Annotated in this window: 404 protein-coding genes, 16 tRNA genes, 6 rRNA genes, 8 pseudogenes and 2 riboswitches (2 of these 436 only partly in view); of the genes and pseudogenes, 165 read left to right on the forward strand and 269 right to left on the reverse strand. The window is 40.0% G+C overall.

What is annotated here, in order from left to right; genetic code table 11:
• Both lpxL and AC2117_RS16580 read left to right on the forward strand, forming a co-directional pair.
• Positions 1 to 360 carry the end of an LpxL/LpxP family Kdo(2)-lipid IV(A) lauroyl/palmitoleoyl acyltransferase gene (gene lpxL, locus AC2117_RS16575; RefSeq protein WP_133975530.1) on the forward strand. The gene continues 576 nt to the left of window position 1, outside the view, so 360 of the gene's 936 nt are visible here — the last part of the coding sequence; its start codon lies beyond the left edge, outside the window; the stop codon is at positions 358 to 360.
• A 232-nt stretch (positions 361 to 592) separates the two neighbouring features.
• Positions 593 to 1,693 carry a glycosyltransferase family 4 protein gene (locus AC2117_RS16580; protein ID WP_133975532.1) on the forward strand — a complete coding sequence of 367 codons (1,101 nt, stop codon included), beginning with the start codon at positions 593 to 595 and terminating at the stop codon, positions 1,691 to 1,693.
• 58 nt (positions 1,694 to 1,751) lie between these two features.
• On the opposite strand, the gene gltP is transcribed toward AC2117_RS16580, so the two are convergent.
• The 3 genes from gltP to AC2117_RS16595 form a co-directional block, all read right to left on the reverse strand.
• Positions 1,752 to 3,038, reverse strand: a complete 1,287-nt coding sequence (gene gltP / locus AC2117_RS16585; RefSeq protein WP_133975534.1) for a glutamate/aspartate:proton symporter GltP — start codon at positions 3,036 to 3,038, stop codon at positions 1,752 to 1,754.
• A 538-nt stretch (positions 3,039 to 3,576) separates the two neighbouring features.
• Complete coding sequence (locus tag AC2117_RS16590) at positions 3,577 to 3,894, reverse strand: hypothetical protein (protein ID WP_133975535.1); 318 nt, start codon at positions 3,892 to 3,894, stop codon at positions 3,577 to 3,579.
• 279 nt (positions 3,895 to 4,173) lie between these two features.
• Positions 4,174 to 5,295 carry an endonuclease/exonuclease/phosphatase family protein gene (locus AC2117_RS16595; RefSeq protein WP_133975537.1) on the reverse strand — a complete coding sequence of 374 codons (1,122 nt, stop codon included), beginning with the start codon at positions 5,293 to 5,295 and terminating at the stop codon, positions 4,174 to 4,176.
• A gap of 187 nt (positions 5,296 to 5,482) precedes the next feature.
• Between AC2117_RS16595 and asd the strand changes: the two genes are divergently transcribed.
• The 5 genes from asd to truA all read left to right on the forward strand — a co-directional run bounded on the left by asd (position 5,483) and on the right by truA (position 11,248).
• Complete coding sequence (gene asd / locus AC2117_RS16600; protein ID WP_042894691.1) at positions 5,483 to 6,601, forward strand: aspartate-semialdehyde dehydrogenase; 1,119 nt, start codon at positions 5,483 to 5,485, stop codon at positions 6,599 to 6,601.
• Between the two features lie 148 nt (positions 6,602 to 6,749).
• The gene (locus AC2117_RS16605; RefSeq protein ID WP_133975539.1) at positions 6,750 to 8,096 is read left to right on the forward strand and encodes a FimV family protein; all 1,347 of its coding nucleotides are present in this window, start codon (positions 6,750 to 6,752) and stop codon (positions 8,094 to 8,096) included.
• A 59-nt stretch (positions 8,097 to 8,155) separates the two neighbouring features.
• Positions 8,156 to 9,409, forward strand: coding sequence for a hypothetical protein (locus AC2117_RS16610; protein ID WP_133975541.1), 1,254 nt, complete (start codon positions 8,156 to 8,158; stop codon positions 9,407 to 9,409).
• A 55-nt stretch (positions 9,410 to 9,464) separates the two neighbouring features.
• Positions 9,465 to 10,436 carry an asparaginase gene (locus tag AC2117_RS16615; RefSeq protein ID WP_133975544.1) on the forward strand — a complete coding sequence of 324 codons (972 nt, stop codon included), beginning with the start codon at positions 9,465 to 9,467 and terminating at the stop codon, positions 10,434 to 10,436.
• Between the two features lie 14 nt (positions 10,437 to 10,450).
• Positions 10,451 to 11,248 (forward strand): tRNA pseudouridine(38-40) synthase TruA, encoded by a 798-nt coding sequence (gene truA / locus AC2117_RS16620; RefSeq protein ID WP_133975546.1) that lies wholly within the window; start codon positions 10,451 to 10,453, stop codon positions 11,246 to 11,248.
• 26 nt (positions 11,249 to 11,274) lie between these two features.
• On the opposite strand, the gene AC2117_RS16625 is transcribed toward truA, so the two are convergent.
• Positions 11,275 to 12,285: an AraC family transcriptional regulator gene (locus tag AC2117_RS16625; protein ID WP_133976418.1), complete on the reverse strand. Its 1,011-nt coding sequence runs from the start codon at positions 12,283 to 12,285 to the stop codon at positions 11,275 to 11,277.
• Between the two features lie 263 nt (positions 12,286 to 12,548).
• On the opposite strand from AC2117_RS16625, the gene infA reads away from it, so the two are divergent.
• Positions 12,549 to 12,770 carry a translation initiation factor IF-1 gene (gene infA / locus AC2117_RS16630; RefSeq protein WP_001284370.1) on the forward strand — a complete coding sequence of 74 codons (222 nt, stop codon included), beginning with the start codon at positions 12,549 to 12,551 and terminating at the stop codon, positions 12,768 to 12,770.
• Between the two features lie 51 nt (positions 12,771 to 12,821).
• Here infA and AC2117_RS16635 read toward each other — a convergent pair whose 3' ends face one another.
• Positions 12,822 to 13,193, reverse strand: a complete 372-nt coding sequence (locus tag AC2117_RS16635; protein WP_004640989.1) for a lysozyme inhibitor LprI family protein — start codon at positions 13,191 to 13,193, stop codon at positions 12,822 to 12,824.
• 175 nt (positions 13,194 to 13,368) lie between these two features.
• Here AC2117_RS16635 and AC2117_RS16640 point away from each other — a divergent pair, with 175 nt between their 5' ends.
• Complete coding sequence (locus tag AC2117_RS16640; protein ID WP_133975548.1) at positions 13,369 to 13,776, forward strand: hypothetical protein; 408 nt, start codon at positions 13,369 to 13,371, stop codon at positions 13,774 to 13,776.
• 52 nt (positions 13,777 to 13,828) lie between these two features.
• Here the strand turns inward: AC2117_RS16640 and leuB are convergent, their stop codons facing one another.
• The 4 genes from leuB to leuC all read right to left on the reverse strand — a co-directional run bounded on the left by leuB (position 13,829) and on the right by leuC (position 17,729).
• Positions 13,829 to 14,908, reverse strand: coding sequence for a 3-isopropylmalate dehydrogenase (gene leuB / locus AC2117_RS16645; RefSeq protein WP_004640985.1), 1,080 nt, complete (start codon positions 14,906 to 14,908; stop codon positions 13,829 to 13,831).
• A gap of 39 nt (positions 14,909 to 14,947) precedes the next feature.
• Entirely contained in the window at positions 14,948 to 15,532 is a 585-nt protein-coding gene (locus AC2117_RS16650) for a hypothetical protein (RefSeq protein WP_133975550.1), read from the reverse strand.
• Between the two features lie 112 nt (positions 15,533 to 15,644).
• Positions 15,645 to 16,292 carry a 3-isopropylmalate dehydratase small subunit gene (gene leuD / locus AC2117_RS16655; protein WP_133975552.1) on the reverse strand — a complete coding sequence of 216 codons (648 nt, stop codon included), beginning with the start codon at positions 16,290 to 16,292 and terminating at the stop codon, positions 15,645 to 15,647.
• Positions 16,293 to 16,310: 18 nt separating this feature from the next.
• Positions 16,311 to 17,729: a 3-isopropylmalate dehydratase large subunit gene (leuC, locus tag AC2117_RS16660; RefSeq protein WP_227549211.1), complete on the reverse strand. Its 1,419-nt coding sequence runs from the start codon at positions 17,727 to 17,729 to the stop codon at positions 16,311 to 16,313.
• A 237-nt stretch (positions 17,730 to 17,966) separates the two neighbouring features.
• On the opposite strand from leuC, the gene AC2117_RS16665 reads away from it, so the two are divergent.
• Entirely contained in the window at positions 17,967 to 18,221 is a 255-nt protein-coding gene (locus AC2117_RS16665) for a DUF2061 domain-containing protein (protein ID WP_171459075.1), read from the forward strand.
• A 115-nt stretch (positions 18,222 to 18,336) separates the two neighbouring features.
• Positions 18,337 to 19,200 (forward strand): LysR family transcriptional regulator, encoded by an 864-nt coding sequence (locus tag AC2117_RS16670; RefSeq protein WP_133975557.1) that lies wholly within the window; start codon positions 18,337 to 18,339, stop codon positions 19,198 to 19,200.
• A 30-nt stretch (positions 19,201 to 19,230) separates the two neighbouring features.
• Here the strand turns inward: AC2117_RS16670 and AC2117_RS16675 are convergent, their stop codons facing one another.
• From AC2117_RS16675 to AC2117_RS16685, 3 genes are all read right to left on the reverse strand, one after another.
• On the reverse strand, positions 19,231 to 19,977 hold the full coding sequence (locus AC2117_RS16675) for a sporulation protein (RefSeq protein ID WP_133975559.1): 747 nt from the start codon (positions 19,975 to 19,977) through the stop codon (positions 19,231 to 19,233).
• A 54-nt stretch (positions 19,978 to 20,031) separates the two neighbouring features.
• The gene (locus AC2117_RS16680; protein WP_133975561.1) at positions 20,032 to 21,471 is read right to left on the reverse strand and encodes a DUF2252 domain-containing protein; all 1,440 of its coding nucleotides are present in this window, start codon (positions 21,469 to 21,471) and stop codon (positions 20,032 to 20,034) included.
• A 198-nt stretch (positions 21,472 to 21,669) separates the two neighbouring features.
• Positions 21,670 to 22,320, reverse strand: coding sequence for an HAD family hydrolase (locus AC2117_RS16685; RefSeq protein ID WP_133975563.1), 651 nt, complete (start codon positions 22,318 to 22,320; stop codon positions 21,670 to 21,672).
• A gap of 182 nt (positions 22,321 to 22,502) precedes the next feature.
• Between AC2117_RS16685 and AC2117_RS16690 the strand changes: the two genes are divergently transcribed.
• The 3 genes from AC2117_RS16690 (at position 22,503) to katG (ending at position 28,053) form a co-directional block, all read left to right on the forward strand.
• Entirely contained in the window at positions 22,503 to 22,988 is a 486-nt protein-coding gene (locus AC2117_RS16690; protein WP_133975565.1) for an RNA pyrophosphohydrolase, read from the forward strand.
• Between the two features lie 85 nt (positions 22,989 to 23,073).
• Entirely contained in the window at positions 23,074 to 25,368 is a 2,295-nt protein-coding gene (gene ptsP, locus AC2117_RS16695; protein ID WP_042894667.1) for a phosphoenolpyruvate--protein phosphotransferase, read from the forward strand.
• Positions 25,369 to 25,896: 528 nt separating this feature from the next.
• Entirely contained in the window at positions 25,897 to 28,053 is a 2,157-nt protein-coding gene (katG, locus tag AC2117_RS16700; protein ID WP_133975567.1) for a catalase/peroxidase HPI, read from the forward strand.
• Positions 28,054 to 28,124: 71 nt separating this feature from the next.
• On the opposite strand, the gene AC2117_RS16705 is transcribed toward katG, so the two are convergent.
• Positions 28,125 to 29,177 (reverse strand): MBL fold metallo-hydrolase, encoded by a 1,053-nt coding sequence (locus tag AC2117_RS16705; RefSeq protein ID WP_133975569.1) that lies wholly within the window; start codon positions 29,175 to 29,177, stop codon positions 28,125 to 28,127.
• Between the two features lie 657 nt (positions 29,178 to 29,834).
• Here AC2117_RS16705 and hcaR point away from each other — a divergent pair.
• Both hcaR and AC2117_RS16715 read left to right on the forward strand, forming a co-directional pair.
• Positions 29,835 to 30,740, forward strand: a complete 906-nt coding sequence (hcaR, locus tag AC2117_RS16710) for a DNA-binding transcriptional regulator HcaR (protein WP_042894661.1) — start codon at positions 29,835 to 29,837, stop codon at positions 30,738 to 30,740.
• A 255-nt stretch (positions 30,741 to 30,995) separates the two neighbouring features.
• Positions 30,996 to 31,673, forward strand: coding sequence for a DUF1345 domain-containing protein (locus tag AC2117_RS16715; RefSeq protein ID WP_133975571.1), 678 nt, complete (start codon positions 30,996 to 30,998; stop codon positions 31,671 to 31,673).
• 56 nt (positions 31,674 to 31,729) lie between these two features.
• On the opposite strand, the gene AC2117_RS16720 is transcribed toward AC2117_RS16715, so the two are convergent.
• The 4 genes from AC2117_RS16720 to AC2117_RS16735 all read right to left on the reverse strand — a co-directional run bounded on the left by AC2117_RS16720 (position 31,730) and on the right by AC2117_RS16735 (position 34,747).
• Positions 31,730 to 32,335, reverse strand: a complete 606-nt coding sequence (locus tag AC2117_RS16720; RefSeq protein ID WP_133975573.1) for a glutathione S-transferase family protein — start codon at positions 32,333 to 32,335, stop codon at positions 31,730 to 31,732.
• A 49-nt stretch (positions 32,336 to 32,384) separates the two neighbouring features.
• A complete protein-coding gene (locus AC2117_RS16725; protein WP_133975575.1) occupies positions 32,385 to 33,077 on the reverse strand; it encodes a helix-turn-helix transcriptional regulator in 693 nt (230 codons plus the stop codon).
• A gap of 66 nt (positions 33,078 to 33,143) precedes the next feature.
• Entirely contained in the window at positions 33,144 to 33,818 is a 675-nt protein-coding gene (locus AC2117_RS16730; protein WP_133975577.1) for an HAD-IA family hydrolase, read from the reverse strand.
• Complete coding sequence (locus AC2117_RS16735) at positions 33,815 to 34,747, reverse strand: RluA family pseudouridine synthase (RefSeq protein ID WP_075431255.1); 933 nt, start codon at positions 34,745 to 34,747, stop codon at positions 33,815 to 33,817. Before AC2117_RS16735 ends, AC2117_RS16730 begins: the two co-directional genes overlap by 4 nt.
• A gap of 721 nt (positions 34,748 to 35,468) precedes the next feature.
• On the opposite strand from AC2117_RS16735, the gene AC2117_RS16745 reads away from it, so the two are divergent.
• The 4 genes from AC2117_RS16745 to AC2117_RS16760 all read left to right on the forward strand — a co-directional run bounded on the left by AC2117_RS16745 (position 35,469) and on the right by AC2117_RS16760 (position 41,207).
• The gene (locus tag AC2117_RS16745; protein WP_133975579.1) at positions 35,469 to 38,816 is read left to right on the forward strand and encodes an Rne/Rng family ribonuclease; all 3,348 of its coding nucleotides are present in this window, start codon (positions 35,469 to 35,471) and stop codon (positions 38,814 to 38,816) included.
• A gap of 191 nt (positions 38,817 to 39,007) precedes the next feature.
• Entirely contained in the window at positions 39,008 to 40,849 is a 1,842-nt protein-coding gene (locus AC2117_RS16750; RefSeq protein ID WP_133975581.1) for a long-chain-acyl-CoA synthetase, read from the forward strand.
• 184 nt (positions 40,850 to 41,033) lie between these two features.
• Positions 41,034 to 41,109, forward strand: a tRNA-Lys gene (locus tag AC2117_RS16755).
• Between the two features lie 22 nt (positions 41,110 to 41,131).
• A tRNA-Lys gene (locus AC2117_RS16760) sits at positions 41,132 to 41,207 on the forward strand.
• A gap of 63 nt (positions 41,208 to 41,270) precedes the next feature.
• Here AC2117_RS16760 and AC2117_RS16765 read toward each other — a convergent pair.
• Positions 41,271 to 42,167, reverse strand: a complete 897-nt coding sequence (locus AC2117_RS16765; protein WP_042894645.1) for a LysR family transcriptional regulator — start codon at positions 42,165 to 42,167, stop codon at positions 41,271 to 41,273.
• Between the two features lie 112 nt (positions 42,168 to 42,279).
• Between AC2117_RS16765 and AC2117_RS16770 the strand changes: the two genes are divergently transcribed.
• Complete coding sequence (locus AC2117_RS16770; protein WP_133975583.1) at positions 42,280 to 43,035, forward strand: SDR family oxidoreductase; 756 nt, start codon at positions 42,280 to 42,282, stop codon at positions 43,033 to 43,035.
• 44 nt (positions 43,036 to 43,079) lie between these two features.
• Here AC2117_RS16770 and hemW read toward each other — a convergent pair whose 3' ends face one another.
• Positions 43,080 to 44,234, reverse strand: coding sequence for a radical SAM family heme chaperone HemW (hemW, locus tag AC2117_RS16775; protein ID WP_133975585.1), 1,155 nt, complete (start codon positions 44,232 to 44,234; stop codon positions 43,080 to 43,082).
• Between the two features lie 116 nt (positions 44,235 to 44,350).
• On the opposite strand from hemW, the gene AC2117_RS16780 reads away from it, so the two are divergent.
• On the forward strand, positions 44,351 to 44,812 hold the full coding sequence (locus AC2117_RS16780; RefSeq protein ID WP_042894640.1) for a DMT family transporter: 462 nt from the start codon (positions 44,351 to 44,353) through the stop codon (positions 44,810 to 44,812).
• A 32-nt stretch (positions 44,813 to 44,844) separates the two neighbouring features.
• Entirely contained in the window at positions 44,845 to 46,191 is a 1,347-nt protein-coding gene (gene abeM, locus AC2117_RS16785) for a multidrug efflux MATE transporter AbeM (protein ID WP_197730944.1), read from the forward strand.
• Between the two features lie 34 nt (positions 46,192 to 46,225).
• Here abeM and AC2117_RS16790 read toward each other — a convergent pair whose 3' ends face one another.
• Together AC2117_RS16790 and AC2117_RS16795 are read right to left on the reverse strand one after the other, a co-directional pair.
• Entirely contained in the window at positions 46,226 to 47,476 is a 1,251-nt protein-coding gene (locus AC2117_RS16790) for a monooxygenase (RefSeq protein ID WP_133975587.1), read from the reverse strand.
• 30 nt (positions 47,477 to 47,506) lie between these two features.
• On the reverse strand, positions 47,507 to 48,754 hold the full coding sequence (locus AC2117_RS16795) for an SfnB family sulfur acquisition oxidoreductase (protein WP_133975588.1): 1,248 nt from the start codon (positions 48,752 to 48,754) through the stop codon (positions 47,507 to 47,509).
• Between the two features lie 256 nt (positions 48,755 to 49,010).
• On the opposite strand from AC2117_RS16795, the gene AC2117_RS16800 reads away from it, so the two are divergent.
• The 3 genes from AC2117_RS16800 to AC2117_RS16810 all read left to right on the forward strand — a co-directional run bounded on the left by AC2117_RS16800 (position 49,011) and on the right by AC2117_RS16810 (position 51,242).
• Complete coding sequence (locus AC2117_RS16800; RefSeq protein WP_133975591.1) at positions 49,011 to 50,309, forward strand: ABC1 kinase family protein; 1,299 nt, start codon at positions 49,011 to 49,013, stop codon at positions 50,307 to 50,309.
• Between the two features lie 92 nt (positions 50,310 to 50,401).
• A complete protein-coding gene (locus AC2117_RS16805) occupies positions 50,402 to 50,656 on the forward strand; it encodes a type B 50S ribosomal protein L31 (RefSeq protein ID WP_042894627.1) in 255 nt (84 codons plus the stop codon).
• Positions 50,657 to 50,909: 253 nt separating this feature from the next.
• Positions 50,910 to 51,242 carry a HopJ type III effector protein gene (locus tag AC2117_RS16810; RefSeq protein ID WP_016144213.1) on the forward strand — a complete coding sequence of 111 codons (333 nt, stop codon included), beginning with the start codon at positions 50,910 to 50,912 and terminating at the stop codon, positions 51,240 to 51,242.
• A gap of 158 nt (positions 51,243 to 51,400) precedes the next feature.
• Here AC2117_RS16810 and AC2117_RS19245 read toward each other — a convergent pair.
• From AC2117_RS19245 to AC2117_RS16835, 5 genes and pseudogenes are all read right to left on the reverse strand, one after another.
• A pseudogene (locus tag AC2117_RS19245) lies at positions 51,401 to 51,496 on the reverse strand (hypothetical protein); the annotation flags it as partial.
• A 213-nt stretch (positions 51,497 to 51,709) separates the two neighbouring features.
• On the reverse strand, positions 51,710 to 52,090 hold the full coding sequence (crcB, locus tag AC2117_RS16820; protein WP_133975593.1) for a fluoride efflux transporter CrcB: 381 nt from the start codon (positions 52,088 to 52,090) through the stop codon (positions 51,710 to 51,712).
• Between the two features lie 123 nt (positions 52,091 to 52,213).
• Positions 52,214 to 52,280: riboswitch (Fluoride riboswitch) on the reverse strand.
• 44 nt (positions 52,281 to 52,324) lie between these two features.
• A complete protein-coding gene (locus AC2117_RS16825; RefSeq protein WP_133975595.1) occupies positions 52,325 to 52,735 on the reverse strand; it encodes a GFA family protein in 411 nt (136 codons plus the stop codon).
• A 78-nt stretch (positions 52,736 to 52,813) separates the two neighbouring features.
• Positions 52,814 to 54,019: a TIGR03862 family flavoprotein gene (locus AC2117_RS16830; protein ID WP_133975597.1), complete on the reverse strand. Its 1,206-nt coding sequence runs from the start codon at positions 54,017 to 54,019 to the stop codon at positions 52,814 to 52,816.
• Complete coding sequence (locus tag AC2117_RS16835; protein ID WP_133975599.1) at positions 54,009 to 54,647, reverse strand: SAM-dependent methyltransferase; 639 nt, start codon at positions 54,645 to 54,647, stop codon at positions 54,009 to 54,011. The genes AC2117_RS16830 and AC2117_RS16835 overlap by 11 nt, the downstream gene beginning before the upstream one ends.
• 88 nt (positions 54,648 to 54,735) lie before the next feature.
• On the opposite strand from AC2117_RS16835, the gene AC2117_RS16840 reads away from it, so the two are divergent.
• Positions 54,736 to 54,930, forward strand: a complete 195-nt coding sequence (locus AC2117_RS16840) for a DNA gyrase inhibitor YacG (RefSeq protein WP_042894610.1) — start codon at positions 54,736 to 54,738, stop codon at positions 54,928 to 54,930.
• Here AC2117_RS16840 and AC2117_RS16845 read toward each other — a convergent pair.
• From AC2117_RS16845 to AC2117_RS16865, 5 genes are all read right to left on the reverse strand, one after another.
• Entirely contained in the window at positions 54,927 to 55,571 is a 645-nt protein-coding gene (locus tag AC2117_RS16845; RefSeq protein ID WP_133975600.1) for an MBL fold metallo-hydrolase, read from the reverse strand. The genes AC2117_RS16840 and AC2117_RS16845 overlap by 4 nt on opposite strands.
• Positions 55,572 to 55,594: 23 nt before the next feature.
• The gene (gene hemH / locus AC2117_RS16850; RefSeq protein ID WP_133975602.1) at positions 55,595 to 56,611 is read right to left on the reverse strand and encodes a ferrochelatase; all 1,017 of its coding nucleotides are present in this window, start codon (positions 56,609 to 56,611) and stop codon (positions 55,595 to 55,597) included.
• A 73-nt stretch (positions 56,612 to 56,684) separates the two neighbouring features.
• Complete coding sequence (locus AC2117_RS16855) at positions 56,685 to 57,689, reverse strand: DUF4062 domain-containing protein (RefSeq protein WP_133975604.1); 1,005 nt, start codon at positions 57,687 to 57,689, stop codon at positions 56,685 to 56,687.
• Between the two features lie 118 nt (positions 57,690 to 57,807).
• The gene (gene murI, locus AC2117_RS16860) at positions 57,808 to 58,674 is read right to left on the reverse strand and encodes a glutamate racemase (RefSeq protein ID WP_133975606.1); all 867 of its coding nucleotides are present in this window, start codon (positions 58,672 to 58,674) and stop codon (positions 57,808 to 57,810) included.
• Positions 58,675 to 58,720: 46 nt separating this feature from the next.
• Complete coding sequence (locus AC2117_RS16865; RefSeq protein WP_133975608.1) at positions 58,721 to 59,332, reverse strand: DUF1285 domain-containing protein; 612 nt, start codon at positions 59,330 to 59,332, stop codon at positions 58,721 to 58,723.
• A 186-nt stretch (positions 59,333 to 59,518) separates the two neighbouring features.
• Here AC2117_RS16865 and AC2117_RS16870 point away from each other — a divergent pair, with 186 nt between their 5' ends.
• Positions 59,519 to 61,231, forward strand: coding sequence for an electron transfer flavoprotein-ubiquinone oxidoreductase (locus AC2117_RS16870; protein WP_133975610.1), 1,713 nt, complete (start codon positions 59,519 to 59,521; stop codon positions 61,229 to 61,231).
• A gap of 166 nt (positions 61,232 to 61,397) precedes the next feature.
• Here AC2117_RS16870 and tusA read toward each other — a convergent pair whose 3' ends face one another.
• Positions 61,398 to 61,655, reverse strand: a complete 258-nt coding sequence (gene tusA, locus AC2117_RS16875; protein WP_133975612.1) for a sulfurtransferase TusA — start codon at positions 61,653 to 61,655, stop codon at positions 61,398 to 61,400.
• 185 nt (positions 61,656 to 61,840) lie between these two features.
• On the opposite strand from tusA, the gene AC2117_RS16880 reads away from it, so the two are divergent.
• On the forward strand, positions 61,841 to 62,680 hold the full coding sequence (locus tag AC2117_RS16880) for an HlyC/CorC family transporter (RefSeq protein ID WP_133975614.1): 840 nt from the start codon (positions 61,841 to 61,843) through the stop codon (positions 62,678 to 62,680).
• Positions 62,677 to 64,236, forward strand: a complete 1,560-nt coding sequence (gene lnt / locus AC2117_RS16885) for an apolipoprotein N-acyltransferase (RefSeq protein WP_133975616.1) — start codon at positions 62,677 to 62,679, stop codon at positions 64,234 to 64,236. The genes AC2117_RS16880 and lnt overlap by 4 nt, the downstream gene beginning before the upstream one ends.
• 1 nt (position 64,237) lies before the next feature.
• Here the strand turns inward: lnt and AC2117_RS16890 are convergent, their stop codons facing one another.
• The 4 genes from AC2117_RS16890 to gspF all read right to left on the reverse strand — a co-directional run bounded on the left by AC2117_RS16890 (position 64,238) and on the right by gspF (position 67,161).
• A complete protein-coding gene (locus tag AC2117_RS16890) occupies positions 64,238 to 64,576 on the reverse strand; it encodes a tRNA-binding protein (RefSeq protein WP_133975618.1) in 339 nt (112 codons plus the stop codon).
• Between the two features lie 145 nt (positions 64,577 to 64,721).
• Positions 64,722 to 65,066: a hypothetical protein gene (locus AC2117_RS16895; protein WP_133975620.1), complete on the reverse strand. Its 345-nt coding sequence runs from the start codon at positions 65,064 to 65,066 to the stop codon at positions 64,722 to 64,724.
• A 269-nt stretch (positions 65,067 to 65,335) separates the two neighbouring features.
• Positions 65,336 to 65,932, reverse strand: coding sequence for a type II secretion system major pseudopilin GspG (gene gspG, locus AC2117_RS16900; RefSeq protein ID WP_171459100.1), 597 nt, complete (start codon positions 65,930 to 65,932; stop codon positions 65,336 to 65,338).
• A gap of 23 nt (positions 65,933 to 65,955) precedes the next feature.
• Positions 65,956 to 67,161: a type II secretion system inner membrane protein GspF gene (gspF, locus tag AC2117_RS16905; RefSeq protein WP_133975624.1), complete on the reverse strand. Its 1,206-nt coding sequence runs from the start codon at positions 67,159 to 67,161 to the stop codon at positions 65,956 to 65,958.
• 148 nt (positions 67,162 to 67,309) lie between these two features.
• Here gspF and AC2117_RS16910 point away from each other — a divergent pair, with 148 nt between their 5' ends.
• From AC2117_RS16910 to AC2117_RS16935, 6 genes are all read left to right on the forward strand, one after another.
• Positions 67,310 to 69,538 (forward strand): primosomal protein N', encoded by a 2,229-nt coding sequence (locus tag AC2117_RS16910; RefSeq protein ID WP_133975626.1) that lies wholly within the window; start codon positions 67,310 to 67,312, stop codon positions 69,536 to 69,538.
• 76 nt (positions 69,539 to 69,614) lie between these two features.
• Positions 69,615 to 71,459: a monovalent cation:proton antiporter-2 (CPA2) family protein gene (locus AC2117_RS16915; protein WP_133975628.1), complete on the forward strand. Its 1,845-nt coding sequence runs from the start codon at positions 69,615 to 69,617 to the stop codon at positions 71,457 to 71,459.
• 166 nt (positions 71,460 to 71,625) lie between these two features.
• A complete protein-coding gene (locus tag AC2117_RS16920; RefSeq protein WP_042894567.1) occupies positions 71,626 to 72,501 on the forward strand; it encodes an Hsp33 family molecular chaperone HslO in 876 nt (291 codons plus the stop codon).
• Between the two features lie 137 nt (positions 72,502 to 72,638).
• Positions 72,639 to 73,250, forward strand: coding sequence for a LysE family translocator (locus AC2117_RS16925; RefSeq protein WP_133975630.1), 612 nt, complete (start codon positions 72,639 to 72,641; stop codon positions 73,248 to 73,250).
• A 169-nt stretch (positions 73,251 to 73,419) separates the two neighbouring features.
• The gene (locus AC2117_RS16930) at positions 73,420 to 74,376 is read left to right on the forward strand and encodes a DnaJ C-terminal domain-containing protein (RefSeq protein WP_133976420.1); all 957 of its coding nucleotides are present in this window, start codon (positions 73,420 to 73,422) and stop codon (positions 74,374 to 74,376) included.
• An 11-nt stretch (positions 74,377 to 74,387) separates the two neighbouring features.
• A complete protein-coding gene (locus AC2117_RS16935) occupies positions 74,388 to 74,717 on the forward strand; it encodes a chaperone modulator CbpM (RefSeq protein WP_133975632.1) in 330 nt (109 codons plus the stop codon).
• Between the two features lie 273 nt (positions 74,718 to 74,990).
• On the opposite strand, the gene AC2117_RS16940 is transcribed toward AC2117_RS16935, so the two are convergent.
• From AC2117_RS16940 to rpsO, 3 genes are all read right to left on the reverse strand, one after another.
• Positions 74,991 to 76,202 carry a magnesium transporter CorA family protein gene (locus AC2117_RS16940; protein ID WP_133975634.1) on the reverse strand — a complete coding sequence of 404 codons (1,212 nt, stop codon included), beginning with the start codon at positions 76,200 to 76,202 and terminating at the stop codon, positions 74,991 to 74,993.
• An 84-nt stretch (positions 76,203 to 76,286) separates the two neighbouring features.
• The gene (gene pnp, locus AC2117_RS16945) at positions 76,287 to 78,374 is read right to left on the reverse strand and encodes a polyribonucleotide nucleotidyltransferase (protein ID WP_171253655.1); all 2,088 of its coding nucleotides are present in this window, start codon (positions 78,372 to 78,374) and stop codon (positions 76,287 to 76,289) included.
• Positions 78,375 to 78,634: 260 nt separating this feature from the next.
• The gene (rpsO, locus tag AC2117_RS16950; protein ID WP_042894554.1) at positions 78,635 to 78,904 is read right to left on the reverse strand and encodes a 30S ribosomal protein S15; all 270 of its coding nucleotides are present in this window, start codon (positions 78,902 to 78,904) and stop codon (positions 78,635 to 78,637) included.
• 210 nt (positions 78,905 to 79,114) lie between these two features.
• Between rpsO and AC2117_RS16955 the strand changes: the two genes are divergently transcribed.
• The gene (locus tag AC2117_RS16955; protein WP_133975636.1) at positions 79,115 to 80,413 is read left to right on the forward strand and encodes a serine hydrolase domain-containing protein; all 1,299 of its coding nucleotides are present in this window, start codon (positions 79,115 to 79,117) and stop codon (positions 80,411 to 80,413) included.
• 693 nt (positions 80,414 to 81,106) lie between these two features.
• On the opposite strand, the gene recD is transcribed toward AC2117_RS16955, so the two are convergent.
• From recD to AC2117_RS16970, 3 genes are all read right to left on the reverse strand, one after another.
• Positions 81,107 to 82,858, reverse strand: coding sequence for an exodeoxyribonuclease V subunit alpha (gene recD, locus AC2117_RS16960; protein ID WP_133975638.1), 1,752 nt, complete (start codon positions 82,856 to 82,858; stop codon positions 81,107 to 81,109).
• Positions 82,859 to 82,966: 108 nt separating this feature from the next.
• Positions 82,967 to 86,665: a UvrD-helicase domain-containing protein gene (locus tag AC2117_RS16965; RefSeq protein WP_197730945.1), complete on the reverse strand. Its 3,699-nt coding sequence runs from the start codon at positions 86,663 to 86,665 to the stop codon at positions 82,967 to 82,969.
• Positions 86,666 to 86,668: 3 nt separating this feature from the next.
• On the reverse strand, positions 86,669 to 90,304 hold the full coding sequence (locus AC2117_RS16970; protein WP_133975640.1) for an exodeoxyribonuclease V subunit gamma: 3,636 nt from the start codon (positions 90,302 to 90,304) through the stop codon (positions 86,669 to 86,671).
• A gap of 169 nt (positions 90,305 to 90,473) precedes the next feature.
• On the opposite strand from AC2117_RS16970, the gene AC2117_RS16975 reads away from it, so the two are divergent.
• A complete protein-coding gene (locus AC2117_RS16975) occupies positions 90,474 to 90,980 on the forward strand; it encodes a hypothetical protein (protein ID WP_133975642.1) in 507 nt (168 codons plus the stop codon).
• Between the two features lie 22 nt (positions 90,981 to 91,002).
• Here the strand turns inward: AC2117_RS16975 and AC2117_RS16980 are convergent, their stop codons facing one another.
• On the reverse strand, positions 91,003 to 92,421 hold the full coding sequence (locus AC2117_RS16980; protein WP_133975644.1) for a phosphate--AMP phosphotransferase: 1,419 nt from the start codon (positions 92,419 to 92,421) through the stop codon (positions 91,003 to 91,005).
• 209 nt (positions 92,422 to 92,630) lie between these two features.
• Here AC2117_RS16980 and AC2117_RS16985 point away from each other — a divergent pair, with 209 nt between their 5' ends.
• The 13 genes from AC2117_RS16985 (at position 92,631) to AC2117_RS17045 (ending at position 107,291) form a co-directional block, all read left to right on the forward strand.
• A complete protein-coding gene (locus AC2117_RS16985) occupies positions 92,631 to 93,338 on the forward strand; it encodes an FFLEELY motif protein (RefSeq protein WP_042894541.1) in 708 nt (235 codons plus the stop codon).
• A 147-nt stretch (positions 93,339 to 93,485) separates the two neighbouring features.
• Positions 93,486 to 94,433, forward strand: a complete 948-nt coding sequence (gene ubiE, locus AC2117_RS16990; protein ID WP_133975646.1) for a bifunctional demethylmenaquinone methyltransferase/2-methoxy-6-polyprenyl-1,4-benzoquinol methylase UbiE — start codon at positions 93,486 to 93,488, stop codon at positions 94,431 to 94,433.
• Between the two features lie 11 nt (positions 94,434 to 94,444).
• Positions 94,445 to 95,113: an SCP2 domain-containing protein gene (locus AC2117_RS16995; protein ID WP_133975648.1), complete on the forward strand. Its 669-nt coding sequence runs from the start codon at positions 94,445 to 94,447 to the stop codon at positions 95,111 to 95,113.
• A 12-nt stretch (positions 95,114 to 95,125) separates the two neighbouring features.
• Positions 95,126 to 96,745: an ABC1 kinase family protein gene (locus tag AC2117_RS17000; RefSeq protein ID WP_133975650.1), complete on the forward strand. Its 1,620-nt coding sequence runs from the start codon at positions 95,126 to 95,128 to the stop codon at positions 96,743 to 96,745.
• A 283-nt stretch (positions 96,746 to 97,028) separates the two neighbouring features.
• Positions 97,029 to 97,802, forward strand: coding sequence for a bifunctional phosphoribosyl-AMP cyclohydrolase/phosphoribosyl-ATP diphosphatase HisIE (hisIE, locus tag AC2117_RS17005; protein WP_133975652.1), 774 nt, complete (start codon positions 97,029 to 97,031; stop codon positions 97,800 to 97,802).
• 9 nt (positions 97,803 to 97,811) lie between these two features.
• Positions 97,812 to 99,314 carry a UvrD-helicase domain-containing protein gene (locus tag AC2117_RS17010; protein WP_133975654.1) on the forward strand — a complete coding sequence of 501 codons (1,503 nt, stop codon included), beginning with the start codon at positions 97,812 to 97,814 and terminating at the stop codon, positions 99,312 to 99,314.
• 23 nt (positions 99,315 to 99,337) lie between these two features.
• Positions 99,338 to 100,729: an AAA family ATPase gene (locus AC2117_RS17015; protein ID WP_133975656.1), complete on the forward strand. Its 1,392-nt coding sequence runs from the start codon at positions 99,338 to 99,340 to the stop codon at positions 100,727 to 100,729.
• 314 nt (positions 100,730 to 101,043) lie between these two features.
• Positions 101,044 to 103,896: a monovalent cation/H+ antiporter subunit A gene (locus AC2117_RS17020; protein WP_133975658.1), complete on the forward strand. Its 2,853-nt coding sequence runs from the start codon at positions 101,044 to 101,046 to the stop codon at positions 103,894 to 103,896.
• Entirely contained in the window at positions 103,893 to 104,261 is a 369-nt protein-coding gene (locus AC2117_RS17025; protein ID WP_003654595.1) for a Na+/H+ antiporter subunit C, read from the forward strand. The genes AC2117_RS17020 and AC2117_RS17025 overlap by 4 nt, the downstream gene beginning before the upstream one ends.
• Positions 104,261 to 106,072: a monovalent cation/H+ antiporter subunit D gene (locus tag AC2117_RS17030; protein ID WP_133975660.1), complete on the forward strand. Its 1,812-nt coding sequence runs from the start codon at positions 104,261 to 104,263 to the stop codon at positions 106,070 to 106,072. Before AC2117_RS17025 ends, AC2117_RS17030 begins: the two co-directional genes overlap by 1 nt.
• A gap of 2 nt (positions 106,073 to 106,074) precedes the next feature.
• Positions 106,075 to 106,602 (forward strand): Na+/H+ antiporter subunit E, encoded by a 528-nt coding sequence (locus AC2117_RS17035; protein WP_042894523.1) that lies wholly within the window; start codon positions 106,075 to 106,077, stop codon positions 106,600 to 106,602.
• Positions 106,599 to 106,874, forward strand: coding sequence for a monovalent cation/H+ antiporter subunit F (locus tag AC2117_RS17040; protein ID WP_133975662.1), 276 nt, complete (start codon positions 106,599 to 106,601; stop codon positions 106,872 to 106,874). The genes AC2117_RS17035 and AC2117_RS17040 overlap by 4 nt, the downstream gene beginning before the upstream one ends.
• A gap of 12 nt (positions 106,875 to 106,886) precedes the next feature.
• Positions 106,887 to 107,291 carry a Na+/H+ antiporter subunit G gene (locus AC2117_RS17045; RefSeq protein WP_133975664.1) on the forward strand — a complete coding sequence of 135 codons (405 nt, stop codon included), beginning with the start codon at positions 106,887 to 106,889 and terminating at the stop codon, positions 107,289 to 107,291.
• A 61-nt stretch (positions 107,292 to 107,352) separates the two neighbouring features.
• On the opposite strand, the gene AC2117_RS17050 is transcribed toward AC2117_RS17045, so the two are convergent.
• From AC2117_RS17050 to tpiA, 9 genes are all read right to left on the reverse strand, one after another.
• Positions 107,353 to 107,754, reverse strand: a complete 402-nt coding sequence (locus AC2117_RS17050) for a ribosome-binding factor A (protein ID WP_009393224.1) — start codon at positions 107,752 to 107,754, stop codon at positions 107,353 to 107,355.
• Complete coding sequence (infB, locus tag AC2117_RS17055; RefSeq protein ID WP_042894510.1) at positions 107,754 to 110,453, reverse strand: translation initiation factor IF-2; 2,700 nt, start codon at positions 110,451 to 110,453, stop codon at positions 107,754 to 107,756. Before infB ends, AC2117_RS17050 begins: the two co-directional genes overlap by 1 nt.
• A 10-nt stretch (positions 110,454 to 110,463) precedes the next feature.
• Positions 110,464 to 111,948: a transcription termination factor NusA gene (gene nusA, locus AC2117_RS17060; RefSeq protein WP_003654584.1), complete on the reverse strand. Its 1,485-nt coding sequence runs from the start codon at positions 111,946 to 111,948 to the stop codon at positions 110,464 to 110,466.
• A gap of 37 nt (positions 111,949 to 111,985) precedes the next feature.
• Positions 111,986 to 112,510 carry a ribosome maturation factor RimP gene (gene rimP, locus AC2117_RS17065; RefSeq protein WP_092710299.1) on the reverse strand — a complete coding sequence of 175 codons (525 nt, stop codon included), beginning with the start codon at positions 112,508 to 112,510 and terminating at the stop codon, positions 111,986 to 111,988.
• A 215-nt stretch (positions 112,511 to 112,725) separates the two neighbouring features.
• Positions 112,726 to 112,802, reverse strand: a tRNA-Met gene (locus tag AC2117_RS17070).
• An 89-nt stretch (positions 112,803 to 112,891) separates the two neighbouring features.
• Positions 112,892 to 112,968 (reverse strand) — tRNA-Met (locus AC2117_RS17075).
• A gap of 40 nt (positions 112,969 to 113,008) precedes the next feature.
• Positions 113,009 to 113,093: transfer RNA gene (locus AC2117_RS17080), tRNA-Leu, on the reverse strand.
• A gap of 56 nt (positions 113,094 to 113,149) precedes the next feature.
• Positions 113,150 to 113,479, reverse strand: coding sequence for a preprotein translocase subunit SecG (secG, locus tag AC2117_RS17085; RefSeq protein WP_092710024.1), 330 nt, complete (start codon positions 113,477 to 113,479; stop codon positions 113,150 to 113,152).
• A gap of 12 nt (positions 113,480 to 113,491) precedes the next feature.
• The gene (tpiA, locus tag AC2117_RS17090) at positions 113,492 to 114,286 is read right to left on the reverse strand and encodes a triose-phosphate isomerase (RefSeq protein WP_133975666.1); all 795 of its coding nucleotides are present in this window, start codon (positions 114,284 to 114,286) and stop codon (positions 113,492 to 113,494) included.
• Positions 114,287 to 114,577: 291 nt separating this feature from the next.
• On the opposite strand from tpiA, the gene pilB reads away from it, so the two are divergent.
• From pilB to coaE, 4 genes are read left to right on the forward strand one after another with little or no spacing between them, the layout of a single operon-like run.
• Positions 114,578 to 116,290: a type IV-A pilus assembly ATPase PilB gene (gene pilB / locus AC2117_RS17095; protein ID WP_133975668.1), complete on the forward strand. Its 1,713-nt coding sequence runs from the start codon at positions 114,578 to 114,580 to the stop codon at positions 116,288 to 116,290.
• A gap of 27 nt (positions 116,291 to 116,317) precedes the next feature.
• On the forward strand, positions 116,318 to 117,544 hold the full coding sequence (locus AC2117_RS17100; protein WP_133975670.1) for a type II secretion system F family protein: 1,227 nt from the start codon (positions 116,318 to 116,320) through the stop codon (positions 117,542 to 117,544).
• Entirely contained in the window at positions 117,544 to 118,404 is an 861-nt protein-coding gene (locus AC2117_RS19165) for a prepilin peptidase (protein ID WP_133975672.1), read from the forward strand. Before AC2117_RS17100 ends, AC2117_RS19165 begins: the two co-directional genes overlap by 1 nt.
• Before the next feature lies 1 nt (position 118,405).
• Complete coding sequence (gene coaE / locus AC2117_RS17110; RefSeq protein ID WP_133975674.1) at positions 118,406 to 119,002, forward strand: dephospho-CoA kinase; 597 nt, start codon at positions 118,406 to 118,408, stop codon at positions 119,000 to 119,002.
• Here the strand turns inward: coaE and AC2117_RS17115 are convergent.
• The 4 genes from AC2117_RS17115 to AC2117_RS17130 all read right to left on the reverse strand — a co-directional run bounded on the left by AC2117_RS17115 (position 118,999) and on the right by AC2117_RS17130 (position 122,514).
• Positions 118,999 to 119,913: a DMT family transporter gene (locus tag AC2117_RS17115; RefSeq protein WP_133975676.1), complete on the reverse strand. Its 915-nt coding sequence runs from the start codon at positions 119,911 to 119,913 to the stop codon at positions 118,999 to 119,001. The two genes, coaE and AC2117_RS17115, sit on opposite strands and share 4 nt — an antisense overlap.
• A 35-nt stretch (positions 119,914 to 119,948) precedes the next feature.
• A complete protein-coding gene (rlmB, locus tag AC2117_RS17120) occupies positions 119,949 to 120,698 on the reverse strand; it encodes a 23S rRNA (guanosine(2251)-2'-O)-methyltransferase RlmB (protein ID WP_133975678.1) in 750 nt (249 codons plus the stop codon).
• Positions 120,699 to 120,800: 102 nt separating this feature from the next.
• Positions 120,801 to 121,127 (reverse strand): pyrimidine/purine nucleoside phosphorylase, encoded by a 327-nt coding sequence (locus tag AC2117_RS17125; protein ID WP_003654567.1) that lies wholly within the window; start codon positions 121,125 to 121,127, stop codon positions 120,801 to 120,803.
• 76 nt (positions 121,128 to 121,203) lie between these two features.
• Positions 121,204 to 122,514 (reverse strand): tetratricopeptide repeat protein, encoded by a 1,311-nt coding sequence (locus AC2117_RS17130; RefSeq protein WP_133975680.1) that lies wholly within the window; start codon positions 122,512 to 122,514, stop codon positions 121,204 to 121,206.
• 114 nt (positions 122,515 to 122,628) lie between these two features.
• Between AC2117_RS17130 and recN the strand changes: the two genes are divergently transcribed.
• From recN to ruvX, 3 genes are all read left to right on the forward strand, one after another.
• On the forward strand, positions 122,629 to 124,296 hold the full coding sequence (gene recN, locus AC2117_RS17135; RefSeq protein WP_004640835.1) for a DNA repair protein RecN: 1,668 nt from the start codon (positions 122,629 to 122,631) through the stop codon (positions 124,294 to 124,296).
• A gap of 125 nt (positions 124,297 to 124,421) precedes the next feature.
• On the forward strand, positions 124,422 to 124,976 hold the full coding sequence (locus AC2117_RS17140) for a YqgE/AlgH family protein (protein WP_003654562.1): 555 nt from the start codon (positions 124,422 to 124,424) through the stop codon (positions 124,974 to 124,976).
• On the forward strand, positions 124,976 to 125,416 hold the full coding sequence (gene ruvX / locus AC2117_RS17145) for a Holliday junction resolvase RuvX (protein WP_042894482.1): 441 nt from the start codon (positions 124,976 to 124,978) through the stop codon (positions 125,414 to 125,416). The genes AC2117_RS17140 and ruvX overlap by 1 nt, the downstream gene beginning before the upstream one ends.
• A 40-nt stretch (positions 125,417 to 125,456) precedes the next feature.
• Here the strand turns inward: ruvX and AC2117_RS17150 are convergent, their stop codons facing one another.
• The 4 genes and pseudogenes from AC2117_RS17150 to AC2117_RS17165 all read right to left on the reverse strand — a co-directional run bounded on the left by AC2117_RS17150 (position 125,457) and on the right by AC2117_RS17165 (position 128,918).
• Positions 125,457 to 126,458 carry an HlyD family secretion protein gene (locus tag AC2117_RS17150; RefSeq protein WP_133975682.1) on the reverse strand — a complete coding sequence of 334 codons (1,002 nt, stop codon included), beginning with the start codon at positions 126,456 to 126,458 and terminating at the stop codon, positions 125,457 to 125,459.
• Positions 126,459 to 126,497: 39 nt separating this feature from the next.
• Positions 126,498 to 126,704 (reverse strand): DUF1656 domain-containing protein, encoded by a 207-nt coding sequence (locus tag AC2117_RS17155; protein ID WP_042894478.1) that lies wholly within the window; start codon positions 126,702 to 126,704, stop codon positions 126,498 to 126,500.
• Complete coding sequence (locus AC2117_RS17160; protein ID WP_133975685.1) at positions 126,697 to 128,796, reverse strand: FUSC family protein; 2,100 nt, start codon at positions 128,794 to 128,796, stop codon at positions 126,697 to 126,699. The genes AC2117_RS17155 and AC2117_RS17160 overlap by 8 nt, the downstream gene beginning before the upstream one ends.
• Positions 128,787 to 128,918, reverse strand: a pseudogene (locus tag AC2117_RS17165) (hypothetical protein). The gene AC2117_RS17160 and the pseudogene AC2117_RS17165 overlap by 10 nt, the downstream one beginning before the upstream one ends.
• A gap of 367 nt (positions 128,919 to 129,285) precedes the next feature.
• Between AC2117_RS17165 and AC2117_RS17170 the strand changes: the two are divergent.
• Positions 129,286 to 130,059: an IclR family transcriptional regulator gene (locus tag AC2117_RS17170; protein ID WP_042894472.1), complete on the forward strand. Its 774-nt coding sequence runs from the start codon at positions 129,286 to 129,288 to the stop codon at positions 130,057 to 130,059.
• 193 nt (positions 130,060 to 130,252) lie between these two features.
• Here the strand turns inward: AC2117_RS17170 and AC2117_RS17175 are convergent, their stop codons facing one another.
• From AC2117_RS17175 to AC2117_RS17205, 7 genes are all read right to left on the reverse strand, one after another.
• Positions 130,253 to 130,864 carry an alpha-ketoglutarate-dependent dioxygenase AlkB family protein gene (locus tag AC2117_RS17175; RefSeq protein WP_133975686.1) on the reverse strand — a complete coding sequence of 204 codons (612 nt, stop codon included), beginning with the start codon at positions 130,862 to 130,864 and terminating at the stop codon, positions 130,253 to 130,255.
• Positions 130,861 to 131,715: a methylated-DNA--[protein]-cysteine S-methyltransferase gene (locus AC2117_RS17180; protein WP_133975688.1), complete on the reverse strand. Its 855-nt coding sequence runs from the start codon at positions 131,713 to 131,715 to the stop codon at positions 130,861 to 130,863. The genes AC2117_RS17175 and AC2117_RS17180 overlap by 4 nt, the downstream gene beginning before the upstream one ends.
• A 125-nt stretch (positions 131,716 to 131,840) precedes the next feature.
• A complete protein-coding gene (pgsA, locus tag AC2117_RS17185) occupies positions 131,841 to 132,428 on the reverse strand; it encodes a CDP-diacylglycerol--glycerol-3-phosphate 3-phosphatidyltransferase (RefSeq protein WP_042894465.1) in 588 nt (195 codons plus the stop codon).
• Between the two features lie 118 nt (positions 132,429 to 132,546).
• On the reverse strand, positions 132,547 to 133,341 hold the full coding sequence (locus tag AC2117_RS17190; protein ID WP_133975690.1) for a thioesterase family protein: 795 nt from the start codon (positions 133,339 to 133,341) through the stop codon (positions 132,547 to 132,549).
• A gap of 121 nt (positions 133,342 to 133,462) precedes the next feature.
• Positions 133,463 to 135,262, reverse strand: coding sequence for an excinuclease ABC subunit UvrC (uvrC, locus tag AC2117_RS17195; RefSeq protein ID WP_133976422.1), 1,800 nt, complete (start codon positions 135,260 to 135,262; stop codon positions 133,463 to 133,465).
• Positions 135,263 to 135,395: 133 nt separating this feature from the next.
• Positions 135,396 to 135,926 carry a CHAP domain-containing protein gene (locus tag AC2117_RS17200; protein ID WP_133976423.1) on the reverse strand — a complete coding sequence of 177 codons (531 nt, stop codon included), beginning with the start codon at positions 135,924 to 135,926 and terminating at the stop codon, positions 135,396 to 135,398.
• A gap of 187 nt (positions 135,927 to 136,113) precedes the next feature.
• Complete coding sequence (locus tag AC2117_RS17205) at positions 136,114 to 136,950, reverse strand: hypothetical protein (protein ID WP_133975692.1); 837 nt, start codon at positions 136,948 to 136,950, stop codon at positions 136,114 to 136,116.
• A gap of 355 nt (positions 136,951 to 137,305) precedes the next feature.
• Here AC2117_RS17205 and AC2117_RS17210 point away from each other — a divergent pair, with 355 nt between their 5' ends.
• Positions 137,306 to 137,566, forward strand: a complete 261-nt coding sequence (locus AC2117_RS17210) for a hypothetical protein (RefSeq protein WP_133975693.1) — start codon at positions 137,306 to 137,308, stop codon at positions 137,564 to 137,566.
• A 185-nt stretch (positions 137,567 to 137,751) separates the two neighbouring features.
• Here AC2117_RS17210 and lpxO read toward each other — a convergent pair whose 3' ends face one another.
• Together lpxO and AC2117_RS17220 are read right to left on the reverse strand one after the other, a co-directional pair.
• Positions 137,752 to 138,666, reverse strand: a complete 915-nt coding sequence (lpxO, locus tag AC2117_RS17215) for a lipid A hydroxylase LpxO (protein ID WP_133975695.1) — start codon at positions 138,664 to 138,666, stop codon at positions 137,752 to 137,754.
• Between the two features lie 172 nt (positions 138,667 to 138,838).
• The gene (locus tag AC2117_RS17220; protein ID WP_171459077.1) at positions 138,839 to 139,864 is read right to left on the reverse strand and encodes a hypothetical protein; all 1,026 of its coding nucleotides are present in this window, start codon (positions 139,862 to 139,864) and stop codon (positions 138,839 to 138,841) included.
• Between the two features lie 391 nt (positions 139,865 to 140,255).
• Between AC2117_RS17220 and fadB the strand changes: the two genes are divergently transcribed.
• Together fadB and fadA are read left to right on the forward strand one after the other, a co-directional pair.
• Positions 140,256 to 142,409, forward strand: coding sequence for a fatty acid oxidation complex subunit alpha FadB (gene fadB / locus AC2117_RS17225; protein ID WP_133975699.1), 2,154 nt, complete (start codon positions 140,256 to 140,258; stop codon positions 142,407 to 142,409).
• 12 nt (positions 142,410 to 142,421) lie between these two features.
• Entirely contained in the window at positions 142,422 to 143,594 is a 1,173-nt protein-coding gene (gene fadA, locus AC2117_RS17230) for an acetyl-CoA C-acyltransferase FadA (protein ID WP_004640802.1), read from the forward strand.
• A 44-nt stretch (positions 143,595 to 143,638) separates the two neighbouring features.
• On the opposite strand, the gene AC2117_RS17235 is transcribed toward fadA, so the two are convergent.
• Together AC2117_RS17235 and AC2117_RS17240 are read right to left on the reverse strand one after the other, a co-directional pair.
• The gene (locus tag AC2117_RS17235; protein WP_197730946.1) at positions 143,639 to 144,130 is read right to left on the reverse strand and encodes a hypothetical protein; all 492 of its coding nucleotides are present in this window, start codon (positions 144,128 to 144,130) and stop codon (positions 143,639 to 143,641) included.
• A gap of 245 nt (positions 144,131 to 144,375) precedes the next feature.
• Positions 144,376 to 145,023: an RBBP9/YdeN family alpha/beta hydrolase gene (locus AC2117_RS17240; protein ID WP_133975703.1), complete on the reverse strand. Its 648-nt coding sequence runs from the start codon at positions 145,021 to 145,023 to the stop codon at positions 144,376 to 144,378.
• Positions 145,024 to 145,094: 71 nt separating this feature from the next.
• Here AC2117_RS17240 and AC2117_RS17245 point away from each other — a divergent pair, with 71 nt between their 5' ends.
• The gene (locus AC2117_RS17245) at positions 145,095 to 145,460 is read left to right on the forward strand and encodes a MerR family transcriptional regulator (protein WP_133975705.1); all 366 of its coding nucleotides are present in this window, start codon (positions 145,095 to 145,097) and stop codon (positions 145,458 to 145,460) included.
• Positions 145,461 to 145,481: 21 nt separating this feature from the next.
• Here AC2117_RS17245 and AC2117_RS17250 read toward each other — a convergent pair whose 3' ends face one another.
• A complete protein-coding gene (locus tag AC2117_RS17250; RefSeq protein ID WP_045436774.1) occupies positions 145,482 to 146,240 on the reverse strand; it encodes a hypothetical protein in 759 nt (252 codons plus the stop codon).
• Between the two features lie 178 nt (positions 146,241 to 146,418).
• On the opposite strand from AC2117_RS17250, the gene AC2117_RS17255 reads away from it, so the two are divergent.
• From AC2117_RS17255 to AC2117_RS17265, 3 genes are all read left to right on the forward strand, one after another.
• Entirely contained in the window at positions 146,419 to 147,120 is a 702-nt protein-coding gene (locus AC2117_RS17255) for a DsbA family oxidoreductase (protein WP_133975707.1), read from the forward strand.
• 360 nt (positions 147,121 to 147,480) lie between these two features.
• A complete protein-coding gene (locus AC2117_RS17260) occupies positions 147,481 to 148,623 on the forward strand; it encodes a hypothetical protein (protein WP_133975709.1) in 1,143 nt (380 codons plus the stop codon).
• Positions 148,624 to 148,746: 123 nt separating this feature from the next.
• Positions 148,747 to 149,646 (forward strand): selenocysteine synthase, encoded by a 900-nt coding sequence (locus tag AC2117_RS17265; protein WP_133975711.1) that lies wholly within the window; start codon positions 148,747 to 148,749, stop codon positions 149,644 to 149,646.
• An 83-nt stretch (positions 149,647 to 149,729) separates the two neighbouring features.
• Here the strand turns inward: AC2117_RS17265 and htpG are convergent, their stop codons facing one another.
• The 5 genes from htpG to AC2117_RS17290 form a co-directional block, all read right to left on the reverse strand.
• Positions 149,730 to 151,649: a molecular chaperone HtpG gene (gene htpG / locus AC2117_RS17270; RefSeq protein WP_133975713.1), complete on the reverse strand. Its 1,920-nt coding sequence runs from the start codon at positions 151,647 to 151,649 to the stop codon at positions 149,730 to 149,732.
• 100 nt (positions 151,650 to 151,749) lie between these two features.
• The gene (locus tag AC2117_RS17275; RefSeq protein WP_042894431.1) at positions 151,750 to 152,103 is read right to left on the reverse strand and encodes a lysozyme inhibitor LprI family protein; all 354 of its coding nucleotides are present in this window, start codon (positions 152,101 to 152,103) and stop codon (positions 151,750 to 151,752) included.
• A gap of 187 nt (positions 152,104 to 152,290) precedes the next feature.
• Entirely contained in the window at positions 152,291 to 152,875 is a 585-nt protein-coding gene (locus AC2117_RS17280) for an OmpW/AlkL family protein (RefSeq protein WP_133975715.1), read from the reverse strand.
• 328 nt (positions 152,876 to 153,203) lie between these two features.
• The gene (locus AC2117_RS17285; RefSeq protein ID WP_133975717.1) at positions 153,204 to 154,628 is read right to left on the reverse strand and encodes a Na+/H+ antiporter family protein; all 1,425 of its coding nucleotides are present in this window, start codon (positions 154,626 to 154,628) and stop codon (positions 153,204 to 153,206) included.
• Positions 154,629 to 154,729: 101 nt separating this feature from the next.
• Positions 154,730 to 155,608, reverse strand: a complete 879-nt coding sequence (locus AC2117_RS17290) for an alpha/beta fold hydrolase (protein WP_133975719.1) — start codon at positions 155,606 to 155,608, stop codon at positions 154,730 to 154,732.
• 117 nt (positions 155,609 to 155,725) lie between these two features.
• On the opposite strand from AC2117_RS17290, the gene AC2117_RS17295 reads away from it, so the two are divergent.
• Complete coding sequence (locus tag AC2117_RS17295; protein ID WP_133975721.1) at positions 155,726 to 156,211, forward strand: DUF4442 domain-containing protein; 486 nt, start codon at positions 155,726 to 155,728, stop codon at positions 156,209 to 156,211.
• A 45-nt stretch (positions 156,212 to 156,256) separates the two neighbouring features.
• Here the strand turns inward: AC2117_RS17295 and AC2117_RS17300 are convergent, their stop codons facing one another.
• From AC2117_RS17300 to AC2117_RS17445, 30 genes are all read right to left on the reverse strand, one after another.
• Positions 156,257 to 156,613: a hypothetical protein gene (locus AC2117_RS17300; protein ID WP_016139475.1), complete on the reverse strand. Its 357-nt coding sequence runs from the start codon at positions 156,611 to 156,613 to the stop codon at positions 156,257 to 156,259.
• 214 nt (positions 156,614 to 156,827) lie between these two features.
• Positions 156,828 to 157,193, reverse strand: coding sequence for a hypothetical protein (locus AC2117_RS17305; protein ID WP_042894427.1), 366 nt, complete (start codon positions 157,191 to 157,193; stop codon positions 156,828 to 156,830).
• 170 nt (positions 157,194 to 157,363) lie between these two features.
• Complete coding sequence (gene rpoC / locus AC2117_RS17310; RefSeq protein WP_042894425.1) at positions 157,364 to 161,557, reverse strand: DNA-directed RNA polymerase subunit beta'; 4,194 nt, start codon at positions 161,555 to 161,557, stop codon at positions 157,364 to 157,366.
• An 86-nt stretch (positions 161,558 to 161,643) separates the two neighbouring features.
• The gene (rpoB, locus tag AC2117_RS17315; RefSeq protein WP_133975723.1) at positions 161,644 to 165,732 is read right to left on the reverse strand and encodes a DNA-directed RNA polymerase subunit beta; all 4,089 of its coding nucleotides are present in this window, start codon (positions 165,730 to 165,732) and stop codon (positions 161,644 to 161,646) included.
• Between the two features lie 305 nt (positions 165,733 to 166,037).
• Entirely contained in the window at positions 166,038 to 166,403 is a 366-nt protein-coding gene (gene rplL, locus AC2117_RS17320) for a 50S ribosomal protein L7/L12 (protein ID WP_003654503.1), read from the reverse strand.
• A 48-nt stretch (positions 166,404 to 166,451) separates the two neighbouring features.
• A complete protein-coding gene (gene rplJ / locus AC2117_RS17325) occupies positions 166,452 to 166,958 on the reverse strand; it encodes a 50S ribosomal protein L10 (protein WP_005037259.1) in 507 nt (168 codons plus the stop codon).
• Positions 166,959 to 167,273: 315 nt separating this feature from the next.
• A complete protein-coding gene (gene rplA, locus AC2117_RS17330) occupies positions 167,274 to 167,969 on the reverse strand; it encodes a 50S ribosomal protein L1 (RefSeq protein ID WP_042894413.1) in 696 nt (231 codons plus the stop codon).
• A 3-nt stretch (positions 167,970 to 167,972) separates the two neighbouring features.
• Positions 167,973 to 168,401 (reverse strand): 50S ribosomal protein L11, encoded by a 429-nt coding sequence (gene rplK / locus AC2117_RS17335; RefSeq protein WP_016139481.1) that lies wholly within the window; start codon positions 168,399 to 168,401, stop codon positions 167,973 to 167,975.
• A gap of 109 nt (positions 168,402 to 168,510) precedes the next feature.
• Positions 168,511 to 169,044 (reverse strand): transcription termination/antitermination protein NusG, encoded by a 534-nt coding sequence (gene nusG, locus AC2117_RS17340; RefSeq protein WP_003654499.1) that lies wholly within the window; start codon positions 169,042 to 169,044, stop codon positions 168,511 to 168,513.
• A 7-nt stretch (positions 169,045 to 169,051) separates the two neighbouring features.
• Complete coding sequence (gene secE, locus AC2117_RS17345) at positions 169,052 to 169,492, reverse strand: preprotein translocase subunit SecE (protein WP_133975725.1); 441 nt, start codon at positions 169,490 to 169,492, stop codon at positions 169,052 to 169,054.
• A gap of 75 nt (positions 169,493 to 169,567) precedes the next feature.
• A tRNA-Trp gene (locus AC2117_RS17350) sits at positions 169,568 to 169,643 on the reverse strand.
• A 60-nt stretch (positions 169,644 to 169,703) separates the two neighbouring features.
• Positions 169,704 to 170,894, reverse strand: a complete 1,191-nt coding sequence (tuf, locus tag AC2117_RS17355; protein ID WP_042894405.1) for an elongation factor Tu — start codon at positions 170,892 to 170,894, stop codon at positions 169,704 to 169,706.
• 146 nt (positions 170,895 to 171,040) lie between these two features.
• Positions 171,041 to 171,115 (reverse strand) — tRNA-Thr (locus tag AC2117_RS17360).
• A gap of 13 nt (positions 171,116 to 171,128) precedes the next feature.
• Positions 171,129 to 171,204: transfer RNA gene (locus tag AC2117_RS17365), tRNA-Gly, on the reverse strand.
• A gap of 37 nt (positions 171,205 to 171,241) precedes the next feature.
• Positions 171,242 to 171,325: transfer RNA gene (locus AC2117_RS17370), tRNA-Tyr, on the reverse strand.
• A 54-nt stretch (positions 171,326 to 171,379) separates the two neighbouring features.
• A tRNA-Thr gene (locus AC2117_RS17375) sits at positions 171,380 to 171,455 on the reverse strand.
• 98 nt (positions 171,456 to 171,553) lie between these two features.
• Positions 171,554 to 173,047, reverse strand: coding sequence for an anthranilate synthase component I (gene trpE, locus AC2117_RS17380; protein WP_133975727.1), 1,494 nt, complete (start codon positions 173,045 to 173,047; stop codon positions 171,554 to 171,556).
• A 109-nt stretch (positions 173,048 to 173,156) separates the two neighbouring features.
• Positions 173,157 to 173,825: a phosphoglycolate phosphatase gene (locus AC2117_RS17385; RefSeq protein ID WP_133975729.1), complete on the reverse strand. Its 669-nt coding sequence runs from the start codon at positions 173,823 to 173,825 to the stop codon at positions 173,157 to 173,159.
• Between the two features lie 65 nt (positions 173,826 to 173,890).
• Entirely contained in the window at positions 173,891 to 174,520 is a 630-nt protein-coding gene (locus AC2117_RS17390) for an FHA domain-containing protein (RefSeq protein ID WP_133975731.1), read from the reverse strand.
• Positions 174,521 to 174,564: 44 nt separating this feature from the next.
• Entirely contained in the window at positions 174,565 to 176,832 is a 2,268-nt protein-coding gene (gene gspD, locus AC2117_RS17395; RefSeq protein WP_133975733.1) for a type II secretion system secretin GspD, read from the reverse strand.
• Between the two features lie 41 nt (positions 176,833 to 176,873).
• On the reverse strand, positions 176,874 to 177,713 hold the full coding sequence (locus tag AC2117_RS17400; RefSeq protein ID WP_133975735.1) for a type II secretion system protein N: 840 nt from the start codon (positions 177,711 to 177,713) through the stop codon (positions 176,874 to 176,876).
• A complete protein-coding gene (gene gspN / locus AC2117_RS17405) occupies positions 177,713 to 178,456 on the reverse strand; it encodes a type II secretion system protein N (RefSeq protein ID WP_133975737.1) in 744 nt (247 codons plus the stop codon). The genes AC2117_RS17400 and gspN overlap by 1 nt, the downstream gene beginning before the upstream one ends.
• Positions 178,457 to 178,791: 335 nt before the next feature.
• Positions 178,792 to 179,118, reverse strand: a complete 327-nt coding sequence (locus AC2117_RS17410) for an H-NS family nucleoid-associated regulatory protein (RefSeq protein WP_075431230.1) — start codon at positions 179,116 to 179,118, stop codon at positions 178,792 to 178,794.
• A gap of 194 nt (positions 179,119 to 179,312) precedes the next feature.
• Entirely contained in the window at positions 179,313 to 179,753 is a 441-nt protein-coding gene (locus tag AC2117_RS17415; RefSeq protein WP_003654484.1) for an acyl-CoA thioesterase, read from the reverse strand.
• Positions 179,754 to 179,760: 7 nt separating this feature from the next.
• On the reverse strand, positions 179,761 to 180,954 hold the full coding sequence (locus AC2117_RS17420; protein WP_197730947.1) for a heme biosynthesis protein HemY: 1,194 nt from the start codon (positions 180,952 to 180,954) through the stop codon (positions 179,761 to 179,763).
• 9 nt (positions 180,955 to 180,963) lie between these two features.
• Positions 180,964 to 181,806 (reverse strand): hypothetical protein, encoded by an 843-nt coding sequence (locus AC2117_RS17425; protein WP_133975739.1) that lies wholly within the window; start codon positions 181,804 to 181,806, stop codon positions 180,964 to 180,966.
• 8 nt (positions 181,807 to 181,814) lie between these two features.
• Positions 181,815 to 182,582, reverse strand: a complete 768-nt coding sequence (locus AC2117_RS17430; protein ID WP_133975741.1) for a uroporphyrinogen-III synthase — start codon at positions 182,580 to 182,582, stop codon at positions 181,815 to 181,817.
• 3 nt (positions 182,583 to 182,585) lie between these two features.
• Complete coding sequence (gene hemC, locus AC2117_RS17435; protein ID WP_042895062.1) at positions 182,586 to 183,503, reverse strand: hydroxymethylbilane synthase; 918 nt, start codon at positions 183,501 to 183,503, stop codon at positions 182,586 to 182,588.
• 101 nt (positions 183,504 to 183,604) lie between these two features.
• Positions 183,605 to 184,345: a LytR/AlgR family response regulator transcription factor gene (locus AC2117_RS17440; protein WP_133975743.1), complete on the reverse strand. Its 741-nt coding sequence runs from the start codon at positions 184,343 to 184,345 to the stop codon at positions 183,605 to 183,607.
• Positions 184,346 to 184,405: 60 nt separating this feature from the next.
• The gene (locus tag AC2117_RS17445; protein WP_133975745.1) at positions 184,406 to 185,545 is read right to left on the reverse strand and encodes a sensor histidine kinase; all 1,140 of its coding nucleotides are present in this window, start codon (positions 185,543 to 185,545) and stop codon (positions 184,406 to 184,408) included.
• On the opposite strand from AC2117_RS17445, the gene argH reads away from it, so the two are divergent.
• Positions 185,536 to 186,969, forward strand: a complete 1,434-nt coding sequence (gene argH / locus AC2117_RS17450) for an argininosuccinate lyase (protein ID WP_133975747.1) — start codon at positions 185,536 to 185,538, stop codon at positions 186,967 to 186,969. The two genes, AC2117_RS17445 and argH, sit on opposite strands and share 10 nt — an antisense overlap.
• Before the next feature lie 9 nt (positions 186,970 to 186,978).
• On the forward strand, positions 186,979 to 187,248 hold the full coding sequence (locus AC2117_RS17455) for an oxidative damage protection protein (protein ID WP_004699209.1): 270 nt from the start codon (positions 186,979 to 186,981) through the stop codon (positions 187,246 to 187,248).
• 317 nt (positions 187,249 to 187,565) lie between these two features.
• On the opposite strand, the gene phoU is transcribed toward AC2117_RS17455, so the two are convergent.
• The 4 genes from phoU to AC2117_RS17475 form a co-directional block, all read right to left on the reverse strand.
• The gene (gene phoU, locus AC2117_RS17460; RefSeq protein WP_003654470.1) at positions 187,566 to 188,288 is read right to left on the reverse strand and encodes a phosphate signaling complex protein PhoU; all 723 of its coding nucleotides are present in this window, start codon (positions 188,286 to 188,288) and stop codon (positions 187,566 to 187,568) included.
• A 105-nt stretch (positions 188,289 to 188,393) separates the two neighbouring features.
• Complete coding sequence (locus AC2117_RS17465) at positions 188,394 to 189,725, reverse strand: TolC family outer membrane protein (RefSeq protein WP_133976425.1); 1,332 nt, start codon at positions 189,723 to 189,725, stop codon at positions 188,394 to 188,396.
• A gap of 95 nt (positions 189,726 to 189,820) precedes the next feature.
• Positions 189,821 to 190,726, reverse strand: coding sequence for a DMT family transporter (locus AC2117_RS17470; protein WP_133975749.1), 906 nt, complete (start codon positions 190,724 to 190,726; stop codon positions 189,821 to 189,823).
• A complete protein-coding gene (locus AC2117_RS17475) occupies positions 190,719 to 191,300 on the reverse strand; it encodes a TetR/AcrR family transcriptional regulator (protein ID WP_133975751.1) in 582 nt (193 codons plus the stop codon). The genes AC2117_RS17470 and AC2117_RS17475 overlap by 8 nt, the downstream gene beginning before the upstream one ends.
• 109 nt (positions 191,301 to 191,409) lie before the next feature.
• Between AC2117_RS17475 and AC2117_RS17480 the strand changes: the two genes are divergently transcribed.
• The 6 genes from AC2117_RS17480 to gluQRS all read left to right on the forward strand — a co-directional run bounded on the left by AC2117_RS17480 (position 191,410) and on the right by gluQRS (position 197,835).
• On the forward strand, positions 191,410 to 192,495 hold the full coding sequence (locus AC2117_RS17480) for a hypothetical protein (RefSeq protein WP_227549212.1): 1,086 nt from the start codon (positions 191,410 to 191,412) through the stop codon (positions 192,493 to 192,495).
• A 34-nt stretch (positions 192,496 to 192,529) separates the two neighbouring features.
• A riboswitch (TPP riboswitch) is annotated at positions 192,530 to 192,664 on the forward strand.
• Between the two features lie 88 nt (positions 192,665 to 192,752).
• Positions 192,753 to 194,630, forward strand: a complete 1,878-nt coding sequence (thiC, locus tag AC2117_RS17485; RefSeq protein ID WP_133975753.1) for a phosphomethylpyrimidine synthase ThiC — start codon at positions 192,753 to 192,755, stop codon at positions 194,628 to 194,630.
• A gap of 75 nt (positions 194,631 to 194,705) precedes the next feature.
• A complete protein-coding gene (locus AC2117_RS17490) occupies positions 194,706 to 195,341 on the forward strand; it encodes an NUDIX domain-containing protein (protein ID WP_133975755.1) in 636 nt (211 codons plus the stop codon).
• Positions 195,338 to 196,150: a 3',5'-cyclic-AMP phosphodiesterase gene (cpdA, locus tag AC2117_RS17495; protein ID WP_042894358.1), complete on the forward strand. Its 813-nt coding sequence runs from the start codon at positions 195,338 to 195,340 to the stop codon at positions 196,148 to 196,150. The genes AC2117_RS17490 and cpdA overlap by 4 nt, the downstream gene beginning before the upstream one ends.
• A gap of 210 nt (positions 196,151 to 196,360) precedes the next feature.
• Positions 196,361 to 196,900, forward strand: coding sequence for an RNA polymerase-binding protein DksA (gene dksA / locus AC2117_RS17500; protein WP_042894354.1), 540 nt, complete (start codon positions 196,361 to 196,363; stop codon positions 196,898 to 196,900).
• A gap of 2 nt (positions 196,901 to 196,902) precedes the next feature.
• Positions 196,903 to 197,835 carry a tRNA glutamyl-Q(34) synthetase GluQRS gene (gene gluQRS, locus AC2117_RS17505; protein ID WP_133975757.1) on the forward strand — a complete coding sequence of 311 codons (933 nt, stop codon included), beginning with the start codon at positions 196,903 to 196,905 and terminating at the stop codon, positions 197,833 to 197,835.
• A 51-nt stretch (positions 197,836 to 197,886) separates the two neighbouring features.
• Here gluQRS and ftsW read toward each other — a convergent pair whose 3' ends face one another.
• From ftsW to AC2117_RS17530, 5 genes are all read right to left on the reverse strand, one after another.
• Positions 197,887 to 199,083 carry a putative lipid II flippase FtsW gene (ftsW, locus tag AC2117_RS17510; protein ID WP_133975759.1) on the reverse strand — a complete coding sequence of 399 codons (1,197 nt, stop codon included), beginning with the start codon at positions 199,081 to 199,083 and terminating at the stop codon, positions 197,887 to 197,889.
• A 24-nt stretch (positions 199,084 to 199,107) separates the two neighbouring features.
• Positions 199,108 to 200,454: a UDP-N-acetylmuramoyl-L-alanine--D-glutamate ligase gene (gene murD, locus AC2117_RS17515; RefSeq protein ID WP_133975761.1), complete on the reverse strand. Its 1,347-nt coding sequence runs from the start codon at positions 200,452 to 200,454 to the stop codon at positions 199,108 to 199,110.
• Between the two features lie 160 nt (positions 200,455 to 200,614).
• A complete protein-coding gene (locus AC2117_RS17520) occupies positions 200,615 to 200,866 on the reverse strand; it encodes a DUF6587 family protein (RefSeq protein ID WP_133975763.1) in 252 nt (83 codons plus the stop codon).
• 20 nt (positions 200,867 to 200,886) lie between these two features.
• On the reverse strand, positions 200,887 to 202,740 hold the full coding sequence (gene feoB / locus AC2117_RS17525) for a ferrous iron transporter B (RefSeq protein WP_133975765.1): 1,854 nt from the start codon (positions 202,738 to 202,740) through the stop codon (positions 200,887 to 200,889).
• Positions 202,737 to 203,000, reverse strand: coding sequence for a FeoA family protein (locus tag AC2117_RS17530; RefSeq protein ID WP_016801736.1), 264 nt, complete (start codon positions 202,998 to 203,000; stop codon positions 202,737 to 202,739). The genes feoB and AC2117_RS17530 overlap by 4 nt, the downstream gene beginning before the upstream one ends.
• 143 nt (positions 203,001 to 203,143) lie before the next feature.
• Here AC2117_RS17530 and xerD point away from each other — a divergent pair, with 143 nt between their 5' ends.
• The 4 genes from xerD to thrC all read left to right on the forward strand — a co-directional run bounded on the left by xerD (position 203,144) and on the right by thrC (position 207,763).
• Complete coding sequence (xerD, locus tag AC2117_RS17535) at positions 203,144 to 204,064, forward strand: site-specific tyrosine recombinase XerD (RefSeq protein WP_133975767.1); 921 nt, start codon at positions 203,144 to 203,146, stop codon at positions 204,062 to 204,064.
• Positions 204,065 to 204,210: 146 nt separating this feature from the next.
• Positions 204,211 to 205,023, forward strand: coding sequence for a DsbC family protein (locus AC2117_RS17540; protein ID WP_133975769.1), 813 nt, complete (start codon positions 204,211 to 204,213; stop codon positions 205,021 to 205,023).
• A gap of 244 nt (positions 205,024 to 205,267) precedes the next feature.
• Entirely contained in the window at positions 205,268 to 206,569 is a 1,302-nt protein-coding gene (locus AC2117_RS17545; RefSeq protein WP_133975770.1) for a homoserine dehydrogenase, read from the forward strand.
• 54 nt (positions 206,570 to 206,623) lie between these two features.
• Positions 206,624 to 207,763 (forward strand): threonine synthase, encoded by a 1,140-nt coding sequence (gene thrC, locus AC2117_RS17550; RefSeq protein WP_133975772.1) that lies wholly within the window; start codon positions 206,624 to 206,626, stop codon positions 207,761 to 207,763.
• Between the two features lie 108 nt (positions 207,764 to 207,871).
• Here the strand turns inward: thrC and pbpG are convergent, their stop codons facing one another.
• Positions 207,872 to 208,918, reverse strand: a complete 1,047-nt coding sequence (gene pbpG / locus AC2117_RS17555) for a D-alanyl-D-alanine endopeptidase PBP7/8 (RefSeq protein ID WP_133975774.1) — start codon at positions 208,916 to 208,918, stop codon at positions 207,872 to 207,874.
• Positions 208,919 to 209,130: 212 nt separating this feature from the next.
• Here pbpG and AC2117_RS17560 point away from each other — a divergent pair, with 212 nt between their 5' ends.
• From AC2117_RS17560 to AC2117_RS17570, 3 genes are read left to right on the forward strand one after another with little or no spacing between them, the layout of a single operon-like run.
• A complete protein-coding gene (locus AC2117_RS17560; RefSeq protein ID WP_042894320.1) occupies positions 209,131 to 209,766 on the forward strand; it encodes a response regulator in 636 nt (211 codons plus the stop codon).
• Between the two features lie 10 nt (positions 209,767 to 209,776).
• Positions 209,777 to 211,345: a sensor histidine kinase gene (locus AC2117_RS17565; RefSeq protein ID WP_227549213.1), complete on the forward strand. Its 1,569-nt coding sequence runs from the start codon at positions 209,777 to 209,779 to the stop codon at positions 211,343 to 211,345.
• 24 nt (positions 211,346 to 211,369) lie between these two features.
• Positions 211,370 to 212,791: a sigma-54-dependent transcriptional regulator gene (locus AC2117_RS17570; protein ID WP_133975776.1), complete on the forward strand. Its 1,422-nt coding sequence runs from the start codon at positions 211,370 to 211,372 to the stop codon at positions 212,789 to 212,791.
• A gap of 4 nt (positions 212,792 to 212,795) precedes the next feature.
• Here the strand turns inward: AC2117_RS17570 and AC2117_RS17575 are convergent, their stop codons facing one another.
• From AC2117_RS17575 to lptF, 4 genes are all read right to left on the reverse strand, one after another.
• Positions 212,796 to 213,980, reverse strand: coding sequence for a S41 family peptidase (locus tag AC2117_RS17575; protein WP_133975778.1), 1,185 nt, complete (start codon positions 213,978 to 213,980; stop codon positions 212,796 to 212,798).
• A gap of 15 nt (positions 213,981 to 213,995) precedes the next feature.
• Positions 213,996 to 215,543: a 2,3-bisphosphoglycerate-independent phosphoglycerate mutase gene (gpmI, locus tag AC2117_RS17580; RefSeq protein ID WP_133975779.1), complete on the reverse strand. Its 1,548-nt coding sequence runs from the start codon at positions 215,541 to 215,543 to the stop codon at positions 213,996 to 213,998.
• Between the two features lie 126 nt (positions 215,544 to 215,669).
• Complete coding sequence (gene lptG, locus AC2117_RS17585; protein WP_133975781.1) at positions 215,670 to 216,740, reverse strand: LPS export ABC transporter permease LptG; 1,071 nt, start codon at positions 216,738 to 216,740, stop codon at positions 215,670 to 215,672.
• Positions 216,740 to 217,840: an LPS export ABC transporter permease LptF gene (lptF, locus tag AC2117_RS17590; protein WP_042894309.1), complete on the reverse strand. Its 1,101-nt coding sequence runs from the start codon at positions 217,838 to 217,840 to the stop codon at positions 216,740 to 216,742. The genes lptG and lptF overlap by 1 nt, the downstream gene beginning before the upstream one ends.
• A gap of 143 nt (positions 217,841 to 217,983) precedes the next feature.
• Here lptF and AC2117_RS17595 point away from each other — a divergent pair, with 143 nt between their 5' ends.
• The 4 genes from AC2117_RS17595 to AC2117_RS17610 all read left to right on the forward strand — a co-directional run bounded on the left by AC2117_RS17595 (position 217,984) and on the right by AC2117_RS17610 (position 220,859).
• Positions 217,984 to 219,432, forward strand: a complete 1,449-nt coding sequence (locus AC2117_RS17595; protein ID WP_133975783.1) for a leucyl aminopeptidase — start codon at positions 217,984 to 217,986, stop codon at positions 219,430 to 219,432.
• Entirely contained in the window at positions 219,425 to 219,832 is a 408-nt protein-coding gene (locus AC2117_RS17600) for a DNA polymerase III subunit chi (protein ID WP_042894304.1), read from the forward strand. Before AC2117_RS17595 ends, AC2117_RS17600 begins: the two co-directional genes overlap by 8 nt.
• A gap of 38 nt (positions 219,833 to 219,870) precedes the next feature.
• The gene (locus AC2117_RS17605) at positions 219,871 to 220,509 is read left to right on the forward strand and encodes a hypothetical protein (protein WP_133975784.1); all 639 of its coding nucleotides are present in this window, start codon (positions 219,871 to 219,873) and stop codon (positions 220,507 to 220,509) included.
• Positions 220,510 to 220,640: 131 nt separating this feature from the next.
• The gene (locus AC2117_RS17610; protein ID WP_133975786.1) at positions 220,641 to 220,859 is read left to right on the forward strand and encodes a hypothetical protein; all 219 of its coding nucleotides are present in this window, start codon (positions 220,641 to 220,643) and stop codon (positions 220,857 to 220,859) included.
• 60 nt (positions 220,860 to 220,919) lie between these two features.
• On the opposite strand, the gene AC2117_RS17615 is transcribed toward AC2117_RS17610, so the two are convergent.
• The 6 genes from AC2117_RS17615 to glnK form a co-directional block, all read right to left on the reverse strand.
• Positions 220,920 to 221,579, reverse strand: a complete 660-nt coding sequence (locus tag AC2117_RS17615; RefSeq protein WP_042894301.1) for a riboflavin synthase — start codon at positions 221,577 to 221,579, stop codon at positions 220,920 to 220,922.
• A 43-nt stretch (positions 221,580 to 221,622) separates the two neighbouring features.
• A complete protein-coding gene (locus AC2117_RS17620; RefSeq protein ID WP_075431217.1) occupies positions 221,623 to 222,915 on the reverse strand; it encodes a DNA adenine methylase in 1,293 nt (430 codons plus the stop codon).
• On the reverse strand, positions 222,912 to 223,997 hold the full coding sequence (gene ribD, locus AC2117_RS17625) for a bifunctional diaminohydroxyphosphoribosylaminopyrimidine deaminase/5-amino-6-(5-phosphoribosylamino)uracil reductase RibD (RefSeq protein ID WP_133975788.1): 1,086 nt from the start codon (positions 223,995 to 223,997) through the stop codon (positions 222,912 to 222,914). The genes AC2117_RS17620 and ribD overlap by 4 nt, the downstream gene beginning before the upstream one ends.
• 15 nt (positions 223,998 to 224,012) lie before the next feature.
• Positions 224,013 to 224,471, reverse strand: coding sequence for a transcriptional regulator NrdR (gene nrdR / locus AC2117_RS17630; protein WP_003654416.1), 459 nt, complete (start codon positions 224,469 to 224,471; stop codon positions 224,013 to 224,015).
• 124 nt (positions 224,472 to 224,595) lie between these two features.
• Positions 224,596 to 225,990 (reverse strand): ammonium transporter, encoded by a 1,395-nt coding sequence (locus AC2117_RS17635; protein WP_133975790.1) that lies wholly within the window; start codon positions 225,988 to 225,990, stop codon positions 224,596 to 224,598.
• A 56-nt stretch (positions 225,991 to 226,046) separates the two neighbouring features.
• Positions 226,047 to 226,385 (reverse strand): P-II family nitrogen regulator, encoded by a 339-nt coding sequence (glnK, locus tag AC2117_RS17640; RefSeq protein WP_000780326.1) that lies wholly within the window; start codon positions 226,383 to 226,385, stop codon positions 226,047 to 226,049.
• Between the two features lie 278 nt (positions 226,386 to 226,663).
• Here glnK and AC2117_RS17645 point away from each other — a divergent pair, with 278 nt between their 5' ends.
• The 4 genes and pseudogenes from AC2117_RS17645 to AC2117_RS17660 form a co-directional block, all read left to right on the forward strand.
• Positions 226,664 to 226,891, forward strand: coding sequence for an accessory factor UbiK family protein (locus AC2117_RS17645; protein ID WP_133975792.1), 228 nt, complete (start codon positions 226,664 to 226,666; stop codon positions 226,889 to 226,891).
• A gap of 65 nt (positions 226,892 to 226,956) precedes the next feature.
• Entirely contained in the window at positions 226,957 to 228,441 is a 1,485-nt protein-coding gene (locus AC2117_RS17650) for a YifB family Mg chelatase-like AAA ATPase (RefSeq protein WP_133975794.1), read from the forward strand.
• A gap of 104 nt (positions 228,442 to 228,545) precedes the next feature.
• Positions 228,546 to 229,091, forward strand: a complete 546-nt coding sequence (locus AC2117_RS17655) for an NADPH-dependent FMN reductase (RefSeq protein ID WP_133975796.1) — start codon at positions 228,546 to 228,548, stop codon at positions 229,089 to 229,091.
• 14 nt (positions 229,092 to 229,105) lie between these two features.
• Positions 229,106 to 229,195 (forward strand): annotated as a pseudogene (locus AC2117_RS17660) (ATP-binding protein); the annotation flags it as partial.
• A gap of 25 nt (positions 229,196 to 229,220) precedes the next feature.
• Here the strand turns inward: AC2117_RS17660 and AC2117_RS17665 are convergent.
• Positions 229,221 to 230,682: pseudogene (locus tag AC2117_RS17665) on the reverse strand (PLP-dependent aminotransferase family protein).
• Between the two features lie 111 nt (positions 230,683 to 230,793).
• Here AC2117_RS17665 and AC2117_RS17670 point away from each other — a divergent pair.
• A complete protein-coding gene (locus AC2117_RS17670; RefSeq protein ID WP_133975798.1) occupies positions 230,794 to 231,570 on the forward strand; it encodes an aldolase in 777 nt (258 codons plus the stop codon).
• A gap of 15 nt (positions 231,571 to 231,585) precedes the next feature.
• The gene (locus tag AC2117_RS17675) at positions 231,586 to 232,464 is read left to right on the forward strand and encodes a dihydrodipicolinate synthase family protein (RefSeq protein ID WP_133975800.1); all 879 of its coding nucleotides are present in this window, start codon (positions 231,586 to 231,588) and stop codon (positions 232,462 to 232,464) included.
• 42 nt (positions 232,465 to 232,506) lie between these two features.
• On the opposite strand, the gene AC2117_RS17680 is transcribed toward AC2117_RS17675, so the two are convergent.
• A complete protein-coding gene (locus AC2117_RS17680; protein WP_197730948.1) occupies positions 232,507 to 233,319 on the reverse strand; it encodes a TorF family putative porin in 813 nt (270 codons plus the stop codon).
• 959 nt (positions 233,320 to 234,278) lie between these two features.
• Here AC2117_RS17680 and AC2117_RS17690 point away from each other — a divergent pair.
• Positions 234,279 to 235,568 carry an OprD family outer membrane porin gene (locus AC2117_RS17690; RefSeq protein ID WP_133975804.1) on the forward strand — a complete coding sequence of 430 codons (1,290 nt, stop codon included), beginning with the start codon at positions 234,279 to 234,281 and terminating at the stop codon, positions 235,566 to 235,568.
• Positions 235,569 to 235,675: 107 nt separating this feature from the next.
• Here AC2117_RS17690 and ppa read toward each other — a convergent pair whose 3' ends face one another.
• Positions 235,676 to 236,200, reverse strand: coding sequence for an inorganic diphosphatase (gene ppa, locus AC2117_RS17695; RefSeq protein WP_003654399.1), 525 nt, complete (start codon positions 236,198 to 236,200; stop codon positions 235,676 to 235,678).
• Between the two features lie 127 nt (positions 236,201 to 236,327).
• Positions 236,328 to 236,726, reverse strand: coding sequence for an MAPEG family protein (locus AC2117_RS17700; protein ID WP_003654397.1), 399 nt, complete (start codon positions 236,724 to 236,726; stop codon positions 236,328 to 236,330).
• A gap of 106 nt (positions 236,727 to 236,832) precedes the next feature.
• On the opposite strand from AC2117_RS17700, the gene AC2117_RS17705 reads away from it, so the two are divergent.
• Positions 236,833 to 237,222 carry a hypothetical protein gene (locus AC2117_RS17705; RefSeq protein WP_133975806.1) on the forward strand — a complete coding sequence of 130 codons (390 nt, stop codon included), beginning with the start codon at positions 236,833 to 236,835 and terminating at the stop codon, positions 237,220 to 237,222.
• A gap of 40 nt (positions 237,223 to 237,262) precedes the next feature.
• Here the strand turns inward: AC2117_RS17705 and AC2117_RS17710 are convergent, their stop codons facing one another.
• The 6 genes from AC2117_RS17710 to AC2117_RS17735 form a co-directional block, all read right to left on the reverse strand.
• Positions 237,263 to 238,942, reverse strand: coding sequence for a long-chain-fatty-acid--CoA ligase (locus AC2117_RS17710; protein ID WP_133975808.1), 1,680 nt, complete (start codon positions 238,940 to 238,942; stop codon positions 237,263 to 237,265).
• Between the two features lie 295 nt (positions 238,943 to 239,237).
• Complete coding sequence (gene parC / locus AC2117_RS17715) at positions 239,238 to 241,457, reverse strand: DNA topoisomerase IV subunit A (RefSeq protein ID WP_133975809.1); 2,220 nt, start codon at positions 241,455 to 241,457, stop codon at positions 239,238 to 239,240.
• A 152-nt stretch (positions 241,458 to 241,609) separates the two neighbouring features.
• Positions 241,610 to 242,929, reverse strand: coding sequence for an MFS transporter (locus AC2117_RS17720; RefSeq protein ID WP_133975811.1), 1,320 nt, complete (start codon positions 242,927 to 242,929; stop codon positions 241,610 to 241,612).
• An 81-nt stretch (positions 242,930 to 243,010) separates the two neighbouring features.
• Complete coding sequence (locus tag AC2117_RS17725) at positions 243,011 to 243,655, reverse strand: trimeric intracellular cation channel family protein (RefSeq protein ID WP_042894279.1); 645 nt, start codon at positions 243,653 to 243,655, stop codon at positions 243,011 to 243,013.
• 45 nt (positions 243,656 to 243,700) lie between these two features.
• Positions 243,701 to 244,168, reverse strand: coding sequence for a YchJ family protein (locus tag AC2117_RS17730; RefSeq protein WP_133975813.1), 468 nt, complete (start codon positions 244,166 to 244,168; stop codon positions 243,701 to 243,703).
• Between the two features lie 72 nt (positions 244,169 to 244,240).
• Positions 244,241 to 245,833: a TerC family protein gene (locus AC2117_RS17735; protein ID WP_133975815.1), complete on the reverse strand. Its 1,593-nt coding sequence runs from the start codon at positions 245,831 to 245,833 to the stop codon at positions 244,241 to 244,243.
• Between the two features lie 326 nt (positions 245,834 to 246,159).
• Here AC2117_RS17735 and AC2117_RS17740 point away from each other — a divergent pair, with 326 nt between their 5' ends.
• From AC2117_RS17740 to AC2117_RS17760, 5 genes are all read left to right on the forward strand, one after another.
• A complete protein-coding gene (locus tag AC2117_RS17740) occupies positions 246,160 to 246,783 on the forward strand; it encodes a TIGR00730 family Rossman fold protein (RefSeq protein WP_042894269.1) in 624 nt (207 codons plus the stop codon).
• A 201-nt stretch (positions 246,784 to 246,984) separates the two neighbouring features.
• The gene (gene mdtD / locus AC2117_RS17745; RefSeq protein ID WP_133975817.1) at positions 246,985 to 248,376 is read left to right on the forward strand and encodes a multidrug transporter subunit MdtD; all 1,392 of its coding nucleotides are present in this window, start codon (positions 246,985 to 246,987) and stop codon (positions 248,374 to 248,376) included.
• 77 nt (positions 248,377 to 248,453) lie between these two features.
• On the forward strand, positions 248,454 to 249,212 hold the full coding sequence (locus AC2117_RS17750) for a GH25 family lysozyme (RefSeq protein ID WP_133975819.1): 759 nt from the start codon (positions 248,454 to 248,456) through the stop codon (positions 249,210 to 249,212).
• A 1-nt stretch (position 249,213) separates the two neighbouring features.
• Complete coding sequence (gene dinB, locus AC2117_RS17755; protein WP_133975821.1) at positions 249,214 to 250,269, forward strand: DNA polymerase IV; 1,056 nt, start codon at positions 249,214 to 249,216, stop codon at positions 250,267 to 250,269.
• Positions 250,270 to 250,585: 316 nt separating this feature from the next.
• Positions 250,586 to 250,939, forward strand: a complete 354-nt coding sequence (locus AC2117_RS17760; RefSeq protein ID WP_133975823.1) for a RidA family protein — start codon at positions 250,586 to 250,588, stop codon at positions 250,937 to 250,939.
• 147 nt (positions 250,940 to 251,086) lie between these two features.
• On the opposite strand, the gene AC2117_RS17765 is transcribed toward AC2117_RS17760, so the two are convergent.
• The 4 genes from AC2117_RS17765 to AC2117_RS17780 all read right to left on the reverse strand — a co-directional run bounded on the left by AC2117_RS17765 (position 251,087) and on the right by AC2117_RS17780 (position 256,304).
• Positions 251,087 to 251,587 (reverse strand): DUF2726 domain-containing protein, encoded by a 501-nt coding sequence (locus AC2117_RS17765; RefSeq protein WP_133975825.1) that lies wholly within the window; start codon positions 251,585 to 251,587, stop codon positions 251,087 to 251,089.
• 314 nt (positions 251,588 to 251,901) lie between these two features.
• A complete protein-coding gene (locus tag AC2117_RS17770; RefSeq protein WP_133975827.1) occupies positions 251,902 to 254,283 on the reverse strand; it encodes a YgiQ family radical SAM protein in 2,382 nt (793 codons plus the stop codon).
• 214 nt (positions 254,284 to 254,497) lie between these two features.
• Entirely contained in the window at positions 254,498 to 255,757 is a 1,260-nt protein-coding gene (locus tag AC2117_RS17775) for an esterase-like activity of phytase family protein (RefSeq protein ID WP_133975829.1), read from the reverse strand.
• 142 nt (positions 255,758 to 255,899) lie between these two features.
• Positions 255,900 to 256,304 carry a helix-turn-helix domain-containing protein gene (locus tag AC2117_RS17780; RefSeq protein WP_133975831.1) on the reverse strand — a complete coding sequence of 135 codons (405 nt, stop codon included), beginning with the start codon at positions 256,302 to 256,304 and terminating at the stop codon, positions 255,900 to 255,902.
• An 81-nt stretch (positions 256,305 to 256,385) separates the two neighbouring features.
• Here AC2117_RS17780 and AC2117_RS17785 point away from each other — a divergent pair, with 81 nt between their 5' ends.
• From AC2117_RS17785 to AC2117_RS17800, 4 genes are all read left to right on the forward strand, one after another.
• Entirely contained in the window at positions 256,386 to 256,871 is a 486-nt protein-coding gene (locus AC2117_RS17785; protein WP_133975833.1) for a DUF2938 domain-containing protein, read from the forward strand.
• 16 nt (positions 256,872 to 256,887) lie between these two features.
• On the forward strand, positions 256,888 to 257,454 hold the full coding sequence (locus AC2117_RS17790) for a flavodoxin family protein (RefSeq protein WP_133975835.1): 567 nt from the start codon (positions 256,888 to 256,890) through the stop codon (positions 257,452 to 257,454).
• Positions 257,455 to 257,458: 4 nt separating this feature from the next.
• The gene (locus AC2117_RS17795) at positions 257,459 to 257,677 is read left to right on the forward strand and encodes a DUF2798 domain-containing protein (RefSeq protein ID WP_133975837.1); all 219 of its coding nucleotides are present in this window, start codon (positions 257,459 to 257,461) and stop codon (positions 257,675 to 257,677) included.
• 304 nt (positions 257,678 to 257,981) lie between these two features.
• On the forward strand, positions 257,982 to 258,590 hold the full coding sequence (locus tag AC2117_RS17800) for a lytic transglycosylase domain-containing protein (protein ID WP_133975839.1): 609 nt from the start codon (positions 257,982 to 257,984) through the stop codon (positions 258,588 to 258,590).
• 53 nt (positions 258,591 to 258,643) lie between these two features.
• Here the strand turns inward: AC2117_RS17800 and cysK are convergent, their stop codons facing one another.
• The 8 genes and pseudogenes from cysK to AC2117_RS17840 all read right to left on the reverse strand — a co-directional run bounded on the left by cysK (position 258,644) and on the right by AC2117_RS17840 (position 267,074).
• Positions 258,644 to 259,642 carry a cysteine synthase A gene (cysK, locus tag AC2117_RS17805; protein WP_133975841.1) on the reverse strand — a complete coding sequence of 333 codons (999 nt, stop codon included), beginning with the start codon at positions 259,640 to 259,642 and terminating at the stop codon, positions 258,644 to 258,646.
• Positions 259,643 to 259,930: 288 nt separating this feature from the next.
• Complete coding sequence (locus AC2117_RS17810) at positions 259,931 to 260,473, reverse strand: GNAT family N-acetyltransferase (protein ID WP_133975843.1); 543 nt, start codon at positions 260,471 to 260,473, stop codon at positions 259,931 to 259,933.
• A 142-nt stretch (positions 260,474 to 260,615) separates the two neighbouring features.
• Positions 260,616 to 260,730, reverse strand: a 5S ribosomal RNA gene (rrf, locus tag AC2117_RS17815).
• A 183-nt stretch (positions 260,731 to 260,913) separates the two neighbouring features.
• A 23S ribosomal RNA gene (locus tag AC2117_RS17820) occupies positions 260,914 to 263,807 on the reverse strand.
• Between the two features lie 370 nt (positions 263,808 to 264,177).
• Positions 264,178 to 264,253, reverse strand: a tRNA-Ala gene (locus AC2117_RS17825).
• Positions 264,254 to 264,309: 56 nt separating this feature from the next.
• A tRNA-Ile gene (locus AC2117_RS17830) sits at positions 264,310 to 264,386 on the reverse strand.
• Positions 264,387 to 264,445: 59 nt separating this feature from the next.
• Positions 264,446 to 265,983 (reverse strand): 16S ribosomal RNA (locus tag AC2117_RS17835).
• The 16S, 23S and 5S rRNA genes sit together here with 2 tRNA genes alongside, the layout of an rRNA operon.
• 520 nt (positions 265,984 to 266,503) lie before the next feature.
• Positions 266,504 to 267,074 (reverse strand): annotated as a pseudogene (locus AC2117_RS17840) (TetR/AcrR family transcriptional regulator).
• Positions 267,075 to 267,162: 88 nt separating this feature from the next.
• Here AC2117_RS17840 and AC2117_RS17845 point away from each other — a divergent pair.
• A pseudogene (locus tag AC2117_RS17845) lies at positions 267,163 to 268,377 on the forward strand (oxygenase MpaB family protein).
• A gap of 67 nt (positions 268,378 to 268,444) precedes the next feature.
• Here the strand turns inward: AC2117_RS17845 and AC2117_RS17850 are convergent.
• The 4 genes from AC2117_RS17850 to def form a co-directional block, all read right to left on the reverse strand.
• Entirely contained in the window at positions 268,445 to 268,651 is a 207-nt protein-coding gene (locus AC2117_RS17850; RefSeq protein ID WP_003655499.1) for a hypothetical protein, read from the reverse strand.
• A gap of 55 nt (positions 268,652 to 268,706) precedes the next feature.
• Entirely contained in the window at positions 268,707 to 270,821 is a 2,115-nt protein-coding gene (locus AC2117_RS17855; RefSeq protein ID WP_133975845.1) for a TonB-dependent copper receptor, read from the reverse strand.
• A gap of 73 nt (positions 270,822 to 270,894) precedes the next feature.
• A complete protein-coding gene (locus AC2117_RS17860) occupies positions 270,895 to 271,320 on the reverse strand; it encodes a DUF2946 family protein (protein ID WP_133975847.1) in 426 nt (141 codons plus the stop codon).
• A gap of 43 nt (positions 271,321 to 271,363) precedes the next feature.
• On the reverse strand, positions 271,364 to 271,894 hold the full coding sequence (def, locus tag AC2117_RS17865; protein WP_004795267.1) for a peptide deformylase: 531 nt from the start codon (positions 271,892 to 271,894) through the stop codon (positions 271,364 to 271,366).
• Between the two features lie 122 nt (positions 271,895 to 272,016).
• On the opposite strand from def, the gene AC2117_RS17870 reads away from it, so the two are divergent.
• The 3 genes from AC2117_RS17870 to AC2117_RS17880 are packed head-to-tail and all read left to right on the forward strand — an operon-like array spanning position 272,017 to position 274,943.
• Positions 272,017 to 273,171, forward strand: a complete 1,155-nt coding sequence (locus AC2117_RS17870; RefSeq protein ID WP_133975849.1) for a LysM peptidoglycan-binding domain-containing protein — start codon at positions 272,017 to 272,019, stop codon at positions 273,169 to 273,171.
• 20 nt (positions 273,172 to 273,191) lie between these two features.
• Positions 273,192 to 274,322, forward strand: a complete 1,131-nt coding sequence (gene dprA, locus AC2117_RS17875) for a DNA-processing protein DprA (protein ID WP_133975851.1) — start codon at positions 273,192 to 273,194, stop codon at positions 274,320 to 274,322.
• A gap of 51 nt (positions 274,323 to 274,373) precedes the next feature.
• A complete protein-coding gene (locus AC2117_RS17880; RefSeq protein WP_133975853.1) occupies positions 274,374 to 274,943 on the forward strand; it encodes an L-threonylcarbamoyladenylate synthase in 570 nt (189 codons plus the stop codon).
• 391 nt (positions 274,944 to 275,334) lie between these two features.
• On the opposite strand, the gene AC2117_RS17885 is transcribed toward AC2117_RS17880, so the two are convergent.
• The gene (locus AC2117_RS17885; RefSeq protein WP_133975855.1) at positions 275,335 to 276,255 is read right to left on the reverse strand and encodes a DMT family transporter; all 921 of its coding nucleotides are present in this window, start codon (positions 276,253 to 276,255) and stop codon (positions 275,335 to 275,337) included.
• A gap of 111 nt (positions 276,256 to 276,366) precedes the next feature.
• Positions 276,367 to 277,020, reverse strand: a complete 654-nt coding sequence (locus tag AC2117_RS17890; RefSeq protein ID WP_133975858.1) for a TetR/AcrR family transcriptional regulator — start codon at positions 277,018 to 277,020, stop codon at positions 276,367 to 276,369.
• A 135-nt stretch (positions 277,021 to 277,155) separates the two neighbouring features.
• Here AC2117_RS17890 and AC2117_RS17895 point away from each other — a divergent pair, with 135 nt between their 5' ends.
• From AC2117_RS17895 to AC2117_RS17910, 4 genes are all read left to right on the forward strand, one after another.
• On the forward strand, positions 277,156 to 278,367 hold the full coding sequence (locus tag AC2117_RS17895; protein WP_133975861.1) for an MFS transporter: 1,212 nt from the start codon (positions 277,156 to 277,158) through the stop codon (positions 278,365 to 278,367).
• Between the two features lie 21 nt (positions 278,368 to 278,388).
• Positions 278,389 to 279,153, forward strand: a complete 765-nt coding sequence (locus AC2117_RS17900) for an AraC family transcriptional regulator (protein WP_133975863.1) — start codon at positions 278,389 to 278,391, stop codon at positions 279,151 to 279,153.
• Between the two features lie 120 nt (positions 279,154 to 279,273).
• Entirely contained in the window at positions 279,274 to 279,819 is a 546-nt protein-coding gene (locus tag AC2117_RS17905; RefSeq protein WP_042898442.1) for a glutathione peroxidase, read from the forward strand.
• 144 nt (positions 279,820 to 279,963) lie between these two features.
• Positions 279,964 to 280,560: a hypothetical protein gene (locus tag AC2117_RS17910; protein ID WP_133975865.1), complete on the forward strand. Its 597-nt coding sequence runs from the start codon at positions 279,964 to 279,966 to the stop codon at positions 280,558 to 280,560.
• 49 nt (positions 280,561 to 280,609) lie between these two features.
• Here the strand turns inward: AC2117_RS17910 and AC2117_RS17915 are convergent, their stop codons facing one another.
• The 11 genes from AC2117_RS17915 to AC2117_RS17965 all read right to left on the reverse strand — a co-directional run bounded on the left by AC2117_RS17915 (position 280,610) and on the right by AC2117_RS17965 (position 289,424).
• Positions 280,610 to 281,092 (reverse strand): DUF2846 domain-containing protein, encoded by a 483-nt coding sequence (locus AC2117_RS17915; protein ID WP_017391518.1) that lies wholly within the window; start codon positions 281,090 to 281,092, stop codon positions 280,610 to 280,612.
• 155 nt (positions 281,093 to 281,247) lie between these two features.
• Positions 281,248 to 281,667: a F0F1 ATP synthase subunit epsilon gene (locus AC2117_RS17920; RefSeq protein WP_002114076.1), complete on the reverse strand. Its 420-nt coding sequence runs from the start codon at positions 281,665 to 281,667 to the stop codon at positions 281,248 to 281,250.
• A gap of 17 nt (positions 281,668 to 281,684) precedes the next feature.
• On the reverse strand, positions 281,685 to 283,079 hold the full coding sequence (gene atpD / locus AC2117_RS17925) for a F0F1 ATP synthase subunit beta (RefSeq protein WP_003655528.1): 1,395 nt from the start codon (positions 283,077 to 283,079) through the stop codon (positions 281,685 to 281,687).
• Between the two features lie 30 nt (positions 283,080 to 283,109).
• Positions 283,110 to 283,979, reverse strand: coding sequence for a F0F1 ATP synthase subunit gamma (atpG, locus tag AC2117_RS17930; RefSeq protein ID WP_133975867.1), 870 nt, complete (start codon positions 283,977 to 283,979; stop codon positions 283,110 to 283,112).
• A 77-nt stretch (positions 283,980 to 284,056) separates the two neighbouring features.
• Positions 284,057 to 285,601, reverse strand: a complete 1,545-nt coding sequence (gene atpA / locus AC2117_RS17935) for a F0F1 ATP synthase subunit alpha (RefSeq protein WP_004640548.1) — start codon at positions 285,599 to 285,601, stop codon at positions 284,057 to 284,059.
• A 46-nt stretch (positions 285,602 to 285,647) separates the two neighbouring features.
• Complete coding sequence (locus tag AC2117_RS17940; RefSeq protein WP_042898440.1) at positions 285,648 to 286,184, reverse strand: F0F1 ATP synthase subunit delta; 537 nt, start codon at positions 286,182 to 286,184, stop codon at positions 285,648 to 285,650.
• A 12-nt stretch (positions 286,185 to 286,196) separates the two neighbouring features.
• On the reverse strand, positions 286,197 to 286,667 hold the full coding sequence (locus tag AC2117_RS17945; RefSeq protein ID WP_133975869.1) for a F0F1 ATP synthase subunit B: 471 nt from the start codon (positions 286,665 to 286,667) through the stop codon (positions 286,197 to 286,199).
• A 38-nt stretch (positions 286,668 to 286,705) separates the two neighbouring features.
• Entirely contained in the window at positions 286,706 to 286,951 is a 246-nt protein-coding gene (atpE, locus tag AC2117_RS17950; protein WP_000424060.1) for a F0F1 ATP synthase subunit C, read from the reverse strand.
• Between the two features lie 84 nt (positions 286,952 to 287,035).
• Positions 287,036 to 287,911 (reverse strand): F0F1 ATP synthase subunit A, encoded by an 876-nt coding sequence (gene atpB, locus AC2117_RS17955; protein WP_133975871.1) that lies wholly within the window; start codon positions 287,909 to 287,911, stop codon positions 287,036 to 287,038.
• Between the two features lie 104 nt (positions 287,912 to 288,015).
• Complete coding sequence (locus AC2117_RS17960) at positions 288,016 to 288,414, reverse strand: ATP synthase subunit I (protein ID WP_133975873.1); 399 nt, start codon at positions 288,412 to 288,414, stop codon at positions 288,016 to 288,018.
• A gap of 170 nt (positions 288,415 to 288,584) precedes the next feature.
• Complete coding sequence (locus tag AC2117_RS17965) at positions 288,585 to 289,424, reverse strand: metal ABC transporter solute-binding protein, Zn/Mn family (RefSeq protein ID WP_197730949.1); 840 nt, start codon at positions 289,422 to 289,424, stop codon at positions 288,585 to 288,587.
• Positions 289,425 to 289,551: 127 nt separating this feature from the next.
• Here AC2117_RS17965 and AC2117_RS17970 point away from each other — a divergent pair, with 127 nt between their 5' ends.
• The 3 genes from AC2117_RS17970 to znuB are packed head-to-tail and all read left to right on the forward strand — an operon-like array spanning position 289,552 to position 291,623.
• Positions 289,552 to 290,049, forward strand: coding sequence for a transcriptional repressor (locus AC2117_RS17970; RefSeq protein WP_003655556.1), 498 nt, complete (start codon positions 289,552 to 289,554; stop codon positions 290,047 to 290,049).
• On the forward strand, positions 290,022 to 290,810 hold the full coding sequence (gene znuC, locus AC2117_RS17975; protein ID WP_042898437.1) for a zinc ABC transporter ATP-binding protein ZnuC: 789 nt from the start codon (positions 290,022 to 290,024) through the stop codon (positions 290,808 to 290,810). The genes AC2117_RS17970 and znuC overlap by 28 nt, the downstream gene beginning before the upstream one ends.
• A 3-nt stretch (positions 290,811 to 290,813) precedes the next feature.
• Entirely contained in the window at positions 290,814 to 291,623 is an 810-nt protein-coding gene (znuB, locus tag AC2117_RS17980; protein ID WP_133975875.1) for a zinc ABC transporter permease subunit ZnuB, read from the forward strand.
• Between the two features lies 1 nt (position 291,624).
• Here znuB and AC2117_RS17985 read toward each other — a convergent pair whose 3' ends face one another.
• Positions 291,625 to 292,251, reverse strand: a complete 627-nt coding sequence (locus AC2117_RS17985; RefSeq protein ID WP_133975877.1) for a LysE family transporter — start codon at positions 292,249 to 292,251, stop codon at positions 291,625 to 291,627.
• 159 nt (positions 292,252 to 292,410) lie between these two features.
• Between AC2117_RS17985 and AC2117_RS17990 the strand changes: the two genes are divergently transcribed.
• Complete coding sequence (locus AC2117_RS17990; protein ID WP_133975879.1) at positions 292,411 to 293,331, forward strand: Dyp-type peroxidase; 921 nt, start codon at positions 292,411 to 292,413, stop codon at positions 293,329 to 293,331.
• A gap of 48 nt (positions 293,332 to 293,379) precedes the next feature.
• On the opposite strand, the gene AC2117_RS17995 is transcribed toward AC2117_RS17990, so the two are convergent.
• Positions 293,380 to 295,077 carry an NAD-dependent malic enzyme gene (locus AC2117_RS17995; protein WP_133975881.1) on the reverse strand — a complete coding sequence of 566 codons (1,698 nt, stop codon included), beginning with the start codon at positions 295,075 to 295,077 and terminating at the stop codon, positions 293,380 to 293,382.
• A gap of 495 nt (positions 295,078 to 295,572) precedes the next feature.
• Between AC2117_RS17995 and argS the strand changes: the two genes are divergently transcribed.
• Complete coding sequence (gene argS, locus AC2117_RS18000; RefSeq protein ID WP_133975883.1) at positions 295,573 to 297,363, forward strand: arginine--tRNA ligase; 1,791 nt, start codon at positions 295,573 to 295,575, stop codon at positions 297,361 to 297,363.
• Between the two features lie 156 nt (positions 297,364 to 297,519).
• Entirely contained in the window at positions 297,520 to 298,134 is a 615-nt protein-coding gene (locus tag AC2117_RS18005) for an SPOR domain-containing protein (RefSeq protein ID WP_133975884.1), read from the forward strand.
• Between the two features lie 39 nt (positions 298,135 to 298,173).
• On the opposite strand, the gene AC2117_RS18010 is transcribed toward AC2117_RS18005, so the two are convergent.
• The 7 genes from AC2117_RS18010 to guaA form a co-directional block, all read right to left on the reverse strand.
• The gene (locus AC2117_RS18010) at positions 298,174 to 298,842 is read right to left on the reverse strand and encodes a glutathione S-transferase (protein ID WP_133975886.1); all 669 of its coding nucleotides are present in this window, start codon (positions 298,840 to 298,842) and stop codon (positions 298,174 to 298,176) included.
• A 112-nt stretch (positions 298,843 to 298,954) separates the two neighbouring features.
• A complete protein-coding gene (locus AC2117_RS18015; RefSeq protein ID WP_133975888.1) occupies positions 298,955 to 299,362 on the reverse strand; it encodes an OsmC family protein in 408 nt (135 codons plus the stop codon).
• Entirely contained in the window at positions 299,359 to 300,306 is a 948-nt protein-coding gene (locus AC2117_RS18020) for a pirin family protein (protein ID WP_133975890.1), read from the reverse strand. Before AC2117_RS18020 ends, AC2117_RS18015 begins: the two co-directional genes overlap by 4 nt.
• 158 nt (positions 300,307 to 300,464) lie before the next feature.
• Positions 300,465 to 300,770 carry a DUF3861 domain-containing protein gene (locus tag AC2117_RS18025; RefSeq protein ID WP_133975892.1) on the reverse strand — a complete coding sequence of 102 codons (306 nt, stop codon included), beginning with the start codon at positions 300,768 to 300,770 and terminating at the stop codon, positions 300,465 to 300,467.
• A gap of 22 nt (positions 300,771 to 300,792) precedes the next feature.
• On the reverse strand, positions 300,793 to 301,182 hold the full coding sequence (locus AC2117_RS18030; protein WP_133975894.1) for a Fur family transcriptional regulator: 390 nt from the start codon (positions 301,180 to 301,182) through the stop codon (positions 300,793 to 300,795).
• A 13-nt stretch (positions 301,183 to 301,195) separates the two neighbouring features.
• Positions 301,196 to 301,723, reverse strand: coding sequence for a PadR family transcriptional regulator (locus AC2117_RS18035; RefSeq protein ID WP_133975896.1), 528 nt, complete (start codon positions 301,721 to 301,723; stop codon positions 301,196 to 301,198).
• A 187-nt stretch (positions 301,724 to 301,910) separates the two neighbouring features.
• Positions 301,911 to 303,479 (reverse strand): glutamine-hydrolyzing GMP synthase, encoded by a 1,569-nt coding sequence (gene guaA / locus AC2117_RS18040; protein ID WP_133975898.1) that lies wholly within the window; start codon positions 303,477 to 303,479, stop codon positions 301,911 to 301,913.
• Positions 303,480 to 303,864: 385 nt separating this feature from the next.
• Here guaA and AC2117_RS18045 point away from each other — a divergent pair, with 385 nt between their 5' ends.
• Positions 303,865 to 305,082 carry a DUF445 domain-containing protein gene (locus AC2117_RS18045; protein ID WP_171459103.1) on the forward strand — a complete coding sequence of 406 codons (1,218 nt, stop codon included), beginning with the start codon at positions 303,865 to 303,867 and terminating at the stop codon, positions 305,080 to 305,082.
• Between the two features lie 67 nt (positions 305,083 to 305,149).
• Here AC2117_RS18045 and AC2117_RS18050 read toward each other — a convergent pair whose 3' ends face one another.
• Entirely contained in the window at positions 305,150 to 305,587 is a 438-nt protein-coding gene (locus tag AC2117_RS18050; protein ID WP_004795325.1) for a DoxX family protein, read from the reverse strand.
• 194 nt (positions 305,588 to 305,781) lie between these two features.
• Between AC2117_RS18050 and AC2117_RS18055 the strand changes: the two genes are divergently transcribed.
• Positions 305,782 to 306,423, forward strand: a complete 642-nt coding sequence (locus tag AC2117_RS18055) for a DedA family protein (protein ID WP_133975903.1) — start codon at positions 305,782 to 305,784, stop codon at positions 306,421 to 306,423.
• A 7-nt stretch (positions 306,424 to 306,430) separates the two neighbouring features.
• Here the strand turns inward: AC2117_RS18055 and AC2117_RS18060 are convergent, their stop codons facing one another.
• From AC2117_RS18060 to AC2117_RS18080, 5 genes are all read right to left on the reverse strand, one after another.
• Positions 306,431 to 307,021 (reverse strand): LysE family translocator, encoded by a 591-nt coding sequence (locus AC2117_RS18060; RefSeq protein ID WP_004640507.1) that lies wholly within the window; start codon positions 307,019 to 307,021, stop codon positions 306,431 to 306,433.
• Between the two features lie 214 nt (positions 307,022 to 307,235).
• The gene (locus AC2117_RS18065) at positions 307,236 to 307,622 is read right to left on the reverse strand and encodes a hypothetical protein (RefSeq protein ID WP_133976430.1); all 387 of its coding nucleotides are present in this window, start codon (positions 307,620 to 307,622) and stop codon (positions 307,236 to 307,238) included.
• A gap of 10 nt (positions 307,623 to 307,632) precedes the next feature.
• A complete protein-coding gene (locus tag AC2117_RS18070) occupies positions 307,633 to 308,475 on the reverse strand; it encodes a ParA family protein (protein ID WP_042898423.1) in 843 nt (280 codons plus the stop codon).
• 77 nt (positions 308,476 to 308,552) lie between these two features.
• Positions 308,553 to 308,945, reverse strand: coding sequence for a SirB2 family protein (locus AC2117_RS18075; protein WP_133975905.1), 393 nt, complete (start codon positions 308,943 to 308,945; stop codon positions 308,553 to 308,555).
• Between the two features lie 11 nt (positions 308,946 to 308,956).
• Positions 308,957 to 309,265, reverse strand: a complete 309-nt coding sequence (locus AC2117_RS18080; protein WP_133975907.1) for a BolA family protein — start codon at positions 309,263 to 309,265, stop codon at positions 308,957 to 308,959.
• A gap of 230 nt (positions 309,266 to 309,495) precedes the next feature.
• Between AC2117_RS18080 and AC2117_RS18085 the strand changes: the two genes are divergently transcribed.
• Together AC2117_RS18085 and AC2117_RS18090 are read left to right on the forward strand one after the other, a co-directional pair.
• A tRNA-Gly gene (locus tag AC2117_RS18085) sits at positions 309,496 to 309,571 on the forward strand.
• A 45-nt stretch (positions 309,572 to 309,616) separates the two neighbouring features.
• A tRNA-Gly gene (locus tag AC2117_RS18090) sits at positions 309,617 to 309,692 on the forward strand.
• A gap of 152 nt (positions 309,693 to 309,844) precedes the next feature.
• On the opposite strand, the gene AC2117_RS18095 is transcribed toward AC2117_RS18090, so the two are convergent.
• The 9 genes from AC2117_RS18095 to abaR form a co-directional block, all read right to left on the reverse strand.
• Positions 309,845 to 310,621: a 4'-phosphopantetheinyl transferase family protein gene (locus tag AC2117_RS18095; protein ID WP_197730950.1), complete on the reverse strand. Its 777-nt coding sequence runs from the start codon at positions 310,619 to 310,621 to the stop codon at positions 309,845 to 309,847.
• A complete protein-coding gene (locus tag AC2117_RS18100; RefSeq protein ID WP_133975909.1) occupies positions 310,621 to 312,474 on the reverse strand; it encodes an alpha/beta fold hydrolase in 1,854 nt (617 codons plus the stop codon). The genes AC2117_RS18095 and AC2117_RS18100 overlap by 1 nt, the downstream gene beginning before the upstream one ends.
• A 53-nt stretch (positions 312,475 to 312,527) precedes the next feature.
• On the reverse strand, positions 312,528 to 313,802 hold the full coding sequence (locus tag AC2117_RS18105; RefSeq protein ID WP_133975911.1) for a porin: 1,275 nt from the start codon (positions 313,800 to 313,802) through the stop codon (positions 312,528 to 312,530).
• Complete coding sequence (locus tag AC2117_RS18110) at positions 313,799 to 317,440, reverse strand: outer membrane lipoprotein-sorting protein (RefSeq protein WP_133975913.1); 3,642 nt, start codon at positions 317,438 to 317,440, stop codon at positions 313,799 to 313,801. The genes AC2117_RS18105 and AC2117_RS18110 overlap by 4 nt, the downstream gene beginning before the upstream one ends.
• Positions 317,441 to 317,464: 24 nt before the next feature.
• Positions 317,465 to 321,424, reverse strand: coding sequence for a non-ribosomal peptide synthetase (locus AC2117_RS18115; RefSeq protein WP_133975915.1), 3,960 nt, complete (start codon positions 321,422 to 321,424; stop codon positions 317,465 to 317,467).
• Complete coding sequence (locus AC2117_RS18120) at positions 321,421 to 321,681, reverse strand: acyl carrier protein (protein ID WP_003655615.1); 261 nt, start codon at positions 321,679 to 321,681, stop codon at positions 321,421 to 321,423. The genes AC2117_RS18115 and AC2117_RS18120 overlap by 4 nt, the downstream gene beginning before the upstream one ends.
• Complete coding sequence (locus AC2117_RS18125) at positions 321,678 to 323,453, reverse strand: acyl-CoA dehydrogenase (RefSeq protein WP_133976432.1); 1,776 nt, start codon at positions 323,451 to 323,453, stop codon at positions 321,678 to 321,680. Before AC2117_RS18125 ends, AC2117_RS18120 begins: the two co-directional genes overlap by 4 nt.
• 50 nt (positions 323,454 to 323,503) lie before the next feature.
• Complete coding sequence (locus AC2117_RS18130; protein WP_133975917.1) at positions 323,504 to 325,393, reverse strand: fatty acyl-AMP ligase; 1,890 nt, start codon at positions 325,391 to 325,393, stop codon at positions 323,504 to 323,506.
• A gap of 842 nt (positions 325,394 to 326,235) precedes the next feature.
• Positions 326,236 to 326,952, reverse strand: a complete 717-nt coding sequence (gene abaR, locus AC2117_RS18135; RefSeq protein WP_133975919.1) for a LuxR family transcriptional regulator AbaR — start codon at positions 326,950 to 326,952, stop codon at positions 326,236 to 326,238.
• A 633-nt stretch (positions 326,953 to 327,585) separates the two neighbouring features.
• On the opposite strand from abaR, the gene AC2117_RS18140 reads away from it, so the two are divergent.
• A complete protein-coding gene (locus AC2117_RS18140) occupies positions 327,586 to 328,002 on the forward strand; it encodes a DUF4902 domain-containing protein (RefSeq protein ID WP_133975921.1) in 417 nt (138 codons plus the stop codon).
• 63 nt (positions 328,003 to 328,065) lie between these two features.
• On the forward strand, positions 328,066 to 328,632 hold the full coding sequence (abaI, locus tag AC2117_RS18145) for an acyl-homoserine-lactone synthase AbaI (protein ID WP_133975923.1): 567 nt from the start codon (positions 328,066 to 328,068) through the stop codon (positions 328,630 to 328,632).
• Between the two features lie 149 nt (positions 328,633 to 328,781).
• On the opposite strand, the gene AC2117_RS18150 is transcribed toward abaI, so the two are convergent.
• The 7 genes from AC2117_RS18150 to AC2117_RS18180 all read right to left on the reverse strand — a co-directional run bounded on the left by AC2117_RS18150 (position 328,782) and on the right by AC2117_RS18180 (position 337,382).
• Positions 328,782 to 330,143, reverse strand: coding sequence for an MFS transporter (locus AC2117_RS18150; RefSeq protein WP_133975925.1), 1,362 nt, complete (start codon positions 330,141 to 330,143; stop codon positions 328,782 to 328,784).
• 121 nt (positions 330,144 to 330,264) lie between these two features.
• The gene (locus AC2117_RS18155; RefSeq protein ID WP_133975927.1) at positions 330,265 to 331,290 is read right to left on the reverse strand and encodes an enoyl-CoA hydratase/isomerase family protein; all 1,026 of its coding nucleotides are present in this window, start codon (positions 331,288 to 331,290) and stop codon (positions 330,265 to 330,267) included.
• A 12-nt stretch (positions 331,291 to 331,302) separates the two neighbouring features.
• Positions 331,303 to 332,076, reverse strand: a complete 774-nt coding sequence (locus AC2117_RS18160) for an enoyl-CoA hydratase (protein WP_133976433.1) — start codon at positions 332,074 to 332,076, stop codon at positions 331,303 to 331,305.
• A 21-nt stretch (positions 332,077 to 332,097) separates the two neighbouring features.
• Positions 332,098 to 333,225: an acyl-CoA dehydrogenase family protein gene (locus tag AC2117_RS18165; RefSeq protein WP_133975929.1), complete on the reverse strand. Its 1,128-nt coding sequence runs from the start codon at positions 333,223 to 333,225 to the stop codon at positions 332,098 to 332,100.
• An 11-nt stretch (positions 333,226 to 333,236) separates the two neighbouring features.
• Entirely contained in the window at positions 333,237 to 334,883 is a 1,647-nt protein-coding gene (locus AC2117_RS18170; protein ID WP_413773095.1) for an AMP-binding protein, read from the reverse strand.
• 79 nt (positions 334,884 to 334,962) lie between these two features.
• Positions 334,963 to 335,853, reverse strand: coding sequence for a 3-hydroxyisobutyrate dehydrogenase (mmsB, locus tag AC2117_RS18175; protein ID WP_133975933.1), 891 nt, complete (start codon positions 335,851 to 335,853; stop codon positions 334,963 to 334,965).
• Positions 335,854 to 335,864: 11 nt separating this feature from the next.
• Positions 335,865 to 337,382 carry a CoA-acylating methylmalonate-semialdehyde dehydrogenase gene (locus AC2117_RS18180; RefSeq protein ID WP_133975935.1) on the reverse strand — a complete coding sequence of 506 codons (1,518 nt, stop codon included), beginning with the start codon at positions 337,380 to 337,382 and terminating at the stop codon, positions 335,865 to 335,867.
• Between the two features lie 166 nt (positions 337,383 to 337,548).
• Here AC2117_RS18180 and AC2117_RS18185 point away from each other — a divergent pair, with 166 nt between their 5' ends.
• The gene (locus AC2117_RS18185) at positions 337,549 to 338,430 is read left to right on the forward strand and encodes a LysR family transcriptional regulator (protein ID WP_133975937.1); all 882 of its coding nucleotides are present in this window, start codon (positions 337,549 to 337,551) and stop codon (positions 338,428 to 338,430) included.
• A 56-nt stretch (positions 338,431 to 338,486) separates the two neighbouring features.
• On the opposite strand, the gene AC2117_RS18190 is transcribed toward AC2117_RS18185, so the two are convergent.
• From AC2117_RS18190 to AC2117_RS18210, 5 genes are all read right to left on the reverse strand, one after another.
• Positions 338,487 to 339,920, reverse strand: a complete 1,434-nt coding sequence (locus AC2117_RS18190) for an amino acid permease (RefSeq protein ID WP_171459078.1) — start codon at positions 339,918 to 339,920, stop codon at positions 338,487 to 338,489.
• 371 nt (positions 339,921 to 340,291) lie between these two features.
• Entirely contained in the window at positions 340,292 to 341,731 is a 1,440-nt protein-coding gene (locus AC2117_RS18195; RefSeq protein ID WP_133975939.1) for an amino acid permease, read from the reverse strand.
• A 162-nt stretch (positions 341,732 to 341,893) separates the two neighbouring features.
• Positions 341,894 to 342,253, reverse strand: a complete 360-nt coding sequence (locus tag AC2117_RS18200; protein ID WP_005037543.1) for a RidA family protein — start codon at positions 342,251 to 342,253, stop codon at positions 341,894 to 341,896.
• A gap of 10 nt (positions 342,254 to 342,263) precedes the next feature.
• Entirely contained in the window at positions 342,264 to 343,367 is a 1,104-nt protein-coding gene (gene alr / locus AC2117_RS18205; protein WP_133975941.1) for an alanine racemase, read from the reverse strand.
• A 20-nt stretch (positions 343,368 to 343,387) separates the two neighbouring features.
• A complete protein-coding gene (locus AC2117_RS18210; protein WP_133975943.1) occupies positions 343,388 to 344,653 on the reverse strand; it encodes a D-amino acid dehydrogenase in 1,266 nt (421 codons plus the stop codon).
• 136 nt (positions 344,654 to 344,789) lie between these two features.
• On the opposite strand from AC2117_RS18210, the gene AC2117_RS18215 reads away from it, so the two are divergent.
• Positions 344,790 to 345,257, forward strand: coding sequence for an Lrp/AsnC ligand binding domain-containing protein (locus tag AC2117_RS18215; RefSeq protein WP_003655656.1), 468 nt, complete (start codon positions 344,790 to 344,792; stop codon positions 345,255 to 345,257).
• Between the two features lie 42 nt (positions 345,258 to 345,299).
• Here AC2117_RS18215 and AC2117_RS18220 read toward each other — a convergent pair whose 3' ends face one another.
• Complete coding sequence (locus AC2117_RS18220; RefSeq protein ID WP_133975945.1) at positions 345,300 to 346,445, reverse strand: DUF1624 domain-containing protein; 1,146 nt, start codon at positions 346,443 to 346,445, stop codon at positions 345,300 to 345,302.
• 74 nt (positions 346,446 to 346,519) lie between these two features.
• Here AC2117_RS18220 and AC2117_RS18225 point away from each other — a divergent pair, with 74 nt between their 5' ends.
• Positions 346,520 to 348,610 (forward strand): TonB-dependent siderophore receptor, encoded by a 2,091-nt coding sequence (locus AC2117_RS18225; RefSeq protein ID WP_133975947.1) that lies wholly within the window; start codon positions 346,520 to 346,522, stop codon positions 348,608 to 348,610.
• A 45-nt stretch (positions 348,611 to 348,655) separates the two neighbouring features.
• On the opposite strand, the gene AC2117_RS18230 is transcribed toward AC2117_RS18225, so the two are convergent.
• From AC2117_RS18230 to AC2117_RS18260, 7 genes and pseudogenes are all read right to left on the reverse strand, one after another.
• Complete coding sequence (locus tag AC2117_RS18230; RefSeq protein WP_133975949.1) at positions 348,656 to 349,033, reverse strand: nuclear transport factor 2 family protein; 378 nt, start codon at positions 349,031 to 349,033, stop codon at positions 348,656 to 348,658.
• Positions 349,034 to 349,061: 28 nt separating this feature from the next.
• Entirely contained in the window at positions 349,062 to 349,445 is a 384-nt protein-coding gene (locus tag AC2117_RS18235; protein ID WP_003655664.1) for a ribonuclease E inhibitor RraB, read from the reverse strand.
• 127 nt (positions 349,446 to 349,572) lie between these two features.
• Positions 349,573 to 350,238, reverse strand: coding sequence for an RluA family pseudouridine synthase (locus AC2117_RS18240; RefSeq protein ID WP_133975951.1), 666 nt, complete (start codon positions 350,236 to 350,238; stop codon positions 349,573 to 349,575).
• Positions 350,239 to 350,344: 106 nt separating this feature from the next.
• Positions 350,345 to 350,671, reverse strand: a pseudogene (locus AC2117_RS18245) (DUF1003 domain-containing protein); the annotation flags it as partial.
• A 1-nt stretch (position 350,672) separates the two neighbouring features.
• Positions 350,673 to 351,176 carry a DUF2867 domain-containing protein gene (locus AC2117_RS18250; protein ID WP_133975953.1) on the reverse strand — a complete coding sequence of 168 codons (504 nt, stop codon included), beginning with the start codon at positions 351,174 to 351,176 and terminating at the stop codon, positions 350,673 to 350,675.
• Between the two features lie 487 nt (positions 351,177 to 351,663).
• The gene (locus AC2117_RS18255) at positions 351,664 to 352,863 is read right to left on the reverse strand and encodes an MFS transporter (RefSeq protein ID WP_133975955.1); all 1,200 of its coding nucleotides are present in this window, start codon (positions 352,861 to 352,863) and stop codon (positions 351,664 to 351,666) included.
• A 197-nt stretch (positions 352,864 to 353,060) separates the two neighbouring features.
• Positions 353,061 to 353,645: a TetR/AcrR family transcriptional regulator gene (locus AC2117_RS18260; RefSeq protein ID WP_133975958.1), complete on the reverse strand. Its 585-nt coding sequence runs from the start codon at positions 353,643 to 353,645 to the stop codon at positions 353,061 to 353,063.
• A gap of 251 nt (positions 353,646 to 353,896) precedes the next feature.
• On the opposite strand from AC2117_RS18260, the gene AC2117_RS18265 reads away from it, so the two are divergent.
• Positions 353,897 to 354,598 (forward strand): SDR family NAD(P)-dependent oxidoreductase, encoded by a 702-nt coding sequence (locus tag AC2117_RS18265; RefSeq protein WP_133975960.1) that lies wholly within the window; start codon positions 353,897 to 353,899, stop codon positions 354,596 to 354,598.
• Positions 354,599 to 354,683: 85 nt separating this feature from the next.
• On the opposite strand, the gene AC2117_RS18270 is transcribed toward AC2117_RS18265, so the two are convergent.
• The 3 genes from AC2117_RS18270 to AC2117_RS18280 are packed head-to-tail and all read right to left on the reverse strand — an operon-like array spanning position 354,684 to position 358,662.
• Positions 354,684 to 355,142 (reverse strand): hypothetical protein, encoded by a 459-nt coding sequence (locus AC2117_RS18270; RefSeq protein ID WP_026070301.1) that lies wholly within the window; start codon positions 355,140 to 355,142, stop codon positions 354,684 to 354,686.
• A 6-nt stretch (positions 355,143 to 355,148) separates the two neighbouring features.
• Positions 355,149 to 355,886 carry a hypothetical protein gene (locus tag AC2117_RS18275; RefSeq protein ID WP_005049156.1) on the reverse strand — a complete coding sequence of 246 codons (738 nt, stop codon included), beginning with the start codon at positions 355,884 to 355,886 and terminating at the stop codon, positions 355,149 to 355,151.
• Positions 355,876 to 358,662 carry a type VI secretion system Vgr family protein gene (locus tag AC2117_RS18280; RefSeq protein WP_133975962.1) on the reverse strand — a complete coding sequence of 929 codons (2,787 nt, stop codon included), beginning with the start codon at positions 358,660 to 358,662 and terminating at the stop codon, positions 355,876 to 355,878. The genes AC2117_RS18275 and AC2117_RS18280 overlap by 11 nt, the downstream gene beginning before the upstream one ends.
• 262 nt (positions 358,663 to 358,924) lie before the next feature.
• Here AC2117_RS18280 and AC2117_RS18285 point away from each other — a divergent pair, with 262 nt between their 5' ends.
• Positions 358,925 to 359,617: a tetratricopeptide repeat protein gene (locus AC2117_RS18285; protein ID WP_133975964.1), complete on the forward strand. Its 693-nt coding sequence runs from the start codon at positions 358,925 to 358,927 to the stop codon at positions 359,615 to 359,617.
• A 355-nt stretch (positions 359,618 to 359,972) separates the two neighbouring features.
• Here AC2117_RS18285 and AC2117_RS18290 read toward each other — a convergent pair whose 3' ends face one another.
• Entirely contained in the window at positions 359,973 to 360,842 is an 870-nt protein-coding gene (locus AC2117_RS18290; protein WP_227549250.1) for an IS3 family transposase, read from the reverse strand.
• A 5-nt stretch (positions 360,843 to 360,847) separates the two neighbouring features.
• Positions 360,848 to 361,357 (reverse strand): helix-turn-helix domain-containing protein, encoded by a 510-nt coding sequence (locus AC2117_RS18295; RefSeq protein WP_133972402.1) that lies wholly within the window; start codon positions 361,355 to 361,357, stop codon positions 360,848 to 360,850.
• Between the two features lie 409 nt (positions 361,358 to 361,766).
• Between AC2117_RS18295 and AC2117_RS18300 the strand changes: the two genes are divergently transcribed.
• Both AC2117_RS18300 and AC2117_RS18305 read left to right on the forward strand, forming a co-directional pair.
• Complete coding sequence (locus AC2117_RS18300; RefSeq protein WP_133975966.1) at positions 361,767 to 362,051, forward strand: hypothetical protein; 285 nt, start codon at positions 361,767 to 361,769, stop codon at positions 362,049 to 362,051.
• A gap of 221 nt (positions 362,052 to 362,272) precedes the next feature.
• On the forward strand, positions 362,273 to 362,614 hold the full coding sequence (locus AC2117_RS18305) for a hypothetical protein (RefSeq protein ID WP_133975968.1): 342 nt from the start codon (positions 362,273 to 362,275) through the stop codon (positions 362,612 to 362,614).
• 250 nt (positions 362,615 to 362,864) lie between these two features.
• Here AC2117_RS18305 and AC2117_RS18310 read toward each other — a convergent pair.
• From AC2117_RS18310 to AC2117_RS18345, 8 genes and pseudogenes are all read right to left on the reverse strand, one after another.
• Positions 362,865 to 363,366 (reverse strand): annotated as a pseudogene (locus AC2117_RS18310) (NUDIX hydrolase).
• Positions 363,367 to 363,632: 266 nt separating this feature from the next.
• Entirely contained in the window at positions 363,633 to 364,208 is a 576-nt protein-coding gene (locus tag AC2117_RS18315; protein WP_133975971.1) for a DUF4126 domain-containing protein, read from the reverse strand.
• 120 nt (positions 364,209 to 364,328) lie between these two features.
• A complete protein-coding gene (locus AC2117_RS18960) occupies positions 364,329 to 364,463 on the reverse strand; it encodes a zinc ribbon-containing protein (RefSeq protein WP_004640417.1) in 135 nt (44 codons plus the stop codon).
• Positions 364,464 to 364,785: 322 nt separating this feature from the next.
• A complete protein-coding gene (locus AC2117_RS18325; RefSeq protein ID WP_133975973.1) occupies positions 364,786 to 365,301 on the reverse strand; it encodes a hypothetical protein in 516 nt (171 codons plus the stop codon).
• Positions 365,302 to 365,518: 217 nt separating this feature from the next.
• A complete protein-coding gene (gene acnD, locus AC2117_RS18330) occupies positions 365,519 to 368,125 on the reverse strand; it encodes a Fe/S-dependent 2-methylisocitrate dehydratase AcnD (protein ID WP_133975974.1) in 2,607 nt (868 codons plus the stop codon).
• Complete coding sequence (gene prpC, locus AC2117_RS18335; RefSeq protein WP_133975976.1) at positions 368,125 to 369,282, reverse strand: 2-methylcitrate synthase; 1,158 nt, start codon at positions 369,280 to 369,282, stop codon at positions 368,125 to 368,127. The genes acnD and prpC overlap by 1 nt, the downstream gene beginning before the upstream one ends.
• Positions 369,283 to 369,350: 68 nt before the next feature.
• Complete coding sequence (gene prpB, locus AC2117_RS18340; RefSeq protein WP_042898382.1) at positions 369,351 to 370,235, reverse strand: methylisocitrate lyase; 885 nt, start codon at positions 370,233 to 370,235, stop codon at positions 369,351 to 369,353.
• Positions 370,228 to 370,938: a GntR family transcriptional regulator gene (locus tag AC2117_RS18345; RefSeq protein WP_003655709.1), complete on the reverse strand. Its 711-nt coding sequence runs from the start codon at positions 370,936 to 370,938 to the stop codon at positions 370,228 to 370,230. Before AC2117_RS18345 ends, prpB begins: the two co-directional genes overlap by 8 nt.
• Positions 370,939 to 371,453: 515 nt before the next feature.
• Between AC2117_RS18345 and AC2117_RS18350 the strand changes: the two genes are divergently transcribed.
• Positions 371,454 to 372,668 (forward strand): aromatic amino acid transaminase, encoded by a 1,215-nt coding sequence (locus AC2117_RS18350; protein WP_133975978.1) that lies wholly within the window; start codon positions 371,454 to 371,456, stop codon positions 372,666 to 372,668.
• A gap of 50 nt (positions 372,669 to 372,718) precedes the next feature.
• On the opposite strand, the gene dld is transcribed toward AC2117_RS18350, so the two are convergent.
• From dld to lldP, 4 genes are all read right to left on the reverse strand, one after another.
• Positions 372,719 to 374,425, reverse strand: a complete 1,707-nt coding sequence (gene dld, locus AC2117_RS18355) for a D-lactate dehydrogenase (RefSeq protein ID WP_197730951.1) — start codon at positions 374,423 to 374,425, stop codon at positions 372,719 to 372,721.
• A 297-nt stretch (positions 374,426 to 374,722) separates the two neighbouring features.
• Entirely contained in the window at positions 374,723 to 375,874 is a 1,152-nt protein-coding gene (gene lldD, locus AC2117_RS18360) for an FMN-dependent L-lactate dehydrogenase LldD (RefSeq protein ID WP_133975983.1), read from the reverse strand.
• Positions 375,871 to 376,605, reverse strand: coding sequence for a transcriptional regulator LldR (gene lldR / locus AC2117_RS18365; RefSeq protein WP_264757597.1), 735 nt, complete (start codon positions 376,603 to 376,605; stop codon positions 375,871 to 375,873). The genes lldD and lldR overlap by 4 nt, the downstream gene beginning before the upstream one ends.
• Before the next feature lie 37 nt (positions 376,606 to 376,642).
• The gene (lldP, locus tag AC2117_RS18370) at positions 376,643 to 378,310 is read right to left on the reverse strand and encodes an L-lactate permease (RefSeq protein ID WP_171459080.1); all 1,668 of its coding nucleotides are present in this window, start codon (positions 378,308 to 378,310) and stop codon (positions 376,643 to 376,645) included.
• Positions 378,311 to 378,684: 374 nt separating this feature from the next.
• On the opposite strand from lldP, the gene AC2117_RS18375 reads away from it, so the two are divergent.
• Positions 378,685 to 380,055 carry a phosphomannomutase CpsG gene (locus tag AC2117_RS18375; protein ID WP_133975989.1) on the forward strand — a complete coding sequence of 457 codons (1,371 nt, stop codon included), beginning with the start codon at positions 378,685 to 378,687 and terminating at the stop codon, positions 380,053 to 380,055.
• Positions 380,056 to 380,097: 42 nt separating this feature from the next.
• Here the strand turns inward: AC2117_RS18375 and galE are convergent, their stop codons facing one another.
• The 18 genes from galE to tviB all read right to left on the reverse strand — a co-directional run bounded on the left by galE (position 380,098) and on the right by tviB (position 402,423).
• Complete coding sequence (galE, locus tag AC2117_RS18380; RefSeq protein ID WP_133975991.1) at positions 380,098 to 381,114, reverse strand: UDP-glucose 4-epimerase GalE; 1,017 nt, start codon at positions 381,112 to 381,114, stop codon at positions 380,098 to 380,100.
• Positions 381,107 to 382,777: a glucose-6-phosphate isomerase gene (pgi, locus tag AC2117_RS18385; RefSeq protein ID WP_133975993.1), complete on the reverse strand. Its 1,671-nt coding sequence runs from the start codon at positions 382,775 to 382,777 to the stop codon at positions 381,107 to 381,109. Before pgi ends, galE begins: the two co-directional genes overlap by 8 nt.
• Entirely contained in the window at positions 382,774 to 384,036 is a 1,263-nt protein-coding gene (locus AC2117_RS18390) for a nucleotide sugar dehydrogenase (protein ID WP_133975995.1), read from the reverse strand. The genes pgi and AC2117_RS18390 overlap by 4 nt, the downstream gene beginning before the upstream one ends.
• A gap of 117 nt (positions 384,037 to 384,153) precedes the next feature.
• The gene (galU, locus tag AC2117_RS18395) at positions 384,154 to 385,029 is read right to left on the reverse strand and encodes a UTP--glucose-1-phosphate uridylyltransferase GalU (RefSeq protein WP_080026084.1); all 876 of its coding nucleotides are present in this window, start codon (positions 385,027 to 385,029) and stop codon (positions 384,154 to 384,156) included.
• A gap of 11 nt (positions 385,030 to 385,040) precedes the next feature.
• Positions 385,041 to 386,915 carry a polysaccharide biosynthesis protein gene (locus AC2117_RS18400; protein ID WP_080026083.1) on the reverse strand — a complete coding sequence of 625 codons (1,875 nt, stop codon included), beginning with the start codon at positions 386,913 to 386,915 and terminating at the stop codon, positions 385,041 to 385,043.
• A gap of 141 nt (positions 386,916 to 387,056) precedes the next feature.
• Positions 387,057 to 388,232 (reverse strand): DegT/DnrJ/EryC1/StrS family aminotransferase, encoded by a 1,176-nt coding sequence (locus AC2117_RS18405; RefSeq protein WP_080026082.1) that lies wholly within the window; start codon positions 388,230 to 388,232, stop codon positions 387,057 to 387,059.
• A gap of 26 nt (positions 388,233 to 388,258) precedes the next feature.
• Complete coding sequence (locus tag AC2117_RS18410) at positions 388,259 to 388,918, reverse strand: NeuD/PglB/VioB family sugar acetyltransferase (protein WP_080026081.1); 660 nt, start codon at positions 388,916 to 388,918, stop codon at positions 388,259 to 388,261.
• Positions 388,915 to 389,523, reverse strand: coding sequence for a sugar transferase (locus AC2117_RS18415; RefSeq protein ID WP_068612746.1), 609 nt, complete (start codon positions 389,521 to 389,523; stop codon positions 388,915 to 388,917). Before AC2117_RS18415 ends, AC2117_RS18410 begins: the two co-directional genes overlap by 4 nt.
• A 1-nt stretch (position 389,524) precedes the next feature.
• Positions 389,525 to 390,736, reverse strand: a complete 1,212-nt coding sequence (locus tag AC2117_RS18420; RefSeq protein WP_080026080.1) for a glycosyltransferase family 4 protein — start codon at positions 390,734 to 390,736, stop codon at positions 389,525 to 389,527.
• Positions 390,733 to 392,547 (reverse strand): heparinase II/III family protein, encoded by a 1,815-nt coding sequence (locus AC2117_RS18425; RefSeq protein ID WP_133975997.1) that lies wholly within the window; start codon positions 392,545 to 392,547, stop codon positions 390,733 to 390,735. The genes AC2117_RS18420 and AC2117_RS18425 overlap by 4 nt, the downstream gene beginning before the upstream one ends.
• Positions 392,544 to 394,682, reverse strand: coding sequence for a bi-domain-containing oxidoreductase (locus tag AC2117_RS18430; protein WP_133975999.1), 2,139 nt, complete (start codon positions 394,680 to 394,682; stop codon positions 392,544 to 392,546). Before AC2117_RS18430 ends, AC2117_RS18425 begins: the two co-directional genes overlap by 4 nt.
• On the reverse strand, positions 394,682 to 395,650 hold the full coding sequence (locus AC2117_RS18435; protein ID WP_133976001.1) for a glycosyltransferase: 969 nt from the start codon (positions 395,648 to 395,650) through the stop codon (positions 394,682 to 394,684). The genes AC2117_RS18430 and AC2117_RS18435 overlap by 1 nt, the downstream gene beginning before the upstream one ends.
• Positions 395,651 to 396,961 (reverse strand): O-antigen polymerase, encoded by a 1,311-nt coding sequence (locus AC2117_RS18440; protein WP_133976003.1) that lies wholly within the window; start codon positions 396,959 to 396,961, stop codon positions 395,651 to 395,653.
• The gene (locus AC2117_RS18445) at positions 396,958 to 398,163 is read right to left on the reverse strand and encodes a hypothetical protein (RefSeq protein WP_133976005.1); all 1,206 of its coding nucleotides are present in this window, start codon (positions 398,161 to 398,163) and stop codon (positions 396,958 to 396,960) included. Before AC2117_RS18445 ends, AC2117_RS18440 begins: the two co-directional genes overlap by 4 nt.
• Positions 398,164 to 398,168: 5 nt before the next feature.
• Positions 398,169 to 398,723 carry an acyltransferase gene (locus AC2117_RS18450; RefSeq protein ID WP_133976007.1) on the reverse strand — a complete coding sequence of 185 codons (555 nt, stop codon included), beginning with the start codon at positions 398,721 to 398,723 and terminating at the stop codon, positions 398,169 to 398,171.
• A complete protein-coding gene (wecC, locus tag AC2117_RS18455; RefSeq protein ID WP_133976009.1) occupies positions 398,724 to 399,977 on the reverse strand; it encodes a UDP-N-acetyl-D-mannosamine dehydrogenase in 1,254 nt (417 codons plus the stop codon).
• 33 nt (positions 399,978 to 400,010) lie between these two features.
• A complete protein-coding gene (wecB, locus tag AC2117_RS18460) occupies positions 400,011 to 401,135 on the reverse strand; it encodes a non-hydrolyzing UDP-N-acetylglucosamine 2-epimerase (RefSeq protein WP_045437383.1) in 1,125 nt (374 codons plus the stop codon).
• A 13-nt stretch (positions 401,136 to 401,148) separates the two neighbouring features.
• A complete protein-coding gene (tviB, locus tag AC2117_RS18465; protein WP_133976011.1) occupies positions 401,149 to 402,423 on the reverse strand; it encodes a Vi polysaccharide biosynthesis UDP-N-acetylglucosamine C-6 dehydrogenase TviB in 1,275 nt (424 codons plus the stop codon).
• 355 nt (positions 402,424 to 402,778) lie between these two features.
• Here tviB and AC2117_RS18470 point away from each other — a divergent pair, with 355 nt between their 5' ends.
• The 5 genes from AC2117_RS18470 to AC2117_RS18490 all read left to right on the forward strand — a co-directional run bounded on the left by AC2117_RS18470 (position 402,779) and on the right by AC2117_RS18490 (position 408,176).
• A complete protein-coding gene (locus AC2117_RS18470) occupies positions 402,779 to 403,879 on the forward strand; it encodes a polysaccharide biosynthesis/export family protein (protein WP_133976013.1) in 1,101 nt (366 codons plus the stop codon).
• Positions 403,880 to 403,883: 4 nt separating this feature from the next.
• Entirely contained in the window at positions 403,884 to 404,312 is a 429-nt protein-coding gene (locus AC2117_RS18475; protein WP_133976014.1) for a low molecular weight protein-tyrosine-phosphatase, read from the forward strand.
• An 18-nt stretch (positions 404,313 to 404,330) separates the two neighbouring features.
• On the forward strand, positions 404,331 to 406,514 hold the full coding sequence (locus AC2117_RS18480) for a polysaccharide biosynthesis tyrosine autokinase (RefSeq protein ID WP_133976016.1): 2,184 nt from the start codon (positions 404,331 to 404,333) through the stop codon (positions 406,512 to 406,514).
• A 191-nt stretch (positions 406,515 to 406,705) separates the two neighbouring features.
• Positions 406,706 to 407,431 carry an FKBP-type peptidyl-prolyl cis-trans isomerase gene (locus AC2117_RS18485; protein WP_133976018.1) on the forward strand — a complete coding sequence of 242 codons (726 nt, stop codon included), beginning with the start codon at positions 406,706 to 406,708 and terminating at the stop codon, positions 407,429 to 407,431.
• 49 nt (positions 407,432 to 407,480) lie between these two features.
• Positions 407,481 to 408,176 (forward strand): FKBP-type peptidyl-prolyl cis-trans isomerase, encoded by a 696-nt coding sequence (locus AC2117_RS18490; RefSeq protein ID WP_197730952.1) that lies wholly within the window; start codon positions 407,481 to 407,483, stop codon positions 408,174 to 408,176.
• Positions 408,177 to 408,224: 48 nt separating this feature from the next.
• Here AC2117_RS18490 and murJ read toward each other — a convergent pair whose 3' ends face one another.
• Positions 408,225 to 409,775 (reverse strand): murein biosynthesis integral membrane protein MurJ, encoded by a 1,551-nt coding sequence (murJ, locus tag AC2117_RS18495; RefSeq protein WP_171459081.1) that lies wholly within the window; start codon positions 409,773 to 409,775, stop codon positions 408,225 to 408,227.
• 72 nt (positions 409,776 to 409,847) lie between these two features.
• Complete coding sequence (ampD, locus tag AC2117_RS18500; RefSeq protein WP_133976024.1) at positions 409,848 to 410,417, reverse strand: 1,6-anhydro-N-acetylmuramyl-L-alanine amidase AmpD; 570 nt, start codon at positions 410,415 to 410,417, stop codon at positions 409,848 to 409,850.
• A gap of 171 nt (positions 410,418 to 410,588) precedes the next feature.
• On the opposite strand from ampD, the gene nadC reads away from it, so the two are divergent.
• A complete protein-coding gene (gene nadC / locus AC2117_RS18505) occupies positions 410,589 to 411,434 on the forward strand; it encodes a carboxylating nicotinate-nucleotide diphosphorylase (protein WP_005049254.1) in 846 nt (281 codons plus the stop codon).
• Here nadC and AC2117_RS18510 read toward each other — a convergent pair.
• The 5 genes from AC2117_RS18510 to AC2117_RS18530 form a co-directional block, all read right to left on the reverse strand.
• Complete coding sequence (locus AC2117_RS18510) at positions 411,431 to 411,598, reverse strand: hypothetical protein (RefSeq protein WP_005049256.1); 168 nt, start codon at positions 411,596 to 411,598, stop codon at positions 411,431 to 411,433. The two genes, nadC and AC2117_RS18510, sit on opposite strands and share 4 nt — an antisense overlap.
• Positions 411,599 to 411,995: 397 nt before the next feature.
• Positions 411,996 to 414,161 (reverse strand): phosphocholine-specific phospholipase C, encoded by a 2,166-nt coding sequence (locus AC2117_RS18515; RefSeq protein ID WP_133976025.1) that lies wholly within the window; start codon positions 414,159 to 414,161, stop codon positions 411,996 to 411,998.
• Between the two features lie 289 nt (positions 414,162 to 414,450).
• Positions 414,451 to 415,167 carry a ribonuclease PH gene (rph, locus tag AC2117_RS18520; protein ID WP_133976027.1) on the reverse strand — a complete coding sequence of 239 codons (717 nt, stop codon included), beginning with the start codon at positions 415,165 to 415,167 and terminating at the stop codon, positions 414,451 to 414,453.
• 174 nt (positions 415,168 to 415,341) lie between these two features.
• Positions 415,342 to 416,505 (reverse strand): fatty acid desaturase family protein, encoded by a 1,164-nt coding sequence (locus tag AC2117_RS18525; RefSeq protein ID WP_133976029.1) that lies wholly within the window; start codon positions 416,503 to 416,505, stop codon positions 415,342 to 415,344.
• A 33-nt stretch (positions 416,506 to 416,538) separates the two neighbouring features.
• The gene (locus AC2117_RS18530) at positions 416,539 to 417,564 is read right to left on the reverse strand and encodes a ferredoxin reductase (protein ID WP_133976031.1); all 1,026 of its coding nucleotides are present in this window, start codon (positions 417,562 to 417,564) and stop codon (positions 416,539 to 416,541) included.
• Between the two features lie 173 nt (positions 417,565 to 417,737).
• On the opposite strand from AC2117_RS18530, the gene AC2117_RS18535 reads away from it, so the two are divergent.
• Complete coding sequence (locus AC2117_RS18535; protein ID WP_133976033.1) at positions 417,738 to 418,376, forward strand: TetR family transcriptional regulator; 639 nt, start codon at positions 417,738 to 417,740, stop codon at positions 418,374 to 418,376.
• A 138-nt stretch (positions 418,377 to 418,514) separates the two neighbouring features.
• The gene (locus AC2117_RS18540; protein ID WP_133976036.1) at positions 418,515 to 419,156 is read left to right on the forward strand and encodes a TetR/AcrR family transcriptional regulator; all 642 of its coding nucleotides are present in this window, start codon (positions 418,515 to 418,517) and stop codon (positions 419,154 to 419,156) included.
• 93 nt (positions 419,157 to 419,249) lie between these two features.
• Here AC2117_RS18540 and AC2117_RS18545 read toward each other — a convergent pair whose 3' ends face one another.
• Positions 419,250 to 419,867, reverse strand: a complete 618-nt coding sequence (locus tag AC2117_RS18545; protein WP_133976038.1) for a thiol:disulfide interchange protein DsbA/DsbL — start codon at positions 419,865 to 419,867, stop codon at positions 419,250 to 419,252.
• 180 nt (positions 419,868 to 420,047) lie between these two features.
• Between AC2117_RS18545 and ubiG the strand changes: the two genes are divergently transcribed.
• From ubiG to AC2117_RS18605, 12 genes are all read left to right on the forward strand, one after another.
• Positions 420,048 to 420,761: a bifunctional 2-polyprenyl-6-hydroxyphenol methylase/3-demethylubiquinol 3-O-methyltransferase UbiG gene (gene ubiG / locus AC2117_RS18550; protein WP_133976040.1), complete on the forward strand. Its 714-nt coding sequence runs from the start codon at positions 420,048 to 420,050 to the stop codon at positions 420,759 to 420,761.
• Positions 420,758 to 421,459 carry an HAD family hydrolase gene (locus tag AC2117_RS18555; RefSeq protein ID WP_133976042.1) on the forward strand — a complete coding sequence of 234 codons (702 nt, stop codon included), beginning with the start codon at positions 420,758 to 420,760 and terminating at the stop codon, positions 421,457 to 421,459. The genes ubiG and AC2117_RS18555 overlap by 4 nt, the downstream gene beginning before the upstream one ends.
• Before the next feature lie 66 nt (positions 421,460 to 421,525).
• Positions 421,526 to 422,272, forward strand: coding sequence for a YciK family oxidoreductase (locus tag AC2117_RS18560; protein ID WP_042898346.1), 747 nt, complete (start codon positions 421,526 to 421,528; stop codon positions 422,270 to 422,272).
• Between the two features lie 218 nt (positions 422,273 to 422,490).
• Positions 422,491 to 422,904, forward strand: a complete 414-nt coding sequence (locus tag AC2117_RS18565; RefSeq protein ID WP_197730953.1) for an RcnB family protein — start codon at positions 422,491 to 422,493, stop codon at positions 422,902 to 422,904.
• Positions 422,905 to 423,119: 215 nt separating this feature from the next.
• On the forward strand, positions 423,120 to 423,449 hold the full coding sequence (locus AC2117_RS18570) for an RcnB family protein (RefSeq protein ID WP_133976044.1): 330 nt from the start codon (positions 423,120 to 423,122) through the stop codon (positions 423,447 to 423,449).
• 120 nt (positions 423,450 to 423,569) lie between these two features.
• Positions 423,570 to 424,925 (forward strand): amino-acid N-acetyltransferase, encoded by a 1,356-nt coding sequence (argA, locus tag AC2117_RS18575; RefSeq protein WP_133976046.1) that lies wholly within the window; start codon positions 423,570 to 423,572, stop codon positions 424,923 to 424,925.
• A gap of 332 nt (positions 424,926 to 425,257) precedes the next feature.
• A complete protein-coding gene (locus AC2117_RS18580) occupies positions 425,258 to 426,226 on the forward strand; it encodes a sulfonate ABC transporter substrate-binding protein (RefSeq protein WP_133976048.1) in 969 nt (322 codons plus the stop codon).
• A gap of 72 nt (positions 426,227 to 426,298) precedes the next feature.
• A complete protein-coding gene (locus AC2117_RS18585; RefSeq protein WP_133976050.1) occupies positions 426,299 to 427,282 on the forward strand; it encodes a sulfonate ABC transporter substrate-binding protein in 984 nt (327 codons plus the stop codon).
• 26 nt (positions 427,283 to 427,308) lie between these two features.
• Entirely contained in the window at positions 427,309 to 428,484 is a 1,176-nt protein-coding gene (ssuD, locus tag AC2117_RS18590; protein ID WP_133976051.1) for an FMNH2-dependent alkanesulfonate monooxygenase, read from the forward strand.
• Positions 428,481 to 429,278, forward strand: coding sequence for an aliphatic sulfonate ABC transporter permease SsuC (ssuC, locus tag AC2117_RS18595; RefSeq protein WP_133976053.1), 798 nt, complete (start codon positions 428,481 to 428,483; stop codon positions 429,276 to 429,278). Before ssuD ends, ssuC begins: the two co-directional genes overlap by 4 nt.
• Before the next feature lie 12 nt (positions 429,279 to 429,290).
• Complete coding sequence (locus AC2117_RS18600) at positions 429,291 to 430,091, forward strand: ABC transporter ATP-binding protein (protein ID WP_133976055.1); 801 nt, start codon at positions 429,291 to 429,293, stop codon at positions 430,089 to 430,091.
• 258 nt (positions 430,092 to 430,349) lie between these two features.
• Positions 430,350 to 430,970, forward strand: coding sequence for a TetR family transcriptional regulator C-terminal domain-containing protein (locus AC2117_RS18605; RefSeq protein ID WP_128814554.1), 621 nt, complete (start codon positions 430,350 to 430,352; stop codon positions 430,968 to 430,970).
• A gap of 35 nt (positions 430,971 to 431,005) precedes the next feature.
• On the opposite strand, the gene AC2117_RS18610 is transcribed toward AC2117_RS18605, so the two are convergent.
• Together AC2117_RS18610 and AC2117_RS18615 are read right to left on the reverse strand one after the other, a co-directional pair.
• Positions 431,006 to 431,572 (reverse strand): 5'-nucleosidase, encoded by a 567-nt coding sequence (locus tag AC2117_RS18610; protein ID WP_042898338.1) that lies wholly within the window; start codon positions 431,570 to 431,572, stop codon positions 431,006 to 431,008.
• Positions 431,573 to 431,654: 82 nt separating this feature from the next.
• On the reverse strand, positions 431,655 to 432,788 hold the full coding sequence (locus AC2117_RS18615) for a TDT family transporter (RefSeq protein WP_133976057.1): 1,134 nt from the start codon (positions 432,786 to 432,788) through the stop codon (positions 431,655 to 431,657).
• Between the two features lie 208 nt (positions 432,789 to 432,996).
• Here AC2117_RS18615 and ribF point away from each other — a divergent pair, with 208 nt between their 5' ends.
• The 5 genes from ribF to AC2117_RS18640 all read left to right on the forward strand — a co-directional run bounded on the left by ribF (position 432,997) and on the right by AC2117_RS18640 (position 438,571).
• Positions 432,997 to 433,998, forward strand: a complete 1,002-nt coding sequence (ribF, locus tag AC2117_RS18620; RefSeq protein WP_003655815.1) for a bifunctional riboflavin kinase/FAD synthetase — start codon at positions 432,997 to 432,999, stop codon at positions 433,996 to 433,998.
• A 61-nt stretch (positions 433,999 to 434,059) separates the two neighbouring features.
• On the forward strand, positions 434,060 to 436,897 hold the full coding sequence (gene ileS / locus AC2117_RS18625) for an isoleucine--tRNA ligase (RefSeq protein WP_133976059.1): 2,838 nt from the start codon (positions 434,060 to 434,062) through the stop codon (positions 436,895 to 436,897).
• Positions 436,890 to 437,420, forward strand: coding sequence for a signal peptidase II (gene lspA, locus AC2117_RS18630; RefSeq protein ID WP_005037701.1), 531 nt, complete (start codon positions 436,890 to 436,892; stop codon positions 437,418 to 437,420). Before ileS ends, lspA begins: the two co-directional genes overlap by 8 nt.
• Before the next feature lies 1 nt (position 437,421).
• A complete protein-coding gene (locus AC2117_RS18635) occupies positions 437,422 to 437,904 on the forward strand; it encodes an FKBP-type peptidyl-prolyl cis-trans isomerase (RefSeq protein ID WP_133976061.1) in 483 nt (160 codons plus the stop codon).
• Between the two features lie 124 nt (positions 437,905 to 438,028).
• Positions 438,029 to 438,571 (forward strand): NADPH-dependent FMN reductase, encoded by a 543-nt coding sequence (locus tag AC2117_RS18640; protein WP_133976063.1) that lies wholly within the window; start codon positions 438,029 to 438,031, stop codon positions 438,569 to 438,571.
• A gap of 39 nt (positions 438,572 to 438,610) precedes the next feature.
• On the opposite strand, the gene AC2117_RS18645 is transcribed toward AC2117_RS18640, so the two are convergent.
• From AC2117_RS18645 to AC2117_RS18680, 8 genes are all read right to left on the reverse strand, one after another.
• Positions 438,611 to 438,922 (reverse strand): ankyrin repeat domain-containing protein, encoded by a 312-nt coding sequence (locus AC2117_RS18645; protein WP_133976065.1) that lies wholly within the window; start codon positions 438,920 to 438,922, stop codon positions 438,611 to 438,613.
• A 177-nt stretch (positions 438,923 to 439,099) separates the two neighbouring features.
• Positions 439,100 to 439,214 (reverse strand): 5S ribosomal RNA (rrf, locus tag AC2117_RS18650).
• A gap of 183 nt (positions 439,215 to 439,397) precedes the next feature.
• Positions 439,398 to 442,291: ribosomal RNA gene (locus tag AC2117_RS18655) — 23S ribosomal RNA — on the reverse strand.
• A 370-nt stretch (positions 442,292 to 442,661) separates the two neighbouring features.
• Positions 442,662 to 442,737: transfer RNA gene (locus AC2117_RS18660), tRNA-Ala, on the reverse strand.
• A gap of 56 nt (positions 442,738 to 442,793) precedes the next feature.
• Positions 442,794 to 442,870 (reverse strand) — tRNA-Ile (locus tag AC2117_RS18665).
• A gap of 59 nt (positions 442,871 to 442,929) precedes the next feature.
• Positions 442,930 to 444,467, reverse strand: a 16S ribosomal RNA gene (locus AC2117_RS18670).
• Positions 444,468 to 444,889: 422 nt separating this feature from the next.
• Positions 444,890 to 445,441: a peptidylprolyl isomerase gene (locus AC2117_RS18675; RefSeq protein WP_197730954.1), complete on the reverse strand. Its 552-nt coding sequence runs from the start codon at positions 445,439 to 445,441 to the stop codon at positions 444,890 to 444,892.
• Between the two features lie 157 nt (positions 445,442 to 445,598).
• On the reverse strand, positions 445,599 to 446,669 hold the full coding sequence (locus AC2117_RS18680) for an alpha/beta hydrolase (RefSeq protein ID WP_197730955.1): 1,071 nt from the start codon (positions 446,667 to 446,669) through the stop codon (positions 445,599 to 445,601).
• Between the two features lie 211 nt (positions 446,670 to 446,880).
• Here AC2117_RS18680 and AC2117_RS18685 point away from each other — a divergent pair, with 211 nt between their 5' ends.
• A complete protein-coding gene (locus tag AC2117_RS18685; RefSeq protein WP_133976069.1) occupies positions 446,881 to 447,234 on the forward strand; it encodes a hypothetical protein in 354 nt (117 codons plus the stop codon).
• Between the two features lie 167 nt (positions 447,235 to 447,401).
• On the opposite strand, the gene AC2117_RS18690 is transcribed toward AC2117_RS18685, so the two are convergent.
• On the reverse strand, positions 447,402 to 447,632 hold the full coding sequence (locus tag AC2117_RS18690; protein ID WP_004640301.1) for a hypothetical protein: 231 nt from the start codon (positions 447,630 to 447,632) through the stop codon (positions 447,402 to 447,404).
• Between the two features lie 394 nt (positions 447,633 to 448,026).
• Positions 448,027 to 448,893, reverse strand: a complete 867-nt coding sequence (locus AC2117_RS18695; RefSeq protein WP_133976070.1) for an MBL fold metallo-hydrolase — start codon at positions 448,891 to 448,893, stop codon at positions 448,027 to 448,029.
• 107 nt (positions 448,894 to 449,000) lie between these two features.
• Here AC2117_RS18695 and AC2117_RS18700 point away from each other — a divergent pair, with 107 nt between their 5' ends.
• The 6 genes from AC2117_RS18700 to AC2117_RS18725 all read left to right on the forward strand — a co-directional run bounded on the left by AC2117_RS18700 (position 449,001) and on the right by AC2117_RS18725 (position 455,488).
• The gene (locus tag AC2117_RS18700) at positions 449,001 to 449,894 is read left to right on the forward strand and encodes a LysR family transcriptional regulator (RefSeq protein ID WP_227549214.1); all 894 of its coding nucleotides are present in this window, start codon (positions 449,001 to 449,003) and stop codon (positions 449,892 to 449,894) included.
• A gap of 162 nt (positions 449,895 to 450,056) precedes the next feature.
• Positions 450,057 to 450,611 carry a nucleotide exchange factor GrpE gene (gene grpE, locus AC2117_RS18705; protein ID WP_133976072.1) on the forward strand — a complete coding sequence of 185 codons (555 nt, stop codon included), beginning with the start codon at positions 450,057 to 450,059 and terminating at the stop codon, positions 450,609 to 450,611.
• 118 nt (positions 450,612 to 450,729) lie between these two features.
• Positions 450,730 to 452,670: a molecular chaperone DnaK gene (gene dnaK / locus AC2117_RS18710; protein ID WP_003656004.1), complete on the forward strand. Its 1,941-nt coding sequence runs from the start codon at positions 450,730 to 450,732 to the stop codon at positions 452,668 to 452,670.
• A gap of 332 nt (positions 452,671 to 453,002) precedes the next feature.
• Entirely contained in the window at positions 453,003 to 453,920 is a 918-nt protein-coding gene (locus AC2117_RS18715; protein WP_133976074.1) for a matrixin family metalloprotease, read from the forward strand.
• A gap of 78 nt (positions 453,921 to 453,998) precedes the next feature.
• Positions 453,999 to 455,012, forward strand: a complete 1,014-nt coding sequence (locus AC2117_RS18720) for a M57 family metalloprotease (RefSeq protein WP_319923182.1) — start codon at positions 453,999 to 454,001, stop codon at positions 455,010 to 455,012.
• A gap of 101 nt (positions 455,013 to 455,113) precedes the next feature.
• A complete protein-coding gene (locus AC2117_RS18725; RefSeq protein ID WP_080645631.1) occupies positions 455,114 to 455,488 on the forward strand; it encodes a hypothetical protein in 375 nt (124 codons plus the stop codon).
• Between the two features lie 62 nt (positions 455,489 to 455,550).
• Here AC2117_RS18725 and AC2117_RS18730 read toward each other — a convergent pair whose 3' ends face one another.
• From AC2117_RS18730 to AC2117_RS18745, 4 genes are all read right to left on the reverse strand, one after another.
• Complete coding sequence (locus AC2117_RS18730) at positions 455,551 to 456,843, reverse strand: lytic murein transglycosylase (RefSeq protein ID WP_197730956.1); 1,293 nt, start codon at positions 456,841 to 456,843, stop codon at positions 455,551 to 455,553.
• Positions 456,844 to 457,552: 709 nt separating this feature from the next.
• Entirely contained in the window at positions 457,553 to 458,674 is a 1,122-nt protein-coding gene (locus AC2117_RS18735; RefSeq protein WP_133976077.1) for a 5-(carboxyamino)imidazole ribonucleotide synthase, read from the reverse strand.
• 9 nt (positions 458,675 to 458,683) lie between these two features.
• Positions 458,684 to 459,199: a 5-(carboxyamino)imidazole ribonucleotide mutase gene (gene purE / locus AC2117_RS18740; protein ID WP_002115451.1), complete on the reverse strand. Its 516-nt coding sequence runs from the start codon at positions 459,197 to 459,199 to the stop codon at positions 458,684 to 458,686.
• Positions 459,200 to 459,479: 280 nt separating this feature from the next.
• Complete coding sequence (locus AC2117_RS18745) at positions 459,480 to 459,842, reverse strand: DMT family protein (RefSeq protein ID WP_133976438.1); 363 nt, start codon at positions 459,840 to 459,842, stop codon at positions 459,480 to 459,482.
• Positions 459,843 to 460,080: 238 nt separating this feature from the next.
• Between AC2117_RS18745 and mpl the strand changes: the two genes are divergently transcribed.
• A protein-coding gene (gene mpl / locus AC2117_RS18750; protein ID WP_133976079.1) for a UDP-N-acetylmuramate:L-alanyl-gamma-D-glutamyl-meso-diaminopimelate ligase crosses the window boundary here: on the forward strand, positions 460,081 to 461,373 show its 5' portion. 81 nt of this gene lie beyond the right edge of the window; only the first 1,293 of its 1,374 coding nucleotides appear in the window; its start codon is at positions 460,081 to 460,083; its stop codon lies beyond the right edge, outside the window.

Raw genomic sequence — 461,373 nt, forward strand, 5'->3', positions numbered from 1 at the left:
CTTAAAGATGGCGATGCAATTTGGTATAGCCCAGATCAAGACTTTGGGCTCAAACAAGGCGTGATGGCACCTTTCTTTGGTGTACCAGCAGCCACAGTCACTGCACACCGCCGCTTATTGAAAATCTCAAAAGCAGTTGCTGTACCTTTATATTTCTACCGCCATGGAGACCTTAAGAACCCGAAATATCATGTTCTGATTGAACCTGCGGTCGACAATATGCCAAGTGAAGATGAAGTTGATGATGCAACACGCGTCAATAAAATTATTGAAAATCAACTTAGAATCGCACCAACTCAATATATGTGGTTCCACCGTCGCTTTAAAACACGTCCTGAAGGATATGAAGAAATCTATTAATAATCCTCAGTAACGGCCGCACGGTAGTAATAAACATCTAAATAATATCCAGTATGTACTATCGTGCGAAGGCGACAAGGATGTCGCCCGTTGGACTACGACATCACGGATGTGTCGTTAGTCCAACAAATGGTTTTGTTACTTTTGCCAAAACAAAAGTAAGGAGTAAACTCCAAATATTGAATGAATAAACTGCAAGACTCCGCTTTGCTACAACCTAAAGGCAAAAATAATGAAAGTGATGCAACTTCTCCCAGAACTCAACAGCGGTGGCGTAGAACGCGGCACACTTGAAATCGCACGTGCGCTTGTTGCACAAGGCCATCAGTCTATTGTTGTGTCCAATGGCGGGCGCTTAGTTTCACAGCTCGAAGCTGAAGGTTCTACTCACCTAACACTACCGATTCATAAAAAGTCACTTTCAAGCCTGTGGCAGATCCGGCCTTTACGCCAGCTTATTGAACAGCATCAGCCCAACATTGTTCATGTCCGTTCTCGTGTACCTGCATGGTTAACTTATTTTGCTTTAAGAAAAATACCTAAAAATAAACGCCCTCATCTCATTAGCACGGTGCATGGCTTCTACTCAGTCAATCGTTATAGCGCAATTATGACTCAAGCCGAGAAAGTCATTGCTGTTTCTGACAGCGTGGTTAAATACATCACTGACCATTATAAAAACTGCCCTCCCCAAGATATTGTTCGCATTTATCGAGGGATTGACCCAGCTGCTTTTCCGCATAACTATCACCCTCCAGCACAATGGTTTAATCAAGTTTTTAATGACTTTCCTGAACTCGAAAATAAATTTTTACTTTGCTTACCTGGCCGTATTACACGTTTAAAAGGCCATGAAAGCTTAATTGAACTTATGCAAAAACTAGGTGAACAATATCCTCAACTACATGCGGTTGTGGTCGGCGGTGCTGATACAAAAAAACAGGCCTATTTAAATGAGCTGCAAAGCACCATTCAAAGTAAAGGACTTGCAGATAAAATTACCTTCGTAGGACATCGCTCAGATATACGTGAATGGCTCGCTTTTAGCGATATTGTCTTATCACTATCTAATCAAGCTGAAACATTTGGTAGAACAGCCTTAGAAGCGCTCTCAGTAGGTACACCAGTCATTGGCTGGAACCGTGGAGGTGTTGCCGAGATTTTATCTAATGTCTATCCACAAGGTCTTGTTGAAGTAGAAAATGAAACGGCTTTACTGGAAACAGTGAAAAAACATATTGAGCAGCCTCAAGCCGTTGACCCCGTTACTATGTTTAGCTTGAAAGACATGTGTGATCAGACACTAGCTCTATATGAGTCAGTACTAAAATGACTCCATAAAAAAACCCGCGATCAACGCGGGTTTTTATTACAACTAGAAAAAGTCTGGTTTATTTAAACGATGCTTCATAAGCTGCTGCTTTTTCAGAGTCGTATTGTTTTTCCCATTTACTAATTACAAGTACTGCAAGTGCATTACCTACAACGTTCAACGCTGTACGTGCCATATCCATGATACGGTCAACACCTGCAATAAATGCCAAGCCTTCTACAGGAATACCAACACTACCTAATGTGGCAAGTAACACAACAAATGATACGCCAGGAACACCCGCAATACCTTTAGAAGTAATCATTAAAGTTACAACTAAAATGACTTGTTGGCTAATTGACATTTCGATACCGTAAAGCTGTGCAATAAAGATTGCTGCGATACTTTGGTAAAGCGTAGAACCATCAAGGTTAAATGAATAACCTGTTGGAATAACAAAACTAGAAATTGCTTTAGGCGCGCCATAAGCTTCCATCTTTTGCATAATACGCGGTAAAACTGTTTCTGAACTTGCAGTTGAAAATGCCAAAATCAATTCATCTTTTAAAATCTTAAGTAAGATAAAGATATTAATTCCGAACATTTTTGCAGTTAAACCAAGTACCACTAAAGCAAAGAACAAAATCGCACTATATACCAATACGACTAACTTGCCCAAAGGAATAAGTGAAGCGAAACCAAAGTTTGCAACGGTTACTGCTATCAGGCCGAATACACCCACAGGCGCATACTTCATGATGATATGCGTTACGCGGAACATTGTTTCTGAAACTGCATGAAACACATTCAACAATGGGTCTTTAGTGGTTGCTGGTAATGAAGATAACCCCACACCAAATAACACAGCAAAGAAAATCACAGGTAACATTTCGCCATGCGCCATTGAACTAATAATGTTCGTTGGGATAAGCGATAATATTGTTTGAATAAGACCATGTGACTGAGACTGAACTTCTTCAGTTGTATGCTTGTATTGAGAAATATCTGACTGCACCAACTGAGACATATCAATGCCTGAGCCTGGGTGGAAAATATTTGCTGCAACCAAGCCAACCAAAATAGCAATAGTCGTAATAATTTCAAAATAGAGAATGGTTTTAAAACCAAGTCGTCCTAAACTTTTCGTACTGCCAACACCGGCAATACCTAAAATTAAGGTTGAGAAAACGATTGGAATAACAATCATTTTAATCAAGCTAATAAAAATCTTACCCAATGGAGCAAGAAAATTATTCACAATACTATCTTTGATTTCAGGCTGGTTATGTAAAACAGCCCCGACAACTATCCCTAGGATTAAAGCAATTAAAATTTGCCAAGCAAGGCTAAATTTAAAATTCTTCATAAGACAATCCTTATGCACCGCAAAGTATCAAATATGAGAGGGAGAAGACCACTAGCTAAGAGTGAAACCTCAATATGTACAGTAATTTCCAAACAGAAACTTAAATGCACAAACAAATCACAGCTCGCCGCTCCGGCGAGATAAACAACAATGCCTGTTGACGATCCAACATGTCAACGATCGGCACATTCTATTGAGATTTGCCAATTAAACAACCCCAATTTATATCTAAATAAAACAAATACCATGCTGATAGATAAAAAAACTAAAAAAACAATTACTTAAACAGAATAAAAATTGTATCTCTTCCTAAAAAAACAGCCAAAGTATTAGAAAAACTTACTATTGATATGCGTAGTTAAAAAGTTTTAAAAATTAAATATTTCTTAAAAAGAACAAAAATTACAATAACTTGTGACTATCTATTCAATAAACAATGTCTAGAATTCACTTTATGAAAGGCTCAGGTAAATGCAGTTAACTTATGCCGAAAAATATAGAATGAATCTCTTTCCGTCTCAGCTATAAAAGCTACAACCTACCCTTTAAATATTTTAAATCTAACCATAAGCCAAATTATGAAGGGCCAAAAAACCGTATTGATAATATCGTGTACACTTGCGCCAACTCGCCAATAACCGTAATTTATCAGATCATCACGGGCATCAAACAACTCTGCACCAATAGCAATAATAATAGTTGCCCATATTGCCCAAGACGATTTCAATTGACGATGATGAAAAAAGGCAACTATAAAAAATACAGCTAAGCCGGCATAGATATGTAAGGCATCACGCGCTAAATCAGTTAAATTAACAATATAAATTTTGAACTCTTGAAAGTTTGATAAATACATAGCTGTTTATTTTCTTGATATTTAAAAAAGCATAACCCGAGTTCTGCGTCCTGCAAAACTCGGGTAAATGAGGTTGTGCTTTCAGGTTAATCGTTATTTTTATCGTTTCCGTTCCAACATCTGATCCGTGATGCTATTCCATATCAGCTTAATGTATCCTTACGTGGGATCGTCCATTCCCGTTTCCGTGTGCCGATGAATGTAGAATACGTTTTTTATAACCATCTGCCTATTCGCCCTAGACTCAAATCTTTGTACGATATTGCTTACATTTCATTTTCATATACTTTTCTCTTTATAAGGCTGTGCGATTTCATCAGTCACTATTTTCTCTTCTTTTTCAGCCTTTGCAATTCCTTCTTGTATAGCGGTTTGAGCCTCTTCTTCATCGGTTTGAGTTTGTTCCAATTCTTCTTGAACTTGTTCAAATATCCGACCGGTCTGCAAAACGACATACACAGGAAAATGATCAGATCCAATATGTGGCAAACGTTGCATTTTAACTAAACCAAAGTCTGTACTATGAAAAATATGGTCTAAAGACCAACGCAGTAATGGATAATCTGCATGAAAAGTATTAATGAAATGTCGGCCAACCCGTGGGTCAAGTAATCCGCTAATCCGCTGAAATAAACGTGTAGTACGTGACCACGCTACATCATTTAAATCCCCCATCACAATACAGCTTTCATCTAAGTCTTTAATCTGATCCCCAACAATTAAAAGTTCGGCATCTCGTAAAGTCGAATCTTTCGCTTCAGTTGGGCTCGGTGGCTTTGGGTGCAAACAATAGAGTTGAACTGACATTCCTGAACGCAGCGTTACAGTGGTGTGAATCGAAGGAATTTCATCACTTAAAATAAATTTAACTTCAGTATTAGATAAAGGTAAACGGCTATATAAATGCATTCCATATAAATTATCTAAAGGCACAGGAACACGATACGGGTAGTTTTGTTCAATTCCGTTTAAAGCATTTTCCCATATCTTGTCACTTTCTAAGGTAAGCAGTAAATCAGGCTGTAATGTCTGAACCTGTTCAAGAAGTAAATGATATTTATCATTAGGGGTTAGAACGTTAGATACAATCAATGAGATCTGCTTTTGAGGATCTAATTGAGACCGTCTCACCTGTTTAACCTGTTTTTTCCAGAGCAAGGTATAAGGCAAAACCATTTTAAGCTGATAGGCGATGGCAGCGATGAGCACAGCAAGCAATATTTCACGCCATAGATTCCATTCGGTAGGCCAAAACAGCATGCCCACAAAGGCTAATAGTCCAACAAATAAAATCTGCAAACGGGGGAAATCGGCGCCTCGAAACCACCACTCATCACGAGGAATAAGTGACCAGAAACTTAACCAAATCACCAGACCAGCTAAAACTTCGATATAAATCATTGAATTTTCTCTTTTAAGATGATTTGATTTTTAAATTTTTTGTCATCTTTATCAATTTTGTATGTAACATAAACAAGATATTCTACTCAATAAACATGGTGTTTTCTTTCTGTAACGCTTGCAGTTGTGGACACTTTTGATACACTCAACTCCCCCTAACAATTTTAACGCACCGAGGCAAAATGACATGAAAGTAGGTCTGGTCGGTTGGCGCGGGATGGTCGGTTCCGTCCTTATGCAACGTATGGTTGAAGAGAATGATTTTGCTCATATTGAGCCATTTTATTTCTCTACCAGTAATGCAGGTGGTGAAGCTCCTTCATTTGGTGGTAAGACTGCCCCAGCACTTATGGAAGCTACAGACATTAATAGTCTGAAGCAAATGGATGTCATTATTACCTGTCAAGGTGGTGACTATACGTCTGAAGTTTTCCCACAGTTAAAAGCAACTGGTTGGAATGGCTACTGGATTGATGCAGCCTCTACTTTACGTATGTCAGATGATGCAATCATCGTTCTTGACCCAGTAAACCTTAACGTTATCAAAGACGGCTTGGTTAACGGCACCAAAACTTTCGTTGGCGGTAACTGTACAGTATCGCTTATGTTGATGGGTGTAGGTTCACTTTTCCAAAATAATTTGGTTGAGTGGATGACTGCTATGACTTATCAAGCAGCATCAGGCGCTGGCGCACAAAACATGCGTGAGCTTATTACTGGTATGGGCTACTTATATAACAATACCAAAACATTGTTAGATGATCCTAAATCTGCAATTTTGGATATTGATCGTCAAGTTGCTGAGTTACAACGTGGTGAAGGTTTCCCATCTGCTAACTTTGGTGTGCCATTAGCTGGATCGTTGATTCCTTACATTGATAAGCAACTTGAAAGCGGTCAGTCAAAAGAAGAGTGGAAAGGTCAGGTTGAAACCAACAAGATCTTGGGTAATTCACAAATTGTTCCAATTGATGGTCACTGTGTCCGTATTGGCGCGATGCGTTGTCACTCTCAAGCATTGACGATCAAGTTGAAAAAAGATGTCCCACTTGATGAAATCGAAGATATGATTCGTACTTCAAACCAATGGGCGAAAGTTGTACCAAACACTCGTGAAGCGTCTATGACTGACCTTACACCTGTTGCTGTAACTGGTACTTTAACTGTACCTGTTGGCCGTTTGCGTAAACTTAATATGGGTAAAGAATATTTAGGCGCATTCACAGTAGGTGACCAATTACTTTGGGGCGCTGCTGAACCTTTACGTCGCATGTTACGTATCTTAGTAGAATATAAGAACTCATAATTTGGTCTGAATTATTCAGTCAAAACAAAAAGCCGATCACATTAGATCGGCTTTTTCGTAACTGGTTTGTGAAAAAATTACAATTTATTTACATTTCATTATTGTATAATTTTGAACGACTTTACGACTTATTAGGTCATGGATTGAGATGACTGTTTATAACAAATTAAAAATTGCCATTTTCACCATTATGTCTTCGCCTTCTATTTATGCGATTACATTAGACCCTATACAAATTCAGTCCGCACCCGGCGATTTGTTATATGCAGAAATGAACTTCCAGCAAGCTGATCCCAATTCCACTTTGCAAGTCAGTTTAGCAACCCCCGAAGATTTAAGTGCTTTGGGCGTAACTCATCAGCCGCCGGGAAATCTTAATTTTTATACACGCCAAAATGGACAAGGTTCTGGGGTTATTGTTATTACCTCATCCCGCCCTGTTATTGATCCTGAACTCAATATTGTTGTAAAAATCAGTGAAGGCTCTGCAACTCGTTTGCAGCATATCAAAACTGTAATTAAGCCCTCTTCTATAAAAAAGACCGAAAATAACGAAAGTACTTTATCACCTCAGCTTGTCCTGAATGAAAAGGATATTGCTTTAAATCTGCCAGAAAGTACCCAATATGCTTCATCAACTTCGCCCCCAACTACAATAAACTCAAATAGTGAACAAAGTCTTAATATCAACGCTGGGACTGCCCCCGCGATAAATACGAATTCAACTCCCTCACTTAGCGAAAAATCTTCGGCTCAGGCAGCTCAACAAATTGCAATAAGTCCTACTCCTGATCAGGCGAAAACAAAAGCTCTCACTAAGTCAGATGCAAATAATTCACCAAAACCGTCGGTTAAAAATTTAGCAGTACAAAAGAAGTCTGTTCCATCCAAAAAGCTCAGTCAAAATTCTGCAAAGAAACAAACCCTAAGTCCGTCTAGAGGACCAATAACTTCAAGTAAATATGTAGTACAACACAATGAGTCTTTATGGAGCATTGCTAATCGTATTGCAGCGAAAACCAAACAGCCAGTTGCAAAAGTCATGCATGATATTCAAAAACAAAATCAGCATGCTTTTATTCAAGGCGATGTAAACCGTTTACGTCAGGGAATCGCTCTAAAACTCGCCCATACTCCTGCCACTCAAAATCAGCAAAATAAATCAAAAACAGAAATAACGCGTACTAAAAAATCACCTTCTGGCCAAGCTAAATACCGTTTGCAACAAGCAGAAATGAGTATCGTGGCTGAAAACAGCCAAAATTCTACCCATGGAAGTGCTAAAAAGAGCACACAACAAAGTCAAAACAATACTGAGTTAGCAGTAAAAGTTATGACAAAAAGAGAAAAAAACGTTACATTACAAAGGAATGTAACCAAACTGAATCAAACTTTACGTTTAAAAGACCAGCGTATTCAACTTTTGAATGCACGTTTGGCAGAGTTACAACAGCAGTTACAAGCACAGCAGCAAACTCATAAGCAAAAACATTAAGTTAAAACCAGAGTTAGCTCGCTTTATATTGCAAATATTTATTTTTTAAGGGGAAAGTAATGCTATATGTGATTCCGTTCATCATATTACTCGTGGTCGCTGTTATTTTAAAAAAACGCGAGAATAGCCAGAAACAAGAGGCCACCTCCCCTAAAATGCTAAATAAAAAAACCAATAAAAAAGCAAACTCTAAATCGAGTAAAAACTCCCGTGAAAAAAGTAAAGCACATGAGGTAGAAGAAACACTTCTATCTATTCCACAGAGCAGTCCTGTTCCAGAAGCTGTACGTCAAAAAATCCAACAGCTCATTCAAGAAAAGCAATATTCAGCCGCTGAAGCTCAAGTGAATCAGGCGTTAAAAAAAGATAATACTCAACATGAGCTTTATTTATTATTGCTTGAAGTTCATATTGCACAGAAAGATGAATTTGCCATAACGCAATTGATTAGTCATATTCGTAGCTTGACATTAAATAAAATAGTGGCTCAAGCAGAAACTAGACAAAAAGAATATGAGTCTTCAAGACAATCTGATGCCATCGATTTCCCTCAAGCTCAAACATATAAAGAACCAAAAAATACACCTGACACAACAGCTCAGTTTGACCAATTAACAACAAGTTCTTCTGAAGCTTCTTTCGATGACTTGCAGAAAGACTATGCACCTGTAAAGCAAGAACCTGTTGTTGAAGTTGAACCTCTAGAATTTAATTTCTCATTTGAGCAAAAAACAACAGAAGTCGATTCTGCTAAACCTGAAGATAAAATTAGCACTGAAACAGACAGTGAAACAAATGACTTAAATACTTTAGAGTTTTCATTTGATTTAGAGTCTATCCCAAATAAAGCAGAAAAGTCTTTTGAGACTACCTCTGAATTGTCTGTTGAAACAATCAAAATTGATACAACCGCTACGCCAGACATTGATCTTGATTTTAGTGATTTTTCAATAGATAAAGACACTGCTTCACAAAGCAATATCTCTCAAGAAACCGTCTTAGAAGAAAATATTCAAACTCAGCCGTTATCAATTGAAACCCTTGAGTTTTCGTTAAACCCTATAGAGTCTGAAGATAACCAACCGAATTTAAATGAATCAGAACTTAGTCTTGAAAACAACGACCCACTTGTCCAAGCTTTTCCAGAATTAAAACAGTTAGATGAAAATGAACTCGACTTACAACTTGCAGAGCAGTACATCAAGTTAGGTGCTTACCCAGCCGCTCATGCTTTGTTGGCAAGTAATGAGCAAAAATTCAACACAGAGCAACAACAACGTGCGAAAAATCTACTAAATCGCATAGCTTCTTAAAGCTGATCGTTTTACCATAAGCAGTCAAAGATGACTGCTTTTATGCCTGAAAAAGATGAAAAAAATAGCCTTATTTTATATGGGTGGTACTTTTGGTTGTGTAGGTGAACCTTTAGCGCCTATGCCTTATGACCAGTTTTTGCCTCAACTTGAGAAAGTTATACCGCCTCACTTAACGGTTGACTGTTTTGCTGCACCCAATATTGTAGATAGCAGCGCTTGTACAGCGCCTGATTGGCTACGTCTTATTCAACGTATACAACAGCTCCAACTCGAAGGCTATCAGCACTTCGTCGTTATTCATGGTACAGATACACTCAGTTATGCTTCTGCGACTCTAGCTCGTTTTTTAGGACAGAGTTGTCATGTGGTTATTACTGGCAGTCAATATCCTCTTCTTAACATTCAAGGAGATAATACCCGTGAGTTTACTGATGCAATTGATAATTTATATCTTGCATTAGAGCAGGCGATTAGCTTACCAGTGGGTACTTACCTTGCTTTTCATCATCAAGTATTTCATGCACAAACTGTGTTAAAGACACATACGACTGAACTTGACGCTTTTTCCGGCCTTAAAGCTGAGTCTGAATTTACACCTCAGCAAAATAGGCTGATTGTGCAAGATACGCAAATCGAGCGTGCAGCATCTTTTCAAATTTTGAATTGGATGATGCAACCTATCGCGACTACTCAACTTGTTCAGCAATTACGAAACTTACTGCCAGCCCCACCTCAATTTTTAGTATTACAGGGTTTTGGTACTGGAAACATAGCCGTTAATCAAGAGTTACTAGCAACATTAGATGAGCTCTATACACATGGCTGCGTTCCAGTTCTTACCACTCAGGTTACCTTTGGTGGTATTGATCAACGCTATGCGATTAGTGAGTGGACCAAAACTGCAAAAATTGTCATTAGTGATGCACATAGTCATGCAGATCTCTATGCAAAAGCACTTCAAATCTATTTAAAATACTCAACCCCAGAACAGTGGCTCAGCCATTGGAACGAAAATTTGCATTAAATAGAGGTAAAGCTATGCAACGTTATGCAGTCGGTATTGAATTTAGCGGAGTTCAATATCGAGGTTGGCAAACACAACAGCCAGGCGTTGCCAGCGTACAAGAAACTATTGAACGTGTGCTTAGCAAAGTCGCAAATGAACCTATAGCACTTCATGGTGCTGGTCGTACCGATGCAGGAGTACATGCGACAAATATGGTGGCACACTTCGATACGCATGCCATTCGTCCAGAAACGGGATGGTTAAGAGGAGCAAACAGCCAGCTACCTAAAGATATCTCCATTCAGTGGATTAAACTGATGGATGAAAGTTTTCATGCCCGCTTTAAAGCGACTGCTCGACGTTACCGCTATATTATATATAACACGTCTCATCGGCCTGCACTATTACATAAACAGGTTACTCACATTTATCAACAGTTAGATGTGAAAAAGATGATTGAAGCAGCTAGCAAATTTGAAGGGACTCATAACTTTGAAAGCTTCCGCGCAGCAGCCTGCCAGTCAAATCAGCCTGTTCGACATGTAAAACATTGCCGTTTATTTGAACATGGGCGCTATTTGGTTCTAGATATTCAAGCAGATGGCTTTTTACACCATATGGTTCGCAATATTGTTGGATGTTTACTCGAAATTGGTCAAGGCATGTATGAAGTTGACCATATCGATGCAATGTTTGCTGCACAAGATCGTAAGGCGGCAGGAGTCACTGCGCCACCAGATGGTCTTTATTTTATTCAGTGTAACTATCCTGAGCAATTTGATTTGCCACAGCCACCACTTGGCCCACATTGGCTAAACTTACCTGAGTAAGCTTAGCCTGCTCGACTTATACTTATCTAGCGATGCTGTTTACGTTTCCGGTATTCAACTGGTGTCTCATTTGTCCAGCGTTTGAATGCCCGATAGAACGTACTTGGTTCAGAGAAGCCTGTTAAATATACAATACGTTCAACACTCTCACTGGTATTGGCCAAAAGCTTTTTAGCCAAACGGCAACGATAGTCAGAAAGTATTTGCTGAAAACTGGTATTGGCTTCGCTTAGCTGAGTACGTAAGCGGCGCGGTGTAATATTTAACTGAGCTGCAACTGTCTCTAAAGTTGTTTCTCCGCTTTCCAGCGTTGAACCAATTGCTCTACGAACTTCACCCACCAAATCATAACGCGCTAATTCTTGTAGTTTTTCAATCGCAAGCTGCTCATGCAATTGCAATAACTCAGGCTCTGCTTGCCAAAGCTGAAAATCTAGAATAGCTGGATCAAAATATAAACGCGTTTCTTTTTGACCTAAACTGACCGGACAACCATATACGCGGAAATACTCATCCTCGGCTGCGCCTTCGTTGAAGTTAAAATCGATAAAAATCGGGTGAAATTGACCTTCGGTAATAAACTTAAAAAATCTAAGGATGCCCGAAATTGCACATTCAGAGAAATGTCGATTAACAAGATTATCAGCACCGGTCTGTTCGCCATTGGTTAAATAACAGCGCCCTTCTTCAATCACCAGTTTCGCATCGAATGCATCACTAATGAGGCGCTGATAAGCCAAAGCCCGCTTTAGGCCTTCACCAAAGGTATCACTACTAATAAATAGATGTTCAATGACCTGACCACGATACAAAGGCAAATGCTCGCCTAAATGCAGACCGATATCTGGATCTTTACTGACTTCCTGAGCAGCAGTCCAAAAGGCGTACTGTGCACTTAACGGTGTACGTGCATTTGTATCAACCTGATTTAAAGCAACTCCCGCTTTGGTTAATATTTCTTCTGTTGGCAATCCCGCACGACGAATCGCTTGATAGCCAAAGCGTAATACAACTGATGCATCTGTTAGCTGACCCACGCAGTGCCCTTCCATGTAGATACTTCATTGATATTTAGGGCCGTTGACTTTTACGCAATTAACAGTCCCTAATAACTATGATTTTAGATTAGCGTTGATTGACCGAACTGACAACAGAATTACACTTCTTTTGTGAAAAAAATTACATCTTTTTTTATTAGTCATACTTTAACCAGATGCTTGAGTAGAAGTATGTCTATCTTGTTTTTTTTAAATAAATTGACTATAATTTGCGCCTTCCCAATTTGATCATCAGGTAGGCTATGGCCAATAAAGAGGAACTCATTGAGTTCGAAGGCGTTGTCACCGAAACGCTTCCTAATACGATGTTCCGTGTACGTCTTGAAAACGGTCACGAAGTTATTGCACACATTTCTGGTAAAATGCGTAAACACTATATTCGTATTCTTACTGGCGACAGTGTAAAAGTCGAAATGACACCATATGACTTGACTAAAGGTCGTATTACGTACCGTGCTCGCTAATTAGTGAATGCAAAAAAGCCACTTCATAATGTGGCTTTTTTATTGCGTCATTTATTCACTTAAGCGACTGGTTTTACATCCTACCGTTTGGCATTCACGCAACCTTTCTTGCAGCCAATGGTTTCTTTCCTGCGTTGTCTGTAAACGACATTGCACGTCTACGCTATTCCTATTTGAATCTGTACACTCAGCATCACGTTGACGTATCCATGCGAGCTGAGATTTCTTAAGAATATTTTTTTGCGCGGTATTTAACTTTACTCGCAATGCTTGATAATTCTTATTCAGGTCTGCATCTGCACTCGCATAAATTTTATTTGTACAATAAATATCATCATAAGTATTACGGGCACTATCACAGTTATCAGCGTAGACGACAGTCATTCCTAAACTGCATAAAAATGCAAAAGCAATTTTTCTCATACTTTTCTTCCTTAAGTTTTCTATGAAATTATTATTAGAACGGTTTGAATGTAAGGATAAGTCTAAAGATAAGTACACCTTTCATTTATCATAATCTTCCTTTTTTACTTTACAAGCATTCAAATCCAACCTATTGTTCTTTAATAACAAATATAATTTTTTTATTGAGATAAAAATGAATATAGATACCCGATATCAAATTGGCCTACTTTGTTTAATCATGATGAATGTGAACGGTTGCACTAGCCATCCACACCAATCTGTAAATTTACAAGAATATTTAAAAGGGTTTCTCGGCAAACCTGCCGCAACCATTCAACAAGATCTAAATCTAAGAAGTCTTGGTTTTCAGGTATTAAAAACACCGCAAAAAACGCAAGATCAGCTGATTTATACCATTCTACGGCCGATAAATATCCCAATTCCTATGGTGAGTAATGTCGATATGAGAGGTAATTCGGTCGCTATACAGTCAGGTAATCTTGGTGGTAATTCTTACGATGTGAATTTCAACTGCAAAGTTATTTTTCAGCTTAAGAATAATATTGCACAGTCTATTCAATATGAAGGTAAAGCTTGCTAAAACATAGGCATAAAAAACGCAGCGTTGAGCTGCGTTTTTTTATAAGAAACTTTTAAGCAAGAGCAGCGACAACTGCCTCACCCATCTCGGCTGTACCCACTTTTGTCATACCTTCAGACATAATATCTGCTGTACGCAAGCCTTGATCAAGTACTTGACCTACCGCATCTTCAATTGCTTTTGCGGCAGCTTCTTCACGGAATGTATAGCGAAGCATCATTGCAACCGAAAGAATAGTTGCTAATGGATTCGCCACATTTTGACCTGCAATGTCAGGTGCAGAACCATGACAAGGTTCATACATGCCTTTGCCATTTTCATCTAAAGAAGCTGATGGCAACATGCCGATTGAGCCTGTAAGCATTGCCGCTTCATCAGATAAGATATCGCCAAACAAGTTACCTGTTACGATCACGTCAAACTGTTTTGGTGCACGTACAAGCTGCATTGCAGCATTATCCACATACATATGAGAAAGCTGAATGTTTGAATAACTCGCTTGCTGCAAATCAGTAACTGTTTGCTTCCAAAGTTCTGTTACTTCTAAAACGTTCGCTTTATCGACTGAACAGACTTTACCACCACGTAATCCTGCAAGTTCAAAAGCAACTTTTGCAATGCGCTTAATTTCACTTTCAGAATAAACGTCAGTGTTATAGCCTTGTTTTTCACCGTTTTCGAGTTCACGGATACCACGTGGCTGGCCAAAATAGATACCGCCAGTAAGCTCACGAACAATCAGAATATCTAAACCAGCAACAATTTCAGGTTTTAAGCTAGAAGCATCTGCCAATTGCGGATATAAAATCGCTGGGCGTAAGTTAGCAAACAAGTTGAGTTCACTACGAATTTTTAAAAGACCACGTTCAGGACGAATAGAACGCTCAATTGCATCCCATTTTGGTCCGCCTACTGCACCCAGTAAAATTGCATCAGCTTTTTTTGCCTGTTCACTCGTTACAGCGGGATATGGTTCGCCATGTGCATCAATTGCAGCGCCGCCCAATAGGCCATGTTCCCAAGTCAACGATAAATTAAATTTTTCATTTACTGTATTTAATACTTTTTCTGCTGCCCCAACAATTTCAGGACCAATACCATCACCAGCTAAAATTAAAATCTGTTTAGACATGAACTTTTTCCATTTTCCAAAAAACAAGCAGTGTTATGACTACCGCGGTGTTAGTTTTTTCTGTTCAAGGAACTCGCCTAGCCCTGTTGTTACATCAAATGGTCGACAAAAACGGCGAATCACACGCTCATCTTGCTCTAAGTCGACACATAATGGATCTGGCACAGAAACATTCAGCAAACTACCCGAACGGTTAGTTTTGTCTCGGTACATTTTAAATGTATAGCGATGGTTGGCATTAAACTGGTGAATAACATGGATTGTTTCGGCCCGATCTGGAGAAATCGGATAGAAACGGATCACCACTTCATATTGTTTAGCAGGCACAGATAAATATAAACTGTTGGTTTGGCTAAGCACTGAACCGTGCAACCGTACAATTCCTTGATGAATTGCCTGATTACTAATTCGTCGTGTTTGTGCATCCACTACAGTAATATCATTGAGTCGTTCAAATTCACAACTCTTCGCGCCCGAACAATATATTGCTGCATTCTGCCCCAAATTTTCTTGTTCAGCCTGCTTAATACGGACAGTATCCACTACATTGTATGTGCTCTGACAAGCACTGAGTGTTATTGCGCACAGGCTCAACAAAAAGCTATGAGTAACGTTCCTCTTCATTGTTCAAGCCCAATCCTCATCTAGTGCATAATTTTAAGGTGTTTTTATGCTTTAGCATGTTAGCAAGAGTTTGAACGCTACGCCATGGCTATGTTTAAAATGTACCAAAAGGTTAATTTAACTCTTGGAATACCCAAGGACGAACCTGTTTAGTTTTTTCTTCATAAGCGCGAATTGCATCCGCATTTTGAAGCGTTAAACCAATATCATCCAAGCCATTTAACAAGCAATGCTTGCGAAATGGGTCAACTTCGAATTTAAAAGCTTCACCTGTTGGAGTACGTACTTCCTGAGCTGCTAAATCAATTGTTAATTGATAGCCTTCATTGGCAGCACATTCTTTAAATAACTGATCAACAATTTCTTCTGACAAAATGACAGGTAACATGCCATTTTTGAAACAGTTATTAAAGAAAATATCAGCAAAGCTTGGCGCAATAACAGTACGAAATCCGTACTCATTTAATGCCCAAGGCGCATGCTCACGACTTGAACCACAACCGAAGTTAGTACGAGCAATTAAAACATTTGCTCCTTGATAACGTGGCTGGTTCAAAATGAAATCCAGATTTTTTGGACGAACTGAATTATCTTGTCCCGGATAACCTTCATCTAAATAACGAAGCTCATCAAATAAGTTATCGCCAAAACCAGTACGTTTGATTGATTTCAAAAACTGTTTTGGAATGATTAAATCTGTATCAACATTGGCACGATCTAATGGTGCAACGATACCTTGTTCAACTGTATAAGCTTTCATGGTTTGCTCCAGACCGAATTAAAATGAACGAACATCAACAAAGTGACCTGCGATTGCAGCCGCTGCCGCCATTGCTGGGCTCACCAAGTGAGTGCGACCACCATTGCCTTGACGGCCTTCAAAGTTACGGTTAGACGTCGATGCACAGTGTTCACCTGGTTGTAATTTATCTGCATTCATTGCTAAACACATTGAACAACCTGGTTCACGCCATTCAAAACCAGCTTCCAAGAAGATTTTATCTAAGCCTTCTTTCTCTGCCTGTTGTTTAACTAAACCTGACCCTGGAACAATCATAGCTTGCTTAATGCTAGACGCCACTTTACGGCCTTTAACTACCTCGGCCGCAGCACGGATATCTTCAATACGAGAATTAGTGCAAGAACCAATAAAGACACGGTCAAGTTGAATATCAGCTAATGCTTGACCTGCATTTAAGCCCATATATTGATAAGCACGCGTCCAGTCATTGCGTTGAACATCATCTTTTGCTTGTTCTAAGGTTGGTACAGCTTCAGTGACCGGAATAACCATCTCAGGTGAAGTTCCCCAAGACACTTGTGGTTCGATCTCTGCACCATTTAATTCAACGACTACATCAAAAACCGCATCTTCATCTGAATGCAAAGTGTCCCAGTAAGCAACTGCTTGTTCCCATTGCTCGCCTTTTGGTGCATAGCTACGGCCTTTCACGTATTCAACGGTTTTGTCATCAACAGCAACCATGCCTACACGAGCACCCGCTTCAATCGCCATGTTACATACCGTCATACGCCCTTCAATCGACATATCACGGAACACTTGACCACCAAATTCAATCGCGTAACCCGTACCACCTGCGGTACCAATTTTAGCAATAATTGCCAACACCACATCTTTTGGTGTTACGCCTTTGCCTAACACGCCATCTACACGGATTAACATATTTTTAGATTTTTTCTGAATCAAACATTGTGTGGCTAAAACATGTTCAACTTCAGATGTTCCAATACCATGTGCCAAGCAACCAAAAGCCCCATGTGTTGCTGTATGCGAATCCCCACACACCACAGTCATGCCGGGTAAAGTTAAGCCCTGTTCAGGTCCAACGACATGCACAATCCCCTGACGGATATCGTTAATATTAAATTCAACAATATTAAAGGTTTTACAATTATCATCTAAAGTTTGAACCTGAATACGAGACGTCTCATCTTCAATACCCGCGATGCCTTGCTCACGTTCCTTTTTAGATGTTGGAACGTTATGGTCTGGTGTAGCAACGTTTGCACTTAAACGCCATGGTTGACGACCCGCAAGTTGCAAACCTTCAAATGCTTGTGGACTAGTCACTTCATGCAATAAATGACGGTCAATATAAAGTAAACATGAGCCATCATCACGCTGTGAAACAACGTGGTCATCCCACAATTTGTCATATAAAGTTTTGCCTGCCATGTCGTCTTGCTCCATTGGACTGGGTAATTCTAATCTTTCTTCGATTATAGCCAGAGTTTTACATAAATCTAATTTATCATTTTTATAAATTAGAAAACTTTTTAGAATGAATCATAATCCCTTCCATACACATCAAATTTAATAAATCGTTTTTGTTAATGATTATCATTTGCATAATCAATTTTTAATCTTATACTCTAAACTCTATACTAAAAATATCAAAAGTGGCTAAAGAGAATGATCATGGCTAAAATCCAAAAATTTGTTATCAATAATCAACGTACTTTAAAGAAAACATTCAGCTATTACATTATGCATATTAGTGTAGCAATGCTAGTTGCTTATCTAGTCACAGGTAACCTATGGATGGCTTTAACATTAAGTATGCTCGAACCAACCGTACAAGCATTTGCGTTTTTCTTTCATGAAAAAGTATGGGCTGCTAAAGATCGTCGCATTTCAGCTTTAGCAAAGGAAGAAACAACAGCTTAGGCTAAGATTAGTGCGGTAATTCACAACTTTCTAACTCGTTTCGCTGCAAGCATGATACGATTTTGGCTTGGCAACTTTAGCCCCTCGATTTTTCTATTCCAAGTTGAGTTGTATTATGAATCTTGCAGCCTTTGAAGCTTTTGTAAAAGTTATGGAAACAGGGTCTATCTCTGTGGCAGCAGATCAACTATTCATTACTCAACCGGCTGTAACCAAACGGATTCACAGTTTAGAAGAATATTTTGGTGTAAAACTATTTGAGTCGGCAGGCCGTGGGGTTCAAGCAACTCATGCTGCTCATTCACTATTACCCAAAGTTAAAAACTGGCTAAATGAGCTTGGCGATATCCATCACACTCTCAGCCATGAACAAACTCAGATACAAGGTCGTTTAAAAATTGGAACGAGTCATCACATTGGCTTGCATCATTTACCCGCGCCCCTTAAACACTTTGTTCAACAATTTCCGCAAGTGACTTTAGATGTGCATTTTGTTGACTCAGAGCAAGCGCACGAAAAAGTACTCGCTGGTGATTTAGAATTAGCATTTTTAACACTTCCCCCTTCAGGTGATGATCGCCTTAACTACATTACCATCTGGAATGACCCTTTAGTTTTTGTTGCTGCCCCTTTTCATCCACTGGCACAAAAAACGAATCTGACCTTACAAGACCTCATTGAATACCCAAGCTTGTTACCCGCCGCACAAACTTACACTGCTCAAATCACTTTAGCCGAGTTTGAAAAACAAGGGCTTAAACCTAAAATCACCATGAGCAATAACCCGCTTGAGTCTATTCGTATGCTGGTGTCTATTGGTTTAGGTTGGTCAGTTTTGCCAAAAACTTTACTGAATCAAGATATGCAGCAGCTTGATTTAGATGTAGAAATGAATCGTCAGTTAGGCATGGTATGGCATCCTGCACGTACTCAATCTAGAGCTATGCAAGAACTGATTAAAATGATGCAGGATGCATAAAAAACTCTCATTTGATGCACCTAATTTATTTTATCCAAGCTGCAATAGGCTTCGAATTTGTTGCACCATTTGGTTTTCATCAAGCATATGATGTGAAATGGTCATCGTTAATAGTTGATCTGATCGAAAATGGCGGTCAACTTCAAGCATAACGTGAGTTTGATTAGGTTCAGCAACGAAAGAGACCTCAACCTCATTAAACCCACTAAACATATGTGAAGAGACAAATTCAAGCTCTTGGTAGCAACCAATTGTTGACCTGAAATTTCGCGCAGTAAGTTGACCTTTTTCTACATCAACTGTTGATAAAATAAAGCCACATCGCTGCATAGCCTGTAAAAACATTTGCATAGCGGGGGTTGGCAGCACTTTTAGATAATCACGATCAGTTGCATCTAATCCCCAATCAACATCCATATGGGTTTGAATCCAAACACGTGTACCATTTCGTCGACAGGCAACTTCTGTAATAGGTGTCTCAAATGGTAATTGAATACTGAAAGGAAAAGAATGTGCCTGATGGGCCGGCAATAAAAATCGAGAATTCACTAACCACTCTTGTAAGACCAAAGGTTGATTAAACTCATGGTCATCAGATTCAACTTCTGCCATCGTCATCAACTTCAAATAAAGACCATTAATCTCTTTATCAGTTGATCCTCCTTTGAAGCTAATTTCCCCATGCAGTATCTCGCCTGCTTGCAAGTTTGGATTCTCTAAAACAGTTTCTACCGTTACACCTTGAAGACCCAAACCAGACATAATTTTATTAAACATTTTTTCTCTAACCTTTCGAATTATTTGATGTCATCTGTAGCAGCATACTTATTCTTAAAGCGCATCATCTCCAGCGAGCGGAATCTTACCATCTGTAACTTCATTCATAAATTGCTGATAATCGTTTAAATTGCGCTCTGCATACTCCTCTGCATACGTTTGTAATACTTCTACAATTGTACTGCCCTCTCCTAGATATCCCATAAGTACATCAGCATTTCCAGACTTAGCATGGGCATGAGCTAAAGCCAAACCACAACTTTCGGCATACTCATAGAAATACTCATCATCCATATCACTAAGATCAACCGAGATTTTCATATCACGTAACTGACGTACATGAAAATGTTGATTCGATGTTGAAGAAAATCCAAGAAAGATGTCACTAGCAGCTTGCATGAGTTGCTGACCATGTACCACGCGCTCACCTTCATGTTTTACTTTTTCTACAAATAATGGACTTAAAATCGATGGATTCGCTTCTTTCATTTGTAAAATTAACGGTTCCCGATCTGCGTCTTGAAACAATGCAATCGCGGATCTTGTACCAACACTACCGACACCAACCACTTTCAAAGCCACATCTGTCCGTTGATAACGATCAAAAAGTACTTGGCGATCATATTTCAAAGAATCACGATATTGCTGAAAGAATGCATCAACATCTTTACTGAAAGGTTCATCTGTATTTGGATGCCATAATAACGGCACATCATCCACAAAATAGCGAAATCCTGTATCTTGATCTTGCTGAGTGAGCTTCGGTAAAACAGAATATGCATTTCTCTTCTGCGCTGAATCAAGATGCTTCTCGCGTTTCTTTCTCAGTTTTCGGCATTCAGTATTTTCTAATAAGGTACTGGCATCAACTTTTTCATACCAAACTTGTAGAGGCGAAAGTTCCGTATTTTCTAATAAGTGCTGACGATAACTATTTAACATCGTTTTAATTGCTTTTAAACCAACCTTATCTGCAAGATCAATATCATGAGCCGCAATCACAAAACTGGTAGCTAAACGCTTTAAATCCCATTCAAATGGGGCCACCAACGTCTCATCAAAATCATTGATTCCAAACAACAGATTACGCTCTGGGCTAGCAAACCCACCAAAATTACTTAAATGGCAATCTCCACAAATCTGTTGAAATAAGCCTGAGCTCACCTGTTCCCAAGCCTGATCAAAAAGCATTAAAGAAGGCATACCACGATAAAATGTAAAGGGTGAAATACTCATTCGTTTTGCACGAATTGGTTTGAGCTGCTCTAAACGTCGTTGGTTACTCCAATCATAGATTGTTAAAGCAGTTATACCTTTTGGTCGCTCAGAAAGCTCTGACAGTTGTTCTCGCGGAACTTTTTTACGTTGAGCCTTACCTAATTTGAAGCCTTCACTTTTATTAAGTAATTTCCCTTGATAGCTATGACGTGTTAAATCAATACTTTCATCATTCCAAAGTTGTTTTGGTAATTTAATTTGTGCTTTTTTTGGCATTATTCCCTCATATTTAAATTAAAAATTTTTATATTATTAAACCTTTGCCAAGGCAAAATTTATTTTTTATTAGACATACTTATATCTACTTTTGGAACAAGATTTATAAAAAAATATTCAAAAAATGATTTTAAATATAATTAATTAAGAGTTGGAAGATCTCAAAGCTTTGCAAGCTACTCTTCCAACTCCACAATCTTAAATCGACCAGTCCTGAATTTCCCAATTATTTTCTTGAGCCAGCTTTTCAAGGCGATCATCAGGATTCACTGCAATCGCGTGAGTTGCATATTCAAGTAAAAAACGATCATTAATTGAATCTGAATAAGCCCAAGACTCAGACACGCTACGACCTTCCAACCACCCATCTAGACGTGCAAGCTTGCCCTTTTGATAACACGCTAAACCAGCAACTTTACCTGTATATTTCCCCTCAGCAACTTCAGCATTGGTTGCCAAAATTTCTGTAATACCAAATTCGCGAAAAATCGGCGCAGTAATAAAATCACTTGTTGCAGTAATTCCAACAATCGTATGTCCTAAGTCCTGATGTTTTTTGATGGCATCAAAACCTTTTGGACGCATTTGTGGGCGAATCACTTTTTGCATGAACAACTGGTGAAGTTCAATTAAGTAATTATTGTCGTGCTTTGTTAAAAATCCAAAGACAAATTCATTATAAGCATAGGGGTCAAGTTGCCCTGCTTTGTAATCTTCATAAAATTTATCATTCATCTGACGATGATGAACCGGATCAACCAAACCTTCATTGACTAAAAATTCACCCCAAGAATGGTCTGAATCGGTATTTAACAAGGTGTGGTCTAAATCAAACAACGCCAGTTTCATGAAAATTCTCGTTTAAACTGAAATTTAAGAAAAAAAATGTAAATCTATCTCCGCTAGTCGATAGAAATTCGTTAAGATCGTAGCAATTTAAACATTTTACTTTGATCTTTTCGAGCTGGACATAAAAAAGTGTTTGTCCCCGCGATTAAAGTCAACGATATAGACAATATTTAGGTAGCCAAATGATCGATTCAGAAGGTTTCCGACCGAACGTCGGGATCATTTTGGCAAACGATGATGGACAGGTTTTATGGGCAAAGCGCATTGGTCACAATGCTTGGCAATTTCCACAAGGAGGCATTCAGTTTGGAGAAACCCCTGAACAGGCACTTTTTCGAGAACTGAGAGAAGAAATCGGCTTATTGCCCGAACATGTCCAGATTATTGCGCAAACCAAAGGTTGGTTGCGTTATCGTTTGCCACATCGTTACATTCGGTCAGACTCTGACCCCGTATGTATCGGACAGAAACAAAAATGGTTTTTACTGAAATTAAATGCGTCTGCAAAAAATATTCAGTTAAACCTCTCCGACCCGCCCGAATTCGATGAATGGCAGTGGGTCAGCTATTGGTATCCTCTTGGACAAGTGGTGAACTTCAAGCGTGACGTTTATCGTAAAGCCATGGTGGAGTTGTGTACACAGTTGCCGGTGCAACAATTACCCTAAAAATCATTTATCTAGCAAATGATTTTTATTAAAAGTGCTGTTATAAATACATTCATAGTCTAAAAAAATACTGGAGTATACATCCATGTCAAACATGCAACTCGACACTCTACGGCGCATTGTCCAAGAAGTAAATGCGTCCGTCAGTTTGCATGAATCATTAGACATTATGGTCAATCAGGTTGCTGAGGCCATGAAAGTGGATGTTTGTTCTATTTATTTACTCGATGAACGAAATCAGCGCTATGTATTAATGGCCTCAAAAGGCTTGAATCCAGAGTCAGTAGGCCATGTTTCCCTACAACTAGGTGAAGGCTTGGTCGGTCTGGTAGGGCAACGCGAAGAAATTGTTAACCTTGACAATGCACCAAAACATGAGCGTTTCTTGTATTTACCAGAAACTGGTGAAGAAATTTACAACTCATTCCTTGGCGTACCTGTCATGTATCGCCGTAAGGTTATGGGCGTTTTAGTTGTACAAAACAAACTTCCTCAAGATTTTAGCGAAGCCGCCGAGTCATTTTTAGTCACGCTGTGTGCACAACTTTCAGGTGTTATTGCGCATGCCCATGCGGTTGGCAATATTGATGTTTTTCGCAAGCCAAGCAATGGCCCAGCCTATAAAACCTTTCAGGGTGTTTCAGGTGCAGGTGGCGTCGCTTTAGGTCGAGCTATTATTTTATATCCTCCTGCCGACTTAGGTTCAGTACCTGACCGTGAAGCTGAAGATATTAGTGATGAGCTTCGAATTTTAGATCAAGCCATTTCATCAGTTCGCTTAGAGATTCGTTCTTTAGATGAAAAAATGCATGATTCATTAATGGCAGAAGAACGCGCCCTATTCAGCGTTTTCTTAAGAATGCTTGATGAAAATGCATTACCCGCCGAAATCAAAGAACTTATTCGCGATGGACATTGGGCCCAAGGGGCTGTTCGCCGTGTGATTGAAAAGCACACTGCTTTATTTTCACAAATGGAAGATGACTACTTACGTGAGCGAGTTTCTGATCTTAAAGATTTAGGTCGCCGTATTTTAGCGTCTTTGCAGAAAGAAGATTCTAGCCACCGCGAGCTTAGCCCAGACAGTATTTTAATTGGTGAAGAAATCAGTACGGCTGCGTTAGTTGAACTACCAGTTGATAATATTGCTGCCATTGTTACATCCGAAGGCGCAGCCAATTCACATATGGTGATTGTGGCTCGGGCACTAGGAATTCCAACTGTGGTTGGCGTAACTGAACTGCCAGTTAACACGCTTGATGATGCAGAAATGATTGTGGATGCCTATCAAGGCCGTATTTTTGTCAATCCTCCACGCCGTTTACGCCAACGCTATAAAGAAATTCAAAAAGAAGATGAGCAGATCGCAAAAGATCTCAAACAATACGAGACAAGAGAAGCGATTACTCCAGATGGTGTATCTGTTCCACTTTATGTAAACACAGGCCTTATGATTGATGTGGTTCGCGGTGTACAACGCGGAGCTCAAGGCGTTGGTCTATATCGAAGTGAAATTCCATTTATGCTACGGGAACGTTTCCCGGGTGAAGAAGAACAACGCGCAATCTATCGTCAACAATTGAGTCATTTTGCCAATAAACCTGTGGTGATGCGAACTCTGGATATTGGTGCCGATAAAGATCTTCCTTATTTTAGTATTGAAGAAGAAAATTCGGCACTAGGATGGCGTGGTATTCGTTTCACACTCGATCATCCCGAGATTTTTTCGTCACAAATTCGCGCAATGCTCAAAGCAAGTATTGGTTTAAATAATTTGCATATTTTATTGCCAATGGTCACTACAGTAAGTGAAGTCGAAGAAGTACTTTATTTACTTGAGCGTGACTGGATTGCAGTGCAAGAAGAAGAACAAGTTAAAATTAATAAGCCAAAAATCGGAATTATGGTTGAGGTGCCAAGCGTACTTCTACAAATTGATGAGTTTGCTGAACTCGTCGATTTCTTTTCGGTTGGTTCAAACGATTTAACACAATACTTACTTGCAGTTGACCGCAATAATCCACATGTAGCAAACGTTTATTCACACTTTCATCCGTCAATACTTCGTGCATTAAGCCGTCTGGTTAAAGAATGCCATGAATACAAAAAACCGGTCAGTATTTGCGGTGAAATGGCAGGTGATCCATTATCTGCCATTTTGCTCATGGCGATGGGTTTCAACACTCTTTCAATGAGTTCGAGTAACATTTTGCGAGTACGAAAAGCAATTTGTCATGTGCCAATGACAGATGCACAAAAATTACTTGAGGATGTAATGAAAATGAATAATCCTCTCATTGTAAAAAGCTGGCTTGAGTACTATTTTAAAACTCACGGTTTAGCAGATATGGTCAAATCAAATCGAATCGTAAATGTTTAATATATAAACAATAAAGGAGAGCAACGCTCTCCTTTATTGTTTATATAGTTTCTAGAATTACAACCAAATATATAAAATTTCTTTTCACTAATTACTTGCACTCTACTTTTTCAAACAAAACTTCAATCGGTTTTTTAAATCAATATTTGCATTTTAATCCATTTGAAAAATAAGTCTTCTACTTTTACTATGTTTAAAGAGCGTTATTAAAAGATCTTACGTTGTTCCAGCAATTGAAGAGGTAATTCTATGCATCATTATTTACAACCTTCAGCTTATTTTTCCTTTTGTTTTTTAACCTTCATCCAGTAAATTGGAGGAATAACAATTAAAGGAATCTGATGCATTATTGAATAAAAATGATGGGCCAACATCTTAGTGAAAAGAATTTTTTAAACGGTTTCTCTCACCATTTGTTTACTCATTTCTTTATTTGATAAACATGAGTTTTTAACCCAGAAGTCCAGGAAAATGAGCCCTACTACTTTATCAAGAGCTCAATAATTATTACCCAGAGAGAATATAACCATGTCAGACGAATCAAAATGTCCTTTTTCAGGTCATACCTCAAAACCACAAGTAACAGTCGGTGGTGGAACGCCTAGTTTACATTGGTGGCCAAAACAATTACGCGTTGACTTACTCAATCAGCATTCAGAACGTTCTAATCCACTCGGTAAAGATTTTGATTACCGTAAAGAATTTAACAAACTCGACTACTATGCCCTCAAAGCGGATATCAAAAATGTATTAACCGATTCTCAAGATTGGTGGCCAGCCGATTGGGGAAATTATACAGGCTTATTTATTCGTTTAGCATGGCATGCTGCCGGCACATATCGTATGGGTGATGGCCGTGGTGGTGCTGGTCGCGGTCAGCAACGTTTTGCACCATTAAATAGTTGGCCTGACAATGCCAGCTTAGATAAAGCACGCCGTTTGCTATGGCCAGTTAAACAAAAATACGGTCAAAAAATATCGTGGGCAGATTTATTTATTCTTGCTGGTAACATTGCACTTGAGTCTTCTGGCTTCCGCACCTTTGGTTTTGGTGCAGGTCGTGAAGATGTTTGGGAACCAGACAACGACGTAAACTGGGGCGATGAAAAAGAATGGTTAGCTCATCGAAACTCTGAAGCATTGGCAGGCAGCAATTTAGCTGCAACCGAAATGGGACTAATTTATGTGAACCCTGAAGGCCCACAAGCCAGTGGTGATCCAAAATCAGCTGCACCGTTTATTCGTGCGACTTTCGGCAACATGGCAATGGATGACGAAGAAATTGTTGCATTGATTGCAGGCGGTCATACTTTAGGTAAAACCCACGGTGCTGGCTCTGCGGACCATGTGCAGGCTGATCCGGAAGGCGCGCCAATTGAACAAATGGGCTTTGGCTGGTCAAATAGCTTTGGTACAGGTGTTGGTAAAGACGCCATCACTTCAGGTTTAGAAGTCATTTGGTCTCAGACTCCAACACAATGGAGCAATTACTTCTTTGAAAACCTATTCAAATACGAGTGGGTACAAGAACGTTCACCTGCTGGTGCAATTCAATGGGTAGCAGCAGATGCTGAAGCGATCATCCCCGATCCTTTTGACCCATCAATTAAACGTAAGCCAACGATGCTCACTACAGATTTGACCTTACGTTTTGATCCTGAGTTTGAAAAGATCTCTCGTCGCTTCCATAACGACCCACAAGCTTTCGCCAATGCTTTTGCCCGTGCATGGTTTAAATTAACTCACCGTGATATGGGGCCAAAAGCACGTTATTTAGGTCCAGAAGTTCCTGCTGAAGATTTAATTTGGCAAGATCCATTACCTGCTGCTAGCACTACCCCATCTTCTGCCAGCATTGCTGATGCAAAAGCAAAAATTGTTGCATTGGGACTATCTGCTGGCGAGTTGGTTTCTCTGGGTTGGGCTTCAGCGTCAACTTTCCGTGGTGGGGACAAGCGTGGTGGTGCAAACGGCGCCCGTATTGCTTTATCACCGCAACGTGATTGGGAAGTGAACCAAAAAGCGGTTGAGACTTTAACTAAAATTGAAGAGATCAAAGCATCAACTCAACTGTCATTGGCTGATTTAATTGTGCTAGCAGGTAACCTTGGTGTAGAGCAAGCTGCTCAGGCGGCAGGTTTCAACATTAGCATTCCATTTGCCTCTGGTCGTGTTGATGCGTTACAAAGTCAAACTGATGTCGAATCTTTCCAATTACTCCTCGGCCTTGCCGATGGTTTTAGAAATTGGAAAAAAGAAGGAATCAATGCAGCAACTGAAGCATTGTTAATTGATAAAGCACAACAACTGACTTTAACTGCACCAGAGTTAACTGCATTGATTGGTGGTTTACGTGTGCTAGGTACCAACTGGGATGGTTCGCAACACGGCGTATTCACTCATCAGGTCGGTGTACTCAGCACAGACTTCTTTACGAACTTACTCGACATGTCTACTGTATGGGCACCTGTTGATTCATCAGGTGAAGTATTTGAAGGCAAAGACCGTAAAACAGGCACAGTAAAATTTACTGCAACACGTAATGATTTAGTCTTCGGTTCAAACTCAATCTTGCGTGCACTGATAGAAGTTTATGCTCAGGCAGATGGTAAAGAAAAATTTGTTCAAGACTTCGTAGCGGCATGGACCAAAGTCATGAATCTTGATCGTTTTGACTTAGCATAATTTAAGCCAAAATAATAAAAGCCAGTTCAAATTGAACTGGCTTTTTTACTTAAATATAAAATGATGTACTTTTACACGGTCAATTTATGCCCTTCGCGAATGCAATAAAAAGGACTCGCAAGTTTCGATGACGCTTTAATTGCTTGCATTAAAGCATGTTCAGGATCTTCTCTGTCTTCGTCGGTCAACTGGAAAGTTCGATAATGAATTGCAACAGAACGATGAGCTTGCAAATCTAAATGTGCATGCACAGCATCTTGAGGGTTCATATGAACATAACTCATTAACTTGCGAGGTTCATAAGCGCCGATTGGAAGTAAAGCAACACGTGGCGCGCCATAACGTGCATGGATTTGTTTAAAATGCCCTGCATAACCGGTATCCCCTGCAAAGAAACAATGACCAGTTTTAGCCACAACAGAAAAGCCTCCCCACAGTGCTTTATTCTGGTCGCGTAGACCACGCCCGGAGCCATGCTGGGCAGGTGTATAGATTATTCTTAATTCGTGATAAGGAATTTCTTGCCACCAATCCATCTCAATTACATGAAACTCTTTGGGTAAATAAAAGCCATTCCCGAGTCCCGTGTAAATGGGCATTGCGAATTTTTTATGTAACCACTCAAGCGTAGCCAAATCCATATGATCATAGTGATTATGGCTGAGTAGAACACCATGAATAACCGGTAATTGTTCTAACGCAAAACCTGCAGGACACACACGACGAGGTCCACGCCCCTGTGAAGGGCTTGCATAATCACACCATACCGGATCGGTAATAAAGTTATAAGGTCCGATCTGAATCAATACTGTTGCATGCCCAACAAACCAAACTTGCCAATCATCTAAATCTGCCTGAGGTCGATTTTGAGGTAATGCCACAGCAGTGTTTACACGCGTATCATATTCATTTTGAATATCGACTTTCCATGTAAAAGACTCACGAGTGGCTAACCAACGCAATAACTCTTTTGAGCCACGAGCTGGCAATTTAGGTTGTTGGTTATAAAAACGTGTATCAGATTCATGCCCTGACTCGGGATGATAAAAAGGAGGTTTTATCCATGTATGCGTCCAACAGGACTGAGTCGGCAATTGATATGTTAATGTCGGCTTGTCTTTCATGGGCTTTTCTATGTTTTAGCATCTGCAGAATGGATGTGTTCAGGTTTCTATCTTAACAATTAAAACAAATTAAGCTATGGCACTTGCACTTATTTATCATATAAATATCCCTTTTATTGTGGTCACAGCCAACATAAGTTGAATTAGATTGCCATAAAAAATACATGGATGTGTTGGGTTTATGCGTCGATAATTACCATTCTTAATAAGAGCACTTGTATAACATAACAATAATTAGTCACATGAAATTATCAGAGATTTAGTCGTTTTTGCCTTGATAGGCCTTACTTTCCCCCCTTCACATGCTTTGACAGACTATAAAACAAAATATTTAGTAACATTTAAAGTTAATTCATTCTGACAGAATTTATATTTTATAATCTTAATTTACTCTTCTTTATTTTTGCATAATATGAGAATCACCCATATTAATATTTAAAACATTTAAATATTTCTTTGATTAATTAAAAATAATGTACTTAACCTCTCATAATTAATATATTTTATGAATTACTAGAACTTATATTTATATATTAAATATTTAATGAAAATTAAAATTCCATTTATTTTATAAATACCTAAAGCACCTTCACGCTATATCCTTTTATGCTTTATACTTCACACAAATCATAGTAAGACATTTTTTGGATTAGTCTTATGGAACTACGCCACCTCCGATATTTCATTACCGTTGCTGAAGAATTAAATTTTAGTAAAGCTGCTCTGAAACTTTTTACCGCACAGCCCTCCCTTAGCCAACAAATTAAAGATTTAGAAGAAGACGTAGGTGTACGACTTTTAAACCGTACAAAACGTAAAGTTGAATTAACCGAAGAAGGCGTAGTGTTTTTAGAACATGCCCGCTTAACACTTATTCAAGCTGAAAAAGCAGTTGCTCTAGCACGACAGGTTTCTAAGGCTAAACAGCAACTATTACGTATCGGTTTTGTCCCCATTGCAGAAATGAAAATTTTCCCTTACGTTCTTCCTAATTTGCGATTACAACACCCCGACCTCATCATTGAATTATCTAACCTAAACAATACAGAACAACTTAAAGCCTTAAAAAAAGGTGAGTTGGACATTACCTTTACCCGAGAAAATATACTTAGTGATGACATCCAAAGCCAATTTGTTTTGACTGAACCCTTAATTTTTTTACTTCCTAAAAATCACCCACTTACTCAATATGACCGAATTCCTGTCCATGCCTTACAAGGCGTTGACTTTATTATTCCTGCTGCCGAGCAGTCACAAACATTACATAACACTATTTTAGACTTTGCTAAAACACACAATATTGACCTTAATATTGTTCAAAAAGCGGACAGTATGTTGTTTAATATTAACTCTCTGGGATCAGGGTTAGGTTGTACGATTTTACCAGCCTACGTTGCACCTTTAGGGATTAAAAATACGGTGGTTCGTCCACTGGATGTTGAATTACCGACTCTCGATTTATTTGTAAATTACCGCAAAAATTCACAGTCTTTAGGCGTTCAAAAGTTTATTGACCAGCTCACTAAAGTATTCCATCTGGATAAAAACTTAACCCACACCTAATCAAGAAAGCTATATTTTATTTTTAAGCCCATGATTAATAACAACACCTTTATAAAAGGTATAAGTAAATAATCTTTTTATTTATTTTATACTTTTTATAAACAGTTTAGCCCGCGCTTTTGTTCTATTTTACCTAATCGGTAAAAGTAAATATAATTGAAAATCTTGGAATAAAATCTATATAAAACTGGATATTATTTTCACCATTTAATAAAAAATAATATATTTATTATCTAGTAAAAGGAGATTAGGAAAATGGTTGCATTATTTCAACATTTTGGACGTAGTGTACGAAACCGCCCTCATTTCTTTATTGCTTTATTTGTAGGATTTATCACAGCAGCTATTTTGACTTGGCTAACCTCATGGAAATGGTCAACCATTTTATTAGTAAGTTGGAATACTTCCGTGAGCATATATTTACTTCATGTTTGGCAGCTCATGAAAAGTGCCGATCACTCACAAATGCAACAACAAGCAAAAAAGCAAGATGAAAGTAAATGGGTCATCATGCTGATTGTGTTACTGGCCTTAACCATGTGTATGGTTGCTATTCTAATTCAACTATCACAACTTCCTTCCGATAGTTCTGCAAAACTAGGACATGTTGCCTTAGCATTATTAACAATTGTTTCGGCATGGCTATTTATGCATACCGTTTTTGCTCTGCATTATGCTCATGATTTTTATATGGCTTTATCTAGAAATGAAAAAAATGGTGGTTTAGATTTTCCCGGAACAGAACATCCGATCTATCCGGACTTTTTATATTTTAGTTATATTATTGGAACTTCGGCCCAAACTGCTGACGTTTCAATTACCAATAAGCATATGCGGCTTTTAAACTTATTTCACGCCGTGTTGTCATTTGGTTTTAATACTACAATTTTAGCGATTTGCATTAACGTTGCTGCAGGCTTTCTGACCAACTAACTTCTTACTTATAAAAACAAAAAGTCATCCAAATAGATGACTTTTTACTTAAAAGCTTAGCTGGAGAACACCGCCCCTAACGCTTGCAAATTTTCGCGTTGCTTAATGGTTTCAACATAACGCGTAATGGCAGGATGTGATTCAATCGCCCCCATTTTCAACTGCCATAATAGCATTGCTCCAACACTGACATCGGCAGCCGTAAACTGTTCACCACATACATATGGGTTAGCTTCACTAAGCCCCTGCACTAAAGCTTGGTAAGCATCGTTATAGTCACCATAACCCACAAATATTTTTTGCTCAGGAGATACCTCTATTCCGAGGGCTTTATCAACACCCGCAGCTTCCCATGGACCCGCCATCACAAATAACCAGCGATAATACAAACCACGTTTAGGGTCATCTAATGCAGGAGCTAAACCTTTTTCGAAAAATTTATCGGCTAAATACGCACAGATTGCACCTAACTCGTAAACAACAACATCGCCATCTACCAATACGGGTACTTTTCCAAAAGGATTAATTTTTAGATATTCTGATGATTTCATTTCGGTCTTATATGCGACTTCAATACGTTCACATTCAACACCTAATTCGACTAAAAGCCAGTCGACCACAACACCACGTGACTCTTTGTTAGTATAAAGTTTAAGGCTCATTTTTATGGCTCCTTGTTTATCGTGGGTCCTAGTCTACAAAACCTCTTTGTCAGTTTTTGTCAGTAGTCTGCGATTCTTGCGCCCACCACTGCTGAAATAGTTGTTGCTTAAATGATGGGTATAATTCTTGGCTTAAACTCAGCTGTTGAATGCGATCTATTCTAAAATGTCGAAAATCCTGCCTGAGTTCACACCACGCAGCCAACACAATTTTGTCATTAAAATATCCCAATGCAAAAGGCCACAAGGTTCGAACACTACTTCGTTGCTGTTCATCATGATAATGCATCGAAATTTTGACTTGCTGCCGAATGGCTAAACGTACTTGTTCGACTCGATTTTCATCTACTGGTAGCCATGTATTAAACGCTCTTAAGGTCGTTTGCTGTAATAAATATTGGCGATGTTCGGGTAAAACAGAATTCAATTTAGCTAATACTGATGTAGATGCCGATTGTAACGATTGATCTGGCACACTCTTCAACCAATACAGCGCCAAAAAAATAGCTTCGACTTCATTTTCATTGAGCGACATTGGTGGCAATACAATATCTTCTTTAAGCTGAAAACCTATACCTGCCGATGCCTCAATTTCTACACCCTGCTCACGTAAACTATCAATGTCCCGATAGATACTTCGCACACTAATTCCCATACGCTCAGCAAGAACTTGTGCAGTGATTGGATAACGCGCTTCACGAAGTTGTTGTAAAAGATTTAATAGACGAATAGAACGACTCATTTTTCTCTTCTTATTGTTTTTTAAATTCAAATAAGGGGGAATTATCCCCCTTCGTACCGCTTTAAATTACACTAAATCTATAGCAGGTAACTGAGCATAACCGTTTAGGAAGCGATGAAGCTCTTTAACATCTTTGGCAATTGTTAAAGGCTTGAATTGTTGTAGCACTTCAACCGAATGAACGCCATAACCGACACCAATTCGTGGCATGTTTAAACGCTGGGCCATCTCAAGGTCATAGCTACTATCACCAATCATTACAGCACGCTCAACACTCACTCCAGTGACTGTTAAGATTTCTTGCAACATGAGTGGATCGGGTTTCGATCGAGTTTCATTGGCTGCTCGAGTCACATCAAAAAGATGAGTACTCTGTGTTTTTGCGATTACGCGATCTAACCCACGACGGTTTTTACCCGTTGCAACTGCAAGTTTTAAACCTTGAGCCTTTAAATCATGTAATAGCTCAGCAACACCATCGAACCATGCGTCATTTGTAGAATTGGCAATATAATGATCGCCATATGCTTTTAAAATTGAATCATGTAACTCAGGTGCTTCTGGGAATAAGGTTTGCATAACTTCGGGCAAGCCTAAACCAATAATGCTTTTTGCTGCTTCATTGGTTAAAGGCAATTCATGTTGTTCTGCAGCATGTTGTAAGCTCGCAACAATCTGTCCAACAGAGTTATATAAAGTCCCATCCCAGTCAAAAATAACTAATTCGGTTTTTAGACTCATTTTGCCACTCTCAAAGCCTTTAATAACTGGGTCATATCTTCTGGTAACGGCGCTTCAATTGATGGATAACCCGGAATATCTAAACGCATCGCATGTAAGCATAGACGGCGGGCTTCAGGGCCAGTGTACACAGTAGTGTGTCCATATTTATCATCACCAATCAACGGGTGCCCAATGCTTAAACCATGCACACGGATCTGATGAGTACGACCTGACAAAGGTGACGCATGGATTAATGTTGCATTTTTAAAGCGCTCTGCTACAACCCATTCAGTTTTACTTGGTTTACCATCTTTAGTCACACGTACACGACGCTCGCCATTTGCCAATTCATACCGCAATAAAGGCGCATCAATCAGTTGTTTATCTAGGCTCACCTGCCCCTTAACAATCGCAGCATAGGTTTTACGAATTTTGTGCTCACGCAACATATCTTGTAGTTGTTTTAATGTGCTTCGTTTTTTACTAATCATGACCAGACCTGAAGTATCACGGTCAATACGATGAATAAGTTCTAAATATTTTTTGCCAGTCGCTGCGCGGAGTGCCTCAATCAAACCATATGCCATACCACTACCACCATGGACAGCAATACCTGAAGGTTTGTTAACAACTAATAGCCCTTCGTCTTCATAGACAATACGGCTTAATAAGCTTTGTGCTACATTGTCACTGACGGGAGCGGCTGTTTCATCTTTTTGTTCATAACGAATTGGAGCAACACGAATCTGATCGCCAATCTCAAGTTTAGTCTCTGCTTTAACACGTTTTTTATTGACTCGAACCTGACTTTCACGAATCAAACGATAAATACGACTTTTAGGTACACCTTTTAAACGCGAGAACAGGAAATTATCAATTCTTTGTCCTGCTTGATGTTCATCCACCTCAAACCAAGTGACACTTTGCCATTGCTGTGTAGAATTCATACTAATATTTAAACCTGAAATTTTGCTAAATTTGATTAATAAATGACCGTTTAGCTTAGTTTTTTCACAAGAAATCTAAGCTTAGCCCATAGGCAGATGCTGCAAGGTTTGATATAGTCAGCGCACGGATACCGCCGTAAGTGAACATCTAATAGGGAATTTCCCTGATTGAAACCTCAATCAAAATGATGCTTTCACCATCAGCTCGGATAGGTCCTAAAGAATTATGCCGACGCCGAAGGCTTATTATATCGGCAAAATGACAAACTGTTGCGTTTAATTCAGTTTGTTCAAAAAAATATGTTACCAACTCTAGTTGGTTATGGAACGTAAACTGATACACATCAGACAAATCGCTCCTTAATGTTGCCTTCAGGCTAAAGCGTTGATGCATTGGAACTGCCGAAAGCACCGATACGATGAACATTCCGTATCAAACTTCTAAAAAGAAGTCACTTCGCGCACAATGACAGTGAAAGTCATTAACCAATGTACCGCTCACCCGCCAGTGAAGCACTAAGGAAGTCCGATTTAAAGGTTGAAGCAGTATTGCCTACATCACAGACGAGAATCGAAGTTCAGGCTAAATGTAGCCGGTAACAGATGACTCAGACCACAAATATTTTGAGATCTGGGAAATGATCCGTCATGTTCGATGTTCGTTCAGAACCTTTAAGTTTGTGCGATATGTTTGTGTGGGTCACTATTAGGTGTCACACCCATGAAACGTATGTTGATTAATGCAACTCACGCAGAAGAAGTCCGCGTTGCACTTATCACTGGTAATCGTCTTTACGATTTTGATTTAGAAAATCGTACCCGAGAACAGAAAAAATCCAATATCTATAAAGGCCATGTAACCCGCGTAGAACCTTCTTTAGAAGCTGTGTTTGTCGAATATGGCGCAGGCCGTCAAGGCTTTTTGTCTATGCGTGAAATTGCGAACAGCTATTTCCAGGCAGACCCGCGACAAACTTCAAACATTCGTGAACTCATCACTGAAGGTACTGAATTACTAGTTCAGGTTGAAAAAGAAGAACGTGGTAACAAAGGCGCTGCCCTTTCTACATTCATTTCACTTGCAGGACGTTATTTGGTTCTTATGCCAAACAACCCGAAAGGCGGTGGTATTAGCCGTCAAATTTCAGGTTCTGTACGTGAAGAATTAAAAGAAATTTTAGCTTCTTTAAATTTACCTCGTGGCATGAGCGTTATTGTGCGTACCGCAGGTATTGGCCGTACTCAAGAAGAGTTACAGTTAGATTTACAGCACTTGCTTGACCTTTGGACACAAATCCAAGGCACAGCAAGTTCTGGCCCGTCTCCAATGCTTGTTCACCAAGAAGCTGGTGTAGTCACTCGTGCTATTCGCGATTACTTACGTGATGACGTTGCAGAAATTTTAATTGATAGTGAACAGGCCTATAACGAAGCTTATAACTTTGTTAAAGCAGTAATGCCTCGTCAATTAGACAAGCTTAAAACTTATACTTTAAATGAGCCATTGTTTGCACATTTTGGTATTGAAAGCCAGATTCAAACTGCTTACGAGCGTGAAGTAAAACTTCCTTCTGGTGGTTCAATCGTAATTGATCAGACTGAAGCTTTAGTTTCAATCGATATTAACTCTGCGAAATCGACTCGTGGACATGACGTTGAAGAAACTGCACTAAATACAAACCTAGAAGCAGCAGAAGAAATTGCTCGCCAACTTCGTCTTCGTGACATTGGCGGTTTAGTTGTGATCGACTTTATTGACATGACTAAAGAACGCAACCAACGCATGGTTGAAGCAAAACTTCGTGAAGCAACACAAAGCGACCGTGCGCGCATCCAGTTTGGCCAACTCTCTCGTTTTGGCTTAATGGAAATGAGCCGTCAACGCTTACGTCCATCACTTGAAGAAGCAACTGGATATGTTTGCCCACGCTGTCATGGCACAGGTATGGTCCGTGACTTACGTTCACTTTCGCTTTCAATTATGCGTAAAGTCGAAGAAATTGCACTTCGTGAACGTCATGGTGAAGTACAAGTAGAAGTTCCTGTTGAAATTGCAGCGTTCTTACTCAATGAAAAACGACATAGCCTTGTTTATTTAGAGCAAACCTCTAGTGTTCGTGTGACTATTTTACCTCACCCACACTTAGAAACACCTCACTATGAAATTCAGTACAATCCAGATGGCTTTGCACCATCTAGCTATGAGCGTACTGAAGCAACTCGTTCAAGCGAGAAAGAGTTAGGTTATGAATCTTCTGAATGGCATTTAGAAGAAGCAGATCATGGCCATGCTCATGCAGCTCCTGCTGCAAACAATGCCACTGCTCAAAAGAAAGTAAATCAATCAGCTCAACCTTCTGCTGCTCAACCAAGCACTCAAAAAGCAGCAAGCCCTTGTGCATGGTTAGAGAATCTTTTTGTTCAAAAACAAGCTAAAACTGTTGACCAATCTCGCTCGGCTCAAAATGCTGCTGCGACAATTGAACAAATGGTGAATACTGGCGCTGTAAGCCGTGGCCAGTTTGGACAAGTTGTAGTACCAGCAGTTGCTGAAGTTGTTTCGGCGCCATCTAACAATGCTTATATTTCGCAATCTCCTGCTAAACAGGAAGTTCGTGAGAATGTTGAAAAAGACGAGAAAGTACAACAACGTCCAAACAACAAAAAACGTAAGCACAAAGAGCAACGTGAACAACATCACCATACTCAAGAGCCACAACAGCAGCAGCAACCACAACAGGTTCATGAAGAAGTTGTACAGTTATCACGTCAAGAACAACGTGAGTTAAAACGTCAACAAAAACGTCCGCACACTGATCAGCCACATCCACAACAACAAAATGATGGACAACAAACTGAAAATGTCGTGCCGCGTCGTGACCGTAATAATCAACAACGTCCGAATCGTCCAAATCGCCACCGCGATCCAAGCGTATTGAATGAAAATCAAAATGCGCCGGCGGCACCAGTAATTGTTGATGAGAAACAAGTTAAGGTTAATCTGATTGATGCTCCAAAGCATGAAGTCATGAATACAGCCTTAGTGATTAATGTTGATCAGGCACAAAGCGAAATTATCGCTTTAACTCCTGAGCAGCCTGTTAAAAAACGTACTGAAACAGCACCTGTTGTTGAAGTCGTTCAAGAGTCGGCTCCAGCACCTGTTGCTGTTGTAGAAGAGGTAGTAACTGCTGAAGCAAAAGAAACTACTCCTCCTTCGGCAGACAACAAAAATCAACCGCAAATTCAACGTGCGAGTAATGACCCTCGCATGCGTCGCCGTGAACAACGCAACGCAAAACGTGCTAAAGCTGCGGTACCGTCTATTGCCCCATCGCAAATTCCAACTTTGGCGCAATACACAATTGGTAGCTTGATTCGTCATGTTTATGGTGAAGACTGCACAGTATTGATTGAACAGTTTGGTTTAGTCCCAACGTTTAATCGTGCATTGCTGAAATTTGCCGAACAGTACGCAAGCACTCTAGTAACAGAAGTCGCGTCTGATGCTGAAGACAAGAAGCCTGTTACTCGTGATGCAGAGCTTCCAAGCAACAAACCATCACAAGAAGCAGAGCCTGCGCCTGTACTTGCATTGACGCCACAAAAAGAGTCGACACCACGTGTTGCTAATGATCCACGTGAGCGCCGTCGTTTAGCAAAACTTGCTGCTGAACAAGCTTTTGAGCAAGTTAAACAACAACACTCTGCACCAGAAGAAGCCGCTCCTGTAGCTCCGGTTGTTGAAGAAACTGTTGTTGCTCCTGTTGCTGAAACGCAAGCACCTGTTGAGTCAAAACAACAACCGCTTGAGCTTGATCAGGTAACTGAAGTAGCGCAAAGTGAAACAAGCGTAGAAGAAACACCAGCGACAACTGTGGTTGAAGCTCCGGCTGTGAAACAACCGAGAGCAAAAGCCAAAGCAGCCACTGAACAAGCTGTAGCACCAGTAGAAGCTAATGCAGAGGTTGAATCAGAAGATTCTAAGGCTGATCTGGACAAACCAAATCGTCCTCCTCGTCGTCCTCGTGGTCGTCCACCAAAGAAAGCAAATCCTGTAGCTGAGTAAATCATTTGCTCAATTGCAGCTAATTTAAACAAACCTAGTCATTTCGATGACTAGGTTTTTTTTGTTATTTTTAACCAATTAGGTTGATTGCACTAGAAGAAAAGTTTTAAAAGCATGGTGAACCATGAAAAATACTGTACTTTTGCCAACGCAACCTTTTTTGGATTGATCGAAAAATAAATAGGATTGATATGAGCCAGACAACACAGACCGATATCATTACGCTTGGTGATGTTGCAACAAGACTTCCTAGCTTCATCCCCAAGGTACCCCATATCCTGAATGGTCTTAAACAGGCTTACTTAAGAACAGCAAATACCCCAACGGGATTGGGTGTAGCTTTTGAAAAAGCTGTTAAGCGAAATCCGCAAGGTATTGCATTATTATTTGAAGATCAAAGTTACTCATATGAAGCTTTAAACGAATGGGCTAACCAGATTTCTCATTACTATCTCTCTCTTGGCGCACGTAAAGGTGACGTGATTGCCGTAATGGTTGAGAACCGTTCTGAACTTATTGCTACTATTGTAGGCTTAGCTAAAATTGGGGTAACTATTGCGCTTGTTAATACCTCTCAAGTAGGTAAGGTTCTCGCTCATAGTATCAATCTGGTCAAACCAATTGCCGTCATTGCAGGTGAAGAAGTTCGGGCGGTAATTGATGAAATTCGTCAGGACCTCAATGTTCCTAAAGACCGTTTCCATTGGTTTGCAGATCAGGCTACCCGTCAAGATGCGGGAATAGCGCCTCAAGGTTATGCCAATCTTGCAATAGAAATTGATCAATTTCCAAAATTTAACCCATCGACTACCCAGTCTGTTCATGGGAGCGATGGCCTGTTTTATATTTATACCTCAGGCACTACTGGCTTACCAAAGGCTGTTATTTTCAAACACAGTCGCTGGACGCTCGCATATGGCACCTATGGCCACATTTTAAATCTTGGCCCAGATGATGTGATGTATGTAACTTTACCGCTGTATCATGCAACGGGTGTCGTCGTTTGCTGGTGTGGAGTGATTGCAGGAAGTTCTACCCTTGCAATTCGACGTAAATATTCAACCAGTGCTTTCTGGAAAGATGTTCAGAAATTTAATGCCTCTGCAATTGGATATGTAGGAGAGCTTTGTCGCTACTTAATGGACGCTCCTACTACAGAAATTGACCGTGCTCACCGTGTAACCAAAATGATCGGCAATGGCATGCGTCCAAACATCTGGGATAAGTTCAAACAACGTTTTGGTGTTCAAGAAGTTCTTGAGCTTTATGCATCAAGTGAAGGCAATGTCGGATTTAGTAATATTTTCAATTTCAATAACACCGTAGGCTTCTCTCCTATGCCCTACGCGGTCATTCAGTTTGATAAAGAAAAGAATGAGCCTGTACGCGATAAAAATGGCTGGTGTAAAAAAGTTAAAGCAGGTGAAATCGGTTTGCTAGTTGGTAAAATTACCAGTCGTTCGCCTTTTGACGGCTATACAGACCCAGAAAAGAATAAATCTGTGATTATGAAAGATATCTTTAAAAAAGGTGACTCATATTTCAACACAGGTGATCTTGTTCGTAATATTGGTTTCCGTCATGCCCAGTTTGTTGACCGCTTAGGAGATACTTTCCGTTGGAAAGGCGAAAATGTATCTACGACTGAAGTTGAGAACATGGTTTGTGAATATGACAAGATCGCTGAAGCGGTGGTCTATGGTGTAGAAATTCCAAATACCAATGGTCGTGCTGGTATGGCAGCAATCACACTTGCTGATGGTGCCGAATTAAATGAGTCTGATTTAACAGAAATGGTCACTATATTTAAAAAATGCCTACCGGCTTACGCAGTACCCGTGTTTTTACGTGTGCAAGCTAAAGTTGAAACAACAGGTACTTTTAAATATCAAAAGAATAAATTGAAGGAAGATTCGTTTAATCCAGGCAAAACTTCTGAACGTTTACTCGCTTTATTACCTGGTGCGAACAGCTATTGTGATGTCACAACTGAGATTTTTGACAACATTCAGGCATATAAATATCGTTTTTAGTTCATTTTTTAGCTAAACAAGAGAAAATCGTGCTTTTTATAGGCAATCATGCAAATGTTTTTGATTTACCTCTTGTGTTAGTTGAATAACTTGCTAAAATACGCGACATCAAAACAAAGGTGGTGTTAGAAAACTTTTAGTTATCTTGCACTTCACATTCAAACATTGTTTGAATGTTTGTTCAGGGTCGTTAGCTCAGCTGGTAGAGCAGCGGACTTTTAATCCGTTGGTCCCGCGTTCGAATCGCGGACGACCCACCACTTATCTGTTTTGAACCTATTTGGGTCGTTAGCTCAGCTGGTAGAGCAGCGGACTTTTAATCCGTTGGTCCCGCGTTCGAATCGCGGACGACCCACCAAATTCTAAAAAGCCTCTCACTGCGAGAGGCTTTTTTTATTGTTATCTTATTTTAATTTCATGACTAAAAGATGACGATGCATTTCTTATATAAAATGTCTTTAACCCAGTTCATAAAGATTTCTAAACGTTTAGGAATATAACTTCGGTTCGGATATAAAATATTGAGTGGCAAAGATTGAGGCGTATGTGCGCTTAGTACTTCAACCAAAGTTCCTTGTTCAATTTTCTCCTGAACATCATAGTATGGAAGTTGAATAATCCCCAAGCCAGCATAGGCCGCTGCAACATACGCTTCTGTATTATTCACACTCAACGCACTGTCCATCATCACTGTTCCATCTTGATATAAAAATACGCCTTGTTTTTCCCCTACGGCTCCTGCGTAATTAACGAGTTTGTGCTGAGAGAGATCTTCTAATTGCTCAGGCATACCGTACTGTTCCAAATAATTGGGACTTGCACAGTTCACCATAATCAAGTTGCCAACGAACTTCGCAATCAAACTACTATTATCTAACTGCCCCACCCGAACAACGCAGTCAATCCCTTTCTCGATCAAGTCAGTGATGTCATCAGAGCTATTCAGTTGTAAATGAATATCTGGATAGCGGCTATAAAAATCGGGAAGTTCAGGAATAATGACTTGATGCACAATTCGGCTAGGCATAGAGACTTTTAGCGTGCCACGGTAATGCTGCTTTTGTGTCTGTATGAGTTGTTCGAGCTGTTCATAGTCAAATAATAGATTTTGACATTCAGGTAGTATTCTTTGTCCATCTTGAGTGAGACTTACTTTGCGTGTGGTCCGATGAAATAGCCGAACACCATAGTGCGTTTCAAGTTGCTGAATTGCACTCGTCACTGTCGAACGAGGTAAATCAAGCTGATTTGCCACTTCACTAAAACTTTGTCGTTTAGCGACTTCTGTAAAAATAAAAAATTGCTGCAACCGATCCATTTAATTGTTCGTGTTTTCTGAATAGTTAAACCAAACTAGCATAATTGATCAAAAATTACCGCCAATCTAGACTAAAAACACATTAGAACAAGTCATCATAGGAACAATCATCATGACAACTCATACTCTCAAAGATAAAGTTGTATTGATTACAGGCGGTGCAAAAAACTTAGGTGGACTCATTAGCCGTAAATTTGCAGAGCAAGGTGCAAAAATCGCAATTCACTACAATAGTTCGGAAACTCAGGCCGATGCAGAACAAACCTTAGCAGATGTAAAAGCATTAGGTGCAGATGCCGTTTTAATTCAGGCAGACTTAACCCATATTGATAATATAGAAAAACTCTTTATAGACACCAAACAGCATTTTGGTGGAATTGATATTGCCATTAATACGGTTGGAAAGGTTTTGAAAAAATCCTTCTTGGAAACCACCGAACAAGAGTTTGATAGCATGAGTGATATCAACTCAAAAATTGCCTATTTCTTTATTCAGTCGGCTGGTCGTCATTTAAATGATGGCGGAAAAATCTGTTCAATCGTTACTTCTCTTCTTGCAGCTTACACTGGGCTGTATTCAACCTATGAAGGTTTAAAAGCGCCTGTTGAGCATTACACTCGCGCTGCATCAAAAGAATTTGGAGACCGTCAGATTTCTGTGACTGCTGTTGCACCGGGTCCTATGGATACACCTTTCTTTTATGGACAGGAATCTGCCGAGGCGGTGGCTTACCATAAATCAGCTTCAGCTTTAGGTGGGCTCACCAAAATTGAAGATATTGAGCCTTTAATCCGTTTCTTGGTCACAGATGGTTGGTGGATTACCGGCCAAACAATTTTTGCAAACGGCGGTTATACGACTCGCTAAAATAAAAAAGCCGCATCTTATGATGCGGCTTTTGCTTTGCTTCATTATAAAAATTCTTCAAGCACTGAGTTTAAGAAAATATGCCCCTGCTCTGTACAGGCTAAACGAGAAATATCATCTACCAATAGTTTTCTAGCTCGCAGCGATGTTAGTACGTCATTTATGCTATCTAAGCTTAAGCCTGTACGCTGTTCATATAACTCAGCTTTTACCCCATCATTTAAACGCAAAGCATTCATCATAAATTCAAAAGGTAACTCTGTTGCCTCAATCTTTTTCATTTGCAAATGTTCAGCTGGAACCTTGGCTAAATAGTCTTTCGGCAAACGAGTTTTTTGGAAACGGTACACTCCATCTGGTCGTGTAACTTTGCCATGTGCACCTGCACCAATCGCAAGATAATCGCCAAATTCCCAATAATTTAAGTTGTGTGTTGAAGGCAGCTCTTTACGCCATGCCGAAACTTCATAGTTTATAAAACCATTTGCCTTAAGATATGCCTCGCCCTGCTCTTGAATGTCTTCTAGCATTTCATCTTGCGGCAAAACGGGCTGGGTACGAAAGAAAACCGTATTAGGCTCAATAGTAAGTTGATACCAACTAATATGAGTTGCCCCATTCTCTACAGCAACTTTTAAATCATAAAGTGCCTGCTCTAGCGTTTGCTCAGGCAAACCATGCATTAAATCGACGTTCACCCGCTTAAAGCCAGCTTGCTTTGCCTGTTGAATCGCATCGATAGCATTATTTGCTGAATGAATACGACCAAGCTTTTGCAAATGATCGGTATTAAAACTCTGTACGCCAATAGACAAGCGGTTAATATCAGCTTCTAAATATCCTGCAAATGGGTCATGCTCTACTGTTCCTGGGTTGGCTTCTAAGGTAATTTCACAGCCATCTTCAAATTTGAGCAGCGACTTAAGCTGTTCAAACAGCCAGACGTAACCCTGTGCCGAAATGAGTGAAGGGGTACCACCACCAATAAATACACTGTGAATTAAACGCCCCTGTGCCATTTCTAGTTGAGTTTCAAAATCGGCGACCAACGCTTTTAAATAGGTTTGCTCGAGTTCTGACGAAAGTGCTCCATCTGGTACGGCATGCGAGTTAAAGTCACAATATGGACATTTACGCACGCACCAAGGCATGTGGATATATAAAGATAAAGGAATAGAAGCAGGATTTAATACAGCCAAGGAGCAAGCCCAATTTACACAATATTTCTATTTTAACATGACTGCATCAATGGGCTTATGAAAACATACCTTAATTGCTTTAGACTAATTTTAAACATACTTAAATACTGATAAAAATGATGAAATTCTCTAGTCAACTCTTCCTGTTTTTACCCCTAGCTATGGGAATTGGTGTTGCCATGGCTTTTCAAACTGCTATTAATGCACAGCTCAGAGAACAATTACACTCGCCATTACAAGCAGCGCTCTTATCATTTTTTGTGGGAACTATTGTTTTGGCTATTATGGTTTTCTTTCAAAGCGCCGAGAAACCCACTTTAAGTGAAATATCCAATATTCCTTGGCTTCTTTGGACTGGAGGATTTCTTGGGGTTTATGCAATTAGCATGAGCATTTATACTGCACCTAAACTTGGTTTTTTAACCTTTACAGGGCTAGTCGTTTTTGGGCAAATCGTTATTTCAATGTTGCTTGACCACTTTGGCTGGTTAGGTACAGAAAAGACACCTGTTACATGGCAACGGTTTCTTGGTGGGATCATCATTTTTGTCGGTGTTTTACTCACTTTGCAACGGTAGCTTCATTTGTATATTGATAAAGAGTACCTTTTGTGTCGAATGTCACGTCTTTTCGGTCTGAATTAAAACAACTCTTCCACTTAATGCTACCGATTTTAATTACCCAGTTTGCTCAAGCAGGCTTTGGGTTAATTGATACCATTATGGCAGGCCATTTATCCGCAACCGACTTAGCAGCAATTGCTGTAGGGGTCGGTTTATGGGTTCCAATCATGCTCCTGTTCAGCGGCATTATGATTGCAACTACACCCTTGGTAGCCGAAGCAAAAGGCGCAAGAAATACAGAGCAGATTCCTGTCGTTGTTCGTCAGTCATTGTGGGTTGCTGTCATTTTAGGTGTACTGGCAATGCTCATTTTGCAGCTTATGCCTTTTTTCTTACACGTGTTCGGTGTACCAGAGAGCTTACGACCTAAAGCAAGCCTATTCTTGCATGCAATTGGCTTAGGTATGCCAGCTGTGACCATGTACGCAGCGCTACGTGGCTATTCAGAGGCTTTAGGCCATCCACGCCCTGTCACAGCTATTAGCATGTTAGCTTTAGTTGTGTTGATTCCGCTTAACATGATTTTTATGCATGGATTAGGACCAATACCTGCATTAGGTAGCGCGGGCTGTGGTTTTGCAACATCCATTTTACAGTGGCTCATGCTGATTACTTTAGCTGGCTATATTTATAAAGCCTCAGCTTATCGAAACACGTCTATTTTTGGCCGATTTGATAAAATTAATATGACTTGGGTTAAAAGAATTTTACAGCTTGGTCTACCAATCGGTTTAGCTGTGTTCTTTGAGATTAGTATTTTTAGTACAGGTGCATTGGTCCTTAGCCCACTTGGTGAAGTGTTTATTGCTGCACACCAAGTCGCAATTTCCGTTACCTCTGTGCTGTTTATGATTCCGCTTTCGCTAGCCATTGCCTTAACCATCCGTGTCGGTACTTATTATGGTGAAAAGAACTGGGCTGCAATGTATCAGGTACAAAAGATTGGTCTCAGCACAGCAATATTTTTTGCCATATTAACCATGACTTTTATTGCTCTATGCCGTGAACAAATTATCTCGATTTATACTCAAGACTTAACCGTAGCTCCTGTTGCGATGTATTTACTCTGGTTTGCAATGGCATATCAGTTGATGGATGCATTGCAAGTGAGTGCCGCAGGTTGTTTAAGAGGTATGCAAGATACTCAAGCACCGATGTGGATTACACTCATGGCATATTGGGTGATTGCTTTCCCTATTGGACTTTATTTAGCGCGTTATACTCATTGGGGCGTAGCTGGTGTATGGCTAGGCTTGATTATTGGTTTAAGCATTGCCTGTGTGTTATTACTTTCAAGGCTCTATTTAAACACCAAACGTTTAAGCCAAACCTAATAAAAAAGCCGATGAAATATCGGCTTTTTTTTTACTATGCAGATTTGGCTCTTGGGCTTGCTCCAATTTGCCAGACAAACGGTAAATCTGTACGGTTCACCTCCCAATCTCCAATTACTTTTTCTTTATAGATGAGTGGATTGTGTGAAGATACTGTTCGTGCATTACGCCAGAAGCGATCTAGCTGTTTAACCTGACTGCTTGCCGATGCGCCTAAAGCATTAAATAATTGGCTGGTTAAATCCAGTACCAAGTTAGAAATCACCACCTGCCCTTGCGCGGACTCAAGCTCAGCATCTACATTAAACTGATGCTCTTTCACTTCTAACTCACTAAAGTGACTTTCATAAGCCTTTTGTAGTGCTTCTGCTGTTTTTACGGTAATTGCTTGGCTCGCATAAGCTTGAGCAGAGGCTTTACCCACCACCTGTAAAACTTGCGGGTCGTGGCGAACTAAGTCTCCATTACCATGGCTAAAAATACGTTTCCGTTCACGAATTTCCTGACTAAACGTCTCCACGGCTGCCTGCGCAATTCCTGTTAAAGTTGCAAGGTGCACGACCTGATAAAAAGCGGTCTGATATTTAAAACGTTGATCAAATGGAATGAGGTGCGAAGCTGGTAAATGAACTTGATGTACTTTTAAGGTGCCGCTACCCGTGGTTTTTTGCCCAAAACCATCCCAATCATCAATAACACTCACACCCGTTTCGTGGCGGTAAATAGCGGCAATCACATGACGATCATTCACTTCATCATAAGCAAATAAGTCGATCCAGTCCGCAAAAATACTTCCAGTTGAATAATACTTTTCGCCGTTCACCACCAAGTTACCCGAAGCATCTTTAGTGACTCGTGTAACCACATCACCAATTTGTACATTACCAACTTCTGTCCATGCATTTCCGACTAAATCACCTTGTACAAAACGCTGAAACCAAACATCTTGCGAATGTTCTTTATGGGCAACTAAGCGGTCTTCAACAAAAGCGAAGTGTCCACGCAAAGCTTGCACAATATTCGAGTCTGCTTGCGCAAGCTCAGCTAGAAGCTGGAAAAGCTGTGGCAATGACACCCCATCTCCACCATATTTAACCGGTACTCGTACAGCACCCAATTTCGCCTCTTTTAACCACTGAATGGGTTCAAAAGGTAAGATTCGTTCTTTTTCACGTTGAATTGCACCTTGGGCAATCTTTTCAAAAATCGGCCGAAATCTGCTTGCCACTTTCTCATAGTCGGCCCCTAGAGATAGTTCTTCTACTTCAATTTGTATTATTGTCATCGTTATTCTCCTAATCCTATTTTCTTCAATTTAGCTCCAAGCATGACGGGGTGGATAAATACCATTGAGATAGTAGTTCCCTACAAGGTGATATTTCCAACGTACCGGATCATGCAAAGTATGAGTACGAGCATTACGCCAATGGCGATCCAGATTCAGTTCAGACAAAGTGGAACGTGTCCCTGACAACTCAAAAAGCTTATTGGCAGCTAAAATGGCAACTTCTGTGGTTAATACTTTTGCTTCGGCAACCAAAAGCGTGGCCTGATTTACAAGCTCTTCTGTCGTGTCGGCAATCGCTTGGTCAATCGCATCTCCTGCCAAATCTAATACCGCTTCTGCTGCACGTAGTTTTATTTTTAAATCACCAATATTTGCAATCGTGTAAGGGTCATCACTCGCTTTTTCCAAACCTGAGTCGACCCATGGGCGGCTATGATTTTTGACATAGTGAATTGTTTCTTCAATTGCACCACGCGCAATACCCGCATCTACTGCGGCTTGAATAAACTGAGAAACTGCACCTGCTGGTGTTGGTCGTTCAAACGCTTTATAAATCGGAACTAAATATTCTTCACGTACCGGCACTTGGTTTAACTCAACTGTGCCACTCGCGGTGGTACGTTGCCCAAAACCAGACCAATCATTAATAATATTAACTCCCGATGTTTCACGTGGCACTAAAGCAGCATAAGGTTGCCCTTCTTCATTCACAGCCACAATTGGAATCCAATGTGCAAGTAATGCTCCCGTTGCAAAGAATTTCTTGCCATTAATTTCATAGCCGTGCTCGGTCTTTCGTAATGTTGTAGTGAGATCTGCAACCGTTTTGCTATTTTTTTCAGAAAAAGCATTGCCAAAGCGAATGCCTTTTAACACTAAATTAAAGAAGAATTGTTGTTGTTCTGGAGCTGCATCAAGTCGTAAATGTTCAATAAAAGCCAAGTGATTTTGTGGAAGCTGGGCCAGAGATGGGTCAACACTCGCAATTGTTTTAATCACCTCAGCCAAGGTCCGATATTTAACTTGCGCGCCCCCAAACTGCTTAGGAACCGTAATCGCCCACAAGCCACTTTGTGAGAATTGTTGAATTTCATTTAAGGGTAAACGGCGCTCTTTATCCCGAGCAGATGCCTCTTGAGCAAACTCTTGGGCAAGTTGTCTGGCAAGCTCAATGGCTTCTTCATCAGAACGAATAATATGTGCATCTTTCGATTGCTCAAACACAGACAGTGGAACCGCTTGAGAACGCCCATGGGCCGAATTTAAACTTGTCATAACTTTTGTTATCTCTATTCTTATCTAACATGACATTCACCTTAGCATCAAAAAAACACACCTCTTATAGTTATTAAAGCTTTGTTTATGAAATGAATATTCAAAAGCTTTTCATATTTTTTACTATAAAAATAACATTTTGTTTTTCGAAAATTTTCTTACATGAGATAAACAATTTCGTATAGGCTTTTTAAGCTTTGTCACCTATGATCAAAACTACGCAGTATTATGCTGTAGTTAACGAGGTATCGAAGATATGGCAAAGAATGCAAGTTCACCTGGCAAACGTTTTATGAAACTTGCAGGGATGACCGCGAGCATTGCAACAAAAACCGTTTCTAATTCGATCCGAAACTTTAATGCAGACGAAGATCAGAAACTGGCTGCAAAAAGCAAACTATTTCAAGATATTGGTTTGCAAATTGCCGACACCTTAGGTGAAATGAAAGGCGCGGTCATGAAAGTTGGGCAAATTGCCTCACAATATAAAGACATTTTCCCGCCCGAAGTAGCCAAAGCAATTTCAAAACTACAACGCCAAGCCCCAGCAGTTCCTTTTGCCGCTATTCAACAACAAGTCGAAAAAGAACTTGGAAAGCCACTTAATGTTGCGTTTAAATCTTTTGATAGTGAACCTTTTGCCGCAGCTTCTATTGGGCAGGTTCATAAAGCAGTTCTTCTTAGTGGGGAACAAGTCGTAGTTAAAGTCCAATATCCTGGCGTTGATGAAGCCTGTGAAAGCGATTTAAAACAAGTACGTCTAGCACTGCGTTTAATGGGCGTACTTAAAATTGATAAAAAATTGCAAGATCAGCTTTTTGCAGAAATTCAAGACAGCCTTTCAGCAGAACTCAACTATGAAATTGAAGCTCAGAACCTTGAAGTTTTTAAAATATTCCATAGCCAACTAGACGACAAAATTATTATTCCAACGGTCTATAAAGATTATTCTTCAAGACGTATTTTGACACTCAGCCTCGAACAAGGTGAAAGTATTGAAACTGCGAGCTCTTGGCCTATCGAAACTCGAAATGCCATTGGACGTCGTCTCATTCGTGCTTTAGGTCAGGAAATGTTCTTTTTAAAACGTTTTCACTGTGACCCTCACCCTGGTAATTTCGCTTTCCGCCAAGATGGTAGTGTCATTATTTATGACTATGGCAGTGTTAAAACACTTTCAAATGAAATTGTGCAAAACTTTAAACATCTGGTAAATGCAGCGCGTCATGAAAATATTGAGTTGCTTGAAACAGAACTTGTAGCCTTACATTCCATTGTTGAAAAAGATAAATTCCCGAGTGATTTATATAAGCTCTGGATTGAAATTTTATTACGTCCTTTAACCACAACCTATGATTTTGCTGAAAACTCATCACATCATGATGGCATGTTACTCGTGAAAAAATCATTAAAATATTGGGATGTCTTTAAACCATCTCCAGATACGCTCATGGTAAATCGTACAATTTCGGGTCACTACTGGAATTTGATTCACTTAAAAGTACACGACAATCTAAAAGATCTGTTCGAAGAACTCGTTCCACCTACACCATAACTTTTCCCAATGCACTCCTCACTAGATGCATTGACTTTACCTAATGTTATGTTATAACATTTCTGTATTCAAAAATAATTAGGAGATCTCTCATGCGTAAAGATATTCATCCTGCTTATCAACAAGTGTTATTTCATGATACTAATGCAGATGCGTATTTCGTAATTGGTAGTACGATTCAGACGAAGCAAACTAAAGAATATCAAGGACAAGTCTATCCTTATGTCACCCTTGATATTTCAAGTGCATCACACCCTTTCTACACAGGTGAAGTACGCCAAGCCAGCAATGAAGGTCGTGTTGCAACCTTTAATAAACGCTTCGCTCGCTTTAATCGTAAGAGTTAATCTTACGTTAAGATTTGACCAATACACTTAAATCATTGGAAGCCTAAGACTATCTCCTCCACTTAGGCTTCTTTTTTTTATGTCCGTTTTTTCGTCCTTTTTATATTGTGTATAAAAGAGAACTTATCCACAACTTGTATAAAAACTCTTCTTATTTTTCTCACAACTTATCAATTTTTTGTATTCGGCAAGCTTCCAAAGCTTTTATTCGATGCTATGCTTAAACCCTCATTTGATAGGAAGTTTTAAGATAATGGCACAAGAATTACTTGCCCAATTACAAGCAGGCACAGCAAAATTTTCAGACGTTTTAGCTCATATTGAAGCCCGCTACCAACATACTCCAACAGCTTTTCAAAATGGCGCACAGCATAACGCTGCTACTGAAAATCAAGGCAGTGCAAAAGTTTTCTCTTTTGCCAAGTTACAAGGTTTAGACCAAGCACAAACTTTGAGTTTATTTGCAGAACACTATGCATCTGTATTGGCTACACCAGAGGGGACTGATCATCAAAATATTCGCCAGTTTATGCAAAATGGTTGGGATGGTGTGAAGTTTGAAGGTCAGGCTTTAGCTGAAAAGTAATAAGCTTTAGTAGCTAATGCCTCAAATCATAGGATTGTCACAACAGAGTTTTTTCAGTTAGATTTTATACCTAGATTAGCCTTCGGCTCGACCTACTTTTCTTTTGGGAAAAGTAGGCAAAACCATTTTCATTAACAGAACCTATTATCTGTTTGCACTTATCCAATATTTTGCAAAAACAATATATCTCTGATTTCAGTCAGGCTGTTGATGACTTTAACGCGTATCAAATCAAAGAATAAATCAGATAATTTTCTTTTTAAAATTTAAATAATAATTAGTTATTTACTATCGTGACAAGCGGCAAGGATGCCACTGTTTCGCTGTGCTATAAGGATGTAGCATCAGCGAAACAAAAGATTTTTGCTTACTTTTGATCTTTCAAAAGTAAGGTATGCCTATACAAATGGTGTTGGAGAATATTATAAAACAGAGGCTGTATATTCTGTCCTAAAACATTCAAATACTCAGTTGCCTGCTACCCAATAATAAGTCGCCAACCCCAAACACGTAAAAATTAACGATCCAATCAAATGAATGGAAATTCCCAGCATTGCCATGCCCAACTTACCACTTTGCAATAAAGTCACAATCTCAATTGAGAATGTAGAAAAAGTGGTTAAAGCACCACAAAAACCAGTAATCACAAAAAGTTTATAATTTGGACTTAAATCACTGTGAGCAAAATAGGCAATCGCAAAACCAATAATAAAACCACCGACTAAATTAACAGTGACGGTGCCAAGTGGAATTTGCGGATAAATCGAGTTGAGCTTTAAGCCCAAAAACCAACGCAGCCATGCCCCTAGAACAGAACCTAAAGCAATTGAAAGTAGAGAATAATACATAGGACTACCCCTTTAGATAGGCGCTAAAAGAGCAAAAAAGCATGAAGGATAAACTGACATCGCGTACTCCCAAAATGGCCGAGTACGCAATAACCTACGCACCTAACAATATAAATATATGAGGATCACGTAGGCATCATTAGCCAATACGGCGGTTTTTCTAGGGAGGAATGCCATCTCCCCTTGATCAGTATCTTAAAACAACTAAAAGTTGATTGAAATACTCTTTTCAACTCATGGGCGTTCAGCGTATTGAAGTAAATCGTCCTGAATACATTCCCACTCTGCTTTTGAAGCAGCAAAAATATGCATTGTCGGTTTTTGGTCTAATAGTGTATCAAGAGTACCAATTCTTAAACGATAAAGTTCAGGCTGTCCATCACGAGAGCTAATCAAAGGTGAACCACATTCACTACAGAACCAACGATACACACCTTCCACAGCAAATTTTTTGACTAAGTCTTCACCTTGAGTGATTTTAAAGTCTTCACTTTTGACAGGAGCATTGGTCGCAAAGGCAGTGCCATTTGCTTTACGACAGCGTTGGCAGTGACATTGAATAATATCTCCGATATCGCCTTTAATTTCATAGCGAATACCTTGGCATAAACAACTTCCTTGATAGACTGGTGATACTTGAGACATGTTCTCATCGTTCCTATTATTATTGATTGTTCAAAACTAACACTTTTCACATATCAAACAAAGCGCAAAATGAAGCGCTTATCGCTCCAAGAATGAATGCACACCCTCTCCCGCGGCTCGCCCTGTGGCAAAGCATGCCGTAAGCAAATAACCGCCAGTAGGCGCATCCCAATCCAGCATTTCACCGCAGCAAAATACACCTGATATTTGTTTGAGATTTAAACTTTCGGACAGTGCCTCTTGTTTAATACCCCCAGCACAGCTAATCGCTTCTTCAATAGGTCTAAAACCATCTAAGGCTATTTTTAATGACTTGATCTGCTCAGCCATTATTTCCGGTTGATTCCATAAAGCTTTATCAACTATTTCACGAATGAGGTTAATTTTAGCTGTATCTAATCCTGCCTTTCGCCAGATATTCGTCAAAGATTGCTTTTTTCCAGCCTGTAATTTTTTTATAAGCTGGCTTAATTCAACATCGGGTAATAAGTCTAAAAATAGATTTAAACTTTGTTCTTGTTTTTGTTGTTCTCGTAAGGCTCGGCCCAGTTTATAGATCACACCACTTTCAAAACCATAGTGGGTAATTACAATATCACCTTGCACAATTTGACTTGGATCAACCCATGCATGTACACGCTTTAACGGCTCACCAAAACAATCGCTCATAAAAGACGACCATGCATGTAAAACACCTGCATTACTCGGTTGGAAAGGCTCAATATTAGATGGATCAATCCATTGTAGCCAAGCTCCGTCGCTGCCCAATTGAGACCACGACACAGCACCACAAGCCAACACGACCGCATCATATTGCTGGGTAAAAGTTTCAGTGTTTTGATTATTCTGATTTTCCAAAGTCACTGCTGTACCTTGTAAATCAATACAACGATGACGATAAAAAAATTTAACTTGCTGCTCTGCCAAGCGTTTTAGCCAAGCACGCAGTAAAGGCGCTGCTTTCATTTCGACAGGAAAAATACGACCCGAGCTGCCAACGTAAGATTCAATTCCAAGACTTTTCATCCAGTCTTGAATCCAGACTGCACCCCACTTTTCAACCCACGGTCTCAACCATTCAACATGGTCATAACGCTCAATAAACTGTGCTAAAGGTTCAGCATGCGATATGTTTAAACCTGTTTTACCAGCCATGAGAAACTTACGTGCAGCTGAGGGTTTTTGCTCATACACATCAATTTCATAAGCATATTGGCTTAACACTTCAGCAGCCATAAGACCTGCTGGGCCTGCCCCGATAATGGCAACCCGCTTATTCGCCATGCACTTGCCCTTGCAATGGTGCAAACTCATCAAAACGTGTGCTGTAGCCTTCAGGCTTGGTCATAATGAGTTGCTGACAAAGCTCGCCACGTTCTAAATATTTAATTTCAAAATGAGTACGTGCAGACGTTTGAGCAATTTTTTCTTTTTGATAAGGCAGTTTCCACACATTTAATAACTGATGTTCTGCTTCTTCAATATATTCAGGAATATTACTTGCCAATGTAATGGTTCCACCTGTTTGCAGGCGTGAGATTAAGAATTCAAAAAATGGCATATTCAACCAGCGCTGTGCCGGATTATGTGGTTCTGGATTTGGGTAGAGAATAAAAAAATGTTCAACTTGAACAGGGTGTAAAGCGTGTACAACCCAAGGTAAAGCATCTGCATGTACAGGCACCAAATTATCTCTTGGTTCCAAACTATGCTGCTTTTGCATTGCCAAGAATTTTTCTCGGGTTCGTTCAATTGCATATAACGTATACTGTGGGTGTTGCCCGCTAAAGAGCAAAGCATGTTTACCCTTACCTGCACCAATTTCTACACAAATTGGAGTATTTTCAATTGGGGTAAAATCGCGAGGCGCTTGCATACGTTGTGCTTGAAATTGACGAATCGGCATAATCACATCAAACTAAATAAAAATCGGCACAAGTCTACCAAGACACCTGACTTTTGCCTAATCTATTTCTTTTCACAATGAAGGACATTGCCCTATGCCACGTACATTCCCCTGCCCACGTTGTGGTGGACCAAGTGTTTGGGAAGGTAATGAGTTTCGTCCGTTTTGCTCAGAACGCTGTAAATTAATTGATTTAGGAGCTTGGGCAAACGATGAATATAAATTGCCTACCCAAGATGCTCCTCAGCAAGACAAGGGTAGTCAAAATGAAGATGATTATGAGGATTAACCTGCTTTACCCGCGACAAACGGGTTAAATTGTTTTTCATAGCCAATGGTACTCATCGGACCATGTCCAGAAATAAACTGAGTATCATCTGGCAAACTAAAACATTCACGTTTAATCGATTCAATCAACTGATCATGGTTTCCACGCGGGAAGTCTGTTCGTCCAATCGAACCTTTAAACAGAACATCACCCGTCCAAAGTAAGCCATGGTTTTTATTATAGAAAACAATATGTCCTGGCGTATGCCCCGGTGCAAAGCGCACCTCAAACTCATCTTCACCAAGTTTTAGCACTTCGCCACCTTCAAGCCATTGATCGACTTTGACAGGTTGCGGAATTGGGAAGCCGTAACGTGCTGATACTTCTTGAATCATATCTAGCCAGAACTGATCTTCTTTATGTGGACCAATAACTGGAACGCTCCATTCTTTGGCAAGCTCACCTACCGCTCCAGCATGGTCTAAATGTCCATGAGTCAGCCAAAGTGCTTTTACTTTTAAGCCTAAATTTTCAACTTCTTTTTTCAAAATAGCAGCATCACCACCAGCATCAATCAAAACTGCTTCTTTCGTTTCACTGTCCCAAACGAGGGAACAATTTTGAGCAAATGCAGTAACGGGAACAATTTTGACTTGCAGCATAAAAACCTCTGGCTAAAACACAATTAACGGTGGGCTAAGGTATGGGTAAGGGCATCAAGATTAGCCTGAACTAATCCTGCAAGCAAATCAATATGAGCCTGATCGCTATTTAAGGCAGGAATATAAGCGTAACTCCCACCACCTGCTTGTTGAAATAGCTCTGCATTTTGAATCGCTAATTCTTCAAGCGTTTCTAGACAATCGGCAGAAAAAGCTGGACTTAACACCTGAACAGACTTAACACCTTGCTGCGCCCAATCTTGTAAAAGCTGATCGGTATAAGGTTTCACCCATTCTTGTTTTCCAAAACGGGACTGGAAGCTAATTGCCCATTCATCATCTTTTAAATGTAAGGCTTCGGCCACCAGCTTTGCTGTGATGCGACAACGGTCTGCATAAGGATCACCTTTGTCTGCATATGGCTGTGGAATCCCATGAAAAGACATCAATAGTTTTTCAGGCTTACCATGCTGCTCTTGGTAGACTAAAACACTTTCGGCTAATGCCTGAATAAACATGGGATGCTGATAATAGTCTTTAATAATTGTCAGCCCCGGCAAATTCCGCTGTTTAGGAATCCATTTGGCAAACGCATCGTATAACGGCGCTGTAGATGTTGCAGAATATTGAGGAAACAAAGGTAATAAAATGACATGTTCTTGTGGATTGTCCGCTAACTTTTCCAGAACCTTATCAATGCCAGGATTCCCATAAGTCATTGCGGGTAAAACAGTTAAATCAAACTGTTTATTTTCACGTTCTAAATAAGCTTGCACACGTTTAGTTTGCTCAAACACAATTTCACGCATTGGCGAATCTGTTGACCATACTGAAGCATAGGCATGCGCTACTCTTTTCGGGCGAAAAGGTAAAACAAACAGATTTAAAATAATCCACCAGATCAGTTTCGGTATTTCAATCACACGTGAATCAGATAAAAACTGTTTTAAAAAACGGCGCACCGCAGGCACAGTCGCCTCATCTGGTGTGCCTAAATTCGCTAAAATGACAGTAACTTTCGGTTTTTGTTCAAACGACATGTGTAAATGCCTTTCAGTTCATCTTATGACACTAATGTAACAGTTTTCAGTGTCATATATAAATTGAATCGCTCTAAGCTTTTAATCGAATGCCCCGATGATTCCATTTATAGCTCAGCAATATCTTTTGAGCTTTAGTGGTTAATTTCCATAGCCCATATGATTGTTCAGTTTGAGTTGGGACAATCCAGCCTTGTGATTGCATTTGATTTTTAATTCGGAACAGTGCCTTATGATTAATCTGCGCACAGGCAACCGCATGCGCACGAGGTAATTCCTGACGAGCATCTTCTAAGCCAGCCTGATTTAAATATTCATTCAGACAAGCTGCAAAATTCTCTTCTGGCATCGCTGTTTCAAAGCGCTTTGCCAGCACGCTTAACAACTGAGACCACGTCATTTGCCGTTGTCGTTTAAGCTCTTTAAAGTTGCCATCCTGAAATGCTTGAATCTGATATTCAAATGCAAAAATATCTTGCGGTGCAACTTCATTTAACTGTGTTAATGGCTCGCTTAATCGCTGTTCTAACTGCAAAATTTTACTTTTTAATAATTTAATCTCATCTTCTAACTGATGGGCTTGATGTGTAGGAACCCAGCCTTGTCCCCCATATTGTTCAATCATTAAAGGGATATTTAAACGAATGACCAACTCAAGTTCACGTGGCGTTTTAAAGTAAAAAATATGCTCTGCTTCATGTAATAATTTTTTTCTAAATGCGAGAAATTTATCTTTAAGTTGTGGATGTGTTTCTTGTAAATCTATTTCACGATTTTCTGGCTGTTCATGCATGAACACAATAATCAGTTTCGCCTGACTTAACGCATATTCATATTCTAAAGACAAATAACTCACACCAGAAATCGATTGTTCTCCATACTGACTGCCTAAAAGTAGGATTACATAATCACATTCATCAATCTGTCGACGTGCAAGTGTAGTGGTTAAAGGTGTTCGATGTTCTAATCCCCAGGCAAAGAAACCCATCCCTACCAAGGTTTGAGACAAAACCATGCGCTCTGGCTGCATATCGCGGCCAGACGTTGAAATAAAAATCTGATAGCGTGTATCGAGCATAACAATACCCTTTCGCCCCATGATCTGTTCGTGACTTAATATCAGCCAAGATCATGAACCGCCCCAAATAAAATAATAAATCTAAAAAAACACTATTTTCTAAATGATACTCAAAAGATCAATTCAGATTATGAAGTGTCCAAGTTAACTCTTGTGGAATCATATTTTGTAAAACAGGTTGCAATGCCTCGGCATTATTGCCGCTGACATAACATTCAATACGTGCAACATTCTGACCTATTTGGTCACATAATAACGCATTTTTTATTAAAATACGGGCTGTTTGTCGGGCTACTGCCAACCCAGAGTCAACCAGTGTGAATTGGTTATCAAAAAGATGATGAATTGCTTCATTTAAGAAAGGATAATGAGTACAACCGAGCACTAAATAGTCTGCTCCTTGCTCTGCGGCAGGCTGTAAAACCTCTTTTAATGCGTTTAAACATGCCTCTCCCATTTGCTGCCCTGCTTCCACACAAGGAACAAGTTCGAGGTTGGTTAAAGTCATCACTTTAACACCTGCTGGAATAGCAAACTTTTCAACAACATCTTTAATGAGTTGTCCACGAAAAGTAGCAGGTGTCGCCAACACGGCAACCACTTTAGAACGGGTTTGTAAGACTGCTGGTTTTAATGCTGGAACTAACCCAACAATTGGGAAGTGTTCGCCATAATGCTCACGTAAATGGTCAAGACTAAATGCTGAAGCAGTGTTACAGGCAACCACCGCAATTTTGCAACCCTGACGGTATAACCAGTCAACAGCACGAGCAGTAAGTTCTCTAATTTCGTCATCGGAACGTGGGCCATAAGGAACATAAGCTGTATCGGCATAATACACAATGCGTTCGTTTGGCAAATATCTGGCAATTTCTGCTGCAACCGACATTCCGCCAATTCCCGAGTCAAAAATACCAATTGGAGCATCAGCAGATGCGTTAGGCATAGGTTCTAGATCGGTAAATAGGGGTTGTATGGCTGTCATGGCTGTACTGAAGTGTCAGAAAATTTCACTTCCTAAAGCTTAAACCTCAAGTGCCTAATTGCAAGAGCAAATTACCACTTTTTAACTCTAAAACGGTTTCACCTTTATCATTTTCAATCAGTGTTCCATAGTTCACTAAGTGATAAAAAGACTGGCGTTGAATAAGGGCATTAATTCCAAAACGCACATGCACATAAGGACGCAATTCCCCATCATATTCACGCATAAAAATTGGATGTTCAGCATCGACCAAAATCACATCTTGATTCGTCGTGGTCAGTTGTAAAAACTGCTCACCTGAAATTTCAACTTGATCTACCTGATTGACTAATAAAGGTTCATCTTCGACCTCAATTTCAATTTGTTCTACGGGGGTTTTCAGGTAGAATTTACCCTCTTCTTTCCATAGGACTTTGGTAAATAGATCTAATAGGGCTTGGCGCTTAATTAATTGACCTTCGTGCCACCATTCTCCATTGGCTTTAACCGTCAAATCCATTTTGCCGCAATGCTTTGGATGCCACTGCTCTAAAGGTGGAATTGACCTTTTGTGACTTTGCTGTACACCTTTTAAGTATTGTGCAATGTTCATTAAGTTTTTATCATCAGATAACGGTATTTTTCCCATATCCGATGGGGAATTATTTTGATTTACCATAGTTTATGCCTTGCTGACGAAAAAATATGACGACTCAGCCAATTGGCTAGATCATGGTTTAAAACTATACTAGCCAAAACGATAAAAGGCACAATAGCATATTTGCGCCTATGGATTAAAACACTCACGGCAGCACCGAATTTCTGAATATGACGGTTGCCACCTTTAAGTATTGAGGAGTCCTACATGGAACACATCGAACGTGAATCGATGGAGTTTGACGTTGTCATCGTAGGTGCAGGACCTGCAGGTCTGTCTGCTGCGATTAAGATCCGTCAATTAGCGATTGAAAAAAACTTACCCGATCTTTCTGTTTGTGTAGTTGAAAAAGGCTCTGAAGTAGGTGCGCATATCTTGTCTGGTGCTGTGCTTGAGCCACGTGCCATCAACGAACTTTTCCCGAACTGGAAAGAAGAAGGTGCGCCTCTTAACGTACCTGTAACTGAAGACAAAACTTTCTTCTTGTTATCAGACACCACATCTAAAGAAGTGCCTCACTGGATGGTTCCTAAAACCATGCATAACGATGGCAACTATGTTATCTCTTTAGGTAACGTGGTTCGCTGGTTAGGCCAAAAAGCTGAAGAATTAGAAGTATCTATCTTCCCAGGGTTTGCTGCATCTGAAGTGCTTTACCATGAAGATGGTACTGTAAAAGGTATTCAAACTGGTGACATGGGTATTGGTAAAGATGGCGAGCCAACGCATAACTTTACACCAGGCTATGAACTTCACGCTAAATACACCCTCTTTGCTGAAGGTTGCCGTGGTCACTTAGGTAAAAGCCTGATTGCTAAATACAACCTCGATAAAAATGTTGATCCTCAGCACTACGGTATCGGGATTAAAGAGCTTTGGGAAATCGACCCTGCGAAACATAAACCGGGCTTAGTTATGCACGGTGCAGGCTGGCCATTGGCTGAAACTGCTTCTTCTGGTGGCTGGTGGTTATACCACGCTGAAAACAACCAAGTAACTTTGGGTATGATCGTGGACTTGTCATATGAAAATCCACACATGTATCCATTTATGGAAATGCAGCGCTGGAAAACTCATCCACTGATTAAACAGTTTTTAGAAGGCGGTAAACGTATTTCTTACGGCGCTCGTGCTGTAGTGAAAGGTGGTTTCAACTCATTACCTAAATTGACTTTCCCAGGCGGTTGCTTGATTGGTGATGATGCAGGTTTCTTAAACTTTGCAAAAATCAAAGGCTCTCACACTGCCATGAAATCAGGCATGTTATGTGGTGAAGCTGTTTTTGAAGCCATTGCTGCCGGTGTAGAAAAAGGCGGTGACCTTGCCATTGCACGTGTTACCGAAGGTGAAGATTTATTCACTAAAGAATTGACTTCATACACTGACAAATTCAACAACAGCTGGTTAAAAGAAGAGCTTTATAACTCTCGTAACTTTGGTCCAGCAATGCACAAGTTTGGTCAGTGGATTGGTGGTGCATTTAACTTTATCGACCAGAATGTCTTTAAAGTTCCATTTACTTTGCATGACTTGAAGCAAGACTTCGCTGTATTGAAAACTGTTGATGCGACCAGCTTCAAACCAAACTATCCAAAACCAGATGGCAAGTTAACTTTTGACCGCCTATCTTCTGTGTTTATTTCAAACACTGTTCATGAAGAAAACCAGCCAGCTCACTTGAAGCTGACTGATCCTTCAATTCCAGTGAATGTAAACTTACCGAAATGGGATGAGCCTGCACAACGCTACTGCCCAGCTGGTGTTTACGAAATTATGGAAGATAATGATGGTTCTAAACGCTTCCAGATTAACGCAGCGAACTGTGTTCACTGTAAGACCTGTGACATTAAAGACCCATCTCAAAACATCACATGGGTAACGCCTGAAGGTGGTGGTGGTCCAAACTATCCAAACATGTAATAGAACAGCCACCTTCTCTGCAAAAGCATAGCTTTTGCACTTGCGGCAGGACAAAGCGCTGCTTTGTTCTTCCTGCCTCAGGTGGTGGTGGTCCAAACTATCCAAACATGCAATATAAAAAGCCCCGATTATTCGGGGCTTTTATTCATTTAAAGCTAGAACAACCTTATCCTTTCTGTACCAGATAACGGTATTCTTTATGGTTCTGTTCATCCAGAACTTCTTCTTTGAGCAATAATTCATGCCCTAAATGCATACAAAACTTTGGGATATCCCACGAAGTCGAAGGATCAGTTGCTAACACTTCAACAACATCTCCTGATTTTGCTTTACGAATCGCCTGATGCAACATCATGACAGGTTCAGGACAACGTAAACCACGTGTATTAATTTGGACAGTAGGTGAAATGGATTGTTCCGACATAACAAACTCGAACAAATAGAATTTTCACATTTTAGCATAAACAAATTACTGACCTATTAACTGTAACTAGCATTTACATAACAATATGCGTTTTGTCTTTTAGCTTGTTTTATAGATGCATAAGCATCCTTTCTTCGGTATGATTCAAAGTATTCATTTGATAGATTGAGTCTTTAGGAAAGATCATGCAAGAGGAACCAAGTCCGTCGTGGGGAATGCGCGGCTTACGAAAATGGTTAGGCACAGCACCAGAAACCCGTGATGAATTATTAAAATTAGTCCAAAATTCACGCCGCTTTTTAGAACCAGATACTGTTGCCATGCTTGAAGGTGTTCTTGACCTTCCTGCTACAAAAATTCGTGAAGTCATGACACCACGAACAGCAATGATCAGTTTGCAAGAAGATGATCAGTTACTTGATATTCTTGATGTACTGGTCGAGTCTGCTCACTCACGCTTTCCAGTCTTCTCTTCTGATCAGCCTGATAATGTTGTCGGAATTTTGCTCGCAAAAGATTTATTACCGTTTCTAACTGAACCGAATACCAAAGTTGATATTCGAATTCTTATGCGTCAGCCCTTATTTGTCCCTGAAAGTGCCCGTTCCGATCAGGTACTACGCATGTTAAAACATACTCAAACTCACATTGCTATTGTGATTGATGAATATGGTTCAACAGCAGGTCTTGTTACGCTTGAAGATATTCTTGAAGAGATCGTTGGCGAAATCGAAGATGAACATGACACGGCTGATGAAGATGCTCAGTACATTGTTCCTGACAATGACCATACGGTAGCAAATGCATGGATGGTTCAAGCACTTACACCAATCGAACATTTCAATACTGTTTTAGATGCTGATTTTTCTGACGATGAAGTAGAAACTGTCGGCGGTTTATTGCTTCAAGAAATTGGATTGGTCAGTGATTTACAAGGTCAAACGGTTGAACTTGGGAATTGGTTATTTACAATTGTTGAAGCAGATGCCCGCACTATTCATCTGATTCGAGCTGTACGTCAATGAGAGCATACTTTGAAAAGCTGTTAGATTCTTCGCAACAACCAAAACAGCTTCCTTTTATTTTTCCTTTGCTCATTGCTTTATTTTCAGGTGCCGTGTTCAGTTTTGCGCTGGCACCTTATTATTGGTGGTGGTTGGCAATTTTGTCACCAGCCCTACTCTATGCAACCTTATATAAGCGCTCTGCCAGACAAGCCTTTGCTATTGGTTGGAGTTATGGATTTGGTTTATGGTTTGTGGGGGCTTTCTGGCTCTACACTTCAATCCATGTTTATGGTGATACCAACGCTTTTTTAAGTGTGGGGATGATTGTTATTATGGCCCTTGTGATGGGCTTATTTACCGCATTCCAAACTTGGGTTTACCGACGTTTTTTCCCAGAAACACCACTGACTTTCGCACCACTCTGGATTGTTTTTGAATGGGCTAAAACTTGGGTATTTACAGGTTTTCCATGGCTATTTGTGGGTTACGCTTTTACTGAGCGTTTACTTGATGGCTATGCACCTTTATTCGGTATCTATGCAATTTCCTTTGTAGTGATTATCTTAGCCTGTGCTTTAGTTGAGGTTCTACGTAAACGTCTTTTCTGGATCATCCCTTCTGCCCTGTTAGTTTTGGGTGCATGGGGAGCTTCATATATACAGTTTGTACAACCTAAAGCTGCTAAACCGCTTAGTGTTTCACTCATTCAAGGTAACATTCCACAAGATTTAAAATGGCTAACTGAATATCAAATCAGAACATTAGAAATTTATGCTGGATTGAGTCAATCTGAATGGGGCCGCGACTTAATTGTATGGCCTGAATCTTCAATTCCACTCTTCCAAACTGACATTGAACCGTTTTTAGATGCAATGGATGCACAAGCTAAAAAGAACCACACTGCATGGGTAACTGGAATTCCTTACTGGGATGTGACCAAATCACATGAAGTCGGTACTCCACTGTATTACAACAGTATTATGGCTTCTGGCAGCGATGCAAGTGGTCTATATAAAAAGCAGCGTCTTGTGCCTTTTGGTGAATATATTCCACTCTCAGGCTTACTCTCTTGGGTGCTACCAGCCATGCAAAATGATATTAGCATGAGTGGTTTTTCACGCGGCGAGATTAATCAGAAACCGCTCATGATTAAAGGGCATGCACTTGCTGCTGCGATTTGTTATGAAGTGGCTTATCCAAACCTGACTCGACGTAATGCAGAAAACAGCGACTTTTTAGTGACTGTATCTAATGACGCTTGGTTTACGGGTACTGCTGGGCCGTGGCAACACTTACAAATGGTGCAGATGCGCGCTAAAGAAAATGGCCGCTGGTTTATTCGCGCAACTAACACAGGTATAACAGCGTTTATTGATCAAAATGGTCATATCACTGAACAAGCACCGCTTGATAAAGAGTTTGTATTGAGAGGTGATTTACCTGCTATGCAAGGTCAAACCCTTTATAACCGTTTAGGTGATTATCCAGTTCTAGGATTTGCAGTATTACTGCTGGTTTTAGGTTGGGTCTACCGCCCGCGTAAAGTTGACGTTTCATTTAAGTCACGTCGCTAAACTACAATAACTTTGTACCCAGAGGCACGTCGAACTCTGGGATACAAAGGGCTACATCACCATCTGCATTATGAAACCCTGTCACTAAGCATTCTGACTGAATAGGTCCAATTTGTTTTTTAGGGAAATTCACCACAGCAACGACTAACTTACCAATCAAATCTTGTGGCTGATAAAGCTTAGTAATCTGTGCACTCGATTTACGTATCCCTAACTCTTCACCAAAATCGACATGCAAAATATAGGCAGGTTTACGTGCCTTTTCAAAAACTTCAGCTTCAATAATTTTACCCACTCGAAGCTCTACCTTTGTAAAATCACTCCACTCAATTTGTTCCATTTACTTTTTCTCGTATCCTTAAATATTTGATTTTAAGCATAAAATATGTACAAATAATACTCGTACAACAGTCTGCTTAAATTAAAATAATAAAACGTAGATGTTTAGTCTACGATTTATCTAAAAATTTGGTTTTAAAATATCATTAAAAAGCGATCGATAATTGCAAAGATAAATAGGCGACCAAACTTGATAAAAAGACCATCGGTACATAGCGATAGACTTTAAAAAGCAATTGCTCATATTTAGAAGATATTTGTTTAGCTTGCCAGACGCTCGCTTTTAGAGCAGTAAAAAAACTGACCATCAACCATGCACTCACAATACTGAGGGCGAAGAAACCAATCATGATTTGACTACTCCCTTCTGTATTGAGCCATAAATTTAATGAGACATGCGCAATTGGTAGTAAGCTCAGGATCAACAGGACAGATTTAAGCATTGCCCAATGAAACTGAGTCAGTTCATCTACTATGAGAAATGCTTTCATTTAATCTCTCCATTTTAATGTAATAAAGTACTTTTTATTTATTATGCAAATCTTTTATTTAAATATATAGCTTATTTTTCTCTACATTTTAACTTTCTTGTAACTATTAAATATGGGAATAATTCTTATTATAAGTCTCAAATATAATTATTAACTTTATTTTATATTTTTCATAAACTTACTATATTTTTTGTGATTAAGAAAGATTATCAATTCGTATTTATCGGTTTATATTTTTAAACGAATTGATAATCTCCATTACATTTTAATTAAGGTTGGTAATAAATATCTGCATCATTACCTTCGCCGCCCTCTTTGCCATCTGCACCAAACGAGTACAAATCAAAAGCTCGGCCATCTGCACCTGGAATGACATATTGAACATCATTTTTCCAACTATCTTTAGGGTAGCCACCTTTCACGTATCCACCCGGCATCCAGTTTTTTGCTGTAGCAGGCTGATTAACCAAAGCGTCTAACCCGCCTTCTTGCATAGATGGGAAATGACCGTTATCGAGCTTGTACTGATCTAAAGCACCAGCTACACCTTTTAATGTAATTTGGGTGGTATCAATTTTTGCTTTTTCACTACGACCCATGACGTTTGGTACGATTAGCGCTGCTAAAACACCTAAAATCACAATCACAACCATCACTTCAATGAGGGTAAAGCCTGAGTGAGGATTAGCAAAGCGAAGCTTTGTCCGAACGCAAGATGGAGAGCTATGCTCGGAATGGCACGATTGTGCAATTTGTAAAGCTACGCTTGAGGTATGTTTATCAGAACACGGCTCAAACTGGTTTGAAACCGCAGATTGGCTAAGTTGTTCCATCGCTGTTTCGCTTTGAATATTTTTTACTTTCATCATTATCTCTAATATCAAAGTTATTAAATCATATTGTTCATATTTACGATTGGCAGCATAACCGCGATTACAATAACCAGTACAATGCTTGCCATTAAAACCAGCATAAGCGGTTCAAGTAATGCCAATAAGGTTGAAATAAAGGTCGTAACCTCACGATCTTGCATGGTCGATGCTCGTTCCAACATGCGGTCAAGCTCACCTGATGCCTCACCACTTCGAATCATTTGTACCATCATCGGTGGGAAATAACCACTGCGCTCCAGCTGCGTACCCAAGTTACCACCTTCTGTAACACGCTCGGCAGCTTGGGCAATTGAATCGCGTATGACCCAATTATTGGTGACAGCTGCGCCAATTTTTAAGGCATCGACCAGCGGCACACCTGAACGAGTCAAAATAGACAGGGTACTGGCAAAACGTGCAGAATTAATACCACGTGACAGTTTACCGAATAATGGCAATTTGAGTGTTAATCGATCAAAAGCATAATGCCCAGCTGTTGTTTTTAGAAACCGTACAAATGCGACAATTCCCACAACTGCAAAAATGATAATAAACACCCATGCATGGCGAATAAAATCGCTGGCTTTCATTAAAGCGACCGTAATCCACGGTAGTGCATCTTTATTTTGATCAAAAGTTTTGACAATTTCTGGCACAACAAAAGTCATTAAGCCCATCACAATAGCAAATGACATCAGCATTAAAATGATCGGGTAAATCATAGCTCCCTGAACTTTCTTCTGCATAGCAAAACGGTTTTCGGTGTAGTCCGAAAGCTGATCTAAAATCAGATCTAAATGCCCCGAACGCTCACCTGCAGCAACTGTTGCAATATAGAGGTCCGGAAAACGTCCAGATTGCTGCATACCTTGAGCTAATGAGTGTCCTTCCATGACTCTTGAACGAACAGATGATAAGAGATTTTGCACATGCGCTTTTTCACTTTGTCGGCTCACCGCACGCAGAGCCTCTTCTAGAGGAATTCCGGCTGCAACCAAAACAGAAAGTTGTCTGGTCATGAGTGCCAAGTCATAGGCACTAAACTTTTTTTGAAATAATCCCTGACTCTGATGTTTATCTTTTTGTTCAACAGGGTCAACGCTAATTGGGGTCCATGCTTTATCGCGTAATTGTTGGCGAATCTGGCGTGCTGAGTCTCCCTCAAGCACTCCTTTTTGCTGCTTCCCTGAAGCATCAATGGCAGTAAATTGATATGCAGGCATGGTAATGTTCTAATTTTCCAAAAATAATAGTCGCTGCTGTTGCATCTATGCTACGCAATCATTCATATTCGTTCTATAGCCTGTGTAGAATACCCAAGTCCTCTTCACGACGCTATGCCGTTTTTTAAAATTGACGAAATGAGCCTCTATGACCATAACGCCAAAGCCTAATTCAGTTGTTTATCGTGTGCGTGTTGCCGTACCTGTGCATCTGTACGACACTTTTGACTATACACTCACCGAAGCACAATATGAACGGGCTCAAGTAGGCTCACGCGTCGCTATTTCATTTGGGCGACAGAACCTGATTGGTATCATCACTGAAAAAGTGAATCCACATGAGCCATTTACAGGCAAATTTCAGCTTAAAGCCATTTCTGAACTTTTAGATGAACAACCTATTTTAGATGAACAAGTTTTAAGTTTATTGACATGGTCCGCACAATATTACCAATTTCCAGTTGGCGAGGTCATGCAAACCGCCCTTCCGGCTATACTGCGTCAGGGCAAACCGATGGACGTTTTGTTCCATCTCTGGAAAATTACTCCATGCGACAATGTTGAGGCACTGCTTAAACGTTCAGTAAAGCAACAAGATGCTTATCAGATTTTAAAGTTACATCCTGCTGGAACAACAGAGAATATTTTGAATTTAAGTGGTGTAGAAACTGCAACACTTAAAGCGCTAGAAAAGAAAGGGTTGGTTGAGTGTACGCTTGAACCTCATGATTTTAGTCCAACACCCGTGCAATTGGCACAAATGCCGCTCACGCTAAATGAAGACCAAAAGCAAGCAACCCAACAGGTTATTAAAGCACAGCACCAATACCAAGCATTTTTGCTAGATGGTTTAACGGGTAGTGGTAAAACAGAAGTTTATTTGCACATCATGCACGAGGTGCTAAAGCAAGGTAAACAAGTACTGGTGTTAGTTCCAGAAATTGGTTTAACCCCCCAAACCATTTCCCGTTTTAAGTCTCGTTTTAATTGTGATATTGCACTGTTACATTCAGGCTTAAACGACTCTAAACGCTTGCAAGCATGGCAACAGGCACAGACTGGCAAAGCATCTATTATTTTAGGGACACGCTCTGCCATCTATACACCGCTGCCACGTTTGGGCTTAATCATTTTAGATGAAGAGCATGACCTGTCTTATAAGCAGCAAGAAGGCTTCCGTTACCATGCGCGTGATGTCGCGCTTTATCGCGGTCACCTACAAAGCTGTCCTGTTATTTTAGGTTCAGCAACACCGAGTATTGATAGTTATTATTTAGTCGAAACTGGCAAATTAACTTCACTGCAACTTAACAAGCGTGCAGGCCATGCACTTTTGCCTAAAATGCATTTAATTGACCTTAAAATTGTAAAAAAACAGCATGGTATAAGTCAGCCGTTAATTGAACAAATTAAAAATACATTAGCTAAAAAAGAACAGGTTTTAATCTTTTTAAACCGTCGTGGCTATGCACCTGTGCTGGTCTGCGAAAGCTGTGGATGGCAAGCAAATTGTCCACATTGTGATGCACATTTTACTCTGCACACCCAACCTTATTCTTATTTACATTGTCATCACTGCGGAACCATTCATCGTTTACCAGATCATTGCCCTGAATGTCAGCATAAGAGTTTAAAAACTTTAGGTGCAGGAACAGCCAAGGTCGAAGAACACTTACAAGAATTATTTCCAGAGCATGACGTGATTCGGGTTGACCGCGACAGTACCAGCCGAGTCGGGAGCTGGCAAAAAATCTATGATCGTATTCATCAAAACAAACCAACAATTTTGCTCGGCACGCAAATGTTGGCAAAAGGACATCATTTTCCCCACGTGACCTTGGTTGCCATTTTAGATATTGATGCGGGTTTACTCAGTGTCGATATACGTGCCCCAGAACGTACTGCACAATTGATTGTTCAAGTAGCAGGCCGTGCTGGTCGTGGTGAGCATAAAGGTCATGTTTATTTGCAAACACTAAGACCAGATCATCCATTACTTACTACACTCATCGAAAAAGATTATCGCGCGGTTGCCAAACAGACTCTTGCGGAACGTAAAATTGCTTTACTGCCACCTTATCGCTATGCCGTACTGATACGTGCGGAGTCCAAAGATCGGGACTATACCTTGCATTTTTTAAATGAAGCTGCCGAGCAACTTCGCCAAGTCGCTGGTGAGATTATTGATATTTGGGGACCTATTCCAGCACCAATGGAACGTAAAGCGGGACGCTATCGTGCACATATGGTGATTTTATCTGCTGACCGTGCTCGTCTACATTTTTACTTAAGACAGTGGTGGGCACAATTGGTTCATGCGCCAAGACAACATCAACTCAGACTATCAATTGATGTCGATCCGCAAGAATTTAATTAGATGATTTGAATATCATGGTGTGAAGAAGCCTTTTTGGCTTTACACTTAAAAGAGACTAATACATTCGAGGCAATGGATGTCATTCCTACTGCAAGCAACTATCTTTCTTGGAGCTTCTCTGATTTTAGTCCCTCTTGGCAAACGCCTAGGGATTGCAACAGTTTTAGGTTATTTATTTACAGGAATACTGCTGGGCCCTAGTGTTTTAAATATTGCCCATGACCCTGAAGCAATTATGGAACTTGCCGAATTCGGTGTCATTTTATTGATGTTCCTGATTGGCTTAGAATTAAGACCACAGCGTTTGTGGGAAATGCGTGACTCTATTTTTGTAACGGGAAGTCTGCAAGTTCTTATTAGCGGTGGCGTTCTTATGCTGATCGTACTATTACTATTTCAACAGCAACTTGCTGTCAGTTTTGTGATTGGTTTTGCCCTTGCTCTTTCTTCTACGGCCTTTGTATTACAGCTTCTGACTGAGAAGCAGCAACTCAACACGACCTATGGTCAGCAATCTTTTTCAATTTTGCTATTTCAAGATATAGCTGCGATCCCGTTACTTGCAATTATTCCATTACTCGCAGGAACAGAATCAACCCATCACGGCGTCGCTTATTTTGCGGCTATTATCGCAACATTCACTGGCCTATTTCTGTTTAGTCGTTATGTGATGCGTCCGTTTTTTCGTTTTGTTGCCAAAAGTGGAGCAACTGAACTCATTACAGCAGTAGGATTATTTATTATTCTTGCTGTTGTCTTGCTGATGGATACGTTAGGAATTAGCACCACATTAGGTGCTTTCCTCACAGGCGTATTATTAGCAGATTCCGAATTTCGTCACGAAGTTGAAGCCAGTATTGCACCGTTTAAAGGTTTACTACTTGGCTTATTCTTTATGACTGTGGGCATGACCACTCAACTGTCTTTACTTATTGAAATGCCTTTGCTTATTATTGGTGGAGCAGTCGGCTTATTGCTCATCAAAACGCTTATATTGACCGCCATTGCACGCTATAAAAAGTATAGTTGGAATAACAGCCTACTATTGGGAACTTGTTTAGCTCAAGGCGGTGAGTTTGCTTTCGTCATTTTAAGCTTAGCTAAAAGTGAAAAGATTTTAACTCAAGCTTTATTAGAACCTGTGACGCTTATTGTTACTTTGTCGATGGTACTCACACCAGTGATTTACTGGCTTATGGCGACTAAGGTCATTCCACTTTTTAATAAAGAACGTCCACCTGAGTACGATGAAATTCCTCAGCAAGAAAACCCGATTATCATTGCCGGTTTTGGCCGATTTGGACAAATTATTGCGCGTATTGCCCGTCTACAACATCTTGGGTTTACGGCAATTGACAATAATCTGCATCAGGTCGACTTTGTGCGACGTTACGGCGGATCACTCTATTATGGTGACGTGACTCAACCGGAATTACTTCGCTCTGCTGGTATTGAAAAAGCCAAAGTATTTATTTTAGCGATTGATGATGTTGAAGATTCAATGAATGTCGCTCGCCATCTTAGATTAAATTATCCAAACTTAAGGATATTGGCTCGTGCTCGTGATCGCCATCATGTACATCTTTTAAGAGATTTAGGTGTTGAATATATTTGGCGTGAAACATATTTATCGTCATTAGGAATGGCTTATCGGGCCTTGCGCGAACTCGGGATTTCTGATGAACAAGCCTATAATAATATCGAAATCTTTCGTGACTATGATGAGAAATTGCTCATACAACAGCAAAGTATTTATACTGATGAACAAAAGATATTTGAGACGCATCGTAACGCTTTAGCCGAACTTGAACACTTGTTTGAAAGTGATGCTCAACAACAGGCCACGTCAAAACACGATGTGAATTTAAAGCGTCATTTACAGCCAAATCGTATTGATATTACAAGAGATCATCTAGAATAACTTGAGATTTCAAAAAATGACTATATTAAGGACTTATTCACATTGCCTAAATAATTGGACAATGGGCATCAATAAGCTGCCCCTGTTCGGCTTGCGGCTTCGCTGCATTCCCTAAGCTTGATTAAAAAGAAATTGTTATAATCTGCTTAGGGCCCTGGAGAATATTATGTCTGATTTACGCCAACGCTTTTATATTGAGAACTTTCCAGTTCGTGGGGAAGTAGTTCATCTAGAAGAGGCACTACAAACTATCTTAGCTCAACGTGACTATATGCCTGCGGTTAAAATTCTGCTAGGTGAAATGTTGAGTGCGACTGCATTACTTGCAAGTACACTAAAAATCAAAGGTCGTATCAGCTTGCAAATCCAGGCTAGCGGTACCTTTAAGTGGGCAATGGCTGAATGTAACCATTTAGGAGAAGTTCGTGCTCTTGCTGATTACGAAACAGATCCACGCTTCATTGAAGCAACAGACAGCAGCACAGTTCTCGGCGCTTTAGTTAATCCTCTTTTATTTATTAATATCGAACCGGAATTTGGCGAGCGTTATCAAGGGATCGTGCCACTTGATCAAGTAACCTTAGCAGGTTGCCTCATGCAGTATTACGATTTGTCTGCACAAATTCCAACTCGCATTGTGTTAGCGAGTACGACAAAACGCTCTGGTGGTTTACTGATTCAGCTTTTACCACGTCATAATGAAGAAGAGCAAAACTTGGTCGATGAAGATTTATGGCCACGCTTGACCATGTTAACTGAAACATTAAAAGCTGAAGAGCTCACCAATTTAGATGCAAACGAAATCTTGTATCGTTTATATAACGAAGAAGAAGTTCGTTTACCAGAAATTGAAGCACTCAAATTTGGTTGTACATGTTCAAAAGAACGCTGTGCAAATGCGCTGATTCAAATTGGTGTAGACGCTGTTCATGAAACATTAGAAGATCAGAACCCTATTCGTATGGATTGCCAGTTCTGTAATACTCAATACACCTTTACCGCTGAAGAAGCTTTAGCGCTATTCGGTGAACACTTGAGTTAATCTTTAAGCTTTATAAAAAGGCGGATATACCGCCTTTTTATTTGTCTGTACTTTTGATGATAATTTTCAATATCTTATTTTAAATAAGATAATATAAAGCTACTTTATAGCCTAATAAATAAGATGCTTAAAACGCCATGAATTATTTTGATTATTTTCTCTTTATTTTTAGTGTAGTTATTATGATTGCCACCCCTGGCCCTGTGATGATTTTAGTTGCAAGTGCTGGACTTAAAGGGGGTTATAAAAAAGCACTTGAAACCATTTTTGGTACAAATTTAGCTTCCCTTATTTTAATTTTTATTTCGGTACTTGTTTTAAAAGGAGTACTGAGTGTTAACGATAGTTATCTCAATATTATTCGTATTTTAGGTTGCCTCTATATTGGATATTTAGGTTTCACTATTCTTAAAGAAGTCATTCAGGCACCTCATCCCGAAGCCATACAAACAGTTTCGGCACAAAATGGTGGCTTCAAAAAGGGATTTTTAGTCGGAATCTCCAATCCTAAAGATATTATTTTTTTCTCGGCTTTCTTTCCGCAGTTTGTTTCTATTACGCCACAGCTAGATTTCAGCTTAACGATACTCACGCTGACATGGATCGTTTTAGACTTCTTAACTTTATCTTTGGTTTATGTATTTTTCCGCAGACTTTCTAATAGCCATTTATATCCAAAAATATTAGGACTTTGTGGTCTATTACTTTTATTAATTGCGATTTATGGCTTGTACCAAACTTTTAGTTAGACCGCATAGAACTATTCAATGAAATGTAGAAATATTGATTTGATATTCTTTTCAATTTTAATATTTTTGTTCATTTAAAACCGAACAAGTCTTATACAATCTAGGTCATTGAATTCTTTTTGAATCATTTCATAATGAAAGAAACATCATTGTGATCGTCACCAATATCATGACTAAAAATTACTATGAAGAATTAGGTGTTACACGAGACGCCTCTGCTGATGAAATTAAAAAAGCCTATCGAAAGTTGGCTCGTAAGTATCACCCTGACGTTAGCAAAGAAAAAGATGCTGAAGAAAAAATGCAGGCGCTTAATGTCGCCTACGACACGCTCAGTCATGCTGAAAAAAAAGCTGAATATGACCAGATGCTTGACTACCCACAAGGTTTCAATCACTTTGGTCAAGGTGCTGCTCAAGGTGGCTTTGATGGAGCACAGTTTTATCGTCAAGGATTTACAGGTGGTGAGCAAGCAGACTTTAGCGGTTTTGAGGACTTATTTGGTCGTTTTGGTGCAGGATTTGGTGGTGGACAACAGCAATACCAAAGACAACAGCGTAGTTATCGCGGTGAAGACCAGCATGCGAGCATAGAAGTTGATCTAGATATTGCCTATCAGGGAACAACCCAGCAAATTACATTACAAATTCCGACCATTAATGCTTATGGTGAACCTGAAGTCCAACGTAAAACCCTTCAAGTCAAAATTCCAAAAGGCATGAAAGAAGGTCAGCAAATACGCTTAAGTGGACAAGGGCAAAGTGGTATCAATGGCGGTGCTAATGGCGATCTCTATATTGAGATTCAATATAAGGATACAGACCGTGTACATGTTGAAGGAAGTGATGTATACCTAACTATAGATGTAGCGCCATGGGAAGCAGCCTTAGGTCAAGGTGTGGAACTAAAAACCCCTGCTGGTCCACTCCATGTAAATTTACCTAAAAATGCAAAACAAGGACAACAGCTACGTTTAAAAGACAAAGGAATACCCAATAAAACACCTGGCCATTTATACTTAATTTTAAATATTGTATTTCCACCTGCGCATTCTGAAAAAGAAAAACAAGCCTATCAGCAACTGGCAGAAGCCTTTGCTTCATTTGAACCTCGTTCAACTCATTAGGGAGCAAGATTATGACAACCATTCATTATCGAGAAATTGTATATGACGGCCATACCTTTAATGCTGAGGTCGTTGACGAACAATCTACGTTTGATCTACAACAATTTGCTCAAGCTTGCGGTCAAAGCCCTGACTGGATCATTCAGCTAATTGAATATGACATTTTATCGGTCAATAACACACCTGAAAAACACCAGTTTATGGGCGAAGATGTCGCTCGTGCACGTAAAGCTTATCGGCTACAACGTGACTTCGACGCGAGTTTGGCAGCAGTTGCCGTGATGCTAGATTTGATTGATGAAGTACAGCAATTAAGAAAACAATTAAGGCATTTTCATTAAGACTAGATAGTCACGACGGAGTCCTATCGGTATTCAATATCTATTCCGTCAGCTAATTATGTTACTTTTGTTTTGGCATGAGTAGCGAAGCTAAGCAAGGCCAAAACCAGTGATATTGAAGTGCGTACTAAGGTCAAAGTTATATTTGAACGTAAGCTACGCACTTCGTTTGTCTTGCACTCGAAGCAAACGATGTTTGCTTTTTCTCGCTCAGGTTGTGGATGATCCTTAGCTCAAGCAAATTCGAAACAAATTTGAATAAAAATTGTAGAACTATTTCAACCGAGTAATCTTCTCCAACTCCTTAACAGTCTGCTTAATCGGCTCATATTCTAAAAACCAGAATAGATTCATACGATCTTGGCGATGTTGTTGCGCCAATAAATCAATAACACTTTTTTCGCCTCGCCCAACCAAATGCTGTCGATAAAAATAGTACAACAACAAAATAGTGCTAATCAGCATAACCCCTAACATAATCCAGAAACCGATTGGTGATTTAAGCCCGGGAATAAACTCAAAATTCATTCCATAAATACCGGTTAATAGGGTGAGAGGTGCGAAAACAGCAGTAATAATTGCAAGAATTCGCATGTTTTCATTGGTTTGATTCGCAATAGCAGAAAAATGTAAATCAATTGCGGACTGAATTGCGCTACGTAACCGCAACGTATGTTTCTGAATCCGTTCAACATGGCTCATTAAATCATTTAAACGAACCAGTAAAATATCTTGAGAGTTACGGATGTGACCACCAACAACATGATGGTAATTTTCTACAATTTCATCCCGAAATTCTTGCAGGGTTTCGATTTGTTCTTCGCATAAATTTTCGACCTGTTGAAAGGCCATATTTTCATGGAATAGCTGGTGCCACTGTTTAAAACGGCGATTACCCTGTAACAATTGTTGTTGCCAATGCTCGACTCTTCTCGTCAATGGCGAGCGGATATCGAGATAGCCATCGACCATACTATTTAAAAGACGTAACGATAAATCGACGGGTGAATTCGGTAATTTACGGGTTTTATTCTGTTCTTCTAAAGTTCTACATAAAATATTTTCTAGACGTTGAATATAGTTTTCAATCGACTTATTCCCCTGCTCGCGCACACTAATCAGTACATCAGGTGTCAAAATAAAACTAATAGGTGTCGTCGCTAAACCAAAAACACTATCTTGTGATTCTGCTTGTTTAATTTCATCGTCAGGTGTGACCAGTTTCTTAAAAATTAATAGGTCATATTCTTCAAGCGTGTCAAATGCACAGGGATGTTCAATATTGGCAATATCCCGCATATGGAACTCATTGATAACCACACCTGAAAGATTTTGAATCTCTTGTTGCCATTCTTCGTTATGGTTAACCACATCCGTTCTGACACTATCAATCCAGAAAAACTCCAGAACATGTTCACTATGCTGTTCACGGCTTAAAAAGACATAGCCGTCGCTTTGATGGCGATAAAAGTAATAAACCTGCATACCACAACGATCTGTTTTGTATTACTTGCATCATGCCATAAAAAAAGTCCGCATCAAGCGGACTTTTTCATGTCACTAGAACAATTATGCTTGTTCAATATCTTTCATAGTCAATTTAATACGACCACGATTATCAACATCAGCAACTTGTACTTTCACTTCCTGACCTTCTGTAAGAACATCAGTTACATTCGCAATACGTTCATTTGAAATTTGTGAAATGTGAAGAAGACCATCAGTACCCGGCATGATATTTACAAACGCACCGAATTCTACAATACGGATTACTTTACCATCATAGATTTTGCCTGGTTCAACTTCAGCAGTAAGTGCTTGAATTTTTGCAATCGCAGCACGAGCAGCAGCTTTAGTTTCACCAAATACACGAACTGTACCATTGTCTTCGATATCAATCGCAGCCTTGGTCTCTTCTGTAATGGCACGAATCGTTGCTCCACCTTTACCAATAACATCACGGATCTTGTCTGGATTGATGTTAATGACTTCAAATGTCGGTGCATGAGCACTGATTTCAGGACGAGCACGTGAAATGACTTTATTCATTTCATTAAGGATGTGCATACGACCAGCAAATGCTTGGTTTAATGCAGCTTCCATAATTTCTTCAGTAATACCTTCAATCTTGATGTCCATTTGAAGTGCAGTAATACCGTTTGCAGAACCTGCTACTTTAAAGTCCATATCACCTAAGTGATCTTCATCACCTAAGATGTCAGAAAGTACTGCAAAACGCTCACCTTCTTTCACTAAGCCCATTGCGATACCAGCAACTGGTGCTTTAAGTGGAACACCTGCATCCATAAGTGATAATGACGCACCACATACAGAAGCCATTGAAGATGAACCGTTAGATTCAGTAATGTCAGATACAATACGAATAACATACGGGAAGCGGTCAGCAGCAGGAAGAACTGCTTGAACACCACGACGTGCTAAACGACCATGACCGATTTCACGACGCTTAGGACCAGATTCACGACCTGTTTCACCTACAGAATATGCAGGGAAGTTGTAGTGCAACATGAAGTTGTCAGTTTTCGTACCTGACAATGTATCAACCATCAATGCATCACGAGTATTACCCAAAGTCGTTGTTACTAATGCCTGAGTTTCACCACGTGTAAATAATGCAGAACCGTGAGCACGGTCTAATACACCAACTTGAACGTCGATACCACGAACAGTTTTAGTATCACGACCATCAATACGTGGTTTACCTGACAAGATGTTGTCACGTACTGTACGGTATTTAAGGTCTTCAAATAATTCGTTTACTTCGTCAGCAATACCAGTTTCGTCATTTTCAGGAACGAACTGAGCTACAGCTTCTGCATAAAGTGCATCAAGTGCTGCATAACGATCTTGTTTAACCGCAATCGTATATGCTTCAGAAATTTTAGCTTCGAAAGCTGCTTTTAATTGCTCAAGAAGAGCTTCGTTTTTGCTTGGAGCAACCCAAGTTGATTCAACTGCACCAGCAGCAGCAGCAAATTCTTTAATTGCTTGAACAGCAATTTGCATTTCGTCATGACCGAAAAGTACAGCACCTAACATTTGGTCTTCTGAAAGTTCTTTCGCTTCAGATTCAACCATTAGTACCGCAGATTCAGTACCCGCAACAACAAGGTCAAGGTCACTTTCTTTCAATTGTTCGTGGGTTGGGTTAAGAATATATTCGCCGTTGATTAAACCAACACGTGCGCCTGCAATTGGACCACGGAATGGAACACTTGCAATTGACATTGCAGCTGAAGCACCGATCATTGCAGCAATGTCAGCATCCATAGTTTTGTCAGAGGAAACAACAGTTGCTGTTACTTGGATTTCGTTATAGAAACCTTCTGGGAACAATGGACGAATTGGACGGTCAATAAGACGTGAAATTAAAGTTTCAGCTTCAGACTGACGACCTTCACGTTTACCATAACCACCTGGGATACGACCCGCAGCATATTGTTTTTCTTGATAGTTAACTGTTAAGGGGAAGAAGTCCTGACCCGCTTTTGCTTTAGGTTGAGCAACAACTGCAACTAAAACAGTTACGCCACCCATTGTAACTAAAACTGTATTTGCTTGACGTGCAACACGACCTGTTTCTAAAACAACAGTGTGTTGACCATATTGGAATTCTTTACGAACGATATTAAACATTGACATGTATTGTATTTTCCTAATTTTATTCTAGTGAGACCCCTAAGGTTTGGCATTCAGACTACAACTATTGGTAGATAAATGACAAAGCTTAGAAGCCATCACACTAGGGCAAAAATTTTAAATAATATTAAACGCAAAGAAGGAGCGCACAAGCGCCCCTTCTCTAAACATCACTTAACCTAAAATTAAGTGAAACTCTCTTTTCAGCGATAAAGCATTGCGACATGCGAAATAGCGAAAACAAAGTAAAAATCGAATTAACGACGTAAACCTAAAGCACCGATCAATGCAACGTAACGACCGTGGTCTTTACCATTTAAATAGTCAAGCAATTTACGACGTTGGTTAACCATACGAATCAAACCACGACGGCTATGATGGTCGTGTTTGTGAGCTTTAAAGTGGCCTTGTAAATCATTGATTTGAGCACTTAATAAAGCTACTTGTACTTCTGGTGAACCAGTGTCGTTTTCAGCGCGAGCAAATTTAGCAATGATCTCTGCGCGGTCTGCATTAGTTAAAGCCATTCGATTTCTCCGAGATGCTTAAAAAAGTAAACGATATGAATCAGTTGAGGCAACTGACTGCCGTGCATCACTACAGCAAGTTGTCTATTTTAAGGTATCTATAGGTGGATTGCAAAATAGTTTTCAGTAACTTGTCATTTTAGACACTGACATGGGCATATTAACCCTGCACACTAGCTTTGAATAAAAAGAAAGAAGCGCGAGGGACGTGTGAAAATTTTTTCAACCAACACTTGTCCAGTTCCGGACAATATTGAGCAAGTTATTCGTCGTCAAGATGAAGTTGCTGCTGAACAAGGTGGAATGACTGAACGCCAGATTCAAAAAATCTGGAACAGTGTAGAAGCACTATATAAAACTGGAAATTATCCACTCATTACCTTCTGCCTACGCAGACAAGGTAAAATTTTGCTAAACAGAAGCATTGGATATGCCCAAGGGAACTCTCCAGCAGGACTACAAGAGAATGCCTTGATTGCAACTCCAGATACGCCCGTTTGCCTGTTTTCAGCATCAAAAATGATCACCGCCATGCTAATTCATCTATTAGATGAAAAAGGCGAAATCAATTTGCTTGATCCTGTGAGCTACTATATTCCTGAATATGGTGTTAACGGTAAGCGCCGTGCAACCATCTTTCATTTATTAGCACACCGTGGCGGCATTCCCTATATTGATGGCGATGTCACGCCCGAACTATTATTTGATAAAGATGAAATTTTAAAACGTTTATATGCAGCCAAACCAGTGTCTCCTGCTGGTAATCATCTTGCCTATCATGCTGTTACGGCAGGTTATATTTTAGGAGAAGTGATTGAACGGGTAACTGGGCAAGATTTACGTGAATTTGTGCATCAAACTATCGAAAAACCGATGGGAATGCCTTATTTCAATTATGGTTTAAAACCAGAATACCGCTCAGAGGTTGCTTTAAACTGTGCAACGGGTCTACACCCTCGCCTTGGTACCGATCACTACCTGAACCATGTATTAGGTGGGGGGTTGCAACTTGCAGTTGATGTCACTAACGACAACCGTTTCATGGACACAATTTGCCCTGCCGGAAATATCTATACCAGCGCAGAACAAGCTGGACGCTTCTTTGAAATGCTTTTAAGTGGAGGAAGCTATGGCGGTCAGCAAATTTTCAGTGAGAAAACGATTTTCAGGGCAACACTGCCGACCACAGGCGTTAACATTGATCGTACTTTATTAATTCCAATGCGCTATGCCTTAGGACCAATGTTAGGTAGTAACCCTGTAGGTCTTTTTGGTCCAATGACGGGACAAGCTTTTGGACATTTAGGGTTTTCCAATATTTTATGTTGGGCCGACCCTGAAAGAGATATTAGTGTGTCTTTGTTAACAACGGGCAAATCTGTAGTGGGAACACATCTCCCTGCTTTAGCCAACGTGCTTTATCAGATTTCAACGCAATGTCCCCGCATCCCTAGAGATCAACGCCGATCTTTGTTTGGTAGTGACTCTCATGAAACTAACTTAGTGTAAAAGCAAATAAAAAACCCAAGCATTTCTGCTTGGGTTTTTTGCGCTGTAGTTTTTGTTTATCGTGTTATTTCTGTTTTTATTATCGTTGGTGAGATGCTAGTCACATCCTTCTTGTTGTTTTAACTCACTTCCGTTGTTTTTGTTTCTATTTCCTTATGTGATGTATTGTGACACATCCAATTATGAAGAAAAGTAGTATTTTTCTTATCATCATGTAAGCGAAAACGTACAGGTCTGTCTAATATTTGGCAAATAACCATTTTTAACCTTTAACGTACAGTTCTGTATAACATATAACTTAACAATTCACAGGAAAAATGGCTGTTTAAAAATCATATTATAGATAAATATATTGATATAAATTTTATAAAGAAATCACACTAAATAGGCGCTTGAACCCGAATTTTTCCGATAGGTTTTTAGAAGTAAATAAAATCGAGAATATAAAAAAGCCCTGTAGTCTCTCCCAAAACTACAAGGCTTAGCGGCTGTAAGTTTCCTCTTTATACACCTACTTCATTGTAAGTTCGCAGTCTCTCGACTTAAGTTATTATTATTGTGCGATTTTGCCCGACATTCCTTGCCAAGCTCGTTGTGCGTTTATAATCTCAAAAACGTGGGGTGTACTCTAGCAGCAAATATCTCGAATCTATGTAAGCTTTTTCTTACAAGGGTAAAAATATTAAGTTTGACTTAACGAACTAACCGATTAACTTTCTGAACTAAACCACTTTTTCGTGTAGTACGCACTGTAAATGCCTGAACTAAAGCTTCTGGATGAACTAAAAGACTGACTACTTTTTTAGCGCGTGTAATCGCAGTGTAAATAAGCTCTTGGCTTAATAAATTCTTTGCAGCCTGATCCAGAACGACAGCAGTATGTGTAAATTCAGACCCTTGCGACTTATGAATCGTTAAAGCGAATGCACTTTGGATACTTTTAGGTAGTCGGTTTGCCGCTACCCATTTATTTAAACTTGGAAAATATACTTCAAATTGCTGTGGCTGGGTTCTATGCTCAAAACACAGACCAATATCTCCATTTGAAATACCAAGCTGATAGTCGTTATAAGTTATCATCACCGGACGACCCACATACCACCCTCCCACAGTCACTATTGAAAGTTGCTGCTGCAACCAGCGCTGCGCATATTGGTTTAACTGCTGTAATCCAAATGGACCATGACGGACCGCGGTTAAAATGCGGTAGTCATCAAATGCTTTTACTACGTTTTGAACCTGTTCAATCGAGCGTTCTTCTTTTAAATAATTTTTTAGGCTCTTTACATATCCTTGGAAACCTAGCATGAGCTTCTGATAATAAATTTCGACTTCTGCATGATTCCCTTCAGGTAAATACTCAAGCTGAACCACATCTGGCATTTCATTTTGTAAAACAATAGGCTTTAACTCAGAAACCTGAACAATATCAATTTCAAACTGCTGCAAAACCACTTCATGATTTTGTTGATAGGTTTGTGCCTGAATAAATTTAGCAACTTGCCCAATCAACGCCCCTTCAGCAAAACGGCGACTGGTTTGTAATTGTACTCTGTTGTCGGTTAGTGCCTGTATTTGTTGCAAATCAGCCAGTACAGCACCTACATCGACGGAAGCAAGCTGATTTGCATCGCCTAATAAAATAATTCGACAAGACTCTGGCACAGCCTCAAATAGAAGTGTTGCCAGATTTAAATCCAGCATGGAAGCTTCATCCACCACAATCACATCGTAAGGAAGCGGTTGCTTTTGATGAAAGCGAGGAATCTGCCCATGCCCCATTCCCAATAAACGATGAATCGTTTGCGTTCCCTGATTTCTGAGCTCTTCACTCATTAATCCGGACTCAAGCAATTTAGGGTCGTTAAATGAGTTTTGTAGCGCTTCTTGCATGCGCTGTGCCGCTTTACCTGTTGGAGCAGCCATCGCAACACGTATATGTGGGATCGCCTGCCCAAGCACAGCAATAATACGTGCCAGTGTATAAGTCTTACCTGTACCTGGCCCACCCGTAATAATACACAGGCTCTGCCGGGCAACCATTTGTAAAGCTGCCTGCTGATGCGGGTCTGTAAGTAGGCTTATATAGTCTTCGCAAGATACTGGTTGAATTAATTGTTGCTTTAATCGACAAATTTGTTCTGCAAGGCGTTGCTCTAAGTGCCAATATCGGTATAATGCCAACCCCTGCTCATCGTAGACGCATGGTGCAACTTTTGAAGTCGCTTGATCGGCTGATATAGCAAGTTGACCAAGTGCTGCAATTTGCTCTGGGCTGACATCGATACAGCTATCGCCTTGTAAGCTCGCTTCAATAAGCTGCTGCAAATAAGAAGTGGCTTCTGGCACTTGTGATTGCTCAGTAAATGGAGCCTGATTTAAGAAGTTACTCCACGTTGTTAACCAGCTTAAATCGGCTTGTTCAGGGCTATTTAAATTGTCCACACACTTATCCACCTAGTTTTCCACACGCTTGTCCACATGGTTGTAGACAGGTTTATCCACATGCCAAATATTTGTTAATATTAAAATTACATACTTTATCAGCATTTTTCATGCAATTTTATCCTCAGCAAAATACCCTAAAATCGCATCAAGACGCAGAATAAACTCAATGCTAGGTTGCCAGTAATAATACCCCTGCTCCGCTTCACCATTCATGCCGCGTAAATAAAGATAAGTTGCCCCACCTAAATGCTGCTCAATTTGGTAATTCTGCATTTTGACTTGCAAATAGCGATGTAATGCAACGAGATATAAACCTGCCTGTAGCCAGTAACTTGCCAAAGACATACTTTGAGCAATGCTATCGCTACGATAATCTGCAAGATCATCACCTAAATAATTACTTTTATAATCGGCAATGTGGTAACGCTGCCCATCAAAATAAACCAAATCGATAGAACCATTGAGGTAACGCGCTGAGCGAGCTTCAAGTAATTCAGGCATATTCAAACCATACTCAGCAAAGAGCTGTTGAACACGAGTCATGGCTAAAACCCGATCTGACAATGCCAAATAGAAAGGAAACTCTGACAAATGCTGTTCTGGTTGAAGCTGGTTCAATTTGAAGCTCTGATAGAGTGGCGTTCGTAAAACATCTTGCAACCACTGTGCAACTGACTGATAAAGCAGATTCTCGGTGTCTTCTTCCTCTGGGAAGCTCTCTTTATATTTACTGAGTAAATCTAGCCAGAGACTACTATAGTCATTTTTAAAACGACGACGTATTTCTATGACCCAGTCATCTGAACATTGAAAATCGATATGCTCAAAAATTTCATGTAGGAAATTACCAGCAAGCGTTCCTCGCGGAAAATTATTCTTGATCCAGTCAATCGGCTGAGCACTTATTGTTTCAACAGTGTTGACCAAGTCCAGCTCATCTTCTGCTAATACAGCATCATTGCTCTGACTCGCTAATAAATCTGTGCCAGTCTTATGTTTTAAATGCTGTGCCAAGTAGCTGAAACTGGTTTTACCGCGTGAATAAAAACGTTGCTCAGGAAAACGTTGTGCTTGTAGTTCAATAATAGTGGTTTGCTTAGCTAAATGAATTGCCTGCGGAATCTGTTCCAAAACCATTTCATCTGTACAGCAATGGTGCTGAAAAGGCTCAGTTCTATTTTTCCAGAAAGCTAAGCCTGAAACCGATTTACCATCGACGTCTTGTAGAAGTGCATAGACACGGTGGCTTGCTCGCGTTAAAGCGACATACCAAAGACGATTCTGTTCAGCGAGTGCCCGCTCTTCGTGTTGCTTAAGTTCAATTTCATTCAAATATGTCTTGTCAGCAATCGCCACAACACGTTGAGTCAATGTTTGAGTTGAATCTGGCTGAGTTATATCTTGGGTCGAAAAATTCAGTGTTTTATTATTTTCTCGAAATGGCTTGTCTGCACCCAACAAAAAAACGATTTTAAATTCCAGCCCTTTTGACTGGTGAATTGTCATGAGCTGAACGCCAGCTTCACTCGACAATTTACGTTCTAGCTCCCAGTCACGGTCAAGAGGAGAACGCAACTGTTTGAGATACCAATGATAGAGGTTTTGTGCCCCTGAGTATTTCTCACTGTGTTGACTCAAAATTTCAGTTAAATGACGCAAGTTCACCACAACCCGTTCATTATCTTTACTTTGAGCAGCCACCAAATTTTGCCAGATATCAAACTGGATGAGGCATTGTTGCCATGCCACTAAAAAACCCTGAGCGGACCACAACTCTCTAATGCCATCAAAACCAGTCATGAACTGGCTTAAACCTTCTGCTGTCTGCTCAAGTTGCAACAGCAGTTTTAAATCCATGGCAAACAGGCGGCTAATTAAAGCTCGCTTCACTTTTGCCTCATCGTAAGGATGAAGTATGGCTGTCAACAAAGCACCGACGTCTTGGGCAATTGTGCAATCAAAAACACTTCTTTTCGATGGTCGGTTAACCCGAATTCCTAAACGCTCTAGCTCAAATTGAACTTTATCCAGCCCATCATGATTACGAGACAATACCGCAATATCATCTTCGTTTAAGGCTTGAGTCTGAGCATCTTTTTGAAAATATAAATGACCCTCATGAGAACGGTTGAGTAAATCCCGAATCTTCCACGCAACTTGCTGAGCCTCTGTTTCTTTATCTTTGAGCATCAACCAGCGTAAAGGATGCTGATTATGATTGTTGTGTTCAATCAGCGCAGGATGAGGCCGCGTTCCTGCTCGAATTGAGTCATATTGAACTTCTTCGCCAAAGTCAATTTGTCGTTGAAATAAGGCATCGACCACTTCAACCAAATCTGCAACAGAACGATGGTTATGAATCAATTTATATTCTCGACCATGTTTGGCTTGAATATCTTTATAGGCATTTAAGAAAGTGAGCATATCCCCACCGCGGAAACCGTAAATCGCTTGCTTACGGTCACCCACCATAATCATGCAGCCTTTTTTGTAGCGCTCTGGATGGCGCCAAATGCTGGCCAGCATGTCGTCTTGATCTTGGTTAGTGTCCTGAAATTCATCGACCAAAATCAAGGGATAACGCGCCTGAACAAATACAGCAAAACGCTGCCCCTGCTCGCCCTTTAAAGCGTCAGACAGTGTTCGAATTTGCTGAGAAAAAGTAGTTTCACCTTTATTTTGCAAAACCTGTGGTAAACGTTTCTTCACCTCAACACACAAATAGGCTTTTAAATAAATATGAAGCTGGTCGAACTGCTCGGCATAGTTTTTCAGGGTACCAAACAGCTGCTGGATCTGCTGAATACAGGGATGCTGATAGAATTCATCTGAAATTTCGGCCGGACATTTTTTAAAAACTTTTTGGTCGGCAATTTGGCCTAAAAACTTAAAAATAAGCTCACGCTGTGCTGATAGCGACCCATCAAAAACTAAAATACTATCGCTTTGCATTAAAACTTGTAGTAGCTGCGGTAAACATTCACTAAATAGTTTATTAAAAGCGCCGTTTCGAAATACTGTACCGCTCACATGTTTATAGTGTTCACCATCGAGCTGGTAATAGTGCTCTAAAAGGCTTAAGTCAATTTCTGTGGCTAACTGTTTGAGCTGAGCAAGTTTTTCAAATTGAATTGTCGGTTTTTCGGGAAGTTTAAAATGAGCCGAACTAAAATTAAGCGAGTCTTCGACTAGTTTGACAAAACTATCAACACTCTTGAGTTCACCTGCCAGATACAACGCATCAATCACGGTTTGAGGCTGAGACTGTATCCATTCACGCAGTACATCATGAATCAATTGTCGACTATAGGTTTTGGCATCATCGGTAATTTGAGCACGTTCAATTTTGCCACTTTCAAAAGCAAACTCACGTAATAGTTTTTGGCTAAAGCTATCGAGTGTTCCAACAAATAGCTCGTCTAACTGATCTATAACCAGTTTTAAACGTTCACATGCATAAGCAATACGCGTCGCAAAGCTTTTTAAAATGTGTTGCAGTAACAAATCAGGCTCTTGCTCAGCCTGCGTAATTAATTCGTGTTCTGTAAAACTGCGCTTTGTCTCTAAATAACGATACGTTTCGACCAAACGGGCGCGAATACGACTTTTTAACTCGGCAGCGGCAGCACGGGTAAACGTGGTCGCAATAACTTGTCGAGGCAAATACTTTTCAAGAAAAATACGAACCATGAGGCTCGATAAAGTATAAGTTTTCCCCGTACCCGCCGAAGCTTCAATTAAGTGCAATCCACTAAAATCAATATCAATAATAGGTTGATAAGACACCTGTACTCTTGAGTTCATGTCTTACTCCGAATGTTGAAATTGAAAAACTGGATGATACAGATCATATGCAAACTCATCACAAGCATGTTGAAGCAAAGCTTGTGCATCTTGTTCTTGTAAAATAAAGCTCCAGTCTTGATGCAACTTGCAAGCTTCATTTTGAGTCATATCCATGGTGGTAAATGACCCTGTTTCATTCCAGTATTTTAACAGCTCAGCATAACTCTTCTCATCCAGTTTTGTTTTTTCTGCCGGATTTGCTGTTTCCCACTGATATGCTTTGGCTTTTTCTAGTGGTTTTAATAATAAGGCTGCTGGTAAGACTAATGGCTGTTGTTGAGCATAACGCCAGATTTTAAACCATGGTTGTAAATATTGCCGAGCTTGCTCAGAGCTTACGCCACTACAAATAACGGTTTGATCGCTAAAAACTACAATACGGCGTTTTTCAGCGCCAGCACTTCCCTCATTAAGATAGGCCAACCAAAGTAGATGTTCCAACCAGACTTTCGCACGTCTTTTTGCCCGAGCACTCGACGGCTCCATACTGACCCAATCCTGAGTTTCAGACTTTGGAACAGTAATATTCATATGAAGCTGTTTGGCAATGCGCCAAACTCGCTGGGTTGTTTCACTTACCGCTGGTGCATAATGATGAAGGCGTTCAAGTAAACATTCTTGTTCAAAAACACCTTGCTGCCATGCGCTGTATTTAACTTTGCTTACTGGCAATTGATCAAGCAAAGCTTCAGGTTGTGCTTGTTGATCTGATTGCTGTAAAAAATGTCGAATCGCATAACGTCCTAAACCATCTAACAATAAAGGTTCATTTTGGTCGAGCAGTCCGACACTTCCTAAGTTTTCTACCCCTAAAGTTTTCAAATATAACCGTGCGGGGAACGTCACGTCCTGTATCCATTGCTGGCTCTCTAAAACCAACATGTCAGGCGCTTGCAGCGGATAAGTCGTATTCGCCCAAGGTTGACGATTTCCTGAGACTTGCTGAATTTGTGAAGCCACCTTAAACCAGTGATCTTGGTAACGAACAACACTTTTTTCTACAGTAAAACCTTTCGGATCGAAGGGTTGTAAATGATGGAGGTGATACAGTTGTTGTAACTGGGATGGAATTTCAATCCCTTCAACGACTACATTTTCAGGTAGCTCACCTTCAGCTTTCACAATTAATGCAAGGTGTTCACGGAACTCCTGAAGAATACTGGAAGGTTCTCGGACCTCACCGTCATTCACATCAAATCCGTTATAAAACAGCCATAAATTGTCCTGGGCTAATAACAACGCATCTAAAAAAGCACCCTGATCATCTTCAAGACGAGAGCGGTCGCCTAACTGTTGGCGTAATGCATCCATTAAATCAAATGGAACGTGTGTATCACGGTTTGGGAATTGCCCTGCATCAAGATTTAACATCACCATTAAGCGATAGGGTAATGGCCGAATATGTCCAATTTGGGCAAAGGTAATCTGCCCAGTCGGTTCAGCTTGTGCACTTTGGCTTTCTAAGGTCCGTTGAATTTCTTCAATAATATAAGGCAGTGGCAAAGTGATTTTGCGTAGAGTTCCTGTTTCTGTCTCGGCGTAATAACTTGCGAGCGTCAACATTCGTTCTTGTTTTTTGACAACTTCCCGAACAGCTTTTAAAGCAGCAATACCCACCTGCTCAAATTCAACAATATCTTTACCCAGCACTTGAAGCCAATATTCAACTGTATAGACTTGCCCCTGTTCATGCAGGGTTAACCAATCACGGCGCTCATTCAAATCTTGATAAATCTGAATGAGTGTACCAATCAGCTCAAAATCACCCGGTTGAACTTTGGCATAACTCAATACCTGATTAAATGTGGCATGTACTGGCACAGCAATACCAAGTGCCAATCGCTCTAAAGCAAATTTAAAGCTATATCGATAATCGTCATCACCTTCACACAAACTGCGCTTGAGATGCTCGGCATCAAGTCCTCTTTTAAAGCCTGCATCGGCAAGTAAATTTAAAATTCGCTCAACCTGAACATATTCAAGTTCGTAACGTTGTTGGGTCGCATGCAAACTTAACCAGTCAGCAAAATCATCAAAGCTAAAACGCCCCTGCATCAGTTGAATACGCCCAATCACGGCACGCCAAGCATTAAGTGCATCGAGTGATGCAACACCTGCGATTTTCACGGGCAAATGCACACCCTGCTCAGTGGCAGTAGCGGGAAATACACTTCGAATTAAAGGTTCTATGTCAACCAAATTAGGAACCAAAACCAAAATATCATTTGGACGACGCGGCTGCTCATGTGCTTTGGCTAGCCAACAGATTAATTGCTCTTTTAATACTTCAAGCTGACGTAAAGTCGAATGACAAACATGGATCTGAATAGAGTCATCGTCTGTAGCAAGCTCATATTGCTTAGCTTGAGGTTCTACTAAATACAAAATATCTGACTGAACTTTACCGAGTAAACTTTCAGGAAAATCATCCACAAAAGCATCAATCCACTTACCCTCTTCACCCGTAGATAAATTTGATAATAGCGAGAAGTGGTCACGGGCTTGCTTACCCAATCTTGTTAAAAGCGGATGTCTAGACTCACGTGCTTCAGCATTAAAGTTGAGTGTAAATTTATTAAAGAAATCGCTAATTTCAGCATCAGTTGCCTTTGGATTTTTTGCAATAAACCGCTCTTTCACCCCTAAGTCATAGCGCTGTTTCCACAGTGGGTCGACGCTATCAGCCCAATATTCTTGTGAAGGGTTATAGTGCAAAATCAGCACATCAATATATTGACCTAAACGGCGCAAGAACTGTAACTGGCTTGGTGGTAAATCCAATAAGGTAAAGATCACCACTTGAGTAGGTAAGCTTGAAATAGCGCGCTTATCGCGGTCCGGATGCTCTAACTCTTGCCAAAATAACTCATCAATTTGCTGCATCTGCAAAAAGTCATCATGAAAATGCTGCTGCCACAACCAACGCTGCCAACGTTCTAACTCTTGAGTTTGATGCAATGCAAAAGCAGTAACCTCTTCATCTTTTTGCACAATATATTTTTCAATATCGAGTGTTCGCCCCTGCCCCCAAGCAGACAACCAGTTTTCCGGACACGTACAACTATTCTCGCAACCACGCTGACACTGTCCACGATAAATCATATAGTTGCTAAATAAATCGGCAACCTGCTCAGCGACCCAATACAGCATTTTCTGTTTTTTTAGTTGTTTATCTATGCCTTGCTCTAGCCGGTCTGCGCTGTCATAAATGCGCTGAACAATAGAATGGAGAGGATGTGAAGTATCTATGCCAATTGTGTCAGGCTGTATAAATTCATACAAAGCCTGATGAACCCGCCATTTAAAAATTAAACGTGGGATGTTCGCTTTACGAACCTGCTCTTTATGCGCAGTTAAGACTTGCTGATAGGCATACCACTGGAAGCCGCGTACCCGTTGGTGAAACTGGTAATTGGCACTCATGCCCTGCTGTTCTGCAAGTTTTTGTATCAGCCACTGCTCGACCGCAGGACTTGGAACAATAAAATGCTGGGTTTTCAAAACCTGTAATGGATGCGTTGAAGCTTGGGAGGTAGACGCTAATACCCCTTGCAACAACACATCAATACGTTGACTTTGAATAACATGAATCCCCATTTATTTCATATCCTGCTTGCATAATTTATGCACAAAATCATAAACATTCATTACTATACAACTGAATCTGACTATGTCACGTTGGTTTAAACACAGCATAATTTAACTTTAAGTGTCACTTACACTTGGTTTGAATAACGCCATCAAGAAACTCATACAGGTAAACATTATGAAAATTGATAACATTCCTGACTATATTGATCCTAGCCTAAATCTGGAACAAATTCGCGATGAGTGTCATGACCTCATCAAAAAAAGAGCTTACGTCTCAGCAGGAGCGGCAATTGTACCGATTCCTTTTTTAGACGTGGTGATAGATTTGGGAATTTTGTCGCACCTGATTCCAGATATCAATTCCCGTTTTGGCTTAGCACCTGAGCACGTTAGTGTTTACGACCCAAAAACTAAAACAATTCATTGGGATGAATTACGTAAACGCGGTTTTGAATTTTCAGGCTTTGTAGTGGCGCGCACGACTGTTAAAAAAACATTTAATGGCTTTTTGGGCAAAATCGTAACGAAACAGGTCACTAAATTTATACCGCTAGGCGGACAAATTGTAGCAGCAAGTTTAGGCTATTTCATGATGAAAAAAATAGCAGAAACTCATCTGAATGACAGTTACAATCTTGCAAAACGTATTCAGCAAAAAAGCCGCGCCACTATTGTAAATTAGTAAATACCTTATAGCTGAGAGCTTAATCTGCTCTCAGCTGTTTTAAAACCGCCTTCAATACTTCTAGACGTGCAGTATATTTATCATCAGTTGCCACAACATACCAAGGTGCGTAGTCAGTACTGGTCCGTTCAAACATATCGGCAGCCGCTTTTAAATAATCATCCCATTTATCACGATTACGCCAATCCTCTGCGGTAATTTTAAAACGTTTATGCGGTGTCTCTTCTCTGGCCTTAAAACGCTGCTCTTGTTCATCTTTGCTAATTGCCAGCCAAATTTTTACCACAAGCGTTTGACTATCAAATAAATCTTTTTCAAAACGATTAATTTCGTCATAGGCACGCTGCCACTCTAAAGGCGAAGCAAAACTTTCAACACGTTCAACGAGTACGCGCCCATACCATGTCCGATCAAAGATCGTGATTTTTTCGGCCTCATTAATGCGATTCCAAAAGCGCCATAAATAAGGATGTCGGGCTTCAAAACGTTCAGGTGCACCGATACAATGAATATCATATTCACGCGGGTCTAGGTTTTTAACAATTCGTTTAATTGCACCACCTTTACCTGCAGCATCCATGCCTTCAAAAGCAATCACGACATTTCGTTTATCAAAACGCATGGCATCAGCAATTTTTTTACTTAGTTTATTGAGCTCTTTTTTATATTCAGCTTTGTCATACTGCTCCTGAGAAGGCTTTAATAAACTCTCTGGAATTTGGGCTTGTTGCCATTTTCCTTTAACTTCAGTTTCATGGTCAGGAAGTTGACGCATGTGTTGCAAAAGGTACTGAGCAAAAAACTGGTCGCGTTGTGTTTCATCTTCGCCATCAATAATGTACCAATCGTCGGTAAAACGGCGGCGTAACTTTTGCAACGTGTCATATTGTTTTTTATTACGCCAGTCTAGGCCGTGGAGCTTATGCCAGTGCTGCTCTGATGGATCGATCTTGTCCAAACGTTTTTGCAGTGATTTCCATGAAAGATCAAACCAGACTTTAACCACATCGACATAGTTGTTTTTCAAATCCTGCTCAAATGCCCGCATACTTTCAACGTAAGCATCAAAGCGTGCCTCATCTAAAGGTTCAGACACATGCGTTGCTGTAACGAGCAAATCACTATACCAATTGCCAAACATCACCACAATTTGGCCTTCGGTAGGAATAAACTCTGAATAAGATTGCCAAAATGCTTCCGTATCTGTCAGCACACGTGGCGTATCTGCTTTTACTCTTAAATATCTTGGATCTAGCCACTCGCGAAGCTGCTTAACCGCTTCCCCTTTCCCTGCTAGCTCAATACCACTCATTAAAATAAGCGTGCTTTTAGCATTGGGCTTTCCCCGACTTTCTTTTAAAGCATATTGTGCTTCAATCAAATCGACTGAAAGCTGTTCTTCATCTCGAATTTCAAATTTTGGTTGTTGTTCACTCATGGTCCACGGCTCTAATCATTTATTGTTTAATTTCGATATCATTTAACCTATGCGCTTAAATGATGAATTGCTATACAAATTATGTCATTGCGACCAAATTCCATCTAAAAATTGACGCATGAATCATTTTTTTTACATCTTCTCGCCATAGTACAAGGTTACAATGCCTCTTATGATTTTTTGTAAATAGCCCAATATTAGAGTCTTACATGTCTAAACTCGCTGCTTTTGATGAACTTTTACAACAATATAAAACATTTAATTATCACGATAATCCAGTGCTTGCCCAACGTTTGCAAGATGTACAAACATGGCTAAAAGAACGGATGAAAGATACGCATCATGAATTTTTTAACTTGCCTGAACATAAACTCATGGCACAGTATTTTTTAAATCGTTTATATGGTGGTCCAGAGTTTGATGCCCTTGCAGCACAAATTGAACGCCTATTGAAATATGCACATAAAGCCGAAAAAGTATTGCCTGAGAATGCGATTAAAACTGGAACTAAATCGGTAAGTTTGGCTGTGCTTGCCACTCAGCTTGATGAACAAGTAGCGATACAGCTTCTTGAGGACTATCCGGCAGATACGGTATTAACCGATGAAATTATGCGCTTAACACTGACCAAACTTGATCAGGCCGAAGCTCGTTATCAACAACTTGCTCTTCTTGATGATTTAGGTGCAGCACTCGATAAATACATGCGCTCGTTTATGATGTTTACGGCTTTTAAAATGTGTAAAGGGATTGCCCAAAAATATCACTTTGAATTGATGTATGATTTTATTCAAGATGGTTTTAGCGCAATGAAACCGTTAAAATCAGCCGAGACCTTTATTAAGACTTTTACTGAAAAAGAACGTCAGATTATTGAAAATGTACATTCAGGGCATCCGAATCCGTTTAGAGTGTGATAAGGTCGGCACAGAGAAAAAATCAACCTTACGAAGTTGAGATTTTATTCATTATATTTGCATGATGACGCCTGTAAAAATAGATAAAATCTGTCATTATGCAGAACTTATTCCGTTTCACTTGAGTTTGAGTCTAGGAGAGACAATATGTCTAACGAAAACCAAAAGCCAACATCTCCAACTGAGCAGGCACAAAGTTCAGACAAAGTTAGCCCATTCCTAAGCTCACCATTACCGCAAGGTACCCCTCAAGGGCAACAACAAACTTTACAGCAATCCTTAACAGATACACCTGTTAATGGGTCTGTGCCGAAATATAATTTACCGCGTGGTGCTAGCAATACTGGCAACGTAGGTGACACTACACATTTTGGTTTTTCGACAGTTAAAACTGAAGATAAAGCTCAAAAAGTTGCAGAAGTATTCCACTCTGTTGCAAGCAAATATGACTTGATGAATGACTTGATGTCATTTGGTATTCACCGCCTCTGGAAACGCTTTGCAATTAATATGTCGGGTGTACGCCGTGGCCAACATGTATTAGACATTGCTGGTGGTACAGGCGATTTGGCGAAAGTATTCAGCCGCGAAGTTGGTCCTCAAGGCCATGTCGTTCTTTCAGATATCAATGAGTCAATGCTCAATGTAGGCCGTGACCGTTTGATTGATGCAGGCTGTACCAATGTCGACTTCGTACTTGCCAATGCAGAAACTTTAGAACCTTTTGCAGATAACAGCTTTGATCTACTCACCATTAGTTTTGGCTTACGTAACGTGACTGATAAAGATGCAGCACTTGCTTCTATGTTCCGTGTGTTAAAGCCAGGTGGTCGTTTACTTATTCTTGAATTTTCTAAGCCTGTATTTGAGCCATTCTCAAAACTTTATGACCTCTATTCATTCACTGCGTTACCAATTATGGGTAAATTAGTTGCTAATGATTCAGAAAGTTATAAGTATTTGGCTGAATCAATTCGTATGCATCCAGACCAACGCACCTTAAAAGGTATGATGGAAAATGCTGGCTTCCAGAACTGTGACTATCACAACCTTACTGCGGGTATCGTTGCTGTTCACCGTGGCTTCAAACTGTAAGGGTTAACGATATGTGGTCGATTCTGGCACTCGGTGCAGTCGAACGTATCGTTCATCATCTGATCGATCTGGATGCGGTTACTCGCATTCAGCTTAATCAGTTACAGGGCAAAATGTTGCGTGTCGTAATCGACAGTCCGCAACTTTCTGTCGATGTATTCTTTGATCAAGAAAAAGTACGTCTTGAAACTACCGCAACAGGGCACAGTGAAAAACCTTCTATTTTTGAACAACGCCCTTTTGATGAGCAATTCAAAACTTCTGAAGCTACAGCAACTTTGCATGTTAAAGATGTCATTGAGCTGATCAAACTATTGGTCAGCGATCCAGATCAGATTGGCAATATCCCATTGCAAGGTGATTATCACCTGTTACAGGATATTCAAAAAATCATGCAACAAGCTGAACCAGATTTAGCTGCTCACTTATCAAGATGGGTTGGGCCTCAACTCGCCCACGAAATTGGCAAGATTCAACTTGCACCCAAACATTTAAAACGCTCTCTTCAAAGTCATCTATTTTTTGCAGAAGACGCATTAAAAGAAGATAGCGGTCTATTTGCCCCTCGTTGGGAAATGGACGATTTAAGCCAAGCCACTCGTAAGCTTAATCAAGACATTGACCGTCTAGAAGCAAGATTGCAGCAACACAACGCACAACTACAACCCTCTCAAGACTAGGTAAGACTTTATATGATTCCGCACGTTTCGCGTTTACTCGAACTTTGGCGTATTGCAGCGCACTATAGACTCGATACGTTGTTCCCTGCGGATGAATTACCAGTTAAAGCTCAACATGCATTAAGTATTATTAAAATGCATCCGGCTGCCTGGTCTAGTCGTGAACGGAAAAACCCTTTAAAGCTAAAAGAAGCTTTGGAAGATATGGGACCGCTTGCAATTAAGCTTGGACAATTGCTTTCAACTCGACGTGATTTAATTCCACCCGAAGTACTCTCGCAATTGGTCTTACTGCAAGATCAGGTAAAGCCTTTCGATGTAGAGGTTGCCAAACAACGTATTCAAGAATCGTTAAAAGCTGACGTAAATACCTTGTTTGCGCGCTTTGATGACCAGCCACTAGCTGCTGCGTCAATTGCACAAGTTCATACTGCTGCTTTACATGATGGTCGTGAAGTCGTTATTAAAGTGACTCGTCCAGACATTCGCAATCAAATTTTGCAAGATTTTGAAATTTTGGCATGGTTAGGCAATACGTTAGAAAGTCGTCTTGAGGCGGCTCGTGCCTTACATCTCACTGAAATTATTCAAGACTACCGCCAGATTATTTTAAATGAGCTGGACTTGAGTATTGAAGCAGACAATACCCGTCGTATGCGCCACTATTTTACTGGCTCAACCATGATGTATGTGCCTGAAGTCTACATGGACACCAAAGATGTCATGGTGGCAGAGCGTATTACAGGTGTTCCTATTTCAGATACGGCGACCTTTGACCGTCTAGGCATGGACCGCGCGCAACTTGCAGAAAAAGGATTAACCATTTTCTTCACGCAAGTATTTCGCGATAACTTTTTCCATGCCGACATGCACCCCGGTAATGTCTTTGTAGAAACAATTAACCCAAGCAATCCACGCTTTATTGCACTGGACTGTGCGATTATGGGTGAGTTGTCTAAGCATGACCAGATGACGATTGCCCGCATGTTGCTTGCTGTAATGAACAGCAACTTTATGCAGCTCATTCAAATTGTGCACCAAGCTGGCTGGATTCCACCGGGCACAGACCAAGATGCACTCTCACGTGAAATGCGTCGCACCGTTGGACCAATGGTATCCAAACCAATGGACCAACTTGATTTTGCTGGCATCTTGATTCAAGTGATGGATATTGCCCGTCGCTTCCATTTAGAGATTCCACCGCAACTCATGCTGTTGCTAAAAACTTTAGTGCATGTCGAAGGGCTTGGAACAGACCTATACCCTCAACTCGATATCTGGAAATTGGCAAAACCAATTTTGACTGAATGGGTCAAGGCCAACATGAACCCAGTCAAAAATATAAAAGAGTTAGGACAGCAACTACCTGACCTACTTTTAGGTGCTCAAGATTTCCCAAGCTTAATTATTGATAGTTTAAATGGTTTAAAAAATCAATCTGCTTGGCAAGACCGTCAGTTACGCGAAATTCAGCAACTTCGTTTGCAAATGGAACATCAACAACGCCGCAGTTGGATGTTCGGAAGCATTATCGTAATTTTATTAACTATCGCGATTATTAGTCCGTGGTTTGTTTCGATTATTATTATTGTGCTGAGTAGTTTATTGGCACTTTGGCGGGTCATGAAATAAGTTAACTTTAGCAAGGGTTATTCTTAGATTTAGCATATAAATGTTTTAAAATAAAAGAATAACCTTTGGACATTAGCCATCTTAATCCTCTGGTTTTAAGCATCACGAAATATTTAAATAACGTACTGACAAGTAATAAAGATAAGCTGCTCATTAAGCTGACAAAGACAAAAAGCGCAAAGAATTTCTCGGCAAAGCGACGCTGATGCCGTACACTATACAAGCTATTTTTTAGCATCTGACTTAAATCAATTTATAGTTCATATTTCTTTGGTGATTCCTCATGAATAACACGCAATGGCTCGATGAAGTAAAATTTAACGAACAAGGTCTTATCCCTGCCATTGCTCAACATCATCAAACTGGACGTGTTTTGATGGTGGCGTGGATGAACCGTGAAGCACTCGCGTTAACAGCAGAAAAAAATCAGGCCGTTTATTTCTCTCGCTCTCGCCAAAAACTCTGGCACAAGGGTGAAGAATCAGGCCATTTCCAAACAGTTTATGAAATTCGTCTGGACTGCGACGGCGACGTGATTGTGCTACAAATTGAACAACACGGTGGTATTGCATGCCATACGGGTCGTGAGTCTTGTTTCTACCGTAAACTCACCCCACAAGGTTGGGAAATTGTCGATGCACAGTTAAAAGACCCTACTGCAATTTACGGTGAAAAAGCTAAAGCCGAAGCACACGATCATGCACAAACTACCGAGCAAGTTGACGTACTTGCTCACTTAGGGCAATTGATGCAAGAGCGTAAGCAAGCTGAAGCAGATACCTCTTATGTTGCCAGCCTCTATAAAAAAGGCATCAATAAAATTTTAGAAAAAGTGGGCGAAGAAAGCGTAGAAGCTATTATTGCCGCTAAAGATTTTGCAGTACAGGACTCAGAAGCCAACTTAAACGATCTCGTTTATGAAACAGCCGATTTGTGGTTCCATACTATTGTCATGTTGGGTTATTTCGATATTAACCCACAACTTATTATTGATGAATTAGCTCGTCGTCAGGGCTTATCTGGTTTAGTTGAAAAAGCTAACCGCAACAAGGTATAAAATCACTCAGTGTCGAATATTGAAAAACCTAAAGCTACCTATGAGCAAGCGATTGCCATAGACAACGCACGTCTTGGGCAATCATTTAAAGTGATTGCCTATGCTGGCACAGGTAAAACCACCACTTTGCAAATGATTAGTGATGCCATGCCTGAGCGGCGCGGTATGTATTTGGCATTTAACAAGGCGATTGCTGGTGAAGCACAAAACAAATTTCATCGCAATGTGGACTGCCGTACTTTTCACTCACTTGCCTTTCGTAGTGTCCCTCGCGGCGTAACTGATAAATTACGTCTGCCACGCTTAAGCCCAAGCTTTATTGCTAAAGAGTATCGACTAGAGCCGATTACTTTACGGCGGATGATGGGTGGGCGTTACGAGAAATATGTCTTAATGCCAAGCCGCTTAGCAAGTCTTGTGGCCAATGCTGTCAGCTACTTCTGTTCAACGAGCTCTCAATATCCTGCACCACGCCATATTCAAGCACCCAACTGGCTACATGCAGACGATATTACTGAATTACAAAAGCACCTATACCCTGCTGTTGAACGACGTTGGTTAGAGTCGATTGACCCGAACCATCAAGCTGGAATTGGGCACGATATTTATCTTAAACTTTGGGCATTATCTGAACCGAATATTCCAACTGACTACGTATTATTTGATGAAGCCCAAGATGCTGATCCTTTAATGCTAGGTATTTTGCTTCGTCAAAAAAATACGCAGGTGATTTACGTCGGTGATGCTCATCAGCAGATTTATGCATGGCGTGGCGCAATTAATGCCATGCAGCAATTACCATTACCTGAATCTCGCCTAACCACTTCTTTTCGTTTTGGTGAGTCGATTGCCGATATTGCCAATTCACTACTGGGCGGCTTAAACGAGACTGTTCCCCTACTTGGCAATCCGAACCAGAAATCAAGTGTAGTCAATAAACCTCACACCAAGATGCGTGACGCAATTTTATGCCGCACCAATGCTCGCGCAATGGAACTTTTACTGGCAGGTTTAGTTCACGGTGATAAAGTGAGTTTACAAGCGGATCATCAAAAGCTAAACCGTTTTGTAGATGCTGCAAGCCTCTTGAAACAAGGAAAACGGGTTACTGATGTTCCTGAATTAGCGTGGTTCAATTCATGGCATGATGTCCATGAATATTGTGAGACCAATGAAGGTAGTGACATTAAACCTTTAGTTAAATTGGTTGATGATCACGGGACGGACCCATTAAAAAAAGCACTTGCAAAGATTACTCCAATTGAGCAAGCTGATTATGTCATTTCTACCGCGCATAAAGCTAAAGGGCTGGAATGGAACCGCGTTCATATTGAAGATGACTATCAATTTAAAATTAATGGCTTAGAACACAAGATTACCGATGAAGAATTAAGATTACTTTACGTTGCCTGTACTCGTGCTAAAGTAAGTCTAAATATCCATCATCTTTATGATCTGATACAACAATTAAAACTAAGGGCGCCTTTAAGTCTTCGTCAATCGGTTGGTTGAAGCGCTCATACTTAGGTGAGCCTATGAAACTTGAATCTATCCAATTTAAACATATTGCTCTATTTCATGATCTTAAAATACAGTTTCAATATGAAAAACAGCCTATTACCTTAATTTTAGGTGAGCAGGCAACTGGGAAAAGTATGTTACTTAAACATACTTACCATGCTTTAACTTGGCTCCCTGCACGTCTTAAAGATTTACGTAGCCCTGGCATAGTCATGTCTGATCAAGATATTACTCAATCACGCCTACAAGCAAAAATCGAAATTACGCTTCAAATTCCACCAGAAATTGGCCATTTGCCAGAAGCCACCTCTGCTCAGCAGACCGATTCCTCTTTGTGTAGCTGGAAACTATTTAAAACCTTAAATGCAAGTGGCCTAGGCATTAGTCAAGTCGAAACTCAACAACTTGATCAGGCTATGGCTCTGTATCAACAGATAACAAAGAAAGATCCATTACAAGGTCTGCCTTTAGTCGCTTACTACCCAGCCGAGCGATTTGTAAATGATATTAACTTGCTCAATAAAAATTTACCGGGCATTACCCAAGCTATTTCAGCCTATGACATTAGTCCGCTTCCATTTACAACCTTTACTCGCTTTTTTGAATGGCTACGTGAAATTAGCGATATCGAAAATGCCCAAGCTGCATATGTGGTACAACGGATTAGGTCTGAGCAATCAGATCCACAAGATCAGACAGAACTCTTAAACCAACTTCAAAAAGAGTTATCTGGGCAACCTGCACAGCTTCAATCACCTAATCTCTACGCACTCAAAAATGCATTAAAATTTGTTTTGCCAGAGCTCAAAGATTTATATTTACAATATCAACCCCGACTTCAACTCATGGTTGACTACGATGGTCAGACCTTACCGTTTCATCAGCTTTCGAGCACCATAAAAACATGGATCGCCTTGGTAGGTGATGTCGCTCGCAGACTCTGTATACTCAATCCATTAAGTTTAAATCCTTGCCTCGAAGGTGAAGGAATCTTGTTAATTGATCAAATTGATGCACAGCTTGACTCTACTCATTGTTCAGAAATCTTGAATCGGCTCCATCAGGCATTTCCACGCTTACAAATTATTGCAACTGGAAGTCGTGAAGAGTTACTCGAACATGCCTCAGCCTATCAATGTTTAAAATTAGAAAATGGTAAAGTTACCCACCTTGACCTAAATACCACTCAGCAACAGCTTGAAGACATATATACCTTGCTGCAAAGAAGTGAAACTTTGGTCTCTCATACAGAAACGCAAGCACTCAGCTTGATTGACCCAACGCCATCTCCAGCACAAATTGATATTTTATTTCAGCAAATTCAGAGTTTAAATGAACAACAAAAAAATGAGTTATTACGCATGATTCATGCTGGAGACATGCCTGAAGAAACACCTTCAGCTTAAATTTTACGACCTATTTATTCTATTTTTAGAGTGAATTTCGGTCTCGTAAAAGATATAGTTTAAGCAGGATTTTTAGGCTCTAAAATCACTAGATGTTGTTACTACATGTAATAACATCAGATTTTTACTGCTTTTTTAGTGTACAATAAATTTCATTTTGCGTTTTTTATTCTTCAAGTTGCGCAATACAACTTGTTTCTCGCTTTATTTTTTAATTTGGTTGGGCTTTCAGAATACAAGCCTTGGAAATCTCTTTGAATTCCTATCTATTCTGAAATTAAAATTTCACTTTTAGGTCTCGGCCTAAATCACATATGGATACGAGTGTGCTACCGATAATTATCTTATTACCGTTAATATTAGGCACCACCCTTGTTTCATTGCTTCAACGGTTCTCGCGTGGAGTAACGGCTTTAGGGGCAATCGGAGTCAGTTTAACCAGTTTCGGTTTATTACTGACTCAAGCAAAAACTGTGCTTGGTGGTGCAAGCATTCAACAAAGCTGGGATTGGTTACCTCAATTAGGAATTAATCTAAGCTTCAGGCTCGATGCGCTTGGCTTATTATTTTCTTTGCTTATTACCGGTATCGGTACACTCATTTATATATACGCCTATTATTACCTCGGTCCTAAAAATTCTTTAAGCAAACTATATGCTTTACTCATGCTGTTTATGGCAGCAATGCTGGGTATTTCTCTATCCAATAATTTAATTATTTTATTAGTATTTTGGGAACTCACCAGTATTTCATCTTTCTTATTAGTGGGCTACTGGAGTCATTATGAAGCTGCTCAGCGCGGCTCTCGAATGGCGCTCACCATTACAGGGATGGGCGGTTTGGCGTTATTGGGGGGATTTGTTCTATTAGGACAAATCACGGGGACCTATGAAATTAATGACATCATGGGAATGAAAGATGCCATTCAGGCTCATACTCTTTTCACTCCAATGTTACTGCTGATTTTACTTGGCGCTTTCACTAAAAGTGCTCAGTTCCCATTTCATTTCTGGTTACCAAATGCAATGGCTGCGCCAACCCCTGTTTCAGCCTATCTACACTCTGCAACCATGGTAAAAGCAGGAATTTTCCTGCTAGCCCGCTTACTACCAATTTTTGTAGGTGCTGCGCTCTATCATAATATTGTGACGTTTGTCGGCTTATTCACTCTCTGTATGGCCGCCTGTTTTGCTATTTTCAAAGAAGATTTAAAAGGCTTACTGGCTTATTCAACAATTAGTCATTTAGGTCTGATTGTTTGCTTACTTGGGATAGGATCACCTTTAGCAGTTGCTGCTGCTATTTTTCATATTATTAACCATGCAACATTTAAAGCAGCGCTCTTTATGCTTGCAGGGATTATTGATCATGAAACGGGTACACGTGATCTTCGAAAACTCAGTGGTATTTGGCAGCTACTTCCTTTTACTGCCACTTTAACCATGATCACTGCTGCATCAATGGCAGGTGTACCACTCACCAATGGCTTTATTTCTAAAGAAATGTTCTTTACCGAGCTATTGGCAAACCTTTCAGGTTCAGCAGTTATTTTTGCCAGTATTATTGCAACTCTGGCTGGTATTTTTGCAGTGAGCTATTCAATCCGCTTAGTGCACGGCGTGTTTTTTGATGGTCCAATTGGTAAACACGTTCCAAATAAAAATGCACATGAACCCCCAATCGGCATGCGTGCGCCAGCCATTCTTCTTGCTGTGCTATGTATCTTGGTCGGTGTTTTACCTTCTTTATTGGTAGAGCCGCTGGTAAATAGCGTAACGAGAGCAAGCTTAATGCAACCAGAATTTGCTGGAACTCATCTTGCAATCTGGCATGGATTTAATGCTCCTCTTGTGATGAGTATTATTGCTTTAGTGGGCGGCACACTCTTCTATTTTGCTTTAGCAAAAGATGGCACAATTCGTAAAATTGACCTTGACCCACGTTTAGGCAGATTACAAGGCCGTATTTTATTTGACCTATTTTTAAAACATCTGTTGCTCACAAGCCGAAAAATCAAACAAAAAACTGAAAATGGCTCATTGCAAAGTTACTTATTTTTGATCATTGCTTTTAGCATCATCATGGTAACTATGCCGCTACTCAATCAAGGGCTCACCACAGGCACACGTGAACTCACTCATGCCCCATGGATTGCCATAGTTCTCTGGCTAACTTTATTCTCAGGTTGCTGGATGATGCTGTGGTTCCACCATGAACGTATTAAAGCAGTCCTTATTAGTGGTGCAATTGGTCTGGTTGTAACGATGGTATTTGTCACCATGTCAGCTCCAGATTTGGCATTGACTCAAATTACCGTGGATGTTGTAACCACTGTTCTTTTATTAATGAGTTTATCTTTACTTCCACAGCTAACGCCGTATGAATCTCTTCGTTCCAGACGTTTAAGAGATGCCGCTTTAGCTATTGTTGGAGGTTTAGGAATAGGCTGGATCACGTGGCTGATTTTAACCCGTGATCATAATTCGATTTCATGGTTCTTTGCCCAACAGTCATTACCACTTGGTGGCGGCTCCAATATTGTAAATGTCATTTTAGTTGACTTCCGTGGTTTCGATACGTTTGGTGAAATTACGGTGCTAGGTATTGCTGCTATTGGTTCACTTTGTCTCATGGATGGCATGCGTGTACATGGTACTACCACGACTCAAGGCCTCACCTACCGTTTTAATCCATCTCCGCTCATGTTCCGTATTACAGCCTCTTGGGTATTGCCATTAGCACTTGTCGTGAGTGTTTATATCTTTATGCGAGGACATAACTATCCCGGCGGTGGCTTCATTGCAGGTCTAATCACCTCAATGGCGTTAATCATCCAATATATTGCGCTAGGTCAAGACCAAACTGAACAATTACTCAAAGCAAAATCAGGCCGTCTTTACGAAGTCTGGATTGGTTCAGGTTTAACAATTGCCGGGCTTACTGGTGTAGCTGCATGGTTCTGGTTACGCCCATTCCTCACCAGCGCTCACGTATATGTTGAATTACCAATTCTAGGAAAATTACATTTGGCTTCGGCTGCAAGTTTTGACTTAGGCGTTTATATCACCGTGGTTGGTGCAACGATGTTGCTCATCTCGGTATTAGGAGACTCTCGCCATTCAAGCATGGCTGGTCCTGTAGTACCCCATCGGGAGGAATCATCATGATCAGTTTAGAATTCTTATTGGCTTCTGCTATTGGTTTACTTGTTGCCACAGGTATTTATCTGATTTTACGTGCTCGTACTTTCCCTGTTGTGCTTGGATTAGCTGTAATTGGCTATGCTGTAAACCTATTTTTATTTGCTATGGGCCGATTACAAATCAGCTCACCCGCAATTTTAACCGAAACAACAAAAATAACCGATCCACTTCCTCAAGCGCTAGTGTTAACAGCCATTGTGATCGGTTTTGCAACCACCGCCTTTATTGTACAACTGGCGTTGCGTAGCCGTTATGAATCAGGTAGTGATCATGTTGATGCTAAAGAAGACATCTCTCCAACATACGACCCACGCGAGGATGAGCCGTAATGTTTGATTTTTTATCTTTCTGGCAAGAACATGCGCCTATTTTTAGCATTCTCATCCCAGCATTTACTGCTTTTATATTATTACTGCTAGGCAACCCAGGAGCAGGTGCGTTAAAAGATGACTGGCGACAACCATGGCGTCGTGGCATTAGTCTTGTTTCCGCAATTGCTGGATTAATTACCTCAATTGTATATTTGAGCTTTGCAAGCACGGGCCAAATTACCATTTACCAACTGAGTGAATGGTCAGCACCGTTTGGTATTGTGCTCGTATTAGATCGTCTTTCTGCTTTTATGTTGGTACTGACCTATGCGTTAGTCGTCCCAGTTTTATGGTATGCAAGCGACAATTGGGATACCCGTGGACGCTATTTTCATGCCATGGTGCATTTCTTGTTAATGGGTATCTGCGGAGCATTTTTAACAGGCGATTTATTTAACCTTTTCGTCTTTTTTGAAATCTTATTAATGGCTTCGTATGTTTTGCTTTTACATGGGCAAGGCAAACCACGTTTTCAACTTGGCGTTCACTATGTCATTATCAATCTTCTAGCCTCTGCCCTATTCTTAATCGGCCTTGGTATGATTTATGGCAGTGTGGGTAGCCTCAATATGGCAGATGTTTCACGCCTTATTCCGACACTCGAAGCAGATCAACACAAATTAGCTGTAGCCGGTGCCTTACTTTTATTTGTCGTGTTTGGCATTAAAGCAGCTATGCTTCCTGTAGGTTTTTGGCTACCAAAAACTTATGCGGTTGCTAGTACGCCAGTAGCTGCAATTTTCACTATTATGACCAAGGTCGGTATATATTCGATTTTGCGTGTGAATGGAACCGTATTTGACGATGCACTTAGTCAAGAAATCTTAAAAAGCTGGTTACTTCCTATAGGTTTGATTACTTCACTGTATGGTGTGATTGCTGCCATTGGAGCAGATCGTTTACGACGCTTTGTCGGTTTTATGGTACTTTCTTCAATTGGTACCTTGCTCATAGCAATTGCTATGTCGAATACACAGGCATGGTCTGGTGCTTTATATTATTTAGTGCACAGTACACTGATTGGAGCAGCTTTTTATCTATTTTGTGGATGGATAACTTCACAGCGTGGAGATTTTAAAGATCATTTAAAAGTTGCACCAAGAATCAAACAAGAAAAAGCTGCTGCATTTACTTATTTCACCATTGCGATGATGATGGCTGGCTTACCACCTTTTAGTGGTTTTCTCGGAAAAGTATTCATTTTACAAGCGACAGTTGAAACCAGTTACCAAGCATGGATTATTGGAGTAGTGCTTGTTGTAAGCCTATTAAGTATTATTGCTCTAACACGTGTTGGTTTTATCTTGTTCTGGCGAGCAACGCCTCCAGAGGAAGATCCAATCCATCCAGCGTATATACTTTATCGAGCCTTACCAGAGCGAGCACCACTACGTAATGATCAAGTGATTTATGTGTTACTTGCTGGCTTAATGGCTTATGTCATATTTGCTGCACCTATTCAGAATTACACACTAAGTACAGCCCAGCAAATTCAAGACCATGCACTTTACCAACGCACGATCCTTAAAGTAGATAAAAATGGTGAAGTTATCAGCGTGCAACCATTTGATCCGGGTTACCTACCAGAAACTAAATATGGGGGCGAAGTTGAAGATCATAATGCTTACCTCGTTCCAGATATTATTTCGAAAGATACCTTCAACGGTGAACATATTTCTGAATATAAACATCGGCAAATTCAACAACAGGACAAACTACAAACGCCTACCATTGTTGATGAAAGTCAATTGAAACCTATGGAGCCATAACAATGCAGTTATCTCATTTGCTTGAACGCTGGTTTCCACATCCATTTGTTTCAATTCTTATCATCTTATTTTGGCTGATGCTGTCACATAGTCTGGATGCTAGTGATCTTTTGACGGCGGTGCTGTTGGGTTTAATTATTCCTCGTTTAGTCAAACCGTTTATTACCCGAACGCCGCATATTCACTGGAAACCAACTGTTAAATTATGCTTTGTAGTTCTTTGGGATATTGTCATTTCCAACTTTAAAGTCGCAAAGCTCGTTTTAGGACCTACCAAAAATTTACACCCTAAATGGTATCGTGTGCCGCTAGAAACGGAACACGAACAGGTCAATACGTTACTGGCAATGATCATTACGACAACGCCTGGTACAGTTTCTGCGGGTATTGATCAAGAACGTGGAGATATTCTGGTTCACGCCTTGAGTACGGATGATACCGAATCTGACATTCAAGACATCAAACAACGTTATGAAATTCCACTCATGGAAATTTTTGATGTAAAAAGAGAAACGGAGGCAAGTGTATGACCATCCTACCCTATGCTCTAGGTATTAGCTCGATTGCCATTACAATCTCTATGCTACTTTGCCTTTTCAGATTGGTCATAGGACCATCAATTGTAGACCGACTTTTAGCACTCGACACTCTCTTCTTAAATGCAATTTGCCTCATTGTTGTTTTAGGCATTTATTGGATGACGACCTCTTTATTTGAAGGAGCCCTACTGGTTGCTATGCTAGGTTTCGTATCTACAGCAGCCTTAGCACGTTACTTCACAACTGGTCATGTTATCGATTAAGGAGAGATCAAAATGCAGTTCGTAATGGAAATTATGGTTTCGGTCTTTCTGGTCTTTGGCACTTTCTTTATGTTAGTCGGCTCAATTGGTATGGTCCGCTTACCTGACTTATTCATGCGCTTACATGCCCCGACAAAATCGAGTACGTTAGGATTAGGCAGTTTCTTGATTGCTTCCATGATCTTTTTCGCTTTTCAAGGCCGCTTTGGTTTTGCCGAGTTACTGATCACACTTTTAGCTTTTATTACTGCACCGGTTTCAGCAAATTTAATTGCTCAAGCCGCGCTACATTTACGCTTGCGCTCACTGAGTGGGGAAGTTCCTGAAGCAATTGAACGCCCTTTGCCTTGGGATCGTTATAAAATAGGACAGCGTTTCTCGCAAAACAAACCTCCTATGGACCCTCCTAAAGAATAAAGGAAAAAAGCCAACCAATAAAAAAGCCACCCGAAGGTGGCTTTTTTATTTTTAATTTATATTACTGTTCGTCATCTGATTCGCGTTTCGGTAAATCATTTACCGCTTTCTCGATCAGACCAAACATATAGTTACCATAGGCATTCGTTTTGTCATAATGGAAACGCAATCTTGGCGTAATACGTGTCTTGATACGACGACTCAATTCATGACGCAAGAAACCAGAAGCTTTATTTAATACCTCTAAAGTTTCTTTATTTGCTGCTTCACTTTGCTCATCACCAAGCTCACGTCCCATTACAGTGACATAAACTTCAGCATAACCCATGTCTGCACTGACTTTCACCGCAGAGATGGTCACTAGACCACCTAAGCGAGGATCTTTAAGCTCTTGACGGATCAGCTCAGACAACTCGCGTTGCACTGAATCCGCCATGCGCTTTAAGCGTTGGCTACCCGCCATTAAAGACTCCGTTTAATCAATTGAACATCATAGACTTCAATTTTATCTTTCACTTTGATGTCTTTATAACCTTTCACCGCAAGACCACATTCCATACCGGCACGAACTTCTTCAACCACTTCTTTATAGCGACGAAGAGATTCAAGCTCACCTTGGAACACAACCACGTCATCACGTAATACGCGAATCGGTTTATTACGATGCAATACACCTTCAAGTACCATACAGCCTGCTGCTGCACCAAACTTACTTGAGTGGAATACTTCACGTACTTCAGCAACACCCAAGATAGTTTCACGATGCTCAGGAGCAAGTTTACCACTCATGGCATCTTTCACATCATCAATCAATTCATAGATGATGCTGTAGTAACGAATATCGATACCGTCTTGATCACTTCTCTGACGAGCAGTCGTATCAGCACGAACGTTAAAGCCTAACAATACAGCTTCTGAAGATTCAGCAAGAATCACATCAGACTCAGTAATCGCGCCAACACCCGAACTAATTACACGAACTTTTACTTCATCAGTAGATAATTCATGTAAAGCTGCATTCAATGCTTCTAAAGTACCACGTACGTCAGTTCTTAAAACAACGTTCACTGTAGGAACATCTTTTTTACCCATTGACGACATGATATTTTCAAGACGCATTGCACTTTGACGATCAATACGTTTTTGACGTTCACGGTCAGCACGAGCATCAGCAACTTCACGTGCTTTCTTCTCGTCATTTACAACAAGAACTTCATCACCTGCCATCGGAGCATCTGGAAGACCCAGAATTTCTACCGGAATAGATGGTCCTGCTGATTTAATAGGCTTACCATTTTCATCAGACATTGCACGGACACGACCATATGATGAACCTGCAAGAACAAGGTCACCAATGTTTAATGTACCGTTTTGAACAAGAATAGAAGTTACTGCACCACGGCCTTTATCAACACGCGCTTCAATAACAACACCTTGTGCAGCACCTTCAGCAGATGCTTTTAATTCCATCAATTCTGATTGAATAAGAATTAAATCAAGGAGTTCATCAATACCTTGTCCACTGTGCGCAGAAACCTTAGCAATCGGAACATCACCACCCCATTCTTCTGGAACGATTTGTTTCGTTGTTAATTCGTTTAACACACGGTCTACATCAGCAGACTCTTTATCCATTTTGTTGATTGCAACAATAATTGGAGTACCTGCTGCACGCGCATGGTCAATTGCTTCTGCAGTTTGTGGCATTACACCGTCATCTGCCGCAACAACCAATACAACGATATCCGTTGCTTTAGCACCACGTGCACGCATTGAAGTAAACGCAGCGTGTCCCGGTGTATCAAGGAATGTAATGATTCCTTTGTCTGTTTCAACGTGATATGCACCAATATGCTGGGTAATACCACCTGCTTCACCTGCCGCCACTTTCGAACGACGGATACGGTCAAGCAATGATGTTTTACCATGGTCAACGTGACCCATAATAGTAACAACTGGCGGACGAGTTGTTTGCTCACCACGTGCTTCTTCAGCCGCTTCAAGCAAATTATCTTCCGCTTGTGTATCAGAAACTAAAACAGGGTTATGGCCCATTTCTTCAACAACAAGTGCTGCTATATCTTGATCAATAGCTTGTTCTTGATTAACCAACTCACCCATTTTCATAAGTGATTTGATAACTTCACGTACTTTAATCGCCATTTTTTGAGCAAGATCGGCAACAACAATGCTTGAACCGATTTCTACATCATAAACTTGCTTTTTAACTGGCTTTTCAAATCCATGCTTATTTGCCTGACTTGATTTTAAACCACGTTTGTTATGGTTAACAAAGCTTTGCTCTTCTTGACCACGACGGCCACCTTTTTTACCCGAACGAGGGTTAGTGGTTGCGCCACCGCGTTTAATTTCACGGTCTTCTTGCTTAAATGAATCTTCATAAGCTTGGCCAACTAGACCTGAAGCAAGTGGAGAATCATCAATCACACGAATTGTCGTAGCAGCTTCGTCATTTGAATACTTAGACGCCATTTTGCGCATTTGTTCAAGTGTACGTTGCTGAGCTTCTTCAGCCGCTTTACGACGCGCAGCTTCTTCAGTTGCTTTTAACTGAGCTGTTTGTGCTTCACGCGCTTTCTTTTGCTCTAATGTTTCTGCTGGTTTTGGTGCAGGTTTTACTGTACCACCACCACGTCTTTTCACGACTACAGCAGCTTTAGGAGCTGTTTGCGCAGCGCTATCTTGTTTATGAGCAGCACGCATAGCATCTAAAGTTGCTTTTGCTTTTTGCTCTGTTTGAAGACGCGCGTTTTGCTGTGCAGTGTCACGCGTTTGCTGTTCTACACGTGTTTTAGCTTCAGCTTCTGCACGTGCTTTAGCTTCAGCTGCAATTTGTTCAGGGTTTGGTTTAGCAAAAACCTGTTTTTTACGTACTTCTACGTTAATTGTTTTTGCTTTACCTGAAGTACTTGCAACTTTAGCGGTACTGGTTGTTTTACGTTTCAACGCAATTTTTCCTGTGTTACCACTTTCCTGACCATGCACTTTTTTCAAATGATTGACTAAAGTATCCTGTTGTTCAGTGGTAATAATATCGTCTGCTGTACGTTGAGGCAAACCTGCTTCACGAGCCTGTTCTAGGAGCTTCTCAACAGGACGTTCTACACTGAGAGCTAACTCTTTAATCGACTTGTCCGTCATATTTCATCTCCTAGTTAAACCATGATTCGCGAGCTTTCATGATCAATTGACCTGCTTTTTCATGATCAAGACCTTCAATATCAGAGATATCATCAGTAGCCTGATCTGCCAAATCGTCGACAGTAATAATACCGCGCGCGGCAAGCGAGTAAGCGATCTCAGAAGTCATGCCTTCCATAGTTAGAAGGTCTGCGCTCGGTTCTTGAATATTTTCTTGCTGTTTCAAAGCATCAGTAAGTGCTGCTTCTTTTGCACGACTTTGCAATAACTCAACCAATTCAGCATCAAGCTCAATTTCGTCAAAAGTTTCAGCTGGAACATAAGCAATCTCTTCTAAAGAGGTAAAGCCCATTTCCACCAATGCCATTGCTAAATCTTCTTCAATATCGAGACGTGATACAAACATGTCAAGATATTGCTGAGCTTCATTTTGCTGACGAGCACGATACTCTTCTTCAAGCATCATGTCGAGTTTGTAGCCAGTTAAATCAGAAGCCAAGCGAACGTTCTGGCCTTGTGAGCCAATCGCACGAGCCAATTGATCGCTGGTTGCAAAAATAATATCGGCACTTCTTGCATCTTCATCAAGCACGATGCCTGAAACATCAGCTGGTTCTAATGCACTTGCAATGTACTGAGCTGGATCATCAGACCAGACCACTACATCAATACGTTCACCGTTTAACTCTTGTTGTACTGCTTGAATACGCGTACCACGCATACCAATACATGCACCGACAGGGTCAATACGATGGTCATTTGTTTTCACTGCAATTTTAGCACGAACGCCCGGTTGACGTGCCGCTGCTTTAATTTCAATAATTTCTTCAGAAATCTCAGGAATTTCTTTTTTCATTAAAGCAATTAACATTTCAGGCTTAGCGCGTGATAACAACAACTGAGCGCCACGACCTTCACGGTTCACATTGTATAAAATAGCGTTCATACGTTGTTTAGGGCGAAGAATTTCTTTAGGAATCATTTCTTCGCGCGCAAGATAAGCTTCTGCGTTGTCGCCTAAATCGATAATAAAGCCATCTTTGGTTTGTTTTTTCACTTCACCGTAAATCAACTCACCAACTTTAGACTCATATGCATCAGCAACTAAAGCACGCTCAGCTTCACGAATTTTTTGTACAATAACTTGTTTTGCAATTTGTGCAGCGATACGACCAAACTCAATAGATTCTACTTCGAGTTCACGTACATCACCAATTGACCATTTAGATGGGTCAAGGTCAGAAATCGCATCTTGGCAAGCTGGCATTTCATGATCTTCATCTGCCACAACAGTCCATTGACGGAACGTACTGTAATCACCAGTTTTACGATCAATTTCTACACGAAGCTGAGCTTCTTCAGCATGCGTACCTTCGTAAAATCTTTTCTTCGTTGCAGCAACTAGAGCTTGTTCTAAAGCCTCGAAGATCGCTTCCCGACTAACACCTTTTTCATTACTAACCGTTTCAACAACGGTAAGAATTTCGCGGCCCATAAGTCACCTACCGATTTCTTATAAAATTTAAATAAATTTAATCTTGATAGATCAAGTTTGCCTTATCGATATTGTTGCTGTCGATCTCAAGCACGTGCTGCCCATCAACTTCAACCTGAATTTCTTCATTTTCAAGGTCTACTGAGATAAGTTTTGCTTGAAATTTACGACGGTTTTCTACTGCGGCAATCAAACGCAAAGCAATTTGTTGTCCAATGTAGCCTTGTAACTGTTCTAGTTGAAAAAATGGACGATCCCAACCCGGTGAAGAAACTTCTAATGAATACTCACCTGAAATTGGATCATGAACATCCAGCATTGCGCCAACTTGTTGTGTTACACGCACACAATCTTGTACACCAATACCACGGCCTTGTTCTACTTCGCCATCTTCATCAAGTACAGGCTCAGCATCTTCACTTACCGCTTTGTCGATATAAATACGCAATAATGAACGTTTGCCTTGTGGGAGAAACTCGATTCCCCAAAGGTCGACACCACATGCTTGTACTGCAGGAACAATTAAGTCATGCAATGCTTGGGATTTATTTGATAATTTCATTTACTCTCGTCATTCTCGTGCGATTCAATCGGTTGTTTTAACCGACACAGACCTACTATAGTGAAGCATGACTATTTGACCAATTGATGTCGAAACTACACGATAGCGATACGATAACCAATAAAAAAGGGCGTTAATCGCCCCTGTCTTGCACAGAAAACAATAGTCCACTGTGCAAAAAGGCCCACTTGTTTGTGAGCCTCTTTTAAGAAACTTGGTAGCGGGAGCTGGATTTGAACCAACGACCTTCGGGTTATGAGCCCGACGAGCTACCAGACTGCTCCATCCCGCATCAACGTGCAAAAATTATATACAAATATCAAATAAAGTCAATGTAAACTTACTAGATATTTGTCTGATTAAGTTGCACCTTAATCAAATTGGTAGCGGGAGCTGGATTTGAACCAACGACCTTCGGGTTATGAGCCCGACGAGCTACCAGACTGCTCCATCCCGCAACAAAAACAAACCACACGCATCAACTTTCTGGTTAAAAGCTGGTGCGGAAGGGGGGACTTGAACCCCCACGCCCGAAGGCACTACCACCTCAAGGTAGCGTGTCTACCAATTCCACCACCACCGCAGCTTGTGGGACGCATTCTAGTGCTTCCCACCACAAAAGGAAAGCCTTATTTCGAATTATTGACTCGTTTTTGGTGCAGTTGGCGAAGTTTCAGGCAATGTGCTTGGTGTTGGTGCAGTAGTTTGTACGGTTTTTAGACTATAAGCCTCTGTAGTTTGCTTTTTCGCAAAAACAGCTAGGGTTAAACTAGTCACAAAAAACAAGGCCGTTAAGACAGCAGTAAGGCGAGTAAGGAAGTTAGCTGAACCCGATGCGCCAAATACAGTGGCTGCTCCGCCGCCGCCAAAAGAGGCACCCGCATCCGCACCTTTACCGTGTTGCACTAGAATCAAGCCAATCATCAGTACCGCTAAAATAATATGTACGATCAGTACAAAAGAGTGCATACCCTATCCTCGTTATTTACATTGTGCAAAGGCTTGTACGATTTGGTAAAAAGATGCTGCATTTAACGATGCACCTCCAACCAAAGCGCCATTAATATCTGGACATGCTGCCAACTCGACTGCATTTTCAGCTTTTACACTACCGCCATATAAAATAGCAATGTCTGGACCCGCAGAGGTAATCTGACTTAAACCTTCACGGATTTTAGCATGCATAGCCTGCGCATCTTGTGGTGAAGCAGTTTTACCTGTACCAATTGCCCAGATTGGCTCATAAGCAATTACAATTTGCTTTTGCCATTGCTCTGCGGTCACTATAGGAGCTATATCACAGATTTGTTGCAATACAACCTGCTCTGCCAAATCTTGTTCACGCTGTTCGAGACTTTCCCCCACACAATAAATGACAGTTAAGCCTGCATTTAAAGAGTTTTGGAGTTTTGCCTTCAAAATTTCAACGTTATCACCTAATAAATCACGGCGTTCAGAGTGACCCACCAATACAAAATTAATTTCGCTATCTTTTAATAATTCTGCACTGACTTCACCCGTATAGGCGCCTGTACCTGCTACACGCGATACATCTTGTGCAACTGTATATACTGTTCTTGCAGCATCTTGCAATTGTGTTTGTACCATTGCAAGTGCAATAGAAACTGGAGCAACCCCGACATGGCAGCTTTCATCTGCAATTTGGTTTTGTTGCAATAGTTGTTTAAATTCTTCTATAAGTTGTTTGGCATTGGCACGCATTGGGTTCATTTTCCAGTTGCCAACTACCCAAGGCGTAATCGTCGAACCCGACATACGGCTCACCTTTCATCAAAAATGCAGCACATTCTACACGCATTTCCACAAATTTCAGATACTTTTCTTTAACAGGATTGCTCATATCTTTTCTACTATTTGAAAACAGTAATAAAAGTTTATTGAGCCTAAAGCCTTAGCTTTTAAAAATTAATGAATAAAAACTACGACTGGTTCAAGTTTTAACAATCGGATCAAGACGAGAGCATCATTTTCTCAGGTAGTAATTTTAGATAACAAAAGTATAATTTTTTATATACCAATTATAAACATATGAGCACAGGTAGGCAGATGTCAGTCATACATACATCTCCAAAATTTTCGGGGTTTTTTCGACGATTAGTCGAAGAAAAACATGTGTCGGCAGCGACCATGCAAACAGCATTAGATGCAGCAAAAAGAGCTAAACGGGATGCGGTTGCGTACCTGATTGAAGAGGTTCATCTCTCCCCTTCTTTATTAGCTGAAACAATTTCTATTGAATTTGCTGAACCATATTTTGATCTGGATGTTTACGATACCAGCCAGATTCCTAAAGATTTGGTCGACCAGAAACTGATTTTAAAACATCGGGTCTTGCCTCTCGTACAAAGAGGACAGATTTTATATGTTGCAACCAGTAACCCAAGCAATATTGAAGCGATTGATGCTATCCGCTTCAACAGCAAGCTTATGGTTGAAGCGGTTATTGTTGAACACCATAAACTTGAGAAAATTCTGGCACAGCAATTTACGGAAGAAAGCAGTTTCGAGTTTAATGATGAAGAGTTCGATCTTGATGTAGATCTTGATACTTCAACCACCCCTGAAGAAGATGATGACACTCCTCAGGGCGATGAAGCACCTATTGTTAAATATGTTAACAAGTTATTAATAGATGCGATTCGTATGGGGGCTTCAGACTTGCATTTCGAACCGTATGAGAAATCGTATCGCGTCCGTTATCGGGTCGATGGAGTCTTACGCCAGATTGCAAATCCACCTTTGCAACTCGCCACTCGGTTGGCTTCACGTTTAAAAGTTATGTCTCAAATGGACATTTCCGAAAAGCGTGTTCCTCAAGATGGTCGTATCAAGCTCAAGCTATCGAAAACTAAAGCAATTGATTTTCGTGTGAACTCTCTTCCGACCTTATTTGGTGAAAAGCTAGTTCTACGTATTCTTGATCCATCGAGTGCCATGCTGGGAATTGATGCTCTAGGATATGAAGAAGAGCAAAAAGCGCTCTTTATGGAAGCATTAGATAAACCACAAGGTATGCTCTTAATTACTGGTCCTACAGGTTCTGGTAAAACAGTATCTTTATATACGGGCCTCAACATTTTAAATACTGAAAGTTCTAATATTTCTACTGCTGAAGATCCAGTGGAAATTAACCTTGAAGGGATTAATCAGGTTAACGTGAATCCTAAGGTAGGTCTTACTTTTTCGGCTGCGCTTAAATCATTTTTACGTCAGGACCCTGACATTATTATGGTCGGTGAGATTCGTGATTTAGAAACAGCTGAAATCGCGATTAAGGCTGCTCAGACAGGTCACATGGTGATGTCCACACTACATACCAACAGTGCCCCTGAAACACTTACTCGTCTACGCAATATGGGAGTTCCATCTTTCAATATTGCGACATCGGTCAATTTGGTTATTGCTCAACGTTTGGCACGTCGATTATGCCCTCAATGTAAGGTACCTACTGACATTCCCAACCAAAGCCTATTAGAAATGGGTTTTACCGAACAAGATCTAACACATCCCGATTTTCAAGTTTTTCAACCGGTCGGTTGTCCTGAGTGTCGTGAGGGCTACAAAGGTCGAGTAGGTATTTATGAAGTAATGAAAGTCACACCTGAGATTTCCAAGATTATTATGGAAGATGGCAATGCTTTAGAAATCGCTGCTGCTTCTGAAAAATTGGGGTTTAGTAATCTACGTTGCTCAGGTTTAAAGAAAGTCATGCAAGGTGTTACTTCGTTACAAGAAGTCAACCGCGTGACCAGTGAATAAAAGACAATTTAAAATAAGGATAATGTCATGACTGTCAAAAAGGCACAATTGATGCCGACTTTTGCTTATGAAGGGGTTGACCGTAAGGGCGTAAAAATTAAGGGAGAACTTCCGGCTAAAAATATGGCTTTAGCCAAAGTCACCCTACGCAAACAAGGGGTAACTGTCCGTAATATTCGGGAAAAGCGTAAAAATATTCTTGAGGGTCTATTCAAGAAAAAAGTATCAACGCTTGATATCACTATTTTTACCCGACAACTTGCAACTATGATGAAAGCTGGTGTGCCACTGGTACAAGGCTTTGAAATTGTAGCGGAAGGTTTAGAAAACCCGGCGATGCGCGAGGTGGTACTTGGTATTAAAGGCGAAGTTGAAGGAGGTAGTACTTTTGCCTCAGCTTTAAGAAAGTATCCCCAGCACTTCGACAAATTGTTTTGCTCTCTTGTAGAGTCCGGCGAACAGTCTGGTGCGCTTGAAACCATGCTGGACCGTGTGGCAATTTACAAAGAAAAAAGTGAATTGCTTAAGCAGAAAATCAAAAAAGCCATGAAATACCCTGCAACGGTTGTTGTGGTAGCAGTGATCGTTACTATTATTTTGATGGTTAAAGTTGTTCCCGTCTTTCAAGACCTGTTTTCTTCCTTTGGCGCAGATTTGCCTGCTTTTACACAAATGGTTGTCAATATGTCGAAATGGATGCAGGAATACTGGTTCATTATGATTATTGTGATTGGTGCAATTATTGCTGCTTTTATGGAAGCTAAAAAGCGCAGTAAAAAATTCCGTAATGGTTTAGACAAACTCACGCTTAAGTTGCCTATCTTTGGTGATCTTGTTTACAAGGCGATTATTGCCCGCTACAGCCGTACTTTAGCCACCACTTTTGCAGCAGGTGTTCCGCTCATTGATGCACTTGAATCAACAGCAGGTGCAACCAATAATGTTATTTATGAACAAGCTGTAATGAAAATTCGTGAAGATGTTGCAACAGGTCAACAACTCCAATTTGCGATGCGCGTTTCAAATCGTTTTCCATCTATGGCTATACAAATGGTCGCAATTGGTGAAGAATCTGGTGCACTAGACAGCATGCTCGATAAAGTGGCTACCTACTATGAAAATGAAGTTGATAATGCCGTTGATGGCTTAACTTCAATGATGGAACCTTTAATTATGGCAATTTTAGGGGTACTGGTAGGCGGTCTGGTTATTGCTATGTATCTTCCAATTTTCCAAATGGGCTCAGTTGTATAATGCAAGAAATGATTGCTTATTTTATTCAAAACTTAACTGCACTTTATATTGCAGTTGCACTATTGAGCCTGTGTATTGGTAGCTTTTTGAATGTGGTGATTTATCGCACTCCAAAAATGATGGAACAAGATTGGCAGCAAGAATGTCAAATGTTACTCGATCCTGAACAGCCCATTATTGACCATGAAAAACTGACATTAAGTAAGCCTGCTTCCTCATGCCCAGAGTGTCATCAAACCATCCGTTGGTATCAAAATATTCCTGTCATAAGTTGGTTGGTTTTAAAAGGTAAATGTGGGCATTGTGAGCATGCAATTAGCATGCGCTACCCAGCCATCGAACTATTAACAATGGCATGTTCACTGGTTGTGGTCATGGTGTTTGGCCCAACCATACAAATGCTTTTTGGACTAGTACTGACTTGGGTCCTGATTGCTCTAACATTTATTGATTTTGATACTCAGCTGCTACCCGACCGTTTTACCCTGCCTTTAGCAGCACTTGGTTTAGGCATTAATACCTTTAGCATTTACACCACACCCACTTTAGCCATTTGGGGTTACTTAATTGGTTTTTTATGCCTATGGATTGTGTATTACCTATTTAAAGTAATCACAGGTAAAGAAGGCATGGGCTACGGCGACTTTAAGTTGCTTGCGGCATTAGGTGCATGGATGGGGCCATTGATGCTGCCATTAATTGTGCTATTGTCATCTTTATTGGGTGCAATTATTGGCATCATTTTACTAAAATTACGCAATGACAATCAGCCCTTTGCCTTTGGGCCGTATATTGCCATTGCAGGCTGGGTTGCCTTTTTATGGGGTGACCAGATTATGAAAATCTATTTGGGAGGTTAAGATGGCTTTTATTCTGGGAGTCACGGGTGGAATTGGTAGCGGAAAATCTGCTGCAACACAATGGTTTGAATCCCAAGGAATACAAGTTGTCGATGCCGACATTGTTGCTCGCGAAGTGGTTGAAAAAGGCCAACCTGCCCTCCAAAAAATTCAACAAACTTTTGGAGACTGGGTACTTCAACCAGACGGGAGTTTAGACCGCCGCGCCCTACGCGAGTATATTTTTCAAAATCCGCAAGCGCGCCACACACTTGAGCAAATTACTCATCCTGCAATCCGCCAATCTATTATTCAACAATTACAAAATCCGCGTAGCGCTTATGTGATTTTAGTTTCACCTTTGCTTTTTGAAACCAACCAGCATGAACTGGTTAATCACACGTTATTAGTTGATGCGAGTGAAAAAACTCAAATTCAGCGTGCAAGCCAACGCGATGGACAAAACCAAGAACAAATCCAGAAAATTATTGCGGCGCAAATGCCACGTGAGCGAAAACGCGAACTTGCCAATGACATTGTGTTTAATGACGGATTACTCGAACATTTACATCAACAATTAGAGCCTTTACATCAAAGTTATTTGAAACGTACAGACTAATCTGGCTCATTTTGCTGTTTAATTTTTTGTGCCAAGCTATCTGGTCGAAACCATCGCCAAGGTTGTAAGGCACCCACTCCCATTCCAACCAAACCTACAACAATCGATGAACTCAGTGTCTCACCCAACAATGGCACAGCCAATATTGCTGCAATAAAAGGTGCCAAAGTGACGATACTTCCTGTTTTAAAAGCACCTAAACGCTGAATTGCAGCTACATAAGTCAAAGTTGCAATAATAACGACAAACACACCATGGAAAATGCCTTGTATAGCTAAATGAACAGGACTGACTTCCATAAAATGCTTAGGCAAAAATAAAACATAGATGGGCAAATAAATAATTGCAGACCAAATCGCAACACTTGCCATTGAGTGCCATGCGGAAAGTTTCCACTGTTTAAGTAACACAGTGAAAATACCCCACCAAATCGCACTAATAAAAAGGAGTAAATCACCTATTCCAAAAGCAGAAGCATTACCTTGCAGCATTAAAGTGCTCATAAGGGCCAAAGCAGCGATCATGATTGCCAGACTAGCCCATGTATGCTTATCAAATGGCTGCCTAAATAAAATATATGCTGCGAACGCAGTACAAATTGGGATACAGCCATTTAGGAAAATTGCAGCGTGCGCAGCGGGAGCATAGAGAAAAGCGGTATAGACGGTCAGACAATAAATGACCCCACCAATCAAGGCCAAAATAACCGCATGCTTACTCCATAAAAAAGCGAGATCTTTTTTATAGATCAAAATAGGCATTAAAATTAAGAAGGCTATAGCGAAGCGCAGTGCGGCAATATCCCAAGCACTGATGTGCCACTGTGCATTTAAACGGGCAAAAAGCGTAAACCCGCCCCAAATGCACATGGTCACCAATACAAAGAAATAACCTTGCTTACGGGGAGACATATCAAGATGACTTAAAAACTAGAAAGGCAGCTAAATTATACCTCAGAACGCTGACGACAAGCCTCATAAAGTGCCATACCCGTCGCCACACTCACATTTAAACTCTGTAAGTTTCCAGCCATAGGAATATAAACTTTATGATCACACTGTGCCTGTGTAATAGGGCGCAGACCAGTATCTTCGGCTCCCATTACAATCACAATAGCACCAGAAAAATCGCATTTTTGAATTGGTAATGCGCTTTCATCAAGCATAGTGCCAATCACACGTACATGCGTTGTTTCTTTAAGATGAGCCAATGTACGAGCTAAATTTGTGACTTGAATAAATTTAACTTTCTCGGCTCCACCCGCTGCAACTTTACGAGCAGTTGGCGTTAAACCCGCCGCACGATCACGAGGCACAATAACTGCTTGCACGCCCATCGCAGCAGCGGTGCGGATACAAGCCCCTAAGTTATGGGGGTCTGTCACCTGATCCAATGCTAACAACAATGCATCTGGAGTTTCACTTAAGATTTGATCAAGGTCTTGCTCATTTAAGACAGGATGCGGACGCACTGCTGCAACCACGCCTTGATGAAATGGTAGACCAGCAAGTTTTTCAAGACTATCGCGGCTTGCTTTTTGTACACTGATTCCAAAAGGCTCTGCCAATTGCAAAATCTTTTGCAAACGCTGATCATCCCGTCCTTTTAACGTAAACAGGGTTAGCACACGCTCCGGCTCAAGTTCTAGCAATGACTCCACTGAATGAACGCCATAATAATATTCCTGTTTTGCCATGCATGACCTCTAACAACGTTTGAGCAAAAAAATAAAAATCCTGCAAAGCCAACTTCACAGGATTTCTTTGGGCATAGTGTACCCGATTTGAACAGGAATTTCTTAGCCTTCTAAATGGCACACATAATCGAGAACTTCGTCAGTTTCGATTTTAAAAACGCTATTGCCAGGCACGTAAAATGATTGGCCTGCACGGAACAATTCACTTTCATTACTGTCCGCAATTGTTACGCGACATTCACCTGAAATAATTTCCATACGCTCAGGGACATGCGTCTCAAAAGTTAAGGCTTGCTCAGTCGGCAAAATAACACCTAGTGTTTTTTTCGTTCCATCTTCAAATTGCACGGTATGGCTGATACATGCTCCACCAAAATAAACGTTTGATTTTTTGATGACCGTTACATGATCAAATTGGTTTGTACTCATGTACATTCTCCAGATAATGCCATATTTATATAAATTATGATGAATGTAGTTTAATTGTGCCTAATTAACTAATCAATCAGTTTTCATACGGATAGACTTGTAATTTCCACTGCTCGGCCTGAATTTTTTTGGCAAAAGCATGAGGTAAGTTAATCTCAAAATTTCGACTACTCGACACAATTGCATCGTATCTGCAAACTTCAACCTGATTTTCATCGAGGAGTACCCAACACACTCTTTGTGCTGTTGGATGGGCAACTGCTGTAGCAACCACCGGTGAACCGTCATTCATTCCTACATGAAAATTTTCGCTATCGTTTTGCATTAACGCCAGATCGTATGTTGGAAAATCGATAGCATCTGAATCGAATTGCTGGCTATCGTGTATCAGCACACTCTGTTTTAAAGTCGGCCAAATACAATAGCGCAAATAATGCTGATCCATCACCCGATTATCCAGATAACGTCCTGTGGCAACATAATCTCTGATATGTGCTTCAATATTATGAAAAATACCTGTACAGCCGCCCCACATCCCCGCCAGAATTAGCTCAGTATGAGAGTAATTATCTCGCATTAAATGAAACCATTTATCACTCTTAAGCCACGCATCTACAGCTGCCTTTTCACGATGCGACACAATCGAGTCGGCATCACGTATAAGAAAACGTTTAATTGTTGGATCATCCATCACCAAAAAACGCCAGAACAGCCCTGATAGTTGTTTTTGAGCATCCGTTACTTGTATCACTTGTGCACCCTTCTCTTTTAAACGCTGTTGCACAAGTACTGGCACCGTATCATCTATATAGAACCGACAAGTCCATTCTGGATATATTTCTTTGGCTAACTGGGTATTTAAAATAGAAGTTTCACAATAACGAGGGTTTGCACCAAACAATGAAAAGGAAATAATATTTTCTTGAGGGTTTGAACTAAACTCAGGCGGCGCATGATCTGGAATAGGTGAAACAGGCTCATTCTGAGTGAGTTCTTTTTTGGTTGAAATTGCCAAATGACCAAATTTGATTGTTTCTTCTTTTTTATTTAAATGATGACAAACCTCTGTTAATCCATCATATAAATTTGTATTTACAGCAGAACCACTTGCCTGAATCGCTTGCAAATAGTGTTGATAAGCATCGTTATAACGGCGTAAGCGTAGCTCAGTATATGCCAAATCGGATAATGCTCCCGGATGCTTGGGAACTAAATTAACAGCTTGTTTAACATGTTGATAAGCTTTGGCATAATCTCCTTGTGCGGCAGCTTGTTTGAATGCATTAAAATGTTGATTTAAAATTTTATTCATTTCTGCAGGATTGCTTTTTTTATGACGGTTGATCATCCCTATGGGCGGTTTCGGTAAGCTTAATGTTTTTTTCATTGTAAATATCCGCAATCTTGCTGTTCTATAATTTCAGTTAGAATAATAGATCACTTGTAGCAAATTCAAAACTTCTCTATCTTTAACCCATAATTTGGCGCGTTGGATGCGTTTATGCTCACACATTTAACTTTAATTAATTTTGCATTAGCTGATCATTTGGCTATTGATATAGAACAAGGATTTAATGTTCTAACAGGCGAAACAGGTGCCGGAAAATCATTATTACTGGATGCACTCTCTGCCTGCCTAGGGGAACGTACCGATACGAATTATGTCCGCTATGGTTCGGACAAAGCGGACATCACCGCAGTTTTTACCTATAAAAATCATAGTCCTGAAGCTAAATGGCTGCAAGAACATGAGCTAGATGATGATTCTGGGGAAATTCATTTACGCCGTGTTATTTTTGCAACTGGCCGTAGTAAAGCATGGGTCAATGGCCGCCCAAGCAGTTTATCTGAACTTAAAGAATTAGGCCGTTTGCTTGTTCAACTCTATAGCCAACACAGCCAGCAACAGCTTCTTGAGCCGCCTTATCCAAAGCATTGGCTAGACCGTTATAACAATTTTTATGTTGAAGCGAATGATGTACGCGAAGCCTATAGTATGTGGCAACGCACGATTCGTTTGCATCAAGCAGCCTTAGATGCGCAAGCAACACGTTTGCAACGTATTGGTACTTTAGAGCATCAAATTGAAGAACTTGAAGAAGTTGTCCAAACCGATTACAAAGAAATTGAGCAAGAATTTGATCGCCTTAGTCATCATGAACATATCATGCAAGACTGTAGCTACAGCTTAAATGTTTTAGATGAAGCTGAGCAAAATATTACTCAAGAAATGTCTTCGATTATTCGCCGTTTAGAATCTCATGCCGGGCGTAGTGATCAACTTTCTGAAATTTATAACTCTTTGCTCAATGCTCAAAGTGAAATAGATGATGCAACGGCAAATTTGCGTCAATTTATTGATCGTCAGAGCTTTGACCCTGAGCGGATGGAAGAACTCAACTCTAAACTTGAGGTTTTTCATCGTCTGGGACGCAAATACCGGACTCAACCGGAAACACTTAAAGAAGAATATGAAGCTTGGCAACGTGAGCTTGAGCAATTGCATCAACTTGAAGACCCCGAAACACTGGCAGAGCAAGTTGAAAAATCACATGAGGAGTTTTTAGAAAAAGCTCAGCATCTAGACAATATTCGTCGTGAAGCTGCCGCTCCGCTTGCTAAACAATTAACTGAACAAGTGAAACCTTTAGCTCTACCAGAGGCACACTTCGAGTTTAAGTTCGAACCATTAGAGCAACCAGGTGCAGAGGGTTTAAGCTTTATTCAACTTTTATTTACGGCCAACAAAGGCATTCCTCCACAACCCTTGGCACGAGTGGCCTCAGGTGGTGAGCTTTCTCGTATTGCACTCGTGATGCAAGTCATGAATGCTGAAAAAACCGAATCCGAAGTGTTGGTGTTTGATGAAATTGATGTCGGGATTAGTGGAGGAACCGCAGAAGTTGTAGGACGTTTACTTGCCGACTTGGCGCAACATGTCCAGCTCTTATGTATTACTCACCAAGCACAAGTTGCTGCACAATCTGATCAGCATTTATTAGTAAAAAAACAACAAACTGACCCAGCCAGCAGTACAATTGTAGAACTTGATGAAAATCAAATCATCTTTGAGTTAGCTCGCATGTCAGGTGGTGTTGAAATTAATGAAACAACCTTGCAGCACGCAAAACAATTACGTCAACTTAAATTTCAGGCTTCTTCAAATTAATAAAGAAAATGAGAGAAAAAGATTGGCGAAAACCGATTAACTCTTGTATGTTGATAAAAAGAACCTATATAGATAAAAGGGTCGAGAGGCCCTCTAGTAATATTTTTTGAGGGAGAACCGCTTAGGTGACCAAACAATATCTGACTCACCGTTGTCTGATTGCCCCGCCAGAAATGGCAGATGACTTTTTCGCAAACACTGTAATTTATCTTGCCCGTCATGATGAAGAAGGTGCTCAAGGCATTATTATTAATCGTCCTTCCGGTATTCAAATTAAAGAATTACTCAACGATCTCGACATCGAAGCAGACAATGTAAATCCACATGCGGTTTTACAAGGTGGCCCTTTGCGTCCTGAAGCTGGATTTGTTCTTCATACTGGACAACCCACATGGCATTCATCTATTGCTGTAGGCGAAAATGTTTGTATTACCACCAGTAAAGATATTCTCGATGCGATTGCCCATAATGAAGGTGTAGGCCGATACCAGATTGCATTAGGCTATGCGAGCTGGAGTAAAAATCAGTTAGAAGATGAAATTACGCGTGGTGACTGGCTCATTTGTGACGCAGATATGGATCTGATTTTTAATCTGCCTTATGACGATCGTTGGGATGCAGCTTATAAAAAAATTGGTGTAGATCGTGCGTGGCTAGCATCTGAAATCGGACATGCTTAATGACCGAAACACAATCAAAATCGATTATGGCTTTTGACTTTGGTACTCAAAAAATGGGAATGGCAATTGGCCAATCTTCAATTGAAAGTGCCAACCCTCTCCCTCTATTTATCATGAAAGATGGTATTCCAAACTGGGATCAGCTCTTAAAAATTGTGAAAGAATGGCAACCCGATTTATTTTTGGTTGGTCTGCCATTAAATATGGATGATAGCGAGTCAGAGCTCTCTACACGTGCTCGCAAATTTGCGAGACGCTTACGTCATCAAACCAACATAGAAACCTTGATGGTAGATGAGCGTTTAACGACACGTGAAGCAAGAGAAGAACTTGGGTTTTATCAAGAACAAGGTCGAGCAAAAAAGCTATCTGCAGATAGCTTCGCAGCTGCACTACTCATTCAGAGTTGGTATCGAAATCCAGTCGGTTTAACACCCTAAGATTTTAAAAAAGAAGGAAGGCTAAAGCCTTCCTTCTTTTTTACTTCTCAACAATATGTACGGTAGCAGTTCGTCCAGAGACAAAAGCAAGCTGATTCTTCGGTGTTTCATCTAACACAATCTTCACGGGTACACGCTGTGCTAAACGAACCCAGCTAAAAGTTGGATTTACATTAGCAAGAAGCTTAGAGCTGCTTGAACGCTCGCGATCTTCAATTCCCGATGCAATACCTTGTACATGGCCTTTAATTTTTTGGTTATCACCCATTAACTGCACGCTAGCTTGGTCACCAATATGAATACGATTTAATTTGGTCTCTTCAAAGTATCCCACAACATACAGCTGTTTACGGTCAAGTAATGCAGCAACCGCTTGGCCTACTTGAACATAGTTTCCTGGGCTCATATCAAAGTTAGATAAAGTACCATCAGCTGGGGCAACTACCGCAGCACGATGCATATTAAGCTCGGCCAAATGTAAATTGCTTGTTGCAACCTCAATGAGAGCCTGTTGTTGCTTAACAGTTGCTTCGGCCTGCTCAATAGCAGCTTGTAGTTGCTCATGCTCTGCATGGGATTGATCACGTGTCGCAAACACTTGGTCTTGTTCTTGTTTAGAGATTGCGCCATCCATTAAGTTCGAATAGCGGCTCGCATTTTTCTCGGCCAATTTGATATTGCTGTCCGATTTAATCAGATTCGCCTTGGCTTGTGCCAAACCAGCTTGCGCTTGAGCAAAGGCTGCATTTGCTTTTGCTAAATCAGATTTTGCCTGCTCTACATCTAAAGCTCGGCGAGAAACGTCAATTTTAAAGAGCACCTGACCTTTTTTCACAGTCTGGTTATCTTGAACCAACACTTCTGTGACAAGGCCCGATACATCCGAAGATACTTGAATGACATCACCACGAACTCGACCATCACGTGTCCACGGCGCCGCATTATAGTAGTTCCACAAATGCACAATGGTATAGACCGCAACCATTAATGCGACAATCAAAATTACTGGACGGATGACTTTTTTCAAATCCACCTGATTCATTTTATTCACCTAACTCAAACTTTAATTTCGCAATCATCTCTATGCACCCACCCCAACAAAAATTTGATGTATCACCAGCAGTAGTAAAAGGTAAAAACACAAATTAAAAATACTAGGTAATGCAATCCAGCCTTGTGCAATCCACTTGTTGGTCAACCGACTTAACCCACGAAAACAGATATATGCCAAGAGGGCCTGAACAAGCAAAGAAGGCACATAAATGCCATAAACATTAAACTCACCCATTTGCTGTGGCTCCTCTCAGGGTGCTGTTTTCATTCATTTGGTTTGATGAAACATGACACATGCTATAAGCAATATTGTTAAGTGAAATAAGTAATCTTTGTCGCATCGTCATATCTTCAATATTTGAAGCAAGCTGTTTTAATTCAAATAAAGCACGGTGGATTGGTTCTACCAAAGCCGAGGTATTGTCTACATCACTTTCTTTAGCTCTAAACAGCTCATCCAGATTTTGTTGCAAAACGCCAATATGCTGAGTGAGTTCAGATGTCTGAGGAAGCTGATTCGCCAACTCTTGTAATCGACTTAAATCGACAATACTGCTCGACTCAATTAATGCCTGATGAATTGAAGTTTTAATCTCGCCAGATTGCACCATTTTGCTGTTTAGAATCCCAATTCGATCCAACATGCTGCGTAGGTGCACTTTAAAATCTAGGCCGTAAGGCAAATAAATCGCCTGTCTCATTGCACGATAATGCAAGGCCAAAATACGGCTGGCACTCGTGTCTGGAGACATGGCACGAACGACGTCAATGACAACTAAAGACACCAAAACACCCAAGATCATGGCAAAAGACCCATCAAGATAAGACACTGCATCCATGCTATAAGCATTATGTAGATTTAGGCCCATCATGGTATTAATACCCAAAACCATACCCACTGGCATAAGCATCTGGTTAGCCATCATAGAAACTGCAAACAGGAACATAGGTAATAAAACCAGTCCAAGTTCCCAAAATGTGGTGACATGAGGGAAAATACCAAATGCATAAACGAAGACTAAAACTGCTGAAGCGATACTGCCCCAGATAAAAATACGTAAGACTGGAACTGGGTTATCTAAGGCCGTTAAAATACAAGCCGTTACTGCGCCCATTTGCGCCATCATAAATCCAGCTTTCCACCCCGAGACAATCCAGACTCCAGTCACAATAAATGTAATAAGGACTGCACTAATACCACCTCGTATCGCCACACCATGGTCACGGTGTAAACTTGGATATTTGGTGGTCATTGGCGTAATGTTGTCAGGGATTTCTTTATTTCCTTGCTGAATTCGCTGCCACAAGACTTTAACCGCTAAAACATTGCTAATGAAATGGCGCACATCCATTTTCATGGCTGCGACCAAAACTTGCTGATGTGCGGAAGCCGATTCCATCAAACTCAAGAAATCACTTTCAAACTCGTCTGGTAACTGCAAAATATTTTCATCAATAATTAGATCTTTTTGCTCCAGAAACTGTACAACATGCGCTGAGAGCTGTTGCAGTTTTTCTGAATGAGTTTCGATGAATCGGAGTTCTTGAAGTTGCCTAATACGCTCAGACAAAGCCACCAGATTAGCAACTACCATTGAGATTTGATGAAGCATTTCCTGCAAGGGTTTGGTCATGCCATGCAACTCACCCTTTTCATAACTCAAATGTACTGCCAAAGCATGAATATCTGTGGTGTCACGAGTAATAGCGGCTAAAAGCTGAGTATTGTTCTGCTGCGAATCTGTATTTAATAAATTAGCAAACAGGTTTTCTGTATCTTTAAGCGTTTTGATAACACGTTGCTTAATTGCCGAGCCAATGTGCATCGGAAGAATGGTTGCAGAAACCACAGCGCTTGAAATCACCCCAATCGAAATCTCGATGACCCGAGCTAAAGCAATATCAAAAATATTGTATTGATCAATATAGGTAATCGCATTGAAGACAATCATGGCTGTCGAGTAGCCCGCCAGCATAAAAGCATAACTGCGTGCAGTCCGGTCAAGTAAAGACACATAAAGCGCAAAACCCACCCACAACGACAACACCACGGTAAATAGCCAAGGTGTATTAATTAGATGTGGTGTTAGCATTAAGGCAATCACAGCCCCACCAATCGTCCCTACCACGCGGTAGACACACTTAGATGACACCATTCCTGAATAAGGATTGGCAATAATCAGGACTGTACCAATCGACCACATCGGGTTAATCAGATCTAATTCAAATGAAACAAATAACGCCAGCATTCCAGCAATAAATGTCTTTGTTGCAAAGATCAGATCAAGCCTACTCGGGCGAAATGCCAGTATTTGCTTTAATAACATGAACTCATCTCAAATACAGATTTGAACTGATGAGCATGCCCTTCAATGTTAAATTGCCTTTCTAGAGACAACAAAACTTTGTCATTTGCCTAAAAGCAAATGAGATGAGGAGCATCCTTCAATACAATGATTTTTCCACATCCTGCCTGATTGGCCCAGATGATTTAAATTTGAGCGTTATTTAAACGGCCAAACTTTGGAAAGAAGAGGCATCAAGAAATTCGCCTAGAATCGACCAATTTCTCGATTAGATATTTTGTTTGGCAATTTTTTCAAAATAAAGTGATTTAGTCAACTAAAATATCTCTATTTGATAATTTGATATATTTTTTGATAATCGTATATGATGTATAAGCCAAGAGAAGTTTTCTCTTTGTCAGAGTAAAATACTCAAATCAGGCATTTATTTTAGAATTGAGACAAATTTTCTTTTTTTCTGTTATAAGAATTCAAATATGACTCGTTGTTAAAGGATACGAACAAGACGCTATGGCAATTTCAAGTTTTGGCAAAATTTTAACCGTACTGGACCTATTTTCAGTTTCGCGTCCAATCATTAATGTCGATATTATTTGCGAAGAACTTGGCTTGTCTAAACCAACCAGTTACCGTTACCTGAAAGAACTGGTGTCTACTGATCTATTAAAACGCATTAATGGAACCTCTGGCGATTATACCTTAGGCTCAAAAATTGCAGTTCTTGACTATGTATCAAGAACAACAGACCCTCTGGTTCAAATCAGCACACCATTTATGCGAAATATTGTAGAGCGTACCGAACTGTGCTGCTTGCTCACCTACTTAAATGATGACTATTGCATCGATATTCATCATGAAATATTCAAAGACACCGAACTACTCTCGTATGGTCGAGGCTGCCCAAGACCTATTTACGTTGGGTCATCTCCAAAAACGATGGTTTCGCATTTAAGTAAACAACGGATGCAAGACTACTATCATCGTTACCAGCAAGAATTAAAACAATCAGGTTTTGCTGAAGATGAAGCAAGCTTTATTCAGCGTATGCGTAAAATTAAAAAACAAGGATTTTATTTCTCACAAGGTGAGATTGATCCGAATGTTTCAGGTCTTGCCGTTCCAGTTCGTTTTTCGAACAAAGAAGTACCTTTGGCTTTAACTTTAGTTGCTTCTAAAAATCGTTTTGATTTTTTAAATGTTGAAAAGCTCACCGAAATTTTGCAAGAAAATGCAGCACTTATTGAACAACGCTTTATGGAGTTATCTGAAAAAGGTGAAATTTAAAACCTGACTTTATGATAATTTAACCTTTTCTTACATTTTAATGCATTGAATAGATCACAATATTCTCATATTATGATTTTAGCTCCTATTGGTGATTCTTTTCATCAGCAGCTCATCAATAGAAGCATCCCCCTCAGAGGAATAAGCTCATGTTGCCATCATGGGCTTTTTTCTTGCCCAATTTTAATGAAAGTTATGAAAACTGAAACTGCCTGAAAGTCAGATTAATACGCGGCTGTAAAATCTTTGTTGAGCGATTTAAACGATGTTGCCAATATTGTTGCGTCTCGCCACGCATCACGATGAGTTGGCCGGGTTGTAACCATAATTCAACTTTCTCTTTAGTTTGAATATGCCTAAAAGAAAATTTACGAGTAGCTCCAAAACTTAAAGATGCAATCGTTGTGGTTTTTGCTAAAGAAACATCCGAATCACTATGCCAAGCCATTCCTTGAGTCCCATCTTCATAAAGATTTGCCAAACATGAGTTAAATCTTTCTGCAAGCCGCTGTTCTACTAATTTTTTTAGTTTGGCAAGCGATCTATCCCAAGGCAAAGAATCACGAATGACACCCGAATATTTATATTGATAATAATTATCTCCATACCATGCCACTTTTCGGGGAGTGATAAAGTGCTTGCCATACAACTTAGCCTCGTCATGTTTCCACGCGAGATGTTGGTAAAGATAGTGAAAATATTGTTCAGCCTCTTCTGGGCTTAAAATACAACCATAGTCCTGAACTTCACCATCGTAGGGCAATAAATTTTCACAAGGCTCTGGAGCAAATAAATCCAAGGTCATGCGGTCTCTCCATGTTGCTTTGACATCTCCCAAGCTAACAATGCCAATTTACGCCCTTTTTGCCAATGATATTCTCCGACCATGCCCGTTGCACGAATCACTCGGTGGCAAGGAATCAAATACGCAATCGGGTTTTGTCCAATTGCTGTAGCGACGGCTCGAACTGCTTTAGGCTTGCCAATTTGCTCTGCAATATCTTGATAGGTCCGCAATTGACCTTCTGGAATGGTCAGTAACGCTTCCCAGACTTGTAGCTGAAATGGGGTTCCAGCCAAATTAAGCGGAAGTTTCTGCTGTAAGTGCTCTGAAAAATCTTGTTCGAACCACTGTGCAATTTGTTGATGCCAAATCGGCGCCTGATTTTTTAATTGAGCTTTAGGGAACTGCTGTTTAATTATTTCTTCAATATTCTCACTCGACTCTATAAAACGAATCGAACATATTCCCTTATCGCTGCTTATAACCAACAACTCACCAAATGGGCTTGTCTCAACCGAATAATTAAGTGTGACCCCTTCGCCTTGCTGTTTATATTCACCAGGCGTCATACCTTCAAGCTGAATAAACAAATCATGTAAACGGCCAGTACCAGATAACCCCGTATTTAAAGCAGTATCTAATAAGCTTCGCTTTTGCAACAGATAGTATTTCGCCTGTTGCAAACTCATATATTGGACAAATTTTTTCGGGCTAATACCCACCCATTCCTGAAACTGGCGTTGAATATAACCTGAACTTAAATTCATATGGCTCGCAACATCGTCCAGACTGGGTTGCTGGTCCAGATGTTCATATAAATATTCAATTACAGTGGCAATTACAGCAAATTGCCGAGAAGAAAGCATTTGCATGTGTCACCTCCTTAGCACTCATATCTTACATTAAAGTAGCTAAAGCCCCATGACGACCCGATTCTTGCACTTTCGAAAATAAAAAAGCCTTTCATTATAGAAAGGCTTAATCATTCAATCTGAGCTTAAGGTTGCTTTAAATAAGGCCAAGCTGCTTTTAAGTAAATAAACATTGACCATAAAGTCAGAATGACAGCGGTATATAACAACGCGTAAGCCAACATTTCTAAAGGCTGCCAATTGAGTAAAAACACACTGATGGCAATCATCTGAAAAGCTGTTTTATATTTGCCTACTGTCGATACAGCTACACTCGTTCTTGCGCCAAGTTCTGCCATCCACTCACGTAAAGCAGAAACTGTAATTTCCCGTGAAATAATGACAATTGCTGCAAAAGCCATTGATATGGTTGGATTCCACTGCACTAAAACAATCAGTGCTGTCGCCACCATAAGCTTATCTGCAACTGGATCTAAAAAACGGCCAAATGCTGAAGTCTGGTTTAAAGTTCGTGCCAAATAGCCATCAAACCAATCGGTAATAGCAGCAAACACAAAAATAGCAGTCAAGATAATATGACGACTCATACTTCCTTCTTGCTCACCAATACCCATTGCAGGCGGCCAATACACAATCACCAAAAATACTGGAATAAGCGCTATACGCGCCAACGTTAGGATATTTGGGATATTCAGGATTCGCCCTGTGGTCATAAACACCGCCAATTTAGTCTTCATGCATCTTGTAGCAGACAAAAATACATTCTTCAATATTGTATCTATCTGTAACAGCCACTTTATACGAAATATATGAATCGAGGAAGTAGACTGCTTAGATAAATACCGTAACAGTTTGCCGTAAAATTGCAATTAAATGATCATTTTGATCCCAAATATGGGCATATTCTGTGGAATAACCTTCACCGGCATGTTCAGTCACCACTTTATATTTAAACCAGTCACACAATTGATGTTGAAACGGGTGGACATAGGTAATGTGCCAAGTTAAAGAACTTGCAGGAGCAACTTGTTTAAACATCGGCAATACACCAGGTGGCCAAATATCCATCAAAACAATTAAATCTGGCAAAGTCATTTGACGATTTTCATGCTTCTCTGGAGAGAATCTTGACCATCCTCCAAAATCAGGATACTGACTTCCTGTAACAGGATAATGACCTTCTGCCCAGCATACATCAAAATGTTGATAGCATTCTGGCATTTGTCTAGCAAAAGGAAGAGGTTTTAACTCTTCTGGTGGTGCATAAACTGGATCCATAGGTTCTTGGCGTACTTCAATATTCGAAGTACGAGGCACACCAAAACTTGCAACCAAAATAGTTTGTACCGCGCCATCTTGCCATAAACGGGTTTCAAGCGTAGTGACCGACTTTCCTTCCCTTAAAATTTCAATAGTCAATTGAGCGGGTCCCTGCTGTACAGGCCCCACAAAAGTAATACTACAACTTAATAATCTTTTATTGGGATCTTGAATATTGCAGCATGCTTTTTGCATCAGTAAACCCGCAACAAGACCACCAAATACTGTCCGCCCTTGTAACCATCCGGCAGGTATTTCAATCCATTCGTTTTCTTTTATTTCTTCAAATAATTGCAGCAATGACATTCCTTTCCCTAAAAACGAAAGTATTATTAGGAAATATCTTTCATCATTTTGATTGCCATGTGAATGGTCAATTACCTAGTAATTGGCGAGTTATTTTGTCACTCGAACCTTAAGCTGATGTTTATTCATGCAGAATTTTATAAATCGTTCTAGCCATCATCTCACCAAAACCAGGCACAAGTGTGAGCTCTTTTTCAGAGGCTTTCAAAACACCTTGGATCCCACCAAAATGAGTCAATAAATCTCGACGGCGTTTCGGTCCCAACCCCGGAATTGCTTCTAAAACCGATGTACTACGGCGTTTATCACGTTTAGCTCGGTGTTTAGTAATAGCGAAGCGATGGGCTTCATCTCGCACCTGTTGAATCAAGTGCAATGCTTTATGATCTTCTGGTAATTGGATTTTTGTGCCATCAGTAAAATGTAGGGTTTCAAGGCCTGGTTTACGCCCTTCACCTTTAGATACACCCACCATAAAAGCGTCAAGCCCAAGTTCTTGCATGACGTCCATCGCCATGTGAAGTTGGCCTTTACCGCCATCAATCAATAACAGATCAGGCAATATGGCTTTTTTATAACGTCGTGTTAAGGCTTGGCGCATGGCAGCGTAATCATCGCCACCGGTAATATCTTGAATGGCAAATTGGCGGTAATCACGCTTACGAGCACCACCTTGGTCAAACACCACACATGAAGCAATTGGAGCCTCACCCATGGTATGACTAATATCAAAACACTCGATACGATCGACTGGTCTTCCAATCACTTGTTCTAACTGATGAAAACGTTCATTGAGTTCTAAATGATTACTCAGCTGCCCCTTAATGGCATGTTGAACGTTCATTTCCGCTAGCTCTAGCCACTCCGCACGAGTTTCTCGCACACTACTCTTAATTTGGACCTTCTTACCAAACTGCTGTGCCAATGCTTCTTCTAATTCTTTATGATCAGGCAATGCAATATTTACAATGAGTTCATTTGGAACTTCATCTGCAACCTGAAAGTAAAAGTTTGCCATAAAGTCACTGAGCATTTGCCCCAGATCATCGCCAAGCATGTCTGGGAAATAACTTTTACCTCCCAACATTCGCCCATTACGTACATACATAATCTGCACGCATGTCACGCCAGCCTGATAAGCAATTGCCAGAATATCTGCTTCACCTTTAACCTTAAAAACAGCCTGTTGTGCTTGTACTTCGCGAAGCAAAGACAATCGGTCGCGGTAAAAAACAGCTTTTTCAAATTCGAGCTCAGCCGCGGCTTGCTCCATTTTAGCAATGAGCTCTTGATTTAACTCTTTGGTGTCACCTTGCAAAAAGCGAATACTGTTATTAACGTCTTCTTTATAATCTTCGGGTGAAATCAGACCTACACAAGGTGCAGAGCAACGCTTGATCTGATATTGCAAACATGGGCGTTTGCGTTGTGAGAAGTAGCTATTTTCACACTGACGAACATTAAAAAGCTTTTGTAAAACCAGTAAAGTATCGCGAGCGCTATAGGCGCTTGGATAAGGTCCAAAGAATTTACCAATTTGATGCTTCCCTTTGCCACGACCGCTCGCAAGTCGAGGATAGGGCTTATCTGACGAAACAAAAATATAGACATATGACTTATCGTCCCGCAGCATGATGTTATAAGGCGGACGATGTTGTTTAATTAGATTTTGTTCTAAAAGTAATGCTTCGGTTTCTGAACGAGTCACCAAAGTTTCAATATTATAAATTCGTGCAACTAAAGCCTGAGTTTTAGGGTGCTCAATCGTTTTAACAAAATAACTCGATACCCGATTTTTTAGATTTTTTGCTTTGCCGACATATAACAATTCGCCCTCTTTCCCTAGCATTTTATAAACGCCTGGAAGTTGGGTCATGTTGGCTAAAATTTTTTCAATGTGGGGACGAGCGTTTTGATTCACTATTGGCATACATGGCTTAATACTGAATACCTAATGTGATGTTTTCACCCCTAGTTTTCAAGTGCTTTACTGTGCCAGAACTCAAATTTGAAAAGAGATTTTGATTAGCTCCGACAGACTATGTCGTACTCGCTTAAGAATCGAGACGATAGTAGCTATATTTTACGTCTTTTTCTTTATAGACCGCATAGGTTTTTTGACGAAAATCAGAGAACCAACCATTACCTGTATATCCCGCAATATGGCCATATGTGTGGCCACTGGTCCGCTCAATAATATAAATATCGCCTTCTTGAGGACGGTTAAAAGCGGGTTTAATTTTCTTATAACCATTTTGTTCAAGCGTATGCCCCCAATCAGAGGCAGCCACAGGATGCTTTGACACATCTGCTCCCGCTGCTTGTAAAGCAATACGGATGTTTTTGGCACATTTTTCTTTGCTATGATTGGCAGATATACTTTCAAGCTTACTTGAGAACTTGTGCAAATTAATATTTTGATCTTCAGATTGATGACTTTTCGCATCAGATTTTTTATGTTTTTCAGTCGTCGACGCTGCTTTACGCAATATCACTTTCGTTTTTAAATCACTTTGAAAACTGTCTTCTTTTCTCACTTTGATATGGTGAACATGTGCATGAGCTGCGTGATGAGCATGAGCCATTTTAAAACCTACTTCCGCTAACCAGTCTTCGAAAAAACCGCGCCATTGTAGAATCAAAATTGCTCATTGGTTTTTAATAGTTGTAACAAATTGCCAGCACTGTGAAGTGAGTCACAAAATCCATCAAGTACTGTACAGCATAAAAAACGCCCCTTCGGGCGTAATAAAACTATTTATTTATCTATAATTACTGGGTTAAAGATTCACCTTTCCAAGTCTTAATCATAGCATCCGCAGCATTTTCAGTGACAAAGTCACAATATTTACCGGCATAAGGTGGAACATATTCGTCCACACCAGATTGATGATGATATTGCCCAGAATATTCGGTATCGTTTATTGTAAATTTCATTGCTAATAATAACTCATCGCGCGACCAACTAATGCCTTGCCATGTTCCCATTGCAGGTGCAGTACGATTTGAATCTACATACAAAGGCGCAGTACCGTCACTAGAGAACCCAATATAATCTTTATTGCTGTAGGTTTTATTAATCATCCAACAAGTTGAACCCTTAGGAAAATTAGCTACATTTTGCTGTAATAATGCATTGTAATAATCTTCAAAAAAGCCTTGCTGACTAAGTGGCAATGATTCATAAATCCACTGGCCTAAATATTTAGTCACTGGTTGACCTGAAATATCAATTTTAACTAAATCTTGATTTAAAAATAAATTATCACCTTTCACTAAGTTGGCTGGCTGATAGTTTAAAGCTGTATCAGAAAACTGGACTTGAGAACCTAACAAATACCATGTGCCATCAGTTGTTTTAATCGGATCTAAGGTCACTCCCTGATCAGTGAAATAATGCTGACTAAGTTCATAACCTAATGGATGATTATCAGGATAACTTATATAAATCTTATTATCCTGAATCTTATAATTTTTCTTCTCAATCATTGGATTTCCAGCGATCTGACTCGCAGAAAAACCAACAAGTCTCTCACCTTGTTCCTCTGTCTCATCATTACATGCCGAAAGGCTTAATATACATAAACATGAAAGTATTAACTTTTTCATTATGTTCCTAAATTATTAATATAATGTAATCTTTATTATCAATAATTTGCTCTTTTTGGCAATGTAAAAATTAAATAATTCAGATGAGAGGTACTATAGTTTTATTAAGAATTATTCTATAAAACTTAATATCAGACTAACTAAAAATCATCTAGTTGGATAAGATGACTCACTATTATCATCTTTTCCCCTAAATTATTTCATAGTCATTTTTCTTTTAGAAAAGAGAACTAAAATTTTCATGCTAAATTAATCTAAAAACCTTCAATATTAAAACTTAATCATTAACATCACGAACCTTTATAAAAGTTTTGTGGTAATTAGACTAGCAGGTTAAATTCCATTGAAATATCCCATGTCCTTACAAGAAATGATATCAAATATTGAACATATTTCTGATGAGCACACCATCTATGCTGAACAACCTTGGGATATTACATCCAAAGCAATTGCTCTATCAGACGATGAAAAGATGGAGGTTATTATCAAGGATAAGTGCTACAGCTATTTTCTTGAAGTATTTATTATCAAAGAGTTAATAGAAGACTTAGATGACTCTTTAAATAATCAAAACCTTGTATTTAAGATCATTCAATACGCAATAAATGATGCATGATGAATATCATTGTTAAAAACAAACTAATCCTGCAATAAATGATTTTTTATAGTTTTTTTTAGAAGCTAGATTAATCCTCATAGAGTTAGCTTTAAAAACCCAAATAAAAGCAGTTTTCTAGTAAGATATAACGTGAACTAGAAATTATTATTTAAAAACAAAAAACGCCCTTTCGGGCGCTTTAATTAAAATACATATGGTCGAACAAAAATTAGGAAGAAAATCCCAAGCATCAGGAACCATTTTAAAAAGTAATATAACTTACGATTTTTGGCTTTTAATGCTTTGGCTTTAATACGAATTTGGTAGACATAACCAAACGCTTTATTTAAACCACCTGTTTGATCACCTGTTTCATTCGGTGAACTTGCCGCGGTCATCACACTACGACCAAACCAATGGTTGAAACGTTCCATCCACTTCACTTTCATTGGCCGCTCAACATCGGCAAAGAAAATGATACGGTTTTGGTCAGTCTTATTTTCAGCATAATGAATATACGTTTCATCAAACACTACACTTTGACCATCACGCCAAGAGTATCTTTCGCCATCGACGTCAATAAAACAACGGTCATCATTTGGCGTAATTAAACCCAAGTGATAACGCAATGAACCAGCATATGGGTCACGGTGTCTTACCAAACGGCTATCGGGTGCAAGCTCAGTAAACATTGCTGCTTTAATTGTCGGCAATGTTTTAAGAAGAGCCGTAGTTTTCGGACAAAGCTCGGCAGCAGATGGATGACTTGATTCGTACCATTTTAAATAAAAACGCTTCCAACCTGTTTTAAAGAACGAGTTAAAACCTAAGTCGTTATAAGTACTCGATGCTTTAATCCCACCTTGATCATATAAAGCTTTTGCTTCATCACGAATCATTTCCCAATTTTCGTCCAACACTTTTAAATCTTTAAAATGCTGAGTGTCGATATAAGGCTGATTCGGCACCTTTGAAAAGATGTACATTAAAAAGTTAATCGGTGCGAGCAGGGTTGAATGGTCAAAAAATTGACGATAAAACGAGTGACGCACTCTGCCGCGATGTTGGATATACAATGCTGATATCACAAAAATCGCTAATATGATCCACTTAATCATATAGTTACTCGCCTTTAAGCATCTTTAAAGATACTTCGAAGAAATTTGAAATTGGCGAGAATAATAACAAACTCTCAAAGAAAATTCAGACCTAGAACCGCAAATATTATTTTTAATAAATAGAAATCTCAAAAATATTCATTCTTGAGATTTCCTAAACTTAGCTTTTAAATTAGTTTTGATATGCTTGCCAATTTAATGCAGTCAGAGAATCAAGTGCTTTTGCAGCGGTTTCATTATAGACATAACAACCAGATTTCAATTGTGCAAGTTTTAATTGAGCAAGACGAATGTTTTTAGGATCATCGGTATTTTTTAAGAATATTTCCCAATGCTTAATCTCTTGATCAGCGGTCCAACCAATGTTACTCATGTAATCTGCTGCATATGTCTTACCTTGATATTGCACCGCAACACCAGCACCCACAGCAAAACCTAAACTAGTATCATAAATCGTTGTCCATGGAACATTTTGCCATGTCCCCTTAACTGCCTTATAAGTAAAACCAAATGGAGTCGTTTGATTCAAATAATTCAGATACTGAGCGTTTTCAGCATCAAAATCCTCAAAACTTTGATTAATTTCGTAATTTTGATCAACATTAAAAGCAAATGTCTCTAGATTAGATTTTTTTGAAACTAAACGATAACAACTACTTCCTTCAGGAAATTTACTCTGCCCATAAGTATTAAGAAATAAACGTCCCTTAGCTGTACTTTTATCGATAACTGGAAAACCTACTGCTCGATACCCTGGTAAAACAGTATCAAACATATTCTTATTAGAAAGGTCAACTCGTTGAAATTTCCAATCTTCTTTAACATCTCCAATGATGTCTAATCTCCAATCTGTCATTGAATTAAAATTCATGACATTGATTGCTTTATCAATAGGGAAATAGAGTTTTTTCTCTGTTAGCAGATAATCACCTAAAGCTTGATTAGAGGATCCATCCGTTGATTTTTTATTAAATATTTCAAAATAAGCATTATTTAGCTCATCTGTTTGTTCATTTAGATTATCTATTTGATCAGGGTTGTAATCCATAAAATAATAACGGGTACCATTCGCAATAGAATCTTGTGAATTACCACTTTGATTGTTATTCGCTGAATTATTATCACTAGAACCACCACCTCCACATGCACTCAACATAAAAGGAAGGATGGCGAAAATCATAAATTTATTTTTTAACATAATACATACTTTATTGAACATTTTTATAACACAAAGTTTATCCAAAGATAAAAAAATAGACAATACTTTCTGTCTAATAATTCTCAAATACTCTTAATTTTTTATTACCAGTTCAAAATTAAAATAATTAACTATCTGCTAGATTTTCTCTGTTCATATTGAACTCCTGCCAGTAAGCAGTCTTTTAAATAAAAATGTATTTTTCATATATATAGTTTAAGAAAGTTGTTAAAAAAAATTTGATGACCCTTGCGTCACGGCTTGATACAACTTGTCAGGTTTTTTTTAGATATAGTTATCGTAAGATTAGCGAAGCATAAATGTGTACCGAAGCTGTACACACGCTTCATAACATCAACTTAGAAGTCCTCCAAAACCAAGGAGATCAGGCATGATCCACGCTGGCAATGCCATTACCGTCCAAATGCTTTCGGACGGAATTGCAGAATTCCGCTTTGACTTACAAGGTGAGTCGGTCAATAAATTTAACCGTGCAACAATTGAAGATTTCCAAGCTGCTATTGCTGCGGTAAAAGCAAATAATGATATTAAAGGCTTAGTTGTTACCTCTGGCAAATCAACATTTATTGTTGGGGCAGACATTACCGAGTTTGGTGAAAATTTCGCTCAAGGTGAAAAAGCGATTGTTGACTGGCTTATGCCTGTTCACGAAATCTTCAATAGCTTTGAAGATTTAGACATTCCAAAAGTTGTTGCTATTAACGGTATGGCGTTAGGTGGCGGTTTTGAAATGTGTTTAGTGTGTGACTATCGTGTGATGTCAGAAGCTGCACAGGTTGGCTTACCAGAAATTAAACTTGGTATTTACCCAGGTTTTGGCGGTAGCGTACGTTTAAGCCGTGTTATCGGTATTGACAACGCTGTTGAATGGATGGCAATGGCTGCTCCGAAAAAACCGGCTGCTGCATTAAAAGACGGTGCTGTAGATGCGGTTGTAGCTCCTGATAAATTACTTGAAGCTGCAACTGATTTAGTTAAACAGGCGATTTCTGGTCGTTTGAACTGGAAAGCAAAACGTCAAGAAAAACTTGATGCTGTAAAATTGAACCCGCTTGAACAAATGATGGCGTTCAACACAGCAAAAGGTGCTGTACTTGCTAAAGCAAATCCTGCTCAATACCCTGCTCCAAAATTATTACTTGATTCATTACAAGCGGGTGCAAGCCTTGCGCGTGACGAAGCATTAAAAGCTGAAGCTGAAGGTTTTGCTAAAGCAGCAATTACTCCACAAGCTGGTGCATTGATTGGTTTATTCCTCAATGACCAAGTTGTTAAGAAAACTGCTAAGAAACATGAAAAAGGTGCTCATCCTGTAAACCAAGCAGCTGTACTTGGCGCTGGTATCATGGGTGGTGGTATTGCTTACCAAGCGGCAAGCAAAGGCACTCCAATTATCATGAAAGATATTGGTAACCCACAACTTGCACTAGGTATGTCAGAAGCGAACAGCTTGTTAACTAAACAAGTTGAACGTAAGAAAATGAAACCTGCGCAAATGGGTGAAACACTTGCACGTATTCGTCCTACTTTAAGCTACGATGAGTTTAAAGAAGTCGACATCGTGATCGAAGCGGTTACAGAAAATCCAAAAGTTAAAGAAATCGTTCTTGCAGACACTGAAAAGCATGTTCGTGAAAATACGATTATTGCGTCTAACACGTCTACAATTTCAATTACGCGTTTAGCGAAAGCTTTACAACGTCCTGAAAACTTTGTAGGTATGCACTTCTTCAACCCAGTTCACATGATGCCGCTTGTAGAAGTAATTCGTGGTGAAAAGACTTCTGAAGAAGCTATTGCAACAACTGTTGTTCTCGCTCAAAAAATGGGTAAAACACCAATCGTTGTAAACGACTGCCCAGGGTTCTTGGTTAACCGTGTATTGTTCCCTTACTTTGGTGCGTTTGACCTTCTTGTAAAAGACAGCGCAGACTTCCAGCAAGTTGACAATGTGATGTCTAAGTTTGGTTGGCCAATGGGTCCTGCTTACCTCATCGACGTTGTAGGTATTGACACAGGTGTACATGGTGCAGAAGTGATGGCTGAAGGTTTCCCAGACCGTATGAAGCCAGACTACAAAGGTTCAATCCAAGCAATGTACGAAGCTAAACGTCTTGGTCAAAAGAATGACGTTGGTTTCTACAAATACGAACTCGACAAGAAAGGCAAGAAAGCAAAAACTGTTGATCCAACAGCGTATGAAATCATTGCTCCTTTCGTCACTGGTGAAAAACGCGAGTTTGATAACCAAGAAATCATTGACCGCATGATGCTTGCTTTCTGTAACGAAACAGTTCGTTGCTTAGAAGACAACATCGTTGCAACTGCAGCTGAAGCTGATATGGCAATGATTATGGGTGTAGGTTTCCCTCCATTCCGTGGTGGTCCATGTCGTTATATCGACCAAACAGGTGTTGCTGAATACGTTGCACTTTGCGACAAATATGCACACTTAGGTAAGGCTTATGAAGCGCCACAAATGTTGCGTGACATGGCTGCTAACAACAAAAAATTCTACGGTTAAGGAGCAACGTGAATGGCTACTTTAAATCCACGTGACGTTGTCATCGTTGATGGCGTACGTTCTGCAATGGGTAAAACCAAAAACGGTATGTTCCGCAATGTACGTGCTGACAGCTTATCTGCTGAATTAGTTCGTGCACTCGTTGCTCGTAACCAGTTTGATACCAATGAAGTTGAAGATCTGATCTGGGGCTGTGTAAACCAGACTCTAGAGCAAGGTATGAACATTGGACGTAACATCGGCTTATTGGCTGACCTACCAAAAACTGTGGCAGGTCAAACTGTTAACCGTCTTTGTGGTTCTTCTATGCAAGCACTTCATACGGCTGCTGCACAGATCGCAACAAACCAAGGTGATATCTTCATTATTGGTGGTGTAGAGCACATGGGTCACGTAGGTATGATGCATGGCATTGACCTTAACCCAGAAGCATCTAAACACTACGCTAAAGCATCTAACATGATGGGCTTAACTGCTGAAATGTTAGGTCGTATGAATGGCATTAGCCGTGAAGAGCAAGATGCGTTTGGTGTGGAATCTCACCGCCGTGCTTGGGCTGCAACACAAGAAGGTCGTTTCAAAAACGAAATCGTTGGTGTTGAAGGCCACGATGCAAATGGTTTTAAAATCCTTTGTGACATCGATGAAGTGATTCGTCCAGATGCAAACCTTGAATCGTTCAAAGCATTACGTCCTGTATTCGATCCAAAAGGCGGTACTGTAACTGCGGCTACATCTTCAGCTTTATCTGATGGTGCTTCTGCAATGTTGCTTATGTCTGCTGAGCGCGCACAAGCGTTAGGTTTAAAACCACGCGCTGTGATTCGCTCTATGGCAGTTGCAGGTTGCGACGCTGCAATTATGGGTTACGGTCCAGTTCCTGCAACTCAAAAAGCGCTTAAACGTGCTGGTTTAACGATGGCTGATATTCAAACTATCGAATTAAACGAAGCATTTGCTGCTCAAGGCTTATCAGTAATGAAAGGCTTAGGCGTTTATGACAAGCAAGACATCATTAACTTAAATGGTGGTGCGATTGCTTTGGGTCACCCACTAGGCTGTTCTGGTGCGCGTATCACCACTACGTTGTTAAACGTAATGGAACAACAAGATACTCAAATCGGTCTTGCAACGATGTGTATCGGCCTTGGTCAAGGTATTGCAACCATTATCGAACGTGTTTAATTAACACCAAGATAAGAAAATCCCCGCTCAATGCGGGGATTTTTTTAATGGCCTTGAAGACCATCTTTAATTTTCTGCTGTAAATCTATAATGTCATTAATATTCACTTTCATCGTCCCATCACGAAAAGCATCGACATTACTTCGGTTAATTTTCAGAGGCTCTAACATTTTAAAAATACCGTTGGTTGGGTCAGAGGATTGTATTCCTCCTGCTACCGCTAAAATATATTCTTGCAAAAACGGAGAAAGTTGAGACAAATCTGGCTGGGCCATGACTGGCTGATAATCTACCGTAGCCATGCCTTCAGGGACTAAAGCATTCTGTATATCATAATGAGTTTTATACTCATGATGTTGCAGAGCCTGACGCACTTTTTTATCTTCTTGGAAGGGTACAAATCCCACCTCTTCACGTAGCTCAGACTCAGCCATAACGCGAATTGTTGGTAAAGTAGCAACTTCTTCAGCTTGAACAGTCGGCAACCCCATAAAAGCAAATGCAGCGATCAAAGCTGATTGTTTTAGAAAGTTCATAACTTGCTCCAAAAATCAGTCACCCTATTCAAATTAAAAGATGATGATTAAATTAAAAGTATCTATAAATAGGCTACAACAAAGTCGAATTCGATTCAGTAAGGCTCAGATAAACGGTAAATATAATTAAAATTTTTAATGTAATAGTAAGGTTCTTTTATTTATTAAAAACTGCGACCTATAAAAGCACTCTATAACTTAGACAAAAGTGTCCAGATTATAGAGTGCGATCTATCTTATAAAGTTTATCGACTCTCCAACATCTCTTTTAAAGAACTCACTACTTGCGGAAATGTCGTATAACCTTCCCGTCCTAAAAAATGCCCGCCATTAGGCACTGTAATGTACGGCGCATCAATTTCTTTAGCGAATTGAATCGTAAGTTTTGGTGGAACCAAATCATCATTATCAGATAAATACACCAGCTTTTTCTTTATGTCATGAAAGTAACTCGTGTCGACTTTGCTTTTTGTTATATAAGCATCGAGTGGGGAAAAATCTGAAATTGGACCAGAAAATCCGGATACTAAAATCATTCCTCCAATGTTTTGATAATCATGTCTTTGTAAAAAGTGCAGTAACGTAATTACCCCTAAACTGTGTGCAACAAAATAGGTATTTTCATCCACACTAGGGATATGTTGGTCTAAAACCTTCTGCCACGCATCTACATCTGGATGTTCAGAATCTGGAAATGGAATTAAAGTAACGGTTGTATGATCATCTTCTATTTGATGTTTTAGGTCTAAAAACCAGTGATCATCTATAGAGGCTGAATAACCATGAAGCACAAATATTTGACGCATGTTGTTCTCCCGAAGTTCAATTATTTTGGCATTTGCAACAAATGACATGAAGCCGAATAACACCAATAAAATGAGTTTTCTGATCATGGAACAAGTACCATTTTGAAAGATATAAACATGCTAAACTATGACACCACTGTTAAGGTCAACCCTATTTTATGAACCTTGCCAAAGTTGCCGAACTCACAAAAGTAAGCCCTCGCATGCTGCGTTATTATGAGAGTTTAGGGCTTATACAGCCTCATCGGGCGAGTAATAACTATCGAAGTTATACGCAAAAAGATATTGAAAATATTAAGAAAATTAAAATATTAAATGATGCAGGAATGAATCTAAAAGACATTCAGGCTTTGTTACCTTGTTTTGATTTAGATGAACGCGTATTTACGCTATGTTCAGTAGTTCAAGAAAAGCTGCAAACTGAGCTCATGCACGTGTCCCAGCAGTTAATCAAACTACAAACTTCTCAAAGTTTATTACAATCTTTTTTAAGTAAAGGGAAAGCTGAGAGCACCAATCCATAAATTTTGATGCTCACGTTCAATTTATTCTTTTAAATCTCCCTCTAATGCAGCTACGTTCCTTTTCTTAATTTTTTCAACTTTTGCATTCAGCTTTAAAACATCTTGGTAAAGCTGGTTAAATTTTTTGACCTGAGCATTTTCATGAAAAAGAATCATCTGGTCTTTCTTTTGCCATGGATAGTTTTTTAGAAGTTTAAACATTTCTTCTGCTTTATCTAAAATTTGCAGTTCAATCATAAAAATTGCGTGATCTTGATCAGCCTTTTGTTGAGACCCCAATTTCATTTCCAGCAGTTGTCTCATCTCTGCATCCACAGATAATTCCTGAACTTTTGCTAAGAAAGTTTTATGAATTTTTTCATATTGAGTTTGATATTTATCTGAAGCCGTACGAACATCGGCTAACATTTTTTCTGTTTCCACATACTTCTGTTTTTTATCAATATCTAAACGATCAACATTTAAAAAAGTATCCCATTTGGCTGCTTTTAATTCTCTTAAATATTCATTACGTGCATTTATATTTTGAATCCAATAACTTAAGAGAAATTCTGAAATTTGCTTATAGTGACCTGCTAAACGTTTATCGTGAATATCGAGTTGGATGGGTTTAGACCAGTCTTGTGCTTGGTCATAAAGCTGGTTCATTTTTTCAGTCATGACCACATCAAACATTTGGCTACTGTCTTTGGCCTGTTGCTGTTTGATATGTTGATAGGTGAAAAAAATAATACTCGTGATAACAACCAGACTTGCAATTGCAATCAAAACTCGGCGCATATACACCTCCTATTTCCCTTCTTATAGTTTTGCTCTTTATAGTTATAAAATAGAGCTTATATCTTCTTTATATGCCATTTATTTCACAATACGCAACACTCTATTCGCTATTCAAAGCTTTAAATCCTTGAACATCATCCCTATTATGATGGGTAATTAAAATTTAAGAGATTCTCCCATGCGTGTTGATGTTTGGTCTGATGTAGTTTGTCCTTTCTGTTATATCGGCAAAAAACGCCTTGAACATGTAGCTGCTGAAGCAGGTATTGAGCTTGAAATTCACTGGCATAGTTTTGAATTAGATCCTGATGCGCCAGCAAAACATGACACTTCAAATACAGAACGTTTGGCTAAAAAATATGGCCGTACCTATGAAGAGATGGAAGAAATGGAGCGCAATATTGCGGCTATGGCTGCCTCTGAAGGTATTGATTTCCAATGGCAAAAGGCTAACTCTGGCAATAGTTTCAATGCACACCGCATTATTCACCTTGCGCAAAGCAAAGGCCTAGGCAACCAAGCAAAAGAAGCTTTTTTCCATGCTTATATGACCGAAGGTTTAGCGATTGGCGAACGTGAAGTTGTTGAAGAAATCGCTTCTCGTATTGGCCTTGATAATGCCGAAGTTGAGTTTGTATTAGATACAAATGAACTATCTGACTTTGTTCGTCATGACGAAAAAATTGCGAAAGAGCAGTTAAATGTTACTGGCGTGCCATTTTTTGTATTTGATCAAAGAATTGCACTTGCAGGTGCTCAACCACGTGAAGTCTTTTTAAAAGTCTTAGAGCAAGCACAGCTCAAAGCAAATGCTGAAGAAGTTGAGCAGGATGATGCGGCTGTTTGTAATGATGAATCATGTGATATTCCACAGAAATAAGTCAGCACAATTGAAAGTGTGATTAAATCGTATGTTTTATCACCATTTTAGCAATAGAGCGTTCTAAAAAAAGAACTATCCAATTGTTTAAAATCAGTTTATCATTACGGCTTAGAATATTCGCGCTGTAATGTTCTGTTTTTTATGTGTTTAATGATCGGAATTTGAAGTTTCCTTGATCTATCATCCCCCTTAATTGGGGGATTTTTTTTGGTTAGAAATAATCGCCACTAGCTTAAACTCTTTAAATTATTTCAAATATGTAAAAAAAGTTAAATTTACTTAACTTTTGTGTCGTCCTCTTGATTTTATTAGAAAAATCAACAAAATTGAAAACAACAACAAAACATAAAGATAGATATGAAAACATTTCACGTAATACCTTATCGGCAGCTTTTTGCACTTATAACTATTGGATTCGGTTCAGTGTGCATCACTCATGCAGAAACCACCTCTTCCTCTCAAAAACAGCAAGCAGAAGGTTTGTCATCTGGAGTTCAAACCGAAGTTACAACAGATGAAAATCTGTTAGACCAGATCCCACGTTGGGTAGATGCGACCCCAACCATTTTTCCAGAGCAGTCTAATCAACCGATTGTTCCACCTACCGAACAAACAGAAGATCAAACATGGGTTGACCGTAAACAAAAGAACATTCGTCATTGGGCCGATCGTACCTCTGAAAAAATTGATAACTGGTTTGGTGAAGTCGACCCACAGAAACCTGCTACAGCAACCATCCGTGTAATGGTCGATAACTATTGGAATGAATACGACAATTTTGAAATTAAGCCCAGAATTCGAGGTAGGATTAAGCTACCTACTCTAGAAAAACGTCTAAGCGTGGTCTTTGGTGATGACTCTTTAGATAACGAATTTGATAATAGCCCAGCCAATATTAACCAGAACCCGAATCAAGATTCAAATAAGAAGTTAGATGGTAAGCAAACTCGAGATGACAACAGTTCCATTGCTTTACGCTGGTCGAATTTTTCTAAAAGACTCCCTTTTGAAACAGATGCTGACTTAGGTATTCGCTCTGGAGACGATATTTACGTTCGTTTAAAAGCATCAAGAGATTGGCAATTACGTAATGATTTTAAATTCTATGCAGAGCAAATCTATCGTTACGGCATAGACAGCGAAAACTACTTACGTACTAATCTTGAGCTTACACATGCCAGACCAAACCAACCGTTTTTATCGAATCAGTTCAGCTTAACCTATGCCGATGACCAAGACGATGATCTAGCTTGGGAAAACCGGACTTTCCGCGAGCATAGTTTCTTTGCAAACAACCGTTTTAACTATGGTATTTATACAAGTGGTTATTACAACGACAGTGACTTACGTTTAAACAGTTGGGGGCCGTTTGTTTCATGGCGCCAGCCCGTTTTACGTGAATGGTTCTTTGTCCAAGGAGATGTAAATTACTTTAATGACCAACGCGAAGATCGCAACCATTTTGTCAGCACATTCTTGCGCTTAGAGGCTCTTTTTTAAGCTGCCAAACATCACCTTGGAACCTTCATCCAAGGTGATGAATAATAAAATACTTTTAAATAAAAATTTAAGCTTAGTCTCTTAAAATTTTATTCTAATTTTTGATTCTTTATTTTTTGAACGATGAATCAATTCTCTCCTTTTTCATTTCAATACAGATCGGCTGCGTTAGTTTGTATTTATAGTTTGGGCGTATTGGCTTTACTTCCACATACTCAATTTTTTTATACTTCTTTAAAGCACCAACGTTCAAGACGACATTCCTACTCGTCCAACCAACTCAACAAAGCAAACAGACAATCTCTGCCATTTGCACTCTCTCCTTGTGAAATAGAGACAAATAATGCTTTACCCGATGTAGCTTTAATTCAAGAGCTTATGGTGGTATTTGGAAATGATACGTTATGGAAGCGTGCGCAGTCTGAACATCCTTATAAAGCCTTAGGCAAAAAAAAGAAGAAGGCTTCGTCAAATCAAGCTACTTTAACAAATCCACTCAGTGCAAGCTGGGCCACCATTTCAACCTGGATGCCTTTTGAAAATAATCTTGATTTAGGTTCAAACTCAGAAAGTGATGTCTATGTACAATTTTTGGCAAAGAAAAAATGGAATTTAAGACATAACATTAGCATAGATACTGAACAGGTATTTCGTTACGGTTCGACCAGCCGACACTACACTGAAACCACTCTCAACCTAACGCAGAAAATGCAAGATAACACATTATTTTCTAATAAATTTAATGTAAACAAGAGCGAAAATGAAGATTACAACTGGGGAAATTGGACTTTTCAACAATTTGAGTTTGTAAAAGATAATAGTCTGACTTACGGTGTTTATAGTGGTGGCGTATATACCAAAAATGACATGCGACTAAATAGCTGGGGACCTTATATTTCGTGGCGCCAGCCTTTGTGGCGAAATTGGCTTTTTATGCAAAATGATCTTAATTTTTTTAACCATATTGATGATGATCCTAAACATCAACTCAGCGTTCAAATGAATCTAGAAGCTAATTTTTAGTCAAAAATTACCAAATTGTGGATAACTCTTTCTTTATCCACAAAAAAGCCCCTGAAGGTTCAGAGGCTTTTTTTTATACTGAATTATTTCAGCAACAAGCTATTAATACGTTTTACATAAGCTGCCGGATCTTCTGGCAAACCACCTTCAGCAATAACAGCCTGATCGAAAATCACATTTGCCAAGTCATCAAAATGTTCTGAACCTTCAAGTTTTTTCACTAATGGATGTTCAGGGTTAATTTCTAAAATTGGCTTAATTTCAGGAACTTCTTGCCCCGCTTGTTTTAACATACGGATGAGTTGAGGTGATAACTCACCTTCACTTGTTACTAAACACGCAGGAGAGTCGACCAGACGCGTAGTTACGCGTACTTCTTTGGTTTTCGCTTTCAATGAATCACTTAACTTATCAACTACAGGTTTGAATTGTTCAGCTGCTTGCTCAAGTGCTTTTTTCTCTTCAGCATCTTGCAAGTCACCTAAATCAACCGCACCTTTAGAAACATTCTTTAATGGCGTACCTTCAAACTCTTGAACAAAGTTCATTGCCCATTCGTCAACACGCTCTGCCATTAACAGTACTTCAATGCCTTTTTTCTTGAACAACTCAAGCTGTGGCGAGTTTTTCGCTGCTGCTAAACTATCAGCAGTTACATAATAGATGGCTTTTTGGCCCTCTTTCATACGTGCCTTATAGTCAGCGAAAGAGGTCGTCACTTCATCATTTGTTGAAGTCGCATAACGCAATAATTTTAAAATACGTTCACGGTTACCAAAGTCTTCGCCCAAGCCTTCTTTAATGACTGAGCCAAACTCACTGTAGAATGTCTTAAATTTTTCTTGGTCTTGTTCATCTTCCGATTTAGCCAAACCATCAAGCACAGTTAATACACGGCGTGCATTACCTTCACGAATCGTTTTCACATCACGGCTTTCTTGCAGCAACTCACGGCTTACATTGAGTGGTAAGTCTGCACTATCCACCACACCTTGAACAAAACGTAGATAATTTGGAATTAAATTATCTGCATCGTCCATAATGAACACACGTTTTACATAAAGCTTAATACCCGCTTTTGCTTCACGAGTAAAAATGTCATGTGGTGCTTTACTTGGAATATAAAGTAATTGTGTATATTCGGTGCTACCTTCAACACGGTTATGGGCCCAAGCCAGTGGCGCTTCAAAGTCATGCGTTAAGTTTTTATAGAACTCAACGTACTGCTCTTCAGTCACTTCGCTCTTGTTACGTGTCCATAAAGCACTGGCTGAGTTAATCGCTTCCCACTCGCCAGTCTTGACCATTTGACCGCCTTTAGACTCTTCGCCTTCAGCCGCCTCTTCCTCTTGCCAAACTTCTTTTTGCATTTCAATTGGCAAACTAATGTGGTCAGAGTATTTATTAATAATCTGCTTAACTTTATAAGATTCTAAATAATCAAGCGCATCATCACGCAAGTGAAGAATGATATCGGTACCACGGGAAGCTTTATCAATTTGCTGAACTTCAAACTCACCCGTACCACCGCTAATCCAACGCACCCCTTCAGATGCATCTAGACCTGCACGGCGTGATTCCACTGTAATTTTATCGGCAACAATAAAACCTGAGTAAAAACCAACACCAAATTGACCAATCAACTGAGCATCTGCTTTTTGATCACCAGTCAATTTTGACATGAAATCTTTAGTACCCGATTTTGCAATCGTACCTAAGTTATCAATCGCTTCCTGCTGGTTTAGGCCAATCCCGTTATCAGAAATTGTTAAAGTTTTATCTTCTTTATTTAAAATGACACGTACATGTAAATCTGGATCATTTTCATAATATTCAGGATGATTAATTCCTTCAAAGCGCAACTTATCACATGCATCTGATGCATTAGAGATAAGCTCGCGTAAGAAAATCTCAGGGTTAGAATAGAGAGAATGCGTCACTAAATGTAAAAGCTGTGCAACTTCCGCTTGGAAACTATAATTTTGTGATGCTTGTTCACTCATAAATCACTCCTTAAATTTTGAAGTCTGTTTGTTCTCGAATGCTTTATGAATGGAGTACTTCTAGAATTTTTCAATCCTGAATATTAAAAATTTTTTCTAATTAGAACGGCCCATGACTTAATACTCTATCTTGCAATATCGTATCTAACTGTTTTTGGCGTTGCTGATAAGCTTTGCTAATACAACTTACACCAGCAGCACAAGCATTTCTTTTTTTCAGCCATTGCTGCTGAGCATCTTTTTGACTATCGCGCCCACCCATCGGCAATGCATGCAGAACAATTTGGTAGGTTGTTGCCATTTTGACATCTGCATCATTTAAGGAACGATTTTTACAAATACTCTTTTCCGTTTTCGTTTTTGCGGCATCACACGAGAAACTTGCAGCTTGTAAATTTTGTGTGAACGCTATACCACTAAAAAGTGCTAAACAAAGCGCTAATTTGTTATTCATGATTTTATTCCCCTGTTTGTAATGAATAAAAATTAGTTTAGAAAAAAATATGCATAAGATGTGTAGAAAACTGTCTGTTTTATGCTTTTTTTAGTGCAAATAAACTCATAAAAAAACCTCACATAAAAATATATGTGAGGTGCCTGAGTCTAGGTTTATTATTATATTGTTCTATTTATTATTATGCTTAAAATTTATAGCTATAACCTAAAGTGTAAACAAACGGATTAATATCTAAATCAAACTTAGTCCCGTCATTTAAAGTAACTTCTGGACTTAAATCAGCATAACGAACATCGACAAACACGCCCCAATTTTTAGCATCAGCAGGTTGGAAATTAAAACCAACTTGTCCTGCAACACCAAAATCTTCTTTCACATCTTTTACAATGCCATCTTCATCCCAAGCAATAAATGCTGTAGCGCCAACACCAATATATGGCGTAAAACGAGTCGAATTTTTAAAATTATATTTAGCAGTAATCGTTGGTGGTAACTGTTTAAGACTCGCTACTTTATTTCCATTTAACAACACATCATGGTTAATTGGTGCGGCTAATAATAACTCTGCCGAAAATGGAGATTGACCAAAAAAGTATTCTACTGATGGCGTAAATGCATATTCATGGTCTGCTTTAACTACAGTGTTTTCAGCAAGTGTCGTATCTTCTGATGGCGCGATAACACTACCACCAAATTTTACTTGCCAGTTACCAGCAAATGTAAAAGAAGACATCCCCATTAACGCAACAACCAAAACTTTTTTGAACACTTTAATATCTCCAACCTTATTTATATTTATAATAAACATGTATTTTAATATCATACAATACTCATTATAAAAATATTTTATATTTTATTTTTAAATAACTGTTTTAAATAAAATTATATATTAACCAACCATTTTAATTGGTTTTTATTCCAACCTTATTAATCAAGATTATTTTATATTACCAACCGTTTTAATATACTTTTAATTCTGAGTGTTTTAATATAATTTATTTAAAATACATCTTTAATTTAGTCAATAAAAAACCTTCTTAATTTAAATCTAAAGATCATTATTAAGAAGGTTAATCATTCAATATTTTATAAGAAATTTATAAAACCATTGCAGCAATCCAGCCAAAAATTAATAGCGGAATATTAAAATGAATAAATGTAGGTACAACCGTATCCCAAATATGATCATGTTGCCCATCTACACCTAAACCAGCTGTTGGCCCTAAGGTTGAATCAGAGGCTGGTGAACCAGCATCGCCTAATGCTGCTGCTGTCCCAATAAGAGCAATAGTCGCTAATGGTGAAAATCCAAACTGTACGCATAAAGGTACATAAATAACGGCTAATACAGGAACACTAGAGAAGGATGAACCAATACCAATCGTGACAAATAAACCAATACAAAGCATTAAGAAAGCTGCGAGTGCACGGTTATCTCCAATAATATCGACTACACCGTTCACTAGCTGATTAATATCTCCTGTATGAGTCATCACTGATGCGAAGCCCGCAGCAGAAATCATGATAAAACCCACCAAGGCCATCATCCGCATACCTTGCACGAAGACATCATCGGCATCTTGCCACTTAAAAATTCCAGCAGTAGATAGAACAGCAAAACCGACTAAACCGCCCAAAATCATTGAACCGGAATAGAGCTGTGCAGCGAGTGTCAGACCGATTGCAAGCAATGCCATAAAGATCGTTTTCTTTGCAATAACCGGTGCTTGTTCTGCTTCATGTTTTAGCTCTTCAGCATCAGCTTTTAAGTCAGCTGTTTCAACTTGAGTAGTTGCACGAAGAGGTTTATCTAAATCAATTGTTGTAGTTGGCGTAATAGCAAGATCGGCATAAATTCTTGGCTTACGGTAGCTAATAAATACAGCAACCAAAGTACCTAAAACCATCCCCAAAACTGGAATAGCCATGCCAATTGACATCATCCCCCGCTCTACATGCAAGCCGTACACAGCACCAACCTTATTGATATTCCCCATCAAAATTTGTTCAAGGAAAATTGCACCAAAACCAACCGGAAGAAAAATATAAGTTCCGACTAAACCTAGCGTAAGTACACAGGCTGCTGCACGACGGTCTAACTTTAAATGGTTCATTACGCGTAATAATGGCGGAACGAGTACAGGAATAAAGGCAATATGAACCGGAATAAGGTTCTGAGAGAAAATAGCTGAAATAAGTAAAATACCTAATAGTAAATATTTCACTTTAGTTTGACGGCTTTTCCCCGCTTCCATTCCCAATAAACCAATAAGTTTATGGGCAAGTAAATCAGGTAAACCGGATTTTGAAAGTGCTAGAGCGAATGCCCCAAGCACTGCATAGGCAAGTGCGACTTCAGCACCATCTCCAAGACCAGCGTTAAAGGCATCAACGGTTTGAGAAAGGCTTAAACCTGCTACGAGGCCGCCTACCATGGCAGAAACCACTAAAGTCAGTACGACAGAAACGCGTGCCAGTGATAATAGGAACATCACTGCAATCGCAATAACGACAGCATTCATGAATAAATTCAGAGCAAAACAAAAGGCGATATTCTATCAGATTCAGATCTATGAAGCCGAAAATATCGCCGAATTAACTGTTTTATGCAGTCACTCAATCATTAAGCTTGAGCCTTAATAAACTGACGAATATGATCTGCAATTTTCGCAGGCTCACTCAGAATTGCCCAGTGATTTGCTTCAAGCTCTACATATTCAAATTTTTCTACCCACTTTGGCATAGCCTCAGTGATATATTCAGGGCTCACAAAAGTATCATATTTTAAAATAACCGCTTTAACTGGACACTGCGCATAACGTTGACGTGGGCCAGTTAAACGAGGAATAAAATTGGCACGATATAAATTAATGCCATATTTACCATCTGCATTAATATTATTATTTAAAGGTAAATTACTTTTTCTCTCCAGCTTAGTCAGAACTTTCCCCCATTTTTCAGGACTAAAAAGAGACCACACTGTTGGTGCTAGTAATGGAAGATGGAATGCACCGATATACCAAGATTTGGTTAATATTTTTAAGATTTGACCTGGTGAAGATTTAAATTTATCACGCAAGAACAAGGCTGCATGATCAAGACATGGTCCAGAAATTGTTGTATATGACAATAAACGCCCTTTAAATTTAGGCTCTGTTGCCGACTCCCAAGACTGGATAGAACCCCAATCGTGCGCAGCCATATGAAATTGACGATTTGGCAATAACTCATCAACGATTTCTTGTAAATCTAAAGATAAGCGCTCTAAACGGTAATCACGTATACGTTTTGGTATAGATGACAAGCCCGCCCCACGTACATCATAGGTGACAAGGTAAAAGTCATTGATTAAATGCTCAATGATTGATTCCCATACTTCTTGATTGTCAGGATAACCATGTACTAAAACCAACGGTGTATTTTTTTCGTCGCCCCATGTTTTGGCACAAAGCGTTTGTTGGTCACTTGTTGTTACTGTATGAACTTTTGGCTGCATAATCATTTCCTATCTTGTTTTTCAATCGATCATGTCGTTAGTCGGATAGAGCATTGCCATCAATATAAAAAAGATGATACTTATCTAGTATGAATACTGTTTCAATAAAAAAAATTGACTATTATGGCTATTTTAAGAAGACTTCAGAACAATCCTACGATTTCAAAATTTCTATTTAATCACTACCCTCCTTATCGAGGAGCAGGGATTTATATTGAAATCATGAATTTAGAACTTTGTCATGTACGAGTAAAAATGCCTCTGACTTGGAAAAACCAAAATTTGGTTGGAACGCATTTCGGGGGCAGTATTTATTCAATGGTTGATCCATTTTATATGATGATTCTGCTGCATCATCTCGGATCAAAATATATTGTTTGGGATAAAGCTGCTGAAATTAATTTTCTTTCCCCTGGTCGAAGCACTGTGCATGCAGATATTCGAGTCGACTTGGCTGAAATTGAGCAAATTCGTGAACTTGCCGACAACTACGAACCTGTTTTAAGAACTTATCATTTAAACATTTTTGATGAATCTGGGGTAAGAATTGCTGAAGTTAAAAAAACGCTTTATATCAGACGTAAAAAAGCAAAACCTTTCCCCCAATAAAAATAAGCGCTAAAAAGCGCTTATTTTTATTCAATCGATACGGTGTTATCTTTTTTCTTCAATTGCTGCACCAGCACCACCGCCAATCGCACCGCCAATTGCAGCACCAGAGTCACCACCCAATATTGCTTTACCTACCACAGAGCCGATCCCAGCTCCAATCGCGCTCTTAGTCGTGGTTTGCTTACTACCGCCTTGGGTATTTGAACCAACACCAGCACCTACTGCTGCACCTAAGCCTGCTCCAACACCACCACCTACATGGTTACCCAAGCCGCCACCTAATGCCCCACCCGCTGCTGCTGCACCAATACGCTGGTCAGATGGACTCATATTTTGACAACCCGTAAACATAAGTGTAGACAACATTAAAGCAGAAACTAATCCAATTGTTTTTTTCATGACCATACTCACTATTATCTGTTCTAATAAAAAGAATAATCCTCTTTTATGAGGAATTTGGTCAGATTGTGTTATTCATCTGTCCTAATCGATTGATATTTTGTAAAGCTCTTCTATTTATGATGATCAAGAAAATTTTTAATTATAAAAAATAAAAAAAGAAGCCTCTAATAAGATAAAGACTTCTAAGTTTTAAACATTATTAAGGGTACTTTTAGTACTTCCCTTTCTTCTCTTCATAAGCTGCGCCTGCACTACCACCAAGTGCTCCACCTGTAGCAGCACCAGTGTCGCCACCAATGATTGCTCCACCTAATACCGCACCGACACCAGCGCCAATTGCACTATTACGGACGGTTTTACTACTAGATCCTTTTGCATTAGCCGCAACACCTGCACCAAGTGCCGCTCCTAAACCTGCACCAATATTACCGCCTACATGTTTCCCTACTGCACCACCTGCACCGCCACCGATCGCAGCTGAACCAATACGTTTACTTTCTGGGCTTGCATTCTGGCAACCAACAAACAAAGTTGTTGACATGAGGCCAACACTAACAATCATCATCATTTTTTTCATTAGATTTACTCCAGTCTTCATAAACATGTAGCCTAATATGTTTTTGTGAAGGGTTTATCCCGCTTAAGTAATGAAATAATGGCTCTTTAATATATTTATGTAATTACCACTTTTAATTGTTATAAATAAAAAAGGCACCCTGAGGTGCCTTTTTTAGTGCCAATCTAAACTTAGAACTGTTCTGAGTTTAATGCTTGGCTGAATGCTTGGTCTACTTCGCTGAAGTCATTGTGAAGCTCATGTTCAGCAGCTTCTGCTTCTTGACGACGACGTTCTAGGTGGTATGCAAGACCAGTACCAGCTGGAATCAAGCGACCCACTACAACGTTTTCTTTCAAGCCACGTAAATCATCTTCTTTACCTGTTACAGCCGCTTCAGTTAACACACGAGTTGTTTCCTGGAACGATGCAGCAGAGATGAACGAGTCAGTAGAAAGCGATGCTTTAGTAATACCCATCAATAGACGTTCGAACTTCGCAGGGAACTTGTTCTGAGCCAAGACAGCTTGGTTCTCTTGAACAACACGGATGTAATCCACTTGCTCACCTTTGATGAAGCTAGTATCGCCGCCATCAGTGATATCAACTTTACGCAACATTTGACGTACGATAACTTCAATATGTTTGTCGTTGATTTTTACACCTTGGAGACGGTATACGTCTTGAACTTCGTTCACGATGTAGTTCGTTAATGCAACTTCACCTTTCAAACGTAAGATGTCATGCGGGTTTTGTGGACCATCAGAAACAGTTTCACCACGGTTCACATGCTCGCCTTCGAACACGTTGATTTGACGCCATTTTGGAATCAATTCTTCGTAGATCTCAGAACCATCATCAGGGCTAATTACCAGACGGTTTTTACCCTTAGTCTCTTTACCGAAGCTTACAACACCTGAAACTTCAGCAAGAATTGCATGTTCTTTCGGTTTACGTGCTTCGAATAAGTCAGCTACACGCGGAAGACCACCGGTAATATCACGAGTACGTGATGTTTCTTGTGGTACACGACCAATAACGTCACCCACACCAATCGTTTCGCCATCGCGAACAGTTACGATTGTGTTTTGTGGCAAGAAGTAGAACTGTTCGCCGCCATCTGTTGTATCCAACACGATTGCAGGACGTAAATCTTTACCAGAAGCAGGACGAGCCGTTACAGGTAAGATTTCAACGGTAGTCATACCAGTTGCATCATCAGTTTTTGATGTTGCAGTTACACCATCAGCGATTTGACTGAAACGTGCTTTACCAGCAACTTCTGTAACGAGTGGATGTGTATGCGGATCCCAAGTCGCCACAATACCGCCAGCTTCTACAGATTCACCATCTTTCAACAAGATGCTTGCACCGTAAGGAAGTTTATAGCGTTCGCGTTCACGACCTAAATCATCGGCAATACCAATTTCACCTGAACGAGAAACTGAAACCAAGTGACCTTTTGCATGTTGTACAGTTTTCACGTTATGGAAACGTACAGTACCTTTGTTACGTACTTGAACACTGTTTGCAGCAGAAGTTCGGCTCGCAGCACCACCAACGTGGAACGTACGCATCGTTAACTGTGTACCTGGTTCACCAATAGACTGTGCTGCCATTACACCTACTGATTCACCTGGGTTAACCAAGTGACCACGTGCAAGGTCACGGCCATAACATCTAGCACATACACCAAAGGCAGATTCACAAGCAATTACTGAACGTACTTTGACTTCATCCACACCAGCTTCTTCAAGATGAGCTGCGATTTTTTCGTCAATTAAAGTACCACGAGGTAATACAACTTCATCATCAGACGCACGACGAACATCTTCAGCCGTTACACGACCTAATACACGGTCACGTAATGGTTCGATTACATCGCCACCTTGAATGAATGGAGTCATTACCAAACCACCCGCTGTACCACAGTCAGGTTCGGTAATTACCAAATCTTGCGCTACGTCTACAAGACGACGTGTCAAGTAACCAGAGTTCGCAGTTTTTAATGCTGTATCGGCCAAACCTTTACGCGCACCGTGTGTTGAAATGAAGTACTGAAGTACTGTCAAACCTTCACGGAAGTTCGCTTTAATTGGCGTTTCGATAATCGAACCGTCTGGTTTTGCCATCAAGCCACGCATACCAGCAAGCTGACGAATCTGTGCCGCACTACCACGGGCACCAGAGTCAGACATCATATAGATGCTGTTGAATGATTTTTGCTTCTCGTCTTCACCTTGTTTGTTTTTCACAACGGTATAAGACAAGTTATCCATCATTGCTTTAGCAACTTGGTCGTTTGTACGCGCCCAGATATCGACAACTTTATTATAACGCTCACCAGCAGTTACGAAACCTTGTTCGAACTGTTGTTCGATTTCACGAACTTCTGTTTCTGCTTTGTCAATAATTGAGTATTTAGTAGGTGGAATTAACATATCTTCCATACCTACAGATACACCTGAGCGAGTCGCTTGACGGAAGCCCAAGTACATTAACTGGTCAGCAAAGATAACTGTATCTTTCAAACCAAGTTTACGGTAGCAAGAGTTGATTAACTTCGAGATATTCTTTTTAGTCATCTCAAGGTTGATCATGTCAAAGCTTAAGCCTTGTGGAACAACTTCCCAAAGCAGACAGCGACCTGGTGTTGTTTCAACAATAATAGTTCCGTGTTCACGTTCACCATCTTCATTGATAACAGTTTGATGTACACGTACTTTAACACGAGCATGAATCGCAACTTGACCAGTTGCAAGTGCACGGTTTACTTCGTGAGTATCAGCAAACACCATGCCTTCGCCTTTAGCATTTACTGCATCACGTGTGATGTAGTAAAGACCCAAGACAACGTCCTGAGAAGGAACGATAATCGGCTCACCATTTGCAGGTGACAAGATGTTGTTTGTTGACATCATCAATGCACGAGCTTCTAACTGTGCTTCAAGTGTCAATGGAACGTGTACCGCCATTTGGTCACCGTCGAAGTCGGCGTTAAACGCAGCACAAACGAGTGGGTGAAGACGGATTGCCTTACCTTCAATAAGAATAGGTTCAAATGCTTGAAGACCTAAACGGTGAAGTGTTGGCGCACGGTTCAACATTACTGGATGTTGACGAATTACAGAAGCAAGAACGTCCCAAACCTCTGGAGTCTCACGCTCAACCATTTTCTTCGCAGCTTTAATGGTTGTTGCCTGACCTGAAGCTTGTAGTTTAGCGAAAATGAATGGCTTGAATAATTCAAGTGCCATTTTCTTCGGAAGACCACATTGGTGAAGGCGTAAAGTAGGACCTACAGTAATTACCGAACGACCAGAATAGTCAACACGCTTACCAAGTAAGTTCTGACGGAAACGACCTTGTTTACCTTTGATCATATCTGCCAAAGATTTTAATGGGCGTTTGTTAGAACCAGTAATTGCACGACCACGACGACCGTTATCAAGCAATGCATCTACAGACTCTTGTAACATACGTTTTTCGTTACGTACGATGATGTCTGGTGCAGCAAGATCAAGAAGACGCTTCAAACGGTTGTTACGGTTAATGACACGACGATATAAATCGTTCAAGTCAGAAGTCGCGAAACGACCACCTTCCAGTGGAACTAATGGACGTAAATCTGGTGGAAGTACAGGAAGTACATTCATCACCATCCATTCTGGCTTGTTGTTTGAATCGTTGAATGCTTCCATCAATTTCAAGCGTTTAGACGCTTTTTTCAACTTCGTTTCAGAAGTTGTTTGAGGAATTTCTTCACGTAAACGTGCGATTTCAGCTTCAAGATCGATATCTTTTAATAAATCCTGAATCGCTTCTGCACCCATTTTCGCAGTGAATTCATCACCGTGCTCTTCAAGTGCATTAAAGTATTCTTCGTCTGTTAAAAGTTGATACTTTTCAAACGGAGTCATACCTGGGTCAGTTACAACGTATGATTCGAAATACAATACACGTTCGATATCACGAAGCGTCATATCAAGTAATAAACCGATACGAGATGGTAACGATTTTAAGAACCAGATATGTGCAACTGGAGAAGCGAGTTCAATGTGACCCATACGTTCACGACGAACTTTCGCTGTAGTTACTTCAACGCCACATTTTTCACAAATGACGCCTTTATATTTCATACGCTTGTATTTACCACACAAGCATTCGTAATCTTTTACTGGACCAAAAATTTTGGCACAGAACAAACCGTCACGTTCTGGTTTAAAAGTACGGTAGTTAATTGTCTCAGGTTTTTTAACTTCACCATGAGACCATGACTTAATCATTTCTGGTGACGCAAGACCAATACGGATACGGTCAAACTCAATTGGTGCATGACCATCTGAGTCCGTTTTCTTACGCATGATATCGAGCAAGTCTTTCAATTTTTTTCTCCGTGTGTCGGGAAGCAACGCTTACCCGACTGGGTCACAAATATTGTTTTTTCCTAAAAAATCGTGAGTCTTACGACTTAGTCACCATTTTTCAGTTCAATGTTGATACCTAAAGAACGGATCTCTTTGGTCAATACGTTGAACGATTCAGGCATACCCGGATCCATATAATGGTTACCATCTACAATATTCTTATAGATGCGTGTACGACCTTCAACGTCATCCGACTTAACAGTTAACATCTCTTGAAGTGTATATGCTGCGCCGTAAGCTTCGAGTGCCCAGACCTCCATCTCACCGAAACGCTGACCACCGAACTGTGCTTTACCACCGAGCGGTTGCTGTGTAACAAGTGAGTAAGAACCAGTTGAACGCGCATGCATTTTGTCATCAACCAAGTGGTTTAATTTGAGCATGTACATGTAACCTACAGTTACAGGACGATCAAACTGTTCACCCGTACGACCATCAAACAATACTGTTTGACCAGTACGTGAAATGTCAGCTAATTCAAGTAAGTCTTTAATTTGGCTTTCTTCAGCACCATCAAATACAGGAGTAGCTAAAGGCACACCAGCACGTAAGTTGCCAGAAAGAGCTAAGACTTCAGCATCAGTTAAGCTGTCAAGATCTTCTTGCTCGCCGCCGACTTTGTTATAAATCTTGTCTAAGAATTCGCGAAGTTCTAAAACTGTGCGCTGTTCTTTCAACATTTTTTCGATTTTATCACCAAGCCCTTTAGCCGCCATACCCAAGTGAGTCTCAAGAATCTGACCCACGTTCATACGAGATGGTACACCCAATGGGTTCAATACGATATCTACCGGTACACCGTTAGCATCGTGTGGCATGTCTTCAACAGGTAAAATGTTAGATACAACACCTTTGTTACCGTGACGACCAGCCATTTTATCACCAGGCTGAATGCGACGTTTAACTGCTAGGTAAACTTTAACAACTTTTAGAACACCTGTTGTTAACTCATCACCAGTCGAAAGCTTACGTTTCTTCTCTGCAAACTTCTCATCAATTTCTGTGCTCTTCTCTTTCAAGAACACTTGAATTTGAGATAAACGTTCAGCAATTGCTTCGTCTGTAGGTTGAATTTCAAGTAAGTCAACAAGCTCTAAACCAGATAGCATACTTTCAACGAGCTTATCGCCACGTTTAGTCGAACCACCGCCGTTAGACTCTTGGCCATTAAGCAAACGAATTACACGCTCACGAGCTGCTTCTTCAAAGATCTTGTATTCTTCTTTCAAGTCTTTACGGTAAGCATCAAGCTGTGCTTTTTCAATTGCCATCGCACGGTCATCTTTCTCTAAGCCATCACGAGTGAAGACTTGAACATCGATAACTGTACCTTTAGTACCAGATGGAACACGTAAAGATGAGTCTTTAACGTCAGCTGCTTTCTCACCAAAGATTGCACGAAGCAATTTTTCTTCTGGGGTTAACTGAGTTTCACCTTTAGGCGTTACTTTACCAACAAGGATGTCACCAGCAGTAACTTCCGCACCGATATAAACGATACCCGATTCATCAAGTTTAGAAAGTGCAGCTTCACCTACGTTAGGAATATCGGCAGTAATTTCTTCCGCACCTAACTTAGTATCACGCGCTACACATGATAATTCTTGAATATGAATAGAAGTTAAACGGTCTTCTTGAAGTACGCGCTCAGATAACAAGATCGAGTCTTCATAGTTGTAACCATTCCACGTCATGAACGCTACACGCATGTTTTGACCAAGCGCAAGCTCACCCATATCCGTTGACGGACCATCTGCCAAAATGTCACCGCGAGCAACTTTGTCGCCCAGATTCACGATAATATTTTGGTTGATACAAGTGTTTTGGTTAGAACGTGTATATTTAATGAGGTTGTAAATATCTACACCAGCCTCACCTGCAATCATTTCATCTTCGTTTACACGAATAACGATACGAGAAGCATCTACATATTCAATTGCACCACCACGGTTAGCGATCACACATACACCCGAGTCACGTGCAACGTTCGCTTCCATACCTGTACCTACAAGCGGTTTATCCGCACGTAGAGTAGGAACCGCCTGACGTTGCATGTTTGAACCCATCAATGCACGGTTCGCATCATCGTGTTCAAGGAATGGAATAAGCGATGCAGCTACAGATACAACCTGCTGTGCAGATACATCCATATGCGTCACTTTTTCAGGTGGCATACGTACAAAGTCACCTTGGTGACGAACAGAAACAAAATCTTCTGTTAAGTTACCATCTTTATCTATCGCAGAATCGGCCTGTGCAATAACAGTACCTACTTCTTCAATAGCAGAAAGGTATTCAACAGCATCAGTTACTCGGCCATCTACCACTTTACGGTAAGGTGTTTCCAAGAAGCCAAAGTCATTTGCTTTTGCATATACAGAAAGCGAGTTGATCAAACCAATGTTTGGACCTTCCGGCGTTTCAATTGGACATACACGACCATAGTGAGTTTGATGTACGTCACGTACTTCAAAGCCCGCACGTTCACGCGTTAAACCACCAGGCCCAAGCGCTGAAACACGACGTTTATGTGTAATCTCAGATAATGGGTTGTTTTGATCCATAAACTGAGACAATTGGCTTGAACCAAAGAATTCTTTGATTGCAGCTGCAACTGGTTTTGCGTTAATGAGATCTTGCGGAGATAAATTATCTGTTTCTGCTTGGCTTAAACGTTCTTTAACAGCACGTTCAACACGAACTAAACCAACACGGAATTGGTTTTCAGTCATTTCACCAACAGAACGTACACGACGGTTACCCAAGTGATCGATATCATCGACTTCACCTTTACCGTTACGGATTTCAACTAATGTACGTAATACATCGATGATATCTTCGTGCGATAAAATACCTTCTACTTCACGTGACTTCTGGTCAGTACCAACTTCGTATGGGCGACCCAAACGACGGTTAAACTTCATACGACCTACTGGAGATAAGTCATAACGTTCAGAAGAGAAGAATAAGTTATTAAATAAGTTTTCAGCAGCTTCTTTTGTTGGTGGCTCGCCTGGACGCATTACTTTATAGATTTCAACTAATGCTTCTTCACGACCAGATGTTGTGTCAGCACGTAATGAGTCAGCAACGAATGAACCACGGTCAATATCGTTCGTAAACAAGATATTGAACTGTTTAACACCGCCTTCTGCAAGTTTCACCATAACTTCATGGCTTAACAATGTATTTGCAGCAATCACATCACCATTACGTAAAGTAATATCTTCGGCAGTGATACGCTCATACAGGTACTCATCAGGAACTGATAGCTTAGCTAAACCAGAAGCTTCCATTTGACGTACGTGACGCGCATTAATACGTTTACCTTGTTCAACAATGATTTTGCCGTCATTGTCTGCAATATCAAATTGTGCCATTTCGCCACGCAGACGATCTGGAACGAGGTCAATTTGATAACTACCCATATCAAGATATACAGGTACTTTTTCATAGAACAAATTCAAGATTTGTTCATTGTTATAACCCAATGCACGCAACACAACAGTTGCTAATAATTTACGACGACGGTCAATACGTACATAAACTAAATCTTTTGCATCAAATTCGAAATCTAACCATGAACCACGGTAAGGAATAATACGTGCAGAATAAAGTACTTTACCACTTGAATGTGTTTTGCCTTTATCGTGATCAAAGAACACACCAGGTGAACGGTGTAATTGAGATACGATTACACGCTCAGTACCATTGATCACAAAGGTACCATTGTCTGTCATGAGTGGCATTTCACCCATGTAGACTTCTTGTTCACGTACGTCTTTAATAGATTTAGTTTCGCGATCTTTAATGATCAAACGAATTTTTACGCGCATTGGTGCCGCATAAGTCGAACCACGTAAAATACATTCACGCACATCAAACTCAGGCTTACCAAGGCTATACTCAACAAATTCTAAAGCAGCATTGCCAGAATAACTTTCTATAGGGAAAACTGAACGAAATGCGGCTTGGAGACCGATATCTTCGCGGTTTTTTGGAGTTTTGCCACCTTGCAAGAACGTTCTATACGAATCGACCTGGATCGAAAGTAAGTACGGTGCTTCCATTACTTGGGGCAATTTACCAAAATTCTTACGGATCCGTTTCTTTTCGGTATATGAGTATGCCATCTGGAGTCCTCGGAAAGTAAACCAAGCCCGCCTGCAGAACGGGCTCAGAAGGAATTACACAGGCCGATATGGCCACCACTGTTTACAAATGCTGCAATTTTTAGTGGTATTAAAACGCTTAACAATATTTTTTAAAAAGAAAAATATTGGTAAACATTTGAAATTACTCTAATTATTCCAAAAAACGACAATTATTGTACAGAACAAACAAAAATCGAGCCGATTATTGTAACGCAAAAAGGCTGATGACCCAAGAGCCATCAGCCATTTTATGGAGCCGATTTAAAAACCGACTCCTTTTACAATTACTTAAGTGTAACTGTAGCACCAGCTTCTTCAAGTTTCTTCTTAAGTTCTTCGCCTTCTTCTTTAGAAATGCCTTCTTTAAGAACTTGTGGAGCACCTTCAACTAGGTCTTTAGCTTCTTTAAGACCAAGGCCTGTTGCTTCACGAACTGCTTTAATTACCGCTACTTTGTTAGCACCAAAAGAAGTCAACTCAACGTTGAATTCAGTTTGCTCTTCAGCAGCAGCAGCAGCAGGAGCAGCAGCTACAGCTACAGCAGCAGCAGATACGTTGAATTTTTCTTCAAAAGCAGAAATAAGTTCAACAAGTTCAAGAACAGTTTTTTCAGCAACTGCGTTTAGGATTTCTTCGTTTGTTAAAGCCATGAGATTAACTCCAAATGGGTATTGAATGGTGTGGAAGTAGATTTAAGCTTAAGCAGCTTCTGACTCGTTTTTCTCTTGAAGCGCTGTAAGTAAGCGGCCCAATTTCGAAATAGGAGCTTGAAGAACAGATGCGAGCATAGTAAGCGCTTTTTCTTGATTTGGAAGGTTTGCGATAACGCTAACTTCAGCACCTTGATAAAGTTTGCCGTCAAATGCAGCAGCTTTTAATTCAAATGCTTTGTTAGTTTTAGCAAATTCTTCAAACAAGCGTGCAGCTGCACCCATATCGTCTTCAGAAGTTGAGAATGCTAAGATTGTTGGGCCAACAAGGTTGTCATTCAAGATTGCAAATTGCGTATCTTGAAGAGCACGTTTAGCCAAAGTGTTACGCACAACGCGTGTAGCAACACCTAGTTTACGAGCTTCAACACGAAGAGCAGTTAATTGCTCAACAGTTAAACCTTGATAGTCAGCAACAACGGCAGCGAACGCTGTAGAAGCAGTTTGAGCCACTTCAGCAACGATCTGTTTTTTGCTTTCAATAAGAAGAGCCATTGTAAAACCTCCTAACGGTGATTTATGTACTCAAAAAAGTACACTCCCAATTCGCAAGTCAACAAGGATTTGACTTACACGCGGAGGAGGAATAAATCACACCACCGCGTCTACGCAGGCTGGGTTATTAAGAAGATATTCAAAAGAAGTCTCTTCGCCTGTGGTCTTTGACGCTGATAAATTTACATTTATCAATTCAAAGTCCGCCTGATGAGTGAGGAAACAAAGCATTACTTTGAATGGGTGTAAAAAATCTATGATTCTTCACACCCTGCCCTCAATCAGGACTTTAAAATTCTTGACCAAGTTTTAAACTTAGTTAGAAACGTTGCTTACATCAACAGTAAGACCAGGACCCATAGTTGAGCTCAAAGTGATCTTTTTGATGTATACACCTTTAGAAGTTGCAGGTTTTAACTTTTTCAAGTCAGCAACTAAGGTTTCAACGTTTTGACGGATAGCAGCAGCTTCAAAGCCTAATTGACCGATCGCAGCATGGATAATACCTGCTTTGTCTACACGGTAACGAGCCTGACCAGATTTAGCGTTTTTAACAGCATTCGCTACATCAGGAGTTACAGTACCAACTTTAGGGTTTGGCATTAAACCACGTGGACCAAGAATTGTACCGAGCTTACCAACAACACGCATAGCGTCAGGAGCAGCGATTACAACATCAAAGTTAAGGTTTCCACCTTGGATGCTTTCAGCAAGGTCTTCAAAACCTACGATGTCTGCACCAGCTTCTTTAGCAGCTTCTGCTTGCGCACCTTGAGCAAATACCGCTACACGTACAGTTTTACCAGTACCAGCAGGTAATGTAGTCGCACCACGAACAACCTGATCAGATTTACGCGGGTCTACACCAAGATTTACAGCTACATCTAAAGATTCTTTGAACTTCGCAGCAGGTAGGCTGTTAAGAACTTGCACCGCTTCTTCCAAAGTGTAAACTTTGTTTGCTTCAACAGCAGCAGCAATGGCTTTTTGACGTTTAGTTAACTTTGCCATGTCTTATAGCTCCACTTCCAAGCCCATAGAACGTGCAGAACCAGCGATGGTACGTACACGTGCGTCTAAATCAGCACCAGTTAAATCTGGTTCTTTAGTAGTCGCAATTTCTTCTAACTGAGCACGAGTCAACTTACCAACTTTAGTTTTGTTTGGTACAGCTGAACCTTTTTGAATACCAGCAGCTTTCTTAAGAAGAATAGAAGCTGGAGGAGTTTTCATGATGAATGTGAACGACTTGTCGTTGTACACAGTAATCACTACAGGAATTGGAAGACCTTGTTCAACTTTTTGTGTAGCAGCATTGAATTCTTTACAGAATGCCATGATGTTTACACCACGTTGACCTAATGCAGGACCAATTGGTGGAGATGGATTTGCTTTACCAGCTGGAACTTGCAGCTTGATATAGCCGTCAATCTTCTTAGCCATTTTAAAATACCTCTGGGTACAAACGCCGCTAGGCTCCCCAATGTTTACGCTACACTTTTATTACAACAACAATGCCCGATAAAATCGGGCGTTTTTCAACCAATTAAGATTAAATCGTTTTTTCGACTTGGCGAAATTCGAGTTCAACCTGAGTTGGTCGATTAAATACGTTAATCGTCAACGTTAAACGTGACTTCTCGTATTGAACTTCTTCCACAACACCTTTAAAGTCTGTGAATGGACCGTCAATAACAAGTAATTCTTCGCCTGGCTCAAACATCGTCTTAGGACGTGGTGCTTCACCTGTATTACGTACACGCGCAAGAATCGCATCTGCTTCACGCTGAGTGATTGGTGCTGGCTTTTCAGGTGTACCACCGATAAAACCTAGAACCTTTGGACATTCTTTAACGATATGCCAAGTATCATCATTCATTTCCATTTCGACTAACACATAGCCTGGAAAGAATTTGCGCTCAGATTTACGTTTCTTACCATCCTTCATTTCTACCACTTCTTCGGTAGGAACAAGGACATCACCAAAGCTATCAGCAACAGCGCTACGCTGGATTCGTTCTGTAAGTGAACGTAACACTTGTTTTTCATAGCCAGAGTAGGCATGAATAATGTACCAACGTTTCATAGCTCTTTTACCCGATAATCAACTTAATTAACCAACCCAAACCATAGTCAAAACACCATAAAACCAATGATGCAACAACTACAACCAATAGAACCTGCCACGATGTAGTGACTGTTTCTTGTTTTGTTGGCCAAGTTACTCGACGCAATTCGACTCGCGCATCTTTTAGCAAACGAACGAAGCCTTTACCTTGATGGGTGGCGTATAATAAACCCAAAGCCACAACGATACAAGCAAAAATTGCCCCAACACGCACCCAAATATTGTTTGCAGGTGCCCAATGCGCTGGTAAATACTGATTCGCCATAATAGCTAAAACCAATAATGCAATCGCAACCACCCATAGAACAATATCTAGAGGCGAACCAGAACGAACAACTTCAGCAGAATTATTTCTTTGAGGAATTGGCGCGTCGCTCAATGCGTCACGCGATTTATCATTCGACATTTTTGTACTCGTCGTAGAACTCGCGACTTATTATATGAACAACTAAGCCAGCATCAAGCTTTTTATTTCAAAATATGGCAGGTCAGGAGGGACTCGAACCCCCAACATTCGGTTTTGGAGACCGACGCTCTACCAATTGAACTACTGACCTATAATGCAGATTGAGAGCCAAAGCCCTCAATCTGAGACGTAATCCGTCACTATACTATGCTTATGCAGTTACTTTCGCAACAACACCAGCACCTACAGTACGACCACCTTCACGGATCGCAAAACGTAGACCTGGGTCCATTGCGATCGGGTGGATTAATTCTACTGACATTTCAACGTTGTCACCTGGCATAACCATTTCAACGCCGTCTTGTAATTGGATTGCGCCAGTTACGTCAGTTGTACGGAAGTAGAACTGTGGACGGTAGCCATTAAGGAATGGAGTATGACGACCACCTTCTTCTTTAGAAAGTACGTATACTTCTGCATCGAATTTAGTGTGTGGCTTGATTGTACCTGGTTTAGCAAGTACTTGACCACGTTGTACGTCTTCACGCTTAGTACCACGTAGAAGAACACCACAGTTCTCGCCTGCACGACCTTCGTCAAGCAATTTACGGAACATTTCTACGCCAGTTACAGTCGTTACTACTGTGTCACGAATACCAACGATTTCAACTGATTCGCCAACTTTAACGATACCAGATTCAACACGGCCTGTTACTACAGTACCACGACCAGAAATAGAGAATACGTCTTCGATTGGCATCAAGAATGCTTTGTCGATAGCACGTTCTGGTTCTGGAATGTAAGAGTCAAGCGCTTCAACAAGAGCAAGAACTGAAGGCTCGCCATATTGACCAGCATCGCCCTCCAACGCTTTAAGCGCAGAACCACGGATAACTGGAGTGTCATCACCTGGGAAGTCATAAGTAGAAAGAAGTTCACGAACTTCCATTTCCACTAATTCAAGTAATTCTTCATCATCAACAAGGTCACACTTGTTCAAGAATACGATGATGTAAGGTACACCAACCTGACGAGAAAGAAGGATGTGTTCACGAGTTTGTGGCATTGGGCCATCAGTCGCAGCACATACAAGGATCGCGCCGTCCATCTGAGCAGCACCAGTAATCATGTTTTTAACATAATCGGCGTGGCCTGGGCAGTCTACATGAGCGTAGTGACGGATTGGAGAATCGTATTCTACGTGTGAAGTATTAATTGTAATACCACGTGCTTTTTCTTCAGGTGCTGAGTCGATTTGTGAGTAATCTTTCGCTTCACCGCCGTAAGTTTTTGCACAAATAGTTGCAATCGCAGCAGTTAAAGTTGTTTTACCATGGTCAACGTGACCGATTGTGCCCACGTTTACGTGTGGCTTATTACGTTCAAACTTAGCCTTAGCCATGTTTATATTCCTCGTTTACGTCGAACACCACTCTGAGCCGAACTCAGCATCGACATATCGCCTAAAAAATCAAACACCCAATACTTGAAAAGCAGACTAATAAGCCTGCTTTTTAAATCTTTGTAGAAAATCTACTAAACTGTATCTGGAGCTCTTATCGAGATTTGAACTCGAGACCTCTCCCTTACCAAGGGAGTGCTCTACCACTGAGCTATAAGAGCGATTATCCTTCGATGGAGCGGGAGACGAGGGTCGAACTCGCGACATGCAGCTTGGAAGGCTGCCGCTCTACCAACTGAGCTACTCCCGCACGATGCTGGTATACTTAGCACTTCAATCGAAGTTAATGGTGGTGAGAGAAGGATTCGAACCTTCGAAACTTTCGTAGCGGAGTTACAGTCCGCCCCCTTTGACCGCTCGGGAATCTCACCACTTCACACTTATTTCAGTGTTATTCTCCACTCAACAACTTTACACTTTTAAGATGGTGCCGGCACACGGATTCGAACTGTGGACCTACTGATTACAAGTCAGTTGCTCTACCAACTGAGCTATGCCGGCGTTTCTTAGTGTTTCGTACGTTTCGTATCGGAACGGTGTGCAGTTTAGCAAAACTTCCAAACGATGCAAGCAGTTTTTTTAAAAAAACTGCTAAAAACTCATAAAATCAATCCGTTTGACGATAATTCAACCGCTTTGATCACTGCGCGAGCTTTTATTTGTGTTTCATTCCATTCTGATTCAGGGTTTGAATCGGCAACCAAGCCTGCTCCAGCCTGCACATATACCTTCTTATCACGGATAACACACGTACGGATTGCAATCGACATATCCATTTCCCCATGCCAACCTAGATACCCCACCGCCCCACCAAAAACGCCTCGCTTAACAGGCTCAACTTCATCAATAATTTCCATTGCACGAATTTTCGGTGCGCCAGATAAAGTACCTGCCGGGAAAGTTGCTTTAAACACGTCTAGTGCATCAATATCATCACGCACCTCACCTTGTACATTTGACACAATGTGCATGACATGCGAATAGCGCTCGATGACCATTTGATCAGTCACTTTAACCTTACCAATTTTAGAAACTCGACCGACATCATTTCGACCAAGGTCAATTAACATTAAATGCTCTGCTATTTCTTTTTCATCAGAAAGTAAGTCTTTTTCTAAAGCGATATCTTCTTCTTTAGTTTTTCCACGTGGTCTGGTACCAGCAAGCGGGCGAACTGTCGCAATTCCATTTTCCAGACGAGAAAGAATTTCAGGCGATGATCCTACAATATGGAATGGTTTGTTATCTGTAATAGTTTGACCCTGTACCAAAAACAAATATGGTGAAGGGTTTAAATGACGTAAAGCACGGTAAACTTGCAAAGCCTCACCATCAAAGTCCGAAACCATACGCTGGCCCGGAACAACCTGCATCACATCACCTGCACGGATATATTCTTTAACCTTTTCTATGGTCTCAAGGAATTTCGCTTTACCCGTAATCGATTCAAAATGAGGCGGTGTATGCGGCTTAGCTTGCAAACTCACTGGTGTAGCCAATAACTGTTCCAGTTGATCTAATTTTTGCTGTGCATCTTCATAAGCATGTGCGTGCGTTGTATCCGCATGCACAATTAAAAATAATGTATCTTTCAGGTTGTCAAAGACAATAACTGTCTTTGAAAGCATCAACCACAAGTCTGGTAAAGCAATTGGATCAGCCGCAGGTACATTCTTTAAGCGTGGCTCAATATAACGAACTGCATCATAGCCCAAATAACCCACTAGCCCGCCAGTAAAACTTGGTAATGCTGGCAAAAGCTCGGCTGGTGGCACTGTAAATTGCTTCTGAAATTCACGAATATATTGAAATGGATCTAGACAATCTTCTTGTGTAATTGAGCCATCAGCATGCTGTACAGACAAGACCCCTGCATTACATGAAAAAACTGTCGATTCGCCTAAACCGATCATAGAGTAGCGCGCCCAGTTTTCACCACCTTCAACCGACTCAAATAAATAAGCTTGTTTTTGCTCCTTAAAACGAGCAAAAACAGATAAAGGTGTTTCCGTATCTGCCAAACGCTGGCGATAAACTGGAATAGTGTTGTAACCCGATGCCTTAAGTTGTTCAAATTGCGCTAATGTGGTCATGAATTTTTCTCTAATATGGTTTCGATTTAAAACGGTGTTTTTCTAGTTTCGATTTAGACACGCCATCGAAAAACCATACGCTTATTCATGCTGATCTCCATTTCACTCATTAGATAATTAACTCAGCCAAACTATCAACCACTTGCTGAGGTTGGCAATCATAGATATTTTCTCCATGATTATAGCCATAGCTAACCACAATACAATCAATTCCCGCACGGCGCGCCGCCTCAATATCATTACTTGAATCACCAATCATGAGCGCGTGCGAAGCAGATACCTTTAAACTTTGCATACAATGCAACAAAGGCAAGGGATGTGGTTTTCTCTCTGGCAAACTATCTCCCCCAAGTACAACTTGAAAATAAGAAGAAAGTTCTAATGCATTAATTAACCCTTGAGCAAGTTGCACAGGTTTATTGGTAACACATGCCATATGTATATTCAAAGCTTTACAGTGCTTTAAAAACTCAGTTACTCCAGGATAAATTTGAGTATTCACACAAAGCTCTACACCGTATACATCCACAAATTTCTGTAAGAGGACTTTATGCTGTTCAGCGTCTAATTTTCCAAAAATATGCAGCAGAACACTTTCACAGAGTTTAGACACTCCTTTACCGACCCATGCTCGTATCTGGGCTTCTGTTATTAAAGGCCATTCTAATTCTTGCAAGCTTAGGTTCATTGATCTATATAAATCAGCAGCAGAATCAACCAGTGTTCCATCTAGATCAAATAAAATTAAATCGCGCTTACTTAGTTGTGCAACAGACATCTTCTTCTTCTCAAAATTAAAAAGGCATGCGTTTAGCATGCCTTGATTGTAAAAGCACCAACAGATTATTTAAAGAATAACCATGCTAATAAAGCTAAAATTACTAAAATAATAATAGTGATTAAACCAACTGAGGCATTCTTCTGTTGCTCTTTTTCTTCAGCAACACGAGAAATAGGCTCATCAAAGCTAACAGGCGCTTGTGGCTGCTGTGCTTTAACATCTATACCTTCGGGAATAGGTGCAGGTTTCGGTATAGAAATATTTTGCGGCATACCATCGCGGCTCACTTCTATTTCCGCAGCACGCTCTGTAAGGCTTGGCATCCCTTGATCGCTTAAATCTTGAGATGGTGCCGCATTTACAGGTTCTGCTTCAATTTCGGGTAAATCAGCAACTTCTTGTGCAGGTGCAAACACAGAGAATTTAAAGCTAGCGAATTGAACAATATCGCCCTCATGCAATTGCTTCTCTTGCTCAATACGAATGTCATTTACAAATGTACCATTCGAAGAGTTTAAGTCTTGAACCCAAAGTAATTGGTCTTTTAAAAGCAGAGCTGCATGGCGACGTGAAATCTCAGCTGCTTGTAATAATAAATCGGCATCTTGATGGCGCCCCACCAACATATCGCGATCAATGTTAATTTCTTGTCCAGTAAACTCACCAGTAATTGCTTGTAATTTCCAAGTCATGCCTATGTGTCCTAATCCATCATTTTCTCAATAATAACACGCTACTATGGTGCTGTGCTTGGACGCAATGTCGTTGTTGTTACCGTATTTTTAGTACGGTTCACCTCAGGGTCAGGTAACTGTAAAGTTTGCTTTTGCACTGCTGGCTCTACAGTAACTGGTGTAATGACTGTTGTACTTTTGCCACCAGAAGGAACCTGTTGATAATTTTTTGGCTGAGAGGCAATACTTGGCGGCGTCATTTTTTGATTGTAGACGTCATCAACCTGTTCAGGCAGTTTGGCAAAATTGCCATTTTTATCCATCGCCAATTGCAAGCTGTAAAGTTGGCTATAGCGCTGCTGAGACAAACGGCGTACATCATTTGCATCACCCACAATTGTTGGATGAATAAAGACAAGTAGATTACGCTTGATATTACTTCGAGTATCCGATCGGAACAATCTACCTACGTATGGAATACTGCTTAATCCCGGTATTCCTTGGCGATTAAATTCAACATCATCAGATACTAAACCACCCAAAACCACCGTCTGTCCATGTTCAGCCAATACAGCCGTTTTAATAGCACGTTTATTGGTAATCAAATCGGCAGCCTGACCTTTACTCGCCTGAACATTTGAAACTTCTTGTTCAATTTCAAGTCGAACTGTGCCATTTTCACCTATGTGAGGTATAACTTTTAATGTCACCCCCACATCTTTACGTTCAACAGTTGTATATGGGTTGATACCGGTACTATTCGTAGTAACTGACCCCGTTACAAATGGAACGTTCTGACCTACAACAATATAAGCTTCTTCATTATCCATTGTCACAATAGATGGTGTAGACAATAAATTAGAAGCTGTATTTTCTTTTAATGCTTGAATTAGAGCGCCATAAAGTTGACGAGAACCATCTGCACCCTCTTTATATTTACCTAGTGCTATTGAACTACCCGCACCAATTGCACTTCCTAGACCAGAGGCACCGCCAGTTAGGTAACCTGCCGCAAGCGATGCCAAACTAGAACCTGCATTGGTAAAGTTAATTAAACCTATACCACTATTAATATCACCAAGTGCCCACTGCACCCCCAATTGATCGGCATCTTTCCCAGAAACTTCAATAATCGCTGCTTCAATGAGTACCTGCTGACGGCGGATATCAAGCTGCTGGATAGCAGACTCAATTTCACGCATTAACTGTGGATCAGCCTTAACAACTAATGAGTTTTGGGCATTATCCGCAATAATGCTTACACCATTTTGGTTAAAGCTACTGATATTATTCTGATTATTACTATTTGAATTACCATTCAAATTTATTGAAGGCGTAGAAATTGAAGTACCACTTGAACCTGAGCTTGTTGAACCTGAATTTTGGTTATTACCCATTAAATTATTGATCGGATTCGACGAGTTAGAAGAATTATTACTATTTGACGAAGAAACTGCTTGTCCTGTTACAAGGCCTTGTAAAATTTCTGATAAATTTTTTGCACTTGCATATTTTAATCGAAAAACTTTTAGGCCCCCTAAACGGTCTGCCGAAGGCACATCTAGCATTTCAATCATGTGGCGAATGCGCTTACGTGTTTCAGGATCACCTTTAACCATAATACGATTCGTTCGATTGTCTGCAATAATACGGATACGTGCGCCACTAAAATCTTTCGAAGCTCCTGTTGCACTCATTGCTTCAAGTTGAGTAATGATTTCCTCTGCCTGACTCGATTGCAAATTAATAGCTTCAATATCATTTTGCCCCGTACCGTCGAGGTTACGAATGATATTCTCAAGTTGATATATATTCGCAGCTCGGTCTGAAACAATCAGCGCATTCGTGCCTGCTATTGCAGCCATATGCGCAAATTGAGGCATTAAAGGGCGAAGTGCGGGAATTAAGTCATTTGGATTGGTATTTTCAAGCCAAATCACTCGAGTGACGATTTGATCACCCCGCAGTCTATTTCTAGAATCGTAAGGAATTCCTGAATTTTTAACATTGCTATCCGGCACCAGTTTAATGGTGTTCCCAGAGGGAATTGCCACTACCCCATTTACATTTAAGACCCCAAGAAATAGATCATAAACTTCATCTTTATTGAGGGGTTTATTGGATATTACGGTGACATTGCCACGCACTCGCGGATCTACTGCAAAGTTTTTCCCAGTAATGTCTGCAACTTCATTAATAAATGCAGTTAAGTCAGCATCACGTAAATTGATCTTCCATGTCTGGGCATAGGCACTGCTGCTCACTGTCGCAATCAATGGGGCTGCTGCAAGTAATGCCCAAAGTGGACGTTGATGATTCAAAAAAGCCATAACTTGCGATATTTCCTAACTCTTATGGTGACGTGTTATCACTAAAAATTTTGTTGTATGGTCATCACTTGATCACCACGTTTTATTTCTAATTTCACTTGCCCAGCTCGACGAGCCTGTTCAAGTAACTGCACATCCGTTTGTCCCTGCCCAACCGTTTGACCATTTAAAGAAACAATACGGTCACCCGGCCTTAAACCTAACTTATTTCGAAGCGCAATGGGTGTACGTTCTGTAACTTCAAAACCTTCGCTTGAGTTCCCGCTTACGCCCATATCACGTAGATATTGTTCACGGTTACCTTGCATTTGCTGAATAGCCTGTCCAAGCGCTTCTTGAGTACTATTAGCCGAAGGTGCCTGTTGAGTAGCGGTCGGCGGATTTGCTGGGGATACCTCTGGATTAGGTGGTTGATATAACCCATTTGGCAAACCTTTAAATTGAAGCTCACGCGTACTTCCATTACCTTGACGCAATATCACGTGATCCCAATAAACTTCTGCTAGCTGGTAGGAGGTAGAGGCTATTGTTTCACCCACCCGATACCGGTCAGCAGTATTATCAAGCTTAATAACAGCCGAAGAAAAACGGTTCGGATAACCCACTATCACACCTTGCAATTCTAGGTTGACATTTTCCTGAGCTGCATTGGCTGAAGGTTCATTAAAAAGCGAAAAAGTACTAATGTTAGGAATTTGTGGCTGCTGTGATCCTAACTCTACCCGATCGAACTGCATCATTTGAGGAGGTGCAATAACCCACCAAAATAATGAAGCCAATTTCCAGCATAGCCATAAAATTAAAAAGGCGAATACAATAACGCTTAGCCGATCTAATTTTTGCCATTGTAGTTGCTGTAATTTTTCAATCCATACTTTCATTAGTTACCCCCTTGCATCAAAGGTTGGCGAGAACTAATGACAAATGTATCTAAACCAGCTTTCCCATCATAAGATGGAATATTCAGTAATAATCTTTGTGTAAGCTGCACATCAAGCATCATATTGGCATCTAATAAAAGGTTTGCCATTTTTTGACTGCGTTGATCACGTATATCTATCTGTAATTGACCATTTTGATCCGTTAATTGCCCATTTAAAGAAGGCATATTCATTCGGTCTTGACGGTCACCAATATTATAAATTAAAGCACCACCACCCCAATGCAATTGGCCATCAACTGCGGCGAAACCTTGCTCTTTTTTATAATTAAAATCAATATCTTTTAACTGGATACTGTTCACAGGCCATTGCCAGTTCACAACTTGTTTTAATGTTTCAGGCGCGATTTGACCATTCATTGTCCTTACAAGTACTTTTTTACCCATACCATAAGCCATTACCCCAGATAATTGGGTATTTCCACTATGGATATCTACATCAGCCGCGAACCTTAATAAAAACATGTCAAGAGGTCTAGTTTTCCAATGAATCGAGCCTCTCAAAGTACCGCGCCGCCAATCTGCTTGGCCTTGCCAGATATTTCCACTTACATTGTGTAGAGTTTGATTATTCTTTGAAAATTTAGAAATAAGCCACGTCGCGGGGATCTGTAAAATAATAAAAATTAAAAATGCAATGAGGGCAAATAACCACCACTTCCATTGCTTAGACTTTTTCTTCATTCAGCCTTACCAACATGCAAATTATCGTCCTTATTTTGAGAGTAGCTCCCTAGTCTGACATTATGCATACTTTTTCAACATCGCCAATTCACTTCATATAAAAAAACCAAGCAATCAGGCTTGGCTTCTGTATTAAGACTATAAGTTGAACGTATGACAAAATCATGAAAACTGGCTAATCAACTTACTAAGTGTACATTTGATCTCAACAATCTATTTAAAAATGAATTTAAGCACTCAATTTTTTAAATAATATTTACTACAAAATTTTAGATATTTTCACGCATAAAAAAAGCCAAGCAGATTTGCTTGGCTTTTTATTATGAGCAATACAATTAGATTAAGAAATCTTCAAGTTTTGCGCCTTTTTCAATTTCAGCAACTAACCAGCGTGGTTGTTTACCACGACCAGTCCAAGTCTCTTCAGAATTGTTTTTGTTACGGTAACGAGGTTCTACAGATTTACGTGTAGTTTTCTTACGTTTTTGAGCACCAAATTCAAGAAGCTGTTCAACAGTAAAGCCAACTTTTTCAGCAATCTCGATAATTTGATTATAAGCATCTTCGATTGCTTGATCTTTTTTACTCACAATTAAAGCTTCCGCTTCTTCTTGTAAACGTTTTAACTCTTCAACAGATAATTCACTGATATCCGGTTTCATTAATAAATACTCCAGTCTTACAGACAATTCAAAATAATACAGACAAAATTTAAAAACATAAAATCAAGACCAATATTATTTATAATCTATTCAATAAGCAATAGTTTGAAAGCCGTGTTCATCAGAATAACCAAAAAAATTACCTTTTAATTACATTATTAATTATAAATGAAATATATTTAATTAATATTTATTTAAGATAAATGTATTAAGTCATGTCCAACAGTTTTTTCTAGCTCTATAATTTTTTGTTTTATTTCCTGAGGTATTTCACATTTCCGTTCTGTTAATTTATCTACGCATACCATAACAGCTTCACCAGTAGCCACAATTTGTTGTTGTGTTTCACTCCATAATATATAAGCCATACGGAACGCACTATTACGGAGCTCTTCCACGCGAACACCGACTTTCAACACATCAGGATAAAAAACTGGCTTTAAGTATTTACACTGACTTGAGGCTACAACGGTATATAATTGTGGCGTTAATATATTTATCGCTTCCATATATAAAATACGTGAGCTTTCAATATATCGATAATATTGTACATTATTGACATGACCAAAAGCGTCCATATCTCCCCACGCTACTTTCTGTTCATATATTATCGGGTAGACAGACAGTTCTTTCATTTTTGCCTCATATTTTAAATTTTAAAAAATTCGCATCATTTTCAAAGATTAGGTTTAACTGATTGATTAACGCTTCATCTTCTTTAAGGGTAGACTTAATACGCAAATAGCTCATTAAAATATTATCTGGATATAATGTTAATAATGTTTCAGCCTCTGCTTGACGTCCGGTTGCCATATAGACATGCCATTTTGCAAAAGTTAAAACTGGCAAATTCATATATTGATTTTCAAATTCGATAATTTTTTCTTCGACATCAGCATAGTCTGGAACCTGTTTAAGCAACTGTTGCTGAAACCACAGGTAAAATACTTCTGGATCGAACTGCTCTTTTAATAGGTGTAGTGTTAAGGCGGCATGCTGCATGCTCATATCAGGCATACGCGCTAATAGTTTGAGCCATAACAACTTACTACTATAAGGTCGAGTTTGAATCTCAGACTCTAAATCTAGATAACGTTGTTGCAAGGCATGCAAGTCGTCAATTGAAGCTTGATCAAACTGCTGAAGAAGTTGCTGCAACCATAAATCACGGTGCTCAGCATCTAATAATCCATACTTCATTGACCGTAAATATACCCATGGATGTTGCAGCGCTAATTGCCCCCATAACGCAGTTAATCTTTGCTGGTAGGCAGTTTCTATTTCCTCAAGCCAAGGTGATAACTGATGCTGGTATAAAAATTCGAGATGAGTTAATGCACGGTCAGCTTCGTTTTGGGCTAAAAAGATTTCGATTCGCTCTAACTCTGCCAATTCAAATGCCATGGGCGGTGATTGATCTAAAGCAGTTAATGCTTTTGGATAATCTCCACTTAAAACCAGAAATCTGGCATCAATAATATTTTTTAAAAGTCCTGATTGAGTAAAAACACGTTCAATAAATACACGTTGGTCTTCGGCGGCTTCTAATAACCAAACAATACCTAATTGCTCATAGGGATGAAGGTTTTTAAACTGGAAAATGTTTTCATTTTTTCTTTGCTCACGAGAGGAATATCGTTTAACCCAAAGCCATATGAGTTGAGCAATAAAACTCATCACCACAAAAGCAAGGGTTAATCCCCAGACATTTGTTTGCAACTGCAATTGTCGCCAGTAGATATAGACATACCCTATTCCATAGCCATAACTAAATAAAGCTAAAGCTGCAAAGAGTATTAAGCTAATTACGAAATAAACCGACAGGAGGTGTTTCATATCTCCTCCTTATGAGCCAATTAGACCAAGTGTAGATAATTTAGGAACAGGCACTACCGATAAATGTGCCACTTTAGCAATACGTTTTTTTAACTGCTGACTGGTTGCATCAGGCATTTCATCTAACTTTTGCATCACAGATTGCAACTCATTTTGAAACTCTGTCATTTTCCCTTGATTGAGTGCCTGTTCAGCAATTAATAATCTTAGTTGAACTTCTTTGAGCACTACACTTCGATTCATTAAATTAATAGATGGGTTTTCTACTTTTTCTATACGGAACCATTTTTTCCACCAAGATACAGCCTCTGATTGATCCATCTCAAGTTTAGGCTGAGCTAAAGCTTGCTGAATATTTTTATCAATCGTCTGTAATAAATCGTCAATCAATTGATGGCGTTGATTTTGAGCCAATGTAAATTGTTGAACTGCCTGCTTATCCTGCTCAAGCGATTGATTTAAGCTTTGTTGCAATGCAGGAGCAATTTCATAATGCACAACGGATTGCTGCAATTGGTTTAATTGATCAACTGCATAAATCAATTGTTGCTGATCAATTGCAAATTGAATTAAATCCAATTTTTGTTTTATTAAAACTGTAGGAGCAATCCCCATCGGTGGAGCTTCTAAATTGCTGGCTGGACTCAGTTTATTGCCTATATTTACGGGCTGATTCTGTAATTGTCGCTGCAAAGCAACCAATTGATCATTTAGATTGGCATAGTGCTGTTCTGATTGAAGCAGACTTTGCTTAAGCTCAGGAACAGTACGAGAAATTTGCCACATATCGTAACTGAGCTTAGCCAACCAAGCCACGCCCAGTAAAATAATGATAGAAACAAGTTTTCTCATACGAATCCTTATAATGCCTGAATGTGATGAATCATCCCCGAAGGCGATAAATTTTCAAGTTGAATAATGTGAAAATGAGCCTGTTGCTGATCGCGATATTCTTTAACAATTTGAAAAAGACGTGGTCCTAAAACCAAATATACACAATCAGGTTTTATATTATTTTTTGAACAAAGCTCTAACCAATACTTCCAGCTCGCCTCACTCGTAATTAAGACCAGCCATTTATTTAAATTATAATTTGAATTCTGTGTTAGATGTTTGAATGTGGAATATGAAGTTTCTGGGCACTGCCGATGATATAAAACGAAATTTAAAATCTGAATTCCTTGCTGCTGCAAAGTCTCCATCATAAATTGACGTCCACCTTCTCCCCGCCAAAAAGCGATGCTACCGGCCTGCTTCATATGATGCAGAATAGGTAGATTTAACATCCCCTCAGAAGTTTCAACATCTGGAATATGCGCTTCTATTCCATACTCATTTAGACAATTGGCCGTTGACTGCCCAACGGCAATCCACTGAATATGTTTTAAATCACTGAGCTTTAAACCACTTTGCAGTAAATACTTCATCCCCACATCAACAGCGGTTGGGCTCACTACAACGATAGCTTGTGCCTTAACTAATTGTCGATAAAGCTGAAGTAAATGTTCGGAAAAGGGTTTAGCAACGAGTTCTAAAAGAGGTAAAGACTCAACCTGATAACCTTCATTTTGCAAAACTTCAGTTAATTCTGCAGCCCGAGAATCAGGTCGAGTATTAATAAACAACATAGCTTAGTAGAGAGCCTTTAATAGCTCGCCAGCACCTTGATCAAGTAAGTTTCGAGCAAGGTTTTCACCTAATTGATGAGCATTGCTGGCTTCATCTGTCAGTTCAGCACGTAATAATGTTTGACCATCAGGACTTCCGACACGCCCTTCAATATGGATTTTTCCATTTTGTAGTGTGGCATAACCTGCAATGGGTACCTGACAACCACCTTCAAGATAAGCATTAAAAGCACGCTCAGCACGCACACAAACATCTGTTTCTTGGTGTAATAATGGTTGAATTAAAGCTAATACATCTTGGTCAGCCGCACGGCATTCCAAGCCCAATGCACCTTGTCCCACCGCAGGCAAACTAATATCTGGTGTTAAACAATGACGAATACGTTCTGACAGCCCTAACCGCTTCAAACCAGCACTGGCCAAAATAATCGCGTCATACTGACCGTCATCTAGCTTTGCTAAACGTGTTCCAACATTTCCACGCAAGTCAATAATTTGCAAATCAGGGCGTTGTTTTAAAATCTGAGATTTACGACGTAAACTTGATGTACCAACTTTTGCACCTTGAGGTAGATCAGCAAATTTTTCAAATTGATTTGAAACGAAAGCATCTAATGGATCTTCACGTTCACAAATGACCGCCAAGGTTAAACCTTCTGGCAAAGCCATCGGAACATCTTTCATTGAATGTACAGCTAAATCTGCACGCCCATCTAAAAGTGCTGCTTCTAACTCTTTAACAAACAGCCCTTTCCCACCAATTTTTGCTAAAGGCGTATCTAAAATTTTGTCGCCCTGCGTGACAAACTTAACCAACTCCACCGTTAAATCGGGGTGAAGCTCCTGTAATCGGGCACGAATATATTCTGCCTGCCAAAGAGCAAGTGGGCTTTGTCGTGTAGCAATTTTCAAGGTTTTCATAAATTCAAGCATGGGCTGGTCAAACAATACACCCTAAACTTAACTTGATCCCTTAAAAATGCAAGTAAAATCTCGCACGTCCAAGATAACTCTTTTTAAGTTTAGAGCTGATGAATCCGGTCTCTAAGCATAGATAAATGTCGACGGCTCACCGAAAGTCGTTCATCTAAACCACGTAATCGAACCTGATATTGTCCCGAACTGACCAACTCCAATCCATCTAAATAGGCAACCGCAACTAATGCATTGCGATGAATACGAATAAATTGATCTGCAAATTCGGTTTCAAGCTCTTTTAATGTTTCATCAATTAATACACTGCCATTTTGATGACGCACCGTGACATATTTCTGATCTGCTAAAAAATAATAAATATTTTCAACAGGAATCAGCTCAACTCCACGATAGGTTTTTGCGGCAATTTGATGCCGTTGTGTTTTTAGATCATGTAAAAAATCATGTTGTGGCAAAGCATTGAGCTGTGCTTGAGTCAGTTGAGTCAGTTGACTAAAAACTTGTTCAAGTTCTTGAGGATCAATGGGTTTAAGAAGATAAGCTTGAGCCTGAGATTTAAATGCTTCCAATGCATGTTGATCATAGGCAGTACAAAATACGATAGCAGGTCGTGGATTGAATTGACTTAACTGTTCTGCGCAGACAAGACCATTCATACCTGGCATTTGAATATCAAGTAAGATTACATCCGGTTGATGAAGCCGCGCCTGTTCCAAGGCCTCTTGTCCATGATGAGCTGTTGATACAACTTCATGTCCCATCTTTGAAACTAAACGTGATAATCGCTCCACTGCAAATGGTTCGTCATCACAAATCAGCACCTTCATTCATCCTCCTTGTCACCGTTAACTTGATCCATTTTTTTATGGTTAACTCTGACTAACTTATTATTTTGTTTGATATTGATAGCTCATAATGGTGGTATATAAGGCTTTACCTTTATAAACCTGAAATCTTACGGAATTCCCATAATATGCTTTCAGGCGTTGTTTTACATTTTCAAGCGCGATTCCATGCCCTTTCCGTGAATTTATTGTATCGTCTGTATATGGGTTGGTAATGACTATACTGACCTGATTTTGCAATATTTCAACCAATACCCCTATGGTTGCTTTGCCCAACATTGGTTCTACCCCATGAAAAATACTATTCTCTAACAAGGGTTGTAATGTCAATAAAGGAATAGTGATCTGTTTCAGTTGCACAGGTGAAAGCTCAATTTTCCACTCTACTTTTAAACGTTCTCCCAAACGCACCTGCTCAATCATTAAATATTGTTTACTCAGCTCAATTTCTTCATGCAGACTCACCAATTTCAATTCTTGGAAGCTTGCGCGAAATAAACGTGACAGGCTAATCAACATACCTTCTGCTTTGTCTGGGTCTATCGCAATTAAACTCACCACATTATTTAAACTATTAAATAGAAAATGAGGATGAATTCGTGCTTGCATGGCCTGAATACGGGCATTTAATTCTGCATATCGTTGATGCAACCACTGTTCTCTGACATATAGATAACGTAAGCAGAAAGCCCCCAGCAATATTCCATAACTTAGATATAAAGGCACATTGGTAAAATAAATGCTCCAGTTCTGTGTTAAAGAAGCATGCTTATTTAAAAGACCAAACTGAAAAAAATTACTCATTAAGGTCGTCAAAACAACAATGCCTTGCAGCATCACAAAACCGATAGCCAAGGCAAATTCTTGACGCAAACTGCTAAAAAAACCTTGAAAGCGTTCAACTAAGGCAAAAAACGACAATATTATCCAGTTAATAAAAACGATGTATTGTAAAAGACGTCCACCGCTTAATGCTTGCCATGACTGGGCTTCAGCCAGTGCCAAAACCAGTGCCAAAATGTTACTTGCGATAATTAATTCGAATAAGTGTTGCCAACGCCCGTTTTTCGTAAAAAAATAGGAGGAATTTTGATTTCGGTATGCTGTAGGAAACAACTTTGTTTGTTGAGCTTCGGCAAGTGATATACTCTTTTTTATTTTACTGAGCCACCATGACCACATCTTCAAATCCCCCTAATTCAGTAACCCCAGACCAAACCTCAGGTATGTGGGGTGGTCGTTTTTCTGAAGCGACGGATGCTTTTGTAGCCGAATTTACCGCCTCTGTTCAGTTTGACCAGCGTTTTTATAAACAAGACATCGCGGGTTCTATTGCGCATGCTACCATGCTTGCGAAAGTTGGCGTACTCACAGAAGCAGAACGCGATGACATTATTGAAGGTTTAAGCACCATTCGCTCAGAAATTGAGGCTGGAACCTTTGAATGGCGCATCGATCTTGAAGATGTTCACATGAACATTGAATCACGTTTGACTCAACGTATTGGTATTACAGGTAAAAAATTACACACTGGTCGTAGCCGTAACGATCAGGTTGCAACCGATATTCGTCTTTATCTACGTGATGAAATTGATGACATTTTAAAATTATTAAAGCGCCTACAAAAAGGCTTGTTAGGCTTGGCTGCCAAAAATGTAAATACAATTATGCCGGGCTTCACACATTTACAAACTGCTCAGCCCGTGACTTTTGGTCACCACTTGCTGGCTTGGTTTGAAATGTTAGTGCGTGACTCTGAGCGTCTTCAAGATTGCCGTAAACGTGTCAACCGTCTGCCACTTGGTTCTGCCGCTCTTGCCGGCACAACATATCCGATTGACCGCGCTTACACAGCAGAATTATTAGGCTTTGAAGCTGTATGTGAAAACTCACTCGATGCTGTATCTGACCGTGATTTTGCCATCGAATTTAATGCAGCTGCATCTTTAATTATGATGCACTTATCACGTATGTCAGAAGAACTGATTCTTTGGACTTCTGCACAGTTCAAATTTGTAAATATTCCTGACCGCTTCTGTACTGGTTCTTCAATCATGCCACAGAAAAAAAACCCAGATGTTCCTGAACTAATCCGTGGTAAATCAGGCCGTGTATTTGGTGACTTAATTAGCTTACTTACGCTCATGAAAGGTCAACCGTTGGCTTACAACAAAGACAACCAAGAAGATAAAGAACCTTTATTTGATGCGATCGATACGGTTCGTGGTTCACTCATGGCTTTCGCAGACATGATTCCTGCATTGGTTCCAAATATTGAAATCATGCGTGAAGCTGCACTTCGTGGTTTTTCAACTGCAACCGATCTAGCTGACTATTTAGTGAAAAAAGGCGTTGCTTTCCGTGATGCGCATGAAATTGTAGGTAAAGCAGTTGCATTAGGCGTAGCTGAAGAAAAAGATTTATCTGAATTAACGCTTGAGCAATTACAACAATTCTCAGACTTAATTACAGCAGATGTATTTGATAAAGCTCTAACACTAGAAGCTTCTGTAAATGCACGTGATCATATTGGCGGAACTTCACCAAAACAGGTTGAAGCTGCGATTGCTCGTGCCCATACACGTTTAGAACAGTTATACGCTTAAGGATAAAACATGAGCCGACAAGTATTTTGCCGCAAATATCAAAAGGAAATGGAAGGTCTAGACTTCGCTCCTTTTCCTGGTGCTAAAGGCCAAGATTTTTTTGAAAATGTTTCTAAACAAGCATGGCAAGAATGGTTACAACACCAAACTACGCTGATTAATGAAAAGCGCTTAAATGTGTTTGAACCAGATGCGAAGAAATTTCTTGAAGAACAACGTGAAAAATTCTTCAACAATGATGAGAGCGTAGAAAAAGCTGAAGGCTGGAAACCAGAATAATCGGTTTGTTTTAGCTTACTCATCATTAAAAAGGCAGGGCTATATACATAGACCTGCCTTTTTTTACGTGAAACTTACACAAGCATAAAAAGCCTTACATAGAGCGAACAGGACTCTACATGACATAAAAAAGCGAAGAACTTAATATCAATTTATAGCAAGAAGGCCACGATCCCTGTCGTGTTTTCTCTTAATGTACTTGATTTTCTGTCCTGAACTTCCCCCCAAAGTTCGGGACATTTTTTTATCTATTATTTTTAAACAAATAAAAAAAAGGCCTTGTTTCAAACAAGGCCTTTAAATATTTCAGCTCAAAATTACTTTTCGTGGACTTTAGCTTCAATTTCTTCAATTTTAGTATGGCGAGCATCAAAGCCTTTTGCCATATAAATGACTTGCTCAGCAATGTTACGGGCATGGTCACCAATACGCTCTAAAGAACGTAAAACCCACATCACATTAATTACACGAGCAATATGACGCGGGTCTTCAATCATATACGTCATTAATGTACGCGTTGCTGATTGATACTCGCGGTCAATGTCCGCGTCGGCTAAAAGCACACGTAAAGCCTGATCTGCATCTAAACGCGCAAAAGCATCAAGCGCGTCATGAATCATGACACGAACTTGGTTACCAATATGACGGGTTTCCATATAGCCACGTGGGGAGCCGCCCTCTTCACAGAGGTTTTGTGCAATACGTGCAATTTTTGCAGCTTCATCACCAATACGTTCGAGGTCTGTATTAGCTTTGCTCATTGCAATAACCATACGTAGGTCAATCGCTGCAGGATGACGACGTGCCAAAATTAACGTAAGGCCTTCATCAATATCACGTTCATATTGATTAACTGCGTTATCTTTAAACTGAACGTCAATTGCTAAATTTGCATCTGTATCAAGCAAAGCATGAATTGCATTTGCGACCTGTTGTTCGACCAAGCCACCCATGGTCATAAACTTTGTGTTTACATCTTGCAAATCTTCATTAAATTGAGAAGAAATATGATGGCTTAACACCGGATTACTTGGACTCAAGGGAAGCCTCCAACATGATGGCGCAGGAATAAAATGATTGAGCATTAGAACACAGCAATCATTAAGTTTTTATGACAAAATTAAAATTCAGATAAAAGCATTTTATTACTGATAGGTTAACCAGTTATTTAGCTCGACTAGATCTTTTTCACCTAACTGACCTACTGCAGCTTTTAAACGAAGTACATTCAATAAATAATCATATTGAGCATTAAGATAATCCTGTTTTGCCGAAAAAGCATTACGCTGTGCTAATAAAACATCAACCATACTTTTCAAGCCTTCGTTATAACTCGCTTTTGAAGCTTGGGAAACTAAAGAAGACGAATCCATGGCAGCTTTTCTTGCTTCGAGTTTTGCTTGATCGGTATCGACCTGCATAAAGGCACTTTTCACATCGACATTGGCACGGCGAATGGCCGCATCAAGTTGAGCCTGAGCTTTACTGGCTTCTACGGTCGCTTTTTTAATTGATGTTCTGGTGCGCCCACCATTAAATAAATTCCAGTTCATTTCCACACCCACCTGATCAAATTTTCCATCAGTCGAAATGAGTGTCTCTGGGGTCTGTTTGGTATATCCGTAGCTTGCAACAGCATCAATTTGAGGATAAAGCGCGGCCTTTTCTACACGGCGCTGATCTTCACTATATTTTTGCTGTAATCGGGCTTGCTGGATCTTTAAGTTTTTTTGCTGCGCCAAAGAAAGCCAATCATTAATCTGGGCTGGATAAGGTTTTTGAAAAGTGAAATCACTTCGCAGTACAGCAAGTTTATCTTGATAAGAACCAATATATTCAGAAAGCTGTTCTTGGGCTAAAAGTAATTGAACATTGGTTGAAATACGGTTGGCTCTGGCATTTTGATATTGAGCATTTGCTTCACTCACATCACTACGTGCCACTAAACCCTCTTTGAGTTTGGCATTCATCATATTGAGCTGTTCAAGCAAAGCTTTTTCTTCTTGTATGTATGCAACCCCCAATGCCTGCTGACGCAGCACATTAAAATAGGCTTCTGCTACATTTAACACATGATCTTGTTTTTGCAGTCTTAAAGTGATTTCACTTAAAGCAACCGAAGTTTTAACCTGCTTATAACCTTCCCAAGCATCCATTCGAAATAGTGGCTGGCGTGCTGTTAAAGTCGCTTGACGAGTCGTTGAAGTATTACTCACCAAAGCATCTGAAAGCCCTTCTTGGTCAACGCCCGGAAAGTTTGAACGTTTTACAGTTTGTCGATTACGGGTAATGTTTCCAGACAATGTGACCGTTGGTAATAAAGCTCCTGTTGCCAAGCCTAAATTAAGTTGATCTGCTTCAAATTGTTGTTGATTGGCTTGCCATGTCGGATCATTTTGTTTTGCGCGCTCATAAGCTTCAACCAAATCTAGAGCAAAACCTGAAGATGCAAAACTCCAAAGGCCCATAGCGACCATTAATTTTATTTTCATTGTTCAAATCAACGATAAAACTTGCCCTTAAGACTAAGAAAAATTCGAATCAAACTCAAGCCATTAAAAGTTTTAGTTTTTTAAGCGTTCTCGGTTTTTGACAATATTAAAATACAAGTAAAAATCAAAAACATGCCTATCCAACCCACCCATGAAATATGCTCACCCACCAACACAATGGCAAAAATCGCAGCGACTAAAGGTTCAAATAAAGTTAAGGTCGTCGCTTTGCTAGCATTTACTGTTTTTAGACCAAAACCGAAAAGTAAATAACCCAAAAACATAGGAATCAGCATCATATAACCAGCAACAAGTAAGTTTGTTGAACTTTGCAACAACCCTCCACCTGTAACCAATAAAGTTGGAAGCAAAATCACTGCGCCACCACCCATAATCATGCCCATTGCAGCTTTAGCCGCGACACCTCGGTCTATTAATCTTTTCGCAGCCCATGAATAAAGTGAATAAGTTGTAGCCGCGACAAGCCCAAGAAAAATACCAAAAATTTTATTCCATTCATTTGTACCCTCTTGGACCGCATGACTTTCCCCCATCGACAACATTGTTACGCCAAGCACACCGCAAATGAAGCTTAAAAACCAAATTTTCGATAAAGATTTACGATCAAAGTAACGTTCTAAAATGGCTGCGATCAGTGGCGCTGAACCAATAGAAACCACAGTGCCGATCGTAATCCCTGCATAATGCATTGAAGAATAAAAAGCTAAGGGATAAATACCAACGGCCACAATACCTAAAAGCAGTATTGAAAGATTTTCTCTTATAAATTTTCGGTTTTCCCGTATCGCCTGTGAAGCAACCAAGGCTTGTAAAAGCCCACCGCCACCCATAGCCACAGCACCAATAGCGAGTGGACCAAGTGTTGGTGCAAATGCGGCAGCAGTACCTGTTGTTCCCCATAAAACAGAGGCAACTAAAATCGCAATTGTGCCGCCATAACTACTATTTTTAATAAGGCTAATCATGTGGGCATTCTCTCTTTAGAAAATCGTCCGCCATTTGCTTTGCTAATAGGAGTTGACGACTATTGCCTTCCAACCCAGCTCTTGCCATAGAGCCTTCTAAAAGAAAGGAAAGCTGCGTAGCGACATAGCTAACACGCTGCAAGTCTGGTATTAATTTTTTTAAATGCTCGGCAACAATGGCCTCGACTTCTTCTTTATGCTGCCTTACCGCATTTCGACCTACACTGTTCGCTGGAAACTCTGCCGCAGCATTTAATAATCCACACCCTCTGAAGCCCTTTTCATAGGCAAACTCTGCATGGTCTTGATAGGCATCAAACACGGCTAGAATAGCTTCTTTAGATGATTTTGTTTTTTCTAAACGGTTTTGATAGAGATCAAGCCATTCTTGATGCCGCGTAGCAATATAGGCATCGACAAGCTCGCTTTTTGAAGAAAAATTATTATAAAGCGACATTTTAGCGACATCTGCTTTAGCCGTAACCGAATTAATTCCTGTTGCAGTAATACCATCGTTATAAAACAAAGTTGCAGCAGCATCGAGAATCTTCTGTCTTGCAGATTTATCATTCATAGCTTTATTTTTTAAGTAGACCGATCTACCTAATAATAAAGATTTCTAACAATGATGCAATCTTTTTCCGAGTTATAATTTGATCAATGTTCACTTCGATAAAAATACAATGATGAAAAAAGTTCTAATGATGAGTATGTGCAGTGCACTACTTTTAGTTGGCTGCAATAAGACATCGCAACAAGATCAAGCTGTCGCAAAAGAGCAGAAATCAGCTGAACAAAAGCCTGTAAACAAACCAGATAACAGCTGCATACAGATCAATGCCGCAATGCAGAAAATCAATCAAACCAGCAAAATAGAAGACTTAAATCAAATTAACGAGAAGCTGAAAACGTGTGTTCCATCTTTGAAGAATGATGAACAGCTTAAGCTGATGGATGCATCAACTACCATGTATCAACGTTTTCTTAAGCAAGACTACACTGACAAAACAGCCAGAGCGTTTGAAGCTTTTGGCTATGCTGTTTTAGAACAAAAACAACGAGACCCTAAAAAAGTCATCCAAAGCCAGAAAAAATTATTCGACCAACTTAGTCCACGTGACCAATACTTACTTCAACATAATGGTGAAGCCTATATTGACCTCCTTTATCAAGGCGAAGGTATGTTTACCTATCGACGTCAGCCCAACTATCTGGTTGATGTTTTTTCTAAAGCCTTACCAGTTGACCAAAAAGAGTTTTTAACTCGCATGGCGAAAGACAATCAGGATATTTTCTATAACGATGGTGCTTTGGCTGTTTCATGGAAAGAGCTCACTGAACGAGCACTTTTTTGGGAAAAATTTATTCAAAAATATCCCAAGAGCCACTTTATTAATGATGCCAAATTACTCTTTAACGAATATCGCTATTTTATTTTCTTTGGCTTAGACAATACGCCCGTGTCAGATGAATATGCGCCGAACACATGGTTTGATAAAGATGCGCTTCAGCAAATCCGTTTTCTATCTACACAAAACCAGTCGAGTTTAGCGAAACCTGCCCAGCAATTTCTTAAATTTATTGCCACGCCTGTAGAGGAACGCAAAGCACAATTTAAAATAGATTCAACTGACAAGAATGGCGATAAAAAATCAAATTATCAGATTACACATGAACAACTTGAGCAGTTATTAAAATTAGACTCCCCATGGAACACGGAAGTCTATCGCGACTGCCATATAGATGCCGTTTGTATAGATACAAATTGACAATGCCAGCCAACCTAAATCATGTTAGTCTGTAATTCGCTTGACGGAGCGCGAGTAATAGCTCGCTGAGATTGTGTAAATTCTGTGTCATCGCAACACAAGTTTGATCACAAGTACCGTTGAACCTGATCAGGTTAAGACCTGCGTAGGAATCAAGCCATCTAAAAACTAAAGCCTCAAATTTATCTAGTAAAGATAAATCCGCCATCGTTTTTGGTCGTGCTTGATTCGTTGATGTTATTCATAAGGATCATGTAATGAACCAGTTAACGAATCTCTCTTCTGTTGAAATTTCAGCGCAACATGAACAAGATGCAAAAGATTTAACTCGCATCTTACCCGCTTCAAAAAAAGTTTATATTGAAGGCTCTCGCCCTGACATTCAGGTTCCAATGCGGGAAATTTCTCTCACCGATACCCCTACTGGTCTTGGTGGCGAACATAATCCCCCTATTATGGTCTATGACACTTCAGGTGTTTATACCGACCCAAATGTTCAAATTGATTTAGACAAAGGTTTACCTTCAATTCGCCAAAACTGGATTGAAGAACGTAACGATACTGACGTACTTTCTGGTTTAACTTCAACGTTTGGTCAAGAACGTTTAAAAGATATCCGTACCGCAGACATTCGATTTGCCCACATTCAAAACCCGCGCCGTGCCAAAGCTGGCAAAAATGTCTCTCAAATGCACTATGCCAAGCAAGGTATTATCACACCTGAAATGGAATATATTGCAATTCGTGAAAATCAGCGCCAGCGTGAAGGTGTGGATACGCGCCAGCATCCTGGACAAAATTTCGGTGCAAAAAACTTAAAAGAAATCACACCTGAATTCGTTCGCCAAGAGGTTGCTGAAGGTCGCGCCATTATTCCTGCGAATATTAACCATCCAGAACTTGAACCAATGATTATTGGTCGTAACTTCTTGGTTAAAATTAATGCCAACATTGGTAACTCAGCGCTTGGTTCTTCAATTGACGAAGAAGTTGCGAAAATGACATGGGCAACCCGTTGGGGCGCTGACACTATTATGGATTTGTCGACGGGTAAAAATATTCATGAAACACGTGAATGGATTATTCGTAACTCACCTGTTCCAATCGGTACCGTACCAATTTATCAAGCACTTGAAAAAGTTGATGGCGTTGCAGAAGACCTGACTTGGGAAATCTTTAAAGACACGCTCATCGAACAAGCTGAACAAGGCGTTGACTACTTCACGATTCACGCAGGTGTATTGCTTCGCTATGTGCCACTCACCGCAAACCGTTTGACCGGTATTGTGTCTCGTGGTGGTTCAATCATGGCGCAGTGGTGTTTAGCACATCATGAAGAAAACTTCCTATACACTCATTTCGATGAAATCTGTGAAATCATGAAAGCCTACGATGTTTCGTTTAGCTTAGGCGATGGCTTACGTCCGGGTTGTATTCAAGATGCGAATGACGAAGCACAGTTCAGTGAACTTAAAACACTCGGTGAACTCACTCATCGTGCATGGGAACATGATGTTCAAGTCATGATTGAAGGCCCTGGTCACGTGCCAATGCACATGATTAAAGAAAACATGGACTTGCAGCTAGAAGTTTGTAAAGAGGCCCCATTCTATACACTTGGGCCTTTAACAACGGATATCGCTCCGGGTTACGACCACATTACCTCTGCAATTGGCGCTGCCATGATTGGTTGGTACGGCACAGCAATGCTTTGTTATGTCACACCGAAAGAGCATCTTGGCCTACCAAACAAAAAAGATGTTAAAGACGGGATTATTACCTACAAGCTTGCAGCCCATGCTGCTGATCTTGCTAAAGGACATCCAGGTGCGCAAGTTCGCGATAATGCCTTGTCAAAAGCACGTTTTGAATTCCGTTGGGACGATCAGTTCAACTTAAGTCTAGATCCTGACACGGCTCGTAGCATGCATGATGAAACCTTACCGAAAGAGGCTCACAAATCTGCACACTTTTGCTCAATGTGCGGACCAAAGTTCTGCTCGATGAAAATCACCCAGAATGTTCGTGACTATGCCAACAACCTCACTAATAGTAATTCAGAGGTTGAAGAAGGCCTCAAAGCCATGAAAGAGGTTTATCAAGAACAAGGTCAAAAACTGTATCATAAAGTGTAAATATTCAAAAAAAACACTTGCCTAGCCATGATTCTCGGTTAGGATGAAATAAATAGATTTCGTCCTGATCGAATCATGAGTATTGTTGAACGTCCAAGTTATACATCTAAAGATGTCGAAGTAACATCGCGCGAATCTCTATTCCGTGGTTTTATTCAAGTTGAAAAAGTCAGCCTTCGACATCGTCTATTTAATCAGCCTGAATATACTCATGTATTGCAGCGTGAACTTATTCATCGCCCTGAAGCAGCTGGCGTTCTACTCTACAACGATCAAAGACAACAATTTGCACTGATTGAACAATTTCGGGTTGGCGCAATTAATGACGCCTATTCACCATGGCAATTGGAAATCATTGCAGGTGTATTAGATGGAAATGAGACTCCTGAAAGCTGTATTCGCCGTGAAACGCTTGAAGAGTCTGGATGTACCATTAATCATGTACAACATCTATTCAGCTTTTATCCGTCTGCAGGGGCATGCTCAGAAATATTTCATTTATATGTTGCCGAAACAGACTTACCATCAGAAGGCGGAGTTTTTGGCATGTCTGATGAAGGTGAAAATATTCTTTTACACCTGTTTGACTACAGCGAAATATCAACATTATTAAGTCAAGGACGTTTGAGAAATGCCCCTGTCATTATGGCGTTACAATGGCTATCTCAACACATCACAACGATAATAAAATCCGACGAGGTAGGACGGTGACTTTTCAAGTCTCAACACTTTCACAAAAAGACCATGTCATTATACAAATTACCGATACCCACTTATTGGAGTATCCACATTTAGAATTTGTGGGGATGAATCCTGAAGAAAGTTTTCATGCCATTATTCAACAGATCCTGAAAAAACATCCTGAAACTGATGCCATTATCCATACTGGAGATCTGGCTCAAGCACCAACGCCTATTACATACAAACGTTATATTCAATATATGCAAACGTTAGGGCTGCCATTTTTTCAGACACTGGGTAATCATGATAATGTTGACCATTTTCCATTGCATAAAGAAAACCATCAGGAACCTGTGGTCATTTGCTTAGGAAACTGGCGTGTTATTTTATTAAATAGTGCGGTAAAAGGTCAGATTGATGGACACCTGTCGCCAGAACAACTACAAAATTTAGCGACATTACTCGAAGAATTTTCGGATAACCCTATTTTGCTGGCTTGTCATCATCATCCTTTCGCAATGAAATCTAAATGGATTGATCATCACAAGTTACAAAATTCTAATGCGTTGCTTACAACATTAGCTCCATTTAAAAATGTAAAAGCTTTAGTCTGCGGGCATGTTCACCAAGACTCCCTAAACACTTGGCAAGGGATCGAATTTTTCTCGACCCCCTCAACAAGCGTTCAGTTCAAACCGTTTAGTAATGAGTTTGCCCTAGACCAAAATGCTCCCGGCTACCGTTACATTCGTCTAAAAAACGATGGTAGTTTTGAAACAGAAGTCTTCCGTCTTGAAAATTTTCAGGGCCTTATAAATACTGATATTTCAGGCTATTAGCTCTATTTTTTATATGCTTATATGCAATTATGACTAGGCTAAACATGTTTTGAAAATATTTACGGGTCGGAATGACTATCATCTTGCAGGAAAAATCTATATGATGACGACCCGATGGTAAAATCCATCGATGGTTTTCTATAAAAACACTTGCATATCACCATATTTTTTGCGTATAGATAATACGTGTATGATGAGGAATGCCCTATTATGGCGAATGACAACCACAACCAAGTTTTGGATGAACATACAGAAGTTGTAGTAGAAGGTGAAAAAGCTTCTGCTGTGAAACGTGCACGTAAAGTGAAACCTAAAACTTCTGACATAGGCACAACTGCAAGTTTATTTGGTATTGCACCTTATCAACCTAAGAAAAATGAAGAGTACATGTCTGAAGGACAGCTCGAGCATTTCCGACAAATTCTGCAAGCATGGAAAGCTGAATTGATGTCTGAAGTTGATCGTACGTTGAATACGATGCAAGACGAATCGACTGCATTGCCCGATGTGAATGACCGTGCCACCCAAGAAGAAGAGTTTGCAATTGAATTGCGTACACGTGACCGTGAACGTAAGTTAATTCGTAAAATCGAACAATCTATGGAAGCAATTAAAAATGAAGACTATGGTTTCTGTGAAACGTGTGGTATCGAAATCGGCTTACGTCGTTTAGAAGCACGTCCAACGGCAACTTTATGTATTGATTGTAAAACTTTGGCAGAAATCAAAGAGAAGCAAAATAACGGTTAATTGTGACTGTTGAGAATCCTCCAGTCGAGCACAGCTCGACTCTTGCGCAACAGCGAAACGATGTTTCGCTGATTCGCTACTCAGGCCGGTTTGCGCCATCGCCAACCGGCCCTTTGCATTTTGGATCACTCATTACTGCCGTTGCCAGTTATTGTGATGCAAAGGCCCATCATGGCACATGGCTCGTTCGTGTCGAAGACACAGATATCCCTCGTATTTATCCGGGCAGTGAAGATCATATTCTCACATCACTAGAAGCCTTCCAGTTTGAACCCGATGCAGAAATCATCTTTCAAAAAAACCGTTTAGACATTTATGAAAGTGTATTAGACCAACTTAAAAAAGAGGGTCTTATCTATGCTTGTCAATGTACGCGCAAAATGCTGGGCTCAAATGCAATCTATGCAGGGACTTGTCGCAATCTAAATCTTGATTTCCAAGACCAAGCCATTCGGGTAAAAGTTCAAGATCAACAAATCTGTTTTAATGACCGACTACAAGGACTTCATTGTTCTAATCTGCAACATGACCTTGGAGACTTTGTTCTTAAACGCCGTGACGGGATTATTAACTATCAACTTGCCGTAGTCGTTGATGATTATTTGCAAGGCATCACCCATGTCGTTCGAGGCGCAGACCTATTAGATAACACTGAACGTCAGATCTGGCTTGGTGAGCTCTTAGGTTACCCTAAACTGAGCTATATGCACCTTCCCCTCGCCATGAATGATCAAGGACAAAAGCTTTCTAAGCAAAACCTTGCTCAAGCACTCGATTTGTCAAAAGCTCCTCAATTGCTGCAACAAGCAATACAAGCACTAGGTCAACCTAACGTTGATTTAGACCAGCCTAAAGTTATGCTCAAACAGGCAGTAACGCAGTGGAATGTAGATTTAATTCCACATGTAGAGCAGCTGAACGGAACCTATCTATAAAAATAAAAAAACCCGATATCAAATCGGGTTTTCTAATGCCAAAATACTCAACTAGAAGTTTGATTCTTCCCTTTCAGGGTTTACTTCTTGTGTTGAAGCATCAATCTTTAAGATCAAGCTAATCATCGCAGCACACATCATTAAAGATGTACCACCATAACTAATAAATGGCAGAGTCAAGCCTTTAGTCGGCATCAAACCCATATTCATGCCCGCATTTACTAAAATCTGGAGCAAGAAAATAATACTAATGCCGTAAGCCAAATAACCTGCGCGAAGGTAATGATGTTTCAATGCACGATGACCAATTTTGATACAACATGCTAGCATCGAGAAAGATAATATAATGACAATAGAAATACCTACAAAACCAAACTCTTCACCTAAAACAGCCAACATAAAGTCAGTATGTGCTTCTGGCAAATAAGAAAGTTTTTGTACGCTGTGCCCTAAACCTGTACCAAACCATTCACCACGACCAAAGGCCATTAAAGCATTTGATAACTGGTAACCTACACCTAATGGATCTGCCCATGGGTCAGTAAACGAAATCAAACGTTGGAAACGGTAGGGTTCAAACAAAATCAAAAACACAATACCGGTTACAATCGCGCCAAGCATGATTAAGAACTGTGTTGGCGGCGCACCAGCTAAAAAGAATACTCCGACCATCATCAATACAATTACGATCGTAGCACCCAAGTCAGGCTCAGCAATAATTAAACCAACCGTAATTGCCATGACCCCACTTAAACGTAATAAGCCTTTCCAGTGGGTACGAACCTCTTTGGCACGGCGAACAACGTAGTCTGCGGTAAAGATCGCCATCATGACTTTGGCAACCTCTGTTGGCTGTAAAGTAAAACCACCAATCTTAATCCAGCGTGTAGAACCGTTGACTTCTGAACCCACCACCAAAGCAGCAAGCAACAGAACCATGGTCAACAACCACAACGGGAAAGTATTTTTAAACCACGTATTGAGTGATATCCGATAGGTCAAATAAGCCACCACAGCCGCAGCGACAATCGAAATACCATGACGAATCACATAGTGAAACGGGTTTTCATGCATATATTCAGCATAGGGCATCGAAGCGGATGCGACCATCACTGAACCGATACACAACAATGCAACGACACAGAAAATCAGGACATTACGTGGCGTCACTTCCGCTGGCCATTTAGGCAATATCCGTTCATACCAATGATTGATTTTCTGGATTGTGGTCTGAGCTAAGCCTGCCATACAACATTCCTAATCATATTTTCTTTAAACCAACGAATTGACACAGGCAACAAACTGCTGACCACGGTCGTTATAACTTTTAAACATATCAAAACTTGCACAGGCTGGTGATAACAACACCACATCTTCAGCTTGTGTTTCACGTTGACACAGCTCTACAGCTTCTTTGAGCGTTGCTGCATGCAAAATTTTGGTTGCACCCTGAATTGCTTGTTCAATAACTGAAGCATCCTCACCAATCAATACCACAACTTTGGCATATTTTTCGATAGAAGAACGTAATGGAGCAAAATCTTGACCTTTGCCCTGCCCACCTAAAATCAAGGCAACCTTACCCTTTTTAACCTCAATCGCAGCGCCTAAACCATCAATTGCTGCAAGTGTAGCGCCAACGTTAGTTCCTTTAGAGTCATTGTAATAACGTACATCATCTACGGTTTTGACAAACTCGCAGCGGTGCTCTAATCCTTTAAACAATTTTAACGTTTCAAGCATAGATTCCATCGGTAAGCCAATTGCTTCACCTAATGCCAAACAAGCTAAAGCATTGGCTACGTTGTGCATGCCTTGAATATATAAATCCGAGCTTTTAATTAAACGCTGTAGGCCTCGCGCAAGCCAAAGCGTACCATCGCCATCTCTTAAAACGCCATATTGATTTAAGTCCGGAGCATTTAGACCAAAGCTTTGCATTGGTGTTGTATCTGGAACAAGAGGACGACTTAAAGCATCATCACGGTTAAATACAACTTTTTTAACGCCTTGGAAAATACGGTGTTTTGCTTGGTGATAACCCCACATATCGCCGTGACGATCTAAATGGTCTTCACTCATGTTAAGAACCACAGCAACCTCAGCATTTAAATGAGACGTGGTTTCTAATTGAAAACTTGATAACTCAAGTACAAGCAACTCTGGTTGGTCTTTTAGTAAGTCTAGAGCTGGACGTCCAAGGTTTCCACCAACGGCAACTTTCTTACCTGCATCTTTAGCCATTAAGCCAATTAAAGTCGTTACTGTACTTTTCGCATTAGAACCCGTAATCGCTACAATAGGTACTTCGGTAGCGCGGCGTAATAATTGAATGTCGCCTACGACTGAAATCCCTTGAGCAATAGCTGCCTGAATTTCTGGTAATTGCGGTGCAAGGCCTGGGCTTAAAATAATTTCTTCTGCTTGTAATAATAATTCTTGGTCAAGTTGACCGAAACTGGTTTTAACGCCAGCTGGAATCTGGTCATAGCCTGGGGGTGTGGGACGAGAATCCGTTACTGCAACTTGGTAGCCTTGTTCATGCAGGAAATTAACAGCAGAAACGCCTGATATTCCCAAGCCTGCGACAACTTTTAATCCACCACGTTGTATTAACATTTTTGCCCCACAATTTATCAATCGACAGAATGGCAAAAATGTTAGCACTTTGCTGTTTTGAATGCTTTTTCAGTTTGAACTTTATTCATCTTTTTTTGTGTCAGTGCGTAAAAAAGCCATCAATATGATGGCTTTTTAGACGAAACAAGAAATACTAAATTTACTGCCATTTAATCGGCTTAATTTCTTGAACTGTATTCGTAGGTTTATCTTCACTTGAACAACCACAACCACCAGCACAACCAAAGGTCATTTTTGGCTTAAGCCATTTTGCTAAGGTTGTCCAACCCTGCTTTTCACAAAATGCAGATAGTGTAGAAAAGACTGAATTTGCTGTTTTTGGAAATACTTTCTTAAAAACAACAACAGCACTCCAACTCACTAAAACCGCAATAATCAGATATTGAATCATGTACAACCTCCTTTCTTGCCTTAACCCCAATAGTGGGAAGCAATTTGATAGGTAACAAACGATGCCAAATAAGCCAAGCCGAACAGATATGCAGTCATGACAGCAACATGTTTCCATGAACCTGTTTCACGTCGTACCGTTGCCAATGTGGCCAAACAATGTGGTGCATAAATGAACCACACTAAAAGCGACAATCCTGTTGCCAAGGACCAACCCGAGCCATCTGCACTAATCAGATGTGACAAACCTTGAGCTACAGCATCGTCACTCGTTGCAGACAAGGCATAAACCGTACCTAATGCTGCGACTACAACTTCACGCGCTGCCATTGCTGGAATTAAAGCGATACAGATTTGCCAGTTAAAACCGATTGGAGCAAATACAGGTTGAATAAGATGCCCGAGCATACCGGCAAAACTATAATCTATCGCAGGTAATGTCGCCCCTTCAGGTGGCTGCGGAAAAGTACACAAAAACCAGAGCAGGATAGAAAGCGCAAAAATGATTCCACCAACACGTTTCAAGAAGATCTTTGCGCGATCTAGCAAACCGATTCCCACACTTTTTAAATCGGGGAAACGATAACTCGGTAGCTCTAGCAGTAAAGCATGCTGTGACTTATCTTTTTGCAAAAACTTCATTAAAAATGAAACGCAAAGAGCACTCACAATACCCGCCATATATAGACCGAATAGCACTAAACCTTGTAAGTTGAAAATACCCCAGATCATTTTCTCTGGAATAAATGCTGCAATAAGCAAAGCATATACGGGCAAACGTGCCGAACAGGTCATTAAAGGGGCAACCATAATGGTCGTAAAACGATCACGAGGGTCACTAATACTACGCGTTGCCATAATTCCCGGTACTGCACAGGCAAAGCTTGAAAGTAAAGGAATAAAAGCTCGCCCACTTAAGCCAGCTTGAAACATTAATTTATCAAGCAAGAATGCTGCACGCGGTAAATAACCTGATTCTTCTAATACTAAAATGAAGAAGAACAAGATTAAAATTTGTGGCAAGAACACAACTACGCCACCTGCCCCCGCGATAATTCCGTCAACAACCAAACTATGCAGTAGTGGCTGTGTAATCACAGTTCCTACTACTTCACCCAACCAGCCGAAGAAGCCTTCAATGCCATCCATGAACGGAGCTGCCCAAGCAAAAACTGCTTGGAACACAATAAACATCATGAGAGCAAGGCTAAGTAGGCCTAAAACTGGATGTAAGAAAATTCGATCTAGAAAATCAGTACGCTTATCTCCCTGATCGACATATTGAACAACATCTTTAAAAATCATATCGATTTTTTGATGATGCGTCCCAGTCAAACCACTCAGTTCTGTTTGTGGCACACTGTATTTTTCTTGATCAAGGGCATGTAATAAATTTTCAATACCCGCATTACGAACAGCAACTGTTTCAACGACTGCTACGCCCAAACGTTGAGATAACTTTTGAGTATTAATTTGGATGCCACGACGACGCGCTTCATCCATCATATTCAGTACGAGTAAAATCGGACGACCAAGCTCGATCATTTCAAGCACTAGTCCTAAATGCAATTTTAAGTTAGTCGCATCGACCACACATAAAAAAGCATCTTGCTGACCTTCTTCGGCAATCCTACCCAAGCAAACATCACGGGTAATGACTTCATCAGGACTAGTTGCATTTAGACTATATGTACCCGGTAAATCGAGTACACGCACTGCACGCCCTGAAGGTAACTGAAAATGGCCTACTTTACGCTCGACCGTTACACCCGCATAGTTTGCGACTTTTTGTCGAGTTCCAGTTAAATGGTTAAAAAGAGAGGTTTTACCACAGTTCGGATTTCCCACAAGGGCAATACGTAACGCATCACTCATGCGGGTACTCCTTCTTCTACTTGAATTTCGATTTTGTCCGCTTCTGCTTTACGCAAAGCGAAACGAGTAAAGCCAATTTGGATCAAGATCGGATCACCACCAAAAATACCCTTGGTAATCACTTCCACTCGTGTGCCTGGCACAAAGCCCAGACTTTCCAAACGAATTGCGACCAAATCCTGCTGCTCGGACTCTACTGATATCCGATTCACTTTGCTGATGGTCGCCGCTTGCTTCACTTTTAAAGCTGATAAACGCACCGCATCCGATCCTAAACCTTTTTTAATAGTATACATATAAATGAGAATAATTACCAAATAAGGTTAAATTTCACTTCCTATTTAGTTTAATCGACAAACCTTAAAGTTTCTTTTACAGTACAGAGGTTTAGAGGATGTAGTGTATGTTAAATAAAAAACCGCGTATTCCAAGCCCAGTTCAAATTCCAGAACATTTAAGCTTTTTACAAGGTTTTCGCGACTATCTCGTTGCCCAGACAGTGAGTCCACATACACGTAATGCTTATTTATCTGACCTCATTCAATGCAGTGAACTCCATAAAAAAAATGCGCTTCCACAATGGTCAAGTGATGATATTGCCGATGTTCTTATTGAACTGACCAAAGCAGGAAAAAGTCCCCGCTCGATTGCACGGTGTTTATCTGCCCTACGTCAGTTTTACAAATTTTTACGTGAACAGAAGTTACGGAGTGACAATCCGGTTGCGACCCACCACTCTCCTAAAATCGGTCGGGCATTACCCAAAGATCTATCTGAAGAAGATGTCGAATCACTAATTCAAGCACCAGATATCAATACTGCACTTGGCTTACGTGATCGAGCAATGTTTGAAGTACTTTATGCATGTGGCTTACGTGTTTCAGAACTACTTAACTTGCGTATGGAACTCATTAATTTAAAACAAGGCTATTTAAGGGTTACAGGTAAAGGCAATAAAGAACGCTTGGTCCCGCTAGGACAATTCGCCTGTGAGTGGGTAGAACGTTATTTAAATATTGCACGGCCTCAACTCTATAAAAGCTCGACTGACTATCTCTTTTTAACCCAACATGGCGGGATCATGAGTCGACAAAACTTTTGGTATGCCATTAAACGCTATGCGCTTCAAGCCAATATTCAAGCTGAACTCTCACCTCATACCTTACGTCATGCTTTTGCAACACATTTGCTCAATCATGGTGCTGACTTACGCGTCGTGCAAATGTTACTGGGTCATAGCGATTTATCTACAACACAAATCTATACGCATGTTGCACAAGTCAGAATGCAACAATTACATGAAAAACATCACCCTAGAGGATGATAAAGCTTTCAGGCCCCACTCAAGTATTTCATATCAATCGCTTGATTTCGTTCACAAAGGTTAAGAAATTTTTAACAATACACGTTAGATTTTTTGGTATGCTTAGCAGCTTCTGACTATAAATACTGATGAAATAAGGGTTATCTATGTCTTTTACCCGTTCTCAAATTTTTCTTGCCTGTACTTTGGCATCTAGCCTTTTGTTCAGTGCTTGTTCTAAAGAAAACAAACCACAAAAAGAAGATGCGCTCACAGCGACTGCACCTGCTACAGGGGAAGCTTCAACCATTATCGAGCGTAATGCCAAGCAGCGTTTGATCGAAACTTTGCAAAAACAATTTAAGAATGCAAATATCAACGCCAAAATTTTAGATATCAAACCAACTGAAGTGCCTAATTTATATTGGGTAAATCTCGAAGGGATGACATCGGTTTATACGACCAGTGATGGAAAATACTTAATTCAAGGTGATGTAATCCGATTAGGAGGCAAAGAGCTTCATAATATTGGTGACTCACTTCAAGCATCAGAAAATAAAAAGCATCTTGCTGCTTTAAAAAATGAAGATCTTATTGTCTACCCTGCAAAAGGTAAGGCTAAGCACGTGATCTATGTGTTTACCGATGCAAGTTGTCCTTATTGCCATAAGCTACATGAGCACATACCCGAAATTAATGAAAAGGGTATTGAGGTACGTTATATTGCTTGGCCACGCGGTGAACAATTTATGCCGACCATGGAAGCTGTATGGTGTAGCGCAGATCGTAAAGCTGCATTTAATCAAGCAGTACAGGGCATTAACATCCCTCCTGCTCAATGTAAGAACCCTGTTCGAGAGCAATATCAACTTGGCTTAAACATGGGTGTAAATGGTACACCTGCTATTTACAATGCTGATGGCGAGTACTTGGGTGGATACCTAACACCAGATGAATTAATTAAACGTCTGGATAAATAATCTACTTAAAGTTGATGAATGATTAATCATCATTCTCTTACAAAAAGCGCTGCTCTCATTGCAGCGCTTTGTTTTTTCAATAAATAATGCTTTACCTATCGGTGTTTAAAGACTGATCTACTCTTCTTTTCCAAACATCGCACTCTAATTCATTGAACAGGCACTAAAAGCGCTAGAGTCTGGCGTTTTTTTTAGCTATGATCTAGCTTCAACTAAATGATTAAATGATGATATGGAGTGTGACGTGAAACCAGTTCGCCTGGCAATACTCGGTCTAGGAACCGTAGGTGGAGGAGCCCTTAAACTACTACAAGAAAATGCCGCTGAAATTAAACGTCGCACCGGTCGAGAAATTCAAATTACCCACGTTGGAACACGTCGCCCTCGTCCAGATCTTGAACTGGAAGGGATTAAACAAAGCGCAGATTTACTTGATATCGTTCGTCAACCAGATGTTGATATGGTTGTTGAAGTGATGGGCGGGATACACCCTGCTTACGAAGTTATCATGGAAGCGATCAAACACGGCAAACAAGTCGTGACCGCAAACAAAGCTTTACTTGCTGAACATGGCAATGAATTATTTAAAGCAGCTGAAGATAATGCTGTACAAATTGCCTATGAAGCAGCAGTTGCTGGCGGTATTCCAATTATTAAAGTCATCCGCGAAGGCCTTGCTGCAAACCATATTCAATGGTTGGCAGGCATCATTAATGGTACAGGCAACTTTATTCTGACCGAAATGCGTGAGAAAGGCCGTGCATTTGATGATGTATTAAAAGAAGCTCAAGAACTTGGTTATGCAGAAGCAGATCCAACTTTTGATGTTGAAGGTATTGATGCTGCGCACAAGCTTACAATTTTAGCGTCTTGTGCTTTTGGTATTCCTCTTCAGTTCGATAAAGTCTATACCGAAGGTATTAGCAAAATTACCGCACAAGATGTGAAATATGCCGAAGATCTCGGTTTCCGCATTAAACACCTAGGAATTGCACGTCGTGCTGAAAAGGGTATTGAACTACGCGTTCACCCAACACTCATTCCAGATGAGCAGCTTATTGCGAATGTAAATGGCGTTAAAAATGCTGTTTTAGTTCAAGCGCATGCTGTAGGTCCTACACTCTATTACGGCGCTGGTGCTGGTGCTGGTCCAACTGCTTCTGCTGTTGTTGCCGATGTAATTGATATTGTCCGTGACATCTCTTATACCGAAGATGGTGCAGGGACGATTCCTCAACTTGCTTTTGAAGCATTAACAAATGTGCCAATTTTAAGCCGTGAAGAAATGACCACAGGTTATTACATCCGCATAAATGCAGAAGATCAAACTGGTGTACTTGCAGATGTCACGACCATCTTAAGCCGTGCTGGAATTAGTATTGATGCCATTATGCAACAATCTCGTTTAAAAGACCTCATTCCAATCGTGATTCTGACCGATCCAATCGTTGAATCTAAGATGGATGAGGCACTTGCACAAATTCAAGCCTTACCCGCAATTCGTGGCGAAATCGTAAGAATTCGTTTAGAATCGCTCGATAGTTAATCAGGTTGAGGGAAAGACTCCCTCTCCCGCTTCATCTTTAATTGGAACACCATCATGTCTAATGCCAATCGTTATACTGGTCTTGTAGATCGTTATCATGACCGTTTGCCAGTTTCGGCAACTACTCGTGCTATCTCTTTGGGTGAAGGCAACACCCCACTCATTAAACTAGAGAATATTCCACGTATTATTGGCAAAGATGTTGAAATTTATGTGAAATATGAGGGTTTAAACCCAACTGGTTCATTTAAAGACCGTGGTATGACCATGGCTGTAACCAAAGCGGTTGAAGAAGGCTCTAAAGCGATTATCTGTGCATCTACTGGTAACACTTCTGCTGCTGCTGCTGCTTATGCTGCACGTGCAGGTATCAAAGCATTTGTTTTGATTCCAGAAGGCAAAATTGCAATGGGTAAAATGGCTCAAGCGATGATGTATGGTGCGATCACTATGCAAATCCGTGGGAACTTCGATGATGGTATGCGTCTTGTAAAAGAAGTCGCTGATCAAGCGCCTGTAACGATTGTAAACTCAATCAACCCTTACCGTTTGCAAGGTCAAAAGACTATTGCTTACGAGATTGTTGAAGCTTTAGGTCGTGCACCTGATTATCACTGCTTACCTGTAGGTAACGCGGGTAACATCACAGCTCACTGGATGGGCTATACTGAAGCAGTAGCGAATCAACCTGCTGATCAGTTTGAACAAGTTATTTATGACGCAGCAACAGATCAGTTTACTGGTCCAAAACCTGAAGGTTTACCAACAATGGTAGGTTATCAGGCTTCTGGCGCAGCTCCATTCTTACGTGGTGCTCCAGTTGAAAACCCAGAAACAGTTGCAACTGCAATCCGTATTGGTAATCCACAAAGCTGGAACCATGCAAAAGCGGTAGTACGCGACTCAAAAGGCTGGTTTGATGAACTTCAAGACAGCGAAATTTTAGAAGCTCAGCGTTTACTTTCTATGTATGAAGGTGTGTTTGTTGAGCCTGCATCTGCTGCCTCTATTGGTGGTGCAATCCGTGATATTAAAGCGGGTAAAATTGCTGAAGGTTCTGTGATTGTTTGTACCGTAACAGGTAATGGCTTGAAAGATCCAGACACAGCAATCAAGCAATGTGCCGATGCAGTCATGTTGTCAATTGATGCCACAATGAGCCAAGTCAAAGATTCGATTTTATCTAATATGTAAATTCTAAGTTTTAATAAAAAACGGCTGTTCAACACAGCCGTTTTTTATGTCTTTTTTAATAGCTATAAAAAAACGCTTCTTGATCGAAGCGTTTTTAAAATATTTAAATTAAATATGTTTTGGTAAATTACTCAACCAACTCAATAGGTTAGTTGCATCATTATTACGTGCTTGCGAACTTGGCTCACCAAGCAATACAATCACAGCTGGACGTGAGTTTACAGTCGTATGCATGACAACACAGCGACCTGCTTCATTGATATAACCTGTTTTAGACAAGTTAATATTCCAACCACCATTACGCACTAATGCATTGGTATTGTTAGATTTCAACACACGATAACCCAAGTTAAAATCATAAGTTGGTGTTGTTGAAAATTGACGAATTAAGCCATATTGAGATGCTGTACTCGCCAAAATTCCTAAGTCACGCGCAGAAGATACATTTTGTGGATGTAAGCCCGTAGATTCAACATAATGGGTAGCTGTCATACCCAAAGCACGTGCTTTAGAATTCATTGCAGCTACAAATGCAGGACGACCACCCGGATAAGTACGCGCTAAAGCCGCTGCTGCCGGATTTTCAGATTTCATTAAAGCAAACAGCAACACTTCTGCGCGGTTCATTTTGTCGCCAACACGCAGTGTTGAGCTGGAATTTTTCCCGCCAGCCCCCGCAAAATCAATTTGCTCAAGCATAATTTCTTCTGACATGTTTAAACGAGCATCTGCTGTTACCACTGCTGTCATAAGTTTAGTAATAGATGCAATTGGAACAGAAGCATTCGTATTTTTACTATAAAGAACCTCACCAGTTTGCGCATCCATCACCAATGCGGCACGAGCACTTACACTCGGCTGGGCATTGTAACCAGAGGTATCGCGGATTTGAGCAAATTTTGGTGCAGATGCCACAACCTTAGGTGCATTACCACCACGTAAAGTTGTAGTTACAGATGTTGACCCTTGTATAGTTGGCTCATCATCTTCATCATTCAAAAGTTGACTAGCGTCAGCTGAAGACCAATTTAAACTTGCACTCCCACCACTCCCTGAGGACGGGTTATTGACGAGTTCTGCAAAGCTTGTTGAACTCAAACTAAGCAAAATAGACATGCTTAGCACATGCATTAAAGACTTTTTAGAATTTTTCACGGCACAATACTCGACTCAGGGTGATACACATTTGCGCTAACTATAATTATGCCTTACATTTGAGGTATAAGGTATAACGCTTTTACCGACACAATTGTGCACAACTATTCGCTCACTATATAAGAATAGGATTGCTAATTTTGTCATCCCATTGCAAGCTAATTTTGCTTTATGTAACAAAAAACTTGTTTTTTGAAAGAAAGGAGGTCTTCTTGATTACAGTTTTAGTTGTCGATGACCATGAACTGGTACGTACAGGCATTTGCCGTATGTTAGAAGATCATGCCGATGTTGAAGTAATTGGACAGGCCGAGTCTGGTGAGGAAGCTATTGCTATAGTTCGTCAGAAACATCCTCAAGTTGTGCTACTTGATGTCAATATGCCAGGCATCGGCGGTGTAGAGACAACACGTCGTTTATTACAAAGTGCACCAGATACAAAAGTTATTGCTGTAAGTGGTTTATCAGAAGAACCATACCCTTCTCTTTTGCTTAAAGCAGGAGCTAAAGGCTACATCACTAAAGGTGCTCCAATTACAGAAATGGTTCGGGCAATCAATAAAGTCATGCAAGGTGGCAAATACTTCAGTGCCGATATTGCTGAGCAGTTGGCGAGTTCCTATCTATCGGATACACAACAATCACCTTTTGACGCTCTATCCGAACGAGAAATGCAAGTTGCAATGATGGTTGTAAATTGTATTAGCGCTCAAGAAATTGCGGACAAACTTTTTGTAAGTGTTAAAACGGTGAATACTTATCGCTACCGTATTTTTGAAAAACTCTCCATTGATAGTGACGTTAAACTGACTCATCTTGCGATCCGTTATGGTCTGATCAAACCCTAATCAGACTTATATGCAATTTCCCTTAAACTCATCGTTGTCCCATACGATTTTTCGTTTGGGCACGTGGTATGGTTTATATCGTCTTATTATTGCGGTTAGCCTCAATATTATTTTGGTTTTAACCGATGCTCAAATCGACAATAGTCTACAGCAACCCGCTTTATATTCTTACACACTGCTTGGCTATTCCATATTAAGCCTTCTTCAGCTTTTGTGTTTTAAGTTTGTTGCAACTCAGGCAACAAAGCAGCTTATTTTATTTTTTGTAGTTGATGTTATCTGCCTAAGTTTACTTACATTTTCTGTAGGTGAGCCAAATCTACAACTCAGCTTGCTGTATGTTATTGCTATATTCACCTCGGCAATTTTACTCAGCGCAAGAATGTCTTTACTCATTACATTACTTGCGGTCATTGCCGTTATTTACCAACGTTTTGTCGGTAGTTTATTTGACTACAATAATCTAAATACGATTGGTAATAGTGCTTTATTAGCCTTCTTATTTTTTGTGGTGCATGGCATCGGACAAATTGCAGTTCAGCGCTTTAAATTACTTGAGGCGCTAACTTTCCACCAATCCATCGAACTATATCAACTACAAAATATTAACCGCTATATTTTGGAACAAATTGAAGAAGGTTATCTGGTTCTAGATGAAAACTATGACATTGTTCTAAGTAATCCGGCTGCCTGCTCTCTGTTAGGCATTCCGCCACAATTTGCCAGTGAAAAATATCCTTTAGCTAAATGGCACCCCGATTTATTTGAAATTCTTAAGTTTGGTAACTTACAAGAAGGTGACCGATTTATTTTTGAATCAAAGCTTTCTGCCTACTCTATTAATATTAAAGTGCAGCATCTTGTGGTGCCACAACAGGCATTGACGCTACTCATTTTACAAGATGCACAACACATTAATCAGCAAGCTCAACAACTCAAACTTGCCGCTTTAGGACAACTTTCAGCCAGTATTGCACATGAAATCCGCAACCCTCTGGCAGCAATTGTTCAGGCAAATGAATTACTTAAAGATAGTGATTTTGAGCAGCAAAATACTTTACGCCGTATGATTGGTAAGCAAACAAAACGTATTGATAGTATTGTTCAAGACACATTAGGACTTGCCAGTAGCGAAAGAACTCACCCAATCCAGATTGAATTAAACGACTTCATAAAGACATTATTAGACGAAGATCTATCGGATGTTAAACATTCTATACAGCTTAAAATCTCTGATTCATCCTTAAAATTATTATTTGACGAGAAACAACTAAGACAAGTGCTGATTAACCTTGTCAGAAATGCTTTACGACATAATGCACCTGATTCACCCCATGTTTTGATCAACATTCATTCACAAACAAATAAAATCTATATTGATGTGATCGATTACGGTGAAGGTGTTTCAAAACGTGATATATCTCAATTATTTAAACCATTTTTTAGTACCGAAATTAATGGAACTGGTTTAGGATTATATTTGTCTCATAGTTTTTGTGAGGCAAACCATGCAAAGCTCACGTATGTAGAGCAAAAACAAGGGGCATGCTTCCGAATGGCATGCCCAATAATATATTGATTTTTTTATTAGGTTTTTGGGGAAATGGCAGAACAGCAACCACTAGTTTTGCTTGTAGACGATGAAGAAGATTTGTGCCTTTTAATGCAAATGACTCTTGCGCGAATGGGGATTAAAACACATCTTGCTTATCGGGTTGAACAGGCCAAACAACTCTTTACTCAGTTTCATTACGATGCATGCTTAACCGATTTAAACCTACCCGACGGTAGCGGTTTAGAATTAGTTAAACATGTTTCTCAAACTTATTCTCACACACCAATTGCAGTTTTAACTGCATACGGCAATATGGATATTGCAATTGCAGCGTTAAAGGCGGGAGCTTTTGACTTTGTAAGTAAACCTATTAACCAAATTCATTTAGATCAGTTATTAAAAAAAGCGCTAAATCAGCCAAAACCAGAGCATGAGTTCGGTGAAACAACGTTGGAAAATGACCTATTAATCGGACGTTCTCCACCGATACAAAACTTGCGTATTGCTATAAAAAAAATAGCTCGTTCCCAAGCTCCTGTGTTTGTTACAGGGGAATCCGGTACAGGTAAAGAAGTTGTTGCTAATCTTATTCACCGTTTGAGTAACCGCAGCGAAGGTCCATTTATTGCGATTAACTGTGGAGCAATTCCAGCTGAGCTCATGGAAAGTGAACTTTTTGGGCATAAAAAAGGTAGTTTTACTGGAGCGACCCAAGACAAACAAGGCCTTATTTTATCCGCTCATGGCGGCAGTTTATTTTTAGATGAAATTGCCGAATTGCCTTTAAATATGCAGGTTAAATTACTTCGCGCAGTACAAGAGAAAAAAATTCGCCCTGTAGGTTCAGATCAGGAAATCGATGTTGATTTTCGGGTGATCAGCGCCAGCCACCAAGATTTAGAGTTATTAGTCCGACAAGGCAAATTCCGTCAGGACTTATTTTTCCGTATCCATGTTATGGATATCATGTTGCCACCACTGCGTGAGCGCGGTGGCGATATTTTGTTATTAGCCCATCACTTTATTCAAAAGGTTTGTCTGGAATGGGAAGTTCCAAGTAAACAATTAACCACGACTGCTGAAACTTATCTATTGCAGCAAGATTTTCCGGGTAATGTCCGTGAATTAAGAAATATGATCGAACGCGCTATTACCTTAAGTGATGATGAATGTATTGATTTATCACACTTGAATACGACTCTTCTCAGAAGCAGTAGCGTTAACTCGCAAATCACCACTAAACCAGTGAATGACACATCAACTGCGATTGCTCAGGCTCGACCAAAATTACCAATGGAAGGCTTAGAACGCTACTTAGAAAATATTGAAAAAGATATTCTGCTAAATGCATTGGACATGACACATTGGAACCGGACCTTAGCAGCTAAAAAGCTAGGAATGACCTTTCGCTCTTTACGCTATCGACTGAAAAAGTTTGGCTTAGATACTGAATTAGGAGAGGAAGTATAAAAAACTACTTTTTCTTTAGAAATAAGTCTGCAACGCGGTCTAAATATACGTCTTCTTTCATTTCTGGGGGCAAAGGATAGCTCTGGTTAGGCTGAATACCTTGCCCTTCAATCATATTGCCATTTGGCGTGTAGTAATGTGAGACTGTCATTTGTAGTGCCGCGCCACTTGGCAAAGGAAACAGTTTCTGCACGACTCCTTTTCCATAACTTTTCTCGCCCATGACCCATGCACGCTGGTGCTCTTTCATGGCCGCAGTAAAAACTTCAGCTGCCGATGCAGAACGATGATTAATTAATATACCTAACTTTATATTCTGAAATTCGTTGCCGGGCAGAGCCTGAAATTGCTGATTACCTTCTGAACGGCTTTTAGTTGAAACGATAATCCCACTATTTAGAAATAAATCTGCCGACTCGACTGCTGCCGATAACAATCCACCCGGATTGTTTCGTAGATCGATTAAAACGGCTTTTAAACGTGGTGAACTATTTTCTTCAATTAATCGTTTAATTTCATTTGCCGTGTCTTGCTGGAATACTCTAATTTTTAGCACTAAAACCTGATTATGTAGCATTACAGGTTCGATATCGGTTTCTATTTTTTTATTACGGACTAAGTTAATATTTCCATTTAACTCTTCTGCTTGCACTTGAAGCGTACTTCCGATAGAACCATAAAGCAGTCCGAACACCTGATCTTGGTTTAAATTTTTTAAGTCTTGATTATCAATCTTGAGAATCGCTTGACCATTTCTCAAACCTAATTTGTATGAGTCTGAACCTGTTTTAAGATCACGAATCATCCATTTATGGACATGCAATTCAGGGCTTAAAGCAAAATCAACAGAGGCGAGGTCACCTTCAGTATATTGAATCAATTGACGATATTCTTCTGCCGACAAATAGCGTGAGTAACGATCAAGCCCACTTACCAGCCCTTTAATGGCTTGCTGAAACAAGGCATCGTCAGACTTCACGTCAACGTAATTATCTCGAACGATTCCATAGATTTGAACAAACTGCTGAATCGACTCAATCGGTACCTCTGCATAACTATGTTCCGGTTCTTCCGCATCGGAATGCAAAGGTAACAATTTCTCTTTTACAACTGGCGCTGCAAAAGCAAATTGGCTGCAACACAGCAACATACTTACAATAAGTTTTTTATATTTAATGTGTTGCAGCATCCAATCACCTTTGGTTTATGCAGATAATGTAATCAGGTTACGTCCTTGCATTTCAGCAGGAACAGGAATCTGCATTAAATTGAGAATCGTCGGTGCTACATCGGCAAGCACGCCACCTTCTGCAATTGTTGCTTGTGTTGGGCCAACATAAATAAACGGTACAAGTTCCGTTGTATGTTGCGTGTGAACTTGACCACTTTCGTAGTCTTGCATTTGTTCAACGTTACCATGGTCAGCAGTAATCAACATATGGCCTTTCTTTGCCATTACTGCTTCATAGACACGCCCTAAACAAAGATCGACTGCTTCAACTGCTTTAACTGCAGCATCAAAAATACCTGTATGACCTACCATATCACCATTGGCATAGTTCACAACCAATAAATCATATTCACCAGAATTAATGGCTTTAACCAATTCATCAGTGACTTCATAAGCACTCATTTCAGGCTTAAGGTCATACGTTGCAACGTTTGGAGATGGAATCAAAATACGCTTCTCGCCCGGATATTCATCTTCACGTCCACCACTAAAGAAGAATGTTACATGAGCATATTTTTCAGTTTCGGCAATACGTAACTGAGTCTTCCCTAAAGAAGATAAATATTCACCTAATGAATTTTTCAATGCTTCTGGCATATATGCAACTGGCGCATCAATGCTAGCCTGATAACGGGTTAGCATGACAAATTTAGAAAGGTTCGGTACAACTTTACGCTCAAAACCAGCAAAGTCTTTTTCTACAAATGCACGAGTAATTTCACGAGCTCGGTCAGCACGGAAATTCATAAATACAACGCTATCGCCGTCCTGTACTTTAGCAACATCACCAATACGAGTCGCTTTTACAAACTCATCGTTTTCATTGGCTGCATAAGCTAACTCTAAGCCTTCCACTGCTGTTTGCGCAGTACGAAGTGCCTCGCCTTCGGTCAACAAACGATAAGCTTGCTCAACACGATCCCAACGGTTGTCACGGTCCATTGCAAAGTAGCGGCCAATCATGGTCGCTATACGGCCTTGCCCTTGGTATTGAGCAAATAATGCATCTAATTTTTCTAAAGACGACTGAGCGCTACGTGGAGGCGTATCACGACCATCAAGGAAAGCATGTAAATAAACTTTTGCACCACGTTTTAATGCAAGCTCACACATCGCCACAATATGGTCTTCATGTGAATGGACGCCACCATCTGAGAGCAGTCCCATAATATGAACAGCACCACCAACGGCTTTGGCTTTTTCAACAGCGTCAATTAGCACTTCATGTTTAAAAAAGTCGCCAGTACGAATATCTTTAGTAATACGGGTAAAGTCTTGATACAACACACGACCAGCACCAAGGTTCATATGGCCAACTTCAGAGTTACCCATTTGTCCATCAGGCAAACCAACATCTTCACCAGAACCAGAAATTAGACTATTTGGGTGCTTTGCTGTCATTGCTGCCAAATTCGGTGTTTTTGCTGCAAGAAAGGCATTATCTTCAGTCGCTTCACGGTGTCCGACACCATCCATAATGACCAGAACGTGAGGGATCTTGCCAGCAGTTGCATCCGTCATAATCTATTTCTCTTTTGTCTACAATTTCGTCACAATATCTTACCGAATTTTCGGTCAAGACTCTATTTTTTCCTATGGCTTTCACCAATATCTACGATTGATGAAAGCCATAAATATCAATAATTACTAGCGAGCGCGGTAAAGCAAATAACTTCCGGCACCAAACATTAACAAGATAGGTACGAGTACAAACCATGCTGGAGATGGGGAATAAACCAAGCTGGCATAGCCCAAGAAATCCTGCAAATAATAGAAACTCAAACCAATAAACAATGCGATCACCAAACGGAAACCCATCGATTGCTGGCGTAATGGCCCAAAAATAAATGAACACGCCACGAGAACCAGAGCAATCAATGAAAATGGTGAAGCAACCTTTTGCCAGAAAGCCAATTGATAAGTCTTTGGAACCTGACTATATTCATCCATATAGCGCATAAAACTAATCAACTGGCTTGGTGATAAATCTTCAGGATCTAAAGTCACCATGTGCACATATTTCGGCTGTAATGCTAAAGAAAGCGATTGTTCGTCATGGTCATTTTTGATGGCATTTCCTGCCGCCAGAATATCCATTTGTTCTGCTTTCTTCAAAGCCCATTGACCATCTTTTACGAACTGTCCTTGCTGAGCATTAATTAATGATTGCAAGTAATAGTTCTGGTCAAAATCGACCACTTGAATATCTTTTAAATTGCCTTGAGAGTTCGCATAGTCGATATAGATAAATCGCTGCCCCTCACGTGACCAATAACCTTTCACTTCGCCTAAAGCAGCGATAGAGCGGTGACTTTTAACACTTTCTGCTTTTTCATTGGTATATGGAATAACCCATTCACTTAAAGCAAAAGACAAAATAATAAGCAGTAAAGCTGAGCGCATCACCCAACCGACAATACGCCATAAGCTAATACCGGCAGAGCGCATAACAATAAGTTCACTGCTTGTCGCGAGTGATCCTAAACCAATTACAGCACCAATCAAGGCAGAAATAGGCAAAATTTCATATAGATAACGAGGCGCCCCCCACAACACATAGATGAGAGCTTGCCATGCGTTATAGTCTGGTTTGAGCTCACCCAACTCGCCAAGGTATGTAAATAAGATCTGTAAAATCGACAAAACAACTGTGGTGCCAAACATTGCAAGCGCAGTGGTTTTCGTCACATATTTGGCGACTATTCGACGTGCTAACATTATAATTTCACTCGCTTGATCTGTTTCTTGATTTTTGGTGCCAACTTCTGTTTACGTGAAAATAAGGCAGCTGCAACGCCATAAACAACCAACACGGCAGGATAAGCCCAAATATCGAGTTCTTCTTTACTAATACGAGTCTTGATTGCAATCATTAATACGATCAGACTGGAAAAAATAAAAACCGCCGGAATAAGACGATAATAACGACCTTGTCTTGGGCTCACCTCAGACAATGCCACAGAAAGCATTAAAGCAATAAGAATGGTGAATGGTCCAAACAAACGCCATCCCAACTCACTTCTTATCACTGGATCATTCGTTTTTGAAAAAAGTTTAGTCGTTGATAATGCTTCTACGTCTCCACTTTCAAACTTAACATCTTTGTCATTTTCTAAACGTAGACGATAAGACTGAAACTCTGCTTGTGTATATTTTGGTTGTCCCGGAAATATTTCATAACGGCGGCCTTGCACCAGATCAACCACATTGGCTGTATCATTTGCGACTTCTACACGAGTCGCTTCTTTTGCCAAAATCATGACATCTGGCTTATCTTCTTTGGTAGCGCGTTGATAAAAGAAAATGTCTTTTAGATTTTTTCGATCTTCAGATAGCGAACCTGCATAAATCGTATAGGGTCCAGAAGAAATAAATTCTCTTGGGCGAACCAAATCAAAACCTGTCCGAACCGCTTGAGTGGTGGTTAATTTTTCAAACTCACGTAATCCCCACGGCGTCATCCAGAGCATAAGCACAGACTGACAAACCATATAAACAAGTGTCATTGGAATAAGTAGTCGCGCCAATTGATGACGACTCACACCACTACCATTCAGGACTGCCATTTCATGGTCAACATATAAGCGACCAAACACCAACATTAAACCAATAAAAAAACCCAGTGGTAAAATGAGTGTTAGAAATTCAGGTAAACGATACCCAATGATGCTAAACAAGATACTGGCATCTAAACGCCCCTGCGCCGCCACACCAAAGTATTTGATCAGACGACCACCCATCATGATTAAGGTCAATAAGGAAATGACCACTAATGAGGTAGAGACAACTTGCTTGACGAGATAACGCCGAATAATCAAAGTAATACTTCCAAAAGGCTAATCGGGACGACTGCTAGTTTACCCGAATGTTAAAAATATAAAACCGCACATTGCAACGCTATGCTTGAAAGTGTTTCAATGTTTTAATTCATCATAACTTTCTATAGGCAATCACGGCAGCCATGAAATTTACAACTTATACAACTTTTCCCGAACAGACATCTAATGAATCTTTGTGGATTTTAGTTGATTCAGAACAGCTACAAAGCAACATCAACACATATCAAATCAATAACCTAGAAAGCGTTCTTACTGCTACCCAATTTAAAGGCAACCTTAATGAAACTCTGCCACTATTTGGTCAGATTTCAAATCAGCCTCACAGCCAATTACTTGGCTTAGGAAAAACAGCCGAACTTCAGGCAGTTAAGCTCGCTAAACTTGCTCAAACTATTATCAAATCGACACAAAATAAATTTAAGCATATCGCAATTGATATTGCTGCTTTACCTGTCGAGCACCATTATTTATTTGCTTTAAGCTTAACTCAAGCAGCTTATGGTTATGATGAGTTTAAATCGAAAAAAAATGAATTTGTGTTACAACAGGTTGATTTAATTAGTTCAACGACTAGCCTAGATAAACAACAACTGGCGTTAGTACATGCGGTACAGTCTGGTCAGTCTTACGCGCGTGACCTTGGTAATCGTCCGGGTAATATTTGTTTCCCTGAATATTTGGCAGAACAGGCTCTAGCTTTAGCGGCAGAATTCCCTGACTTACTTAAAGTCACTGTTTTAAATGAGCAGCAAATGGCTGATTTAGGCATGTATGCTTTTCTTGCAGTGAGTAAAGGATCTGAACGTCCGGGTCGCATTGTAACTCTCGAATATCAAGCACAGATTGATCAAGCTCCAGTTGTTCTAGTCGGTAAAGGCGTAACTTTTGATACAGGTGGTATTTCTTTAAAACCAGGCCTTGGCATGGATGAAATGAAATTCGATATGTGCGGTGCAGCCTCTGTACTGGGTACCATTCGTGCACTATGCGAAGCAAAACTTCCTATTCATGTGGTAGGCGCAATTGCAGCAGCAGAAAATATGCCTTCTGGCAAAGCAACCCGTCCAGGCGATATTGTAACCACCATGAGCGGACAAACTGTTGAAATTTTAAATACAGATGCTGAAGGACGTTTGGTCCTGTGTGACACATTGACCTATATCAAACGCTTCAATCCAGCAGTAGTGGTGGATATTGCGACGTTAACAGGTGCGTGTGTAGTTGCTTTGGGCAAAGTACTCAGTGGTTTGTTCTCACCAGATGATGCCTTGGCAGCTGAACTTCAACAAGCGGGTGAGCAGTCTTTTGACCGTGTATGGCGTATGCCAGTGATTGATGATTATCAAGAGTTGCTTGATTCACCATTTGCAGATATTGCGAACATCGGCGGTCCATACGGCGGTGCGATTACGGCTGCATGTTTCCTTGAGCGCTTTACACGTGAGTATCGTTGGGCTCACTTAGATGTAGCAGGAACAGCATGGCTTTCTGGTCCAGCTAAAGGCGCAACTGGTCGTCCAGTACCACTCCTCATGCAATTTTTAGCAAATCGTGTAAATACGAATGGCTAAAGTTAGTTTTTATCTGTTTGAAACCAGTGAAGAACGGCAAGTCGATAGTGCTTGCCGTTTATGCCGAAAAATTTTACAAAAGCATCCTAAAATCTGGTGGTATTGCCCAGATGTGCAGCTACAACAAACTCTTGATGAAAGATTATGGGATTTCGACCCTGTTAGTTTCATTGCGCATGGGGTTGATCAAGCTGATGCTGCTGTATGTATTTCGGCTAAACAACCACTTGAACAAGGCTTGTTAGTATTTAATTTTAACAATCATGCACTTGAACAAGTTGATCATTTTAGCCACATTATAGAAATTGTTGAAAATAATGAAACAGCCAAGCAAATTGGTCGAGAAAAATTTAAAATGTATCGCCGTTTGGGTATAGAACCGCGGACCTTTAAATTATAACGCGCTAAAATGTAAATACTGTTGAACAAAGGAGAAGCATGGTGGCATTAAATGTCGGGCAAGATTTTAAAAAAAGATGGTTAAATGCGCCTGAAGCTGTCCGTCATGCCTATCAACAGGATCTGGCACGTATTTGCGACTTACTAGAACCTCAAACACCTATTCAGCTTTGGGTTTTAAATGACGAAAAAGCGCAGTTAGAATCACAGCAAAAAATTGAACAAGCCTACGCTGACCTCAAAGCAGAGCTCATTGAGCAAGCACGTATTCGTCGTCAGCTTGCTTTAGAAAAAGCACTTGCTGACAAACGTGCATCAGAAGCAGCCTATGCTGCAGAGTTGCAAGCAGATGAAATTCGTAAGTTTAATGAACAAACTGAAACATTACACATATTACGTAGTCATTTAGAGCAAGAAGTTGCGGAGCAAACCGCACGTTATCAAAAGAACCCTGAAACACCAGCAATTAATTATTCATCTGGCGTAAAACTTAGTATTACCGATGATCAAATCTTATCTGAGCTTGAAAGTTTACGTATTCGTTTAGAACTTGAAGCTGAAAGCTTAATTGAACAGTCTGTAACGGCTTTCCGAGCTAAACTACATTCGGCAGCTCAAGAAGAAATTGAATACATTTTGAAAAATTCTAAGTTTTCTGATGAAAAAATAGAAAAGTAAACCTCTAAATCTTGTTCTTGTCATAAAAATGACACGTATATGTCACAGAATAGACATATAGATTATTCTTATAGATCAATTAATTATAAGAATGAAAAGTAGTTATTCAAGATAATTAATGAGGATAAGAGATGGACATTCTGCATCAGATTTCAAAGCAAGTTGAACAGCTAAATCAGGGTGAGCAATGGACGTTTTCAGCACAAGAATTTTATATGAGTCATAACGACTTTAACTCTTTATCTATCTTACTTACACGTGAGTCTAAAACCCGTGATTTTACAATTACTCGCACTCAGCATAACAAGCCATGGGTCGGTACACATTCGGTTACTCTAACCAAGCATTAAATTTTCAAAATAAAAAAACCGGAACATGTGTCCGGTTTTTTTATTTTAACGATCTAGCTTTTATTTTAAAAAGCCATTCTCAGCTAAAAAAGACATACTAATATTTGACTCTGTTTTTTGTTCAGCAGCCTTGTCACCTAGTAATAAACGCTCGATATAACGCGCTAAAACATCGACTTCAAGGTTTACCTTGCTGCCGACTTGCCAAGTTCCAATATTAGTACGCTCTGCTGTATGCGGAATTAAGTTCAAGCTTAAAATATTTCCACGTAAGTGGTTAATCGTTAAACTAATACCATCTACGGTCACAGAACCTTTTTCCGCTAAATATTTAGCAAGTTCTGCGGGTGCCGTAACTTCATAATAGATTGAACGAGCGTCTTCCCGTACTACGGTAATTTCACCCACGCCATCAACGTGACCACTTACAATATGTCCACCAAAGCGTGTTGTCGGTAACATTGCCTTTTCAACATTGACACGTTGCCCAACTTTCCAGTGACCCAAAGTCGTTCGGTTCAAGCTTTCACGAGAAACATCGGCAGCATACCAATTATCACCCCATTCAATCACGGTGAGGCAAATACCATTGGTTGCAATCGAGTCACCCAAATGTACATCTGACATATCCAGATCAGTCTGAATACGTAAACGCACATCTCCACCTACACTTTGCAGGCTTTCAACTTTTCCTAAACTTTCAATAATGCCTGTAAACATGGCTCAATCTCCAAATCTTTTTACACTGCTTAAATTGCAGTGCTTACCAAAGTGCGAGCTGTGTACTATTACCTGAAGTATCTACACCACCTAGCTCGGCGAAGTGGTAAAGCTGGCCTAATAACTGACGTAATGGTGGTCCTGACTTGGCATGAGTATCTGTAATCACAATAAACTCAAGCACGCGTGCACGTTCAGACTGTCGTTGTTTACTCACTCGATAGCGCGGAACATCTTGTGTTAACAAGGTCACTTTGCCGCGCTCCAGATTGGCCATAAGCAAATCTTTCGGCTCGATATTACCATCAGTTGAATAACTGGTCAGAATATAGCGGGCATTGATGGTTGAAAGTAATTTTTCATACGCATCTTTCGCATATTTAGAAGAGTTATATGGGCTTGGACGCTCTTTACGCCAAGCTCTGTCAATTCCACTCTTATAACCTTTAGTATCTGGTGAAGGTAAATCGGCCTGATCCCATAAAGTTAATGCATTCAAAACATGGTAATTACTACTATATGCATGTTGGTTATATGGTGGATCAAGATAAGCAACATCTACTTCAAAACCACTCATTTGATTTGCTAGATGCTGTGAATCTACACACCACATTTCAGCAGCAGGACGTTTACGATCACCAATCTCGCAAAAACGACTCGGTGTTAACCAAAGTAATGACTCAATTCGCTCTAATGCAGTTTGAGTACGCCCGCCCCACCCTTGATGGAAGCTTTTAAATACACCACTGGTGTTACTGACAAAACTGGCTGAATAGAGCAAAGGCGCGAGCAATGCACTCATCTCTACATCATTAATTGCGCCTTGAGATTGCCATGTTGCAATCTGCTGGCGAATCGCATCAATACGCATACCATTACGGCGTTTAAAGAACAAACGGTCACGAGCTGGATCATAAATATCATCATTACGTGGGCAAAGGTTATGTGTTACCCAACCTTTAACTTCAGGTAAGCGATTTAAATAATCGATTGCCTTTTGATACCCGCCTAGCTCTTTAAAAGCAGGTGCATCAATACAAGCTAAAATCGCATGATTTAACGCATGGCTATAAGGTTCCCAGTCATTCGCAATCACACGGTAACCATTTTGACGTGCCAAACGAGACACGACACCACTGCCGGCAAAGAAATCGGCAAAAATCGGAGGATTCTTTTTCTTGCTATTCAGTGTCCCTGTAATTTCAAGGGCTTCTAAAATTAGATGGAGCAATCGGCGCTTGTTACCCAAGTACGGTACAAGCTGATGGAAAAGATATTCGTCTGTCGTACGGGCTGCATGACGACGTTTGTGATAAACCGAAGGCTCTGGATTCATACTTTCTCTTGCGTAGGGATTAACCTTAAGCGTATATCTTGATCAAGTTGTGTCACATCAAGAAGTGTAAAACGGAGTTGCTGTGCCATATATTCAAATTCTGCATTGAACATGGCTCTTGCACTTTTCCCCAATAATGTCGGGGCAATATAACTGATCAACTCATCTACCAAACCTTCTTGTAAAAAGGCAGTAGATAAGGTTGCACCGGCTTCTACCAATACATCATAAATTTGATATTGCTTAGATAGGGTCTGTAACAGCACTTTTAAAGGCTGAATTTCTAATTGTATCACGCCTAAATCGGCAAGTTCTTGACGATATGGCCCCATCACCATCACAGTTTCAGGGTTTTCTAAAATTTTAGCAGCGAACGGCAAACGACCTTGGCGGTCTAAAATAATCCGTTTTGGCTGTGCAATTGTCTCAATATCAACACTGTCCAGAGTTCGTACATTAAGCTGACAATCATCTGCAATCACAGTTTCAATCCCTGTAATCACTGCTCCTGAAATGGCACGCCAATGCTGTACATCTTGACGCGCAACTACACCAGTAATCCATTTCGATTCACCAGATGCCATTGCCGTACGCCCATCTAGACTTGAAGCTACTTTTAAGCGTACATAAGGCATGCCCGTAGACATCGCCTTTAAAAAACCTTGGTTTAATTTTTCTGCCAAATCTTCACAAATGCCAACTTCTACTTCAATTCCGGCATTTTTCAGAATTTGAACACCCTTACCCGCAACCAGTGGGTTTGGATCTGGGCAAGCAACAACTACTTTTTTAACTTGAGCTTTAACCAGTGCTTCAGCACAAGGAGGAGTTCGCCCATAATGTGCACATGGCTCAAGCGTCACATACGCTGTTGCACCTTGAGCCTGTTCAGCGGCCTGACGCAAGGCAAAAACTTCGGCGTGTGGTTGACCTGCTTTAGGATGAAAGCCCTCGCCTATTAACTGATTATCTTTGACAATAACACAACCCACATTTGGATTAGGCTTAGTCGAATATAGACCTCGTTTGGCAAGTTCAATAGCTTGCTGCATCCAATAGTGATCTTTTTTCAACTCAGACATAAAAATCTCAAATAGTTATTGTTCACGTTGCTGCATTTGCTCAATTTGACGGCGAAAAGCTTCAACATCCTGAAAATCTTGATAAACAGAAGCAAATCGGACGTAAGCGACATGGTCGAGTGCAAATAGAGATTGCATGACGACTTCACCAATTGTTCTAGACTTCACGTCACGCTCGCCTAAACGGCGAATCTGCAATTGAATATCACTTAAAACAGTTTCTATCTGTTCTTGGGTGACCGGACGTTTTTGCAAAGCATGCATTAACGAACGGCGTAGCTTGGCCTCATCGAAAGGTTCATTTTTTCCATTCGATTTGATCACACGGGGCATCACCACTTCATAGCTTTCAAAAGTGGTAAAACGTTCACCGCAACTTACACACTCACGACGTCGACGAATCTGACAGCCTTCGGCGGCTAAACGTGAATCAATGACTTTACTATCTGCGGCGTTGCAAAATGGACAATGCATAGCGGACTTATAGGGTCGATTACTTTGACCTAGTGTAGCAAAATTTCTACACTTACAGAACCAGCATTCTATAGGGCAAAAAAAACAGTCCGAAGACTGTTTTTAACATGAATGATATTAAGGATTATTCAATACGTTCGCCATGTTGGCTTAAATCCAGACCCATGCGTTCATCATCAGCGTTAACACGGATACCAATCACAAGATCAATCACTTTAAGAATTACAAAAGTCGCTACACCACTGTAAATCATGGTTGCCAATACGCCTTCAACTTGTACCCATAATTGTTTAGTGAATGTTGCTGCTAAGGGAACGTTCGCTGCTTTGATAATTTCATCACTGTAAAATACGCCAGTTAAAATCGCACCGACAATACCGCCTACAGCATGTAAACCAAACGCATCCAAAGCATCATCGGCTTTAAGTAAGCGTTTAAGTGCGGTAATACCCCAGAAGCACACGACACCACCGATAAGGCCCATGACTAAAGCACCGCCTACACCGACGAAACCTGCTGCTGGCGTAATCACAACCAAACCAGCGACAGCACCAGAAGCACCACCTAATACAGATGCTTTACCACGAATCATACGTTCAACAACTAACCATGATAATGCAGCAGCAGCGGCAGCAACTTGAGTCACTAAAATTGCCATACTTGCACGAGCACCAGCACCTAAAGCACTACCACCGTTAAAGCCAAACCAACCTACCCAAAGTAAGCTTGCACCGACAACGGTTAGAGTCAAATTATGCGGAGCCATAGATTCACGGCCAAGGCCAATACGCTTTCCAAGCATGTAAGCAGCAACTAAACCAGCTACACCTGAGTTGATATGTACAACTGTACCGCCAGCAAAATCTAAGGCGCCTGCTTTAAATAACCAGCCATCTGCCGCCCAAACCCAGTGAGTAATTGGTGCATAAACAACGAGTACCCAAACTGCAATGAAGATCATGAAAGCTGAGTACTTCATGCGGTCTGCAATAGAACCACTTAGAATTGCAACTGTAATAATGGCAAAGGTCATTTGGAAAATAACAAAAAGACTTTCAGGAATTGTGCCACTCAATGCATCAAACGCGACTCCGTTTAGCATTGCTTTAGACAAATCACCAAAAAATGCACCTGTGCCAGAGAACGCGATTGAATACCCAGCAATGACCCACAGCAAACTTACTAAAATCGCAGCGGAAAGGCTGAACATCATAGTACTTAATACATTTTTTTTACGTACCATACCGCCGTAGAATAGTGCCAACCCAGGAATGGTCATTAATAGAACCAATGCGGTTGAAACTAAAATCCAAGAGGTATCACCCGTATCAAGAGTAGGTGTCGGTGCTGGAGCTGCTGGAGTTTCAGCAACTGGTGCTTCTGCAGTAGTTGCAGTAGCTTGAGATGTTGATGTAGCCGCAACTTCCGATGTAGGCGTTGTTACAGCATCTTCTGCCCAAACGGCAGTACCACCCAAAAGAGCGCCTGATAGACTTAGCGCCATAAGCATTTTTTTCATTCGTGTCCCCCAACCTCATTTGCGAGTTATTTTCTACTCAGCAAGCTTTGTGCCAATTAGACAGCATCTGGTCCAGTTTCACCCGTACGGATACGGATTACTTGTTCCAAGTTAGTCACAAAAATCTTACCATCGCCGATTTTTCCAGTGCTTGCCACACGTGTAATTGATTCAATCACCGCATCGACCATTTCATCACTAATCGCAATTTCGATTTTTACTTTAGGTAAGAAATCAACCACGTACTCCGCACCACGGTAGAGTTCTGTATGTCCTTTTTGACGACCAAAACCTTTAACTTCAGTTACGGTAATCCCTTGTACACCAATGTCAGAGAGTGCTTCACGCACATCATCTAATTTAAACGGTTTTACAATTGCAGTTACAAGCTTCATGTTTGTTTCCTTCGGCTTCTTTTCACCAGTAAGGTTTTATGTTCAATTTTCATGCCAATATTTCAAAGGTTGAGGGAAATGAACCTATTGCATGAACTTTCTTTATAACCTATTTAGTGATCAAGATGTAGATGAGCTATTAAAAATAAAATGAATTTTCAGTATAGTTATATGCTGATTTAATGTTCTATTTGTACTAAAAGAATTGAAACCTATATCCCACGTTCAAGCAGTGGTAAACTGTAAACCATAAGGTAATACAACACTTTGGATATTTTATGCTAGAAACTTTATTACAGGCCATTCTGGAAAAAATTGATGAGCCTAAAAAAGATTTGGAAAAAAATTTACGTGCATTATTAAATGAAGCAGTCGAGAAGTTAGACCTTGTTTCCAGACAAGAGATTGACCGTCAAAAGACCGCACTTCACTCAGCTAACCAACGTTTAGCAGAGCTACAAAAACAAGTGGAACTATTAGAAGAAACTTTAAAGAACAAAAAATAAGCACCAATGTAGCGCACTTATACTTTACAACGATTAAAAATGAAGCACCATAATGGAACAACAAGATGTCTTTTTCTAAAATTTATACACGGGGACTTTTGGGTTTACATGCACCTCTCATTGAAGTAGAGGTACATGTGAGTCAAGGCTTACCTTCTCTTACCATTGTAGGCCTAGCCGAAGCGGCAGTAAGAGAAAGTAAAGATCGAGTTCGCTCAGCAATTATTAACAGTGGATTTCAATTTCCGACTAAACGACTGACCATTAATCTTGCACCAGCAGATTTGCCCAAAGATGGTTCACGTCTAGATTTACCAATTGCTTTAGGTATTTTAATTGCCTCTGGTCAGCTCCCAGAAAACTGTGCCGAAGATTTTGAATTTATTGGAGAGTTAGCACTTGATGGTCATGTAAGGCCAGTGTCAGGTACTTTAACTTTGGCAATGGCGTGTCAACAAGCCAAGCATAAAATGCTTTTTCCGTTTGATAATAGTCAGGATATTAGTCATTTACCTGACTTTAAATGTTATCCAGTGAGCCATTTAAAAGAAGTCTGTGAACATTTTCTGGGCACAAAATCTCTATCTTCGATTGAACCTTCAACTACATCAAATCAAATGCCTTATAAATTTGACCTTGCAGATGTAAAAGGTCAGCTACGCCCACGCCGCGCACTCGAAATTGCTGCTGCTGGGGGGCACTCCTTACTTTTTAAAGGACCACCCGGCACCGGTAAAACTTTACTCGCCTCAAGGCTCCCTTCAATTTTGCCGCCTCTTTCTAATCAAGAAACACTTGAAGTTGCAAGCATTTACTCTATTTCAAATACATCTCATACGTTTGGTCAACGGCCATTTCGAGCGCCCCATCATACAGCATCCGCTATTGCACTCGTTGGGGGCGGTTCTCATCCTAAACCGGGTGAAATTACATTATCGCATTTAGGCGTGCTCTTTTTAGATGAACTTCCTGAGTTTGATAGAAAAGTACTAGAAGTTTTACGTCAGCCGCTTGAGTCCAAAGAAATCATTATTTCACGAGCAGCTCGGCAAATTACTTACCCAGCTAACTTCCAACTGATTGCAGCGATGAACCCCTGCCCATGTGGTTATGCATTTAACCAAGATAGTCGTTGTCAGTGTTCACCTGAGAGTATTAAGCGCTATCAAAACCGTATATCGGGACCTTTACTTGACCGTATCGATTTACATATTGATGTGCCACCATTAAAGGCCCAAGAGCTACAAGATCCAACGCCTGTTGAAAATTCGAGCAGTGTTCGACAACGTGTGATTTATGCCTATGAACAACAGATTCAAAGACAAAATTGTTTAAATCAAGCGCTTTCGCCGAAACAGCTAGAACAACATGCTGTACTTGATAGTACTTCTCAACGAATGATTGAAATGGCTCAGCAACGTTTAAATTTATCGGCTCGTGCTTATCATCGTGTTTTACGCGTTGCTCGTACCATTGCCGATTTAGCTCAAAGTGAAGTGATTCAAAGTTCTCACCTTACAGAAGCATTATCCTATCGAGGAAATAGTTAACAAATGAAAAAACAGCGGATCGTGAGTCCGCTGTTTTTAATATTTATATGAGTTGTTAATTAAAGAATTTATTACTGCCTATATAAGAAGGCAAAGAGGACGCTATGAAAATTTTGGCTATCTCCGGCAGTGCAAGAGAGGCATCTACAAATACAGCGCTATTACGAGCAATGAAAGATATAGCACCGTCCAGTATTGAATTTTCAGTTTTCGATCAAATTAATACTTTGCCTATCTTTTCTCCGGATGATGAGGGAGAAAAAACGCCTGCTGTAGTAGAAGAATTTATCAAATCTGTTTCTGCCTCAGATGGCATTATCATCTCAAGTCCTGAATATATCCGTTGTATTCCAGGCGGTCTTAAAAATGCAATTGACTGGATGGTTTCCCGCACCGAAATCATAGACAAGCCTATCGTTCTAGTTCATGCATCTAGCCGCGGTGACGATATGCTGGTTTCTTTAAGAAGAGTACTATCGACCGTTAGCAGCAATTTTTTTGAAGATTTATTTTTACGGATCTCTGTTCTTAGCAAATCTCCTGAACAAATTATTGAGATGCTGCAAACTGACCAATATAAATCACAAATTACACCTTTTCTGCTTAGCTTTGTCTCAGAGATTCAGAAGTATCAAGATCAATTAGAGTAAGCTGATCACCGTGTTTACGAGTAGCACGGACCATTGTCGATTTGGCTCAAAGTGATGTAATTCAAAGCTCTCATCTTACAACAGCGCTATCTTATCAGAGATAATCAGCCCTAAGATTAGAACAAAGGATTATGAGTCCGCTGTTCTTTTATTAAGAATCTCACTTAACTTCTTGATTAGATAAGTGATTTCTTGCTCGGACAAAGCTGCAAAGCCAAAGCGAATACAACGATTAGAAGAATCATCCTGTCTAAACTTATACTCTGTATCCATGTTGAGCTTTTCTAATTTTAAGGCTTGCTCTTTAGTAAAAGATTTCTGGAATTTCACCCATAAAGCCATTCCACCTGCTGGAGGTTGAATCTGGATATCACCTGAAAAAACTCTGCTAAATTCAGTTAAAGCATGGTCACGGCGTAACTGATATATTTTTTTCATTTTACGAATATGTCGTTTGATTTCACCGCGCTGCATTAAATCTGCTAAAGCAAGTTCTGTAATGTTATTACCTTGTCGATCAATCAATAAAATATCTTCGGTAATGGATTGAATGACTGATGCAGATGCCACGATGTATCCCAAGCGAATACCGGGTGCAAAGACCTTAGATAATGAGCCAACATGAATGACTAGCTCAGAATGAGGCAACATGAATGACTAGCTCAGAATGAGGCAAACTCGCTAAGGGTGGCATAGGCCGACTGTCATAGTGGAATTCGTGGTCATAGTCGTCTTCAATAACATAAAAACCCCATTTTTTTGAAAGTTCTAAGAGCTGAAGACGGCGACTCATTGGCATCGTGACTGTTGTGGGATATTGATGATGTGGGGTTGTATAAATCGCAGCAACTGAGTGTTCTTGTAAAATCCTTTCAAGATCTTCAATGACAATACCTTGTTCATCTAATTTGACAGAAACGACCTGCAACCCATTTGACTGAAACGCTTTAAAAGCAGAGGGATAATACAGCTCTTCAACTATAATCACTCCCTGTCGATTGGGTAATGCACGAGAAGCAAGAAAAATTCCCATCTGGCTGCCGCGTACAATACAAATTTCATTTTCGGCAACACTCATAAAACGTTCCATCGACAACATTTTTTGCAAGGCTTGTCTTAACTCAATCATACCTTGGGGGTTTCCATAACCCATGTACTGGTTTTGGGTAATTTTAATCAACGCATGCCGATAGGCTCTTGAAAATAACTCATACGGAATAAGCCTTGGGTCAGGTACACCATCGTTGTGTGGATATAAAGTAGCTTCTTGAATAGTTGGCTTATCATCAACTTTTCGCTCATTTACGGGCTCTATTTTGAGCTGCTTTTCTGGCAAAATATCTGCCACAAATGTGCCTTTTCGAGGACGAGTCACAAGCCAGCCTTGCGCCTCTAATTCTTCATAGACTGCTTGTACTGTTTTTCTATTAATTCCCAATTCTTTTGACAAGCTACGAGACCCGGGCAACATAGTCCCTTGCACCAAGCGACCACTTAAAATCTCCTGACTAATCAAGTTGGTCAGTTTTAAAAAAACTGTTTTTTCTTCTCTTTCATCGATACGGAAATGTATTTGCCAAGGTCTTAGCATATTCGCCCCATCTGGACCATATAATTTGTAAAAACTGGATGTATTGATTCACCCAGTTGTTTTCTATTCTGCCTTCACCTACTTAATTTGGTCAACTGGACTGGAGAAGAGATGAAGACTGCTTCTGTAAACAAACAAGATCTGATGCAACATGCACAGCAAGACATGCAAAAGTGGATTAGCAATTCAGATTTAACTGATCGCCAAAAGCTTGCACTCACTTGTCGTATTTTATTTGATCATGGCCATGATGTTGGTTTAGCGGGCCAAATTACATGTCGTGGTGAAAACGAAGATTCCTTTATTACTCAACGTTTTGGTTTAGGCTTTGATGAAATTACTGCCTCAAACTTGCTTGAGGTTAATCAAGATTTAGAACCAATCAATCAAGGAGGAATGGCAAACCCAGCCAACCGTTTTCATACGTGGATTTATAAAGAACACCCAGAAGTGAACTGCATTATCCACACGCATCCTACCCATGTAGCAGCACTCTCCATGCTACAGATTCCACTCATGATTTCCCAAATGGATGTTTGCGCACTCTACGAAGACTGCTCGTTTGTAGGTCATTGGCCAGGTGTTCCTATAGGTAACGAAGAAGGCATTTTGATTTCTTCTGCTCTGGGTAAAAACCGTGCTGTTTTATTGTCTCACCATGGCCAATTGGTCACAGGTAAAACCATCGAAGAAGCATGCAACTTGGCTCTTTTAATTGAGCGTGCAGCTCAACTGCAACTGCTAGCGATGTCTGCCGGACAAATTCAGCCTATCCCTCACGATTTGGCCACAGAAGCTCATGACTGGGTATCTACCGACAAACGTAACAAAGTGAACTTTGCTTATTACGCACGTAAAGCTTTGAAAAAACATTCCGACTGCATTTAAAAAGAGACTTCTACCATGAAACTAAACGGTATTATTGGCTACCCTGTCACCCCATTTTCTAATGACAACACCATTAACATTGCAGTTTTAAAGCAGATGCTCGATTTACTTATCGAAAATGGCTGTGATGCCATCGCACCTTTAGGCAGTACTGGTGAAAGCGCTTATCTTGAATGGAATGAATGGTGCTTAGTGGCTAAAACTTCAATTGAAAGCATCAATAAACGTTTGCCTGTCATTATTGGGATTTCTGAACTCACAACAGATCAAGCAATCAAAAAGGCCCAAATCGCGCAAAGCTATGGTGCAGATGCACTGATGATCATTCCTGTATCGTACTGGAAACTAACAGATCAAGAGATTTTTGAGTATTACCAAGCGATTGCTAAAGCGACGACTCTACCAATTATGGTGTATAACAACCCTGCAACCAGTGGTGTTGATATGTTCCCAGAGTTAATCGTGCGTATGTTTAATCAGATTCCAAACATTACGATGGTGAAAGAAAGTAGCGGTGATATTCAGCGTATGCATAAAATTTATGAGCTTTCAAAAGGTGAACTACCGTTTTATAACGGTTGTAATCCTCTAGCTTTAGAAGCTTTATGTGCAGGAGCAAGCGGTTGGTGTACGGCAGCACCGAACCTGTTAGGTCAACGACCTCAACAGCTCATTGAATATATAAAAAATGGTGAATTGGAACAGGCCCAAAAGTTATTTTATCAGCAACTTCCTCTACTACGCTTTATTGTAAATGGTGGTTTACCTAAAATGATTAAAACTGGTTTAGAACTAAAAGGTGTCTCTGCGGGCTTACCACGCAAGCCACTGTCTAAAGCTGCGGATATTGAGCTTACCCAGTTAAAACAGCTACTTTCTGAAATAGAAAACTAATAAAAAAGCGGGTTTACTCACCCGCTTTTTTTACAACAAAACTTAGAATGTTTTAGTTAAACTAAACACTAAGCCTGTGTCATAAGGTTTTTTACCAGCATCGGACATACCAGAAGTGCTAATGTCTGTACCCACAACATCTAGTTCAGCAACAATACCCAAGATATTATAGTTTACGCCAACTTTATAATCGATATAGCTATCGTCTTCACCTGGTCCACCCGCAACTACAAGTAAAGAGTCTTTATTTTTTAGTTTGTTATAGCCAACTGAAGCAAGTCCTGTGAAGCCTGTATCTGCAATTGGTGCTGAATAACCTACGTTAAAATACCAGAACTCATCAGAGTGACCCCAATAATCATCTGAGTAGCTTACGCCCACACTAAGTGCATCACCTTTAAATAAAGAATCAGCAAAAGTTAATTTTCCATAAAACTCGGTAAAGTCAAAACCAGTATCCCCATTATATGGGTTAGTAAATTTTGAGTCAGAACCAATATAGCCGTAATGAATTACACCTACATCATAAGTTGGTGCAAGCGTATCAGACAGTTTTAATGTATTGGTATAACCTAAAGAGATATCGGTTTCAGTTGAAACACCTGGTGTATTAAAGTCAACGCTTGAACCCCATAGCGCGACATAGGCACCTGACTTATGAGAAAAAGTAAAACCACCTTGAATAGCTGGGTTATTTGATGATTGTGTAACACCGCGGAAGCGGTAGTCTGTAGTTGCCGCTACACTACCTGTTGCTGTGATACCATAAAAAGATGGTGCTTCTTCAGCCATAGCCATGGTTGAACCAGCTGCGAAAATACCAAGACCTAAGGTCTTAAGTGCAAATTTCATCATTTTGATCTCCCCCATAATGAATGCACGATTTATGTATATAAAACACATTGTGTTACTTTAGCTTTAGCAATTGCTGTGCCAAGTTCATATTTCCGCTCTCTAAACATCATCAATATTGAAATCAAAATATCTCTACAATAAAATTTCCATTTAGTTTTTATAAAAATATATTTATAAAAAACAATATTATAAAACAATACTTCTATCCAGTTAAAAAAGAGCAATATAAGAAAACACCTTGTCGGAAATAAATTAGCGACATCAGCAGTATCTATTTACTCAATGTAAAATTTCTATTTAAACTTAAATAAGAGATATAAAAATTACGTAAATTTCTTAAAGCTGGCTTTTAATGATCTGTGAATGGGCATTTCTTTTAATTAAATTTCTTTATTTTTTCTGTTTTAAAAATTATGAACTATTTTGGGTCTTTTTTAAGCAACAATATGAGCAAAAAGAGTAATGCACAAAATTTATGCAAAATATCGCACTAATTTTGATCAACCCAATTAAATTCCATGGGCTTATTATAGTGATCTATTTTTGTACATCAGACTTTAAAATAATGTTATATAGTAACACTTTAGAAAGTATTCAAAATAAATCGTCGAAAAAAGCAACTTAAAATGAGATTAAAAAGTAAACATATCCACCAAAAAAGATCAAAAAATGAACACAAGAATCAACTATTTTTTGAGCTTTGAATATAAAATAAATGGTAAAAATCCACTAAAAAATAAATTACTTTTTTTATTTTAAACAATACATTAAGTATAAAATGTTAATAGTAAATTTAGCAAACAATCAGTAACACATTAATCAATTTCTGCATAGCATATATAAAATAAAATCAACAAAAATATATCTTTTTTATAGATTACTTATACAATTGATGGAAATCCTAGGCCCTGAACAATAACAAGGCACAGGATTTATCGTTTTTATGAGGTTCTTTAAATATGCTAAAAGCACAAAAACTTACATTAGCAGTTCTCATTTCTGCGGCAATAATTTCCTCAGCTCAGGCAAGCGAGCAAAGTGAGGCAAAAGGATTTGTTGAAGATGCGAACGGTTCTATTCTCTTCCGTACAGGTTATATCAGTCGTGACAAAAAACAGGGCGCGAAAGATACTAGCTCATTTGCTCAGTCAGCAATTGTAAGTATCGATTCCGGTTTTACCCCTGGTATTGTTGGCTTCGGTGTTGGCGTTGTTGGTGATGGTTCATTTAAAATCGGTGAAAATAAAAATGCCGGAAACCAAATGATTCCATTATATAACGATGGCTCAGCTTATGATCACTGGGCTCGTGGTGGTGGTAGCGTTAAAGCACGTTTCTCGAATACAACAGTACGTTATGGTACTCAAGTACTCGATTTGCCTGTTCTTGCAAGTAATACTGGACGTATGGTTCCTGAATATTTTACAGGTACTTTATTAACCAGCCATGAAATCAAGAACCTTGAATTGGTTGCTGGTAAATTTACTAAAGACCAAATGTCTGATCAAATCAATACCGATGCGGATGTAAATGGTAATGGGCTTGATCGCGCCATTGTTTGGGGTGCTAAATATAAATTCGATGACAATTTAAATGCATCTTACTACGGTTTAGACAGCAAAAATGCTCTTGAACGTCATTATGTGAATGTGAACTTTAAACAGCCTCTGGCTAATGACAGTTCATTAACTTATGATTTCAGTGGTTATCATACTAAGTTTGATGAAAATGCTATCACATATTCAGAAACTACTGATGACAAGTCTAACCGTAAAAACAATATTTGGGCAATTTCTACAGCGTACAACACTGGCCCACATAATGTAATGGTTGCCTATCAACAGAACAGTGGTAACGTAGGTTATGATTACGGCCAAAATGCTGATGGTTTCCAAAGTATTTATTTACCAAACTCTTATATGTCTGACTTCATCGGCAACGATGAAAAATCTGCACAAATCCAATACAGTCTTGATTTTGGTAAGTTAGGCGTATTACCTGGTCTAAACTGGACAACTGCATTTGTATACGGTTGGGACATCAAAGTTAAAGGTTTAACTGATGATGCTGAAGAACACGAATTCTTTAATCAAGTGAAATATACAGTTCAAAGCGGTTTTGCTAAAGATGCAAGCCTTCGTATTCGTAACTCATACTACCGCGCAAGCGATGCTTACCAAACGAATGCATACATTGGTGATACCAATGAATGGCGTTTATTCCTTGATATTCCTGTGAAATTATTCTAATTCATAGATCTATCAAGCATAAAAAAACCTACGTCTGGCAACAGATGTAGGTTTTTTATTAAGCTCAGAATATCAATTAAGAAATTCTGAGCCTTATCAATTAAAGCTTATTTAGCAGCTTCAATTGCTTTTAATACTTCTGCTTTAGCAACATCAGCACCTTCCCAACCACTGATTTTTACCCACTTACCTGGCTCTAAATCTTTATAGTGACTGAAGAAATGCTCAACTTGGCTAATCAATAGCGGAGGAAGATCTGTATATTCCTTCACATCTTTATAAAGTGGAGACAATTTTTCGTGTGGAACAGCGATTAATTTCGCATCGATACCACCATCATCTTCCATTTTTAATTTGCCCACTGGACGGCAACGAATTACAGAGCCAGCAGCAACAGGATGTGGAGTTACAACAAGTACGTCTAACGGGTCGCCATCTTCAGACAAAGTATTTGGAACATAGCCATAGTTTGCTGGATAGAACATTGCTGTGCCCATGAAACGGTCTACAAACAATGCATCAGAATCTTTGTCGATTTCATATTTAATTGGTGCTGCATTTGCAGGAATTTCAATGATGACATAGATGTCATTTGGGGCATCTTTACCTGCAGGGATATCGCTGTAACTCATATCAATACTCTTTCGTTATGAAGTCAGATGTAAAATCCACTCGATTATAACGTGGATATCATCAAAATGATGCCGATTATACAATGCGCACACGCGAAAGTTGATATGAATGATGACAGAATGACACTCAAGTCAGTTTAATCGTGACCACAAGTAAGAAGATTGGACACAATATAGATAAGAACCAGACAATCGAGCGTAAAGTTGCCCAGTTACTTAAATAGCAGATCCCATAAATGACTCTTAAAATAATATATGCCCAACCTAATCTCAGAATAAAATATTCCGGAACGACCATATATTCAGCCATTAAAATAGCCGTTAAGAATAAAGGTAGGCTTTCAAAACTATTTTGTTGTACGGCATTAGCGCGAGCAGCCAAACCAGTTGTTTTGGCAAAAAAAGCTCTCGGGTTTTGATTATCGGCAGGCTGAAAACCACCTGTAATTTTTGCAATTGCGGTAAATGCATATGGCAGTAAACATGCCACTAAAATAATATAGATAATGCCGCTGATGCCCTGCATAGTGCCATCCATCACTGAAAATACTGTTGATCATGCTATCATAACATTGCGTTTTTACCTGAAATTTTATGCAATCACTTGTCATCACTGATTAATAGGGCCATGTATGCAACAACCTGATCAAAAAGAATTGTTTGAAGTCTTGGATAAGCAAAAACAGAATCAACTTCAGATAGATCGCATATTAAAGATCGTACTCCCTATTGTCGCTTTTTTACTGAGTGTGATTTGTGCAAATTTGAATTGGCAATCTACACTTGGCACCTTTGTTATTTTAACAATTACCTTTATTGCTGTCGGTATTAAACGACTTCCTTTATGGCACTGGCTCATTGTGATTACGATATATTGCTTAGCAGATAATTATTTAAGTTATGGTCAGCTTGATTTAACTCACCTACGCCTGCAACTGGGCACAATGCTGGTTTTTGTTGGGATGGTCGGAATTGGACGCCCTTATATAGACCGCTGGTTTATGAAAAGTCAAAAAATATAAAATAAAAAAAGCGCCCTAAGGCGCTTTTTTTATTAACTGATTAAGCTGGTTTACGTAAGTCTTTACGTAAAATTTTGCCTACATTCGATTTTGGTAATTCATCCATAAACTCAACGTAACGAGGACGTTTATAGCCTGTTAAGTTCTCTTTAGCGAAGCTCAAAACTTCTTCAGTCGTTAAGCTTTGATCTTTTTTCACAATAAAGAGTTTTGGCACTTCACCTGATTTTTCATCTGGAACACCAATTGCTGCCACTTCCAATACTTTTGGATGTTTAGCAATAACTTCTTCGATTTCACTTGGGTAAACGTTAAAGCCTGAAACCAAAATCATATCTTTTTTACGATCTACAATTTTTGTATATCCACGGCTATCCATAACGCCGATATCACCCGTACGGAAGAAACCATCTGCTGTCATGACTTTAGCTGTCTCATCAGGACGGTTCCAGTAGCCTTTCATCACTTGAGGTCCACGAATCGAGATTTCGCCTTGCTCACCTAAAGCAACTTCTTTACCGTCATCATCTAAAATAGTTACTTCTGTTAAAGGTAACGGAATACCAATGGTGCCACTAAACTCAGTAGAAGCAGGTGGGTTGGCGGTTGCTACTGGTGAAGTTTCAGACAAACCATAGCCTTCAATAATGGTTGTGCCAGTAATTTTCTTCCAAGCTTCTGCTGTAGAAGGTAAAACTGCCATACCACCGCCCATCGCCATTTTTAAATTGCTATGGTCCAGTTGCTTAAACTCTTCATTATTTACCAATGCATTAAATAATGTATTTACAGCCGGGAAGAAAGATGGCTGATATTTACGTAACTCATTAATCACTGCTGGTAAATCACGAGGGTTCGGAATCAAGATATTTGCCTGACCTTTATACATACCGTACATCGCACAAACCATGAATGCAAAAATATGATAAAGCGGCAATGCACAAACAATACGGTCGCCTTTAGCGCCATCGTTTGCTCCAAATTTACTTTGGAAAATACCATCACACTGTAAAAGGTTTGCTACAAGATTACGATGAGTAAGCTCTGCACCTTTTGAAACACCCGTTGTACCACCAGTATATTGAAGTACAGCAGTATCACTTAAAGTTAAAGTCGGACGCTTATAATTACTCGAGTTTTCTTTATTTAATGCTGAATTAAATTTAACGTGTCCCGGAATATTCCAAGCTGGAATTTGTTTACGTACTTTACGTAATACAAAGTTCACCAAAGTACCTTTGAGTGTACCGAGCATATCTCCTACTGATGCAACTACAACATGCTTCACTGGAGTTTTACCTAAAATGCTTTGGTAAACACTGGCAAAGTTTTCGATAATCACGAGTACTTCCGCGCCTGAGTCATTTAACTGATGCTCAAGCTCACGTGCCGTATAAAGTGGATTGACGTTCACTAAAACCAAGCCCGCACGTAGAACTGCCAATGCCACCACAGGATACTGCAATACATTTGGCATCATTACTGCAACACGAGTGCCTTTTGCTAACCCCAAATTTTGCAAATAGGTCGCGAACTTACGGCTTGCAAGTTCTAACTCGTTAAATGACATCGCTTTATCCATGAAGATAAAGGCATCACGAGAACCAAATTTTTGGAAATTACTCTCAAAAATATCAACAAGTGAGGTATTTTCCGCAGGCAATGCTACTGTTTCTGGAATCCCTGTTTTTTGGTATTCTGCAAACCAAATTTTTTCCATAATGCCATTATCTCCGATTCGTAATCCTTAGTAATAACTGTTATTCAATGCCCCAGCTATTCTTTAGCTTCTTGGTGCCAGAACATATTTAAAACTTATTGGCACATTCATGACACTTTCGAACACGATTATGAGACAGAAATTTTGACAATTTCACCCTGTCAATTTTTGTATGGAGTACAAAATACGTACTCCAAATTGCTGCCCTTTTAATCATTATTCAATACCAACAAGTTCAGTTCATTGCTTGAACATGTTGCCATATATAGCGTATTTATGTTGCCCGACGCTAGCTTTATCTCTGAATCAACAGTTTATTTGCTTTTTGATATCCACGTGGTAAGAGCTGACCTTTTGATGCACGTTTACCCATGTATTTTTGTAGATCATCACCTTTTAATTTTAAATGTTGTTGACCTGCAACCACCTGAATTATTTCATCTAAGTTCAGGGTTGTCATGGATAAAATTTGCTCTTTCGCTTCAAGTTGTATCAACTTATTACCTTTACCCTTATTTAAGTTCGGCAGTTCTGCTAAATCAATAATTAACAGGCGTCCTGCTGAGCTGAGCACGGCTAAATGTGACATGTTTTGGGTAGGAATTAATGGTAAAGCTTTTGATTTCTCAGGTACTGATAAAAAGGTTTTACCCGCTTTGGCATTAGTATCTAATTGTTTGGTTTGAGTTTTAAAACCATAACCTGATGAACTGGCCGCAATAAGTTCAGCTTCTTCATCTTCTAGATAAACCTGAATAAATGACACACCACTTGCAGGTGCCAATTTTGAGCTTAATGGCTCGCCCAAGCCTCTTGCTGATGGCAAGCTACTTATTGGTAAGGCATAACTACGTCCAGTTTCATCAAGGAAATAAATCCGTTGGTTAGTCTTACCCACGACATGACTTAAATATTGATCTCCAGCACGGTAGTTTAATTTTTCTGCATCGACATCCGCACCTTTCGCGGCACGAATCCAACCTGCTTCAGATAAAACGACTGTGACTGTTTCTGCCGGTACTAAGTCTTGTTCTTTAATCTGCACAGCTTCAGATCGCGCTACAATTGGAGAACGACGTTCATCACCAAACTTTTTAGCGTCTTCTTTTAATTCACCGATAATCAGGTTTTTTAAAGATTCAGGATTTTCCAATTGCTCACGAATAATCGCTGCTTTTGCTGCAAGTTCATCCTGCTCTTGACGGATTTCCATCTCTTCAAGTTTTGCTAAATGACGTAACTTCAGTTCTAAAATTGCTTCTGCCTGCACTTCATCAATCTTGAAGTGCTCCATCAACACAGGTTTGGGCTGATCTTCTTCACGAATAATGCGAATAACTGTATCTATATCAAGATAAGCAATTAAAAGACCTTCCAAAATATGGAGGCGTTTTTCAATTCGGTTTAAATGATATTCTAAACGGCGAGTCACCGTTTTTTTACGGATTTCAATCCATTCGAGCAAAATACGGCGAATTGATTTAACCTGAGGGCGACCATCTTCCCCAATCATGTTTAAATTAACACGATAGCTTGATTCTAAATCTGTGGTCGCAAATAAGTGACTCATCACCGCTTCAGCATCAATACGATTAGAACGGAGTACAATCACTAACCGCGTTGGGTTCTCATGATCTGACTCATCACGTATATCCACCACCAATGGTAGCTTCTTGGCCTGCATTTGATCGGCAATTTGAGTAATGACCTTAGAGCCGGATACTTGATAAGGCAATTCAGTAATTACGATTTCATTTTTTTCAACGGCATATACCGCTCGCATGCGGTAACTACCACGACCAGTAGTCTGAATCTTGAGTAACTCTTCAGGCGGAGTAATAATTTCAGCTTTTGTTGGCAAATCTGGCGCTGGAATATATTCGGCCAATTTTTCATCTGAAGTTTGTGGGTTACGAATTAAGGCAATTGTTCCCTTAATCACCTCACGTAAGTTATGCGGCGGAATATCGGTTGCCATCCCGACAGCAATACCTGTTGTGCCGTTGAGTAGAATATTAGGCACACGTGCTGGCAATGTAATAGGTTCTTTTAATGAACCATCAAAGTTATCTTGCCATTCACTTGTACCTTGGCCTAATTCACCAAGCAATAACTCACTATAAGCCGAAAGTTTGGCTTCGGTATAACGCATTGCAGCAAAGGATTTAGGGTCATCAGGTGAACCCCAGTTACCTTGTCCTTCAATTAAAGGATAACGATAACTAAACGGCTGAGCCATTAATACCATCGCCTCATAACATGCCGAGTCGCCATGAGGATGGTATTTACCGAGTACATCACCTACTGTACGAGCTGATTTTTTAGGCTTACCACTATTTTTCAGTCCTAATTCGCTCATGGCAAAGACAATACGGCGCTGTACAGGCTTTAAACCATCACTGATATGCGGCAATGCACGGTCCATGATGACGTACATGGCATAATTCAGGTAAGCCTGTTCAGTAAATTCGGCTACAGAGCGGTTTTCTGTCGCTTGATGCGCAAGGCTGGTCATAGTCAGCTTATCTTCCAAATCAGTCGTTATTTTAAATGAGTCTTATGCTAAGTGGGCTATGTTACAGACACAAGAGGGAGTCTGTCACCTGAGCGTCAAATTATGTCTCATCTCTCTATATTTTTAGTTATTTGCTATAAAGTTAGGCAAAACTAGAGGCCTATCGACTCTAGTCTTTTCCCTTGAGTTTCTTCACCCAATATTAAAATTACAGCTGCGACCAAAAGTAAAACAACAGTAAACATCATAAAGACATGGCTAAATCCATTCTTAGCCACCATCATATGTGTAACGACGATCGGCGCCAGAATCCCGCCTAAACGCCCCATTGCCGATGCCCAGCCCGAACCGAAAGCCCGAATATTGGCTGGATATTGTTCTGGCGTATAGGTATATAAAACTCCCCATGCCCCTAAATTAAAGAATGACATGAGGCAGCCCCAAAACATAATGCTGTTTACGCTGTCGGCTTGTCCAAAGAAATATGCAGACAATGCACAAAAACCAATAAAAGAAGCCAGTGTAATTTTTCTACCCAATCGTTCAACAAACCATGCCGCTGCCAAGTACCCTGGTAGCTGTGCCAAAATCATTAAAAGTACATATTCAAAAGATTTAACAATGTCATAGCCCTGTTTCACCAATAAACTTGGTAACCAAGTGAAAATGCCGTAGTAGGAATACACAATTCCAAACCAGATGAGCCACAGCATTAAACTACGACGGGCAAAAGGACCACTCCAAAGTTGTTTAAAAGAGACCTTTTGTTGTATGGCTACAGGCACAACTTCAATATGATGAACAATTTGAACACCTGCCTGAGCTTCTAATTTTTGAACTAATGCATGCGCTTCTTCAATACGAACATGATTGATCAGGTACGGTATAGATTCAGGGAGTTTTTTCCAAATCACTAAAATATAAATCAATGGAAGGCCACCCATAAGAAATGCAATATGCCAGCCAAATTTAGGAATAATGAAATAAGAAACTAGGGCTGCAACTAACCAGCCTAACCCCCAAAAGCTTTCAAGGAGTACAATAAAACGACCGCGTACATGTGAAGGTATATATTCACTAACCAGTGTTACCGCAACAGGTAACTGTCCGCCAAGTCCAATGCCAACAATAAAACGAAAAATTAATAACCATTTTAAATCTGGAGCAAAAGCACATAAAGCAGTCGCGATGCTATAAATTGCCATGGTAGAGGCAAATATTGTCTTTCGACCAAAACGGTCTGCTAAAGCGCCCGAGCAAACGGCTCCAATAGCCATTCCTACAAAGCCAATGCTCACAATCCAACCACTTTCAGCTGGAGTTAATGCCCAGTCCTTGACTAAAGTTGTCATGATAAAAGCAATTATGCCAGTGTCCATCGCATCAAACATCCAACCTAAACCCACTACCCATAAAAGCGTGTAGTGAAATTTGCCAATTGGAAGATTTTGTATACGTGAAACCAGATCCATAAGAAAACTCTACTGGAAAAAATAAGTGAGCAAGACAATATAGTTAATTGTTATAGCATGCTCACATAGCATTCTGCATAATTAATGTTCATCGGTTGAAGAAGCCGATTCTGCATCATCATCTTTATAAATAAACTTAGGCATTTCTAAGCCGAAATAGATCGCAAGCAAACGCAGGGTAAAACCGAAAATTAAGGTTGAAATAACAGTTAACTCTAAACTGAATCCTAAATCTTGACATACCCAGTAACAGATGACTGCCACAAAAGAAATACTCGCATAAAGTTCGCGACGGAAAACGAATGGAACATCGTTACATAAAATGTCACGTAAAATACCGCCAGAAACTCCAGTTAACACCCCTGCGACTGCCGATACGACAAAACCATGTCCCATTTGTAAGGCAATCTGACAACCAATAATGGTAAATCCAATTAGGCCTAAGGCATCGAGTACCAAAAAGATGTTATGTAAATGACGCATCCATTTGGCAATAATGATTGTGACAAATGCAGCACAACAAGTCAGGACCAAATATTCAGGATGTTTTACCCAAGTTAAAGGATAGTGTCCGAGTAGTACATCACGTACAGAACCACCTCCTAAAGCAGTCACACAGGCAATCAGTACGACACCGAACCAGTCCATACTCCGTCGCCCCGCAGACAATGCACCTGTCATGGCTTCGGCAGTAATCGCAATAATATAAATAACGGTGAGTAACATTGCCCTTTCCCTCAGGCCAAACAGTGGGCGTATTTTAAGGTAAAGTTATATGAATTGTGCACAGCATTGCTTAAATTTTTTTCCAGAGCCACATATACAAGCTTGTTTCATCGTGACATGCATATCTACTGTGGGATCAAGAAAAAACCATTGTTGTTGGTGAAATACAAAATGTGAAATTTCATGGTGAACCTGAGCTTTTTGTCCATCATGATAATGTGCCTTGAATTCAACCTGTGCATGGGTTTTATCTAGCTTTTCTTTGGCGTTTACGACCTCTAAACCCAACCATTGATTTTGTTTACTCCAGTCTGCAATGGCATCTTTATCAAGCGCAGTTTGCTGACCTAAAGCGGTCGTTTTAACAATATAATCAATTTGCTGTAATGTAAAAGCACTATAACGCGAACGCATAAGCTGCTCTGCTGTTAGGGCCTTTGCTGTGCCTAAATGTAAAGGCTCACAACATTCTGTATAGCTGCCTTTTCCACATGGACAAGTGTGTTGAGTCATTCTGTGTTTCTCAAATAAAAAAATAGCTCAAAGTTGAGCTATTTTATGATGTTTCTAGACTTAAAATGTTATTTAATCTTTTGATTCATCTTGTTCGGTAGAAACAATATGAACTTTTTCGATTTTATGACCTTCCATCGTCACCACTTCAAAGCGATAACCATCGGCTTCAACAGTTTCACCATTTTCAGGCAAGCGACCTAAATGGAATAACAAATAGCCCGATAAAGTAGAATACTGTTCACTTTCATCAACTAAATCACGGCCTAATAACAAAGATACATGGCGGATGTCGGTTGAACCTTCAAGTATTAATGAACCATCTTCCAAGCTCTCAGCGGCTGCATCTAGCTCATCTTCATCAGGGAATTCACCCGCAATTGCTTCTAAGATATCGATTGGCGTTGCAATACCTTCAATTGAACCGTATTCATTTAATACGATTGCCATTTGTAAAGGCGCTTGACGTAATTGCTCCATCACCATAAGTACTTGAGCATTTTCATGCACAATGACAGGTTCACGTAAATGCTTTTGAAAATCGACCACACCTGTTTCAATAAAGCCATTTAGAACTTTATGAGTGAGTGCAATGCCCTCAATATTATCAAGTTCACCACGTGCAACAATCAAACGAGAGTGTGTCATTGACATTAAACGTTCTTTTAAAACTTCTGGCTCGTCGTCTAAATCAATCCATTCAAGTTCAGGTCGTGGAGTCATAACAGACTTTACAGGACGTTCTGATAAACTAAGAACACCTTGCACAAGCACACTGTGATAAGCGCCATTGTCTTCATCAAACACTTCATCTGCAAAAGCTTGTGTAGCTAATACATCTTCTTTATCAGAAGATTGTGTATCTGAGCTAGAACCACTGCTTTTACTTCCTAGCATACGTAAAACCGCAGAGGCAGTGCGATAACGCAAGTCTGTGGTTGTCACCAGCTTTTCCTGATTGCGGCGCATGCTCTGATTGATTATTTCTACCAAAATCGAGAAACCAATTGCAGCATATAAGTAGCCCTTCGGAATATGGAAACCAAAACCTTCCACGACCAAAGAGAAACCAATCATCATTAAAAAGCCAAGGCAGAGAATAACCACGGTTGGATGCTTATTGACAAAGTCCATAAGTGGTCTTGATGCCCACAACATGATTCCGACAGCAACAATCATTGCCAGCATCATGACACTCTTGTCTTTGACCATCCCCACTGCGGTAATCACACTGTCTAATGAAAACACAGCATCAAGCACGACAATCTGGACAATGACCATCCAGAATGCTGCATGCACTGGATTGTCTTCTTTTTGCAGTTGTTTGCCTTCCATGCGCTCATGTAATTCCATGGTGCCTTTAAAGAGCAAGAACACACCACCGAACAACAAGATCAAATCACGACCAGAAAATGGATGATCAAAAATATGGAAGAGTGGTTGGGTAAGTGTCACAACCCAAGCAATAGCGGCTAAAAGTACTAAACGCATTCCCAAAGCGAGTACCAAACCAATTACTCGCGCTTTAGCTCGCTGTTCTGGCGGCAACTTTTCGGCCAAAATAGCAATGAAAACGAGGTTATCGATGCCCAATACAATTTCAAGAACGATTAAGGTAGCTAAACCCACCCAAGCAGAGGGATCAGACATCCATTCAAAGATCATCGATCCTGCTCCTGTGCTGACTGGATTTTATCTTTATTTGGCAACACAGCAGGCATACCCATACAAAGGAGGGAAAATGTTTTTTTAGGACAAAAAATTAAAACGGAGCGACTACAACCACTACCCATATTTGTTCATATGTTGTTAAACGAATTTTTAGTATAGGCAAGATTTAATAGAAATTCATCATTTTTATTTGTTCATGACAGGCATTCACCAAACCCATACAAAACATGAATCTTTCTTATAAATCTGCTTATAAAGTTGTCATATCTTTGGCTTAGTGTAGACAAGAAATATGAACGTGATAAGGTGAAAATAAAGCAATGAATAGCGTATTAACAATGTCAGTAAATGATTCACCAATAACAGCTGTAAAAACAAAACAACCTCTTATTGCATTATATTGTGGTTCACGTGCAGGAAATAATCCAATCTACCGAGAAAAAGCAATTGAACTTGCTCATGGAATTGCGGATCAAGGTTTTGGTTTAGTCTACGGCGGTGCAAGCATTGGCTTAATGGGACAAGTAGCCGACAGCGTACTCGAAAATGGCGGTGAAGCTGTGGGAGTGATTCCTGACTTTATGCTTAACTATGAAGAAGCACACTCAAGATTAACCGAATTACATGTGGTAGAAACCATGCACGAACGCAAAGCCATGATGGCCGAGCGAGCAAGTGCATTTATTGCATTACCTGGCGGTTTGGGTACATTCGAAGAAATATTGGAAATAGCCACTTGGGGTCAACTCAACCAACACCAAAAACCCATGATTTTATATAACGTCAATGGCTTTTATAATGCATTAATTGCTCAGTTAGATCATGCCGTTCAAGAGGGCTTTCTCCCGCTTCAACACCGCGCTAAATTGATTATCTGCGAAGACGTTGATCAAATTTATAACGTGATTAAAAACTTAAAAATGCCAAAAAGATTTGTTGTCTAGTTTCCCCCTTCTCTCCTTTAAAAAAGCGGTTCTGCCGCTTTTTTTGTTTAACTATTTTCACCGCCATCTTCAGAAGAATTTAGCTTGGTAACTTTGATAAATAAAAGAACTTAGATTTAGTAAAGAGGTATTCAACATTGACTTACTTTTTTTACTTTCAATTTGTTTTACACTAGACCAAAACGTTAACTTTCAAATGTTATGAATGCCACGCCGACTCACCAAGCCTTGCAACCTGAATACCGCCTACTCGTTCTTTTGGTTTCCATTGGCTTTTTTATGCAGGCTTTGGATACAACAATTGTAAATACCGCTATTCCTGCAATGGCTCATCATCTAAATGAAGATCCTTTACGCATGCACAGTGTAGTGGTGGCCTATGTCTTATCAGTAGCTGCCTGCATTCCTTTAAGTGGCTGGTTAGCAGACCGCTTTGGTGTTAGAAATATTTTCTTATCGGCAATTGTTATTTTTACTCTGGCTTCTTTAGGATGTGGTCTTTCTCAAAGTCTCAATGAGCTGTTATTTTTCCGGGTCATCCAAGGTGTGGGTGGAGCATTATTACTCCCTGTTGGTCGACTATCACTTCTAAAAATCATTCCTCGAACTCAGTTCTTAGCTGCAATGAGCTTAATGAGTCTTGCAGGTTTACTCGGACCTTTGGCTGGTCCAACTTTAGGCGGCTGGTTAGTTGAAGTTGCAACTTGGCACTGGATTTTTCTCATTAATATTCCTATGGGTATCTTAGGCATATTAATGACATTAAAAGTCATGCCAAATGTGAAAGAGCCTATGGTCAAAACATTTGATTTGGTCGGTTTCATATTGTTAGTTGTAGCAATGATTGGATGGTCTTTGGGCATAGAACATCTTGCTTCACCAGAATATTCAAAATGGTTCAGCATCTCTCTATTAGTCGTTGGAATAATCGCAACACTTTGGTATGCCTATCACTCTCATACACATCAAAACGCATTATTCCGCAGTCGGCTCTTTAGAAACAAAATTTATGCGATTGGTATTTTAGGTAATTTCTTTGCCCGCTTTGGTGGTAATGCCTTACCTTTTGTTTTACCACTCATGCTACAGGTCGCTTTTGGTTTTGAACCCTTTATTGCGGGTTTAATGATGATTCCTCTGGTCTTGGGTTCATTATTTTCAAAGCCAATCGTTAGACCTATTATTCAGAAAATTGGCTATCGACGTTTTTTACTCATCAATACAACGCTGGTCGGGCTATGTATTGCCTCTTTTGCCATCATGACAGTCGACACCCCAACTTGGTTTAGAGCCTTACACTTTTTCTTATTTGGCACATTAAATTCATTACAATTTGTTGGAATGAATACTTTGACCTTAAAAGATTTGCCTCAACAAGATGCGAGTAGCGGCAATAGTTTTTTATCGATGATCATGATGCTATCAATGAGTATTGGCGTGGCGCTGGCAGGTACGCTCATTAATATATTTACCAGTTATTATGGTGCCGATCACGTGACAACAGCATTTCATCTCACTTTAATTTGCCTCGGTTGCATCAATGTAATTGCTGCACTTATCTTCTGGCAAATTCCAAAAAATACTCCCGTATAAGCCGTTGCATTTTTAGCGTGGTTTCTCTCTCTTGAATCACGCTATGATATCGGCTTCACATCTTTAATGAGTTTTGCATGACCAAACTGGCTAAAACCTTTTTCACAGCACAGCACAATACCTTAATCGGAATTGGCTTGGCATGTGTTATGGGAGTATTGGCTTATTTTGGTCTGTTCTATCAGCAAAAAGCGGTTGCACAAGATTATCCAGTTCAAGGATTCGATGTTTCTCACCATCAAGGTAATATTGACTGGAAAAAAATATCACCCGAAAAATTCCAATTCGTTTATTTAAAATCGACTGAAGGCGGTGATTACAAAGATTCAAAATTTCAAGAAAACTGGCTCAAAGCGCGTGAACATGGCTTTCATGTAGGGGCTTATCACTTTTACCGCCTCTGTCGTGATGGTAAAACGCAAGCAGATAACTTTATTGCGACAGTGCCTAAAAAATCAGATGCGCTTCCACCAGTTATTGATCTGGAATACGACAGTAACTGTATTAATTCATACACCAAAGAACAATTAATTAAAGAAATTGGCATCATGCATGACCGCTTAAAACAGCATTATGGCAAACAGCCCATCTTTTATATTTCTAAGACTTTTTATCACATTGTGTTAATGGGTAATTTCCCAAATACACCCCTTTGGGTAAGAGATTACGAGGGAAAACCTGAACTTAAAGACAAAAGAAAGTGGCTCTTTTGGCAGCATAGTAATCAAGGTAAAATTGAAGGGGTGATAAAGCCTGTAGACTTAAATGTCTATGAGGGTTCAGTCAAAGAATGGCACCAATTTTTACAGCAGCAAGGCATCGTGAAAGCACAATAATATGCGCAAAATCATTCATATCGATATGGATGCTTTTTATGCATCAGTCGAGTTACGGGAACACCCTGAATTAAGGCATTTGCCCGTTGTCATTTCATCTCATCATCCGCGAGCTGTAATTGCTGCTGCATCTTATCCTGCCCGCGAATTTGGTTTACGTTCAGCCATGTCGATGAGTCAGGCAAGAAAACTATGCCCTCAAGTCGTTATTATTGAGCCAAATTTTGAAAAATATCGTACAGTTTCAGCTCAAATTCATTCTATCTTTCAGCAATATACACTTCTTATAGAACCATTATCTTTAGATGAAGCCTATTTAGATGTCACTGAAAACTTAAAACAAATTGCAAGTGCAACCGAAGTCGCCATGCATATTCGGGAAGATATTTTTCGGTTAACGGGGCTTACTGCGTCGGCAGGTGTGGCCCCTAATAAATTTTTGGCAAAAATTGCTTCGGACTGGAACAAACCGAATGGTTTATGTGTAATAAAACCCTCACAGGTCGCCAATTTCATTCAGGACCTTCCACTTAAAAAAATTCCTGGAGTCGGCAAAGTCACTCAGGAAAAATTACAACAGCTTCAATTACATACGCTGGGTGACTTACAGAAAATTGAAGAATCTATTCTAGTTCACCATTTCGGTAAATATGGTCAACAGCTCTACCTCTATGCACAAGGAATTGACCATCGACCTGTTCAAGCTGAAAGAGCACGCCAACAAATTTCGAAAGAGACAACTTTCGATAGTGATTTTACTTTGGTTCAATGTCAGCCCTATTGGCAGGGATTAGCAGAAAAAGTCTGGCAAAGCCTCGAGAAAAAACAGCTCAAGGCGCGTGGTGTGAATATCAAGCTTAAACTCAAAAATTTTCAAACATTACAACATAGTAAAAGCTTTAAAAGACCTATTCAGTCGTTGCAAGACTTAATCCAAGTTTTATTTTTATTATTAAATGAAATGCAGATTCCTGAACATTTTCAGTTTCGCTTAATTGGTATAGGGGTTTATCAATTACAAACACAAGCAGATGACTTTCAACTTAACCTTTGGTGATTGGCTAATTTTCACTCAACAAGAGTGGATTTTGAACAAAAACTATTCCCTTTTGTTCCAAGTTTAGAGTAACCTAATCAGCGCATATTCATTACCCATGTATTTGCAACATGCCAAAAGCAACCTTTACTTTCGGCATATCGTCCTGTGATTGGCGTGACGACCAAATCCGAATATTACAGGGCCCTTCCGATACATGGCTTAGATATCCCTTCATCACAATAATCTACTGAAATTCCTTTCTTCTTGCTTGCACCGACCCAGCAACTCTTCATAAAATCAAAACTATTAAATAAAGCCACTCTAGAGCATTTTTATGACGGTAAAGCGTTTACACGTTACTTCACGCTACTGCGAAGTTGCAATTTCAGGTAATTTGGTACACTTAGCTGGACAACTCGCAGATGATACAAGCGTAGATGTTACAGGACAAACTCAACAAACTTTAGATAATATTGACCGTCTATTGGCAGAGGCTGGAACCGATAAGACCCATATTCTTTCTGTCATGATTTTTCTAAAAGATATCGAAAAAGACTATGCAGCAATGAATGCCGTTTGGGATACATGGATTAGCGAAGGACATCCACCAGCACGGACGTGTGTAGAGTCCAAACTTTATGCACCGGATGTACTTGTAGAAATGACAGTGGTGGCTGTACTTCCATAATTTTTATAAATATAAATCGACGTTAAATTGAGCAATATCTCTAGTTATATTGCTCAATTTTTTAGTTTTTTTAAAATTTTTAATGTCCGCGTGTTATTGAGATCTGCTTTAATGAGTTCTCCTAACAATTGTTATAGTCTCTAATTTTTAAGACTTCACAAAAACATTTGACATTCGTTCTAGCTGAGGCGTTGCATGTAAAGTTGCCATCTCTGCTTCTGGAGTCAATAAATCTCTTCTCAGATCATCATAATCAGGCACCTCACTGTAATGCAGCACGCGATAACCAGCCAATTGTAATAGACGACGTTCATATTGTTGATGTGCTCGGCGCAAACCACTTTCTCCAAGAACAACAACTACAACAACCTGATAATTTTGATCAAGTACAACAAAATCAGCCGCCATATTTTGATATTTTCGACGCGTGTGCGCATATTTTGTGGTTAATAGCGCATCAAAGGATACATGTGCCAGCACGGTAAATTTAGGCAAAACTGTTTGTAGTCTGTTTAATGTCATTTGCTCATGACTGGTTAATACTGCACGGCGCTTCAAGGCACTATCATGTTGATGCCTTCGCGAAAGACTTTTCACTGCCATCACAACAGCTAAAAATAATAATAAAATCGTAATTAGATAATACATGGGCCTAATCCTTTAAGTTTTTTATAATGATTTTGCTAGATCACACTTTGTTTTAATTGATAACGACACAGCCGTTTTTTAAAAGCTTCACTTAGTAATTTCACTTGTAGTTATCAAGCTTGGCTTAAATTTAGCCACCCTCACATTATTTATAATCATAGAGTCAACAACAATCAAGTGCAGCTCGTCAGATTTGTGGAAATTATCATTTTTCGTTACTCTTTTTGTACTTTAAAACCTCAAAAATCTCACTATACGATTTAAATATATACTCTGAAAACAAAACAGGCTCCGTTTAAGAGCCTGTTTTATCATTAACCGCGTGCTTTAGTTCTTGGTTTACTTTTCCCACCAAACGGTCTTTTCTCGCCTGTTTCACGAGGAGGCAAACCCGTATGCTGGGTTAGAACCTGTCCTTTTTGTGGACGTTTTTGCCCTGCTGCCGAGTGAGATTGCCCCTGACCACGTTTTGCTGAATCTCCCGCTACAGACGAGTTCTTCTTACGCGCAGACTTATATTCACCTTCGGCAGTCCCTTGTGGCTGATAAGTCGGAATCAAATGCTGCTTTGAATTACCAATCAAATCTACACGGCCCATTTCTTTTAAGGCTTCACGAAGTAATGGCCAGTTGTTTGGATCATGATAGCGTAAGAATGCTTTGTGCAAACGACGACGCTTCTCACCTTTTACAATATCAACCTTTTCAGTATAGCGAGCTACTTTAGCAAGTGGGTTTTTACCCGAATAGTACATGGTCGTTGCGGTTGCCATCGGTGATGGATAGAACGTCTGTACCTGATCGGCACGGAAACCATTCTTCTTAAGCCAGATTGCAAGATGCATCATGTCATAGTCTGAAGTGCCTGGATGTGCGGCAATAAAGTAAGGAATTAAGTATTGCTCTTTTCCTGCTTCTTTACTAAAGCGATCAAACATTTGCTTGAAGCGATCATATGTTCCAATACCTGGCTTCATCATCTTAGACAACGGGCCATTTTCGGTATGCTCTGGTGCAATTTTTAAATAACCACCAACATGATGTTGTACCAGTTCTTTCACATATTCAGGGTTCAATACCGCAAGGTCATAACGTAAACCTGAACCAATCAGAATCTTCTTCACACCTTTAATTGCACGAGCTTTACGATAAAGCTGTACTAAAGGCGCATGATCGGTATGCAAGTTTTGACAAACACCCGGATATACACACGAAGGTTTACGACAGTTTTTCTCAATTTCAGGATCTTTACAGTGCAAACGGTACATATTTGCCGTTGGACCACCCAAGTCTGAAATAATGCCTGTAAAGTTTGGTGCTGTGTCACGGATTTTCTCAATTTCACGTAAAATCGAGTCTTCCGAACGGTTTTGAATAATACGGCCTTCATGTTCCGTAATCGAACAGAAAGTACAACCACCAAAACAGCCACGCATAATATTGACCGAGAATTTGATCATATCAAACGCAGGGAAACGTGCATTGCCATATGTCGGGTGAGGCAAACGTGCATAAGGTAAATCAAACACATAATCCATTTCCTCAGTGGTTAGAGGAATTGGAGGTGGATTAATCCATACATCACGCTCACCATGGCGTTGAACCAATGCACGAGCATTACCCGGATTGGTTTCAAGATGCAAAATACGGTTTGCATGTGCATAAAGCACGTGATCATTTGACACTTCTTCAAAAGAAGGTAAACGAATGACCGCCAACTCGCGTGGAGGCAATTTATGTTTAATAGCTTTTGACGGTGCGGGCTTTAATTGAACGATTTGAGTATCGTCGTCTAGTTTGTCGCCTTCACGAATAATCGGATTTGCAACGATTTCTTTTTGGAAGTCTTGATATTGAGCTAAAGAGTTGCCTTTTTCTTTTTCAACCTCACAGCCATCAATATCTTCTGTCATAACATAAGGGTTAATAATTGGATCAACACGTCCAATCGTATCTACATCATTACTTGCAACTTCAACAAACTTTGCTTTTGATGCTTTGTTATGTTTATTAATAATAAAAGCTGTACCACGAACATCAGTAATTTCGTGGATTTTTTCACCTTTAGCCAAACGGTGCATAACATCAATAATGGCACGTTCACCATTACCATACATAAGCAAATCGGCTTTAGAATCCATCAAAATTGAACGACGAACTTTATCTGACCAATAATCGTAGTGCGCAATACGACGTAAACTGCCTTCAATCCCACCTAATAACACAGGTACATCTGGGAATGCTTCACGACAACGTTGGCAATATACCGTTGCTGCACGGTCAGGGCGTTTGTTCGGCTCATTATTAGGAGAATAAGCATCATCCGAACGGATTTTACGATCTGCCGTATAACGGTTGATCATCGAATCCATATTACCTGCTGTCACACCCCAAGCAATGGTTGGCTTACCTAAAACTCGGAAGCTTTCAGCATTGGTCCAGTCTGGCTGTGCAATAATTCCGACACGGAAACCTTGAGCTTCAAGAACACGACCAATAACGCCTGACACAAACGAAGGATGGTCAATATAAGCATCGCCACATACTAAAATAAAGTCACATGCATCCCAGCCGAGTTGGTCCATTTCTTCTCGTGACATCGGCAAAAATGGTGCTGGTTCAAAACACGACGCCCAATATTTGTCGTAATCAAACAGCGCTTTTGGCGCAGTTTGCATAGTATAAGCGGTAGACATGGCTTGCGAATCTCGGCTAGCAAATGGAGGAGAGGCATCTAAAGATGAAAGCCGATCATTTTAACATGAATTTCATTCATTTTCCCTGTTTATAAAACATGCGAAAACAACCATATAGAAATTAATTTGATTAAAGTTTATTCAATATTTTATTCTTATAATAAATGCGGCGGAATAAAATCCACCGCAGTTTTAACCCATTTATTTATATAACTTAGAATAAAGCTTTTGGTAAGCGGATTTGAATAATTTCGTTATCGTCGGCCAGCTTAGCATTACGCCCAGTAGATCCAGGGAAGTTATTATCATTTAGAACCGTCAGCGTTGTACCATTTTCAATAATGACATCTTCAATGGTTTCAAATGGGAAGGCGAAAACTTGTTGTGTGCCAATATCCCCTGCTCTTGCTGTGCCATAAAGTAAATTTGGATTGGCAATTTTAATTAAATCAACTAAATCTTCACGACTGACGGGTTGACCTGTCTCATTCAGTTTAATACGGATTAATTTTTTATATCCGCCTAAATTATTCTGAGTTGCATCACGCTCAATAATGATGCCTTCATTATTATTAAAGAGTTGGAAGTCACCAATATTGGTTGCCTTACTGTCCAATTGGAACCAATAATATTTTCCGGTATAAGCTTTTTTCTTCACATCAAATTGAGAAATCAGCAATTGTCGTTCCGTTTCTTGAATTGATTTAAGCGGTTTCTCTACAAGAGGATAGAGATACTGGCCATCTGGAGAAATTGCCATGCCTTCAAAACCGCCACTTTGCTGAACTAAAGGTTCTACAAAATTAATTTGCGCTTTATTAAACTGATTTTGAGGAGAGCGAAGTTCTTGATCCGGATTTAATGGATTTGGCAGAGCAATCGGAGCATCTAGCAACACACCATCTGCTGAAAAATGAAGTAAATAAGGGCCAAACTCATCCCCAATCCAATAAGTTCCATCATTAGTACGTTGCATTGACTCTGGGTCAAAATCAGCGCCCGTTAATAAACGCTCAGCTGTATGACCATTAACAATATTAAATGGAATTAACTTGTTTGGATCACGCAGTTGGATAAAGCTTTGCACAGTCACTTGACCCGTGCCTTTAGCTTTAGTTTTGAAATCAGGCTTTAATTTATAGATACGAAGTAAAAAGTCTGATGAATTATCTTGAGTCCCAAACCCGTTATCAGCCATTGCCATATAACTGCCATCTTCATTTTTTAATGCCGCAGAAAAACCCTGCACAGGTTGGCCTTTAAATGGAGGATAAATTCCATTTGCACCTTTCACATATGCTCCAGAATCTGGTCCAACAGCATAGGTTTCTACAGGTAACTTGGCAAAAGAAATTAAGGTCGGTTCGGTAACGTTTTCAATGGGTGAGGTTTGTTCTTGATCGTTATCATCGTTACATGCCGTCAATCCTAAACTGGCACAGCATAATAATGCGACTAAAGTTTTTTTGCTCATGGTTTTATACAGTCGGTAAAAAATTAAGCAAATTTAATCAAGCTTACATGAAGTTTTGGTTTCAAAAAGATGAAACCTTTATGGCGAAAATATGACAAGCCTAGCTGTTCAATACAAAATTAAACTTCTTATTAAAAACTAGTTAAAGTTTGGTTGGCGGATATTCTCCAGCAATTGCTGCTTTCAAAAAGTTCTGAAAAGTAGGACATTCCATATGATTTTCAGCAGGACACACAGCAGCATGTTGTAATCCCTGACTAATAAAATGTAATCGCTTTGCCATTTGCTCTAATTGTTCAGCTTTATCTTTTAATTTTTGCCGATCAAGATCTGGTTTACCATCTTGTCCAAACATTGTGGCGATTTCATTTAAGGAAAAACCCGCAGCACGACCTAAAGAAATTAATGCAAGTTGATCAAGCACTTGTTTACCATATTGTCGACGCAAACCTTGCCGCCCTATCGACTTAATTAATCCCTTCTCTTCATAAAAACGTAGCGTTGCAGTTGTAACTTTTGCCTTCTTAGCAACTTCACCAATATCCATAATACCCTCTTGACTTCAAGTTGACTTGAACTTGCACAATAAATTTATCACGTTTTATACGTATAAAAGCAAGGTGCAAAAATGAATACTCTTACTTTACTTTTTCAAACTTTATGCCTTGGTATTGGCGCAACAATAGTTATGGATATCTGGCTGTTAATACTAAAGATATTTAAGGTTCCCACCTTAAACTTTGCCTTTCTCGGACGCTGGGTTGGTTGGATATTTCAAGGAAAACTAGTCCATCAATCTATTGCCCAAAGCCCTCAAATTAAGGGGGAATATTTATTAGGCTGGATTACTCACTATAGTATCGGGCTGATCTTTGCATTCAGCTTTCTTTTCATTGTAGGCTCCGATTGGCTCATTCACCCTCAGTTTTACTCAGCGCTACTATTTGGTGTAGTCACAGTTCTCATTCCCTTTTTTATTATGCAACCTGCGATGGGTAGTGGGATTGCTTCTTCAAAAACCCCTCATCCATTTTTGAATTGTCTAAAAAGTTTGCTTAACCATAGTGTTTTTGGCTGTGGTTTGTATCTCACTGCAAAAATTTTTCAAATTTAAGATAAAGGAAAATCTCATGAAAACCATTGCTATTATTTACCATAGCCGCCAAGGTCATACACAATTTATTGCCCAGCAGATTCAAACGGGCGTATTAAGCCAAAAAAATATTAAAGCCGATCTACTGAGTGCTGGACATCTCATTGAAAACCCTGAAATACTTATCCACTATGATGGCTTAATTTGGGGATCTCCTACTTACTTAGGCGGAGTGTCCTCAAAACTAAAACAACTCATGGATGCAACAGGTCCATTGTGGAAAAAACAGAGCTTTAAAGGAAAACTAGCTGCTGGGTTTACCGTCTCCTCTCTCCCCGCAGGCGATAAGCAATCGACCTTAATTTCACTTTTTACCTTTTGTATGCAACACGGCATGTTATGGGTCGGTAATCCAATTCTGCCCGAGCAACATCAAGGTGTACCTTATGCTCAAGCAGCTAACCGACTCGGTTCATGGTCAGGCTTAATGGCTCAGGCTGAACATTCAAGTAATGCCGATGGATTTGATGAAGGTGACATCAAAACTGCTCGATTATTTGGAAGTAATTTTGCAATGACCTTGAATGCCTATCTGGGAGTTTAAAACTATGACAGCACAAAGGTTTTTATTTCCGCTCATTTTATCTGCAATGATATCATTTATAATTTCAGGAATTACGACTTTCAAAGCACTAGGTCTAGTTCAAAATTTCTTTTCATTATGGATATCTGCTTGGGGTATTGCGTGGATATTTGCTTTCCCAAGCGTATTAATTTGTGCCCCCTTAGCCCAAAAATTGGTGAATCTTGTTCTTCCCAAAAACTAAAGAATTTATAAAATATATGTAGGCTAAAACGTACATAATTTGTGGTCATTAGCGAATATACGACTTTAAAATTTTCTCATAACATATGAATCATAGAGAGACAGGAAGTCTCATTAAAGAAGAATAAGAACGCAGGAAGCGGTAGTTGACAGGAGTTAGCTATATAAGCTGAATACGAAGGAGCCTCGACAGGAAGTCGGGGCTTTTTCATTTTGTTGGCTATACAAAATTCTTACTGTCCAATTGGGCTTAGCAACAGAAATTATATTGATCCATGAGTGACTGCTGACTACCATCATCTCATTTGAAACTTGATTATTGGTTTTATATTTTGTTTACCTCATCTTTAGCTCACAACTGTTATAAGCCAACACAACTACGTTTTTTAAGCCTTAAATTTCTTGTAATTGCTTTAACCGCAATCATGACAGGATGTACAAGTTTAGGCCCTAATAGTGGTTCATTTTCATGGCGTTCTAATAAGCTCTCAACAGGACTACAAAAAGCTTATTCTGTTCCACAAAGCACAGCGAATCGGTTATCTCCAATTATTATTCAAAGTGCTGATCAATATAATGTACCCCCTCTTTTACTTGCCGCGGTTATAAGACAAGAGTCTAGTTACAATACTAACGCCCTCTCACCTACGGGTGCAGTAGGTTTAACTCAAATTATTCCAAGCTATTGGCAACGAACGTGTGCGGGTAATTTGTATGATGAATCTATAAATATTCAATGTGGTGCATATATTTTAAATCATTACTATCAGACAGCCGATAGCTGGTTTAAAGCCACTGCTTATTATAATGTGGGCCCAACTGGATATGAGCGGAGCTTCTGGACACGGCACAAAGCTAAGAAATATGCTCGGTCTGTAAAACGTCATCAAAAAGCTTTAAAAAACGCTCTATAAATAAGATCAAATAAAAAAGCCCAACTGCTGATGGGCTTTCTATAGAAGTAATTTTATTGTTCAAATAAACCTTCAAATAGAACAGAAGATAAATAACGCTCTCCACTGTCTGGAAGAATAACAACAATAGTTTTTCCAGCATTCTCAGGACGTTCTGCAATTTTAGCCGCTGCCGCTAATGCAGCTCCACTCGATATTCCTACTAAAATACCTTCTTGAATTGCACAATTTCTGGCCCATTGAATTGCTTCTTCACTAGTTATAGGTAAGACTTCATCAACAAGATCTAAATCAAGATTTTTTGGAATAAAGTTCGCACCAATTCCCTGAATTTTATGCGGTGCAGGTGTAATATTCTCACCATTTCTTGTTTGAGTAATAATTGGTGACTCGGCAGGTTCCACTGCTACAGAGTACAAAGGTTTATTTTGGACTTGTTCGAAATAACGAGAAATACCTGTAATCGTACCGCCAGTCCCTACACCAGCAACCAAAATATCAACTTGCCCACCTGTTGCTTGCCAAATTTCAGGACCAGTTGTATCTACATGAATTTGTGGATTTGCTGGATTTTCAAATTGTTGAGGTAAGAAATAAAGACCTGGCTGTTCTGTCGCTAATTTCACAGCTTCATCAACTGCCCCTTTCATTCCCTTCGCCGGTTCAGTTAAAACCAAATTGGCACCGAGCGCTTTTAATACTTTTCTACGCTCAATACTCATACTTGCTGGCATAGTTAAAGTAATTGGGTAGCCTTTGGCCGCTGCAACAAAAGCCAGTGCAATTCCTGTATTACCACTAGTTGGTTCAACAATATGCATGCCTTCTTTTAACACGCCACGCTTTTCTGCATCTGCAATAAGTGCCGCTCCAATACGACATTTCACAGAAAATGCAGGATTACGGCTTTCTACCTTTGCTAATACGGTTGCATCAGTTTTAATGAGGCGATTAATACGTACTAATGGTGTATTCCCAATCGCTTCTGCATTATTAGAATAAACTGCGATCCCTAAATTATTGGGTGTTGGAAATTGCTGGTCGGTAGACATGTTATATCCTTATTAGATTTGGAATGATTCTGAATCATTATATGCTTCTATAATAAACAGGAAAGTAGAAAAGCCAAGTAATGCCTAACTTCTCAAATTAACAGCTTGTCTTGTCAAAAATTTATTTAAAAAAAATCAAATTATTAGATTAGATGAATTTATTTACCTATCTAGCTACTACATTAGAAATAATAGGAACTCTGGCTAATATTTCACCTTATTAAGACTAGGCGAATCTTCTGATCAGACATGAAACCTAGTGTTTTTCAAGATTTTATGTAATTAAAACTACCAAAGTTCACCTTCTCTCCAATCGGCACAAATAGTATTTTCTTCTGAATGTTGTGATAGTCTCTCTTTCAGATTAGCACTCAACGGAAATAGCATGATTTGATTGTCATCTGTTAGATAAGTAGAAGCACCTTGTTTGATGTATAAATTCCCCCGCCACGGAATCCAATCTAATTTTTTATAGAATGCCCCATCTTCGGGTTGTAATGCCGCGAGTTCATAATCTAAAGTAGTTAAAATATCGGTTAAATATCTTAATAATTGTGAGGCAAGCCCTTTACCCTGCGTATGGTAATCAGTAGTCACATACTCTACATAAGCAGTTTTTACAATGAAGTTACCATTTATAGTGAAAACTCTATCTGCCCATAAAGCATGTGACACAATATTATCATCTAATATGCCTACAATATGAACAGCAGTTTGCATGAAGGTATATTGACTCCAAGGATCTTCATCAAAAGCTGTAAAACATAGCTCAGCAATCTGTTGTCGCTGTTGAGTATTTAGGTCTTGCACCGCGATAATTTTGAACTGCATAGGTAGAAGCTCAATTTTAATTGCTCATATCATAAGCAAAGATCGAAATAATATGCAGTATTTTTAATGAAAACCACTCTAATGGTTATTTCCAAGCATAAAAAAACACCCCCAACATCAGTTGAGGGTGTTTAGAATAATGAGCTGGCGATGACTTACTCTCACATGGGAAACCCCACACTACCATCAGCGCTAAGAGGTTTCACTTCTGAGTTCGGGAAGGGATCAGGTGGTTCACTCTTGCTATGGTCGCCAGCACAACTGGTATGGATACTTGCATTGGTCTTATTGGTTGCCGATGCGTTTTCCAAATCTTTACAGATGGGCTGATTGAGTCTTACTTTAATTTTGTTCATTTTAGCTAAACATATAACTAAATCAAGTTGCTTTGCATATTAATGAATCGATTGATGCCATATATACAACTGCTTGGGTGTTGTATAGTCAAGCCTCACGAGCAATTAGTATTGGTCAGCTTCACATATCACTATGCTTCCACATCCAACCTATCAACGTCCTAGTCTCGAACGGCTCTTTAGAGGACATAAAGTCCTAGGGAAATCTTATCTTGAGGTAGGCTTCCCGCTTAGATGCTTTCAGCGGTTATCCCTTCCGAACATAGCTACCCGGCGATGCGACTGGCGTCACAACCGGTACACCAGAGGTTCGTCCACTCTGGTCCTCTCGTACTAGGAGCAGATCCTCTCAAATTTCCAGCGCCCACGGTAGATAGGGACCGAACTGTCTCACGACGTTCTAAACCCAGCTCGCGTACCTCTTTAAATGGCGAACAGCCATACCCTTGGGACCTGCTTCAGCCCCAGGATGAGATGAGCCGACATCGAGGTGCCAAACACCGCCGTCGATATGAACTCTTGGGCGGTATCAGCCTGTTATCCCCAGAGTACCTTTTATCCGTTGAGCGATGGCCCTTCCATACAGAACCACCGGATCACTAAGACCTACTTTCGTACCTGCTCGACTTGTGGGTCTCGCAGTTAAGCGCGCTTTTGCCTTTATACTCTACGCGTGATTTCCGACCACGCTGAGCGCACCTTCGTACTCCTCCGTTACTCTTTAGGAGGAGACCGCCCCAGTCAAACTACCCACCAGACATGGTCCTCGCCCCGGATTACGGGGCAGAGTTAGAACCTCAACATTACCAGGGTGGTATTTCAAGGACGGCTCCATTGGAACTAGCGTTCCAACTTCAAAGCCTCCCACCTATCCTACACAAGTAAGGTCAAAGTTCAATGTCAAGCTGCAGTAAAGGTTCACGGGGTCTTTCCGTCTAGCCGCGGGTACACTGCATCTTCACAGCGATTTCGATTTCACTGAGCCTCTGCTGGAGACAGCGCCGCCATCATTATGCCATTCGTGCAGGTCGGAACTTACCCGACAAGGAATTTCGCTACCTTAGGACCGTTATAGTTACGGCCGCCGTTTACTGGGGCTTCGATCAAGAGCTTCGCTTACGCTAACCCCATCAATTAACCTTCCAGCACCGGGCAGGCATCACACCCTATACGTCCACTTTCGTGTTTGCAGAGTGCTATGTTTTTAATAAACAGTTGCAGCGGCCTGGTTTCTGTGGCTGTCATCAGCTCAGGAAGCAAGTTCCATCACCAACAACAGCGTACCTTCTCCCGAAGTTACGGTACCATTTTGCCTAGTTCCTTCAGCAGAGTTCTCTCAAGCGCCTTGGTCTACTCGACCTGACCACCTGTGTCGGTTTAGGGTACGATTCCTGTGTAACTGAAGCTTAGAGACTTTTCCTGGAAGCATGGTATCAGCCACTTCGCTGTACAAGTACAGCTTGCTATCAGATCTCAGCATAGAGCACCCCGGATTTGCCTAAGATGCATGCCTACTTCCTTTCACCTGGACAACCAACGCCAGGCTGACTTAACCTTCTCCGTCCTCTCATCGCATTACACAGAAGTATTGGAATATTAACCAATTTCCCATCGACTACGCCTTTCGGCCTCGCCTTAGGGGTCGACTCACCCAGCCCCGATTAACGTTGGACTGGAACCCTTGGTCTTTCGGCGAACGGGTTTTTCACCCGTTTTGTCGTTACTCACGTCAGCATTCGCACTTCTGATACCTCCAGCATACTTCTCAATACACCTTCATCGGCTTACAGAACGCTCCCCTACCACTTGACTTAAAAGTCAAATCCGCAGCTTCGGCACATAGTTTTAGCCCCGTTACATCTTCCGCGCAGGCCGACTCGACTAGTGAGCTATTACGCTTTCTTTAAAGGGTGGCTGCTTCTAAGCCAACCTCCTAGCTGTCTATGCCTTCCCACATCGTTTCCCACTTAACTATGATTTTGGGGCCTTAGCTGGCGGTCTGGATTGTTTTCCTCTTGACTACGGACGTTAGCACCCGCAGTCTGTCTCCCGGATAGTACTCATAGGTATTCGGAGTTTGCATCGGTTTGGTAAGTCGGGATGACCCCCTAGCCGAAACAGTGCTCTACCCCCTATGGTATTCGTCCGAGGCGCTACCTAAATAGCTTTCGGGGAGAACCAGCTATCACCAGGCTTGATTAGCCTTTCACCCCTATCCACAAGTCATCCCCTGGCTTTTCAACGACAGTGGGTTCGGTCCTCCAGTTAGTGTTACCCAACCTTCAACCTGCTCATGGATAGATCGCCTGGTTTCGGGTCTATACCCAGCAACTAAACGCCCTATTAAGACTCGATTTCTCTACGGCTCCCCTATACGGTTAACCTCGCTACTGAATATAAGTCGCTGACCCATTATACAAAAGGTACGCAGTCACCGAACAAGTCGGCTCCCACTGCTTGTATGCATGCGGTTTCAGGATCTATTTCACTCCCCTCACAGGGGTTCTTTTCGCCTTTCCCTCACGGTACTGGTTCACTATCGGTCAGTCAGGAGTATTTAGCCTTGGAGGATGGTCCCCCCATATTCAGACAAGGTTTCACGTGCCTCGCCCTACTCGTCATCATTATGTGTGCCCTTTCGTGTACGGGAATATCACCCTCTACGTTCGCACTTCCCAGAGCGTTCCACTAAAACACACATAACTTAATGGGCTGATCCCCGTTCGCTCGCCGCTACTAAGGGAATCTCAATTGATTTCTTTTCCTAAGGGTACTGAGATGTTTCACTTCCCCTCGTTCGCCTTGCAACACTATGTATTCATGTTGCAATACCTACCTTAAAGTAGGTGGGTTCCCCCATTCAGAAATCTCCGGATCAAAGGATATTTGCCGCCTCCCCGGAGCTTATCGCAGGCTATTACGTCTTTCATCGCCTCTGACTGCCAAGGCATCCACCACATGCACTTAATTACTTGACTATACAACCCCAAACAGTCGTTATTACCTACAAGGAGTAATAAGACATGATCAATGATTCCTCATCAATCTCTTACAGTTTGAAGTACTGTGTATTTAAACACTGTACAGCTTCAATCTAATTCATATACCAAAACGCTTGATTCAGTTAATTTGCTAGTTCTCAATGAATTCCAAGATTAGAATTACTTCTTCTCTTTTCATTATTGAGTGAACAATTTATTTCAGACTCAATTTTGCCAATCTGTTAATGAATAAACATGCCTTCGTCAGGTCATGCTTAATACCGTGATACTTAAATCACAGAAGTTAATAAACCAAGATCTAAATCTTTATTTACTAATTTCTGTAATCCGAACTTCTCTTAAGTTCTGGTGGAGACTAGGAGAGTCGAACTCCTGACCTCCTGCGTGCAAAGCAGGCGCTCTACCAACTAAGCTAAGTCCCCAGCTTACATCATCAGTTATGTATCTTTCTGTCTATAACCTTAATCAGTCAAAGTCATGGTGGGTCTGACAAGACTTGAACTTGTGACCCCACGCTTATCAAGCGTGTGCTCTAACCAACTGAGCTACAGACCCTCAGATACATCTATGAAGAACAACTTGTTGTGGATTCTTACCAATCGTCAATCTTTCGTTAAGGAGGTGATCCAGCCGCAGGTTCCCCTACGGCTACCTTGTTACGACTTCACCCCAGTCATCGGCCACACCGTGGTAAGCGTCCTCCTTGCGGTTAGACTACCTACTTCTGGTGCAACAAACTCCCATGGTGTGACGGGCGGTGTGTACAAGGCCCGGGAACGTATTCACCGCGGCATTCTGATCCGCGATTACTAGCGATTCCGACTTCATGGAGTCGAGTTGCAGACTCCAATCCGGACTACGATCGGCTTTTTGAGATTAGCATCCTATCGCTAGGTAGCAACCCTTTGTACCGACCATTGTAGCACGTGTGTAGCCCTGGCCGTAAGGGCCATGATGACTTGACGTCGTCCCCGCCTTCCTCCAGTTTGTCACTGGCAGTATCCTTAAAGTTCCCGACATTACTCGCTGGCAAATAAGGAAAAGGGTTGCGCTCGTTGCGGGACTTAACCCAACATCTCACGACACGAGCTGACGACAGCCATGCAGCACCTGTATGTAAGTTCCCGAAGGCACCAATCCATCTCTGGAAAGTTCTTACTATGTCAAGGCCAGGTAAGGTTCTTCGCGTTGCATCGAATTAAACCACATGCTCCACCGCTTGTGCGGGCCCCCGTCAATTCATTTGAGTTTTAGTCTTGCGACCGTACTCCCCAGGCGGTCTACTTATCGCGTTAGCTGCGCCACTAAAGCCTCAAAGGCCCCAACGGCTAGTAGACATCGTTTACGGCATGGACTACCAGGGTATCTAATCCTGTTTGCTCCCCATGCTTTCGCACCTCAGCGTCAGTGTTAGGCCAGATGGCTGCCTTCGCCATCGGTATTCCTCCAGATCTCTACGCATTTCACCGCTACACCTGGAATTCTACCATCCTCTCCCACACTCTAGCTAACCAGTATCGAATGCAATTCCCAAGTTAAGCTCGGGGATTTCACATTTGACTTAATTAGCCGCCTACGCGCGCTTTACGCCCAGTAAATCCGATTAACGCTTGCACCCTCTGTATTACCGCGGCTGCTGGCACAGAGTTAGCCGGTGCTTATTCTGCGAGTAACGTCCACTATCTGAAGGTATTAACTTCAGTAGCCTCCTCCTCGCTTAAAGTGCTTTACAACCATAAGGCCTTCTTCACACACGCGGCATGGCTGGATCAGGCTTGCGCCCATTGTCCAATATTCCCCACTGCTGCCTCCCGTAGGAGTCTGGGCCGTGTCTCAGTCCCAGTGTGGCGGATCATCCTCTCAGACCCGCTACAGATCGTCGCCTTGGTAGGCCTTTACCCCACCAACTAGCTAATCCGACTTAGGCTCATCTATTAGCGCAAGGTCCGAAGATCCCCTGCTTTCTCCCGTAGGACGTATGCGGTATTAGCATTCCTTTCGAAATGTTGTCCCCCACTAATAGGCAGATTCCTAAGCATTACTCACCCGTCCGCCGCTAAGTGATAGTGCAAGCACCATCACTCCGCTCGACTTGCATGTGTTAAGCCTGCCGCCAGCGTTCAATCTGAGCCATGATCAAACTCTTCAGTTAAAAATCATTTTGCACCTTATTAAAGACAAGGTGCCAATTCTGGCTCATCAATTTTCTGACTTAAATTTCGCTCAAATAAACTTCGAGTAATTTAAACCAATCAATCAATGATAATATTTCGATCAATCAATCAGTAAAAATCCACACAAGTTGTTCTTCATAATCTCTTAATGATCTTCTTACTGGTTCGTCACCAGCAAGCTAGGTCGGCTATATTACTCTTAATCTCTTAAAAGTCAACAGGTAATTTCGATATTTTTAAAACTTATTTCCAAAACCAACTTCTCATCAAATCTATCACTTAAAGCAATCTACTCAATTCCAAGTAACTGTTTTTCAACAAGTTTCTATCTGCATCACCGCCGATGGATGTGCATTATAGACCATCTAATTACGTTGGCAAGCGAAAATTTAAAACTTATGACTTGAGCGTTCATTTTTAAAACAACAACCATATTAACCAATTGTTTTATATCAACAATTATTTTAATTATTTATTTTTGACTTAAATAAGCCAGTATCATGCTCGATAATTCTTGTTTAAGTTGTTGTTCTGAGATAAGAAAATTGTTCTGACTAACATATCTCATCATTGTAAAAAGCGTACTATTGATGATTACAAAGGATTTATGCTTCACCTGTTCGAAGTCCCATTGATGGGGATTTCTACTAAATGTATATAGTCCAACTTCAAAAAAATGTTTTTCTAAAATCTGAGCAGCTTGCGAATGACTATAGTCATGCCAATGCTTCAGTACCTCTATAAAAAAACCATGATCGGCTTTTAATGCAGCAAATCCTAGTTCAATTGCTAAGGGGATAAGGATATCCAAAGGAATATTTCCTTGCTGCATAACTAATTCTTTGAGTTGCTGCCCCAATAGTTCGCTTTTACGGCGCAACAGTTCTTCTATGATTTGATCTTTATTCTCAAAGTATTGGTAAATTGAACCCACACTTACTCCAGATCTCTCTGCAATTTTAGGAGTCGTGGTATGGAGCAATCCATACTGGGCAATACAATGTTGTGTCGCCTCTAAAATATGGTCAACAATAATTTTTGAACGCTGTTGCTGGGGGGCTTTTCTCATCGGTTTTTTATTCTTTAAATGCGAATTGAATGCGAATAATTATTCATATTAGCCTATTTATTATTCAGCTCAATAAGTAAGTGACAATATGCAAACAAGTAGCCCTACTCGACTTGCCACGTTTAATGAAATGCAAGACAGTAATTTCTTTACTCAGTTTTTAAATGTCTGTTGCGAAAAACCAGCACAGCCAAACTATACGGAATATGTGTCTTTACAACGTGCTCTTTATGAAGGGGACGTTGAAATGGATAAGGTGATTGATTGGGTTATGCAAAATCCCAAAGATCACCGCATGATTTTTGAGAAGATATTATTTCAAGGCCGCAATGACTTATCTGAGCCAATACCTACTGAGTTAGAAAATTTCTTTAATTACATTGAACAAAAGCCTGAATGGTTAGACCAACACCAAATTGATGAGGCTGTTAAATTTACGCATCGTTTAGGAATTAATAATGGTTTTATTCTTAGAGATTTATCATTAATGGCGGGATATTTATACCCGGGGTTTAATCAGCCTCTCATTTTAACGGGTGCATTGAAGAAACAGGCGGGTACTCGTTTAGCAGAAACTACAAAATGGTGGGTTGATATTACTGAACCTGAAGGGCTTACTCATTTAAGCGCAGGTTTTACCTCAACCATTTATGTTCGCTTTATTCATGCACTCGTTCGCCGACAATTGAAAAAGTCTGAACGGTGGGATAGTGAAGTTTGGGGAATTCCTCTTAATCAGTTTGATTTAGCAATGACCAATTTAGCGTTTAGCAGTGTGGTTTTGCTCGGTATTCGAGCTTTAGGAATATGGCCGACAAAACAGGAAACTAAGAGTTTTTTGCATTTTTGGCGTTATGTTGGCTAGCTGATGGGTATTGATGAAAAATGGCTTATTCAATCTGAAACTGAAGGCTGGCGATTACTTTACTGGATGCAATTTGCTCACCCTCGCTCCGATCACAGCAGTATTGAATTAGGGTCGAGTTTATCTAAAGAACCTTTTGAGAGAAAATATCTGCATTTACGCTCTTTGCAGCAGAAGCTTGCTTATCGACAACATTTAGAACTTACTCAATTTTTTATTGGTAAGAAAAGAATGAGATTACTCGGATTACCTCAACAATCTGCTTCGTGGTTTGCTTATTATCTGATTTTGCGTAATTCATTACTTTATAGTGGTGCAAAGCTTTCACCAAAAGTTGAAAATTTTTTATCCAAATCAGGGCGTAATATACAAAAACTTGGTCTAAGTCTTTATCAAAATCAAGGTAAAGCAAAAACCTTGGCGAGTATGCATCAATAATTTTCCAAGCCTAAAAATAAAGAATGGAAGTCTGGATATCAGACTTCCATTCTTAAATGTTAGGAACTTATTGAGGCGATGAACTATGCATTTCAGCGTGATTCATTTGCTCGTGTGACTCCACCATCTGCTTCTTTTTTTGACTTGGCATGTAGTCAGGCTCATTGTTAATCGCCAAGTAAAAAATAATCATAAATAATAAACTCAAGATAGAAGCCACAATAAGTAACTTCCATCCCCACCACGATTGTTCAGGCGATAATTTATTTGTCATTTCCTTTCTCTCATTCAATTAATATTTTCAATTCATATAATTAAGTTAAAACGTATTAAAACTTCATGCTCATACGAACCCAGTAGTTTCTTCCGATATTGTTAAACTGCTCTTCACTCGCAAATCCAAAGCCTGCACTACCCGCTTTGTTTAAGTGTTCGGTATAGGTTTTATCTAATACGTTGTCGATGCCGACAGATACATCAATATCCTTACGAAGGTTGTAACTTCCGTTTAAAGAAAGAGTTGAAAAACCTTTGCTTGATTTTAGATCATATCCCACGATGTTACCTTGATGTAGACTCACGCGGTTTTGCTCAGCAACAGCTCGCCACAAGAGACCTAAATTATATTTATCAGCCACATAACGAATATTTAGTCGACCTTCTAAAGGTGAAATTTGAGGCAAAGGTTTGTCATCTGTGGTGTTTTTACCCCATGCATACATCGCACTCAAATCTGCCTGAATATGGTCGGTAAATTGATAGCCAATACCTGCTTCTGCACCTGCAATGGTTGCATCGACATTTTTGGCACCCGCAGTAATATCATGGCTCATATCATGCCCACCCATTCCAGTACTTGGGTGATGGTGATAACTCATTAAAATGTAGTCATCTACTAAACCTGCATAAGCAGAAGCCCATGTATTTAAAGCGCCATGTTGTTGCTGAAAGCCCAAATCCAACTGTAGTGTTTTCTCAGGATTTACACCATTAAAGGTATTGGTCGAGCCAGCATTACCATGTTTAGGCGAAAAAAGTTCCCAATAATCAGGCATACGTTCTACATAGCCTAAACCGATATAGCTTTTTAGGTCATGCTCAGGATGTTGATTTTCCCAGCGGACAAATGCACTTGGTAAAGTCTTTTCAAGTTTAGTATTAAAGCCTTTTGCTTGAGAATCTGCGCGCTCATCTTCAACTGTTACTCGATCTAAACGCACACCTGTAACCAGTTTATTGAGATCGTTCCATTGATAACCGAGTTCACCAAAAGCACCAAAAGATTGAAAGCGCATATCTTGACGATATGGAATATTCATAGAAGGCATCGTTGGCGATGACATACTACCGCCATGTTTATTAAATTGAGAATCTATACCTGTGATCAGGCTCCATTGATTCCATTCAGAGGTCATGGCCAAACGGGAGTTTAGTGTACGGCGCGTCACTTGCATTGCCATTGGATTCGGCATTAGCATAGTCATACCATCATGTGTCATTTCAGCTAGTGGCGGCGTACGCAAGCTAAAATTATCCATAATATGGTCGTTATAGCTATAGTTCACCTGCCCTTCTATTTTCTTAATGACATCAGTAATGTTTTTCTTTTCAAAACGCAGCCCTAAGCTTTCACGCGCAAACTGAGAACCATCCATTGAACGTCCAGCATAAAGCGATTCACCATCAGATTTTCCACCAGTGAGTTCGACCCATGTGTTTTCATCTGGAGTGAAGCCAAGTGCTACATCAGCATTCCACTTTTTCCATGCTGAAGGCACGGTATTGTCGTCACCATCTTGATAACTATTGGACTCAGAACGATTGGCATTTAAACGGATATATTTTTTCTCATCACCAATTGCCGCTTCAACATTATGGTCAATACGCCCATATGAACCTAACAAGACACTCGCTTGCCCACGATAAGGTTTCTCTGTGGTGAGCTTTTCAGGCTGACGTTCAAAAAGGACTGTTGCAGCTGAACCCGTATTGGCATATTGAACTGTTTGTGGACCTTTAATGACAGAAATACGGTCATAACTTTCTGGTGAGATATAAGAAGTTGGGGCATCCATACGGTTTGGGCATGCGCCTAAATTTTCAGTCCCGTCAGTTAGAATTTTGATGCGTGAGCCAAACATACCTCGGAATGTTACATCGCCATTTGTTCCACCGCTTTGTATTGAGTTAAAACCCATAATACTTTGCAGGTAGTCTGCGCCATCTGTAGCAGGTACTGGCTGAATCGGTTGCTTTGGATCTGCATGTACGATTAGACCGTTTGCATCGTTACCTTGCTGTGCTGTAACAACGATAGGCGCTAATGAATGAAGTGTTTTGGTATCGACATCATTTTTTTGGGAATCAGCAAAAACTAGACCCGAATGAGAGACAGCAAACATCGCAACCCATAAAGGTTGTAATAAGAATTTAGACTGTGACATTTTTTATACGCTCTAAAACATAAATAAAGTGATATTGAAGTCAATCAAGACCCCAACAAAAAATTGCTTTTATTTATGCAAATAGAGGCGGTGCACGCCCTTGCGGGAGTAGGAAAAGTCGCTGTAGCGCAAAATAAACATGTTTGAATGCTTGTTGATAGGCGACTAAGCGAACTTGTATGCGAACTAAAACTTCTTTTACGCCGAATTCAGGCGGTAAAACCAGATTGGCATAGACGGTACAATATTGACATTGATGGTTTGCATCATGATGGTCATGGTGTTCAGGTACTTGAGACTGGTCGATATGATGTTCATGATGCGAATGCATGGTATGTGACATGGCTTCCGTCTGTGCTTTGGGTTTCAGCAAAGCACGGGTAATAGTTTCACAGACCGGAGCAATTTGATATTGCTTCGGTAATAGCGGCTGTAGAAATACCGCAACCTGTAAAAATACCGCTGCACATGCAAGCAGTAAACCACTACGAAAAACCAAAAATCACATCCACACTATATTAATATTTGAAGAATAGAAATTTTTAACGTTTTACTGCAACTTTTTCACGCTCACGTTGACGAACAACTTTTTCGACTTTTTCTCGCGCACGCTGACGTTTAAGTGGCGACAAATAATCCACAAATAATTTGCCATTTAAGTGATCCATTTCATGTTGGATACAAACAGCGAGAAGTCCATCAGCTTCTATCTCAAATGCTTGACCTTCAAGGTTAATTGCCTCAATTTTCACACGTGACGGGCGCTCAACTTTGTCGTATATTTGTGGCACCGATAGGCAGCCTTCTTCGTACTGCTGCTTATCTTCTGTCAGCGGAGTAATTTTGGGGTTAATAAAAACCAAAGGTTCATCTTTAGCTTCAGATAAATCTATAACGATTAACTGAATATGACGATCTACCTGTGAAGCTGCTAAACCAATACCTGGTGCGGCATACATGGTTTCAAGCATATCTGCTGCAAGTTGACGAATTTCATCAGTAACTTCTTCAACAGGCTTAGCAATGGTACGAAGACGGGGATCAGGAAAACTTAAAATAGGTAATAAGGCCATACTGACGTCCTCACTTATGCCATTGATTGAAAAACCAAATGAAGGAAATACTTCATCGAAAAATTGTGTGTAAGCCGCTCATTATAACGCATCTGCACACATAATTTTTAGGAATTATCATAATGAAAAAGGTTTTTAACGGCATGGTTGAATTTCATGCTTTGGGGATAAAAAAGCATTTACTTGCTTTCGCACTTGTTACAGGGGTTGCAATAGGTACAGTAGCAGAGGTTCATGCTGCTAGTCCGAACCATAATCCACCCTCTCTTAAAAGCAATGCGCCACATGTTTACGTTGTAAAACGAGGAGATACCTTATGGGATATTTCAGCTCATTTCTTAAGTAAACCTTGGCGTTGGCCAGAAATCTGGGCAAGTAACCAGCATGTCAAAAATCCACACTGGATTTATCCGGGTGATCGATTATTGTTATGCAGTTTAGCTGGTCGACCATTGATAGGAAAAGATGAGGGCGATGGTTGTGTCGGCATTATTCGTCGCTACACAGGTAAAGTGACAAACTTACAACCTCAAGTTCGTGTGGAGTCGCTCAACGACAACGTGCCTGTTATTCCGCTTGAACATATCAAACAGTGGTTAGAACACAGCACAATTTTACCAACTGATGCAATTGAACATACCCCTTATGTAGTGGGAACTGCCGATCAGCGCGTACTTGCGGCAAAAGGCCAAACCATTTATGCGCGAGGACAAGGTTTAATTGATGGTCAACGTTATGCAGTTTACCGTGAAGGCGAACCTTACTATTTCACAGACAGTAAAGGTAAAAAGCACAGCCTAGGTATTGAACTGCAACAAGTTGCCTCTGGGATTGCTATCTCTTCTGAAAAGGATATAACAACGCTTGAGTTAACTGATAGCTACAATTCTGAAGTACGCCGTGGCGATCGGATTATGCCAGAAGAAGATGCAACATTACCTACCCTGTTTTATCCAGTGGATGCCAAACAAGTTACAGAGGGCGGTAAGATCATTCGTGTCATGGGCTCAATTGGTACCGCTACCAAAAATAGTGTAGTGACTTTAGACCGAGGTACAGCTCAAGGCGTTCAGGTGGGACAAGTTTTTGATATTACCCAAAAAGGTGAAACCATTCGAGACCCTAAAACCAAAGAACCAATACAGTTACCTGGACAACAAATCGGTAGCCTTATGGTATTTAGAACATTTGACCAGCTTAGCTATGCTTATATCTTAGAAAGTGACTTACCTATTAAAGTAGGTTCAAGCATTCAGCCACCTCGTCTTAACGATTAACGCTGGATATACACTTTACAATGCTTACTCAATTTTCTTCACACCATTACCACACCCTTAAAGTGTGGTATTTGGTGCAGCACTCTTTGGTCAGTTTTAAAAAAATTGTCGATTATTTTGGTACTTGTGAAAAGGCCACTCAACCTACCGGACTCGCCCAATGGCGCAATCTCGGGTTACATGCCAACCATTTAAAACGTGTAGACGAATTTCAAACTGCTCAGGGTCAAGCTCAGTTTGAAAAACTGGTTCAGCAGATCCATCAATATACTGACTTTATCTTAACCTCAGATGACTCTGGCTATCCTACGCAATTGCTACCTTACACAGACCATCCGCCCATCATTTTTGGGAAAGGCCAAGCTCAAGCTTTGTTGCAACCACAAATTGCTATTGTGGGTAGTCGAAAACCAAGTCCTCATGGCCGTCAAGTTGCTTATGATTTTGCGTATTACTTAAGTGAAAAAGGATTTTATGTAAGTAGTGGTTTGGCATATGGCATTGATGAGGCTGCCCATCAAGGAGCCTCAGCTCATCAAAGGACTATTGCTATAACAGGAACAGGTTTAGATAGTACCTACCCTGCTCAAAATAAAAAACTTGCAGAGCAGATCTTGGATCAAAACGGCGCCATCATTACTGAGTTTTTGCCCGGTACGCCGCCTTTACAACAGCATTTCCCTCGTAGAAACCGAATTGTCAGTGGTCTAAGTTTAGGCGTGTTAGTGGTAGAAGCGACTTTAAAAAGTGGCTCACTGATTACTGCCAACAAAGCTGCCGAGCAAGGTAAAACGGTATTTGCTATTCCCGGTCATATTTATAGTGAGTTTCATCAAGGGTGCCATCAGCTCATTCGCGAGGGGGCTATTTTAGTCGATCATCCTGAACAGATTATTGAAGATTTAGCCCTTCCTACCCAATGGCAAAGCCAACAGCAAAACCAAAGTGAGCTAGTTGTTTCTTCTGCACCAGAAATTCCGAAACATTTAATTAATCTTTATCAATCTTTAGACTGGGTCGGCCAAAATATTGACCAGCTTGTTTTGCACCATTCACAGCCTGTTGCAGAACTCACCTCTTCACTCATGGAACTAGAACTACTGGGTTTATGTATGCAACAATCTGGACTGTATTTACGTTGTCGTTCTTAATAGTGGAGCGCACAATAGCAATTCTGTCTGATTGAAAGGAAGAGTATTACCATGATTACCACCTCAGTTACCGAAGCAGCCGAAAGTTTACGTCAAGGTGAAGTCCTAGCGTATCCAACTGAGGCCGTTTGGGGGCTAGGTTGCGACCCTTTTAATGAACAAGCCTTTCAAAAAATTCTCGAACTTAAACAGAGGCCGATTGAAAAAGGTGTGATTTTGCTAGCAGGTCATATTAGCCAAGTTGAGCACCTATTAACCTCTTTACCAAAAACAACCCAACAAGAAATTATTGATTGTTGGACGAATCACCAACCGTCAGAAAGAGCCACAACTTGGCTCTTGCCTACTGGCGAAAATGTTCCTTCATGGATTAAAGGTGAACATCCTCTTGTGGCTGTTCGAGTCACCACACATCCTTTGTGTGTGGCGTTATGCAATGCTTTTCATGGTTTTATTGTCTCGACTAGTGCCAACCCAAGTGGGCAAGAACCTGCTCATTCACTACAAGATGCCTGCCAATACTTTGGTTCACAATTAAACTATCTCAATGGTGACTTAGGCCAAAGTCAGCAGCCAAGTAGAATTATTAATGCGCTTACTGGAGAGATTATCCGCGCCTAATTTCAGACAAAAAAAAAGCTCAGTTATATAGGGATAACTGAGCATAAAAAAGGATGGGTATATACCGCATCCAGAGGGTTTGGATATCTCTGCAACGAAAGATAATCTGCTAAAAAGAGCATCTTTCGTAGTGGTCGCTATTATGGGGTAAGCGATCAAATGAGAGAAATATATAATTTCTCTAAAAAAAGCATGAAAAGTGTAGGGAATTTACGGCTTTTCGTTTATAAATTAAAATTATATTAATATTTTTACTCGAATTTTTTAATATTTATATTTCAATCTGTTTTTATAAACTATTTATAAATCATATAGAAAAGCTTTAACTGATAGAAAAATGGCATATTTTGATCAATTTTTTTCAAAATATGCCATAGTTTTTTCACTGACTTTAGTTTTGCTCTTGTATGAGTTCACTCTTTTTAGCACTGGCCTTCTTTTGAGCCATAACAATACCTATTAAAATTATTACACCACCTAGTGTGTGATAAATGGTCCACTGCTCAGACAACCAAACACTTGCAATAATTGCTGTAAACACGGGAACTAAATTCATAAAAATACTGGTCCTATTCGGGCCTAATTGCTGAACAGCCAACATCCAAACTAAAGGCGCAATGAGTGAAGCAAATACTCCTGCATAAATAGCACTCGGAGCATTTTGTGCATTTAAAGCATCCAGTCCGAACCAGAAAATCAAAGGAAGGTGGAATATTACAGAAAAACCAATCTGAACATATAAGCTCGTCATGATTGGAAGTGGCAACTGCCATTTTTTAAGAAAAACCCCATAAAATGCATAAAAGAACACAGCAATAATCATTAATGCATCACCAAGATGTCCACCAGAACTTAATAAGTGGCCAATATCTCCTTGGGACATGACATAGAGCAAACCTGCAAAAGACAAAATACTGCCAAAAACTGCAAAGCGATTAGGCACATCTTTCAAAATGCCAAGAGAGACAAAGATCGTAAAGATCGGGATAAATGCATTTACAATTCCCATATTTGTGGCGCTCGTATAATGGGCAGCCGTATAAGCAAGTCCTTGATAAAGCACCATTCCAAATGCACTCAAAATTGCAAGCTTAGGCAGATATGGTTTTATTAGATGTCGCTGTTTCCAAACGGGTAACAACATAAATGGGGTTAAAATAATAAATGCGATTAACCATCGGTAAAAACTGATACTTACCGGAGAGATATAATCTGAGACATAGCGGGTGACTACAATATTTAAAGACCAAATCAGTACTGCCAAAATGGGAAATATAAATGCCCATTTGTGATATTTCATGACCTGACTCATAGTAATACACCATCTACAAAAGAGATTTTATTTTGAAGAATGTCTTAATAAATTGAAATATCGTATTTCCGACATTGATATTGAAGTTAGGACATCATCCTTTTCTAGAATCTAAAATAATGTCCAAGTTTTCATGGCATGTTCCACAACTTTGTGTAATTGCTCATTACTCGCCCCATCTCTTGCCTGAATCGTTAACCCTTGGATGACTGTTGCATAAAAGTCTGTCATTTCCTGTAACGGCGCATTTGGAGACAAATCACCCTGCTCTACGCCTTGTTGAAGGCGTTTGAATAATTTGTCTTTGGTCTTTATTCGTTTATAGAGAAGGTTCTGTTGCACATCCTGAGTAGCATCAGAACAATTCATAGCAGCAACAACGAGCATACAACCAGCAGGCTTATTTGGCTGAACAAGTCGTTTGACGTTATCGTATAGATAAAGTTCAAAAGCGATTTTTGCTGTTTTTGCTTCTAAAAAGATGGTTTCAATAGGGCATGCTTCATGAGCTAAATAGTAATCAATACTTTGATAGAACAGCCCCGCTTTATCTCCAAACGCACTGTATAAGCTTGGTGCTGTAATTTCCAAAGCCTGTGTTAAATCACTGATCGATGTTGCTTCATAGCCATGCTCCCAAAAGAGCAACATTGCTTTTTGCAAAACCTGTTGCTCATCAAAGCATTTAGGACGTCCACGCTTTTTTTTCAGCGTGTCCTCAGTAGCAACCAAATTCGTTTCATGCTTATTTGTCATAAAGATCACATCTATTTTTATAACAATCGTTATTAAATTAATTGACGTTCGATTTTTTATCAACTATTTTATTTTCATAATGATCGTTAGTTAATTAATAAATTGCCTTTCTTCACTCCAAATTTAGCCAAGTAAGGATCTCTTATGGACCAACCCGTCTCTAAAGCGCGACCCACGACCTCCCCTCAAGGAAGTTGGTTTGCCATTTTGGCCGTTGCTATTACAGCATTTGCATTAGTAACAAGTGAATTTTTACCTGTTGGTGTTTTAAATAGTGTTGCAACAGATTTAAATATTTCTGTAGGTACAGCAGGTCTTATTATTACTGTACCCGGTATTATGGCAGCAATTGCTGCCCCTCTATTGCCTGTTTCTGTGAAACAAATTGATCGACGCTATGTTCTCATTTTACTGACGGCAATTATGGTGATTGCCAATACCATTACTGCTTTTGCTGAAAACTTTCATATTCTATTACTCAGTCGCTTAATTTTAGGAATCTCAATTGGTGGGTTCTGGGCCACGGCAATCGCTTTAAGTGGAAAATTAGCTCCCCCTCATCTCCCTATTGCCAAAGCAACTGCTGTTGTAATGGCAGGTGTAACTTTTGCGACAGTTTTGGGTGTTCCCATTGGAACATGGTTAAGTGAATTTTATGGCTGGCGCAGCGCTTTTGGAATTACGGCAGGAATTGGCTTAATTGTTTTAATCTTACAATTAATCTTTTTACCTAAACTGGTTCCAGACTCGCCAATCCATATGAGGGACTTACCAGCATTATTACGCACGCCTAAAGCACGTAGCGGTATGCTTATTGTTCTACTTATCGGTCTCGCTCATTTTTGTGCATATAGCTATTTAGCCCCTTTCTTCAAAAATATTGCAGGCTTTAATGGTACAACCATTAGTTCACTATTATTGCTCTATGGAATTGCAGGTATTTTCGGAAATGCATTTGCTGGCTATAGCGGTAATTTAAATGTCCGATATACACTTGCTTTTGTTAGTGCTTGCTTTGCAATTGTATTTTTTGGATTCCCACTTTTTGCCATTCATGAATTTGGTGCTATTGTCTTAACGGCTTTATGGGGGTTCGCATTTGGTGCCTTCCCTACCTCAGCAAATATCTGGATGTTTGTACATGCGCCCAATGCAGTTGAAAAAGGTATGCCACTGTTTGTAGGTATGTTTCAGGTCATGATTGCGACAGGTTCATTATTAGGTGGATATGTGGTTGACCATTTCAATGAAAATACTTTAATTTATGGTGTATTAAGCTTTGTTGCCTTAGCATTACTTAGTACATTTACTTTAGCAAAAGGTTTAAATAATCCTAAAGCTACTTGTGAAAATTAAAATATGAGCCAGAGCATATAGATGAATAATGAGGACCAGCAATTTTCTTTATTGAACAGTATTGAAGTTCATGAATTTCTATATCAAAAAGAAGATATTGTTCGTCCTCATGCCTCTCTTTGGGGAGATTTTAATTTCAGTCTAAATGGTATTTTAGAAATGCAGGTGGAGGAGCAATTATATTTATCCCCTCCTAGCTATGGCCTTTGGATTCCTCCACAGACCGTTCACCAATCAACTGATATCGACCATGAAATTCACTATATTTGTATTCGTTTGCATCCCCGCCTTTGCTCTATTTTAGGAGATAAGTGCCGATGCTTTAGTATTCAGCCCTTTTTTCGCACCTTAGTACTACAAATCTTGGAACAACAAAAGCAGTCGAAAAAACCTGAATATTTAGAACATCTTTTACAGGTCTTATTTGACCAATTACAACAAGCTCCCGCTTATTCGCACTATTTACCTCAAACACGTCATCCAGTTTTATTACCTATTTTAGAAAAGCTTTCAGATTCATCACTTTTTGATCACTCTTTACAGCAATTACTTCAAAATTTCTCAGTCAGCGACCGTCATCTATTACGCCTAAGCCAACAAGAACTCCAGCTTTCTTTGTCTGAATGGAGAAATCGAGCCAAAATTATTTATGCGCTTCATCAAATTCGGCAAGGAACATCCATTAAACGCCTCTCTTATGATTTAGGTTATCAACACAGTTCAAGTTTTATTGAATTTTTTAAACGCTATACAGGTCAAACTCCAATCCAAATCAGGAATAACTAAACTTCATTCTATTTTTAAAATCTTTTTCTTTTTTGAACACGAATATTATTGCACTACCCCTCAATAGCAGTTAAAACAAATGCGTTACTTGATATCAACTACAAACTTTAGGAAAGACTCATGACACAATCTGTATACCACATTCCAGTAAAAGCCATTTCAGGCGAAACGGTTGACCTCGAACAATACAAAGGTAAAGTTGTACTTATCGTCAACACAGCTTCTAAATGTGGTTTGACTCCACAATACGAAGGTTTAGAAAAGCTTTATCAAGCTAAAAAAGATCAAGGTCTTGAAATTTTAGGCTTTCCTGCAAATAACTTTAAAGAACAAGAACCAGGTTCAGACGAAGAAATTCAGCAATTCTGTTCGTTAAATTATGATGTTCATTTCCCTTTATTTTCTAAAGTATCTGTTGCAGGTGAAGATAAACATCCACTTTATGAGACTCTAACAGCAGCTCAACCGGAACGCATTGGTGAAGGTCCTTTCCGTGAACGTCTAGAAGGTTTAGGTATTCCAACTAATCCAGCGCCAGAAGTTTTATGGAACTTTGAAAAATTCTTAATTAATAAAAATGGTGAAGTAGTTGCTCGTTTTGCTCCAAACCTAACTGCGGATGATGAACAAATCGTTAAAGCAGTTGAAGCAGAATTAGCAAAATAAAGTTTAAAAAAAATCTGAAAAAGAGCGTTTTCTACGCTCTTTTTTATTATCTCGTCAAAATGTTGTTTGTTTGCAAAAATACAATCTTTCTCCATATTTTATGCCTATAGTACCTTTTTGCTTTATTTGATGTTGTTTGTAGTTATGAAAAAAGTTTTACAGGGTGCATTTCTTCCTTTTGTAATTTTTGCCTCAGGCATGCTTTTACTCGGGTGCGATCAGGCACAAGACCATGCTACTGAACAAGAAAATACTGAAATAACCGAACAGACCTCTGATCAAGCTATTGAACGACAAGAACCAGATATTGCTCCGAGCAAAACCGAACTTAAAAGCGGTAATATTTTTTATATGGTTCGAGATGCTGCTAATTTACAGCTTAAAGCTGGAGATTATGTCGAGCAACTGAAAGACACTCAACTTGACGTTGAACAAGCGATTCAAGATAAAAATCAAAATGAATTAAAAACAACTGTTTCAATGTTAAAACAGCAGTTACAAGGTTTAAATCAAGCTCTTCTCACCTTGGATATCAAAAGTCAGGAAATTGAGAATATTCGCCAAAGTTTATTACATGCCAATCAACAAGCTCTTAGCATGCCGTTACTAAATGGGAAATTAGATCAAATCAATTTTGACCAAATTGAAAAACAGCTGAATACCATTCAAATGGATATGGTTAAACTCGCAGCTATGATTATGGCTGGAGATGAGAAACCAGATTCAAAAACTGATTCTTAATCTAAAATCCACATCATAAAAAAGCTACCTTACGGTGGCTTTTTAGCTTTTATTTAGCAAGCACTATAGTAGTTTTGCTACATTTACCTGTTTCAGCTAAATGGTATTCACTAATTGCTTTTTGACCTTGTGTATCATCTACTAATTTTAAGTTAGCACCACCGACAAAAACGCCAGGTTTAATATATTGCTGTACAAAATAATTTTTTCCTGCCTCAGTTTTAAACTTCAAATGATTTGGAGAAAATTCTGATTCAGTTGAAATGGTATGCTCCTGATTACCAGACACTTCTTTATAAAAGAATATACCTCGTGCTGTTTCCCCTAAACACTCCCCATCAACCCAGACATCTTTTTTCAAAGCACTTCCGACTACATTATTAGAGCGATATACATAAATTACCGCATTTCCATTAGTTGGCGCTGTTAATTGTTTTGCTTGCTGAGCTAATTGTGGATTGGCCTGCGGCACTGATGCACAACCAACAAAAGCAGTAGAAACAAGAATAGGTAACCAATATTTGATGTTCATTTTAAGTATCTCTTATTTATGATGATTTAAATTTTGAGACGCAAATTTACATTAAAAATATATTATTTTAAACACAAATATTAAATTATTTTATGTCTGAAATTTATAATAAAAAAGCCACCTTACGGTGGCTTTTTTTAATCTCAAACCGACACTTAGAGTGCGCGGTTTTTGATTTTACGAATAGTTTCAAGCTGTGCAGCTGTTTCTGCCAAGGCAGCCAAAGCAGCAGCTGAGTCCAAATCACTCTTTTGGTTTGCAAGCAATTGTTCAGCATTTTTACGTGCTTCTAAAATTGCAGCTTCATCCAAATTGTCAGCACGGATTGCAGTATCTGCAAGAACCGTTACAACATGTGGTTGAACCTCTAAAACACCGCCAGATACATAGACGATTTCTTCTGTACCATTTTCCAACTGAACACGAATCGGGCCCGGTTGAAGCAAGGTTACGAGTGGTGCATGTCCTGGCAAAATACCAAGCTCACCACCAGCACCTTTCGCGATTAACATCGTTACTGCGCCAGAGTAAATAGACTCTTTAACACTTACGACATCACATTGCATAGTCGCCATGAGATGATCTCCTTAAATTAGAGTTTCTCAGCTTTAGCAATCACTTCGTCAATACCACCAACCATATAGAACGCTTGTTCTGGGATGTGATCGTATTCACCAGCTAATAGACCTTTAAAGCCACGAATCGTTTCTTTAAGCGATACTAATTTACCAGGAGCGCCAGTAAACACTTCAGCTACGTGGAATGGTTGAGAGAAGAAACGTTGGATTTTACGCGCACGGTAAACAACCAATTTATCTTCTTCAGCTAACTCATCCATACCCAAGATTGCGATGATGTCTTTAAGCTCTTTATAACGTTGCAAAATGTTCTGTACAGAACGTGCAATTTCATAATGCTCTTGACCAACAACTAATGGGTCTAACTGACGTGAAGTTGAGTCAAGTGGATCGATCGCTGGATAGATACCAGAAGATGCGATGTCACGGCTCAATACTACTGTTGCATCTAAGTGAGCAAATGTAGTTGCAGGCGATGGATCTGTTAAGTCATCGGCAGGTACGTATACTGCTTGGATCGATGTGATCGAACCAGATTTAGTAGACGTAATACGCTCTTGAAGAACACCCATTTCTTCTGCAAGTGTAGGCTGGTAACCTACCGCAGATGGCATACGACCTAACAGTGCTGATACTTCAGTACCTGCAAGTGTATAACGGTAGATGTTGTCGACGAATAATAATACGTCACGACCTTTACCATTTTCGTCTTTTTGATCACGGAAGTATTCAGCCATAGTCAAACCAGTTAACGCTACGCGTAAACGGTTACCTGGTGGCTCGTTCATCTGACCGTAGACCATTGCTACTTTGTCAAGAACGTTAGAATCTTTCATCTCGTGATAAAAGTCGTTACCTTCACGAGTACGCTCACCAACACCAGCAAACACAGATAAACCTGAGTGAGCTTTCGCGATGTTGTTGATCAACTCCATCATGTTAACGGTTTTACCAACACCAGCACCACCGAATAGACCAACTTTACCACCTTTTGCAAACGGGCAAAGTAAGTCAATTACTTTAATACCAGTTTCTAAAAGGTCAGTAGAAGCCGCTTGTTCAGCATAAGAAGGCGCTTGACGGTGAATTGGCAAACGTTCTTCAGTTGCAACAGGACCTGCTTCATCAATTGGGCGACCCAAAACGTCCATGATACGACCAAGCGTAGCTGGACCTACTGGAACAGAAATCGGTGCATTTGTACTAGTTACATTAAGGCCACGTTTAAGACCTTCTGTAGAACCCATTGCGATGGTACGAACAACACCATCGCCAAGCTGTTGCTGAACTTCTAATGTAGTTTCAGTACCGTCAACTTGGAGAGCGTCATAGATCTTAGGAACGCTATTGCGCTCAAACTCGACGTCGATAACCGCGCCGATGATCTGAATGATACGACCGCTACTCATTGCTGTCTCCTCAATTCAAACTTAATAATGTTAAACGGCAGCGGCACCGCCAACGATCTCAGAAATTTCCTGAGTAATCGCGGCTTGACGCAACTTGTTGTAAATGAGCTGTAGGTCTTTAATCAATTGTCCTGCGTTGTCTGTCGCTGCTTTCATTGCGACCATACGAGCTGACTGCTCACATGCAACGTTTTCAATCACACCTTGATAAACCATAGACTCGATATAGCGAACCAACAAACCATTTAACAATTCTTCTGCTTCTGGTTCGTAGATATAGTCCCAACCATAAGTACGGTTGAGATCATCGCCTTCTTCTGCCGGTGCTAAAGGAACAAGTTGTTCTACTTTAGGCTGTTGAGTCATTGCATTGATGAAGCCATTTGTTACGAGATAGATACGATCTAGTTCGCCTTTATCAAATGCATCAAGCATAACTTGTACTGAGCCAGTTAACTGTTCCAAACTTGGCGCATCGCCAAGCTGGGTAGTTGCACCAAGCACTTTACCGCCGTAATTCTTAAAAAACGAAACCGCTTTTTGACCAATTAAAGCAAATTCAACTTCAATTGACTGCTGTTGTTGTGCTTTGACATGCTGCACAACTTTCTTGAACAAGTTAATGTTCAAGCCACCTGCCAAACCACGATCTGAAGACACTACGATATAGCCAACACGCTTAACTGGGCGATCAACCATATAACGGTGTTTATATTCAGGGTTTGCTTGGACTAAGTGAGCAATTACACGGCGCATATTATCGGCATACGGACGGCCCTGAGCCATGCGCTCTTGCGCACGACGCATTTTAGAAGCAGCTACCATTTGCATCGCGCGAGTAATCTTTTGCGTGCTCTTGATACTAGCTACTTTGGCGCGAATTTCTTTTAAATTTGCCATACGCTTAACCTAGTATTCGAAAGCTCTTTCGAGCTTCCGAAGGTTGATCCGTGAACCAAACTTAACTAAAACTAAACTTAGTAAGTTTGAGTCGCTTTAAAGCTTTCAATACCTGCTTTGATTGCTGCTTCGATGTCTTTGTTGTAATCACCAGTTTCATCGATTTGTTTCATCAACGGAGCATATTCTGAGCGGAAGTAAGAGATTAACGCAGCATCAAAGTCTACGATTTTCTTAACTTCTACGTCAGACATATAGCCTTCGTTAGATGCATAAACAGAAACAGCTTGGTCAGCAATTGAGTAAGGAGCATATTGCTTTTGCTTCATTAACTCAGTTACACGTTGACCATGTTCAAGTTGTTTACGAGTTGCTTCATCAAGGTCAGAAGCGAACTGAGCAAACGCAGCCAATTCACGGTATTGTGCTAAAGCAGTACGGATACCACCAGACAATTTTTTGATGATCTTAGTTTGAGCAGAACCACCAACACGAGATACAGAGATACCCGCGTTCACAGCAGGACGAATACCTGCGTTGAATAATGATGTTTCTAAGAAGATCTGACCATCAGTAATCGAAATTACGTTCGTTGGTACGAATGCAGATACGTCACCTGCTTGAGTTTCAATAATTGGCAATGCAGTTAAAGAACCAGTTTTACCAGTTACTGCGCCATTAGTGAATTTCTCAACGTAGTCAGCAGATACACGAGAAGCACGTTCAAGAAGACGTGAGTGAAGATAGAATACGTCACCTGGATACGCTTCACGACCTGGTGGACGACGTAAAAGTAATGAAATTTGACGGTAAGCAACTGCTTGCTTAGACAAATCATCATAAATAATAAGAGCGTCTTCACCGCGGTCACGGAAGTATTCACCCATTGTACAGCCAGAGTACGGAGCTAAGTACTGCATTGCAGCAGGATCAGCAGCCGCAGCAGCGACAACAGTTGTATACGCCATAGCGCCAGTTTCTTCTAGCTTACGTACAACGTTTGCAATTGTTGATTGTTTTTGACCAATCGCAACGTATACGCACTTAATGCCAGAATTTTTCTGAGCGATAATCGCATCGATCGCCATCGCTGTTTTACCAGTTTGACGGTCACCAATAATCAACTCACGCTGACCACGACCTACAGGGATCATGGTATCAACTGATTTATAACCAGTTTGAACAGGTTCGTCTACAGATTGACGCCAAATTACGCCTGGTGCTACTTTTTCAACAGCATCAGTTAATTTTGCATCAATTGGGCCTTTACCATCAATTGGGTTACCCAAAGCATCGACAACACGGCCAAGAAGTTCCGGACCAACTGGAACTTCAAGTACACGACCTGTACAACGAGCTTTTTGACCTTCTTGAAGGCTTAAGTAATTACCTAAAACAACGGCACCCACTGAATCCTGTTCTAGGTTCAGTGCCATACCAAATAAGCCGCCGTCAAATTCGATCATTTCACCGTACATTGCATCAGCAAGACCGTGAATGCGCACAATACCGTCGGATACCATAACAATGGTACCTTCGTTTTTAGCGGTCGCGCTGGTGTCCAGATCGCTGATACGCTGTTTAATGAGCGCACTGATCTCGGATGGATTCAGTTGTTGCATTGCGCTATTCCTCAATCTTTTATTAGTTCAGTCTTCATCATTTGCATTATGCAAGAAGACGAGTACGCATTTTTTCAAGCTTGTTAAGCGCAGAATCATCTATCACTTGATCGCCTGCACGAATTACAACACCTGCAATAAGCTCAGGTTTAACTTCAACTGAAACAGTTACAGTACTGTTAAAACGCTTTTCTAAAGCAGATTTTAACAACTGTTCTTGGTCAGCAGTTAATGGGAAAGCCGATTCAATCACGACATCCACATTGTTGTTATTCTGTGATTTAAGCTGTTCATATTCTGCTTCAATTTCAGGTAACAACATTAAACGATCATTATCTGCAAGAAGTGTCAAAAAGTTAGACACTGCTTGAGATTGATCTTCACCTAAAACTTTAGCAAAAAGCTTTACTTGCTCCACAGGAGTAAGTTCAGGGCGATTTAAATAAGCGGAAAATGCTTCGTCTTGCACCGCAGCACTGAGCACTTGTAACGCATTCGACCAATTGTCTGTTGCACCTTGCTCAGAAGCATAAGCAAATGCTGCTTTGGCATACGGACGTGCCAACGTCAAGAGTTCAGCCATGATTCGCCTCTCTTAAAGTTTAGCAGCCAGCTGAGACAGCATGGCATTATGAGCTTCTGCGTCAACTTGCTGGTTCAGGATTTTTTCTGCGCCAGTTACTGCCAAAGCAGCTACTTGTTGACGTAATTCTTCGCGAGCAGAATTGATTTCTTGGTCAACAGCTTCTTTAGCCTGTTGACGAATACGCTCACCTTCAGCCGCAGCCTGAGTACGCGCTTCTTCGATCAATTGTGCTGCACGACGGTTCGCTTGTTCGATCAATTGAGCTGCTTGTGCTTTAGCTACATCAAGCTCTTGCTTTACTTGCGATTGTGCATCGGCAAGGTCAGCTTTCGCTTTTTCTGCTGCATTTAAGCCATCAGCAATTTTACGCTGACGCTCACTAATCGCATTGATTAGTGGTGGCCAAACAAACTTCATGCAGAATGCAACAAAACATGCAAACGCAATCGCTTGACCAATCAATGTGAGGTTGATATTCATTGCAATTCCTCAAATAGTGGATTTAGGAATTAAGATGATTAACCTACAAATGGATTAGCGAAGATGAAGAACAAGCCAATACCAACACCGATCATAGGCACAGCATCAAGAAGACCCGCGATTAAAAACATACGAGTTTGAAGTTGTGGAGCCAATTCTGGTTGACGAGCTACAGCTTCTAGAAAGCGACCACCCAAAAGACCAAAACCAATCGCAGTACCTAAAGCACCGAAAGCGATCAAGATAGCAGATGCAATTGCAACTAGACCTAAAGTGAGTTCCATGAAAAATTCCTCAGAGGTTAGGTTATTACCAAATTAAATTAAAAAAATTCAGCCCAACCATCGTTTGATAGTTAGGCAATACCATTAATGTTTTTCGCTTGCCATGCTCAAGTAAACGATGGTAAGCATCATAAAGATGAATGCCTGCAACGTGATTACAAGAATGTGGAAGATCGCCCAAGGCACAGATAACGCCCATTGAATCCAAAACGGCAATAAAGCAATTAGGATAAAGATCAGCTCACCAGCATACATATTACCGAATAGTCGGAGAGCTAATGAAATAGGACGAGCAAGGAATGTTACCAATTCCAAAATCAAGTTCACTGGAATAAGCAACGCTTTTGCAACTGGATTACTTGGGTTAAATGGGTTAAGTGCCAACTCGCCAACGAAACCACTAACACCCTTTTCGCGGATGCTGTAGAACAAGATAAGTACAAATACAGATAAAGACATACCTAAGGTAATGTTTGGATCTGTAGATGGAACAATCTTGAAGTAAACGTGGTGAGGATTCATACCAAATACGTTTGCACCTACAAATGCTGCAACTTGAGGAATCCAGTCAACTGGAATCAAGTCCATTAAGTTCATGAGGAAAATCCACACGAAAATAGTGAGAGCAAGTGGAGCAATTAAACGTGATTTGCCATGAAAGGTGTCACGGACACTTGAGTCAACAAACTCAATGATCATTTCGATTGCTGACTGGAATTTAGTTGGAACACCTGCATTTGCAGTTTTCGCAACAATCCAGAATAACAAACAGAAAATAACACCAAGGCCAATTGACCAACCCATTGAATCCAAGTGAATTGCAGTGAACCCCATCGAATGAGCTTCTTCAGCAGTCTCAGCCAATTTCCATGTACCGTCTGGCATTTTGCCATAGGTCATATTGGTCAAGTGATGCTTGATATACTCTGTCGAAGTGAGGGCATGTTCTTCAGCAGCCATAAATCACACCTGGTCAATGTCAATTACTAAAAAGAAGGGTTACGAACATCGGCGTACTGTCGATATCTCGCCACCCTCCAAAAAATCTTCAATTCTTCTTGTTTTTACACCCGTTTTTGTTGACGTGACACCCAAAACGGAGCGACCCACGACATTGCCTGAACGAGAATAAAACCAAACAACAATGCTAACGGTGATAAAGGTTTAACATTGCTCAAAATCAAAATAAATCCAACGATCATGATTGCAAATTTGCCTAACATGCCCCTATACATGTTAGACAGCACTTGTTTTGATGCTCTCGCACCTGCTGCTCTGAAGGATTGCCACGAGAAATAACTCATAGCAAGCCAACAAACCAGTGCACCAAGTGCCGCACTTAATGCTGCTGTCATGTCTTTTATGCTCCACGCCACGAGGGCGGAAACAGGGATCATACATGCTTGTAAGAAGACCAAAGCTTTTGCTAATCGTCGGTCAATCAAGCGACTAGTTCGGCTCATTATTTATCCACTCACAGCATAGATGCTTGACAAGTTTAGCTGATGATCGCTTTTAATCGCAGGCATTATAGAGTTACACCCCTGAACATGCAATCTTTTCCCGACTTTAGTCGGGGTTTTTCATGACAGGTGGTGCTGACGCTACAGTCAGCCTTTGTTTAATTTTTATCTTACTTTTGCGTATTTAATACACATTTATCTGTTTTTATAGCCAGTTTCTTCCATGCAGTGACGAAATCATCGTCATTATTCATGCTCTCGTCTACTGCTTGAAAAGTAATGTTACCTAATTTTTGATACTGACTTTTAGTGGTAAAACTTTCCGCCAATAAACACATCTGTTTTTTTGGTCGATTATCATTAAGATACTTAATTTGAGCCGCTGTGGGTGCAACATGAGGATCATCTGTCAAAGCGCCTGCAAACTTTAAATTTAAAGAGCGTTCTAAATATTGATAGGCATCATGATATGACCAATATGGCTTACCATTACTTGTACTGTCATAAACTTGCGCAGCCTGAAACATTTTACGGGCAAAGATATTGGCATTATTCCAATATTTAGCTTTATTTTCAGGATGCTGCTGAGAACGTAAAGCTGCAATAAAGAAACCGATTCGAACTGCGTTGTTTGGTTCTAACCACACATGAGTGTCTACTGTATTAGGTAAAGCCACACCGCGTGTACTACGCAGGGGTAAAATTGAAACTATGCCACTATCTAATAAGGCAATCGCTTTCTTATTATTACCTAACAATTTATTTAGAGGTGCTTCATGAGCCTTACCCAACCAGATCACTAAAGATGCATCATTAATTGCTTTACGGTGAGCTGGAGTTAACTGTACGTCATGACCTGTCTGACCTTTAAGTAAAAGCTGAGGTTCTTCAACACCCTGAGTGACTTCTTTTGCAATCAGATAAATCGGGTGTGTAGAAACCACCAACCCCTGACTCCACCCTAACGTACTCAAAAGAGAGAACATACTGAAAACAAAAAAACGGAACATGACAGACCATCAATTTAAATTAGCTCGAAGCATGTTATAATATAACAAAGTTACAAAAATACCTAAGATTAATCGAATGAAGCATCGCTTCATGCTAATATTCCGTTAAAAATTCGAGGTTATTTCTATGAGTTCCTGCTCGCATGAACATCATGATTCTTTGCATGGTGTGCATGATCACCATAATGTCGCAAACCGTTTAGCTGAAGCAGAAAATTTATGTTCTGCGACTGGCGCACGACTTACGCCTTTGCGCAAAGAAGTTTTGGAACTCATTTTAAATGCTTCGGGCCCAATGGGCGCATATGACTTACTTGCACGCATAAAAAGTCAAACTGATCGCCCAGCTGCTCCTCCAACTGTATATCGAACTTTAGATTTTTTATTAGAAAAAGGTTTGATCCATCGCCTAACTTCTATTAATGCCTATATTCCCTGTTGCCACCCTCGTGAAGGTCATCAAGCAGCATTCTTGATTTGTACCGAATGCCACATGGTTAAAGAAGCCTCTTCTCAAGGTTTAACTCACCAGCTTGATCAACTTGCAGCGTCAGATGAGTTCGTAGCTCAACACAGCATTATTGAAATTTCGGGGAAATGCCAACAGTGCCGCACAACTCCTTAAATCCCGTATTAATTCAGCTTGAGCAGGTTTCTGTTCATCGCGATGATCGGGAGATTTTAAAAAAAGTTGATTTTTCTCTACATCAAAATGAAATTGTGTCTTTGATTGGCCCGAATGGTGCAGGTAAATCAACACTGATTAAAGTTCTACTCGGGATTCTCCAGCCAAGTAGCGGTCGTATTATCAATCATAAGAAACTTAAAATGGCTTATGTGCCACAAAAGTTCAATCCTTCACATAGCTTACCTTTGCGCGTTCAAGATCTACTTGATTTAGAAAAATGCAGCCCTGCCCTGCGTCAGGAAATTATTCAAGACACCGGTATTTCCAAGTTACAACAATCAAAAGTACAGCAACTTTCCGGTGGAGAGCGCCAACGGGTACTACTAGCACGTGCACTACTTCGCCAACCAGACATTTTAGTTCTTGATGAACCGATGCAAGGCTTAGATATTCAGTCAGAAGCTGAACTTTATGAGTATGTCCGTAGTTTACCTGAACGATATGGCTGTGCGATCTTAATTGTTTCCCATGACTTACAATGGGTGATGGAAGGAACACACCGTGTAGTATGTTTAAATAAACATATTTGCTGTAGTGGACTACCCGAGAATATTCAACAACATCCTGAATATCAGGCTATCTTTGGAACTCAACGGGTTTTCTATCAACATCATCATGATCACTGTGCTCACGGTGATGCTGCACACCCCTGCCCTCATAATGACCGCCCTCACATCCACCCAGAACCGGAAGCTTAAGCCATGATGGAATGGTTACAATTATTGTTGCCCGCATGGATTATGGGAACCTTGCTGGTGTTTTTGACTGCACCTCTTGGTTGTCTAATGCTTTGGAGACGAATGTCTTTTTTTGCTGACACCATGGCACACGGTACATTACTCGGGGTTGCCATTGCTGGTGCCTTAAGTCTTCCTCTTTGGCTTGGTGTTGCAGGCACTGCGGTTTTACTGGTCGCAATTTTATGGGCCCTACATGACAATCGCTTACCTAATGATGCTCTCTTAGCCTTATGTTCAGCGACATTACTCTGTAGCGGTTTACTGTTTATTCAACATGTTCCAAGTTTAAGACCAGAGCTTTTAAGTTATTTATTTGGTGATTTGCTCAGCATTGATTGGCCCGATTTACCCGTTTTCACTTTAGTTATTGCGATATCACTCGTGATTCTTTACCGCTTTTGGCAGCCGCAAATACAGTTTGCAATTGATCCTGATATTGCAATTAGTGAAGGGGTGAATGCAAACTGGCAACGTCTTATTTTCATGCTTTTATTGGCTTTATTTACTGTTTTAGCTTTGCGCGCTGTAGGTTCTTTGCTTATGGGTGCATTACTGGTAATACCTGCTTTAAGCGCCCGCTTACTAGCAAACTCACCAAAGCAAATGGTCATTTGGGCGTTTGTTTTGGCTCAAGTTGGGGTTAGTGTAGGCCTATGGTCAAGCGCAGCACTCAATATCTCTACAGGCTTGAGTATTGTTTTATGCATGGCATTAACTTTTGCCGTTATTTTTATAACTCAAAAGCTAAAAAATCAAACACAGGCGGCCTAAATTAGGACGCCTGATGAACCGTACTTAATAATAAAGCCGCACAGCTAAACATCACAGCAAAACCCCGATTCAAATATTTTTGCTGTTTAGGTGAGCGAAGTAGTCTTAAAACCTTTGATGCTAGACCTGTATATCCAGCCATGACAACCAAATCAATACTAATCATAGTCACAGCCATAATCAGGTATTGTATCCATTGAGGCTTACTCAAATCTAAAAACTGCGGCAAAACAGCCAATAGAAATACAATCGCTTTGGGATTACTAATATTGACCACAAAACCATTTAGTAATAGTGCGAATACAGATTTATCTCTTTTTTCTTGTTGAATTTCTATATCTTTTACAGGTGCTGTCCACTGTAAATAAGCGAGATATAACAAATAAATCACACCGAACCACTTAACAAACTGAAAAGCCAAAGGTGTCGTTGCAAATAAAACGCCTACGCCCGCTGCTACAATCATAATTTGAAGTAGCAAAGCAATTTGCAAACCGATTGCATTCCAATAGCCATGCCTAAAACCATAGTTTAGACCACTCGACATTGAAGCAATTGCTCCCGCACCCGGTGAGATACTGATTACCCAACAGGCCAACATATAAGCGAACCAAACTTGCAGAGACATAGCGAAAAATAGACTATAAAAGTGGAATTATACCGTTTTATAAAGCTATCTTGGTGAGAATTCAAACAATAAAATCAAGAAATAGACTACTAACAGCTCTTCGCATCAGGCACAATAATTAAAGCTCATACTAAATTATAATTGAGGAGATACCTTCCAATGACTGCTCAATCTGTCATTTTGCCGTTGCCATCAGATCATGCACGTTTTATTGTTCTTCGTTTAAAAGACTTATCAATTGATGAATTAAAAAAACAAATTGAAGCTTTATTTGAAGCACGTGATCGCCTCATCACTCAGCACTCTGATGCCCAAATTAAAACAGCAGTCGCTTTTGGTCCCGAACTATGGAAACAGCTCTATTCGCAAACTCCTGTAGGTTTTAAGCAGCTTGAACCAGAACAAGGTGCATTCAATATGCCAGCTGTGCCAGCAGATGTACTCATTCATATTGCCAGCATGCGTTCTGATATTTGTTTTGCATTAAGCCAAGCATTTTTTGAAGGTATTAAAGATAAAGTCGAAGTTCTGGATGAGCGTGTTTGCTTCCGCTATTTCGATGGTCGAGATATTACAGGTTTTATAGACGGTACGGAAAATCCTCAATTTCCAGACGACCGAGCTGAAACAGCACTCTTACCAGAAAGCACTGGGATATTTGCTGATGGTAGTTTTATATTTGCGCAGCGCTATGCCCATGATTTAGAAAAATGGAAAAAATTGAAAGTTGATGCGCAAGAAAATGTTATGGGCCGCACCAAACTCGAATCTATTGAATTAGATGATGACGTTAAACCAGAAAACGCCCATGTTGCCCGTACTGTTGTCGAAGATGATGAAGGCGAAGAAATGGAAATCTTACGCCATAGCCTGCCTTATGGAGATGGTCGAGGTGATCAGGGCTTATTTTTCATTGCCTATACTAAAGACCTCACCATTATTGATGCCATGTTAAAGCGCATGTTCGGCACAAGTGGAGATGGTATTCACGACCGCTTATTGCACTTTGTGACACCACTTGATGGCGCTTATTATTTTGCACCTAGTGAAGAGTTGCTAGAAGAAATTTTAGAGAACTAAAAATAAAAAAAGAGGAGCTTAAGCTCCTCTTTTTTTACACTCTCATTCTTAGAAAGGAATACGCTTATATTTACGATATTCTGGTTTCCAGAACGATTGATCAATTTTTTGCTGTAGCAAATCATCACTAATCGTTACCGCTACACCGTCAGCCATAGCAGCTTTCGCAACTTCGAACGCAATAATTCTAGAAACTTGTTGAATTTCACCCAACGGTGGTAATAAATCAGCTTGTGGATCTTTAAGCAATGGAGAACAATTTGCTAAAGCACTACTTGATGCCATTAACATATTTTCTGTAACACGCTTAGCGCCTGACGCCACTACTCCCAAGCCAATGCCCGGGAAAATGTACGAGTTATTACACTGCGAAATATTGTAAAGTTTGCCATGATGATTCACAGGAGCAAACGGACTACCTGTTGCAATTAAGGCTTTGCCTTCAGTCCACTCCACAATATCAGCAGGCACTGCTTCAACGCGTGAAGTCGGGTTCGACAATGGCATAACAATTGGTCGTTCACAATTTGCCGCCAAAGTCCTAATGATTTCTTCTGTGAACAAACCTGGCTGTCCAGAAACACCAATTAACACGGTAGGCTTAGCATTTTTAACAACATCAAGTAGTGAGATTACTTCTTCGATATTGCCCCACTGATCAACTACCTCAGCTTTTTGCGCTAACTTACGTTGGAAGTCTAGCAAGTTTGGTTGATTCTCGGTGATCAAACCAAAACGGTCTACCATATAAACACGAGCACGCGCTTCTGCATCGGTTAAACCTTCAGCAACCATTTGTGCAACAATTTGTTCTGCAATACCACAACCTGCTGAACCTGCACCCAAGAACGCAATTTTTTGATCTTTTAATTGCTTGCCCGCCGCACGGCTTGCAGCAATCAAGCTACCTACAGATACCGCTGCTGTTCCTTGAATATCATCATTAAAACAACAAATCTTATCGCGATATTTCTCTAAAAGTGGCATCGCATTTTTTTGTGCGAAATCTTCAAACTGAATTAATGCTTTTGGCCAACGACGCTTCACGGCATCAATTACCATATCTACAAATGCGTAATATTCATCACCGCTAATACGCGGCTGACGCCACCCCATGTAAATCGGGTCATTTAACAACTGAGGATTATTGGTTCCCACATCAATTGTGATTGGCAAGGTATAGGCTGGACTAATTCCGCCACAAGCCGTGTAAAGCGAAAGTTTTCCAATAGGAATACCCATTCCGCCAATGCCTTGGTCACCAAGACCTAAAATACGCTCACCATCTGTAATCACGATTACTTTTACATTATTTTTATTTACGTTTTGCAAAATATCATCAATCACATCACGATCTGGATATGAAATAAAAACACCGCGATGACGACGATAGATATCAGAGAAACGCTGACATGCTTCACCCACGGTTGGGGTATAGATAATCGGCATCATTTCTTCAAGATGATTTTCGATTAAATGATAGAACAAGGTTTCGTTAGTATCTTGAATATTACGCAAATAGATATGTCGATTGATATCATCAGTGAAAGCGCAATATTGCTGATAAGAGCGCTGGCTTTGCTCTTCAATAGTTTCAATAATATGGGGGAGTAAACCGTGTAAGTTAAAGTTACTTCTTTCTTCTTCAGTGAAAGCCGAACCTTTATTTAAAAGGGGTAACTCTAAAAGTGTAAAACCTGCATATGGGATATAAAGGGGATGTTTACTTGGGTGTCCTGATATCATTGCCTATCTCATTTTCCAGCTTAGAGTAGAGAAAAACACGTTTTGTATGGTCTCTAAAACTCTTTGTGCGTATAAGCTTAAGCCTAATTAGCTCAAAATAGGTATTTTAAACCGTGATGTTAAAATTAAAGACTATTTAGTTAAAACATGATTAAAAATTAACAATAAATATCAACATGTTAATAATTTTATATTTTTTAAAAATCTTTTATTACCTTATGTTTAAAAGCCTAAACTATATATTTTAATACTATTAGATATTTCCACAGGAAATAATGATGGATTTACTCCCTATTTTTCTTATTAAAAATCTCCAGAAGGCTTGTATTTGTTTGTTTTTAGAATAGTGAAGCAATCTACCCTACAATATTCATTTAAGAAATAATCCTCAGTTAGTTGAACAAAAAGAATTACTGGAATATTAAATCCACTCCCCTAACTCACAGGAAATTTGCTATATTTGACGTTTTTCTGCGACATCTATTTTCGATTGATATGAATACGGCAATACAAGCAGCTCTCGACCATGCAGTGCAAAATCTTCAACAAGAAGGTGTGCTTCCTTCCGACTGGAATAATACAAGCAACTTAACGCGCACCAAAGACCGAAGCCATGGCGACTTTGCTTCTAATATTGCCATGATCGGCTCGAAAGCTGCTGGTATGAAACCACGTGATTTAGCTGAGAAAGTTCTAGCTGCATTACCAGAAGTAGCAGATATCAGTAAAGCTGAAATTGCAGGTCCTGGTTTTATTAACTTCTTTTTAAATGCAGATCAGCGCTTTGCTATTCTTGACCAGATTCAAGCACAAAAAGAAATTTTTGGTCGCAGTCAGGCAAACGCAGCGAAAAAGATCCAAGTCGAATTTGTTTCTGCGAACCCAACGTCTAGCCTACATGTAGGTCATGGCCGTGGTGCTGCATATGGTATGACTGTTGCCAAGTTACTTGAAGCAACAGGTGCTAAAGTTGACCGCGAATATTATGTGAATGATGCTGGTCGTCAAATGGATATTTTGGCGACTTCTACTTATTTGCGTTATTTAGAATTACTAGGTCAAAACCTTGTATTCCCTAAAAATGCTTATCAAGGCGATTACGTAAAAGAAATAGCACAGACTATTATTGATAAAGATGGCAACGCATACCTTCGTGAAGTGGCTGATGTCTATAAAGATGTGCCAGAAGACGTACAATATGCAGAAGAACTAGATAGCGACGGCAATAAAGTCGTTTTATCTGGCGACAAAGAAAAACATATTGATGGTCTTATTGCCAACTCACAACAATTACTAGGTGAAGGCTACCGCGTATTCCATCAAGCTGCTCTTCATGCCATTTTAGATGATATTAAAGATGACCTTGCTGACTTTGGTGTAACGTTCAATCAATGGTTTAGTGAAGCCTCTCTTAGCGCAAAAATTGACGAAGCTTTAGAAACGCTTGATCAACGCGGTTTCCTTTATGAAAAAGATGGCAACATCTGGTTTAAATCGACTGAATTTGGCGATGAAAAAGACCGTGTTGTTAAACGTCGTAATGGTCAAACCACCTACTTTGCATCAGACATTGCTTACCACTTAAATAAATTACAACGTGGTTATACCGACCTGATTGATATTTGGGGCTCTGATCACCACGGCTATATTTCTCGCGTAAAAGCGGCAATTGATGCGATGGGTTACGACTCTAAAAAATTGACTGTACTTTTGGTTCAGTTCGTAAGTTTATGGCGTGGCGGCGAGATGGTTCAAATGTCATCTCGTTCAGGTCAGTTCGTGACTTTACGTGACTTACGCAAAGAAGTAGGTAATGACGCGGCTCGCTTCTACTACGTGATGCGTAAGAGTGAACAACACATTGATTTCGACCTTGACCTTGCTGTGTCACAAAGTAAAGACAATGCTGTGTACTACATTCAATATGCACATGCACGTATTTGCCGTATGTTAGAAAAAGCATTAAACACAGGCTTACAGTTCGATATAGATGCTGCACGTACACACGCTACTCGCCTATCTCTTGATGCTGAAACTGAGATTCTTGCTAAACTGGCAGCTTATCCAGATGCAGTGTTGCGTGCTGCAAATGCGTATGAACCACATCAGGTGGGTAACTACTTAAAAGAGTTAGCTGCTTTGTTCCACGCTTGGTATAATGAACATAAAGTATTAAGCGATGATGCTGAGCTTACACAAGCACGTTTGTTACTTTCAATCAATGTACAACAAGTGTTGCGCAATGGTTTAGAATTGCTTGGCGTATCTGCACCAGAATCTATGTAAAAATTATATTGCATGACAGTAAAATAAAGGTCATGCAACATATAGTAAGCAGTGGTTTGTAGAGTTAAAATAGCTTATACAAGCCACTGTTTTTAGCATCGTAATACGAGAATCAAACTCGAATTAAAACAATCAAAATACAGAGGAATAATCCACGTGTTTGGCAAAACGCAACGCGGTGTATCTGAAAGACCTAACAAGCCTAAAAAGCCCCTAATTCCCAAATGGTTAGGGACACTTGTCGCTATTTTAGCGGTCTTATGTATCGCTGTAATGCTTATGCTTTGGAAACCTTGGCAACCTGTTCCTGCAAAAAATCAGATTACCTCTGAGCATTATCAAGAAGAAGATACAAATAAAGACTATCGTTTCTACGATCTATTACCCCAACAGCAAGTCACGCCTATTCCGGAACAAGCGATTCCTGAAAGCAAAAACCAAGGCACAGCCATGATTGTTGAGGCACCAAGCGCAGCTCAACCAGCGGCTTCAGAAAGTGCAGGAATTGATACCAATCAATCAGCCACAACTCCTCAGCAACCTACTTATATTTTACAAGTTCGCAGCTATAATGACCCAGATCAGGCTGATGCTCGTCGTGCAGAAATCATTTTAAATGGCTTATCTGCCGATGTAGTTAAGAGTACTGAAAATGGGCAAATATGGTACCGTGTTATTTCAGGGCCTTATGACTCCCAAGATGCTGCTTTAGCTGCTCAACAGACCTTACAACATAGCGGCATTGACTCTATCGTGATCAAACGCAAGTAAACTACAAATAAAAAGGAACAAATAATTGTTCCTTTTCTTTTAAATATCAGCACAATTCCTTTCATTAGAACCCATTCCCTTCTGTTTCGCTTTCTGAAACGCGGGTCTTTGCTGAATACGATGTAAAAAAGCCTGAATATTAGGGTATTTTCCTTGCAAGCGTGATTGCAAAGCTTCTAAAGGGAAACTCATTTGAATATCAGCAAATGAAAAGTCACCTGCGAAATATTCATGCTCTGCCAAATAGTTTTCTAAAAAACTAATATGATCTTTCATACGTGGGCGAACAAAATTTGCCTTCACCCCTTCCGTGATTTTTTTTGCTACTGGCTGAATTAACCATGGCACATGCTTATTTACACTATTCATGACCAAAGTCATGACTAAGAGTGGCATGAGTGAGCCTTCGGCATAGTGCATCCAATAAATATACTGCTGTAAATTTTGAGCTTGCGTAGGTTTGAATTGTTGCTTCTGATCATAACGTTGCTGTAAATATTCCAAGATTACAGCTGACTCTGCGATGACTTGATCATCATCTGTCAAAATTGGAGCTTTACCTAAAGGATGAATACATTTCAATGTTTCTGGAGCGGAATAGTTAGGTAGGCGCTGATAATAATGAATATCATAATATAAGCCTAATTCTTCTAAAGCCCATAAAATTCGAAACGATCGCGAACATTCCAGGTGGTGTAAACTAATCATGTTATTGCCTGCTTTTATTTTTCTTTTTACATAAAAAACAGCATGTGAACATGCTGTTTTATTCCATTTGCGGGATGGATATAAAATCATCCACTCCCACAAAATAACATTTTTAAATTGTAACAAGCACAGTATGAATGTCTAAACTACGTAACAAAGTTTTAGTGACCGGAGTTTTACTGCATACCACTAAGATTTTTTGCTGAAGTTCTTCATCTGGTAAATCTTTAAAAACAATACGACGTTCTATATGTTCTTCATGCTCTCTATTGGTATGAAAATCAATTTCAACCAAGAACTCACCAAAATCATAACCTTTATGCTTCGCATACATTCTTAAAGTAATGAGCGTACAAGCGGCTAAACTTCCAGTAAGCAAATCATAAGGCGCTGGGCCTTGATCTTGCCCTTCAAGCTTTTCAGGCTCATCACAAAAATATTGATGACGCCCACTGGTAATCTCACCCTTCCATTGCTCAGCAAGGGGCTTCGCTTTACTGTTTGCGATTACTGCTGTCATTTTGATGCTCTCATTTGACCTGGAAGAACAGGAGCTTCTAAACGAGCACCAACATAATCTGGAATTTCACCAAAACGCGCATCGTGATTAACCCATTGCTCACGGGCTTCTTTTAAATCATCCATGGTACGTGCAACAAAATTCCACCAGAGCAAGATTGGCGTTTCAAAAGGTTCACCCCCAATTAAGAGAACGCGATTACCTTTTTTTACTTCTATTTCAATTTCGTTTAGACCAGTATCTAATACAACCATATTGTCAGCAGTTAACTCATGGCCATTCACATGAGCCATACCCTCAAGGGCCATAAAACCATATTCATAATTAGGATTTAATGGAATACGTGTTTTAGTATCTTGGGCAGCAATTAAGTCAACACCAACTAAAGGCGTATGTACCACTACTGGAGATGTAGTTGCCAAATATTCACCCACAAGAACAGTAAATTCCAGACCATCCTTTTCAACAATAGGCAGCTCAGGGTAATGTTCAAATTTCGGATCCATATTGCGCTTATGATCTGGCAAAGCAATCCAAAGCTGAGCAGCATGCATCTGAGTTTCGATATCCGGTGCAACTTCTGTATGCGAAATGCCGCCACCTGCCGTCATCAAATTAACTTGTTTAGGACGAATAAGCTGTTTTGAACCCAAACTATCGGTATGCATCATGGTTCCTTCAATCATCCAAGTGAAGGTTTGCAAACCAATATGAGGATGAGGGCCAACATCTAGCCCATTTCCCGCTGGAAAAGTGACTGGACCCGCATGATCTAAGAAACACCATGCACCGATCATTCGTTTTTGTCGGCTAGGTAAAGCCCGCTTAATGACTGTCCCCTGTCCAATTTCAGCAGAGCGAATTGGAAATTCCTGAAGAAACTGATTGGCAAATTTTTCGCAATCCTTTGAATCAGAAATATCGTAATCATTATTATTGCTCATGATATTACTCTCTTTTACCTATGCTTTTGCAATGAGTTGTTGTACTGATCTTAACAATACACTCATTATTCAATATAGTCTTTTAGTAATACACAGGGTGTTATGGATGAGACAATAATTTTTTAATTATAGAAAAATCAAGGTGACATGAAAAATGCTCAAGCAGATTGATCTTTAGCAAGCTGCTTTAGGTTCTTCATGAATTGCCCAAATTGCGGTAAAAATTCTTGAAATAACGGATGTTCCCGATTTTCCAACATAACTTCACTAAAAAGTTTTAACCCGACTCCAAAAGATTTTGTAGTCTCATCATCAAAAAAATCTGCTTTTTTTAACCGCTCAACAATTTCAAAGATATCGTCATGATTCCCCGCATAAAACTCAAGACGTTCGGTATATGTAGAAGCTTCTCCCTTTGCATTCTTTAAATGTTGCACAGTGACATAATATTGATGTTGTTTCATATATAAATTCTCTATTAAAAATTTAATGACTTTTGATGATTTCAACCTGCATAAGATTGACTTCAAACTGGCTAAATACGGTTTTTAAAGAAGCTAAAAATTGCTCCTGTTTAGCCTCCGTTAAATCTGCACAGCGAATTTGCAATAATTGACTACTCTCAACTGCCGGTAAGTTAAATTTAGCTTCATCTCGTTGTGGCTGACGATTTGAAATTAAACCAGCTCCCACTAAGTCACTTACTACTCGATAGACTGTAGCTAAACTTAACTTCTGTTTTTGTGCATATAGCTTTTGATAAATTTGTTTAACAGTTAGATCTTCTGCTTGCTGTTGAATTAAAGACAAAACAGCAAGTCTTGGATGAGTGACTTTTAGGCCCGTTTCTTTGATTTTATGCTCTAGCTCTAACATTTCTATTTCCAACTTATAGCCGCCCAATCGCAACCGCAGCTTGATCAATTTTTTCAGCAATTTGATAAATCTGCTCTTGCTGTAAACTCACCGAATTCAACTTCAAACGTAAGGCTGTTTTTAGATTTTCCATCGCACGGTGAATTTCAATTAGTTCATCATTACTGTGAATTTCACGTCTAAGTCGTAATTTTTCTAATAGCTCGGTCAACTTGTCTTGTTGTTCGGTTAAGTAAGCTTTACCAAATTCTGTGATTTGATATTGCTTACGTTCTACGTCTAACAAAGTAATGAAATTCATTTCTTCCAGACTGGTTAAAGTTGGGTAAATAGTACCTGCACTTGGTGTATAGCCGTCGCCCACGAAATCACTTATTTCTTTAATAATTTCATAGCCATGCTTTGGACTTTGCTGAATAAGATGAAGTACTAAAAGTTTCATTCTGCCCGCTTCAAAAAGTCTCCCACGGCGCCCTGAACGGTGATGGCCACCATGATGTTCGTGGTGTTCTGCATGATGATGTTCTGATTGTTTTTTCATCTTTAAAAACTCAAAATGATCAATTTACAGTTACTAAGATATATCTTAATATATCTTTTATCAAGTATAAGTAATAAGAATATCTTTATCATTTTGATAATTATTCAAATTAATTTTAAATTCTAAAACTTAAGTAATAAAAAAGGACGCTAATGCGTCCTTTTCTTTACCAACAAGCAGAGGAAAATTATTCCCACTCGATCGTTGCTGGTGGTTTAGATGACACGTCGTATACAACACGTGATACATCTTTAATTTCATTCATAATACGCGTTGAAATTTTATCAACCAATTCGTATGGTAAATGTGCAAAACGAGCTGTCATAAAGTCAACTGTTTCAACTGCACGAAGTGCGATCACCCACGCATAACGACGGCCATCACCGACTACACCAACTGACTTAACAGGTTGGAACACAGCAAATGCTTGAGCTGTTTTGTCATACCAACCGCTGTCGCGTAGCTCTTGCATAAAGATGTCATCAGCAAGACGAAGAATATCTGCATATTCTTTTTTCACTTCACCCAAAATACGAACACCTAAACCTGGACCCGGGAACGGATGACGGTAAATCATGCTGTGTGGCAAGCCAAGTGTTGTACCTAATCTACGTACTTCATCTTTAAACAAGTCACGTAAAGGCTCAACCAATTCAAATTCTAAATCTTCTGGTAAGCCGCCCACGTTGTGGTGAGATTTAATAACGTGTGCTTTGCCTTGTTTGCTTGCAGCAGATTCGATCACATCTGGGTAAATCGTACCTTGTGCCAAGAATTTCACGCCATCAAGTTTACGTGCTTCTTCAGCAAAAACTTCAATAAACTCACGACCAATGATTTTACGTTTTTTCTCTGGATCAACTTCACCAGCCAATGCAGTTAAGAAACGTTCTTCAGCATCTGCACGAATTACACGGATACCCATGTTTTCAGCAAACATTTGCATTACTTGGTCGCCTTCGTTTAAACGAAGCAAACCGTTATCAACAAATACGCATGTTAACTGGTCGCCAATTGCTTTGTGTAAAAGCGCAGCAACTACAGATGAGTCAACACCACCAGAAAGACCTAAAAGAACTTTTTCATCACCAATTTGTTTACGTAGCTGTTCCACACGCAAATCAATGATGTGTTCAGGTGTCCAAAGGCCACCACATCCACAAATTTTATGAACAAAATTTGCAAGTAATTCTTCACCTTTTGCCGTGTGCGTTACTTCTGGGTGGAATTGCACACCATAGAAACGGCGTGTTTCGTCACTTACAGCAGCAACAGGACAACTTGGTGTGCTTGCAGTAATACTAAAACCTTCTGGAATCTGGCTCACTTTGTCGCCATGGCTCATCCAGACATGAAGTTGGCCTTCACGATCTTGTAAGTTGCCAATCAGTTGGTCTCGTTTAACGATATCAACTTCGGCATAACCAAACTCATGTACAGTACCCGGCTCAACTTTACCGCCTAACTGTTCAGACATGGTTTGCAAACCATAGCAAATACCCAATACTGGAACACCCAACTCAAACACCACTTGCGGTGCACGTGGGCTGCCTTCTTCATGCACACTCTCAGGTCCACCTGACAAAATAATGCCATTTGGCTTAAAAGCGCGAACGTCTTCTTCAGACATATCAAAAGCATACATTTCAGAGTAAACACCGGCTTCACGTACACGACGTGCAATGAGCTGGCTATATTGAGAGCCGAAATCCAGAATCAGGATACGATCTTCAGTAATTTGAGTATTGGTAGTCATGACAAACCACTAAATGGCAAAAGAATTAAGCGCGCCATTTTAACATTTTTCACGCTTCGGCGCACCGCAAATCATCATATATCTTATTTTTTTCATTTCTAAACCATTTCTATACTTAAATTCTTTGATATAAATCAATATTTACTTATATTTATCAACCATCTGTATTAATCTTAAAAACTTCACACGTATTGATAAATTCATCACATTCTATGCAACATCACCATGAATTTGATGATAAGATTACCCGATAAAACAGGCATTACCATGGAAAGGTAAATACCATAAGCGATATTTGTCTGTGCTTAAACAATTATCCATTTTTATGGCTTGTTGCCCCCTATCAAAATCAATAGAAATCCAAGGAACAACAATGCTTCAAACTATGATTGCAGATTTCCAGCAACATTTTTGGTTGTATATCTCTATTCCTTTTATGAGTGGTTTAATTGGCTACATCACCAAGGTGATTGCCATTCAAATGATGTTTTCACCACTTGAATTTAAAGGCATTAAACCATTTCTAGGTTGGCAAGGCATCGTGCCACGCAAAGCTGAGAAAATGGCAACAATCGCTGTTGAACTGATGACAGCCAAGCTCATTAAACCTGAAGAAATTTTTGCCCGCCTCGATCCTAAACGTATTGCCAAAGAAATAGAAAAACCCTTGCTTGCCGCAGCTGAAGATATTACCCGTGATGTTGCGCAAGAATATCAGCCTGGGTTATGGGAAGGCATGCCCGAGTTTGCTCGCCAAAGACTGATTCGCCGTGTGCAATCGAAAGCACCCGAGATTGTTGAACACATCATGAGTGAAGTACAACGTGATGTGAACCGATATTTTGATATTAAACATCTTGTGATTAGCAATTTGCTTAAAGACAAACGCCTACTCAACAATATTTTTAAACGAGTGGGCAAACAAGAATTTAAATTTTTCAGTAATGTCGGATTTTTCTTCGGTTTTGGTATTGGTGTGATTCAAATGTTTTGCTGGATCGTCACGCAAGGAAAATACCCATGGATGCTTCCAATGTTTGGCGGCTTTGTGGGTTTTTTCAGTGACTGGATTGCACTGCAAATGATGTTTAGACCTCTTTATCCTAAAAAAATATTTGGTTATACATGGCAAGGTTTATTCATTAAACGTCAAAATGAAGTTGCAGCCGACTATGCTGCGCTCATTTCTAAACAGCTTCTGACTTCACGCCATATGATGGAAGAATTATTTTCTGGCACACATTCTGCGCGTGTTATTGATCTGGTTAACCGTCATGTAAAACAAGAAATTGATATGCAAGCAGGCGTTATTCGTCCGTTGGTCGTATATGCAATTGGCGGAGAAAAATATCAAGATATGAAATCGCAAGTTGCGGAACGCATTCTGCAACGGCTTCCAGAAACAATGAAATACGTAGAATCTTATGCAGAAGATGCTATGAATATTCGCAGTACTTTAATTGAACGTATGCAAAAATTAACACCATCTGAATTTGAAGGCATGTTACGTCCTGCGTTCAAAGAAGATGAATGGGCACTCATTGCAGTGGGTGCAGTACTTGGTTTTGTTGTTGGGGAATTGCAAATCCAGTTTATGCTCTAATCTTACAAGCCTAGAAATAAAAAAAACCGGATGAATTGATCATCCGGTTTTTATTTTGTCTTAAATATTATTTCTCGATTGCATGGTCCAGACTAATACGCCCAGCGCCATGAAGCATCAGGAAGAATAAACCACCCGCCATTGCAAGGTTTTTCATAAAATGGATGCCATTGTTATATTGCGCCGCTGCATCAGCACCACCTTGGTGGAATAAAAATGCGGTAAGAATACTAAAGATCCCAAGCCCAAAAGCCGCAAAACGTGCCTGAAAACCAAATAACAAGGCTAAACCACCACCGAATTCAACCAAAATAACTAAAGGAAGAATTCCGGCTGGAACCCCCATTGCTTCCATATATCCAGCAGTTGCTGCATAACCGGTAATTTTCCCCCAACCTGCAACAAGGAAGATATAGGCGATAAGAAGACGCGCAATGAGGCTAATGAAACTGTCTGCGCCTGATTGCGTTACGATATTTTTGACCACTACATTTGGATTAAACATATTGCCACCTTTATTTAAATACTTATTTATTGATGAGCTCATTCTAGGTTTGGGACATTGATAATTAAATACTCAAAATCCATATATATCGTTGCATAAACGAGATGATCAATTTGTATTTTTTTGATGTTTTATACTGACTTTCCATAGGCTCACTGATAGGATTTGAGCACGGTTTACCACTTGCTCTTATCATGGAACTTCTTGATTTTATTCTACACGTTGATCAACATCTCGCCGAATTTATTATAAATTACGGGACGTGGATTTATGGCATTTTATTTTTAATTATTTTTGTTGAAACCGGTTTAGTGGTTATGCCGTTCTTACCGGGAGATAGTTTGCTATTCGCAGCTGGTGCCTTAGCCGCATCTACAGGTGCGATGGATCCGTGGATATTGGGCACTCTACTCTTCATTGCTGCCGTTTTAGGTGATACGGTAAACTACCATATTGGACGTTTTATCGGTCCACGTGTGTTTGAAATGAACTCTCGATTTATTAATAAACAGCACTTATTTAAAACTCAAGAATTCTTTGCTCGCCATGGTGGCAAAACCATTATCTTTGCCCGTTTCATTCCATTTGCCCGTACCTTTGCACCTTTTGTTGCTGGGGCTAGTAGCATGAACTATAAGTTTTTCCTAACTTATAATATTATTGGCGCATTCTGTTGGGTCGCTTCTTTTGTAACTTTAGGCTACTTATTTGGAAATATGCCAATCGTTAAAGATAATTTTACCCATCTTATTTTTGGCATCATTATTATTAGCGTTTTACCAGGCATCATCGCATTTATACGTGAAAAACTAAAAAATCGAAAAACCAACGTTTGAGATTAATTTAGAAAAACCGGAATACCACTGGAAGCATACATAAAATAAGTAACATGGCCGATCCTTTATATAAATGATCGGCTTTTATTTTTTTGATTGGACCCGTTAACAATGCCCGTCCAAAAATCATCCAGAAACTTGCAGCCGGAATTAAGATCAATGAAAAAACACCAAACACGATGAGAAAGTTTTCAGGCGAATTCCATGCTTCAGCAGGAAAGATCCCCGCTGCAAACAACAAGGCTTTAGGATTTTTTAAGGTAGATAAGAATAATTGACGAGGGCGAATATTACGGTGACTTTGACTGAACTGTTGTAAGTGGGTGTTCTTCCATAAGTGAAAAGCAAGCCAGAATACATAGAACACACTCGTAATATGCAAAATGAGCAGCAGTGCTGGCCAGATTGGAGCAGCTAAATGTATAAATACAGCCCAAAAGCTAATCCCGTAGGCATAGCCTAACCATTCCATTGGAATAAGCCAGAATGCTTTAGATAAACCTTGAGAATGAGCAGCGGTTGCAAGTAAAGCATTTGTCGGCCCCGGAATGAGCAAAACAGCCAACATTGCCAATACAAAAAACCAACTCTCAATCATAAAATTTCCACAACATCCAAGATGGGGCCACCTTAAACGAAATAGGTAAAATATAGCAAGTTGATGAGGGCTTTTGATTATAGAAAATACAAGATTTATGAAGCTTGAAAATTTAAAATATATTGATTTATATTAATTTTATTATGAAACATTTTGCTAAACTTTATTCATCACAATATGCCTTAACTAGCATATTGTGATGCAAAATCGACTATTAATTCGTCTTTTTTCGAACAATAATCGGGCAATTTTTAAATTGAGCAGCCTGAACGATTGCTTCTTGTTGACCTAAAACACGTGAAAGCTCAGTGTTTTTCGTTGAAGAAGATTGTCCCATATTTACAGAGATGGATGGACCGAATCCCCAACCGCCTCGTCCCCAGCCGCCACCGAGTCCAAGTCCAACACCCATACCGGTACTTTTCGGGGTTTGTACTCCATTGTCGATATATTGTTGAATACGGTTATATTCACTTTGCAGCTGTTGGCAGCCCAAAGATTGATATTGTGTCGGAGACACGTAAGTCGGTTTTACCGTCGTAGCACAAGCGCCTAGTAATAAAGTGGCTGCCACCAAAGGCACAATATATAAGCCTTTCATCATTTTTCTCTTATCGTTTTGGCTCAATCTCACCAAACAATGTCTCATAAGCCTGAGTCAATTTATGTTCTGGTGCCAAATGAGCCAAAGGTAAATTTTTCTGATGCGATTCTTTCATTAAAACCGAAGGCGGTAACATGCTATTAAGTACAGGCAACCCTTCATCTTTCAACTGCTGAACCACTTCCCGAGGTAATTTTGCTTGAGCTTGAAATTGGTTGACAACAATTCCTTCAATTTCCAAGCGATCATTATGATCATCTTGCGTTTCGAGAACATTTTCAATCAATGTTTGTAACGCGCGCTTTGAAAAGACATCACAATCGAAGGGAATTAAGACTTTATCTGCTGCTATCAGTGCTGACAAAGTAAAAAAGTTAAATGCAGGTGGTGTATCTATATAGATACGATCATATCGTCCAATTAAGTTTTGAATTGAATCACGCAGTTTATAAATTTTATGTTTACTTTCAAGAGCATGTTCAAGAGCACCAAGTGTTGGGCTAGCAGGAAGCACGTCTAATTTTGCAAAAGGAGTTGAATGCACAAAGCTATCAATATCTTTATTTCGTGGGGCTTTTAAAATCGAACCTAATGCATTACCGATTAAACCTTTTTGTTGATTGTTTCCCAACACATCATCAAAGAAATTTTCGATATTTGGTTCTATAATTGATTTTTCAGCAGAATAGGTTGCGTCATCCCCTAAAAGGTATTGACTAGAATTAGCTTGAGGATCAAGATCAATGACCAATGTCCTGAAGCCATGTTTGGCACTAATTGCGGCCAAATTTACAGTAATACTTGATTTCCCTACACCGCCTTTTTGGTTAAACACCACACGAGTTAACATGTTTCCCTCTGTATATTTTTTTTACTGTACGCAGTTTAACCTAGAGCTTAAGCAAAAAGGCAAAGAATGTAGAACAATTAAGCAAAAACAGGCTTCACAATCACTAAAATAATAATAGCAATAAATGCGATAGTACTAATCATTAAACCAGCCCTACGTTGTGCCAATAAAAGAGTGTCATCTTTTTTAAAGACTTTTATAAGGGAAGATAACAAGACTAAAAATAGAATAATTTTAGCGTAAAACCACGGCTGTACCTGAAAGTCTTTCATGACCAATAAAATTGCGCCAGTAATAAAAACCACGGTAAATGATAGATGTTGTAAGGCAACTAATATTTTACGTCCCGCCGGATTTGGTTGTTCACCTTGCACGCCTACAAACAGAGTTGAAGCGCGTAATACAAAAACCATAAGTGCGGCAGCCACCGCGGTCATGTGAATAATTTTAGTTAGTAAATGTGCATCCATGAAATTAACCCTTAGCTTTTAGGTGCATGTGCACATTCTGGGCTAGCAGGTACCTGACCTTGCCACTCACTTGGTAAATAGGCATGAATTGCTAATGCATGAATTTGCCCGGGATTTATCAAATCTGAAGCTAAGGCATAAACTTTTTGATGACGTTGAACCAAACGTAATCCATTAAATTCATCACTCACTACAATCACTTTAAAATGTGATTCTTTACCTGGGAAATAACCACCGTGTCCGGCAGATTCATTGATGACTTCTAAATGACTGGGTGCAAGGGTTTGTAACCGTTCAATCAATTGTTGTTCAAGGCTCATAGCTTTTCCTTTTACGATTATTCGTATATTTGAACCTAGTATACCCTGTCTGTACACAAACAAAAGTTGCTCTTGTACGCTTTGGCTTCAAACAAAATGTCTATTTATTCGGCAACTTATCGATAAAAATACTTCTAAATACTCATTTCTGTTTTTATTTTATGCAATCAGCATAATTATTTGCATAAAGTTGTTGACCCATGTTTCGCTTAATGTATTATAAGCGGCACGCGGGAATAGCTCAGTTGGTAGAGCATAACCTTGCCAAGGTTGGGGTCGCGAGTTCGAGTCTCGTTTCCCGCTCCAAATTGGTTTTTTTTGAGAAAGTTTTCGTAAAAACTGCTTATATATGCGGGAATAGCTCAGTTGGTAGAGCATAACCTTGCCAAGGTTGGGGTCGCGAGTTCGAGTCTCGTTTCCCGCTCCAAATTTAAAAAGCCCTAGTCGAAAGACTGGGGCTTTTTTCTTTTTATTGACTCATAATTTTTGCGGTCTATCTATTCACAGCGTACTTTATTGAGAATAGCTCAGCTCAAGGGCAAGTATTTCATTACTAGATTCACATTTTTAAATCGCCAGTTATAACGATTTAATCTCGTTATACTTATAAGGCGTTGGGGTTATTCGATGCATAGATATAAATGGTAATAATTGAAAACAATCCAGATTAAAGCATTCTATATTGCGGCTCTGCTGTAAGCATATCGAAAAGATAAAGTTAGAATCATACATATAGCTTTCAAAATAATACTCTTCTGTCTTTTGAGTAGCATGGGTTGAATCGAGAAATTGTATACGTTCAGACAACACATGAAAGTTGAGCATTTTTAAATGTCGGCTCATTCCTTCGCCAGTACATTTAATATAGGCTTCTTTTAAAGTCCATATTTGAAAAAACCGCTGATATACACTGAATGGATCAATCAGTTCATTTCCCTTAATCCATTCAATTTCACTCGGTGCTAACACACTATCAACACGCATCCAATCGAACACACGATCCACTTGTTCAATATCAACTCCTATTTCCCCTTCTTCAGTCACAGCAAGAATAATAACGTCCGCTGAGTGAGTAAGATTAAAATACACCGCCTTGCTACCTTCTACAAAAGGCTTGCCGTTGGGATGTAATTGAATATTAACTTCATGGGGTGAGATGCCTAGCTTATCCGCCAAGACAGTCTTCACTAACACACGAGAGATCAAGAAAAGACGAGCCGCCTTAGAGTGATATTGATCATATCTCAGCTTCTCTGCCGAACTGAGAAAGCCGAGATAATGACTCACTACCAAATGATCTTGTGGTACCCGTGAAACTGGGCAGACATAGACCTGCACTTGGGCACTATTAGACATTAGGAAGCTGTGGTGCTGATGTACTTGGTCAGAACTGGTGCGAGATAGTCAGAAACCGCATCTACATGTGTAACGTGCGGATTATGGCCTGCACCAGCGATGATATGCACAGGAATATCAGGATTTATTGTCGTAACCATTGGGTCGTTCTCTCCCACAATAATCTCGATTTTAGATCGAAGCTCATCCAGCAAAGTCGCTTGAGTTGCTCGCTGTTCTGGCAAATTAATGCGGTGCATATATTCACTAATATGCTTGGCTACCGACAGTCGACGTAATGAATCCATCGCATAACCAACAGACGGATTTTGTTGTCCATCTGGATGTAGGTCTTTAGCAATCATATCTTTTGGCACAAAACGGAAAATCAGATTAGATATAGTTTTTATCTGAAACATTTTAGCGGCCTGCGCCTGAACAAAATAAGGCGATATGAGGATAAGACGCGCAACTTTATCTGGATATTTCTTTGCAAGATTCAATGCAAAGAGACAGCCTAGTGAGTGTGAAATAACAACACTATTTGGCGCTAAAAGCTTTGCAGCAGCATCAATAAACTGACGGTTGTTATCTTCCACCACCTCATAACTGCCTGAACGTCCAAGTCCCGGCAAGTCCATCATAGCCACCTGATCATATGTGATTTTATTGATTATTGGAGACCAGCATGCACTATCGAATGGAATCCCATGTAAAAATAATGCAGATGATTTTTCTGATTTAACTGGCTGTTTAGTATAAATTTCAGTCCAATATCGATTCTGATAGCCAAAACCACTAGGTGTAGGTACTTGCATGCGACCAAAACGTGTAAGAACCAAGCGATCAATCCAGCGAGAGAAATAAGGACTGATATTGATCAGATCCGCGATACCCATCTTCGCCGCCATCACCTCTGCCCCAGCAACATGATAGTGCTCGGTAGAAATGAAAGAGAGTTGCTCTTTAGAACCGTCAAGTAATACCTCAGGTAATTTCTCGAGCAGACCTTTGGGTACCTGTAAATGTGGTGAGCTGACTCCCAAGTGCTCGGCAGCTAGATGAACTAGGCTATGAAATTTCGGTGTCGCAGGATCAAGCAGCATATACTCCTGAGCAATGGTCTCAGGATAAGACATCGTTTGGATCAGAAAGCTCACGATATACTGCATATTGCACAGCGGCAGGAATGTGTCACGACCACCTGGCAATGCCAGCAGACGTCCCTGATATAGCTTATCAATCATGTCGGCGACACCTATATACTGCATATCACCATAAGTATAAAAACCATCAATGACTGTCGCTGGATTTATTGCAGTCCATGGCACATTTAAACGCTTACAGGCCTCAATGAAAGCTTGATAACCCAAAATTTTCGAAGCCTCATAGCCACCATGTTTGCAATACAACTCATCAGCCGACTCTTGCGGTGGAGCAGCCACACGGTATCCGCCAATCCAGATAAATCGCTCAAGCTGCTTCAATGTTGCAGCCCATTCAATTAAGGCAAGTCCTGATTTAATGTTCGTACGTTCTGCTTCAGCTTTACTAATGCCCCAATTAAATGATGCAGCAAGATGATAGACAACATGAATCTTTGCCTGAGCATCCGCTAGCAGAGAGTCCAGCTTAAAATCACGGCTTAAATCATATTCAACAAACGAAATAGAGGGATCAACTAACCCTTGCGTTGCAATGAAACCTAACAGCTTATCTTTCTTGGTTGCGGCATTACGCAGCGCAGCAATCACCTGATGACCTTCGCGCAGAAGTTCAACGATCAGTCTGCTGCCAATAAAACCTGCTGCACCTGTTACTAATATGGTCTTCCGTGAAAAATTATCTTTTTTTGCGTTATTTAAATTATCCATAAATCACCTTATTAGGGACTGGGGACTCCAGCATTGTTTTGGAGCGAATTATCTTAAAAATTATATCGAATCTGGGCATACACCAGACTGTTATCTCTAAATTGTCCTAACACCGTATCATTTTTACCCCAGAAGCGATCTCCACCTGCATTCAACTGCCAGTGATCATTGAGGCTGTAATTAATACGTACTCTCAACAATTCATTAGGTTCTGGTGCAAAATAGAATCCCGTTACTTCCAGCTTTAGATTATCGTTCAGCAAGTTAAGTGCATAGCGCAGCATAGCTCCATACTGATCCTGCTCATATTGGTCACTGGTTGTTTGCTGATAACGGTAAACTTCTCTCAATAATGGATTTGTTAGGCTGTCGGCAGATCTAAAATCCTCCGTATGTTTGTACACGCCTACTAAACTCAGCGTGGAGTTCTTTAATGACAATTCCGGTCCCATGACCACAGTTAAATTATTTTTCTTATGTGAAAGATCTTCGCTACCATCCGAGTCTGTCTTTGTATACGCAGCTTCACCTCGCCACACGAGATCGTTATGGTTATAACTAAAATCAAATCCATAGACAGACATAGGATTATTTTTCAGCTGCAATGTTGCCTCCCCTGTTGGAGATGCAGAAAGAACTGACAGATCGGGCATATGATCCAAACCTGAGAAATACGATGCCCCAACATCCAGACCATCTACGGAATAATCCCAGCGCATTGCAAACGCAGGACGGCTCTTACGGTCTATGTCATACTGAACACCAGCAATCTGACGCAATGGAATCACATCTGAACGACTACGCGGATACCACAATGCCGTCCATTTATTGGTTCCAGATTCAGGAATATACGTCAATTTGAGAGCATCATTTCCAAGACGTTGATCTGTCTCATCTGGCACTAGACGCGTATAGTCACGGGGCGATAGGTTATCTGTTGGGTTAATCCCGTCAGCTCTCCCCCAGACTACAATCTGGCGACCAACGTCGAGATAAAACGTCTGATCCCAGTTATAAGATGCGTACAACTCACGTAAGTTGCGATTCACCTTACTCACCTGATCTGGATTTACAGTGTGGTCCGTTTCGTCTCCAATATTTATGTCGTAATGGATCTTAAACTCAGGGTTAAACTTGAGGGTACCATTGGACCAGAAACTTGCTTGCCCAATGTTTTTTAACGAGCTTAGATCACGATCCGATGACCACACATCGAGCCTGGCTGAGTTCTGGCTCACAAAACTAATTTCGCTGTCATCTGCATAAGCATGCTGCAGTAGCATAAAGCTACTGCAGCATGCAAATACCCAATAGGTACCTTGTGTCATTTTTCAAGACTCTGCGGTGAGAAAATCTTATCAGATAAGGTTTTTTCTGCGGCAAAATCACTGACGATAACTTGTGTCATATGCTGAGTTTGCAGATTCTTTGCCATAGATTTCATGGCCTGCCATCTCGGTTTCACTTTGCCATAAGGGCGGATATCCGTGAACTCAATATGCTTTAACGGCTTACCTGCAGTATCCCAAATGTCGATGGTTGCTGTAACAAAGTTGTCTTTGAGTATGCACATGCGACGTTTGCTATAACCAAAGTCACTCTTCACCGTATTATTGATTGGCGTTGCTTCAATCATGTAGCAATCTTTGCCATTAAATTTGCCATCTGCAAGTTTAGTGTACTTCCAGTCACTTAACTTATAGCCAAGTACATCACCATAACTAAAGTCCGTACCGATAAAGGCATCACCCTTGTTCGCCGATGCAAGACGGCGTACTTTTTTCAATGCAGGCAAATAGACAAACATGCTATCACTGCCTTTTGAGTTCTCAATCAACAGTGTCGTGGTTCCTTGTACATCTGCAGGCGAGATGAATTCGGTCAAACGCATATTATTTTGAGTATTCCCAGCCAGTTTGGTCATGTTCTTAGTTAGACGCACACGTTGATCGCCATTTTTAGAGGTCAACACAAACTTGGCACTGGCAGTTGAGCTCAGAAATTTAGAAGCATCGTCACTACGATTAACAATGTCTTGAACTTCATCTGCATAAGATGTTTTAGGCATCGACATTGTGAGCGCCGTACCCAACAAAAGGCTTGTCACGACAGTTTGTGCAACGGTAATGTTCTTCTTATTTGAGGGAAAGATAAAACGAGGTTTCAAGATTAGAATCATTGTAGGTACCATAATTAAGGTTGCAAATACACTGAAAAGCATCGCAATCACAATAAACATCGCTAGCCATTGATGGACGTGGAAGCCTTGCGACAAGGACAGCACACCGTAACCACCAGCAACCGCAGTCGCGACAAAAAGAGAAGCCTTACCAGCAGTACTTAAAGTTTTACGAATAGCGTCTTTGATATCGCCCCCTTCTTCGCGCAAGATTTCACGCAAGCGATAGAGGAAGTAAATGGCATAATCTGCACCAATACCGACAGCCATGGCCGAGATGAGGGAGTTCGGAATATTGAGCGGAATGTCGAGCCAGCCCATCACACCAAAGATTGCAAGAATCGAGAATAGAAGTGGTGTCAGGACAATTAGTCCCGCTGAAAGTGAGCGGAAAACCAGCGCTGAGATAAAGAATACAGCAAATGAAATCTGTAGAATATTCATGAGCTTGCCGTGAACCATTGTTTCAGTCAAAGCAATGGTCTGAGTCACATCACCACCAAAACTTACGACAGCTTTATCGCCCAACTGACCCGCCATATACGTTTTTAGCGACTCAAGGATTTCTTTGATGCGGTGATTACTACCCGTTTTCAGCAGAATCGTGATCTTGGCATAGCGCTGAGTCGTATCAATGTAAGATTCAAAATCAGTCGGCTCACCAGACATTGAGTACAACAGCAGATACTGAGCAACAACATCTTTGGTTGCTGGAACCTGAAATGCCTGTGGCTGATCGGCATTCATTGCCTGATTCATTCTCTTGATATAGTCCACGATAGAGATTGTTTTACCGACCTCTGGAATCGAATTCGCGAACTTTTCTGTATTATCAATCGCTTTTAGGATTTCTGGGTTTTCAATACCATCACGAACTTTTGTATCGACCATGATGTAAAGGCTGTTTGTACCGCCAAGAGACTGATTTAAAAATCTGTCATCCTGCTGCATCGGTAGGTCATGTGAGAAGAAGTTGCGGCTATCGTTATCCACTACAATACGGCTAGTGCCAATAGCAAGAAAGACGCCCAGTACTGCAATCACCGTCATTAGCATCATTCGCGGACGAACTGACAAAATGACATCGCCAATGCGTTTTGGAATCCAGTCCCAGATTGGTAAACCTTTGCGTGCAACCTTGGTAACCGAAGGCGGTGGTAGCATCGAGCGAAGTACAGGAATAAAAGTCATCTCAATGATCAGTGTACTGATGATCCCGATTCCTGTAAAAATACCGAATGAACGGATGGTCGGAATATTAAAGGTCAACAGCGAGAAGAATCCAGCCGCTGCAATTCCGCCAGCCAATATCATAACTGGACCAACACGAACCATAGACTGCACCACGGCTTCGCTATTCGCAGCTTTAGGTTCCATACCTTGGGCAGTCAGTCGATCAAAGTCTTCATAGTATCGCTTGAGCAACTGTACGGCGTGCCCTGCCGCAATGGCCAGAATCAGAATTGGTGTAGGAGAGTTAAAAATATCCATTGGCTGTTTGAACAGACCCATCATACCCATACCCCACGCCACAGCCAGTAAAGCTGTAACTAGTGGAAGGATCAAACCCTGCTTACTGCGGAATGCTTCGAAGTGCAATAACCCAATGACCAGTATGGCAATTGGGAACAAGATATTGATCCGTTTAGAGTAATCTTCGGCTTTATCCAAATAAACAGGATTGCCACCGACACTGATGGTCATATCCTTAGACTGTTCGTCTGCTACGATTTTATTGATCGGAGCCATCATTTTTTGGAAGCCCTCTGGACTTTCCTCAAGCTCAAGCAAAATAGCAGCAGTTTTCTGATCTTTAGATACGACCGAATTCATGTAGATTGGGTTCAGTGCCAGCAATTTTTTCAGCTGATCAACATCACTCTCGGTTACAGAACTGTTCGGTAGTAGTTTCTTGGCATCAAATCCATCCGAATTGGCGGTGATCCCTTTGGCCTGCCGTGCAGCTAGGCTCATCAGGGTAGATCGAACCACACCCGGAGCATTATCAACTTCTTCGGTAATGCGTTTGACTTTTTCTAACACTTGCGGCTGATAAATATCACCCTGCTTCGGCGTAATACCAATCACAACCATGTACTTGGAGCCGAATTTCTTTTCAATCAGCTTAGTCGAGGTGATATAAGGATGTCCTTTGGGAGCAAGCGCATCTGGATCAATAATAATTTTGACGCCAGATGCAAGATATGCCAAGACAATCGTCAAGAGCATGACCACCGTCAACACAATACGGCGATGTTTGAGAATCCAACGCGAGTATTGTTCCATCACCTGATGAGTCTTGCGAAGTGGTTTATTGGTCTCGTGCGTCTGCTTACCAACCGACTCATAGGCTTCACCCTTCTGAGCCAGTGCTTCAAGATTAGCAACGTCTTTCTTGAACTGAGCAAGAACCATCTTTTTCAGCAATGCCGCAGGTAATACGCCAAAAAAACTACCTGGCTCTGCCTCAAACACCCACTCTATCCATGTACCTTCAGGATGTGGTTTGAAGCGATAAGTACCTGTGTAGTGGAAAGGCCCTTCCACGACTTTGAACGCATACAATTCGTTCGGTACTAGATGTGTGATTTCACCTTTAAAGGACATCTCACGACCAATAAAGCTAAAACCGATTTCATACTTGCTGCCCACACGCGGAGTATTGTCTAGCAGTTCAGAATGCTTACATGACAATTGCCAGCCTGCATCATTGGCTGGGTTTGCAAGATAGTTGAAAACCTTGTCAATCTCGGCCGGTATGAGGAAAGCATGTTCTATGGTCACCATAGTGGTTCTACCTTCTTGTATTTCTTATGCGGGAATTGGATACATCTGATCAATTGTCTGGGCAACAGCCACGACATTCTCAGCGTACATAATCGATGAATGATCACCAGGCAAATCAACCTGTGTAAATGTGTCTTTGACCAGTTGGTCCCAGCCTAGACTTTCCCCAAAATCTTCCAGCTCATCTTTGGCCTTAACCAAGAGGATCGGAAAATCTTCAGGCTCTGGGAAATAGGTCTGGAGTGCGATGCCATTCGCCAAATAGGTATCAAAGTAAAGTCGGAAATCTGATGGGTCTGCATCTAGAGGTAGAACATTGATGGCCTTGGCTTCTTTAAGTACATGGTCAAACATGTGATCTGGACTCAATTCACGCAAATATTGCGCTGGTATCATCAGCTTTTTGCCATAAGGCGCAGCCAGATCGCGGGCAAACCAAGATAAAAGCATGGCATCGTCAGCATCATCAGGCATATTCTCAGCGATTGGAGCACGGGTATCGATCATGACAATACCTGTGACCTGCTGCCCCATTAGACGCAACTGATGACTGATCTCGTATGCAATCGCACCGCCAAAGCACCAGCCACCGAGAAAATAAGGTCCCTCAGGTTGTGTCTTTTGCATTTCAGCAATATAGAGTGTCGCCATGTCTTCGATCGCCACTTCAGCAGCATCTGCTTCTATCAGGCCAGGAGACTGAATAGCACGTAAGGTACGATTCGGATTAAGATGACGCGAGAGTTCCATATAACAGAAGGTACTGCCACCAATCGGATGGAACAACCACAGCGGCTGTTCGTAGGTTCCGCGGCGCAGCTCGATTACGATAGAGGGTTTAACTTCTTTATTGTCACGAATGATCTCAGCCAGACGCTCCACGGTGGAGTACTGTGCCAGCAAGGCAACTGGTAAGTCGGTACTGAATACCTTTTTGAGATGATTGATAAGCTTTACAGCCAGCAACGAATGCCCGCCCAACTCGAAGAAATCATCATATATCCCAACCCGTTTGACCGACAGGATCTGCTCAAAGGTAGTACAGAGCTCGATTTCGATCGGATCACGTGGCGCAACATAATCGTTACTTTGCTCAAACACAGGCTCAGGAAACGCTTTACGATCTAGCTTATTGTTAGCCGTCATTGGAAACTGGTCCAATGTAATAAACGTATTTGGCACCATGTAAGCTGGTAGATGGATTTGCATCGTCTTTTTCAGATTAGCAATGTCAATCTCATGTCCAGTCACATACGCCACCAGTTTCTGATCATTGCTGGTAGTCGTCTTAACTAACACGACTGCGTCTGTGATACCGTCGATCTGCTTGAGAACATTCTCGATTTCGCCTAGTTCAATACGGAATCCACGAATCTTGACTTGGAAATCTAGGCGCCCATGATGAGTCAAATGCCCATCCGTATGTAGACAGACTTTATCTCCGGTACGGTAGAGTCGGCCAGCATTTGGCAGAGATGGCAAAGTTCTAAATTGCGCATCTGTCAGCTCAGGTCGATGCCAGTAATCAACCGCCAGACCATCACCTCCAATCCAAAGCTCCCCCATAACGCCTGGTGGCACTAAACGCTGCTGTTCATCAAGGACATAAAGCTGGGTGTTCGCCAGTGGTTCGCCTAAAGCGATATATTTTGCATCAGTGATACGGGCCGCACTCGACCAAACAGTGGTCTCAGTCGGGCCATAGACATTCCAGAGACAGCCGACTTTGCCTAGCAGTTTTTCTGCCAGTATAGAATCTAGCGCTTCGCCTCCACAGAGTGCGGTCAACTCTAGATTGCCACTCCACTCGCTGTCTAAGAGCATTTTCCAAGAAGCCGGTGTTGCCTGCAAAACATTGATAGACTTAACATTTAGATAATCCACCAATTGATTACCATCTTGTGATACCTCTCGTGGGCAAACATGCACCACACCGCCGTACATCAGCGGAATCAACAGCTCGAGAATCGAGATATCAAACGCATAAGTGGTGATTGCTAACAGCTGAGTCTCAGTCGTTACTTGCAATCTATCATTCATGGATAGTAAGAAATTGATGATTGAAGGATGCCCAATACATACACCTTTTGGCTTACCTGTCGAGCCTGAGGTGTACATCACATAAGCGGTCTCACCAAAGGCAAGCGTCTCGCGTACTTGCTCAAGGGGCACAACACCAGCTTGATTGATATCTAAGCGCGGTACAGAAACTGTGAGAGCATCCATCAACTCGGTTTGAGACAAGATGACTTTAGGTTCAGCATCTTCGATGATGTTATGTAAACGTTCACTTGGGAAATTAGGATCTAGTGGTACATAGGCTGCCCCTGCCGCCCAGATCCCGAGGATTGCTGCTGGCAATAACGCCGTGCGGTCTAACATTAGACCTACACGATCGCCACGAGTAACGCCATGTACACGCAAATGTTCAGCGATACCAGCGATATGTTGACCTAACTCACGATAGCTAACCGTATGATCCTTTGAGGTTAGAGCATGATGATCACCACGCTCATCGATCTGCTTTAGAATCATTCCTAATAGATCATGTTGAGGATAATCAGTAGCCTGCCCACGTAGGGCATCGAACTGGGTACCATCCTTATAATCAGGTGCGATATCTAACTCAACGATCTTACGCTCAGGATGAGACACCATCTCTGATAATACGGCTTGTAGCAGTTGCACCATATTGTCGGCAGACTGTGCAGAAAATAGCTCAGAGTTGTATTTCAGCACGCCAATCAGTTCGCCTTGATATTCACCGCCCATTTCCAGCGTAAGATCTAATTGACCTTCTTGCTGGCGAACCGGAAAACTTCCTAACGTCAGGTCTTGACCTACCAAGGTCGCTGGGGTCTGGATTGGTAAGAGAAGTTCTTTAAACTCATCCATGCCGCCTAGACGTTCCCAGAACATTCCCACCTGAGCCAATGGATTAATACTGCCATCACGCTTTGGTGAAACCGCCTCAACCACTCTGGAAAAGGCAACTTTTTGATGCTTGAGGCTCTGTCTTAATTGTTCCTGCACCTGCTGTGTGAACTGTCGTAAAGTCTGATCAGCATCGATGTCCATGTGAATAGCAATCGTATTGACAAACTGCCCCAGTGCATTGCGCAAAGAGCGTTCAAGTCGACCAGCTACCGGTGTGGCAATGACTAGATTATTTTCATGAGATAGTTTGTGTAGCAGAATATAGAAACCCGATAGTACAAGTCCGAATAGCGTGATCTCATAATCTTTCGCCAAGCTCACAAGACCAGATGACACTGACTCAGGCACACGGAAAACCAGTGAGCTGCCTTTATGTTGCTGCACAGCTGGACGTGGATAATCAAGCGGAATGCTATGCACGTGTGGTGCATGCTGTAACGCATTTTTCCAGAAAATTAGACTCTCATCAGCATCATCGGTCGCTGTGCTCTGCTGATTATCTGCATACTGTGCGAACTCGATTCCGTTCACCATATCCGACTCTGTAACAAGTCCAAAACGTTGGCAGACATCACGCAACAAGAGACCGATCGACCAGAAATCCATTAGGGCATGATGAATCACAACCGCAATCACATAGTGATTCTGACCGCGCTCATAGCAATGAATACGCCACAGCGGTGGCTGGGTCAGGTCAAAGGGCTGCTTCGTATCCTGCTCGACTAATTGTGTCAAATCAGACGCATCGAGATGGCGAGCATCAGACACGATAATATTAGGATAGATACGATCCCAGATAAGTTGCTCAATACCCTGATCATTGGCAGGCATACTTACACGCAGCAGCGGATAATCATGCATTACCGCCTCTAGAATCTCCATCGGCTTGTTGCCTAATGGTTGGTTAACCTTCACATCAAAGGCCACCACCATATTGTAGGCACTGCACGTCGACTCAAGCCGCTGGATATACCAGATGCCGAGCTGTTCTGCAGAAATCGCATGGCGCGATAGAATTGCAGGTTCCAGTCGTACAAGGTTGTTCACGAAGCAACTCCCTGCTCCAACTGAGAAACGATATATTCAGCCAACGCATTAATGGTCGGGTAATCCCATAGTAGTGTCGGCTCAAGCTCCAGTTGTGTCAGATCCTCGAGATCTCCAGACACTGACAAAGCGACAATCGAATCGAGACCGTAACTGGTAAATTTTTTCTGTGGATCAAGAGTTTGGGGCTCGACACGCATTTCTTTGGCTACTAGCGTGCGAATGATTTCGCTCCAGTAAGCTTTATCTTTATTCATGGGGTAATATCCTCTTTAACCGGTTTGGCATCACGCGGTGCCAGTGCAAAATCGATAACAGATAACATATGGTTGTTTGAAATTCGGTCTAGCAGATCTGCCAATGTGCTTTCACGTAGTGATGTCATTGGAGGGGACGTCTGCCCTTCAGCAGCATTTAGGAAAATGATCAGCCATGCACCATCCTGCAAAGCAGGTCTTAGGCCACGACGGTTAAAGACCCAGAAACCCAGCACAGCAATGCGAGCAAACAGCTCGGCATAGTCGCGGGCTAAGCTGAAACGTAATGTTTCGAACTCTTTAGCCGCTTCTGAACTTGAGAAATAATCTTGAATTTTTTGATCTAGCGTGCGCTGCTCGATAAGAAGCTGATCAGCACGCTCACGTAGCGTGGACAGGGTCTCAGCAGCCAGCCCCACTGTAACGTCAGCATCGTTGAGCATCTCGATGATCGTTCCCAGTGACTCCATCACCAAGTCACCATCTCGGTTGAAAATCTCAAGCTCGCGGAAATCAATAGCGTCGTTTTCCATCTGCAAGTCATACAACTGGCGATAACGTGCTTTAGCTTCGGCTTGGTCGAGATGGGCGGCTTTTTTGCTACGCCCTTTATTGGCAGATTTGAGCTGAAAACTCAGGCTGTCTAGACAGACGGTGCTACTGCCGTCAAATACACTAACGATCAGATGATCTCTGAAAGCTTTCTGGTACATTCCATCAGCATATGCATTTCTTAAGAAAAAACGCGACCCAAGCACTGAGGAAGTAATTTTGGCCAGTGACTCTACATACTCAGGTACCAGTACCTTAATGATTGGTGACCATGTGCTGAACTGATTGATACAGACGTGTAGCCCGCGCGCACCAACGAGTGATAGAACCTCAGCTGCTAACAAATAGGCATAGGCTGTAGCAAGTTGCTCACGTACCAGCGGAATGTTAATCACTTTTTTGTTATACAACTCGCGCTCGATAGCAAACTCGGTTGCGATGCGTAACATCGTATCGCCCGCACCCAGAGAGAAGCTGCTGCAATATGCACGCGTCACCTGTAGTGTCTTGAGTCCAAGCTCTAACCCCTGACCTTCTTCACCAATCAGGGCATCTTTATGAATTTCAGCATTGTTAAAGCCGATACCACTGATATCTAGCCCACGCATCCCCACTGTTGGCAGGCGATTCAGGCTATAAGTTCCTTTAGACGCCATGTGACGCTTATCAAGCCAGAATGCGCTCAGACTACGCGGTCCACGATCATCTGATGTTTTAGCAATCAGACTTAAAGAGTCACCTAGAGTAGCGCGATTGATCGACCACTTTTCACCATTTAAGATGTACTTGCTCTCGGCAGCTTGTGCAGTTACTTCACTGGATAGCAGGTCGGCTCCATGCGCTTTCTCGCTATAAGCCAGCGCTGGTGCAGCACCCTGCAAAATCCGGGTAGCTATGTTTTCGCATTGACTAGAGTTACCGCCGATCCATACGATCACGGACCAAGCATTCGTGCTATAGGTCGAATTAATTGTTAGATCACGTCGTGCCAGCACGCGATGCAGATATAACAACTCTTCACCAATTTCCATGCAACCTCCGAGCTCTGAAGGGACATAAAAACGGTTCATGCCCACAGCATTCAGAAAATCAACAGCACGCTGAGGGTATTGCTCCTTCTCATCACGCTCGATGGCCGCGGACCAAGAAAAATCATTATTGGTATCATGTACGGAGCCTAAAATTTGCTCCAGACGAGCAGCAGATTGAAACTGCCGCAAATTGGACGTAAGTGACATGAGTTTTTGCTCAAATGATTAAAGGGTAAGGATTAAAACAAAGCACTTTTGAGTCGATTAAAAATGAGCGCGCGCACTTCTCGTTCCTTGATCATTGAGTTGAGTAGATTGGAGCTATAACGAATCAGTTGCCCCCGCTGCTCACGATCACGCATGACTTCTAAGCCATTCTTGACATAGTTTCGGGCCATCACCGTTCTACGGTTTGGATGAGTTAAACAGATCAGTTGACCGCGCTCGATCTGCTCTTTAATTTTTCTTCTTCTGATTTTGCCGCTAGTGGTCTTGTTTATCCGACCTTGATGCAGCAAATAAACACCTTCTACAGGTAAGCCGATATCAGCTGCCACTTGCTCTTTAACCTGAGTTCTGATGGTTTCAAAATTAAGTGTCTTGTCTATCGACTTCTTTTTGATCTCAAGCACAACCGTGACGCCATCAGAATTACCGAAATTCACTGCTGCAACACAGCCTTTACGGACAGCAGGATGCGCCACTTCGACGGAGCACTCGATATCTTGCGGGTAATAGTTTTTGCCACGGATGATGATCACATCCTTAAGGCGACCGGTCACATACAAGTCTCCATTTTTGACAAAGCCCATATCACCAGTTCTTAAGTAATGTACTTGACTAGGCTTATCCGCTTTATCGAGGATGGTTGCAGCAAAGGTTTCCTGATTGACCTCAGGCTTCTGCCAGTAACCCGCAGTGACACTCTCGCCTGCTAGCCAGATTTCACCGACTTCATCAATCCCTACCTCTTTGCGGGTATGCGGATTGACAATACGACAATCAAGATGTGTAGAGATCTTTCCACAGCTCACCACTTGCACGGCTGTCTGGTCTTGGCTGGTCTGCACCAAATTGGCATTCAACTTTTCACGATCGATTGAAATCGCATTGAGAGGACCAGTCACACCACTGACTAAGAGCGTAACTTCGGCCAAGCCATAGCACGGCAAGAAAGTATCCAGTCTCAATTTCGACTGAGTATTAAACTTCTCCATGAAGCGCTGCATGACATTAGCTTTGATCGGCTCGGCACCATTAAACAGCACACGCACACGGCTCAAATCAAGCAATGCAGCCTCATCATCCGAGATGCGATGTAGACACAATTCATAGGCAAAGTTTGGTCCACCACTAATCGTGATGCCTTTTTCACTAATGAATTGCAGCCACTTAAGAGGTTTACGGATAAAATCCAGCGGTGACATCACATAGCAAGTCAGACCTACATACACGGTCTGTAAAACCGAGCCGATCAATCCCATGTCGTGATAGACAGGTAACCATGTAAGACCGATATCATCGGCTTGTGTGCCAAAAGCTTCAGCAATCATGACTTCATTTGCCATGATATTTTTATGGGTGACGATTACACCTTTAGGCCAACCTGTTGACCCTGAAGTGTATTGAAGGAAACAGATATCTCCTTCAACAATGTGCGGAAAATCTTTTTTCACCAAGTCGCGCTGCAATTCGGCGTCAACGGCGTGCAATATCAAATTTTCATTTTGAGCTTTTAATGTGATAAGACCTGATAGTTCAAGAATCTTTTTAGTTGTGAGTACTATCTTTGGCTCACAGTCATTCATAATATTCAAAATATTAGAAAAACCGTTGCGGTTAAAAGGCAAGCTGACAGGTACTGCGATAATTTTAGCTTTCAGACAAGCAAAGAACGATACGATAAAGTCCAGTCCAGGCTCGAACAGCAACACGGCACGATCGCCACTGTCTACAAGGTTCATCAATACTTGAGCTTGATGTTGAACCCGCATGTTCAGATCTGCATACGTCAGAGATTGAATACCACCAGATTGTCGTCCCAAATATTCAAAAGCAATCTTGCTTCCATTTAAATTTGCGTGGGACTCCAAAGTTGCAATGATATTATCCGTACACATTACAGCCATAACTTACTCCGATTAATTATAATTCACCCTTAAAACTCGCTGATTCAGAAATTACCTTTTTAGCGGGGGCTTTTAATAAAATGAATATACTTTTTTTGTTTAAAATATAAATTCACATTATATTTTATGTGCTAGTATCTTTTATTACACCTGTAAGGGTTTACAGGTTGATCTGTTTTTATTGAAAATTAAGGCACTAAATATCTTTCATAAATTATTTTTATTCGGTTTAATATTATGAATATTAGCTATTAAATTAAATTTCAAACTCAATTTCTCTATTTTTATAATATTTACTAAGATTTTTAGCATGCCAAATATAAGCTCTATTTGTATTCTCATCTTATTAATAACTTGACTCTAGATTTTTTATTTAGAATCTAATTTACTGAATATTTTCTTTCCTTAATGGCAAAAAATAATTCAGGTGAAATCCCTTAATAGCCTTTACTTACAAGGATAAAACTCCTAAAGAATCTTGCTTTAAATTACATCTGAATAGCTTAAACTTATGTATAGAATCGAAACTAATATATAAACCTACAAACCACATTGCTTGACCTATAAGTCATATACAAAATATAAATCCTACAGAAAAATTATTAATTAAAAAATATTTTTTATTTATAAAGTTACTTTATCATCAGTATGTAAATATTAGAAAAATCAAATTATTAAACTAAATTTAAAAATTAAAAACTTACTATAAATTAGTTTTATAAAAATTTAATTTTAATTAAAACCACCTTTAAATAATTAATTTTATTTTAAATATATATCTAATAATAATTTATTTTATTAAAATCTAATATTAAAATTCTCTATCATTTATATATCCACCTCTATAAAATCCCCAACATTACAGCTCGAATAGCTGCTGAAATTTTATTATTCACATTTAGCTTCTGCATTGAATTTCCAAGATGAAAATTTATGGTTCTTTCAGCCACCCCGAGAATCTGCGCAATCTCTGCTGACGTTTTACCTTCCGCCGTCCAACGCAGAACCTCTTTTTCCCGCTTCGTTAAATAAAGATTAAACTGAGCAAATTCTGCGTCATTCACAATTTTAGCAATGCTGGAATGCACTGTCTGGGACAGCCAATACATATTTGTATATTGAGCTTTCTGCTCTTTTTCTGATAATTGGTCAGTGGATCTTGCTAGTGTTAACATCCCCCTTGTACCAATAAAGTCACGGCTTGACTGTGCCCAACCGACATTTAAACCATAAGAACGCGCCTCTTCCCAAAAATCTTTTTGAGATTGAGTGTTCGCAGATTGGCTCGACCAGACAAGAGGTTGAAGTGACAGCATACAATGCTGTACGGTTGGATCTACTACTACATATTGCTGTTTAACATAACGCTTCTGCCATGCTTCTGGATAATTATTCAACATAATCGTTTTTGGTTCAGCAATAGATAATGGTGCCTGCATACCATAAGCACAATAATCAAATCCGAGCTTTAAAGCTGTAGATTTGACGACCTCAAATAGCTGATATTCATTTTTTACCATCAGAGATGCTGATAGTAAATCCTCTTGCCAATTTTCCATTTACTCTTATTAGACCTTATTCATAAATCATTTTTTTAGTTGCATATGGTGAACTTATAATCCAATTAACAACATTTTTGAGCCTGAGAGGGTGGTAAATTCTTCGGATAAACTAGTTTTAGAAAGCTTTTTAAGGTTGTTATATTGCATATGTTAATTATGCTTGAAATTCTCAAATATAAAGGACGCATTTTATTCCAAAAATGAGTATTTTTTACTTTCAAAAGAAGTCTATTATTTATCCTTATTTGTATATTTCTATTAATTTAACTAAATAATAACCTTTACTAACAATACACTCCGTATAAGTTTTCTATTTATTATTAGGTGCAGCGTAGAATAATTATAATGATCTCAAAATATTTTTTAATAATAAGGATAGATATTATTTACAATGTACATGCCGAATTTATCCTCTTCATACTTTTGAAACGAGTAATTCTCATATTGATGCTACAGAATGCTCAATTTGTGTATAAGTAAACCTCACTACCTGAAATACTTTCTAAAGAACAACTTAACGTTGTGTACCACCAGATTACGACTGACCTGTAAAACATAACAGTATTTTGTTGGCAATAATTTATGTTATTTATCTATAGAACTGTAATTCAAGTCACTTGAACAGGTAGCATGGTCACAATCCCCACCCATTTCTCAATCTCAACTGATGGTTTTATTCGGATGAATGAAAACCAGCTTATGAATTACCCCCTCCAACACCTCATATCTACTGTTGAATCAACACAAATTGAAGATTCTCAAATTCTATATTATGGGTTTACTGAATGGGCAACATCACTGACCCCAGCTTTAAGTACCGGATGGGACTGGGAGTTCGTTGAGCAAAATGGCATCACGAGCTTAAAACGAATTGGGCTATCTCGAAGCAATATCATGATTGTTGATGTATCTGGTACAGATATTGGATGTGATGTGACTGAAACATTAATCGAGAAAAAAATAGATACTTTGTTTTGGGAACAGTTCATTTATGCTCAAATTAATACAACGCAGACAAAGACTAAATTAAGTCTAAATTTCTCTTAGAAACCTGTTAATTCTTACAGTTACCACCTTTCCAGCTGTCAAGTAAAGTCGCCTGAAAAATAAGTGGAAGCACTTGTAATGAATATTATTGCTGGATTTCAAAACAATTTTTCAGAAGGCTTATATACCAAATTTAAAAGTTACCGCTACAGGGTATTTGTTGAACACTTAGGGTGGGAGTTGAACTGTCCACATAATGAAGAACTAGATCAATTTGATAAAGTCGATACAGCTTATGTCGTCGCCCAAGATAGAGAATCCAATATTATTGGCTGTGCCAGACTACTACCCACGACTCAACCCTATTTACTCGGTGAAGTATTTCCTCAATTAATGAATGGAATGCCTATTCCTTGCTCACCAGAAATTTGGGAATTATCAAGATTTTCAGCCGTAGATTTTTCGAATCCACCTTCCTCTGCTAATCAAGCAGTGTCATCCCCAGTCTCTATTGCAATTCTGCAAGAAGCGATCAACTTTGCAAGAGAACAAGGCGCAAAACAACTCATTACGACCTCACCTCTTGGTGTAGAGCGGTTATTACGTGCTGCGGGTTTTCGTGCTCATCGTGCAGGTCCGCCCATGGTTATCGACGGATATGCTATGTTTGCATGCTTAATTGAAGTTTAGTTGGCTAAATCAAAGTCTAAAAATCTTAGTGACATTGTAAAATTATAAAGATGAGGGTCATGAGTTCGAGTCTCGTTTCCCTCGCTAAAATTTAAAAGCCCTAATCAAACGATTAGGGCTTTTTTCTATTTAAAGCATTAAACTTAATATTAAGAATGCTCAGTAATTTTGGTTTTCAAATTTAATTCTGTTTTCTTATGATAAGCCTCATCAGTTTTAGTACTCCAATCACGTGGCATAAATGAAGTCGATATAATCGCAACGATAGCCATAAATCCAATATAAATCATAATTAAGTAAGGATTACCATGCCCGATACTTAAAAGCTTCGTCGCAATTAACGGTGCTAAACCACCACCGAGCACTCCAGCTAGCTGTACCGAAATTGAGATTCCGCTATAACGGATTTCTGCCGGAAATTGACGTGCAAAAAGCTGAGCTTGTGGGGCATACATAATTGGAAAGACCACACCAATCGCTAAAACAATTGCCGTCCAGACCAATACCGGATCTTTTGTGTTGAGCATGGTAAAAAATGGATAGCAATAAAGTGCCAATACGCATAACCCAAACATAAACATATTGCGTTGACCCACTTTATCTGACAAATGTCCGCAGAATGGTGTCATAAATAGAATGACTATTGCACCGCAAATGGTGGCAAACAAAATGTCTTGGCGTGGAATCCCAAGTTGGGCAGTGGTGTAAGCCAATGTAAAAGTTGAGGCAATATAGAACCATGCATTCTCGGCAGCGCGCGCCAAAATAATCGTGATGAGTTGCTTCGGATGATTTTTAAAAACTTGTAAGGCAGGAACTTTGACTTCTTCAGACTGCTGTTTTACTTTCTCAAAATCTGGGGACTCAGGCACTTTCACTCGAATGTACCAACCTACTGCCAGTAAAATAATGCTGGCAAGAAATGGTAAACGCCAACCCCAGCTAAACAATGCTTCTTCAGGTAATAACGACACCAGTCCTAGTGCGATTGAGGCCAGCATTAAGCCACCACCCGTACTGGCTTGAGGCAAACTTCCCCAAAAACCCTTACCGCCTTCAGGTGCATGTTCAACGGCCATCAGCACTGCACCGCCCCATTCACCGCCCATTGCCATACCTTGAATGAATCGCAAGACGACCAAACCTATGGCCGCCCAGTAACCAATTGACTCGTAAGTTGGTAATAAGCCAATGAGAACCGTCGGAATCCCCATTAACATGAGCGTTAGTAACAACATCGACTTACGGCCAATTTTGTCACCAAAATGACCAAACACTAAACCACCTAATGGTCGCCCAATAAAGCCAACGGCATAAGTTGCAAATGCAGCAAGTACACCTGTAAGTGCATCCAGATTGGGGAAAAATAATTTATTAAAGATGAGAGCTGCTGCTGCGCCATAAATAAAGAAGTCATACCATTCAATGGTAGTGCCGACCATACTAGAGATGCCTGCTAGTCGATGTGACGACTTTTTAGAATGTGAACCGTTTCCTTGTATTGTTTGCATCGCAATTTCCTTTTTAGATTTTCTTGTTTTGTCTTTTTTATGCTTATGACCAGCCCTGACCATAAGCATTTTCAGGTCTCGCTTTATCTCCTTAAGCTTTTTATATTGTTGTAATGCGGGCTTAGCTTAGCTTTTCTAAAATTTGCTCTAGCTCCGGATTACGTTCTTGCCACTGCGGTTGTTTGTCTTTATCGACAATGAGCGCACGAACGCCCTCAATAAAGTCACCATGCTCAAACCAGATATCCTGTAAATCACGCTCAAGCTGCATACACTGCTGCAAAGAGAGCCCACGGCCTAAATGTTGCAGCTTCAAACTCGTTTGTTTGGCAATAAATGAACGTTGCTGCAAAATGCTGAGCATCTTGCTAGTCCAAGTTTTTAAGCTTTCATCTTTTTCATTTTCAAGACTTTGTTCAATTTCATCTAAATGCTGAAAACCGAAATGTTTACGAATGCCTTCGGCTAGTTGCTTTAATTCACTTTCGGCAGGACGAGTAATAAATCGGGTAATGATTTGCTCAATTCCTTCTTTACTTAAACTTGGTGTATCAACAAGTGCTTCTTGCAATGCTTGTAACTGCTCGCTTGGCACATGGTAGTCAATTAAATCGAGATAAAGCGCATCGCTACTGCTGATCTGCTCACCCGTAATTGCCATATAAACGCCGATATCATCAAGTCGAGACAGGAAGTGTGTTGCCCCAACGTCTGGGAAAAAACCAATCGCTGTTTCAGGCATGGCAAATCTGGATTTTTCACTGCTCACCACAATGTGACAAGCCTGAGCTAAACCAAAACCACCACCTAATACATAGCCATCAAGCACAACGATGACCGGCTTTTCATATTCACGCAGCGTGGTCAGCATTTTATATTCGGCACTAAAATAGCCTTTGTAATCAGCCGTGCCATTTTTATAACTGTCGTAAAGATAGCGAATATCACCACCTGCACAGAAGGCTTTTGGGCTATTTGATTTGATTAAAACTGCCTGAATAGCAGCATCATTTCTCCATAGTTCCAATTGGGCACCAATGCCTTCAATCATATCTAATGACAATGCATTGAGATGAGTCACACGGTCTAAGGTAATAACGCCCAACTTACCTTGTTGCTCAATCATTAAGTGATTTTCTATATTCATTTTATTGATCTCTTATTGATTTTTAAAATTTGGCTGGCGTTTTTCAACGAAAGCCTGCATTCCTTCTTTTTGGTCAGATGTCGCAAAAATTGAATGGAACATACGTCGCTCAAAGCGTAAACCTTCGGTTAGATTCACTTCATAAGCTCGGTTAATGGTTTCTTTGAGCATCATGTTTGCAGTTAAAGATCGTGCTGCAATTTTTTCTGCTGCTTGTAGGGTTTGTTCAAGTAACTCTTCTTTGCTAAAAACGCGTGCAACCAAACCACTTTGCTCTGCTTCAACTGCACCCATTTGACGAGCGGTAAAGCACATTTCCATTGCTTTGGCTTTACCAATCGCATGAGTTAAGCGTTGTGTACCACCAATACCCGGAATTACACCTAAAGTAACTTCGGGTAAGCCAAACTTGGCGTTATCGGCACAATAGATAAAGTCACACATGAGTGCTAACTCACAACCACCACCCAACGCATAGCCACTGACTGCTGCAATTAGAGGTTTACGGCGCTGGGCAATACGGTCTGCAAGATGAAAAAAATCATCAAAATAAATATCTGGAAATGTAAGATCTGCCATTTCTTTAATATCGGCCCCAGCGGCAAAAGCTTTTTCAGAGCCTGCCAACACCATACAACCAATTTCACGATCTTTTTCGAGCTGATCTAATGCCTGATTAATTTCACTAATTAATTCGCTGTTTAAAGCATTGAGCGCTTGAGGGCGATTTAATGTAATCAGTCCAACTCCATTACGCTTTTCTAATAAAATACTTTGCCACTGCATCATTTATTCCTTGTTCTGGTTTTATAGACTACGTGCAATCACTAAACGCTGAATATCACTCGTGCCTTCATAAATTTGACAAATGCGGGCATCACGATAGATACGTTCAATCGGGAAGTCTTTGAGATAGCCATAGCCGCCAAACACTTGTAAGGCGCTCGAACACACACGTTCAGTCATTTCTGAAGCAAATAACTTGGCCATTGAGGCTTCATTTAGACACGGTTGACCTGCTTCTTTTAAACGTGCAGCGTAGTGAACCAGTTGTCGGGCTGCTTCAATTTCGGTTGCCATACTAGCAAGGCGAAATGCAATTGCTTGGTGCTCAAAAATTGGTTTGCCAAAAGTGATACGCTCTTTGGCATAGTGCGTCGCTTCTTCCAGCGCAGCACGTGCCAAACCTACCGCTTGCGCTGCAATACCAATACGACCACCTTCTAAATTGGCAAGTGCAATTTTTAAACCTTCACCTTCTTTGCCCAGTATTAAGCTTTTATGAATGCGCACATCTGTCAGTGCAATCTGGCAGGTATCTGAAGCATGTAGGCCTAGTTTTTCTTCAACACGAATCACTTCATAACCCGGTGTATCGCGTGGGACTAAAAATGCACTAATCCCCTTTTTACCTGCACTCGGATCGGTTACTGCAAACACAATAATCACGCCCGCATTATTGCCAGAGGTAATAAACTGCTTCGCTCCATTTAAAATGTAATCATCGCCATCTTTAACCGCACGGGTTTTAAGAGCTGCTGCATCAGAGCCAGTATGTGGTTCAGTTAAGGCAAAAGCGCCGATCATCTCACCTTGTGCCAAAGGTTTTAAAAACCGCTCTTTTTGCTCGTCAGTACCAAATTTTAAAATAGGTACACAGCCAACTGAGTTATGTACGCTCATAATAGTCGAGGTTGCGCCATCTGCTGCGGCAACTTCTTCAAGTGCCAATACATAGGCTAAATTGCCCGTGTCTGAACCGCCCCATTGCTCTGAAACAAGCATCCCCATAAAACCAAGTTGCCCCATTTGAGCCAAGGTTTCTTTCGGGAAGGTTCCTTCTCGGTCCCAATCACTGGCATTGGGTTTGATTTGTTCTTGGGCGAAACTTTTCGCCATGTCACGAATGAGTAATTGTTCTTCGGTAAATTGCATTGTTATTTCCTTTACCCTGCTTTAGCTTGTTGTTTAGCAATTTCCTGATTACGCAGTAAAAAGCGCTGAATTTTACCACTTGGAGTTTTAGGTAATTCACTCAAAAATTCAACTAAACGTGGGTAGGCATGTGCAGAAAGTCGTTTTTTTACAAATTGGCTGAGTTCTTCCGCAAGTGTATCTGAGGGTTGAACGCCCGAAGCTAAAATCACAAAAGCCTTAACGACTTCGGTACGGTCTGGGTCAGGCACTCCAATCACCGCTGCTTCAACCACAGCATCATGTTCGAGTAAGGCACTTTCTACATCGAAAGGCCCAATACGGTAACCTGATGTGGTGATTACATCATCACTGCGCCCAACAAAGCTCATGCTGCCATCGGCATGTAATTCGGCAGTGTCTCCCGTTAGGTAGTAATGACCCACAAAAGGTGATTTTCGGCTTTCTTTATAGCCACCAAACCACATCATCGGAGACTGGCTAATATCGACCGCTAAAATTCCCGGTGTATCTTCTGGAAGCTCTTCACCTTGTTCATTAACAATGGCAACGCGATAGCCCGGACTTGGGAAACCTGCCGCACCTGCACGTATTTCATGTTTTAAACCATGATGATTACACACCACCATGCCCACTTCGGTTTGTCCGTAATGGTCATAAATCGGAGCATCAAGGACTTGTTTAAACCAACGAATTACTTCTGGGTTAAGCGGCTCACCTGCACTGCTAACAACACGGAATAGTCCTTTTAACGGCGCCATTTGTGCTGGATCAGCCGCCATCATCATACGGTAAGCAGTCGGCGCCCCTGCCAAATTGGTAATTTTATAGTCTGTCACAATTTGGCATAGACTATCTGTGCTAAAACCACCTTCATAAAATAAAGTGGCATGACCCAAGAATAACGGCCCAGTAATCGCATAGTACAGACCATAAGCCCAACCCGGATCTGCAATATTCCAAAAAGAGTCTTCTTCGGTTAAACCAATGGCATCTTGCATATATCGACCAAAGGCAATCAGTGCTTTTAATGGCACTTCCAATGGTTTCGCTGGCCCTGTAGTCCCTGAAGTAAACATCAGTAAAAAAGGATCTTGAATGTTACGCATGACCAATTCGCATTGATCGGACTGCTGCTTCACTTCATTCCAGAAATTAAAATCATCTGCTTTGAGCGGAGTACCTTGTACATCGGCAACCGTCACAATTGGAGGACATTTCTCAATTTCATCGAGCTTGCTGCGGTTACCTACATCGGTCACCACCAACTTGCTTTGTGCAAGCTGAATACGATGCTCAATTGCCTTTGGGCCAAACGCAGTAAATAATGGTTGGTAAACAGCACCAATTCGCCAAGCCGCAAAAATAGTCACAAGCAATTCTGGTGTTCTTGGTAATAAACCTGAAATACGGTCACCTGCTTTCACACCTTGTGATTTTAAGAAGTTAGCAAACTGACTCGACCACTCTTTTAATTCACGGAAGGTATATTGCTCTTTTCGGCCGTCTTTTCCTTGCCAATACAGCGCAATTTTGTCGCCATCTGCGTGTCTATCACAGCATTCATAACAGGCATTTAATGCATCGAGTGAGCCTGATAGCATTTGTTTTGCGGTACTTTCCAAATCGAAAGCTTGCACAGCATTTTGATAATCCATAATTCTTTTCCCTCAGTCCGGATTTGTTGTTATTCACGACAGGGTTTAATTGAGTTAAAGCCATCCTTTGGCTTTGCCGTTATGCCTCTTGAGGCAGGTATTGCTGAATAATGCTCGAAAAATCGAGATTGGCATTCCCGCGCATGCACATTTGCTGATAGAGCTGTTGCACCATGCCACCTAATACAACTGGCTGTTTGACTTGACCCGCGGCCTCTACAGCAAGTCCTAAATCTTTCAGCATCAGCTGAGTCGCAAAGCCATCTTGGTAACCTCGAGATGCTGGCGCATTTTCATTAATATGCGGCCATGGGTTACACACATCCGAGCTCCAGCAACGACCGCTTGAGCTATTAATGACACCTGCCAATGCTTGCGGGTCAATGCCCAGCTTCACACCAAGTGCCATACCTTCGGCAACGGCAGCCATTGAAATACCCAAGATGAGGTTATTGCAGATTTTGGCAATTTGCCCTGCACCGACCTCACCACAATGAACAATATTTTTGCCCATGTGGCTGAGCACAGGTTTCACTTCATTAAAAGTTTGCTCATCGGCACCCACCATAAAGGTTAGAGTCCCCGCTTGAGCACCAATGGTCCCACCTGAAACTGGTGCATCACAGATTTTAATATTTTTGCTCTGCGCAACAGCGGCAATATCTTTAATGGTTTGCGGGTCAATGGTACTGCTATCAATGCATAAGCTACCCGCTTTTAGCACCTCTAATACACCATTTTCACCCAAGTAAACTTCTTTAACATGCTTTGCCGCGGGCAACATGCTAATGACCACATCTGCTTGTTTCGCGGCCGCCTGTGGGCTGTCACATACCACGCCACCCGCCTCGGCAAAGTGCTGAATTGCCACTTCACTGAGGTCATAACCATAAACTTTGATTCCGGCTTTAAGTAGGTTATGGGCCATTCTGCCGCCCATATTTCCTAGACCGATAAAGGCGATATTCATCCGTGATCCCCTTAACGTAAACTAATGGTTGTGTTTACTGCACCAACCTCATGGCTGTCTTCAAACCAACGACTGGTAATAGTTTTGGTTTGGGTATAGAACTGTACAGCCTGTTTGCCGTATGGTCCCAAATCACCAAGTTTTGAACCTCTTGAACCAGTAAAACTAAAGAAAGGCACTGGCACAGGAATTGGAATATTGATGCCGACTTGACCAATATCAATTAAGTTCTGGAAAGTACGCGCAATCGCACCGCTTTGCGTAAATAAGCCGACACCGTTACCAAATGGGTTAGCATTGATTAAAGCAATCGCTTCCTCAAGTGTATCTACGCAAATAATTGAAAGTACAGGTCCAAAGACTTCTTCTTTATAAATACGCATGTCGGTATTTACGCCACTAAAAATCGTCGCGCCTACAAAGTTGCCTGATTCATAGCCTTGAACTTGAACATCGCGACCATCGAGTAGTAGTTCTGCGCCTTGCTCAACACCGCTATTAATCAAATCAAGCACACGCGCTTTGGCACGTTTTGAAATGACAGGGCCAATATCGGTATTAGGCTCATGACCTGCATTCACTTTTAAGGTTTTCGCTTTTTCGACTAACTCTTGAATCCACTGTTTGCTTTCACCCACCATGATTGCAACCGACAATGCCATACAGCGCTGCCCTGCTGCACCAAACGCTGCGCCCACCAAGGCATTTAAGGTTTGTTCTTTATTGGCATCTGGCATGACAGCCACATGGTTTTTTGCACCCATCATCGACTGCACACGTTTGCCATGTTGCCCTGCAAGGTTATAAACATGCGTTCCGACAGCAGTTGAACCCACAAATGAAATCGCTTTAATGTCTTTATGCGTACATAAACGGTCAACCACTTCTTTACCGCCATGCACAACGTTAAGTACACCTGCCGGAATGCCTGCTTGAATCGCAAGCTCAACCAGCATCATGGTTGATAACGGATCTTGTTCTGATGGTTTTAAAACAAAGGTATTGCCACACACGATTGCCATTGGGAACATCCACAGCGGAATCATGGCAGGGAAATTAAACGGCGTAATGCCAGCACAAACACCCAAAGGTTGCTGCAAAGTATAAGTGTCTACACCACGTGCCACACCCTCGACATATTCACCCATTTGTAGAGTACCGATTGAACAAGCATGTTCAACCACCTCTAAACCACGTTGAATATCGCCTTCTGCATCTGCCAAGGTTTTGCCTTGTTCAGCCGTCAGTACCTGCGCAATTTCCTTCATATTGGTACGAATTAAGTCTTGTAACTTAAGCATAATTCGCATGCGTGCCTGAATTGGGGTTTGGCGCCAAGAAGCGAAAGCATCTTGTGCAGCTTGAATGGCAGCATCGACTTCTTGAACCGTTGCAAATGGCACACGACCAATTACTTCCTGAGTCGCAGGGTTAATAATGTCTTGCCATTTCTGTGTTTCAGATTCGATAAATTGTCCGTTAATGAGTAATTTAGCGGTTTCCAATTCGATTTTTTGGATTGTGTTCATAACCTCTCCGTAGGCCATATTTTTATTGTGTTCAATTATTAGAAAATACTTTTTGATCGTATTTTCTTTATTTCAGTTTCAATTGAGACTAACAAAGAAATCTTTGACCACCAACGGAAATTCATGCACGATTGATGTGCAAATATGCACAGGGATTACAATAAAAATGAAAGTGGATTGGGATCATCTACATTTTTTTCTGGTTTTAGCTCGCACTAAAACCCTAACCAATGCCGCGCGTATTATTGGGGTAGAACATAGTACGGTTGCAAGACGGATTCAGGCGCTAGAACTCGCTTTAGGTACGACGTTATTTAAGCGCGAAGCCACTGGTTATGAGTTGACTTTGGAAGGGATGGCACTGGTTCCTCGTGTTGAACAAATGGAACAAGCTTTCTTACAAATTGAAAAACCGCATCAACCTTTACAAGGTCGTGTGCGAATTGGCACACCTGAAGGCTTTGGTACCGCATTTTTAGCCCGCTTACTAGCAGAGTTCTCTATCCAATATCCTCTGCTTACCATCGACCTGATTCCAGTGCCAAAAATGATTAAGCTCTCACACCGTGAAGCCGACATTGTGGTGTCAATTGACCGCCCAACTTCTGGGCCCTACATCATTACGCGCTTGTCTGACTATTGTTTAAAAATTTATGGTAGCAAAAACTATCTGGCTCAAAACCCGCCTATTTGCGGTTTAGAAGATTTAACCCAGCATCGCTTCGTGAATTATATTGATGATCTGGTCTATAGCCCCGAGCTGTACTGTTTAGAGCGCTTGCCCTTAAAGCTTAATGCCAACTTCCGTAGTAGTAGTATTTTGGCCCAACAAATTGCGGTGAGTGCTGGCGCAGGCCTTGCGATTTTGCCCAAGTTTTTAGCAGATGATAAACCAGAACTTGACGTCGTTTTAGAACAGCAAGTTCGCTTTACCCATACCTTCTGGATGCTGACTTTTGTTGATTTACAACATGAACCACGCATTAAACTGGTTTGGGATTATTTGCGTAAACAAGCCGATCAATATCAACATTTACTGGTTGACTAAAAATCTGAATAAAAAAGCCAATCATAGTAGATCGGCTTTTTTGAAATTATTAATAATTAATCAAAAGTTTCTTGGACTAGTTTTTTCATGCGCGGTTTATAAAACACATAATAGCTAACACCTAAAACAACTAGCCATAATGGACTAACATATAATGCTTTTAAGGTATCTGGCTCTAGTGCCAAAATCACTAAAGTGAACAAGAAAAATGCAATGACAACATACGCCATCAACACCCCGCCCGGCATTTTAAAGGTCGATTTAGCATGTAGCTCTGGACTCAACTTACGGTAACGTAAATAGCACGCCATGATCAGAAGCCATACGCTAATAAAGAGAATCACACAGAGTGAACTTGCCAAAGTAAATGCTTCCATCGTGTTAGGCACGAAGTACTGAAGTACCGCCCCACCCATAATGAAAATACATGAGAAGATTAAACCATTTGAAGGTACGGCACGTTTTGATAAACGCCCCAATGCACTTGGCGCCTGACCATCTTTCGATAAACCGAACAGCATACGACTGGTTGAAAACACACCGCTGTTCATAGAAGACATGACCGAAGACAACACCACCAAGTTCATAATGATGGCAGAAACCGGAATACCCGCATTTAAGAACAACTCAACAAACGGGCTTTTATCTGCGCGAATGTGATCCCATGGTGTCACTGACATCACGACAAAAAGTGCTAATACATAGAATAAAATAATACGAATTGGAATCGCATTAATTGCTTTTGGCAGATTTTTCTCTGGATCTTTGGTTTCAGCGGCTGTTGTACCAATCAGCTCAACACCAATAAAGGCAAATACGGCAATCTGGAAACCCGCCAAAAACCCACTTACCCCTTTCGGGAATAAGCCACCATGCGACCACACATTACTTACACTCACGACCTGACCATGAGGAGCTTGGAAGTGAGTTAAAATCATATAACCACCCACACCAATCAGGCCAATAATAGCCAAGATCTTAATGAGTGCGAACCAGAATTCAACTTCACCAAACAACTTCACAGTAAGAAGGTTAAGCCCTAAAACGAAGAGTACACAGCCTGCACTAATCATGGCCTGTTGCATGGGTGAGAAACTTGTGCCCTCTGGCAGCCAGAAACTTAAATAGTTAATGACGGCAGAAAGATCGGCAATACCCACTAACACCCAGCCTAACCAATAGGTCCAGCCTATATAGTAGCCAGCCCCTGGGCCGATTAAGTCGTATGCCATATCGACAAATGATTTGTAATGTAAGTTAGCAAGCAGTAGTTCACCCAATGCACGCATCAGAAAAAAGAACATGCCACCAATTAACATGTAAATCACGAGAATTGAAGGACCTGCGAGGGAGATTGTTTTGCCCGACCCCATAAATAAGCCGGTTCCAATTGCGCCGCCAATTGCAATCATTTGTAGATGGCGATTATTTAATTTCCGTTGTAAATGATCAGGGGAGCTTGCCTCATCTGAATGATGAACCATTGTCATATTAGAAGTCCTTTTTATATTTTGCTTAACTTAAATCAGCAACCTATAGGGAGAAAAACGAACCGTATATCGTGGGTTGCTGAGTCTATACATCAGGACAGGATGTTCAAGTATATTTTTCCTTAATTGATATATCGTTTGTCCTGTTTTTTTTTAAGTCACATTATTTATGTACTGCCTTCACGGCAATTTTAATTAATTGCTCTGGATTCTCCAGATTAGCCGGAGTGTAGCATGCGATAATGCTATATGTACTTTCCCAATACCCTCAAAATCGCACCATTGGCTCAAAAATAAACAATATTATTCCGATAAAAAATCAGATAAAAATGAAAAAAGCCAATCATGATAGATTGGCTTTTTAATAAAACTTAATGATCGTTGACGAGTTCGCGTCCTAGCTTTTTCAAGCGTGGTTTATAGAGCACGTGATAGGTGACTCCTAAAATGATCAACCATACTGGACTGATATAGAGTGCTTTCAAAGTATCTGGCTCGAGTGCCAAAATCACCAAAGTGAAAAGCATAAATGCTAGAACCAAATAGCTCATCCAAATGCCACCCGGCATTTTAAAATTTGATTTTTCATGTAATTCAGGACGTAATTTTCGATAGCGTAAATAGCACACCATGATGAGACTCCAGACACTAATGAATAGAATCACACAGAGTGAACTTGCCAGCGTAAATGCTTCCATGGTGTTTGGAACAAAGTACTGAAGTACCGCTCCACCCATGATAAAGATACAAGAGAAAATCAAACCATTTGAAGGCACGGCACGTTTTGATAAACGACCAAATGCACCCGGTGCTTGACCATCTTTTGATAAACCAAACAGCATACGGCTGGTTGAAAACACACCGCTGTTCATTGAAGACATAACGGAAGATAGCACCACCAAGTTCATGATGATGGCAGAAACCGGAATACCCGCATTTAAGAATAACTCAACAAACGGGCTTTTATCTGCGCGAATGTGATCCCATGGTGTTACTGACATCACAATAAAGAGCGCTAATACATAGAACAAAATAATACGTATCGGAATCGCGTTAATTGCTTTTGGTAAATTCTTCTCTGGATCTTTCGTTTCAGCAGCCGTTGTACCAATCAGTTCAACCCCGACAAAAGCAAAGACGGCTATCTGGAAACCAGCCAAGAAGCCTTCAGTACCTTTCGGGAATAAACCGCCATGCGACCAAACATTACTCATGCTTGCAACAGCACCTTGCGGAGCTTGGAAATGGCTGAAAATCATGTAGCCACCCACACCAATCAAACCAATAATGGCCAAGATCTTAATGAGTGCAAACCAGAATTCGATTTCACCAAACAAACGTACTGTCAGTAGGTTAAGACCCATCACAAACAATACACAGCCAGCACTAATCATGGCTTGTTGAGTTGGAGAGAAGCTCGCTCCATCGGGCAGCCAGAAACCTAAATAGTTAATGACCGCAGAAAGATCAGCAATACCCACCAACACCCAACCTAACCAATAGGTCCAGCCCAAATAATAACCAGCCCAAGGACCAATCAGATCATGAGCCATATCAACAAAAGATTTGTAATGCAGATTTGCAAGGAGCAACTCGCCCATTGCACGCATCAAAAAAAAGAACATTCCTCCAATAATCATATAGATCAAAAGGATTGAAGGACCTGCGAGGGAGATAGTTTTGCCTGAACCCATAAATAGGCCAGTTCCAATTGCACCGCCAATTGCAATCAGTTGTAAATGACGGTTAGACAATTTTCGTTGCAGATGATCAGGAGAATTTTCTGTATCTGAATGACGAGCCGTTGTCATATTAAAATTCCTTTTTAAATTCCTTTGTTAAGATCAGCAACCTATGGCTAAAATCGAACCGTATACCATAGGCCACTGAATCTGTTCACCAAATACTGACTGGATAAACCGTATCTATCTTCCTTCTGTTAGATACATCATCATTTTTGGAGTAAAAACGAATTACTTTTGTGCTGCCGTCACGGCAATTTCAATGAGCCAGTCTGGATTAACCAAATCGGCCTGAATTGTGGCACGCGATGGAGCAACACACCCTTTTAACCAGTCAACCCAAATCGCATTTACGGTTGAAAAGTCAGAAAGATTTTTCAAATAGAGCTGTGCAGAGAGCAAGCGAGATTTGTCGGTATCAGCAAGCGCCAAAAGTTCATCAATCGTTGCAAGAATTTCACGAGTTTGACCTGCCACGTCTTGCTCGGTATTTTTAGGTACCTGACCTGACAAATAAACCACTTTGTTAAAAACAGTCACGGCGCTCATGACTTCGTTAGTGTTAATCTTTTGTATATCTGAATTAGACATTCGGATTTCCTTATACCTGATTAATAAATTGAACACGGGCAGTAACTGCACACATCAGCTCGTAACCCACCGTACCAGATGAAACTGCGACATCATCAATAGGCAAAATAACGCCTGTACTTGATTGGCCCCAAAGCACGACTTCACTGCCGACTTTGGCATTTTCAATACCCGTTAAATCGACTGCCAACATATCCATGCTGACGCGGCCGACTGTACGAGTACGTACAGAGTCCACTAAAACTGGCGTACCTGTCGGTGAAATACGCTGATAACCATCGGCATAGCCACAAGCTACAATCCCAATCGTCATGGGTTGCTCTGCGACAAAGTTTGAGCCATAACCTACGCTTTCATTCGCATCTAAATGCTGAACGGAAATAATTTCACTGCGTAAACTCATGGTGGGTTGTAAACCCCAATCGGCAATACTATGCGTCGGGTAGTCTGGCGAGCTGCCATAGAGCATGATGCCGCTACGTGCATAATCTGATTTGAGCTGGTCTTGATAGCGCAGAATTGCCGCGCTATTACTTACCGATCTTTCACCCGGTAAATCTTTAATAATGTCTTCAAATGCAGTGATTTGATAATCAATACCTTTCTGACCGAAACGCTCGCCATCTGCATCTGAAAAATGCATCATGTGCGTAATCTTGGAGACGTTTGCTAAATTATTTAAACGTTCCCATGCCTGAACATAGTGCTGTGGTTTAAAACCAAGACGGTTCATGCCACTGTTCATTTTTAGGCAAACATCAAATTGTGCCGGATAAGGATGCTTTTGAACCCACTCAATTTGCTCTTCACTGTGAATGGTGAAACTGAGTTGGTACTGCACACAATCAAATAAGTCTTGAGGAGAAAAAATCCCTTCGAGCAATAAAATTGGACCCGTCCAACCTAAAGCACGAGTTCGTTTTGCTTCATCAAGATCAAGTAAGGCAAAACCATCTGCCGCCTTAAACGCTTCATAAACACGTTCAATTCCATGTCCATAAGCATTGGCTTTTACAACAGCAAAAACCTTACTGTTTGACATAGCCTTGCGTACCACCGCCAAGTTGTTTTGTAAGGCTTGACGGTGGATGACTGCGGTAATAGGACGAGGCATGATTAATTTCCTAACGTCCGTTATGCAGCATGCGCGTGTGAATAGCGCTGAATTGAAAGACCATCTGTACTGATTTCAGTCTTATGATTGAGTACGATGTCGCTGATTAATTTTCCTGAACCACACGCCATAGTCCAACCTAAAGTGCCGTGACCTGTATTCAAGAACAGATTTTTAAAGCGAGTCGCACCAATAATTGGGGTACTGTCTGGCGTCATTGGACGTAAACCAGTCCAGAAAGATGCCTGTGCCATATCACCGCCCGGGAACAAGTCCTGAGTCACCATTTGCAAGGTTGCACGGCGGTCTTCGTTCAGACCTAAATTGAAACCACTTAACTCTGCCATTCCACCTACGCGAATACGTTGGTCAAAACGAGTAATCGCGATTTTATAAGTTTCATCAAGCACCGTAGATTGCGGAGCAAAAGCAGGGTCAATAATTGGAATCGTTAACGAGTAACCTTTCACAGGATATACAGGTAACTGTAGATCGAGTGGTTTCAAGAAATCACGTGAATAACTACCAAATGCTAGAACATAACGATCTGCGGTTAAGACTTTACCATTGACCTGAACGCCCTTAATTTCATCGCCTTCAACAATCAATTTTTCTACGTTCTGGTTGAACTGGAAGTTAACCCCCAGCTCTTTAGCAATTTGAGCTAAAGCGTTAGTAAATAAATAACAGTCGCCTGTCTCATCATTTGGTAAATGCAAACCGCCGACCAATTTATCTTGCGTATTTGCTAAAGCTGGTTCTACACGGCCAAGTTCATCGCCATTTAATAATTCGTAACTTACGCCACACTCTTGTAGAACACTAATGTCGCGTTGAACCGCTTCCATTTGTGCTTCTTTACGGAATAACTGCAAAGTGCCTTTCGCACGGTTTTCGTAATTAATACCTGTATCTTTTCTAAGTTCACGTAAGCAGTCACGGCTGTATTCAGCCACACGCATCATACGTTCTTTGTTCACAGCATAACTTTGTGGATTACAGTTTTTCAGCATCTGCGCCATCCACTGTAATTGCCACATGCTGCCATCTAAATTAATAGCAAGCGGTGCGTGGTGTTGGAACATCCACTTCACAGCTTTAAAAGGAATTCCTGGTGCTGCCCAAGGGGTTGAATACCCTGGCGAAATTTGACCTGCATTACCAAAACTTGTTTCTTCAGCAGGACCTGACTGTCGATCAAGAACAGTGACCTCAGCTCCTTGTTGAGCTAGATAATAGGCACTTGCCACTCCGATAACGCCGCTACCTAATACAATTACGCGCATTTCTATTCCCTCACGCACACCAGTTTATTTAACTAGTATATTTCTACTTAAATAGTTTATTTCACTGTTTTTTGGGCTATAATCTAGGTAAATATATGTATTTCTCGTGAGAATTTTAAAAAAAGAGGAAATATCTATGCGCCCCTTAGATCGTATAGATCGCATGATTCTGGATATTTTGCAGCGTGAAGGACGAATTGCGATTAGTGAATTGGCATCGAGAGTCAACCTGTCGACCACCCCCTGTTCAGAGCGTGTCAAACGACTTGAACGCGATGGCATTATCATGGGTTACTTCGCACGACTAAACCCAGCTTATGTAGACCGTAATCTGCTCGTTTTTTTAGAAATTAAACTATCAGCCAAATCTGGCGATGTATTTGATCAGGTTGCCAGAGACTTAGTCGAGATTCCTGAAGTACTCGAATGTCATCTCATTTCAGGTGAGTTTGACTATCTTGTAAAAGCGCGCTTAAAAGAAATGAGTGCCTACCGCCGCTTGTTAGGAGATCTATTAAAGAAACTCCCCGCTTCGGCATCTTCACATAGTTATGTGGTCATGGAAGAAGTTAAAGAAACTTTATATCTTGATGTGAGTAAGTAAAGCGAGGCCACGATTGAACTCGCTTTACCCACATTTTGAACATTAGAAATATTTTAAAATCGAAATATGTTTGTTTTGATGTTTGAATTTCGAGAACCACTTAACTGCCGGATAAAGTGCAAAAGACAACACAATCGTGATTAACCACAGTATCCACACATGATTAACCGATAAATAATTTCCATGGTTGACACCCCACATATTCACTGCAAACACATACATCAGTTTCAACACATATAAATGCAGTAAATAAAAGAACATAGGCACCGAGCCAAATATCACCAATGGTTTTAAAAATGAATATTGCTGCATACGTTCGAAAGCAACCAGCACAATTAAACCGATTCCAACATTCAGCAAAATAAACAGTAAAGACGGTGGATACTTGGTGAGGTTAAAAAAGCTCATTAACGTCAGTTGTAATGACTCAAAATGTTGCCACGGCTGGTCACCATAGATATTGATAAAACGCAGTAAAACAAACAGGCCTATACTTGCCAGACCAATACTCAATAAATAGTGGGTTCTTTGCTTTGCAGTATATTTTGAACTAAAGAATTGGCCTAAAACATAACCCAGCAAAATAACACCAATCCAAGGCAAAACAGGATAGCTTGTACGAAGCTTTATACCTGCAAACTCAATCCAGCCACGCTCGTGTAAAACGAACCATATATTCTGTAAAAAACCATTTGTAAAATGCACTGAATCTAAAAAGTTGTGCCCAAAAATAATCACTAAAGCTGCGCCAGCAATGACAGGCAACGGTAAACTAACACAACCAGCCAACACTACCATGCTAATACCAATCGCCCATATCACCTGCAAATAAATGACTTCTGGTGGAAAAGTTGCTGTCCAAGCAAAGTTTACCAATGTCAGCTCTAACACAATTAAAAATAGACCACGCTTCAATAAAAACGTACGGGTTTGCTGTAAATCCTGTTTTTTTGAATGAAATAAAAAAGCCGAAATACCTGTTAAAAGAACAAAAACCGGAGCACAAATATGTGCCAATAACCGACTACCAAATAAGGCAGGTTCAGTCACTGTTACATCCATTGGATCTATGACCTGCTTATGCAAATAGAAAGTTTCTCTTACATGGTCAAGCAACATAATCAAGATGACCAAACCACGTAAGGCATCAATCGACTGTAAACGCTCAATATTTTTTTCTAAAGCCATAGCGATAATCAATAAAATAATGTAACGTTATACTATTACATTTAATCCCTTTTGTCTTTCATGGCTGCTCATTTATGCAACACAAATTAGGTTTGTTGTCTTCCTTAGGTCTATCGTTTATATCGACACTCAGTTGGGGAGAAGAAACGTCAACGGTATTGGCAACCATACGCGTTCAGGCTGAAACCACCCAAGAAGATGTAAGTCAAAATAGTTCAGCGACTAAATTTTCCCACGATGTTTTGGATGTACCTTTTAATCGTGCTTTTGTTTCTAAACAGGTGATGGAACAACAAGACGTTCAGCGCATTGATGATGCATTAACCTTAGTCAGTGGGGTTTTTCATCAAAACAATTATGGCGGCGGTTTTTGGGATAATTACTCTTTCCGAGGTTTTAGTGGCGATCCAAATTTAGGGGCTACCATGATCCGTAATGGTTTAAGTGTAAACCGAGGTGTTAATGCTCCCAAAGACATCGTAAATATTGACTCTTTAGAATTTTTAAAAGGACCAATGGCTGCCCTCTACGGACGTGGAGAAACAGGTGGTTTGCTCAATCTAAATAGTAAAAAACCACAGTGGGAACGTGAAAGTGAAATTAACTTACGCGCCAATAGCCAAGAACAATATAGAATGAGTCTGGAACATACCTCGCCGATTAACGATGAATTGGCCTATCGTTTAGCTGTTGCCTATGAAGATAATCAAAGCTTCCGTGATCATGTCAGCAGTGAACGCTGGTTCTTTTCGCCGCAGCTCACATGGAAAATTTCAGACCAGACTCAACTCGACTTCGATAGTGAATTTACTCAGCACAAAGGAACCTTTGACCGCGGGGTAAGCACGGTTAATCACCAGTTTGTGATGGACCCGAAAACATTTACTGGTGAACCTGACGATGGCGATATGAAAGTAAAAGATTACTTTTACCAGTTACGTCTTAGTCATGAATTTAACCCTGACTGGAAACTGAATAGTGCGGTCAGTTATAAAGATGCTCAAATGGTCGGCTTTTCGACCGAACCACGACGCATACAAGCTAACGGCCGTACTTTAGAGCGCCAACGCCGCTATCGTGATTATCAAAGTGAAGATGTGCTGGCTCAGACAGAATTGCTTGGTAAGCTTGATACTTCATGGGCTCGACATGAAATTTTACTTTCAACTGAACTTGGTCAACTCGATTATCAACAATATCAACTGCGTCGTAACCACAGCTCAGGCATGCCAAATACAATTGATATTTACCAACCTGAATATGGAAAATATTTACCAGATTTAGCACCGTTCACCAACACCAAAGAACAGCAACGCTATTTCGCACTCAATGTACAAGACCAGATTTTTTTTAATGATCAGTGGAGTGTGCTATTCGGCAACCGTTTTGATCAGGTCGAACAAGACTTTAAAAATCACCTGACTCAGACCGAAAGCAACCAGACCCTTCATCAAAATAGTCCACGTTTCGGAGTAAATTTTAAAGCTTCTGACCAATGGGCTTTTTATACGAACTATGGTCGCTCATTTGCGATGAATAGTGGTATGAACCGAAATGGTCAAACCTTTGCCCCTGAAAAAGGTGAAAGCTATGAGGTCGGTACAAAATATAAGATTAACGACCAAAGTGTACTCAGCCTTGCTCTGTTTAAAATGAAAAAACAAAATGTGCTGACAACAGATCCAATCGACAATGCATTCCAAACAGCCGCTGGTGAAGTCAGCAGTAAAGGGATTGAATTTGACTTAAATAGCCAGATCAATGACCGATGGCTCATCAATGCCAACTATAGTTATACCGATGCTCAAATTGAAAAAGACCAAGACCTAGCGAAAGGTGCTCGTCTGAGCAATGTTCCAAAACACCAAGGTTCAATCAGCACCGATTATGAGTTTCTGCAAGAAGGCACGAAAAAGGCAGGTGTAGGTGCTAACCTCACCTATGTCGGTGAGCGCAGTGGTCATAACATTGATAATGGATTTAACTTACCAAGTTATACGCTGGTGAATTTAAATGGCTACTACGCCCCGTCTGACCGCTTACGCTATCAGCTCAATGTGAATAATCTATTTGATAAAACTTACTATGTCTCAAGCTATAGCGATTTATGGGTTCAACCGGGTGAACCACTGAACGCTTCAATTTCGGCACAGTGGAAATTTTAATTCATCTATAAAATAAAAAAGCCCGAATCATTTTCGGGCTTTTCATTAAAACATACCATTTTCATTGATGAGCGGGTCGGGTTGTATTTGTCCAATATCCCAAAACTCAGCAATTTTTCCATTTTCGAAACGACAAATATGAACCACTGCCAAGGTTGTTAACCCGTTCATTTGCATTTCGAGTTTAGAATGCACAGCGACCAAATCACCATCTTCAATGACATGTTGAACATCAAAGACTTTGTTTGGCGTTTCAATTGCACTTTCACGCATTCCTTCCTTCAAAGAAGTTACATCGCCCGCATAATAAGGGTTGTGATGCTTGAAGTTAGACGCGGTGTAATTGCTATAGGCTTCATCGACTTCGCCAGCAGCGGCAAGCTCTAAAAACCGTACAGCAATTTTTTTTTGAGATAAGTTCATGATTATCTCCTACCCATTATTTTAGACTTTACTGTAACAAGTCATCTTCTTCATCTTCATCCTCATCGAAGACATAGGCCATGCAGCCCCACCCATCATATTCGCCCTGAAACTTTTCAGCGATGCTGGTAAACCATTGTTCCAAATCAACAATATCTGAGTACTCTGGTTCCATGTTGACAAAGACTGTAATCACCCATTCATTTGGTTCAACAGAATCATCTTGAAAGAGTGAAACTTTTTGTTCTTGGTACAGTAAATAGAGCGCACATTGCTCTGCATTTTTCTGATCTTGAAAAGCGATAGAAAATTCAATTTCATGTAGATCGGTTAAATCATCCCCATCTTCAGCCATTTGCCAAAGTACATTACCGTTATCGTCGTCTGGAAATTGTTCGTAATCACGAGTCATAATATGATCCCTTGTTGTTGTTGCCGTATTAATATTATTCGGCATTAAGAATACCCGACTTTTATTGCAGTTTGGGTATATATTCCGTTCCCAATTGCATCAAATTAATTTTTTAATTATATAAATTTTAAAAAGGCACCTGCGATTCAATCACCACATCCGTTCTATTTAAGGGATGCTGGAAAGCCAAATATGCGGCATGTAACGCCATCCGGTTTAAGTGAAATTGCTTAGGTTCGGGGTGATATAACTTATCACCCATAATCGGATGTCCAATATGCATCATGTGTACACGTAGCTGATGTGAACGCCCTGTTACTGGTTCAAGCAATACTCGACTTTGATCTGTTTGGACATCATAGACGAGAGGTTGAAATAAGGTTTTAGCATGTTTACCTAATTCAAAATGCACAATTTGTCTCGGGCGATTTTCCCAATCGGTAATGAGTGGAACCTCGACGCTCCCCTCTTCCTCGACTTGGCCTTGCACCAAGGCAATATAGTGTTTTTTGACTGTTCTAGCCTGAAACATTTTACTCACCGCAACTTCTGCATCACGGTGTTTGGCAAACATGAGTAAGCCTGATGTTGCCATATCTAGACGATGAGTCACTTTGGCTAAAGGGAACTTTTCCAGCACTCGTAAATAGGCACTGTCATGATGCTCAGGCAAACGACCCATAACCGACAATAGGCCCGCAGGTTTATCAACCACAATGAGGTCATCATCTTCAAATAAAATTGAAAGAGGGTCTTGTGGTGGAGCATAAACAAAGTTGTCGTTTAAAGGCATGGTCGTAGAAACAGCAATGGAGCATGGCGGCAGATCATAAAGAAATTTCCGATTTACCGCAAAATATTCTATAACTCCCCATGTTCCACGTGAAACTCAAAAAAATTTACCGTTTTTTATTCATTTCAGATAAAAGATCGAGCTGAATTTCTTGAATATGTGCAAGCCTTTCCCATTGATGCGATAAAAGATGATCCATTTTTTCATGTAAATGGCGAATCTTGAGCTCGGCTTTTAGATTAATTTGATAGTCATGTTGAGAGCGCAAACGATCTTTCGCTTCTTGCCGATTTTGACTCATCATAATGACAGGTGCCTGAATTGCAGCTAAACAGGACAATACCAAATTAAGCAAAATAAATGGATAAGGATCAACAGGATGCACCACCATCACTACGGCATTTAAAATGATCCAAGCCACTAAAAATAGTGCTCTAACCCAATATCTGTAAAGTGGCTGGTACTATTTTTCGGTGGGCAGGAATCACAGGCAACATGTACAGCCGCCCAAGTAAATTTTTAATATGCACTACTGTGGTCACGGTCAGTACTTGAGTCTCTTCATTTTTATAAATAGATAAAGTCACATTTAAATGTTTATCATCATCTCCAATCAATAACTCATTTTCAGTACGCTGTAACAAGGTAAAAATTCCAATTCGATCCCCTGCTACATATTCACTTTCTAATTTATGGGGATCAATTTGTTTAAAACTTCCTAAATCTTTAAGTCCAATCTTGGACGTAATTTTATTACGCACATTCATGCTCCACTCTATCCACTGCGGAGTGTGATGGAACAATTTAATGAGCTGTTGAAATACATTAAGGTCGGGTTGACCAAGCACAATGCTCCAAGAATCATGAAAATAAGCATTGTTCAATTGAGAAGAGATTTGGCTATCACTTGGTAAAGCGGAAAGATAAGGCCTATTCATAAATTATATTCTTATAAAGTATTTTTTTATTATAGCGAATTTTTTAGGGTGTCAAGGGAAAACATCTATGGTTTACCTCAACAATCATAACTTTGTAAGTTATAACCTTGTGCCTATAAACTTTTGATTTATAGCGTCCTAAGCCGAATCGAGACCTTTTGGGTGAGTACACACTAACGTTATACGTTTTGGTGCATGCTACTCTTTTCGATCCCTATCACACCCTTGAGATATAGTTTAGCCAGCACCCTGCGGGATTGTTTTTCTAAGAACAGCTAATTTTCATTATTTTTGGAAATTTTTACGCCATTAAGTAAATTAAAAAGAATTTATTCCCATTTCACCATAATTAGTTAAATTTAAATTCCACTTTATTTGTGTTTTACGGTTTATTTTACCAAGCCATTAACCATTTTTAGCAACATTGCATCAAAATATAAAAATTAAATCACCCTTCATTTCTTCAGTCATGAAGGGCAAAAATCTTTTATGAAGAGATAAAACCATGCTTACGAGCGTTGTAAACGGTGCATAACGCGATGAGAGCAAAAACCAGCATAATCCATGGAAAAGAAGCTGCACCAAAACTTTCAAGTAGCCCACCGCCAACCATTCCACCGAATGCGATAGTAAGGTTAAACATAGTGACCAACATGGACTGTGCGACATCTGCTTCATGACCCGCAGTATTTGCTAAAGCAGTCTGTAATAATGTTGGAGCGCCGCCAAAAGTTACTCCCCACAGCACAACGCCAGTTATAACTACAAAACTCGAAGAGCTGTAAGCACCTAACAGTATTGTTGCGATAGCAAATACAAATAAGCTTAAAAGCGTTATTTTTCTTAATGATCGATCGATAAACATACCTGTAATCAAGATGCCTACAATTGAAGAAATACCAAATACAAAAAGTATCGTCTCGACTTTGTATGCCTGCCCTGTTGAAGCTAAGAAAGGCGAAATATAAGTATAAAGAATGCTATGGGCTAATATCCAAAGGAATACTACTGCTAAAACAGCTCTAATGCCGGGCATTAAAAGAACTTTTAAAATGGGCAACCTTTTTTGTGCTGATTGTCCAGCAAAATCAGGAATACTAAAACGAATCCAGACAAATAAAATCAATGCCAGTAAAGACATGATCCAAAATACGCCACGCCACTCAAACAGCGTTCCCAACCACGCACCCAAAGGAACACCAATAGACAAAGCAATTGGCTGCCCAACCCCAGCAATTGCTAAAGCTCGACCTTGATACGATGCTGAGACCATGCGCCTTACATAACCCGCTAAAAGCCCCCATATAACGCCCGCCGCCATACCTGCAATGAAACGAGCAATCAAAGTCAAAATGTAATCATTTGATAAGGCAGTAATCGCATTAAATAAAAGTAAACCTGCAATAGCACTGAGTAACAAGGGTCTCCGATTCCAACTACGGGTAAGACTAATGAGAGGTATTGCCGCTAAAACTGAGCCCAAGGCATACACTGCAATAAGCTGCCCTGCGTATGCCTCTGAAATATTTAGCCCTTGACTGATTTGAGGCAAGAGCCCTGCTGGCATAGTTTCTGTCATAATGGTGAGAAAGCCAGCAACTGTAAAAGCCAACAGTTTCCAAATCGGTAATTGAGCAGAGAACTCTTCACTTAACTGATGAGATGTTTCATCACTCTTAATATTCATAAAGCTTTACTCTCAAACTCTTTTTCAGCGGGCGTACCATGCTCTGCATAGCTATATGTTTGTTTTACAACGTTAGGATGGAAAGACATTTGTTCTCCATGTGAACTAAAAATATTATTCAGGAATGATCATTCCAATTTAAGTTAAATAAAAACCTTAACTATTCAGCTCAACCATAGTTAAGGTTTAAATGAATTTTATAAAACGTTTAAAGTAATCTCGACCACATCCATTAAACATTGCTTTCTTTGTTCAAGCGGGCTGCCTTTGCCTAAAACACGTAAACCTTGCATGGTATTTAGAAAGAAACTTGCTAATGCACGTGGGTTTTGGGTAGAAGCAATTTCGCCAGATTGTTGAGCTTTAATTAATAAATTCTCTAAAGCATGCTGTAGTTTCTGTAGATTACTTACAACAAATTGAGCGACATCTTCATCATGGCCAGACAACTCTAAACAAGCATTTGCGACCAGACAGCCTTTGTGTTCTGCATCATTTAGCTCATCTTCAACTACATTAACAAGTAATTGCCGAATCAGTTCTTTCGGTGAGCCTGAACCAGACAACAACTTTACATTATTAAGTGTAGTTAAAAGTTCATAGCGTTGTAATGCTTTTTGATAAAGCCCTTGCTTACTTTGAAAGGTACTGTAAAGACTACTTCTAGATAATCCTGTACCTTCAACTAAGTCTTGAACTGAAGTCGCTGCATATCCATGATGCCAAAAAACATGCATGGCTGCATCAGCAATTTCATCAATTTCAAATTCCTTTGTTCTCATAAGCAGCCTTAACAGGAACGGTCGTTCCAATTAATTTATGATATGAAGATAAATAAGTCAAATTAAAAGTTATTTTATCAATCGTTGTCCCATCTGGATCATTCAAACCAAACTTACTCATTACTGCTTTTAAGATTTTTTGTTTTGCTCTTTCAGTATTATTTTTTATAGATAACTTTTTCGCTTGAATACATTATAAAAACATATTATAAACTATTTCTAACCAAATAATTGGTTTTTGGAACTTTATAATGAACAACAATATTATAATCTTTGGTTATGGAACAGGTATTTCCAAAGCCGTAGCACATAAATTTGGTAAAGAAGGCTATAAAATCGGGTTAGTGGCACGAAATGCCGAAAAACTCGAAAAGGCCATTTTAGAACTTAAAACACATGGTATTGAAGCTTACGCTTTTACATGTGATTTAGCTGTTCTTGAAAACATACCAAATCTTATTAAATGCATTAAAGATCAATTAGGAGAGATTAAAAATATTCATTGGAATGCTTTCCATGATATTGAAGGTAACATATTAGAAACCCCTCCACTGGAGCTCACCAAAAGCTTTCATATTCGCGTTTCGAGCTATATTGCTACGGTACAAGCTTGCCTAGGTGATTTAGAAAAAAATCATGGCAGCATTTTATCGACAAATGGAATTTTCGCGTTCGATGCAGTGGGAATAGATTTAGTTGCCAAAGAGTATTCATCATTAGCCATTACTGCTGCCGCCCAATATAAAACCACCAATTTACTTGCTCATAGTCTAGCTGACTCAAATGTTTACGTGAGCCAAGTGATTGTGAATGGTTTCGTTGATGGGACATCAGGCGCTCAAGATAAAACGTACACAGTACATCCCGAAACCATTGCAGAGCAGTTCTGGTACTTACACCAACGTAAACAAGAAACCGTTTCTCTTTGTGGAGAAGCAATTCAAGCTGCTTAAACAATTTCTTATGACAGAACAAGCGTACTAAATTACGCTTGTTCTAGTTTTTAAATTTATGCTTACGTACTGCAAAATTATTTAATTATTTTTCATACTCTGAAGGATCAATTTTGTATTTTTTAAATAAAATAGAGCGTACAGAATCATTTATGCTGTCATCATATTTAATAATTAAATAAATATCTTTCTTAGTTAAAGGAATAGTTTTTAAAATATCACTTAGCTCTGTACTTCTAATGGAACGTACTTCACTTGGTTGTTTAGATATTTCAGGATCTTGCTCTTCAAACTTAAAATCAACACCTTGCAAGTTGAAATAAACCATAACTCTTCTGTTTAAAGAGTCACTATCATCATATAGAACTGTTCCTGCTGGAAGGATTGTATATTCCGAATAATTATCACCATTTGAAGAAATTTTTAGAGGCTTCTCTAAAATATGTATCTTAGGCATTTCTCTAAAGCTCCACAGATAAAAATTTAAAACTAATTGAATTAAAAACAAAATTCCTAATATGATTATTACCAGATTTTTTTTCATATATCCCTACTTCTTCAGATGATATGTATTTTTAATATCTACTTTTACATCAGGAGACTTCATTAAATAATCATTTAAATTATCGGGTAAAAATAGGTATTTTGGCATTTCATATTTACTTGCTTTAAATGCTAATTTTGCTGTAGTTGGTAATACTTTATCAGCATTTACAAACATATGGCCTGATTTCGCCATACTTGGGATTGCTTTTTTCGTTGCTTCCAAGCTTTGAGTAGTACAATTAGGGGCCAAAGCAAAATAGTCTTGAGATAAAACATAGCTTTTATAGTATTTTTCAGTTCGCCTTAATGTAGCTGTTTTCAATAAATCATTATAATAATTTAATACAAGCATAGCCTGACTATCAAAAATTCTATAGCCATAAGCATGAGTTGTTCTAGTTCTTGAAGTTCCTGATCCTTGGCTATTTTCATCAGCAATATAAGCGTCAAAGCTACTCCAAATCCTTAATATCCCTTCTCCGCGGGGACTACTAGCCCCCTCTAAAGTAAAAATACCAAAGCTTTCAGGTTTCGTCTTTCCATATCTACCAAAATCATAAATATAATCCTTACCTTTCAACTTAATATAAACAGCCGTATGGCCATAAGGCGACTCTTTATCCCCTTCTCCATAAGCACTCCCTACTAATAGATGTAACTCAGCCTCTGGTTTCAAAGGAACTTTCTGGGTCGGTGGATTCGCTGTATTTGTTGTTGTACTTGTTGTTGAATTATTCCCCATTTACAAAATCTTCCTGTTCGAACCAATTAACAACTAATTCATCATTTTCAGCAGACTTTATGGTTTTTGTCATTCCTTTCTCATTAGTAAAACCATAAGACTTTATTCCTGTTCTTTTATTCAAAATTGAATAAGGAATTCCTTCTAATGGTTCATTCTTAGACGAATCTATAGCTTGGAAATTACGATGCTCGTTTTTAATACGCAAATCGGGCAATGCAGGAACATTCGCATTCGCACTCCCACCTCCCATAAACAAATGCTGCCCAGCCTTCACCTCAAACTTGCCACCAGTAGTCATAAAAATGCCTGAACCAGTAATTTTGACTTGAGAGCCACCTGCGGTGAGTACAATTTCTTTGGCTGCGGTCGCCTCAATTTTGTCTTCTGCTGAAATAATCTGAACAGCTTTACGGGCAATTAAATCGGCTCCATCGCCTTGCGCTTGTATTTCGACTTTGCCTTTGCCTGCATAGAGTCTTGCGCCTTCTTGCGCTGCAAAAAGGCTAATTTTATTTTGGGCATGTGCAATCAAGTTCTTTTGAGTAGACAGATTAATGCTGTCCCCAGCAGTTTGGTTTAGCTGCCCATCTGCGCTTAAGTGAATATCTTCGTTACTGCTCAGCGCGATGCTATTTGGGCTCGCCAACAACATAATCGCCTCTTTAAATGTTTTGGCTTTTGCGTTGTCTTGCTGCTCAAGTTTTTCAATAAAGGATTTTAAGTTTTCTAAATTTTCTAACGGGTCAGTTTGCTGATTTTTGGCAACTTCACTGAGTGCCTTGGCATTGTTAAGGCCACCGTCTATTTGTTGCTTGGCCTCATTTGCATCGAGGTGTACGCCTTGAGCTTGGTCCTGTTTGTGGGTACTAAGGAGTAAGCCACTCCCAGCTCTTACCGCACCCCATTGGTCTGTTCGTAGCTCAAAACCTTCACCACGACCGTCACTTTCGGCATTGTCTTTTGGATGGCTTAAGTTACCCAAGTTTAGTTGGCTTGCCGCATGACTGCTTTGTAGTTGGGCACTGATTTGCCCTGTGGTGTCATCAAAACGTAGCTGGTTAAAACCTTTGCCATCGACTTCTTCGGAGCGAATACCACTGAGTTTTTTAGTGTCGGGTAATTGGCCTTTCTGGTCAAACTGAGTTGGGTGACGTTCGGCTTCGTGAATGCGGCCCACCACAAATGGGCGGTCAATGTTACCGTCAAAGAAGTCAATGACAACAATTTCACCCACGCGAGGCAAGAAGCGTGCGCCATAACCCGCACCCGCCCACGGGGTGAGTACATCTACCCAAGCGGAGTCGGTGTCATTGTCGTTACTTCCTGCTCCACCATCATGATTATGGTCATCAGTTCGAGTAAACAAGAAACGGACTTTAATACGTCCCCATTGGTCAACATGGATGCTTTCGCCCTCTAACCCAACCACTCTAGCGCGCTGTGGGTAAGCGGCTGGTCGGTGTTCTAGTGGATGATATTCAGGCACAGCTTTAATGTTGCGTCGAACGACATTCAGCTCAGAAAAGTGGCGCTGCTCAAGGTTTTGGCTGTCGAGTTGGGCAGCTTTGAGCTTGTCTTTTGGTAATAGTCGCTCAAGTTGCTGTTGTAATTCTTTCGGTAAATTATTCTGGTTATAGTAATGCTTGCTTAAGATTAAGAATTCTTTATCGGCACTATCATGTTGGTCGAGCTCTGGATGGTCATTGAGTTCGAACCAGTAACCCACCTGTGCATCACGGACGTTACCTGAAACGGTAAATTGTTTCGAACTTAGGTGATGATAAGCATTAATGTGCTGGTTAAGCTGTTCAATCTGACTATTGCCAGAAGCTGTGGCTTGGTCTTCGCCTTTTAAGTCCTGCATCCACGCTGGGCTAACATGCCATGCATCTTCAAGGTTCAGACTCGCATTGTCATAGTGTTCGCTGTGCTGCTGCTTACCTTGTACGCTGCCGCTACCTTCTTCTTGTTGGAGGGCATCGGCTTGCCAACGTTGGATATGAACCGACGTCGGCTGTAAGCTGCGCTCAGCTTTAACTTGAGTAATAGTATCGAACTGTTCTGTAGCACTGCTGCGTTGGTAGCGTAGGCTACGGCGTTCAAGAGCCTGATAATTTTGGTTATCGTCAATTAAACGCAAGACTTGTGGCTGAATAGAAACATTCGGGTCGGCGACTAAAAGCTGTGACTCATCGACCAACCAGTTAATACCTTCACTACGCCATAAACGGGTTAAAAAGTCATAATCACTTTCATTTGACTGCATCACAAATGGACGCACATCGTAGTCTTTAGTTAACCCTGCTGTGTCGAGCGTTAAGCTTGAAGCAAATAACGGACTTTTGCCTTGCCATTCTTTAAACAGAATTTCGCTAATATCCCGCACGCTTTTATTCATAAACACGCGGCTATTACGGCGTTTATGCCAGAGTGCGGTTGGGTCTTTTAAGGTGAGGTTATAAATGGTGAGTGAGCCGTCACTTTGCCCTTGGCTCGCTTCGGTAATAATGCCTGTGGTTCTAAAAAACTGGCCCATGTCAGTAACCTGATCGATGGCAACCTGACATCCAATAAATTGTTTTAATGCAATATGCGCGTTTGTCGACAGACACAGTAACTCAGCAACGCTACCTTGGTTGAGCGTATGCTCGCCTTCAATGCGCTGTAAGAAGACTTGCTGATTTAAAGACTGATTTGAGAATTGGATATGAACAGCACGATTTTGTGAAACAAGGCCTAAACGTTCCAATATACTCGACACACTCATCTGCATTTTTATTATCAATCAAACTTATATTTAGCCCGCATTTTAATTAAAAAAAGACTAATCTGTCTATCTATACTCATTTTCAAAATGTAACTAGTCTAAATATGCAGTTTTAGGTTAATTTCTTATTAAATAGGTATTTAAACCGTAAAATCAGATCATTTTAAAGCGCTATAAACCTACCAAGTATATTTAATATTTTTCTTTTATATTCAAATAGATATTAAAGAAAAATAAATATTGAAATTAATAAAATTTAGGATGAGATATGAAAATAAAAAAGTCTGCTTTTTATATATTTATGGTGATTTTCTCACTTCATTCTTCAGCATTTGCTGAGCCGAGTGTCGCCGATATTCAATATAGTGCGGAACAAGGGCAACCTATGGCTCAATATCATCTGGGTATGATGCTTTTAAGCGGCGAACAAGGCGTTGTTAAAAATTTTGAGCAAGCTTTGAAATGGTTAACTGCGGCTGACCAAAATGGAAGCGTGGGCGCAAAATATAGTTTAGGTATGATGTATTACACAGGCACAGGCGTCGAAAAAGATGCCAAGCGCGCTTTTGATTATTTTACTAAGGCTGCGGCTAAGGGTCATGCTAAAGCGCAATATAACTTAGGGGTGTTATACGGCAGAGGCGAAGGAACTGCGCAAAATTATGGAAAAGCGTTTGAATGGTTTAGTCGTGCTGCCGAGCAAGGCTATCCACCCGCGGAATATAATTTAGCTCAGCTATATAAAAAAGGTCACGGCGTCACCCAAAGTGATGAGCAAGCACTGAAGTGGTACACCAAAGCGGCTGAGCATGGCGAAAGTGATGCCCAGTACAACTTGGCCCAAATGTATTTAAATGGTGAAGGCACGCCGAAAAACCTACAACTGGCAAAGAAATGGTTCCAGCAAGCTGCCGATGCAGGCGATGTAGATGCCAAAGAAATGCTTAAAGGTTTAGAATAAAGGCTGTCTTCCCTATAATATTTTTATTTATAAAATGATAAATTTAGATTATTAATAAAATCACATGATCAAACCATTTTATTCTTTATTTTTTCTAATTAAATATAAACATTAATTCTATTATTTTAAAAATACACTTAGATTTATTATTAAATCAAAAATATTTTAAATATTAAATTGACGTAATTAAAATCACCGATTATTATCTCGTTGCTGGCCTACATTGCCAGTCGGTTATGACAGACCGCGAATAACAAAGACGATGTGCAAAATTCTTATTTTGTGTGTCGGGAACTCGTTCGCCCCCTTTTTCTCTATGGTAGGGTGATCTGACCCCATAAAGTTGGACAGTTAATTAAGCAGTTTTTAAAAACTGATTTCTATATTGTACAGGGGATAAACCTTGTAGCTTCACCTTGATTCTCTCATGATTATAATAATGAATGTACTCTTTTACAGTTTTCTCTAATTCATCAATTGATTGAAATTTTTCACCATGAAAGCATTCCGATTTTAATATTCCAAAGAAGCTTTCTATTACAGCATTATCCAAACAATTTCCCTTACGAGACATACTCTGAATTAAACCATGTTGCTTTAATTGCTGCTGGTAATGGGCCATTTGATATTGCCATCCTTGATCGGAATGGAGAATTGGTTTTTCATGTCGCTTAAGTTTAGCCAAAGCATGAATGAGCATCTCTTTTACTAACTCATAATTGAGTTTGCGTTGGATTCGGAACGTAATAATTTCCCCATTAAATAAATCTATAATTGGGGATAGGTAAAGTTTTTCACCATTCACATTAAATTCCGTTACATCAGTTGCCCATTTCTGATTTGGCCGATTTGCTTTAAATTGCCGTTGTAAAATGTTATCAGCCACCATCCCGACACAACCACTTTTATATGAGCGATATTTTAGTGCTCTGATCCTTGATTTGAGTCCCATAGTTTTCATGAGGCGATATACGCATTTATGGTTAATCATTATTCCTGCACTTTTCAAAGCAAGAGTAATTCTACGATAGCCGTAACATCCTTTGTGCTTGTGATATATCGACTTAATATTTTGTTTTAGCTCAGTATATTTATCATTGGAGCGTAGAGCTTTCATGTGGTAGAAATAAGTACTACGGGCTATCTTCGCGATACCGAGTAATAGTTTCAATGGATAGATATGCCTTAATTCTGAAACAACCTGAACACTGTCTGCGGTAGAAATTGAACTTAAGTACGCTGCTTCAGTTTTAAGGCTTTTAGCTTTTTTAAGAAAGCGACCTCTGCGCGCAAAGCTGTAACCTCATCAATGAGTTCTTGTTGAGACTTGTCTTTATCATCTCTGATTGGCTTAACTACTTTGATTTTATCTTGCCTAGTCATATTGGTATAAGTCCGTTTAGTATTAAAACCAGCAATCCCTTCTTTATGATACTGAGCTAACCATCTTCTTAAAATTGACGTCCCGCTCAGATTTAATCGTCTTCTTACTTCTCTTACGGGTATCTTATCAAGAAGCATTTGTATCGCATTGATTTTAAATTCTGGAGAATAATAAGTCTTTTTAATTTTAACATTAAGCCCATCAGTACCATGTGCTTTATAGTTTTCAATCCATAACCGGATGGTTTGGAGATCTACATTAAACTCTTTGGAAAGAATTTTATAGCCTTTACTCCCATCTAAATAAGCCTGAATTACTTTTAGTTTTAACTCTTTTGAATGCTTTGGAACTGGCATAGGACACACCTTATAAGTTTAAAGAGTCTAACTTATGGGGTGCAGTTCAGGGCGGAAGGGGGACACCTTTGTGTGTGCTGGTTCCTTTGTTTCCAGTCTGTCAACCCTCTTTCGTTCTACCACCATAATCAATTGACGGTGATCTGGTGGTAGGACTCCATTTTTAAGGAGTTGACCATGACACTTTTCAAATTTATTCCCTATCCAATTTAATCATTTTATTTATTTAAAATTTGGGTTTTCTATTGCCTAATTTTTTAAATTTACAAAGTATTTTTTATTTTAAAACTTAAATTATTTTATTTTCCTGTGTTTATGGGAGGATTAATTATTACCTAAAAATTATTTTAATATTTAAATTTATTATATTTTTATTCTACTCATAGATATAAATCTTTATGAGAATAATATGACAATTTATAAACCTATTATGGCTTTAAGTTTCATTCTAGGTAGCTTGGGTATTTCGGGCTGTAACTTACACACCCAACAGGATTTTGAAAAAATTTGCCTGTCAGGTGGACACACCCAAGCCAGTTGTGACTGTATTTATCAGCGACTTGAACAAGCTTACTCCCCTAAGCTCATGCAACGCCTAGAACATGTCAGTTTGCAAAGTCCTGTTCTCCCACAGGACTTTGCCCCTACTTTTTTCAGCGTCATGCAGCGGTGTGACAAAAGTAGTATGGGCTAAGCATTTGGCTTAGCCCCTTTATCTCTGTGTTGCAATGGTTTCTTACTTTAAATCAGCGCAAAAGATTAAAGTCTGTTGTGGCACGGGGGCCTAAAGAAGAATATTTTTAAGAAATTTGAACTCTTATAGTTTAGATATTTCTATACTCAGCTCGTTTTTAACGATAAAGTCATGTTTAATAAGTAGTATTTTTTATCATTAATATCATAGAGCTAATAAAAATGAGTTTTTATACAGAACTACAAGTCCGTTATACAGATTTTGACACGATTGATTTATCTACTGAAAAGCAAAAAATTCTAGAAATATTAACGGAGGATTCAATCCACGAAGATGTTTATGGTGATTTAGTAGAAGCCTTTACTAATGGTCATGCAGGTCTTCGTATTGATTCCGTTTATTGCCTAGAACTCATAGAAAAAATTACCGCCCTATTTCCAAATGCAAATTTTGAATGTCGAGGGTTAGGAGAAGAGTACTTCTATACGTGGATCCTCTGTGTTGAAAATGGCCAGATCATTTTTAGCAGCAAGCCTTGGGAAAGTGAAAATCCTTTTATATAAGAATAATCATACGTTCATATTGTTTTGTACGTTTTAACCTACAAACTTTTAGGGATTTTGCGGATTGGCTGCACCCCGCTTTTTTCCTATGATGAGTTCATACAGGAACAGGATGTTCCGGAACACAAAACTACAATAATAGGTTCATGCACTAGGAGCGTGAGATACGACAGGAGTCATATCTAGCAACCAAATACGAAAAAGCTCGACAGGATGTCGGGCTTTTTTATATCTGAATATTAAGAAAATTTTAGAGTTTGAAAATCTCAGGCAAGCTATCTACAAGAATATTAGGAATATTATTTGGATAAACAATCTCGTCTGTTTGACTTAATTCATCAAATGTCCACCAACGACTTTTACTAATCACAAGCTTTTCATGTTCTGACCAGTTTGACGTATTCACTTCTGCATTTTTAATAAAAACAATAAAGAGTCTTTCATTAGACATCACAACTTCCGCACTCGGCAACATCATTTCAAAATTGCGTATTGCAACATGCGTGTCTACATTTTGTCGTACTACGCCTAACTCTTCATAAAGCTCTCGGCAAGCTGCTTGCTCGAAGGTTTCCTCTTCTTCAACCCCTCCACCGACCGTTGCCCAATGTGATTGACCAGCCAAAGCATCATTTGTATGAGTAAATTGAAATAATAAAATTTGATGATTTTCATTAATCACTAATAATCTTGAAGATTTTCTAATACGCATTTGATTTTTTTCTTGAAGTAACAAGGTGGCTATTATTCATATTCGCTTTGAAAAGTTAAATTATTTCTCAATGTACGTTTTAACCTACAAACTTTTAGGGATTTTGCGGATTGGCTGCACCCCGCTTTTTTCCTATGATGAGTTCATACAGGAACAGGATGTTCCGGAACACAAAACAACAATCATAGGTTCATGCACTAGGAGCGTGAGATACGACAGGAGTCATATCTAGCAACCAAATACGAAAAAGCCCAACAGGATGTTGGGCTTTTTTTATGGTCATTTAAAAATGATATTGAACCTAACCTATAACAGGCTATGTGCCTGTTCTTGCTTTTTATGACGTATCCAACGTATTACCAAAAGAACAGCAATAACCACCACAACTGCAACAAGCGCGGGAACTAGCAAAGCTGAAACCGAAAGTAAGATGGCTCCAATCCACTCCCCTGTAGCGATGACAAAATTCCCTAAGCCGCCAGTGGTTGCAGTTGAAACACCGCGTGCAGCGACTGTACTCATTTGCACCACACCTGCCGTACCACCGCCCACAATAATCGCTGCCGCCCAACCCGCGAACTGTGACATTTCCCCACTACTAACCGCCATTGTCGCTAACGTACCTGCGATCATCGCCGCAGGGGTTGCGACTGTGTCTAAGGCATTATCGACCCAAGGAATATAATAAGCTGCGACTTCACACACCGTTGCCACGCCTAAAGCTAAACACACCGATGGCAGAGCTAACCATTCAAAACCCTTCGATGGCTCAAACCAGCCCATCATGGTGGCAATGCTCATCACCAATAGCGGCACAAACACGCGAAAACCGCAGGCAGCACTCAGACCCACACCAATACATAAACCCAATATTGTTTCCATAAGGTTTCCTTTTCATGCCCATCACAGGTCTTGTTATGTAAGTCTTATTTTAAACTAACAAAAAGCCCCATCGGGTGACAGGGCTTTTTGTTAAATGCGAACGCAAATATTATTTTATTCTTAACGTTTAAACTCAGTGCAATAGCATTTAGTGCACGGTGGTAAACGATCTGTATTAATTTCTAAAAACACTCTCTGGCCACATTGAGCGCAGAAATAGAAGCCTGTTCCGGGTTTTTCGCCAGCTGTTACCATGATTGTGTTCCTATAATCGTATAGATATTAAACAGGAATATAACCCAGTTCGAGTGATTGTCAATTGTCCATTTCGCCCGATGATGATGGCATAAATGCAAAAAATGTTATTTGTACGATTTATCTTACAAACTTTTAGGGATTTTGCGGATTGGCGACTTCCCGCTTTTTTCCTATGATGAGTTCATACAGGAACAGGATGTTCCAGAACATAAAACAACAATAATAGGTTCATGCACTAGGAGCGTGAGATACGACAGGAGTCATATCTAGCAACCAAATACGAAAAGGCCCGACAGGATGTCGGGCTTTTTTTATATGCTTATTTTTCTGCTAAATAGCTTCTTACACGTGCATCATTGAGTAAAGTCATTACCCCTTCTGCAATACACCCATTTAAATCTTGTACTAACACACCACTCGTATGAGGAACGGTAAATGGAATAGTTTGTCCATTTCCTAAAGTCGCTTCGAATTTAATTTTACTGCGCCAGAAAAGCAGATTGGTGTAGGTACTACGTAATGAATTTACTTTAATCGCAATCGATTTCGATCCATTCCCATCAACAGGTTGACCATTTTTTAATAGTTCCTTTTGAGTCTGTTGTACCATCGTTTCTGTAATAGACTTAATACTAGAGTCCAGTTTTGTGCCCATATAAGAATATACAATCACTCGTTCATCTGAAGTTTGAGCATTGGTCACATCACCCTTGCCAACGACCTTCACAGGTTGAATTAAACCTGCACGCAGAGGATATTCTGTACTGACATACGGCATAGTCCCACAAGCAGTTAATATAAGTGAGCAAATTGAAATAATGAATAAGTTACGCATTGATATTTTCCAAGAAATCTATTGTGATTTATATTTAAGTGTAAGCGCCGCGTATCTTAATGTAAGTTAAAGAGAATTTGATGACAAAATAAAATAATTTTAAAAAATATAATATATGCAGTCATTTTTTTATAATTAATTAGCTATGCGTAAGTAAATAAAAACCCCACTCTAAAGCGGGGCTTTTAAAACCATATCAATTATTTTTAACTCAATATTAAGCCACTTGGCCTTCTAAAAAGTCTTGCGCAAAACGCTGTAATACACCACCCGCTTCATATACAGAAACTTCTTCTTCTGTATCTAAACGGCAAGTCACAGGCACTTCAACAATCTCTTCTTTACCATCCGCTGTGGCACGTTCAATCACTAAAGTTAAAGTCGAACGCGGCGCAATATTACCAATCACGCTATAAAGCTCTGTACCATCTAACTTCAAAGTCTTGCGGTTTACACCCGGTTTAAACTCAAGCGGTAACACGCCCATACCCACCAAGTTAGTACGGTGAATACGCTCAAAACCTTCTGCCACAATCGCTTCAACACCCGCAAGACGTACACCTTTTGCAGCCCAGTCACGGCTTGAACCCTGACCGTAGTCCGCACCTGCAACAATAATTAATGGCTGTTTACGGTTCATGTAGGTTTCAATTGCTTCCCACATACGCATCACTTCGCCTTCTGGCTCTACACGCGCTTTTGAACCTTGCTTGATCGTACCGTCTGAACGGACCACCATTTCGTTATAGAGTTTCGGGTTAGCAAATGTTGCACGTTGTGCAGTCAAATGGTCACCACGATGCGTTGCATATGAGTTGAAGTCTTCTTCTGGTAGACCCATTTTATGAAGATATTCACCCGCAGCCGAGTCCATCAAAATCGCGTTTGAAGGCGATAAATGGTCGGTGGTGATGTTATCACCCAAAATCGCAAGCGGACGCATGTTCGCTAAAGTACGTGGTGCAGCCAACGCCCCTTCCCAATATGGTGGACGGCGGATGTAAGTACTTTGTGGACGCCAGTCGTAAAGCGGACTTTCGGCCTCTACGGTTACGCCTAAGTCAAACATTGGAATGTAGACTTTACGGAACTGTTCAGGCTTCACAGCTTCTTTTACTAATGCATCAATTTCAGCGTCAGATGGCCAAATGTCTTTCAGGTAAATCGGGTTACCGTCTTTATCGTGACCCAAAGCATCTTTTTCGATGTCAAAACGAATCGTACCTGCAATTGCATACGCCACAACTAGTGGTGGTGATGCCAAGAACGCTTGTTTTGCATATGGATGGATACGGCCATCGAAGTTACGGTTACCAGACAGTACTGCTGTTGCGTACAAGTCACGGTCAATAATTTCTTGTTGGATGACTGGATCTAACGCACCCGACATGCCGTTACAAGTCGTACAAGCATAAGCCACAATACCAAAACCAAGTTGTTCTAAGTCTTTTAGAACTCCCGCTTCTTCAAGGTAAAGTGCAGCCGCTTTTGAACCCGGTGCAAATGATGATTTAACCCAAGGTTTACGAACTAAACCTAGCTCATTTGCCTTACGTGCCAACAAACCTGCCGCCACGGTGTTACGCGGGTTAGAAGTGTTAGTACATGAAGTAATTGCGGCAATAATGATTGCGCCATCAGGCATTAAGCCGTCAGAACGGTTTTCAACAATACCCGCAATACCTTTTTCTTTTAGGTCCGCAGTTGAAACACGTGCATGTGGGTTTGATGGACCAGCAATGTTACGTGTTACTTTTGATAGATCAAAACGTAGTACGCGTGGGTACTCTGCTTTGGTCATGTCAGTTGCCCAAAGGCCGATTTCTTTTGCGTACTGTTCAACCAATGCCACTTGAGCATCTTCACGACCTGTTAGGCGTAAGTAGTCAATCGTGTTTTGGTCGATGTAGAACATCGCAGCCGTAGCGCCATATTCTGGTGTCATGTTCGAAATGGTTGCACGGTCACCCACAGACATGCTGTCAGCACCTTCACCAAAGAACTCGAGGTATGCACCAACCACACGTTCTTTACGCAAGAATTCAGTTAGAGCAAGTACGATATCTGTTGCGGTAATGCCAGCCTGACGCTGACCTATAAACTCAACACCAATAATGTCTGGCAGACGCATCCAAGATGCACGGCCCAACATCACGTTTTCAGCTTCTAAACCACCTACACCCACAGAAATTACGCCCAAAGCATCTGTATGTGGAGTGTGTGAATCTGTACCTACGCATGTGTCTGGATATGCCACGCCATCACGCGCCTGGATCACCGGAGACATTTTCTCTAGGTTAATCTGGTGCATGATGCCGTTCCCCGCAGGGATTACATCGACATTTTTAAATGCAGTTTTGGTCCACTCAATAAAGTGGAAACGGTCTTCGTTACGACGGTCTTCAACAGCACGGTTTTTTTCAAAAGCGTCTGGGTCTGCACCACCGAATTCCACTGCTAAAGAGTGGTCAACAATGAGCTGTGTTGGTACAACCGGATTGACTTTAGATGGGTCGCCGCCTTTGTCAGCAATTGCATCACGCAAACCTGCAAGGTCAACCAAAGCAGTTTGACCCAAAATGTCATGACACACCACGCGTGCAGGGTACCAAGGAAAGTCCAAGTCCTGACGGCGTTCAATTAACTGCGTTAAATAGGCAGTTAAATTCTCGGCATCGGCACGACGTACCAATTGCTCTGCAAGTACTTTAGACGTGTAAGGCAGTTTTTCGTATGCGCCTGGCTGAATATCTTCAACGGCTTGACGCACGTCGTAATATTCAAGCTGGGTACCTGCCAGCGGTTTACGGTATTTTGTATTCATTAACCACGCTCCGCCAATGGTTTAAATTCGAGGTTTTCAGGACCTGTGTAGTTCGCGCTTGGACGAATGATTTTGCCGTCTTGGCGTTGTTCAATCACGTGAGCTGACCAACCTGCTGTACGTGCAATCACGAACAATGGGGTGAACATGGCAGTTGGAACACCCATTAAGTGATAACTCACCGCACTGAACCAGTCGAGGTTCGGGAACATGTTTTTCACTTCTTTCATCACTGCTTCTAAACGCTCAGCGATTAAGTACATTTTGATGTTCTCTTGTGCTTTTGCCAACTCATGCGCAACTTTCTTGATCACTTCGTTACGTGGGTCAGAAACTGTATATACAGGGTGACCAAAACCGATCACCACTTCTTTATTTTCAACACGTTTACGAATATCAGCTTCTGCTTCGTCTGCGTTGTCGTAACGTTGTTGAATTACGAATGCAACTTCGTTTGCACCACCGTGTTTAGGTCCGCGAAGTGCACCAATACCACCTGTAATTGCCGAGTACATGTCAGAACCTGTACCTGCAACCACACGTGACGTAAAGGTAGATGCGTTGAACTCGTGTTCAGCATACAAAATGAGTGATGTATGCATTGCTTGAATCCATTCTTCAGATGGTTTTTCACCATGAAGTAAGTGCAAGAAATGCGCTGCAATTGAGTCGTCATCCGTTTCAACTTCAATGCGACGACCGTTGTTGCTGAAGTGATACCAATACAACAACATTGAACCTAGACTTGCCATTAATTTGTCGGCAATGTCTTTTGCGCCAGCTTCGTTGTGGTCTTCGTGTTCTGGCGTTAAACACCCTAGAACTGAAACACCTGTGCGCATCACATCCATTGGGTGTGCAGATGGTGGTAATTGTTCAAGTGCAGTTTTAAGTGCTGCTGGTAAGCCACGTAGTGCTTTTAATTTTGCTTTATACGCTTTGAGTTCAGCTTTGTTTGGTAATTTGCCATGTACGAGCAAGTGAGCAACTTCTTCAAACTGGCTGCCGGCTGCAAGGTCAAGAATGTCATAGCCACGATAGTGCAAGTCGTTACCGCTACGTCCTACGGTACAAAGTGCTGTGTTGCCTGCAACTTGTCCACTCAGTGCAACTGATTTTTTTGGTTTGAAGCCTGTTGTTGTTTCATTTGAGCTCATAAGATTGTCCTTTCCTATCTATCTGAATTTATTTATTAAACACGACGGATTCGTACCGTTTTCACTTCTTATTTCTTTTTAGCAAATGCGTTGTCTAAGTAGTCTTCAAACGCATAGTAATTAATGCGTTCATATAACTCTTTACGCGTTTGCATAATATCAACCACGTTCTTTTGCGTGCCTTCTTTACGCAAGGTTTCATACACAGTTTCGGCAGCTTTGTTCATAGCACGGAAAGCAGAAAGTGGATAAAGTGCAAGGCTTACATCTGCAGATGCTAACTCTTCAGTGGTAAACAGTGGTGTAGAACCAAACTCGGTAATGTTTGCCAAAATTGGTGCGCCAGTTGTTTGAGCAAATTGCTTATACATATCAAGCTCGGTAATTGCTTCAGGGAACAACATGTCAGCACCAGCTTCAATGTAAGCACCCGCACGGTCAATTGCAGCTTGTAAACCATCTACAGCCAATGCATCAGTACGGGCCATAATCACGAAGCTGTCATCACCACGCGCATCAACCGCAGCTTTAATACGGTCAACCATTTCTTCTTGAGTCACAATGGCTTTGTTCGGACGGTGACCACAACGTTTTGCGCCCACTTGGTCTTCAATATGCATTGCCGCAGCACCAAACTTGATGAGTGCTTTTGTGGTACGCGCAATGTTAAATGCAGAAGCACCAAAACCTGTGTCCGCATCGACCAATAATGGAAGATCGCATACATCGGTAATACGGCGTACATCTGTCAACACATCGTCAAGGTTACTGATTCCTAAATCAGGCAAGCCTAAAGAACCAGCTGCTACACCACCACCTGATAAGTAAATCGCTTTATAACCTGCACGTTTTGCCAAAAGTGCATGATTGGCATTAATAGTTCCAACCACTTGTAATGGCTTTTCTTGGGCTACGGCTTCGCGAAATAGCTGACCTGCGGATTGTTTAGCCATTGTTATGTTCTCCTTGTGCTTGTAGCAGTGTTTGCTCAATAATTTTGTAAGAAGCATTGATATGTCGATGCATGAGCAGCTCGGCAAGTTCACCATCGCCTTCTGCAATTGCATCTAAAATACGGATATGTTCGTCCCAAGCTTTGCTCGGTCGATCAGGTGTGTTTGAAAACTGAATTCGGTACATACGGATGAGGTGATAAAGCTCATCACACAACATTTTTTCTAGGGTTTTATTGCCACTACTTTTAATAATGCAGTAGTGAAAATCGTCCTGCCCTTCTTGCAAGTAATATCCTTTACCTGCTTTAAAATTTTCATCTTCAGCATGCATACGCAATACATCGCGTAGCGCCAAAATTTGCTTTTTATCAATATGCTGTGCAGCAAGTTTACAAGCCAAACCTTCTAAAGACGCACGAATCTGGTAAAGCTCTTTAAACTGTTGCAGCGATAGCGAAACCACACGCGCACCCACATGTGCAGTGCGCTCAACTAATTTTTGACCTTCAAGACGATGAATTGCTTCACGCAAAGGTCCACGGCTAATGCCATAAGTCCGTGCCAGTTCAGGTTCAGATATTTTGCTACCTGCCGGAATTTGACCCAAAACAATAGCCGTCTGTATTTGTTTAAATACATTCTCGGTCAGTGTTCTACCCTGACTTTGTAGAGGCTCTGGTGCGAAGGTCAAATCTTGCATATTGTCGACAATTTTTAATCAATTATGGCTTTTATAGCGTTATGACTGAAAAAAATCAAGGTGATTGTTGACACTTTAGAGAACGCACTAGGTCAATTGTGCTCAATAAAGTACTTTATTTGCCATAAATTCAGATTATCTCACTTCTCCTTGTTAATACTTATAAAACAAATGGTTATTTACATATTTTCATAAATACGGAAGAGATTTATATCTAGATTAAATAGAGATATTTGTCCCTTCAAACTTTAGTCTACAACCCATGTATGACAGCAAGATTGTAGAAAATCCGATTGAATACGATTTTTATGGATAAATTAGTATCTATTTACCGTAATTTCATTTAATCCGTTTTTATTATTTATTTGCCAGAAAATATCAATATTAATGAAATTATCAGGTGCTTCACGGTAGCTTTATTGATACATTATTGAGCATCGACATAGAAGTAATGCATTTTTCGAGACAGAAAAAGCTTAACTCTATGCATATTGTTGAATGAAAGGACTTTTTTGATGTTTCAACATATCCCCCCATACGCAGGCGACCCAATTTTATCTTTAATGGAACAGTTCAATGCTGATACTCGTTCTGAAAAAGTAAACTTGAGTATTGGTCTTTACTATAACGAAGACAGTATTGTTCCTCAGTTAGAGACCATTATCGAGGCGCAAAAGCGTATTGAGCCTAAGAACGGTAAAACCAAACTTTATTTGCCAATGGAAGGCTTCAAACCTTACCGTGAAGCAATTCAAGCACTTTTATTTGGTGCAAACAGCCCAGCAGTTAAAGCTGGCCGTGCTGTAACCATCCAAACGCTTGGTGGTTCAGGTGCATTGAAAGTTGGTGCTGACTTCTTAAAAACCTATTTCCCAAATTCAGACGTTTGGGTAAGCCAACCAACTTGGGATAACCACGTTGCAATTTTTAATGGCGCTGGCATTAAGACTCATTTCTACCCATATTTCGATAACGAAACTCGTGGTGTAGATTTTGACGGCATGTTGTCTACGCTTAAAACGTTGTCTGAGCAAAGCATTGTGTTGTTGCACCCATGCTGCCACAACCCAACGGGTGCTGACCTAAACCCAGCGCAATGGGATCAAGTGATTGCGGTATTAAAAGATCGTAACCTTATTCCATTCCTAGACATCGCTTACCAAGGTTTTGGCGATGGTATGGAAGAAGATGCGTATGCTATCCGTGCTTTAGACCAAGCGGGTTTAAACTTCATTGTGAGCAACTCGTTCTCTAAAATCTTCTCTTTATATGGCGAGCGTGTTGGCGGCTTAACTTTCGTATGTGACGATGCAGAAGCTGCTCAGTGCACATTCGGTCAGTTAAAAGCGACTGTACGCCGTATTTATTCTAGCCCTCCTACAACAGGTGCTTGGTTAGTTGATGAAGTGTTAAATGACGCTGAACTTAACCAACAATGGCAAGGTGAAGTGAAAGAGATGCGTGAGCGTATTATCAAAATGCGTAGCATCTTAAAAGACGAACTCACTAAAGCATTACCAGAGCTTGACTTTAGCTACCTTGTAAACCAAAAAGGTATGTTTAGCTACACAGGTTTAACTGCTGAGCAAGTTGATATCTTGCGTGAAGAATATGCAATCTACTTAGTACGTAGTGGTCGTATTTGTGTGGCAGGTTTAAACATGAACAATGTTTACACCGTTGCAAAAGCAGTTGCTGAAGTGCTTGCTAAATCAACAGCAGCAGCATAAAACAGCTTTAAAAGAAAAGGCGCTTCGGCGCCTTTTTTTATATATCGATATTAGAATTTCCTTTTGCCCCAATACTTCAGTTTTGATGTGTGTCCAATACCCACATTAAAGCTATTGGTTGGGTCGAGTTTTTGGTAAAAGTTCGCTAAAGCAGGTTTAGCAATGTAAAGATGCCCAACATTATGCTCTGCTGGGTACTCAGCACGGCGTGCATCAAGCAGTTTCCACATTTGGTGTTCCATTTCTAATGGATCATTACCCTTTTTGAGAATATAGTCCTGATGGAAAACATGACAAAAGAAATGTCCATAATAGAGTTTATGGAGGATGTTCTTTTCCATCTCGGCTGGCAGTTGCTCTACCCATTCACGGTCATTACGACGTAACGCAATATCAAGCGCGACAATATCTTCAACTTCACTACGGTGTGTATCGCGATAACGAATTGCAGCTCCCGCAATTGCAAAGCGGTGTAAGAAAGCCTTTCGCCCTTCCTCTTCGCTACATACGAAATAGCTACCTGACGGATGCACTGCAAAATATTCTTTTAAAAATTGCTCAGTCTGTGTTTTCGAATTATTTTCAACGCGTAAGACTAAATGATGCTCATAACGGTCTCGATATTCCGTCATACGCTTAGGCAAATGGCTTGGTAAAAAGAAAGTAATGGCCTGTAAAACATGATCAGTTAAGCCTTTAATTTTAAATCTTTCTAAAAAGCCATCGACTTTATCTTTCATGGCGAAGGCTTTTGGAACATTGGCTGTGCCGAACTTTTCAATAAACAAAAAAGTGTCTTTTCCGTACTTTTCACCAATCAGATAAGCATCGCGGTGAATATATTCACCTGCGATCGGTAGGCTTGGCAACGAGGTAAGTAAGTAACGACGTAACGCTGTTAAATCGTCAGCATCATTACTACCAATATAAAAGACATTGCTCTCTACTTTTTCATAAGTATCAAGGCGTACAGCAAACACACAGACTTTACCTGCTGAACCAGATACTTCAAACAAACGTGACGGGTCAGCATTAAAACGTGCTGGTGAATCTTCATCGACTTGAGTCACATCATGTGCATAACGATGGTCCGAGGCCTGCTTTTCACCATCATCTAAAACATCTACAGCTTGATATTGCTGTTTCTCTAAACGCGTCAAAATTTCTTCGGGTGTTGAGCCTAAATTCACACCTAAATGATTCACCAGTTCTAATTGACCAGCAGCATTCACTTGAGCATATAACGCTAGTTCAGTATATGCAGGACCACGACGTACCAATGCGCCGCCAGAGTTGTTACACACACCGCCGAGTACTGATGCGCCAATACATGATGAGCCAATCACCGAATGCGGTTCACGGTCATAACCTTTTAAAATTTGCTCTAAATTGTCTAAAGTCGCACCCGGTAAACAAATCACTTGCTTACCGTCCTGAATCACTTGAATGCCCTTTAATCGGCGCGTACTCATGACCAAAACAGGACGGTCATAGTCATCGCCATATGGCGTCGAACCACCAGTGAGCCCCGTATTCGCCGCCTGCATAATCACCACACAATCTGCATCAATTGCAGCTTGTAACACTTGCCATTGCTCTAGCAATGTTCCTGGCACCACCACAGCCAGTACTTTCCCCTCGCCAAAACGACGACCTTGACGGTACTGACGTGTGCTTTGATCATCGGTCAGAACATGCGAACGCCCTACAATATTCTGTAAACGTTCAATCACTGCTTGAGGAGAAAATGTTTGCATGATGGTTTCCTTTTGGTCATCCATTTATCAAATTAGACCAACACGACGGCGTCTTACCGTTTGTAATTTATAATTTAATTAGCTCATTCTCTAATTCGAATCAGCCCTATATTTACTATCTCGGTTGGCGGCATGGATGCCGCCTGTTGAGTAACAGTACAAGGAAGTACTGTTTGCTCAACAAAAGGTTTTTGGTTACTTTTGACCTTTCAAAAGTGACAAACACCTATACGTAAAACATTAGCAAATCACCAAATTTTAAGGCTGTGCTTACTGCTTCACTTAAAAAGTTATTTCTTAAAAACCTTGCTTCATCGCCTGTACTAAACAATCCGCATTAATATCCTGAATTGACTTAGCACCCGTGAGCGTCATCGCAACACGCATTTCCTTATCAATCAAATCAAGCAAGTTCGACACCCCTTGCCCACCTGCTGCTGCCAAGGCATAAACAAATGCGCGGCCAAGTAACACTGTATCTGCACCGAGTGCCAACATACGCACCACATCCAAACCATTACGAATGCCTGAGTCAGCCAAAATCGCCAAATCACCTTTCACTGCATCAGCAATTGCAGGCAACGCACGGGCAGATGACATCACGCCATCTAACTGACGACCGCCATGGTTAGATACCACAATGCCATCTGCACCAAAACGTACAGCATCTTTGGCATCTTCAGGGTCTAAAATACCTTTAATGACCATTGGGCCATCCCAAAATTCACGGATCCACTCAAGGTCTTTCCATGAAATCGATGGGTCGAAGTTTGAACCCAACCAGCCGATATAATCTTCAAGTCCAGTTGGTTTACCTAAATATTTAGAAATATTACCTAAGTCGTGCGGACGACCCATTAACCCCACATTCCATGCCCAATGCGGATGAAACATTGACTGCACATAACGGCGCATAGCCGCATTAGACCCACTCATTCCAGAATGGGCATCGCGATAACGCGCACCCGGCACAGGCATATCTACAGTAAACACTAGTGTTGAGCAGCCTGCTGCTTTAGCACGTTCCAAAGCATTACGCATAAAACCACGGTCACGTAATACATAAAGCTGGAACCACATTGGACGGCTGATTGCAGGTGCCACTTCTTCAATCGGACAAACAGAAACCGTTGAAAGCGTAAATGGAATACCCTTTTTATCGGCTGCCATCGCGGCCTGAACTTCACCGCGGCGCGCATACATGCCTGTTAAACCGACAGGAGCCAACGCAACTGGCATCGACAAGGTTTCATTAAACAGTTTTGTCTCTAAACTTAAAGCTGACATGTCATTCAGCACACGTTGACGCAATGCAATTTCTGACAAATCTTGTACGTTGCGCTTTAATGTATATTCCGAATACGCTCCACCATCGATGTAATGAAATAAAAATGGAGGTAAGCGACGCTGTGCCGCAGCACGGTAATCATTGCCAGAAGAAATAATCATTTTAAATCAACTCTATTTAAACGGTTTGCACGTTTCTGGCGAGCTTCATCTTCATCCAGAGAACGCACATGATTAATCACAAATTCAATATGACCGCAGACAGCTTGGCGTGCGGCCTCGGGATCTTTACGATCAATAGCATCCATCACCTGAAAATGCTGTTCACTCAGCAAGTCACCATTTATCGGATCGTTATAGACTTTTTTACGTCCCAACAAGACGTTGTATTGCAGCAAATCAAACAAGCTGCGCATCATTTGAATCAGCACAACATTATGCGAAGCCTCAGCAATAGCTAAATGAAATTCGGCATCTGCAACCGCCGCCTGCGCTGAGTCACCCGCATTTTGATGGCGACTAATTTCATTAAAATAATGATGAATTTTGGCGCGATCTTCAGGTGTTGAGCGCAATGCCGCATACCATGCCGTGCCCCCCTCGAGTAATAGCCGCGCCTCTTGTACATCAAAACGGTAAAGCGGATCTTCTTCCATCAGGTTGCTAATCGGGTTCACAATGAGTTGCTGTGGCCACTGTTCAGGTAACTGTTGAATATAAGTCCCATCTCCACGGCGGCTAATAAGCACACCTTGACTATTGAGCTGTTGAATTGCTTCACGCAAAGAAGGACGAGAAACCCCTAAGCTAGTTGCAAGCTGGCGCTCGGCAGGCAAACGGTCACCTTTTCTCATGTGACGCTCTTCAATTAATGCCTGCAATTTCATGACCACTTGATCGGAGATTCTCATCGCGTTTCCTTCACTCGAGTTATGGAATCATCCACGGAACTAGATAAGCCTGAACCGTAATAATGATGCCAACAAAGACAGTGAATATGATGCTATGTTTTACCGTGAAACGGAACAAGTCAGATTCTTTTCCAACCAAGCCTACTGCTGCGCAAGCAATTGCAATCGACTGTGGAGAAATCATCTTACCTGTCACACCACCACTGGTATTCGCTGCTACAAGCAATACTTCTGGAATACCAATCTGCTGAGCAGTGGTCGCTTGTAATGCGGAGAACAAAGCATTTGAAGATGTATCTGAACCCGTAAGAAACACACCAAGCCAACCTAAGAATGGCGAGAAGAAAGTAAAAGCATGACCCGTATGCGATAGAGCCAAAGCTAAAGTTGCAGATAATCCTGAATAGTTCGCAATAAAAGCAAAAGCTAACACCATACCAATTGAATAAATTGGTGTTTTTAACTCATTTAGTGTTTCACCAAAGGTCGTTACTGCCTCACTCGCTTTCATTTTCAAGAAAATAGCAGTGATAATTGCAGCAATAAAAATTGCAGTACCTGTCGCAGAGAACCAGTCAAACTTATAAATCGCTTCATATGGTTTCATCTCTGACACAATCGGCGGCATTTTTTCGACCAATTTATGCAAGTACGGCACTTCAAGTTTAAAAATTAAATGTTCCAGTGCGCCATCTTTTGCAAACAATGCTTTAAATGGCTTAACACTCCAGATCGTCACCATGGCCGTTAAGATGGCAAATGGAGACCACGCCTTAACAATTTTCCCAATACTATAACGCTGAATCGTTGTAGGTTGCTGAGTTAGCGTTTGACCAGCTTCAGGTTCAAAACGGAAAATATGTTTTGGTTTCCAGAAACGGAACAACACAGTCAGGCTGACCAATGAAGCAATTGCCGCCGTAATATCAGGTAATTCAGGACCAATAAAGTTAGATGTTAGATATTGTGCAATCGCAAAAGCGCCACCACCAACCACTACAGCAGGCCAAGTTTCTTTAACGCCACGCCAGCCATCCATAATGGCCATGATCCAGAACAGCACAATTAGCGTTAAAAACGGCAACTGACGTCCAACCATCTGGCTAATTTCCATGGTATCTACACCAGAAACCTGCCCCGCCACAATAATTGGAATGCCCATCGCACCAAAAGCAACTGGCGCAGTATTCACAATCAAACATAAACCGGCAGCGTAAAGTGGTTTAAAACCCAAACCAACGAGCAGTGCAGCAGTAATTGCGACAGGAGCACCAAAACCGGCAGCTCCCTCCAGGAAAGTACCAAAAGCAAAGCCAACCAGTAACATTTGTAGGCGCTGATCTTCGGTAATTGACAAAATGCTTGAGCGAATCACCTCAAACTGGCCTGTTTTTACCGAAATTTTATATAAAAAGACTGCCCCAATAATGATCCATGAAATTGGCCATAAACCGTAGAAGAAACCATAAATAATGGATGCAAAGGCCATTTGACCCGGCATTTGATAGAAAAAGAGAGCGATCAACAATGCAAGAATGACTGTGCCCGTACCCGCAATACTGCCTTTTAAACGAAAAACCGCCAAGGCCAAAAAGAAGAAAATAATCGGGATTAATGCAACTGCACTGGACAGCCAAATATTATTTAAAGGGTCATAAAGTTGTTGCCACATATTGAGCATTGTCATCTCCTTGAAATGCTGGGGCGAATTTTTTGTACCTTAAAATTTTAAACATTTAGCACAATTGGTATTACCAATTAAAATTTAAGCGCAAATGTTATTCCTTAAACCATAGGTCGCATCATAAATACACCTATTAACAAGATCAACCATTAAATAAGCAATATAATTGGTATGACCAATAGGTCCAAGTAAAATCAAGCTATTTCTTATTTATAAATTTTATTATTAGACTAAAGTTGTAAAAAAGATCTTATAAATTTAGATCTGATCTACAGAAATAAAGCGTAAAACTTGAATATAAAAACTATAAACATAACCATTAATTGAGAAATGTATAATAATGCTCAAAACTCAAATCATTTGTATTGAACTGAATAATGACTACTTTAACGTGTTTTAAAGCCTATGATATCCGAGGTAAACTCGGCACCGAATTGAATGAAGAAATCACCTATAAAATTGGCCGTGCTTATGGACAGATCTATAAACCAAAGACTGTGGTAGTCGGTTGTGATATTCGTCTAAGCAGTGAGTCTTTAAAACAAGCGACCATTCGAGGCCTAAATGATGCTGGTGTGAATGTGCTTGACTTAGGCATGACGGGTACTGAAGAGGTCTATTTCGCCGCTTTTCATTTAGATGTACAAGGTGGTATTGAAGTTACCGCTAGTCATAACCCAATGGACTATAACGGTATGAAACTGGTACGAGAAAATGCTCGTCCAATTAGTGCAGATACAGGTTTAAAAGAAATTCAGGCTTTGGCAGAAACCAATCACTTTGAAGAGGTTAGCCAAAAAGGCACTACTCAAAGTTATAACATCTTGCCTGAATTTGTTGAACATTTACTCACTTATATTGAACCAGCAAAAATCCGCCCATTAAAATTAGTGGTAAATGCGGGTAATGGTGCAGCTGGTCACGTCATTGATGCCATTGAAGAAAAATTCAAATCGCTTAACGTACCTGTTGAATTTATCAAAATTCACCATGAAGCAGACGGCACCTTCCCAAATGGGATTCCTAACCCAATTTTAATTGAAAACCGTGACAGTACCCGAAATGCTGTACTTGAACATAAAGCAGATATGGGAATTGCATGGGATGGCGACTTTGACCGTTGTTTCCTGTTTGATGAAAAAGGTCAGTTCATTGAAGGCTACTATATTGTTGGCCTATTGGCTCAAGCTTTCTTGATTAAACAACCTGGCGAAAAAATTGTTCATGACCCACGGTTGGTTTGGAACACCTTTGATATTGTTAATCAATACAACGGCGTTGCTGTACAGTCAAAGTCTGGTCATGCCTTTATTAAAGATGTCATGCGTGAACACAATGCCGTATACGGCGGCGAAATGAGTGCCCATCACTACTTCCGTGACTTTGCTTACTGCGACAGCGGCATGATTCCGTGGTTACTCACCGTTGCCCTACTCTCGGAAACTAGACAATCCCTCTCAACTCTGGTTGAAAATATGATTGCCAAGTTCCCTTGTAGCGGTGAAATCAACTTTAAAGTGGAAAACACACAAACCACTATTCAAAAGATTTTTGATTACTACGCAGAACAGCAACCACAAATTGATCGTACCGATGGCGTAAGCCTCGACTTTGGCGCATGGCGTTTTAACGTCCGTGCATCCAACACCGAGCCCTTACTACGTTTAAACATCGAAAGTCGGGCAGACCGCCACGCTCAGCCTATGCAACATTATGTAGACGAATTGACAGGATTGATTCAGAACTAATCCATAATAAAAAAGGAGCGATTCGCTCCTTTTTATTGGTATTTAATTATATCCATTAGGATTTTGTTTCTGCCAGTTCCAGCTATCAGCAAGCATATCCTCTAAACTATGTTGCGGTTGCCAACCCAACTCAGCAACTGCACGGGTATTGTCTGCAAAAGAAGTCGCAACATCGCCAGCTCGACGTGCTACAAACTCAAAGGCTACAGGCATACCATTAACTTGCTCAAAGGTGTCTTTAACTTGCAAAACAGATGAACCATTACCTGTACCGATATTCCATGCTCGGCAACCTTTCGACTGTAATCGGTTATTTAGAGCACACAAATGCGCATTCGCTAAGTCAACCACATGAATATAGTCACGTACACCAGTGCCATCTACCGTGTCATAGTCACTACCATAAATAGATAATTTCTCACGGCGACCCACAGCAACTTGAGTCACATACGGCATTAAATTATTTGGAATACCTTGTGGATCTTCACCAATACGCCCACTCTTATGTGCACCGACTGGGTTAAAATAACGAAGCAATGCTATTGACCATTCTGGAGTAGAAGCCGACAACTTTTGCAATAATTGTTCAACAATCAACTTAGTATAACCATAGTTATTACTTGGTATACCTGTTGGCATGTCTTCGTTTAATGGCGATATATTACCTTCGTCATACACTGTTGCAGAGGAGCTAAATACAAGTGTATAAACACCAGCCTTTTCCATCGAGTTAACCAGTTGAATGCTACCCGCAATATTATTATCAAAATAAATGAGCGGTTTTTCTTGGCTTTCACCTACGGCTTTTAAACCAGCAAAGTGGATCACAGCGTCAATAGAATGCTCTTGAAATACACGATCAAGCTCATCTGCATTACGAATATCACCCTGCACAAAAGTTAAACTTTTTTGAGCGATATCTTGAACTCTATTTAAAGATTCTTCTGAGCTGTTTGATAGATTATCAAAAACAATAACGTCATGACCAGCCTGCAAAAGCTCAACACATGTGTGTGAACCAATATAACCTGCACCACCAGTGACTAGAATTTTAGCCATCTACTTTTCCTAACAATATTTTAATTAATCCACGCGTTGAAGCATCAAGTGTTGAAAGGTCATTTTGAACACCGTTTAAAATCGGAAGTAACTGATCAGCAATTTGCTTACCTTTCTCAACTCCCCACTGATCAAACGGGTTAATATTCCAGATCACTGACTGCACAAAAACTTTATGCTCATATAAAGCAATCAACATTCCTAAACTATAGGGGTTTAATTCTTTCAATAATAATGTAGAACTTGGTTGATTACCTTCATACTGCTTATAAATTGGTAAATTCTCTAATTCAGTCGAGTCTAAAGCTTCATTGCCAAAGGCTAATAATCTTGACTGTGCTAAACAGTTTGAAAGTGCAAGATGATGTTGTTCGACTAGAGCTTCTGCATTTTCCACATAGGTAAAATGATCTGCATTATAACGTTGGACTGGGGCAATAAAGTCACAACTTACAGCTTGCGTTCCTTGGTGTAACAATTGATAGAAGGCATGTTGAGCATTTGGTCCAACCTCTCCCCATATAATAGGGCAAGTATCAAGCTCAACTTTTAGGCCACTGCGCTGTACTGACTTACCATTAGATTCCATTTCTAGCTGCTGCAAGTACGCAGCAAAATATTTTAAACGCCCATCATAAGGTAATACCGCATGGGTATGAATATTTAAAAAGTTATTATTCCAAATTCCTAACAGTGCCATTAAAACCGGAATATTTTGATCAAAACTCGTATTTTGAAAATGCTCATCGACTGCATGAGCCCCTGCTAAAAGTTGCTGAAAACCTTCCACACCAATCGTCAAGGCTATAGGTAAGCCTATACAAGACCATAGAGAATAGCGTCCACCTACCCAGTCCCATAGTAATAGCTGGTTTTCAGGGGCGATCCCCCATTCGGTCATTTTGTCTGCTTTTGTAGATACGCCAACGAAATGACTTTTTAATACACGAGCATGTGTTCCTAACGCTTTTTCAAGCCACTGACGCACCGTTTGAGCATTTGATAAAGTATCAATCGTACCAAAAGACTTCGAAGAAATAATAAAGAGTGTTGTTTCTGGGCGAAGCTGGTGCAGTAACTCAGACAACTGGCTACCGTCCATCGTTGAAACAAAGTGCGTATTTAAAGGTTTAGCCGTTTTCACCTTAAAATCAGATAATGCATGAGTGACCATTTGCGGTCCTAAATCAGAACCACCCACCCCAATATTGACAACGTCTTGAATCACCTCGCCAGTTGAACCACGATATTGTCCTGCATGGATTTTTTCCACTAAGGCATACATACGTTGTAACTGGTTATGAACTTGTTCTGTTAAATCGGGGAACTTCGAATAGTCAGCAGGTAACCGCAATGCCCAGTGCTTTGCTTCACGTTGTTCAGTACAGTTAATTTTATTTTGTGAAAAAAGGCGATTAATCCATTCAGTTAAATTTTTAGTATTCGCGAGAGCTACCAATTGTTCCAAAATATCTTTGGTTAAGCGGTGCTTACTATAATCAAAAAATAATTGATCAAATTTTACAGAATAATTTTGAAAACGATCTGGCTCTAAAGCAAACAGCTCTTTTATATGTAATTTTGAGTTTTTTTCACCTAAAGTTTGAAGATGAGCTAAAGGTGAGACTAATTCCTTTGGAAATTGCTCAATTGATTTACTCATAAGCGACCTACTCCTTCATAAGCAAAACCTTTCGCCTTTACATAAGCCGGATCATAAATATTACGTCCATCCAAAATTAAAGGATGTTTCATTAACTGTTGTAGTTGCTTAAAGTCAGGACTCCAATATTGCTTCCATGCAGTGACTAGACATAACGCATGAGCATCTCGTACTGCCTCATATTGATCAGTACATAAAATTAAATCTTCACGATGCCCATAAGTTGCAGCTATTTCATCTAAAGCTTGAGGGTCATGCAGACGTACTATTACACCTTGCGCCCATAATGCAGCTAATAAAATATGAATTGGTGAATTATGTATATTTGAAGTGCTCTCTTTAAAGGATGCACCCCAAATCGCAACTGTTTTACCGTTTAGGCTACAGTGATAATAATTCCATAACTTACGGAATAAAATTTCTTTCTGCTGCTCATTAATCGCCCAAACTTGTTCCAAAAGGCGGCTTTTTGTTCCAGTTTCAGACACAGTGCTCGAAAGTGTTAAAATATCATGCGAAAAATTCTCACCGCCAAATCCTACACCTGGCGATAAATAGGCAGCACCAATACGTGTGTCAGCAGCAATACCATGCTTTACATTCGAAATATCAATACCTAACTTTTCAGCGACCATAGCCAAGTCATTCATATAACTAATGCGGGTTGCCAACATGCCTGAAATACTAAGTTTGGTGAACTCAGCATCTAAAATTGGCATAAATAAATATTGATAACTAAATTGGAAAAAAGGACGCAATAACTCTTGCATAGTTTCACTTGCATCTCTAGATTCTACACCGATAATGACATGCTTTACATTTAATACGCTGTTGATGGCATTACCTTCTTGAATCACATCAGGAAAGTAAACCCACTCATCTTTTGGCAAATGCTGTTTTAATTTTTCTGTACCGTGCAAACCAAAAGTAGAACCATTAATCATTAAACGTGGGTGAACAATTGGTCGTTCACTCAATTTCTCAACCGTTTTTAATGCAAGTTCAATTTGTGTAGGACTAAAACAGAATAAATAAACTTCAATATCTAAAGGAATCTCAGAAAAAGGGCTCTCTTTTAAGAAACCCGCTTTTCGCTGTTTATTTAAATAATTATTTACGTCTTGATCTTGATACGAAAGTACAGAAATATTTTCTTCACAGGTGACACTTGTACACCAGTAAATTTGATTACCATATTCAGCTAATAACGCTGCCATCACGCCGGCATGTAACGTTGTTCCAAATACTGCGATTTTCATTGCACACCTGATTTTTTCGTATTTTATAGATTTCTCTTCCCTTTACAGGAAGAGAATATACTGCTCAGCTACTATATTCAGTAGTTTTTACAAATACTTAAGCAGAACTACAAAACTTTATAATTTAAGTTCTTGAATCAGCTGTTTAAATTCCAATCCTAACTTAGGGTGTGCAACACCATAGTGTAGTACAGCTTTCAAATAGCCAAGCTTGCTGCCACAGTCAAAAGTTTGGCCTTGCATCCGATAGGCTTCAACGGTATCAGTTTGTTGAAGCATCGCGATCGCATCAGTTAACTGAATTTCATTACCCGCACCTTTGGGTGTATTTTCCAAAAGCTGCATAATCTTAGCAGGTAAAATATAACGCCCCACCACGGATAAATTAGAAGGTGCAGAACCTATAGCAGGCTTTTCGATAATTCCCTGCATAGCAATACTTTCACCCTCATTCGGGCTCTGCTTCACATCAACAATTCCATATTGATCTACAAGATGATCTGGTACTGCCTCAACCATGATTTGAGCAGCTTGACTTGCTTCATAGCGTGAAATCATACGCGATAGATCATTTTTCCCTGAGTTATCTTGAACCAATACATCTGGCAATAACACAGCAAAATCATCTTGCCCAACAATACTTTTTGCACATAAAACAGCATGCCCCAAACCCAAAGGTTGAGGCTGCCTTACACTTACCACACTCACATGAGGTGGAATAATCTGTGTAATTTCTTCAAGTAAATCGAACTTTTTCTTTTGCTCTAGAGTCGTTTCTAGTTCAAAGTTTCGATCAAAATAATTTTCAATTGATGCCTTAGATGAATGAGTGACCAAAATAATTTGCTCAATTCCAGCCTCTACAGCTTCACGCACTACATATTCAATTGCAGGACGATCTACCACTGTGACCATTTCTTTGGGAATTGACTTACTTGCTGGTAAAAAACGTGTACCTAATCCAGCTACCGGTAAAACTGCCTTTTTAATCACACATTCACTCTCTAATTAACCATAATATCTTTGCTACGTTTATAACCATCGACATAGTGCTCGAGTTGACAAAGAGCCCAATCAATATCTTTTTGAACAGCAGTCATATTATTAACCCGCTCAAAAACCTCTTGAATCTCTGTAAGAGGATAAAACTTTTCAAATGATCGAAGAATTCTACTGTGCTCGGTATATTCAGTATTTTCTTGATCAATTAATAATTCTTCATAAAGTTTTTCACCTGGGCGTAATCCGCTGTAGTGAATTGCGATATCCCCTTGCTCTGAGTCTTGTTCACGCACAGTTAGACCACTTAAAGAAATCATTTGTCGAGCTAAATCCTGAATACGGACAGGTTCCCCCATATCAAGTAAAAAGACATCTCCACCTTTACCTAGGGCACCAGCTTGAATAACTAACTGAGATGCTTCAGGAATCGTCATGAAGTAGCGTGTTACATCTGGATGGGTCACAGTAATAGGACCACCTTTTGCAATCTGATTTTTAAATAAGGGAACTACAGAGCCTGAAGACCCTAATACATTACCAAAACGTACAATACTAATTTGAGTCCGTTGCTGGGCTTCAGCCATTGCCTGACAATAAAGTTCGGCCATGCGTTTTGATGCACCCATAACATTAGTTGGACGTACTGCTTTATCAGTCGAAATTAGAACGAATGTCTCAACACCCTTTTTCACAGCTGCATTTAAACTATTCGCTGTTCCAATCGCATTGTTCTTGAGGCCAGCAATCGGGTTACATTCTACTAAAGGTACATGTTTATAGGCAGCGGCATGATAAACAGTCTGTACACTATATTGCTCAATAATACGCTCTAATTTTTGTTGATCCTGAACAGTACCTAGAATTGGAACAATTTCACATTGAGCGCTTAGACGTAATTCTCTATCTATACTGTAAAGAGCAAATTCCGTAATTTCATAAATGATCAACATTTTAGGTTGATTTTTAATAATTTGTCGACATAACTCTGAGCCAATAGAACCACCAGCACCAGTTACCATTACGATTTTATTATGAATATTTTTTGCAAGTAAATGATCTACAGGTGGTACTGGGTCACGTCCCAATAAATCAACAATGTCTACTTCACGAATATCAGCAACTTTTAGTTCACCATCAACTAGCTGAGTAAGGCCAGGAAGTTCAGTAATTTTAAGATGTGCAGGTTCTAACTGTTGAATAATTTCACTTTTGCGTACGCGACCTACTGAAGGTAACGCTAATAAAATTTCATCAGTTTTATATTTTTCAAACCGTTGTAAAGCTTTTTCTAAAGATAGTACTTTTAAACCACCAACCATATGGTCTTGCAAAGAACTATTATCATCAATGAAGAAGACAGGTAAATGGTTGCCTGAACGATAAAGCACAGCTGCAATTTGCTGACCAGCATCACCTGCACCATAAATTGCGATACGCTTTCTCTCTTCCCCTGTGAGTAATGCAGACTTTACAATAAATCGGATAAATGCACGGCTACACCAAATCCAACTAAACATTAAGAAACCAAACATCAATGGAATTGATGTTGGAACAAAAGCTGCCGAGAATGCATTTAGGCCATATAAAACAACTACCATCAGTGCAACAGCAAGCGCTAATTTTGCAATAAAGGCTTCGTTAAAAGTACGAACAATAAAGCGATATACCCCAGTTACCATTAAACTTAAAATAGCAATGATAGTAACGATCGCTACTCCATAGTTAATCCCTGGGATAACTTCAGCACCTAAATCAAACAGTCGAATGGCATAACATAGCCACAAAATAACAGGAAACGCAAAAAGGTCTACAAGAACCAAAAAACATTGTTTGGTGAGTCTTGGGGCAGACGCAAACTGATAAATAATCTTTTTCACAATACTCTTCTAATCGTTCTAGTAACCGTGCGATATTTATACTCATTTCTCATATAACTAGAAATAAAATTTACGCAGCGGTTACATAACTTTAAATCAGATCATAATTCAAAAGAAAGCTATGTGAATAGCTTCACATTTTTATGATTGTATAGCTCTACTAACGGCATTAATTGCAAGAATTGTTTTTTCTATACTGTCTGGACTCAAAGTCGGATGCACCAAAAACATTAAGCTTGTTTCACCTAGTTGCTGCGCATTTTCCAAACGTTTTTCTGGACGCCATGGAGTACCATCAAATGCATGCTCTAAATAAACTTCTGAACAAGAGCCACTAAAGCAAGGCACATCTTGAGCATTAATTTCTTGCATTATACGATCACGTGACCAGCCATCTGGTAACGCCTCTAAATTTACTTGCACATAACATTTATAATACGCATGAACATAATCATCTGAAGCGATATGAACGTTAAAGTAAGGAGAATTTTCAAACGCTTTTAAAATCTTTTCTGCATTTTCAGTACGCTTTTGTGTCCATTCAGTCATACGTGTTAACTGAATTCGACCAATAACTGCTTGCATTTCCATCATGCGCCAGTTAGTACCAAATGAATCATGCAACCAGCGAAAACCTGGAGGGTGTTGTTTGTTATAAATACTGTCGTAGCTTTTACCATGGTCTTTATATGACCACATTTTTTTCCAAAGCGCCTCATCATTTGTGGTGACCATCCCGCCCTCACCACCAGTTGTCATAATTTTATCTTGGCAAAAAGACCAAGCAGAAATATGACCGATTGACCCAGCAGCTTTTCCTTTATATTTTGCACCATGAGCCTGTGCGCAATCTTCAATAACATAGATGCCACGCTCAGCAGCAAGTTGCATAATCGGATCCATATCGCACATCCAACCGGCCAAATGTACACAAATAATCGCTTTAGTATTGGGTGTAATTACAGCTTCAATCGTACGTCGTGAAATATTCTGAGAGTCCAACTCTACATCTGCAAAAACAGGATTAGCGCCCGCCGTTACAATGGAACTTGCTGAAGCAAGAAAAGTACGAGACGTCACAATAACATCATCACCTGCACCAATATCTAAAGCTTTTAATGCAACATCCAACGCAACAGTTCCATTTGCCAAAGCGACCGCATATTTTGTACCAGAAAACTCGGCAAATTCTTTTTCAAAAATTCTACATTCTTGGCCAGTCCAATAATTTACTTTATTTGATAGTAATACATTTTTGACTGCGTCAGCTTCTTCTGTAGTAAAACTTGGCCATGGTTCAAATGCAGTGTTTAACATTATGATTTCCTAATAAAAAATACTTCTTACTTTCTTTCTAAAATTCTAGCTGGGTTGCCGACAACTGTTACACCAGCTGGTACACTTTTAGTCACTACAGCACCCATACCAACAATAGCACCTTTACCAATCACTAAAGGTTTTTCTGGTGTCCCTTGTTTAATGACGGATCCAGCACCTATATAAGCATGATCTTCAATATGAATGTTACCATTACATTTAACGCCTGGAGCAAATGTAACGTAGTCACCAATCACACAGTCATGCTCAACATAACTGTATAAATTAGCATGAAAACATTTACCGATTTTTATATTTGATGTAATTGAAACGAAAGGACTTAAGGCTGCCCCTTCACTGATTTCAACGTTATCCATAATTACTGAATTATCAGCTTGTACGGACCAAAGTTTAATACCATTAGCAATCAACTGATTGGCAATTTTTTCACGAATTTGACTATTCGCAATAGCAATTAATACATACTTATTAGAACATTCTATTGATTTAAAAGTTTGATAGTTCACAGCTGTATGTCCGTTTACTATCTTTTCTTCTTGTAAACTATCATCAATAAAATAAATTTCTGCTGCAATACCCTGACGTTGGAGCTGTTGTCTTGCAACAGGCATCAGGCTGCGACCACAACCTGAAGCACCATAAATCGCATAGATCTGGTTACTCATTTATCTGCTTCCGACTTTGAACCTGTAAACTTGGTCATCGTCGCCTCACCCGCTTCATTAATATCATCTTTAGCGATTACTTTTTTAACGGTTTGTAGCATAATTTTAAAGTCTAACCAAAGCGATCTGTTTTCCACGTACCATGTATCAAGCTTAAATTTTTCTTCCCAGCCAATTGCATTACGTCCATTAACCTGAGCATGACCAGTCATTCCTGGACGTACATCATGACGCTTTGCCTGTTCTTTATTATAAAGCGGCAAGTACTCCATCAGTAAAGGTCGTGGGCCAACAATACTCATATCACCTTTAATCACGTTCCAAAGCTCAGGCATTTCATCCAAACTGGTAGAACGAAGCATTTTACCAAATGGCGTTAGGCGTTCACTGTCTGGTAAAGGATTACCCTGTGCATCTGTTGCATCTTTCATTGTTCGAAATTTAATCATTTCAAACGGCTTCCCATGTAAACCTGGGCGAACTTGGCGAAACAATACTGGCGAGCCTAAGTTTTTTTTCACCTTATATGCAACATAGAAATATAATGGCGAGAGTAAAGTAAGAGCAATAGAAGCAATAACAATATCCAGTAAACGCTTTAGCATATTATGCTCCTGTTACCCAGTCAGAGAACTTTTGAGAAAGAATGGATCGATTAAATTGTTCTTTAGCAACTTGCTGACCATTTTTACCCATCTGATTGAGCTGCTCACGTTGATCCGCAGCTTGTTCCAGCGCATCAGCAAAGGCTTTTGGATTTTCAGGTGGTACAGCAAATCCACATTGTTCCTTTGTAATTAACTCAGCTAACCAACCCGGATAGTTATTCAGGACTGGTAAACCTGCGGAAATATAGTCAAAGAATTTGTTAGGAGATGTACCATAATAAAAAGCTGGAACATTCGCTAAAATTTGCAAACCAATATCTGCGCTTGCCATAAGACCAGCCAACTTTGCTTTGTTAACGGGATCATGAAAAACTACATTATCTAATTGAAGCTTTTCAGCTCGCTCCATCAATGCTTTTTTCTGCATACCATCACCTACAAGAACAAGTTTAATATCTGTTCTTTGACGGTCTTTCAATTCTACAGCTACATCTAACACAGCATTCAAGCCATTTGCTAAGCCATGCGTCCCTGTAAAAATTGCCATCAAGTCTGCTGCTTCTACGCCTTCAGGGCGCCATGGTTGGTGATCAGAAGCAAAAATGTCTAAATCACATCCATTAGGAATAGAGGCTACTTTGTCTGGTGCAACACCACGTTTGATTATGCCATCCACAATTCCAGGGGATAGACCAACTAAACGATCAGCAGAATGATAAGAAGTCCACTCAAGTACTGACATCATCCATAAAACAATAGGGTTTTTTATTACACCCATAGCTTTCGGAAGCTCAGGCCATAAGTCACGCACCTCAAAAACAAAAGGTTTTCGACGTAACCATTTAGCAAAAATACCTGGAATGCCTGCTGTTAAAGGTGTAGTTGTTGCAAAAACAATATCGTATTGCTCTGTCAAAGCAACTTTAATTGATTTAAATGCAAAACTTAAAAAAATTAGAATTCGTTTTAAAAACGATAAACTATTTGAATAAGGCAATTCAAATTCAATAATATCAATACCATCCACTACACCACGGCGCACCCCCTTATTAAAAGGTTGGGTTAAACCAGTCTGTCCAGCACCAAAAGAACCACAAACCATAGTCACTTGATGCCCATTGCGAATCAATGATTGAGCCATTGCATAAGAACGAATCCCAGCTGACCCTTTTGGCGTAGAAAAATGTTGATGGAAATATAAAATCTTCATGTTATATCTTTAATTACGGTAAAAATCTTAGTCGGTTGTGTTGCTGTAATTTCTAGAACAGGTAATTTAGTCTTTTGATAATAATATCTCGACTCTTCACCCTCTGTGAGATGAATAGAAATTGGATGCTCAGCTTCTAAAATTATCTCAACTTGTCCATTGGTTAAAATATTATTGTTTAATATCCAGTGATCCGGTTGTAAACGCCAACGTAAAATAGCTTGCTGCTGAAAACCAGAAATATTATCTACTACTTCTATTTGATTATCTGTTAATAAAACTTTACGGTGGTGTTCACATTGCCAATAGTCTTGGTAGCCACAACCAAACTCATATGGTTTATAAGTTAAATTTTTTGGAGTAATCCACGCACCAAACAAGAAGCGACTTAAACGTGGCATTTGTTGGTGTTTATCAAACTCAACTGTATTGTGACTTGCAACGCCTGAGAAATAATCTAAGTCTTTTGGTGATGAATTATAACTATATGTACCACCATCTCTTAATATATTCTGACCTTTAAACCAGACATCTAAATGCAATCCATCACACTGGCTTGGACGAAACTTAAATTTCGGCAACTTGAAAGCAACAAAGAAATTATTATTTTCAGAGGTAATTAAACCACTCTCATTGAAAATTTGGTTTCGTGAAGGCAATTTAAAGTTTTCTTTTTCCAATTTATGTATGTGGAAAAAGTCTAAACTTTGATCATAAGTTCCTAAGTCTTGATAGTAACTATGCTTGTGGAATAAGGTACTAGCCAATTGAACTGTTGGTCTAAAATCACGATAATCGGTCTGGCTTACAGGAATAAGTTTAGCGCCATCGTTTGCTCCTAGATTAGGAACATCACCATTAGCCTGAGTTAGTACATATAACCAGTCGGTAGCTTTTTGCAATTGAGCATATAAACTTTTTGAAAAAGGCTTTAGGTTTAATTTCTGACATACAATTTCAGCTAGACAATACGAATCCAGCATCACTCGATGATAATTAATTGAGTATTGACTAAAGCCACCATCTTGCATGATAAGCTTGTTTGCCCTATTAACTAACCATTTCTCACCTAATGCTTGCCATTTTTCATATTGTGACGAAGGTTTATTCGCATTTAAGAGTGCTCCACCTATATAAAGTGCAGCTGCCTCAGATGTCCCATGATTATTATCTTGAGCAATTGCATAATCAATAGTTGGTTCAATACGTTTTAAATGAACTTCAATAAAACTTGAGATGTTATCATTTAATTGATTAATTTCTCCTAAGCCAATAAGTGCACTAATAATATGCATGACACGAATAGATGCTTCCTGTCCACATTTCCAATTTGGCCCTAAATAAGCAGGATTATTATTGCACCAATCATTCAACCATAAATCGAGTTGAACCAATGCTTGACCATTCCTTACCCTACATTCTTGCAAAACAAGATCAATGAGCCAATCAAAACGTGAAGCTTCCCATATACCTTTAATATCCCCTACCTTTTCATCAAAATCTGGGATTTGATACCATGGCTTCTCTATATGTTGAAAAGTGTGCTGAGTTAAAGGACTATAAAACCAATTCGGGAATTGCCCCGCCAATGGATATTTTAAATATCCAAAGGCAGTTAAAGTTGATTTGACTGGTATATTAATTTGTTCAGATTGTCCACTTTGACTAAAGAAATAGCCCGTTGGCAATTGTGCAGACAGCTTTTGAACAGGATTCAGTCCTGTTTTTACACCCACACGGTATTTAAAAACTCTAAACAAATTAAACAGCCCTAATGCAAGAGCTGTTTGACCTTTCATGATCAAACTCATGTTTGTGCTCTTAAAATTTCAGCAACCTGAATAGTTACCCTAGCTACTTCAAAAATTTCATCAGCTGGGATAGGTGTTTCTTTACCATTACGGATACTTTCAACGAATGCCGCTGCGCAAGCATCCTGACCTTTATCTTGTCGCCATAAATTCATTTTATTAAACCCTGGCCAACCAAAAGCTTTAAGTTTTCTAAAGTTATCTAATTGCAACACGCGGCCTGCTGTAAATACTTCCACACGCTCTTTAGGAAAATTTGAAGCTCCATTTGCTAAATAGAAAATTGTTCCAAAAGAACCATCTTCAAAACCAAGCGTAATTGAAGCTTTATCCTCTAGAACCTGTACCGCATCAGTTTCGCCCATACGTCTAGCTTGTACAGAAACAATTTTGGAACCTGCCAAAAAACGCATAAGGTCAATAAAATGGCATGCTTCACCAATAATACGCCCTCCACCTACAGCATTATCTTGTGTCCAATGATCTGCAGGAATAGCACCAGCATTCATAGTCATAATAAAGCTTTTCGGTTCTTTTACTGTATTAAGCAAAGCTTTCATTTTTTGTACTTGTGGTGAAAAGCGACGGTTAAAACCAACCATAACACGAGCATATTGATTACTGTGTATATTATGGTTGTAAACAGCTTCTACCTTTTCTATTTCTTCATAAGTAAGTGCTAATGGCTTTTCAACAAAAACATTCTTACCTGACGATAGTACTTTTTCAACAAAATAAGCGTGACTATTGTGACGTGTAGCAATGGCTACAGTATTAATATCTTTATTATTTAATAATCCCTCAATATCTGTAGAAGCTTCAGAAAATCCAGTTTTTTCGCCATGGATTACGCCATTAATACCGCCAGAAGTCACAATGGTATGTAGTTGAGAAGAAGCCTTTTTAAAAGCAGGGATTAAGATACGAGAGGCATAGTTACCCGCACCAATAAAACCAACCACAGCATTCTTTGGCTCAATTAAAATTGGACGTAAAACTACTCTTTTTTCTAAACGGCTTTCTACTGGAGAGGTATATTTTAATAAAAGCCCTAATCCAGATTTATCTTCAGTAAGTGCATCATAAGCTTTCGGCGCATCTTCAAATTGAAAGCGCTGAGTAATAAGCGGCTCTACATTTAATGTACCAGCTGCCAACATATCTAACACTGCAATAAAATTACGCTGTTCAGTCCAGCGAACAAAACCTACAGGATAATCATTACCTTTATCTTCATATTCAGCATCATAGCGTCCTGGTCCATAAGAACAAGAAACTTGGAAGCTTAGCTCTTTTTCATAAAAATCTGCTCGGTTAAGCTCCAAACCAGTTACACCAACTAAAATAATACGGCCACGCTTTCGGCTCATACGTGCCGCTTGTGTTACTGGATCACTCACTTTTGTCGATGCCGTAATAATTACACCATCTACACCAACACCACGGCTGAAAGCTAAACCTGCTGCCACAGGATCTTCACCTATACCAGGATTACACACCTCTGCACCAAATTTTTTTGCTAGCTCTAGTTTACTTTGGTCAAAGTCGATTGCGAGAACGCGACAACCATTGGCTCTTAACATTTGAATAGTTAACAAACCAATCAGACCAGCACCAGTTACAACAAAGCTTTCACCTAAGGTTGGCTGAGCAAGACGAATACCTTGTAAACCAATACTAGCAACTACCGCAAATGAAGCAGATTCATCATCAACATTATCTGGGATTTTTGCACAAAGATTTTTGGGTACCTTAACCATATCAGCATGAGGGCCGTTGGAAACGACACGATCACCAACTTGGAAACCATCAACTCCAGCACCTACTTCCTGTACGAGACCGACATTACAGTAGCCAAGAGCTAAAGGCTGAGCTAATTTCGATTTAACCGCATCATAAGTAGTTAGCAGCCCATCAGTTTGTACTTTCTCAAGCACCATTTTCACTTTTTCTGGTTGTTGGCGAGCTTTATCAATTAAAGAAGCTTTACCAAAACCCACTAACATCCGCTCTGTACCAGCGGAGATTAGAGAAGTGGTAGTTGAAATAAGTAAATGACCTTTTGAGCATTGGGGTACAGGAGCTTCGGTCACAGTCGTACCACCATTTGCCATATCTTGAAGAATTTGTTTCATTAATAACTTCCTAAATATTCATCAATTTTTTGACTGAGATCATCTTTTTCTAAATTAAACAACATAACATTATCCGGTCTTGGTACTACATCCGATGCTAAAACAGGTGCACCGAAATATAATGCTTCTCTCAAACTTACAGAGTCACCATCTGTAGTTGTCGCACGAATAAACAATTTCGTTACCTCCAAAAGAGGCCATATTTTCTTCTCATTCTCTAAAAAGAGAAGATTGTCATATTTACCAGTAAGTGAACGTACCTTTGTTCTTATTTCTTGACTAAAACTAGTTTCTGGATAACTTGCAATAGCAATAAGGAAATAATCATTTTTATATTTTGGTGCTAATTTCGCAAAAATATCTATTAAAGAATCTAATGTATAAATATCAGCTCCTTTAGAATCTAAATTTGGCTGAAATGCACTAGTTAATATGATTTTCCTTTGCTGATTTTTTAATGTTGTCTTATATAAATCCAATAACTTTGGATCATACGTATATAAAATATCTTTTAATTCGGCTTTTGCAGGAGGCAAAAATGCAGAAACAGTTTCAAACTTATCATTAATATCTTGAAATCTATTAAATATTTTATAATTCTCCTTAAGATGCTCATTAACTAACATAATATTTTTACACTTAAGAAAAAAATTTAAATAGATATTCTTTTTCCAATTCCTTAAAGAAGAAAAATGTCGACTAGAGTTATGATCATAAAATATGACTGTTTGATATTTTGCAAGGAAAGAAGCCAACAAAATCAACAGAAAATTAGAAGCACTCAAATGTTTAATTGATTTAGACCTTAATACTAAAAGTATTTTAAATAGGTTCTTTTTATTCGGCTCAATTAAAACAAAATTAACATTTGGAAAACTATTAGTTAATTGTTCTAATTTACGTTGATTAAAAACAGTAACACCACCTATAGGTGAAGGAAGTTTACCAATAAAATATATTTTATCCACTTAATTCCCACCTGCTCTTAATTTCCCAACTCTACAAAAAACCAAAATAGCTACTAAAACTACAACACTAAGAATAAAAAACGTTCTGAAATTACTAATCATATCATTCCTTAAAGTAAAGGAAAAACAGAAGATATATATTGTACCCAGCAAAACTCCAAAAGAAGATTTATTATAAAACTTAGAAAAGAATACAAGTAAAAATGCAAAAACAACAGGTCCTAATATATTAAAATTCATCATGGACTCAAGAATCGCATTAAAAGCTAATCCACCACCTGAGCTATAAATATCCGGATAAAATTCTTTTACAAAGTTAACTGAGGGTGAAATAGGTCGGTTAGGAAAAATAAATGTTGGAACAATCTGTACAAATGTTTCTAAATAAGTAGGATGCATTTGAACTGAAGAATATTTAGAAAAATAGTCATTCCAAATAATACTAAATGCTCCAAATTCAGATTTATCAGGACTAAACGCTGTACCATAGTCTAATTCACTTAAAATATTGCCCCATTGAGAAACACTAGTGTTTCTTAAATACCCATAAAGCCACATTAATAAAGCAAATATAAATCCATATCCAATATAGACAGGGTTAATGCGTCTTTTGACATTAATAGTATAAGCACAAATAATAAACAACAATATTGCTAGTTTTCTATCACCTAGAATTAAAATATCAGTCGCGGAAAATAAAATTAAGGGCAACAACCAAAAGAATAAAAACTTCCCTTTCTTTTCCTCAATACAAATAATAAACCAAATATAAAAGACAGAAAAAGAGTAAACAAAAAGTTTGTAAACATCGAAAAAAGTAGATTTTGACTTATAAATATCTGCACGCGTTACTGCTCCAATATCTAGTGAAAATGACATCGAAACCATAGTAATATATATAAGTACAATCGCTCCATATATTAAAAAAACAATAGTTGGATTAATTTTTTTCCTAAAATCCAATTCAATAGTTTTAATTCTATTTAAATATGAATCAAAAAAAATAAAAGAACCAAAAAAAATAAAAGAATATAATATTAAGCTAGCATTAGTTTTTTCCAGAAAAAAACTATAGTCTTTATAAATAAATGAATTATATATTGCTGTTAAGAAATAGGGCAACGCTGTTACAAAAACTATTGTACTCGGTGCAAGAATACCGCTTTTCTTTATTTGAAAAAAAGTAAGTAAAGCAATAAAAACAAGAGAGAAATTTAAAAATAAATCTAGACTATCCAAACTTATGAGAAGCCATAAGAGACATATCATTACAAGTGAGATTACTCCCCAAATAAATGCGAATCTATTCATTTTAACCTCTTAACATACTTTAAAATGCTATAAAAATTTACAACATAAATAAGCAACATAATTATCAAAAATAAAATAATAAAATATAAAAAAGACAATTTTGCAAAAAAGGCAATTAACGGTAAAATTATCGCTACAGAAATAAACCTAGTTACTTCAAAACCTAAAGCTTTATTAACCTCTCCCCACAATGGATACAAAGTAGTTAAAGGTTGTAATAAAGCATCAATAAAATAGTAGACAAATAGCAAGGACAACAACCAAGAAAACATTAACCATTCTCGGCCAAAAAACATTATTATTATATATTTTGAGCAGAATACCAAAAATACTAACAAGGATAAAAAAACACCAGTAGCAATCAACACATTTCTTGTCGTTAATACATGTTCAAATAATTTTCTAATTTTTCCTGGATCACTATATTCACCATTAAAAAGTATTAAAACATTTCTTCTAACTAAAGAAAATGGAACTGCCATCGTTTGAGAAAATAAAAAATACGCACCAATTTGGCTCTTATCAAAAATATACCCACCAAATAGAACAGGTATTACAGGAGTTGAGTACTGTATAAATGTAAGAAAGGAATTTTTTAAACCTTCTCCCAAATTTTTACGAATAAAAATTTTAAAATTCTTATAATTAAATGATAAGTTATTTCTAATCAACCAAAAAAATAGAAGTGAAATAATTAATTGAGGAAAAATATTTGCTAACAACAACCCTTTCTCAGAAAAATAATAATAAAAGCCCACAATTAATATAATTTGAAGAATTAATTGATTTGTCTTATAAAAAATAAATTTTTTATAGTCTTTTATTAATATAAGATATTGACTTAGTAAATTAAAAAAACTCAAACTCAGACAAAATAATAACAAATAGGTAATACTATATTTGAAAGAAAAAATACTATTAGCAATTATAGTGCATAGAGATAATAAAGAAAAAATTAAAAGACTAACAACTATGGCATTAGAAAAAAATTCTTTTTTTTCCTCTTCGTTTACTCTATCACTCAATACAATATAATCAAATCGCAAGGCAGCAACAATTGAAAACACTGAAGCAAAACTTAAGTACCAACCTAACTCACCGAATACTTCTGGCTTATAAAGTCGTGAAGATATCATAACAGATACTGCTACGAGTAACTGTATAATTATCCCTCCTGCTATAAGTTTGGATAAAATCTTCATACACTCTATCTATTCTTTATAAACTTAAGTGGATTACCCGCATGTATTTGCATTGATGGAATTTCTATACTTTTTACGATAGATTCAGCACCAATAATTGTACCTTTGCGAATTATAGTATTTAGAAAAATACTAGAACCACGACCTATCCACACATCTTCTTCTATTAAAATTTCACCCCTCTTCATCCCTTGTTTATTTATTGGCTCAGTTTTATCAAATAAGTGCTGTGCATCTCTGATAGATACCCACTCTGCAATTAGAGTATTATTCTGTATTTCAACCTTATTAATTGCAGAAATTACAACTCCTTGTGTCATTTTCACATAATCACCTATTATTAATTGACCTAATGGTGGTATATCAAAATGACTAAAAGCACCTATATCACACTTTTTACCAATCACAATTCCTTTATGTGGAGGATATTTGAAAATAACGTTCTTCCCGACTTTAGGAATACCTTTACAAACTCCCCCACATAAATGGATAAGCAAAAAAAGTTTTAGACCTCTATAATAATCCCCTAGCCTAAAAAAAAATTTGAATAGGTTATACATTTATAAAATGCCTTTCGTATCTACAATATAGGAAAAAGAGAGGTCCATATTTTTAAATTCTTTGTGATCAACCAAGATTAAATGGATGTCTGCTTGCTGATGCTGTTCAACAGAAATCAGTTTAATATTTGAAGGAAGCTGGCTTGGGAGTTCATTGATATTCGGTTCTATTGCAAGGATATTAAAACCTTGTTCTGCTAATTTCTTAGTAATCTCTAATGCTGGACTCTCACGAAGATCATCAATATCAGGTTTAAAAGCCAAGCCATAGCAAGCAATCGTTACATCTTGAATAGTCTTAGTTGAATTCGCTTGTAAAAATTCGGCAATTTTAATTTTAACTTGATCAATGACCCATTCAGGTTTTGCATCATTTACTTCACGTGCAGTGCGAATCAACCGCGCTTGCTCTGGTGTTTTAGCAACGATAAACCATGGATCAACAGCAATACAGTGGCCGCCCACGCCTGGGCCTGGTTGTAAAATATTTACTCGAGGATGACGATTTGCTAGAGATATTAACTCCCAAACATTAATATCCAACTTATCACAAATAATAGAAAGCTCATTTGCAAAAGCAATATTAACATCTCGGAAAGAGTTTTCTGTTAATTTACACATTTCTGCAGTGCGTGCATTTGTTTCTATACACTCACCTTTGACAAAAGTTTTGTATAGCTCACAGGCTGCTTTTGAACAACGCGGTGTCATACCACCGATAATACGGTCATTGCTAATCAGCTCTTGTAAAACCTTACCTGGTAATACTCGTTCTGGGCAGTGTGCTACTAAAATATCTGCTTCTTCACCTTTTTGCTGAGGAAAACTTAAATCTGGACGTGCTTCGCTCAACCATGCTGCCATTTGTTCCGTGGCTTCTACAGGAGAGGTAGATTCAAGAATAACAAGATTACCTTTTTTCAGAAAAGGAGCTAAAGCTTTGGAAGCTGCTTCAATATATTTTAGATCAGGCTGATAATCATCTTTAAAAGGAGTAGGAACTGCAACTATATATGCATCTGCTTCTAATGGTGTAGTTTGAGCAGACAATTTCCCTTGTGCAACAACATCACGTACCAATGCATCTAAATCAGGTTCAACAATGTGTACTTTTCCTTGGTTAATCATATCTACAGCATGTTGGTTAACATCCACACCCGTAACTTTTATTCCATGCGCTGCAAAAGTCGCTGCTGTTGGCAAACCAATATAACCTAAACCGATAACACAGATATGTTTAAATGACTTATTCATATTCAAATACTTTAAATTAAAATAATAAAAAAATTAATTTCTTTTTAAGAAATCAATAATTTGCTGACAAGATGTACCGTCACCATAAGGGTTATGTGCAGCAGCCATAGCATTATATAGTGAGGTATTTTCCAATAACTCCGACACCGATTTTTCAATTGTACTCACATCAGTACCAACTAAACGCACAGTGCCCGCATCAACAGCTTCTGGTCGTTCAGTAGTATCACGCATAACCAAAACAGGTTTTCCAAGCGAAGGAGCTTCTTCTTGGATACCACCTGAGTCAGTCAGGATAAGATAACTACGGTTCATTAAATATACAAATGGCAAATAGTCTTGGGGTTGAATTAAAAAGATATTATCTATACCTGATAGCAATTCATTTACAGGCTTTTGCACATTAGGGTTCAAATGAACTGGGTATACAATTTGAATATCACTATATTTTTTTGCAAGATTAGCTAATGCAGTACAAATATTTAAAAAACCTTGACCAAAGTTTTCGCGTCTATGGCCTGTAACTAAAACTAGCTTTTTACTTTTATCAAGAAATTTAAATTCTTGCTCGAACTTCTGAATTAAATCTTCATCTTGTTCAACTTTATCTTTCACTTGCAATAATGCATCAATAACTGTGTTTCCAGTCACAATAATTGTTTCTGGATTAACATTTTCTTTAATTAAATTTTGATAAGAAGAGTTCGTAGGCGCAAAATGATAATTTGCCAAAACACCTGTAAGTTGGCGGTTCGCTTCTTCGGGCCATGGAGAGTAAAGATCGCCTGTTCTTAAGCCAGCCTCAACATGCCCAATTTTAATTTTATGATAATACCCAGCCAATGAAGCAGCAAATGTAGTAGCCGTATCACCATGAACTAAAATAATATCTGGCTTCCATTGTTCAAAAACTTGCTCCAAGCCTTTGAGTACTCCTGAAGTAACATCAGATAATGTTTGTCCTGGCTTCATTAGATTTAAATCAAAATCGGGTTTTAAATTAAAGAGCTCTAAAACTTGATCCAGCATTTGACGATGTTGCCCAGTTACACAAACTTTGGTTTCGAAGTCTTCAATATTTTGCTGTAATTTTAAGGCCAATGGCGCCATTTTTATTGCTTCTGGTCTTGTTCCAAATACCAATAAAACTCTTTTCACCTGAACTAATTCCTTATAAACGTATCGATGATTCTTGTTGATCTAATACATATTTCAAATCATAAAGTACATGATTGGTTTTACCTAACGCGTGAAACTCTTCTGCGGTCATTGCCTTAAACTGATCGTGAGCAACGGCAATAACGACCGCATCATACACACCTTGCTTCAATTCTTTAACTGGCGCTAAACCATATTCGTGTTGGACTTCTGTATCATCTACCCACGGATCACAAATATCTAAATCTAAGTCGTACTCTTTAAGGGCTTTGATAAAGTCAATAATTTTTGTATTACGAATATCTGGACAGTTTTCTTTAAAACTAAGGCCCATTACTAAAATACGAGCACCAACAACCTGAATACGCCGTTTTACCATTTCTTTAATGAGTTGAGTCGCCACATACTCCCCCATACGATCATTTAAACGACGAGCTGCTAAAATAATTTCTGGGTGCAACCCAATAGACTGGGCTTTATGTGTTAAATAATAAGGATCAACACCGATACAGTGCCCACCAACCAGACCTGGTCGAAAAGGTAGGAAATTCCACTTGGTTCCTGCAGCCTTAAGTACATCTTCCGTGTCTATACCCAATTTATTAAAAATAAGGGCTAATTCATTAATGAGAGCAATATTGACATCACGTTGCGTGTTTTCAATAACTTTAGCAGCTTCTGCTACTTTTATATTCGGCGCCTTATGAGTTCCTGCTTCAATAATTAGGTTGTATACTTCATCAACATAATCAGCTACTTCAGGAGTCGACCCTGAAGTGATTTTTAAAATATTAGTTACACGATGTAACTTATCACCAGGGTTAATTCGTTCAGGGCTATAGCCTGCAAAAAAGTCTTGGTTAAATTTCAAACCTGAAATTTCTTCGAGCACTGGGATACAAACTTCTTCTGTGGCACCTGGATACACAGTAGATTCATAAACGATAACATCCCCCTTTTTAAGCACTTGACCAATACTAGTTGATGCCTTAATTAAAGGAGTGAGATCTGGTTGTTTAAAGTCATCAATTGGTGTTGGAACAGTTACAATAAAAAAGTTACTGTCTTTTAAATCGTTCAAGTCAGCGGTATAGCTTAATTGCACCGCCTGTTTTAATTCTTGTGTAGAAACTTCTAAGGTATGATCTTTACCGTTTTTGAGCTCATCAATACGCTTTTGATAAATATCAAAACCAACTACGGGTACTTTTTTCCCAAACTCAACTGCCAATGGCAAGCCTACATAGCCCAACCCAATAATTGCTATTTTTAAATTGGCAATTTGCATATAAACGAGCCTTTTTCCTTAGAGTTTATATCTAATAAATCATGCTTTTGGCACTTACAATGCAGCGTACTATATCAGATTTTAAGTTAGCGCCGTACACCAATTGTATAAATGTGTTTACAGCACTTATAAGTAGAATTTATTAGTTTAGTTAAAATAATACATTTTTAATATTTCTAATAAGTGACTACAGTCTAAATAAGTAGTTCAGATAAACTAAACATACAAAGCTATACGATTTTTCGATGTTTTTTCATCTCTTTTAAGCTAGAATCTGTTCAGCCTGCGTTTAATAGACACTTGTTACTATGCAGTGGACAATATCAATTAAAGATAAATACACAAAGGGTCGCGTGTGAAGTATTGCCAGTTTTTTTCTGTTCTTGCCTTAAGTTTAAGTGCTGCTAGTTGTGCAGTTACCTCCGGTTTACAAACTTATGATATTCCAAGTGAAGGCGTTTATAAAACCGACCTTGGAACTACGGTTAATGTGGTTAAAATTTCACAAGAAACTCTACCCGCAATACAACCTGCACAGGTTGATTATCAACGTGACTATGCAACCCTATTTAAGAGCCAACAGCCAATATATCGTTTAAGTCCTGGGGATGTTCTCTCTATTCAACTTTGGGCTTATCCTGAAATTACGCCACCTGTAAACAATGTCAATAATGAACAATCTGTACAAGCAAGTGGTTACCCAATCGATCAAAGTGGTTATATTCAGTTTCCCCTTGTAGGCCGCTATAAAGCTGCCGGTAAAACTCTGGCTCAAGTTAACCGTGAGTTACGTGGTCAATTAGGCCGCTTCTTAAAAAATCCTGATGTTACGGTACGTGTATTATCATATGAAGGCCAGCGCTTTTCTGTTCAAGGCAGCGTCATAAAAGGTGGTCAGTTCTACTTAAGCGATCAACCAGTAAGTATATACACAGCTTTAGGCCTTGCTGGAGGTGTAACTGATAAAGGTGACAACACCTACGTTCAGCTCATTCGTAATGGTGTTACATATAACTTAAATACAATTGAGTTAGAAAGAGCGGGTTATTCCCTGCATAAACTTTTGGTACAACCAAATGACACTATTTATGTTAGCACCCGAGAAAACCAGAAAATTTATGTCATGGGCGAATCTGGTAAAAATCAAGCCTTACCAATGCGTGATCAGGGTATGACGCTAAGTGATGCTCTAGGCGAAAGTTTAGGTCTAAATCCTTTATCTGCTAGTGCTAGCCGTATTTATGTTTTACGTACAAATCCAAATGACCGAACAACCGAACTCTATCATTTAAACTTAATGAGTATTGGTGATTTCGGATTAGCCAATCAATTTAAACTACGTAGTAATGATATTGTCTATGTTGATGCAACTGGCTTGACTCGCTGGCAGCGTGTTGTCAACCAAATTATTCCATTCTCAAGCGCGTTGTATAATATAGATCGATTGGGACAATAATTTCATGCAGTTCAAAAATATTTTAGTCATCTGTATTGGAAATATTTGCCGCAGCCCAATGGCTGAGTATTTCTTAAAACAGAAATACCCCCAGTTAAATATTGAGTCAGCAGGAATTGCAGGGCTTATTGGTCATCAAGCTGATGAAAAAGCTCGTCTTTGTATGCAACGATTAGGTATTGATATGCAACCGCATATTGCACGTAAACTCAATGCGGAACATATCAAAAGAGCTGACCTGATTTTAGTCATGAGTCACAACCAGCAAAAACATATTGAGCAAACCTGGCCCTTTGCAAAGGGAAAAACCTATCGCTTAGGCCATTGGCAAAACAAAAATGTGCCAGATCCTTATCAGCATGATCAAACTATTTTTGATGAAACTTGCCAACTCATACAACAATGTGTTGATGACTGGAAACCTTATATTTAACATTCAGATTTTAAGCTTATGAACCAAAATACTAATACCGAAGATACAATTGATCTAAAGGAATTATTTTTTTCACTGATTGCTCAGTGGAAACTTATCGCCCTCTGCATTATTTTAAGCCTTGTATGTGCATTACTCTATTTACGTGTAACACCTGATACCTATTCGGTTGATGCTTTGGTTCAAGTTGAAGACAGCAAAGGGGCGTCTGCTGCGCTTTTAGGTGATTTATCACAAATGATTGAGCAAAAATCACCAGCTCAAGCAGAAATTGAAATTTTAAAATCGCGTTTAGTATTAGGTTCTGTCATTAAAGATTTGCATCTAAATATTCAGATTTCTAGTACAGAAAACACACTGACTCATCGCTTATTAAACGATAGTGAATATAAAACGGAATACACTAAAAAGTCAGTTTTATTTAAAGATGGATTAAAAAGTTTTGAAGTTCGTGACTTTGAGGTTCCAGCATATTACTTAGATAAAAACTTACTACTTAATTTTGATAAACAATCCCTGCGTTTGACCGACCCGGAAACAGAAGAAGTAATATTAACTGTTCCGTTAAATCAAGCTAATCACGTCGCTGGGCCACATGGACTTTGGAAAATTGCAATCTTTACCAAAGATCAACTCGATCCAACTTATAATATTAAAAATTTATCCATACCAGCTGCTGTAAATGCACTTAGCTTAAATTACTCGGTCGCAGAACGCGGTAAGCTTACGGGTGTCTTAGGGTTAAATTATCAAGGTCAAGACAAAGAGCATATCACTAAAGTCTTAAATGCAATTTTGGTAACTTATAGTGCTCAAAATATTGAACGTCGTTCAGCCGAATCTGCACAAACTTTAAAGTTTTTGGATGAACAACTACCTGATTTGAAAAAACAATTAGATGATGCTGAGCGTCAATTTAATAAGTTCCGTCAACAGTACAACACTGTGGATGTAACAAAAGAATCAGAACTTTATTTAACTCAAAGCATTACTTTGGAAACGAAGAAAGCAGAGCTTGAACAAAAGCAAGCAGAAATGGCCGCAAAATATACTGCTGACCACCCTGCAATGCGTGAAATTAATGGTCAGCTTTCAGCGATCAATAAACAAATTGGTGAACTCAACAGTACTTTAAAACAATTACCAGATGTACAACGTCAATATTTACAATTGTATCGCGAGGTTGAGGTAAAAACGCAACTCTACACTGCTTTATTAAATTCCTATCAACAGCTTCGCATCGCAAAAGCTGGTGAAATTGGAAACGTACGTGTCGTGGATACTGCTGTTGAACCAGTTGAACCAATTAAACCTAAAAAGTTACAAGTCCTTATCTTATCTTTATTCTTAGGTGGTTTTATAGGAACATTAATTGCCTTGTTACGTAATATGTTACGTACAGGAATTAAAGATTCTGGACAAATTGAAAATGAATTAGATTTACCAGTTTATGCAACCGTTCCACGCTCTCCAATTCAAGAAAGTCGCATCAAAATTTTAAAGAAGAAGAAGAGTATTCCTATTCTTGCTGTTAAAAATAGTGATGATATTGCAATTGAAAGCTTACGTAGTATCCGTACTGCGATTCACTTTGCATTGGCGAATGCGAAAAATAATATCATTATGATTGCAGGACCTTCACCAGAAGTAGGTAAATCCTTTATTTCGACTAACCTTGCAACAATTTTTGCGCAAGGTGATAAACGTGTGTTACTCATTGATGCCGATATGCGTCGTGGTTATATGCATAAATATTTTGATGTTGATGTCAAGCCAGGTCTTTCTGAATTATTGAGTGGGCAAGCTGATCTTCAACAGGCACTTCACAAAACTCAAGTTGCTAACCTTGATGTGATTACACGTGGTAAGAGCCCAACAAATCCTTCAGAAATTTTAAGCTCAAACCAATTTAAAGAATTACTTGAACAGCTACAAAGTCAATATGACCACATTATTATTGATACTCCGCCAGTGCTGGCAGTAACTGATGGTATTATTATTTCACAATATACTGGTGTGAACTTAATTGTTGCTCGTTATGCTAAGTCACAAATGAAAGAGCTTGAATTAACACTTAATCGCTTTGAACAAGCGGGTGTTAAAGTCAACGGCTTTATTCTCAATGACATTCAACGTGCTAGCGCGGGTTATGGTTACGGCTATAACTACGCCTATGCTTACAAAGCACAAAAAGAAGATTAAGCGTAAAGTCATAAAAAAACCGGATCAAATGATCCGGTTTTTTATTTAAGATTTTTTTAAGCTTAAGCACATTAAAACTAACTAAAATATATAAAAAACCACTCGTTTTTTTTCTTAAACATTCTATGCTTAAGCATGCTAAGATCAAAAGCAGCCTTTTTAGACTCAAATGATTATTTTTGGAACCTTTTATGAGTAAAGCCTTACCCATTGCTGTCGCTGTAGTTTTAGGCGGTGCTGCACTTGTACCAGTATATTATGCAAGCCAACATCCGACCACAGAAGTCGGAAGCAAAGCAAATAAAAATGCCACCCCAATTGAAAAAATTAGTTATGTTCTTGGATATGAAGTTGCACAGCAAACTCCGCCTGAGCTAGATACAAAAGCATTTGTGAAAGGGATTCATGATGCTCGCAGCAAGCAGCCAAGTGCTTATACTCAAGAAGAGTTAAAAGCTGCTGTAACCGCTTATGAAAAAGAATTACAGCAAAAAATGCAGCAACAGAATAAACCAGAACAAGCTGCTGGTGCTGCTCCTGAATCTGCAGATGCTCAATTCCTTGCAGAAAATAAAACAAAAGCTGGCGTAAAAACTACGGCGTCTGGCTTGCAATATATCATTACTAAAGAAGGCACAGGTAAACAACCCACTGCGCAGTCTATCGTTAAAGTACATTACGAAGGCCGTTTAATTAATGGTCAGGTTTTTGATAGTTCTTATAAACGCGGTGAGCCAGTTGAGTTTCCACTCAATCAGGTTATTCCAGGCTGGACTGAAGGACTTCAATTGATGAAAGAAGGTGGTAAAGCGACGTTCTTCATTCCATCAAATCTTGCCTATGGCCCTCAGGAAGTTCCTGGCATTCCAGCAAACAGTACACTGATTTTTGATGTAGAACTCATTTCAGTGAAATAAAAACATTCAGGAGAGTAGAACATTACTCTCCTTTTTTTTGGAAAACGGCATGAAAAAAATTGGTCTAATTATTGCAACATCAACAATGAGTTTATCTGTTCTTGCTGCAACTCCTATAACGAATAAAAGCCCAGCAAAAGAACAATTTAGCTATAGTTATGGCTATTTGATGGGTCGTAATAATACTGATGCATTAACAGATCTAAATCTTGATACTTTTTACCAAGGTCTTCAAGAAGGCGCACAAAGTAAAACAGCACGCCTAACTGATGAAGAAATGGCAAAAGCGATTAATGACTATAAGAAAACCTTAGAAGCTAAACAACTCGTCGAATTTCAAAAAACAGGTCAACTAAATATCCAAGCAGGTACAGCATTTCTTGCTGAAAATGCAAAAAAATCAGGTGTAATCACGACTAAGTCTGGTCTTCAATACCAAGTATTAAAAGAAGGTAATGGTCAAAAGCCGAAAGCCACATCTCGTGTTAAAGTGAATTATGAAGGTCGTTTACTCGATGGGACCGTATTTGATAGTTCTATTGCCCGTAATCATCCAGTTGAGTTTCAGCTCAGTCAAGTCATTGCAGGCTGGACAGAGGGTCTGCAAACCATGAAAGAAGGCGGGAAAACTCGCTTCTTTATTCCGGCTAATCTTGCTTATGGTGAGGTCGGTGCTGGCGACAGTATTGGCCCAAACAGTACTTTAATTTTTGATATTGAATTACTGCAAGTTTTACCAAAATAAATGTATTAGATATAAAAAAAGCGATCATTTAAGATCGCTTTTTTATTTTTAGTGTTTTAAATCTCTAGGACGAAAACCTGTAACGACGAGAGCAACCAGATAAGCGACTACGCCGACGACACACAATCCAACCACTTCGGCAACACGTAACCACTGTGAAAGTTCACCGTTATACCAATTTAACGCAAACCAAAGTGCTCCAATCATGGCAAGATTCGCTAAACCATATTGAAGTCCTAATTTTTTCCAATGTGAACCAAATCGAAAAATATTCCGCTTATGCAAATAGAAGTAGAGTAAACCTGCATTCACCAAAGCCGAGCCTGAAGATGCCAAAGCAAGTGCCATATGCTCTGCGTGCCAATCAATCAGCTTAAAGAAACCAATAAATATAACGTTTAAAATAGCATTCGCTGCGACTGACATTAAACCGACACGTACAGGTGTTTTAGTATCTTGCTGTGCATAAAAACCGGGAGCAAAGACTTTAATCAGCATAAAAGAAATCACACCAGCGCTCATACATTGCAGTGCTAGAGCTGTCATTTGTGTATCACGTACATCAAACTCACCACGCTGGAATAATGCCTGAATAATCGGTGTAGAAAGCATAAATAAGGCAATACTTGCTGGTAAGCCAACCAATACAATAATTTTTGCAGCCCAGTCGATCATACCGCGGAACTTTGCTTGATCTTGTTCTGCATGACGGGCAGAAAGTGAAGGTAAAATCACTGTACCAATCGCAACACCAATTAAACCTAACGGCAATTCAGTCATACGCTCTGCACTGTACAGCCAAGATACTGAACCATCTTGCATGAAAGATGCCCAAATCGTATTTAATAACAGGTTAATCTGGGTAACAGATACACCAAATAAAGCTGGAAGCATTAATTTTAAAATACGCTCTACACCTTCGTGTTTAAAATCAACTTTAGGTGGGATCAGTAGGTTTTTACGCCATAACTCTGGAATTTGTATCGCTAACTGCAAAACACCCGCCACAACAACTGACCAGCCTAAGGCTTTGATCGGTTCAGCCATATACGGCGTAAGCCACCATGCGCCTGCAATCATCGCGACATTCAGCAAAACTGGTGAAAAAGCTGGTGAAGCAAACGAACCATAACTATTCAAAATACTGCTGGCAAAAGCAGTCAGCGACATAAACAATAAATAAGGGATGGTCAGCCGGAACATACTGACGGCTAAATCGAATTTTTCAGGATCGCTATGGAAGCCGGGTGCGTACATATAAATGATAGCAGGCGCTAAGACCATAGCCACAAAAGTAAGTAAGGTCATGACTGTTAACAAGCAGCCAAATACCCGACTAATCAAGATCTGCACTTCAGCGTGTGCTCGGCCTGTTTTATATTCGGTCAGTACCGGAATAAAAGCCTGAGAAAAGGCACCTTCGGCAAACAATCGTCGAAAGAAGTTGGGAATACGAAAAGCGACGACGAAGGTATCAAAATCCTTACCCGCACCAAACACGTTGAGCAATACGACGTCACGCACTAACCCTAACACTCGTGACAACATCGTCATTGCACTGACAATAAAAGTCGATCGCCACAATGCCATCGTACTCACCTACAGCTATATTCGAAAGACGCTATTGTAATGAAACTAGAAAATCTTTTCGTTGTGAAATGATGAATGAACTCAACTTTTTTTCTGATCAAGTAATTGTCTAAAGTGCTGCCATTTAAAATAAGGCCCTGGATCAGTTTTTCGGCCTGGTGCAATATCTGAATGCCCGGCAATATGGTTTTTAATTTCAGGATAAGCCTGACGAATGATCTTAACTACATCGGTTAATACGTCGTATTGTACTTCTTCAAAGGGCAAATCATCACTCCCTTCAAGCTCTATACCAATTGAATAATCATTGCATTCTACTTTGGCTAAATAACTCGAACGCCCTGCATGCCATGCCCGATCGTTAAAATTAACAAACTGTAGGACCTCCCCACTACGTAAAATCAGTAAATGCGTAGAAACCTTCATCCCCTCAATGGTCTGAAAATAAGGATGGACTGACCAATCTAACTTGTTTTGAAAAAACTGCTCAATATACCCGCCTCCAAATTGAGACGGCGGCAAACTAATATTATGAACTACGATCATTTGAATTTCGGTACCAGTCGGACGCTGGTTAAAATTTGGAGAAGGGATTTGTCTCGCCCCTTTTAATTGCCCATCTATAACTTCATACGGTGTAATTTGCTTCATTGAGATGCCAATAAATTGCTTGCCAATTGTTTTAGTTTAAAACAGTTATCTACTTTTCAAAGTAGTAAATGCGATTGTTTATCGCGATTAATCTCATAAAACAGCTTATTTTTAAAGTCGACGGTGCTAATATATCGCAAGTTTTAGGGTCATCTACAAAATGGAAACCGTATGAGCATACCTCAGTCTTTGCTTGAACAATCAATTCAAATCAATATTCAACAAGCATTACAAGAAGATATTGGGGACGGTGATATTACCGCTATGCTCACACCTGAAGATGAACAGGCAACAGCAACCATTATCAGCCGTGAAGATATGGTTTTAGCTGGACAGCCTTGGGTTAATGCACTCATCTCAGCTTATGACAATACGGTTCAAGTGACTTGGTTAAAACAAGAAGGTGAGCGTGTTGCTGCAAACGAAGCATTTTTAAAGCTTGCTGGTTCTGCACGTAGCTTACTCACTGTAGAGCGCCCTGCTTTAAACTTTATTCAAACTTTATCTGCGGTTGCGACAAAAACAGCTGAATATGTTCAACAGCTCGAAGGTTTAAATACAAAACTTCTCGATACACGCAAAACCTTGCCAGGCTTACGTATTGCACAAAAATATGCTGTAGCTGTCGGTGGTGGTCAAAACCATCGTTTAGGTTTATTTGATGCGTTCTTAATTAAAGAAAACCATATTATGGCGGCGGGTGGTATTGCTCAGGCAATTGCCAAAGCCCATCAAATTGCACCGGGCAAACCTGTTGAAGTCGAAGTTGAAACTTGGGATGAGCTAAACCAAGCGCTCGAAGCAGGTGCAGATATTGTTATGCTTGATAACTTCAGCCAACAACAAATGATCGATGCGGTGAAACATGTTGCTGGTCGTTGTAAGTTAGAGGCATCAGGTAATATCACCATTGAAAACTTGCGCGAAGTTGCCACTACTGGCGTTGACTACATTTCTATGGGTGTACTGACTAAAGACGTTAGAGCTGTGGATTTATCAATGCGTTTTAATGCTTAAATAAAGTCTACATCGTTATTAGTATTTTTTTGCGACTTGGTCATGTCTGCCGCTTGTGTTTTCTGCCATGCTGACTGAGTCGCTTGTGCCCCACTATCACGTGGGTCAGCAGCCATTAAAACGAATGTCACTACTGCTAATAATACAATAAAACCTTGTAGCATAAATTTTCCCCATTACTTTAAAAAAATCAGGGTTCCAAGGTAAAAGATAAATATGATCAGGCTTAGGAGGTTGTGTTACAAAAGGTAAGTCTTTATTTTTATTATTCATCTACACCACAAGATAGTACCTCTCTTCATTTATATTTCCCAACATTAGATTGTGTGAGATGTCATCTACAACCTGCCCAAAATCTATAAATATATTGTTTTTGCAATAAATCAGATATATGCAGAAAGAGAACAGGTTTTGTAGATGACAAATGCATTTGGTTACTTTGGGCAAAACCAAAGTAACGAATTAGCTACTTCCACTGGATGAATAAATGATAAGACTCCGTCGTGCTAGCTAATTTAAAATAAATTATTAACCCAAAACTTCAGCTTAATCACTCATCCATTACACTAAATAACCCATATATGGATCAGAAATTGAATCTTCTTGGGTTTCAATACGGCCAGCAAAGCGACGGCTAAAAGTAGTATCATCAGCTAATGTCACAGTGAAGTCGTACCAACCACCAAATTCAGACATATCCCAAACCAGTTCTTTTTCAGAATGATCTGTTTCTATGGTCCATGTCTTATTTGCAAGATAAGCATTTGCTTTGACTGTCAGCTTGACTGACTTATTACCATCATGACGCACTTTTAAATACAAATTCGCGTCACATTCTTCCACACACACTCTAATTTCCGGCAATGCTTGAGTCTGGTTAGCTTGGCTTAAATTACCTTTAAAAGCACGATGGGAACCATTTGGACCGAGTACCCACAAATCGTACTGCCCATTTGTAGCATTCCACACATCATCAAGCTGTTTACCCGCTTCAACCATATAACGGCGTGGAATCGCTGTAAGATCTAATCGGTTATACACATGGAAAACCGCTGCCTGTTTACCTGTATTTGAAAACATCAGCTTTACTGTCTTTTGTGCTGCATCAACTTTAGCACTGGTATGCAAAATATAAGGCAAAGCACGTGAAGGTCTAATGCCCATTTCCTGCTGTGCAAATTGTTGCTGGCTTGGAACCGGAACTTGTGGCAATAAAGCTTGAGCAACACGAATAGCATCGGCTTCTGCTTTTGTTTTCTTACCTACTAACTCATTTACAGGCAAAAGGTTCGGAGTTTTAAAATCAAAAGCTGTAGTTAAATCGCCACACACGGCACGGCGATATGGGCTGATATTCGGCTCTTGCACACCAAAACGTTTTTCTAAGAACTGTAAAATAGAAGTATGGTCAAAGACTTGAGAGTTTACCCAGCCACCACGGCTCCACGGTGAAATCACATACATTGGAACGCGTACACCCGGTCCATAAACACGTCCATCTGTTGCGGGTTGAGATTTTGCTGTAGCGACTGCTGGATGAGTAAAGTACTCATAAGACACTTGTTGATCACTTAAAGTCGTTTTCCCCTGAACTACACCTTTTTCATCTTTAGATGGTGCACTTGGTGAAGGAATATGGTCAAAGAAACCATCATTCTCATCAAAGTTCACTAATAAAACCGTCTGACTCCAAACTTGAGGGTTTTCAGTTAAAGCATTTAATACTTCCTGAATATACCAAGCACCCTGTACAGGACTAGATGGTCCTGGATGTTCACTGTAGGTCGCAGGAGCGACTAACCAACTGACTTGCGGTAATTTACCTTGAGCGATATCTGTTTTAAAAGTTCCTAAAAAACCACCATCCGGCATGGTATTGGCAATACCCTTATAAAGTGGCTGTGTTGCATCAATCTTTTCATCGTATGCAGGACAAACGAGAGCATCATTACTTACAGGTTGCCCTGACTGCTCATTAGCACGGCGGTACTGTTTGAAACCTGCTAGAGGATTGTCGGTAAAGTTATCAGGCATATTTTGATAGATTTTCCAGCTAACACCAGCCTGTTGTAAGCGCTCAGGATAAGTCGTCCATTCATAACCCTCATTTGAAGGACCAATACCATCAAACTCATTTACGACACTGGCAACACCTGCACCTGTAGGACCATTGGTTCCAGTCCAGATAAATTTACGGTTTGGATTGGTACCGGCATGCATCGCACAGTGGTAAGCATCACAAATCGTAAACGCGTTAGCTAATGCAAACTGATATTCCACTTCCTGCTTTTTGTAGTACCCCATCGATTGCGGCTTTTTATGCGCCACCCAATCGCTCATTCGCCCATTATCCCAAGCGGCTTGACCATCCGACCATGAATGAGGCGTACCTGAAACGCGCTGTGCATTTCCTAAGCGGCTATCCAAATGGTAAGGCAATATTTTATTTTTCTTAGCATCATATTGTTCCCAAACCTTTCGGCCTTCGGTCATTGGAATGGTAAAGCGGTCTCCAAAACCACGCACCCCTTTTAGTGTTCCGAAATAATTATCGAAAGAACGGTTTTCCTGAGTCAGAATCACGATGTGTTTAACATCTTGAATAGTTCCACTTTCAACTTTGGCATCAATTGCCAGCGCTTTTTGGATACTCAGCGGAAAACTCGCTAAAGCAGCTGTTCCAAACATAGTTTTTGTAGAATTTAAAAGAAATTCGCGACGATTCATTAGTTCTATCCTAAGTTCTTATTATGGTGCACAGTGCATTTTGCAATTACTGGTCGGCGGTGTTGATGGCGATGAATTGTCTGAGTCGTTATCATCGTTACAAGCACTGAGCATAAGTGCTAAAGAGGTAATTAGTAGAAGTGAAAGTTTTCGCATTGGTTTTTTCCAAACGGTTTAAATGCGAACTACTAATAAAGCCTAAAAGTGACAGGCAAGTGATGTTTTTATGTCGATTTGATGAAGGCATAAAAAAACGCACCCGAAGATGCGTTTTTTAGAAAGTTTAAAATTACCAGCCTAAAGCTTCTTGTTGCTTTTTAACTAGCTCGGCAATTCCCTTTTCTGCCATTTCTAACATGTCATTGCTTTGTGCACGAGTAAATGGTTTATCTTCAGCTGTACCTTGAATTTCAATAAATTCGCCAGTTTGTGTCATTACTACGTTTAAGTCAGTTTGACAGTTCGAATCTTCTTCATAACAAAGATCAAGTAATACTTCGTCTTGATACATACCCACAGAAATTGCAGCAACTAATCCTTTAAGCGGATCATGCTTAATTTTCTTTTGAGATAACAAAATATTCATAGCATCAACCAATGCTACAGCCGCACCAGTAATTGCTGCCGTACGTGTACCACCATCTGCCTGAATCACATCACAGTCGATGGTAATCGTGTTTTCGCCAAGCTTTTTCAAATCGACCATAGCACGTAAGCTACGACCAATCAGGCGCTGGATTTCCTGTGTCCGACCCGACTGTTTACCACGCGCTGCTTCACGGTCACAACGTGAGTGTGTTGAGCGCGGTAACATGCCATATTCAGCAGTGACCCAGCCCTGTCCTTTTCCTTTTAAAAACCGTGGAACCGAATTATCGATACTTGCAGTACAAAGGACTTTGGTGTGACCAAACTCAACCAGAACTGAACCTTCTGCGTAACGGGTATAGTTACGTGTGATTTTTACTTCACGTAACTGGTCTAATTCACGTTGGTCAATACGCATAATCCTTCCTAACTTCTCTTAAATACAAATCTGGGCATAGTATAGCAAAGGATTTTGACAGGTTGAGTTTATTCCCTACTTTCAAATGTAAGTCTGCACTTTTAATGACTCAAAAATAAAAATAGCCCCTTAAAAGGAGCTATTTGGAATGTCTTAAATAATGATCTATTTTTATTAAGCAGCTTTGCCAAACATGCCCTTCACCGCCTCAACAAAAGTCCGCTTGGTCGCCACCAAACGATCAACCATATTATCAGGCAAAGAGTGAACAGCCAGACGTTTATACACACTCACAATCTGAGATCCAAAGGGCGCGGTATTGTACTGTTGACCAAACTCTGCACAGACTTCACGTACTTTAGGTGCCATCTCTTGATAGCGGTTGGCAGGTACATCAGGAAACAAGTGATGTTCAATTTGATGACTCAAGTTACCACTCAAGAAATGCATGATTTTACCGCCAGTAAAGTTTGCTGAACCACGAATCTGACGCAAGTACCACTCTGCTTTGGTTTCATTATCAATATTGTCAGTGATAATTTCAGAGTCTTCTGTGAAATGACCACAATAAATCACGGTCGATGCCCAGTAGTTACGGATCAAGTTAGCAAAAAAGTTACCAGCCAATACTGGCAAGAACATTGGTCCTGCAATGAGTGGGAACAGCACATAATCTTTACCAAACTGACGTAGCATTTTTTTACGTAGATTTTTAGATTCTACATACACTTCTTTCCAAGTTTTGGTGCCATCAAATAACACTTTTTCCATCTCTAGACGTTGCAAAGCTAATAGCCATTCAAAACCCGTTGACAATACAAAACCCATTGGCACGTTGAATAAAAAACGAGGTTCCCACTTTTGCTCACGGCTCATGCGCATCACACCATAACCGCTAATATCATGATCCATGCCAAACACATTGGTATAGGTATGATGCTTATAGTTATGGGTATATTTCCAGTCTTCACCCGTACACACCGTATCCCAGTCATAGGTTGCACCGTTAAGTGCCGGATCATTTAACCAGTCAAACTGACCATGCATCACATTATGACCGAGTTCCATGTTTTCAACGATTTTAGATATGCCTAGCATAGCCGTACCCAACAACCATACTGGTGGAATCCAACCACCAAACATCAACATGCCACGTGATGCAATTTCGGTATAGCGTACAAAATTACGTACTTTGTAAATATATTTTGAATCTTCTTCCCCGAGATCTTTCATCACTTCAAGACGAATTTCTTCAATACGTCTACCAAAAGCTTCTGTTTGCTCTGGGGTTAAATGTGCCGATTTCGATGCTGCTTTAAGTTCCGCTGCCATATTCATAAGGGTATCCTCAAATCTCTTTTATGTTTGTTTTTATAGATCAATCGTGACTGGGCTAAGGGCTTGGTTCACACATAACTTAATTGCACGATTGGGTTGATCGTCAATTTCACCTGTTAAGATATTCTGGGTGATACCACTGACCTTAGTACACGTACATTGGTTGCATACACCCATACGGCAACCATGCTGTGGACGTAAACCAGCTTGCTCTGCACTGCTTAATAACGTTGTCGTGGCAAGAAAGTTTTGTTGCGAACGACGGAATATGATTGGTTGTGCTTCATTAGATTGTTCGATTTGAACAGGCATGAAAAACTCTTGATGGAAGTTTTCCAACACATCATGTTGCTTATAAATATCTTGTGCCTGACGCATCATGCCGTGGTGTCCACACACGTACGTTGCAGTCTGCGCGTAATCAGGAACCAACTTTTGCAATAGGTCTTCAGTTAAATGCTGCTTTTGTGCAGTGGTATTAAAAAAATGATATTTAAGCTGTGGATACTGCTCTGCCAAAGCTTTTAATTCAGCATGGAAAACTTCAGCACGGTTGAAATAAATCACGTGAATCTGTTCAAGCTGCTGTTTCAACGCTTGCTGCAATAATGAATAAATCGCAGTAATTCCACTGCCTGAAGCAATTAAAATAGCTGGCTGTTGACCTGAATGTAGTGTGAATTCACCTTGTGGCTGTGAAATTGTAACACTCTCACCAACATGTAACAGCTGAGCTGCACTAGACACTAAGCCCTGTACTTTAATGCCTAAAGAGATCTCGCCTTCACTCGTCACTTCAATAATTGAATAACTACGCTGTTGGTAAACTCCATCTATAAGTAGAGTTAATAAAATACTTTGCCCAGCACGTACCTGTTCGAATTCGAAATTACGATTCGGTTTAAGCTTAATGAGCACCATATCGGTATGAAGAGACTGAACTGCGGTAACTTTGGCAAGTACTCGTTTCCAAGCCCAAGTCACGTTAATTTTCTGCAAAACAAAATCAACGAAATCTTCTCGAACCCAATGTGGCTGATAATTAAGTGTTGCGTTCATACGTTCCTCTTTTGTATCTGGCTATTTATTTGAGTGAACACATGTTCGTATAGTGAACATATGTACACTATATTTATAACTGTTCACTCAGTCAACACTTGTTCACTATTTTTTTTATGAAAGTTTGCTCTTTTTTGTTAGACTCTGGCTCACAGTTTAAATAGGCTCTTTTAATGTCGATACGGGATGAACGAAAACAGCAAAGTCGTCAGGCACTTCTCGATGCAGCCTTGCATCTGAGCACGTCTGGGCGTTCGTTCAGTAGTATCAGTTTGCGTGAAGTTGCACGTGAAGTTGGTTTAGTACCGACAGCGTTCTATCGTCATTTTCAAGACATGGATGAACTTGGTAAAGAACTGGTTGATCAAGTCGCACTACACTTAAAAAGTGTTTTACATCAATTGGGCCAAAGTTATTTACAACATAAATCTACGAAAACTCAGACCAGCATTGAGCTATTTGTTCAGGCGGTAAATCATAGCCCTAAGCAGTGGCAATTTATGATTTCCGAACGTTGGGGAGGTTCAGAAACAGTTCGTGCAGCAATTGCACGAGAAATCGAATTTCTGATTGAAGATTTAACAACCGATCTTACGAAACTCGAAAATTTCAAACATATTCAACAGCCTAAAGACTTAAATGTCTTATCTACAATTTTGACCAACATGTCATTTACATGGGCAATGACGTGGCTCAATCTATCTAAACAATATCAAGACGAGCAGCTCAAACAGCAACAAACCGCCTTTATCGAAAATGCCTCTACACAAGTTCGCTTACTCTTTAGAGGGATTGCAAACTGGGAACGGTAGAAGCGGCAAATGACAAAAAACAGGTTATGTGGTAATACGTAAAGAGAGAAAGAAAAAGGCTAAAAATTTCGAGAAAAGTCTTTTTCTTTTTTACAGGAAGTAAATTATTAGTTAGGCCAAACTGGTGTAGGAATACCTATGAATCTTGATCGTCATACACAGTTTTTGATGCGCAAAGAAAAAATCCTAAGCGTGGCAGAAAAGTTGTTACTAGAAAACAATCAGGAAATTACTCTAGATGAGTTAGTGGCCGAGCTAGATATTGCTAAAGGCACCCTTTATAAGCATTTTAGAAGCAAAAATGAGCTTCTACTTGAGCTAATTATTCAAAATGAAAAGCAAATTTTAGAAATTTCTAAAAAATATAATACTGATTTCAAAGAATATGCTCCTCATTACATGCTTCATCATTTGCTCACACCTGGAAAAACAATTCTATTGCATCAACTTGAAGAAAGTCTGACGATGACAGAGTCTAAGTTGAAGCATCTTTTCGAAGAACTTTATGAAATCCGCCAACAGCGTATTTTAGCTATTAAGGATATTACTGAAAATTATTTAAAATCATTAAATTATGATATGTCGATTCGTGACTATTTGTCTTATATCTGGTCACTGACTTATGGCGCATCACTGCTTTTAAATTCTACTTACTATCAACGCTCGATTGGTTCTCGCCAAAAACTCATTAATCTATATATTAACCAAGCTTTATCCCTACCTACACAAACCGCTAATTTTGATGTTTTAAATTTTCAAATTGATGATGAAAACCAGTAAAATTAATTGAAATATTTTGTGATAATTAACGATAAATTAAATATAAAAATGGGCTTCAAATGAAGCCCATTTTTGAAGTAAAGCCTAAACAACTTATTTGGCTTTACGTTCTTTCTCAATTAAATAATTAAGAACTTGAGTGACTTTACCATCTTCACCCTGCACAACATATTTACCATTTACCACTACAGCAGGTACGCCTGTTAATTGGTACTGCTGAGCAAGTTTATTTGACTCGGCAACTTTTGCAGTCACAGCAAATGAGTTGTAAGTGCTATTAAATTTCTGTTCAGGCACGCCATAACGAGTGAAGAACTTCGCAGCAGAAGCCTGGTCAAAAATTTGCTGCCCGTTCACCATAATCGCATGGAACAATGGTAAATGCGTGCGCTTACGTACACCTAGTGCCTCAGATGTATAATATGTACGCGCCCCTTGTTCCCACATTTTATTCATTGCAGCTGGTGTACGTACAAAACGTACATCTTTAGGAATCTGTTTTAACCACGTTTGCATATGCGGTTCAAGTTTAAAACAGTGTGGGCATCCATACCAAAAGAATTCTCGAACCTCAATTTTCCCCGGAACTTCCACTTTGCCTGGATTGGCAATCACGGTGTAGTCTTTACCAGCAACAAAATCTGCTGCCATTGCACTACCCGATACGGCCATAATTGCTGCTGTCAAACCACCCAAAACCAAATTTTTCATTGTTACAGCTTTTCCTCTAAGTTGTTATGCATTAGCTTATGCCCTAAATATAAAACAAATATGCTAAATTCGTTTTGCTTCTGTGAAGTTTTTTATTGGGTTTATCGCTTTTTTCCCAATAATCGCTACACTAACGGCGAACTACATCCAAAAAGATAACTCAAGTTTAGAGGTAGCACCATGTCGCAATTGAATGTTGATTTACAAGAAATCGCAAAATTTGAAGCACTTGCTGCCAAATGGTGGGATCAACATTCTGAATTTCGCCCACTTCATCAAATTAATCCACTACGTTTAAACTGGATCGATGAACGTGTAGGCGGTCTTGCTGGTAAAAAAGTACTTGATGTCGGCTGTGGCGGCGGTATTTTGGCTGAGAGCATGGCACGTCGTGGGGCAGATGTACTGGGCATTGATATGGGTGAAGCACCGCTCGCTGTAGGGCGTTTACATGCTCAACAAGACAATGTTGAAAATATTGAATATCGCCAAATTCCTGTAGAAGAATTAGCGCAAGAACAAGCTGGCCAATACGATGTGGTGACTTGCATGGAAATGATGGAACACGTTCCAGATCCAGCGTCTATTGTAAGAGCGTGTCAGGCTTTGGTTAAACCGGGTGGACATGTGTTCTTTTCAACCATTAACCGTAACCCAAAATCTTATTTATTTGCCATTATTGGTGCAGAATACGTATTACGCATGTTGCCAAAAGGCACTCACGATTATCATAAATTTATTCGCCCTTCTGAAATGGCGCATGACATTCGTAATGCAGGCCTTACTTTAAAAGAAATGACTGGACTGCATTACAACCCACTTACCAAGCATTACTGGTTAGCGCCCAATGTCGACGTTAACTATATGGTTCATACAATTAATACAGGTGCATGATGAAAGCTGTTTTGTTTGATTTAGACGGTACTCTTATCGATACAGCGGCTGACTTCATTCGTATTATTCAGCAAATGTGCCGCGATGAAAAACGTCCTGTGGTGGAAGCAGATCTGATTCGTACTCAGGTTTCTGAAGGCGCACGTGCAATGGTTAAATTGGTCTATCCAGAGTTGGATGTGACCAATCCAATTTTCTTGGCGCATCGGCAAAACTTTTTAGACCTTTACGGTAATAATATTGTGGTTGATACAGAGCTGTTTGTAGGCATGTATCCTCTTTTAGAAGAGTTAGAAGCACAGCAAATCCCGTGGGGTATTGTGACCAATAAACCACGCGGTTTAAGTGAAGCTCTTTTAGAAAAGTTAAACCTGACTGAGCGCTGTGCAGTTTTGGTATGTCCTGAAGATGTCAGTAAAACTAAACCAGACCCAGAACCGATGTATTTGGCAGCTAAACAGTTAAATATTCCGGCAAATGAAATTATTTATGTGGGTGACCACCCGCGTGATATTGATGCTGGTCGAAATGCCAATATGTATACTATATTGGCTGCATATGGCTATTTACCAGTCGAATACCGTGATGATTTAGCAGCATGGCAAGCCGATTCGATTGTAAATACAGTGACAGAATTACACGATATGTTACGTCAAAAGCTGCCTGCTCTACAGGAAAATCAGCGTATGATAAGTTAACATAAGAGTTTTATAGCTTTTTAACAGTTCTTTGTTTTATCAATATAAAAAGAAGGAGGTTTACCAATGAAATATTCAGAATACCAACCTCGTCCGGATCTACTCAAAGATCGAATTATTTTAATTACTGGTGCTGGCGATGGAATTGGGCGAGCTGCGGCTCTGACTTATGCCCTACATGGCGCAACCGTTGTACTACATGGTAGAACTTTAAATAAACTTGAAGTTATTTATGATGAAATTGAAAGTCTAGGTGCCCCACAACCAGCGATTTTACCCTTACAACTTTCGAGTGCTTCTGACCGTGATTATGACTTCTTAGTCGATACACTCGAAAAGCAGTTTGGACGCCTAGACGGTATTTTACATAATGCAGGTATTTTAGGTGAACGCGTTGAGCTGGCACATTATCCATCTGAAGTATGGGATGATGTTATGGCTGTTAACTTACGTGCGCCTTTTGCGTTAACTCAAGCTTTATTACCTCTTTTGCAAAAATCAGAAAATGCCTCTGTGGTATTTACCAGCTCGGGTGTAGGCCGTGAAGCACGTGCTTTATGGGGAGCATATTCTGTATCAAAAATCGCAATTGAAGCTGTCAGCAAAATTTTTGCAGCAGAGCATACCTATCCAAACATTCGCTTCAACTGCATTAATCCAGGTGCAACGCGTACTGCCATGCGTGCCAAAGCCTATCCAGAAGAAGATCCGAAAACTTTACCAACACCAGAGTCGATCTTGCCTGCTTACCTCTATTTAATGGGTGAAGATAGCTTGGCGCTCAATGGTCAAAGTATCGATGCACAGGATTAAAGAGTTAACGATGAAAAGCTAAAGAAAATTACAGCCGATCATCAAATCTGGCTTGCCTATACCTGAAAAGATATATACAAGCCTTTTTTATTATTGATAAAAAACTCTTGATCTATCCGTAATTTTAATTGAACCATTAAATGATCTTCACAGTTTCTCTGCATTTTGCGCGTAGAGTATTCAACATGAGAGACATCAGATGTAAACGAGGATGCATCATGAAAAAGTTGTTCACCATCTTAACCCTTTCCATAGCCGTACTGACCACAAGTATGGCGAGCTTTGCTGATCCCCCTTTTGACCGAGGTCACGGCCACAAAGGTCCTAAAGGTGGAGGACCACGTGGTGAGTGGAATGATCGTGGGCATAAATTTGACCGTGATAACGATGAAGACCGTGTTCGTGATGAACGCCGTATGCGAGAAGAGCGTGGTTTTGAACGGCTTAAACAGCATCGCTGGCAGCCTGGCTATGTCATGCCACAGCACTATCGTGGCAATGGTTATAAAGTTGACTATAAAGACAGTAACTTGCCTAAACCTGGCCGTAATCAACAATGGTATAAGATCAATAATGACTATATTTTAGTCGACACTGACTCTAACAGCATTGTCAGTATCCGCGGTTTTTAAAGCGATAGAACCTCGCTATCGCTGAGCAAAAAGGATAAAGCCTTATGGTTTTATCCTTTTTTTATTACTTATCTAATTTAAAAATAAAAAATTTCTTAATTTCTTCTTATTTCATAGTTAGTTTTCACATTTATTCTTCGCAGCCTCCACGATTTATCTGTAATTGTTCACTAATCTTTAGTTATTGAAATTTAATTTATTATTTGAGGTTTACAATGAAAAAACTAACAACAGCGATTGTTCTTTCAATGACTGGTTTAGTTGCATCAACAGCAATGGCGGCACCTAATGACCATAATCATCATGGGAATTATCAAACACATGAAGTAAAAACGGTTAAAGTGATTAAAAAAGATGACCATCGCAATGTATGGCGAGCAGGTCAGGTTGTACCCCGTGAATATCAACACTCACGTTATGTGATTGACTACCGCCAACATCAAAAATTAACTAAACCGGGTCGCTACCAAAAATGGTACAAGGTGAATGGAAATTATGTCCTTGTGAATGAACAAAGCCATAAAATCATTCGAGTGATTCACTAATTTTAAAAAATTTAAACACCCAAACTTAGATTTGGGTGTTTTTTTATCTAAAACATGCGGCTTTAATCTTTTTTGTTTAGAATCATCTTTATATCTTTTTGCTGTTGATTCGAGATCGGTATGCCAAGCAAGTCTTTAGAAAAGTCGCATAATAACACCCAGCATTATGTACACTGGTTTCGACACTCAGCGCCCTACATTAATGCTCACCGCGATAAAACATTCGTATTAATGTTTGGTGGTGAAGCAGTCCGTCATCCTAATTTCGAACATATCATTCATGATATTGCTTTATTGCACTCTCTTGGTATTCGTTTAATTCTCGTGCACGGTGCACGTCCGCAAATTAATCAAAACCTTAAAGAGAAAGGAATTGAAACCCCGTTTTATGACAACAGCCGTATTACCACGCGTGAATCTTTAAGCTGCGTCATGAGTGCTGTAGGCTCTATTCGCCTAGAAATTGAAGCATTGCTTTCTATGGGCTTAGCGAACTCTCCAATGTACGGCGCTCGAATAGATGTGATATCAGGTAATTTTGTGACTGCTAAACCTTATGGCATTCGTGATGGAATGGATTTCCAGCTCACAGGTGAAGTTCGTTCTATTGATACCGATGCGATTGAGAGACACCTTGATAATCATAATATTGTGCTACTGGGGCCAACAGGTTATTCCACCACAGGTGAAGTATTTAATTTAAGAGCTGAAGAAGTTGCGACTAAAACTGCAACTTATTTAAAAGCAGATAAACTCATTTTTCTTGGGGAACAACAAGGGCTGCTTAATGAAGATGAACAAATATTACGTGAGTTAAGCCCTCATCAACTTGATTACTATATTCAGCAATATCAGACCAGTAGTCCAACGCTGACTTTACATTTACAACAAGCAAAAAAAGCCTCTTTATCTGGTGTACACCGTGTCCATCTTATTTCTTATGCCTATGATGGCGCCCTTCTCGAAGAGTTATTTACTCGAGATGGCATAGGGACCATGATTACCGATGCGCATTATGAAGAAGTTCGCACAGCCCATATTCAAGATGTGGGTGGTTTAATGAATTTATTACGTCCTTTAGAAGAAGAAGGTATCTTGGTTTATCGTTCACGTGAACGTCTGGAGCAAGAAATTAGCCAGTTCGCTGTTATTGAACGCGACGGTATGATTCTAGCGTGTGCTGCGCTCTATCCAATTCCAACTGAATTTAACGAAACTCGCTCTGCAGAAATTGCCTGCGTTGCAGTACATCCAAGTTATCGTAAATCAAACCGTGGTAGCCAAATTCTACAATTCCTTGAAGAAAAAGCTAAAGAGCAAGGTATTCGTCAATTATTCGTTTTAACAACGCGTACCGCTCACTGGTTTTTAGAACATGGTTTCCATCAAGTTAGTGTCGATGAACTACCCAATGCCCGTCAGGCGCTCTATAACTACCAAAGAAATTCTTTAGTCTTTAAGAAACTGCTTCCCTAGCCTTTACTATTTTTAAGATATTCTTATTTCAGATAAGCTTAGTTAAAAAAGTACATCCATAAACGCTATTTATTTATGGATGACTTTTTTTAAACCCCTATTTTTTAATATCTAATATTTTTTATTTTATTTACAATAACTTAACCATAATTCATCAAACATATTTCTTTTAGATAAATCATTTTTTTGCATAAGTTTATAGCCTATTGTGTTTAGCTTTTTTTTGCATAAATAAAGACCGAATACTTATTTTTTCTGAAATAAAAATCCCTTTAGGGTATCTGCTCATCCAATTATTTTTTCTTTTTCTCTTTCGGGGAGCACGAAACCTCATGGCACTTTTCAACACCACTTCATGGGCAAAATATTCAGTCATCGCGGCCAGCCTTGCAGGTGTGATGATGCTAAGTGGTTGTGCCAAAAAAGAGGAACAGGCCACCACAACTTTAAATATTGGCTATCAAAAATATGGCATCCTTCCTATTTTAAAGGCTCGTGGTGACCTAGAAAAAGTATTAAAGGATCAAGGTGTACAAGTAAAATGGGTTGAGTTTCCTGCTGGCCCTCAATTGCTTGAAGGCTTAAATGTAGGGAGCGTTTCACTGGGTGAAGCAGGTGAAGCACCGCCTATCTTTGCTCAGGCTGCCAATCCAAATTTAGTCTATGTCGCAAACCAGCCCGCTGCGCCAAAAGCAGAAGCACTGTTGGTACAAAAAGACTCTCCTATCCACTCTATTCAAGATTTAAAAGGCAAACGTGTTGCTCTTAATAAAGGTTCGAATGTTCATTACCTGTTATTGAAAGTTCTAGAAGCCAATAACTTAAGCTTAAGTGATATTCAACCAGTTTATTTACCGCCATCAGACGCCCGTGCTGCCTTTGAAAAAGGTGCAGTAGATGCATGGGTGATTTGGGACCCGTTCTTTGCCGCGGCTGAACATCAAATTCAGGCACGAGTTTTAGCAACAGGTGAAAATTTGGTAAGCAATCATCAGTTCTATCTAGCTGACCGTAAATTTGCCGAAAATAATCCGAAAGTTCTCAATACGGTTGTGCAAACCCTGAACCAGACAACTGAATGGGTGAGTTCACATCAGGATGAAGCTGCCAAGCTACTCGAAAAACCGACAGCACTTGAGTTTGATGTACTCAAAAATTCCATTTCACGTATGGGTTTTGGAGTTCAGCCAATATCTGACAAGGTGGCGAAAGAACAACAACAAGTAGCTGATGCCTTTTATGCGCAAAAGCTCATTCCACACAAACTCACCATTCAAGACGCCATTTTAAAACTGAAATAAACCCAGCATAGGCACGGCTTAAATAATCATATAAATGCTGTGCCTTGCCTCAAGGGGAACAAGGATATCAATATGCAAAACCAATCATTATTTAATAAAAATCAGTTAGCACAATTGCTTAAGCGCATTAGCACAGTAACTGTATTAGGTTTAACAATTGCTGCGCCAGCTTGGGCAATTGACCCAACTGTGAAAGAACTTCGTATTGGCTTTCAAAAAAGTTCAATTAACTTTGCGATTGCCAAACAGCAAAAATTATTTGAACAAGAATTTCCAAATGCCAAAATTACGTGGAATGAGTTCCCTGCTGGACCACAAATTTTAGAAGCTCTGGCTGTGGGTTCACTTGATGTAGGCGTTACTGGAGACACCCCACCAGTCTACGCACAAGCAGCTGGCAAGCCTTTATATTACATTGCTTATGAAGCAGCTAAACCGCTGGCATCAGCAATTTTAGTTCCTAAAAATTCACAACTGAAACAGCTTAAAGACATTAAAGGCAAACGCATCGCGCTGCAAAAAGGTTCAAGTTCACACTACTTACTTGTACAAGCCGTACGTAAAGCAGGCCTAAACTGGAACGACATTACTCCAATTTGGCTTACTCCTGCAGATGCTCGTGCTGCATTCCAAAAAGGTGCAGTTGATGCATGGGCAATCTGGGATCCTTATTTCGCTTCAGCACAATTAGAAGATCAAGCTCGTATTCTCGCATCAGGTAAAGGTTTAAGCCCGAATTATACTTTTTACTTAGCAGCTCCAAATTTTGTTAAACAACATCCGAAAGCCGTTACAGGGCTCATCAAACAAATTAATCAGGCCGACAAATGGGTTCAAAGCCATCAAGCCGATACCGCAACTGCAATTGGTCAAAGTACAGGATTAAAACCTGCAACCAGTGACTTATTCATTAAGCGTCGTCCACGTCCATCATCGGCAGCGCCACTCAACAGCAAAGTTATTGCTGAGCAACAGCAGCTCGCAGACATTTTTACCCAACAAGGCATCATTCCAAAACCAATCAGCATTAAACAGGCTGTTTGGATTGCTAAGTAATTTCAATAGACATATAGGTAATGCACATGAAAATTTTCTGGTTTATTCCTACTCACGGTGATAGTCGCTATTTAGGTACAAGTAAAGGCGCTCGTCAGGTTGACCATGCCTATATGAAGCAAATTGCTGTGGCAGTAGATAATTTGGGTTATGAAGGTGTACTTATTCCAACGGGTCGTTCATGTGAAGACCCATGGATTACAGCGGCTAGCCTCATTGATGCAACTCAAAATCTTAAGTTTTTAGTCGCGTTACGTCCGGGTGTCACTACGCCAGCTTTGGCCGCGCGTATGGCCGCAACATTTGACCGCTTGTCGAATGGCCGTGTGCTACTCAATCTGGTCACAGGTGGTGATGAGGCTGAGCTACGCGGTGATGGTGTATATGAAGATCACTCAACACGTTATCAAACTGCAAATGAGTATGTAAAAATCTGGCGCGAAATTTTGACACGTTCGCATACAGGTGAAGCATTTACCTTTCACGGCGAACGTTTACAAGTTGATGACGCTAAACTGCTTTACCCATCTGTGCAAAAACCTTATCCACCACTTTGGTTTGGTGGTTCTTCAGATGTCGCTGTCGACCTTGCGGCCGAGCAAGTCGATACTTACCTCACTTGGGGTGAGCCACCAGTAGCAGTTAAACAAAAGATCGAACATGTTCGTGCCAAAGCTGAGGCGAAAGGCCGTAAATTAACTTATGGCATTCGCTTACATGTGATTGTTCGCGAAACTAACGAACAAGCATGGGCAGCAGCTAATGAGCTTATTCAATATCTTGATGAAGCCACTATTGCTGCTGCACAGAAAAAATTTGCACAAATGGATTCCGTAGGCCAGCAACGCATGGCAGCTCTCCACGGTGGGAATCGAGATAAGCTTGAAGTATCTCCAAACCTCTGGGCAGGTATTGGCTTAGTTCGTGGCGGTGCTGGCACCGCACTTGTAGGTGATCCAGAAACAGTCGCTGCCCGTATTCAGGAATATGCAGACTTAGGCATTGATACCTTTATTTTCTCGGGCTATCCACATCTCGAAGAGTCAATCCGTTTTGCAGAGTTAGTATTTCCACTACTACCAATCGAAACTCGTGCCAAACTTGCTCAGCCAAATTTAACCGGTCCATTCGGTGAAATTATTGCCAACAACTATGTTCCAGACGAGAAGAAACAGAATGGTTCCGTCAAGGAGCCTGCATGAGTAAAGCTGAAAGTATTGTTTCACGTGGAACAAAACAAATCGGGCAGCATTTGCTGCCTTGGATTTTCCCAACTGTTCTATTGATTGTTTGGCAAATTGCTTCAAGTTCTGGTCTTTTAGAAAGTCGTATTTTGCCTGCACCCACGGCAGTCATTTCCGCTTTTTGGCACTTACTCATTAGTGGAGAATTATGGCATCACGTCAAGGTAAGTGCTGGTCGTGCTTTGCTTGGACTTTTAGTGGGTGGTGGTTTAGGTCTGCTCTTAGGTTTACTAAATGGCTCTTCACGTTTCGCCTCTACCCTGCTCGACACGACCTTGCAAATGATCCGTAACATCCCAGCATTAGCACTTATTCCACTTGTAATTTTGTGGTTTGGTATTGATGAAACAGCCAAATTATTTTTAGTCGCAGTAGGTGTCTTTTTCCCAATTTATATCAATACCTACCACGGTATTCGATCAGTTGACCCTCAATTGATTGAAATGGGTAAAAGCTACGGACTCTCACGTTGGCAACTCTACAAAGAAATTATTCTTCCGGGTGCGATGCCTTCTATTTTAGTGGGTCTACGCTTTGCTTTAGGTTTGGTTTGGGTATTGCTCATTGTTGCAGAGACTATTTCGGCTCAAGCAGGTATTGGCTATATGACCATGAATGCGCGGGAATTTTTACAAACGGATGTGGTTCTAGTAGGCATTCTTCTTTACGCGCTCTTAGGCAAACTGGCAGATGTTTTAGCACAGCTTTTAGAACGCTATTTATTACGTTGGCACTCTGGATATCAGAAATAAGGGAGCTTAGACATGACAAATCTGAATTTAAATATTAATCAAAATGAAGTGCAGCTCATTCCTGAAAATCCAACAGAATCACAAGAACCTATATTAGGCGCAGAGATTCTGATTGAGCAACTTTATAAATTCTATGGCGAGGTAAAGGTTCTTGAAGATCTTGACCTACACATCCAGCCTGGTGAGTTTTTAGCAATTGTTGGTCGAAGCGGTTGTGGCAAAAGTACGTTGCTACGTTTAATTGCCCAACTTGAAAAAGCCAGTTTCGGGGAAATCAAATTCAAATCTGCCCGACATTTGCGTGAAGGCATTACTAACGATGATATTCGAGTCATGTTCCAAGATCCACGTTTACTTCCGTGGAGAAATATTCTTCAAAATGTTCAACTTGGACTACCAAAGTCGCAACATGCTTTAGCTGAAGAACTACTAGAAAAAGTGGGTTTAAAAGAAAAATCGGGACAATGGCCTTCACAACTCTCTGGTGGACAGCGTCAGCGTACAGCCCTAGCCCGTGCGTTATCTCATACTCCGCGTATTTTGTTGCTTGATGAGCCGTTGGGAGCCTTAGATGCTTTAACTCGTCTTGAGATGCAAAGCTTGATTGAGCGCTTGTGGAAAGAACAAGGCTTTACTGCCATTTTAGTCACGCACGATGTAAGTGAAGCAGTGCAATTAGCTGACCGTATTATCTTATTAGATAAGGGCCAGATCGCTCAAAGTTTCCAAGTTAATTTGCCACGTCCTCGTAAAAAAAGTATTAGTTTTTCCCAACTTGAGCAACAAGTACTCGATGCAGTTTTAGCAACATAACCATTCGAGAGGAATTATCTTAATAATTTATAAAAATGCCCATTTTTCGAGCAATAAAGTAGTTATTTTATTGCTCTTTTTTAGGGCGAAATTTAAAAAATATTTCCAAGAATAACAATAAACTAGTTAAATTCTTTATTTTTTGCACAATAGTATATCTATTACGCAAATAACTAGCCGTTTTTTCATTAAAAAAGCAATACACCTGTGCACAAATCAAACAATTTCCCTTACAATGGGGATATTATTTTTTTAATTATGCAGCAGATGGAACAAAAAAAGAGTACCCAAAAGCGCAATCAGCTTCTTGCTGCCGCCCTTGACGTATTTTCAGTCTATGGGTTCACTGGCGCAAGTCTGGATGAAATTGCCCAACTCGCCGAAATGCATAAGTCGAATATTTTCTATTACTACGAAAATAAAGAGTCTTTATATGTAGAAGTGCTCACAACTGTTTTACAAAAATGGTTGGCACCCTTACAAACTTTAGAATCTGAATTAGAACCAGCTGAAGCCTTATCTCACTATTTAATACAAAAAATCGAACTGTCGCGTAGCCAACCGAAAGCATCTAGATTGTTTGCATTAGAAATAATTCAAGGCGCTCCACATATTTTACCTATACTCAAAGGGCCATTAAAAAAACTATTTAAGCGCAAAGCTAAAGTCATCCAGACTTGGCAAGAAGAAGGGAAGATTTCACCAGATATCGACCCAGAATTATTAATCTTAAATATTTGGGGCCTTACGCAAAACTATGCAGATTTTGCAACTCAAATGGAAATGGTCACTGGAAAAACACTGCGTAACCGAAGCATGTTCCAACGCTCAATTGAGCATACAGTACACCTGATGCTCTACGGCGTATTGCCTCGTTAAAACCAAAAAAGATCGGCAAACTTGCCGATCTTTTTTTAGAAATGATTTTGATAAAGGGCCAGAAGTTTTTGGGCACCTAATAATAAATTTTCTTCCCAATCCAAATGGGCAGTGTCATCTGCCCCATCAGTAATATATTTCACTGAAATCAGGCGAACTCCTAATTTATGGCAGACCTTGGCTAAGGCATACCCTTCCATATCAACCACATCACAAGCTACTTTTGGCTGACCCGTTTCAAATGAATCACCAGTTCCACAAACTGCTTTTGGTAAATCAACAAAATGTGATTGAAGGTGAATTTCAGCTGGCAAGTGATCATCTAACGGCGTTACACCTACTTCAAACCCTAACGGTGAAACATCCATATCTCGTTGTACAAAAGTCTTCACCTCGACCAAATCATGACGATTAAATGCAGAACTTCCTGCTGAACCTAAGTTAATTAAAGTTTTACAACCTGTTTTTTGAATAACCTCAAATGCTTTAAAGGCAGCATTAATCTTGCCAATTCCACTATAATGAACTTCAATACCTGCTTGTTCAAATAAACCTTTAGATTCATTAGGAAGCGCCATAATTAAAGCAATATCAGTGTTCATGCAAAAAGGCTCATATCAGAATTAAATAAAATTAGAAAATAAGTATAAATCAGGTGCAAAAGCTTTTTGCACCTTTTCATGATCACTGCATTTTTTGTTGTAAGGCGATTAAGCATGGAGAAAAGAACAGTTTCCCACTATAAGCTCCTGCTAGCGTTTTCTTCATTACCACGCCCCACATCACTAATAATAAAATACTCAATGCCACAGCCACATATTGTAAAAATACAATTTCAACCTGATGACCTAAATTAAACAGCGCCAAAATAAACACACCGAATGGAAAGGTTAAGCCCCACCAGCCTAAATTAAATGGAATACCAGTTTTGGCATGACGAAGTGTAGTTAAAATTGCAAGGCCGAGCCACCATAACCCGAAACCTAAAAGCACCAAACTGCCCACGATTCCTAAAGCTTGAAAGACATTCGCGAATTGATAAAATCCCACACCTACAAATACTCTTTGTGCCTGCTCACCTAGTAATAATAACCCTAGCGCACCTGTTCCAATTGGGCCTAAAGAAAGCCAGCTAGAAATTGCGAGTTCTTTTTCAGGTAATTGATGCAAAGCCATACGCAACATTAGAATTGTCAAAATAGCGAACGCAGGTAAAACAGAGATTCCCCAAAGTACATAACCAGCCATTAATAAATGAAAGCTATGCAAATCTGCTGGTAAATGTGCAACTAACATGCCCGCAGAACTTGCTGCTACTTCACAGGCAACCACAGGTAAAAGCCAGATTGCAGTCATGGTATGTAGCTGATGGTTCTGACGACTAAACATACAAAACGGCACAATCCATGCAATTGCTAGAGCTACAAAGACATCGATGTACCATAAAGCTTGAGCAATATGTACCGCAACTTCACCGTAAAGCCCAATACCGAAGCTTAAGAAACCATTTAGTATGGTAGCTAACCCCATCGGAATAGCACCTAAAAACAAGCTCATATTAGGATGCTTAAATATTTGCTTCGCTTCATGAGGGAAAAGCAACCACCGCAATAAATAGAGACATGAAAAAACACTAAATAGGACAATATTAAATTGCCATAATAAGGTTGCTAGCATGAATAAAAATGATTGAGCAAAAGGAAGCTGAATTAAAATCATACTTACCACACCAGTACCCATAGTCGCTGTAAACCAATTTGGGGTAAAATGTCGTATAACATCTTTGCTTTGATTTAATTGGTAAAAGGGTTTTTTCATCTTAATTCTCTAATCAAAGAGTGGATGAAAATATAGTAGAGCAAATAATTAATAAGAAAAATTGATTTATTTTTATTTAATTCATCAATATTTTAAATATAAAGAATATTCATATTGAAAAATAACTGAGTAAAAACACAACAACAAGACGAATCTGTGAGATTATGGCAATATATAGCCCTTGCAAAAATAGCCATATTTTAAGTTCATGAAACTGCTTCGTCTTAATGCGTTATCGCCCAATTTTCAGTTACCACCAACAGCGGTAACTATTGGTAATTTTGATGGTGTCCATTTAGGTCACCAAGCGATGATTGCTCAACTCAAAAAAATTGCTGCAGCACAAGGCTTAAAAACATTGGTCATGATTTTTGAGCCACAACCTCTTGAGTTCTTTCAAGGCTACGATGCTCCTCCTCGTATTAATTCATTACGGGAAAAAGTCGAATATCTAGCCGAACTTGGAGTAGATTACATTGCGGTTGCTAAATTTGATCAACACTTTCGTAGCATGAGTGCTACTGAATTTGCCGATTTATTAAAAGACAAATTAAACGCACAAGCTTTGGTTTTAGGTGATGATTTCCATTTCGGCAAAGACCGTCAAGGCAATAGCGAATTTTTAAAAGATTACGGATTTGGGGTCACCAACCTACATACCATTGAACTCGAAGGTGAACGTGTAAGTTCAACTCGTATTCGTCAGGTACTTCAGGCAGGAAATCTTGCCTTAGCCGCTAAATTATTAGGCCGTCCGTACAGTATTACTGGACGTGTTCAATATGGTGACCAGATTGGACGAACTCTCGATTTTCCAACCATTAACGTTCGCCTCAACCGCCATAAACCTTGTTTAAATGGCATTTATGGGGTTGAAGTCATTTGCGAAACAACTTCGTTAACTCAAAAAGTACTTCAGGACGCACCTGAAAAACCGGGAATTGCCGGATATCATGAAAACAGCCTGTATGGCGCGGGTCATGTCGGTACACGTCCAGCCATTCAGCAAGAACATCCAGAGTGGAGATTAGAAGTACATTTCCCTGATGTTTCTGCTAATCTGTATGGCTTATTTATGCGGGTGACTTTTCTTCACTATCTTCATGGTGAATTGAACTACCCTTCGCTTGAAGCACTTAAGGCAGGAATTGATAATGACGTGCATCAGTTACGACAATATCGTAACGACACGACACAATTTCCTTTTTAATTCGAATTTTGATTGTAAAACATGTCGGCTCCCAAGCTGATTAAACTGGATGAAAACTTGCATGAGCGATAAGCAAACTCCTGAGAATGCAGTGGACTACAAAGCCACGCTAAACCTGCCGGATACTCAATTTGCAATGAAAGCAAATTTGGCAGTACGTGAAGTGAAATGGTTAGAAGAGTGGTATACCGACAACATTTATCAGCAGATTCGTGCATCGCGTATTGGCAAGAAAAAATATATTTTGCATGATGGCCCTCCATATGCGAACGGTACAATTCACTTAGGCCATGCGGTCAACAAAGTACTCAAAGACGTTATTGTAAAAAGCCGCACTCTGTCAGGTTTCGATGCGCCTTATGTACCGGGCTGGGACTGTCATGGTTTGCCAATCGAGCTAAAAGTTGAAGAAAAAGTAGGTAAAGTTGGCGAAAAAGTTGACGCGGCTACTTTCCGTAAACTTTGCCGTGAATACGCACTAAAACAAATTGATTTACAGCGTAATGACTTTAAACGTCTAGGTATTTTAGGTGACTGGGATAATCCTTATCTCACCATGAACTATAAACAAGAAGCCGATATCGTTCGTGCTTTAGGTTTAATTCAAAAAAATGGTCATATCCAGCCGGGCTTAAAGCCAGTGAACTGGTGTATGGACTGTGGTTCTGCGCTTGCTGAAGCAGAAGTTGAATACGAAGATAAAAAATCTGACGCAATTGACGTTGGTTTTGGCGTTGTAGATTTAAAAGATTTAAGTGCGCGTTTAAATGTAGACGTTCAAGATCCAACTGATATCGTGATCTGGACCACTACACCATGGACATTACCTGCGAACCAAGCCGTTGCTTTGCACGCCGAAATTGAATATCAATTGGTACAAGTAACGACTGAGCGTGGTAAGCAAAACTTCATTCTTGCTAAAGACCTCGTTGCTTCAGCGATTGAACGTTATAAACTTGAAAAACCTGTAGTTTTAGCGGACTTTACTGGTAGCAAGCTTGAAAACCTTACATTACAACACCCTTTACTTACTGGTCGTCAAGTTCCGGTGATTTTAGGTGAGCACGTTATCGCAACAAGCGGTACAGGTGCCGTACATACAGCGCCTGGCCACGGTGCAGACGACTATAAAGTAGGTCTTCAATACAACCTTAAAGTAGATAACCCAGTAGGTGGTAACGGTGTTTATTTACCAACTGCTCCAATCTACGCTGGTGAGCACATCTATAAAGCCAATCCAAAGATTATCGAAGCTTTGGGCGCTGTAGGCCGTTTATGGGCTCATCAACCAATTAAACACAGCTACCCACACTGCTGGCGCCATAAGACTCCTATTATTTTCCGTGCTACACCACAATGGTTCATTAGCATGGATCAAAAAGGGTTACGTGAAGGTGCGCTTAATGCCATTGAAAATGATATCGAGTTTGTACCGAACTGGGGTAAAAACCGTATTGAATCAATGATCGAAGGCCGTCCGGACTGGTGTATTTCACGTCAACGTACTTGGGGTGTTCCAATTCCATTCTTCGTTCATAAAGATACGAACGAATTACACCCTCGTACACCTGAACTCATCGAAGAAGTTGCTCAACTGATCGAAGAAGAAGGTATCGAAGCATGGTTCAAACGTGACGCGAAAGACTTCATTGGTGAAGATGCTGAACAATATAATGCTATTCGCGATACCCTCGATGTATGGTTCGACTCCGGTACAACGCATTATGCTGTACTTGAGCAACGTGAAGAATTAGAAAGCCCAGCAGATTTATATTTAGAAGGTTCAGACCAGCATCGTGGCTGGTTCCAATCTTCATTATTAACTTCTATGGCAATTCACAATCGTGCACCATATAAAGCATTGCTAACACATGGTTTTACGGTTGATGAAAATGGCCGCAAGTTGTCGAAATCTTTAGGCAACTATATTCCGCTTGAAGAAATCATCAAACAGCTTGGTGCTGATGGTTTACGTTTGTATGTAGCTTCTAGTGACTATCGCTATGAAATCGCAGCATCTAAAGAAATCTTTAACCGTGTAAGTGATAGCTATCGTCGTATTCGTAATACATTACGTTTCTTGCTTGCGAACTTAAATGGTTTCAAACCAAGTACAGATGCTTTAGCTGTTGATGACTTAATTGCTCTAGATCAATACATCTTGCAACGTGCAAATGAAGTACAAAAAACAATTATCACTGCCTATGAAGAAATGAACTTCCATGTCGTGTGTAGCGCGTTAACAAGCTTCTGCATTAATGACTTAGGTGGTTTCTACCTCGATATTATCAAAGATCGTCAGTACACTACTAAAGCGGATTCTCAGGCACGTCGTTCTGCACAAACAGCGCTTTACCATATCGTTCAAGCATTTATCCGTTGGATGAGCCCAATCTTAAGCTTTACCGCTCAAGAAGCTTGGCCATTAATTCCAGAACAAACTGAAAAGTATGTATTTACTTCAGAATGGTATGACCTACCAGTTTCATCAAAAGCAAACTTGCTTTCTGAAGAAGACTGGCAAACATTGATTAGCGTAAAATCTGCAGTAAATAAACAGATTGAAGCAGCACGTAACGCTAAACTTGTCGGTAGTAATCTTTCAGCCAAAGTTGAACTTTGGGCAAATGAATCATTACAAACAGTTTTAAATCAACTGGCTGATGAACTCCGTTTTGTTCTTATTACTTCAGAAGTAGTAGTACATCCATTTGCTGAACAAGGTGAAGCAACTGAAATGGAAGGCTTACGTGTACAAATATCTGCAGCTGAAGGTGAAAAATGTGCACGTTGCTGGCACGTCCTTCCAGATGTAAATACACATGCCGATCATCCTGGTTTATGTGGTCGTTGTATTGTGAACGTCACTGGTCGTGGCGAAGTGAGAAAATATGCCTAATTCACAAGCTAAAAAAGGCTTATTCCAGTTTTATCCACACAATCTAATTTGGCTTGGACTTTCTGTCCTTGCCATTGTGTTGGATCAATGGACAAAATGGATTGCAAGTACACATCTGAACTATGCGGATCCAGTGCCTGTGCTTCCATTTTTAAACTGGACACTATTACATAACTATGGCGCAGCTTTTAGCTTTTTATCTGATGCAGGGGGATGGCAACGCTATTTCTTCACATCTTTAGCAGGCTTAGTTTCAGTTCTTTTTGTATTTTGGTTGCTTCGTATGCCTAAAAAAATGGTGGTGCTACCTGTAGCAATCGCTTTAATTTTAGGTGGGGCATTAGGCAATTTAATTGACCGCATTACTTTAGGCTATGTTGTCGATTTTATTCATGTCTATTACCAAAATCATCACTTTCCAGCTTTTAATATTGCGGACAGTGCCATTACCCTAGGTACCATCTTGCTACTCATCGATACATTCTTCCTTGAGAAGCAACGTAACCAAAATTCGGATGCATAATATGACCGAAATTATCCAACCTAACGAAGAAATTCGTATTACAGACGGCTCTAAAGTCGATCTACACTTTTCTGTTGCTATTGAAAATGGTGTAGAAATCGATAATACCCGTAATCGTGAAGAACCAGTTTCTCTTACTATTGGCGACGGAAATCTTTTACCGGGTTTTGAAAAAGCATTATTTGGTTTACGTGCAGGCGACCGTCGTACAGTACATCTTCCGCCAGAAGATGCATTTGGCCCATGGAATCCAGAAAATATACAAACTTTCGATACGGTTAAGTTTGAACAGCGCCCTATTCCTGGCCATATGATCGAGTTTGAAGATAAGGCAAAAACAACCTTATTCGGCGTAGTGAAGTCAGTTAATGACGACATTACAGAAATTGATTTTAACCATCCGTTAGCCGGAAAAAATATTACGTTTGAAGTAGAAATATTCAAGGTAACTCCCGAAGGCCAACAAGGCATTAAACTCATGTAAATAAAAAGCCCTCTAAATGAGGGCTTTTTATTGATCTCAACTTAAGAATCCTTACAAATTCTATATTCTCTCGCACCTATATAATGAATTAAGTTATAAGTATAAAAATCCTTGGGGAAAATACATGCTGGTCTATATTATCGTAGGAAGTGTTCGTGAAGGACGTACAGCAATTAAGGTTGCCAATTGGCTAGAATCAACAATTCCAACATTGGGTCTAAACGATTTTCAAACCGAAGTAATCGATTTAAAAGAATGGGATTTACCTTTTTTTTCAGGCTCTCACCCACCCGCCACTGGAATTTATGATCAACCTAAACAACAAGAATGGGCAGACAAAATTGCTCAAGCAGATGCTTTTATCTTTATTAGCCCAGAATACAACCATGGTTACAGTCCAGCCTTAAAAAATGCACTCGACTACGTAGGTAAAGAATGGAGCGATAAACCTGCTGCATTTATTGGATATGGGTCAACTAATGGCTCTCGCTCTATTAGCCAAATACGCCAAGTCACCTCAAGTTTAAATATTATTGATCCAAATGCTATATTAGAGATTCGGGATATATTTAAACGTAATAAAGATGAGAAATTTGAAGCTAATGAATTTGAAGTAAAAGGACTTCAATCAATTGTTGAGAAGCTACAGAAATATAATTTAGCTTAAATAAAAAGGCCTCTAATCAAATAAAGAGGCCTTTTATTTTTATAAGCTTTTTAAATAATTTACTACGTCTGTATTACTAGCCATTTCTGCAAGCTGTAGTGCTGTGTATTCACTCTTATAATCGACATAAGCTCCCTTTTCGACTAATAGTTTAACCACCTCTAGATGATCATTCTCGGCAGCTGCTTGTAGAGCACTATAACCTTCATCATCCATCTGATTAGGATCTTGTCCTTCTAAAAGTAATTGCTCTACCTGATCTAGATCGCCTAAAGAAGCCCAATAGACCAATTCAGGAAGAGACAATTCTTCATCATCCTCAGGTATTGAAGAGAAGGAATTAATTTTCACGTAAACACCTAAAAATAAGAAACTTCATCATTATTATATTCATAAAATACGGCCAGTTTGCAAATCTGATTCTAAAGCTATTTAAGTATGAAATATTTTCAATTAAACGACTTTAATACTTTAATTTTCCACATAAAAAAACACCCCCAACATCAGTTGAGGGTGTTTAGAATAATGAGCTGGCGATGACTTACTCTCACATGGGAAACCCCACACTACCATCAGCGCTAAGAGGTTTCACTTCTGAGTTCGGGAAGGGATCAGGTGGTTCACTCTTGCTATGGTCGCCAGCACAACTGGTATGGATACTTGCATTGGTCTTATTGGTTGCCGATGCGTTTTCCAAATCTTTACAGATGGGCTGATTGAGTCTTACTTTAATTTTGTTCATTTTAGCTAAACATATAACTAAATCAAGTTGCTTTGCATATTAATGAATCGATTGATGCCATATATACAACTGCTTGGGTGTTGTATAGTCAAGCCTCACGAGCAATTAGTATTGGTCAGCTTCACATATCACTATGCTTCCACATCCAACCTATCAACGTCCTAGTCTCGAACGGCTCTTTAGAGGACATAAAGTCCTAGGGAAATCTTATCTTGAGGTAGGCTTCCCGCTTAGATGCTTTCAGCGGTTATCCCTTCCGAACATAGCTACCCGGCGATGCGACTGGCGTCACAACCGGTACACCAGAGGTTCGTCCACTCTGGTCCTCTCGTACTAGGAGCAGATCCTCTCAAATTTCCAGCGCCCACGGTAGATAGGGACCGAACTGTCTCACGACGTTCTAAACCCAGCTCGCGTACCTCTTTAAATGGCGAACAGCCATACCCTTGGGACCTGCTTCAGCCCCAGGATGAGATGAGCCGACATCGAGGTGCCAAACACCGCCGTCGATATGAACTCTTGGGCGGTATCAGCCTGTTATCCCCAGAGTACCTTTTATCCGTTGAGCGATGGCCCTTCCATACAGAACCACCGGATCACTAAGACCTACTTTCGTACCTGCTCGACTTGTGGGTCTCGCAGTTAAGCGCGCTTTTGCCTTTATACTCTACGCGTGATTTCCGACCACGCTGAGCGCACCTTCGTACTCCTCCGTTACTCTTTAGGAGGAGACCGCCCCAGTCAAACTACCCACCAGACATGGTCCTCGCCCCGGATTACGGGGCAGAGTTAGAACCTCAACATTACCAGGGTGGTATTTCAAGGACGGCTCCATTGGAACTAGCGTTCCAACTTCAAAGCCTCCCACCTATCCTACACAAGTAAGGTCAAAGTTCAATGTCAAGCTGCAGTAAAGGTTCACGGGGTCTTTCCGTCTAGCCGCGGGTACACTGCATCTTCACAGCGATTTCGATTTCACTGAGCCTCTGCTGGAGACAGCGCCGCCATCATTATGCCATTCGTGCAGGTCGGAACTTACCCGACAAGGAATTTCGCTACCTTAGGACCGTTATAGTTACGGCCGCCGTTTACTGGGGCTTCGATCAAGAGCTTCGCTTACGCTAACCCCATCAATTAACCTTCCAGCACCGGGCAGGCATCACACCCTATACGTCCACTTTCGTGTTTGCAGAGTGCTATGTTTTTAATAAACAGTTGCAGCGGCCTGGTTTCTGTGGCTGTCATCAGCTCAGGAAGCAAGTTCCATCACCAACAACAGCGTACCTTCTCCCGAAGTTACGGTACCATTTTGCCTAGTTCCTTCAGCAGAGTTCTCTCAAGCGCCTTGGTCTACTCGACCTGACCACCTGTGTCGGTTTAGGGTACGATTCCTGTGTAACTGAAGCTTAGAGACTTTTCCTGGAAGCATGGTATCAGCCACTTCGCTGTACAAGTACAGCTTGCTATCAGATCTCAGCATAGAGCACCCCGGATTTGCCTAAGATGCATGCCTACTTCCTTTCACCTGGACAACCAACGCCAGGCTGACTTAACCTTCTCCGTCCTCTCATCGCATTACACAGAAGTATTGGAATATTAACCAATTTCCCATCGACTACGCCTTTCGGCCTCGCCTTAGGGGTCGACTCACCCAGCCCCGATTAACGTTGGACTGGAACCCTTGGTCTTTCGGCGAACGGGTTTTTCACCCGTTTTGTCGTTACTCACGTCAGCATTCGCACTTCTGATACCTCCAGCATACTTCTCAATACACCTTCATCGGCTTACAGAACGCTCCCCTACCACTTGACTTAAAAGTCAAATCCGCAGCTTCGGCACATAGTTTTAGCCCCGTTACATCTTCCGCGCAGGCCGACTCGACTAGTGAGCTATTACGCTTTCTTTAAAGGGTGGCTGCTTCTAAGCCAACCTCCTAGCTGTCTATGCCTTCCCACATCGTTTCCCACTTAACTATGATTTTGGGGCCTTAGCTGGCGGTCTGGATTGTTTTCCTCTTGACTACGGACGTTAGCACCCGCAGTCTGTCTCCCGGATAGTACTCATAGGTATTCGGAGTTTGCATCGGTTTGGTAAGTCGGGATGACCCCCTAGCCGAAACAGTGCTCTACCCCCTATGGTATTCGTCCGAGGCGCTACCTAAATAGCTTTCGGGGAGAACCAGCTATCACCAGGCTTGATTAGCCTTTCACCCCTATCCACAAGTCATCCCCTGGCTTTTCAACGACAGTGGGTTCGGTCCTCCAGTTAGTGTTACCCAACCTTCAACCTGCTCATGGATAGATCGCCTGGTTTCGGGTCTATACCCAGCAACTAAACGCCCTATTAAGACTCGATTTCTCTACGGCTCCCCTATACGGTTAACCTCGCTACTGAATATAAGTCGCTGACCCATTATACAAAAGGTACGCAGTCACCGAACAAGTCGGCTCCCACTGCTTGTATGCATGCGGTTTCAGGATCTATTTCACTCCCCTCACAGGGGTTCTTTTCGCCTTTCCCTCACGGTACTGGTTCACTATCGGTCAGTCAGGAGTATTTAGCCTTGGAGGATGGTCCCCCCATATTCAGACAAGGTTTCACGTGCCTCGCCCTACTCGTCATCATTATGTGTGCCCTTTCGTGTACGGGAATATCACCCTCTACGTTCGCACTTCCCAGAGCGTTCCACTAAAACACACATAACTTAATGGGCTGATCCCCGTTCGCTCGCCGCTACTAAGGGAATCTCAATTGATTTCTTTTCCTAAGGGTACTGAGATGTTTCACTTCCCCTCGTTCGCCTTGCAACACTATGTATTCATGTTGCAATACCTACCTTAAAGTAGGTGGGTTCCCCCATTCAGAAATCTCCGGATCAAAGGATATTTGCCGCCTCCCCGGAGCTTATCGCAGGCTATTACGTCTTTCATCGCCTCTGACTGCCAAGGCATCCACCACATGCACTTAATTACTTGACTATACAACCCCAAACAGTCGTTATTACCTACAAGGAGTAATAAGACATGATCAATGATTCCTCATCAATCTCTTACAGTTTGAAGTACTGTGTATTTAAACACTGTACAGCTTCAATCTAATTCATATACCAAAACGCTTGATTCAGTTAATTTGCTAGTTCTCAATGAATTCCAAGATTAGAATTACTTCTTCTCTTTTCATTATTGAGTGAACAATTTATTTCAGACTCAATTTTGCCAATCTGTTAATGAATAAACATGCCTTCGTCAGGTCATGCTTAATACCGTGATACTTAAATCACAGAAGTTAATAAACCAAGATCTAAATCTTTATTTACTAATTTCTGTAATCCGAACTTCTCTTAAGTTCTGGTGGAGACTAGGAGAGTCGAACTCCTGACCTCCTGCGTGCAAAGCAGGCGCTCTACCAACTAAGCTAAGTCCCCAGCTTACATCATCAGTTATGTATCTTTCTGTCTATAACCTTAATCAGTCAAAGTCATGGTGGGTCTGACAAGACTTGAACTTGTGACCCCACGCTTATCAAGCGTGTGCTCTAACCAACTGAGCTACAGACCCTCAGATACATCTATGAAGAACAACTTGTTGTGGATTCTTACCAATCGTCAATCTTTCGTTAAGGAGGTGATCCAGCCGCAGGTTCCCCTACGGCTACCTTGTTACGACTTCACCCCAGTCATCGGCCACACCGTGGTAAGCGTCCTCCTTGCGGTTAGACTACCTACTTCTGGTGCAACAAACTCCCATGGTGTGACGGGCGGTGTGTACAAGGCCCGGGAACGTATTCACCGCGGCATTCTGATCCGCGATTACTAGCGATTCCGACTTCATGGAGTCGAGTTGCAGACTCCAATCCGGACTACGATCGGCTTTTTGAGATTAGCATCCTATCGCTAGGTAGCAACCCTTTGTACCGACCATTGTAGCACGTGTGTAGCCCTGGCCGTAAGGGCCATGATGACTTGACGTCGTCCCCGCCTTCCTCCAGTTTGTCACTGGCAGTATCCTTAAAGTTCCCGACATTACTCGCTGGCAAATAAGGAAAAGGGTTGCGCTCGTTGCGGGACTTAACCCAACATCTCACGACACGAGCTGACGACAGCCATGCAGCACCTGTATGTAAGTTCCCGAAGGCACCAATCCATCTCTGGAAAGTTCTTACTATGTCAAGGCCAGGTAAGGTTCTTCGCGTTGCATCGAATTAAACCACATGCTCCACCGCTTGTGCGGGCCCCCGTCAATTCATTTGAGTTTTAGTCTTGCGACCGTACTCCCCAGGCGGTCTACTTATCGCGTTAGCTGCGCCACTAAAGCCTCAAAGGCCCCAACGGCTAGTAGACATCGTTTACGGCATGGACTACCAGGGTATCTAATCCTGTTTGCTCCCCATGCTTTCGCACCTCAGCGTCAGTGTTAGGCCAGATGGCTGCCTTCGCCATCGGTATTCCTCCAGATCTCTACGCATTTCACCGCTACACCTGGAATTCTACCATCCTCTCCCACACTCTAGCTAACCAGTATCGAATGCAATTCCCAAGTTAAGCTCGGGGATTTCACATTTGACTTAATTAGCCGCCTACGCGCGCTTTACGCCCAGTAAATCCGATTAACGCTTGCACCCTCTGTATTACCGCGGCTGCTGGCACAGAGTTAGCCGGTGCTTATTCTGCGAGTAACGTCCACTATCTGAAGGTATTAACTTCAGTAGCCTCCTCCTCGCTTAAAGTGCTTTACAACCATAAGGCCTTCTTCACACACGCGGCATGGCTGGATCAGGCTTGCGCCCATTGTCCAATATTCCCCACTGCTGCCTCCCGTAGGAGTCTGGGCCGTGTCTCAGTCCCAGTGTGGCGGATCATCCTCTCAGACCCGCTACAGATCGTCGCCTTGGTAGGCCTTTACCCCACCAACTAGCTAATCCGACTTAGGCTCATCTATTAGCGCAAGGTCCGAAGATCCCCTGCTTTCTCCCGTAGGACGTATGCGGTATTAGCATTCCTTTCGAAATGTTGTCCCCCACTAATAGGCAGATTCCTAAGCATTACTCACCCGTCCGCCGCTAAGTGATAGTGCAAGCACCATCACTCCGCTCGACTTGCATGTGTTAAGCCTGCCGCCAGCGTTCAATCTGAGCCATGATCAAACTCTTCAGTTAAAAATCATTTTGCACCTTATTAAAGACAAGGTGCCAATTCTGGCTCATCAATTTTCTGACTTAAATTTCGCTCAAATAAACTTCGAGTAATTTAAACCAATCAATCAATGATAATATTTCGATCAATCAATCAGTAAAAATCCACACAAGTTGTTCTTCATAATCTCTTAATGATCTTTCTGCTCTTCGTCAGAGACAGAATTCAACGCAATACTAAGCTTTTCACCTTAACCCTGTAAGCTAAGATATTCTCATGTATCGCGTCGGGATGAGTGCATTATAGGGGAAAAAAATTAGTACGCAAGCACTTTTCTAAACACATGCACTCGACCGTCTCTTTTTTACTCAAATAAATCAATAGCCATACTAAATTCAATCCTATATGCTTGATATACAACAACAAAATATAAAAAAATTTATTTTCATTCTTTTTTGATTTTGATATCTATTATCTTAATAGGTTGTTTAGGTACGTTCTGATGCGCTCCATCATTGGTTGTTGGCACTTTTACAATGCGGTCAACTACATCCATACCTTTAACCACTTTTCCGAAAACTGCATAACCCGCATTACCCGCTGAGCGATTTAGAAAACTATTATCAGCAACATTAATAAAGAACTGACTAGTAGCTGAATCAGGATTTGCGGTACGAGCCATTGCTAAGGTTCCGCGTGTGTTAGCCATTCCATTTCCAGCTTCGTTCTTAATTGGTGCTCGAGTAATCTTTTCCTGCATATTTGCAGTAAGTCCACCACCCTGTACCATGAATCCAGGAATTACGCGGTGGAAGATCGTATCTTTATAAAAGTTCGACTTTATATAGCTTTTAAAATTCTTCACACTGATTGGAGCTTTCTCATCATAAAGCTGTATTTCAATGTTGCCTGAATTCGTTTGCATTTCAACTAAAGTGTCAGCCCAGACTGAATGACTGCTTAAACCCAAGCAACATAGCATTAATAATTTTTTCATATCTTCCTACAGTAAAATGCAAAGCTTAATAAAGGTTAAATTTAATCGTCTATATAAAAGAATTCTAGTGAGTATTTATTATCTTTTATTTAAAGCCTTATATTTTAGATTTGAGTATAAGCCCACGTTCCACGTGAAACATGGACTAAACTTTTATTTAGCTATTTTTATCCCAGAACTTTCTAAAGTTTTTACTGAACTCGATGGTGTAGCGTTTGGCCTTTTTAGAAATAGGCGTCAAATTTATAAATCCATGAGTTTGATCTGCGTATTCTTCATAATGCATTTTGACGCCATTTTGGCGTAGCTTATAACTATAGATTTTTCCTTCATCATGTAATACGTCATGCCCAGCAGTAATCACAAAAGCCGGTGGATTCTTTTTCAAGTTACCATAGGTTGGAGAAATAATAGGATCGTCTAACTCTACATTATGCTGAGTTGCATAATATTGAGTGACATTATTGATATCTTTATCTGTTAAAACTAATCCTTCGTTATAGGCATAGAAGGATGGATGTCGGCTCTTGAAATCCACTGCAGGGTAAATAAGAAGTTGTGCCTGTGGAGCATACGGTTTATTTACTGATCTTTGAGCCACGACTGTACTGATGTTTCCACCTGCACTATCACCTGCTACAGCAATTCGACCTTTTAATATTTTTAATTGTCTACGATTTTGATATACCCAAGCCAAAGCATCTTCACAGGATTGGATTAAATGTTGAGGAGAAACCTCAGGTGCAAGAGGATAATCAATACTGAGTACTTGTACTTTTGCATATTTTGCTAATAAGCGGCAAACCTCATCATGAGTATCTAATCCACCCACAACAAATCCCCCTCCGTGATAGAAAACAAGAAGAGGTAATTTTTTACTAGGTGCCGGATGATAGTGTCTTGCGAAAACAGTTCCGCTTTGGAGCGGTAACCGAATATCTTCTACTGAATCAATATCTGTTGATTTCTGGCGTATAGCCAGCATTTGAGTATCGAACAGCCTTCTAGATTCAATTGGGTCTGAACCAATGAAACCGATACGACCCTGTTTAATTTGTACAGCCATCATACATTTAGTAAATGAGTCGAGATCTGGATATTGGTAAGAATATCCAAGAATTTTGGCAAGTGATTCTTGAGCTAATCGAGGTAACTTATCAAGAGCTCGAGCAGCGGGGCCTTGGCCCTTATCTAGCAATGTTTGAATTTTTTGATTGAATGCTGTCATGCCTATCTCCATGAATTCCTCTTATCCTTCATATTTTCTACAGAATTCTATTGTTATTTGACTATATTCGCATACAACTCATGTAATCAAGATACAAAGGTAAAACCCAAATTACGCTAATCTGATTTAAAGCAAATGTCATTAACAAATGTGTCACTTAAAACAGGACTTTTTTGCCAATTATTGTTACCAGACAAAAAGAGGTACGGTTATGTCAACAAAATTAGTAGTTACTTTATTAGCAACCAGTCTTTTAACTGTAGGCTGTGTGGCTTATACGGATGACCCTTCTTATCGTGGTGGTTATGGTTACCATGATACTAATCGCTATGATGGACGTCGATATAATGATTGGGAACGAAAACGTTGGGAAGAACGTCAAAGAATATATGAACAACAACGAAGAGTTGCTCGCGAACAGGACCGAAACCGTCATGAATGGGATAAAAGACGCCATGACGAGGATAAAAAACACCGTGATGACGATAAAAGACGCCACGAGTGGGATAAAAGACGAGTAGAAGATCGTGATCATAATCGTCGAGATTCTCGTCATGATGACTAAATTCTTTACTATATAAAAAGCCCCAATAAGCTACGTCTTTTGGGGCTTTTTTGAGAATTCTAAACTCTCTTAATTATAGAATAATGAGTAGCAGCTCATTTCATATATAAATCGGCATCTTGAATATATGTATTCTATAATCTTTTAGCTGTTCTTATCGCTAAGAATTACTGAGCAGTTGCAGAACCTGAAACTGAACCTGAAGCACCAGCATCAACTTGACCTGGTTGTGCCTGGCCAGAAACGCCAGCATCAACACCTACACCAGCTTCTACGCCAGATGGGCTAGCACTTGTTTGAGCAGAACCTGATGCATTTAAACCAGCTTCAGATGCACAACCAACAGCTGTAAAAGCAACACCAGCAAGTACTACAGAGATAAGACCTAATTTTTTCATAATCATTTTCCTTTCATTACGACAAACACTTAAATGCAAAGTTCATCTTCGCGCTGCCTATAATTCACAATTTTTTTTTCTGGCGTGCGTATCATTGGTTGTCTTTTGTAGTAATAGAAGTACAAATTGTGCAATTTTTTATTAAATTCACTTCCCTACCCTTACTCCTATCTTTTATATAAATGCTTGAGGCTAAGCTTTTGTTTAACTTTATCAATTTCTAATTTTTATACTGCCCTTTTTATTGGCTTAAAAAATTTCTCTTTATAGAAACGCAATATAAGGTACGTAGACTGTTACATAGATTTTTCGCTTAAAAAATCCTCTTTCCCATAAAAAAGCCGTGTATAGATCACGGCTTTTTTTTTAAAAATTTAAGATATATGGCTTTAAATTATGGCCATTGCATCTCGCCTTTTACAACTTTTGCACCTAACTCGAGGCTATCCACACTTTTTAAGGCTGGATATTGTTTTTGCATGAGCTGACTCAATTCACTAGCATTCTTACTTACTTTGGCTGCTTTCTCATAACTCTTGAGATAATCGATCGAAAAGTTAACTGCATTCAAACCTTGTGGAGCGCCCTCAACCATATGGGCAGGAACTACGGTTTGAGGTTGAAGAGCTTTGATACTTTCTAGAGATTGAATCACTTCAGCACGATCTTTAGTTTTAGGAGTATCTGCCATCCATAAATGGATACCTGAAGATACTGGAATACCGCCTACTACTGCTTTTGCAGAAGGAATCCACAAATAAGTAAGATCCTTTTTACCTTTAATTTCAATTGCTTCATTCTCAAGTTTTAAAGTTTTGGCAGTGTAAGCTTTAGGCACAATAATTTGGCTAGGTGCATTGGCACCCATTTGTGGTCCCCAATATTTCACTTTCAGTGCTTGAGTATCTTGAATATGTTTAACGGTTTCCGGAGTTGCAATGATTTGTACATTTGGAAAATATTGTTTAAATACATCTAATCCGAAATAGAAGTCTGGGTCACCATAACTTACGAAAATTGTTTTTAAAGTTTTACCACTATCAAGGATATCAGCCGCAATACGTAATGCTTCAGATTTTGAGAATTGCGCATTCACTAATAAAACTTCTTTATCACCTTCAATTAAAGTGGAAGTCACTCCAAAATGTTCTGGTTTAGCCAGAAAATTCTGGATTTTTAGATCCTGTGCAAAAGCTGAGGAAGCCATCGTTAAAGTTGTGGCAGTTGCTAGGGCTGAAGCAGTTAATTTAAAAAGTTTCATTGTGTATTCTCCAATTTCATAAAGAACACTTTAAATTGCAATTCCTGCAAGATAAATGCCCAAAATTAAGATAAACTGTTGCATATATTGTAATAATGATAAAGCATATGGATACTTTAAAAGCCATACAGGTCTTTGTTTCTATTGCTCAGCACGGCAATTTAACCAAAGCCGCCGAGCATCTTAATTATTCCCGTGCCATGGTTTCTCGCTATCTTGAACACCTAGAGCATACATTCTCAACTCGACTATTTCAGCGGAATACCCGAAAAATATCTCTCACTCCAGCCGGTGAAAAAGCCCTACTCTACTGCGAAAATATTTTACAACAACAACAACTTCTACAAGAGCTGGCAGCACCCGAACAACATAACGGTACGATTCGCTTTACCTGTGGTTTATTTTTATTTCAATTGGGTGTTGGGGAATGTATTCGTCAATTTAAAAAACAACATCCACATATTCAATTTGACGTATATCTTACTGAAAATACAATTGACTTGATTGATGCACAGGTCGATTTAGCCTTGCGTATAACGCAAAAAGTTGCAGATGGATTAATTGCGAGACCAGTCTGTCAGATCGAATCGATATTTTGTGCTCATCCAGACTATTTAAAAGAGCATAGTCCCCTCTCTCACCCAAGACAACTTATTCAATATGAATGTTTAACTCACCATAGCCAACATCAATTTTGGACACTTTTTGATGAAGAACAACAACCGCAGAATTATCCTTTAAACGTCACCTTTAAAAGTAATGATGTAAATGCTGTTTATGATATGTGTCTACATGCCCAAGGTGTGGCTATGTTGCCGTCACTATTAGTTAAAAAAGATTTAAAAGAAAAACGCTTAGTTCCTTTATTTAAAAACTTTTCAGCTCCGGAATTAAGTCTGTCAGTGGTATATGCATCGAGGCAACATTTACCCAAAATAACGCAGGAATTTATTGCTTTTATGATCGAAAATTTAGATTTTTACTTAAAACCGCAAAATTAAAAGTTTTAAATTGCCGTGTACGCTTGAATTTTTAGGCAATGCCCATACTTCATCCCTATTAATGAATTACAGCATATGCATGGCAGTTCAGATTTTACACAGTAAATACTGATGCCAAAAGGACTGTACATGTTTAAAAACCCATTTAAACGGAGATCATCAATGGCTAATGAGCAAAATGAGCAAGCTCAAGACATTCAACACGAGCAAGCAGAGCAATCTAATGAGCAAACTCAGGCTGAAGGTGGAGAGCAAGCAAACGACGTTACCGTTGAATCTTTACAAGCGCAAATCACTAAATTAGAAGAAAGTCTTAAACTTGAAAAAGCACGTACAGCAAATGCTGTTTACGAAGCACAAAAGAGTGTAGAGCGTATTCAACGTGAGTCAGAAAAGCATAAAGAAACTGTGCTTGAAAAATTTGCAAAAGAATTACTGGATTCTGTAGACAATCTAGAGCGCGCAATTCAAGCCGCTGGTGATGAAGAAACACCAGTACTTGAAGGTATTAAATTAACCTTGAAGTCACTGTTAACTGCGCTTGAAAAATTTGGCGTTGTAGAAGCTGACACTAAAAATGGTTTCAATGCAGATTTACATCAAGCAGTCGGTATTGATCCAAATGCTAAAGCGAATGAAATCGGTACTGTTTTACAAAAAGGCTATACCTTAAATGGCCGCTTATTGCGCCCTGCTATGGTTATGGTCGGTCAATAAGTAAATTTTTGAGAGTTTTTAGATTTTTTTTAGCTAAAATGCTTGAAAAAAATAGATTCACTCTCATATCGGATAACAAGCAAAAACATTGCAAAAGAATTTTTGAGGAAAACGTCACATGGCAAAAATTATTGGTATTGACTTAGGTACTACCAACTCATGCGTTGCTGTACTTGAAGGCGATAAAGTAAAAGTAATCGAAAACGCTGAAGGCACACGTACAACTCCATCGATCATCGCTTATAAAGATGGCGAGATCTTGGTTGGTCAAAGCGCTAAGCGTCAGGCAGTAACTAACCCGAAAAATACATTATTCGCTATTAAGCGTTTAATTGGTCGTCGTTATGAAGATCAAGCAGTACAAAAAGACATCGGCCTTGTACCTTATAAAATCATCAAAGCTGATAATGGTGATGCTTGGGTAGAAGTAAACGATAAAAAATTAGCACCTCAACAGATCTCTGCTGAAATCTTGAAAAAGATGAAGAAAACTGCAGAAGACTATTTAGGTGAAACAGTTACAGAAGCAGTTATTACTGTTCCTGCTTACTTTAATGATGCTCAACGTCAAGCAACTAAAGATGCGGGTAAAATTGCTGGCTTAGATGTTAAACGTATCATTAACGAACCAACTGCTGCTGCACTTGCGTTCGGTATGGACAAAAAAGAAGGTGACCGTAAAATTGCTGTTTACGACTTAGGTGGTGGTACTTTTGACGTATCAATCATTGAAATCGCAGATCTTGATGGCGACCAACAAATCGAAGTGTTATCAACAAATGGTGATACTTTCCTTGGTGGTGAAGACTTTGATAACGCTTTAATTGAATTCTTGGTTGAAGAATTTAAGAAAGAACAAAGTGTGAACTTGAAAAATGATCCACTTGCATTACAACGTTTGAAAGAAGCTGCTGAAAAAGCAAAAATCGAGCTTTCTTCATCGAATGCAACTGAAATCAACCTTCCATATATCACTGCTGATGCGACTGGTCCTAAACACTTAGTGATCAATGTAACACGTGCAAAACTCGAAGGTTTGGTTGCTGATTTAGTTGCTCGTACAATTGAGCCTTGTCGTATCGCGCTTAAAGATGCTGGTCTTTCGACTTCTGACATCTCTGACGTAATTTTAGTTGGTGGTCAGTCTCGTATGCCGCTTGTACAACAAAAAGTACAAGAATTCTTTGGTAAAGAGCCACGTAAAGACGTAAACCCTGATGAAGCAGTTGCAATTGGTGCTGCGATTCAAGGTGCGGTATTGTCTGGTGACAAAACTGACGTTCTTTTATTAGACGTAACACCATTAACTTTAGGTATTGAAACAATGGGTGGTGTATTAACACCAATCATTGAGAAAAACACGACGATTCCTGCGAAGAAATCACAAGTGTTCTCTACTGCTGCTGACAACCAGCCTGCTGTAGACATTTCTGTTTACCAAGGTGAACGTAAGATGGCTCAACAAAACAAATTGTTGGGTAACTTCCAATTAGGTGACATTCCACCTGCTCCACGTGGTGTGCCACAAATTGAAGTATCTTTCGACATCAATGCTGATGGTATCTTGAAAGTATCTGCTAAAGATAAGAGCACTGGTAAAGAGCAATCGATCCAGATTAAAGCAAACTCAGGTTTGTCTGATGCTGAAATCGAAGCAATGATTAAAGATGCTGAAGCGAATGCTGAAGAAGATCGTAAGTTTGAAGAACTTGCAAAAGCTCGTAACGAAGCTGATGCATTAATTTCAAGCTCGAACAAAGCAGTTAAAGATCTTGGTGATAAAGTTACTGAAGATGAAAAAACAGCTGTAAGTACTGCGGTTTCTGAACTTGAATTAGCAACCAAAGAAAATGATGTTGAAGATATCAAAGCTAAAACTGAAGCTTTACAAAACATCTTAATGCCTATCACTCAACGTGCTTATGAACAAGCACAGCAAGCTGGTGGTGCAGAAGGCTTTGATCCAAATGCATTCCAAGGTGGCGATGCAGGTCAACAAAAAGCTGATGATGGCGTTGTGGATGCAGAGTTTACTGAAGTTAAAGATGACAAAAAATAATTTGTTTCTTTAATAAAAAAACCGCGCTTAGGCGCGGTTTTTTTATTGGTTACAAAAAATAACAATAGCTTTTTTAAGTATATTTTTTAATTGTCTAATGTCAAAAAAGTCAATTATAAAAACTAATCTATTAATTATAAAAAAGATTTTATATAGTAAAATACATTGTTACTTATTCCATTAATTATTCCATTATTGCCAAGTGTAAAAACATCTTTTTCAATTTTTGTACCAAGATCACAAAGCTCGCCCACTCTCTTGTCTTTTTTATCATTTTGACGAAATTGATTAAGTAGCTAACAATAAGATTTATTTATATTTTTTATTTTGCCATGAAAAAATTTCTATGGTGGGGATTGAGCTTGTGTTTATGCATAGGCTTTCAAACGAAGATCTTTGCTCAAAGTAATCTACCAATGGGTTCATCTCATCAACCTTTGAAGTATCAAATTGCTTTTATTGACCCACGGTTTCAACTCACTAAAGAACAATTTATTGAAGTAAGCCAACAAGCTGCTGAAATCTGGCACAAAGAGACTGGAAAAACCTATTTTATTTATGATTCAGGAGCACAGTTATCAGTTAACTTAATTTATGATGATCATCAAATGATGAAAAGTGAGCAACAGGAAAATTTAAATACACTTTTGCAAAAGCAGGAACAATGGCGCATTAAAAATGAAGAGATTATCTTAAACAAACAAGAAATTGATCAGCTATCATCAGATTTAAACAAAAAAAAGATCAGTCTAAAAGCTGAGTTTGAACAATATCAACGAGAAGTGACACGCTTTAATCAAGGAGAACAACGATACTATCGTGCCGATGAGTTAAAAGAGCAGCAAAATCAACTACAGCAAAAATCTGGAAATCTGCAAAACGAATCAAATAATTTAAATATTAAAATTCAATTGCTTAATGCAAAAATTAAAGATCTAAATCAAGAGCAAAGTGATTTAACGACTTTAATGACACAATTTAAGCTAGAGCAAAAAGCCAGTATTCAGCCTTTTCATAAAGGCCTATTTAGTCAAAACCAAATTCAAATTTATGGTTATACTTCTTTAAATGATTTACGTTTGACCCTTGCTCATGAGTTTGGTCATGCTTTAGGATTAAAACATACTACTGATCCTAAATCTTTAATGTACCCGCGTTTAAAAGAGCAAGATATCCATAATTTCAAATTAACAGATTCAGATTTAGAGTTATTAGGCTCTATTTATAGTTCAATTAAGGAAAATCATTAAAGTTAAATGATTAAAAAAACTAAACAAAACCAAATATATTGAATTTTTTCTAAAAAATAATTTGGCATTTGGTAAAAAATAACGAGACTAAAGTCTCATTTATTTATTGAAATTGTATATTTTTTGATTGATTTTTCACTTTATATTCTTATAATACGTTTTTTTAAAATCTCCCCCCCATCAATTATGCGTTTAACATCTTTGTTACTAGGCGTAGCCTTTGCTTTTTCTAATTTTCAGGCTAATGCTAATCTTGCTACTCCCGCTCATACTCAAATCCAGCAAAAAACAGGTCAGCATCTGACTTATAAAATTGCTGAAATTGATCCACGTTTTGGTTTAAGCCAAGATCAATTGATTCAAATTAGCCAACAAGCTGCGGATATTTGGAAACAAGGCACTGGTCAGGATTATTTTACTTATGATCCAAATGCAAAGTTAGAAATTCGTCTAGTTTATGATAATGGCCAAAGTCGTTCTGAACAGCGTCAAAAAATTGCAGCTCAGTTTCAACAAGAACAGCAACGTGTAATTGATGAACAGCAAAAAATTAAGCAATTGAAACAAACACTTGGTCAAACTCAATCTGACCTTGAAAATAAAAAGCAGATTTTGAATGGCAAATTGAAAAATCTTGACCAGCAAATGATGCAGCTTAACCAAGGTAAATTAGCGCCTGAATATAGTGCTAAATCTTTGGTTAAAACTCAGCAAGATTTGCAAAAGCAAACTGTTGCTTTAAAGAAAGAAATTGCTGCATATAATGAGCAAGCTAAAGATTTAAATACTAAAGTTACTCACTTTAATCAGATTAATAATGAGTTTAATGATTCATTAAACCAATTTAAGCAAAATGCTCAAGCGGATGTCTTTAAAAAAGGTATCTATAACGGCAAACAAATTGTGATTTACGAGTTTAAGTCTATTGATGATTTGCGTTTAACGATTGCTCATGAGTTAGGACATGCGCTTGGTTTAAAACACAGTGATCAACCAAATGCATTGATGTACTCAGTTCGTAAAGATGGTGACAAAAAAATCACTGGTCTTACCGATGCTGATCGCGATCTATTGAGTACTTTACCTCAATAATTAAGAACTTGATATAAAATGATGTATCTATTTCTAAATAGATACATCGAAATTCATGTCAAAGTCATGTTATTGTGGTCATCAAAGCTAACGAAAATAGAATGGAGATGAAGATGAGTTACTATCATATCCTGATTGAAGTAAATGATCATATCAGTACAATTGAACAAACACGTGATATTGAACTGTTTGATATTATTGAAATTAAACCGTACCTTCATTCTATTCTAATCCCCTTTTTCAATGAGCATGAAATCGAGCTTGAAGATGAAAATATTGAATATAAAGATATTCTACATCTTGAAGTAAAACAGACTCTGTTACCGATTGAACATTTAATTGAAGAAGAACAAAAGCAATTACCAAGTGATACAGATGTTACGATCACTGCGTATGAAATCTTTAATGATCGAGATTTAAGCCAAGATGTCACTTCAGTTATTTTTGATATTTTGGAAGCGGTTAAATTAGATTAGCAATCTTATAAAAATATTTATAAAAAAGGTCTGCATGTGCAGACCTTTTTATTATTTTCATTTTATTGCATCATTTTTTGGGCTTGTTCTTGACGGAATGCGCGTAAGATTTGTTGCCCAGCCCGTCCTGTTGGATTTAAACCTAAACGAGTTTGCTCCTGACGAATAGCTACACGGGTTTTATCCCCAATAAGGCCATCAACCGCGCCAATATCATAGCCACGATTAATCAAAAATTGTTGAATTTCACGACGTTCCATACGTGAAGTTCCTGGATCATCAGTTGGCCAAGATGTTGCAAAAGGACGAGCGCCTTTTAAACGATCAGATAGATGAGCAATTGCAAGACCATAACTTTCAGCAGCGTTATAACTATAGATAGCATCAAAATTCTTAAATACTAAAAATACTGGACCATTTACACCTGCTGGTGCCATTAAACCTGCCGAAGTACTGCTAGATAAAGCGCCTTGAACAAGTGGAGAGCCGTCAATTCGAGTAACGCCTCTTGCACTCCAGCTACTTAAAGCTTTCTTTGAGCGTCGCCCTTCTCCATCAATTGACATACCTTGGGGAACTTTTACTTCAAAACCCCATGGCATTCCTGCTTGCCAGCCCGCTTTATTTAAGAAATTCGCTGTTGAAGCCAGTGCATCAGCTGTACTAGACACCAAGTCTCGACGACCATCTCCATCAAAATCAACAGCTAAACGTTCATAGGTCGATGGCATAAATTGCGTATGTCCAAATGCCCCAGCCCATGAACCTTTCAGTTGATCTTCGGTTAAGTCACCACGCTGTAAAATACGCATGGTGGCAAAAAATTCAGTACGGAAATAACTTTGTCGGCGGCCTTCACAACTTAAAGTTCCGAGTGCCTGTAATAAAGGATATTTTCCAGAAATATCACCAAAATTACTTTCCACACCCCACACTGCCACAATTGTTTCTGGTGGTACGCCGTAGGTTTGAGAAGCACGATTTAAAACATCACGATATTGCGCCAGTTTTTGTTTTCCAAGCTCAACACGCTCTTCGTCGACTAACCCAGAAAGATAATCCCAAATTGGTGTCGAAAATTCTGGTTGATAATTTAATTTATCAATAACCGAATAATCTGGAGTTAAGTTTTGAGTATAACGATCATAAGACGCCCCCGAGACTCCGGCAGCAATCGCTTGAGAGCGTAAATTTGCCAAACAACTTTGGAAATTATTATTAGGCGTATAATTTTCGTTAGTCACTGCCGGAACAGTGGCACTGCTAGATATTGTAGAACCATTAATTACGAGCTCTGCTTGAGCCTGAGTCATTGCTAAAAATACAGAGCCAACAATACAAGAAAAACGTCGCATATTATCCCAGTTTCAATTTTTGAATTTAAATTTTTAAGTACCATACCATTATGAGTCTAAAATTTCAGAGAGAAAACGTAAATTTGAATTCATAATCTCTTCTTTAAATTCATTTCTATTGTTTTAAATTCAAATTCCTTACGTTGTTTTTGAATTTAAAACCTCTGCAATGCGCATCACCAGTTTTGAATTCAAAATAATAGCGCATAGTTTAAATTCAAAAAACTTATTTTAAATTTAAACTATAAAACAAGTGTTTCTGTGGATAAACTTATCCACAATCAAGCAAAAATGCCCCTATTTATTGATTCTATTCTATATTCCATCATTTCTTAAACATAGAAAAGTCATTCAAATGAACAATCGGTATTTTTAAATTCAAAAGTTAGCCCATGTTTTAAATTCAAACCTGCCACGTTATTTTGAATTTAAAACATTTCAACAAACATCATTCGTTTTGAATTCAAAATAACGTGACCCTAACGTCTGTTATAAATTAAACCCTCTTGTGGATAACTAACTTTAAATTCAAAAAATGTAAAAAACTTGTCTTCACTTTTTTAAATTTAAAAACACTATCAATATTTAAATTCAAAAATTCACGTAAAAAGTTATCCACACCTAAAAATGCTCATGATTTATTATTTTTTTAAATTTAAAAGACGAAAAAAGCGATCCGAAGACCGCTTTTTAGCAAATTAAAATTACTTTAGAGAGTCATATTTTCTGTTAGAGCGAGTGGTTCTGGCAAAATTTTTGCCAATTGACGGCATAACGTCGTCAATTCATTACTATCCAAAGGCATTAAAGTGATATGACCTAACTTACGGCCAGCACGTTCTGACTTGTTATAAAGGTGTAGATGAGCACCATTTAAGGCAAGTACATCTTCAGTTTTAGGATGCTGACCAATAATATTGATCATGACCGTTGGACGAACAACGTCTGTTGAACCTAATGGAAGACCAGCAACAGCTCGAATATGGTTTTCAAACTGAGAACAAACAGCGCCTTCAATTGACCAGTGGCCTGAGTTATGCACACGCGGTGCCATCTCATTTGCACATAAACCTTGCTCTGTCACAAACAGCTCTAGAGTCAACACACCAACATAGTTGAGGTGATTCAACAAGCGTGTAATGTAGTCTTGAGCAACAGGCTGTAAAGCTTCACTATTCGGTGCTGGAACAATTGAATGCGATAAAATGCCATTATGGTGGTGATTTTCAGCCAATGGCCAAGTTTTTACTTCACCATTTTGGCCGCGCACCGCAATAATTGAAACTTCGCGAGAGAATTTAACAAAGCTTTCGGCAACTAGGCTCTGTGCAGGACCAAGTTCAGCCCACGCGGTGTCAATCTGGTCTTCTGAACGAAGTACAAACTGACCTTTACCATCATATCCACCAGTTGCAGTCTTGAGCACAATCGGCAAGCCAAGCTCAGCAACAGCCTTTTTCAAACTTTCTAAGCTATCTACAGCACGATACGGCGCAACAGGAATAGTAAGTTCATCAAATAATGCTTTTTCTGATAAACGATTTTGCGCAGTCGCTAAAGCAACACGGGGAGGGTGCAATGCCTTAGTTTTTGTTAAAACATCAACATCTTCCACGGGGGTGTTTTCAAACTCAAGACTGTAAACATCAGCACTTTCAATAAACTGCTTTAAACCTTGCTCATCTTGACTAGAAAAGACTTGGCCTAAAACACCTGCTGGACAATCTGTATTTGCTTCAAAAAAAGTACATTGAATATTTAATGGTAACGCCGCTTGAGCCATCATTCGACCCAGTTGCCCACCACCAAAAATACCGATAGTTTTATCCATCTCAGCCTCTTACACCTGACCCGGAATATTTTTGCTTGCAACTTTATCAGTTTGCGCAGCACGGAAATCAGCAACATTTTTTGCGATTTCAGGACGAGTTAAACCTAAGATTTGTGCCGCCATAATTGCAGCATTCGTCGCACCAGCTGGACCAATCGCTAAAGTACCCACTGCAATACCAGCTGGCATTTGTACGATTGAAAGCAAAGAATCTACGCCATTTAAAATTGATGATTTAACTGGTACACCTAAAACAGGTAAATCAGTTTTTGCGGCACACATTCCAGGTAAATGCGCTGCACCGCCTGCACCAGCAATAATCACTTGAATACCACGATCACGCGCAGTTTCTGCATATTCAAATAAACGATCTGGAGTACGATGAGCAGATACCACTTCCGCTTCAAATGGGACACCAAGCTGTTTAAGCATATTGGCTGTGTTTTCGAGAGTTGCCCAATCAGATTGAGAACCCATAATAATTCCAACGAGAGGTTGAGCGTCTTGTGCTGCGGCCGCATTCATTGCTAATGTTCCAGAGACAAAAGTAAAAGAAGATAAATCTCGACGAGAGCCAAGTTTTAAATGGTTCGGAAGCCCATTATTATAGACTGATTTTTCATCTCACGAAAATTTAACTGACCAGCTCTGCGAATATTTTTAATCTCATAAAAAAATGTCATGGTTTAACAGTGACACATTCTCAAATTTTATTAATATTATTTAAATATCCTGCAAAATAATCAGGTATTTGGAAAAGTAATCGCTTGTATAGAATCAATTATTCAATACAAGCTATTGCAAATTATTGGCTTCTAAATACGAAATAAACACAGCCAAATAGACATAACATCGCCCACAAGTAATCTAGTTTAAATGGTTGTTTAAACAAGAAAATCATAAACGGTACGAACACAATCAGCGTAACCACTTCCTGTGTGATCTTCATTTCACCGAGTAACCAACCTTGTGCACTCAGCATACGAGTAGCAGGAATCATAAAACTGTATTCAAGCAAGGCAATAATCCAACCGAATAAAATCGCTTGCCAGAGTGGAGCATGGTGCAAAAATTTAAGGTGCCCATACCATGCAAGTGTCATAAAACAGTTAGAAATAACTAATAACGCAAACGCTAAAACCGTTGGGCTCAAAGGCACATCCCTCATCATCACGATGATTTAAGTATTATTAAAGATACAAAACATTATAAAAGATAAAACTGTAATTCAGCTTAAATACAAAAAATAAAGCTGTACTTTTATAAGGGCCTCAAACACATAGAACAACAACGATTTTTGACTATCTTTTCCCGTTTAGCCTTGCTATCGTTGCTGCCAAATTTATCAATAATGAACGCGCAGACACTTGACGTGCTGTGTATAGAAGCAGTGGAGAAAGCGAGCAATGCATCTGCATATCTTGGGTATTTGTGGCACTTTTATGGGCTCTTTAGCGCTTTTAGCTCGTGATTTAGGGCATAAGGTAACCGGTTCGGATTTAAACGTTTACCCGCCAATGTCTACCCAGTTAGAAAATGCAGGCATTACACTCATGCAAGGCTATGACCGTAGCCATTTACAACCACATCCAGATTTAGTGATTGTCGGAAATGCCATGAAACGTGGTATTGATGCTGTAGAATATATGCTTAATGAAGGTCTACCATATATTTCTGGTCCACAGTTCCTTGCCGATCATGTTCTACAAGGCAAGCATGTACTTGGTGTAGCGGGTACTCATGGTAAAACCACGACTACGACTATGCTTGCTTGGGTACTTGATCAAGCTGGTTTAAATCCAGGCTTTTTAATTGGCGGCGTTCCACTGGGCTTTAGTGAAAGCGCTCGTTTAGGCGGTGGCAAATACTTCTGCGTTGAAGCCGATGAATATGACTCAGCTTTCTTTGATAAGCGCTCTAAGTTTGTTCATTATCACCCAAAAACGGCGATTTTAAACAACCTAGAATTCGACCATGCCGATATTTTTGATGACTTAGCGGCTATTCAAAAGCAATTCCATCACCTTGTGCGTACCATTCCAAGTGAAGGCCGCATTATTGCACCAATTACTGAAACACACATTGACGAAGTGCTTGAAATGGGCTGTTGGACACCAGTGATTCGTACAAGTCTAGAAACGAATGAAAAAGCTGCTCTGTCTGCCGAATTAATTTCAATTGATGGCAGCCATTTTAAAGTACTCGAAAATGGCAATGTCGTTGGCGAAGTGAAATGGAGTATGACAGGGCAACATAGTGTAGCTAATGCTTTAGCAACGATTGCAGCTGCTCAGCATGTCGGTGTTGCGCTTGAAAAGGCTTGTGAAGCTTTGTCTAACTTTGGTGGTGTGAAACGTCGTATGGAGTTGCTTGGCACAGTCAATAGTATTGAGGTTTATGATGACTTTGCTCACCATCCAACTGCAATTGACACGACTTTAGATGGCGCACGTAAACGTTTAGGCGAACGCCGTTTATGGGCCATTATCGAACCACGTTCAAACACCATGCGTATGGGAAGCCATAAAGATGGCTTAGCACACTCAGCACGCTTAGCAGACGAAGTCATTTGGTATCAGCCAGAAGGTTTAGATTGGGATTTACAACCCGTGATTGAAGCTGCGTCTAATCATGCTCAAGTTAGCCGTTCACTTGATGAAATTATTGAACGTGTTGTCAATGAAGCAGGTGAGGGCGAT

This window comes from Acinetobacter calcoaceticus (assembly GCF_900520355.1).
Lineage (GTDB): Bacteria > Pseudomonadota > Gammaproteobacteria > Pseudomonadales > Moraxellaceae > Acinetobacter > Acinetobacter calcoaceticus_C.

Excerpts from the sequence above, each read along its gene's own strand:
- murD (WP_133975761.1), bottom strand. The coding sequence starts at position 200,454 with ATGTTAATACAACGTGGTGGATTAAAAGTTGTCGCAGGCTTGGGAATA.
- AC2117_RS17680 (WP_197730948.1), bottom strand. The coding sequence starts at position 233,319 with ATGATGAAATTTGCACTTAAGACCTTAGGTCTTGGTATTTTCGCAGCT.
- ampD (WP_133976024.1), bottom strand. The coding sequence starts at position 410,417 with ATGAAGCAAATTACACCGTATGAAGTTATAGATGGGCAATTAAAAGGG.
- AC2117_RS18425 (WP_133975997.1), bottom strand. The coding sequence starts at position 392,547 with ATGAGTTTGATCATGAAAGGTCAAACAGCTCTTGCATTAGGGCTGTTT.
- AC2117_RS16680 (WP_133975561.1), bottom strand. The coding sequence starts at position 21,471 with ATGCCAAAAAAAGCACAAATTAAATTACCAAAACAACTTTGGAATGAT.
- AC2117_RS18445 (WP_133976005.1), bottom strand. The coding sequence starts at position 398,163 with ATGAAGATTTTATCCAAACTTATAGCAGGAGGGATAATTATACAGTTA.
- AC2117_RS16925 (WP_133975630.1), top strand. The coding sequence starts at position 72,639 with ATGAATTATTTTGATTATTTTCTCTTTATTTTTAGTGTAGTTATTATG.
- AC2117_RS17760 (WP_133975823.1), top strand. The coding sequence starts at position 250,586 with ATGACGGTAAAGCGTTTACACGTTACTTCACGCTACTGCGAAGTTGCA.
- AC2117_RS17150 (WP_133975682.1), bottom strand. The coding sequence starts at position 126,458 with ATGAATCAGGTGGATTTGAAAAAAGTCATCCGTCCAGTAATTTTGATT.
- AC2117_RS18055 (WP_133975903.1), top strand. The coding sequence starts at position 305,782 with ATGGAACTTCTTGATTTTATTCTACACGTTGATCAACATCTCGCCGAA.
- AC2117_RS17205 (WP_133975692.1), bottom strand. The coding sequence starts at position 136,950 with ATGAAAAAGTTAATACTTTCATGTTTATGTATATTAAGCCTTTCGGCA.
- leuD (WP_133975552.1), bottom strand. The coding sequence starts at position 16,292 with ATGAAAGCTTATACAGTTGAACAAGGTATCGTTGCACCATTAGATCGT.
- AC2117_RS16805 (WP_042894627.1), top strand. The coding sequence starts at position 50,402 with ATGCGTAAAGATATTCATCCTGCTTATCAACAAGTGTTATTTCATGAT.
- AC2117_RS17275 (WP_042894431.1), bottom strand. The coding sequence starts at position 152,103 with ATGAATAACAAATTAGCGCTTTGTTTAGCACTTTTTAGTGGTATAGCG.
- AC2117_RS17245 (WP_133975705.1), top strand. The coding sequence starts at position 145,095 with ATGAACCTTGCCAAAGTTGCCGAACTCACAAAAGTAAGCCCTCGCATG.
- AC2117_RS17155 (WP_042894478.1), bottom strand. The coding sequence starts at position 126,704 with ATGGGTGAGTTTAATGTTTATGGCATTTATGTGCCTTCTTTGCTTGTT.
- AC2117_RS18745 (WP_133976438.1), bottom strand. The coding sequence starts at position 459,842 with ATGAGGGATGTGCCTTTGAGCCCAACGGTTTTAGCGTTTGCGTTATTA.
- wecC (WP_133976009.1), bottom strand. The coding sequence starts at position 399,977 with ATGAATAAGTCATTTAAACATATCTGTGTTATCGGTTTAGGTTATATT.
- hemC (WP_042895062.1), bottom strand. The coding sequence starts at position 183,503 with ATGAAAACCTTGAAAATTGCTACACGACAAAGCCCACTTGCTCTTTGG.
- AC2117_RS17455 (WP_004699209.1), top strand. The coding sequence starts at position 186,979 with ATGAGCCGACAAGTATTTTGCCGCAAATATCAAAAGGAAATGGAAGGT.
- AC2117_RS18510 (WP_005049256.1), bottom strand. The coding sequence starts at position 411,598 with ATGCTACAAGGTTTTATTGTATTATTAGCAGTAGTGACATTCGTTTTA.
- AC2117_RS18430 (WP_133975999.1), bottom strand. The coding sequence starts at position 394,682 with ATGAAACAAATTCTTCAAGATATGGCAAATGGTGGTACGACTGTGACC.
- AC2117_RS18690 (WP_004640301.1), bottom strand. The coding sequence starts at position 447,632 with ATGAAAAAATTAGGTCTTATCTCTGTAGTACTTGCTGGTGTTGCTTTT.
- AC2117_RS17480 (WP_227549212.1), top strand. The coding sequence starts at position 191,410 with ATGATGAAAAAAGTTCTAATGATGAGTATGTGCAGTGCACTACTTTTA.
- AC2117_RS17175 (WP_133975686.1), bottom strand. The coding sequence starts at position 130,864 with ATGACCTTGGATTTATTTGCTCCAGAGCCTTGTGAAAATTTATTGCCC.
- AC2117_RS18480 (WP_133976016.1), top strand. The coding sequence starts at position 404,331 with ATGAACCAAAATACTAATACCGAAGATACAATTGATCTAAAGGAATTA.
- AC2117_RS18375 (WP_133975989.1), top strand. The coding sequence starts at position 378,685 with ATGACTACTTTAACGTGTTTTAAAGCCTATGATATCCGAGGTAAACTC.
- asd (WP_042894691.1), top strand. The coding sequence starts at position 5,483 with ATGAAAGTAGGTCTGGTCGGTTGGCGCGGGATGGTCGGTTCCGTCCTT.
- AC2117_RS17020 (WP_133975658.1), top strand. The coding sequence starts at position 101,044 with ATGGATACGAGTGTGCTACCGATAATTATCTTATTACCGTTAATATTA.
- AC2117_RS17190 (WP_133975690.1), bottom strand. The coding sequence starts at position 133,341 with ATGTCATTGCTGCAATTATTTGAAGAAATAAAAGAAAACGAATGGATT.
- AC2117_RS17250 (WP_045436774.1), bottom strand. The coding sequence starts at position 146,240 with ATGCGCCGAGTTTTGATTGCAATTGCAAGTCTGGTTGTTATCACGAGT.
- AC2117_RS17300 (WP_016139475.1), bottom strand. The coding sequence starts at position 156,613 with ATGAAAAAAACAATTGGATTAGTTTCTGCTTTAATGTTGTCTACACTT.
- lptG (WP_133975781.1), bottom strand. The coding sequence starts at position 216,740 with ATGTTAGCACGTCGAATAGTCGCCAAATATGTGACGAAAACCACTGCG.
- AC2117_RS16800 (WP_133975591.1), top strand. The coding sequence starts at position 49,011 with ATGGCAAAGAATGCAAGTTCACCTGGCAAACGTTTTATGAAACTTGCA.
- AC2117_RS17400 (WP_133975735.1), bottom strand. The coding sequence starts at position 177,713 with ATGAAAGTATGGATTGAAAAATTACAGCAACTACAATGGCAAAAATTA.
- dinB (WP_133975821.1), top strand. The coding sequence starts at position 249,214 with ATGCGCAAAATCATTCATATCGATATGGATGCTTTTTATGCATCAGTC.
- AC2117_RS18295 (WP_133972402.1), bottom strand. The coding sequence starts at position 361,357 with ATGCCAGTTCCAAAGCATTCAAAAGAGTTAAAACTAAAAGTAATTCAG.
- atpE (WP_000424060.1), bottom strand. The coding sequence starts at position 286,951 with ATGGAACTCACTTTAGGTCTAGTTGCAATTGCATCTGCTATCTTGATC.
- AC2117_RS18010 (WP_133975886.1), bottom strand. The coding sequence starts at position 298,842 with ATGATTAGTTTACACCACCTGGAATGTTCGCGATCGTTTCGAATTTTA.
- AC2117_RS17610 (WP_133975786.1), top strand. The coding sequence starts at position 220,641 with ATGGACATTCTGCATCAGATTTCAAAGCAAGTTGAACAGCTAAATCAG.
- AC2117_RS17180 (WP_133975688.1), bottom strand. The coding sequence starts at position 131,715 with ATGCAAATGCTTTCTTCTCGGCAATTTGCTGTAATTGCCACTGTAATT.
- AC2117_RS18210 (WP_133975943.1), bottom strand. The coding sequence starts at position 344,653 with ATGCGCGTAATTGTATTAGGTAGCGGCGTTATCGGAGTGGCAAGTGCC.
- AC2117_RS18105 (WP_133975911.1), bottom strand. The coding sequence starts at position 313,802 with ATGACACAAGGTACCTATTGGGTATTTGCATGCTGCAGTAGCTTTATG.
- AC2117_RS16670 (WP_133975557.1), top strand. The coding sequence starts at position 18,337 with ATGAATCTTGCAGCCTTTGAAGCTTTTGTAAAAGTTATGGAAACAGGG.
- AC2117_RS18195 (WP_133975939.1), bottom strand. The coding sequence starts at position 341,731 with ATGACAACGGCTCGTCATTCAGATACAGAAAATTCTCCTGATCATCTG.
- AC2117_RS17265 (WP_133975711.1), top strand. The coding sequence starts at position 148,747 with ATGAATCAATTCTCTCCTTTTTCATTTCAATACAGATCGGCTGCGTTA.
- recN (WP_004640835.1), top strand. The coding sequence starts at position 122,629 with ATGCTCACACATTTAACTTTAATTAATTTTGCATTAGCTGATCATTTG.
- AC2117_RS17915 (WP_017391518.1), bottom strand. The coding sequence starts at position 281,092 with ATGAACATCAAATATTGGTTACCTATTCTTGTTTCTACTGCTTTTGTT.
- AC2117_RS17775 (WP_133975829.1), bottom strand. The coding sequence starts at position 255,757 with ATGAGCAAAAAAACTTTAGTCGCATTATTATGCTGTGCCAGTTTAGGA.
- dld (WP_197730951.1), bottom strand. The coding sequence starts at position 374,425 with ATGCAAACATTTTCTCCTCAAGCAGTGATTGAACGTTTACAGAATATT.
- pgsA (WP_042894465.1), bottom strand. The coding sequence starts at position 132,428 with ATGACCACAGGGCGAATCCTGAATATCCCAAATATCCTAACGTTGGCG.
- AC2117_RS18515 (WP_133976025.1), bottom strand. The coding sequence starts at position 414,161 with ATGAATCGTCGCGAATTTCTTTTAAATTCTACAAAAACTATGTTTGGA.
- AC2117_RS17655 (WP_133975796.1), top strand. The coding sequence starts at position 228,546 with ATGAAAATTTTGGCTATCTCCGGCAGTGCAAGAGAGGCATCTACAAAT.
- AC2117_RS17785 (WP_133975833.1), top strand. The coding sequence starts at position 256,386 with ATGAATACTCTTACTTTACTTTTTCAAACTTTATGCCTTGGTATTGGC.
- AC2117_RS16665 (WP_171459075.1), top strand. The coding sequence starts at position 17,967 with ATGATCATGGCTAAAATCCAAAAATTTGTTATCAATAATCAACGTACT.
- AC2117_RS16995 (WP_133975648.1), top strand. The coding sequence starts at position 94,445 with ATGTGGTCGATTCTGGCACTCGGTGCAGTCGAACGTATCGTTCATCAT.
- AC2117_RS18530 (WP_133976031.1), bottom strand. The coding sequence starts at position 417,564 with ATGAACGCAACACTTAATTATCAGCCACATTGGGTTCGAGAAGATTTC.
- AC2117_RS17035 (WP_042894523.1), top strand. The coding sequence starts at position 106,075 with ATGCAGTTATCTCATTTGCTTGAACGCTGGTTTCCACATCCATTTGTT.
- thiC (WP_133975753.1), top strand. The coding sequence starts at position 192,753 with ATGAACCAGTTAACGAATCTCTCTTCTGTTGAAATTTCAGCGCAACAT.
- AC2117_RS18675 (WP_197730954.1), bottom strand. The coding sequence starts at position 445,441 with ATGAAAAAATTATTAATGCTATGTTGCTTGGGTTTAAGCAGTCATTCA.
- feoB (WP_133975765.1), bottom strand. The coding sequence starts at position 202,740 with ATGAGTGATGCGTTACGTATTGCCCTTGTGGGAAATCCGAACTGTGGT.
- AC2117_RS18255 (WP_133975955.1), bottom strand. The coding sequence starts at position 352,863 with ATGAATATTAAGAGTGATGAAACATCTCATCAGTTAAGTGAAGAGTTC.
- dprA (WP_133975851.1), top strand. The coding sequence starts at position 273,192 with ATGCTTACTCAATTTTCTTCACACCATTACCACACCCTTAAAGTGTGG.
- AC2117_RS16825 (WP_133975595.1), bottom strand. The coding sequence starts at position 52,735 with ATGTCTCAAGTATCACCAGTCTATCAAGGAAGTTGTTTATGCCAAGGT.
- AC2117_RS17810 (WP_133975843.1), bottom strand. The coding sequence starts at position 260,473 with ATGCAGTTCAAAATTATCGCGGTGCAAGACCTAAATACTCAACAGCGA.
- AC2117_RS18165 (WP_133975929.1), bottom strand. The coding sequence starts at position 333,225 with ATGCAATTTACCGAAGAACAATTACTCATTCGTGACATGGCGAAAAGT.
- tusA (WP_133975612.1), bottom strand. The coding sequence starts at position 61,655 with ATGTCGGAACAATCCATTTCACCTACTGTCCAAATTAATACACGTGGT.
- rplK (WP_016139481.1), bottom strand. The coding sequence starts at position 168,401 with ATGGCTAAGAAGATTGACGGCTATATCAAGCTGCAAGTTCCAGCTGGT.
- AC2117_RS17295 (WP_133975721.1), top strand. The coding sequence starts at position 155,726 with ATGGCTATTTTAAGAAGACTTCAGAACAATCCTACGATTTCAAAATTT.
- gspG (WP_171459100.1), bottom strand. The coding sequence starts at position 65,932 with ATGAAAGTAAAAAATATTCAAAGCGAAACAGCGATGGAACAACTTAGC.
- ribF (WP_003655815.1), top strand. The coding sequence starts at position 432,997 with ATGAAACTGCTTCGTCTTAATGCGTTATCGCCCAATTTTCAGTTACCA.
- grpE (WP_133976072.1), top strand. The coding sequence starts at position 450,057 with ATGGCTAATGAGCAAAATGAGCAAGCTCAAGACATTCAACACGAGCAA.
- AC2117_RS18070 (WP_042898423.1), bottom strand. The coding sequence starts at position 308,475 with ATGTTAACTCGTGTGGTGTTTAACCAAAAAGGCGGTGTAGGGAAATCA.
- AC2117_RS16890 (WP_133975618.1), bottom strand. The coding sequence starts at position 64,576 with ATGGAACAAATTGAGTGGAGTGATTTTACAAAGGTAGAGCTTCGAGTG.
- AC2117_RS17705 (WP_133975806.1), top strand. The coding sequence starts at position 236,833 with ATGCAACAACCTGATCAAAAAGAATTGTTTGAAGTCTTGGATAAGCAA.
- AC2117_RS17490 (WP_133975755.1), top strand. The coding sequence starts at position 194,706 with ATGAGTATTGTTGAACGTCCAAGTTATACATCTAAAGATGTCGAAGTA.
- AC2117_RS18680 (WP_197730955.1), bottom strand. The coding sequence starts at position 446,669 with ATGACAGCATTCAATCAAAAAATTCAAACATTGCTAGATAAGGGCCAA.
- AC2117_RS18225 (WP_133975947.1), top strand. The coding sequence starts at position 346,520 with ATGCAACACAAATTAGGTTTGTTGTCTTCCTTAGGTCTATCGTTTATA.
- AC2117_RS18150 (WP_133975925.1), bottom strand. The coding sequence starts at position 330,143 with ATGCAAACAATACAAGGAAACGGTTCACATTCTAAAAAGTCGTCACAT.
- lldP (WP_171459080.1), bottom strand. The coding sequence starts at position 378,310 with ATGACAATGCTCAATATGTGGCAACAACTTTATGACCCTTTAAATAAT.
- AC2117_RS17790 (WP_133975835.1), top strand. The coding sequence starts at position 256,888 with ATGAAAACCATTGCTATTATTTACCATAGCCGCCAAGGTCATACACAA.
- tpiA (WP_133975666.1), bottom strand. The coding sequence starts at position 114,286 with ATGTCGGGTTCGACGATTACGCCTTGGGTAGTTGGCAACTGGAAAATG.
- secG (WP_092710024.1), bottom strand. The coding sequence starts at position 113,479 with ATGCACTCTTTTGTACTGATCGTACATATTATTTTAGCGGTACTGATG.
- nadC (WP_005049254.1), top strand. The coding sequence starts at position 410,589 with ATGAGCATACCTCAGTCTTTGCTTGAACAATCAATTCAAATCAATATT.
- gspN (WP_133975737.1), bottom strand. The coding sequence starts at position 178,456 with ATGAAGAAAAAGTCTAAGCAATGGAAGTGGTGGTTATTTGCCCTCATT.
- AC2117_RS16830 (WP_133975597.1), bottom strand. The coding sequence starts at position 54,019 with ATGGCGAATAAGCGGGTTGCCATTATCGGGGCAGGCCCAGCAGGTCTT.
- AC2117_RS16765 (WP_042894645.1), bottom strand. The coding sequence starts at position 42,167 with ATGGATCGGTTGCAGCAATTTTTTATTTTTACAGAAGTCGCTAAACGA.
- AC2117_RS16915 (WP_133975628.1), top strand. The coding sequence starts at position 69,615 with ATGTCATTCCTACTGCAAGCAACTATCTTTCTTGGAGCTTCTCTGATT.
- AC2117_RS16845 (WP_133975600.1), bottom strand. The coding sequence starts at position 55,571 with ATGCTGCAAGTCAAAATTGTTCCCGTTACTGCATTTGCTCAAAATTGT.
- AC2117_RS18240 (WP_133975951.1), bottom strand. The coding sequence starts at position 350,238 with ATGCCTTTAAACGACAACTTTGTTTATGCTCCACCACAAGACCCTCTT.
- AC2117_RS17390 (WP_133975731.1), bottom strand. The coding sequence starts at position 174,520 with ATGACTTGGAAATTACAAGCAATTACTGGTGAGTTTACTGGACAAGAA.
- AC2117_RS18640 (WP_133976063.1), top strand. The coding sequence starts at position 438,029 with ATGCTGGTCTATATTATCGTAGGAAGTGTTCGTGAAGGACGTACAGCA.
- AC2117_RS17960 (WP_133975873.1), bottom strand. The coding sequence starts at position 288,414 with ATGAGCCGAACTAGTCGCTTGATTGACCGACGATTAGCAAAAGCTTTG.
- AC2117_RS17160 (WP_133975685.1), bottom strand. The coding sequence starts at position 128,796 with ATGTTATTAAAGCAAATACTGGCATTTCGCCCGAGTAGGCTTGATCTG.
- AC2117_RS16685 (WP_133975563.1), bottom strand. The coding sequence starts at position 22,320 with ATGAAACTGGCGTTGTTTGATTTAGACCACACCTTGTTAAATACCGAT.
- AC2117_RS18545 (WP_133976038.1), bottom strand. The coding sequence starts at position 419,867 with ATGAAAAATTTGGTTTTGGGTGGTTTGACAGCAGCAATTATGGCCGTA.
- AC2117_RS17425 (WP_133975739.1), bottom strand. The coding sequence starts at position 181,806 with ATGAGAAAACTTGTTTCTATCATTATTTTACTGGGCGTGGCTTGGTTG.
- AC2117_RS18570 (WP_133976044.1), top strand. The coding sequence starts at position 423,120 with ATGAAAAAACTAACAACAGCGATTGTTCTTTCAATGACTGGTTTAGTT.
- AC2117_RS17710 (WP_133975808.1), bottom strand. The coding sequence starts at position 238,942 with ATGGAAAAAATTTGGTTTGCAGAATACCAAAAAACAGGGATTCCAGAA.
- AC2117_RS17015 (WP_133975656.1), top strand. The coding sequence starts at position 99,338 with ATGAAACTTGAATCTATCCAATTTAAACATATTGCTCTATTTCATGAT.
- lspA (WP_005037701.1), top strand. The coding sequence starts at position 436,890 with ATGCCTAATTCACAAGCTAAAAAAGGCTTATTCCAGTTTTATCCACAC.
- AC2117_RS17770 (WP_133975827.1), bottom strand. The coding sequence starts at position 254,283 with ATGTCTACCGCTTATACTATGCAAACTGCGCCAAAAGCGCTGTTTGAT.
- infA (WP_001284370.1), top strand. The coding sequence starts at position 12,549 with ATGGCCAATAAAGAGGAACTCATTGAGTTCGAAGGCGTTGTCACCGAA.
- AC2117_RS18565 (WP_197730953.1), top strand. The coding sequence starts at position 422,491 with ATGAAAAAGTTGTTCACCATCTTAACCCTTTCCATAGCCGTACTGACC.
- cysK (WP_133975841.1), bottom strand. The coding sequence starts at position 259,642 with ATGTCTACCGACCAGCAATTTCCAACACCCAATAATTTAGGGATCGCA.
- AC2117_RS17305 (WP_042894427.1), bottom strand. The coding sequence starts at position 157,193 with ATGAAAAAAATGATGATGATTGTTAGTGTTGGCCTCATGTCAACAACT.
- infB (WP_042894510.1), bottom strand. The coding sequence starts at position 110,453 with ATGACGGACAAGTCGATTAAAGAGTTAGCTCTCAGTGTAGAACGTCCT.
- AC2117_RS18610 (WP_042898338.1), bottom strand. The coding sequence starts at position 431,572 with ATGAACACTGATATTGCTTTAATTATGGCGCTTCCTAATGAATCTAAA.
- AC2117_RS16780 (WP_042894640.1), top strand. The coding sequence starts at position 44,351 with ATGATGAAATTCTCTAGTCAACTCTTCCTGTTTTTACCCCTAGCTATG.
- dksA (WP_042894354.1), top strand. The coding sequence starts at position 196,361 with ATGGCGAATGACAACCACAACCAAGTTTTGGATGAACATACAGAAGTT.
- AC2117_RS17235 (WP_197730946.1), bottom strand. The coding sequence starts at position 144,130 with ATGAACTTTCTAAAACAATCAGCTTTGATCGCTGCATTTGCTTTTATG.
- AC2117_RS17850 (WP_003655499.1), bottom strand. The coding sequence starts at position 268,651 with ATGACAAATAAATTATCGCCTGAACAATCGTGGTGGGGATGGAAGTTA.
- AC2117_RS16865 (WP_133975608.1), bottom strand. The coding sequence starts at position 59,332 with ATGGTAAATCAAAATAATTCCCCATCGGATATGGGAAAAATACCGTTA.
- AC2117_RS18700 (WP_227549214.1), top strand. The coding sequence starts at position 449,001 with ATGGATACTTTAAAAGCCATACAGGTCTTTGTTTCTATTGCTCAGCAC.
- AC2117_RS18420 (WP_080026080.1), bottom strand. The coding sequence starts at position 390,736 with ATGAAGATTTTATATTTCCATCAACATTTTTCTACGCCAAAAGGGTCA.
- AC2117_RS17045 (WP_133975664.1), top strand. The coding sequence starts at position 106,887 with ATGCAGTTCGTAATGGAAATTATGGTTTCGGTCTTTCTGGTCTTTGGC.
- AC2117_RS16790 (WP_133975587.1), bottom strand. The coding sequence starts at position 47,476 with ATGACAATAATACAAATTGAAGTAGAAGAACTATCTCTAGGGGCCGAC.
- glnK (WP_000780326.1), bottom strand. The coding sequence starts at position 226,385 with ATGAAGCTTGTAACTGCAATTGTAAAACCGTTTAAATTAGATGATGTG.
- rpoB (WP_133975723.1), bottom strand. The coding sequence starts at position 165,732 with ATGGCATACTCATATACCGAAAAGAAACGGATCCGTAAGAATTTTGGT.
- AC2117_RS17910 (WP_133975865.1), top strand. The coding sequence starts at position 279,964 with ATGAAAAAAGTTTTACAGGGTGCATTTCTTCCTTTTGTAATTTTTGCC.
- AC2117_RS17855 (WP_133975845.1), bottom strand. The coding sequence starts at position 270,821 with ATGTCACAGTCTAAATTCTTATTACAACCTTTATGGGTTGCGATGTTT.
- AC2117_RS18120 (WP_003655615.1), bottom strand. The coding sequence starts at position 321,681 with ATGAATAAAGATAAAGCTTACTGGAGCGAAATCATTCGCACGCTAGTA.
- AC2117_RS17765 (WP_133975825.1), bottom strand. The coding sequence starts at position 251,587 with ATGTATTATCTAATTACGATTTTATTATTATTTTTAGCTGTTGTGATG.
- AC2117_RS17220 (WP_171459077.1), bottom strand. The coding sequence starts at position 139,864 with ATGTTAAAAAATAAATTTATGATTTTCGCCATCCTTCCTTTTATGTTG.
- AC2117_RS16725 (WP_133975575.1), bottom strand. The coding sequence starts at position 33,077 with ATGAGTCGTTCTATTCGTCTATTAAATCTTTTACAACAACTTCGTGAA.
- AC2117_RS18560 (WP_042898346.1), top strand. The coding sequence starts at position 421,526 with ATGAAATATTCAGAATACCAACCTCGTCCGGATCTACTCAAAGATCGA.
- dnaK (WP_003656004.1), top strand. The coding sequence starts at position 450,730 with ATGGCAAAAATTATTGGTATTGACTTAGGTACTACCAACTCATGCGTT.
- coaE (WP_133975674.1), top strand. The coding sequence starts at position 118,406 with ATGGCTTTTATTCTGGGAGTCACGGGTGGAATTGGTAGCGGAAAATCT.
- AC2117_RS16745 (WP_133975579.1), top strand. The coding sequence starts at position 35,469 with ATGAAACGTATGTTGATTAATGCAACTCACGCAGAAGAAGTCCGCGTT.
- AC2117_RS18275 (WP_005049156.1), bottom strand. The coding sequence starts at position 355,886 with ATGGGGAATAATTCAACAACAAGTACAACAACAAATACAGCGAATCCA.
- AC2117_RS18490 (WP_197730952.1), top strand. The coding sequence starts at position 407,481 with ATGAAAAAAATTGGTCTAATTATTGCAACATCAACAATGAGTTTATCT.
- atpD (WP_003655528.1), bottom strand. The coding sequence starts at position 283,079 with ATGAGTAGCGGTCGTATCATTCAGATCATCGGCGCGGTTATCGACGTC.
- AC2117_RS18475 (WP_133976014.1), top strand. The coding sequence starts at position 403,884 with ATGCAGTTCAAAAATATTTTAGTCATCTGTATTGGAAATATTTGCCGC.
- AC2117_RS17605 (WP_133975784.1), top strand. The coding sequence starts at position 219,871 with ATGGTGGCATTAAATGTCGGGCAAGATTTTAAAAAAAGATGGTTAAAT.
- fadA (WP_004640802.1), top strand. The coding sequence starts at position 142,422 with ATGGCTACTTTAAATCCACGTGACGTTGTCATCGTTGATGGCGTACGT.
- AC2117_RS17415 (WP_003654484.1), bottom strand. The coding sequence starts at position 179,753 with ATGAAAGAACTGTCTGTCTACCCGATAATATATGAACAGAAAGTAGCG.
- rplL (WP_003654503.1), bottom strand. The coding sequence starts at position 166,403 with ATGGCTTTAACAAACGAAGAAATCCTAAACGCAGTTGCTGAAAAAACT.
- AC2117_RS16770 (WP_133975583.1), top strand. The coding sequence starts at position 42,280 with ATGACAACTCATACTCTCAAAGATAAAGTTGTATTGATTACAGGCGGT.
- AC2117_RS17600 (WP_042894304.1), top strand. The coding sequence starts at position 219,425 with ATGGCTAAAGTTAGTTTTTATCTGTTTGAAACCAGTGAAGAACGGCAA.
- AC2117_RS18080 (WP_133975907.1), bottom strand. The coding sequence starts at position 309,265 with ATGAGCCTTGAACAACAATTGATTGAACGGTTACAAACCCTTGCACCC.
- AC2117_RS17795 (WP_133975837.1), top strand. The coding sequence starts at position 257,459 with ATGACAGCACAAAGGTTTTTATTTCCGCTCATTTTATCTGCAATGATA.
- AC2117_RS18050 (WP_004795325.1), bottom strand. The coding sequence starts at position 305,587 with ATGTTTAATCCAAATGTAGTGGTCAAAAATATCGTAACGCAATCAGGC.
- AC2117_RS18605 (WP_128814554.1), top strand. The coding sequence starts at position 430,350 with ATGCAGCAGATGGAACAAAAAAAGAGTACCCAAAAGCGCAATCAGCTT.
- AC2117_RS17410 (WP_075431230.1), bottom strand. The coding sequence starts at position 179,118 with ATGAAACCGGATATCAGTGAATTATCTGTTGAAGAGTTAAAACGTTTA.
- AC2117_RS17940 (WP_042898440.1), bottom strand. The coding sequence starts at position 286,184 with ATGGCTGAACTCTTGACGTTGGCACGTCCGTATGCCAAAGCAGCATTT.
- znuB (WP_133975875.1), top strand. The coding sequence starts at position 290,814 with ATGATGGAATGGTTACAATTATTGTTGCCCGCATGGATTATGGGAACC.
- purE (WP_002115451.1), bottom strand. The coding sequence starts at position 459,199 with ATGAATGCGGCCGCAGCACAAGACGCTCAACCTCTCGTTGGAATTATT.
- hemH (WP_133975602.1), bottom strand. The coding sequence starts at position 56,611 with ATGTCGTTTGAACAAAAACCGAAAGTTACTGTCATTTTAGCGAATTTA.
- AC2117_RS18075 (WP_133975905.1), bottom strand. The coding sequence starts at position 308,945 with ATGGATGCACATTTACTAACTAAAATTATTCACATGACCGCGGTGGCT.
- AC2117_RS17100 (WP_133975670.1), top strand. The coding sequence starts at position 116,318 with ATGACTGTCAAAAAGGCACAATTGATGCCGACTTTTGCTTATGAAGGG.
- AC2117_RS17945 (WP_133975869.1), bottom strand. The coding sequence starts at position 286,667 with ATGAATATCAACCTCACATTGATTGGTCAAGCGATTGCGTTTGCATGT.
- atpA (WP_004640548.1), bottom strand. The coding sequence starts at position 285,601 with ATGCAACAACTGAATCCATCCGAGATCAGTGCGCTCATTAAACAGCGT.
- AC2117_RS17540 (WP_133975769.1), top strand. The coding sequence starts at position 204,211 with ATGTCTTTTACCCGTTCTCAAATTTTTCTTGCCTGTACTTTGGCATCT.
- trpE (WP_133975727.1), bottom strand. The coding sequence starts at position 173,047 with ATGACCACATTAGCGCAATTTGAACAACTTAAGGCATCGGGTTACAAC.
- secE (WP_133975725.1), bottom strand. The coding sequence starts at position 169,492 with ATGTCGAATGATAAATCGCGTGACGCATTGAGCGACGCGCCAATTCCT.
- alr (WP_133975941.1), bottom strand. The coding sequence starts at position 343,367 with ATGCCTCGTCCTATTACCGCAGTCATCCACCGTCAAGCCTTACAAAAC.
- AC2117_RS17285 (WP_133975717.1), bottom strand. The coding sequence starts at position 154,628 with ATGAATGCTGTCGTTATTGCGATTGCAGTGATGTTCCTATTATCACTG.
- AC2117_RS18220 (WP_133975945.1), bottom strand. The coding sequence starts at position 346,445 with ATGGCTTTAGAAAAAAATATTGAGCGTTTACAGTCGATTGATGCCTTA.
- AC2117_RS17650 (WP_133975794.1), top strand. The coding sequence starts at position 226,957 with ATGTCTTTTTCTAAAATTTATACACGGGGACTTTTGGGTTTACATGCA.
- AC2117_RS17995 (WP_133975881.1), bottom strand. The coding sequence starts at position 295,077 with ATGATATCAGGACACCCAAGTAAACATCCCCTTTATATCCCATATGCA.
- AC2117_RS17730 (WP_133975813.1), bottom strand. The coding sequence starts at position 244,168 with ATGACTCAACACACTTGTCCATGTGGAAAAGGCAGCTATACAGAATGT.
- AC2117_RS17575 (WP_133975778.1), bottom strand. The coding sequence starts at position 213,980 with ATGCTGCAACACATTAAATATAAAAAACTTATTGTAAGTATGTTGCTG.
- AC2117_RS18585 (WP_133976050.1), top strand. The coding sequence starts at position 426,299 with ATGCAAAACCAATCATTATTTAATAAAAATCAGTTAGCACAATTGCTT.
- ubiE (WP_133975646.1), top strand. The coding sequence starts at position 93,486 with ATGTCTAACGAAAACCAAAAGCCAACATCTCCAACTGAGCAGGCACAA.
- gspF (WP_133975624.1), bottom strand. The coding sequence starts at position 67,161 with ATGCCTGCATATCAATTTACTGCCATTGATGCTTCAGGGAAGCAGCAA.
- AC2117_RS17430 (WP_133975741.1), bottom strand. The coding sequence starts at position 182,582 with ATGTTGTTTATTAATACTCGACCTGATTCTCGGGCTGCAGAATTAACT.
- AC2117_RS17735 (WP_133975815.1), bottom strand. The coding sequence starts at position 245,833 with ATGATCTTTGAATGGATGTCTGATCCCTCTGCTTGGGTGGGTTTAGCT.
- AC2117_RS16705 (WP_133975569.1), bottom strand. The coding sequence starts at position 29,177 with ATGAAAGACAAGCCGACATTAACATATCAATTGCCGACTCAGTCCTGT.
- AC2117_RS17440 (WP_133975743.1), bottom strand. The coding sequence starts at position 184,345 with ATGAAGGTGCTGATTTGTGATGACGAACCATTTGCAGTGGAGCGATTA.
- AC2117_RS16910 (WP_133975626.1), top strand. The coding sequence starts at position 67,310 with ATGACCATAACGCCAAAGCCTAATTCAGTTGTTTATCGTGTGCGTGTT.
- rimP (WP_092710299.1), bottom strand. The coding sequence starts at position 112,510 with ATGAAATTATCAAATAAATCCCAAGCATTGCATGACTTAATTGTTCCT.
- AC2117_RS17615 (WP_042894301.1), bottom strand. The coding sequence starts at position 221,579 with ATGTTTACAGGCATTATTGAAAGTTTAGGAAAAGTTGAAAGCCTGCAA.
- AC2117_RS17565 (WP_227549213.1), top strand. The coding sequence starts at position 209,777 with ATGCAATTTCCCTTAAACTCATCGTTGTCCCATACGATTTTTCGTTTG.
- truA (WP_133975546.1), top strand. The coding sequence starts at position 10,451 with ATGCAACGTTATGCAGTCGGTATTGAATTTAGCGGAGTTCAATATCGA.
- tviB (WP_133976011.1), bottom strand. The coding sequence starts at position 402,423 with ATGCAAATTGCCAATTTAAAAATAGCAATTATTGGGTTGGGCTATGTA.
- AC2117_RS17130 (WP_133975680.1), bottom strand. The coding sequence starts at position 122,514 with ATGAAAAAAACATTAAGCTTACCGAAACCGCCCATAGGGATGATCAAC.
- AC2117_RS18155 (WP_133975927.1), bottom strand. The coding sequence starts at position 331,290 with ATGAATATAGAAAATCACTTAATGATTGAGCAACAAGGTAAGTTGGGC.
- AC2117_RS17040 (WP_133975662.1), top strand. The coding sequence starts at position 106,599 with ATGACCATCCTACCCTATGCTCTAGGTATTAGCTCGATTGCCATTACA.
- AC2117_RS18180 (WP_133975935.1), bottom strand. The coding sequence starts at position 337,382 with ATGAACACAATCCAAAAAATCGAATTGGAAACCGCTAAATTACTCATT.
- AC2117_RS17125 (WP_003654567.1), bottom strand. The coding sequence starts at position 121,127 with ATGAGTACAAACCAATTTGATCATGTAACGGTCATCAAAAAATCAAAC.
- AC2117_RS17985 (WP_133975877.1), bottom strand. The coding sequence starts at position 292,251 with ATGTCTCTGCAAGTTTGGTTCGCTTATATGTTGGCCTGTTGGGTAATC.
- pilB (WP_133975668.1), top strand. The coding sequence starts at position 114,578 with ATGTCAGTCATACATACATCTCCAAAATTTTCGGGGTTTTTTCGACGA.
- AC2117_RS18685 (WP_133976069.1), top strand. The coding sequence starts at position 446,881 with ATGTCAACAAAATTAGTAGTTACTTTATTAGCAACCAGTCTTTTAACT.
- AC2117_RS18170 (WP_413773095.1), bottom strand. The coding sequence starts at position 334,883 with ATGGATTATCAAAATGCTGTGCAAGCTTTCGATTTGGAAAGTACCGCA.
- AC2117_RS18725 (WP_080645631.1), top strand. The coding sequence starts at position 455,114 with ATGGAGATGAAGATGAGTTACTATCATATCCTGATTGAAGTAAATGAT.
- AC2117_RS17905 (WP_042898442.1), top strand. The coding sequence starts at position 279,274 with ATGACACAATCTGTATACCACATTCCAGTAAAAGCCATTTCAGGCGAA.
- AC2117_RS18405 (WP_080026082.1), bottom strand. The coding sequence starts at position 388,232 with ATGTTAAACACTGCATTTGAACCATGGCCAAGTTTTACTACAGAAGAA.
- leuB (WP_004640985.1), bottom strand. The coding sequence starts at position 14,908 with ATGTCTAAACAGATTTTAATTTTAGCTGGTGATGGTATTGGTCCTGAA.
- gspD (WP_133975733.1), bottom strand. The coding sequence starts at position 176,832 with ATGGCTTTTTTGAATCATCAACGTCCACTTTGGGCATTACTTGCAGCA.
- gpmI (WP_133975779.1), bottom strand. The coding sequence starts at position 215,543 with ATGACGGATGCAACTGCTGGCAAGATCCCTCACGTTCTGGTCATTATG.
- AC2117_RS18525 (WP_133976029.1), bottom strand. The coding sequence starts at position 416,505 with ATGAATATGGCAGCGGAACTTAAAGCAGCATCGAAATCGGCACATTTA.
- argA (WP_133976046.1), top strand. The coding sequence starts at position 423,570 with ATGCCAAGCAAGTCTTTAGAAAAGTCGCATAATAACACCCAGCATTAT.
- AC2117_RS17740 (WP_042894269.1), top strand. The coding sequence starts at position 246,160 with ATGAATAGCGTATTAACAATGTCAGTAAATGATTCACCAATAACAGCT.
- nusG (WP_003654499.1), bottom strand. The coding sequence starts at position 169,044 with ATGAAACGTTGGTACATTATTCATGCCTACTCTGGCTATGAAAAACAA.
- AC2117_RS17675 (WP_133975800.1), top strand. The coding sequence starts at position 231,586 with ATGAAACTAAACGGTATTATTGGCTACCCTGTCACCCCATTTTCTAAT.
- AC2117_RS18410 (WP_080026081.1), bottom strand. The coding sequence starts at position 388,918 with ATGAGTAACCAGATCTATGCGATTTATGGTGCTTCAGGTTGTGGTCGC.
- AC2117_RS16590 (WP_133975535.1), bottom strand. The coding sequence starts at position 3,894 with ATGTATTTATCAAACTTTCAAGAGTTCAAAATTTATATTGTTAATTTA.
- AC2117_RS18190 (WP_171459078.1), bottom strand. The coding sequence starts at position 339,920 with ATGACAATGGTTCATCATTCAGATGAGGCAAGCTCCCCTGATCATTTA.
- AC2117_RS18270 (WP_026070301.1), bottom strand. The coding sequence starts at position 355,142 with ATGAAAAAAAATCTGGTAATAATCATATTAGGAATTTTGTTTTTAATT.
- AC2117_RS18020 (WP_133975890.1), bottom strand. The coding sequence starts at position 300,306 with ATGAGCAATAATAATGATTACGATATTTCTGATTCAAAGGATTGCGAA.
- AC2117_RS17115 (WP_133975676.1), bottom strand. The coding sequence starts at position 119,913 with ATGTCTCCCCGTAAGCAAGGTTATTTCTTTGTATTGGTGACCATGTGC.
- AC2117_RS16675 (WP_133975559.1), bottom strand. The coding sequence starts at position 19,977 with ATGTTTAATAAAATTATGTCTGGTTTGGGTCTTCAAGGTGTAACGGTA.
- AC2117_RS17870 (WP_133975849.1), top strand. The coding sequence starts at position 272,017 with ATGAAAAAGGTTTTTAACGGCATGGTTGAATTTCATGCTTTGGGGATA.
- AC2117_RS18305 (WP_133975968.1), top strand. The coding sequence starts at position 362,273 with ATGAGTTTTTATACAGAACTACAAGTCCGTTATACAGATTTTGACACG.
- AC2117_RS17260 (WP_133975709.1), top strand. The coding sequence starts at position 147,481 with ATGAAAACATTTCACGTAATACCTTATCGGCAGCTTTTTGCACTTATA.
- AC2117_RS17470 (WP_133975749.1), bottom strand. The coding sequence starts at position 190,726 with ATGATTAGCCTTATTAAAAATAGTAGTTATGGCGGCACAATTGCGATT.
- AC2117_RS18185 (WP_133975937.1), top strand. The coding sequence starts at position 337,549 with ATGAAAGTGGATTGGGATCATCTACATTTTTTTCTGGTTTTAGCTCGC.
- AC2117_RS18440 (WP_133976003.1), bottom strand. The coding sequence starts at position 396,961 with ATGAATAGATTCGCATTTATTTGGGGAGTAATCTCACTTGTAATGATA.
- AC2117_RS17210 (WP_133975693.1), top strand. The coding sequence starts at position 137,306 with ATGTCCTTACAAGAAATGATATCAAATATTGAACATATTTCTGATGAG.
- AC2117_RS18130 (WP_133975917.1), bottom strand. The coding sequence starts at position 325,393 with ATGGCTGTAATGTGTACGGATAATATCATTGCAACTTTGGAGTCCCAC.
- AC2117_RS16635 (WP_004640989.1), bottom strand. The coding sequence starts at position 13,193 with ATGAGAAAAATTGCTTTTGCATTTTTATGCAGTTTAGGAATGACTGTC.
- AC2117_RS16595 (WP_133975537.1), bottom strand. The coding sequence starts at position 5,295 with ATGATTTATATCGAAGTTTTAGCTGGTCTGGTGATTTGGTTAAGTTTC.
- AC2117_RS16985 (WP_042894541.1), top strand. The coding sequence starts at position 92,631 with ATGTCTAAACTCGCTGCTTTTGATGAACTTTTACAACAATATAAAACA.
- lpxO (WP_133975695.1), bottom strand. The coding sequence starts at position 138,666 with ATGATTAAGTGGATCATATTAGCGATTTTTGTGATATCAGCATTGTAT.
- AC2117_RS18215 (WP_003655656.1), top strand. The coding sequence starts at position 344,790 with ATGCGCCCCTTAGATCGTATAGATCGCATGATTCTGGATATTTTGCAG.
- AC2117_RS16935 (WP_133975632.1), top strand. The coding sequence starts at position 74,388 with ATGACAACCATTCATTATCGAGAAATTGTATATGACGGCCATACCTTT.
- AC2117_RS18485 (WP_133976018.1), top strand. The coding sequence starts at position 406,706 with ATGAGTAAAGCCTTACCCATTGCTGTCGCTGTAGTTTTAGGCGGTGCT.
- AC2117_RS18450 (WP_133976007.1), bottom strand. The coding sequence starts at position 398,723 with ATGTATAACCTATTCAAATTTTTTTTTAGGCTAGGGGATTATTATAGA.
- mdtD (WP_133975817.1), top strand. The coding sequence starts at position 246,985 with ATGAATGCCACGCCGACTCACCAAGCCTTGCAACCTGAATACCGCCTA.
- ileS (WP_133976059.1), top strand. The coding sequence starts at position 434,060 with ATGAGCGATAAGCAAACTCCTGAGAATGCAGTGGACTACAAAGCCACG.
- AC2117_RS17465 (WP_133976425.1), bottom strand. The coding sequence starts at position 189,725 with ATGGTCGCTATGGGCCTTTGGAGTTTTGCATCTTCAGGTTTTGCTCTA.
- AC2117_RS18200 (WP_005037543.1), bottom strand. The coding sequence starts at position 342,253 with ATGTCTAATTCAGATATACAAAAGATTAACACTAACGAAGTCATGAGC.
- abaR (WP_133975919.1), bottom strand. The coding sequence starts at position 326,952 with ATGGAAAATTGGCAAGAGGATTTACTATCAGCATCTCTGATGGTAAAA.
- AC2117_RS17025 (WP_003654595.1), top strand. The coding sequence starts at position 103,893 with ATGATCAGTTTAGAATTCTTATTGGCTTCTGCTATTGGTTTACTTGTT.
- AC2117_RS18350 (WP_133975978.1), top strand. The coding sequence starts at position 371,454 with ATGTTTCAACATATCCCCCCATACGCAGGCGACCCAATTTTATCTTTA.
- AC2117_RS17645 (WP_133975792.1), top strand. The coding sequence starts at position 226,664 with ATGCTAGAAACTTTATTACAGGCCATTCTGGAAAAAATTGATGAGCCT.
- AC2117_RS16720 (WP_133975573.1), bottom strand. The coding sequence starts at position 32,335 with ATGAGCCTTAAACTTTATACTAACAAAGAGTCACGTGGTGTTGTGGTC.
- AC2117_RS18250 (WP_133975953.1), bottom strand. The coding sequence starts at position 351,176 with ATGAATAGGCCTTATCTTTCCGCTTTACCAAGTGATAGCCAAATCTCT.
- AC2117_RS17520 (WP_133975763.1), bottom strand. The coding sequence starts at position 200,866 with ATGATTCAATATCTGATTATTGCGGTTTTAGTGAGTTGGAGTGCTGTT.
- AC2117_RS18415 (WP_068612746.1), bottom strand. The coding sequence starts at position 389,523 with ATGCTAAAGCGTTTACTGGATATTGTTATTGCTTCTATTGCTCTTACT.
- AC2117_RS16895 (WP_133975620.1), bottom strand. The coding sequence starts at position 65,066 with ATGAAAGCATTTCTCATAGTAGATGAACTGACTCAGTTTCATTGGGCA.
- ftsW (WP_133975759.1), bottom strand. The coding sequence starts at position 199,083 with ATGGCAGGCTTAGCTCAGACCACAATCCAGAAAATCAATCATTGGTAT.
- fadB (WP_133975699.1), top strand. The coding sequence starts at position 140,256 with ATGATCCACGCTGGCAATGCCATTACCGTCCAAATGCTTTCGGACGGA.
- ssuC (WP_133976053.1), top strand. The coding sequence starts at position 428,481 with ATGAGTAAAGCTGAAAGTATTGTTTCACGTGGAACAAAACAAATCGGG.
- katG (WP_133975567.1), top strand. The coding sequence starts at position 25,897 with ATGTCAGACGAATCAAAATGTCCTTTTTCAGGTCATACCTCAAAACCA.
- AC2117_RS18015 (WP_133975888.1), bottom strand. The coding sequence starts at position 299,362 with ATGACAGCAGTAATCGCAAACAGTAAAGCGAAGCCCCTTGCTGAGCAA.
- prpC (WP_133975976.1), bottom strand. The coding sequence starts at position 369,282 with ATGAGCTCAAATGAAACAACAACAGGCTTCAAACCAAAAAAATCAGTT.
- AC2117_RS17240 (WP_133975703.1), bottom strand. The coding sequence starts at position 145,023 with ATGATCAGAAAACTCATTTTATTGGTGTTATTCGGCTTCATGTCATTT.
- AC2117_RS18535 (WP_133976033.1), top strand. The coding sequence starts at position 417,738 with ATGTCGATACGGGATGAACGAAAACAGCAAAGTCGTCAGGCACTTCTC.
- AC2117_RS18060 (WP_004640507.1), bottom strand. The coding sequence starts at position 307,021 with ATGATTGAGAGTTGGTTTTTTGTATTGGCAATGTTGGCTGTTTTGCTC.
- AC2117_RS17445 (WP_133975745.1), bottom strand. The coding sequence starts at position 185,545 with ATGTGGTCATGGTGGCTCAGTAAAATAAAAAAGAGTATATCACTTGCC.
- hisIE (WP_133975652.1), top strand. The coding sequence starts at position 97,029 with ATGAATAACACGCAATGGCTCGATGAAGTAAAATTTAACGAACAAGGT.
- atpG (WP_133975867.1), bottom strand. The coding sequence starts at position 283,979 with ATGGCAAATTTAAAAGAAATTCGCGCCAAAGTAGCTAGTATCAAGAGC.
- AC2117_RS17475 (WP_133975751.1), bottom strand. The coding sequence starts at position 191,300 with ATGAATGATAAATCTGCAAGACAGAAGATTCTCGATGCTGCTGCAACT.
- AC2117_RS18345 (WP_003655709.1), bottom strand. The coding sequence starts at position 370,938 with ATGCAAGATTTGACCTTCGCACCAGAGCCTCTACAAAGTCAGGGTAGA.
- AC2117_RS16610 (WP_133975541.1), top strand. The coding sequence starts at position 8,156 with ATGCTATATGTGATTCCGTTCATCATATTACTCGTGGTCGCTGTTATT.
- AC2117_RS16940 (WP_133975634.1), bottom strand. The coding sequence starts at position 76,202 with ATGCAGGTTTATTACTTTTATCGCCATCAAAGCGACGGCTATGTCTTT.
- AC2117_RS16975 (WP_133975642.1), top strand. The coding sequence starts at position 90,474 with ATGAAAATTGATAACATTCCTGACTATATTGATCCTAGCCTAAATCTG.
- mmsB (WP_133975933.1), bottom strand. The coding sequence starts at position 335,853 with ATGAATATCGCCTTTATCGGTCTAGGAAATATGGGCGGCAGAATGGCC.
- AC2117_RS17750 (WP_133975819.1), top strand. The coding sequence starts at position 248,454 with ATGACCAAACTGGCTAAAACCTTTTTCACAGCACAGCACAATACCTTA.
- gltP (WP_133975534.1), bottom strand. The coding sequence starts at position 3,038 with ATGAAGAATTTTAAATTTAGCCTTGCTTGGCAAATTTTAATTGCTTTA.
- AC2117_RS18315 (WP_133975971.1), bottom strand. The coding sequence starts at position 364,208 with ATGGAAACAATATTGGGTTTATGTATTGGTGTGGGTCTGAGTGCTGCC.
- AC2117_RS18110 (WP_133975913.1), bottom strand. The coding sequence starts at position 317,440 with ATGGTGACCATAGAACATGCTTTCCTCATACCGGCCGAGATTGACAAG.
- AC2117_RS17255 (WP_133975707.1), top strand. The coding sequence starts at position 146,419 with ATGCGTGTTGATGTTTGGTCTGATGTAGTTTGTCCTTTCTGTTATATC.
- AC2117_RS16615 (WP_133975544.1), top strand. The coding sequence starts at position 9,465 with ATGAAAAAAATAGCCTTATTTTATATGGGTGGTACTTTTGGTTGTGTA.
- AC2117_RS18230 (WP_133975949.1), bottom strand. The coding sequence starts at position 349,033 with ATGAACTTATCTCAAAAAAAAATTGCTGTACGGTTTTTAGAGCTTGCC.
- AC2117_RS18160 (WP_133976433.1), bottom strand. The coding sequence starts at position 332,076 with ATGCAGTGGCAAAGTATTTTATTAGAAAAGCGTAATGGAGTTGGACTG.
- AC2117_RS18615 (WP_133976057.1), bottom strand. The coding sequence starts at position 432,788 with ATGAAAAAACCCTTTTACCAATTAAATCAAAGCAAAGATGTTATACGA.
- AC2117_RS17990 (WP_133975879.1), top strand. The coding sequence starts at position 292,411 with ATGACTGCTCAATCTGTCATTTTGCCGTTGCCATCAGATCATGCACGT.
- AC2117_RS16580 (WP_133975532.1), top strand. The coding sequence starts at position 593 with ATGAAAGTGATGCAACTTCTCCCAGAACTCAACAGCGGTGGCGTAGAA.
- znuC (WP_042898437.1), top strand. The coding sequence starts at position 290,022 with ATGCCAACAGTGCCGCACAACTCCTTAAATCCCGTATTAATTCAGCTT.
- AC2117_RS16640 (WP_133975548.1), top strand. The coding sequence starts at position 13,369 with ATGAATATAGATACCCGATATCAAATTGGCCTACTTTGTTTAATCATG.
- AC2117_RS17970 (WP_003655556.1), top strand. The coding sequence starts at position 289,552 with ATGAGTTCCTGCTCGCATGAACATCATGATTCTTTGCATGGTGTGCAT.
- AC2117_RS17900 (WP_133975863.1), top strand. The coding sequence starts at position 278,389 with ATGAATAATGAGGACCAGCAATTTTCTTTATTGAACAGTATTGAAGTT.
- AC2117_RS16840 (WP_042894610.1), top strand. The coding sequence starts at position 54,736 with ATGCCACGTACATTCCCCTGCCCACGTTGTGGTGGACCAAGTGTTTGG.
- AC2117_RS17050 (WP_009393224.1), bottom strand. The coding sequence starts at position 107,754 with ATGGCGGGTAGCCAACGCTTAAAGCGCATGGCGGATTCAGTGCAACGC.
- thrC (WP_133975772.1), top strand. The coding sequence starts at position 206,624 with ATGTCTAATGCCAATCGTTATACTGGTCTTGTAGATCGTTATCATGAC.
- rpsO (WP_042894554.1), bottom strand. The coding sequence starts at position 78,904 with ATGGCTTTAACTAATGCAGACCGCGCAGAGATCATTGCTAAATTTGCT.
- AC2117_RS17170 (WP_042894472.1), top strand. The coding sequence starts at position 129,286 with ATGGCAATTTCAAGTTTTGGCAAAATTTTAACCGTACTGGACCTATTT.
- AC2117_RS16650 (WP_133975550.1), bottom strand. The coding sequence starts at position 15,532 with ATGAAGAGGAACGTTACTCATAGCTTTTTGTTGAGCCTGTGCGCAATA.
- rplJ (WP_005037259.1), bottom strand. The coding sequence starts at position 166,958 with ATGGCTCTTCTTATTGAAAGCAAAAAACAGATCGTTGCTGAAGTGGCT.
- AC2117_RS18260 (WP_133975958.1), bottom strand. The coding sequence starts at position 353,645 with ATGAGAACAAAGGAATTTGAAATTGATGAAATTGCTGATGCAGCCATG.
- AC2117_RS18140 (WP_133975921.1), top strand. The coding sequence starts at position 327,586 with ATGGTCACAATCCCCACCCATTTCTCAATCTCAACTGATGGTTTTATT.
- rph (WP_133976027.1), bottom strand. The coding sequence starts at position 415,167 with ATGCGTATTGACCAACGTGAATTAGACCAGTTACGTGAAGTAAAAATC.
- AC2117_RS17880 (WP_133975853.1), top strand. The coding sequence starts at position 274,374 with ATGATTACCACCTCAGTTACCGAAGCAGCCGAAAGTTTACGTCAAGGT.
- AC2117_RS18095 (WP_197730950.1), bottom strand. The coding sequence starts at position 310,621 with ATGTCTAATAGTGCCCAAGTGCAGGTCTATGTCTGCCCAGTTTCACGG.
- tuf (WP_042894405.1), bottom strand. The coding sequence starts at position 170,894 with ATGGCTAAGGCTAAGTTTGAACGTAATAAGCCACACGTAAACGTGGGC.
- nrdR (WP_003654416.1), bottom strand. The coding sequence starts at position 224,471 with ATGCATTGTCCATTTTGCAACGCCGCAGATAGTAAAGTCATTGATTCA.
- AC2117_RS18325 (WP_133975973.1), bottom strand. The coding sequence starts at position 365,301 with ATGCGTAACTTATTCATTATTTCAATTTGCTCACTTATATTAACTGCT.
- AC2117_RS18960 (WP_004640417.1), bottom strand. The coding sequence starts at position 364,463 with ATGGTAACAGCTGGCGAAAAACCCGGAACAGGCTTCTATTTCTGCGCT.
- AC2117_RS17700 (WP_003654397.1), bottom strand. The coding sequence starts at position 236,726 with ATGCAGGGCATCAGCGGCATTATCTATATTATTTTAGTGGCATGTTTA.
- AC2117_RS16690 (WP_133975565.1), top strand. The coding sequence starts at position 22,503 with ATGATCGATTCAGAAGGTTTCCGACCGAACGTCGGGATCATTTTGGCA.
- AC2117_RS18065 (WP_133976430.1), bottom strand. The coding sequence starts at position 307,622 with ATGAAAGGCTTATATATTGTGCCTTTGGTGGCAGCCACTTTATTACTA.
- AC2117_RS18715 (WP_133976074.1), top strand. The coding sequence starts at position 453,003 with ATGAAAAAATTTCTATGGTGGGGATTGAGCTTGTGTTTATGCATAGGC.
- leuC (WP_227549211.1), bottom strand. The coding sequence starts at position 17,729 with ATGGCAGGCAAAACTTTATATGACAAATTGTGGGATGACCACGTTGTT.
- AC2117_RS16730 (WP_133975577.1), bottom strand. The coding sequence starts at position 33,818 with ATGAGTCTAAAAACCGAATTAGTTATTTTTGACTGGGATGGGACTTTA.
- AC2117_RS18030 (WP_133975894.1), bottom strand. The coding sequence starts at position 301,182 with ATGTTAGAGCTAGAGCATAAAATCAAAGAAACGGGCCTAAAAGTCACT.
- AC2117_RS16750 (WP_133975581.1), top strand. The coding sequence starts at position 39,008 with ATGAGCCAGACAACACAGACCGATATCATTACGCTTGGTGATGTTGCA.
- AC2117_RS16855 (WP_133975604.1), bottom strand. The coding sequence starts at position 57,689 with ATGCTCGATACACGCTATCAGATTTTTATTTCAACGTCTGGCCGCGAT.
- prpB (WP_042898382.1), bottom strand. The coding sequence starts at position 370,235 with ATGGCTAAACAATCCGCAGGTCAGCTATTTCGCGAAGCCGTAGCCCAA.
- AC2117_RS17290 (WP_133975719.1), bottom strand. The coding sequence starts at position 155,608 with ATGATTATGCAGCCAAAAGTTCATACAGTAACAACAAGTGACCAACAA.
- AC2117_RS17725 (WP_042894279.1), bottom strand. The coding sequence starts at position 243,655 with ATGTTACTCACCGTTATTTATATTATTGCGATTACTGCCGAAGCCATG.
- AC2117_RS18300 (WP_133975966.1), top strand. The coding sequence starts at position 361,767 with ATGACAATTTATAAACCTATTATGGCTTTAAGTTTCATTCTAGGTAGC.
- ppa (WP_003654399.1), bottom strand. The coding sequence starts at position 236,200 with ATGAGTTACAGCGATATCCCTGCAGGTAAAGATGCCCCAAATGACATC.
- AC2117_RS17385 (WP_133975729.1), bottom strand. The coding sequence starts at position 173,825 with ATGTCTGTTGCACAACTAAGTAAGCGCGATTTAATTTTATTTGATCTA.
- AC2117_RS17420 (WP_197730947.1), bottom strand. The coding sequence starts at position 180,954 with ATGAAACACCTCCTGTCGGTTTATTTCGTAATTAGCTTAATACTCTTT.
- AC2117_RS18045 (WP_171459103.1), top strand. The coding sequence starts at position 303,865 with ATGATTGCAGATTTCCAGCAACATTTTTGGTTGTATATCTCTATTCCT.
- rlmB (WP_133975678.1), bottom strand. The coding sequence starts at position 120,698 with ATGGCAAAACAGGAATATTATTATGGCGTTCATTCAGTGGAGTCATTG.
- AC2117_RS17780 (WP_133975831.1), bottom strand. The coding sequence starts at position 256,304 with ATGGATATTGGTGAAGTTGCTAAGAAGGCAAAAGTTACAACTGCAACG.
- pgi (WP_133975993.1), bottom strand. The coding sequence starts at position 382,777 with ATGAGTAAATCAATTGAGCAATTTCCAAAGGAATTAGTCTCACCTTTA.
- AC2117_RS17720 (WP_133975811.1), bottom strand. The coding sequence starts at position 242,929 with ATGGATCTGGTTTCACGTATACAAAATCTTCCAATTGGCAAATTTCAC.
- AC2117_RS18235 (WP_003655664.1), bottom strand. The coding sequence starts at position 349,445 with ATGACTCGTGATTACGAACAATTTCCAGACGACGATAACGGTAATGTA.
- argS (WP_133975883.1), top strand. The coding sequence starts at position 295,573 with ATGAATACGGCAATACAAGCAGCTCTCGACCATGCAGTGCAAAATCTT.
- AC2117_RS17895 (WP_133975861.1), top strand. The coding sequence starts at position 277,156 with ATGGACCAACCCGTCTCTAAAGCGCGACCCACGACCTCCCCTCAAGGA.
- htpG (WP_133975713.1), bottom strand. The coding sequence starts at position 151,649 with ATGAGTGAACAAGCATCACAAAATTATAGTTTCCAAGCGGAAGTTGCA.
- AC2117_RS17030 (WP_133975660.1), top strand. The coding sequence starts at position 104,261 with ATGTTTGATTTTTTATCTTTCTGGCAAGAACATGCGCCTATTTTTAGC.
- AC2117_RS17670 (WP_133975798.1), top strand. The coding sequence starts at position 230,794 with ATGAAGACTGCTTCTGTAAACAAACAAGATCTGATGCAACATGCACAG.
- AC2117_RS17690 (WP_133975804.1), top strand. The coding sequence starts at position 234,279 with ATGCTAAAAGCACAAAAACTTACATTAGCAGTTCTCATTTCTGCGGCA.
- AC2117_RS16880 (WP_133975614.1), top strand. The coding sequence starts at position 61,841 with ATGCAAGAGGAACCAAGTCCGTCGTGGGGAATGCGCGGCTTACGAAAA.
- lnt (WP_133975616.1), top strand. The coding sequence starts at position 62,677 with ATGAGAGCATACTTTGAAAAGCTGTTAGATTCTTCGCAACAACCAAAA.
- ubiG (WP_133976040.1), top strand. The coding sequence starts at position 420,048 with ATGTCGCAATTGAATGTTGATTTACAAGAAATCGCAAAATTTGAAGCA.
- AC2117_RS18555 (WP_133976042.1), top strand. The coding sequence starts at position 420,758 with ATGATGAAAGCTGTTTTGTTTGATTTAGACGGTACTCTTATCGATACA.
- argH (WP_133975747.1), top strand. The coding sequence starts at position 185,536 with ATGACCACATCTTCAAATCCCCCTAATTCAGTAACCCCAGACCAAACC.
- nusA (WP_003654584.1), bottom strand. The coding sequence starts at position 111,948 with ATGGGCCGCGAAATTCTTACCGTTGTTGAAACGGTTAGTAATGAAAAA.
- AC2117_RS16870 (WP_133975610.1), top strand. The coding sequence starts at position 59,519 with ATGGAACACATCGAACGTGAATCGATGGAGTTTGACGTTGTCATCGTA.
- AC2117_RS16965 (WP_197730945.1), bottom strand. The coding sequence starts at position 86,665 with ATGAACTCAAGAGTACAGGTGTCTTATCAACCTATTATTGATATTGAT.
- lldD (WP_133975983.1), bottom strand. The coding sequence starts at position 375,874 with ATGATTATTTCTTCTGGCAATGATTACCGTGCTGCGGCACAGCGTCGC.
- AC2117_RS18540 (WP_133976036.1), top strand. The coding sequence starts at position 418,515 with ATGAATCTTGATCGTCATACACAGTTTTTGATGCGCAAAGAAAAAATC.
- AC2117_RS16970 (WP_133975640.1), bottom strand. The coding sequence starts at position 90,304 with ATGGGGATTCATGTTATTCAAAGTCAACGTATTGATGTGTTGTTGCAA.
- AC2117_RS16930 (WP_133976420.1), top strand. The coding sequence starts at position 73,420 with ATGACTAAAAATTACTATGAAGAATTAGGTGTTACACGAGACGCCTCT.
- AC2117_RS16605 (WP_133975539.1), top strand. The coding sequence starts at position 6,750 with ATGACTGTTTATAACAAATTAAAAATTGCCATTTTCACCATTATGTCT.
- AC2117_RS18635 (WP_133976061.1), top strand. The coding sequence starts at position 437,422 with ATGACCGAAATTATCCAACCTAACGAAGAAATTCGTATTACAGACGGC.
- AC2117_RS18100 (WP_133975909.1), bottom strand. The coding sequence starts at position 312,474 with ATGGATAATTTAAATAACGCAAAAAAAGATAATTTTTCACGGAAGACC.
- AC2117_RS17920 (WP_002114076.1), bottom strand. The coding sequence starts at position 281,667 with ATGGCGACTATGCAATGTGATGTCGTAAGTGTTAAAGAGTCTATTTAC.
- guaA (WP_133975898.1), bottom strand. The coding sequence starts at position 303,479 with ATGACTACCAATACTCAAATTACTGAAGATCGTATCCTGATTCTGGAT.
- AC2117_RS18580 (WP_133976048.1), top strand. The coding sequence starts at position 425,258 with ATGGCACTTTTCAACACCACTTCATGGGCAAAATATTCAGTCATCGCG.
- pnp (WP_171253655.1), bottom strand. The coding sequence starts at position 78,374 with ATGTTTAATATCGTTCGTAAAGAATTCCAATATGGTCAACACACTGTT.
- AC2117_RS17885 (WP_133975855.1), bottom strand. The coding sequence starts at position 276,255 with ATGAGTCAGGTCATGAAATATCACAAATGGGCATTTATATTTCCCATT.
- rplA (WP_042894413.1), bottom strand. The coding sequence starts at position 167,969 with ATGGCAAAGTTAACTAAACGTCAAAAAGCCATTGCTGCTGCTGTTGAA.
- parC (WP_133975809.1), bottom strand. The coding sequence starts at position 241,457 with ATGACCAGCCTTGCGCATCAAGCGACAGAAAACCGCTCTGTAGCCGAA.
- AC2117_RS18265 (WP_133975960.1), top strand. The coding sequence starts at position 353,897 with ATGAACAACAATATTATAATCTTTGGTTATGGAACAGGTATTTCCAAA.
- AC2117_RS18730 (WP_197730956.1), bottom strand. The coding sequence starts at position 456,843 with ATGCGACGTTTTTCTTGTATTGTTGGCTCTGTATTTTTAGCAATGACT.
- hcaR (WP_042894661.1), top strand. The coding sequence starts at position 29,835 with ATGGAACTACGCCACCTCCGATATTTCATTACCGTTGCTGAAGAATTA.
- AC2117_RS18285 (WP_133975964.1), top strand. The coding sequence starts at position 358,925 with ATGAAAATAAAAAAGTCTGCTTTTTATATATTTATGGTGATTTTCTCA.
- atpB (WP_133975871.1), bottom strand. The coding sequence starts at position 287,911 with ATGGCTGCTGAAGAACATGCCCTCACTTCGACAGAGTATATCAAGCAT.
- AC2117_RS18600 (WP_133976055.1), top strand. The coding sequence starts at position 429,291 with ATGACAAATCTGAATTTAAATATTAATCAAAATGAAGTGCAGCTCATT.
- AC2117_RS16920 (WP_042894567.1), top strand. The coding sequence starts at position 71,626 with ATGTCTGATTTACGCCAACGCTTTTATATTGAGAACTTTCCAGTTCGT.
- AC2117_RS18035 (WP_133975896.1), bottom strand. The coding sequence starts at position 301,723 with ATGAAAAAACAATCAGAACATCATCATGCAGAACACCACGAACATCAT.
- crcB (WP_133975593.1), bottom strand. The coding sequence starts at position 52,090 with ATGTATTATTCTCTACTTTCAATTGCTTTAGGTTCTGTTCTAGGGGCA.
- AC2117_RS18390 (WP_133975995.1), bottom strand. The coding sequence starts at position 384,036 with ATGAAAATCGCAGTATTTGGAACAACGTTACATGCCGGCGTGATGGCA.
- AC2117_RS16735 (WP_075431255.1), bottom strand. The coding sequence starts at position 34,747 with ATGAATTCTACACAGCAATGGCAAAGTGTCACTTGGTTTGAGGTGGAT.
- xerD (WP_133975767.1), top strand. The coding sequence starts at position 203,144 with ATGTTAAATAAAAAACCGCGTATTCCAAGCCCAGTTCAAATTCCAGAA.
- AC2117_RS17620 (WP_075431217.1), bottom strand. The coding sequence starts at position 222,915 with ATGAATCCAGAGCCTTCGGTTTATCACAAACGTCGTCATGCAGCCCGT.
- AC2117_RS18695 (WP_133976070.1), bottom strand. The coding sequence starts at position 448,893 with ATGAAACTTTTTAAATTAACTGCTTCAGCCCTAGCAACTGCCACAACT.
- AC2117_RS19165 (WP_133975672.1), top strand. The coding sequence starts at position 117,544 with ATGCAAGAAATGATTGCTTATTTTATTCAAAACTTAACTGCACTTTAT.
- AC2117_RS17965 (WP_197730949.1), bottom strand. The coding sequence starts at position 289,424 with ATGTTCCGTTTTTTTGTTTTCAGTATGTTCTCTCTTTTGAGTACGTTA.
- murI (WP_133975606.1), bottom strand. The coding sequence starts at position 58,674 with ATGACAGCCATACAACCCCTATTTACCGATCTAGAACCTATGCCTAAC.
- def (WP_004795267.1), bottom strand. The coding sequence starts at position 271,894 with ATGGCCTTATTACCTATTTTAAGTTTTCCTGATCCCCGTCTTCGTACC.
- AC2117_RS17570 (WP_133975776.1), top strand. The coding sequence starts at position 211,370 with ATGGCAGAACAGCAACCACTAGTTTTGCTTGTAGACGATGAAGAAGAT.
- AC2117_RS17595 (WP_133975783.1), top strand. The coding sequence starts at position 217,984 with ATGAAATTTACAACTTATACAACTTTTCCCGAACAGACATCTAATGAA.
- AC2117_RS16795 (WP_133975588.1), bottom strand. The coding sequence starts at position 48,754 with ATGACAAGTTTAAATTCGGCCCATGGGCGTTCTCAAGCGGTTCCACTG.
- galE (WP_133975991.1), bottom strand. The coding sequence starts at position 381,114 with ATGGCTAAAATTCTAGTCACTGGTGGTGCAGGTTATATTGGTTCACAC.
- ssuD (WP_133976051.1), top strand. The coding sequence starts at position 427,309 with ATGAAAATTTTCTGGTTTATTCCTACTCACGGTGATAGTCGCTATTTA.
- AC2117_RS18025 (WP_133975892.1), bottom strand. The coding sequence starts at position 300,770 with ATGAAACAACATCAATATTATGTCACTGTGCAACATTTAAAGAATGCA.
- AC2117_RS16980 (WP_133975644.1), bottom strand. The coding sequence starts at position 92,421 with ATGAGTGAACAACAACCAAAATTTGAAATTCGAGATGAAGAACAGCTT.
- ruvX (WP_042894482.1), top strand. The coding sequence starts at position 124,976 with ATGACCGAAACACAATCAAAATCGATTATGGCTTTTGACTTTGGTACT.
- AC2117_RS17635 (WP_133975790.1), bottom strand. The coding sequence starts at position 225,990 with ATGAAAAAAATGCTTATGGCGCTAAGTCTATCAGGCGCTCTTTTGGGT.
- AC2117_RS18735 (WP_133976077.1), bottom strand. The coding sequence starts at position 458,674 with ATGGATAAAACTATCGGTATTTTTGGTGGTGGGCAACTGGGTCGAATG.
- ribD (WP_133975788.1), bottom strand. The coding sequence starts at position 223,997 with ATGTCTGAGTTGAAAAAAGATCACTATTGGATGCAGCAAGCTATTGAA.
- AC2117_RS17000 (WP_133975650.1), top strand. The coding sequence starts at position 95,126 with ATGATTCCGCACGTTTCGCGTTTACTCGAACTTTGGCGTATTGCAGCG.
- AC2117_RS16715 (WP_133975571.1), top strand. The coding sequence starts at position 30,996 with ATGGTTGCATTATTTCAACATTTTGGACGTAGTGTACGAAACCGCCCT.
- ptsP (WP_042894667.1), top strand. The coding sequence starts at position 23,074 with ATGTCAAACATGCAACTCGACACTCTACGGCGCATTGTCCAAGAAGTA.
- AC2117_RS17200 (WP_133976423.1), bottom strand. The coding sequence starts at position 135,926 with ATGGCTCATGCTCATCACGCAGCTCATGCACATGTTCACCATATCAAA.
- acnD (WP_133975974.1), bottom strand. The coding sequence starts at position 368,125 with ATGAATACAAAATACCGTAAACCGCTGGCAGGTACCCAGCTTGAATAT.
- AC2117_RS16810 (WP_016144213.1), top strand. The coding sequence starts at position 50,910 with ATGGCACAAGAATTACTTGCCCAATTACAAGCAGGCACAGCAAAATTT.
- AC2117_RS18280 (WP_133975962.1), bottom strand. The coding sequence starts at position 358,662 with ATGCAGATGAGTGTGTCGAGTATATTGGAACGTTTAGGCCTTGTTTCA.